Origin of the sequence: Actinokineospora iranica (genome assembly GCF_900101685.1) — a bacterium.
Lineage (GTDB): Bacteria > Actinomycetota > Actinomycetes > Mycobacteriales > Pseudonocardiaceae > Actinokineospora > Actinokineospora iranica.
Window position 1 is genome coordinate 1 of the sequence record NZ_FMZZ01000007.1, and the last position, 360,745, is coordinate 360,745.

307 protein-coding genes, 2 rRNA genes and 7 pseudogenes are annotated in these 360,745 nt (G+C 71.8%); 190 read left to right on the forward strand and 126 right to left on the reverse strand.

The window, feature by feature from the left end; translation table 11 throughout:
- The 4 genes from BLS56_RS15480 to BLS56_RS15495 all read left to right on the forward strand — a co-directional run.
- Nucleotides 1-91: ribosomal RNA gene (locus BLS56_RS15480) — 23S ribosomal RNA — on the forward strand; the annotation flags it as partial.
- Between the two features lie 105 nt (nucleotides 92-196).
- Nucleotides 197-313: ribosomal RNA gene (rrf, locus tag BLS56_RS15485) — 5S ribosomal RNA — on the forward strand.
- A gap of 114 nt (nucleotides 314-427) precedes the next feature.
- Nucleotides 428-1,285 carry a carbohydrate kinase family protein gene (locus tag BLS56_RS15490; RefSeq protein ID WP_091450932.1) on the forward strand — a complete coding sequence of 286 codons (858 nt, stop codon included), beginning with the start codon at nucleotides 428-430 and terminating at the stop codon, nucleotides 1,283-1,285.
- 85 nt (nucleotides 1,286-1,370) lie between these two features.
- Nucleotides 1,371-1,931, forward strand: coding sequence for an isochorismatase family protein (locus tag BLS56_RS15495; protein WP_091450934.1), 561 nt, complete (start codon nucleotides 1,371-1,373; stop codon nucleotides 1,929-1,931).
- A gap of 98 nt (nucleotides 1,932-2,029) precedes the next feature.
- On the opposite strand, the pseudogene BLS56_RS15500 reads toward BLS56_RS15495, so the two are convergent.
- The 4 genes and pseudogenes from BLS56_RS15500 to BLS56_RS15520 all read right to left on the reverse strand — a co-directional run.
- Nucleotides 2,030-3,127: pseudogene (locus BLS56_RS15500) on the reverse strand (glycoside hydrolase family 18 protein); the annotation flags it as partial.
- A gap of 151 nt (nucleotides 3,128-3,278) precedes the next feature.
- Nucleotides 3,279-4,256, reverse strand: a complete 978-nt coding sequence (locus BLS56_RS15510; RefSeq protein ID WP_228771664.1) for an extracellular solute-binding protein — start codon at nucleotides 4,254-4,256, stop codon at nucleotides 3,279-3,281.
- Nucleotides 4,257-4,455: 199 nt separating this feature from the next.
- Complete coding sequence (locus BLS56_RS15515) at nucleotides 4,456-5,961, reverse strand: beta-N-acetylhexosaminidase (RefSeq protein WP_091450937.1); 1,506 nt, start codon at nucleotides 5,959-5,961, stop codon at nucleotides 4,456-4,458.
- Between the two features lie 171 nt (nucleotides 5,962-6,132).
- Nucleotides 6,133-7,350, reverse strand: coding sequence for an amino acid deaminase (locus BLS56_RS15520; protein WP_091451619.1), 1,218 nt, complete (start codon nucleotides 7,348-7,350; stop codon nucleotides 6,133-6,135).
- Between the two features lie 232 nt (nucleotides 7,351-7,582).
- Between BLS56_RS15520 and BLS56_RS15525 the strand changes: the two genes are divergently transcribed.
- From BLS56_RS15525 to BLS56_RS15535, 3 genes are all read left to right on the forward strand, one after another.
- Nucleotides 7,583-8,329: an IclR family transcriptional regulator gene (locus tag BLS56_RS15525; RefSeq protein ID WP_091450938.1), complete on the forward strand. Its 747-nt coding sequence runs from the start codon at nucleotides 7,583-7,585 to the stop codon at nucleotides 8,327-8,329.
- Nucleotides 8,330-8,483: 154 nt separating this feature from the next.
- Nucleotides 8,484-9,416: a sporulation protein gene (locus BLS56_RS15530; protein ID WP_091450941.1), complete on the forward strand. Its 933-nt coding sequence runs from the start codon at nucleotides 8,484-8,486 to the stop codon at nucleotides 9,414-9,416.
- A gap of 17 nt (nucleotides 9,417-9,433) precedes the next feature.
- Nucleotides 9,434-9,814, forward strand: coding sequence for a pyridoxamine 5'-phosphate oxidase family protein (locus BLS56_RS15535; RefSeq protein WP_091450943.1), 381 nt, complete (start codon nucleotides 9,434-9,436; stop codon nucleotides 9,812-9,814).
- A gap of 7 nt (nucleotides 9,815-9,821) precedes the next feature.
- On the opposite strand, the gene BLS56_RS15540 is transcribed toward BLS56_RS15535, so the two are convergent.
- Nucleotides 9,822-11,663 carry a DNA/RNA non-specific endonuclease gene (locus BLS56_RS15540; protein ID WP_091450945.1) on the reverse strand — a complete coding sequence of 614 codons (1,842 nt, stop codon included), beginning with the start codon at nucleotides 11,661-11,663 and terminating at the stop codon, nucleotides 9,822-9,824.
- A gap of 496 nt (nucleotides 11,664-12,159) precedes the next feature.
- Here BLS56_RS15540 and BLS56_RS15545 point away from each other — a divergent pair, with 496 nt between their 5' ends.
- Genes BLS56_RS15545 through BLS56_RS15560 form a run of 4 tightly spaced genes read left to right on the forward strand, consistent with a single transcriptional unit; the run spans nucleotide 12,160 to nucleotide 16,056 of the window.
- Nucleotides 12,160-14,628, forward strand: a complete 2,469-nt coding sequence (locus tag BLS56_RS15545; RefSeq protein ID WP_091450946.1) for a nitrate- and nitrite sensing domain-containing protein — start codon at nucleotides 12,160-12,162, stop codon at nucleotides 14,626-14,628.
- 31 nt (nucleotides 14,629-14,659) lie between these two features.
- Nucleotides 14,660-15,094, forward strand: coding sequence for a roadblock/LC7 domain-containing protein (locus BLS56_RS15550; protein ID WP_091450949.1), 435 nt, complete (start codon nucleotides 14,660-14,662; stop codon nucleotides 15,092-15,094).
- Nucleotides 15,095-15,104: 10 nt separating this feature from the next.
- A complete protein-coding gene (locus BLS56_RS15555) occupies nucleotides 15,105-15,479 on the forward strand; it encodes a DUF742 domain-containing protein (protein WP_091450952.1) in 375 nt (124 codons plus the stop codon).
- Nucleotides 15,460-16,056, forward strand: coding sequence for a GTP-binding protein (locus BLS56_RS15560; RefSeq protein ID WP_175482852.1), 597 nt, complete (start codon nucleotides 15,460-15,462; stop codon nucleotides 16,054-16,056). The genes BLS56_RS15555 and BLS56_RS15560 overlap by 20 nt, the downstream gene beginning before the upstream one ends.
- Here BLS56_RS15560 and BLS56_RS15565 read toward each other — a convergent pair whose 3' ends face one another.
- Together BLS56_RS15565 and BLS56_RS15570 are read right to left on the reverse strand one after the other, a co-directional pair.
- Nucleotides 16,057-17,424, reverse strand: a complete 1,368-nt coding sequence (locus BLS56_RS15565) for a tryptophanase (protein WP_091450957.1) — start codon at nucleotides 17,422-17,424, stop codon at nucleotides 16,057-16,059.
- 43 nt (nucleotides 17,425-17,467) lie between these two features.
- Nucleotides 17,468-18,496 carry a tryptophan dimethylallyltransferase family protein gene (locus BLS56_RS15570; protein WP_228771665.1) on the reverse strand — a complete coding sequence of 343 codons (1,029 nt, stop codon included), beginning with the start codon at nucleotides 18,494-18,496 and terminating at the stop codon, nucleotides 17,468-17,470.
- Nucleotides 18,497-19,189: 693 nt separating this feature from the next.
- Between BLS56_RS15570 and BLS56_RS15575 the strand changes: the two genes are divergently transcribed.
- From BLS56_RS15575 to BLS56_RS15590, 4 genes are all read left to right on the forward strand, one after another.
- On the forward strand, nucleotides 19,190-20,542 hold the full coding sequence (locus tag BLS56_RS15575) for a hemolysin family protein (protein ID WP_091450963.1): 1,353 nt from the start codon (nucleotides 19,190-19,192) through the stop codon (nucleotides 20,540-20,542).
- A 118-nt stretch (nucleotides 20,543-20,660) separates the two neighbouring features.
- Nucleotides 20,661-21,710, forward strand: a complete 1,050-nt coding sequence (locus BLS56_RS15580; RefSeq protein ID WP_091451622.1) for a hemolysin family protein — start codon at nucleotides 20,661-20,663, stop codon at nucleotides 21,708-21,710.
- Between the two features lie 103 nt (nucleotides 21,711-21,813).
- Nucleotides 21,814-22,488 carry a DUF998 domain-containing protein gene (locus tag BLS56_RS15585; protein WP_091450966.1) on the forward strand — a complete coding sequence of 225 codons (675 nt, stop codon included), beginning with the start codon at nucleotides 21,814-21,816 and terminating at the stop codon, nucleotides 22,486-22,488.
- A 9-nt stretch (nucleotides 22,489-22,497) separates the two neighbouring features.
- Nucleotides 22,498-23,418, forward strand: a complete 921-nt coding sequence (locus tag BLS56_RS15590) for a transglutaminase family protein (protein WP_228771666.1) — start codon at nucleotides 22,498-22,500, stop codon at nucleotides 23,416-23,418.
- A gap of 258 nt (nucleotides 23,419-23,676) precedes the next feature.
- On the opposite strand, the gene BLS56_RS15595 is transcribed toward BLS56_RS15590, so the two are convergent.
- A complete protein-coding gene (locus tag BLS56_RS15595) occupies nucleotides 23,677-24,366 on the reverse strand; it encodes a TetR/AcrR family transcriptional regulator (protein WP_091450972.1) in 690 nt (229 codons plus the stop codon).
- A 107-nt stretch (nucleotides 24,367-24,473) separates the two neighbouring features.
- Here BLS56_RS15595 and BLS56_RS15600 point away from each other — a divergent pair, with 107 nt between their 5' ends.
- From BLS56_RS15600 to BLS56_RS15630, 7 genes are all read left to right on the forward strand, one after another.
- Nucleotides 24,474-25,664, forward strand: a complete 1,191-nt coding sequence (locus BLS56_RS15600; RefSeq protein WP_091450974.1) for a lipid-transfer protein — start codon at nucleotides 24,474-24,476, stop codon at nucleotides 25,662-25,664.
- Between the two features lie 29 nt (nucleotides 25,665-25,693).
- On the forward strand, nucleotides 25,694-26,125 hold the full coding sequence (locus BLS56_RS15605; protein ID WP_091450977.1) for a type II toxin-antitoxin system Rv0910 family toxin: 432 nt from the start codon (nucleotides 25,694-25,696) through the stop codon (nucleotides 26,123-26,125).
- Nucleotides 26,125-26,988, forward strand: a complete 864-nt coding sequence (locus tag BLS56_RS15610; RefSeq protein WP_091450981.1) for a MaoC/PaaZ C-terminal domain-containing protein — start codon at nucleotides 26,125-26,127, stop codon at nucleotides 26,986-26,988. The genes BLS56_RS15605 and BLS56_RS15610 overlap by 1 nt, the downstream gene beginning before the upstream one ends.
- 4 nt (nucleotides 26,989-26,992) lie before the next feature.
- Complete coding sequence (locus BLS56_RS15615; RefSeq protein WP_091450983.1) at nucleotides 26,993-27,874, forward strand: SDR family oxidoreductase; 882 nt, start codon at nucleotides 26,993-26,995, stop codon at nucleotides 27,872-27,874.
- Nucleotides 27,871-30,054: an acyl-CoA dehydrogenase gene (locus BLS56_RS15620; RefSeq protein ID WP_091450986.1), complete on the forward strand. Its 2,184-nt coding sequence runs from the start codon at nucleotides 27,871-27,873 to the stop codon at nucleotides 30,052-30,054. The genes BLS56_RS15615 and BLS56_RS15620 overlap by 4 nt, the downstream gene beginning before the upstream one ends.
- A gap of 79 nt (nucleotides 30,055-30,133) precedes the next feature.
- Nucleotides 30,134-30,958 carry a hypothetical protein gene (locus tag BLS56_RS15625; protein ID WP_091450989.1) on the forward strand — a complete coding sequence of 275 codons (825 nt, stop codon included), beginning with the start codon at nucleotides 30,134-30,136 and terminating at the stop codon, nucleotides 30,956-30,958.
- A gap of 144 nt (nucleotides 30,959-31,102) precedes the next feature.
- Nucleotides 31,103-32,110 carry a DNA topoisomerase IB gene (locus tag BLS56_RS15630; RefSeq protein ID WP_091450992.1) on the forward strand — a complete coding sequence of 336 codons (1,008 nt, stop codon included), beginning with the start codon at nucleotides 31,103-31,105 and terminating at the stop codon, nucleotides 32,108-32,110.
- 397 nt (nucleotides 32,111-32,507) lie between these two features.
- Here the strand turns inward: BLS56_RS15630 and BLS56_RS15635 are convergent, their stop codons facing one another.
- Nucleotides 32,508-34,889, reverse strand: coding sequence for a glycoside hydrolase family 65 protein (locus BLS56_RS15635; protein ID WP_091450994.1), 2,382 nt, complete (start codon nucleotides 34,887-34,889; stop codon nucleotides 32,508-32,510).
- Between the two features lie 70 nt (nucleotides 34,890-34,959).
- Nucleotides 34,960-35,694 (reverse strand): HAD family hydrolase, encoded by a 735-nt coding sequence (locus BLS56_RS15640; protein WP_091450997.1) that lies wholly within the window; start codon nucleotides 35,692-35,694, stop codon nucleotides 34,960-34,962.
- 80 nt (nucleotides 35,695-35,774) lie between these two features.
- Here BLS56_RS15640 and BLS56_RS15645 point away from each other — a divergent pair, with 80 nt between their 5' ends.
- Complete coding sequence (locus BLS56_RS15645) at nucleotides 35,775-36,146, forward strand: STAS domain-containing protein (RefSeq protein ID WP_091451000.1); 372 nt, start codon at nucleotides 35,775-35,777, stop codon at nucleotides 36,144-36,146.
- A 368-nt stretch (nucleotides 36,147-36,514) separates the two neighbouring features.
- Complete coding sequence (locus BLS56_RS15650; protein ID WP_091451003.1) at nucleotides 36,515-36,778, forward strand: WhiB family transcriptional regulator; 264 nt, start codon at nucleotides 36,515-36,517, stop codon at nucleotides 36,776-36,778.
- Nucleotides 36,779-36,902: 124 nt separating this feature from the next.
- On the opposite strand, the gene BLS56_RS15655 is transcribed toward BLS56_RS15650, so the two are convergent.
- Nucleotides 36,903-37,700 carry an RNA polymerase sigma factor SigF gene (locus tag BLS56_RS15655; RefSeq protein ID WP_407640523.1) on the reverse strand — a complete coding sequence of 266 codons (798 nt, stop codon included), beginning with the start codon at nucleotides 37,698-37,700 and terminating at the stop codon, nucleotides 36,903-36,905.
- Entirely contained in the window at nucleotides 37,697-38,107 is a 411-nt protein-coding gene (locus BLS56_RS15660; protein ID WP_091451006.1) for a hypothetical protein, read from the reverse strand. The genes BLS56_RS15655 and BLS56_RS15660 overlap by 4 nt, the downstream gene beginning before the upstream one ends.
- 162 nt (nucleotides 38,108-38,269) lie before the next feature.
- Here BLS56_RS15660 and BLS56_RS15665 point away from each other — a divergent pair, with 162 nt between their 5' ends.
- Nucleotides 38,270-38,491 carry a hypothetical protein gene (locus tag BLS56_RS15665; RefSeq protein WP_091451010.1) on the forward strand — a complete coding sequence of 74 codons (222 nt, stop codon included), beginning with the start codon at nucleotides 38,270-38,272 and terminating at the stop codon, nucleotides 38,489-38,491.
- A gap of 68 nt (nucleotides 38,492-38,559) precedes the next feature.
- Nucleotides 38,560-38,979: a CBS domain-containing protein gene (locus BLS56_RS15670; RefSeq protein ID WP_091451012.1), complete on the forward strand. Its 420-nt coding sequence runs from the start codon at nucleotides 38,560-38,562 to the stop codon at nucleotides 38,977-38,979.
- Nucleotides 38,980-39,054: 75 nt separating this feature from the next.
- Here BLS56_RS15670 and BLS56_RS15675 read toward each other — a convergent pair whose 3' ends face one another.
- Entirely contained in the window at nucleotides 39,055-39,300 is a 246-nt protein-coding gene (locus tag BLS56_RS15675; RefSeq protein ID WP_091451016.1) for a DUF6480 family protein, read from the reverse strand.
- Between the two features lie 113 nt (nucleotides 39,301-39,413).
- Between BLS56_RS15675 and BLS56_RS15680 the strand changes: the two genes are divergently transcribed.
- Genes BLS56_RS15680 through BLS56_RS15690 form a run of 3 tightly spaced genes read left to right on the forward strand, consistent with a single transcriptional unit; the run spans nucleotide 39,414 to nucleotide 40,511 of the window.
- Entirely contained in the window at nucleotides 39,414-39,830 is a 417-nt protein-coding gene (locus BLS56_RS15680; RefSeq protein ID WP_091451018.1) for a phage holin family protein, read from the forward strand.
- The gene (locus BLS56_RS15685) at nucleotides 39,827-40,243 is read left to right on the forward strand and encodes a DUF3618 domain-containing protein (protein ID WP_091451020.1); all 417 of its coding nucleotides are present in this window, start codon (nucleotides 39,827-39,829) and stop codon (nucleotides 40,241-40,243) included. Before BLS56_RS15680 ends, BLS56_RS15685 begins: the two co-directional genes overlap by 4 nt.
- 7 nt (nucleotides 40,244-40,250) lie before the next feature.
- On the forward strand, nucleotides 40,251-40,511 hold the full coding sequence (locus BLS56_RS15690) for a DUF4235 domain-containing protein (protein ID WP_091451022.1): 261 nt from the start codon (nucleotides 40,251-40,253) through the stop codon (nucleotides 40,509-40,511).
- A gap of 101 nt (nucleotides 40,512-40,612) precedes the next feature.
- Here BLS56_RS15690 and BLS56_RS15695 read toward each other — a convergent pair whose 3' ends face one another.
- From BLS56_RS15695 to BLS56_RS15710, 4 genes are all read right to left on the reverse strand, one after another.
- Nucleotides 40,613-40,825 (reverse strand): hypothetical protein, encoded by a 213-nt coding sequence (locus tag BLS56_RS15695; protein ID WP_091451024.1) that lies wholly within the window; start codon nucleotides 40,823-40,825, stop codon nucleotides 40,613-40,615.
- 72 nt (nucleotides 40,826-40,897) lie between these two features.
- On the reverse strand, nucleotides 40,898-41,869 hold the full coding sequence (locus BLS56_RS15700; RefSeq protein ID WP_091451026.1) for a TIGR03557 family F420-dependent LLM class oxidoreductase: 972 nt from the start codon (nucleotides 41,867-41,869) through the stop codon (nucleotides 40,898-40,900).
- 68 nt (nucleotides 41,870-41,937) lie between these two features.
- Nucleotides 41,938-42,324 (reverse strand): hypothetical protein, encoded by a 387-nt coding sequence (locus BLS56_RS15705; protein WP_091451028.1) that lies wholly within the window; start codon nucleotides 42,322-42,324, stop codon nucleotides 41,938-41,940.
- Between the two features lie 10 nt (nucleotides 42,325-42,334).
- Nucleotides 42,335-43,456 (reverse strand): carboxylate-amine ligase, encoded by a 1,122-nt coding sequence (locus BLS56_RS15710; protein ID WP_091451030.1) that lies wholly within the window; start codon nucleotides 43,454-43,456, stop codon nucleotides 42,335-42,337.
- Nucleotides 43,457-43,514: 58 nt separating this feature from the next.
- Here BLS56_RS15710 and BLS56_RS15715 point away from each other — a divergent pair, with 58 nt between their 5' ends.
- The 3 genes from BLS56_RS15715 (at nucleotide 43,515) to BLS56_RS15725 (ending at nucleotide 47,093) form a co-directional block, all read left to right on the forward strand.
- Nucleotides 43,515-45,005 (forward strand): CYTH and CHAD domain-containing protein, encoded by a 1,491-nt coding sequence (locus BLS56_RS15715; protein WP_091451032.1) that lies wholly within the window; start codon nucleotides 43,515-43,517, stop codon nucleotides 45,003-45,005.
- A 67-nt stretch (nucleotides 45,006-45,072) separates the two neighbouring features.
- Nucleotides 45,073-45,750, forward strand: a complete 678-nt coding sequence (locus tag BLS56_RS15720; protein WP_139190719.1) for a hypothetical protein — start codon at nucleotides 45,073-45,075, stop codon at nucleotides 45,748-45,750.
- A 2-nt stretch (nucleotides 45,751-45,752) separates the two neighbouring features.
- Nucleotides 45,753-47,093 carry a sodium:proton exchanger gene (locus BLS56_RS15725; RefSeq protein WP_091451038.1) on the forward strand — a complete coding sequence of 447 codons (1,341 nt, stop codon included), beginning with the start codon at nucleotides 45,753-45,755 and terminating at the stop codon, nucleotides 47,091-47,093.
- Here BLS56_RS15725 and BLS56_RS15730 read toward each other — a convergent pair.
- The gene (locus BLS56_RS15730; RefSeq protein WP_091451041.1) at nucleotides 47,090-47,500 is read right to left on the reverse strand and encodes an STAS domain-containing protein; all 411 of its coding nucleotides are present in this window, start codon (nucleotides 47,498-47,500) and stop codon (nucleotides 47,090-47,092) included. The two genes, BLS56_RS15725 and BLS56_RS15730, sit on opposite strands and share 4 nt — an antisense overlap.
- Nucleotides 47,501-47,723: 223 nt before the next feature.
- Here BLS56_RS15730 and BLS56_RS15735 point away from each other — a divergent pair, with 223 nt between their 5' ends.
- Both BLS56_RS15735 and BLS56_RS15740 read left to right on the forward strand, forming a co-directional pair.
- The gene (locus BLS56_RS15735; protein WP_091451043.1) at nucleotides 47,724-48,251 is read left to right on the forward strand and encodes a hypothetical protein; all 528 of its coding nucleotides are present in this window, start codon (nucleotides 47,724-47,726) and stop codon (nucleotides 48,249-48,251) included.
- Between the two features lie 79 nt (nucleotides 48,252-48,330).
- The gene (locus BLS56_RS15740) at nucleotides 48,331-49,692 is read left to right on the forward strand and encodes a DUF2867 domain-containing protein (protein ID WP_228771667.1); all 1,362 of its coding nucleotides are present in this window, start codon (nucleotides 48,331-48,333) and stop codon (nucleotides 49,690-49,692) included.
- 22 nt (nucleotides 49,693-49,714) lie between these two features.
- Here BLS56_RS15740 and BLS56_RS15745 read toward each other — a convergent pair whose 3' ends face one another.
- On the reverse strand, nucleotides 49,715-50,608 hold the full coding sequence (locus tag BLS56_RS15745) for an SDR family oxidoreductase (RefSeq protein WP_091451045.1): 894 nt from the start codon (nucleotides 50,606-50,608) through the stop codon (nucleotides 49,715-49,717).
- A gap of 132 nt (nucleotides 50,609-50,740) precedes the next feature.
- On the opposite strand from BLS56_RS15745, the gene malQ reads away from it, so the two are divergent.
- Entirely contained in the window at nucleotides 50,741-52,642 is a 1,902-nt protein-coding gene (malQ, locus tag BLS56_RS15750) for a 4-alpha-glucanotransferase (RefSeq protein WP_091451049.1), read from the forward strand.
- Nucleotides 52,643-52,978: 336 nt separating this feature from the next.
- Here the strand turns inward: malQ and BLS56_RS15755 are convergent, their stop codons facing one another.
- On the reverse strand, nucleotides 52,979-53,692 hold the full coding sequence (locus tag BLS56_RS15755) for a DUF7711 family protein (protein WP_456049125.1): 714 nt from the start codon (nucleotides 53,690-53,692) through the stop codon (nucleotides 52,979-52,981).
- On the opposite strand from BLS56_RS15755, the gene BLS56_RS15760 reads away from it, so the two are divergent.
- Genes BLS56_RS15760 through BLS56_RS15770 form a run of 3 tightly spaced genes read left to right on the forward strand, consistent with a single transcriptional unit; the run spans nucleotide 53,671 to nucleotide 55,735 of the window.
- Complete coding sequence (locus BLS56_RS15760; RefSeq protein ID WP_091451053.1) at nucleotides 53,671-54,267, forward strand: TetR/AcrR family transcriptional regulator; 597 nt, start codon at nucleotides 53,671-53,673, stop codon at nucleotides 54,265-54,267. The genes BLS56_RS15755 and BLS56_RS15760 overlap by 22 nt on opposite strands.
- Nucleotides 54,268-54,326: 59 nt before the next feature.
- The gene (locus tag BLS56_RS15765; protein WP_091451056.1) at nucleotides 54,327-55,520 is read left to right on the forward strand and encodes a cytochrome P450; all 1,194 of its coding nucleotides are present in this window, start codon (nucleotides 54,327-54,329) and stop codon (nucleotides 55,518-55,520) included.
- Entirely contained in the window at nucleotides 55,517-55,735 is a 219-nt protein-coding gene (locus BLS56_RS15770; protein WP_091451630.1) for a ferredoxin, read from the forward strand. The genes BLS56_RS15765 and BLS56_RS15770 overlap by 4 nt, the downstream gene beginning before the upstream one ends.
- 59 nt (nucleotides 55,736-55,794) lie before the next feature.
- On the opposite strand, the gene hisG is transcribed toward BLS56_RS15770, so the two are convergent.
- A complete protein-coding gene (hisG, locus tag BLS56_RS15775) occupies nucleotides 55,795-56,658 on the reverse strand; it encodes an ATP phosphoribosyltransferase (RefSeq protein WP_091451058.1) in 864 nt (287 codons plus the stop codon).
- A gap of 179 nt (nucleotides 56,659-56,837) precedes the next feature.
- Between hisG and BLS56_RS15780 the strand changes: the two genes are divergently transcribed.
- The 4 genes from BLS56_RS15780 to BLS56_RS15795 all read left to right on the forward strand — a co-directional run bounded on the left by BLS56_RS15780 (nucleotide 56,838) and on the right by BLS56_RS15795 (nucleotide 59,789).
- Nucleotides 56,838-57,395 carry an ArsR/SmtB family transcription factor gene (locus BLS56_RS15780; RefSeq protein WP_091451061.1) on the forward strand — a complete coding sequence of 186 codons (558 nt, stop codon included), beginning with the start codon at nucleotides 56,838-56,840 and terminating at the stop codon, nucleotides 57,393-57,395.
- Entirely contained in the window at nucleotides 57,388-58,278 is an 891-nt protein-coding gene (locus BLS56_RS15785) for an SRPBCC family protein (RefSeq protein ID WP_228771668.1), read from the forward strand. Before BLS56_RS15780 ends, BLS56_RS15785 begins: the two co-directional genes overlap by 8 nt.
- Nucleotides 58,279-58,774: 496 nt before the next feature.
- A complete protein-coding gene (locus BLS56_RS15790) occupies nucleotides 58,775-58,954 on the forward strand; it encodes a hypothetical protein (RefSeq protein ID WP_139190723.1) in 180 nt (59 codons plus the stop codon).
- Between the two features lie 103 nt (nucleotides 58,955-59,057).
- Complete coding sequence (locus BLS56_RS15795; protein ID WP_407640526.1) at nucleotides 59,058-59,789, forward strand: Clp protease N-terminal domain-containing protein; 732 nt, start codon at nucleotides 59,058-59,060, stop codon at nucleotides 59,787-59,789.
- Here the strand turns inward: BLS56_RS15795 and BLS56_RS15800 are convergent.
- From BLS56_RS15800 to BLS56_RS15810, 3 genes are all read right to left on the reverse strand, one after another.
- Complete coding sequence (locus BLS56_RS15800) at nucleotides 59,783-60,817, reverse strand: S66 family peptidase (RefSeq protein WP_091451070.1); 1,035 nt, start codon at nucleotides 60,815-60,817, stop codon at nucleotides 59,783-59,785. The genes BLS56_RS15795 and BLS56_RS15800 overlap by 7 nt on opposite strands.
- A gap of 79 nt (nucleotides 60,818-60,896) precedes the next feature.
- A complete protein-coding gene (locus BLS56_RS15805; protein ID WP_091451073.1) occupies nucleotides 60,897-61,742 on the reverse strand; it encodes a class I SAM-dependent methyltransferase in 846 nt (281 codons plus the stop codon).
- A 192-nt stretch (nucleotides 61,743-61,934) separates the two neighbouring features.
- Nucleotides 61,935-63,176, reverse strand: coding sequence for an MFS transporter (locus tag BLS56_RS15810; protein ID WP_091451076.1), 1,242 nt, complete (start codon nucleotides 63,174-63,176; stop codon nucleotides 61,935-61,937).
- Between the two features lie 178 nt (nucleotides 63,177-63,354).
- On the opposite strand from BLS56_RS15810, the gene BLS56_RS15815 reads away from it, so the two are divergent.
- The gene (locus BLS56_RS15815; protein WP_091451634.1) at nucleotides 63,355-65,628 is read left to right on the forward strand and encodes a family 2 encapsulin nanocompartment cargo protein terpene cyclase; all 2,274 of its coding nucleotides are present in this window, start codon (nucleotides 63,355-63,357) and stop codon (nucleotides 65,626-65,628) included.
- A gap of 83 nt (nucleotides 65,629-65,711) precedes the next feature.
- On the opposite strand, the gene BLS56_RS15820 is transcribed toward BLS56_RS15815, so the two are convergent.
- The gene (locus BLS56_RS15820; protein ID WP_091451080.1) at nucleotides 65,712-66,338 is read right to left on the reverse strand and encodes a TetR/AcrR family transcriptional regulator; all 627 of its coding nucleotides are present in this window, start codon (nucleotides 66,336-66,338) and stop codon (nucleotides 65,712-65,714) included.
- A 67-nt stretch (nucleotides 66,339-66,405) separates the two neighbouring features.
- Here BLS56_RS15820 and BLS56_RS15825 point away from each other — a divergent pair, with 67 nt between their 5' ends.
- The 3 genes from BLS56_RS15825 to BLS56_RS15835 all read left to right on the forward strand — a co-directional run bounded on the left by BLS56_RS15825 (nucleotide 66,406) and on the right by BLS56_RS15835 (nucleotide 68,292).
- The gene (locus BLS56_RS15825) at nucleotides 66,406-67,152 is read left to right on the forward strand and encodes an SDR family NAD(P)-dependent oxidoreductase (RefSeq protein WP_139190725.1); all 747 of its coding nucleotides are present in this window, start codon (nucleotides 66,406-66,408) and stop codon (nucleotides 67,150-67,152) included.
- A 181-nt stretch (nucleotides 67,153-67,333) separates the two neighbouring features.
- Nucleotides 67,334-67,717 (forward strand): nuclear transport factor 2 family protein, encoded by a 384-nt coding sequence (locus BLS56_RS15830; protein WP_091451086.1) that lies wholly within the window; start codon nucleotides 67,334-67,336, stop codon nucleotides 67,715-67,717.
- Entirely contained in the window at nucleotides 67,714-68,292 is a 579-nt protein-coding gene (locus tag BLS56_RS15835) for a hypothetical protein (protein ID WP_091451089.1), read from the forward strand. The genes BLS56_RS15830 and BLS56_RS15835 overlap by 4 nt, the downstream gene beginning before the upstream one ends.
- A gap of 100 nt (nucleotides 68,293-68,392) precedes the next feature.
- On the opposite strand, the pseudogene BLS56_RS15840 reads toward BLS56_RS15835, so the two are convergent.
- Nucleotides 68,393-68,840: pseudogene (locus BLS56_RS15840) on the reverse strand (IS110 family transposase); the annotation flags it as partial.
- A 181-nt stretch (nucleotides 68,841-69,021) separates the two neighbouring features.
- Between BLS56_RS15840 and BLS56_RS15845 the strand changes: the two are divergent.
- From BLS56_RS15845 to BLS56_RS15885, 9 genes are all read left to right on the forward strand, one after another.
- Nucleotides 69,022-70,599, forward strand: a complete 1,578-nt coding sequence (locus tag BLS56_RS15845; RefSeq protein ID WP_091451092.1) for an amidohydrolase — start codon at nucleotides 69,022-69,024, stop codon at nucleotides 70,597-70,599.
- An 18-nt stretch (nucleotides 70,600-70,617) separates the two neighbouring features.
- Nucleotides 70,618-71,790, forward strand: coding sequence for an amidase family protein (locus BLS56_RS15850; RefSeq protein ID WP_194957327.1), 1,173 nt, complete (start codon nucleotides 70,618-70,620; stop codon nucleotides 71,788-71,790).
- Nucleotides 71,791-71,989: 199 nt separating this feature from the next.
- Nucleotides 71,990-73,195, forward strand: a complete 1,206-nt coding sequence (locus BLS56_RS15855) for a sensor histidine kinase (protein ID WP_228771669.1) — start codon at nucleotides 71,990-71,992, stop codon at nucleotides 73,193-73,195.
- Nucleotides 73,195-73,845 carry a response regulator gene (locus tag BLS56_RS15860; RefSeq protein WP_091451099.1) on the forward strand — a complete coding sequence of 217 codons (651 nt, stop codon included), beginning with the start codon at nucleotides 73,195-73,197 and terminating at the stop codon, nucleotides 73,843-73,845. Before BLS56_RS15855 ends, BLS56_RS15860 begins: the two co-directional genes overlap by 1 nt.
- 44 nt (nucleotides 73,846-73,889) lie before the next feature.
- On the forward strand, nucleotides 73,890-75,362 hold the full coding sequence (locus BLS56_RS15865) for a hypothetical protein (RefSeq protein ID WP_228771670.1): 1,473 nt from the start codon (nucleotides 73,890-73,892) through the stop codon (nucleotides 75,360-75,362).
- Complete coding sequence (locus tag BLS56_RS15870; protein WP_228771671.1) at nucleotides 75,359-75,766, forward strand: FixH family protein; 408 nt, start codon at nucleotides 75,359-75,361, stop codon at nucleotides 75,764-75,766. The genes BLS56_RS15865 and BLS56_RS15870 overlap by 4 nt, the downstream gene beginning before the upstream one ends.
- Before the next feature lie 21 nt (nucleotides 75,767-75,787).
- Nucleotides 75,788-76,918, forward strand: coding sequence for a hypothetical protein (locus BLS56_RS15875; RefSeq protein WP_091451104.1), 1,131 nt, complete (start codon nucleotides 75,788-75,790; stop codon nucleotides 76,916-76,918).
- Nucleotides 76,919-76,920: 2 nt separating this feature from the next.
- Nucleotides 76,921-77,460, forward strand: a complete 540-nt coding sequence (locus BLS56_RS15880) for a hypothetical protein (protein WP_091451107.1) — start codon at nucleotides 76,921-76,923, stop codon at nucleotides 77,458-77,460.
- A gap of 594 nt (nucleotides 77,461-78,054) precedes the next feature.
- Nucleotides 78,055-79,026, forward strand: a complete 972-nt coding sequence (locus BLS56_RS15885; RefSeq protein ID WP_091451110.1) for a small ribosomal subunit Rsm22 family protein — start codon at nucleotides 78,055-78,057, stop codon at nucleotides 79,024-79,026.
- Here the strand turns inward: BLS56_RS15885 and BLS56_RS15890 are convergent.
- Nucleotides 78,981-80,267, reverse strand: coding sequence for a helix-turn-helix domain-containing protein (locus BLS56_RS15890; RefSeq protein WP_091451112.1), 1,287 nt, complete (start codon nucleotides 80,265-80,267; stop codon nucleotides 78,981-78,983). The two genes, BLS56_RS15885 and BLS56_RS15890, sit on opposite strands and share 46 nt — an antisense overlap.
- Nucleotides 80,268-80,489: 222 nt before the next feature.
- On the opposite strand from BLS56_RS15890, the gene BLS56_RS15895 reads away from it, so the two are divergent.
- Nucleotides 80,490-80,984 (forward strand): MerR family transcriptional regulator, encoded by a 495-nt coding sequence (locus tag BLS56_RS15895; protein ID WP_228771672.1) that lies wholly within the window; start codon nucleotides 80,490-80,492, stop codon nucleotides 80,982-80,984.
- Here BLS56_RS15895 and BLS56_RS31430 read toward each other — a convergent pair.
- From BLS56_RS31430 to BLS56_RS15910, 4 genes are all read right to left on the reverse strand, one after another.
- Nucleotides 80,939-81,358 (reverse strand): class I SAM-dependent methyltransferase, encoded by a 420-nt coding sequence (locus BLS56_RS31430; RefSeq protein WP_175482855.1) that lies wholly within the window; start codon nucleotides 81,356-81,358, stop codon nucleotides 80,939-80,941. The genes BLS56_RS15895 and BLS56_RS31430 overlap by 46 nt on opposite strands.
- Nucleotides 81,298-81,561 carry a hypothetical protein gene (locus tag BLS56_RS31435; protein WP_175482856.1) on the reverse strand — a complete coding sequence of 88 codons (264 nt, stop codon included), beginning with the start codon at nucleotides 81,559-81,561 and terminating at the stop codon, nucleotides 81,298-81,300. The genes BLS56_RS31430 and BLS56_RS31435 overlap by 61 nt, the downstream gene beginning before the upstream one ends.
- Before the next feature lie 84 nt (nucleotides 81,562-81,645).
- Nucleotides 81,646-82,194, reverse strand: coding sequence for a hypothetical protein (locus tag BLS56_RS15905; protein WP_091451118.1), 549 nt, complete (start codon nucleotides 82,192-82,194; stop codon nucleotides 81,646-81,648).
- 161 nt (nucleotides 82,195-82,355) lie between these two features.
- Entirely contained in the window at nucleotides 82,356-83,537 is a 1,182-nt protein-coding gene (locus BLS56_RS15910) for an LLM class flavin-dependent oxidoreductase (RefSeq protein ID WP_091451120.1), read from the reverse strand.
- 228 nt (nucleotides 83,538-83,765) lie between these two features.
- Here BLS56_RS15910 and BLS56_RS15915 point away from each other — a divergent pair, with 228 nt between their 5' ends.
- The gene (locus BLS56_RS15915) at nucleotides 83,766-84,485 is read left to right on the forward strand and encodes a DUF2306 domain-containing protein (protein ID WP_091451122.1); all 720 of its coding nucleotides are present in this window, start codon (nucleotides 83,766-83,768) and stop codon (nucleotides 84,483-84,485) included.
- A gap of 155 nt (nucleotides 84,486-84,640) precedes the next feature.
- Here BLS56_RS15915 and BLS56_RS15920 read toward each other — a convergent pair whose 3' ends face one another.
- The gene (locus BLS56_RS15920) at nucleotides 84,641-84,982 is read right to left on the reverse strand and encodes a winged helix-turn-helix transcriptional regulator (protein ID WP_091451124.1); all 342 of its coding nucleotides are present in this window, start codon (nucleotides 84,980-84,982) and stop codon (nucleotides 84,641-84,643) included.
- A 698-nt stretch (nucleotides 84,983-85,680) separates the two neighbouring features.
- On the opposite strand from BLS56_RS15920, the gene BLS56_RS15925 reads away from it, so the two are divergent.
- Nucleotides 85,681-87,966 (forward strand): BTAD domain-containing putative transcriptional regulator, encoded by a 2,286-nt coding sequence (locus BLS56_RS15925; RefSeq protein ID WP_175482857.1) that lies wholly within the window; start codon nucleotides 85,681-85,683, stop codon nucleotides 87,964-87,966.
- 60 nt (nucleotides 87,967-88,026) lie between these two features.
- On the opposite strand, the gene BLS56_RS15930 is transcribed toward BLS56_RS15925, so the two are convergent.
- The 4 genes from BLS56_RS15930 to BLS56_RS15945 form a co-directional block, all read right to left on the reverse strand.
- Nucleotides 88,027-88,566 (reverse strand): flavin reductase family protein, encoded by a 540-nt coding sequence (locus BLS56_RS15930; protein ID WP_091451128.1) that lies wholly within the window; start codon nucleotides 88,564-88,566, stop codon nucleotides 88,027-88,029.
- Nucleotide 88,567: 1 nt separating this feature from the next.
- Nucleotides 88,568-88,795, reverse strand: coding sequence for a ferredoxin (locus tag BLS56_RS15935; protein ID WP_091451130.1), 228 nt, complete (start codon nucleotides 88,793-88,795; stop codon nucleotides 88,568-88,570).
- Nucleotides 88,788-90,008, reverse strand: a complete 1,221-nt coding sequence (locus tag BLS56_RS15940; RefSeq protein WP_091451133.1) for a cytochrome P450 family protein — start codon at nucleotides 90,006-90,008, stop codon at nucleotides 88,788-88,790. Before BLS56_RS15940 ends, BLS56_RS15935 begins: the two co-directional genes overlap by 8 nt.
- A 207-nt stretch (nucleotides 90,009-90,215) precedes the next feature.
- Nucleotides 90,216-91,718 (reverse strand): flavin monoamine oxidase family protein, encoded by a 1,503-nt coding sequence (locus tag BLS56_RS15945; protein ID WP_091451136.1) that lies wholly within the window; start codon nucleotides 91,716-91,718, stop codon nucleotides 90,216-90,218.
- Nucleotides 91,719-92,509: 791 nt separating this feature from the next.
- Here BLS56_RS15945 and BLS56_RS15950 point away from each other — a divergent pair.
- From BLS56_RS15950 to BLS56_RS15975, 6 genes and pseudogenes are all read left to right on the forward strand, one after another.
- Nucleotides 92,510-93,688, forward strand: coding sequence for an acyl-CoA dehydrogenase family protein (locus tag BLS56_RS15950; protein ID WP_091451139.1), 1,179 nt, complete (start codon nucleotides 92,510-92,512; stop codon nucleotides 93,686-93,688).
- 76 nt (nucleotides 93,689-93,764) lie between these two features.
- Nucleotides 93,765-94,145, forward strand: coding sequence for a YybH family protein (locus BLS56_RS15955; protein ID WP_091451142.1), 381 nt, complete (start codon nucleotides 93,765-93,767; stop codon nucleotides 94,143-94,145).
- 56 nt (nucleotides 94,146-94,201) lie between these two features.
- Entirely contained in the window at nucleotides 94,202-94,600 is a 399-nt protein-coding gene (locus tag BLS56_RS15960; RefSeq protein WP_091451145.1) for a YybH family protein, read from the forward strand.
- Between the two features lie 67 nt (nucleotides 94,601-94,667).
- Nucleotides 94,668-98,699, forward strand: a pseudogene (locus BLS56_RS15965) (type I polyketide synthase); the annotation flags it as partial.
- Between the two features lie 58 nt (nucleotides 98,700-98,757).
- Nucleotides 98,758-105,258 (forward strand): annotated as a pseudogene (locus BLS56_RS15970) (thioester reductase domain-containing protein); the annotation flags it as partial.
- Nucleotides 105,259-105,349: 91 nt separating this feature from the next.
- Nucleotides 105,350-106,525, forward strand: a complete 1,176-nt coding sequence (locus BLS56_RS15975; protein WP_228771673.1) for an acyl-CoA dehydrogenase family protein — start codon at nucleotides 105,350-105,352, stop codon at nucleotides 106,523-106,525.
- Nucleotides 106,526-106,740: 215 nt separating this feature from the next.
- On the opposite strand, the gene BLS56_RS15980 is transcribed toward BLS56_RS15975, so the two are convergent.
- From BLS56_RS15980 to BLS56_RS15990, 3 genes are all read right to left on the reverse strand, one after another.
- Nucleotides 106,741-107,628: an NAD(P)-dependent oxidoreductase gene (locus tag BLS56_RS15980; RefSeq protein WP_091451154.1), complete on the reverse strand. Its 888-nt coding sequence runs from the start codon at nucleotides 107,626-107,628 to the stop codon at nucleotides 106,741-106,743.
- Between the two features lie 373 nt (nucleotides 107,629-108,001).
- On the reverse strand, nucleotides 108,002-108,430 hold the full coding sequence (locus BLS56_RS15985) for a hypothetical protein (protein WP_139190729.1): 429 nt from the start codon (nucleotides 108,428-108,430) through the stop codon (nucleotides 108,002-108,004).
- A gap of 346 nt (nucleotides 108,431-108,776) precedes the next feature.
- Nucleotides 108,777-110,357 (reverse strand): serine/threonine-protein kinase, encoded by a 1,581-nt coding sequence (locus tag BLS56_RS15990; protein ID WP_091451159.1) that lies wholly within the window; start codon nucleotides 110,355-110,357, stop codon nucleotides 108,777-108,779.
- Nucleotides 110,358-110,502: 145 nt separating this feature from the next.
- On the opposite strand from BLS56_RS15990, the gene BLS56_RS15995 reads away from it, so the two are divergent.
- From BLS56_RS15995 to BLS56_RS16010, 4 genes are all read left to right on the forward strand, one after another.
- Complete coding sequence (locus BLS56_RS15995; protein WP_091451161.1) at nucleotides 110,503-111,525, forward strand: NAD-dependent epimerase/dehydratase family protein; 1,023 nt, start codon at nucleotides 110,503-110,505, stop codon at nucleotides 111,523-111,525.
- A gap of 50 nt (nucleotides 111,526-111,575) precedes the next feature.
- Nucleotides 111,576-112,760 carry a zinc-dependent alcohol dehydrogenase gene (locus BLS56_RS16000; RefSeq protein ID WP_091451163.1) on the forward strand — a complete coding sequence of 395 codons (1,185 nt, stop codon included), beginning with the start codon at nucleotides 111,576-111,578 and terminating at the stop codon, nucleotides 112,758-112,760.
- 206 nt (nucleotides 112,761-112,966) lie between these two features.
- Nucleotides 112,967-113,353: an ATP-binding protein gene (locus BLS56_RS33030; protein WP_407640527.1), complete on the forward strand. Its 387-nt coding sequence runs from the start codon at nucleotides 112,967-112,969 to the stop codon at nucleotides 113,351-113,353.
- Between the two features lie 224 nt (nucleotides 113,354-113,577).
- On the forward strand, nucleotides 113,578-115,662 hold the full coding sequence (locus BLS56_RS16010; protein ID WP_091451168.1) for a catalase: 2,085 nt from the start codon (nucleotides 113,578-113,580) through the stop codon (nucleotides 115,660-115,662).
- A gap of 42 nt (nucleotides 115,663-115,704) precedes the next feature.
- On the opposite strand, the gene BLS56_RS16015 is transcribed toward BLS56_RS16010, so the two are convergent.
- Nucleotides 115,705-116,100 carry a ChaB family protein gene (locus BLS56_RS16015; RefSeq protein ID WP_091451171.1) on the reverse strand — a complete coding sequence of 132 codons (396 nt, stop codon included), beginning with the start codon at nucleotides 116,098-116,100 and terminating at the stop codon, nucleotides 115,705-115,707.
- 117 nt (nucleotides 116,101-116,217) lie between these two features.
- Between BLS56_RS16015 and BLS56_RS16020 the strand changes: the two genes are divergently transcribed.
- Entirely contained in the window at nucleotides 116,218-117,210 is a 993-nt protein-coding gene (locus BLS56_RS16020; RefSeq protein WP_091451174.1) for a YihY/virulence factor BrkB family protein, read from the forward strand.
- 161 nt (nucleotides 117,211-117,371) lie between these two features.
- On the forward strand, nucleotides 117,372-119,033 hold the full coding sequence (locus BLS56_RS16025; protein ID WP_091451177.1) for a catalase: 1,662 nt from the start codon (nucleotides 117,372-117,374) through the stop codon (nucleotides 119,031-119,033).
- An 81-nt stretch (nucleotides 119,034-119,114) separates the two neighbouring features.
- On the opposite strand, the gene BLS56_RS16030 is transcribed toward BLS56_RS16025, so the two are convergent.
- Together BLS56_RS16030 and BLS56_RS16035 are read right to left on the reverse strand one after the other, a co-directional pair.
- Entirely contained in the window at nucleotides 119,115-119,960 is an 846-nt protein-coding gene (locus BLS56_RS16030) for a DUF2382 domain-containing protein (RefSeq protein WP_091451180.1), read from the reverse strand.
- A 29-nt stretch (nucleotides 119,961-119,989) separates the two neighbouring features.
- Nucleotides 119,990-120,841 (reverse strand): mechanosensitive ion channel family protein, encoded by an 852-nt coding sequence (locus tag BLS56_RS16035; protein ID WP_228771674.1) that lies wholly within the window; start codon nucleotides 120,839-120,841, stop codon nucleotides 119,990-119,992.
- A 272-nt stretch (nucleotides 120,842-121,113) separates the two neighbouring features.
- Between BLS56_RS16035 and BLS56_RS16040 the strand changes: the two genes are divergently transcribed.
- From BLS56_RS16040 to BLS56_RS16060, 5 genes are all read left to right on the forward strand, one after another.
- Entirely contained in the window at nucleotides 121,114-121,605 is a 492-nt protein-coding gene (locus BLS56_RS16040) for a metallophosphoesterase family protein (RefSeq protein WP_091451648.1), read from the forward strand.
- Nucleotides 121,606-121,762: 157 nt separating this feature from the next.
- Nucleotides 121,763-122,911, forward strand: a complete 1,149-nt coding sequence (locus BLS56_RS16045) for a class I SAM-dependent methyltransferase (RefSeq protein WP_091451183.1) — start codon at nucleotides 121,763-121,765, stop codon at nucleotides 122,909-122,911.
- Nucleotides 122,912-123,188: 277 nt separating this feature from the next.
- Complete coding sequence (locus tag BLS56_RS16050) at nucleotides 123,189-124,685, forward strand: vanadium-dependent haloperoxidase (protein WP_091451187.1); 1,497 nt, start codon at nucleotides 123,189-123,191, stop codon at nucleotides 124,683-124,685.
- Between the two features lie 268 nt (nucleotides 124,686-124,953).
- A complete protein-coding gene (locus BLS56_RS16055; RefSeq protein WP_139190733.1) occupies nucleotides 124,954-126,009 on the forward strand; it encodes a zinc metalloprotease in 1,056 nt (351 codons plus the stop codon).
- Between the two features lie 113 nt (nucleotides 126,010-126,122).
- On the forward strand, nucleotides 126,123-127,301 hold the full coding sequence (locus BLS56_RS16060; RefSeq protein ID WP_091451193.1) for a trypsin-like peptidase domain-containing protein: 1,179 nt from the start codon (nucleotides 126,123-126,125) through the stop codon (nucleotides 127,299-127,301).
- An 88-nt stretch (nucleotides 127,302-127,389) separates the two neighbouring features.
- Here BLS56_RS16060 and BLS56_RS16065 read toward each other — a convergent pair whose 3' ends face one another.
- Nucleotides 127,390-128,487: an alpha-hydroxy acid oxidase gene (locus BLS56_RS16065; RefSeq protein ID WP_228771675.1), complete on the reverse strand. Its 1,098-nt coding sequence runs from the start codon at nucleotides 128,485-128,487 to the stop codon at nucleotides 127,390-127,392.
- Nucleotides 128,488-128,775: 288 nt separating this feature from the next.
- The gene (locus BLS56_RS31440) at nucleotides 128,776-129,069 is read right to left on the reverse strand and encodes a hypothetical protein (protein ID WP_175482860.1); all 294 of its coding nucleotides are present in this window, start codon (nucleotides 129,067-129,069) and stop codon (nucleotides 128,776-128,778) included.
- A 279-nt stretch (nucleotides 129,070-129,348) separates the two neighbouring features.
- Between BLS56_RS31440 and BLS56_RS16070 the strand changes: the two genes are divergently transcribed.
- The 5 genes from BLS56_RS16070 to BLS56_RS16090 all read left to right on the forward strand — a co-directional run bounded on the left by BLS56_RS16070 (nucleotide 129,349) and on the right by BLS56_RS16090 (nucleotide 135,296).
- Nucleotides 129,349-130,620 carry a beta-ketoacyl synthase N-terminal-like domain-containing protein gene (locus tag BLS56_RS16070; protein ID WP_175482861.1) on the forward strand — a complete coding sequence of 424 codons (1,272 nt, stop codon included), beginning with the start codon at nucleotides 129,349-129,351 and terminating at the stop codon, nucleotides 130,618-130,620.
- Nucleotides 130,621-130,622: 2 nt separating this feature from the next.
- The gene (hppD, locus tag BLS56_RS16075) at nucleotides 130,623-131,663 is read left to right on the forward strand and encodes a 4-hydroxyphenylpyruvate dioxygenase (RefSeq protein WP_091451198.1); all 1,041 of its coding nucleotides are present in this window, start codon (nucleotides 130,623-130,625) and stop codon (nucleotides 131,661-131,663) included.
- Nucleotides 131,664-131,956: 293 nt separating this feature from the next.
- Complete coding sequence (gene lanKC, locus BLS56_RS16080; protein WP_091451200.1) at nucleotides 131,957-134,530, forward strand: class III lanthionine synthetase LanKC; 2,574 nt, start codon at nucleotides 131,957-131,959, stop codon at nucleotides 134,528-134,530.
- Nucleotides 134,531-134,581: 51 nt separating this feature from the next.
- Entirely contained in the window at nucleotides 134,582-134,710 is a 129-nt protein-coding gene (locus tag BLS56_RS16085) for a SapB/AmfS family lanthipeptide (protein ID WP_094030678.1), read from the forward strand.
- Nucleotides 134,711-134,834: 124 nt separating this feature from the next.
- Nucleotides 134,835-135,296 (forward strand): DnaJ family domain-containing protein, encoded by a 462-nt coding sequence (locus tag BLS56_RS16090; RefSeq protein WP_091451204.1) that lies wholly within the window; start codon nucleotides 134,835-134,837, stop codon nucleotides 135,294-135,296.
- 84 nt (nucleotides 135,297-135,380) lie between these two features.
- On the opposite strand, the gene BLS56_RS16095 is transcribed toward BLS56_RS16090, so the two are convergent.
- From BLS56_RS16095 to BLS56_RS16115, 6 genes are all read right to left on the reverse strand, one after another.
- Nucleotides 135,381-136,313: a TAXI family TRAP transporter solute-binding subunit gene (locus BLS56_RS16095; RefSeq protein WP_091451209.1), complete on the reverse strand. Its 933-nt coding sequence runs from the start codon at nucleotides 136,311-136,313 to the stop codon at nucleotides 135,381-135,383.
- Nucleotides 136,314-136,343: 30 nt separating this feature from the next.
- The gene (locus tag BLS56_RS16100; RefSeq protein ID WP_091451211.1) at nucleotides 136,344-137,774 is read right to left on the reverse strand and encodes a sensor histidine kinase; all 1,431 of its coding nucleotides are present in this window, start codon (nucleotides 137,772-137,774) and stop codon (nucleotides 136,344-136,346) included.
- 1 nt (nucleotide 137,775) lies between these two features.
- Nucleotides 137,776-138,435 carry a response regulator transcription factor gene (locus BLS56_RS16105; RefSeq protein WP_175482862.1) on the reverse strand — a complete coding sequence of 220 codons (660 nt, stop codon included), beginning with the start codon at nucleotides 138,433-138,435 and terminating at the stop codon, nucleotides 137,776-137,778.
- 2 nt (nucleotides 138,436-138,437) lie between these two features.
- Entirely contained in the window at nucleotides 138,438-139,745 is a 1,308-nt protein-coding gene (locus BLS56_RS16110; RefSeq protein WP_091451214.1) for an MFS transporter, read from the reverse strand.
- A 154-nt stretch (nucleotides 139,746-139,899) separates the two neighbouring features.
- Complete coding sequence (locus tag BLS56_RS31445; protein WP_175482863.1) at nucleotides 139,900-140,076, reverse strand: hypothetical protein; 177 nt, start codon at nucleotides 140,074-140,076, stop codon at nucleotides 139,900-139,902.
- A gap of 117 nt (nucleotides 140,077-140,193) precedes the next feature.
- Nucleotides 140,194-141,174, reverse strand: coding sequence for a LacI family DNA-binding transcriptional regulator (locus BLS56_RS16115; protein ID WP_175482864.1), 981 nt, complete (start codon nucleotides 141,172-141,174; stop codon nucleotides 140,194-140,196).
- A 467-nt stretch (nucleotides 141,175-141,641) separates the two neighbouring features.
- Between BLS56_RS16115 and BLS56_RS16120 the strand changes: the two genes are divergently transcribed.
- Nucleotides 141,642-142,793, forward strand: a complete 1,152-nt coding sequence (locus BLS56_RS16120; RefSeq protein ID WP_091451218.1) for a carboxylate-amine ligase — start codon at nucleotides 141,642-141,644, stop codon at nucleotides 142,791-142,793.
- Complete coding sequence (locus BLS56_RS16125; RefSeq protein WP_407640524.1) at nucleotides 142,790-143,833, forward strand: iron-containing redox enzyme family protein; 1,044 nt, start codon at nucleotides 142,790-142,792, stop codon at nucleotides 143,831-143,833. The genes BLS56_RS16120 and BLS56_RS16125 overlap by 4 nt, the downstream gene beginning before the upstream one ends.
- 6 nt (nucleotides 143,834-143,839) lie before the next feature.
- Here BLS56_RS16125 and BLS56_RS16130 read toward each other — a convergent pair whose 3' ends face one another.
- Genes BLS56_RS16130 through BLS56_RS16140 form a run of 3 tightly spaced genes read right to left on the reverse strand, consistent with a single transcriptional unit; the run spans nucleotide 143,840 to nucleotide 145,517 of the window.
- Nucleotides 143,840-144,505, reverse strand: coding sequence for a HemK2/MTQ2 family protein methyltransferase (locus BLS56_RS16130; protein ID WP_091451220.1), 666 nt, complete (start codon nucleotides 144,503-144,505; stop codon nucleotides 143,840-143,842).
- 46 nt (nucleotides 144,506-144,551) lie between these two features.
- Nucleotides 144,552-144,788: a CDGSH iron-sulfur domain-containing protein gene (locus BLS56_RS16135; protein ID WP_091451222.1), complete on the reverse strand. Its 237-nt coding sequence runs from the start codon at nucleotides 144,786-144,788 to the stop codon at nucleotides 144,552-144,554.
- 60 nt (nucleotides 144,789-144,848) lie between these two features.
- Nucleotides 144,849-145,517, reverse strand: coding sequence for a TetR/AcrR family transcriptional regulator (locus tag BLS56_RS16140; protein WP_091451224.1), 669 nt, complete (start codon nucleotides 145,515-145,517; stop codon nucleotides 144,849-144,851).
- A 143-nt stretch (nucleotides 145,518-145,660) separates the two neighbouring features.
- On the opposite strand from BLS56_RS16140, the gene BLS56_RS16145 reads away from it, so the two are divergent.
- The 8 genes from BLS56_RS16145 (at nucleotide 145,661) to BLS56_RS16180 (ending at nucleotide 151,318) form a co-directional block, all read left to right on the forward strand.
- Nucleotides 145,661-146,005: a YciI family protein gene (locus BLS56_RS16145; protein WP_091451227.1), complete on the forward strand. Its 345-nt coding sequence runs from the start codon at nucleotides 145,661-145,663 to the stop codon at nucleotides 146,003-146,005.
- 1 nt (nucleotide 146,006) lies between these two features.
- Nucleotides 146,007-147,224, forward strand: a complete 1,218-nt coding sequence (locus tag BLS56_RS16150) for an RNA polymerase sigma factor (RefSeq protein WP_091451232.1) — start codon at nucleotides 146,007-146,009, stop codon at nucleotides 147,222-147,224.
- Between the two features lie 7 nt (nucleotides 147,225-147,231).
- Complete coding sequence (locus BLS56_RS16155; RefSeq protein ID WP_091451235.1) at nucleotides 147,232-148,026, forward strand: HipA family kinase; 795 nt, start codon at nucleotides 147,232-147,234, stop codon at nucleotides 148,024-148,026.
- On the forward strand, nucleotides 148,010-148,399 hold the full coding sequence (locus BLS56_RS16160; RefSeq protein WP_091451237.1) for a DUF3037 domain-containing protein: 390 nt from the start codon (nucleotides 148,010-148,012) through the stop codon (nucleotides 148,397-148,399). The genes BLS56_RS16155 and BLS56_RS16160 overlap by 17 nt, the downstream gene beginning before the upstream one ends.
- A 48-nt stretch (nucleotides 148,400-148,447) precedes the next feature.
- A complete protein-coding gene (locus BLS56_RS16165) occupies nucleotides 148,448-149,170 on the forward strand; it encodes a TIR domain-containing protein (RefSeq protein ID WP_228771708.1) in 723 nt (240 codons plus the stop codon).
- A complete protein-coding gene (locus BLS56_RS16170) occupies nucleotides 149,167-149,775 on the forward strand; it encodes a nucleotidyl cyclase domain-containing protein (protein WP_139190735.1) in 609 nt (202 codons plus the stop codon). The genes BLS56_RS16165 and BLS56_RS16170 overlap by 4 nt, the downstream gene beginning before the upstream one ends.
- A gap of 78 nt (nucleotides 149,776-149,853) precedes the next feature.
- A complete protein-coding gene (bla, locus tag BLS56_RS16175) occupies nucleotides 149,854-150,759 on the forward strand; it encodes a class A beta-lactamase (protein WP_228771676.1) in 906 nt (301 codons plus the stop codon).
- 34 nt (nucleotides 150,760-150,793) lie between these two features.
- Complete coding sequence (locus tag BLS56_RS16180; protein ID WP_228771677.1) at nucleotides 150,794-151,318, forward strand: DUF6886 family protein; 525 nt, start codon at nucleotides 150,794-150,796, stop codon at nucleotides 151,316-151,318.
- Here the strand turns inward: BLS56_RS16180 and BLS56_RS16185 are convergent.
- Nucleotides 151,243-152,304, reverse strand: coding sequence for an alpha/beta hydrolase (locus BLS56_RS16185; protein ID WP_175482865.1), 1,062 nt, complete (start codon nucleotides 152,302-152,304; stop codon nucleotides 151,243-151,245). The two genes, BLS56_RS16180 and BLS56_RS16185, sit on opposite strands and share 76 nt — an antisense overlap.
- 70 nt (nucleotides 152,305-152,374) lie before the next feature.
- On the opposite strand from BLS56_RS16185, the gene BLS56_RS16190 reads away from it, so the two are divergent.
- The gene (locus BLS56_RS16190) at nucleotides 152,375-153,286 is read left to right on the forward strand and encodes a LysR family transcriptional regulator (RefSeq protein ID WP_175482866.1); all 912 of its coding nucleotides are present in this window, start codon (nucleotides 152,375-152,377) and stop codon (nucleotides 153,284-153,286) included.
- Nucleotides 153,287-153,290: 4 nt separating this feature from the next.
- Here BLS56_RS16190 and BLS56_RS16195 read toward each other — a convergent pair whose 3' ends face one another.
- A complete protein-coding gene (locus BLS56_RS16195) occupies nucleotides 153,291-153,749 on the reverse strand; it encodes a hypothetical protein (protein WP_091451246.1) in 459 nt (152 codons plus the stop codon).
- A gap of 120 nt (nucleotides 153,750-153,869) precedes the next feature.
- Between BLS56_RS16195 and BLS56_RS16200 the strand changes: the two genes are divergently transcribed.
- Nucleotides 153,870-154,766: an alpha/beta hydrolase family protein gene (locus tag BLS56_RS16200; protein ID WP_091451249.1), complete on the forward strand. Its 897-nt coding sequence runs from the start codon at nucleotides 153,870-153,872 to the stop codon at nucleotides 154,764-154,766.
- Between the two features lie 100 nt (nucleotides 154,767-154,866).
- Nucleotides 154,867-155,139, forward strand: coding sequence for a hypothetical protein (locus BLS56_RS16205; protein ID WP_091451251.1), 273 nt, complete (start codon nucleotides 154,867-154,869; stop codon nucleotides 155,137-155,139).
- A gap of 523 nt (nucleotides 155,140-155,662) precedes the next feature.
- On the opposite strand, the gene BLS56_RS16210 is transcribed toward BLS56_RS16205, so the two are convergent.
- Entirely contained in the window at nucleotides 155,663-157,600 is a 1,938-nt protein-coding gene (locus BLS56_RS16210) for an elongation factor G (protein ID WP_175482867.1), read from the reverse strand.
- A gap of 245 nt (nucleotides 157,601-157,845) precedes the next feature.
- Between BLS56_RS16210 and BLS56_RS16215 the strand changes: the two genes are divergently transcribed.
- The 4 genes from BLS56_RS16215 (at nucleotide 157,846) to BLS56_RS16225 (ending at nucleotide 159,853) form a co-directional block, all read left to right on the forward strand.
- Nucleotides 157,846-158,349: an AAA family ATPase gene (locus tag BLS56_RS16215; protein WP_228771678.1), complete on the forward strand. Its 504-nt coding sequence runs from the start codon at nucleotides 157,846-157,848 to the stop codon at nucleotides 158,347-158,349.
- Entirely contained in the window at nucleotides 158,330-158,953 is a 624-nt protein-coding gene (locus tag BLS56_RS16220; RefSeq protein WP_228771679.1) for a DUF4255 domain-containing protein, read from the forward strand. Before BLS56_RS16215 ends, BLS56_RS16220 begins: the two co-directional genes overlap by 20 nt.
- A complete protein-coding gene (locus BLS56_RS32305; RefSeq protein ID WP_228771680.1) occupies nucleotides 158,950-159,090 on the forward strand; it encodes a hypothetical protein in 141 nt (46 codons plus the stop codon). Before BLS56_RS16220 ends, BLS56_RS32305 begins: the two co-directional genes overlap by 4 nt.
- A gap of 166 nt (nucleotides 159,091-159,256) precedes the next feature.
- On the forward strand, nucleotides 159,257-159,853 hold the full coding sequence (locus tag BLS56_RS16225; RefSeq protein WP_091451259.1) for an HdeD family acid-resistance protein: 597 nt from the start codon (nucleotides 159,257-159,259) through the stop codon (nucleotides 159,851-159,853).
- A gap of 15 nt (nucleotides 159,854-159,868) precedes the next feature.
- On the opposite strand, the gene BLS56_RS16230 is transcribed toward BLS56_RS16225, so the two are convergent.
- The 5 genes from BLS56_RS16230 to BLS56_RS16250 all read right to left on the reverse strand — a co-directional run bounded on the left by BLS56_RS16230 (nucleotide 159,869) and on the right by BLS56_RS16250 (nucleotide 166,562).
- Complete coding sequence (locus BLS56_RS16230; protein ID WP_091451261.1) at nucleotides 159,869-161,641, reverse strand: GMC family oxidoreductase N-terminal domain-containing protein; 1,773 nt, start codon at nucleotides 161,639-161,641, stop codon at nucleotides 159,869-159,871.
- Between the two features lie 10 nt (nucleotides 161,642-161,651).
- Nucleotides 161,652-162,323 (reverse strand): hypothetical protein, encoded by a 672-nt coding sequence (locus BLS56_RS16235; protein WP_091451660.1) that lies wholly within the window; start codon nucleotides 162,321-162,323, stop codon nucleotides 161,652-161,654.
- Nucleotides 162,324-162,663: 340 nt separating this feature from the next.
- Nucleotides 162,664-163,872 (reverse strand): cytochrome P450, encoded by a 1,209-nt coding sequence (locus BLS56_RS16240; RefSeq protein ID WP_091451264.1) that lies wholly within the window; start codon nucleotides 163,870-163,872, stop codon nucleotides 162,664-162,666.
- Complete coding sequence (locus BLS56_RS16245) at nucleotides 163,872-165,122, reverse strand: cytochrome P450 (protein WP_091451268.1); 1,251 nt, start codon at nucleotides 165,120-165,122, stop codon at nucleotides 163,872-163,874. The genes BLS56_RS16240 and BLS56_RS16245 overlap by 1 nt, the downstream gene beginning before the upstream one ends.
- 81 nt (nucleotides 165,123-165,203) lie before the next feature.
- A complete protein-coding gene (locus tag BLS56_RS16250) occupies nucleotides 165,204-166,562 on the reverse strand; it encodes an NAD(P)/FAD-dependent oxidoreductase (protein ID WP_139190737.1) in 1,359 nt (452 codons plus the stop codon).
- A gap of 214 nt (nucleotides 166,563-166,776) precedes the next feature.
- Here BLS56_RS16250 and BLS56_RS16255 point away from each other — a divergent pair, with 214 nt between their 5' ends.
- From BLS56_RS16255 to BLS56_RS16290, 8 genes are all read left to right on the forward strand, one after another.
- Nucleotides 166,777-168,018, forward strand: a complete 1,242-nt coding sequence (locus tag BLS56_RS16255) for a cytochrome P450 (protein ID WP_091451269.1) — start codon at nucleotides 166,777-166,779, stop codon at nucleotides 168,016-168,018.
- A 9-nt stretch (nucleotides 168,019-168,027) separates the two neighbouring features.
- Nucleotides 168,028-169,257: a cytochrome P450 gene (locus BLS56_RS16260; RefSeq protein WP_091451273.1), complete on the forward strand. Its 1,230-nt coding sequence runs from the start codon at nucleotides 168,028-168,030 to the stop codon at nucleotides 169,255-169,257.
- Between the two features lie 16 nt (nucleotides 169,258-169,273).
- Entirely contained in the window at nucleotides 169,274-170,959 is a 1,686-nt protein-coding gene (locus tag BLS56_RS16265) for an AMP-binding protein (protein ID WP_228771681.1), read from the forward strand.
- Nucleotides 170,960-170,980: 21 nt separating this feature from the next.
- Nucleotides 170,981-171,769 carry a ferritin-like domain-containing protein gene (locus BLS56_RS16270; RefSeq protein ID WP_091451276.1) on the forward strand — a complete coding sequence of 263 codons (789 nt, stop codon included), beginning with the start codon at nucleotides 170,981-170,983 and terminating at the stop codon, nucleotides 171,767-171,769.
- Nucleotides 171,770-171,916: 147 nt separating this feature from the next.
- A complete protein-coding gene (locus tag BLS56_RS16275; RefSeq protein WP_091451279.1) occupies nucleotides 171,917-172,423 on the forward strand; it encodes a PaaI family thioesterase in 507 nt (168 codons plus the stop codon).
- 3 nt (nucleotides 172,424-172,426) lie between these two features.
- Nucleotides 172,427-172,699, forward strand: coding sequence for an acyl carrier protein (locus BLS56_RS16280; protein WP_091451282.1), 273 nt, complete (start codon nucleotides 172,427-172,429; stop codon nucleotides 172,697-172,699).
- Nucleotides 172,696-173,526 (forward strand): SAM-dependent methyltransferase, encoded by an 831-nt coding sequence (locus tag BLS56_RS16285; RefSeq protein ID WP_091451284.1) that lies wholly within the window; start codon nucleotides 172,696-172,698, stop codon nucleotides 173,524-173,526. The genes BLS56_RS16280 and BLS56_RS16285 overlap by 4 nt, the downstream gene beginning before the upstream one ends.
- Complete coding sequence (locus BLS56_RS16290; protein ID WP_091451287.1) at nucleotides 173,523-174,416, forward strand: acyl-ACP desaturase; 894 nt, start codon at nucleotides 173,523-173,525, stop codon at nucleotides 174,414-174,416. The genes BLS56_RS16285 and BLS56_RS16290 overlap by 4 nt, the downstream gene beginning before the upstream one ends.
- 50 nt (nucleotides 174,417-174,466) lie before the next feature.
- On the opposite strand, the gene BLS56_RS16295 is transcribed toward BLS56_RS16290, so the two are convergent.
- The gene (locus BLS56_RS16295) at nucleotides 174,467-175,600 is read right to left on the reverse strand and encodes an MFS transporter (RefSeq protein WP_175482868.1); all 1,134 of its coding nucleotides are present in this window, start codon (nucleotides 175,598-175,600) and stop codon (nucleotides 174,467-174,469) included.
- Between the two features lie 118 nt (nucleotides 175,601-175,718).
- Here BLS56_RS16295 and BLS56_RS16300 point away from each other — a divergent pair, with 118 nt between their 5' ends.
- The gene (locus BLS56_RS16300) at nucleotides 175,719-176,597 is read left to right on the forward strand and encodes an SAM-dependent methyltransferase (protein ID WP_091451665.1); all 879 of its coding nucleotides are present in this window, start codon (nucleotides 175,719-175,721) and stop codon (nucleotides 176,595-176,597) included.
- A 51-nt stretch (nucleotides 176,598-176,648) separates the two neighbouring features.
- On the opposite strand, the gene BLS56_RS16305 is transcribed toward BLS56_RS16300, so the two are convergent.
- A complete protein-coding gene (locus BLS56_RS16305) occupies nucleotides 176,649-177,134 on the reverse strand; it encodes a PaaI family thioesterase (protein ID WP_091451294.1) in 486 nt (161 codons plus the stop codon).
- A gap of 191 nt (nucleotides 177,135-177,325) precedes the next feature.
- Between BLS56_RS16305 and BLS56_RS16310 the strand changes: the two genes are divergently transcribed.
- Nucleotides 177,326-180,253 (forward strand): nSTAND1 domain-containing NTPase, encoded by a 2,928-nt coding sequence (locus BLS56_RS16310; protein ID WP_228771682.1) that lies wholly within the window; start codon nucleotides 177,326-177,328, stop codon nucleotides 180,251-180,253.
- Between the two features lie 132 nt (nucleotides 180,254-180,385).
- Nucleotides 180,386-183,097 (forward strand): RCC1 domain-containing protein, encoded by a 2,712-nt coding sequence (locus BLS56_RS16315; RefSeq protein ID WP_091451301.1) that lies wholly within the window; start codon nucleotides 180,386-180,388, stop codon nucleotides 183,095-183,097.
- Between the two features lie 50 nt (nucleotides 183,098-183,147).
- Here the strand turns inward: BLS56_RS16315 and BLS56_RS16320 are convergent, their stop codons facing one another.
- Nucleotides 183,148-184,131: a pentapeptide repeat-containing protein gene (locus BLS56_RS16320; protein ID WP_139190741.1), complete on the reverse strand. Its 984-nt coding sequence runs from the start codon at nucleotides 184,129-184,131 to the stop codon at nucleotides 183,148-183,150.
- A gap of 205 nt (nucleotides 184,132-184,336) precedes the next feature.
- On the opposite strand from BLS56_RS16320, the gene BLS56_RS16325 reads away from it, so the two are divergent.
- The 11 genes from BLS56_RS16325 to BLS56_RS16375 all read left to right on the forward strand — a co-directional run bounded on the left by BLS56_RS16325 (nucleotide 184,337) and on the right by BLS56_RS16375 (nucleotide 196,105).
- Complete coding sequence (locus tag BLS56_RS16325) at nucleotides 184,337-185,590, forward strand: ATP-grasp domain-containing protein (RefSeq protein ID WP_091451309.1); 1,254 nt, start codon at nucleotides 184,337-184,339, stop codon at nucleotides 185,588-185,590.
- Nucleotides 185,587-186,417 carry a Rossmann-like domain-containing protein gene (locus BLS56_RS16330; protein WP_091451668.1) on the forward strand — a complete coding sequence of 277 codons (831 nt, stop codon included), beginning with the start codon at nucleotides 185,587-185,589 and terminating at the stop codon, nucleotides 186,415-186,417. Before BLS56_RS16325 ends, BLS56_RS16330 begins: the two co-directional genes overlap by 4 nt.
- Nucleotides 186,414-187,469, forward strand: a complete 1,056-nt coding sequence (locus tag BLS56_RS16335; RefSeq protein ID WP_091451311.1) for a PLP-dependent cysteine synthase family protein — start codon at nucleotides 186,414-186,416, stop codon at nucleotides 187,467-187,469. Before BLS56_RS16330 ends, BLS56_RS16335 begins: the two co-directional genes overlap by 4 nt.
- A complete protein-coding gene (locus tag BLS56_RS16340; protein WP_091451313.1) occupies nucleotides 187,466-188,482 on the forward strand; it encodes a dipeptide epimerase in 1,017 nt (338 codons plus the stop codon). Before BLS56_RS16335 ends, BLS56_RS16340 begins: the two co-directional genes overlap by 4 nt.
- Before the next feature lie 289 nt (nucleotides 188,483-188,771).
- Complete coding sequence (locus tag BLS56_RS16345) at nucleotides 188,772-189,977, forward strand: MFS transporter (RefSeq protein ID WP_091451316.1); 1,206 nt, start codon at nucleotides 188,772-188,774, stop codon at nucleotides 189,975-189,977.
- Nucleotides 189,974-190,765, forward strand: a complete 792-nt coding sequence (locus BLS56_RS16350) for a class I SAM-dependent DNA methyltransferase (RefSeq protein WP_091451320.1) — start codon at nucleotides 189,974-189,976, stop codon at nucleotides 190,763-190,765. Before BLS56_RS16345 ends, BLS56_RS16350 begins: the two co-directional genes overlap by 4 nt.
- 1 nt (nucleotide 190,766) lies before the next feature.
- Nucleotides 190,767-192,317 (forward strand): ABC transporter substrate-binding protein, encoded by a 1,551-nt coding sequence (locus BLS56_RS16355; RefSeq protein ID WP_091451322.1) that lies wholly within the window; start codon nucleotides 190,767-190,769, stop codon nucleotides 192,315-192,317.
- The gene (locus BLS56_RS16360) at nucleotides 192,314-193,258 is read left to right on the forward strand and encodes an ABC transporter permease (RefSeq protein WP_091451324.1); all 945 of its coding nucleotides are present in this window, start codon (nucleotides 192,314-192,316) and stop codon (nucleotides 193,256-193,258) included. Before BLS56_RS16355 ends, BLS56_RS16360 begins: the two co-directional genes overlap by 4 nt.
- On the forward strand, nucleotides 193,255-194,046 hold the full coding sequence (locus BLS56_RS16365) for an ABC transporter permease (protein WP_091451326.1): 792 nt from the start codon (nucleotides 193,255-193,257) through the stop codon (nucleotides 194,044-194,046). The genes BLS56_RS16360 and BLS56_RS16365 overlap by 4 nt, the downstream gene beginning before the upstream one ends.
- Before the next feature lie 26 nt (nucleotides 194,047-194,072).
- On the forward strand, nucleotides 194,073-195,575 hold the full coding sequence (locus tag BLS56_RS16370) for an ABC transporter ATP-binding protein (RefSeq protein ID WP_228771683.1): 1,503 nt from the start codon (nucleotides 194,073-194,075) through the stop codon (nucleotides 195,573-195,575).
- A gap of 2 nt (nucleotides 195,576-195,577) precedes the next feature.
- Nucleotides 195,578-196,105, forward strand: a complete 528-nt coding sequence (locus BLS56_RS16375) for a GNAT family N-acetyltransferase (RefSeq protein ID WP_091451332.1) — start codon at nucleotides 195,578-195,580, stop codon at nucleotides 196,103-196,105.
- Nucleotides 196,106-196,265: 160 nt separating this feature from the next.
- On the opposite strand, the gene BLS56_RS16380 is transcribed toward BLS56_RS16375, so the two are convergent.
- Nucleotides 196,266-197,285, reverse strand: coding sequence for an alpha/beta hydrolase (locus BLS56_RS16380; protein WP_228771684.1), 1,020 nt, complete (start codon nucleotides 197,283-197,285; stop codon nucleotides 196,266-196,268).
- Between the two features lie 17 nt (nucleotides 197,286-197,302).
- A complete protein-coding gene (locus BLS56_RS16385) occupies nucleotides 197,303-198,634 on the reverse strand; it encodes a cytochrome P450 (RefSeq protein WP_091451334.1) in 1,332 nt (443 codons plus the stop codon).
- Between the two features lie 164 nt (nucleotides 198,635-198,798).
- On the opposite strand from BLS56_RS16385, the gene BLS56_RS16390 reads away from it, so the two are divergent.
- From BLS56_RS16390 to BLS56_RS16405, 4 genes are all read left to right on the forward strand, one after another.
- Nucleotides 198,799-199,620 carry an SAM-dependent methyltransferase gene (locus BLS56_RS16390; RefSeq protein WP_091451337.1) on the forward strand — a complete coding sequence of 274 codons (822 nt, stop codon included), beginning with the start codon at nucleotides 198,799-198,801 and terminating at the stop codon, nucleotides 199,618-199,620.
- A gap of 2 nt (nucleotides 199,621-199,622) precedes the next feature.
- Complete coding sequence (locus BLS56_RS16395; protein ID WP_228771685.1) at nucleotides 199,623-201,755, forward strand: EAL domain-containing protein; 2,133 nt, start codon at nucleotides 199,623-199,625, stop codon at nucleotides 201,753-201,755.
- Between the two features lie 147 nt (nucleotides 201,756-201,902).
- Nucleotides 201,903-202,496 carry a class I SAM-dependent methyltransferase gene (locus BLS56_RS16400; protein ID WP_175482869.1) on the forward strand — a complete coding sequence of 198 codons (594 nt, stop codon included), beginning with the start codon at nucleotides 201,903-201,905 and terminating at the stop codon, nucleotides 202,494-202,496.
- Nucleotides 202,497-202,506: 10 nt separating this feature from the next.
- Complete coding sequence (locus BLS56_RS16405) at nucleotides 202,507-204,483, forward strand: carbamoyltransferase family protein (RefSeq protein ID WP_091451342.1); 1,977 nt, start codon at nucleotides 202,507-202,509, stop codon at nucleotides 204,481-204,483.
- On the opposite strand, the gene BLS56_RS16410 is transcribed toward BLS56_RS16405, so the two are convergent.
- A complete protein-coding gene (locus BLS56_RS16410) occupies nucleotides 204,458-204,628 on the reverse strand; it encodes a winged helix-turn-helix transcriptional regulator (RefSeq protein WP_091451345.1) in 171 nt (56 codons plus the stop codon). The genes BLS56_RS16405 and BLS56_RS16410 overlap by 26 nt on opposite strands.
- Before the next feature lie 154 nt (nucleotides 204,629-204,782).
- Between BLS56_RS16410 and BLS56_RS16415 the strand changes: the two genes are divergently transcribed.
- The 4 genes from BLS56_RS16415 to BLS56_RS16430 all read left to right on the forward strand — a co-directional run bounded on the left by BLS56_RS16415 (nucleotide 204,783) and on the right by BLS56_RS16430 (nucleotide 209,606).
- Nucleotides 204,783-205,631 carry an aminoglycoside adenylyltransferase domain-containing protein gene (locus BLS56_RS16415; RefSeq protein WP_091451347.1) on the forward strand — a complete coding sequence of 283 codons (849 nt, stop codon included), beginning with the start codon at nucleotides 204,783-204,785 and terminating at the stop codon, nucleotides 205,629-205,631.
- A gap of 201 nt (nucleotides 205,632-205,832) precedes the next feature.
- Complete coding sequence (locus tag BLS56_RS16420) at nucleotides 205,833-206,201, forward strand: histone-like nucleoid-structuring protein Lsr2 (RefSeq protein ID WP_091451350.1); 369 nt, start codon at nucleotides 205,833-205,835, stop codon at nucleotides 206,199-206,201.
- A 107-nt stretch (nucleotides 206,202-206,308) separates the two neighbouring features.
- Complete coding sequence (gene htpG, locus BLS56_RS16425) at nucleotides 206,309-208,189, forward strand: molecular chaperone HtpG (protein ID WP_175482870.1); 1,881 nt, start codon at nucleotides 206,309-206,311, stop codon at nucleotides 208,187-208,189.
- A 205-nt stretch (nucleotides 208,190-208,394) separates the two neighbouring features.
- Nucleotides 208,395-209,606, forward strand: coding sequence for an alpha/beta hydrolase (locus BLS56_RS16430; protein WP_228771686.1), 1,212 nt, complete (start codon nucleotides 208,395-208,397; stop codon nucleotides 209,604-209,606).
- 105 nt (nucleotides 209,607-209,711) lie between these two features.
- On the opposite strand, the gene BLS56_RS16435 is transcribed toward BLS56_RS16430, so the two are convergent.
- The gene (locus BLS56_RS16435) at nucleotides 209,712-210,053 is read right to left on the reverse strand and encodes a hypothetical protein (protein WP_091451357.1); all 342 of its coding nucleotides are present in this window, start codon (nucleotides 210,051-210,053) and stop codon (nucleotides 209,712-209,714) included.
- 237 nt (nucleotides 210,054-210,290) lie between these two features.
- On the opposite strand from BLS56_RS16435, the gene BLS56_RS16440 reads away from it, so the two are divergent.
- From BLS56_RS16440 to BLS56_RS16450, 3 genes are all read left to right on the forward strand, one after another.
- The gene (locus BLS56_RS16440; protein ID WP_175482872.1) at nucleotides 210,291-213,032 is read left to right on the forward strand and encodes an AfsR/SARP family transcriptional regulator; all 2,742 of its coding nucleotides are present in this window, start codon (nucleotides 210,291-210,293) and stop codon (nucleotides 213,030-213,032) included.
- A gap of 70 nt (nucleotides 213,033-213,102) precedes the next feature.
- Nucleotides 213,103-214,638 (forward strand): MutS-related protein, encoded by a 1,536-nt coding sequence (locus BLS56_RS16445; RefSeq protein ID WP_091451361.1) that lies wholly within the window; start codon nucleotides 213,103-213,105, stop codon nucleotides 214,636-214,638.
- Complete coding sequence (locus BLS56_RS16450) at nucleotides 214,635-216,113, forward strand: MutS-related protein (protein ID WP_228771687.1); 1,479 nt, start codon at nucleotides 214,635-214,637, stop codon at nucleotides 216,111-216,113. Before BLS56_RS16445 ends, BLS56_RS16450 begins: the two co-directional genes overlap by 4 nt.
- A 5-nt stretch (nucleotides 216,114-216,118) precedes the next feature.
- On the opposite strand, the gene BLS56_RS16455 is transcribed toward BLS56_RS16450, so the two are convergent.
- The 5 genes from BLS56_RS16455 to BLS56_RS16475 all read right to left on the reverse strand — a co-directional run bounded on the left by BLS56_RS16455 (nucleotide 216,119) and on the right by BLS56_RS16475 (nucleotide 221,435).
- The gene (locus BLS56_RS16455) at nucleotides 216,119-216,403 is read right to left on the reverse strand and encodes a hypothetical protein (protein ID WP_228771688.1); all 285 of its coding nucleotides are present in this window, start codon (nucleotides 216,401-216,403) and stop codon (nucleotides 216,119-216,121) included.
- A gap of 209 nt (nucleotides 216,404-216,612) precedes the next feature.
- Nucleotides 216,613-217,476 carry a coiled-coil domain-containing protein gene (locus BLS56_RS16460; protein WP_139190743.1) on the reverse strand — a complete coding sequence of 288 codons (864 nt, stop codon included), beginning with the start codon at nucleotides 217,474-217,476 and terminating at the stop codon, nucleotides 216,613-216,615.
- A 505-nt stretch (nucleotides 217,477-217,981) separates the two neighbouring features.
- Nucleotides 217,982-218,830 carry a GNAT family N-acetyltransferase gene (locus BLS56_RS16465; RefSeq protein ID WP_139190745.1) on the reverse strand — a complete coding sequence of 283 codons (849 nt, stop codon included), beginning with the start codon at nucleotides 218,828-218,830 and terminating at the stop codon, nucleotides 217,982-217,984.
- Between the two features lie 26 nt (nucleotides 218,831-218,856).
- On the reverse strand, nucleotides 218,857-220,284 hold the full coding sequence (locus BLS56_RS16470) for an FAD-dependent oxidoreductase (RefSeq protein WP_091451371.1): 1,428 nt from the start codon (nucleotides 220,282-220,284) through the stop codon (nucleotides 218,857-218,859).
- On the reverse strand, nucleotides 220,284-221,435 hold the full coding sequence (locus tag BLS56_RS16475) for a polysaccharide pyruvyl transferase family protein (RefSeq protein WP_091451374.1): 1,152 nt from the start codon (nucleotides 221,433-221,435) through the stop codon (nucleotides 220,284-220,286). Before BLS56_RS16475 ends, BLS56_RS16470 begins: the two co-directional genes overlap by 1 nt.
- A 388-nt stretch (nucleotides 221,436-221,823) precedes the next feature.
- Between BLS56_RS16475 and BLS56_RS16480 the strand changes: the two genes are divergently transcribed.
- A complete protein-coding gene (locus BLS56_RS16480; RefSeq protein WP_091451377.1) occupies nucleotides 221,824-222,963 on the forward strand; it encodes a DUF418 domain-containing protein in 1,140 nt (379 codons plus the stop codon).
- A gap of 49 nt (nucleotides 222,964-223,012) precedes the next feature.
- Here the strand turns inward: BLS56_RS16480 and BLS56_RS16485 are convergent, their stop codons facing one another.
- The 6 genes from BLS56_RS16485 to BLS56_RS16510 form a co-directional block, all read right to left on the reverse strand.
- On the reverse strand, nucleotides 223,013-223,840 hold the full coding sequence (locus tag BLS56_RS16485; protein WP_228771689.1) for a carbohydrate ABC transporter permease: 828 nt from the start codon (nucleotides 223,838-223,840) through the stop codon (nucleotides 223,013-223,015).
- Entirely contained in the window at nucleotides 223,837-224,733 is an 897-nt protein-coding gene (locus BLS56_RS16490) for a carbohydrate ABC transporter permease (RefSeq protein ID WP_228771690.1), read from the reverse strand. Before BLS56_RS16490 ends, BLS56_RS16485 begins: the two co-directional genes overlap by 4 nt.
- A gap of 3 nt (nucleotides 224,734-224,736) precedes the next feature.
- On the reverse strand, nucleotides 224,737-226,074 hold the full coding sequence (locus BLS56_RS32765) for an extracellular solute-binding protein (RefSeq protein ID WP_091451383.1): 1,338 nt from the start codon (nucleotides 226,072-226,074) through the stop codon (nucleotides 224,737-224,739).
- A gap of 139 nt (nucleotides 226,075-226,213) precedes the next feature.
- Nucleotides 226,214-226,687, reverse strand: coding sequence for a MarR family winged helix-turn-helix transcriptional regulator (locus BLS56_RS16500; RefSeq protein WP_228771691.1), 474 nt, complete (start codon nucleotides 226,685-226,687; stop codon nucleotides 226,214-226,216).
- Nucleotides 226,688-226,735: 48 nt separating this feature from the next.
- A complete protein-coding gene (locus BLS56_RS16505) occupies nucleotides 226,736-227,626 on the reverse strand; it encodes an intradiol ring-cleavage dioxygenase (protein ID WP_139190747.1) in 891 nt (296 codons plus the stop codon).
- Between the two features lie 185 nt (nucleotides 227,627-227,811).
- A complete protein-coding gene (locus BLS56_RS16510) occupies nucleotides 227,812-228,243 on the reverse strand; it encodes a DUF1707 SHOCT-like domain-containing protein (RefSeq protein ID WP_091451391.1) in 432 nt (143 codons plus the stop codon).
- A gap of 102 nt (nucleotides 228,244-228,345) precedes the next feature.
- Between BLS56_RS16510 and BLS56_RS16515 the strand changes: the two genes are divergently transcribed.
- The 7 genes from BLS56_RS16515 (at nucleotide 228,346) to BLS56_RS16545 (ending at nucleotide 233,825) form a co-directional block, all read left to right on the forward strand.
- Nucleotides 228,346-229,008 (forward strand): TetR/AcrR family transcriptional regulator, encoded by a 663-nt coding sequence (locus BLS56_RS16515; protein ID WP_228771692.1) that lies wholly within the window; start codon nucleotides 228,346-228,348, stop codon nucleotides 229,006-229,008.
- An 82-nt stretch (nucleotides 229,009-229,090) separates the two neighbouring features.
- Complete coding sequence (locus BLS56_RS16520; protein ID WP_091451397.1) at nucleotides 229,091-229,393, forward strand: urease subunit gamma; 303 nt, start codon at nucleotides 229,091-229,093, stop codon at nucleotides 229,391-229,393.
- A gap of 60 nt (nucleotides 229,394-229,453) precedes the next feature.
- Nucleotides 229,454-229,816 (forward strand): urease subunit beta, encoded by a 363-nt coding sequence (locus BLS56_RS16525; protein WP_091451400.1) that lies wholly within the window; start codon nucleotides 229,454-229,456, stop codon nucleotides 229,814-229,816.
- Complete coding sequence (locus BLS56_RS16530) at nucleotides 229,816-231,543, forward strand: urease subunit alpha (RefSeq protein ID WP_091451402.1); 1,728 nt, start codon at nucleotides 229,816-229,818, stop codon at nucleotides 231,541-231,543. The genes BLS56_RS16525 and BLS56_RS16530 overlap by 1 nt, the downstream gene beginning before the upstream one ends.
- Nucleotides 231,543-232,340, forward strand: coding sequence for an urease accessory protein UreF (locus tag BLS56_RS16535; RefSeq protein ID WP_091451404.1), 798 nt, complete (start codon nucleotides 231,543-231,545; stop codon nucleotides 232,338-232,340). The genes BLS56_RS16530 and BLS56_RS16535 overlap by 1 nt, the downstream gene beginning before the upstream one ends.
- Complete coding sequence (ureG, locus tag BLS56_RS16540; RefSeq protein ID WP_091451406.1) at nucleotides 232,330-233,052, forward strand: urease accessory protein UreG; 723 nt, start codon at nucleotides 232,330-232,332, stop codon at nucleotides 233,050-233,052. Before BLS56_RS16535 ends, ureG begins: the two co-directional genes overlap by 11 nt.
- A complete protein-coding gene (locus BLS56_RS16545) occupies nucleotides 233,049-233,825 on the forward strand; it encodes an urease accessory protein UreD (RefSeq protein WP_091451407.1) in 777 nt (258 codons plus the stop codon). Before ureG ends, BLS56_RS16545 begins: the two co-directional genes overlap by 4 nt.
- On the opposite strand, the gene BLS56_RS16550 is transcribed toward BLS56_RS16545, so the two are convergent.
- Nucleotides 233,815-234,054, reverse strand: a complete 240-nt coding sequence (locus BLS56_RS16550) for a DUF2795 domain-containing protein (RefSeq protein WP_175482873.1) — start codon at nucleotides 234,052-234,054, stop codon at nucleotides 233,815-233,817. The two genes, BLS56_RS16545 and BLS56_RS16550, sit on opposite strands and share 11 nt — an antisense overlap.
- A 196-nt stretch (nucleotides 234,055-234,250) precedes the next feature.
- Between BLS56_RS16550 and BLS56_RS16555 the strand changes: the two genes are divergently transcribed.
- Nucleotides 234,251-234,718 carry a MarR family winged helix-turn-helix transcriptional regulator gene (locus tag BLS56_RS16555; protein WP_091451412.1) on the forward strand — a complete coding sequence of 156 codons (468 nt, stop codon included), beginning with the start codon at nucleotides 234,251-234,253 and terminating at the stop codon, nucleotides 234,716-234,718.
- Between the two features lie 102 nt (nucleotides 234,719-234,820).
- Here the strand turns inward: BLS56_RS16555 and BLS56_RS16560 are convergent, their stop codons facing one another.
- Together BLS56_RS16560 and BLS56_RS16565 are read right to left on the reverse strand one after the other, a co-directional pair.
- The gene (locus BLS56_RS16560) at nucleotides 234,821-235,147 is read right to left on the reverse strand and encodes a GNAT family N-acetyltransferase (protein WP_091451415.1); all 327 of its coding nucleotides are present in this window, start codon (nucleotides 235,145-235,147) and stop codon (nucleotides 234,821-234,823) included.
- Nucleotides 235,148-235,217: 70 nt separating this feature from the next.
- On the reverse strand, nucleotides 235,218-236,222 hold the full coding sequence (locus BLS56_RS16565; protein WP_091451417.1) for a pirin family protein: 1,005 nt from the start codon (nucleotides 236,220-236,222) through the stop codon (nucleotides 235,218-235,220).
- A gap of 108 nt (nucleotides 236,223-236,330) precedes the next feature.
- Between BLS56_RS16565 and BLS56_RS16570 the strand changes: the two genes are divergently transcribed.
- Nucleotides 236,331-236,801 (forward strand): carboxymuconolactone decarboxylase family protein, encoded by a 471-nt coding sequence (locus BLS56_RS16570; RefSeq protein ID WP_091451419.1) that lies wholly within the window; start codon nucleotides 236,331-236,333, stop codon nucleotides 236,799-236,801.
- Here the strand turns inward: BLS56_RS16570 and BLS56_RS16575 are convergent.
- The gene (locus BLS56_RS16575; RefSeq protein ID WP_139190751.1) at nucleotides 236,764-237,642 is read right to left on the reverse strand and encodes a hypothetical protein; all 879 of its coding nucleotides are present in this window, start codon (nucleotides 237,640-237,642) and stop codon (nucleotides 236,764-236,766) included. The genes BLS56_RS16570 and BLS56_RS16575 overlap by 38 nt on opposite strands.
- Between BLS56_RS16575 and BLS56_RS16580 the strand changes: the two genes are divergently transcribed.
- Nucleotides 237,574-238,092, forward strand: a complete 519-nt coding sequence (locus BLS56_RS16580) for a DUF2306 domain-containing protein (RefSeq protein WP_228771693.1) — start codon at nucleotides 237,574-237,576, stop codon at nucleotides 238,090-238,092. The two genes, BLS56_RS16575 and BLS56_RS16580, sit on opposite strands and share 69 nt — an antisense overlap.
- Before the next feature lie 111 nt (nucleotides 238,093-238,203).
- On the opposite strand, the gene BLS56_RS16585 is transcribed toward BLS56_RS16580, so the two are convergent.
- A complete protein-coding gene (locus tag BLS56_RS16585) occupies nucleotides 238,204-239,361 on the reverse strand; it encodes an alkaline phosphatase family protein (RefSeq protein WP_091451426.1) in 1,158 nt (385 codons plus the stop codon).
- Between the two features lie 274 nt (nucleotides 239,362-239,635).
- Between BLS56_RS16585 and BLS56_RS16590 the strand changes: the two genes are divergently transcribed.
- The gene (locus BLS56_RS16590; RefSeq protein WP_091451428.1) at nucleotides 239,636-240,805 is read left to right on the forward strand and encodes an NAD(P)/FAD-dependent oxidoreductase; all 1,170 of its coding nucleotides are present in this window, start codon (nucleotides 239,636-239,638) and stop codon (nucleotides 240,803-240,805) included.
- A gap of 63 nt (nucleotides 240,806-240,868) precedes the next feature.
- On the opposite strand, the gene BLS56_RS16595 is transcribed toward BLS56_RS16590, so the two are convergent.
- From BLS56_RS16595 to BLS56_RS16605, 3 genes are all read right to left on the reverse strand, one after another.
- Complete coding sequence (locus tag BLS56_RS16595) at nucleotides 240,869-242,092, reverse strand: S8 family peptidase (protein ID WP_228771694.1); 1,224 nt, start codon at nucleotides 242,090-242,092, stop codon at nucleotides 240,869-240,871.
- A gap of 247 nt (nucleotides 242,093-242,339) precedes the next feature.
- A complete protein-coding gene (locus tag BLS56_RS16600; RefSeq protein WP_175482874.1) occupies nucleotides 242,340-243,761 on the reverse strand; it encodes a toll/interleukin-1 receptor domain-containing protein in 1,422 nt (473 codons plus the stop codon).
- Nucleotides 243,762-243,967: 206 nt separating this feature from the next.
- Nucleotides 243,968-244,336 (reverse strand): hypothetical protein, encoded by a 369-nt coding sequence (locus BLS56_RS16605; RefSeq protein ID WP_091451434.1) that lies wholly within the window; start codon nucleotides 244,334-244,336, stop codon nucleotides 243,968-243,970.
- A 380-nt stretch (nucleotides 244,337-244,716) separates the two neighbouring features.
- Here BLS56_RS16605 and BLS56_RS16610 point away from each other — a divergent pair, with 380 nt between their 5' ends.
- Both BLS56_RS16610 and BLS56_RS16615 read left to right on the forward strand, forming a co-directional pair.
- On the forward strand, nucleotides 244,717-245,109 hold the full coding sequence (locus BLS56_RS16610) for a nuclear transport factor 2 family protein (protein ID WP_175482875.1): 393 nt from the start codon (nucleotides 244,717-244,719) through the stop codon (nucleotides 245,107-245,109).
- Between the two features lie 65 nt (nucleotides 245,110-245,174).
- On the forward strand, nucleotides 245,175-246,497 hold the full coding sequence (locus BLS56_RS16615) for a helix-turn-helix transcriptional regulator (protein ID WP_091451440.1): 1,323 nt from the start codon (nucleotides 245,175-245,177) through the stop codon (nucleotides 246,495-246,497).
- Nucleotides 246,498-246,542: 45 nt separating this feature from the next.
- On the opposite strand, the gene BLS56_RS16620 is transcribed toward BLS56_RS16615, so the two are convergent.
- From BLS56_RS16620 to BLS56_RS16630, 3 genes are all read right to left on the reverse strand, one after another.
- Complete coding sequence (locus BLS56_RS16620) at nucleotides 246,543-247,241, reverse strand: intradiol ring-cleavage dioxygenase (RefSeq protein ID WP_091451442.1); 699 nt, start codon at nucleotides 247,239-247,241, stop codon at nucleotides 246,543-246,545.
- Nucleotides 247,242-247,257: 16 nt separating this feature from the next.
- Nucleotides 247,258-247,728 (reverse strand): DoxX family protein, encoded by a 471-nt coding sequence (locus tag BLS56_RS16625; RefSeq protein ID WP_228771695.1) that lies wholly within the window; start codon nucleotides 247,726-247,728, stop codon nucleotides 247,258-247,260.
- 116 nt (nucleotides 247,729-247,844) lie between these two features.
- Complete coding sequence (locus tag BLS56_RS16630) at nucleotides 247,845-248,270, reverse strand: nuclear transport factor 2 family protein (RefSeq protein WP_091451447.1); 426 nt, start codon at nucleotides 248,268-248,270, stop codon at nucleotides 247,845-247,847.
- Nucleotides 248,271-248,436: 166 nt separating this feature from the next.
- Here BLS56_RS16630 and BLS56_RS16635 point away from each other — a divergent pair, with 166 nt between their 5' ends.
- Both BLS56_RS16635 and BLS56_RS31450 read left to right on the forward strand, forming a co-directional pair.
- Nucleotides 248,437-249,219, forward strand: a complete 783-nt coding sequence (locus BLS56_RS16635) for an SDR family NAD(P)-dependent oxidoreductase (protein ID WP_091451448.1) — start codon at nucleotides 248,437-248,439, stop codon at nucleotides 249,217-249,219.
- Between the two features lie 20 nt (nucleotides 249,220-249,239).
- A complete protein-coding gene (locus BLS56_RS31450) occupies nucleotides 249,240-249,848 on the forward strand; it encodes an acetyl-CoA carboxylase biotin carboxyl carrier protein (protein WP_091451451.1) in 609 nt (202 codons plus the stop codon).
- Nucleotides 249,849-249,961: 113 nt separating this feature from the next.
- Here the strand turns inward: BLS56_RS31450 and BLS56_RS16645 are convergent, their stop codons facing one another.
- Nucleotides 249,962-250,684: an AfsR/SARP family transcriptional regulator gene (locus tag BLS56_RS16645; protein ID WP_228771696.1), complete on the reverse strand. Its 723-nt coding sequence runs from the start codon at nucleotides 250,682-250,684 to the stop codon at nucleotides 249,962-249,964.
- Nucleotides 250,685-251,054: 370 nt separating this feature from the next.
- Here BLS56_RS16645 and BLS56_RS16650 point away from each other — a divergent pair, with 370 nt between their 5' ends.
- Entirely contained in the window at nucleotides 251,055-251,645 is a 591-nt protein-coding gene (locus BLS56_RS16650) for a flavodoxin family protein (protein WP_091451455.1), read from the forward strand.
- A gap of 245 nt (nucleotides 251,646-251,890) precedes the next feature.
- On the opposite strand, the gene BLS56_RS16655 is transcribed toward BLS56_RS16650, so the two are convergent.
- From BLS56_RS16655 to BLS56_RS16680, 6 genes are read right to left on the reverse strand one after another with little or no spacing between them, the layout of a single operon-like run.
- Nucleotides 251,891-252,811: an alpha/beta hydrolase gene (locus BLS56_RS16655; RefSeq protein WP_091451458.1), complete on the reverse strand. Its 921-nt coding sequence runs from the start codon at nucleotides 252,809-252,811 to the stop codon at nucleotides 251,891-251,893.
- Nucleotides 252,808-253,191, reverse strand: a complete 384-nt coding sequence (locus tag BLS56_RS16660; protein ID WP_091451461.1) for a lipocalin-like domain-containing protein — start codon at nucleotides 253,189-253,191, stop codon at nucleotides 252,808-252,810. The genes BLS56_RS16655 and BLS56_RS16660 overlap by 4 nt, the downstream gene beginning before the upstream one ends.
- Complete coding sequence (locus tag BLS56_RS16665; protein WP_091451464.1) at nucleotides 253,188-254,273, reverse strand: DUF6081 family protein; 1,086 nt, start codon at nucleotides 254,271-254,273, stop codon at nucleotides 253,188-253,190. Before BLS56_RS16665 ends, BLS56_RS16660 begins: the two co-directional genes overlap by 4 nt.
- A complete protein-coding gene (locus BLS56_RS16670) occupies nucleotides 254,270-255,664 on the reverse strand; it encodes an acetyl-CoA carboxylase biotin carboxylase subunit (RefSeq protein WP_091451467.1) in 1,395 nt (464 codons plus the stop codon). Before BLS56_RS16670 ends, BLS56_RS16665 begins: the two co-directional genes overlap by 4 nt.
- A gap of 14 nt (nucleotides 255,665-255,678) precedes the next feature.
- The gene (gene accD, locus BLS56_RS16675; protein ID WP_091451469.1) at nucleotides 255,679-257,388 is read right to left on the reverse strand and encodes an acetyl-CoA carboxylase, carboxyltransferase subunit beta; all 1,710 of its coding nucleotides are present in this window, start codon (nucleotides 257,386-257,388) and stop codon (nucleotides 255,679-255,681) included.
- 35 nt (nucleotides 257,389-257,423) lie between these two features.
- The gene (locus tag BLS56_RS16680) at nucleotides 257,424-258,575 is read right to left on the reverse strand and encodes an acyl-CoA dehydrogenase family protein (RefSeq protein ID WP_091451472.1); all 1,152 of its coding nucleotides are present in this window, start codon (nucleotides 258,573-258,575) and stop codon (nucleotides 257,424-257,426) included.
- A 266-nt stretch (nucleotides 258,576-258,841) separates the two neighbouring features.
- Here BLS56_RS16680 and BLS56_RS16685 point away from each other — a divergent pair, with 266 nt between their 5' ends.
- Genes BLS56_RS16685 through BLS56_RS16715 form a run of 7 tightly spaced genes read left to right on the forward strand, consistent with a single transcriptional unit; the run spans nucleotide 258,842 to nucleotide 265,914 of the window.
- A complete protein-coding gene (locus BLS56_RS16685; protein WP_175482876.1) occupies nucleotides 258,842-260,110 on the forward strand; it encodes a beta-ketoacyl-[acyl-carrier-protein] synthase family protein in 1,269 nt (422 codons plus the stop codon).
- Nucleotides 260,107-261,327: a ketosynthase chain-length factor gene (locus BLS56_RS16690; protein WP_091451475.1), complete on the forward strand. Its 1,221-nt coding sequence runs from the start codon at nucleotides 260,107-260,109 to the stop codon at nucleotides 261,325-261,327. Before BLS56_RS16685 ends, BLS56_RS16690 begins: the two co-directional genes overlap by 4 nt.
- A gap of 30 nt (nucleotides 261,328-261,357) precedes the next feature.
- The gene (locus BLS56_RS16695; protein ID WP_228771697.1) at nucleotides 261,358-261,603 is read left to right on the forward strand and encodes an acyl carrier protein; all 246 of its coding nucleotides are present in this window, start codon (nucleotides 261,358-261,360) and stop codon (nucleotides 261,601-261,603) included.
- Nucleotides 261,604-261,637: 34 nt separating this feature from the next.
- Entirely contained in the window at nucleotides 261,638-262,567 is a 930-nt protein-coding gene (locus tag BLS56_RS16700) for an aromatase/cyclase (protein ID WP_091451480.1), read from the forward strand.
- Complete coding sequence (locus BLS56_RS16705) at nucleotides 262,567-263,496, forward strand: MBL fold metallo-hydrolase (RefSeq protein WP_091451482.1); 930 nt, start codon at nucleotides 262,567-262,569, stop codon at nucleotides 263,494-263,496. Before BLS56_RS16700 ends, BLS56_RS16705 begins: the two co-directional genes overlap by 1 nt.
- Nucleotides 263,484-264,032 (forward strand): flavin reductase family protein, encoded by a 549-nt coding sequence (locus tag BLS56_RS16710; RefSeq protein ID WP_091451485.1) that lies wholly within the window; start codon nucleotides 263,484-263,486, stop codon nucleotides 264,030-264,032. Before BLS56_RS16705 ends, BLS56_RS16710 begins: the two co-directional genes overlap by 13 nt.
- Nucleotides 264,010-265,914, forward strand: coding sequence for a flavin-containing monooxygenase (locus BLS56_RS16715; protein WP_091451487.1), 1,905 nt, complete (start codon nucleotides 264,010-264,012; stop codon nucleotides 265,912-265,914). The genes BLS56_RS16710 and BLS56_RS16715 overlap by 23 nt, the downstream gene beginning before the upstream one ends.
- Before the next feature lie 163 nt (nucleotides 265,915-266,077).
- Here BLS56_RS16715 and BLS56_RS16720 read toward each other — a convergent pair whose 3' ends face one another.
- The 3 genes from BLS56_RS16720 to BLS56_RS16730 form a co-directional block, all read right to left on the reverse strand.
- Nucleotides 266,078-267,403: a hypothetical protein gene (locus BLS56_RS16720; RefSeq protein ID WP_139190754.1), complete on the reverse strand. Its 1,326-nt coding sequence runs from the start codon at nucleotides 267,401-267,403 to the stop codon at nucleotides 266,078-266,080.
- A 406-nt stretch (nucleotides 267,404-267,809) separates the two neighbouring features.
- Nucleotides 267,810-268,556: a GAF and ANTAR domain-containing protein gene (locus BLS56_RS16725; protein ID WP_091451491.1), complete on the reverse strand. Its 747-nt coding sequence runs from the start codon at nucleotides 268,554-268,556 to the stop codon at nucleotides 267,810-267,812.
- A gap of 49 nt (nucleotides 268,557-268,605) precedes the next feature.
- Nucleotides 268,606-269,334: a GAF and ANTAR domain-containing protein gene (locus BLS56_RS16730; protein ID WP_091451493.1), complete on the reverse strand. Its 729-nt coding sequence runs from the start codon at nucleotides 269,332-269,334 to the stop codon at nucleotides 268,606-268,608.
- Between the two features lie 482 nt (nucleotides 269,335-269,816).
- Between BLS56_RS16730 and BLS56_RS31455 the strand changes: the two genes are divergently transcribed.
- Together BLS56_RS31455 and BLS56_RS32770 are read left to right on the forward strand one after the other, a co-directional pair.
- The gene (locus BLS56_RS31455; RefSeq protein ID WP_175482877.1) at nucleotides 269,817-270,668 is read left to right on the forward strand and encodes a hypothetical protein; all 852 of its coding nucleotides are present in this window, start codon (nucleotides 269,817-269,819) and stop codon (nucleotides 270,666-270,668) included.
- Nucleotides 270,669-270,736: 68 nt separating this feature from the next.
- A complete protein-coding gene (locus BLS56_RS32770) occupies nucleotides 270,737-270,859 on the forward strand; it encodes a hypothetical protein (RefSeq protein WP_267463918.1) in 123 nt (40 codons plus the stop codon).
- A 108-nt stretch (nucleotides 270,860-270,967) separates the two neighbouring features.
- Here the strand turns inward: BLS56_RS32770 and BLS56_RS16740 are convergent, their stop codons facing one another.
- From BLS56_RS16740 to BLS56_RS16755, 4 genes are all read right to left on the reverse strand, one after another.
- Complete coding sequence (locus BLS56_RS16740) at nucleotides 270,968-271,660, reverse strand: O-methyltransferase (RefSeq protein WP_228771698.1); 693 nt, start codon at nucleotides 271,658-271,660, stop codon at nucleotides 270,968-270,970.
- Entirely contained in the window at nucleotides 271,657-272,586 is a 930-nt protein-coding gene (locus tag BLS56_RS16745; protein ID WP_091451499.1) for a hypothetical protein, read from the reverse strand. The genes BLS56_RS16740 and BLS56_RS16745 overlap by 4 nt, the downstream gene beginning before the upstream one ends.
- 6 nt (nucleotides 272,587-272,592) lie before the next feature.
- The gene (locus tag BLS56_RS16750) at nucleotides 272,593-274,128 is read right to left on the reverse strand and encodes an HAL/PAL/TAL family ammonia-lyase (RefSeq protein ID WP_228771699.1); all 1,536 of its coding nucleotides are present in this window, start codon (nucleotides 274,126-274,128) and stop codon (nucleotides 272,593-272,595) included.
- A 158-nt stretch (nucleotides 274,129-274,286) separates the two neighbouring features.
- Nucleotides 274,287-275,489 (reverse strand): metal-dependent hydrolase family protein, encoded by a 1,203-nt coding sequence (locus tag BLS56_RS16755; protein ID WP_091451503.1) that lies wholly within the window; start codon nucleotides 275,487-275,489, stop codon nucleotides 274,287-274,289.
- 154 nt (nucleotides 275,490-275,643) lie between these two features.
- Between BLS56_RS16755 and BLS56_RS16760 the strand changes: the two genes are divergently transcribed.
- Both BLS56_RS16760 and BLS56_RS16765 read left to right on the forward strand, forming a co-directional pair.
- Nucleotides 275,644-276,822, forward strand: a complete 1,179-nt coding sequence (locus tag BLS56_RS16760; protein WP_091451506.1) for a carboxylate-amine ligase — start codon at nucleotides 275,644-275,646, stop codon at nucleotides 276,820-276,822.
- Nucleotides 276,819-277,325: a phenolic acid decarboxylase gene (locus tag BLS56_RS16765; RefSeq protein ID WP_091451508.1), complete on the forward strand. Its 507-nt coding sequence runs from the start codon at nucleotides 276,819-276,821 to the stop codon at nucleotides 277,323-277,325. Before BLS56_RS16760 ends, BLS56_RS16765 begins: the two co-directional genes overlap by 4 nt.
- A gap of 35 nt (nucleotides 277,326-277,360) precedes the next feature.
- On the opposite strand, the gene BLS56_RS16770 is transcribed toward BLS56_RS16765, so the two are convergent.
- Nucleotides 277,361-277,756, reverse strand: a complete 396-nt coding sequence (locus BLS56_RS16770; RefSeq protein ID WP_091451511.1) for a YchJ family protein — start codon at nucleotides 277,754-277,756, stop codon at nucleotides 277,361-277,363.
- A 102-nt stretch (nucleotides 277,757-277,858) separates the two neighbouring features.
- Between BLS56_RS16770 and BLS56_RS16775 the strand changes: the two genes are divergently transcribed.
- The 4 genes from BLS56_RS16775 (at nucleotide 277,859) to BLS56_RS16790 (ending at nucleotide 281,832) form a co-directional block, all read left to right on the forward strand.
- Nucleotides 277,859-278,815 (forward strand): hypothetical protein, encoded by a 957-nt coding sequence (locus BLS56_RS16775; protein WP_091451513.1) that lies wholly within the window; start codon nucleotides 277,859-277,861, stop codon nucleotides 278,813-278,815.
- Between the two features lie 159 nt (nucleotides 278,816-278,974).
- Nucleotides 278,975-279,967: a glutathione S-transferase family protein gene (locus BLS56_RS16780; protein WP_091451687.1), complete on the forward strand. Its 993-nt coding sequence runs from the start codon at nucleotides 278,975-278,977 to the stop codon at nucleotides 279,965-279,967.
- A gap of 97 nt (nucleotides 279,968-280,064) precedes the next feature.
- Nucleotides 280,065-280,469: a four-helix bundle copper-binding protein gene (locus tag BLS56_RS16785; RefSeq protein ID WP_228771700.1), complete on the forward strand. Its 405-nt coding sequence runs from the start codon at nucleotides 280,065-280,067 to the stop codon at nucleotides 280,467-280,469.
- A 37-nt stretch (nucleotides 280,470-280,506) separates the two neighbouring features.
- Nucleotides 280,507-281,832 (forward strand): NAD(P)/FAD-dependent oxidoreductase, encoded by a 1,326-nt coding sequence (locus BLS56_RS16790; RefSeq protein ID WP_091451515.1) that lies wholly within the window; start codon nucleotides 280,507-280,509, stop codon nucleotides 281,830-281,832.
- Nucleotides 281,833-281,836: 4 nt separating this feature from the next.
- On the opposite strand, the gene BLS56_RS16795 is transcribed toward BLS56_RS16790, so the two are convergent.
- Nucleotides 281,837-282,877, reverse strand: a complete 1,041-nt coding sequence (locus tag BLS56_RS16795; protein WP_407640525.1) for a YhjD/YihY/BrkB family envelope integrity protein — start codon at nucleotides 282,875-282,877, stop codon at nucleotides 281,837-281,839.
- 59 nt (nucleotides 282,878-282,936) lie between these two features.
- The gene (locus BLS56_RS16800; RefSeq protein WP_139190756.1) at nucleotides 282,937-283,650 is read right to left on the reverse strand and encodes a hypothetical protein; all 714 of its coding nucleotides are present in this window, start codon (nucleotides 283,648-283,650) and stop codon (nucleotides 282,937-282,939) included.
- A 393-nt stretch (nucleotides 283,651-284,043) separates the two neighbouring features.
- Here BLS56_RS16800 and BLS56_RS16805 point away from each other — a divergent pair, with 393 nt between their 5' ends.
- Nucleotides 284,044-285,018 (forward strand): ArsR/SmtB family transcription factor, encoded by a 975-nt coding sequence (locus BLS56_RS16805; RefSeq protein WP_091451522.1) that lies wholly within the window; start codon nucleotides 284,044-284,046, stop codon nucleotides 285,016-285,018.
- 3 nt (nucleotides 285,019-285,021) lie between these two features.
- On the opposite strand, the gene BLS56_RS16810 is transcribed toward BLS56_RS16805, so the two are convergent.
- The 4 genes from BLS56_RS16810 to BLS56_RS16825 all read right to left on the reverse strand — a co-directional run bounded on the left by BLS56_RS16810 (nucleotide 285,022) and on the right by BLS56_RS16825 (nucleotide 289,887).
- The gene (locus BLS56_RS16810) at nucleotides 285,022-285,363 is read right to left on the reverse strand and encodes a hypothetical protein (protein WP_139190757.1); all 342 of its coding nucleotides are present in this window, start codon (nucleotides 285,361-285,363) and stop codon (nucleotides 285,022-285,024) included.
- A gap of 139 nt (nucleotides 285,364-285,502) precedes the next feature.
- Nucleotides 285,503-286,819 (reverse strand): glycosyltransferase, encoded by a 1,317-nt coding sequence (locus BLS56_RS16815; RefSeq protein WP_228771701.1) that lies wholly within the window; start codon nucleotides 286,817-286,819, stop codon nucleotides 285,503-285,505.
- Nucleotides 286,816-289,053, reverse strand: a complete 2,238-nt coding sequence (locus tag BLS56_RS16820; protein ID WP_175482886.1) for a GH92 family glycosyl hydrolase — start codon at nucleotides 289,051-289,053, stop codon at nucleotides 286,816-286,818. The genes BLS56_RS16815 and BLS56_RS16820 overlap by 4 nt, the downstream gene beginning before the upstream one ends.
- 90 nt (nucleotides 289,054-289,143) lie before the next feature.
- Nucleotides 289,144-289,887: a LysR substrate-binding domain-containing protein gene (locus BLS56_RS16825; protein ID WP_091451531.1), complete on the reverse strand. Its 744-nt coding sequence runs from the start codon at nucleotides 289,885-289,887 to the stop codon at nucleotides 289,144-289,146.
- A 107-nt stretch (nucleotides 289,888-289,994) separates the two neighbouring features.
- On the opposite strand from BLS56_RS16825, the gene BLS56_RS16830 reads away from it, so the two are divergent.
- Both BLS56_RS16830 and BLS56_RS16835 read left to right on the forward strand, forming a co-directional pair.
- Complete coding sequence (locus BLS56_RS16830) at nucleotides 289,995-290,237, forward strand: hypothetical protein (protein WP_091451533.1); 243 nt, start codon at nucleotides 289,995-289,997, stop codon at nucleotides 290,235-290,237.
- A 180-nt stretch (nucleotides 290,238-290,417) separates the two neighbouring features.
- Nucleotides 290,418-290,807: a VOC family protein gene (locus tag BLS56_RS16835; RefSeq protein WP_091451536.1), complete on the forward strand. Its 390-nt coding sequence runs from the start codon at nucleotides 290,418-290,420 to the stop codon at nucleotides 290,805-290,807.
- Nucleotides 290,808-291,275: 468 nt separating this feature from the next.
- Here BLS56_RS16835 and BLS56_RS33035 read toward each other — a convergent pair.
- Nucleotides 291,276-291,854 (reverse strand): annotated as a pseudogene (locus BLS56_RS33035) (hypothetical protein); the annotation flags it as partial.
- Between the two features lie 202 nt (nucleotides 291,855-292,056).
- On the opposite strand from BLS56_RS33035, the gene BLS56_RS16845 reads away from it, so the two are divergent.
- Complete coding sequence (locus BLS56_RS16845) at nucleotides 292,057-294,276, forward strand: BTAD domain-containing putative transcriptional regulator (protein ID WP_175482879.1); 2,220 nt, start codon at nucleotides 292,057-292,059, stop codon at nucleotides 294,274-294,276.
- Between the two features lie 65 nt (nucleotides 294,277-294,341).
- Here BLS56_RS16845 and BLS56_RS16850 read toward each other — a convergent pair whose 3' ends face one another.
- The 3 genes from BLS56_RS16850 to BLS56_RS16915 all read right to left on the reverse strand — a co-directional run bounded on the left by BLS56_RS16850 (nucleotide 294,342) and on the right by BLS56_RS16915 (nucleotide 313,083).
- Nucleotides 294,342-294,698, reverse strand: coding sequence for a nuclear transport factor 2 family protein (locus BLS56_RS16850; RefSeq protein ID WP_091451544.1), 357 nt, complete (start codon nucleotides 294,696-294,698; stop codon nucleotides 294,342-294,344).
- 54 nt (nucleotides 294,699-294,752) lie between these two features.
- Nucleotides 294,753-311,399: a type I polyketide synthase gene (locus BLS56_RS31890; RefSeq protein ID WP_139190759.1), complete on the reverse strand. Its 16,647-nt coding sequence runs from the start codon at nucleotides 311,397-311,399 to the stop codon at nucleotides 294,753-294,755.
- Nucleotides 311,400-311,502: 103 nt separating this feature from the next.
- The gene (locus BLS56_RS16915; RefSeq protein ID WP_091451546.1) at nucleotides 311,503-313,083 is read right to left on the reverse strand and encodes an aspartate aminotransferase family protein; all 1,581 of its coding nucleotides are present in this window, start codon (nucleotides 313,081-313,083) and stop codon (nucleotides 311,503-311,505) included.
- A 305-nt stretch (nucleotides 313,084-313,388) separates the two neighbouring features.
- Here BLS56_RS16915 and BLS56_RS16920 point away from each other — a divergent pair.
- The 8 genes and pseudogenes from BLS56_RS16920 to BLS56_RS16955 all read left to right on the forward strand — a co-directional run.
- Nucleotides 313,389-317,993, forward strand: a pseudogene (locus BLS56_RS16920) (SDR family NAD(P)-dependent oxidoreductase); the annotation flags it as partial.
- Between the two features lie 36 nt (nucleotides 317,994-318,029).
- Nucleotides 318,030-323,672, forward strand: a pseudogene (locus BLS56_RS16925) (thioester reductase domain-containing protein); the annotation flags it as partial.
- 5 nt (nucleotides 323,673-323,677) lie between these two features.
- A complete protein-coding gene (locus BLS56_RS16930; RefSeq protein WP_091451696.1) occupies nucleotides 323,678-325,024 on the forward strand; it encodes an NAD(P)/FAD-dependent oxidoreductase in 1,347 nt (448 codons plus the stop codon).
- 162 nt (nucleotides 325,025-325,186) lie between these two features.
- Nucleotides 325,187-325,621, forward strand: a complete 435-nt coding sequence (locus BLS56_RS16935; RefSeq protein ID WP_091451553.1) for a YybH family protein — start codon at nucleotides 325,187-325,189, stop codon at nucleotides 325,619-325,621.
- 115 nt (nucleotides 325,622-325,736) lie between these two features.
- Nucleotides 325,737-326,630 (forward strand): NAD(P)-dependent oxidoreductase, encoded by an 894-nt coding sequence (locus tag BLS56_RS16940; protein WP_228771703.1) that lies wholly within the window; start codon nucleotides 325,737-325,739, stop codon nucleotides 326,628-326,630.
- 169 nt (nucleotides 326,631-326,799) lie between these two features.
- Complete coding sequence (locus BLS56_RS16945; RefSeq protein WP_091451559.1) at nucleotides 326,800-328,320, forward strand: flavin monoamine oxidase family protein; 1,521 nt, start codon at nucleotides 326,800-326,802, stop codon at nucleotides 328,318-328,320.
- 31 nt (nucleotides 328,321-328,351) lie between these two features.
- A complete protein-coding gene (locus BLS56_RS16950; protein ID WP_091451562.1) occupies nucleotides 328,352-329,551 on the forward strand; it encodes a cytochrome P450 in 1,200 nt (399 codons plus the stop codon).
- A gap of 230 nt (nucleotides 329,552-329,781) precedes the next feature.
- Complete coding sequence (locus BLS56_RS16955) at nucleotides 329,782-331,023, forward strand: WS/DGAT domain-containing protein (protein ID WP_091451564.1); 1,242 nt, start codon at nucleotides 329,782-329,784, stop codon at nucleotides 331,021-331,023.
- Between the two features lie 88 nt (nucleotides 331,024-331,111).
- Here the strand turns inward: BLS56_RS16955 and BLS56_RS16960 are convergent, their stop codons facing one another.
- From BLS56_RS16960 to BLS56_RS16975, 4 genes are all read right to left on the reverse strand, one after another.
- Entirely contained in the window at nucleotides 331,112-332,704 is a 1,593-nt protein-coding gene (locus BLS56_RS16960; RefSeq protein WP_091451567.1) for an AMP-binding protein, read from the reverse strand.
- Between the two features lie 24 nt (nucleotides 332,705-332,728).
- Nucleotides 332,729-333,520, reverse strand: coding sequence for an SDR family NAD(P)-dependent oxidoreductase (locus tag BLS56_RS16965; RefSeq protein WP_091451569.1), 792 nt, complete (start codon nucleotides 333,518-333,520; stop codon nucleotides 332,729-332,731).
- A 442-nt stretch (nucleotides 333,521-333,962) separates the two neighbouring features.
- Nucleotides 333,963-336,197: a catalase/peroxidase HPI gene (gene katG, locus BLS56_RS16970; protein ID WP_091451571.1), complete on the reverse strand. Its 2,235-nt coding sequence runs from the start codon at nucleotides 336,195-336,197 to the stop codon at nucleotides 333,963-333,965.
- A gap of 30 nt (nucleotides 336,198-336,227) precedes the next feature.
- On the reverse strand, nucleotides 336,228-336,659 hold the full coding sequence (locus BLS56_RS16975) for a Fur family transcriptional regulator (protein ID WP_091451573.1): 432 nt from the start codon (nucleotides 336,657-336,659) through the stop codon (nucleotides 336,228-336,230).
- A gap of 219 nt (nucleotides 336,660-336,878) precedes the next feature.
- Here BLS56_RS16975 and BLS56_RS16980 point away from each other — a divergent pair, with 219 nt between their 5' ends.
- From BLS56_RS16980 to BLS56_RS16995, 4 genes are all read left to right on the forward strand, one after another.
- Entirely contained in the window at nucleotides 336,879-338,072 is a 1,194-nt protein-coding gene (locus BLS56_RS16980) for a sensor histidine kinase (RefSeq protein ID WP_091451699.1), read from the forward strand.
- A gap of 19 nt (nucleotides 338,073-338,091) precedes the next feature.
- A complete protein-coding gene (locus BLS56_RS16985; RefSeq protein ID WP_228771712.1) occupies nucleotides 338,092-338,787 on the forward strand; it encodes a response regulator in 696 nt (231 codons plus the stop codon).
- A 104-nt stretch (nucleotides 338,788-338,891) separates the two neighbouring features.
- Entirely contained in the window at nucleotides 338,892-340,049 is a 1,158-nt protein-coding gene (locus BLS56_RS16990) for a GTP-binding protein (RefSeq protein ID WP_091451702.1), read from the forward strand.
- A gap of 79 nt (nucleotides 340,050-340,128) precedes the next feature.
- Entirely contained in the window at nucleotides 340,129-341,100 is a 972-nt protein-coding gene (locus BLS56_RS16995) for a hypothetical protein (RefSeq protein WP_091451578.1), read from the forward strand.
- A 52-nt stretch (nucleotides 341,101-341,152) separates the two neighbouring features.
- Here BLS56_RS16995 and BLS56_RS17000 read toward each other — a convergent pair whose 3' ends face one another.
- Nucleotides 341,153-342,154: a LacI family DNA-binding transcriptional regulator gene (locus BLS56_RS17000; RefSeq protein ID WP_091451580.1), complete on the reverse strand. Its 1,002-nt coding sequence runs from the start codon at nucleotides 342,152-342,154 to the stop codon at nucleotides 341,153-341,155.
- A 108-nt stretch (nucleotides 342,155-342,262) separates the two neighbouring features.
- Between BLS56_RS17000 and BLS56_RS17005 the strand changes: the two genes are divergently transcribed.
- From BLS56_RS17005 to BLS56_RS17025, 5 genes are read left to right on the forward strand one after another with little or no spacing between them, the layout of a single operon-like run.
- Entirely contained in the window at nucleotides 342,263-343,342 is a 1,080-nt protein-coding gene (locus BLS56_RS17005) for an ABC transporter ATP-binding protein (protein WP_091451583.1), read from the forward strand.
- A gap of 58 nt (nucleotides 343,343-343,400) precedes the next feature.
- A complete protein-coding gene (locus BLS56_RS17010) occupies nucleotides 343,401-344,702 on the forward strand; it encodes an ABC transporter substrate-binding protein (protein ID WP_175482880.1) in 1,302 nt (433 codons plus the stop codon).
- A 1-nt stretch (nucleotide 344,703) separates the two neighbouring features.
- Nucleotides 344,704-345,666, forward strand: a complete 963-nt coding sequence (locus BLS56_RS17015) for a carbohydrate ABC transporter permease (RefSeq protein ID WP_091451586.1) — start codon at nucleotides 344,704-344,706, stop codon at nucleotides 345,664-345,666.
- The gene (locus BLS56_RS17020) at nucleotides 345,663-346,553 is read left to right on the forward strand and encodes a carbohydrate ABC transporter permease (RefSeq protein ID WP_228771704.1); all 891 of its coding nucleotides are present in this window, start codon (nucleotides 345,663-345,665) and stop codon (nucleotides 346,551-346,553) included. The genes BLS56_RS17015 and BLS56_RS17020 overlap by 4 nt, the downstream gene beginning before the upstream one ends.
- A 29-nt stretch (nucleotides 346,554-346,582) precedes the next feature.
- A complete protein-coding gene (locus tag BLS56_RS17025) occupies nucleotides 346,583-348,229 on the forward strand; it encodes a glycoside hydrolase family 13 protein (RefSeq protein WP_091451589.1) in 1,647 nt (548 codons plus the stop codon).
- 169 nt (nucleotides 348,230-348,398) lie between these two features.
- Here BLS56_RS17025 and BLS56_RS17030 read toward each other — a convergent pair whose 3' ends face one another.
- Both BLS56_RS17030 and BLS56_RS17035 read right to left on the reverse strand, forming a co-directional pair.
- Nucleotides 348,399-348,920 (reverse strand): general stress protein, encoded by a 522-nt coding sequence (locus tag BLS56_RS17030; RefSeq protein WP_091451591.1) that lies wholly within the window; start codon nucleotides 348,918-348,920, stop codon nucleotides 348,399-348,401.
- A 205-nt stretch (nucleotides 348,921-349,125) separates the two neighbouring features.
- Nucleotides 349,126-349,578, reverse strand: coding sequence for an Hsp20/alpha crystallin family protein (locus tag BLS56_RS17035; RefSeq protein WP_091451595.1), 453 nt, complete (start codon nucleotides 349,576-349,578; stop codon nucleotides 349,126-349,128).
- A 356-nt stretch (nucleotides 349,579-349,934) separates the two neighbouring features.
- On the opposite strand from BLS56_RS17035, the gene BLS56_RS17040 reads away from it, so the two are divergent.
- The 6 genes from BLS56_RS17040 to BLS56_RS17065 all read left to right on the forward strand — a co-directional run bounded on the left by BLS56_RS17040 (nucleotide 349,935) and on the right by BLS56_RS17065 (nucleotide 355,419).
- Entirely contained in the window at nucleotides 349,935-350,876 is a 942-nt protein-coding gene (locus BLS56_RS17040) for a M48 family metalloprotease (RefSeq protein WP_091451598.1), read from the forward strand.
- A 170-nt stretch (nucleotides 350,877-351,046) separates the two neighbouring features.
- On the forward strand, nucleotides 351,047-351,916 hold the full coding sequence (locus BLS56_RS17045) for a S1C family serine protease (RefSeq protein WP_228771705.1): 870 nt from the start codon (nucleotides 351,047-351,049) through the stop codon (nucleotides 351,914-351,916).
- 243 nt (nucleotides 351,917-352,159) lie between these two features.
- Nucleotides 352,160-353,704: an AMP-binding protein gene (locus BLS56_RS17050; protein WP_091451601.1), complete on the forward strand. Its 1,545-nt coding sequence runs from the start codon at nucleotides 352,160-352,162 to the stop codon at nucleotides 353,702-353,704.
- Nucleotides 353,705-353,788: 84 nt separating this feature from the next.
- Nucleotides 353,789-354,058, forward strand: coding sequence for an SAV_915 family protein (locus tag BLS56_RS17055; protein ID WP_091451604.1), 270 nt, complete (start codon nucleotides 353,789-353,791; stop codon nucleotides 354,056-354,058).
- 3 nt (nucleotides 354,059-354,061) lie between these two features.
- A complete protein-coding gene (locus tag BLS56_RS17060; RefSeq protein ID WP_091451607.1) occupies nucleotides 354,062-354,334 on the forward strand; it encodes a hypothetical protein in 273 nt (90 codons plus the stop codon).
- A 20-nt stretch (nucleotides 354,335-354,354) separates the two neighbouring features.
- Nucleotides 354,355-355,419: a hypothetical protein gene (locus BLS56_RS17065; protein WP_091451609.1), complete on the forward strand. Its 1,065-nt coding sequence runs from the start codon at nucleotides 354,355-354,357 to the stop codon at nucleotides 355,417-355,419.
- Between the two features lie 300 nt (nucleotides 355,420-355,719).
- Here BLS56_RS17065 and BLS56_RS17070 read toward each other — a convergent pair whose 3' ends face one another.
- The 3 genes from BLS56_RS17070 to BLS56_RS17080 all read right to left on the reverse strand — a co-directional run bounded on the left by BLS56_RS17070 (nucleotide 355,720) and on the right by BLS56_RS17080 (nucleotide 358,429).
- The gene (locus BLS56_RS17070; protein ID WP_091451612.1) at nucleotides 355,720-356,349 is read right to left on the reverse strand and encodes a LysE family translocator; all 630 of its coding nucleotides are present in this window, start codon (nucleotides 356,347-356,349) and stop codon (nucleotides 355,720-355,722) included.
- Between the two features lie 464 nt (nucleotides 356,350-356,813).
- Nucleotides 356,814-357,326 (reverse strand): 2OG-Fe(II) oxygenase, encoded by a 513-nt coding sequence (locus BLS56_RS17075; RefSeq protein WP_091451615.1) that lies wholly within the window; start codon nucleotides 357,324-357,326, stop codon nucleotides 356,814-356,816.
- Nucleotides 357,323-358,429, reverse strand: a complete 1,107-nt coding sequence (locus BLS56_RS17080) for a tetratricopeptide repeat protein (protein WP_175482881.1) — start codon at nucleotides 358,427-358,429, stop codon at nucleotides 357,323-357,325. Before BLS56_RS17080 ends, BLS56_RS17075 begins: the two co-directional genes overlap by 4 nt.
- A gap of 473 nt (nucleotides 358,430-358,902) precedes the next feature.
- Here BLS56_RS17080 and BLS56_RS17085 point away from each other — a divergent pair, with 473 nt between their 5' ends.
- On the forward strand, nucleotides 358,903-360,135 hold the full coding sequence (locus BLS56_RS17085) for an MFS transporter (RefSeq protein WP_407640528.1): 1,233 nt from the start codon (nucleotides 358,903-358,905) through the stop codon (nucleotides 360,133-360,135).
- 287 nt (nucleotides 360,136-360,422) lie between these two features.
- Here BLS56_RS17085 and BLS56_RS17090 read toward each other — a convergent pair.
- A partial coding sequence (locus BLS56_RS17090; RefSeq protein WP_175482882.1) for a transposase occupies nucleotides 360,423-360,745 on the reverse strand: 323 nt, incomplete at its 5' end.

The following is a 360,745-nucleotide window of genomic DNA, read 5'->3' on the forward strand; positions in this document are numbered from 1 at the left end:
CCCCCAGTAGACGACTGGGTTGATAGGCCAGAGATGGAAGCCTGGTAACGGGTGGAGTTGACTGGTACTAATAGGCCGAGGGCTTGTTACAAAAATGCTACGCATCCACTGTGTGGTGTCTGAGACACCAACCATCCCCACCATCCCTGTTTTTCGGGTTGGGTCGGGGTTGAGGGTTGTGTTTGTTTCATAGTGTTACGGCGGTCATAGCGGTAGGGAAACGCCCGGTCCCATCCCGAACCCGGAAGCTAAGCCTGCCAGCGCCGATGGTACTGCACTCGTGAGGGTGTGGGAGAGTAGGACGCCGCCGGACAATCATTGCGAGCAGCCCTCGTTCCCCAGGATTCCGATCCTGGCGGGACGAGGGCTGCTCCGCGTCCCGACCACTTTCCGCGCCATGTGAGCCACTGTGCGGCAGGATGAGCCGGTGGCCACAGTGTTCGTCGCGGGACCCGCGTCCTGGAACCAGCTTGTGTCGGTGCCGAGGCTGCCCGAGGGACGGCCGGAGACCCTGTTCGCCCACGGCCACCGCACCACACTCGGCGGAACGTCGGCGGGCAAGGCCCTCAACCTGGCCGGACTGGGCGCGGACGTCACCCTGCGCACCGTCGTCGGCGACGACGAGACCGCGGACCGGATTCTCGACACCTTGACCGAGGCGAAGGTGACCGTCATCGCCGAGCGCGTGCCCGGCAGCAGCGAACGCCACCTCAACCTCATGGACGCCGACGGCGGCCGTGTCTCGATCTACCTCGACCTGCCCGAACTGGCCGAGGCCGCCCACCGGGAACAGGTGTCGACGGCGCTGCGCTCGGCCGACGCCGCCGTCATCGACCTGGCCGAGCACAGCAGGCCGCTGCTGGCCGAGGCCCGCGGCTTCGGCGTGCCCGTGTGGTGCGACATCCACGACTACGACGGCGTCGCCGACTACCACCGCCAGTTCATCGAGGCCGCCGAATACCTCTTCCTCAACGACGACGGCATGTCCGACCCGTTGCGGCTGCGCGGTTTCATGGTTTCCCGCGTCGAAGCGGGCACGCGCCTGGTCGTGGCGACCCTCGGCGCTCAAGGCGCGGTCGCGCTCTCCGCCGCCGACGGGTGGCACCGGGTGGCGGCGACCCCGGTAGAGACCATAGTGGACACCAACGGGGCCGGGGACGCGTTCTTCTCCGGCTTCCTGTTTGCCCACCTCGGCGGTGAAGGCATCGCCGAGGCCCTGCGCGCGGGGGCGGACCAGGCGGCCAAGTGCCTCGGCTCCCCGGGCTTGGCCCCACCCATGTCGTGATCGGCCGCCGCGGTGAGCACGGACACGTGGACAACCCTTTCTCTCAGGTTAGGCTAACCTAAGTAGACAGAAAGGGGTTCCTGCCATGTCGCGTCCAGTGGTCGATCCGTACGACATGTCCGACGCCGCCAGGCTCCCGCGCGCCGCCGTGGAGTGGGTGGCCGCAGCGGGCCGGGCTGTCCTGCTGGTGCACGACATGGGCGACGACAAGGTGTGCGCGTTCGACGCGGGCAGTTCGCCGATGGTCGAGTTGGCGCACAACGTCGGCAAGCTCCGCGACACCTGCCGCGACCTCCGAGTGCCGGTCGCGGAGTCGGTCCGGGAGGGCGTGTCGGTGTTCACGACGGTCACCGGGCTGGGTCCGGACAAGACGCTGACCGGCGACCACTACGCGCGGCTGCGCGACCTGCTCGACGAAGCGGGCCGCGACCAGTTGATCGTAACCGGCATCCGGGCCCACGCCGCGTGCCTGATGGCCGCGGCGGGCACGCACCTCGCGGGCATCGAGGTGTTCTGCGTCGCCGACGCGATCGCCGACCTGTCCCTGGACGAGCACCGCCGCGCCGTGCTCTCCGCCGCCGAGTACGGTGCCATGCCGACCACCGCGGGCCGGGTGATCGGGCAGCTTCTCGGCGTGCTGGCCTGAGCAGGCCACGGTCTGCGAAGGACAGCACGCCACGCGGGTGAGCGGCTGCCCGGTGACCCCGGGCAGCCGCCCACATCCGGCCCGTCCCGGCCGGAGCCTCAGCCGCGCAGCGCGGTGATCAGCTCACCGGTGGCGGTGTCACCGGAGAGTTCCCAGAAGAACGACCCGCCGAGGCCCTGCGACCGGGCCCAGTCGCGCTTGCCCGCGATGGTGGCAGGCGTGTCGTAGCTCCACCACTGCGAGCCGCAGTGGGCGTAGGCGGTGCCCGCGACGGTTCCCGTTGCCGGGCGCCGGTTCTTGAGCACTTTGTAGTCCTCGATGCCCTGCTCGTAAGTGCCCGGCGCGGCTCCGGTCGCCCGGCCGCCGGGGGCGGACTGGGTGACACCGCTCCAGCCGCGCCCGTAGAAACCGATGCCCAGCAGGAGTTTGGCCGTCGGAACGCCCTTGCCCTTGAGCTTGGTGATCGCGGCCTCAGTGGTGAACCCGGCCTGCGGCAGGCCCGGGTACGCGGTCAGCGGCGAGTGCGGGGCGGTGGGGCCCTGGGATGCCCAGGCGCCGAAGAAGTCGTAGGTCATCGGCATGATCCAGTCGAGGTGCCTGGCCGCGCCCGCGTAGTCGGCCGCGTCGATCTTGCCGCCCGCTGACGCGTCCGCGGTGATCGCGGCGGTGACGAGACTGCTCGGGCCGAACCGGGAGCGCAGCGCGGCGACCAGGTTCTTGAACGCGTCCGGCCCGCTGGTGTCGCAGCTCAGGCCACGGGCGTTGGGGTACTCCCAGCCGATGTCGATGCCGTCGAACACGTCGGCCCAGCGCGGGTCCTCGACCAGCCGGTGGCAGGACTCGGCGAACGCCGCCGGATTCCGCGCCGCCTGGCCGAAGCCGCCGGACCAGGTCCAGCCGCCGAAGGAGAACACGACCTTGAGGTGCGGGTGCAGCTTCTTCAGCTTCCGGAGCTGGTTGAAGTTGCCGCGCAGCGGCTGGTCCCAGGTGTCGGCCACGCCGTCGACGCTGTTCGCCGCGGTGTAAGCCTTGTCGTGGTCGGCGTAGGTGTCGCCGAGCACGCATTGTCCATTCTGGACGTTGCCGAACGCGTAGTTGATGTGTGTCAGCTTGCCTGCCGACCCACTGGTGTGGACGTTCTTGACGTGGTAGTCGCGGCCGTAGACGCCCCACTGGGCGAAGTAGCCGACCACCTTCTAGTCCGCGGGGAGCGGGGTTACCGCGCCGCTCGCGGGGACGAGTCCGAACGCGACGGTGGCCGCGACTACCAGCGCGGCGGTGAGCTGCCATGGGTGTCTGGACATATGTTCACCTCTAAGGGAAGCGGATTCGGCTTCTCGGCCGAAATCAGACCGTTCGCCAGCACTTCGGCGGCGGCGCGCAGGCTCGCCCAGGACCCGCCGAAGGTGTCCACCCGCCCGCCCGCGCCGAGTTCCGGCCCTGGCGTTCCGGTCTCGACGTGGACCACCGTGGGCACGGTCCGCACCAGCCAGGCCACCAGGTCCAGCACATCGGGATGCCGGTGCGCGTCGCGGGTGACCACAACGACCTCGCGCGCGGACCCGACCAGCGCGGGCCGGTCGCCGGGAACCACGCGCTGGCCGGGATGGCGAGGCTGGAGCCGCCCTGGAAGACCGGCGCGGTCGCGCCCGCGTTCTTCGACGGGATGGGGAAAGCGGAGGTGCGCGCGGCGAGCGTCGGGTCGCTCTTGGCCGCGGCCGCCACCTCCCAGGGCAGTCCGACGAACATCGCGACCTTGCCGCCGCCGTAGATGCCCGCCTGCTCGGGGGTCTGCTCGTCGGCGTCCTTGGCCGCCTTGGTGCCCGAGGCCTCGACGAGTCGCCGGTAGAACGTTCGTCCCGCCTTGGCTTCCGCGCTGTCGAGGGTCGCGGTGAACCGCGTGCCCTCCCCGCGGGCGATGTCGCCGCCCTCGTCGTAGATGAACGACAGCAGCGTGTACCAGTTCTGACCGGGCAGATAGAGCGCCTGGAAGTCCGGGTCGGCGCCGAACTCGGCGCGGAACTTGGCGATCGCGTCCAGCCAGTCCTGGCGCGAAGTCGGCGGGGTGACGCCCGCTTGGGCGAACAGGTCGGTGCGGTAGAGGACTACGCGGTTGGCCGCGTAGAACGGCATCGCGTACACCTTGTGGTCCCAGGTGGCCGAGTCCCTGAGGCTGGGCAGCCACTGGTCGCCGTTGAAATCGGTGAGCGAGCCGGTCAGGTCGAGCAGCACGTGCGCGGCGGCGAACTTCGGCGCCTGGGTGTTGCCGATCTCGATGACGTCCGGGGCGTCGTCGCTCGCCAGGGCGGCGTGGCTCCCGCGCATCCCGCGACAGCCAGCGCGATCCCACCAATCACCGCAGGCAACTGACTTCTCACTGGTGAGTTCCTTCCGGCGCGGCACGACTGAGTGGTTTAGACCATTTCGGCCAGCGTGGTCTGAACCTCTCCGGCTTGTCAAGGCACCCGCGCGAATGGCGAAGGATCGGGCTCGGGGGAGTGGGAAGAACGGGAAAAACCGTTGCTCAGGCGCGAATGTGGCCGGGGACGCCCGGCCTGGCCTGCCAGGGGAGCGGCCCGGACAGCGGCCGGTACTCGACCCCGAGCGCGTCGAGGCGGGGCAGATGGTGGGTGGCGAGCCGGTCCACGAACTCGGCGGTGTCGCGCCCGTGCCGCGGACTCCACACCACCTCGGCGAACGCGGCGAGCCGGGGAAAGGCGGCGTAGTCGAGGCGGCGGGGCGAGTCGAGGTGCTCCGACCAGAGCGCGGCCTGCGCGCCGAGCACCCGGCGCCGGGCATGGGCGGGCAGGTCGGCGGGGACCGGGTCGTAGGCGTAGACCCGTTCCAGCGTGTTCAGGAAGCCGACGGGGACCGGCTCGTCGGGATGGTCGGACTGCCGGTGGTCGAGGTAGACGTGCTGTTCCGGGCACATGACCACGTCGTGCCCGGTGCGGGCGGCCAGCACGCCAGCCGACTCGCCGCGCCAGGACGCCACGATCGCGCCGGGCGGCGGGTCGCCGACGTCGAGGATGTCCTCCCAGGCCAGCGCGCGGCGGCCGTGCCCTGCCAGGTGTCGGGCGAGCGTGCCGATGAACCAGCCGTGCAGCGCCTCGACGGAGCCAAGGCCGAGGTCCACCGCGCGCTGCTTGACCGCGCGGCTCTCCCGCCACTGCCGCTTGGCGACCTCGTCGCCGCCCAGGCAGACCACCGGGGAGTCGAAAATGCCGACCACGTGGTCGAGGACGGCCCGGTAGAAGTCCACTGTGGATTCTGTGGGGTCGAGCACGTGCTCGCTGACGCCCCAGGCGTGCCACACCGGCACCGGCTCCTTGGTCACGCCCAGTTCCGGGTACGCGGCGATCGCGGCCTGGCTGTGGCCGGGCACGTCGATCTCCGGGACCACGGTGATGTGCCGCGCGCGGGCGTGGGCGACGATCTCGCGGAGGTCGTCGCCGGTGTAGAAGCCGCCGTGCGGGCGCCCGTCGTGCGTCGGGTCGCCCTCTTCCCGCCTACCCGCCCAGGACCCCGCACGGGTCGCGCCGACCTCGGTCAGCCGGGGGAAAGCGGGCACATCGACGCGCCAGCCCTGGTCGTCGGTCAGGTGCAGGTGCAGCACGTTCAGCTTGTGCGCGGCCATCAGGTCGAGGAACCGCAGCACGCCCGCCTTGGGCAGGAAGTGCCGCGCCACGTCGAGCAGGACGCCGCGCCAGGCGAAGCGCGGGTGGTCCTCGATCACCCCGCACGGCACGGTCCACCGCCCGCGGTGGATGTCGGCGGCCCGGAACGCGTCCGGGCCGAGCAGCTGCCGGATGGTCCCGGTGGCGTGCAGCGCGCCTGCGGCGTCGGCGGCGACGGCCTCGATCCCGTGCGGTGTCACGGAAAGCCGGTATGCCTCAGGACGCGGTAAAGCGGCCGGGTCGATGACGACTCGGGCGGGGTCGGTGGCCTCGGCCGCGGAGTCCACCACGCAGTGGCCGGGCTCCGGCCGGGCCAGCACGGGGCGGGGGAGCAGGGTGTGGAAACCGGCCATCCCCACTCCTCACGGCCCAGTCGCGTGCCCGCAACAGTGGTTTCGCTGATGGCACTGTGAATGGATGGTAGATCGCGGGTCTGCCGGGCACAAGGATCGCCGTTCCTGGCCTGCCTCGCCCGCCGCGCTCCTCCTGGTCCTCTGTGGACGATCCGGGCCGGTCGTCCGGAGTCAGAAGAAGGTGCGGATGAGGTCGACCACGGTCTCGCCGTCGGTGCCGGTGACCGGCAGCAGCGGCCACTTGTCGAACACGGTGCACGGATGCGACAGGCCCAGCCCGACCCAGTCGCCCACCTCGACTTCCGCGCCGACGGTCATGAACGTGTGCTGGTCGGCGAGGGCGGTCACCCGGCACCCGCTCAGCGCGCGGGTTCCCTCGGCCGTGCGCAGCACCTGCGGCTCGGGCATTCCCAGGTCGTAGGGAAGATCGCGCTTGCCTGCCGCGAGCAGCGCGAGGCCCGGCTCCGGGCGGGACTGGACCTGCGCCCAGGCGCGCAGCGCGGACCGGAACCGCGGCACGTTCGCCAGCCTCGGATGGGCGCCCAGCGGCGACAATGCGCGGTAGGCCCCGTCGTCGTGGGTGATGTACGCGCCCGCGCGGATCACCGGCCACACCGCCAGTCCCGCGGGCCACGGCGCGGTGAGCGCGTCGGCCACCAGGTCGAAGAACGAGCTGCCGCCCGCGGTGACGACCACCCGGTCGGTCTCGTACCGGCCGCGCAGCGCCACCGCCACCTCGCGCAGCCGACCGAGGTAGGCCGACACCGCGTCCAAACCCGCCTGGCTCGCGTCGCTCGCAGCCGGGCCCTCGTAGCCCGCCACCCCCGCCAGCCGCAACGCCGGGCTGGCCACGATCGCCTCGGCGACCGCCCGCGCGGTCGACTGGTCGCGGACCCCGCAGCGTCCGCCCGCCACACCCACCTCGACCAGCACGTCGACCGGTCTGCGCGCGCCCGCCGCGGTGAGCGCGGCGGTCATCAGCTCGACGCCGCGCACCGAGTCGGCCCAGCAGCTGAACTCGAAGTCCGGGTCGTCGTCCAGCTCGCCCGCCAGCCACGCCAGGCCCGCTGGGTCGACAAGCTCGTTGGCGAGCAGCACCCGGCTCACGCCGAAGGCGCGGTACACCCGCAGCTGCGCGGTGTTGGCCGCGGTCATCGCCCACGCGCCGCAGTCGATCTGGCGGGCGAACAGGGCGGGCGCCATGGTGGTCTTGCCGTGCGGCGCCAAGTGCAGGCCGCGGGAGGCGGACCAGGCGGCCATGGTCGCCAGGTTGTGCTCGATGGCGGCGTTGTCCAGGGCGACGATCGGGCCGACGAAGCCGTCCCGGAACAACCCGAGCCGCCGAGTCACCGCCTCGCCGACGGTAAGGCCGAACAAGGCGTGCGGCATGGACTTGAACCGCCAGTCCAGCCGCTCCGCCCGCAGTCCCGCGACCGCGTCCCGGTCGATGCGAGCGGGTTCGGCGGGCAGCGTCACAGTAGTTGTCTCCCCGATGTTGCGTGGCGTGCAACGACAAGTGCGTTGTGCGACACGCAGTGTGTAGCATCCCGCCGACGCCGGTCAACGTCGTCGCCAGCCGGGAGGAGGCCCTGGTGGACCAGCCCAGCGCGGTGGGGCGCGGATGAGCCAGAGCCTCGACCGCGCGCTGACCGTGCTCGCCGCGCTGGCCGAGGGACGGCGCACGCTCGACGAGCTCGCCGCGACGGTCGGGGTGCACAAGACCACGGTCCTGCGGCTGCTGCGGACCCTGGAAACCCACCGTTTCGTCCACCGCGACGACATCCGCCACTACCGGCTCGGCACGGCCCTGTTCGACCTGGCGAACCGCGCCCTGGACGACCGGGACGTGCGCCGCTGCGCCGAACCCGCCCTGCGCGCCCTCAACGAGCGCACCGGCCACACCGTCCACCTGGCCAGCTACGAGGGCGGCGAGGTGGTCTACATCGACAAATACGAGAGCACTCACCAGGTGCGGATGTACTCCCGGGTCGGCAAACGCGCCCCGCTGCACTGCACGGCGGTGGCGAAGGTCCTGGTGGCCGCGTTCGAGTCCAGCCGCCGCCGCGAGATCGCCGAATCCGTCCAGTACACGGCGATGACCGAGAACACGATCACCACCCCCGAGGCCTACCTCGCCGAACTGGCCGCCGTCGCCGACCGCGGCTGGGCCCTGGACGACTCCGAGCACGAGGACTTCATCCACTGCGTCGCGGCCCCGATCCGCGGCGCCCGCGGCGAGGTCCTGGCCGCGGCCTCGGTGTCGGTGCCCAAGGTGCTGCTCGACCACGACGGGCTGCTCGCGCTGGTGCCGGACCTGCTGACCGCGACAGAACAGGCCTCCCACGCGTGCGGCTGGGCGCGCGGTTAGCGCGGTGGACCAAGGCAGTGGACCAAGGCAGTGGACCAAGAAAGTCCGCGTCGAATCGCCTTGCTGCTTCAGGGGGAACCCAGGGTGATCCCGGACGTCCCACACAGCGGAGTGGCTCTAGGGTGGCCGCAGGCGCGTGAGGTTAGGGGAGAAGATGGTCTTCAAGAAGATGCTGCGGGCACTGGGGGTCGGCGGCCCGTCGGTCGACACCGTGCTCAGCGAGGCGCGGGTCTACCCGGGGGGTGTGGTCGCAGGCGAGATCCGGATGACCGGTGGGGACGCCGACGCCGACATCGACTATGTCGCCCTGTCGCTGGTGACGCGGGTCGAGCGGGGCGATGACGGGGTCGCGCCGGTCGAGTTCGAGCGGTCGGTCGTCGCGGGGCGGTTCGTGCTGCCCGCCGGGCAGACGAAGGTGATCCCGTTCCAGCTCCCCATCCCGTGGGAAGCCCCGATCACCGAGGTCTTCGGCCAGCACCTGCACGGCATGTCGCTGGGCGTGCGCACCGAACTGGCCGTGGCCAAGGCCGTCGACAAGGGCGACCTGGACCCGCTGCACATCGTGCCGCTGCCATCGCAGGACGCGGTGCTGCGCGCGTTCGCCGACCTGGGCTTCCGGTTCAAGGCCGCGGACCTCGAGGCGGGCCGCATCCACGGCGAGCGCCAGCACCTGCCGTTCTTCCAGGAGATCGAGTTCTACCCGCCGCCGCACCTGGCGCGCGGCGTCAGCCAGGTCGAGTTGACCTTCCTCGCCGAGTCCGACGGCATGGCGATCGTGCTGGAGGCCGACCGGCGGGCGGGGCTGTTCACCTCCGGCGGCGACGCCTTCGGCCGCTTCCACGTCAGCCACCACGACGCCGAGCGCACCGACTGGCGCGCGCGGATCGAGGAGTGGGTCGGGCAGGTCGCCAGCCGCAGGCCGAGCCACTTCGGCGGGCACGGCGGCCACGGCGGTCACCACGGTGGCCACCACGGCTCGGGTGTCGGCGGCGTCGTCGCGGGCGCGGCGGCGGGCATCCTGGGCGGCATGGTGCTCGGCGAGGTCTTCGACGAGATCGGCGACGCCTTCTCCGGCGAAGAGGACTGACCGGTAGCTTCTGCCGGGTGCCGAACCACACCGACGAGTTCCTGGAGTTCTGGCGGGAACGTCACCTCTGCACCCTCACCACGCTCCGTCCCGACGGCACACCGCATGTGGTCCCGGTCGGCGTCACCTACGACGCCGACCAGGGGATCGCGCGGGTGATCACCTCCCGCGCGTCGCGCAAGGTCCGCAACGCGCTCGCAGGCGGTCGCGCCGCGGTGTGCCAAGTGGACGGCAGGCGGTGGACGACGCTGGAAGGCGCGGCTGCCGTCCGCGACGACCCAGACAGCGTCGCCGACGCCGAACGCCGCTACGCCGCCCGCTACCGCCCGCCGCGCGCCAACCCCGAGCGGGTCGTCATCGAGATCGCCGTGGACCGGGTGCTCGGCACCGTGCGCTGAGAACCGCTCAGGTCCAGACGATGTCCGAAAGGGACTCCAGCGCCGGGGCCGGTCCAGTGCTTTCCGCCGTCGCGGGCTTGGTGTCGGCCTCCCGCAAGGCGTCCGGGAAGCGCAGGCGCGTGCGCTCTTCCAGCGCCGCCACCGACACCTGGTGCACCCGGAACTCGTCGAGGTCCAAGACTTCCAGGTTGTCCAGGTTCTGGGTGAGCAGGAACGCGCTCGCCTTGAGCGCCCCCGCCGTGCCGAAGGCGATGACCTTCCAGAACTCGCGCGGGATCGCCACGCCGCGGAACACCCGGTCGTCGGAGCCGAACACCGGACCACCGAAGACACTGACCCGCAGGTCGTCCACGTCGACGTCCTCGAACAGGGCGTCTTCGAGCCTGCCCCACAGGCCCGCTTTCGCGCTCTGGTTGAAGTCGTCCATCTGCGGGGTGATGTTGGTGAAGAAGAACGAGTCGCGGTTGGCCTTCTTCGCCTCGGCCAGCGGGCCCCACAGCAGGTCGGCGCGCCGGGCCAGGTGGCCGCGGTCGAGGCGGTTGTCGGCGTAGAGTTCGTCGCCCGCCTGCGCCGCAGCGGGCAGCCGGGGGTCCTTGCGGAACGGGACGCCGGTGCGGCTGATCTTCTTGAGCCCGCCGCCGTCGATGTTCCAGGCCACCCAGAACGCGAACGTGCGCGACATGCTCAGCGCCAGCGAGAAGTGCGTGTAGTCGATCCGGGTCGACCCGTCGAGCACGGCCGCGTCGTCGCGCAGGTCGGGGTCGAGGTCGGGCACCGGCAGCGATCCGCCGAGGAAGTCGGGGTCGTAGCCGAGCCCGCGTGCCCGCGCCGCCCGCTCGGCCGGGCGGGCCAGGGTGATCCCGAGCTTGTCGAAGACCGACTTGGGCAGGCACGCCAGCGAGTGCTCGTCGGGGTCGCCCGCGCCCTCGCCTGCGAAGTGCAGGCCGGCGAGCACCTTGGTCGGCCTGCCGTTGGCCGACTTGAACACCCACGCCGCGCCGGAGTCGCCGCCCTGGCTGATCTCGCCGCCCGCGGGCGCGTGGTTGGGGTCGACGCCGATCTCGAAGCAGCCGATCTCCTTGACGCCTGCCGCGCCGCCGTAGTCGATCTTGACGATGGTGTCGATCCGGCGCACGACGCCGTGCGTGACCCCGGTGGTGCGGCCGCTCTTGACCACCTTGTCGCCCAGCTCCGGGTCGCCGAGCTCGTCCGGAGCCACGTCCAGGTCCATGATCGCCGGGTCCAGCCCGCGGCCGTCCACGGACGCGATCGCGCAGTCGCCAGCGATGCCCAGGTATGAGCGCGCCAGCGGGCCGAGCCGGTTGTGCTCGGTCCGGTTGTCGTCGTGCGTGCCCGGCTGCACCACCGCGTCGCCGAGCGCGCCGTCGGCGCCGTGCAGGACGTGCCAGTTGCTCAGCACGTATGGGGCGCCGGTCTCCCGGTCGTAGACCACGGCGCCGACGGTGCCGCAGGTGATCGACGGGTGCCCGACGCTCACCCCGGGTCGCACCGGGTCGATCCGGGTCTTGCGCCGATCGGCCTCGGCTTCGGCGACGACCTTGAAGTCCGGCCGGTAGGACCGCTGCAGCACGTCGGTGGGCACCTCGACGCCCGCTACGGTAACGCTCTCCGGCAGCAGCGCGCTGCCCAGCTCGGCGAGTTCCTCTGGCGCGGCCTTGGCGTCGACGGTGAACTGGACCGCGACCTCTTTGGTGCGCTTGCCGCCGCGGACCTTGTGGCCGATGCCGATCGAGGACACGTTCGGATCGCGCAGGTACGCCGAGCCGCGGGTGCGCACGAACTCGCGCAGGGCGGCGAAAAGGTCATCGTCAGCGGTGTTGGCAGCCATGGGACGTCCTTCGGCGGCACGATAGTGTGAAATGACCATGCCCGTGATCACGGACTGTTGGCAAGAGTGCGGGACGATTGCCTGCCGCGACAGCCCCAATGGGCGAAGAACTGGTGTCGACCCGGTGTCGACTGGGCGCCTTTGGGGCAGCAGGCGGACGGTTACCCCTCGGTCATGCCCAGACATGGACCCGTCACTTCCGCTGACGGGTGAACAGGTACGCTCCTGTCTCGCGTACTGCGGGTGATCGCTGGCTCTGCGTAAGATTGATCTTGAGATGATCCGGCTGATCACTCGCTAGGGCGATGACCCTATTGAGGGACACACGAGTTCGATTACAGGTGACGGGTGACGCCGCTGATGCGAGGTGTGGTTCGGTGCGACGGGGTCCAGCGCGGCAGGGCGCGCCAGGGTCTCCCCGATTTCTCGTGAACCCCCCGAGCGGGCAGCAGGTGTGCGCCACTCCGCGCGCCGCGGCCGGAGATTGTGGAGAGCTGTGAAGCGGAACAGTGGCACGCCCGCCAAGACGACGACGATCCGGTCGCGCCTCACCGGCGTGGTCGTGGTGCCCAGCGTCATCTTGCTCGTCATGTGGGCGGTGTTCTCGTCCTACACGGTCTTCGACGGCATCTACCTCAAGGCCATCACCAGCGGTGTGAAGGGCGCCTCGATCCCCGCGGTCAACACCTTCGCCGCGTTGCAGCGCGAGCGGCAGCTCACCATGACCGCCCTGAGCACCAACACCCCCGACACCGTCGCGCTCAGCAGCCAGCAGCAGGTCACCGACAAAGCGGTCCAGGAGTTGCGCAGCGCGCTCGACGGCCTGGCCTCCAGCGCGCCTGCCGAGGTCAACGCGCGCGTGCAGGCACTCAACCAGGTGCTGCAGCCGCTGCCCCAGCGCCGCGCGTCAGTCGAGGCCCGGCGGGCCAACCCGGACGAGATCTACAACTACTACAACAGCGTGCTCGACGCGGGAACCGCGCTGTTCGACACCCAGTCCCGGATCGTGCCCGACCCGGTCGTGACGCAGGCCGCGCTGTCGGCGACCGACATCTTCCGCGCCGCCGACCGGATGTCGCGGGCGTCCTCGGTCGCCGCGTCGGCGATCGCGGCGGACACGTTCACCCCTGAGCAGCACGTGGAGTTCGCGGCTCTGGTCGGCTCCTACCGGGCGACTCTCGCCACCGCGTCGGCCGTCGGCACCGACAGCGTCAAGGCCCACTACCAGCAGATCATCACCTCGGAGAGCTGGCTTCGGTTGACCAACGCCGAGAACGCCCTGATCGGCGCGGCGCCGCGGGTGACCGAGCAGGGCACCGGCGGCAACCGCAGGCCCGACCCGGCCGCGATGCCGGTCGACTCGACCGAGTGGGAGACGCTGAGCACCCAGATCTCCGAGGACCTGATCAAGCTGGCGGTCGAGCAGGCCACCGACGGCGTCGACATCGGCCAGGAGCGGGCGGACGACAAGTTCTTCGAGGTGCTCATCGGCAGCCTGATCGCGCTGATCGCGGTGGTCACCGGCATCGTGCTCGCGGTGCGGATCTCGCGCAGGCTGGTCAACAAGGCCCTGGTCACCCGCCTCGACCAGCTCAAGAACGACTCGCTGCAACTGGCCCACGAGCGGCTGCCCAGCATCGTCGAGCGGCTGCGCCAGGGCGAGCGCGTCGACGTCGGCGCCGAGGTCCCGCCGCTGGACTACGGCACAGACGAGATCGGGCAGGTGGCGGACGCGTTCAACACCGCCCAGTACACCGCCATCGCCGCCGCGGTGAAGGAAAGCCAGGCGCGCGAGGGTGTCAACCGAGTCTTCCTCGGCATCGCCCACCGCCACCAGGGCCTGGTGCACCGCCAGCTCAAGATCCTGGACAAGATGGAGCGGGAAGAGGAGAACCCCGAGCACCTCGACTCGCTGTTCCAGCTCGACCACCTGGCCACCCGCGCGCGCCGCAACGCCGAGAACCTGATCATCCTCGCGGGCGAGCAGCCGGGCCGCCAGTGGCGCAAACCGGTGCGCCTGCTCGACATCCTGCGCGCCGCGGTCGCCGAGACCGAGCAGTACGTCCGGGTCCGGGTGCGGCAGGTGCCCGACGTCGCGCTGCAGGGCGTCGCGGTCGCCGACACCATCCACCTCGTCGCGGAGCTGGTCGACAACGCGGCGTCGTTCTCGCCGCCGCGCTCGCAGGTCGAGGTCTACACCAGCCAGGTTTCCGGCGGCGTCGTGGTCGAGATCGAGGACCACGGCCTGGGCATGACCGCGGAAGACCGCGAGCAGGCCAACCAGATGCTGGCCCACCCGCCGGAGTTCGACGCGATGGCGCTGCGCGGCGAGTCCCGCCTCGGCCTGTTCGTCGTCGCCCGCCTGGCCGCGCGCCGGGCCATCCGGGTGGAGCTGCGCGAGTCGCCCTACGGCGGCACCGTCGCGCTGGTCTTCGTGCCATCGGACATCGTCGCGGAGACCGTCGAGTACGTGCCGGAGTCCGACACCCCCAGCCCCCGCCCGCGCAAGCCCAACGACCGGCCGGAGCCGGGGACCTCGACATCCGGTTCCATCGCGCTCGACGCCATGGAGTCGCCCTACCGCAGCGGAATCGACCGGTTCTGGTCGGACGCCATGGTCGAGGACGACGGGCGGGTCGAGACCGACCCGGACGCCGCCCAGTGGCCGCAGACCGACGAGGAAGCGCCGGAGTCGTTGCCGGGCGAGGCGTTTTCGGGGGAGAACGGAGAAGGGGAGTCGCCGCACACGCAGAACGGGCACCAGGGGGAGCGCCCCCGACTGCCACGCAGGCAACGACAGCAGAACCTGGCTCCGCAGTTGCGCGAGGAACCGTTGCTCCCGGACTGGGAGGCCGAGCCCGAGCCGCACTTGGAGCACACCGCGGAACGAGTCCGCGACACGATGTCCGCGTTCCAACGCGGGACTAGGGACGCCCGTCGGGCAGACCCGCCCGTCGAGCAGTGATGGCTGGGACAACGGGGAAGGACAGCTCAAGGTGAACGACAAGATCGGTCAGGACCACCAGCTCAATTGGCTTTTGGACGACCTGGTCCGCAGGGTGGTGGGCATCCGCCACTCGGTCGTGCTTTCCGCGGACGGGTTGCTGCTCGGCCGGTCCGCCGAGCTTTCCAAGGACGACTCCGAGCACCTTTCCGCCATGGCCTCGGCTTTCCAGAGCCTGGCCAGGGGCACCGGCAGGCAGTTCAACGGCGGCCAGGTGCGGCAGACGATCGTCGAGATGGACCACGCGTTCCTGTTCGTCACCGCAGCGGGCCGGGGCGCCTGCCTCGCGGTGCTCGGCGAGGAGGACGCGGACGTGGGCATGATCGCCTACGAGATGAACATGCTGGTGAAGCGGGTCGGCGCTCACCTGGCCTCCGCGCCGAGGGCCGGGCAGCCGGTGACCGTGCCGGGCAGGCGGCCGTCGTGAGGCGCCTGTGATGGGCGGTGGGGACCAGGACTGGTGGTTCGACGAGGCGGCCGGACCGCTGGTGCGGCCGTACGCGATGACGCGCGGACGCACCCGGCCCAACGCCCCGAACCTCAATCTGGTGACCCAGATCAGGGTTTCCCGGTCTCCCTCGGACCCCTCGTCGCTGACCCCGGAGCACCTGCAGATCATCGAACTCTGCAAGACCCCGCTCTCGGTCGCCGAGGTGGCCGCGTATCTCAACGTCCCGCTTGTCGTGGTGAAGGTCCTGATCAGCGACCTGATAGAGCGGGGCGACGTGCTGGCTGGCGCGATGTTCCAGACCACGGAGATCACCGACACGAAGCTTCTACAGGCGGTACTCGATGGCATTCGGAGGATCTGAACAGGTGAGCGACGCGCTGGTGATCCCCACCTCGATCAAGATCGTGGTGGCGGGCGGGTTCGGCGTCGGGAAGACCACCATGGTCAACTCGGTGAGCGAGATACCGCCTCTGTCGACCGAGGAAGTCCTGACCGAGGCCAGTGTCGGTGTCGACGACATGAAGGGCATAGAGGGCAAGGAGACCACCACGGTCGCCCTCGACTTCGGCCGCATCACGATCAATCCGCAGGTGGTGCTCTACCTGTTCGGCACCCCGGGGCAGAACCGCTTCTGGTTCATGTGGGACGAGTTGGCCCAGGGCGCGCTCGGCGCGATCGTGCTGGTCGACACCCGGCGGCTGGACTCGAGCTTCCCGTCGATCGACTTCTTCGAGCGGCGCAACATCCCGTTCATCGTCGCGGTCAACGGCTTCGAGGGCGCCTGGGAGCACAGCATCGAGGAAGTGCGGCAGGCGCTGGACATCGACCCCACGGTGCCGGTGGTCCAGTGCGACGCGCGCAAGCGCGAATCGAGCAAGGACGTGCTCGTGGAGTTGGTCCAGTACACGATGGACCAACTCCAGAGCGCGTCGGCGTGATCAGCGGATCGGTTCGACCCGGCAGTTGAAGTGCCGGAGCAGGGCGGGGGCCTCGACGACGCGGTACCCCGGCACCCGCTCCGGGTTCTTGGCCACCTCGGCGATCGTCTCGGCCACGTACTCGAGGTGGCTCTGGGTGTAGACCCGCCGGGGGATGGCCAGCCGGACCAGCTCGTAGGGCGCAGGCTTGACCAACACGCCGTTCTCGTCCTCTTCGCCCAGGTAGAGCGACCCGAGTTCGGCGCATCGGATGCCACCCGCGAGGTAGAGCTCGGTGGCCAGCGCGTGCCCGGGGAACTCGCTTGGCGGGATGTGCGGCAGCAGCCGCCCGGCGTTGAGGTAGAGCGCGTGGATGCCCGGGGGCTCGACGACGGACACGCCCGCCGCCTTGACCAGCTCGGCCAGGTGCGCCGTGGCCGCCGCCCTGGCCCGCAGGTAGTCCGGCTCGACGACCTCGCGCAGGCCCTCGGCCAGCATCTCCAGGTCGCGCCCGGCCAGGCCGCCGTAGGTGCGGAAGCCCTCGGTGGCGATGAGGATCGCCTCGCAGTGCTTGGCCAGCCCCTCCTCGCGCAGCGCGAGGAAGCCGCCCATGTGCGCGATCGCGTCCTTCTTCAGGCTCGCGACCGCGCCGTCGGCCAGGTCGAAGGCCAGCCGGGCGACCTGCTGGGGGGTGTGGTCGGCGTAGCCGGGCTCGCGCTGGATCACCAGCCACGCGTTCTCGGCGAACCGCGCGGCGTCCAGGAAGAACGGCACCTGGTGCTCGCGGCACAGCTTGGCCACCGCGGTGAGGTTGGCCATCGACACCGGCTGCCCGCCGCCGCCGTTGTTGGTGATCGTCATGACCACGATGCCCACGTCGTCCGGGCCGTCGAGCTTCGCGGCCAGCGCGGCGAGGTCGATGTCGCCCTTGAACGGGTAGGCGTTGTCGAGATCCGCGGCCTCCGGGCAGGGCAGGTCGACCGCGACGCCGCCGGAGAGGATCACATTCGCCCGGGTGGTGTCGAAATGGGTGTTGCTGACCGAAAGCTGCCCCGGCTTGAGGACCGCCCCGAACAGAATCCGCTCGGCGGCCCGGCCCTGGTGCACGGGCATGATGTGCGGATAGCCGGTCAGCTCGGACACCGTGTCCCGGAACCGGAAGAATGACCGCGCGCCCGCGTAGGTCTCGTCGCCACGCATCCCCGCGGCCTGCTGGGCCGCGGAAAGCGCGCCGGTTCCGGAATCGCTGAGCAGGTCGATGGTGACCTCGTCTGCCCGCAGGCTGAATGGGTTGTAGGCCGCTCTGACCATTGCCGCTTCCCGCTCGGCCCTGGTGAGAATGGGAATGGGCTCCACGACTTTGACGCGGTACGGCTCCATCAGCGGCATCGACTGGTCACGTCCTTTTGTGCTGGGTTGAACATGGGGGAACTCAGGCCGCGCCGGTGTGCGCGCCGCTGGGGCGGGCCACACCGTAGGCCTCGGCGGACAGGTACACCGTCACGCCAGGGCGGGGCGGCCCGATGCGCAGCGACACATGCGCGATAAGCCCGACGCCCTCTTCGAGCGGCCGGTCGGTGACCGCGGTCACCGAGCGCTCCAGCGCGTCCCGGTCGAGACCGTAGCGCTCGACCAGCAGTCGCACCCGCTGCATCGTGACCGCGTCGTCGCGGACGTAGTCGCGCACCGGGACGTAGAGGGAATAGCCGCTGGGCTGGGCGGAATCGCCGCTGAGGAAGGTGAAGGCCGACACCAGCGGACGGCCGTCGAACGGGCCGTCGCCGCCGCCGATCAGGGTGCCGAACTCGGCCAGCCTGCGGGTGTCCACCGACCGGCCCGCGCCTGCGGCGTGCTGCGCGTCGCGCAGGGTCGCCCGGTAGTGCGACTGGTACACCTTGACCCGGGAGCGGGGGGTGTCGTCCAGGTCGAGCGCGAAGAACGAGTACCGGTCCAAGGTGGACTCCGGGCGCGGCGTGTGCTCCCGCAGCCAGGCGTAGCTCCCGGCGAAGCCGAGCCGGTCGAGGGCGGCGGCGACCAGGGTGTTGGCCTTGGCCTTGCCGCGCACCTCGGGGTTGAAGTAGATCTTCACCCGGGGCGGGTCGTCGCGGCGGACCACAATGGAGAACCACAGTGAGAAAATCCCGCGCGGCTCGTCGGGCAGGAAAAGATCGCGCACCGCGTCGAACCGGTCGAGGGTGACCGGATACCGCGCGGCCAGCCGGTCGAGCGCGGCGAGGGCGGCGAGCTGGTTGGCCCGAGGGCTCGGCTTGGCCGCCACGCACTCGATCAGCAGCCGCAGGGTGTGCGAACCGTCCTCTTCGAACGCCACCGAGTACTCGATCGGGGTGTGGTCGTCTGCCACATCCGAACGCCACAGCGGCGGTTCGTCGACGGACCGGACAGCCGCCGGGCCGAGCAGATCGGCGACCAGGTCGCACACTTCCTCGGCGCGGTCACCCAAACCAATGGCATGGCACAATTGCCGCAATTGGGCACCGGTGTATTCCTTTAGTGAAACTGCTTTCATCACGACTCCGAGATCTTCACCGTGCGCCGACGTCAGAGGCAACTTACGGGCGACCTGGATCGGGCCACTACCGCCAAGCTGGTGATCCACTCCGGACGCGCCTTTACTGAGGGTAAATGATGTCCGTCGGATGAATGACAGTTGTCCTACCGGGACTCATCTGCTAAGCGGCATTTCCGGTGAACACGGAGCGTGTCATACCAGTGCGTCCCGTTTTCTGTGAACTGTTTCACTCGCCGAAATTCGTTCACCGTACGACCGTATTGCTTACGGAGCCGTGATCAGTGTCTATGTGCGCCGATGGATATTCCGGGCGGCGGCGGACGTGGACCAATCGCGGGTCCTTCTGTGCCGCACTCGCCACGGACGGTAGCGGGCAGGCGGATAAACCGCGATCTTCGTCACGTTTGGACGAATACTCCGAACGGGGTCATTTCTCGCGGTTACTCGCTAGTAATATACCGTCCTGGACGGATGATCGGCAACCACGCGCTCGGCACGCGCCCGCTTCGGGAGCCGTGTTAACGTCGAGGCCATGACGTCCGTGGAGGGCTGTAGTCCCAGGCCGGGTCGCGCCCGGCGCTCGATCGAGGTCGACGGTTCGGCTGCTCGCCTGGCGGATGGCCCGTGCTGATCCTGATCGGACTCGTCTCCGTCCTCGTGCTCACCGCGGCCACCGGATACTTCGTGGCCCAGGAGTTCGCCTACGTCGCCGTCGACCGCAACCGGCTCCGCCAGCTCGCCGACGAGGGGGACAAGGCGGCCGAACGCGCCTACCAGGTCACCCAGAGCCTGTCGTTCATGCTTTCCGGCGCCCAGTTCGGCATCACCGTCACCGCGCTGCTGGTCGGCTACGTCTCCGAGCCCTACCTCGGCGTCGGCGTGGCCGAACTGCTCGGCCTCGCGGGTCTTCCGGGCGGGGTCAGCACGGCCCTGTCGGTCGCGCTGGCGCTGCTGTTCTCCACCGGCGTGCAGATGGTCTTCGGCGAGCTGGCCCCCAAGAACCTCGCCATCGCCAAACCCGAGACGCTGGCCAGGGCGCTGAGCCGCTCGACCCTGGTCTACCTGACCGTCGCGGGCCCGCTGATCCGGCTGTTCGACACCGTCTCCACCCGGCTGCTGCGCGCGGTGGGCATCGAGCCCATCGAGGAGCTGCCGCACGGCGCGACGCCGGAGGACCTGCGCGGGATCATCGACGAGTCCCGCCATGTCGGGTACCTCGACGCGGGCACGTCCCGGCTGCTGGAGGGGGGCCTCGACTTCCGGGCCCTCACCGCGGGCCAGGTGATGACCCCGAGGGTGGACGTGCGCACCGTCGCCGCGGCCGACCCGGTCGAGCGGGTGGTCGACCTGCTCGACACCGGCCGCTCCCGGTTCCCGGTCGTCGGCCACGACGTGGACGACGTGGTCGGCGTCGTGGGGATCGCCGAGGTGCTGACCGTCGCGCCCGACCGGCGCGCGGACACCCCGGTGAGCGAGATCGCCGCGCCGCCGCTGTTCCTGCCCGACAGCCTGCCGCTGCCCGAGGTGCTGGAGCGGCTGCGCGCCGAGCACCGCCAGCTCGCCTGCGTCGTGGACGAGTTCGGCGGCTTCGCAGGCGTGGTGACCTTCGAGGACGTCGCGGAAGAGGTCGTGGGGGAGATCCTGGACGAGGACGACCACATGGAGCGCCAGGCCGTGCCGCACCCCGACGGGTCCTGGTCGGTGCCCGCCCGCTGGCGGGTGGACGAGGTGGCCGAGGTGACCGGCATTGAGCTGCCCGAGAGCCAGGGCTACGACACGGTCAGTGGCCTGGTCATGCACTCCCTTGGCAGGCTCGCCCGCCCCGGCGACCAGGTGGAGGTGGTGGTCGAGGTGCCCGACGACGGCCCAGCCGACACCGCCGCGGCCCGGCGCGCCGCCGTGATCGAGGTGACCGAGGTCCACCGGCACGTGCCGCGCACGGTCCTGGTCTCGGTCCGCCCGGAGGTGTCGGCGTGAGCGAGAGCGCGAGCCGCCGATCGACGCGGCGCGTCGGCGCGCGGGCGCCGATCTTGTGCGGTGGCCGCGTGAGCGGGCCTGCCGCGGGCGCGGTGCCGGGACGTGCGGGGGTGTGGTCGTGAACGTCGGCTGGGCCCTGGTCGTCTCGCTGGTTCTGCTGGTGGCCAACGCGTTCTTCGTCGCGGCCGAGTTCGCCCTGGTGGCCAGCAAGCGGCACCGGCTGGAGGAAGCGGCCGCGGCGGGCAGCCGCGCGGCCCAGGCCGCGGTGCGCGGCTCGCGGGAGCTGTCGATGATGCTCGCGGGCGCGCAGCTGGGCATCACCCTGTGCACGCTGGGGCTGGGCGCGCTGGCCAAGCCCGCGGTCGCCGAGCTGTTCGCCCCGGTGTTCGGCGCGCTGGGGCTCTCGCCGGGGTGGAGCTACCCGGTGGCGTTCGTCCTCGCGGTCGCCCTGGTCGTGTTCCTGCACATGGTGGTCGGCGAGATGGCGCCCAAGTCGTGGGCGATCTCGCACCCGGAGCGGTCCGCGCTGCTGCTCGCGCTGCCGTTCCGCGCGTTCACCCGGCTCACCCGGCCGCTGCTGGTGCTGCTCAACGGCCTGGCCAACGCCACGCTGCGCGCGGTGAAGGTCGAGCCGCAGGACACCCTCGCCCAGGCGCACGGGCCCGACGACCTGCGGGTGCTGCTGCGCGAGTCGCGCGAGCACGGGCTGCTGCCGGAGCAGCAGCACCAGATGCTCAGCGGCGTCCTCCAGGCGCAGCGCACGACCGTCGAGCAGGTCATGACTCCGCGCGCGGCCATGGTCGCGATCCCCGGCTGGGCGAGCGCGGCGGACGTGGAGGACGGCAGCCGCGCCAGCGGCCGTTCCCGGCTGGTCGTGGTGGAGGAGAACGACACCGCGGAGGACGAGATCCTGGGCATCGTGCACGTGCGCGACGCGGTGCGCGCCACCAGGTCGGGCAGCGGCGCGACCGCGCGGGACATGATGTCCGCTGCGCTGGTCCTGCCCGCCGACCGCTCGGCGGGCGACGCGGTGACCCAGATGCGCGCCGAGCGCTGCCAGCTTGCCCTGGTGGCGGACGCGGCGGGCGCGGTCATCGGGCTGGCCGCGTTGGAGGACCTGCTGGAGGAGATCCTCGGCGAGTTCGACGACGAGACCGACACCGGCTGACCTGCCCCCGTTGTCGATCTGTCACGGTCGATCTTTCACGGTGCTCTCATGCCCGCCGCATATCCTGCTGGGAAGGGAGAAACGGGCGAGGTGGGGGCGGCACATGACGGCGGTGGACACCATCGGGCCCGACGCGGGGCCCGCGGCGGATCGGCGGGGCGGGCTCGTCCCGGTGCTCGGGCTGGTCGGCCTGCTGGCGGGCGTGGCGCTCATGCTCGCGCTGCACGTGCTGCCGCCGACCAGCGCGATCAACCCGGTGCGGCGCACCATCAGCGAGTACGCCCTCGGGTCGAGCAAGTGGCTCTTCGACCTGTCGGTGGTGCTGGTCGCGGCGGGCTCGGCGCTGGGCTTCGCCGAACTCGCCCGGCGCCGCGCGGCGCGCCCGGCCGCCCTGGCGCTGGGCGTGGTGTGGACGGTGAGCCTGCTGGTGGTCGTCGTGTTCACCAAGACGGACTGGTCGGTCGGTCCGAGCCTGGGCGGCACCATCCACCGGTACGCGAGCGTGGCGGCGTTCCTGTCGCTGCCCCTGGCGGTGCTGCTGCTCGCCGGGGCGGTGTTCCCCTTGTCGGCGGGGTGGCGGTGGACGGCCCGGGGTCTGGGGATCGCGTCGCTGGTGTGGTTCGGCACGATCCTCATCGGCGTGCTCAACATGGTCGCGGGCGGGCCGCCGTGGTGGTACTTCGTCCCGCTCGGCCTGGTCGAGCGGATGGTGGCGGGCAGCGCGGTCGCCGCGCTCGCGGTCGTGCTCGTCGGCCTGGCCCGGCAGGCGCGGACGTGACGTCGAGCCGTGGCGGGCACGGCGGGGCACGGCAGCGGGGATGATGGCGCGATGGACGCCATCGCCGCCCCGCTGCTCGACCCCGGCGGCCTCGACCTCGAGTCGGCCGCGCGGATCACTTACCGCATCGAGCAGAGCTTCCGCTACGACTACGACAGCCCGGTCGAGTCGGTGCGGCAGCGGCTGGTCGTGGTGCCGCCCGCGCGCCACGGGGACCTGCACCGGCGCGCGCACCGAGTCGAGGTGACCGGCGCGCCCGCCCGGCGCCGGGTCAGCCGCGACGCCGCGGGCAACACGATCGTCCGGGTGCGCGCCGACCGGGTCGAGGACAGCGTCGAGTTCCACGTCCTGGCCGTCGTCGAGCGGGTGCGCGGCGACGGGCCGCTGACGCTGCCCGCTGCCGCGCTGGCCGACCCGAGGCTGCTGCGCCCCACCCGGCTCACCGCCGCGGACGACCGGCTCCGCGCGCTGGCCGCCGACCTCGGCGGCGGCGGGGCGCGCGGGCTCGACCTGGCCGACCGCGTGTGCGCGGAAGTCCACGCGGCGCTCACCTACGAGTTCGGCGTCACGACCGTGCGCACCACGGCCGCCGAGGCGCTGGCCTGCGGCCGGGGCGTCTGCCAGGACACCGCGCACCTGATGCTGGCCCTGTGCCACCTGCTCGCGCTGCCCGCCCGCTACGTCTCCGGGCACCTGCTCGGCCAGGGCGGCACGCACGCCTGGGTCGAGGTCGTGGTGCCCGAGCGCGGTGGCGCGGTGGCCGTCCCGTTCGACCCCTGCCACGGCAGGCGCGCGGATTCCAGCTACGTCACCGTCGCCACCGGTCGCGACTACACCGACGTCGCGCCCACCTCGGGGTCCTACCTCGGCGCGCCCGGCGGCAGGCTGACCGCGACCCGCGAGGTCGGCGTCGTCGCCATCGCCGCCTGACCCCGGTCTCCGGCGTCCGCGTGCCAGGCGTCGCCCTGGTCGGCCGACCGGCTCTCGCGGTTTCAGCAGGAGGCCGACGACCCGCTTCACCGCGGCGGGCGTGGCCGCGAGTCCGGCGCGCACCCATTCCGCGGGCGAGTGCTGGTCCGGTTCCGCCAGTCGGACCTCGACGGCGTCGGCGTAGTCGTGTCGAGCGCGGTGGCGATCGGATCGGTCACCTCACCCGCGCGTGCTTTCGGCCAGGTCGGGGTGGGACGGTCAGCCGAGCAGGTCGGCGACGGGCATGTCGGGGGTGACCTCGACGCCGAGGTCGGCGAGGTGGCCGATGATCAGGTGCAGGATCGAGGACGTGAGGAAGTCGGCCAGCGCCGCGGGCGTCTGCCTGCGGTTCGGGTCGGTGAGCCACCGGTTGACCGTGGCGTCCACCAGACCGACCAGGCCGAACGCCAGCGGCTCCGCCAGCGCGGGGTCGGTGTCGATCCGGGAGAGGGCGAGGCCGAACAAGCCGCTCACCTGCACGGCGATCGCGGTCTTGGTGCTGGAGACGATCTTCGAGCCGCCGCCTGCCCGCTCGGCCTTCGCCCCGGTGCCCAGGAAGTGGTGCAGCTTGGGGTGCGCCTCGATCCAGCCCAGGTAGGTGCGCACCGCCCGGTCGACCGCCGCGCCGACCGTGCCCTCGGGGCTCAGCGACGGCGCCAGGTCGCGCATCAGCTTCTCGATGACCCGGGCGCGGATCTGCTCGTCGAGGTCGTCGCGGTCGCGGAAGTGCCGGTAGACCACCGGGCGCGGCAGGCCGACCCGGTCGGCGATCTGCTTGACGCCGATCGCCGGGCCTTCCGCCTCGATCAGTTCCACCGCGGCGTCGAGCACTTCCAGGCGCCGCTGGGCCTTGTGCGCGTCCCAGCGCGTCGCGCGGCCGTCGGTGGCGTTCTCGGCGGCGTCCAGCATCAGGCAAGCCTAGCCGGAAAGAAGTGTCTGTGACATCTTGTCTCAGACACTTATGTGAGACACACTGTCACACGCAATCGTTCGGACGAGGAGCGAAGGAGACGCCGATGGGCGGCAGGGTGTACGTGGTCGGCGTCGGGATGACGAAGTTCGAGAAGCCCGGCGGGCGGGACTGGGACTACCCGGACATGGCCCGCGAGTCCGGCACCGCGGCGCTGGCCGACGCGGGCGTGGACTACGCCCAGGTCGAGGCCGCCTACGTCGGCTACGTCTACGGCGAGTCGACCGCGGGGCAGCGCGCGGTCTACGAACTCGGGCTCACCGGAATCCCGATCGTCAACGTCAACAACAACTGCTCCACCGGGTCCACCGCGCTCTACCTGGCGACCCAGGCGGTGCGCAGCGGCCAGGTCGACTGCGCGCTGGCGCTGGGCTTCGAGAAGATGCAGCCCGGTTCGCTCGGCTCGACCTTCGACGACCGCGAGCAGCCGCTGATGCGACACCTGCTCGCGCTGGCCGAACTGCACGAGTTCGCGATGCCGCCAGCCCCGTACATGTTCGGCGCGGCGGGGGTCGAGCACATGCGGCGCTACGGCACCACCGCCGAGCAGTTCGCCAAAATCGGCGAGAAGAACCACCGGCACTCGGCGAACAACCCCTACGCCCAGTTCCAGGACGTCTACACCCTCGCCGAGATCCTGGAGTCCCGGCAGGTCTACGGCCCGCTGACGAAACTGCAGTGCTCGCCGACCTCGGACGGCTCCGGCGCGGCGATCATCGTCAGTGAGTCCTTTGTGGAGCGGCACGGCCTGGCCGACCGCGCGGTCGAGATCGTCGGCCAGGCCATGGTCACCGACCTGCCGAGCACCTTCGCCGACCGCAGCGCGATCAGCCTCGTCGGCGCGGACATGACCCGCACCGCTGCGGCGAAGGTCTACGCCCAGGCGGGCATCACCGCGTCCGATGTGGACGTCATCGAACTGCACGACTGCTTCTCCGCCAACGAACTGCTCACCTACGAGGCGCTTGGCCTGTGCGCGGAAGGCGAGGGCGGAAAGCTCGTCGACGCAGGCGAGACCACCTACGGCGGCCAGTGGGTGGTCAACCCCTCCGGCGGCCTGATCTCCAAGGGCCACCCGCTCGGCGCCACCGGCCTGGCCCAGTGCGCCGAGCTGACCTGGCAGCTGCGTGGGACCGCGGACGCCCGCCAGGTCCCCGGGGCGAGCGTCGCCCTCCAGCACAACATCGGCCTCGGCGGGGCCGTCGTGGTCACCGCGTACCGCCCCGCCAACCGCTGAAATCCGTTCACCAGAGAGGAAAACCCCGCATGACCAAGATCAGTGTGTCCGCGACCCTGCCCGCCGACCCGGAGAAGACCTGGGCGACCCTGGCCGACCCGGCCCGCTTCGAGGAGTGGCTGACCCTGCACCAGGGCTGGCGCGGCCCGATCCCGGCCGAGATCACCGTGGGCACCACCATGACCGAGGTCGTCGCGGTGATGGGCATGGCCAACAAGATCGAGTGGACCGTCGAGGAGTACGCGCCGCCGAAGTCGCTGCGGATCAGCGGCACCGGCATGGCGGGCGTGAAGGTCTCGTTCACCCTGTCGGTCACCCCGCAGGGCACCGGGTCGGTCGCCGAGATCGACGCGGAGTTCACCGGGCAGATGATCGTCGGCCCGATCGGCGCGGCCATCGGCAAGAACACCCGCGGCGAACTGGAGAAGTCGCTGGCGCGCTTCGCCGAGCTTGTGGCCTGATGGCCGAGTTCGACACCGCCGCGATCGGGCAGTGGACCGACCCGGACACCTTCGAGGTCACCGCGGAGCGGATCGCCGCCTACGCCGAGGCCACGAACGACCCCATCGCGCGGCACCGGTCGGGCGAGGTCGCCCCACCGGTGTTCGCGGTGGTCCCGGTCTTCGGGTCGCTCGCGCCCGCCGCGCTGTCGGTCGCGCCGGTCGAACTGCTCGCGAAACTGGTCCACGGCGAGCAGGACTTCCACTTCCACCGGCCGATCCGGCCCGGCGACGTGCTGGTGTCGCGGGCCCGGCCGGTGGGGGTGGCTGGCAAGCCCAACGGCACGGCGGTCGTCGTGCGCACCGAGACCCGCACCGACGCCGGGGAACTGGTCAACGAGCAGTGGATGACCGCGTTCTTCCGCAAGGTGGACGCGGGCGTCACGGTGGGGGAGCGGGCCCCTGGCCACGCCTTCCCCGACGCGCTGCGGGAACAAGCCCCGGTCGCCGAGGTCACCGCGCACGTGGACGACGACCAGACCTTCCGCTACGCCCCAGCCTCCGGCGACCCGATGCCGATCCACCTCGACGACGAGCTCGCCAAGATGGTCGGCCTGCCCGGGATCATCGCGCACGGCCTGTGCACCATGGCGTTCACCTCGTGGGCGGTGCTCACCGAGCTCGCCGACGGCCGTGTCGAGCGGCTGGCCCGGCTCGCGGTGCGCTTCGCCAAGCCCGTCCTGCCCGGCCAGGACATCACCACGCGGATCTGGGCCGACGGCCCAGAGTTCGCCTATGAGACCACTGTGGACAGTCAAGCGGAAGCCGGGGCGGTCGTCGTCAAAGACGGCCGCGCGGTGCTCCGCGAAAGCCAGAAGGGATAGCTCCATGGGAGCACTGGACGGGCGCGTCGCGATCGTCACCGGCGCGGGCCGGGGCATCGGCCGCGAGCACGCGCTGCTGTTCGCCCGCGAGGGCGCCGCGGTGGTCGTCAACGACCTCGGCGGCGCCAACGACGGCACCGGTTCCGACGCCGGACCGGCGCAAGAGGTGGTGGACGAGATCCTTGCGGCAGGCGGCTCGGCGGTGGCCAACACCGACAACGTCGCCGACTGGGCGGGCGCGGAAGCGCTGGTGCGCCAGGCGGTCGAGGCGTTCGGCGGGCTCGACGTGCTGGTCAACAACGCGGGCATCCTGCGCGACGCGTTCATCGCCGGTATGACCGAGCAGCAGTGGGACGCGGTGATCGCGGTGCACCTCAAGGGGCACTTCGCGCCGCTGCGGCACGCCGCCGCCTACTGGAAGGACCGCGCCAAGGCTGGCGAGCCGGTGGCCGCATCGGTGATCAACACCGCCTCGGCGTCCGGCACGTTCATGCCGAACGCGGGCCAGGCCAACTACGGCGCGGCCAAGGCTGGCATCGCCGCGCTGACCCTGGTCGCCGCCGACGAGCTGGAGCGCTACGGGGTGCGGGTCAACGCCATCGCCCCGATCGCCAGGACCCGGCTCACCCTGGCCACCCCGGGCATGGGCGCGCTGTTCGCCGCCGAGATCCCCGAGGGCGAGTTCGACCCGTTCAGCCCGGCCAACATCTCCCCGCTGGTCGCCTACCTCGCCCGCGAGAAGTGCCCGTTCACCGGCAAGGTGTTCGCGGTGCAGGGCGGCGCGGTGTCCGAGCTTTCCGGCTGGCACGGCACGCGGACCGTCGAGGGCGACGGCCCGTGGACCTCCGACGACATCGAGGCCCGGCTCGCGGAGTGGGTGCGATGAGCGGCATCGGACTGACACCGGAGCACGCCGCGCTCGCGGACTCGGTGCGCGCCTTCACCGAACGGCACGTCACCCCTTCGGCGCTGCGCGCCGCGGTCGACGCCCGCGCCGAAGTTCTTCCCGGCTACTGGTCCGCGCTCGCCGAACAGGGCCTGCTGGGGCTGCACGTGCCCGAGGCGCTGGGCGGGCAGGGCGCTGGCCTGGTCGAACTCGCGGTGGCGCTGGAGCAGTGGGGCCGGGCCGCGGCGCCTGGCCCGTTCACCGGCAGCGCGCTCGCCGCCGCGCTGCTCGTCGCCGCCGACGCCAAGGTCACGCCCCAACTCGTGCCCGGCCTGGTCGACGGGACGACGGTCGGCGCGGTCGGCCTGGCGTCCGGTGTGGACGGTTTGCGCACCGCGGCCGGACTGTTGCTGTCCGGCAAGGCCGTGGGGGTGCTCGGCGGTGTGGTCGCCGATGTTTTCCTGCTCCCCGTTGGCATCGACGGCGAGACCCGGTGGGTGCTGTTGCGCGCAGGCGAGGTCTCGGTGTCCGAAGAGGACAGTCTGGACGTCGCCCGGCGCTCCGCGCTCGTCGCGGTCGACGGTGTCGAGGTCCCGGCCGACCGGGTGCTCGACGGGCTCGCCGACGACCGCGCCCGCGCGCTGGCCGCGGTCGTGCTCGGCGCCGAGGCGGTCGGCGTCGCAGCCTGGTGCGTGGCCACCGCGGCCGAGTACGCCGCCGTGCGTGTCCAGTTCGGCAGGCCCATCGGGCAGTTCCAGGGCGTCAAGCACAAGTGCGCGGGCATGGCCGTGGAGCTGGAGCGCGCCCGCGCGGTCGTGTGGGACGCGGCCAAGGCGCTCGACGCGGGCGAGGACACCGCGCCGTTCGCCGCGGCGGTGGCGGCCGTGGTCGCCCCGGACGCGGGCGTGCGGTGCGCGGCCGACGCCATCCAGGTCCTCGGCGGCATCGGGTTCACCTGGGAGCACGACGCGCACCTGTACTACCGGCGCGCGTTGACCCTGCGCGGACTGCTTGGTTCGTCCGGACAGTGGACCGACCGGGTGGCCGAGCAGGCGCTCGCCGGGGTGTCCCGCGCGGCGGAGATCGACCTGCCGGAAGACAGCGCGGAGATCCGCGCCCGGGTGCGCGCCGAACTCGCCGCCCTGGCCGACCTGCCCGAGGACGACCAGCTCGTGCGCCTCGGCGACGAGGGCTGGGTGCAGCCGCACCTGCCGCGCCCCTACGGCCGCGCCGCCGGGCCGGTCGAGCAGGTGGTGATCGCCGAGGAGATCCGGCGGGCGGGCATCGCGCTGCCGGAGCTGCTGATGGGCGGCTGGGCCGTGCCCGCGATCGTCGCCTACGGCACCGAGGAGCAGAAGGAGCGGGTGGTCGTGCCGACCCTGCGCGGGCAGGTGGTGTGGTGCCAGCTCTTCTCCGAGCCGGGCGCGGGCTCGGACCTCGCGTCGCTGACCACCCGCGCCGAACGGGTCGAGGGCGGCTGGAAGGTCACCGGGCAGAAGGTGTGGACCACGGTCGCCCAGTTCTCCGACTGGGCCATGCTGCTGGCCCGCACCGACGCCTCCGGGCCCAAGCACGAAGGCATCACCTATTTCATCCTGGACATGTCCAGCCCCGGGGTGACCGTGCGCCCGCTGCGCGAGGCGACCGGGTCGGCGCTGTTCAACGAGGTCTTCCTGGACGGCGTGTTCGTTCCGGACGACTGCGTGGTCGGCGAGGTCGGCCAGGGCTGGGCGGTCGCCCGCGCCACTCTGTCGAGTGAACGGGTGGCGCTCGGTCGAGGGAATGCCTCGTACCCGACGCTGGCCGATCTGCTCCGGTTCGCGGGCGGCCGCGCGCTGGACCCGGTGGCGCGCCGCGAGGTCGGCGGGTTCGTCTGCGAGAACCAGGCGATCGACCTCATCGGCGCCCGCGGCGTCCTGCGGCAGCTTTCCGGGGCGGACGACGGCACGGCGGCCAGTGTCGGAAAACTGCTGTCCATGCGGTTCGGCCAGCGGATCGCCGAATTCTGTGTCGGCGAACTCGGCACAGCGGGCGTGGTCTCGGTCGCGGGCGAGCCAAGCGACCGGTGGATGGACCAGGTGATCGCGTGCCGCGCGATGACCATCTACGGCGGCACCACCGAGGTCCAGCTCAACGTCATCGGCGAGCGAATGCTGGGCCTGCCCAGGGACGCGGCCTGAGCGGACACCGATCGCACCCGTTGCGCCATTCGGGTGCGATCGGTGTCACAGATCACCTCGGTCGGGCGATACTCTCCCCGTGACCGATCTCTGTATCGATGAAGGGCGCTCAGCCGACCCCGAGTCGTCCACCCCCGTCGTCGGGACTTACCCGTTCGGGCGGCCGGCCACCAGGCGCCTGCCCCGGCTTCCGGAGACCGACAGCGCAGCGGTCCTGGTCCTGGGTGTCTACCCGAGCGCGCTGCACGTGCGCTGGGCCCGGCCCGGCGGCCCGCCGATCGCCGCGCTGGCCGTGGACGACGAGCCGACGGTCTTCTGGACAGGCCACAACCAGGCCGAGCGCGTCGAGTGGTGGCGGCGGCAGGTGGGCTGGCGGCCGGAGTGGGGCGCGATCAGCCCCGCGGGCGCCAACGGCGGCTCCGGCAGGCTGGTGGTCACCGACGTGCTCGAACCACTGGGCCTGGACCCTCGGTCGGCCTACTTCACCGATTGCCTGCCGACGTACTTCGTGAAGCCGGGGGAGCGCCAGGACCGCGCCATACGCGAGTACGACGAGTTCGCCGTCGCCGCCGGGCTTTCCGCGTCGGTCTTACGCAGACGCCCAGACAAGCGCGACCTGGTGCGCATCGCGGTGCAGACCGAAGGCTCCGAACTGCTGCGCCAGTTCCGTGACTCCGCCGCGCCGACGGTGGTGACCCTGGGAAAGGAAGCCGCCGACGTCTTCGCCGCGCTCACCGGAACCGACCGGGTGCCATTCCGCCTCACCGGCGAATACGGGGTGAGCCGCGCGGTCCCGCTCGGCGGCCGGGAAATCCGGTGGATCCCATTGGTCCACCCCGGCGTGCGCCGCGACATCGGCTGGCGCAACTGCCATGCCCGCTGGGTCCTGTCGCAGCGGAGTTAGTGCTGTGGTCGGGAACATCCACCGCGTTCGACCCGCCCACGACGTGCCTGACGGCACTGCCGGACCCGCCGACAGTTTCCGGTCACAGCAATAGTTTGTCCTCCCGCGCCCCGGGGAATGTCGCCGTGGACGCGAGGAGGACGGATGCGGCTGCGGCGCAGCGACTGCGCGGGTCCTGGGATTCGGCGGGTGCGCCGCGGCCGGGGTTTCGGCTATGTGGACGAGAACGGCCTCCGGGTCACCGACCCGCAGGTGCTCGACCGCGTCCGCGCCCTGGCGATTCCGCCCGCGTGGCGCGACGTCTGGATCTGTCCACACCCCAATGGCCACATCCAGGCGGTCGGCACCGACGACGCCGGGCGCAAACAGTACATCTACCACGAGCAGTGGCGGAAGGAACGCGACGAGGAAAAACACGAGCGCGTTCTGGCGCTGGCCCGCCGCCTCCCTCGCGTGCGCGAACGCATCCACGCCGACCTGACCCTTCCCGGGCTGCCGAGGGAACGGGTTGTCGCGGGGGCGCTGCGCATCCTCGACCGGGGCGTCTTCCGCGTCGGTGGTGAGGAGTACGCGGAGGAGAACGACTCCCGTGGCGTGTCGACTCTGCTGCGCGGGCACGTGACCATGCGGGCGGGGGAGTTGCGGTTCCGGTTCCCCGCTAAGAGCGGCATCGAACGGGTGGCGGCGATTCGCGATCCCGAGCTGGCCCGGTTGATCGGCGCGCTGCGCCGTGGTCGTGCAGATGACGAGCGACTGTTTGTGTACCGAGTGGACGACGCGGTGCAGCATCTGCGGGCGGCAGAGGTGAACGAGCGGTTCAAGGAGTTCGCGGGAGACCGTTTCACGGTGAAGGACATGCGAACCTGGACCGCGACGGTGCTCGCCGCGGCCGAATTCGGCGCTCGGTCGGTTCCCCGGTCGAAGACGGCGGCCAAGCGGGCTGAGGCTGAGGTCATGCGGGCGGTCGCCGAGCAGTTGGGGAACACGCCCACGGTGGCCCGGCAGTCCTATGTGGACCCCCGGGTGGCTGAGGCGTTTCGGGACGGTCGGACCATTGAGGCCGCGTTGCGGCGGATCGGGGGCGGTGATGTGAGTGCTCCGGAGGTTCGGGAGTCGTTGGAGCGGGCTGTTCTGCGGTTGCTGCGGTCGTGAGAGGTTTCTGGCTCTGCGGGGGCTGGCTCTGGCGGGGTTGCTCGATGGGGTGGAGTGGTTTCTTCGGGGCCCCTACGAAGGAAGATCCCGTCGCGGGGAAAGACGGGTGGGGAGCCTTCGGCCCCACGACCACGGCGAGTTTAGGGATCTTCCTTCACCCCCAAAGAAACCACTCCACCCCATCGAGCACTGGGCGGGCCTCGGTTCGGCCTGGCAGATGCTCGGGGGTGCTTCTTGACCTCAGTTGGCAACTGGGAGGGCCGGTAGGGGCTTCGTGGGAGCCGGGTGTATTGGTCCGCCCCGATCGAGCACCTGGCAGGGCCAAGTACGGCTGGCAGGGGACGGGTTTGCTTCTTGACCCACCGGGCACTTGGTGGCGTTTGTGGACAACTTGTCGCTATGCGGGGGTGCTGGGGGTGGCTGCTCCGGTGTCGAGGATGTGGGTGGAGCGGCGGGGTTCGCGGCCGGGGGGTGGGGTGGGGGTGGGGTAGTCGGGGGTGGGTGGGATGGGGATGGTCAGCCTGGTGGGGCCGATCTCGATGGGTTCGCCGTGGTGGGCGGTCGGGACCGGGTCGCCGGAGACCAGGTGGTAGTGGGCTTGGGTGGGTTCTATTTCGACTTGGATTCTGCTGCCGCGGAAGGACATTCGGAAGGCGACGCGGTGCAGTGCCGAGGGGAGGCGGGGGGCGAAGGTCAGTGCGCCGCTGTGGTCGCGCATTCCGCCTAGGCCCGCGACGACCGCCTGCCACGCTCCGGCGAGGGAGGCCATGTGCAGGCCGTTGCGGACGTTGCCGTGCAAATCGTGCAGGTCGGTCAGGGCTGCTTCGGCCAGGTAGTCGTAGGCGAGGTCCAGGTGGCCGCATTCGGCGGCGATCACCGACTGGGTGCCTGCCGACAGGGATGAGTCGCGGACGGTTCTCGCCTCGTAGTAGGCGAAGTCGCGGGCCTTCTGTTCGAGAGTGAAGGCGTCGCCGCGGAGGTGGAGGGCCAGGACCAGGTCTGCTTGCTTGACCACCTGTTTGCGGTAGAGGTCGAAATAGGGGTAATTGAGCAGGAGGGGGTAATGGTCGTCGGGGGTGTTCTCGAAGTCCCATTCCTCGTGTTCGGTGAACCCCTCCGACTGGGGGTGGACCTGCAACAGCTCGTCGTAGGGGACGTGCATTCGCTCGGCCATGTCGCGCCAGCGCTGGGTTTCCCGGGCGGTGACCTCCAGGCGTTTCCCCACCTCGGGGTTGCGCTCGCAGGCGTCGGCGGCTTCCAGGAGGTTCTTCTGGGCCATGAGGTTCGTGTAGACGTTGTTGTCCGCTATGGCGGTGTACTCGTCGGGACCGGTGACGCCGTCGATGCGGAAGCCGTCGTGCGGGTCGTCGTGGCCGAGGGACGCCCACAGGCGGGCGGTCTCCACCAGCAGCTCAGTGCCCTCTTCGCGGTCGAAGTCGGTGTCCAGGGTGGCCGCGTGGTACCGGGCGGTGGCGTCGGCGATGTCGGCGGAGACATGGAAGGCGGCCGTGCCCGCGGGCCAGTACGCCGAGCACTCCTGGCCGTTGATCGAGCGCCACGGGAACGCCGCGCCCGCCTTGCCGAGCACCTGGGCGCGGTCGCGGGCCAGCGGGAGGGTGCTGTGCCGCCACCGCAGGGCGTCGCGGGCCGCGTCGGGCATCGTGTAGGTCAGCACCGGCAGCACGAACGTCTCGGTGTCCCAGAACGCGTGCCCGTCGTAGCCCGGCCCGGTGAGGCCCTTGCCGGGAATGGCCCGGCTCTCCCCGCGCGCCCCGGCTTGCAGGATGTGGAACAGGCCCAGCCGCACCGCCTGCTGCAACTCGTCGTCGCCGTCGATCTCGACGTCGGCTGCGTCCCAGAAGTCGTCCAGGAACGCGCGCTGCTCGGCCAGCAGGCCCTCCCAGCCGGTCTGCAGCGCGCCCGCCAGAGCCGCCTCCACCTGCGCGCGCAGGGCGGGCGCGGACCGCTTGGCCGACCAGCCGTAGCCCAGGTACTTGGTGACCCGCAGGGTCTCGCCCGCGGGGATGTCCGCGGCGATGGTGACCCGCGCCAGGTCGTCCTCGCAGGCGATGTCGGTGCGCAGGCCGTCGTTCGCGGCGATCTCGTGGTCCATCGCCGCGGCCATCCGCAGCCCCGACTCGCGGGTGCGGTGGATCAGCACCGCCCGGCGGTCCTGCGACCAGTGGAACTCGCCGACCAGCGGCGACCTGAGTGCCTGGGCCACCCGAGGGTCATGGGTCTCGGACTCGATCGGTTCGTTGGCCAGCAGATCCGATTGCAGGACCAACTGCATCTCGTCGTGGACGGGCACGACCTCGTAGCGGATCGCGGCCACCGCGCGCTGGGTGAACGACACCAGGCGCTGGGAGCGCACCAGCACGCGCCGCCCGGTGGGGGACTCCCACTCGGTCTCGCGGGAGAGCACGCCTGCGCGGAAGTCCAGGGTGCGGTGGTGCGCGTGCGCTTTGCCGTAGCGCATGTCCAGCGGCTCGTCCTCGACCAGCAACCGGATGATCTTGCCGTCGGTCACGTTGACCACGGTCTGCCCGGCCTCCGGGTAGCCGTAGCCCGCCTCCGCGTAGGGGAGCGCGTGCTCCTCGTAGAACCCGTTGAGGTAGGTGCCCGGCAGCCCGACCGGCTCGCCCTCGTCCAGCGACCCGCGCAACCCGAGGTGGCCGTTGGACAGTGCGAAAGTCGACTCGGTGCGGTGCAGTTGGTCGACGGCCAGCCCGCTCCAGCGCAGCCGCCATGGCTCGGTGTCGTAGCCGGGATCGCTCACTCGTCCACCTCGCAGGTTCGGTGGCAGCACGGGCCCGCGCACTGTGTTGACGGTTCGCTCGCGAGCTCCCTCACGCCGGACCCTCCAGGAGTTCGGCGAGGTCGTTCACCACGACGTCCGCGCCGTGCTCGCGCAGCGCGTCGGCCTGGTTCGCCCGGTTGACGCCCACCACGTAGCGGAACCCGCCGGAGCGCCCGGCCTCGACGCCGGACAGCGCGTCCTCGAAGACCGCGGTCTCCGACGGCGCGGTGTCCAGCGCCCGCGCGCCCGCGAGGAACGAGTCCGGGGCGGGCTTGCCGCGCAGCCGCTCCGCCACGATCGTCAGCCCGTCGACCCGGGCCTCGACGAACGGGGCGAGCCCGGCGACGGCGAGGACGTGCTCGCCGTTCGCCGACGAGGTCACCACGCCGATCTTGAGCCCGGCGTCGCGGGCGGCGCGCAGATAGGCCACCGAACCCGGGTAGGCCTGGATGCCGCGCTCGTCGATCAGCGCCAGCAGCGCCACGTTCTTGCGGTTGCCGACGCCGTGCACGGTCGGGCGGTCCGGCGGGTCGTCCGGCTCGCCCTCGGGCAGCCGGACGCCGCGGGAGGCGAGGAAGGTGCGCACCCCGTCGGCGCGTGGGCGTCCGTCGACAAAGGACGTGTAGTCCAGGGTGGTGAACGGCGAGCGGTCGCCGACCCCGGTGGCGGCCAGGAACTCGTCGAAGGTGCGTTGCCAGGCGATCTCGTGCAGTGCCGCGGTGCTGGTGAGGACGCCGTCGAGATCGAACAGGCAGGCCCGGACACCGTCGGGTAGACCGATCATGACAGCGACGCTACCGTTTCGGGCCTGCCTCGGCAGCGTTCGCGCTGCCGAAACCGGTGTGTTGCTGCGACACTGGCGCCATGTCCGAGGCATTCGACCGGCCTGCTCAGCGCCCGCTGCTCGACGTGGTGCTCGACCGGCACGCCGAGGGCGCCGTGGTGATCCGGCCGAGGGGGGAGGTCGACCTGCTCACCGCCCCCAGGTTCGCCGCAGGCATGTCGGACGCCATCGACGGCGGGGCCACGCTGGTGGTAGTCGACTTGGGCGAGGTGACGTTCTTCGGCTCGGCGGGCGTGGCGAGCCTGGCCAGGGCCGCGGAGCGGGCGATCGAGGTGGGCGCCGGATTCCGGCTCGTGGTGGGCGAATCGATGGCCAGTCGGGTGCTGGAGATCAGCGGGCTGACCCAGGTGCTGGAGATGCGGGCGACGGTCGCGGCCGCGCTCGCGGGCTGACCGGCGTTCGAGAACGGCGCAGCACCCGCGATAGCGGAGAGTGACGGGAAACACCCGAGTGGGGGAACGCAACGGGGGGTTGGGACGTTGAGCCGTATGTCGCCACGCAGAGCAGGACCGGTCGACGTTTCCCGGCGGTGTTCCCCCCGATATCGCTGGACGCACGTCGCTGAACCGGCGCATGGCGGCGAAATGCCGCCGACCGGACCAACCCCCCACCCCAGTCCGGTCGGCGGCCCCGACCCCTCCCGATGATCACTCTGCGTGGCTGGTCGTGCGGCCATGCGGAGGATGACGCGGCCGTCCCGACCGGGCGACCGGACCCCCGCGGGCGTTTTGTCCCCTGACCCCGGGGGTAACGCGAACAGGTGAGCACCGCCATCGAGCCCTGGCAGGACCGCGGCGCCTGCCGCGGGGCGCCCGCCGACCGGTTCTTCAGCCCGGACAACGAGCGGGGCCGCGCCCGCGACCAGCGAATCCGCGAGGCCAAGCGGGTGTGCGCGCGGTGCCCGGTGCTGACCCGCTGCCGCGACCACGCCCTGCGCACCGCCGAGCCCTACGGGGTGTGGGGCGGGCTGGACGAGAACGAGCGCGCGGAACTGCGCAGACGCGGCCGCCGCCGATCCGCCTGACTCCTGGGACTTTCCCGAGGCCTCGGAGCGCGCAAGTGGTCGCCGCGATCGGAGAACCGCGTGGTGATCGGGAGAATCAGGAACCCGGACCGGCCCGAACTGGCCCAAACTGGCCCGAACTGGCTCAGTCCTCGGTCATGGCCTGCCGAAGCTGGGACAGCGTCTTGGCCAGCAGCCTGGAGACGTGCATCTGCGACAGGCCCACCTGGTCGGCGATCTGCGTCTGGGTCATGTTGCCGTAGAAGCGCAGCAGCAAGATCCGGCGTTCGCGTTCCGGCAGCCGTTCCAGCAGTGGTTGCAGCGTCTCGTGGTACTCGACGCCGTCGAGGGCCTTGTCCTCGACGCCGAGCCGGTCGCCCACCGACGCGGTGTCCTCGTCGGGGCCGATCATCTCGTCCAGCGACTGCGAGCGGTAGGCCGAACTCGCCTCCAGTCCGGCGTAGACGTCCTCTGTGGACATGTCCAGGTGCCGGGCGAGCTCGCTCGGGGTCGGCGCGCGGCCCATCCGCTGGGCCAGCTCCGCGGTCGCGGTGTTGACCGCGAGGTGCAGCTCCTTGAGCCTGCGCGGCACCCGGACCGACCAGCTGGTGTCCCGGAAGTGCCTGCGCACCTCGCCCATGATCGTGGGCACGGCGAAGGACAGGAAGTCGCTGCCGCGCTCGGGATCGAACCGGTCGACGGCGTTGATCAGGCCGACGGTCGCCACCTGGAGCAGGTCGTCGTAGGGCTCGCCGCGGTTGGCGAAGCGCTGCGCGATGTGCTGGGCGACCGGCAGGTGGCCGGTCACCAGTTCTTCGCGCAGGGCGGCGCGCTCGGCCGGGCCCGTCCGCGGCTCGGTCAACCGCAGGAACAGCGGCGTGAGGTGGGTGTAGCCGTCGGAACCGGCACGACGAGCCGAACTCGACAGGTGTGGTTGGGTCACGCGGCGGCCGACCTCCTCGCCATACGCAGCTCGATCGCCAGCCGGGCGAACGACTCGCCACCGGAGACCTCGGTCCGCATCGACTCCACCAGGGCGGTCAGCAGGCTCCAGCCCAGCGAGCCCTTGTCGAGCGGGGTGTCGTCGAGCACGGGCACCGTGCAGTGGATGTCGATGCCGTGCGGCGTCGTGCGGAATCGCAGCACCAATTCACTGAAGGGGAGGGCGCGGCTGATGAGCATCGTGCACGTCTCGTCCACGACCAGTTGCAGGTCGGCGATCGAGTCGACGTCGTAGTCGCGCCGCATCGCGATGTTCGCGGCCACCGCTCTTGCCAAGGGGAGTTGGGTCAGGGCGGCGTCCACCCGGAGTTCGACGAGTTCGCCCTCGTCGGACATGCGGTCGGGCATCGCCTCTCCCACTCGCGGTTGCCTTGGCCGCGGAAGGGGCAACGCGCCCATGGCGTGCTCCCACCGATGTCGCGGTTCTGTCACTGACTCCGGTTACCCCGTTCGGCGCGCGCTACACCTAAAGTGCGTTTCGCTGGCCCTCGGCCCGGGAACGCCCCGGGCATGACTCCTCGCCACCCCAGACCGTACGAAGACGACCTGCGGGAATCCGCCTACCGTGGCCACACCGAGGACCGCGACGAGCTGGTCGGCGACGAGCCGATTGAGGTGGACCGCGACGAGGTGGGCAGCCCGACGGAGGCGCCGGAAGAGGCGCCTGGGGTGATCCCGGAAGGCAATCCGGACGACGTCTTGGCCGAGGAACGGCCGCCCGCGGAGGGCTGACGCAGGGTTGAGCGGACGACGCCGGGGTAGCCCGATCGGGACCGCACCTGCTTTCGGAAAGGAGAGATATGACTACCGCTCGGGAGATCATGACGCCGGACGTGAGTTGCGTCCGCGCGTCGGACACCGTGCTGCAAGCGGCGCGGCGGATGGCCGAACTGGACGTGGGGGCGCTGCCGATCTGCGGCGAGGACGACCGGCTCAAGGGGATGCTGACCGACCGCGACATCGTGGTGAAGGTGCTCGCCCAGGGCAAGGACCCGGTGGCGGTGCACGCGGGCGAACTCGCCCAGGGCGAGGCGGTGACCGTGGGCGCGGACGACGACGCCGAGGTCATCCTGCAGACCATGGCCACGCACGGTGTGCGCAGGCTGCCGGTGATCGACGGGCACGACCTCGTCGGCATCGTCGCCCAGGCCGACGTGGCCCGCTCGCTGCCCGAGCCCAGGGTCGGCGACCTGCTGAGCGCGCTGTCCGTGGACGATTAGCCGAACCGATCCTCCCACCAGCTCACAGAGTGAAGGCCACCTCCCGCGACGGGAGGTGGCCTTCACTCTGTGCGCTCAGAAGACCTTCACGATGCCGAGCAGGCTGATGACGGTGAAGGCGACCACCGCGAGCAGCACGATGATCACGAACACCAGCGTGATCATCGGCAGCGCGCGGGAGGGGTAGCGCTCGCGGCGGGAGAGTCCCCGGGTGGTGCTGCCCGACTCGGGCGGGGTGTCGCCGGGCCGGACCCCGCCGCCGGGTTCGAGACCGAGGCCGGGGGTGCGGTCCGGATCGGGGTCCGGGGGAGTGGCGGTCATCGCGCTGCCTTCCTTCTCGTGGTTCGGTTTCCGGCTACCCGGCGACGCAGGTCCGCACACCGCGGCACCCGTCCGAATGAGTAACGACCGTTGATCAGGGGTAGTCCCAGAGCATGACGAATGAGCCGAACCGCACCGAGGAGGTGCGCCAACTGTCCACTGGCGAGCTGGTCGGCAGGCTCGGCGAACAGGTGTCCCACCTGATTCGCGACGAACTCGCCTTGGCGAAGAACGAGCTGAAGGACAAGGGCAAGCAGGCGGGCGCTGGCGCGGCTTTCGGCGGCGCGGCCGCGGTGTTGGCCTGGTTCGGGGTAGGGGCGCTGGTGATCACGGTCATCGCCGCGCTGGCCCTGGCGCTGCCCGTGTGGGCGGCCGCGCTGATCGTGGCGGTCGCCCTGCTTGCCGCAGCGGGGGGCCTGGGGCTGCTGGCCAAGAACAAGGTCCAGCAGGCCACCCCGCCCATCCCGGAGCAGGCCGTCGGCAGCACCCGCCGCGACGTCGAAGCAGTGAAGGAGAGTGCGCACCGATGAACCCCAGGCACAAGCAGGACGAGTTGCGCGAGGACATCGAGCGGGTCCGCGGCGACCTCGCCGACACCGTGGACGCACTGGTCGCCAAGACCGATGTGAAGCGCCGCGTCGGCGAGAAGACCGATGAGGTCAAGGCGAACCTGGCCGACAAGACCGAGGAGGTCAAGGCCACGGTCGCGGAGAAGACCGACGAGGCCAAGGCGGCTCTCGCGCAGAAGACGGGCCACGTCCGGGAGACGCTGGCCGAGCGCGCCCACGAGGCCAGGATCAAGGCGGACGGTCTCGCGGGCCAGGCCTCCGGGCAGGCGAGCCACGCGGTCGAGGTGGCGCGCCGCAAGCCGGTTCCGGTCGGAGTCGCCGCCGCGGTGCTCGCCGCGCTGATCGTGCTGCTGATCCGCAAGCGGACGAGGTGAGACGGTCGTGAAGCTGCTCTACCGTCCCCTCAGCATGCTGATCAGCGTGCTCGGCGGCCTGGTGTTCGCCGCGGTCTTCCGCCGCGTCTGGCGCGCGGTGTCCGGTGACGAGGAAGCCCCAGAGGCCACCTCGCCGGAGCACTCCACCCGGGAGGTGCTCGTCGCCGCGCTGCTCCAGGGCGCCATCTTCGGCGTCGTGAAGGCGGGCGTGGACCGAGCGGGCGCCAAGGGCTTCCGCAAGCTGACCGGAAAACTCGACGACGACTAACGGGCGACTGTTAATCGCAGAGAGTGCGGGCCACCTTCCGACAGGAAGGTGGCCCGCACCCGTATCGATAGGACTGGGTCGATAGGACAGACAGCGAACGGTTAGTCCGGTGGTTCCGCTGCCGGGGGCGTCTGGTCGACGGTGTCCGCCGTCCCGTCGACGGAGGTGTCGGCCTCGGCGTCCTCGCCGTGCAGCGGCACGCGTTCGCGGGTGTGGCTCTGGGCGTACTCGTCCAGCGACGCGGTGCTGCGGTCCAGCATCTCGTCGCGCCCACCGGGGTCGTTGCCGTCGGATTCGCTCTCGGGTCGGGTCACCCCGGACGGGTATCCACTGTCGGCGGCCGACAAACGGGTCAGGCAGCCAAACGGATCAGGCAGCCGAACGGGTCAGGCAGCGGCCTCGCGCAGGGCGGGGAGCAGTTCGTCGCGGGCGAAGGCGAAGAAGTCCTCCTGGGCGTCCCCGCCGATCTGGACGAGCGCGATGTCGGTGAACCCCGCCTCCCAGTACGCCGAGACCGCCTTGACGATCTCGCCCGCGTCCGGGCCGCACGGGATGCCCGCGGCCACGTCGTCCTCGCGCACGAACTGGGTCGCCGCCGCGAACGCCGAGGGGCCGGGCAGTTCGGCGTTGACCTTCCAGCCCCCGCCGAACCACCGGAACTGCTCGTGCGCGCGGGTGACGGCGGCGTCGCGGTCGAGGTCCCACGAGATCGGGATCTGCCCGATCTTCCGGCTTTCCGTGCGCGCCAGCTTGTCCCAGGCCGAGCACAGGCCGCTGTCCGGCTCGACGGCGACCATGTGGTCGGCCAGCGGCGCGAACCGGCGCACCGACTGGGCGCCGGACACCGCGACCGCGACGGGCACCCGCAGGTCCGGCCGGTCCCACAGCTTCGCCGAGTCGACCCGGAAGTGGTCGCCCTTGTAGTTGACGTAACCGCCGTCGAAGAGCGCCGAGATGATCTCGACCGCCTCGACCAGCATCTCGTGCCGCACGTTGACCGGCGGCCAGCCGCGCCCGACGATGTGCTCGTTGAGGTTCTCGCCCGCGCCGAGGCCCAGGGTGAACCGGCCCTCGGACAGTAGTTGCGTCGTCGCGGCCTGCTGCGCGACCACGGCCGGGTGGTACCGCATGATCGGGCAGGTCACGTAGGTCATCAGCTCGACCGCGCTGGTCGCCTGGGTGACCGCGCCCAGCACGCTCCACGCGTTGGGCGCGTGCCCCTGGGCGGCGAGCCAGGGGTTGAAGTGGTCGCTGCTGACCTCGAAGTCGAACCCGGCCTCCTCCGCTCGCGCGGCGAAGCGGACCAGGTCGCGCGGGTCAGACTGCTCGGTCATCAGCGTGTATCCGAAGCGGGTCATCGCTCATTCCTCTCGCAGTGCCGAGATCGCTGGTTCCCCCTCGGACCGCCCGCGCCGCGACGGACGGGTCATTCCTCCCGCAGCGCCGAGGCGACCGAGCCGCCTGCCTCGTCGGCGGCCCGGCCGCGCCGTTCGGTGTCGGAGCGCCTTTCCGGTTCGTCCGGGGCGACGTCGTCCACGTCGTCGGCGGGCTCGTCCATCCGGTCGGACAGCTCATCGATGGGAGTGTCCTGGCCGGGGCGGCCAGGGTCGGACACGTCGGGTTCCTCCGCCGCCAGCCGGTCGCCGATGTCCGCGCCCTCGCGCTGCTCGGCGATGGTCATGCCGTGCTTGTCCGCCTCGGCCCAGCGCTCCGGGGGCTCGATGCCCTCCTCAAGCGGATCGAGGCCGAGGTTGTCCTCGTCGAGGCTCTCGAACTTGCTCTCTCCGTCCGTGCTGAAACCGTCGGTGCTCATGCCGGTTGTGCTACCCGGGGACGGTCTGCGACAAACTCGTCTGCTCGGCCAGCAGCCGCAGCACGCCGTCGAGCCCGCCGGTGCGCGCGTAGGCCTCCCGCTGGCGGTGCGCGCCGTCGCCGTTGTGGTTGAGCCAGTTCAGCGTGGACTCCACGAACTCGAGCTCGCCGGTGGCCCGCAACTCGGCGGCGTGGTCGCGCACCAGGTCGCCCACGATCGACCGCACCGGCCGCAGCGCTCCCGACGCCGGGTCGGGCACCTCGCCCGCGAGGCCTTCGCGCGCCGCCCGCCACTGCGCCGCGCGGATGATCTCGGTGGGCACCCGGGGCGCTGGCTCCGGCGCGGCGAGCGCGTCGGCGACCAGGCAGCGCACCAGCACCGCGAGCAGCGTCGCCTCCTCCACGGTGCCCGCCACATCGGACACTCGGATCTCCACCGTCGGCTGCGCCTCGGAGGGGCGGACGTCCCAGTAGACCATCTTGCGGTCCATGGCGGCCCCGGTCGCCAGCAGCCCCTGCACGATTTCCTCGTACTGGTCGGGCGAGTCCATATAGGGCGGCGGGCCCGCCGACGGCCAGCGTCCCCACAGCAGGTGCCGGACCGAGGCGTAGCCGGTGTCCTCGCCCTCGTGGAACGCGGAGTTCGCGCACAGCGCCAGCAGGGTCGGCAGCCACGGCCGCAGGTGGTTGGCCACCGCCAGCGCCGTCGAGCGGTCCTCGACGCCGACGTGCACGTGGCAGCCGCAGGTCACCCCGCCGAAGATGAACTTGCCGACGTGGCGGGCGATCCGGTGGTAGCGGGTGCCCGGGCCGATGGTGGAGATGTCGGGCTGGCCGTGGGTGGCGGTGCCGCAGGCGATGAGCGTCGCGCCCTGCTCCTGGGCGCCGCGCGCGAGCTGCTCGCGCAGCCCGGCCAGCTCGTCGCGGATCTCCTTGGCGCCACGGCAGATTCCGGTGGCCGACTCGACCTGGCAGCGCATCATCTCGGTCTTGAGGTCCGCGCCCTTCTCGTGGTCGGCGATCGCTTCCGGCCCCTGGTAAACCAGTCCGCCCTTGTCATCCACCAGGAGGAATTCCTCTTCCACCCCGACTGTCAAACCCTGTGTCGCCAACTGGTTCTCCTTATTCCGCACCGGTCACTCCATCGAGTACCCATCCGTGCGGAGACTCACCCAGTGTCATAGTGAGGAGATGACGACCCGGGTACGTGAGATCGAACGCAAGTACGAGGCGGGCGCGGATTTCGCGCTCCCCGATTTGACCGCGGCGGGCCCGGTCAGCGCCTGCTCCGGTCCCCGCCGCACGGAGTTGGACGCCACCTACTTCGACACGGCCGACCTGCGGCTCGCGCACGCGGGCGTGACCCTGCGCAGGCGCACCGGCGGTGACGACGCGGGGTGGCACGCCAAACTGCCGGTGGGCCTGGACACCCGCGACGAGATCCGGTTCCCGCTGGGCCGCGCGCGTGCCACCGTGCCTGCCGACCTCGCCGCCCTGGTCCGCGCGCACACCCTGGGCGCGCCGCTGGCCCCGGTGGTGCGGATCGCCACCGAGCGCGACGAGTGGGAGCTCAAGGACGCCGAGGGCGCCACGATCGCGCTGCTCGCCGACGACAAGGTCACCGCCCACCCCGCCGACGGCGAACCCCGGCGGTGGCGCGAGCTGGAGATCGAGGCGACCGACCGGGACGTGCTCGACGCGGTGGGCGCGGTGCTGGGCGCGCGGCCGTCGAAGTCGACGTCGAAGCTGGCCAGGGCGCTGGGCGGCCGCGCGGCCGCCGTCGCCGCCCCCGAGCTGCCCAAGCGCCCCACCGCGGGCGATGTCGCCCTGTCGTACCTGCGCGCGCAGGTGGACGCGCTGCGGGCCCATGACGCCGGAGTCCGGCTCGACGCCGAGGACGCGGTGCACCAGTTCCGGGTGGCCTGCCGCAGGCTGCGCAGCGCCCTGCGCTCGTTCCGGCCGCTGCTCGACCGCGAGCGGGGCGAGGCCCTGCGCGCGGAACTCAAGTGGCTCGGCGGCGAGTTCTCTCCCGCGCGGGACACCGAGGTCCTCGAAGCGGAACTGCGCGCTGAACTCGACCGCGTTCCCGCCGAGGATGTCCTGGGCGGGGTGTCCGCGCGGCTCACCGCCGAGCTGGGCAGGGCCGCCGCCGACGCCCGCGCCGCCGCCTTGGCCGCGGTGGACAGCGACCGCTACCTGGCCCTGCTGACCAACCTCGACGCGCTGCTCGCCGCTCCGCCGTGGACGGACAAGGCGTCCCGCCCGGCCGCCCGGGAACTGGGCAAGCCGGTGGTCAAGGCCTGGCACCGGCTCGCCCGGTCGGTGGCCGCGGTCTCCGCGGCCGAGTCCGACCGGGACACCGCGCTGCACCAAGCGCGCAAGGACGCGAAGAAGCTGCGCTACACCGTCGAGGCGGTGCGCCCGGTCTTCGGCGTGAAGCTGGCGAAGTGGGGCAAGAAGGTGAAGAAGACCCAGTCCGCGCTCGGCACGCACCAGGACGCGGTCGTCGCCCGCGCCGCCCTGCGTGACCTTGGCGTCCGCGCCCACCTGGCGGGCGACAATGGCTTCACTTACGGTCTGATGCGAGCCCGCCAGGATGTCCGCGCGCTGCGCGCGGAACAGGAGTTCACCCGGCGGTGGAAGCGGTTGCGCAAGGCAGGCGGACCGCGCGGGCTGCGCTGACCGCGTTTTGGTCTCGATCGCCGCGGGTACCTATCAGGTGACCTGCCGTGTCCGGAAGGGGCCGATCGTGGATGAGAACACGTATGTCATATTCCTGCTCCTCGGCATCGCGCTGGTGGTGGGAGACGGCCTGATCATCTACCGCAGCGGGCTGAGGTACCTGTCGGATTCCTACGGCGAGGCGCAGTCGGCCCGGTCGATGGCGCGACTCGTCTCCAGCCTGTTCGTGCTCGCCGTCCTGGGAATCCTGCTGCTGATCTCGGTGATCAACTTTGGCGACGCGCCACTGGAGGGCGTCGTCGTGCGGCTCGGGGTGGTGCTGCTGCTGGTGGCCATCGCGCATGGGATCGCCATCAAGGTGCTCACCCGGATGCGTGACCGCCTCGACGCGGAGAACCTGACCAAGCAGCGCTACGACCACATGCACCACGACGACCGCCCGCGCGACGACCGCCCGCGCGACGACCGCCCGCGCGACGACCGCCCGCGCGACGACCGACCGGCCGACGGCTACCCCGCCCGTGGCACCACCGCGCGTGACACCACCGCGCGCGGCGACCTCGCCACCGAGCCGGTGGGCCCGATCGACGCCGAAGCCGAGGCGCGGGCCAACGGCGACGGCGAAACCCGCCTGTCGCGGGCGCCCGGAGCCGAGCCCGGGGTCGGCAGCCGTCCCGCGAGCGCCTACGAGCCCGAGATCCCCGGACCGCAACGGCGCGGAACCGTCGCGCCGGAGATCCGCTGACCGTGCGACCGCGGCCCGCCACCCGGCGGGCCGCGGCTCCGTTCGGGCTGGCCGTCGCGGCCACCGTCCCCGGGGTCTACCTGGGCGTCACGGGAACCCACCCCCCGTCACCGCTCGCGGCGGCGCTGTTCGGCCTCGCGGTCGTCGGCGCCGCCTTCGTGCTGTCCTGGGTGGCCGAGGCCATCCAGGTCGACATCTCCGCCGGACTGGCCATCTCGCTGCTCGCGCTGATCGCCGTGCTCCCCGAGTACGCGGTCGACTTCGTCTTCACCATCGAGGGCGGCCAGGCCTACGCCGAGCACGGGCCAGCCTGCGTGCCGCCGGACGCGGCCGAGGGGACGCAGTCCGCCTGCGGGCTCGCGCTGGCCAACATGACCGGTGCGAACCGGATCCTGGTCGGCGTCGGCTGGGCCTTGGTCGTGCTCTTGGCGGCGTGGCGCGTGCACCGCGACCGGGTCGCGCGCGGCTCCACCAGGCCGATGCGCAAGCCGTCGGAAACCGAGGTGCGACTGCACCGCACCGACGCCGTGCCGCTGGCGTTCCTGGCCGTGGCCACCCTGTACTCGCTCACGCTGCCGCTGCGGCAGAGCATCACCTTGGTCGACACCGCCGTGCTGGTGGGCGTGTTCGTCCTCTACAGCGTGCGGGTGGCCACGGCCCCGCCGGGCGACCCGGACCTGGCGGGGACCGCGGCCTGGATCGCGGACCAGTCCCGGACCCGGCGCAGGCTGTCCTGCGCTGGGCTGTTCGTCTTCGCGGCCGCGGTGATCCTGCTGGTGGCCGAGAACTTCGCGCACGCGCTCGTGGACACCGGGACCGATCTGGGCATCAGCCAGTTCTTCCTGGTGCAGTGGGTGGCCCCGCTGGCCTCCGAGGCGCCGGAGCTGCTGGTGGCCTCCCTCTACGCCTGGCGGCTCAAGACCACTGACGCGCTGGCCACCCTCATCTCGTCCAAAGTGAACCAGTGGACGCTGCTGGTGGGCACGCTGCCGGTCGTCTTCGGCATCGCCGCGGCCGCGCCCGCCGGTCTGCCGATCGACGGCGCGCAGCGCTCGGAGTTGCTGCTCACCGCGGCGCAGTCGCTGTTCGCGGTGACGCTGCTGCTGGGCCTGTCCATCACCGTGCGGGGCGCGCTGGTGCTGCTGGGCCTGTTCGTGGCCCAGTTCGCGCTCGCCGCGCTGCTGCCCGCGGCGGCCAAGGGGGTCGAGCTGCTGATCCTGTCCGGGATCTACCTCGTCCTCGCCGTGGTCATCGCCGTGCGGCGACGCGCCCAGGTGCTCGTCTTGCTGCGCGACGGCTACCGCACCCCGTACCGCGAGCTGGCCGAGTCGGCCGAGCGCTAGGCCGCGTAGGGCCGCAGCGCGTCGGCCCGGTCGGCGTGCAGTTGGAACGCCTCGCGCAGGCCGGTGACCTCCAGCGGGCGCAGCACCGGGCGGCTCGCGGCGACCACGCGCAGGTCGACCGCGCGGGCCTCGGCGCCGTCGCGCAGGTCGAGCAGGAGGCCGATGCCCGCGGCGGCCAGGAAGTCCACTTCGGACAGATCGAGCACCAGGGCCAGCAGGTCGGGGGTGCGCAGCGCGGCGCGCAGCGTGTCGCCCGCGTCGGGAACGGTGCGCAGGTCGATCTCGCCGCGCAAAGTGGCCACTGTCGCCCAGCGGCTCACCCGCTCCACCCGCACGTTCGTCTGCTGGGCGGGCGGCGCGGGGGCCCTGGGTGTCGAGGCGGCGGGCAGTCGGGCGGGAGCAGCCATGGCGGCCTCGGTTCCGAATTGGTGACGCGGGAGTCAAGAGGTGTCTCTCGCAGCATAGGGCATATTTGCCTCAAGACAACCATTTTGGCGAGGCGTCGCCGGAAGTTCGCACAGTCGCAACACGGCCTTGGTGCCCCCGCGTTTGGCAGGCCATCAGAGTGGTAGTTCTCCTATTGCCGGTTCTCCCACTGGGCGGCTTCCACTCGATTCGAGGAGGGACGACGTGCTCCGACGGTGGTATCGGCTCGCCTGGACAGCGACAGCGGGCGTCGTCGCCTTCGCGGGGGTCAGCGCGGGGGTGGTGCTGCTGCGCTCCTGGACGCTGTTCTTCCTCGCCATGACCGCGGTCTGCCTCGGCTTGGCCGCATCGGCTGCCTTCGCCGACATCGACCAAGCCGCCCCCGGCCGGACGCGGACCATCGCGGCCTTCGCTGTCGGCCTGATCGGCACCGCGGGCCTGGTGACCGTGCTGGAGTGGGTCGCCTTCGCGCTGCTGGCCACCCTCGCCGCCGCCGCGGTCCCGCTGCTGGGGCCGGGCAGGCTCAGCACACCGGATCTGTGCGCCCGCTGGAACGCGGGCCTCGACGCCCTGCGCACGGCCGCCACCCCCGCGGAGGCCGCCGCGATCCTGCGCGACCGCCAGCGCTGCCTGGACGAACTCGAGCGCCGCGACCCCGACGGCTTCCGCCGCTGGCTCGCCACACCGGGGGCCGACCCGGCGACGGTGCTGCGGCCCCACCAGGGCACCTGAGCGCGGCGCGCGGAAGCGCCCGCGCGCTGCGATAGTGGGCCTGCCGGAGACGTTCCAGCGACCCCCCCGGGAGAACCACGTGCCAACCTGCCTGGTGCTCGGCGCGGGCGGCTACATCGGAACCCGACTGGTGGCCGCCCTGCGCGCGGACGGACACCAGGTTCGGGCCATGGGCCGGTCGCTGCCCGCCGTCCCCGACGGGGTGCGCGGCATCCGCGCCGACATCCGCGACGCCGACGCGCTCGCCGCGGCCACCTCCGGTGTGGACGTCGTCTACCACCTCGTGCATTCGCTGGCGGGCAAGGACTTCGTGCGGGTGGACGAGCGCATCGCGCACGCGGTCGCCGCCGCGGCCGCCGCGGCGGGTGTCCGGCAGATCGTCTACCTCGGCGGCCCCCGGCCCCGCGCCGCGGACCTCTCCGACCATCTCGCTTCCCGCGCCGAGGTCGGCGACGTCTTCCTCGAAGGGCCGACCCCGGCGCTGGTGCTGCGGGCGTCGATGATCATCGGGCGCGGCTCGGCGTCCTTCGAGCTGCTGGGCTGGGCGGCCCGGGCGCCGGTGGTGCTCCGGCCGTCCTGGATGGCCAACCGGAGCAGGCCGGTCGCGGTCGGCGACGTCCTGCACCACCTGCGCGCCGCCGCGAGCCGCGAAGACCGCGTCAACGGGGCCGTCGACGTCGCGGGCCCGGACACCATGACGTATCTGGACCTGCTCCAGCGCTACGCCCGGATCGCGGGCCTGCCCTGGCGGCTGCCGCTGCCGGTCGCCGCGCTGCCCGGCGGCCCGGCGCTGGTCGCCGCGGTGGGCCCGCTGCCCGCGCCGCTGACCCGCGCCCTGCTGGAGTCGATGCGCCACGACCTGGTGCCCGACCCCGCCACCGTGCTGCCCCCGCCGCCTGGTGGAGCCACCAGCGTCGACCGCGCGCTGCGCGCCGCGGTCGGCGGCGACACCGAGCCTGCCCGGCCACCCGCGCGGGCCCCTGGCCTGGTCCGCGACCGGCGCGTCCTGCGGGTCCGGGCCACCGCGGCCACCCTGTGGCGGGTCATCGCCGACATCGGCGGCGACCGCGGCTGGCACACCATCCCCGGCGTCTGGGCGCTGCGCGGCGCGCTGGACCACCTGGTCGGCGGGATCGGCCTGCACAAGGGCAGACCGGCCCGCCTGAGCCCCGGCGATGTCGTGGACTCCTGGACGGTGGTCGACCGCGGCGACGCCGAGCGCGTGCTGGTGCTGCGCGCCGACATGCGCCTGCCCGGCCGGGCCTGGCTGGCGCTGCGCGCGGTCGACAACGGGCGGCCCGGCGAGTGCGACTACGAGCAGACCGTCACCTTCGTCCCGGACGGTCTGCCGGGCAGGCTCTACTGGCTCGCCCAGAAACCCGCGCACGACATCGTCTTCGGCCTCATGGCCCGCAACATCGCCCGCACCGCCGAAGCCTGAGGCCTGCCGTCGGCGGGCCTTGTCAGGTGATCGGAGAGCCGCCGGTCACCGCGATGATCTCGCCGGTGATGTAGCTCGACTCCTGGGAGGCGAGGAAGACGTAGGCGGGGGCCAGTTCGGCGGGCTGGGCAGGCCTGCCCAGCGGGGCCTGCGCGCCGAAGGACTCGACCTTGTCCGGGGGCATGGTCGCCGGGATCAGCGGCGTCCACACCGGGCCGGGGGCGACCGAGTTGACCCGGATGCCGCGCTCGGCCAGGTCCAGCGCCAAGCCCTTGGTGAAGTTGACGATCGCGGCCTTGGATGTGGCGTAGTCCAGCAGGTGCGGCGAGGGCTGGAACCCCTGGATCGAGGACGTCGTGATGATCGACGCGCCCGCCGACAGGTGCGGCAGCGCCGCCTTGCACAGCCAGAACAGGGCGTAGACGTTGGTCTTGAGGACCCGGTCGAACTGCTCGGTGTCGATCTCGGCGAGACCGCCGTCGCGGGACATCTGGTAGGCCGCGTTGCTGACCAGCACGTCGATCCGGCCGAACGCGGCGACGGCCTGGTCCACCACCCGGGCGCACTCCGCCTCATCGGTCAGGTCCGCGACCACGATCTCGGCCCGCCTGCCCGCGTCGGTGACCAGGGCGGCGGTGTCGTGGGCGTCCCGCTCCTCCTCCGGCAGGCATGTGATCAGCACGTCGGCGCCCTCGCGGGCGAAGGCCAAGGCGACCGCCCGGCCGATCCCGGAGTCGCCGCCGGTGATCACCGTGGCCGCGTCGGTGAGCCTGCCGCTGCCCCGGTAGGTGTTCTCGCCGTGGTCGGGTTCGGTGTCCATCTGCCCGGTCGGGCCGGGGTGCTCGATGGTCTCGCCCTCCTGGACCGGCCCCGGATACCGCGTGCGGGGGTCTTGGCGGGTGCTCTGGTCGGGCATGTGTCACTCCCGTGCTCGTCTTGCGCTCGCACCGGGGATGCCCACCGGGACCGGGACGAAACGGCCGTTCCCACGGCGGGGCCCCGCTCGGGTTGAATGGGCTTGGTCATCCGTGCGGCGAAAGGTTCCACTGTGGACGATCGACTGGCCGAGCTGGCCGCGGCGCACGGCGTCGCCATCGCCTACGAGAACGGCGACCGCGAACGCGTCGAGGTCGACCCGGCGGTGGTCGTGGCCGTGCTGGGGCAGCTTGGCGTCCCGGCCGACAGTCCGGACGCGGTGCGGGAGTCGCTGCGCCGCGCCCCCAGCGGCCCAAGCGTGCCGTCCGTCGTCCGGCAGGGCGACCCGGTGCCGGTCGGCTCCGGCGAGGTCGTGCTGGAGGACGGCGGGGTCGTCGAGGTCGACGGCGCGCTGCCCGACCTGCCGCTGGGCTGGCACCGGCTGCGGGTCGACGGCCGCGAGAGCACGCTGGCGGTCACCCCGGCCACACTGCCGCCCGTCCCGCGCACCTGGGGGTGGATGACCCAGCTCTACGCGCTGCGCACCCCCGGATCGTGGGGTATCGGCGACTACGCGGACCTACGGGAGTTCGTCGCCGCTGCGGGCCGCGACGACGCGGGCGCGGTCCTGGTCAGCCCGGTCGCCGCCGTGGCCACGACGCACCCGGTGCGGAAGTCGCCCTACTCGCCCTCCAGCAGGCGCTTCCTCAACCCGCTGCACCTGGCCGTCACCGAGACCGACGCTTTCCGCGCCGCCGACGAGCAGACCCGGCGCGAGGTGCTGGCGCTGCGCCCGGACGCGGGCGACCGCATCGACCACGACGCCGTGTGGCGGGCCAAGACCGCCGCGGTCGACCTGCTCCGGCCCCGGCTGCCCGACCTCGCCGGACTCGACCCGGCCCTGCTCGACTTCGCCACGTTCAACGCCCTGGCCGAGCGGCACGGCTCGGACTGGCGGACCTGGCCCGAGGCGCTGCGGCACCCGGGCGCGCCGGAGGTCGCCCAGGCGCGCGCGGACCTCGCCGAGCGGGTCGCGCTGCACGCCTGGTACCAGCTCCAGTGCGCCGACCAGCTCGCCGCCGTGCGCCAGGCCGCGGCGGGCATGGCCGTCGGCGTCGTCCACGACCTGCCGGTCGGCGTCGACCCCGGCGGGGCGGACGCCTGGTCGCTGCGCGACGTGCTGGCCTCCGCGGTGACCGTCGGCGCGCCCCCGGACGCGTTCAGCCCGCGCGGCCAGGACTGGGCGCTGCCCCCGTTCCGCCCCGACCGGCTGGCCGAGCACGGGTACGTGCCGTTCCGCGACATGATCCGCGCCGTCCTCGCCCACGGCGACGGCATCCGGGTGGACCACGTGGCCGGACTGTGGCGGCTCTGGTGGATCCCGCCGGGCGAGACACCGGACCGGGGAACGTACGTGCGCTACGACGCCGAGGCGATGCTGGGCGTGCTGGCGCTGGAGGCGCACCGGGCCGGGGCCGCGGTGATCGGCGAGGACCTGGGCACCGTGCCCAAGCAGGTCACCGACTCCCTGCAGGAGCGCGGCGTGCTCAGCTGCGCGGTCGCCTGGTTCCAGCGCGACGACGAGGGCCGCCCGCTACCGCCCGCCCGATGGCCCGCCCAGGCCGCCGCGAGCGTGTCGACCCACGATTTGCCGACCGCGCCCGGGTTCCTGGCCGGTGAGCACGTCCGGGCCCGCGCCGAACTCGGCCTGCTGGCCGATCCGGAGGCCGAATACCGCACCGCGGCCGACGAGCGCGCCGCGATCGTGGGCCTGCTCGTCGACGAGGGCCTGCTGGCCGACCAGGACGCCTCGGCGCAGGAGATCGTCGCCGCCCTGCACGCGCTGCTCGCCCGGACGCCGTGCGCCCTGGTCTTCGCCGCGCCACCGGACCTGATCGGCGAGACCCGCCAGCCCAACCTGCCCGGCACGGTGGACGAGTACCCGAACTGGCGCCTGCCGCTGCCACTGACCGTGGCCGAGTTGATGGCGCACCCGGCCGTGCGCGAGGCGGTGGCCGTGTTCCAAGCCCGCTGACCCACTGCCCGCTGACTTGCCGACAACCCGCTGACTTGCCGACAACCCGCTGACCCGCCGCCTCTTGATGGCTTGCCCGGCTGCCGCGCGCTGGCTCGCCCGCTTGTCCGCGTGCCTGCCTGCTGGCCGAAACCCGTGCGAGGGGCGTTCTTTCGCCTCTACTGCGCGGTTTCGGTCTCCATCGGCTCCTCGTCGGGCACGGGGACGACCCCGTGCTCTTCGCTCAACGCCGTGTAGATGGGGTTCGGGTCAGTCTCGATCACGGTGCCCTGCTTTCCGCATCCGGTCGGGGGACCAGCCGGAGATACCACCCAGTGCCGGTTTTCAACCGCGGTATCACCGGAAAGTGTTGCCCGCCGCCCTGTCCTCGGCGTCCAGCAGATCCAGGTAACCCGCCCCCACCTGCCACAACGCGTCCGCCACCGGTTCCAGCTTGCCGGGCTTCCACCGCCGCTCCTCGTACTCCGCGCTGCGCTCGCGCAGACCGCGCAGGCTGATCGCGAGCTCGTCGGCGACCCGGGCGCGCAGGTCCGCGGGCGTGGGCGCGGCCGGGCGCACCGACTCGCCCTCGCCGTCGGCGATCGCGGCCAGCACATCGGTCCGCACACCGTCCGCCTCGGACCAGACCAGCACCGGCCGGTACAGCTCGTGGTTCCACACCGGCGCGTGCGCGGAGCGCCAGAACGGCCGCACCGGGCTCTGCGGCAGCCGCGCCGCGTTCGCCCAGTGCCGCGCGCCCGAGGGCTCGGTGCGCCACGGCACGGCCTCGGCGGGCAGGTCTACCGTCAGGGCCACGGTGATCAGCTCGATCTCGGCGATCGGGCCGAGGATTTCCCCGGCCGCCCACAATTCGCCCACCCGCCGGGGGAAGATCGATACGGGCCGCGTGGCCATGTCGGCACAGGTGCTGGCAAGGGTTTCCAGGTGATGCACTGCGCGGGTCCACTTCACCCGGCCATCCTGCCCGCCCCGTCCGCGCGCGGGGCCGGGGGTGACGCCTTGATCGGAAAGCGACGGAACGGGGACCGATGTCGGAGAACGGAACCACACGCAAGCGCGACGCCGCGGCGACCAAGGAGGCGCTGCTGGCCGCGGCCACCGAGCTGTTCACCACCCGCGGGTTCGACCGCACGTCGGTCCGCGACATCGCGGCGCTGGCCGAGGTCAACCAGGCGCTGGTGTTCCGGTACTTCGGCTCCAAGGAGGCGCTGCTCGGCGCCGTGGTGACCGCGCCGGGCCGCGCGCTGCTCGCCGAGACCCCGCCGGGGCGGCTGCTGGCCACGCTGGTGCGGGAGACGCTGGCGCAGGAGCCCGGCGGCGCGAGCGGGAACCTGCTGCTGCTCGCGCTCAGCGGCCCGCAGGACGGCGGCGCGGCCGAGGTGCTCGAGCGCGAGGTCGCCGAGCCGCTGCGGGCGGCGCTGACGGCGCGGACCGCGCGCCCGGACGCGGAACTGCGGGCCGAGTTGGTGTGCGCGTGGCTGCTCGGCCTCGCGCTGACCCGGCACCTGCGCACGGACGGCCAGCTGGCGAAGGCCGACCCGGAGACGGCGAGCACGCTTGTTCTGGACGTGGTGACAACCCTGCTTGGCGCCGAGTCGGAGTCGCCGACCGCGACTGATCGTTGACGCTCCGCGCACCGCCCCGTACCGTTGTAACCAAGTGCTTACAACACTGAGGGGGCCCGTTGACCGCCGCGGACGAACGACTTCGCCGGTACCCGTTCAACCTGAGTGAAGGGCTTGAGATCGATCCGGCCTACGCCGAGGCGCGCTCGGCGCCGGGGCTGCTGCGCGTCCAACTGCCCTTCGGAGAGCCCGCCTGGCTCGCCACCCGCTACGAGGACGCGCGGTTCGTGCTGGGCGACCGGCGGTTCAGCCGGGCGATGGCGGCTGAGCGCGACGAGCCGCGCAACCAGCCCTACCGCAGGCCGGGCGGCATCCTGTCGATGGACCCGCCCGACCACACCCGCCTCCGGGTGCTGGTGGCGGGCGCCTTCACCGTCCGCAGGGTCGAGAAGCTGCGGCCCTGGGTGCGCGAGATCGCGAACCGGCTCATCGACGACATGTTCACCGCCGGGCCGCCGGTCGACCTGGTCGAGGCGTTCGCGCTGCCGCTGCCGGTGCAGGTCATCTGCGAACTGCTGGGCGTGCCCGTCGCGGACCGGTCCCGGTTCCGGGTGTGGAGCGACGCGCTGCTGTCGACGTCCTCGCTGACCGCGGCTGAGTTCGCCCGGGTGGACGGCGAACTGCGCGCCTACATGGCCGATCTCGTCGTGGCGCGGCGCGCGGAACCGGCCGAGGACCTGATGAGCGCGCTGATCGCGGCCAGGGCCGAGGACGGCGACCGGCTGTCCGAGGCGGAGCTGATCGACCTGTGCATCGCCGTGCTGGTGGCCGGGCACGAGACCACCGCGACGCAGATCCCCAACTTCGCGCACGTGCTGCTGGCCAGGCCGACGCTGTACCGGGGCCTGCACGACGAGCCGGACCGCGTCCCGGCCGCGGTCGAGGAGCTGATGCGGTTCGTCCCGCTCGGCGCCGGGGCCGGGTTCGCCCGCTACGCCACCGAGGACGTCGAGGTCGGCGGCGTGCTGGTGCGCGCGGGGGAGCCGGTCATGGCTGCCATCGGCTCGGCGAACCGCGACGAGAGCCGCTTCCCCGACGCCGCGCAGGTGCGGTTCGACCGCCCGGACACCGCCCACCTCGGCTTCGGCCACGGGGTGCACCACTGCCTCGGCGCGCCCTTGGCCCGGCTTGAGCTGCAAGAGGCGCTGTTGGCGCTCACCAGCCGCCTGCCCGGTCTGCGCGAGGCGGGTGAGCCGGTGTGGAAGACCCAGATGATCGTTCGCGGTCCGCGGCACATGCCGGTGGCGTGGTGAGCTGGACCGTCCGGGTCGACGCGACCGCCTGCATGGGCTCGGGGGTGTGTGCCGGTTCCCGCCCGGACGTGTTCCGGCTCGCCGGGCGCCACTCGGAGGCCGTGCGCGCGGCCGTCCCGCCCGATGACGCCGTCCTGGACGTGGCCGACACCTGCCCCGCCTCGGCGATCACCGTGACCGACGAGACGGGCGCGGAAATCGGCCCGCGCCCGTGACGGACAGCGCGTGTCCCACCTTCGCCAGGCAAGGTGGGACACGCGCTGTCCGTCACGGGTCAGAGGCGGCTGGATTCCAGCGGGGTCACCAGGATCGCGCGGGCGCCGACCTCCCACAGCTCGTCCATCACGAACGGGGCGCGCTCGCGCGGAACCAGCGACCGGACGGCCACCCAGCCCTCGCGGGCCAGCGGTGAGACGGTCGGCGACTCGATGCCGGGCGTGAGCGCGCACGCCGCCTGCTGCACCTCCACCGGGCAGTCGTAGTCGATCATCACGTACTGCCGGGCGATCAGCACGCCCTTGAGCCGCCTGCGCAGCCGCTCGATCGCGGCCAGTGACTCCTCGGTCAGCTCGGCGGCGGGCCTGCGGATCAGCACCGCCTCGGACTTGAGGATCGGCTCGCCGAACACCGCGAGGCCGGAGTTGCGCAGGCTGGTGCCGGTCTCGACCACGTCGGCCACCGCGTCGGCGATGCCAAGCTGCACGGAGGTCTCGACCGCGCCTTCCAGCCGGACGAGCTTGACCTGCACCCCGTGCTCGGCCAGGTGCTTCTCGACCAGGCCGGGGTAGCTGGTGGCGACCCGGCGGCCGTCGAGGTCGCGCAGGTCGGCGATCGCGCCCGGGCGGGCGGCGAAGCGGAACGTCGACTCGGAGTAGCCCAGGGCGAGGATCTCCTCCGCGCCGGTGTCGGCGTCGAGCAGCAGGTCGCGGCCGGTCAGGCCCGCGTCGAGGGTGCCGGAGCCGACGTAGAGGGCGATGTCGCGCGGGCGCAGGAAGAAGAACTGCACGTCGTTGCGCGCGTCGTCGATCATCAGCTCGCGGTTGCCGCGATGGACCCGGTACCCGGCAGCGGTGAGGAGCTGTTCGGAGGGGACGCTGAGCGACCCCTTGTTGGGCACGGCGATCCGTAGCGTGGTCACGCGGACGAATATTGCCACAGGCACAGGTCCGCCCGATGACCCGGGCCTGAACACCCGATGGCGCATCCGCCCTGGTCGGGGCCGTGCTGTGCGCTGCGTTACCCCCGTCGGCGATGTCCACTGTGGTCATCGCGGACCTATTGACAAAGAAGATTTTTACGTACAAACTCATTTTTGCGATGAGAGACGTCCTGTACCTGGAGCACATCGAGCAGGCCGAGGCCCTGCTCAAGCCGCAGCGCGTGGAGGTGCTGCGGCAGTTGGCCGAGCCCCGTTCGTGCACCGAGGTCGCGAGCAGGCTTGACCAGACCCCGCAGCGGGTCTACTACCACGTGAAGAAGCTGGTGGAGGCCGGTGTGGTGACCCTGGTGTCCGAGCGCAAGGTGCGCGGGATCAACGAGGGCGTCTACCAGGCCACGGCCCGCTCGTACTGGCTCTCGCCCCGGCTCGTCGGGAGCGTGGGGACGCGCCTGCACGACGACAAGCGGGGGCTGGGCTACCTGCTCGACCTCGTGGAGGAAGTCCAGCAGGACATCGCGGGCCTGGACCGCACGGCGCCGGACCTGCCGTCGCTGGGGGTGTCCGGCGCGATTCGGGTGCCGCCCGAGCGCAGGCCGGAGTTCCTTGAAGACCTCAAGAGCACGTTGCAAGACCTGTTCAGCCGCTACGGGGGCGCGGAGGGCGACGCCTTCGCCCTCGTGGTGGCCTGTTACCCGAAGGAGAAGACAGATGAGTGAGCAGTTGGCCGAGCCGTTGACCATGAGCGCCCGCCTGGCCGCGCCCGTCTCGCGGGTGCGCGCCGCGCTGACCGAGGCGGGGGAGTTGCGGGCCTGGCTGTCCGAGCACGCCGAGGTCGACCTGCCGAACCGGTTCGCCTTCTGGGGCCCCTCGATCCCCGATGGCGCCGAGCCGCACCAGCGGCCGCTGACCGTGACCGACACCGAGGTCAGCTTCGCTTGGCAGGTCGGCGGTGAAGAGACCACGGTCGAGTTCACCCTCGCCGAGGAGTCGGCGGACACGACGGTGCTGACCGCCTCGCAGAGCCACTTCCCGGGCTGGGGCGTGGCCGCATCGGGTGGCGGCGGCGTGCTCGCGGTGCTCGGAACGTTCTGGGCGGCGGCGATCGCCAACCTGGTCGAGCACATCGAAGGCAGGCCGCTGACCCCTCGGGGCGACCTGACCTCCGCCGACCTCAAGGCCGAAGTCGTGATCGCGGCCTCGGCCGAGAAGATCTACGACGCCCTCATGGACCCGGCCAAGTTCGCCGAGTGGTTCGGCTACCCGATCGAACTCGAACCGCACGTCGGAGGCCGCTGGGCCATGGGCGGCTTCGAGAACAACCCGTCCCCGGCGAAGATCGTCGAGCTGGAGCCAGGCCGCGCCCTGACCCTGGACTTCGGCGGCTCCAGCTACGGCCTGAACAGCTGGGAGCTGGCCGAGTCCGACGGCAAGACCCGGCTGACCTTCATGGCCAGCGGCTTCAACAGGGACAACCCGCCGTACGCGGGCTGGCTGGGCTGGATCAGCGGCATCGCCGAACTCCGCCGCTACGTCGAGATGCCCGACTGGCGGATGACCTGGATCGTCCCCACCGAAGAGGAAACCCGGCCCGCCGAGTGAACCTGGGTTGTCAACTGAGGTTATCCCTACTTGGTATCTAGATAATGGGCTTTCGGCGCCCTGGAGGCCTGCTGTGGAGTGGGCCCGGCGAGGCCGGACACGCAGGGCGTAGGTCGCGTGTCCGGCCCGTACCCGTGGCCAGCCCACCATTCGGGTGGCCCGGGGCCCGGAGCCGGTCGGCTGCCATCGTCGGCGGGTCGCCCGCTCCGATCGGAGTGGTGCAGGGTCCTCTGAGCTTGCCGTAGACGCCTGCCGCGCGCCCATCCCAAAAGTGCATAGCCCGGGGTTATGGGGACTCGGCCGAACGGCTCGGCCGATGCGGGCCGTTCGGCCGCGATCGCTTGTCGGGGGGAGCTTTCGGGGCTCGGATGGGGCACGCTGGTCGGGTGACGTGGACCACGTTCGAGGTCGGGTAGGTTCTGGCGCGATGCTGCGGTGGATGTGGCCGCTGCCCCGGCGCCGGTGGCCGGTTGCGGTGGCGGTGATTGTGGGCGCGATGGGCGCGGGATCTGTGGTGGCGCACTTCGGCGGCGTCGGCGTGGGCGTGGTGGCCTTCGTGGTCACGGTCGGCGAAGTGCTGGCGCTGTTCTGCGCCCGCTCGTGGCTGCGGTCCCGCAGGCAGGCGAAAGAGGTCGAAGCCGAACGCGACCGCACCGACGAGCTGATGACTATGTGACGGCCCGTTTTGCGGGTGTCAGCCTGGGGGCGACTTCGTCAACTCCCGGTTGACGACCATCGGGTTGTCAACCTATGGTTGACGTATGACGAATCCAGTCCAGATGACCAACCCGGTCCGCCTCGACGACCTGATCGAGGCGATCAAGAAGGCCCACACCGACGCGCTCGACCAGCTTGCCGACGCCGTGATCGCCGCCGACCACCTCGGTGAGATCGCCGACCACCTGATCGGCCACTTCGTCGACCAGGCCCGCCGTTCCGGCGCGTCCTGGAAGGACATCGGCGCGAGCATGGGCGTCACCAAGCAGGCCGCGCAGAAGCGGTTCGTGTCCAAGGACCCCGGCCTGGACCCCAGCCAGGGGTTCGGGCGCTTCACCGACCGGGCGCGCAACGTCGTGATCACCTCGCAGAACGAGGCCAGGGCGGCGAGCAACTCGGAGATCACGACCGGGCACCTCGTCCTTGGGCTCCTGGCCGAGCCGGAAGGGCTTGCCGCGCGGGCGATCCGCGCGCAGGGCGTGTCGCTGGACGCGGTCCGGGAGGCCGCGGTCGCGACGCTGCCCGCGGCCGCGGAAGAACCGCCCGCGCTGGTCCCGTTCGACGCGGGCGCCAAGAAGGCGCTGGAGTTGACGTTCCGGGAGGCCTTGCGGCTGGGGCACAACTTCGTCGGGACCGAGCACATCCTGCTCGCCCTGCTGGAGTTGGAGGCGGGCGATGGCGTGCTCTCGGGCCTGGGGATCGACAAGGCGACCACGGAGGCGACGGTCGTCGAGACCCTCGGCGCCCTGACCGGGCAGGCGGCACCGGGGCAGCAGGCTCAGCAGGATCAGTAGGTCACCGTGACGCGCCTGCCTGGGCCATCGACCAGGATGGGCGCGCCGTAGGGGAGCACGACCTGCGGATCGGTGTGGCCGAAGTCGACGTCGAAGACCAGCGTCGCGGCGGGGGAGTACTCGGCGAAGGCGCGCAGGACGGCGGCGCGCTGGTCGTCTCGGTAAGCGGCGGCCTCGGCGGGGGTCGTGCGCTTGCTGAAGTACCACGTCTTGGGGCGGCCGACGAGCGCGGCGGGGAACTGCCGGAGCAGGCCGCGCTCGCCCATGCTGCGCAGCACCCGGTAAACCTCGGTGGCGGTAGGCATTTCCTCGGAGGTCTCCAGTAGCAAGACCGACCCGGCGTAGTCCTCGACCGGGCGGATGGCTCGGTCGGCCATCAGCAGCCACGACAGGACTTCCACGTTCCCGCCCCAACTTCGGCCCTCGACCACCTGGTCGGCGTTGTGCCAGCGCCATCCCGAGCACGGGCGCAGCGGCGGCTCGCTGTCGAAGGTGGCCGGGTCGTCCCACGGGCGGTCGATGTCGCCGGACGCGGTGACCTCGGGGAGGTCGTAGGGGCCGGTGGTGAACAGGGCGGCGCGCAGTGCGGCCGCGGTGACCGGGTGCAGGGCGCCTGGCCTGCCGAACTGGGTCATCACCGCCCCGCCGTGGAAGCCGATGACGCCCGCGGCCCACAGGTAAGCCAGGAAAGCGGTGTTGTCGCTGTAGCCGAAAAACGGCTTCGGGTTGGCCCGAAGCAGTGCTGCGTCCAGGTGCGGCAGGACTCTGATCTGGTCGTCACCGCCGATACTGCTGATCACCGCGGCGATCTCGGGGTCGGCGAACGCGGCGTGGATGTCGACGGCCCGGTCCTCGGGCGTCGACCCCATCCGCCGGGTGGTCGGGTACTCCACCGGCACCAGGCCGAAGTCCTCGCGCAGCCGCAGCAGGCCGAGGTCGAACGGCAGCGGGAACAGCCCGGGCAGGCCCGCGGACGGCGAGAGGACGGCCACCCGGTCGCCGGGGCGGGGTTTCGTCGGATGCCGCATGGCCTCACGCTACGGCGCGCGTCCACCGGTTTCCGGCTGGGTTGAGCCACCCCGGGAGGCCCGGGATGGCTCAACCGGCTCAGCTCGCCTGTCCCGTGTAGACGGTGACGGCGCTGAGGTAGAAGGCATCCGGCCGCCGCAGGATGCCCGCGGGGGAGTCGGGGTCGGTGAGGGCGGCGAGGGTCGCCCGGTCCTCGGCGTCGAGCAGGTCGCCCGCGTGGTCGAGGGTCTGCCGCAGGGTGTCCCGCAGGATCTGCCGCGTCGGCAGGTCGAGCGGGGCCGGGCGGTTGATCAGGACGCCGCGGACCGCGCCCGAGACGAGTCCGGCGCGGGCGAGCAGGGCGGGCCAGTCCTCGACCGTGGTGACCGTGTCCGGGAGGGCGGCGCGCATCTCGGTGAACCACGCCTCGGTCGCCACGTCGACGCGGGCTTGCAGGCCGGGGCGGCCGATTCCGATGTCGCGGGGGAGGAACCGGGTCGGGAGCCCGCCCTCCACGACGGCCAGCACGCCGCCCGGCCGCAGCAGCCGGGCCAGGGCGTCGAGGACGGCCTGCTGGTCGCCGACGTGGTGCACGGCCCGGCTGATCCAGATCAGGTCGGCCGGTTCGAGGTCGGCCAGGCAGTCCGGCAGGTCGCCGAGGTGGGTGCGCACGGCTCGGCCTTCCCGGGCGGCCCGCTCGCGGGCCCGGTCGAGCAGCGGGGCCGCGCCGTCGACGGCGACGACCTCCGCTGACGGGAACGCGCGGGCGAAGGCGAGGGCGGCGCCACCCGGGCCGCTGCCGACGTCGTAGACGCGGCGGATGTCCGGCACGACCGAGCGCGCCCACTCGGCGGTGTCGGCGAAGACGGGCAGGAACAGGTCGGCCTCGCGTTCGAGTCGGTCGGCCATGGTGGCCCAGTCGAAGTCGTGCGTGGTGTGTGCCATGCCGCGATGGTGGCCGGCTTTGGCCGATAAGCCAAAAAACCTTGCCGTTTTGGCAAACCGCCCATTTCCAGGGATAGGATAGTTGTTATGTCTTATCAAGATAACGGGTAGAGGGTGTCCGAGTGGGGGGAGCGGAGTCACGGGAGAGGTGACCGGAAGGGGGTGGAGAACAGATGCCAAGAAGAGGGGCGTTCAGGTGCGGGTGGTCTCGGGTGGGGTGGGCGTGTGGTCGATCATGACGCGGCCGAGCACCAGGATGGTCAGGCCTGCCAGGACGACGGTGACGAGGCCGACGCGGAGGCTGGTGGCGTCGGCGATGAGGCCGATGAGCGGCGGGGAGGCCAGGAAGCCGATGCGGAGCAGCCAGCTCACCACCGTCAGCCCGACCCCGACGGGCAGGCCCGGCAGTTCGTCCGCCGTGTGCATCGCGGCTGGGATGAGGGTGGCCACGCCCAGACCCGCCAGGGCGAAGCCCACGAGGGTCGTCGGGACGGACGGCAGGGCCAGCGCGGCGCCGACGCCCACCGCGGTGAGGGCTCCGCCGGTGCGGACGACGAGCCGCTGGCCGAACCGGTCCACCGCCCGGTCGCCCAGCAGGCGGCCCGCGGTCATCGCGGTCTGCAGCGCGACGAATGCCAGGCCCGCGGTGGCCGCGCCCGCGCCGAGCGAGCCGGTGAGGTACAGCGCGCCCCAGGACGCGCCCGCGTCCTCGACCATGGCGCCGCAGCCCGCCAGCACGCCCAGGGCGAGCAGCAGGCGCAGCGCGGCCCAGTGGAACCGACGCGGCGTGGCCGGTGCCGAACTGTGGCTGTCCGCCCCGGCGGTGTCCTGGCCCTCGGTGACGCGTTCGGCGTCTTCGCCGCCGGGCAGCATGAACCGGTAGCAGGTCATGGCGACGGCGCTGAACAGCGCCGACGAGATGAGCAGGTGGATGGGCAGAGGCACCGACAGCCCGGCGGCCGCGGAGCCCATGAGCCCCCCGCACACCGCGCCGACGCTCCAGAGCCCGTGGAAGGAGTTGACGATCGAGCGGCCGTAGCGGCGCTGCACCCGCAGGCCGTGGGTGTTCTGGGCGACGTCCACCACCGAGTCGAGGGCGCCCGCGACGAACATGGCCGCGGCGAACATCGCCCAGTCGGCCGCGGTCGCGATGAGCAGCAGGGCCGCGGCGAGGGCGACCATGCCCATGGCCGCGACGCGGGCCGAGCGGAAGCGGTTGATCAGCGCCGAGGCGAACAGGCCCGCGATGAGCGCGCCGAGGGGGAAGGCGGCCAGCGCGGCGCCCAGGGCCGTGTTGGTCAGGCCGAGGGAGGCCTTGATCTCGGGGAACCGGGGGACGGCGTTGGCGAACAGCGCGCCGTTGGTGAAGAAGACACCCGCCACGGCGGCGCGGGCGTGCCTGCTGATCCTGGTCTCGGCGGTCTGCTCGGGCATCCCGACCGAGCGTACAGACCAAAGGTCGGATGACCAGCCGCCACTGTGCGTGGGTGCCGACGATCTTGGTCGTACCGATCGGGTGGATTCGCGGCAGGAGCCTTGGCCCGCGCCCGTCCGCGCTGGTTTTCTGCACCCGGTCCGGGCCGTACCACTAAGGAAAGGTCGGGTGCGCGCGATGCCGCAGCCCTTCGAGCTGCCTGAGTTCTACATGCCCTACCCGGCGAGGCTGAACCCGAACCTGGAGGGCGCCCGCGCGCACAGCCGGGCGTGGGCCAGGGACATGGACATGATCGACGTGCCGCAGAACGGCAAGGTCATCTGGGACCAGGACGACCTGGACTCCCACGACTACGCCCTGCTGTGCTCCTACACCCACCCGGACGCCCCCGGCCCCGAACTGGACCTGATCACCGACTGGTACGTCTGGGTGTTCTACTTCGACGACCATTTCCTGGAGCTGTTCAAGCGCACCCGCGACATCGCGGCCGCCCGCGAGTACCTGGACCGGCTGCGCGCGTTCATGCCGGTGGACGGCGCGATCACCGAGACACCCACGAACCCGGTCGAGCGCGGGCTGGCCGACCTGTGGACGCGCACCACGCCGTCGATGTCGGCGGACTGGCGGCGGCGGTTCGTGGAGAGCACGAAGAACCTGCTGGACGAGTCGCTGTGGGAACTGGCGAACATCAACGAGGGCAGGCTGGCGAACCCGATCGAGTACATCGAGATGCGCCGCAAGGTGGGCGGCGCGCCCTGGTCGGCGAACCTGGTCGAGCACGCGGTCGGCGCCGAGGTGCCCGCGGCCATCGCGTCCAGCCGCCCCATGCACGTCCTGCGCGACACCTTCGCCGACGGCGTGCACCTGCGCAACGACCTGTTCTCCTACGAGCGCGAGGTGCTGGACGAGGGCGAGCTGAGCAACGGCGTGCTCGTGTTCGAGAAGTTCCTCGACATCGGCACCCAGGAAGCGGCCGAGGCCGTCAACGACCTGCTGACCTCCCGGCTGCACCAGTTCGAGCACACCGCGCTCACCGAGGTGCCGCCGCTGCTGGACGAGCACGGCATCGACCCGGCGTCCCGGCTCGGCGTGCTGGCCTATGTGAAGGGGCTGCAGGACTGGCAGTCCGGGGGTCACGAGTGGCACATGCGGTCCAGCCGCTACATGAACAACGGCGGCGCGCCCGGCGCCGGCGTGCTCGGCGGGCCGCAGGGCCTGGGCACCTCGGCGGCGCGGATCGCGCGGTCGCTGGCCATGACGCACCGGCAGCGGGCGCGGTCGTTCACCCATGTCCCGTTCCAGCAGGTGGGCCACGTGTCGCACCCGCCGCTGCGGATGCCGTTCAAGTCCCGGCTCAGCCCGCATCTGGAGCGGTCGCGGGAGAACGCGGTGTCGTGGTCGCACAAGATGGGCATCATCGATGAGGTGCCGGGCTTGTGGGACGAGGAGAAGACGCGGGCCTACGACCTCGCGCTGTGCTCGTCGGGCATCCACCCGGACGCCGACCTCGAGGCGCTGGACCTGTCCACCCACTGGTTGGTGTGGGGCACCTACGGCGACGACTACTACCCGGTGTTGTTCGGCCGGACCGGGGACATGGCCGGTGCGAAGGCGCTCACCGAGCGGCTGTCCCAATTCATGCCGCTGGACGGCGAGCCGACCCCGGTCCCGGTGAACGCGCTGGAGCGCGGGCTCGCGGACCTGTGGGAGCGGACCGCGGGGCCGATGGCGCCGGACGCGCGGCTGGCGTTTCGCCGGGCAGTGGACGACATGACGGAGAGCTGGCTGTGGGAGCTGGGAAACCAGTACCAGAACCGCATCCCCGACCCGGTCGACTACATCGAGATGCGCCGCAAGACCTTCGGGTCCGACATGACCAAGAGCCTGTGCCGGATCGGGCATGGCAAGTCGGTGCCGGACGAGGTGTACCGCAGCCGGGCGGTCCAGTCGCTGGAACTGGCCGCGACCGACTACGGCTGGATGATCAACGACGTGTTCTCCTACCAGAAGGAGATCCAGTTCGAGGGCGAGATCCACAACATGGTGCTGGTCGTGCAGAACTTCTTCGACTGCGGCCCCGAGATCGCGATGAAGATCGTCGGCGATCTGATGGAAGGCCGGATGCGCCAGTTCGAGCACGCCGTCGCCGTCGAACTGCCCGCGATGTTCGACGATTTCGACCTGGACACCGACGCCCGCACCACCCTGATCGGGTACGCCGAGGAGTTGCAGAACTGGATGTCCGGAATCCTGGTGTGGCACCAGGATTGCCTGCGCTACGACGAGCCGCACCTGCGCAAGCACTTCGCGGATAGCCCCGGCGCGGCCGGATCGCCGCCCACGCCGCAGCGCCTGCGCGGTCCCAGTGGTCTGGGCACGGCGTCGACGCGGATCGTCCCGCGGCAGGGGCCGGTCTCGGCGCACTCCGTCGTGGGGGTGCACGCCCACTAAGCCTGCTGATTCCTGAGTGGCCCGGGAGTCGACGGTGAGCGGTCCGCCGTCGGCTCCCGGGTCGTAGTCACTCTTCCCGGTCGTCAGGAAAGGCGCAGGACTGACCGGATCGCGAACTCCGCGTCCTCCCAGGCAGGCGCCCAGGGAAACCGCGGCTTGTTGATCCGCATCGACACCACGCCGTGCAGGATCTGCCAGATGACCACGGCCAGCCGCCACGGGTCGGCATCGGGAGTCTCGCCCGCGCGCATGGCTTCCCGCAGCGCCTCGACCGATGCGGTCAGAACGGTTCGGCCCGGGGTCGTGTCCAGTGCTGTCGTGTCCGGTGTGGACAGTGTGGGGAGGACGCGGCCCTCGTAGAGCACCTTGTAGCGGCCCGGTTCGAGCAACCCGTAGTCGAGGTAGGCGCGGGCGTGGGCGAGGACTTTGCGCACCGGGCTCGGCTCGTGTTCGGCCGCGTCGGCCAACGCGGCCTCCATGTCGCCGAACAGCCGGTCGAGCACGGCCTGCAGCAGGGCGGACTTGTCCTCGAAGTGGCGGTAGATCGACGGCGGGGTGACCCCGACGGCGTCGGCGACCGCGCGGATCGAGACCGCGCCCTCGTCACCGGTGTCGGCGAGCAGGCGGGCGGCGGCGTCGACGATCTGCTCCCGCAGCCGTCCGCCCTCGCCCCGGGGCGCCCGGCGGCGTCTCTCGGTGGTCTCTGGCACTTGACAAGGCTACAACATGGGTTAACTTATCACTCGTTACGTTAACGAGTGATACCTTGGAGTGGTGATGCACTTCCCTTCCGTGAAAGCCCTGGTCACCGGCGGCACCTCCGGCGTCGGCCGCGATCTGGCCCGCCAACTCCTGGCGGAAGGCGCCGCCGTGGCTATCTGCGGCCGCGACCCGGACCGGCTGGTCGAGACAGCGGAGGAGATGCCCGGCCTACATGCGATCCGCGCCGACCTCGCCCGCGAGGGCGACCTGGCCCGGCTCGTGGACACCGCAACCGAGGCGCTGGGCGGGCTGTCGCTGCTGGTGCACAACGCCGCCGTGCAACTCACCTACGACCTGGTCGGCCGCGACCCCGGCCCGCTGTTCGTCGACATCGACGCCGAGATCGCGACCGACCTCATCGCGCCGATGAAGCTCACCGCGCTCGCCCTGCCGCACCTGCTCGCCGCGCCCGCCGCCGCGGTGGTGACGGTGTCCACGGCCTTGGCCGTATCGCCCAAGCGCAGCGCCCCCGGGTACGCGGCCGCGAAGGCGGGACTGCGCGCGTTCACCAAGGCCCTGCGCTATCAACTCGACCACGACGCCCCCACGGTGGCCGTGGTGGAGGCGATGCTGCCCCTGGTCGACACGCCGATGACCGCTGGCCGAGGCGCCGCGAAGATCACTTCGGCCGCCGCTGCCGCCGAACTGCTCGCAGGCCTGCGCGCCGCCCGCACCGAGATCCACATCGGCCGGGCGAAGACTTTCCTTGTCCTGCACCGCATCGCGCCCCGCCGCGCCGACGCCCTGCTGCGCGACGCTTGAGGTTTCGGGTTCGCCGCGGCATTCGCCGTGTGACGGCCTGAGCGGGCGCGCTGACATTCGGCGGTGCGCGAACCCCAGGCAGCCCTAGCCGCAGGCCGGTGTTCCACGACGGCGCGGCCGCAACCAGATCCGCCGTGCCGGTGTTCTGTTCCACGACAGCCGAAATCCTTGGGAGAACAGCATGAACGCGTCCCTTGTCCGTCGCCTCTACGCGGCCATCGAAGCGGATGAGTCCGCCACCGTGGCGAGTCTGGTCGCACCGGATGTCCTGCTCCGCGTGCCCGGAAACCATCCCGCCGCGGGCGATTACGTCGGCACGGCAGGCCTCGCCGAGTTCCTGGCCGCTTCCGCCGCCATCGCTCCCGGCGGCGCCCACACCGAGGTCATCGATATCCTCGGTGGCGACAACCACGCCGCCGTGTACGCCATCACCCGTGCCGAGCGGCCGGGCAGACCGCCGCTGGCCAATCCCACCCTGCACCTGCTGGAGATCCGCCACGGCCGCGTCCTGCGGGTCTGGTTCCACAACCGGGACCAGGCCTCCGTCGACGCCTTCTGGTCGTGACCGCCATGTCCCGGACCGTGGCGACGGCGGGCGCGGTGCTCGCCGTGATCCTCACCCCTATCCAGTCCGCTGTCTACAATGGATCGGAAGCGCCGCCCCTGGTTCGGCTTCTGTCCCCACTGACCGAACCGGCGCTGTCCTTTGCGGACTGGCTAGGGCTGGACGCGTACCACTTCTACGGCCGCATGGTCGCCCTGGTCTACCTGACCACCTTGCTGGCACTGCGTTGCCTGCGCCTGGACTCGCGGTGGTTCCGGGCGTGCGTCGGCCTGTTCGCCGTCGCGTTCGCGGGCGACGTGCTCACCTACTGGTTCGGCGACCCGGGTGAGATCGGGTTCGCCGTCGAGACCGCGGGTCTCGCCGGGGCCTTGCTCGCGTTAGCCTGCTGCGCCCGGGACGCCCACGCCTCCGCAAGGCTGACGCGGGTTGGAGCCTGGGCGTTCGGTCTCACCGCCCCGGCGGTGGTGGTCGTGTTGTCGCTCGTGCAATACCTACCGCACGCGGCGCTGCTCCCGGTGGCCGTGGTGACGGCGACAGTCACCAGGAAAACCGAGGTCGCCGCCGCAGTCGCGTGACCGCCGTGGCGAGCCGGATGAAGCAGGTCAAAAGTGAGGGGGGTGCCCCTATGCGGTTGTCAGGCCGCCGCAGGGGCGGGAGTGCTTGCCCCCGATGTCGGGGGATGGAGGTCAGGACCGGAGCCAGAGGGCGCATCGAGCATCCCTTCGATCTCGTCGGCCACCGCTTTCCGTTGCTGGAGCCGCGTTTTGGGGCTGTCGGTGAGTCTGGGCCGGACCGTGTCGGCCGCCGTGGTGCCCGGGGCGGTCACGGTTTGTCCATCCAGGGCGGTCAAGATCTGGTCGACCAGGTTGTCACCCATGCGGGGCGCGTGTGGGTGGCGACCGCGCCGTCCGGCCTTGCGGATGCTTGCGGGACCGCCGCGGCGGGACAGGATCTCCAGCACCGCGGTGTGGGTGACGCGGGGACCGAGGACGCGTTCGAGTGCGGGGTGGATGCCGGTGAGCAGGCCGTGTATCCGGTTGGACAGTTGTGGCCTCGGCGGCCAGGTCGTCGTCGAAGCGATCAGGACCCCGAGTTCGGCCAGGGCGTCGTCGCCGTTGTCGACGGGGGCAGCCGGGAGATCGCGTTGTCGGGCGTTGGCCGGGCCTGCGCAGGTCGCGGTGCTTGCCTTGCGTCCATAGCGGGGCGGTGTGCGGAGCGAACTTTGGGCATCGGGACTCCGCCACCGCGGCTCAAGGCCGTCGCGGTCACTCAACACCTGGTGGGGCACGGTCTAAGTTGGGACTGTGCTGGACTTGCGGCTGGTCGACGCGACCATTCACACCATGGACCCCGCCCATCCCGTCGCGCGCGAGGTCGGGGTGTGGCGGGGTCGGGTGGTCGGGGTTGACGACGAGGTGGCGGACTTGCCCGCGCGGCGGGAAGTGAGCCTGGGCGGGGCGACGGTGCTGCCCGGGTTCGTCGACGCCCATGTGCACCTGGCGTGGGCCGGGATGCGCGAGGGTGGGGTGAGTGTCGCGCCGTGTGAGCGGGTCGACCACGTGTTGGCGGTGATCGAGCGGGCCGCCGCCGCGGCGCCGGTGGGGGAGTGGGTCGACATCGTCGGCTACGACCAGCGGGCACTGGGCAGACACCTCACCGCGGGCGAACTCGACGCGGTGAGTGGTGGGCGGAAGGTGTTCGTGGTCCACGACTCCGGGCACGCGTGCGTGGTCAACACCGCGGTCACCGCCCTGTTGCCGCTCGGCGTCACCCACGACGACGGCGTGCTCACCGAGGGCGGCATGGCCGCCGTCCGGGACCTGCGGCAGCCCTACTCGGTGGCCGAGGTGTCCGCCGCGATCACCCGGGCGGCGCGCACCTGCCTGTCCGAGGGGGTGACCACGGTCGCCGAAGCGGGCATCGGCGGCGGGCTGATCACCCACAGCCCGATCGAACTCGCCGCGTACCAGCACGCCCTCGACACCGGGCTGCTGCCGATCCGGGTCCAGGTGATGGTCGCCGCGAGCCTGCTGCGCGACCTCGGCGCGCACCCGACCGATGACACGCCGCGCGCCATGGATCTGGGGCTGCGCACCGGCTTCGGCGGCGACCGCGTCGGCATCGGCGCGCTCAAGGTGTTCACCGACGGCGGCATGATGGCCCGCACCGCCGCGCTCACCGCCCCCTACATCGGCTCCGGCCACAGTGGACAGCTCTACGCCGACGCCGACGAGCTGCGCAGGCTCATCACCGACGGCCACCGCGCCGGGTGGCAGCTCGCGGTGCACGCCATCGGCGACCGCGCCGTCGACCTGGCCCTTGACGCCATCGCCGACGCGCAGCGCGCCCACCCACGCCCAGCGCCCCGGCACCGGATCGAGCACGCGGGCCTGGTCCGCCCCGACCAACTGGCCCGGTTCGCCGCGCTCGGGCTCACCGCCGTCATCCAGCCCAATTTCCTGTGGTACCTCGGAGACGACTACGCCGACATCATGGGCCCGGAGCGCGCGGACTGGCTTTACCGGGGCCGCGGCTTCCTCGACCACGGCGTCGCGCTCGCGGGCAGCTCGGACCGCCCGGTCACCACTGGCGCGCCACTGCGCTCGATCCAGTTCATGGTCGAGCGCCGCACCGCCACCGGCCGCCCAGTCGGCCCCGACGAGGCGGTCACCGTGCTGGAAGCCTTGCGCGCCTTCACCATCGACGCCGCCCGCGCCTGCCGCCTTGAGGACTCCCTCGGCAGCATCACCGCGGGCAAACACGCCGACTTCGCCGTCCTCGCCGCGGACCCGACCACCACGCCCCCGGGCGCGATCGGCGATATCGAGGTGGTCGCGACCGCCGTCGCGGGCGCCGTGGCCCACGGCGAGCGGTTGTGGTGATCGGGCGCTCGTCGCCCGGTGATCTCAGACGGCGGCGATAACCGGGTGGTCGACCAGGCGACGTACCTGGGCCTGAGCGCGCGGCGGATCGCGGAACTGGTCAACACCCGGGAACTGGCCGCGGTGGATGTGGTCCGGGCCGCCCTTGCCCGGCTCGCCGAGGTCGACGGGTGGTTGCGCGCCTTCCGCGACCACTGGCCCGACCAGGCCCTGGCCGAAGCAGTCGCGGTGGACAGGGCTATCACAGCGGGGCGGCGGCTGCCGTTGGCCGGGGTCCCGCTCGGGGTGAAAGCGTGGGAATGGCCGGACAGCCCGCAGATCCGACGGCTGCGCGCGGCGGGATGCGTCCCGATCGGCGCCACGTCCGTGCCGCGCGGCACCGACTGGCAGACCTGGGGCCACACCGACCGCGGCCCCACCAGCAACCCCTGGCGCCCGGACCTGTCCCCGGGCGGATCGTCCGCGGGTTCGGCGGCGGCCGTCGCGGCGGGGATCGTCCCCCTGGCCACCGGCACCGACGGCGCGGGCTCGATCCGCGTCCCGGCGGCCTGGTGCGGTGTCGTCGGCCTCAAACCCACCGGCCGCGGCCGGGTGCCCGGTCCCCTGGCCCGTTCGGCCGCCGACGCCGCCGCCTACCTGGGCAGGACCCTCCATGCCACCTGGCCACCTGTCGACCAGAGTGGTCCGCCCGGGTGTGCGTTGCCGGTTGCCGCGGCGTGGTCGGCTGATCTTGGTCTGTGCGAGGCGGACGCGAGAATCGTCGCCGTCGCTCGTAGTGCCGCGGATCGGCTCACCGCGGGCGCGGGGATCGTCTGGGGCGACCTCGATGTTCGGCTGCGCGATCCCGGCGCGGCTTGGCGGGCGCTGCGGGACCCGGCCGCGGACCACACCGAGGCCAAGGCCGTCCGCGCCCGCAACGACGCCGTGCTCTCGGCGGTGTTCGATGCGGTCGACCTGGTGGTCACACCGACCACGCCTCGGCCGCCGCATGGCCATGACGGGCCGGGGGAGCATCTGTCGGTCGCGTTGACCTGGGCCGTCAACCTCAGCGGCCACCCCGCGGTCAGCGTCCCCGCCGGACTGTCCGACGGCGTCCCGGTCGGTTTGCAACTCATCGCCGCTCCCGGGCGAGAGGACCTGCTGCTGGCGGTCGCCGCGGCAGCCACCGGTAGTGGAGTGATCGCCGGGTGAGCTTTGTTCAGCGCCTTCTCACCCCAGATGAAGCCGAACACCTGCTCGTCGTGGGGTTCTCGGCGGTCGTGGTGCCGGGTGGTCGTGCGGTTGTGGACCTTCAGTGCCTCTCACCGATAAGTGCCGGATGCCGGAGGCGGTCGGGTTTGAGGTGGGGCGGGGTGGCTTGACTGAACGCGGGCCGTGTCAAGCTGGCGGGGTGTTGGACACGGCGGTGGTGCTGCGGCGGCAGTCTCTGGCGGTGGCCGGGTTTTGCGCCGTCGCCGATGTCGGCGTGTTGGTCGTGTTGTGCCCGGGGCTGTGGTCGGCGCCGGTGGGGTGGGTGGCGGTGGCGCTCACGGTGCTGGTCGACCTGGCGTTGGCCGCGCCCGCGCGGCTTTCCGGGGTGGTGGCCGTCGGGCACGCCGTGCTGCAGGTGGTCGGGCCCGCGCTGCTCAGCGGGGTCGGGCCGTACCGGGGGAGCAACGAGGCCGGGCTGCTGGTCGCCGGGTATCGGGTGGGGGCGTGGTCTGGGCGGTGGGAGTCCACCGTGGCGATGGCCGCCCTGGCAGCCGGGGTGGTCGGCGGGCGGTTGCTGCAACCCGGGCGCTACCTGCTCACCGACTGGCGGATGATCGCCTTGGACGTGCTCGCGTCCGCGCTGCTGCCCTGGCTCGTTGGGCGCAACACCACCACCCGGCGGGGACATCTCGCCGAGCTTGAGCAGCGGGAGAGCCGCAGGCGCGCGGAGGAACGCGCCGCCATCAGCCGGGCGGTCGCCGAGGAGCGCACCGCCATCGCGCGGGATCTGCACGATGTCATCTCGCACCATGTCAGCGCTATCGGCGTCCACGCGGGCGCGGCGCGGCTGGCGTTGAGCGATAGCACGGTGCCGGTGAACGCGGGTCCGGTGGTTCCGGAGAGCACCGTGCGGCGGTCGCTGTCCGCGGTCGAGACCGCGAGCCGGTCGGCGATGGTCGACCTGCGCCGACTGCTCGACCTGCTCCAGCGCGGCGACGACGGCGCGGTCCGCCAACCGGGGCTCGACGACCTGGACGACCTGGTGGCGGGCATCCGCGCCGCCGGGCTGTCGACGCGGGTGGTCACCGCGGGGCCGATCGGGGACGTGCCGCCGTCGGTGGACGTCGCGCTCTACCGGGTCGTGCAGGAGGCGTTGACCAACGCGCTCCGCCACGGCGGCGGGAGCGCCGAGGTCGTCGTGCGCAGGCGTCCGGGGGACGTCGTCCTCACCGTCACCAACGACACCGCGGACGGCCAGGCCCCGACCGGGGGCGGGCGGCGCGGCCTGGCGGGCATCCGGCAGCGCGCCGCGCTCTTCGGCGGCGAGGTCGACTGCGGGCCCACGCCGGACGGTCTGCGCTGGACCGTGCGGGTTACCGTGCCGCTGGAAAACCGGGAGAGCTGATGGTCCTGAGCGTCCTGCTCGCCGACGACCACGCCATGTTCCGCTCGGGTATGCGTGCGATCCTCGACACCCAGGCCGACCTCGACTGCGTCGCCGAGGTGGGCGACGGGGCCGCCGCCGTCCGCGAGATCGCCCGGCTGCGGCCGGACGTGGCCGTGGTGGACATCCGGATGCCGCGGCTGGACGGGCTCGCCGCCACCGAGGAGATCATGGCCGCGACCGACAACCGGACCAAGGTTCTCGTGCTCACCACCTTCGACCTGGACGAATACGTCTACCGGGCGCTGCGGGCAGGCGCGAGCGGCTTCCTGCTCAAGAGCCTGCCGCCGGAGGAGATGATCTCCGCGATCCGCATCGCGGCCCGCGGCGACGCGCTGATCGACCCCTCGGTGACCCGACGCCTCGTCTCCCGGTTCACCGCCACCCTGTGGCCATCGGCGAGCGAGCACGACAAGCTGACCTCGCGGGAACGGGAGGTGCTGCTGCTGTTGGCGGACGCGTTGAGCAACGCCGAGATCGCCGCCGAGTTGAACATCGGCGAGGAGACGGTGAAGACGCACGTCTCCCGCGTCCTGGCCAAGCTCGGCCTGCGCGACCGCGTGCACGCGGTCGTCTACGCCCACCGACACGGCCTGGTCCACCAGCCTTAAGGGCAGCGTCCCCCGGACGGGGGACGTCGGAGTCCCCTCTTGTCATGACGATCTCAGTCCCGTCCCTCGGTAGCGTCCCGGTCGTGCGGAGTGGGGCTCGACTGATCGCGGTGCTTGTGCTGGCGCTGACGCTGGCCATGCCGTCGACCGCGCACGCCGACGGCGGCCCGATCGGCGCCGACCTGCACATCGCCCAGACCCTCGGCGACCGCGAACTCACCGTCGTGGTCCGCCGCGCCGACGGCGCGCCCGCGCCGGTGCGCGTCGATGTGATCACCCACGCGGGCGGCCCAGCCGGGACGCTGCGGCTGCGGCTGATCCCGCCGGGCGCGTCGCCGGTCAGCGAGACCACGCTTGCCTTGGCCGCCGACCCCGGCCCGCACAGCGCGACCCTGCGCGTCGACCGCTTCGGCGCCTGGGAACTCGAACTCAGCGATGGCGCGCACGTCGCCCGGGTCCCGTTCACCGTGCCGCAGCGGGTCACGCTCGCCTGGGAGAGCGCGGCCTACGGCGGGTTCGTCGCGGCGGGCGGGTTCCTGCTGGTGGCGCTGCTGCTCGCGGCTCGGCGCAGCCGGTTGACCCTGGTGCCGGTGGCGGGTGTGGTGGTGGCGCTGTCGGTGGCTCTGACCGCGGCGCTGCTGTCGCCGACCATCGGAGTGTCCACCGTGGAGGCCTCCCGGCCCGCGGTGAACCTCGCGGCGCGGCCGATCGGACCGGCCGCGGCGGGGCAGCCGGTGGAGGTGGCCCTGCGGTTCACCGACAGCGCGACGGGCCGGGTCGCGGACGACTTCCTGGTGCACCACAACGCCCTGGTGCACCTCGCGGTGGTGAGCCCCGGCGGCCACCTCGCCCACCTGCACCCGGTGCGCGCCGCCGCGGGCGACTACCGGGTCCGGTTCGTCCCGAACGAGGGCGGCAGGCACGCCATGGCAGCCGAGGTCGCGCGGCTCGGCGGGGGTGTGCAACTGGTCCGCGCCGCGATCGAGGTCACCGGCCCGGCCTCGGCGGAGCCGCCCGCGGTGCTGGTGGGCGCCGAGGACGGTCCCGGCCCGCGGGCCCCACTGGAGTCCCCCGCGGTTCGCGGCGGTGGATCGGATGTTCCTGGAGGTTCGGTGTCGGTCGGTGGTCCTGGCGCTGACGTTCCCGTCGGGGGCGGGCGGACGGCTCGGGTGACGGTCGGGGCCGTGCGGGTGGGGCGACCCGCCACGCTGACGGTCGACTTCGGCGGGCCCGCGGACCTGCAACCGTGGCTCGGGATGCGCGGGCACCTGATCGTGCTCGGCCCGTCGCCCGCCGAGACCGTGTGGGCGCACGTGCACGCCATGACCCCGACCACGCCCGGCGCCACCGGGGGACAGCCCGACGAGACGGTCGCCGCCTACGACCCGCGCGTCGAGTTCACCTTCACCTTCCCCGAACCGGGGCGCTACCGGCTGTGGTTCCAGGCCGAACGCGACTACCGGGTGCTGACCGCGCCCGTCATGCTCGACGTCCCGCCCGCCGGGGAGCAGCGGTGACGCCGCGCGGGAAGGCGGTGCTCGCGGTGACCGTCGCCGTGGTGATCGCCGCGCTGGTCTGGGTGTGGCGGCTCGGCGGCGACGACGCGACGCTCGACCTGCGGGCCGGGACGCCGAGTTACGCGGTGCGGCTGACCGTGGCCGACCCGCGCGTCGGCGCCAACTCCGTCCTGGTCGAACTCACCGACACCGACGGGCGGCCGGTCGCCGCCGACGAGGTCACCGTCGAACCGGTCATGGTCGACATGGGCCACGCCCTGACCCCGGTCACCGCCGTCGCCGAGGGCGGGGGGCGGTACCGGGCCGACCGGACCGACCTGCCGATGGCCGGGCCGTGGGAAATCACCGTCGCCGTCCGCCGCGCCTCGACCACCGAGCACGCCGTCTTCAGCCTGATCGTCTAGTCCCGTTCCCCAGGAGGCACGATGGATCTCACCGCACCGGGCGCGCACGGCGTCCGGGCCGCCGCGACACCGCGGACGGCCGCGCGCGGTATGCCCACCGCCATGGCGCTGCTGGCGGGCAGCGTGCTCGGCCTGGTCGGGCTGACCTGGGACGTGCAGTGGCACACCGACGTCGGCCCGGACACGTTCTTCACCCTGCCGCACCTGTTCATCTACGCGGGCAGCGCGCTCAGCGGCCTGGCCGCGCTCGTCGCCGTCCTCGGCGCGACCGCGGCCGCCCGCGCGGGTCGCCCGCTCGATCCCACGGTCGGCGGCGCGTCGGTCGGGGTGTTCGGCCGGACCTTCACCGCCCCGGTCGGCTACCTGATCTCGGGGGTCGGCGCGGCCGTCTTCCTGCTCTACGGCATGTGGGACCTGTGGTGGCACGGCGTATACGGCTTCGACGCGGTCATCGACTCGCCCCCGCACATCGGGCTGCTGCTGTCCGGAATCGTCACCATGGTCGGCACGATCATGGTCTTCGCCGCGGCGGCGGAACACCGCTGGGGCCGGGTGGGCACCGACGTCTCCATCGCCCTGACCGCCGCGAACGTCACCATCACTGTCCTGGGCCTGACCGACGTCGGCGGCCCCGTCGACGCTGTGCACACCGCGATGGCCTGGCTGGTGGTGATCCTCCTGCTGACCGCCGCCGGATTCCGCCCCACCCGAGGCGGCGCGGTGATCATGGCCGGCTGGCTCGCCGTCATCCAGGCCGTGACCTGGTGGTTCTCTCCCTGGGCCGCCTACGCCTACGCCGACGCGGTGGGGTTGCCGGTGCGCGACTACATCAACGGCGTCCCCGTCATGCCCGCGCTGATGCCGATGGCGCTGATCGCGGTCGCCCTGCTGATCGAACCAATCCTCAAAGCGGCCCGCGCCCACGGCAACCGCTGGCTGCCGGTGGCAGCGGGCGCGGTGGCAGGCGCGCTGGTCGCGGCCCTACAGGGCATCCAAGACTCGATCGTCTACACCTACCCCACCCCCGGCCCCGGCACCCTGCTCCCCACCGCCGTGGCAGGCGCCCTGCTCGGCGCGCTCGCCGGACACCTCGGCTGGCGCTTCGGCCACATGCTGCGCCTGGTCAACCGCACCCGACCGGAAGGAAACTGACCATGCGCGTCCGACTGCGCAGGCAGGCCACCCTGCTCGCCACCGTCGCCGGGCTACTGCTCGCCGCCACCCCGGTCGCGCAGGCCTACGAGCCGGTCAACATCGTCCACACCGAGAAGGTCCAGGCGGGCCCGTACCCGATCACGGTCGGTTTCAGCACCTGGCCACTGCGGGCCATCCAGTCCCTCGACTTCACCTTCGCCCCAGACGGCGGCATCGAGGGCAAGTCCGGCACCCTCACCATGACCCCCGCCACCCGGTCCACCGAGTCGCGAAAACGGCCCCTGGTCCGCCACCCCCGCAAACTGGAAGTGTGGGGCTTGGACATCCGCGCCTTGGAAGAACAGGGCGATTGGACGTTCCGGTTCCGCCTCGATGGTCCAGAAGGCCCAGGTGAAGGCGCGCTGACCCTGACCGCCTTGGAGCCTCCGGGCCCTCCGATGGCTTTGAACTGGTCGCTCAGCACTCTTCCACTGATCGGCTTGGTCGCTTTCCTGGCCATCGCCTGGCGTCGGACGCGCGCGGAGGTGCTGGCGGGGTAGCGATGCGGCTGGCTGGTGGGGGCTGGTTGGTGGCGTGTGGTTGGTGGGGCTGGATCGGGTGGAGTGGTTTCTTCGGGGCCCCTACGAAGGAAGATCGCCGTGTGAAAGACGGGTGGGAAGCCTTCGGCCGCACACGTGCGGAGCCAGCTTGGCGATCTTCCTTCTCCCCCGAGGAAACCACTCCACCCGATCCAGCACTTGGCGGGCGTGGGGCACCAAGGCGGTACCTCGGTTTGCCAGTCAGGTCCGCGCCCCTGCCAGGCGTGTAGGGCTTGCCCAGTGTCTGAGGGAGCGGAACAACACACCCGCCACTTGCGAACCGGCTCCCGGCTGCCGGGTACTCGGTGGGGTAGGGGAGGGCACCTGCCCTCCTGCCAGGCTTCTGGTGGCGGAACCGAGCAGCGAACCTGCCCTCCTGCCAGGCAGAACCAGTGCCCGCCCAGCAGACCCCACAGCCACGCCCCCCTAGAAGCCACCCATCGAGCCAACCCACGAGAGCAGGCTCCCGCAGAGCCACCCATCGAGCACCCCGGAACCAGCCCTCAAGCCAGCCACGCAGAACCCGGAACGGCACCGCCGGCATCATTGCCCATCATGTCCACCCTGCCCGCCGACCTCTCCACCGCGCTCGACACCGAGCTGGCGCGGTTCCCGGCCCAACGGATGGCGGACGCGGTCCAAGGACTGATCCACCGTTACCGCGCCGGTGTCGATCCCACCGAGCAGGTGCTCGACGCCGATCTCACTGTCGCCGCCTACGCGGCCTACCGGATGCCCGCGACTTTCGCCGCCGTGTCAGCCGCCCTGCGGCAGGTTGCCATGGTCGCACCCGATTTCGCACCCCGATCCCTGATCGACCTTGGCGGGGGAACCGGAACCGCTGTCTGGGCGGCAGCGCGCACTTGGCCCTCGCTGGCCGAAGTGACCGTGCTGGAGCAGTCGACACCCGCGATCGCCCTGGGAAAGCGGCTCGCCGCGCGGTCGGAGGTCGCGGCTGTGCGGGGCGCGATCTGGCAGCGAGCGGTCATCAGTGGTGCTGTCACCGGCCAGGCGGATGTGATCACACTGTCCTATGTGCTCAATGAACTCGCCGCTCAAGCCCGGGCCGAGGTGGTGACCTCGCTCGCGGAGCGGGCCGGGGTCGTGGTCATTGTGGAACCGGGCACGCCTGTGGGCTATGAGCGGATCGTCGCCGCGAGAGATGACTTGATCCGGGCGGGGATGCGCGTCGTCGCGCCCTGTCCGCATAGCGGGACCTGTCCTATTCCGCGTGGCAAGGACTGGTGCCACTTCGCGGAGCGGCTCAACCGCAGCGCGCTGCACCGGAAGTTGAAAACCGGTGCTCTCGGCCACGAGGACGAGAAGTTCGCCTATGTCGCCGCGACCCGCGCCGACTGGGGTGCCGCGAACAACAGAGTGTTGCGGCATCCGCGTAGCCGCAAGGGGTTGGTGTCCCTGCGACTGTGCACAGGCGACGGTGCCCTCACCGACACCGTTGTGACGAAACGAGACCCTGAGGCCTACCGCGCCGCCCGGGACGCGGGGTGGGGCGATCCCTGGCCCTGAGTCCTTTTCGGACTGCGCAGCGCACGGGCGCGTAGCGCGATCTCGATGGCGAAGCGCTTCTCGTGGTCGGTGAGGCTGTCGCCGAACAGGTCTTCGAGCTGGTGCAGGCGGTAGCGGACCGTCTGCGGGTGCACCGAGAGCCGGGTGGCCACCTCGGCGACGCCGCCGCGGGTCGCCAGCCAGGCCAGCAGGGTGCTCTCCAGGCGTTCGCGCTGCTTGTCGGTCAGGTCCGCGAGCGGGGCCAGCACATTCTCGGCGATCCGGTCGACCAGGAACTCGTCGGACAGCAGGGCCAGGGTGGTGAGGTGGTCGTCGCAGCGGATGAGCTGCCTGCCGCTGAGCACGCCGCGGTTGGCGAGTTCGACCGCGCGGCGGGCCAGCGCAAGCGAGCGGGGCGCGTCCGCGGCGTCGACCGTGGGACCGACCGCGCCGCGCCGGACGCCGAGCCGGGCCGTCACCGCGACGAGGGTCGCCTCGTCCGGGTCGGGCAGGACGAGGCAGGGCTCGTAGCTCTCCAGGTCGACCAGCACGCTGTCAGGGAACATCGCGCGCGGCGTCGGGACCTTGCTTTCCAGGTACTCCAAGGCGATCACGGCCAGCCGCTCGGGCATGACCCAGTCCGCGCTCGCGGCCAGCGCGGCCAGCGTGGTGGCCGGGGTCGCCGTCTCGGCCACCAACAGCCGCAGCAGCTCCCGCCGCCGTCGCTCGCGGGCGCCGCTCGCCTGCGCCTGGGCCTCGGTGTAGCCCTCGACCGCGACCGCGCACATCTCGTCGACGTAGACGAAGATCGCGTCGGCGATGGCGAAGAGCACCTCGGCCGACACCCCCGCCGCCTGGCCCTCGGCGCTCAGGTGCCGCCAGGCGACCCGGGCGCCGACGCGCACCGCGGTCTGCAGCGCGTCGGTGGTGCGGCCTTCGAGGAACTCGACCCGCCCCGCGCGGCGGAACGCCGCCGCCCACTCGTCCTGGCGGGCGTCGGGGTTGCCCAGGTAGTCGTATGCCTGCCGGACGGCCACGTCGACGCTGCCGACCAGCAGCTCACGGAACTTGCCCGTCAGCGGGCGCTGATAGGCCGCCACCGCGCGCTGGATCTCGGTGATCGCGTCGGCGGTGATCTGGCCCGCGAGGGGCCGCAGCCGTTCCGCGAACTCGGGCGGGACGGTCGCCCAGATCCGGTGAGCGGCGCTGCGTGAGTCAGTGCGGGGACACGCAGCGGCGGCGCTGGACTTGTGCATCAGCATGCAGGGCTACTCCGATGTGACAAATGGACGAATAAGGGCTACCCCGACCGCCGTAGGCTGTGGCGGGACGATAAGAGCAGCTGATCGTCATTGTCAATAATTCGCACATTGCGGTCGTGCGAACTGAATTCGTTGAGATGACAACTTGTTCCGCGGTTCGGAATCCGCCCTGCCTGGTCACGGTGGACAGTCCATTACGGATGTCCGGATCGGAGGTAGAACGTGATCGGCGTCTCGCTCGCCGCGTCCGCCTTGACGGTGGAGCGGGGTGTGCAAGTTAATGTGAACATGAACTCCGGCGAGATGAGCATCGGCGAACTGGCCCGCCGCTTCGGGCTCGCCCCGCACGTGTTGCGGCACTGGGAGTCGATGGGCCTGCTGACGCCGAGCCGCCGGGTGAACGGGCGGCGGCGCTACGACGACGGGCACCTGACCGACATCGCGATCATCCAGCTCGGCAAGGACAGCGGCCTGTCGCTCGAGCGGCTGCGCTACCTGCTCGCGGAGGGGGTCGGACGCGCCGACCGGGCCGCGCTGCTGCGCGCGCACCGGGCGGCGCTGGCCCACCGCATCGCCGCGGCGCAGGCGTCGCTTGAGGTCGTCGACCACGCGCTCGACTGCGCCGCGCCGGATTTCCGCCGCTGTCCGGACTTCCTCGCCAAGGTCGAGGACTATCTGGCCGCGGCGTCGGTCGACCGGGCGGCTCCCGAGGGGTGAAGGCGGGCGTCGAGCCGCGGCCCCCGCCTGGCCGGGCGGCGGCGCACCGAATCGGCCGCCACCGCGGGGTGCGCGCGCAACGCGGCCATCGCGGGTTCCATGTCGGTGAAGCGGAAGTCGTAGAGCGCGAGCACCCCGTCCGGACGGGTGACCCGGGCCAACTCGGCCATGGCCGCGACCGGGTCGGGCCAGTGGTGCAGGGCCAGGCTGGAGACGGCCACATCGACCGAGTCGTCGGCGAACGGCAGGCGCGCCACGTCGGCGACGTGCAGACTGACGCCCGAGCCCGCCAGGTCCCGCTCGGCGACGGCGATCATGTCCGGCGACAGGTCCACCCCGTGCAGCGCCACATCGGGCCGGGTGGCGGACAGCACGCGCAGCAGCCCGCCGGCCCGGCGCCCACGTCCAGCACCGTCGCGCCCTCTCCCGCCAGAAACTCCACATCGGACGCTATGGCGCGGTAGAGCCCGGACATCGTCCAGTCCGCCCGGCGGGCGTAGCCCTCGCTCGCCCGCCGGTCGAAGCCGTTGTCGTGGCCCCGGTGCACGGCCCCGTGCAGACGTTCGCGCAGTCCCATGGTGGTTCTCCTCATGTCGGTGAACGGACACCGCGACTGTGCCAATTCAGGTCGACATGAGGTCAAGGGCCGCGAAATCGCCGTTCAGGCCACCGCGCATGGCGACGGGGCCACCGCGCCCAGCGCGGTGGGCAACGGCCCGGTGGTCGTGGTGGTCGGCGGCGGCGTGGTGGTGGTCGTGGGCGGGTCGACGGTGATCGGCGGCCCGTACTCGGCCAGGCGGTTGCCCGAGCAGAGGCCGGTCTCGATCACGAAGTCGCTTGGGTCGCCGGTGGCGAACACGACGTATTTCTCCCACACGATGAGTTTCGTGCCGCAGGTGGCCGTCTCCACGTAGGTCTCGACATTGACCAGGATCGGCGCGCTGCCCTTGTAGCTGTGCAGGCGCAGCACGAGATAGCGGCGCTTGTCGTCCCGGGTCTCCTCGGGGTCTCCGGCCACCAGCGTCTCACTGATGACCAGGCCTTCAAAGACGTGCTGGGCGCGCTGGTATTTGCTTCCCTCCCCGCCGGGAAAGCACGAGCACGCGCTCGCCGAGGTCACGAACAGGCCGACGAGCATGGTCGCGGCCAGCGCGATCACCGCGAGAACGCGCCCGAGCCGCCGGTCGCGCCGAGCGTGAAAGGGGGACATGCCGTTCCTCCAGACCCTCCAGCGGGATTGCTGGAGCCAGCTTAGAATCGGGTTCCAAAAGGACAACCGCCGTTCGCAGCAGCATTCGCCGCGGCAGGAACACCGCCGAGCACGGCGATGAGTGTGAATGGCTCCGTTTTTGGCATGTCCGGATAACCGTTTCAGTCCTTGTCGAACTCGGCGATGAGCTCGCCGGTCAGCCGGATGCTGGTCATCACCTGCTCCGCGCCCAGGTTGCCGATCTGGTGCAGGCACAGTAGTCGGTCGATGCCGAGGTCGGCGTAGGCGCGCAGCTTCTTCCGGCAGGTGTCCGGGCTGCCCACGATCAGCGACTGTTGCGCGCTGAGCACGTCGAACAGTTCGTCGTCGGGGATGTCCTCGCCAGCCAGGATGCGGCCGATGAGCACCTGCGCCGGGGTCGGGCCGGTGGCCGCCGCGGCCTCGGCGCGCAGGAAGTCCCCGGTCAGGCCGCCGCCCGCCGGGTCGGCCAGGATCGCCTGCTGGCGCTCGACCATGCGCTGGAAGTCCGTGCCCGCCTCGAAGAAGTTCAGCGCGGTCACCGTGTACCAGGCCGCCGCCGCGGCGGCGCCGTTGCGCATGGCCTGCTCGTCGGTCTCGGCGCAGTGCACGAAGGTGAAGAAGCCGACCTGGTTGTTGACGAACGACCCGACCGGCTCGGCGCAGGCGTCGGCGGCCGCACGGTACAGCGCGATCATCCGCTCGACGCGGTCCAGCGACTCCCAGAAGGTCGTCCCGAGCACCCCGACCCCGCGCCCGCCCGCCTCCTCGAACGACGCCGGGCTCGCCGCGGCCTGCCACAGCGGCGGATGCGGGCGCTGCACCGGCTTCGGCGAGATCGACACGTCCCGGATGTCGAACCCGCCCGCGGTGTGCGAAAACCGCTCGGAGGTCCACATCTTCGGCACCATCTCGAACGCCTGCCGCGTCTGCTCGCGCACGTCATCGGGGTCGATGCCGAACAGCCGCCACTCCGGCACCGTCGACCGGGTCATCCCCAACTCGACCCGCCCGCCACTGAGGTGGTCCAGCGTCGCCGCCCGCTCCGCGATCCGAATCGGATGGTTGAACCGCGTCGGCGCGAGCACCGCGGAGTGGCCGAGCCGGATGCGGCTCGTCTGCTGGGAGATGGCCGCCAGCACCAGCTCCGGCGCGGACGACAGGCTGAACTCGCCCGCCCCGTGGTGCTCCACCTGCCACCAGCACCCGTACCCCAGCTCGTCCGCGGCCTTCGCCTGCTCGATGGCCTGCTGGAACCGCCGCTGCTCGGTGTCGGCGGACCAGGGGCGGGGGTTCTGGATCTCGTTGAAGATGTCGATCTTCATCGGGGCCTCCTTGCGGGTGCGGCGGCGGTGGCGCGGTCGATCAGGGAGAGAGTCACCGCCGGGCGCGGTTTCGTTACCGGCCGCCCGCGGCCGGGGAAGGCTGATTGTCCACTGAGGAGCGTGAATGGTGGGGCTGTCCCTACCCGCTGTCGGGGTGTTCGCCGGATGGAGGCTGGGCCGGGTGGTCCCTAGCGTCTGGGGCGATGTCGACGCGAGGGGGAGAGTGGGATGGCCATCGCCGGTGCTGAGGTCGATCGGGAGGCTGGGCGCGGGGATGAACGGCCGCGCCGGTCGTGGTGGCCGCGGCCGTGGGTGGCGCCGCTGGGGGCGGTGATCGTGGTTTTCCTGGCCTTCTCGCTGCCGCCGTACCTGGGGCTCGACGCGGGGCGGTCCCGGGTGCCCGCGCCAGAGGGGTTCGCCGCGCACTACCCGGTTCTGCTGGTGCACATCGGGTTCGGGCCGGTGGCCATGGTGAGCGGGTTTCTCCAGGTGTGGCCGTGGTTTCGCGGACGCTTTCCGCGGGCGCACCGGCGGCTGGGGCGGGTCTACGTCTTCGCGGGGGTGCTGCCCGCGGCGGTGGCGGGATTCGTGGTGGGGGTGGTGTCGCCGTTCGGGCCGGTGGCCAGGGTCAGCGCGATGGTGTTGGCCCCGGTGTGGTTCGTGACCACGGTCGTCGGGTACCGGCGGGCCCGGCAGCGGCGGTTCGGTGAGCACCGGGAGTGGATGATCCGCAGCTTCGCCCTCACCGTGTCCACGATCACCAACCGCTTCTGGGCTCCGGTGGTGGCGGTGGTCCTCACGCCGTCGCTGGACACGACCTTCGGCGGCAGCGAACTCGCGCTGGGGCAGGCGATCGCCGGGATCACCGCGTGGCTGGGCTGGACGCTGCCGCTGCTGGGCGTCGAGTGGTGGCTGCATCGGCGGCCCAGCCGCCGGACGGCGGGGTGAGGCCCCGGGCGAATGCGAGCGGATCGCCGTGCGGCCCCTGGCCGCACGGCGACCGGCTATGCCTGGATGACTAGATCACCGCCCGCGGACGCGCTTTATGACCGAATTGTCTCCCGAATTTCCTGCCGCGGCTGACAGGATCCGGCCGCAGGCGGTTATGCCACGCCATTGGTGGTGTGCTGGATGCCCATCACGTTCTCTTCCGCCCATCGGCTCAGCGGGGTGAGCGCCTCGGTTAGGGAAATTCCGAGGGCGGTCAGCGAGTATACGACTCTGGGTGGGACCTCGTCATATGTTTCGCGGTGGACGAGACCGTCCTCCTCCATCTCGCGCAGGTGCTGGCTGAGCACCTTCTCGCTCACCCCCACCACCTGTCGCTTCAACTCGCCGAACCGTCGGTGCTGTAGGCTCAACTCCCAGAGAATGAGCACTTTCCACTTGCCATTGATGATGTCGACGGCGGCGTCGAGGCCGCACACGTAGTGCTGGCGTTTCATATCCCCTGCCCCACTTACCACGAAGTAAGTACTCGCGACTTTGTAAGCGTAAGGATACTCTACGCAGGACGTGTCGTGGGCGGATTGCCGATAGGCGCTCCTGAGCAGCGGCGCGGCGCAGGCGCACAGCAGGCCATCGGACGGAGGAGGTCCCCACGGATGTCGCGGTCGCGATGTCGGATCGAAGACCACGAGCGGTCTGTCGCCTGCGGGGACGATGGGGTGTCCGGCCGTCCGGCGGGCCGGGCGGCCCGCCCCGGCCCCGGAATTCGCCGGGCGGGCCGGAGCGCCGGTCGGTCCGTGTGATCTCATCGGCAATGGTGGCGAAAATTTCGCCAATGCGCTTCAATCGAACTGTCGGGTGACTTATGGGGGTTGGCTCCGGGCAATTGCGGAGAGAGTTTTCTGGGGATTGCTGATGTTCGCTCGGCCGCCGCGGCGCGGTGGCCCCGGTCGGGTCGGGGCCGATCGGCGATTGTTCCGTTTCCAACTCCGTCTCCGGCGGATTCGCGTGGTCGTCGCGGTGCTGCGACGGGCGCGGACGCTGTCGAGTCCGATTGACGTGGCGCGCCCGGTGTCGGTGGGGTCGGCCGAAATCACCGCGGGCGGACCTGGTGTCGAGCCGGGAGCACGCGCGCCGTCGGTATGGCATTGCAAAATAGACTGGGGTATTTCGCATGCTACTGGGTGGGGGAACAATGCAGTTTCGGGTCTTGGGCCCACTTGAGGCGACGCTCGCCGAGCGCGCCGCCGCGCTGGGCGGCACCAAACAGCGAGCGACGCTCGGTTTCCTGCTGCTGCACGCCAACCACGTCGTCGCCACCAGCCAGCTGCTGCGCGCGCTGTGGCCGGAGGACGAGATGCCGACCTCGGCGCGCAAGATCCTGCAGAACGCGGTCTGGGGCCTGCGCGGCGTCCTCGACCTCGACGGCGGCTCGACCCGGCTGACCACCAAGGCGCCCGGGTACATGCTGCAGGTCGACGACGAGCGGGTCGACCTGTACCGCTTCCACCACCTGATCGCCCAGGGCCGGGCGGAGCTGGCCGCGGGCAAGCCAGCGCAGGCCCGGCAGCTGCTGCGCGACGCGCTGGGGCTCTGGCGCGGCCCAGCCCTCGCCGACCTGGTGGAGATCGGCATCGCCTGGCCGAAGCTGGCCGAGGTGCAAAGCGCCCGGCTGGACGCGCTGGAGGACTGCTTCGAGGCCGAACTCGGCTGCGGCCGCCACCAGGCTGTGCTCGGCGAGCTGGAGTCGATGGTGGCCGCGGAGCCGCTGCGGGAGCGCTCCTGCGGCCAGCTCATGCTCGCCCTCTACCGCTGCGGGCGCCAAGCCGACGCGTTGAGCGTCTACGCCCGGGTGCGCGCGGCCCTGGTCGAGGACCTCGGCCTCGAACCGGGGCACGACCTGCAACGGCTGCAGCACGCGATCCTCACCCACGACGAGGACCTGATCCGGCCCGTCGCCCAGCGCGACCGCGAGCGGATGACCCAGCGGGAACGGCTGGTCGTCCTTCCGCCGCTCGCCGAGCCCGCGGGCGAGCAGCCGCCCGTTGTGCCGTCGCCGCGCGCCGCGGCGGCCGAGCGCAGGCTGGTCACGGTGGTGCTGGTGCGCACCCAGCCCGCCGACGGGAGCCCGGAGCGGGTCGACGAGATCCTCGAACTGGCCAACGCCGTCATCCGCGAGCAGGCCGAGCGGGCAGGCGGCGTCGTCGCCGCGTCCATCGGCTCGGTCTCCCTGGTCGTATTCGGGACCCCGGACGCCCGCGACGGCGACTCGACCCGCGCGGTCCACGCAGCGCTGGACATCCGCCGCGGGCTGGCGGGGCTGCCCGGCACGCTCACCCGCTCGCTGCTGCCAGCGCCGGAACTCGCGGTGCGCATCGCCGTCGCGACCGGCGCGGCCCTGGTGCGGGAAAACGGCAGCCTGCCCTCGGTCAACGGGGCGCTGCTGGACGAGTGCCAGGCGCTGCTGGCGCGGGTGGCTCCCGGGCAGATCCGGGTCTGCGCGCGCACCCGCCAGCTCACCTGGTGCGCGATCCAGTACCACCACGTGGAAGAGCACCCAGGGGAGTACCTGGGGGACAACCGAGGGGACTGGCAGGTGCGGCGGGCGCTCGACCACGAGCACATCGCCCCGCACACGATGCCGATCATCGACCGGGAGCGCGAGCTTGAGGTGCTGCGCGGGCTGCTGGAGCGGGCCGGGCACCGGGCGCGTCCGCACCTGGTCACGGTGTTCGGCGAGGCGGGCATCGGCAAGACCCGGTTCGTCATGGAGTTCGAGCGCCGGGTCGCGGTGCACGCCGAGACCGCGCGGTTCCTGGTCGGGCGCGTGCGGCCGTTCGCCGAGCACAACGAGTTGGCCGTGCTCGCCGAAACGGTGTTCTCCTACTGCGGCGCGACGCACGACGATTACCTTGAGACGAAACGGGAAAAGCTCGCGGGCGCCCTCCAGCGGCTGGTCGCGGGCGAGGAGGAGCGGGCCTGGCTGCTGTCCCGGCTGGGCTGCCTGCTGGACCTGCCCTCGGGGGTGCCCGCGGGAGTCGACGTCGGCGACCTGCTGCGGGCGTGGCGGTGCTTCCTAGAGGCGGTCGCGGCGCGGCGCCCGCTCGTCGTGGTCATCGATGACCTGCACTGGGCGGGCGAGCAGCTGCTGGGCTTCGTCGAGGACATGGCCGAGTCCGCGCGCCCGGTGCCGCTGCTGGTGGTCGTCACCGCCCGCCCGGAACTGCTGGAGCGCAGGCCCGGCTGGGGCGGCGGCCAGCGGCACTCGGCGACGATCACCCTCGACCCGCTCTCCGACGCGGCCATCGACCGGCTGCTGGAATACCTGGAGGCCACCACCGACCGCGAGCGCGCGGACACCGGCGGCCTGATCGCCCGACCGCAGCGGGACCTGCCCGACGCGCGCCGCGATGGCACAGGCACGCTCGTGATGTCCGCGCTCGACACCGCTGGGGACGACTGGCGGCTGAGACGGGTGTGAGGCTTCTCCCACCGGGAACGCCGACGGCCCAGGCGACACGAGCGCCTGGGCCGTCGTCCGCTACCGCTCGCGGTGCGCGAGTCGGTGGAACCGGCCGCGGTGGAACAGCAGCGCCTGCTCGCCCGAGCCGCGTCCGGCGGACAGCACCGCCCCCACGAAGATCGAGTGGTCGCCGCACTCGTAGGAGCCCGCGAGGTCGCATTCCAGCCAGGCCATCGCCCCGGACAGCAGCGGCGCGCGGGTGCGTGCCCCTGGCTGCCAGTCCAGGCCCGCGAACTGCGCGGGACCCAGCGGCCGCGCCTTGTCGGCGAAGTGCCGCGCGAGGTCTTCCTGCCCGGCGTTCATCACCGACACCCCGAACCGCCCGGCCGCGCTGATCGCGCCGTGCATCACCGCGGTGTGCGCGACGCAGCACAGCACCAGCGGCGGGTCGAGGGACAGCGAGGTGAACGCGTTCGCGGTCATGCCGTGGATGTGCTCGCCGCCGACGGAGAGCACGACGACGCCGGTCGCGAGTTCGCCCATCACCTCGCGCAGCGCCGAAGGGGTCACGGTTCCCGGGTCGGCGATCAGGTTCGCGGTCTTGCGGTTGTCGGCCATGTCATCCTTCCGCTCCGTCGAGGACCGGGGTGACCAGCACCGCCCCGGAGGGACAGCAGCCCGCCACGTCCTCCGCGGACTCGATCTCGGCCGCGCCGGTCACCAGCGCCGACCTCGGCTCGCCGACGCCGTCGCCGGTCAGCCGGAACAGGGCAGGGGCCAGCGTGGCGCACAGCCCCGAGGCAACGCACGCCCGCTGGTCCACCGCGAGCCGCGCCCGCTCAGCCATCGCCGTGCGGGCGGACGGGCAGCGACGTCAGGCTGCGCACGAGCCACATCTCGTCGTAGCGGAGTTCGTCGACGGGCACGGCAGGCGTCATCTTCGGGAACCGGCGCACGATGGCCGGGATCGCCACGCTCGCCTCCAGCCGGGCCAGCGCGGCGCCGAGGCAGTTGTGCAGCCCGAAGCCGAGGCCGACATGCCGGGGCACGGTGCGGGTGATGTCGAGCCGGTCCGGGTCGGCGAACCGGCGCGGGTCGCGGTTGGCCGAGGCGACCGCGGGGATCACCGGGGCGCCCTTGGGCAGCGCGACGCCGCCGAACTCCAGATCCTCCTTGGCGAAGCGGAAGAAGCCGACCGCGACGCCGCCGTTGAACCGCAGGAACTCCTCCACCGCCGAGTCCACCAGATCCGGGCGCGTGCGCAGCAGCTCCCACTGGTCGCGCCGCTCCAGCAGGGACAGCACCGTCGTGGCGATCAGGTTCCGGGTGGTGTCCAGCCCGGCCATGATCAGCACGGCCAGCATCGCGACCAGCTCGTCCTCGTTGAGCCGGTCGTCGCCGTCGCGGGCCTGGATCAGCGCGGTGGTCAGGTCGTCCGCTGGCTCCTGCCGCTTCTGCGCGATGAGGACCCGGCCGTACTCGGCGATCTCCTCGAACGCCTTTCGGGTGGCGTCCTCGTCCTCGGGATCGGTGTGGAAGGCCCGCTCGATGGCGTGCAGCATGTCGTTGTACCGGTCGAGCGGGAAACCGAGGATCTTGCCCATCACCTCGGCGGGGATGACGCCCGCGTAGTCCACCACGTCCGGGCGCTCGTGCCGCTCCAGGCGGTCGAGCGCCGCCTCCACGATGGCGTGGGTCGGCTCGTGCCACTGCGCCACCCGGCGCGGGGTGAACGCGCTCATCGCCAGCTTCCGGATGCGGGTGTGGTCGGGCGGGTCGAGCATGGTGATGATCCGCTCCACCGCCGTCCCCGAGCCGACCATCATCTTGGCGTCCATGAACTCCTGGCTCGCCCACGACGGCGGGTTCGAGCTGAAGCGGGGGTCGCCGAGCAGCTGGTGCACGTCGTCGAACCGGCTGACGATCCAGGTCCGGATGTTCCCCACCGGGAAGGCGAACTCGTGGACCGGCGAGTTCTCCCGCAGCCATTCGTAGGCGGGAAAGGGATTCTGGTAGAAGTCGTAGCCGAACAGTGCGGTCGGTGGTGCTGCCGTCGTCATCGGTGCCCCCTAGTCGCGGAAACGGCCGTCGTCGGCGCGCGCGGCCGAGCGTCGGCCACGACTCTAAAGTCGGCCTGACCAGGCGTCGGTCATCGCGCGGTAACTACCGCGCGAGTCCGGTCTTCCCCGGTTCGGACCGAAAAACCCTTGTGGCGTCGGGATTTGCGGTGGTGTGGCCCCGCCGCCGGGGCCACACCACCGGCGCGGTCAGCCCACCGGAGCCGACGCGACGAACTGCTCCTGCGCCTCATCGCTCGAACGCCCCCGCAGCAGCGCGGCGATGTGGGTCGCAGCCCGCAGCCCGCTTTCGATGGCGCCGTCCATGTAGCCGTTCCAGCCCAGGGCGATGTCGCTGGTGGCGAAGGCGATCCGGCCCAGCGGCCGCTGCAGGGTCCGCATCGGCCCGGTCAGCACCCCGGGCGCGCGGACGGCCCACCCGCCCAGGGAGAACGGGTCGCGGCCCCAGTGCTGCGCCCGCACCGCGAGCACCTCGATGTCGGGGACGAACTGCCGCAGAACCTGTTGCAGCGCCTGCTGGTTCGTCGGGTCGAACGCGGCGTCCGCGCTGAACCCGATCACGATGTTCGTGCCGTCGGCGCGCTCTTGGAACGGGAAGACCACCATCACCGGCGAACCCGCTGGCGCCTCGGCGTAGAACCGGCCGAGGTCGCTGCCGCGCACGTGGATCAGGAACTTCTGCGCGCCCCGCACGCCGATCCCCTGCGTCGACATCGCGGTGAACTCACTGGGCAGCCGCGGTGCGAAGTTGATGCTGTTCCACAGGTTCACCGGCGTGGCCACGACCGTGGCGCGGGCCCGGTACACCTTGCCGGACCGGGTCGTGACGGTCACCCCCCGCCCGTCGTTGACCACCGAGTTCACCGGGCTGTTCAGGCGCAGCGGCACCTGCGAGCCGGACAGGATGGCGTTCAGCATCCCGACAGAGCCGATCGCGGGCCGCAGGGTGTTCACGCCAGCCAAGCCGTCGTAGTTGTGCCCGGCCAGCGCCCACCAGTGCGCCATCTCGGTGAAGCCGATCGTGCTCGCCGAGCCGGTGAACCCGCCCGCGAACTGGTCGATGAACAGCTTGTCCGCCTCGGAGTAGTTGAGCTGGTCGAGCCGGTCCTGCATGGACAGCTGGTCGAGCGGGGTGATCAGGTCCAGCCGGGCGTACGGATTGAACGGCTGGGGGAAATACTCCTCCGACCCCTCGAAGAACGGGTCGACCAGCGTCGCGTGGTGCGCGAACGCCTCGGCGGCCGCGAACGTGGTGAACCCGTTCGGCGTCGGGAAGATCGCCCGCTGCGGGGGCGCGTCCGAGACGACCTGCAGGTTCAGCCTGCGCGTCTCGGCCCAGACGAACGGCTGCTTCTGGTCGATCCAGGTGCCGCCGAGTTCGACCTGCTCGCCATCGAACGTCTCCGTCCACACGCGACCGCCGATCCGGTCCCGCGCCTCGAGCAGCACGGTGTGCAGGCCCATCGCCGCGAGCGCGCGGGCGGCGCTGACCCCGGCGAAGCCCGCGCCGATGACGACCACGTCGAAGCCCGCCTTGTCCGCCGCGTCCGCGTCGGCGTCCACCTGCGCGAGCGCGGTGTTGATCTCCGGCCTGGCCGCCGGCGTGGCCAGGGCGCGCACGCTCCGCAGGAGCGTCAGGTGCGAAAGCGCCTGTTCCGCGTTGGCGGCGGGCAGATCGCTGTTGGTGCTCATGGTTTCTCCTGGAATCCGAATTTGATTTCTAGGTCGAGTCGCGCCATGATGGGTATGCGGTTGGACACAGCGAGTCGCCGCCGAAGCGCTTGAGCGCGCGGCGGATGGCGGGGCAGCGAAGTAGCTCTCCGAGAATCAGCGCACGATGAAATCACTGCGCGTGGAATGCGTCGGTGTGGCTCGCCGAGATGGCCGAGCCGCGCTGCTCGCGCGTTCCGGTTCCGGTGTGTCCGGCCCGCGTGGGCCGATGTGATCGCGTGTGATGACGCGCCCCGCGCCTTCCCCCGAAGGCGCTAGCGGGCGGTGATCGCGCTCAGGAGAGCCCCGCCCGTGCTGCTGCCGTCGTCCACGACGGCACCCGGCGGGGTGGGCGATAAGTAGTCGACACCTTTCCTAACCCCCTTGTGTGCTCGCGGCGGGTGACTTCAGCGTGACTGTCCACACGAAGCGGCCGCGTTGCCCGCGATCCTAGCCACTTCGTGCGGGATCGCTTCAGAAACTTGGTCATGAACCGTCAATTGTGAAAGCGGGCGACCGCAGATTCTCGGTTACCGGACGATGGAACCCTCGACGTTGACTTGAGGGTTTCTGGTCTCGCGGTCCGATTACCACGCTGTGACCGCGCGATTCGGAGTCCGCTGACTACGCGGCGGTACGTTCGATGAGGCGGGGAAGCGGGCGGTGACCGTCCGCGCCGATGGCGGCACTCGAGCGATCTGACGTTCTCCCTGGCCGAACGCGCGCCGTCGTGCGGTGGCGGGTTGGTGAAGACGACCGAGGAAGGAAGCGGAATGACCATGATCGAGGTCGCGGCCCCGACTGTGCTGGCCGCGGTGCGGGACATCGTCCCGACGCTGCGGGCCAACGGCCTCGCCGCGGAGGAGGGCCGCTGGATTCCGCGGGAGAACATCGATCTCCTTGACCGCGCCGGGGTTTTCCGGATGGCCGTGCCGGAGCGGTTCGGCGGTTCGGACCTGCCGCTGGCCGAGCAGTTCGACGTGCTCGCCGAGATCTCCCGCGGCTGCGGCTCGACCGGCTGGACCAGCGCGGCGTGGGTGTCGACCGCCTGGATGATCAGCCTGTACCCGGATCGCGCGCAGGAAGAGGTCTTCGCGGGCGGCTCGGTCCGGGTGTCCGGCGGGTTCACCCCGAGCGGGACGGCCGTTCCCGCCGAGGGCGGCTTCGTCCTCAACGGCGAGTGGCGGTTCAACACCGGATGCCGCGCCGCGGACTGGGACATGCTCGCGGCCCTGCTCGAACGGCCCGACGGGACGGTCGAGCAGGTGTTCGCCGTGGTGCCCATGGCGGAGTTGGCCATCGCCGACGACTGGCACGTCTCCGCGGCCGCGGGCACCGGCAGCTCCACCGTCACCGCGACGGACCTGTTCGTCCCCGCGCACCGCGTCGCCTCCGGGGAAGCCGCCGTCGAGGGCGTCACCGGGGACCGGTGGAACTCCGGCGCGACGGGCCGCAACTACGGGCTGATCGGCATGGTCATGGTGGAGGGCGTCGCGACCCACGTCGGGATGGCCCAGGCCGCGTTGGAGCTGTTCGTCGAGCGGCTGCCCGGCCGGGCGATCTCGTACTCGAACTGGGCCGACCAGAGTGCCCACCCGCTCACCCAGATCAGCGTCGCCACCGCCGAGAACAAGATCGCCGCGGCACGGGCTCTCGCCGCCGAGGTCATCGCGCTGCTGCAGCGGCGGGCCGATGCGGGCGAGCAGCCGACCTTGACGGAGCGGGCGACGATCCGGGGGCGCTGCGGATTCGCCGTGCAGCTGGCGAAGGAGGCCGTGCGGGAGCTGCACGCGGTGAGCGGCGCGTCCGCGCTGAGCCGCAAGGCCGCCTTCCAGCGGTTCTACCGGGACCTGGAAGGCCTGTCGCTGCACGGGTTGATGGCCCCCAGCACCAACCTGGAGGTCCAGGGCCGGGTCATGCTCGGCCTCGACCCCGACGCGCCCGTCCTCTGAGGACAGACCGTGCTTTGTTCGCCCACCTGAGAAGCAGTGTCCCGATCGGGGTTCACGACCAAGGGAAGTGATTCGCATGACCAGTGTCCGTGAAGTGCTTGTCACCAGCGTCCTCGAGCACGCCGAGAGCTATGTCCGCGCCTTCAACTCCGGCGACCCCGCCGCCCTCGACAGCCACTACACCGACGACGCGGTGACGGTGTGGGAGAAGGGGGTCGCGCTCTCCGGCGAGGCGCGGCGGGCGGGGATGGCGGAGTTCCTGGCCCAGCAGCCGAAGATCACCACGACCGTCCTGGAGTCCCATGTCACCGAGGACACCGCCCTGCTGGTGGTGGACTGGACCATCGACATCCCCGGTGGTGAGCGGCTTTCCGGCATCGGCACCGATGTCCTGCGCCGCGGCGCGGGCGGGCAGTGGCTTTTCGCGATCGACAACCCGTACGGCAAGGACATCTGAGCAGCCATCTGAGCAGTCAGCTGAACCGATAACCGAGCGCACGAGGAGACATCGCCATGAGCAGCACCCTTGACCTGACCCTCACCGAAGACCCGGACCAGCAGAACGACGTGTTCACCGCCGCGTTCAACTCCGGCGACGGCGCGATCTTCGACCAGCTCTACCGGGCGGACGCGATCTCCAGCCTGACCGGCGTGCCGCTCACCGGAGCCGAGCGCACGGCGGCCATCACCGCGTTCCTGGCCACCAACCCCAAGCTGAGCGCGAAGGTGGTGCACACCTACCGGACCGGGGACACGTCGCTGCTGGTCGTGCGGTACCGCCTGGAAACCAGCGGACCCGAGGGCGAGCCGGTGGTGCTGGAGGGCACCTGCACCGACGTGATGGTGCGCGACGAGGACGGCAAGTGGGTCATGGTGATCGACCGGCCGGTCAACGACGAGCCCGCGGCCTGAGCGAACGGCTTGAGCGAACAGTTCCGAACGAGCTATGCGGAGGGGGACCATGGCGGGCGAGGACGATCTGCGGGAGCACCTGAAACGGGCGGTCGCCCATGCCCGCGAGTCACGCAAGCGCTTGGCGGAGCTGGAAAGCAGGCAGTCCGAGCCGATCGCGATCGTCGGGATGGCCTGCCGCTACCCGGGCGGTGTGTCCACACCGGACGACCTGTGGCGGCTCGTCGCCGACGGGGTCGACGCGGTGGGCCCGTTCCCGACCGACCGGGGCTGGGACCTCGACCGGCTGTACCACCCCGACCCCGACCATCTCGGCACCTCGTACTCGCGGGAGGGCGGGTTCCTGCGCGACGCGGGCCGGTTCGACGCCGCGTTCTTCGAGATGTCACCGCGCGAGGCGCTCGCCGCCGACCCGCAGCAGCGGCTGCTGCTGGAGGTCGCCTGGGAGGCGGTGGAAAGCGCGGGGATCGTCCCGGCGACGCTGCGCGGCAGCCGCACCGGCGTCTACGCGGGCGTGATGTACCACGATTACCAGCCTGATCCCGGGGCGAGCCCTGGGGCGGTGGAAGGGTATCTGGCCAGCGGCGGCGCGGGCAGCGTCGCCTCTGGCCGGGTGTCCTACGCGCTGGGGCTGGAAGGTCCTGCGGTGACCGTCGACACGGCGTGCTCGTCGTCGCTGGTCGCGCTGCACCTGGCGGTCACCGCGCTGCGCAGGGGTGAGTGCGACCTCGCCTTCGCGGGCGGTGTCACGGTGATGTCCACGCCGATGGCGTTCATCGAGTTCTCCCGGCTGCGCGGGCTCGCCGCGGACGGCCGCTGCAAGTCCTTCGCCGCCGCGGCCGACGGGACCGGCTGGAGCGAGGGCGCGGGCATCCTGCTGCTGGAACGCCTGTCCGTGGCGCGAGCCCGCGGGCACGAGGTGCTGGCCGTGGTCCGCGGCGCCGCGGTGAACCAGGACGGCGCGTCCAACGGCCTGACCGCTCCCAGCGGTCCCGCGCAGGAGAAGGTGATCCGGGCCGCGCTGGCCGACGCGGGGCTCGATCCGTCCGATGTGGACGCTGTCGAGGGGCATGGCACGGGGACGCGGCTCGGCGACCCGATCGAGCTGAACGCGTTGATGTCCGCCTACGGGCGCGACCGGTCGCGGGACCCGCTGTGGGTCGGCTCGCTGAAGTCCAACATCGGTCACGCCCAGGCGGCGGCCGGGGTCGGCGGGGTGATCAAGATGGTGCAGGCCATGCGGCGCCGGACGCTGCCCAAGACCCTGCACGCGGCCGAGCCCACCGGGCACGTCGAGTGGGAGCCGGGAGCGCTGTCCCTGCTCACCGAGGCGCGGCCGTGGCGCGCCGAGGACGCCCCGCGCCGGGCGGCGGTGTCCTCCTTCGGGTTCAGCGGCACCAACGCGCACGTCATCCTCGAAGAGGCGGAGGCGGTCGCCGAGCCTGCCCAGCCCTCGGTGTCGCCGCCGTTGGTCCCGTGGGTGGTCTCGGGCCGGTCGGCCGCCGCGCTGCGGGACCAGGCTCGACGCCTGGCGTCCGCTGTGGACGAACGCGGTCTGGACGCGGTGGACGTGGCGTACTCGCTGGCGACCACCCGGTCCGCCTTCGAGCACCGCGCCGTGGTCGTCGGCGCCGACCGCGACGAACTGCTGTGGGGCCTGCGTTCCCTCGCTGCGGACGAGTTCGCCCCCGGCGTGGTCCGCGGCACGCGCCGCGACGGCCGCACCGCGTTCCTGTTCGCGGGCCAGGGCGCCCAGCGGGCGGGCATGGGCGCGCAGTTGCGGGCGGCCTTCCCGGTGTTCGCCGCGGCGTTCGACGAAGTGGCCACCGCGTTCGCCGCCGAGTCGGCCGCCACGTCTGATGGCGCCGCGCTGGATCGCACCGCGCTGGATCTCGCTGGGGTGATCGACACCGGCCGTGGGCTGGACCTGACCGGGAACGCCCAGCCCGCGATCTTCGCCGTCGAGGTGGCCCTCTACCGGCTGCTGGAATCCTGGGGCGTGCGGCCGGATTACCTGGTGGGCCACTCCGTCGGCGAACTGGCCGCGGCACATGTCGCGGGCGTGCTCACCCTGGCCGACGCCGTGACCCTGGTCGCCGCGCGGGCGCGGCTGATGCAGGCCCTGCCCGAGGGCGGCGCGATGATCGCGCTGGCGGTGGGCGAGGACGAGGTGCTGCCGCTGCTGGCGGGCAACGAGCACCTGGTCGGCGTCGCGGCGGTCAACGGCCCGCGCTCGATCGTGGTCTCCGGTGACGCGGCCGCCGCCGAGGCGGTCGCCGCGAAGGTCGAGGCGGGCGGCGCCCGGATCAAGCGCCTCACGGTCAGCCACGCCTTCCACTCGCCCCTGATGGAGCCGATGCTCGCCGAGTTCGCCCGGATCGCGGGCGCGGTGACCTACCACCCGCCCCGGATTCCGATTGTCTCCACGGTCACCGGCACGCTCGCCGACGCCGCGCTGCTCACCGACCCGGGCTACTGGGTGCGGCAAGTCCGCGCGGGTGTGCGGTTCGCCGACAGCGTCGCGGCCCTGCACGCGGCCGAGGTGAGCACGCTGGTCGAGGTCGGGCCGGACGCCGTGCTCGGCGGTCCGGCGCAGGAAACGCTGGCGGAGTCGGAAAGCACGGCGACCGTGGTGGGGTTGCTGCGGCGGCGACGGCCCGAGGTCTCGGCGCTGGTCGCCGGGATCGCGCGCCTGCACACCCTCGGCGTGCCGGTCGACTGGGCGGCGTTTCTCGGCTCCGGCAAGGGTGTTCCGCTGCCCACCTACGCGTTCCAGCGCGAGCACTACTGGCTGACCCCGGCCGCGGCCGACCCGGCCGGGCTCGACCTCGCCCCGACCGGGCACCCGCTGCTCGGCTCGGCCGTCCCGCTGGCCGCGGGCGGCGGGACGCTGTTCGCCTCGCGGATCTCGGCCAGGGAGCACCCGTGGCTCGCCGTCGACCCGGACTCGGGCGAGGTGGTGATTCCCGCGTCCGCCTTGGTGGAACTGGTGATCCGGGCGGGCGACGAGGTCGGCGCTTCCGTTGTGGACAGTCTGTTCCTTCGGGCGTCTCTGGTGGTTCCCCGTGACGGCGCGGTCCGGCTCCAGGTGGCCCTGAGCCCGGCCGATGACGAGGGCAAGCGCTCTCTCACCGTCCACGGCCGGATCGGGGACGGCGACTGGTCGCCGCTCGCGGACGGGACGCTTGGCGTGGCCGCGTCGGCTGAACCCGTGGCGGGGTCGGGAGTCCGGGTCGATCTGCCCGAGGAACTCCGGTCCGACGCGGCCGCCTACGGCCTGCATCCCGCGCTGTGGGAGGCCGCGGTCAACCAAGCCGCGATCAACCAAGCCGCGACCGGTGAACCCGTCGAGTGGCACGGCGTGCGCCTGTTCGCGACCGGCGCGACCGCCGTGCTGGTCAGCGTCGAGCCGGTCGGGGCGAATGCCGTCGCCGTGCTGCTGGGCGACGAGTCCGGCGAACCGGTCGCCACCGTCGACCGAGTGGTGTTCGGCGACCTGCCCACCGCGCGCGGCGATTCCCACGCGACCGATCCCGCCACGCCGCTCCCCGGGAGCACGCGGCGCGTGGTGGGCCGAGCGGACGCGCTGGCCCGGCGGCTCGCCGGGCGTGCGGCGGACGAGCAGCACGTCATCGTGCTCGCCCTGGTCCGCACCGAGATCGCCGGGGTGCTCGGGCACGCGGACCCGAACGCCATCGACGTCGGAACACCGTTGCGGGAACTGGGTTTCGACTCGATGACCGCCGTCGAGTTGCGCGACCGGCTCACCACCGAGACCGGCCTGCGGCTGCCCACCACGCTGGTCTTCGACCACCCGACCCCGCTGGCCCTCACGGAGTTCGTGCTGGCCGCGGCGGCCCGCGGCGCGGACGACGGCCGGTCGCCCGCGCTGGCCGGACTGGACCAGGTGGAAGCGGCGCTGACCGGGCTGGACGGCGCCGAGCGCGGCGCGGTGGCCACGCGCCTGCGGACCCTGCTGGCGAAGCTGACCGAGACCGCGGTCGCGACCGAGGAAGTCGAGCACGACCACCTCGAGTCGGCGTCGGTGGAGGAGATGTTCGCCCTGATCGACACCGAACTCGGGGACACCGTGTCCTGACCGGTCGCCGCGCTCGCGACCCCCGCACGCTGAGTGGAGATTTCTCATGGCCAGTGACAACGAAGCGAAGCTGCTCGACTACCTCAAGCGGGTCACCGCCGATCTGCGGCGGGCGCGCCGCCGGGTCGCCGAGTTGGAGTCGGGCGCGCAGGAGCCGATAGCAATCGTCGGCATGGCGTGCCGGTACCCGGGCGCGGAGACACCCGACGAGCTGTGGCGGCTGGTCATGGCAGAAGGGGACGCCATCTCCGAGTTCCCCGCCGACCGCGGCTGGGACCTGGACAACCTCTACGACCCCGATCCCAAGGCGCGCGGCAGAACCTATGTGCGGCAGGCGGGTTTCCTGGACACCGCGACCCGGTTCGACGCGGCGTTCTTCGGGATATCCCCGCGCGAGGCGGTCGCCATGGACCCGCAGCAGCGGCTGCTGCTGGAGACCGCGTGGGAGGCGCTGGAGCAGGCGGGCATCGATCCCTTGGGGCTCAAGGGGTCCCGGACCGGGGTGTTCACCGGCATGGTCGAGCAGAGCTACCTCGGCCTGCCCGCGCCAGCGGAGTTCGAGGGCTACCTGATGACGAGTCTGCTGACCAGCATGGGTTCCGGGCGCATCGCCTACACCCTCGGACTCGAAGGCCCGGCGGTCTCGGTGGACACCGCCTGCTCGTCGTCGCTGGTGGCGTTGCATTTGGCGGTGCGGTCTCTGCGCTCGGGCGAGTCGGACCTGGCGCTGGCGGGCGCGTCCTACGTGTCGGCGAATCCCGTGGGGCACATCGACTTCTCCCACCAGAACGGCCTGGCCGCCGACGGCCGGTGCAAGCCGTTCGCCGCGGCGGCCGACGGCATCGGCTGGTCCGAGGGCGTCGGACTGCTGGTCGTGGAACGGCTTTCCGACGCCCGCCGCCTCGGGCACCGGGTGCTCGCCATCGTGCGCGGCACGGCGGTGAACTCCGACGGCGCGTCCAATGGCCTCACCGCGCCCAACGGCCCGTCGCAGGAGCGAGTCATCCGCGACGCGCTGGCAGACTCCCGGTTGACGACGTCCGATGTGGACGCTGTGGAGGCACACGGGACCGGCACCCGGCTCGGCGACCCGATCGAAGCCCAAGCCCTGCTAGCCACCTACGGGCAAGGCCGCCCCGGGGACCGTCCACTGTGGCTCGGCTCGCTGAAGTCCAACATCGGCCACGCCCAGGCCGCCTCCGGCGTCGGCGGTGTCATCAAGATGATCCAGGCCATCCGGCACGGCGTCCTGCCCAAGACGCTGCACGTCGACCGGCCGACGCCGATGGTGGACTGGTCCGCGGGGGCGGTGCGGCTGCTGGAGGAGCCGCTGTCCTGGCCGGAGACCGGGCGGCCGCGCCGGGCCGGGGTGTCCGCGTTCGGGGCGAGCGGCACGAACGCGCACGTGATCCTGGAACAGGCCCCGGAACCGGCAGAACCGGCCGAACCGGCCGCGCGGCCGACCGCCGCGCCACCGGTCCCGTGGGTGCTCTCGGCCAAGACCCCTGCGGCGCTGCGCGCCCAGGCGGGCAGGCTGCTCGCCTTCGCAGAGGGCTCCGCGGTCGCCGATCACGTGGACGTGGCCGATATCGCGTTCTCGCTGGCGACCACGCGATCGGCGCTGGAGCACCGGGCCGCGGTGACCGGGCTGGACCGGGGCGAACTCCTCGGCGGGCTCAAGGCGCTCGCCGTGGGTGTCAACGGCCCCGGGGTGGTGCGCGGCCGCGCGAAGCAGGGCGGCAAGACCGTGTTCGTCTTCCCCGGCCAGGGCGGGCAGTGGGCCGAGATGGCGGTCCGGCTGCTCGACGAGGCCCCGGTGTTCGCCGAGCAGGTGCGCGCCTGCGAGCGCGCGCTGTCGCCGTATGTCGACTGGTCGCTGGAAGCGGTGCTGCGCGGTGCCGAGGGCGCGCCCACCATCGACAACGTCGAGGTGATCCAGCCGGTGCTGTTCTCCGTCGCGGTGTCCCTGGCGGCGCTGTGGCGCTCCTACGGCGTCGAGCCGGACGCGGTGATCGGCCAGTCCCAGGGCGAGGTGCCCGCCGCCTACGTCGCGGGGGCGCTCACGCTGGAGGACGCCGCGATGGTCGCCGCGCTGCGCAGCCAGGTCGCGAGCGTGCTGCACGGGCAGGGCGCGATCGCCTCGGTGTCGCTCTCGCGCGACGAGGTGGAGCAGCGGCTGCGGAACTGGGGCGGGCGGCTGTCGGTCGCGGTGGTGAACGGGCCGGGGGCGACGGTCATCGCGGGCGACCTGGACGCGCTGGACGAGTTCGTGGCGCACTGCGCCCGCCAGGACATCCGGGCGAAGGTCTTCCCCGCCTCCTACGCATCGCACTCCGCGCAGGTCGAGCAGATCCGCGACCGGCTGCTGGCCGCGCTCGCGCCGGTCCGGCCCCGATCGGGCACGGTCCCGTTCTACTCCACCGCGACGGCGGACTGGATCGACGGCGCCGACCTGGGCGCGGAGTACTGGTACCAGAACCTGCGGCGGCCGGTGGAGTTCGAGAAGGCCACGCAGAGCCTGGTCGAGCAGGGGTTCGGCGCGTTCGTCGAGGTCAGCCCGCACCCGGTGCTGACCGGGTCGCTCACCGAGCGGTTCCCCGACGCCGTCGCCGTGGCCACCCTGCGCCGCGACGACGGCGGCCTGACCCGGTTCCTGGCCTCGCTCGGCGGCTTCCACACCAGCGGCGGCCGGGTGGACTGGCGGCGGCCGTTCCCGCAGCACACCGCCGCGGTCGAGTTGCCGACCTACGCCTTCCAACGCGAGCGGTACTGGCACGCGGCGTCGGCGGCCCCGGCCAACGCAGCCGACCTGGGCCTGGCCGCTGCCGAGCATCCACTGCTCGCGGCCGCGGTCCCGGTGGCGGGCGCCGACCAGGTGCTGTTCACCGGCCGCGTCTCGCCGCGCACTCACCGCTGGCTTGACGACCACCGCGTGCTGGGCGCGCCGGTGCTCCCGGCCGCGCTGCTGGCCGAACTGGCGACCAGGGCCGGGGACGAGGTCGGCTGCACGGCGGTGGCCGAGTTGACGACGACATCGCCGCTGGTGTTCCCGCCCGCGGCGGGGGTCCAGATCCAACTCGCGGTCGGCGCGCCGGACACCGCAGGCCGACGCCGGTTCACCGTGCACGCCCGGCCGGAGAACTCCGAGGTCACCTGGACCGAGGTGGCGTCGGGTCTGCTGGCGCGGCACGCCGGGCACGGCGACGCCGACCCGGCCCCGTGGCCGCCCGCGGCGGCCGAGGCGATCGATCCGGCGCTGGCCGGGGAGCGGCTGGCCGCGGCCGGACTGGCCTGGGGACCCGCTTTCGCGGGCCTGACCGCGCTGTGGCGGCGGGGGAACGCCGCGTTCGCCGAGGTTACGCTGCCCGCCGGGGTCGCGGCCGCCGGGTTCGGGCTGCACCCGGCGGTGTTGGAGGTCGCCTTGCGCGTCCCCCTGCTCGCCGGGCTGAGCCTGCCGGGCCAGGCCGCAGCCGTGGCCCGGCTGTCCGGGTTCCGACTGCTCGCCACCGGCGCCACCACGGTCCGGGTGACGGCGACCCTGAGCGAGGACGGCGCAGTCGCGGTGCGCCTCGCCGACCAGGGCGGGCAGCCGGTCGCCGAGATCGGGGTCCTGCGCACCCGGGCGCTCACCGCGGCCGAACTCGGCCTGGCCGGGAGCCGGGACCACGACGCGCTGTTCGAGATCGGCTGGGAGCCGGTCGAACTCGCGTCCCCGGCCGACGCCCCGGGCGTGGTCGACTGGGACGCGGACACCGCGGACCCGGGCGCTGTCGTCGGGCGCGCGGACACGTCGCCGATGGCGGCGGTGGCCTGGCTGACTGGGTCCACTGAGGACAGTGTGGATTCGTTGGGTGGCGCGGAGACCAGTGACACGGTTGGGGTTGTTCACCGGGCAAGCCGTCGTGTGTTGGGTCTGGCGCAGCGCTGGCTGGCTGACGAGCGGGTGGCCGACCTCCCGCTGGTCCTGGTCACCCGGGGCGCGGTCGCGACCGGCGGCGAGGATGTGGCGGACCTGGGCGGAGCCGCGGTCTGGGGCATGGTCCGCTCGGCGCAGTCGGAGTTCCCCGGCCGGTTCGTCCTGGTCGACACCGACACCGGTGAGCTGTCCCAGACCGCGATCGAGGCCGTGGTGGCCGCGGGGGAGCCGCAGGTCGCGGTGCGGGGCGGGCAGGCGTTCGTGCCTCGGCTGCGCCGAGTGCCCGCGCCATCGTCCGCCGCGCCGGTCTGGGGCGGTGCGGGCGGTGCGGGCACCGTCCTGATCACCGGCGGCACCGGCACGCTCGGCGGGCTGGTCGCCCGGCACCTGGTCGCCGAGCACGGGGTTCGGCGGCTGCTGCTCACCAGCCGCAGGGGGAGCGCCGCGCGGGGAGCGGACGAGCTGGTAGCGGAGCTGACCGGGCTCGGCGCGGAGGTCACCGTCGCCGCGTGCGACACCGGCGACCGGGCGGCGCTGTCCGCGCTGCTGGCGAGCGTGCCCGAGGCGCACCCGCTGACCGGGATCGTCCACGCGGCGGGCGCGCTGGACGACGGCCTGATCACCGCGCAGACCGTCGACCGCCTCGACGCCGTGCTGCGGCCCAAGGTCGACGCGGCCTGGCACCTGCACGACCTCACCCGCGACCGGAACCTGTCCGCGTTCGTCCTGTTCTCGTCGTTCGCTGGCGTCGTCGGCGGCGCGGGCCAGTCCAACTACGCCGCGGCGAACGCCTTCCTCGACGGCCTCGCGCACCACCGCGCGGCCACCGGGCTGGCGGCGACCTCGGTCGCCTGGGGCCTGTGGGCGCAGACCAGCGGGATGGCCGAGCACCTCGACGCGGCCGACATCGACCGCATCGTCCGCGCGGGCTTCCCGCTGATCGAGTCGGACCAGGGGCTGCGGATGCTCGACATCGCGCTCACCCTCGGCCGCCCGATGGTGGTCGGCGCCCCGGTGGACGTGCCGACGCTGCGCAAGTCCCGGCCAGCGCAGGTGCCCCGGCTGCTGACCGCGCTGGCCAGGACTCCGTCTCGGCGCTCGGTGCGCGAGACCGGGGTGAGCCTGGCGTCGCTGGCCGACTCGCTGGCCCGGCTGCCCGCGGCCGAGCAGCGGGCGGCGCTGCTCGATGTGGTGCGCGGCGAGGTCGCCGCGGTGCTCGGCCACGCCGACTCGACCGGCGTCGGCGACGACCAGCGCTTCACCGAGCTGGGGTTCGACTCGCTGACCTCGGTCGAGTTGCGCAACCGGCTCAGCGCGGCGGCCGAGATCCGGCTGCCCACCACGCTGATCTTCGACCACCCCTCGCCCGCCGCGCTCGCGGAGTACCTGCGGGCCGCGCTCGTCGGCGGCGGCGATGCGACCGACACCCGGTTCGACTTCGCCGCCGACATCGCGCTACCCGACGACATCCAGCCCGCCGACGACGTCCTCACCTGCGTCGCCGACCCCAAGCACGTCCTGCTCACCGGGGCCACCGGCTTCCTGGGCGCGTTCGTGCTGCGCGACCTCGTGCGCACGACCGGCGCCACGGTGCACTGCCTGGTGCGCGGGCAGGACGAGGCCGACGCGCTGCGCCGGGTCCAGGAAAACCTGCGCTGGTACCGCATCGGCGAGCAGGTCGACCCCGACCGGGTGCGGATCGTCGTCGGCGACCTGGCCGCGCCCCGGCTCGGGCTCACCGAGGAGCGGTTCGACTCGTTGGCGCGCACGGTGGACGCCGTCTACCACGTCGGCGCGTCGGTCAACTGGATTCACACCTACGAGACAGTCCGGGCGGCCAACGTCGCGGGCACGGTCGAGTTGCTGCGCCTGGCGGCCCGGCACCGCACGGTCCCGGTGCACCACGTCTCCACGACCGGCGTCTTCCCCGGCCCGCCGACCCCCGGCGTGCCGATCACGGTGACCGACCCGGCCGGCCCCGGCGCGGCGTTGCCCAACGGGTACACGCAGAGCAAGTGGGTCGCCGAGCAGATCATCGGGCTGGCCAGGGAACGCGGCCTGCCGGTGTCGGTTTACCGGGTGGACCAGGTGGCGGGCGACCAGGTCACCGGGTCCTGCCAGACCCGCGACTTCGTCTGGCTCACCGTCAAGGGCGTGGTGCAGGCGGGCGCGGCGCCCGAGGACCTGCCGGGCCTGTTCCGCCTCATGCCGGTGGACTACGCCAGCGCCGCGCTCGTGCGCGTCTCCCGCGACCCGGCCTCGGCTGGCGGCACTTTCCACCTCTGCAACGACAGCCACGTGAGTTTCGCCGACATCGTGGCGCACCTGCGCGACCGCGGCTACCCGCTGCCGGAACTGGACCGCGCCACCTGGTTCGACCTCGTGCGGGCCGACCCGAAGAACGCGATCGTCGCGCTGCTGGACGCGGTGGAGATACTGATCGAGGACCCCGAGTCCTTCTACCCGGCGTTCGACACCGCCCAGACGGCGGAAGCGTTGCGCGGCAGCGGAATCACCTGCCCGGCGGTGACCGGCGACCTGCTCGCGAAGTACGTCGACTTCTTCATCCAGGCCGGATACCTGCCAGAACCGCCCGCTCAGGCGGAACGGGCGCGGGTGCGCGTCGGCGGCGCACCCGGGTAACCGGCCGCTCATCTCCCGCCGGTTGCCGAGCGGCGACCGAGCCGTGAACACGGGTCGGGAAGATCCGACAGGAAACACACGAGGAGGCAGGGTGACCACGACCGCGACCGACATCGCGCGCGTTCTCGACGCGGTGAAATCCATTGTTCCGCAGCTTCGGGAGAACGGTCTGGAAGGCGAGAGGCGACGGTGGATCGCCGAGGAGAACATCGACCTCCTGGAAAAAGCCGAGGTGTACCGGACGGGCGTGCCCCAGCGGTTCGGCGGCCTCGACCTCACGGTCGTCGACCACATCAAGATCCTGCTGGAGATCGCCCGCGGCTGCGGGTCGACCGGCTGGGTCTCCGAGGGCTACATCACCGCGGCCTGGATGATCCGGCTGTATCCCGAGCGGACCCAGCGCGAGGTCTACGCGGACGGCTCGGTGCGGGTGTCCGGCGGCTTCACCCCGTCCGGGAAGATCGAGCGCGTCGAGGGCGGGTACGTCCTCGACGGAAGCTGGCGGTTCAACACCGGCTGCCGGGGCGCGCACTGGAACCTCGCGGTGTCCACCCTCACCAACCCCGACGGCACGACCGAACAGCTCATGGCCGTGGTGCCGATCCAGGAGTTCGGCATCGCAGACGACTGGGAGGTGATGGCCGCCGCGGGCACCGGAAGCGCCACGGTGACCGCGCGGGAGGTGTTCGTGCCCGAGCACCGGGTGGTGAACATGGCCGACGCGTTCGCCTGGCCAGGCGACCCGGCCGGGGACCAGCCGACCGGCCGGGACTACGGCCTGATCAGCCTGGTGATGGCCGAGTCGACGGCGGTGATCGTCGGCCTCGCGCGCGGCGTCTACGAGATGTTCGTGGAGCGGGCCCCTGGCAAGCCGATCTCCTACACCGCATGGGAAGACCAGGCTCGGCACCCGCTCGTGCACGTGCAGGTCGGGACGGCGGCGAACAAGATCGCCGCGGCCGAGGCGCTGCTGGCCAACCAGGCGGCCCTGATGCAGCGGCGCGCGGACGCGGGGGAGCGGCTGACCCTGGTCGAGCGGGCGACGCTGCGCGGGCAGTGCGGGTACGCGGTCCAACTCGCCCGGGAGGCGGCGAGCGAGCTGTTCGCGGCGAGCGGGGCGTCCGCGATCGCGCTGGCCATGCCGATCCAGCGCTTCTTCCGCGACATCCAGGGAATCTCCATGCACGCGGTGATGACCCCGAACGCGAACCTGGAGCTCTACGGCCGGGTCCTGCTGGGCTTGGACCCGGAGACGCCGTTTCTCTGAGAAAAGCGGGAAAAGCAGTGTCGGCCTCCATGACCCGACCCGGTGTGGGTCATGGAGGCCGACTTTCCGCACTCGCCCCGCGGGCGGGGTGACCGGGCTGACCGACGAGGGGGAGGCGCCGGGTCAACGGTGCCCACCCGCCCAAGGGACGAGGAACAACCCGCGGCGGCGCCGTCGGACCCGCGACCGACGACGCCACCAGCGGCCGTGCCCGCCTAGCCCTCGAGCTTGAGGGCCTCGTAGACGCCGGAGAAGTCGTCGGAGCCGAAGCCCGCGGCGACCCGCTTGTCCATGAGGTCCTGCATCGGGTCGAGCAGGGCGGAGCTGATGCCCTGGTCGACGCTGGCCTGGCGGATGTTGCGGAAGCCGACCTGCTGCATGGCCAGGGTCGCGGCGACGTCGACGGTGTACTCGCCGGTGTCGATCTGCTTGGCGAAGTGCGGGACGATGCCCATGATCCCGGTGAGGTAGGGGATCAGCAGGGACGTGGAGAAGTCCTGCGCGCCGATGCCCTCGCTGCCGACGACGGCCATGGCGTGCACCGCGCCGCCGAGCATCCCGTACATCGCGCCGTTGAGGGCGAGGTCGAGCAGCGAGGCGTGGCCGGGGTCGGTCCCGGTGAACCGGGCGTCGCCAAGCACCTCCAGCAGCGGCTTGTTGTCCTCGAAGACGGCCTGCGACTCGCCGCTGTAGAGCACGAACGCGCCCGGCTTGCCGATCATCGGCGGGACGGCCATGATGCCGCCGTCGATGTAGGCGCAGCCCTTCTCCTTGGCCAGGGCGGCGGCTTCCTTCGCCTCGGCGGGGAGGCCGTTGGTGATGTTGAAGACGACGCTGCCGTCGAGGGCGTCGCCCGCCTGCTCGAAGACGTCCTTGACGGCCCGGTAGTCGAGCACGCAGATGACGACGGCCTCACTGGCCCGCACGGCGTCGGCGACGCTGTCGGCCCGGTGGGCGCCCTTGGCGACCAGGTCGTCGGCCTTGCTCGCGGTGCGGTTCCACACCGTCGTCGAGTGGCCCGCCGCCAGGAACGCCTCGGCCAGGGCCTTCCCCATGTCCCCCAGGCCGATGACCGTGACGTCGGTTTTTCCGGTGCTTGCCATTGAACTCCCTTTCCGCGGGTGTGTCTGCACCGACCAGTTTTCCGGTTCCGGCGAAATCGTCAAGTACTTACATTTTTGTTAGTACCTAGGGGGCTGTCGCGGCCTGCTCGACCGGTAATCTGTCAGCTTGTCACATCATTACTACCGGGCGGCGCGGGGGCTGGCAATCCAATATTCGGATTACCGCGCCCCGGTCGTCCACAGGTGTGATTCCGATTCTGTCGAGGGTGGAGTGCGGTGCTGAAGTCGATTGTGTCGATTTTCCATTCTCACTCCGGATATCGGGTTCGGAGGCGCGTGTCCAGGGGATTTCAGCCTCGTCACTCGGCCAACCGGGGTGGGACGTGGCGCGATGATCGGGCTTTTCCTGGAATCACCCCTGAATGTCCCTTAGGAGTGCCTGGTCGGGCGGTTGTGCGAGCGACAGCGCCTTAGGCCCGGACCAGGATTTCCCGGCGACCCGGGGCGCCGCAACGGCGCCCGTCGGCCCATGGGTGGTGGAGAGGGAGACATGACCAGCCCATTCGGGCCGTCGGACGAGTTCTGGCGTGTGCTGCGCGACGGGGTGGACGCCGTCACAGCGGCCCTCGGGCTGGGCGAGGGCCTGCGGGCCGGATTCCTGGCCGATGTCGACGCCTTCGACGCGGCCTTCTTCGGGGGTGCCGAGCCATTCGGCGGTGACCGCGGCGTCGGCGACCACGAGCCCGCGCGCAGGCCGGAGGCCTCCCGCCGGTACCGGCAGCGCGACAGCGTGCGCTCGAACGCCTCGACGGGCAGCAGCGCGGTGGTCGAACTCGGCCACGCGGTCGAGTGGTCGTCGGCGAGGGCGTGCACGAGCGGCGGGAGGCCGCCGCTGAGGGAGTGGGCCTGCGCGGCGAGCGCGGGCTCCATGCGCTGGGCCAGGATCTGCTCGACGCCTCTGGGGGACAGCGGGTGCGGCCGCGATCGGCGACAGCGCGGCTCGTGTGGGAGTTCGGCGTGGAACAGCGGGTGGGTCGAGTGCGGCGCCGCGGGTGTGGGGGCGGATGCACGGACTGGTGGCGCTGGAGGTGTGCGGCCACCTCCAGCCCCAGGTCGCCGACCCGGTCAAGGTCTACCGCACCGACATGCGCGACCTCACCCGCTCCCTGGGGCTGAGCGACTAAGTCTTAGCCCCGCAGGACGGTCGAGCTGTCGATCTTCCAGATGCCGTCCTGGTTGACCAGCCCGTAGCGGTGCCGTTCGCGGGAGACGCTGCCGCTGGTGAAGGTGTACTCCACGGTGGCCTCGACGAACGCGCCGTCGCCGCCGGTCACCTCGGAGACCCGCACGGATCGTTTATCCCGCCAGAACCGCTGGTACGTGCCGAACCCGCCGGACGGGTGCGCCTGGTACTTCGGGGTGAGCCGGACCCACGCCTGCTCCAGGCTGCCGGGCACCAGGGCGTAGTAGTCGCTGATGGCGGCCTGCCTGGCCGCCGGGGTGTCCGGGGCCGGGGTGGACAGTGCCGGGGCGGGGGGCGTGGTGACGGTGCTCGTCACGGTGGTCACCGAGGTCACCGTGGCTGTCGTGCTCGGCGGCGGGCTCGGGGTCGTCGTGGTGACCGGCGGCGGGGGGACCGCGGACTCGGTCGTGGTCGCCTGCGGGGTGGGGGTGGCTTCGCTGGTGGTCGGGCCGGTGGCCGCGGCCGCGGGGCCGCCGTCGTCACCGGACAGGGTCAGCGCCAGCAGCCCGCCGACCAGGCCGAGGACCACCACGGCCGCGGCCACCAGCAGGACGGGGCGGGTGCGGTCCTTCTCCCTCGGCTCGTCCTCGGCGACCACGGGCGTGGGCTCGAACAGCGGGGTCGGTGGCGCGGGCGGGGCCGTCAGGGTCGGGGGATTGGCCGCCGTCGGGGTCGCCACGGCCGTCGGCGCGGCGGCGGGCAGCGCGGAAAGCTGCCTGTTCCCGGCCAGGACGTCGCTGATCTCGGCCATGGTCGGCCGCGCAGCCGGGTCCGCGGCCAGCATCCGGACCAGCAGGTCGGTGAGGTCGCCGGACCGCTTGGGCGGGGTGATCACCCCGGAGGACACGCGGTAGAGCAACGCCATCGTGTTGTCGTCCACGCCGAACGGCGGGATGCCCTCGACCGCGGCGTAGAGGGTCGCGCCGAGGGAGAACACGTCGGAGGGGAACGTCGCCCGCTCGCCCTTGGCCACCTCGGGGGCGAGGTAGGCGGGAGTGCCGGAGACGGTGTTGGTCATGGTGCCCGCGACGTCCTCGACCAGCCGGGAGATCCCGAAGTCGGTGATCTTCACCGCGCCCTTGTCGCCGAGCAGGATGTTGCCCGGCTTGATGTCCCGGTGCACGATCCCGGCCTCGTGCGCCGCGGCCAGCGCTGCGGCGAGGTCCGCGCCGATCCGCCCGGCCTCGGCCGGGGACAGGGTGCGCTCGGTCATCACGTGCGCGAGGCTGGTCGAGGGCAGGTGCTCCATGACGAGATAGGGGAGTCCGTCGTCCTCGATCACGTCGTAGACGGTGATCGCGTTCGGGTGCTGCAGCTTGGCCGCGATCCGGCCCTCGCGCATCGCGACCCGGTTGACCTCGTCGGCCTGCAGACCGGTCAGCGAAGCGGGGGTGCGCACCTGCTTCACCGCCACCGTGCGGTGCAGCCGCTCGTCGTAGGCCTGCCAGACGACCCCCATCCCCCCGCTGCCGAGTTCGCTGATCAACCGGTACCGACCGGCGATCACCCGATCTTCGTCACTCATCTCGCCTCGCCACAGTGCAATCTCACTCCATACGGGTTACACGATCGAGTGAAACCGAAACAGGAAAGGAGATCGTTACCACTCTCGGGGGGTCCGTGGCCAGTCGCGCCGTGTTTGCCCTGCGGCCGTCCGGGTATGCGGCACCATGCGAATCGTCATGGTGGGTGCGAGCGGCAACGTCGGCACGGCTGTTCTCACCAGCGCGTTAGCGGCAGGCCACGTGGTCGACGGCGTGTCCCGGCGGGCGCCCGCGGCGGGCGGAATCTACGACAAGGCGACCTGGCACTCGATAGACCTGACCGACACCGGCGCGCTGCCCCTGCTCACCGAGGCGATGCGGGGCGCGGACGCCGTGGTGCACGCGGCCTGGGCGATCCAGCCCAGCCACGACCGCGAGTACCTGCGACAGGTCAACGTCGAGGGCAGCCGGATCGTGGCCCAGGCGCTGGCAGGGGCGGGGGTGCCGAGACTGGTCTACCTGTCGTCGGTTGGGGCTTACGCGGAACGGCAATCCCTGAACCCGGTGGACGAAACCTGGCCGACGACAGGCATTCCGTCGTCCTCGTACAGCGAGGACAAGGCCGCCGTGGAAACCCTTCTGGATGAGTTCGAGCTGGTTCACCCGGACGTGTCGGTCACCCGGCTGCGGCCCGCGCTGATCCTCCAGCGGGACGCGGCCAGCGAGATCCAGCGCTACTTCACCGGCCCACTGGTGCCCGGCCCGCTGTGGAAGCTCGCCAGCGACGGCAGACTGCCCGTGCTGCCGATCCCCAGCGGCCTGGCCCTCCAGTTCGTGCACGCCACCGACGTCGCCGACGCCGTGCTGGCCGCGGCCGAGCGCGGCTACCGGGGCGCGGTGAACCTCGCCGCGGAGCCCATCATGGACGGTCGCGACCTCTCGGCCGTCCTGGGCGGACGGGTCATCCCGATGCCGAGGGCCGCGGTGCGCACGGCCGCGTCGGTGGCCTGGCAGGCGCACGTGCTGCCCGCATCGCCCGGCTGGATCGACCTGGCGATGGCGGTGCCGCTGCTGCGTGCCGACCGGGCCCGCGAAGACCTCGACTGGCACCCGCGCTGGAACGCCCAGGACACCCTGCGCGACCTGGTCGGCGGCTTGGCCGACGGCGCGGGCGTGTCCGCCAGCCCCGCCCTGCGCCCGCGCGCATAAGTCCCCCATCCGCGAGTCCCCATGGGAAACCGGCACCAGAGAGGCGCGGTATGAAGGCAGTGACCTGGCACGGGAAGCGGGACGTCCGGGTGGACACCCACCCGGACCCGGCCATCGAGGACCCGACGGACGTCGTCGTCCGGATCACCTCGACCGGCCTGTGCGGTTCCGATCTGCACCTCTACGAGGTGCTGGGTCCGTTCCTCCGCGAGGGCGACATCCTCGGCCACGAGCCGATGGGCGTGGTCGAGGAGGTCGGCCCGGAGGTCACCACCCTGTCGCCGGGCGACCGGGTGGTGGTGCCGTTCAACGTCTCCTGCGGCACCTGCTTCATGTGCGGGCAGGGCCTGCACTCCCAGTGCGAGACCACCCAGGTCCGCGACCAGGGCATGGGCGGCGCCCTGTTCGGCTACACCAAGCTCTATGGCGCGGTCCCCGGCGGCCAGGCGGAGCTGCTGCGGGTCCCGTTCGGCGACACCCTGCCGATCAAGGTCCCGCACGGCCCGCCGGACGAGCGTTTCGTGTTCCTCTCGGACGTTCTGCCGACCGCATGGCAAGCGGTCCAGTACGCCGACGTGCCCCCCGGCGGCAGCCTGGCGGTCATCGGCCTCGGCCCCATCGGCGACATGTGCTGCCGCATCGCCCGCCACCTCGGCGTGGAGAACGTCATCGGCATAGATCTGGTGGACGAACGCCTGGCCCGCGTAGCCCGCAACGGCGTCACCACCCTGGACCTCCGCGAACACGGCCACGACCTCCCCGACGTGGTCCGCGACCTCACCGACGGCAGAGGCCCGGACTCGGTCATCGACGCGGTGGGCATGGAGGCCCACGGCGCCACCGGAGCCAAAATCGCCCAGCAGTTGGTCGGCCTGCTCCCCGACCCCGCCGCGGCCAAGCTCATGCGCAAAGCAGGCGTGGACCGCTTGGACGCCCTCCGCCTGGCCATAGACCTGGTCCGCAGAGGCGGCACCATCTCCCTGTCCGGTGTCTACGGCGGAATGGCGGACCCCCTCCCGCTGCTCACCCTGTTCGACAAGCAGATTCAACTCCGGATGGGCCAAGCCAACGTCCACCGCTGGGTGGACGACATCCTCCCCCTGCTCAATGACGAAGACCCACTGGGCACCGAGGGCTTCGCCACCCACTCCCTGCCCCTGTCGGAGGCCCCACACGCCTACGAGATCTTCCAACGCAAACAGGAGGGCGCCATCAAAATCCTCCTCAAGCCCTAATAGTCAGCACGTTTCCGCCCAGTGGACAGCCCGGTAACGGCCTCATTGCACCCACCGACTCCCTCCCTGAGACAGAAGGCCGAAAGGGAGGCGAGCCGGTGCCCATCGCGTCGCCACCAGATGCCGAGGGAACCGACCCACCCCACCCCCGACGGCGGCCCAGCCCCCTAGCCGCCTTCGCGGCAGGCGCGATCCTCACCGTGATGATGCCCCCACGCACCGCCCACCTGGCAGCGGTGCGCACCCACATCAAAACGTGGCTAACCGGTCTGGCGGTGGCAGACACCACCGCCCACGACATAGTCACGGCCACAGACGAAGCCCTAACCAACGCGGTAAACCACAACCACGACACCCTCACCGGCCTGGTAGCACTGACAATCGAAGCCACCCCTACCGCAATCACCACCACCATAACCAGCAACGGCACCTGGACATCAAGCACACCAAAGGAACCCCGAATTAGCCCCATAGGAACTTCAACCCCCTGCCAGACCACACCAAGTGCCCGTCGAACCCCCGAGCCCGCCCGTGATCGCAAGTTATCCACAGGCGCGGCGGCCCCTCTTCCCCGCGCTGACCTGCGCCGATAGACTGGAGCGGGGTCAGCCCCCAGGGTGGGTGGGGCTTTGTTGTGGGGGCTGTCGGGCGGCGAAACAAGGCCTGTCGCGGACGTGGCTGGGGCGGTTGAGCGGCCTTTGTGAGGGCCAGTCCACCCCATCGAGCCAACCAACGAAAGCCGGCCCCCGAGCACGCATGACAGCACGCACACGCGGGTACGCCCCCACTTTGCCCCATCTCATCAAGGAGGCACCGCGTGCCACCGAGGCGCAAACGCGACCAGTCCGCCCCCGAACCCGCAAGCCCAACGGGAGCGACGTCCACAGAGGATCAACGAGCCCAAACAGGCGACTACCTCACCACAGCCCAAGGCGTGCGACTCCCCGACACAGACCACTCCCTCAAGGCGGGCACCCGCGGTCCGACCCTGATGGAGGACTTCCATCTCCGCGAGAAGATCACCCATTTCGACCACGAACGCATCCCGGAACGGGTGGTCCACGCCCGCGGCGCGGCGGCCCACGGGGTCTTCACGGCCAACGGAAATGCCGCCTCGGTGACCAAAGCCGCCTTCCTGGCCGAGAAAGGGCGGGAAACCCCGGTCTTCACCCGGTTCTCCACCGTCCTGGGATCGAGAGGATCAGCGGACACGGTCCGAGACGTCCGTGGCTTCGCCGTCAAGTTCTACACCGCGGAGGGCAACTTCGACCTGGTCGGCAACAACATGCCCGTCTTCTTCATCCAAGACGGCATCAAGTTCCCCGACATCATCCACGCGGGCAAACCACATCCAGACCGCGAGATCCCCCAGGCGCAGACCGCCCACGACACCTTCTGGGACTTCGTTTCCCTGCACACCGAGGCGACCCACCATGTCATGTGGGCGATGTCCGACCGAGGCATCCCCCGTTCCTACCGGACCATGGAGGGCTTCGGCGTCCACACCTTCCGCCTGGTCAACGCCGACGGCGCCACCGCGTTGGTGAAGTTCCACTGGAAGCCGGTCGCGGGAATCCATTCCCTTACCTGGGAAGAGGCGCAACTGGCCGCGGGCATGGACCCCGACTTCCACCGCAGGGACCTCGCCGACTCCATCGAGGCAGGCGCCCCGTTCGAGTACGACCTGGGCATCCAGGTCATGTCCGACACCGAGGACCACACCTTCGAGGGCATCGACCTGCTCGACCCCACGAAGATCGTTCCAGAGGAACTGGTCCCCGTGCGGGTGATCGGCAGGCTGACCCTGAACCGCAATCCCACCAACTTCTTCGCCGAGACCGAGCAGGTCGCCTTCCACACCGGCAACCTGGTGCCGGGCATCGAGGTCACCGACGACCCGCTGATGCAGGCCCGGCTGTTCTCCTACCTGGACACCCAGCTCACCCGGCTCGGCGGCCCCAACTTCACCCAGATTCCGATCAATTGCCCGCACGCGGCGGTGAACGACAACCTGCGCGACGGAATGCACCAGATGGCCGTCCACCAGGGACTGGCGCCGTACCTGCCCAACAGCGTCGACGGCGGCTCGCCTCAGGTCGCCACCGAGGGGGAGGGCGCCTATGTGCACCTGCCCCGGAGGGTGGAGGGCCGCAAGCAGCGCGCCAACCCGGTGTCGTTCTCGGACCATTTCTCCCAGGCCGCGATGTTCTACCGCAGCCTGTCGCCGGTCGAGCGGATGCACATCATCCAGGCGTTCACCTTCGAGCTCGCCAAGTGCTACGAGCAGGCGATCCGCGAGCGGATGCTGGCCAACCTCGCCAACATCGACGCCGAGTTGTGCGAGCGGGTCGCCGCCGGGCTGGGGCTGCCCGCGCCGAGCGGCAACGCACCGCAGGACACGGTCGTGTCCCCGGCGCTCTCGCAGATCCCGCCTGGCCCGGGGCCGATCACCGGCCGGGTCATCGGCGTCGTGGCGGCGGACGGGGCCGATCTCTCCGGCGTCGGCAAGCTGCGGCGCGCGGTGGAGGCCAAGGGGGCGATCCTGCGGGTCGTCGCGCCGACCGGCGGTGTGCTGAAGAAGGGGCGGTCGCAGCAGACCGTGGAGCGCGCCCTGCTCGCCACCCGCTCCATCGAGTACGACGCGATCGTCATCGCCGACGGCACGGCGGGGCTGACCGACATGAAGCTGTCAGTCCTGCTGGAGGAGATGTTCCGGCACTGCAAGGCCATCGCGGCCTGGGGCGACGGCGAGCAGGTGCTGCGGGACGCGGGCATCGACGTGACCGCCCCGGGCGTCGTCCTGGGCGAGTCGGTGGCCCGCCCGTTCACCGCGGCCCTGTTCGACGCGGTCGGCCTGCACCGGGCGTGGGACCGGGCCGAGCAGGTCATGGCGAGCCACTGACGGCGCACTGGGCCCACCCGGGCTCCCCGGGTGGGCCCAGGGTCAGGACCGCGCCTTGGCGGTGGCGCGGTCGTTGGCCTTCTGCACGGCCTCGACCAGTTCGCTCTTGCTCATCGAGGACCGGCCCTTGACGTCGAGGCGGCGGGCCAGGTCGTAGAGGTGCCGCTTGCTCGCGTTGGCGTCGACGCCGCCCGCGGTCTCGCCGCGCTTCGACGTCCGCCGCTCGGCTTGGCGGTCCGACGGGCCGCGTTCGGCTTTGGCCTCCCAGCGGTCGCCGACCTTCTCGTAGGAGTGCTTGAGCGCGGCGTACGCGGTGCGCTGGGCGCGTTCCCCTTCGCCGTAAGTCTCGATCGCCGAGTCGTGGGCGGCGACCCAGAGGCGCTGCGCGTGCGCGTCCGAGCGGCGCACCGTGCTCGGCAGGCTTTCCCGTCCAGGCATGTCTACCTCCCGTTCCACGTGGGTCCGGTGTGCCCTGGGTGGGACGGCGTGAAACGGGGTTTCGGCGCGGGCGGGCGGGGTAGTTCCCCGGCGGCGAGTCGACACGGAGGTGCGCCCATGACCGACAGCCCGACAGACCTGCCTGCCCGCTCTTGGTGGGCCTTGCTCAAACGCACTGTCCGCGGGTTCCAGAAGGACAACCTCACCGACTGGGCGGCGGCGCTGACCTACTACGGGGTCCTGTCCCTGTTCCCCGCGATCATCGTGCTGTCCGCCGTGCTCGCGATGCTCGGCCCGTCGGCCACCGCGACCCTGGTGGAGAACGTCAACGCCCTCGCCCCCGGCGCCGCGGCCGACATCATCACCGGCGCGCTGCGCGAACTCCAGGGCAACGCCTCGATCGCGGGTCCGCTGGCCATCGTCGGTCTGGTCGGCGCGCTGTGGTCGGCCAGCGGCTACGTCGGCGCGTTCATGCGCGCGTCGAACTCCATCTACGAGATGCCCGAGGGCAGGCCGGTGTGGAAGACCGTCCCGCTGCGGGTGGCCATCACCCTGGGTGTGGTGGTGCTGCTGGCGGTCAGCGCCGCCGGGGTGGTGGCCACCGGGGGCATCGCCGACCGGCTCGGGTCCGCGCTGGGCATCGGGTCGACCGGCGTCCTGGTCTGGGAGATCGCCAAGTGGCCGGTCATCGCGCTGCTGGTGAGCCTGGCGCTGGCCATCCTGTACTGGGCGGCGCCCAACGTGCGGCACCCGCGGTTCCGCTGGCTGAGCCCGGGCGGCGTCCTCGCGGTAGTCCTGTGGGTCCTCGCGTCCGTCGCGTTCGGACTGTATGTCGCGAACTTCGGCTCTTACAACAAGACCTACGGCTCGCTCGGCGGCGTCATCGGCTTCCTGGTGTGGCTGTGGATCAGCAACCTCGCCGTCCTGCTCGGCGCGGAACTCGACGCGGAGATCGCCCGCGCCAAGGCCATCTCCGAGGGCGGGCCCACCGACCGCGAGCCGTTCCTCCCGCCGCGCGACACCCGCTCGCTCGATGACGAGGAAGAGCGCGAGATCAAGCCGGTGCTGACCGAGCGCGACCGCACCGAAGCCGCCCACCGGCGCGGCTGACGCCCCCGGGTTGGTCAGGTGAGCCGAGTCGCGCGGGCCCCGGCGATCTCCCGCCGCTCCATCGGCCTCCACTTTCAGGGTTGCCGCGTCCGGTGCCTGGGTAGTCGCACCGCGACCGGCTATGACGCGACCGCTCCTCAGCGAGGAAGGACCACCCAGCCATGACCGACGTGTCGAGCATCGGATCCGGACCGGACGACGACCGCCCGGTCCTGACCGACCGCCAGGGGCACCCCGTCTATGACAACCAGAACCAGCGGACCGTGGGGCCGCGTGGCCCGGCCACGCTGGAGAACTACCACTACCTGGAGAAGATCAGCCACTTCGACCGCGAGCGCATCCCGGAGCGGGTGGTGCACGCGCGCGGGGCCGTCGCGTACGGGCACTTCGAGGCCTACGGGACGTGGGGCGACGAGCCGATCGCGCGATACACCCGGGCCAAGCTGTTCTCCGAGCGCGGCAAGCGCACCGACGTCGCGGTGCGGTTCTCGACCGTCATCGGCGGCCGGGACTCCTCCGAGTGCGCCCGGGACCCGCGCGGGTTCGCGGTGAAGTTCTACACCGAGGACGGCAACTGGGATCTGGTCGGCAACAACCTGGCCGTGTTCTTCATCCGGGACGCGGTCAAGTTCCCCGACGTCATCCACGCGCTCAAGCCGGACCCGGTGACCTTCCGGCAGACGCCGAACCGGATCTTCGACTTCATGTCGCAGACCCCGGAGGCCATGCACATGCTGGTGAACCTGTTCAGCCCGCGCGGCATCCCCGCCGACTACCGGCACATGCAGGGCTTCGGCGTGAACACCTACAAGTGGGTCAATGCCAGCGGGGAGACGCATCTGGTGAAGTACCACTGGATGCCCTCCGCCGGGGTGCGCAGCCTCACCGAGGCCGACGCGGCGGTCATCCAGGCCGAGGAGCTTGGCCACGCCACCCGCGACCTCTACGAGGCCATCGAGCGCGGCGACCACCCGCGGTGGGAGTTGCTCGTGCAGATCATGTCCGACGACGAGCACCCCGAACTGGACTTCGACCCGCTCGATGACACCAAGGCGTGGCCGGAGGAGCTGTTCCCGCCCAAGCCGGTCGGCCGGATGACGCTCGACCGCAATGTCGGCAACTTCTTCGCCGAGAACGAGCAGATCGCCTTCGGCACCGGCGTGCTGGTCGACGGCCTGGACTTCTCCGACGACAAGATGCTGGTGGGCCGGACCTTCTCCTACAGCGACACCCAGCGCTACCGGGTCGGCCCGAACTACCTGCAACTGCCGGTGAACCAGCCGAAGAACGCCCTCGTGCGCACCAACCAGCGCGACAGCCAGATGACCTACTACGTCGACCAGGCGGGTGAGAACCCGCACGTCAACTACGAGCCGTCCACTATCGGGGGCCTGCGCGAGGGCCAGTACCCGACCCATGACGACCAGGGCCCGGTGATCGAGGGCAGGCTGACCCGCAAGCGCATCCCGCGCACCGACGACTACCGCCAGGCCGGTCAGCGTTTCCGGCTGATGGAGGACTGGGAGCGCGACGACCTGGTCCGCAACCTCGTGGCCCAGCTCGCGCAGTGCGACCGCCCGATCCAGGAGCGCATGGTCTGGCACTTCCTGCTGGTGGAGGACGAGCTGGGCCTGCGCGTCGGGGACGGTCTCGGCATCGGGCCCGGCGATGTCGCCCACTTGGAGCCGCTGCCGAGCCAGGACCTGGGCGACGAGGACCGCAAGCGGCTGGCGAACCTCGGTCAGAACGGCCCGCGCGATGTCTCCGGGATCACGATGACCCACTGCGTGCCCAACGAACGGGTGACGCTGGCGCGCGCGTGACCTGCCCGACGCCGAGAATGGCGAGTGGGTCTGGTTCCGCGGGGGAACCAGACCCACTCACCGTCGAGATGTGGAGACTCTTCATCGCTTGCGGCCACGGCCGGTGCCCTTGTCACCCGCCGTGTCGGCCTCGATGTGCTCCTTGCGGACCTCGCCCGCGACGGTCTCGGTGTCGGCCACCTGCTCCTTGGCGAGCCGGACGCGTTCCACCGGCACCGTCTCGGTGTCCACCACCGGGCGCTCTTCGCGCAGCGTGACCTCGTGCTCGGCCTCGGTGATGTCCGGGCCGGACAGCGCGGCGTCGCGGTTGGCCTCGGTAATCGGCTCGCGCTCGACGCGGACCTCCTCGCGGGTCACCGGGACCTCGATCTGCTGCTTCTCGGTGGTCACGTACTTGCGCAGGCGGGCCCGGCCGGTCTCCCGGCTTTCCGTGCCGACGCGCAGCTGCTCTTCCGAGCGGGTCATGGCGTCGTCCGTGCGTCCGGCCTGCTTCTTGTCCCGGCCGATCGTGTCGTGCGTGCCCGCGCGCTGCTGCCCGATCGTGCCCTGCGGACCCGGGCGGCCCGCCGTGCCCTGCCTGCCCGCCATGCCCTCCTGGGCGGTGTGCCGGTTGGTGACGCCATAGTGGCGGTAGAGCCGGTCTTCCTCGGTCTCGTCGAGGTGCCCGTGCTCGGGGTCGACATTGGGAGCGTCCTTGACCTGCTGCTTGGTGAACGGGGTCTGCAGGTCGCCGCTGCTGGCGCCGCGCAGGCCCTCGATCGGGACGAACGACTCGTTCATGCCGAACAGCCCGGTGCGGACGCTCACCCAGGACGGGTTGCCGGTCTCGTCGTCGTACCACATCTGGCCGACGTCACCGATCTTGTTGCCGTCGCAGTCGTAGACCGTGTGGCCCGCCAAGTCGGCGAACTGGATGGTGTTGGTCATCTTGTCCTACCTCTCTTCAGGGAATGCCGTCACTGGCCGCGCGGCTGCCCGAGGTTCCCCGGGGTCGCCGTCGGCGCCGCGCCGGGTGGCCGGGTCGACGTCCCGCTCGGAGCGGTCGCGCCCGCGCGGGCCATCCGCTCGGTGCTGCCGACGCCGGACTCCGGTTGGTGCGACTCCGCCTGCTCGCGCATCCGCGGGATCTCCTGCTCGGCCTTGTTCAGCCAGCCCTCCCAGCGCTCCTGCATGGGCCGGACCAGGCCGCCGCCGACCCCGACGATCGCGATACCCGCGACCGTGGCCAGCACGGCGATCAGCACCGGGGTGGTGACGGTCGTGGCGACGCCGATCTGGTTGAGCGCGGCGATGATGCCCAGGGCGAGGATGAAGACCGACGCGATGTTGGCTAGGACCCGCCCGTAGGACAGCCCGCCCGTGGCGCCCGCGATGAAGTCCTTCGCCGCCGACGCGATGGCCGCGGCGATCACCACGATGACGATCGCGACCACGGCCTTGGGCAGCCATCCGACGATGTCGGCGAGCAGCGACGAGACCGGGTTGGCGCCCCACACCCCGAAGGCGATCTGCAGGGTGAGCAGCAGGATGGCGTAGTACACCAGCTTGGCGATGATGTCCGAGGCGTCGTATTTGGACCGGGCCAGCGCCTGTTTCACGCCGCCGCGCTCGACCACGCGGTCGAAGCCGACGCGTTCGAGGACCTTGTCGACGACCTTGGCCAGCGCCTTGGCGATGAACCAGCCGATCAGCATGATCAGCAGGAAGCCGACCAGTTTGGGGACGAAGGTGGCGATCGCGCGCCACGCGTCCGACACCCCCGCCCCGAAATCGATCGCGGCGATATTCGGCGGTATTCGAGTCGTCACGATGTCTGTCCCTCCCTTCTCGGGTGCACAGCCATTCGACCGAACGAACGGCTGTCAAGGCACTACCCGGGGGATCTGCCCAGCACACCGAGCTACTCCCTCGTCTGGGTGAGCGGGAAAGTGAATCGCCAGGTCAGCGGCCCGGGAAAGTCGTCTCGATCCCCTGAACGGGTGGCCCCGGGTTTAGCGACCATGAATACCGAAGAGAGGTTTCCGGAATATGCGACCATCGTTTCCGATGGATGCAGGCCGGGTGCGGCATGATGGTCGGCATGGATATCGCGGTCCTGTCCGACACGCACGCGCCCCGCCGGTGGAAGACCTGCCCGGCCGCGGTGGCCGAACGCCTGCGGACGGTGGATCTCATCCTGCACGCTGGCGACGTCTGCACCGCCGACGTGCTCGACGAGCTGTCGGCCTACGCCCCGGTCCACGCGGTCCTGGGCAACAACGACGGCCCCGACGTCGCTGCCTGGGGCGCCCCGGAGACGCTGGAGGTCGACTTGGCCGGGCTGCGGGTCGCGATGATCCACGACAGCGGGCCTGCCGCGGGCCGCACCGCCCGGATGCGCCGCCGGTTCCCGGACGCGGACCTCGTCGTGTTCGGGCACTCGCACATCCCGATGGACCTGACCGGCGACGGCGTGCGGGTGTTCAACCCGGGGTCGCCGACCGACCGCCGCCGCCAGCCGCACGGCACCATGGGGCTGCTGCGGGTCACCGACGGCGCGCTGACCCGCGCGGAGATCGTCTCGGTGACCTGAGTGATTCCCATTGGGTGAATGGCGTTATTCCGTGGAGTGACATTTTCCGGGTATTCACCGGCGGTCACATTGTGATCGCGGCGACTAGGGGGCGCCGGGGGGAATGCCGGGTCGAATATGCTTGGTCGGGTCGTGCGGCGCTGCTACGCTGACGTCCGTGACGGCGCAGACTGCGGATTGGGCCGCTTTTCAGCGGCGCTATCGGGCGTTCTTCCGCAACCGGGAAGAAGTGCCATTCCGGGTCCAGCCCCCGACCGGGGCGGGGCGGACGCTGGGAGCCGGGGAACCGGCCTTCGAGTTGATCGCGCGCGATTCGGCGGGCCTGGCGGCGCTCAACTCTCTTGACCAAGTCCAGGTCGCCCTCGCCTACCTCGACGGCCACGTCGACGTCGAGGGCGACATCTTCGCCGCGCTGTCGGTGCGCGGCTTCTTCGGCGACTTCCATCCGATCGCCTGGGTCAACCGGTTCCTGCCCTCGTTCGTGCGCGGGAAGACCGAGCACGACCGGCGATCGATCACCGCGCACTACGACCGCGACCCCGAGTTCTTCCTGTCCTTTCTCGACACCCGGCACCGCTGCTACACCCAGGGCTCGTTCAAGACCGACGACGAGCCGCTGGAGGACGCGGTCACCCGCAAACTCGACATCGCGATCGAGGACCTGGGCCTGCGCCCCGGCGACCGGGTGCTGGAGGTCGGCGGCGGCTGGGGCGCGTTCGTCGAGCACGCGGGCCGCAAGGGCATCGACGTGACCACGCTGACCCTGTCCGAGCCGTCGGAGCTGTATCTCAAGGACCTGATCTCCCGGGAGAACCTGCCCGCGCGGGTGGAGCGCAAGCACATCCTGAGGTACAAGCCGGGCAAGAGGTTCGACGCGATCGTCAACATGGGTGTCACCGAGCACCTGCCCGACTACCGCGCCAGCCTGCGCAAGTACCAGCAACTCCTGCGCCCCGGCGGCCGGATCTACCTCGACGCGCTGGCCATGCGCGCCAAGCACCGCATGTCGACCTTCATGAGCCGCTACATCTACCCCGGCGTCTCGACCCCCTTGCTCCTGCACGACTACCTGCGGCAGGTGGCGAAGTCCCCGTTCTACCTCCGCTCGGTCAACGACGAACGGCACAACTACTACCTGACGTGCAAGGCATGGGCACAACGCCTCGACGCCGCCCACGACGACATCGTCGCAGGGTGGGGAGAGCAGGCCTACCGGCAGTTCCGCCTGTTCCTGTGGGGCTCGGCGGCCGGTTTCAACTCGGGGCTGGTCCAGGCTTACCGCTGGACTCTCGACCTTCCCGAATAGCCCGCCGTTCCCGCCGCCGGTCGCGAACGCGCGGCAGGCGGCGGTCCGCCGGGTCCCGGACACCGGCGGGCCGGTAAAGGCCGACCGCGAAACCGACCGCGAAACCGAGTGCGGAATGCGGTCACGCTAAGGATTGCGCATGGTGACCGTGACATCGAATGGAAAGTCTTTTCACAAAAGAATTCACCCGTTTGGCCGCTGATCTTGGTTGCGCGCAGTGGTCTGCTGGGGGCACGCCTCTGGGGAGGGGCGACATGATTCTTCTGGGGGATTACCAATGGAAGACCGCTGTTCTCTCGTGCGCGCGTCCCGGCTCGCCGCCGCTGACGCCGCGACCAGGAATCCGTGGCCTGACCACGTGAACAACGGCGAAGAGGGGGACTATCCCTTCGTCGCCAACTTCAGCAAGGGACTGCCGCACGACGACACCGGCGAAGTCGTGCCCGAGGCGTACAACCTGTTGCTGCGGGCGCTGACCACTGGCCGGGCCGAGGACTTCGAGCGCGTTCCGGTGGGTGAGCGCAAACTGGTCAACCCGCGGGCGGGTCTGGCCTTCGACCTGGAGGGGACGGACGCGCAGGCGCTGCTGATGCCCGCCGCGCCGCGCGTCGACAGCGCCCGCAACTCCGCGGAGATGGTCGAGTTGTACTGGATGGCGCTCTGCCGCGACGTCCCGTTCACCGATTTCGACACCAACCCGCTGGCCGAGCAGGCGGCGGCCGAGCTGTCCCGGCTGTCGGATTACCGCGCTCCCAAGGAAAACGGCCGGGTCACCCCGGGGTTGCTCTTCCGCGGTGACACTCCCGGCGACCGACGCGGCCCGTACCTGTCGCAGTTCCTGTTGCGCGACATCCAGTACGGCACGCTGCGCATCCCGCAGACGCACGACACGGTGCGCCGCAACCGGGACTTCCTGACCAAGTTCGACGACTGGCTGGCGGTGCAGCGCGGCGAGCGGGTCGCACCGATCCAGCGTGACCACGTCAACCGCCGGTTCCTGCGCACGCCGCGCGACATGGCGAACTACGTGCACTTCGACGCGCTGTACGAGGCCTACCTCAACGCCGCGCTGATCCTGCTGGGCCTGGACGCCCCGGTCGACAACGGCAACCCGTACCGGCACTCGGCGAACCAGGAGGGCTTCGGCACCTACGGCCCGCCGCACGTGCTGACCCTGGTCACCGAGGTCGCCACCCGGGCGCTGAAGGCGGCGTGGTTCCAGAAGTGGTTCGTGCACCGGCGGCCGCGGCCGGAGGCGTTCGGCGGCCGGGTGCACGCCCATCTCACCGGCCTGCGCGACTACGACATGATCGACATCGAGGTGCTGGACTCCACGGCGCTCAAGCTGGTGCACGAGCGACACGGTTCTTTCCTGTTGCCGCAGGCGTTTCCGGAGGGTTCGCCGATGCACCCGTCCTACGGGTCCGGGCACGCCACGGTGGCTGGCGCGTGCGTCACGGTGCTCAAGGCGTGGTTCGACGAGTCCTGGACGCTGCCGCGCGCGGTCGTGCCCAACACCTCCGGCACCGCGCTGGCGCCCTACGAGGGCGCGGACGCGGACAAGCTGACCGTCGGCGGCGAGTTGGACAAGGTGGCCGCGAACATCGCCAGCGCCCGCACCATGGCGGGCGTGCACTGGCGCACCGACTACTCCGCAGCGGTGCGCCTCGGCGAGGCCGTGGCCATCGGCGTCCTGCGCGACCAGGTCCGGGTCGGCCACGAGGACGCCTCCTTCGGCCTCACCCGGTTCGACGGCACCCGAATGACGATTTAGGTCCTGTCTCAAGGCGCGGGCACGCGCCAGCCGCACCGGCACGTCGAGACAGGACCTAACCGCCCACCGGCAAACCGTGGTGAGGGCCGCCTTCGGGGAGGGCGGCCCTCACCTTTACTTGAGGTACCGGCCGTAGCCGAGTGGGTTCGAGCCGTGATTCACCCGTTCAGCCGCTCCCTCGGACCCTAACCGGTCGGGTGGGCGCGGCGATGAGAACAGGTACGGCAAACAACGGCCCCGGTCGCGTTGGGGCCGGAAAGTAGGAAGCATGAACGCACCGACGAACGGCCGCGTTTCCACGCGGCCCCGAGTGCTGGAATCCCTCCCGGACGAACTCGTCGCGTCCCTTCAGGTGCGCGACCAGTGGCGCGCGCGGACCGCGGCATCGGAAGACGGCTTGGAGTTCCTGGTCTCCGACATCGCCCGCTGGCGCCCCGGCTCGACCGTGCGGGTCGCCTTCCTCGACGGCGACGCCGCGCTGCACGCCGATATCGCCGAGGCGACCAAGCAGATCACCGACGCGTGCAACCTGACCCTGGACTTCGGTTTCGCCGCCGCCACCGGCGGGTTCCGCCGCTGGCACGAGTCCGACACCGAGCACGCCGCCGAGATCAGGGTCAGCTTCGACCTGGGCGGGTTCTGGTCCCTGGTCGGCACCGACAGCAACGACCCGACCATCGGCTCGCCCGGCGGGCCGGTCGGCGGCGGCCCCGGGCAGCGCAGCCTCAACCTCGGCGGGTTCGCCGTCGAGCGCCCGGACGACTGGGAAGGCGTTGTGCGGCACGAGTTCCTGCACGCGCTGGCCTTCCACCACGCGCACCAGAACATGCGCGGCCCGTGCGAAACGGAGTTCCGCTGGGCGGACGACCCCGGCTACCTCCCGACCAAGAACGCCCGCGGCGTGTTCGTTCCGGACGCCGCGGGCCGCAGGCCGGGCATCTACACCTACCTGGCGGGCGCGCCCAACCACTGGCCCAAGGCGAAGGTCGACCACAACCTGCGGGTCAACGAGTCGCCGGAGGTGATCGCGGGGCCGTTCGACAACAACTCGGTCATGCTCTACGCCTTCGAGTCGTTCTTCTACAAGACGAACCCGAGTTCCTGCGCGCCGAGCGGCAACGGGATCGATCTGTCCGAAGGAGACAAACGCGGGCTGGCGCTGCTCTACCCCGAGGCCGCCGAGGAGATCTCCGACGTGGTGGTGCGGGCCGAGAACGCGCTGAGCAGGCTGGAAAGCGGCCTTGAGGCCGACACCGGGCCGGTTTCCGTTTACCAGGAGCGGGTTGTCGAGCTTCTCAACGAGATGGTCGGCGCGCGCGCATAGTGGCAGCGGCCCGGCCCCGGCCGGGCCGCTGCCCGACTTCGGCCAGGCACGGGCCGTGGCCGCGGGACAAACCTGGTCCGTCCGCCGGACGGGCCGCTGGGCAGGAGGCTGCCATGACATTCGCCCATCTCACCCCGAGCGCGCTCAAGGAGGTCCAGCACGCCGCGATCGAGCTGGGCTTCGCCGACGACGGGATGCTGGCCGCGCTCACCAGCGGCATCCCGCCCGCGTTCGTGGCCAGCGCCATGCAGGGCGGGCAGGGCGTGGCCAAGCTGATGACGCTGACCAGCCGGATGAACTGCACCCGCGTCCTGCTTTCCGGTCAGGTGCCGCTGTTGCAGTGGCTGGACAACGCGGTCCTGCTGGCGGCGGGACGGCCGGAGGAGATGGTGTTCCGCCGGGCCCTGGAGATCGCCTCCGTCGACGGTGACGCGCCGCCGACGACATCGCCCGTCGACGAGCCTGCCGCCGCGGTGCCGGACGTCGAATCGATGCTCGACGACCGGGGCGCGCTGGAAGTCGTGATCGCCGAGGACGACACCCTCGACGTCGGGTTCCTGCACACCGGGGCGGCGGTGTCCCGGTCGGTGGCGAAACTGGTCGTGCAGCGGCATTTCAACGGGATGCCCGCGACCCTGGCGGGCAACGCGCCGGACGTCGTCCTGGGCACCGGCTGGATGATCGCGCCGCGGCTGCTCGTCACCAACCACCACGTGGTCAACGCCCGCTCGCCCAGGGAGCCGCGGGCGAGCGAGGCCGACTTCGCGCTCCAGGGCGCGTCGGCCACGGCGCTGTTCGACTACTACAGCGCCGACGCCACCGGCCACAGCACCGCGGCCGTCGGCTGCCTCGCCCACGACACGGACCTGGACTTCGCGATCCTGCGGCTGGCCGAGGACGACTCGCCCCGGCCGCCGCTGCGGCTGCGGGCCAACCCCATCGTCCGGACGCCGGACCGCGAGCTGAGCGAGCGGGTGAACGTGCTGCAGCATCCCGGCGGGCACCCGATGCGGCTGGGATTCCGCAACAACTTCGTCGTCAGCGGCTCCCCGGACCGGCTCAGCTACCTGACCGACACCGCGGGCGGGTCGTCCGGCTCGGCCATCTGCGACGACGCCTGGCACGTCGCCGCGCTGCACCGCGGTTTCCAGACCATCGTCAACGGCGCGGTGCAGGTGTGGGGCCGCACGATCAACCAGGAGAACTACGGCACCCCGATCGGCGCGATCCTCGCCCATCTCGCCGCGCGCCACCCGGAGGTGCACGCCGAGGTGATGGCCGGACAGGGCTGATCCACCTCGACGGTGGCCCCCGCGACCAGATCCGCCTGTTCCGCCACCATGCCGAGCCGGACGGCTGGTCGAGAGGCCGCGCCGGTTCTCAGCGCGTCCTCGGCCGGGGGACAGCGAGGACCGAGCGGTCGATGTCGGCGAGGGTCGGACGGCCGGTGAGGGCCATCGCCTCCGCCAGTTCCTCGCGCAGGATGGCGAGCACGTCGGCGGCGCCCTCCGCGCCCGCGTGGGCCAGGCCCCAGAGCACCGGGCGGCCGACGAGCACCGCGCTCGCGCCGAGGGCGACGGCCTTGAGCACGTCGGCGCCGGTGCGGACGCCGCCGTCGACCAGGACGGGGACGCGGCCCGCCACCTGGTCGGCCACCTCGGGGAGGGCGTCGACGGCCGCGGGCACGCCGTCGAGCTGCCTGCCGCCGTGGTTGGAGACCACGATCGCGTCGACGCCGTGCGCCACCGCCAGCTCGGCGTCCTCGGCGGTGAGGATTCCCTTGAGGGCCAGGGGAAGCGCGCTGCGCTCCCGCAGCCATGCCAGTTCGGCCCAGGTCAACGACGGGTCGAACCGCTCGCGGGAGTGGCGTTCGATGGCGGAGGTGCCGTCCTCTGCGACGTGGCTGGTGGCCATCACCGGGGCGTCGAGGTTGACCGCGCGGACGTCGGCGGGCACGGTGAAGGCGTTGCGCAGGTCGCGGGGCCTGCGGGCGATCCTGGGCGCGTCGACGGTCAGCACGAGCGCGGAGATCCCGGCGTCCTCGGCCCGGCGCACCACATCGAGCAGGGCGGCGCGGTCGCGCAGCCAGTACAACTGTGTCCACAGTGGACCGGTCGCGGCGTTGGCGATGTCGGCGTAGCTCGCGCTGGCGAACATGCTCACCACGAACAGCATCCCGTGCGCGCCCGCCGCCGCCGCGGTGGCCCGCTCGCCGTCGTCGTGGGCCAGCCGGTGGTAGGCCATCGGGGCCACGCCGATCGGCGCGGCCAGCGCGGCGCCGAGCACGGTGGTTCGCGAGTCGCAGGTCGCGACGTCGGTCAACACCCTGGTCCGCAACGTGATCCGCTCGAACGCGGCGCGGTTGTCCCGCAGTGTCCACTCCGCGCCCGACCCGCCGTCCAGGTAGTCCCACACCCGCGCCGGGAGGGCGGCCCTGGCCAACTCCGCGTAGTCCGCCACCCGCACCGGTTTCATCATTGGACCCCCGTCATCCGTGGTGAGCCATTCGGCGGAAGGATAGCGCCGAATTCCGCAGGCACCAGAGTCGCTGTCGAAAACAACTTGGGAATCGGTTACGGAGAGCGCTTTTCGGACACCCTTTCATGTGCGCGCTGTCACCGCTCGCGCGGGTTAATCCTCTTCACAGACAGCAAGTTGGGGCGGCCGGCGTTCGTCCGTGCGGACCGTATTAGTCCGTCTGGGTGACCTTGACGGGCGCTGCTCACTGTGTAATTGTTTCTGTCTGTCAGGGTGGTGATCGGCAGCTCATACGGCATTCGGCGTGGCAATCGACGCGAAGGGTCGGCGATGAAGCGCACCCGGGTTTCCGAAGTCGGCACGGTCGGTGCGCATCGAAAATGGGTTGCCGAGGTCCTGCTCGACGGCGACCTGGCCGAGGCTCGCGGTCGGTTCGACCGCCCGAATGATCGCGCCGCATCGCGCGAACCGGTCGCCGACCGCGAACGCGTCCCGCGTGCGGCTGGGCTGGCCGGTGGTGGGACTGTCGCATCGCGATTGTCGCCGTCGCTGTCCGGCGTGGCCACGCTGCCCGCCGCTCACGCCGACGGGGAAAACACTTCCCTAGACAGGGAAATCACCAACCGGACCGGCCTCTGCGAGACACCCAAGACCTGCGCGGGCGCGGGTGTGGCGGCTAACACAGTGGTGTCCGACGCAAGCACGGTGATCACGGCAGGCCAAGCGGACCGGGTCGTGGCCGCCGCCGGAAGACCCGGATCGCCCGCATCCGGGCCCGGGCGTGGAGCCGGTGGAGCGGCCGCGCGCCCGCACTCTGAACGCCGTCTACTGGGTCGACAGCGCACTGCTCGTCGGCGCGCCGTGAACACCGCCGCGCTGGTCGACCACACGGAACAGTCGGCGCTGACCGTGCTCGCCTCGGCGCGGTGGCCGGGGTCTGCCTCGGACACCCGGTCGGTGAAGGTGATGTCCGCATTCATCCCGCTGGTCGCCGCGACAGTTGGCCTGCGCCCCCGCGGCGGGTGCACCCGCGTGGTCACCGCGCCACCGGTGGACGGCCTGCCCGACATCGGGGGTATCGCCGACGCGCGGATCTCCGTTGGCGTCGACGTGACCCACGATCGGGTGGCTGTGGTCGGGCCCACCCGCGGCGGCGGATCGCTGACCCATGGGAACTTCTCCACTTTGCGCAGGGAGCACGGCGGGCGGAGGGCGAGTCCGCATCTGTTGCCCGGCACACCTGCCGCGATGGCCGCGGCCAGAATCGCGATACGGCAGGGGATTCGCGGGTACAGTGGGCGTATCACCACGGCCTGCGCGGCGGGTGCGCGGTCCATCGCCAAGGCGCCGCGGCCCGTTCGCGCGGGGGAAGCCGATGCCGTGGTGTGCGGCGGCAGCGACACCGCGCTGCACCTGACGGTGGCCGCCGCGTTCGCCAACGCATGGGCGCTCGCCCGGGGCCGGTGCGCCGACCCGACCTCGGCGTGCGGACGATTTGACAAGTGCCGCAACGGTTTCGTACTTGGCGAGGGGGCAGGGGTGCTGGTGGTCGAACGCGCGGATTTCGCCGACGCGCGCGGCGCGGCTGCCCACGCCGGGTCGCTCGGGAGCGGCGGCACGACCGACATCTGCTACCCGCCCACGCCCCCGCCCGATGGCATGGGCGTGGAAACGGTATCGCGCAAGGCAACTATCGATGTCTGTTGCCCGACGGCGGTCCTGCCCGATGGCGTGGGTGTGGAAGCGGTGATGCGCAAGGCAACTATCGATGTCTGTTGCCCGACGGCGGTCCTCTCGGATGGCGTGGGTGTGGAAGCGGTGATGCGCAAGGCAACTTTCGCTGCCGGATCGGCGTGGTCCGATGTGGACTGTGTGAGCGCGCAGGGCACCTCGCCGCCGGGCGACGCACGCCGGAGTTCTGCCGCCCGCCCGCGATCCCGGCGACCCGGGCCGCCTGTTCCACCACGTGCTCGGTGGGTGCGGGTCGGCGCGGTCCGCGCCGCGCTGTCGAACTCGTTCACCTTCCGCGGCCACCACAACCTCAGCCTCCCCATCGCTGCCCCGAACACCCGACCGACCCGCACCACCACACCCAGCGACGCGACCAGCCCACTCCGGCACACCAGGGGTTGACCATGAACCTTTCCGCCATCGAGTATGTCGAGTTCCATGTCGCGGACGCCGAGCAGACCGCGGCCCGCCTGCGCGCCGAATACGGCTTCCGGGTCATCGGACGGCTCGCCGAACGCCCCGATCGCCGCGGTGTCCTGCTTGGTCAGGGCGACATCCGCATCCTGGTGACCGAGGGGCGGAGCGCGGCCCACCCGGCGTCGACGTACGTCGCCCGGCACGGCGACGGCCTCGCCACGATCGCGCTGCGCGCCGACGACCCGGACGCCGCGCTGGCCGAGGCGCTCGAGCGCGGCGCGGTCCTGGTGGCCGAGCAGGCCGCGGTGTCCGAACCCACGCGCATCACCGGTTTCGGCGATGTCGCGCACTCCTTCGTCCGGCCCGACGCCCTGCTGGCCGAGCTTGAACCAGTGGACGGCGACGACGGGGACGACCCGCTGGACCTGCTGCTCGCCATCGACCATGTGGCCGCCTGCGTCGAGGCGGGCCAACTGGAGCCCACGGTCCGCTACTACGAGCAAGTGCTGGGCTTCAAGGAGATCTTCGAGGAGCATATCGAGGTCGGCGGCCAGGCGATGAACTCCAAGGTGGTGCAAAGCGTCTCCGGCGCGGTCACGCTGACCCTGCTGGAACCGGACACCACCGCCCTGCCCGGCCAGATCGACGACTTCCTGGCCGCGCACTCCGGTCCCGGCGTGCAGCACCTGGCGTTCCGCACCGACGACATCGCCACCGCCGTGCGCACCCTGTCCGCCCGCGGCGTCGGATTCCTCAGCACCCCCTCGGCGTACTACGACACGCTCGCCGAGCGCTTCGCGCACGTCGCGGTGCCCGTCGACGTGCTGCGCGAGCTGAACGTGTTGGTGGACCAGGACAACGAGGGCGAGCTGTTCCAGATCTTCACCCAGACCACCCACTCACGGCGCACGATCTTCTTCGAGGTGATCGAGCGGCTGGGCGCGCTGACCTTCGGCAGCGCCAACATCAAGGCGCTCTACCAGGCCGTGGAACGCGAGCGCACCGGGGCGCGAGAGGCACTCGCTTAAGGCGGCGAATGGCCCGTTTGAAGTATCATTACTACTACGAATGGTCTAATCACGTGTGTGGTTGAATATGCTTGCGCATTCAACCGTAGCTTTCCTCGTCCGCCTCACCAGGCGAGATCACCGGTCGCGCGAGATTGTTGGCGACTTTTGACAAAACGCGGAGGGTGATCCTGATCGCGGATCACGCCACTCCGATGGCGGTTAACGGCATGTCTTTCCCCTGGAATGCTTGAATTGTTCGAGGTGATGCAAGGCGGACGTAAGAGCGATGTCGGAAGGGTTTTTTTCTCCCCATGACAGCAGACTACGAGGAATACTGCCTTGTCGACCCGGTGTTCTTCGACGTGCCTGCGAGTGCGAACCCCGCGGACAGTTCATTCGCCGCCGAACTGCCGCGTCTCCCGGACGGCTGGGTGTCGCACCAGCGTGATGCCTGGCAGATCGTGTGCCCACCGGACAGCGACCTGCCCAGCCAGGGCTGGAAGATCCACGTCTCCGCCGGGCTCGACAGCGCGTCGCGGGTGATCCGGACGGTGCGCGACTATTGCGTCGGCGCCGGGGTGGCGTTCAAGTTCCTGCGGAATCGGAACATACACCTGTCGAAGAACTCAAAGTACGCCGCCCGTGAATCCAGCGGCAAGCTGGTCACGATCTACCCCCGGGGCGAGGCCGAACTCGCCACCACGCTGGCCGAACTCGGCGAGCGGCTCGACGGGGAAGCCGGTCCCTATATCCTGTCCGACCTGCGCTATGGCTCAGGTCCGTTGTATGTGCGGTACGGGGGCTTTCTGGAACAGCCGATGGTCACCGAGCACGGCGAGTTGGTGCCCGCGGTGCGGCGGCCGGACGGTGTGCTGGCGCCGGATCGACGGCGGCCGGGGTTCCACGTGCCGGACTGGGTGGAGCTGCCCGAGTGTCTGGTCCCGCATCTGGCCGCGCGCGACGCCGACGATGCGACGGAGTTTCCGTACCGGGTGCGCGGCGCGCTGCACTTCTCCAACGGGGGCGGGGTGTATCTGGCCGAGCGGCTGGCGGACGGCGCCGAGGTGGTGCTCAAGGAAGCGCGGCCGCTGGCCGGGCTGGACCGGGACGGGACCGACGCGGTCGCCCGCCTGGAACGGGAGTGGGAGACGTTGCGGCGCCTGGCGGGCGTCGCGGGCGTGCCCGCGGCCCACGACCTGCTCACCTATGGCGAGCACCGGTTTCTGGCGATGGAGAAGATGCCGGGCAGGCCACTGGGCAAGTGGCTCGCGGGGAACTACCCGCTGACCTGGAGTGCGGTGACCGACGCGGACCTTGCCCGGTACACAGGGCGCGCGCTGGGGGTGGTCGACCAGGTGCGGCGGCTGCTCGGGGACCTGCATGGGCGCGGCGTGGTGTTCGGCGACCTGCACCCGCACAACCTGCTGGTGGACGACGACGACACCGTGTCGCTGATCGACTTCGAGCTTGCCGGGGACGTGCGGGAGGCGCGACGGCCCGCGCTGGCCGCGCCCGGGTTCGCCGCGCCCGCGGACCGCGGCGGTGTCGCGATCGACGACTACGCGCTGGCCGCGCTGCGGCTGTGGCTGTTCCTGCCGCTGAACGTCATGCTCACCCTGGACAGCGGCAAACTGGACGGCTACCTGGACACGGTGGCCGCGCGGTTCCCGGTGCCGCCCGGCTACACCGACGAGATCCGCGCTGTCCTGCGCGCGGCCGATGCCCCGTCCCCGCGCAGGCGAAGCGCGCTGGACCGTCCTGACCCGGACTGGGCCGCGGTGTGCGACTCGATGGCCGAGGCCATCGTGGCCTCGGCCACCCCGCACCGGCCTGACCGCTTGTTTCCTGGCGACATCGCGACCTTCCGGATGGGCGGGGCGGGCTTCGGCCACGGCGCGGCCGGGGTGCTCTACGCGCTGGAAGCCTGTGGCTTCGGCCGGTTCGAGGGGTGCGAACAGTGGCTGCTGGACGCGGTGCGGCGGCAGCCGCCCCGCCAGGCGGGGTTCCTGGACGGCGCGCACGGCGTCGCTCATGTCCTGGCCGGATTCGGCCACCGCGAGGCGGCGGGCGCCCTGGTGGCCGAGTTCGCCCCGGCCCTGCCCCGGATCACCGACCACAGCCTGGCCGCGGGTCTGGCCGGTATCGGGCTGAACCTGTTGTCCCTGGCCGAATCCTGGCAGGACGAGGACCACGCGGCCACCGCGACGCGGATCGGCGCGCGGCTGGCCGACGCGCTGGGGCACGCGCCCGGCCCCGGCGCGAAGGGGGCGGCCGGGCTGCTGCACGGCTGGTCCGGGCCCGCTCTGCTGTTCGTCCGGCTCTACCAGCGCACCGGCGATCGAGCCTGGCTGGGCTTGGCCGATCGCGCGCTGCTGCGTGATCTGGCCGAGTGTGTGTCCACTGAGGACGGTGCGCTGCAAGTGCGAGACGGCGGCCGTTCGCTGCCGTATCTGGGTGTGGGCAGTGCCGGTGTGGCCGTGGTCGCCGGTGAACTGGCCGAGCACCTGCCGAACGCGCGGTGCGTCGAGCGGTTGCCGGACCTGCACCAGGCGTTGCTCGGCGAGTTCGTGGTCCAGCCGGGACTGTGCTACGGCCGGGCAGGGCAACTGGCAGTCCTGGCCGCGGCGACAGCCCGCGATGATGACCCGCGACTGGCCGCGGGGATGCGGCGGCACCTGGCCCGGCTGTCCTGGCACGCCATTGTCCACAACGGACGGATCACCTTCCCGGGCAACCGGTTGCTGCGACTGTCGATGGACGTGGCCACCGGTGGGGCCGGGGTGTTGCTCGCGGTCACCGCGGCGATCCGCGGCGGGGTGCGGGTGCTGCCGTTCCTCAGCGAGACTCCCCGCCCGGCAGGTATGCGACTCACGCCTGCCTCGTGAACGCCGGTTCCACCCGGACCCGGCGCGACAACACCGAGTAAGGAGAGTGCGATGAACAGTGTGCTGGAACTTCAAGAACTGGCTGTCGACGACCACGAGGGCGCGCCCGGAGCGCCTGACTTCAGCAATGGCAGCCTGCTCAATTGCGACAGCACCCTCTCGCTCCTCATCTGCGAATGATGGATGACTGACCGCTGAGCGATAGGTGGGAGTGGCGTGGCGTCACACGCCGCTCCCACCTCGTCGTGTCTCGCGACCCGGCTTTGGTCGTATCATGGGACCAAGCGCGAGACGGGGGTCGACGATGACGAAACGCAAGCCGCCGGGCATGTCGATGGAGACGTGGGTGGAGTCGCAGATCCGCCACGCCACTGCCCAAGGCGAGTTGGACAACCTGCCCGGCGCGGGAAAGCCGTTGGCGAACCTCGACGCGGACACCACGGAGCAGTGGCTGACCGGCTTCCTCCGCCGCGAGGGGCTGTCCGCCGACCCGCTGCTGCCGGAGCCGCTGCGACTGCGCAAGGAGATCGAGCGCCTTCCCGACCTGGTTCGGCCGCTGCGCTCCGAGGACCAGGTTCGCGCCGTGGTCGAGGAACTCAACGACCGGGTCAGGGCGTGGATGCGGTCGGGCACCGAGCCGTTCCACGTCCCGCTCGTGGCTGAAGAGGCCATTGTGGACGGCTGGCGGGCAACCCGGCCCGAGCCGGAACCAGAGCTGCCCGCGCCCGTCACGCCCCGCCGCCGGTGGTGGCGGCGCGGGCGGTGACCGCCTGGATGCCTGCCCACTGACCATCCGGCCGTGGAGGCGCCACCAGGGTCGGCGTTGGTGTGATCGTGCGGCTGCGGCTGTTCAGCCGTGCAGGTCCCGGTAGGTCTCGGCGGCGGCCGGGTGCAGTGGGGCGGAGCCGGTGTCGATCAGGGCGCGAACGTCGAGGTACTGGGTGCCGACCGCCTGCTGGGGCACGAGGCGGTCCGCGCGGGTGGCCAGCACGCGGACCACGGCGCGCACGACGTCGTCGGGCAGGGTGGGGGAGGGGACCAGCAGGTTCGCCACCCCGACCGTCATCGTGTCGGCGGTTGAGCGGTAGGTGCCTTCCGGAACGACCACCTGGTCGTAGACCGCGCCGTGTGCGGCGCGCAGCCCGGCGACTTGGCCGCCGAGGTCGAGCAGCCGGATGCCCACCGCGGCGTCGAGGTCGGCCAGCGCCGGGGTCGGAACCCCGCCGGACCACAGCAGCGCCTCGACCCGCCCGTCCCGCAGAGCGCGGGCGGCCTCGGCCAGCGGCCGGTGATCGGCCACGACCGCGACCCCCGCGGTGGCCAGCAGCCGCGACCCGAACAGCGCCGCCCCGGACCCCGCCGCCCCCAGCGAGATCCGGTGGCCCGCCAAGTCGCCGAGCGCGCGCACCGGGCTGTCGGCGCGCACGACCACCTGCATGTAGTTCTCATACACCCGCCCCAGCGCCCGCAGCGGCAGCGCCGCCCGGAACGGCTTGCCGCCCGACCGCGCCACGTCGAGGGCGTCGGCCAGGGTCAGCGCCAGGTCGGCGTGGCCGTCGCTCACCCGCTGGAGGTTCTGCACACTGCCCGCCGTCTCCACCACCCCGGCGCGCAGCCCAGGTTCCGCCCTGGTGATCTCGGCGGCGAGCAGCCCGGCGAACTCGACATAGAACCCGCCCGGCTCACCCGCGGCCACCCGCACCGCCCCCTCGGGGCCACCCGCGCCGCACCCGGCCCCGACCAGCGCCGCCGCGACCAGAAAGCCCCGTCGTGACAGGCTCATTCCGCTCCTTCGGGGAAAGTCCGGCGTCGATCAGCGCCGCGACCGGGAACCCGCGTCGTGACCGGCTCCTGCGTTTCCTTCAGTGTTGTCTCGGTCATTCGGCCCTCCTGGCAAGTCGACCACGACGGTCAGCCCGGTCGGCTCGCCCCGCCGGAGGACCAGGCCGCCGCCGCGGGCGGTGACCAGGCGGTCGGCGATGGCCAGGCCGAGTCCTGAGCCGGGTTTTCCGCTGGGCACGCGCCAGAAGCGGGACGTGAGGTTGGGCAGGTCGGTCTCGGCGACCCCGGGGCCGGTGTCGGCCACCGTGATCCGCGCCCGCCCGCTCTCGGCCTCGACCGACACGGTGACCGCGCTGCCCGCCGCGTACTTGACGGCGTTGTCCAGCACGGCGTCCAGCACCTGGGCCAGCTCGGAATCCGCGCACGCCACCGGAACCGAACTACGGGATTCCACTATGGACAGTTCAACGCCCGAGTCGGCGGCGGCGGCCGACCAGGCGTCGATCCGGTCCGCCACAACGGACCGGGCCTCGCATGAGGTCTCCGGACCGTGCCCAGCGGCGAGTTCGGTCGCCGCGGTGTCGGCCGAGGCGAGGGCCAACATGCCGTCCAGCAACGATTCCAGCCGCTCCAGCTCCGCGACCATCGACGCGTAGGTGCCCTGCCCGCGCGGCTCGACCCATCCCGCGAGGGAATCCATCCGCAGCCGCAGCGCCGCCAGCGGATTGCGCAGCTGGTGCGAGGTGTCCGCCACCAGCGCCCGCTGCCGCCGCTCGGACTCGGCCACCGCGTCCGACATCCGGTTGACCGACCCGGCCAGACCGCGCAGCTCCGGCGGGCCCAGTTCCCTGGTGACGTGCGCGCCCTGCTCGCCCGCGCCCACCGCCCGGACCGCGCGGTCCAGCTCGGCCACCGGCCGCAGCACCCACCGGGCCACCAGCAGCGCCAAGGCGACGAAGGCGGCGGCGACCGCCAGCGCGCCGGAAAGGATCAGGCTCCACTGCGCCGCCACGTCCGCCGCCGCCCGGTCGACCGAAGCGCGGATCAGGACCGCGCCGCTCACCCGGGTGCCGCTGCCGATCGGGCGGGCGAACAGCATCGTCCCCGACGACCACGGCCGCAGGTCGGCGGGCGGCGCGGCGGGCTGGTTGCGCAGCGCCGCGTCCAGGGCGGCCCGCGCCGAGGGGTCCTCGGCGCGCAGCCCGGCCTCGACCAGCGGGGTGTGCCGGGCGTCCACGACGACCACCGCGTCCCGGTACAGCTCGACATAGGCCCGCACCTCCGCGGCCAGCCGGTCCCGGCTGCTCCCGGCGAGTTCGGCGAACCGGTCGATGTCGGCCGTCCGCGAGATCGCGAACCGCTGGGTCCGCTCGGCCGAGGTGCTGGCCAGCAGCGGCACGGCGAACCCGGTCAGCGCCGCGAGGGAAAGCCCGAGCAGGACCAACAGCAGGCGGCGCCGCACGTCAGGTGCCCAGGCGGAAGCCGAACCCGCGGATGGTGTGCAGCAGCCCCGGCCTGCCGAGCTTGGCGCGCAGCTGCGCCAGGTGCACGTCCAGCGACCGGGACACGGCCAGGTACGCGTCGCCCCACACTTCGTCCAGCAGTTGCTGCCTGCTCACCGCGGCGCCCGGGTGCCTGGCCAGCACCGCCATGATGTCGAACTCCTTGGTGGTCAGCTCGATCGCCGTCCCGGCCACCGCGACCCGCCGGGCCCCCAGGTCGATCGAGACGTCCTCGACCTCGACCACCCCGGGCCGCCCGCCCGCGCTCGCGACCGCCCGGCGGGTGACCGCCTCGATCCGGGCCAGCAACTCGATCATCCGCACCGGTTTGACCAGGTAGTCGTCCGCGCCCAGCCGCAGCCCGCGCACCACCGTGCGCTCGTCCCCGCGCGCGGTGAGCACCACCACCGGGGTCTGCGCGAGTTTTCGCAGCCTGCGCAGCACATCCAGGCCGTCGATGTCGGGCAGCCCCAAGTCGAGCAGGACCAGATCCGCGTCGCGGTGGCGGATCAGCGCGTCCGCGCCCCGGGTGACCCGCTCCACCGGGTGCCCGTGCGCGCCCAGCACCTCGCTGACCGCGCCCGCGACCCCGTCGTCGTCCTCGACCAGCAGCACCCGCATCCTCAGTCCCGCTCTTCCAGCGGCGAGTCGTCCGAGGTCTCGCCCATGACGAAGTAGACCACCAGCGACACCAGCACGCACCCGGCCACATAGTAGAAGAACAGGGTCTCGTGCCCGGCCTGCTTCAGCGAGAGCGCGACGAGTTCGGTCGTGCCGCCGAAGATCGCCACGGTGAGCGCGTAGGGCAGGCCGACGCCGAGCGCCCTGATGCCGGTGGGGAACAGCTCCGCCTTCACGATCGCGCTGATCGAGGTGTACCCGGTGACGATGACCAGCAGCACGACCATCACCGCGAACGCCCCCACCGGGTCGCTGGTGCCCGCGAGGATCGTCATCAGCGGCACGGTGAGCAGCGCGCCGAGCAGACCGAACCCGATCAGCAGCGGCCTGCGCCCGACCCGGTCGGACAGCGCGCCCGCGACCGGCTGGATGACCACGAACAGGACCAGGGCGAGGAAGTTGATCCAGGCGACCGTGCCCTTGGGGATGCCGCTGGTGTTCACCATGAACTTCTGCAGGTAGGTCGTGTAGGTGTAGAACGCCACCGTGCCGCCGATGGTGAGGCCGACGACCACCAAGCACGCCTTGGGATGCCGCAAGAGCGCGCGCAGCGTCCCGCGCGACTTCGCGCCGTCCGCGGACTCGCGCTCGAAGCTAGCCGACTCGTCCATGGTGCGTCGCAGCCGCATCACCACCAGCGCGCCGAGCGCGCCGACGGCGAACGCGATCCGCCAGCCCCACGACGCCATCTGCTGCTCGGAAAGGACCTGCTGCAACACGATCTGCAGACCGAGCGCGGTGAGCTGGCCCGCGGTGAGCGTCACGTATTGGAAGCTGGAATAGAACCCCCGTTTGCCGCTGGAAGCCATTTCCGACAAATAGGTCGCCGAGGTCGCGTATTCCCCGCCGACGGAGAGCCCCTGCAACAGCCGGGCCAGCACCAGCACGATCGGCGCCAGCACGCCGATCGTCTCGTAGCCCGGGGTCAGCGCGATCATCAGCGACCCCAGCGCCATCAGGGTCACCGACAGCGTCAGCGCCCGCCGCCTGCCGAACTGGTCGGCGAACCGGCCGAGCAGCCACCCGCCGAGCGGGCGCATCAGGAACCCGACCGCGAACACGGCCGCGGTGTTGAGCCATTGCGCGGTCTGGTCGCCCGCGGGGAAGAAGGTCGCGGCGAAATAGATCGAGAACGCCGTGTAGGCGTACCAGTCGTACCACTCGATCAGATTGCCGATGGAGCCTTTCGCGATGTTCGAGACGACTCGGCGCTCACTACCGGGTGCTCGGATTTCCTGCCGCAGGGCCATGTCCCACTCCTCGACCGATCGACGGTGATCGGGATTACAGTGGGGCGCACGTCCCGGGGCGACAAGGACTTCACGCTCGAACTTACAGTCCCTTAGGAGAACTTCCCCCGGCTACCGGACAATCACGACACGGCGGCTCAATGGCACGGCGGGCTCAGCGGCGCGCGGGTATCGCGGCGCGCGGGAAGCCGTGCTTCTCCATGGGCTCCATCGGCTGCTGCAGCGGGTCCTCGCTCGTCGGCGGAAACGGACTGATCACCCTGGGTTCCAGGCGCTGCATCCCGATCGCGGCCAACATCAGCAGTAGCGGGAGGGCCAGTGCCATCCACATGGGAACATCCCCTTGTGCTCGTGCCCTTGGTCTCTTGGTCCGTTCACTGGTGACGTACCCGGATGGCGTGGTCGTCACACCCTCGATTCAGTGCCGCCCGCCGGTGATCGTCGATCGTCAGGTCTCCCGCCGCCGCAGCAGGGGCCGCCGGGAAAGCGTGGCCAGCGCGGGGTCCCACTCGTCGGCGATGGCGGCGAGCACCGGGGCGGCCAGCGCCGCGCCCGCGTCCGCGGCGTCGTAGCCGACCGAGGTCAGCCGGGGCCGGACCATCTCGCACAGCGGCTCGTCGTCGATGCCGACCACCGCGACCTCGCCGGGCACGGCGACCCCCCGGTCGAGCAGCGCGCCCAGCACCAGTCCGGCGAGCACGTCGGAGGTGCCGACCACGCCGTCCGGCGGGTCCGACCGCAGCAACTGGTCGACCACCCGCGCCGCGTCGGCCGGGGTGGGGTCCATCGGCACCGGCCGGACGCCCGCGGCGGCCTCGCGAATGCCGGTGAGGCGGTTCGCGGCGAGGTCGTCCTCGGCGATGCCGGACGGCACCAGCGCGACCAGGTTCCCGCGTCCGCGCGCGACGAGCTCCGCCGCCGCGGCGCGGCCGATCGGCCCGTCGTCCAGCACCACCGTCGGAGCCAGCTCGGAGGCGACCCGGCCGACGCCGATCACCGTGCCGCCGCCGCGCCGGACCGTCTCCACGATCTTCTCGGTCAGAGTCGAGACCGGGACGACCACCGCGGCGGGCCGCAACTCGGCCCACTTCTTGGCCTTGTCCGGGGCTTGGCCGCCCATCGCCACGGTGAAGCCCGCCGCGGCCAGGCGCCGGACGAACGCGGTGAACCCGCGGGTGATCGAGCGGGTGAGCGCGGACTCGCCCAGCGCGAGGATCACCAGGTCGCCCCGGCCGTTGCGCAGCGCCCGCGCGTGCGCGTGGGTGACGTAGCCCAGGGCGTCGACGGCCTCCTGCACCCGGACCTGGGTGGCGGCCGAAACCCGCCCCTCGGCGCGGCCGTTGAGCACGAAGGACACGGTGGCGGTCGACACGCCCGCCCGCCGCGCGACGTCGCCGAGGGTCGGTGCTCGGGATGTGCCTGGGTCCATGGGCTCAGATGGTGCCATCCGTACTCACTACGGCACCGGTTATGAACCAACTCCGGAGTAGGTTAATCGTTTCACTTGCCCTGAATGGCTAGTTTTTGACCTTCATGCGTCCAGCGGGACTGCTGCCCGTGAGTGCACGGATCGTCAAGAAACCCTGCGACTCCAGTCAACGACAGCGGGGCGTCGCGCCGGGATGCTGTGTGCCGTCGCCCGAGGTGGTCGGGTCGGGCTTCGATCCGTGACGGAGTCCATTCGCGCGACGTACCCGGCGCTTCCTGGGGCTTTGTTTCCTGGCCGTGATTCTCGCCGCGTTTGTCGCCGCCGCTACGTGGTGGACACCTGCTGGAAACAGCCCGCTGAGCGGCCACTGGGCGGTGCCTGGCTGGACGGCTCCGGCTCGCCGAGGTTGATTCCGGTTCGCTTCGGGAACTACACCCGCGCGTGCTTCCCGACCGGCGAGGAGTCCCGTGCGGCACAGTCAGCACGTCGGTGTGACCATCGGCGTCGAAGAAGAGTTCCTGCTGGTCGACCCGGTGACCGGGCTGCCGGTGGCCGCGGCGGCCGACGTGCTCGCCGCGGCCAGGGCGGCGGGCGGGACGCCCGCGCTGCACGCCGAGTTGCTCGGCACCCAGGTCGAGGCGGCGAGCGGGGTGTGCCGCTCGCTCGCCGAACTCGGGGCGCAGGTGCGCGACGGGCGGCGCGTCCTGGCCGCCGCCGCGGCCGACCGGGGGCTGCGCCTGGTCGCCAGCGGGGTCCCGGTGCTGGACGGGTCCCCGCCCGCGCGGACGCCGGGGCCGCGGTTCGACGAGATGCACGCCCGCTTCACCACACTCGTCGCCGACTACCAGGCCTGCGGTTGCCATGTGCACGTCGGCGTCCCGGACCGGGAGACCGGCGCGGCCGTCCTCAACCACGTGGCGCCCTGGCTGCCCACCCTGCTCGCCCTGTCGGCCAACTCCGCGCTGCGGGACGGCCGCGACCACGGCCACGCCAGCCTGCGGATGGTGGACCAGTCCCGGTTTCCCGGGTCCGGGCTGCCGCCCTGGTTCTCCTCGGCCGCGGACTACGACCGGCAGGTGGCCCGGCTGGTCGACTGCGGCGTCCTGGTGGACGACCGCATGACGTTCTGGCTGGCGCGCTGCTCGCCGCACCTGCCGACGGTGGAACTGCGCGCGGCCGACACGGTGATCGAGCCGTGGGAGGCGGTGTTGCAGGCCGCGCTCAGCCGCGCCCTCGTGCGGACCGCTCTCGCCGAACTGGCGGTCGGCCGCGAAGGCCCGCGCCTTGACCCGCAACTCGCCGCGGCTGCGGTGTGGGCGGCGGCCCGCTACGGCCTGCGCGGGCGGGCGGTCGACCCGGTGCTGGGCGCGCCGACCACGGCGGTCCGCCTGGTCGACCGGCTGGTCGCCTGGGTCGAGCCCGCGCTGCGCGAGATGGACGACCTGGACCGCGCCCGCGCCGCCATCGTGGCCCTGCGCGGGCGCGGCACCGGGGCGGACCGCCAGCGCGCCGCGGTCGAGCGGGGCCAGGAAGCGGTGCTGGACGCGGTGACCGCCCGCGTGTGGGAGACCACCCCGTCGGGTAATCGGCCCGGGTCACGCGAAAGGACTGGAATATGACCCTGGTTGACCCCGCCGCCGCACCCGATCCGATGTCCGCGGGCTCCACCGCCCGTCCGACGCTGCCCGCCGCCCGCGGTGAGCTGTCCTCGGCCGTCTGCCGCGCGCTGGAGGGCAAGCCCGGCGCGCTGCCGGTGGCCGAGGCGCTCAGCGCCGACCCGCACGGGGAAGACCTCACCATCGCGCTGCACCTGCTCTACGAACTGCACTACCGCGGTTTCCCCGGTGTGCGGCCGGAGTTGGAGTGGGACCCCGAACTGCTGCGCCTGCGCGGCGCGCTGGAACGCCGGTTCCGGCACGGACTGCGCGCCCAGACGCGCGCGGGCACCGACATCGACGCGGTGCTGGCGGACCTGCTGGTCGAGCGCGTGCCCGGCGACGGGGTGTCGCACTTCCTGCGCGACGAGGGCCAGTGGTGGCACGTCCGCGAGTACTTCGTCCACCGGTCGGTGTACCACCTCAAGGAGGCCGACCCGCACGCGTGGGTGATTCCGCGGCTGCGCGGCCGGGCGAAGGCGGCGCTGGTCGCGGTCGAGTTCGACGAGTTCGGCGGCGGGCACGCCGACCGGATGCACTCCCGGCTCTACGCCGACCTGCTTGACGAGACCGGACTGAGCAGCGCGTATCTGCACTACCTCGACGTCGTGCCAGCGCCAGCGATCGCGGTGGTCAACCTGATGTCGCTGTTCGGCCTGCACCGCGCGCACCGGGGCGCGCTCGTCGGGCACTTCACCGCCGCGGAGATCAGCACCCCGCCGAGCGCCCAGCGCATGGTCTCCGCGCTGCGACGGCTGGGCGCGGGGCCAGCGGCCATCCGGTTTTTCGCCGAGCACGTCGAAGCCGACGCCGTGCACGAGCAGGTGATGCGCCGGGACGTCGTCGGCGGGCTGCTCGCGGACGAGCCGGAGCTGGCCGGGGACGTGGTATTCGGTGTGCTGGCAACGGAACTGCTGGAAAGCAGACTCGCCGAGCACCTGCTGGGCGCCTGGCGCTCGGGGCGGTCGTCCCTGCTCTCGCCACTGCCGGACGACCGCCCGTGAGCCTGGCTACACCGGCGTGGGAAGGCGATCGGCCCGGACCACCACGAGTTCTTCGTGCCGCTGGCCCGGGGCGATCAGCCCTTCCCGCTCCAGCAGGTCGATCCGGCCGTTCATGACCGGCCCGAACGGCTCGTCCGCGCGGGCCACCACCGCGGCCTTCAGGCCGCCGCCGCGCAGAACGCGCACCGTTTTATCCACATCGCACAGTGTCGAGTGGACGATCAACATGACGCCGCCGGGATTGAGCAGGTCGGGCGCCCTGGCGCACAACCGGTCCAGGAAGGCCCGGCCGTCGCGGCCCGCGTCCCACGCCCTGGCCGGGCCGCTGGCGGGTGGCGTCGGCGACGCGCACGGCACATAGGGCGGATTCGACAGCACGACGTCAAAGCTCTTGCCCGCCACCGTGTCCAGCGCGTCGCCGTGCTCGACCCGGATGGGCAGCCGGTGCAGCAGCGCGTTCGCCCTGGCCGTCCACACCGCCCGGTGTGACACGTCGACGGCGGTGACGTGCCGCGCGCCCGCGCGCGCGGCGGTGATGGCCATCGCCCCGGTTCCGGTGCCGATGTCCAACACTGTTCCCCCACGGGGGATTCCCGCGGTCGCGAACGCGGTGCGCAGGAGGTGGGTGTCGCCCTGCGGTCGGTACACCCCAGGTGCTCTTAGTAGCAGCATGAGCGGCGAATACCTCAGCAGCGGCAGCCCAAACCGCGTGTTTCCGCTACGTTTCAGCCGTTTCGACGCCGTCGCCTTCGGACCGAACCGCCGTCACGCGCTTTCGCGTCCGGTGGCTGGCGTCGCACAGCGGATAGATCTTGCTCCGCCGACACGTGCACACCGCCGTCACGAAGCGGTCGGACCGCACGGCCGACCCGTCCGCCCCGCGCACCACGACCGGCCCGTCCACCAGCATCGGGCCGTCGTCGGTCAACCGCACCTGCCCCACCGCGTCCGCCATGCCGGACGGATACCTCGCGCGCGGCCTGCCAAACGCGCCGGGACTGAACGGCGTTCTGGGTCAGGTTTCGCGGATTCGGGCGAGCCGCGCGGCCATGCCGTCCAGCGTCCGCTCGACGACGTAGTCGTAGAAGCCCGCGAAGAACCCGGGAACCGACTCGGGGTGCTCGGCGATGTCGTGCGCGAACTCACCCGTGGCGGCCGGGTCGGCGCGGTGCACCTCGGCCCCGCGGTCGTCCTCGGTGGCGATGAACTGGCAGGCCGTGCCCAACAGCGTGGTGTGGGCGAGCACGCTTTCCGTGCCGAAGCCCGCTTCCCGCAGCAGGGCAACGCCGCGGTCGGCGATCGGCGCGGCCCGCTCGACGCCGGGACCGCGCGCGGCAAGGCGTCTGGCCGTGCCGGGGTACCGGCGCAGCACGACGCGCAACTCGCCGAGCAGCACGCGGAACCAGTCGCGCCAGGGCAGGGCGGCTGGCGGGAGCGGGATCATGCCCGCCACCCGGTCGAGCACGGCGGCTGCGACCGCTTCCCGGTCGCCGACGTGGTGGTAGACCACCGCCGGGTACGCCTCGACGGCCGCGGCGAGTTGCCGCAGCGTCCAGTTCTCCAGGCCGTGTTCCTCGGTCAGCCGCAACGCCTCGTCGACGATGCGCTCAGCGGTGATGGCGGGAAGCCCCGCCGCGTAGCGCGAGCGCGGGCGGGTGTCGTGGATGGGGACTCGACCGGCCATGGCCGAAGCCTAATTGAACTGTGTTCAGGACGTGGGCGCGGTCACACAACCGAACGAAGGGTTTTTCCCGCCCGGTGTCGATCCGGGCGCGGGCCGTTCGTGTAGATGGCGGAAGTACCGTCTGACCCAGGAGGACAAACGCCATGACGCGCTACCTGCTCAGCTTCTATCAGCCCGACGGGCCACCCCCGCCGCCCGAGGTCATCGAGCCCATCATGGCCGACTGCCGGGTCGTGATGGACGACCTCAAGGCCAAGGGCGAGTGGGTGTTCGACTCCGGACTGCACGACCCGGACACCGCCACCGTCGTGCGGGTGAAAGACGGCGACCTGCTCATGACCGACGGCCCGTTCACCGAGGGCAAGGAGCACATCGGCGGGTTCGTGATCATCGAGTCGGCCGATCTGGACGCCGCGCTGGACTGGGCCGCCCGGCTCGCCGGGGCGAGCACGCTCCCGATCGAGGTGCGGCCGATGCAGGGCGGGTGAGATGACCGGGCCGCCCGAGATCGCGCGGGTGTTCGCCCAGGAGCACGGCCGGGCGGTCGCCGTCCTGGTCCGCGTGTTCGGCGACATCGACATCGCCGAGGACGCGGTCCAGGACGCCTTCGCCGAGGCCGTGCTGCGCTGGCCGGAGACCGGGCCGCCGCCGAGCCCGGCGGGCTGGATCATCACCACCGCCCGCAACCGGGCCGTCGACCGCCTGCGCCGCGAGGCCGCCCGCGACGGCCGGCACGCCCAGGCCGCCCTCCTGCACGCCCGCGACGAGCCGATCGAGGAGGGGCCGGTGCGCGACGACCGCCTGCGGCTGATCTTCACCTGCTGCCATCCCGCCCTCGCCACCGGCGCTCAGGTCGCGCTGACGCTGCGGCTGCTCGGCGGGCTCACCACCGCCGAGATCGCCCGCGCGTTCCTGGTCCCTGAACCGACCATGGCCCAGCGGATCGTCCGCGCGAAAGCCAAGATCCGCGCCGCCAAGATCCCCTACCGGGTGCCGCGCGAGGCGGACCTCCCCGACCGGCTCCGGGCCGTCCTCGCGGTGGTCTACCTGATCTTCACCGAGGGCCACACGGCCAGCGCGGGCGACCGGCTCGTCCGCGACGACCTCTGCGCGGAGGCCATCCGCCTGGGCAGGCTCCTGGCCGACCTGATGCCCGACGAGCCGGAAGCGCTGGGCCTGCTGGCGCTGATGCTGCTCATCGAGGCGCGCAGACCCGCCCGCACCACCCCGTCCGGCGAGCTCGTGCGCCTCGCCGACCAGGACCGCGGCCGGTGGGACCGCGCCCTGATCGCCGAGGGCCAGGGCATCGTCCGGCGGTGCCTGCGGCGCGGGCGGCCGGGCCCGTACCAGGTCCAGGCCGCGATCAACGCCGTCCACAGCGACCCGCCGCCGACCGACTGGGGGCAGATCCTGCGGCTCTACGACCACCTCATGGCCCTCGCCCCGAGCCCGGTCGTCGCCCTCAACCGCGCGGTCGCGCTGGCCGAGGCCGACGGGCCGGACGCGGCGCTCGCCGTCGTCGACAGCCTCGACCTGACCGGCTATCACCTTTTCCACGCCGTCCGCGCCGACCTGCTGCGCCGCCTCGGCCGGACCGACGACGCCGCGCTGGCCTACGACGCCGCGATAGCCCGCGCGGGCAACGCCGCCGAGCGCGACCTGCTGCGCCGCGCCCGCGCGGGGCTCAGTCCGCCGCCCACGGCATGATGCGGGGGTGTCCACCGCCAACGGGCTGCGCGCCGTCGCCGCGACCCGCTACGTCACCCCGCTGCGGGAGGGCGGCTCGCTGCCCGGCCTGGTCGAGGCCGACGACCTGGGCATGTACGTGCTCAAGTTCCGCGGCGCGGGCCAGGGCGTCAAGGCGCTCGTCGCCGAGGTGATCGTCGGCGAGCTGGCCAGGGCGCTGGGCTTCCGGGTGCCCGAGATCGTGCTCGCCGACCTCGACCCCGAGCTGGGCCGCGCCGAGCCCGACGAAGAGGTGCAGGAGCTGCTGCGCGCCAGCGGCGGCCGCAACCTCGGGTTCGACTACCTGCCCGGCTCGTTCGACTTCAACCCGCTGGTGCGCGACCCCGGCCCCGACCTGGCCGCCCGGGTGCTGTGGCTGGACGCGCTGGTGCTCAACGTGGACCGCAGCTGGCGCAACCCGAACCTGCTGCTGTGGCACCGGGACGTGTGGCTGATCGACCACGGCGCCGCGCTGTACTTCCACCACCGCTTCGGCCCCGGCTGGCGGCCCGCGCCGGATTACCGCTACGACGCTGGCGACCACGTGATGCTGCCCGTCGCCGGTCCGGTCACCGAGGCGGACCGCGAACTGCGGCCGCTGCTCACCGGCGACCTCTTGCGCCGGACGCTCGCGCTGGTCCCCGACGAGTGGCTCGCCCAAGACGGCGCGTTCGCCACCCCGGACGACGCCCGGGCCGCGTACACCGCGTTCTTCGACGCCCGCCTGGCGACCTCGTCGCGCTGGGTCGACGCACTGGAGGCGACTCGTGCCGCACGTGTTTGAGTACGCCCTGCTGCGCGCGGTGCCGCGCCAGGACCGGGGCGAGGCGATCAACGTCGGCCTGCTGCTCTACTGCGCGCCGCTGGACTACCTGCGCTGCCGCACGCACGTGGCGCCCGATCGGCTGCTCGCCCTGGACCCGGCCCTGGACCTGGACGTCCTGGCCGACGCGCTGAGCCACCTGTGCCGGTCGTGCGACGGCGTCGTCGGCGACCCGGTCACCGGGATCCCGCCTGGTCAGCACTTCCGCTGGCTGACCGCGCCGCGCAGCACGCTGGTGCAGACCTCGCCGACGCACACCGGCCTGACCGCCGACCCCGAGGCAGACCTGGAGCGGCTGTTCCGGCTGCTGGTGCTGCCGCCCGGCGACCGGTAGCGCCGACCCCGCCTCGGGTGATCCACAGGGCGGGAGAGGCGGGTGTCCATGGCGCTGGTGTTCATCAACTACCGGGAGCGGGATCAGGCCCACCTCACCCAGACCCTCTACGCCCATCTCGCCCGCCGGTTGGGCGACGAGCAGGTGTTCGTGGACTCGCGGTCGCTGCCCATCGGGCGCAGGTACCCGCCGGAGATCCTGTCCGCGCTGGCGCGCGCCGACATGGTGCTGGCCGTCACCGGCCGCGACTGGGAGACCGCGCGCGACGAGACCGGCGGGCGCAGGCTCGACAACCCCGGGGACTGGGTGCGCCGGGAGATCGCCGACTCGCTCGCCCGGGGCGTCCCGGTGGTGCCCGGGATCGACCTCGACCGCGAGCCGCCCGCGACGAGCGCGCGGTGCGACGATGTCGTGATCACCGTGCCGACCCAGATCGACGCGGCCGCGGAATCCACGCTGGCGCTGTGGGTCGGCTTAGGCCGCCCGACCGGGCTGGACTGCGCGCGGCAGGTGACCGGCGCTCTCGCGGGACTGCCGGTGTTCACCTTCACCCGGGGGACAGTGGTCTGCGTGCGCACCACCGAAGGCCGCGTCGCGCTGATCGAGTTCGTGGAGACCGACGCCGGGGCCGGTCGGTGGTCAAGGCCGTCGTCTGGGCGAAGTGACTGTTTCGGCTGTGTAACCGGGATCACGGCGCCGGTGGCCTGGCGATGCCGGATGATCTACACGGCCGATCGGGGACGGGGATGGCGAGGACACCGGAGTTGTTGACAGATTTGACAAAACTGGCCGCGCTGGGCATGTGGCCCGAGACGGTTTACCGCGATCTGCTTGATGTCGAACGGGGTGCGCTGTCCGAGGCGGACTTCCGCGCCCGCCACATCCACCGCAAGGCCGTCCTGGAAATCGACTCCATCGGCCTGACCTCGACCAGCCTGCGCCTGGGCGAAGTGGCCGCTCTGCGCCGAATCCTGCGCTTCCAGCAGGTGTGCGCCCCCGTCTTGGCCGACTTCGGCGCCGAACTCACCCACGCCTTCGCCGACAACCTGACCGTCCTGTTCGACTCCCCGACCCAGGCCATCGACGCCGCCTTCGCCCTGCACACCCGACTGGCGGAGGCGAACACCGACGACCTCGTTCCCCAGTGCGGCATCGGCATCGGCTACGGCGACGTGTTCGCCATCGGCCCCAACCTCGCCATGGGCGACGAGATGAACAAGGCGTCCAAACTCGGCGAGGACACCGCCGAATCCGGGGAAACCCTGCTGACCGACGCCGCTTTCCAAGCGGTGAAAGACCATCCGGCCGCCCGCTTCACCGTGGTCGCCGAGTCCGACCTCCCCTTCCCTTACGCCCGAGCGGAACCCGCCCGCTGACAATTTCCCCACCTGACCTTCTGGGGCGCTGACCACACCGCCAGGTGGGCGCGGGCACTAGTCCGTATGCTCGGGCCAATGGGGATCGATCTTTCACGACGTGCCGTTCTCGCGTCCATGCTGGCCGTGCCGACGCTGTTCGGGCTGGCCCACGCCGGGAGCGCCGATGCGGGACCGGTCGCCCGCTCGGACAAGCGGCACCGGCTGCGTGAACTCGAAGCGGACTACCCCGGCCGGATCGGGGTGTCGGCGTTCAACACCGGCGACGGCCGCGCCATCGCCTACCGCGCGGGGGAGAGGTTCGCGATCGCCTCGACGTTCAAGGTGCTCGCCGCCGCCGCGATCCTGCGCAAGGCCCGCCGGGACGAGCCCGGCCTGCTCGACCGGGTCGTCCACTACACCCGCGCCGACCTGGTGCCCCACTCGCCGATCACCGAGAAGCACGTGGCCACCGGCATGACGGTCGCCCGACTCTGCGAAGCGACCATCACCCACAGCGACAACACCGCGGGCAACCTGCTGCTGCGCGAACTCGGCGGGCCGGGCGCGATCACCGCGTTCACCCGCACCCTCGGCGACCACCGCACCCGCCTCGACCGGTGGGAAACCGAGTTGAACTCCGCCATTCCCGGCGATCGGCGCGACACCACGACGCCCGGGTCGATGACCAGGAACCTCTACGCGCTCACTCTCGGCCACGGCCTCGTCCGCCCGGACCGCGAGCGGCTGACGGGGTGGCTCTTGGCGAACACGACCGGCGGCGGCCGCATCCGCGCGGGCGTGCCGAGCGACTGGAAGGTCGGCGACAAGACCGGCACTCCCGCCTACGGGGGCGTCCACGACGTCGCCATCGTGTGGCCGCCGGACGCGCGCCCCTTGATCATCTCGGTCTACACCACCCGCACCGACCCGGACACCCCCGGCGAGGAGCGCGTCGTCCGCGACATCACCCGGGTCGTGGTCGACGCGATCGGCCCCCGCTGAGCCGCGGGACATGCGCCCCGAGCCAGGGGAGGTCTTGCACTTTTCCGAGGACCCCACGATCACCCGGTTCGTCCCGCACGGCGCCGCGACGGTCCGGCAGCCGGAAGCGTTCGTCTGGGCGGTGGACCACGCCCGCGCCCCGGACTACTGGTTCCCCCGAGACTGCCCGCGCGCGCTGGTGTGGACCCTCCCCACGACCACCGCAGCCGACCGGGACCGCGTTCTCGGGCCCGGCGGCGGCGAGCGGGCGCACGTGGTCGAGCACGGCTGGATGGACCGGTTCCCGCGCGCCCGGCTGTTCGCCTACCGGTTCCCCGCCGAGCACTTCACGCCGTTCGGCGACCTGCTGCGCCCGCACCGCGAAGCGGGCATCCAACTGCGGCTGCTCGACGACCTGTGGGGTTCTGGGACGCGGTGGTCGGCAGCACCCTCGGGTTCAGCGGCATCCGCCTGCGCGACGCCCGCCCGCGACCACCAGGCGAGTCACCCGTCTAGGAAAGCGAGCAGTTCGGCGAGCAACCGGTCCCGGCCGCGCTCCGGGCGGTCCAGGTGGGCGTAGTGGGTGGCCCCGGCCAGGGTCACCGCGCGGACCTCGGCCGCGTGCACCAGATCGCGCCGCAGGTCCGTCACATCCGCCGGACGGCTCCAGAAATCGCGCTCGGAGCGCACGATCAGCACCCGCGCGCCGACCGCGGAGCCGTCCCACAGCCGACGGCCGGTGGCCAGGTAGAAGCTGTCCTCCAGCGCGCCCGACGGCGCCCGGAACGCGGGCGGGTCCTGCTCGGCCGACCGCGGGTCGCTGGCGAGCGCTTCCCGCTGGTAGGCGGCGGCGATCTCGGGGTCGCGCCAGCGGGACTTGTCCGCGTCCGGGATGGACGAGTCCCAGGACGGCAGCAGCGCGGCCGCGGTGCTGTGCCGGTAGCCGCCGAAGGCCGCGAAGTGGAACCGGCCGGGGTGGTCGGGGTCCTCGAACGGTGAGCCGTGCCCGATGCCGGGGTGCTCGGCGCTGCCGCCGTAGAGGCTGTTGAACAGGATGAGGCCGCCGACCTTGTCCGGGTGCAGCGCGGCGTACAGGCCCGCCCACTGCCCGCCGGTCGCCCAGCCGAACAGCGCCACCCGCTCGGCCCCGGTCCGCCGCCGGGCCAGGTCGACCGCCGCGTCGAGGTCGCGGACCACCTCGGCGCCGCGCACCAGCGGCGCCGACCGCTCCGGCGGCCGCTGCATCGCCTCCGGGCGCTGGGAGGACCCGTACCCGCGCGCGTCGACCAGGTACACCGGGTGCCCGGCGCGGGCCAGGTCCTCGGCCAGCGAGCCGTTGGGCACCGGCAGGTCGAACGAGGCCGCGCTCGGCACCCGGGCGCCGTGCAGCAGCAGCACCGGGTCCCGCCCGGTCCGCCGCCCGGCCAGGACTTCCCGCACGGCGATGCGGAAACCGTCGACGGTCCGTGCGACCAGGGCGCGCCGCCGCGGCTCGGTGTCGGCGGGCGGGGCGAGGGCGGCCATCAGCGTGGTGACGAGCAGGGCGAGGGTGACGGGAACGCGCATACCTCCACCGTCGGGAAGATCCAGTGCGGTGTCCAATACCGATCCACGGCCCCGGCGATACTCTCGGCGTATGGCCGCGATCGATCTCCGGTTGCTGGCGCAGTTCGTCGCGGTGGCCGAGGAAGGCGGGTTCGGGCGGGCGGCTGTCCGCCTGCACATGGCGCAGCCGCCGCTGAGCGCGGCCGTGCGCAGGCTGGAGCGGGAGCTGGGCGGCCCGCTGTTCGTCCGCACCAGCCGGGGCGTCCGGCTCACCGCCGCGGGCGCGGTGTTCCTCGACGAGGCGCGGGCGGTGCTGGCCCGCGCGGACCGGGCGGTGGACACCGGCCGCCGCGCCGTCGCCGGGCTCGCCGGTCGGCTGCGGCTCGGGTTCGTCGGGTCGGCGACCTTCGACCTGCTGCCCCGCCTGCTCGCCGCGTTCCGGGCCAGGCACCCCGACGTGCGGCTCGACCTCACCGAGGCGCCGACGGCGGCGCAGGTGCGGTCGCTGCGCGCCGACACCACCGACGCCGGATTGGGCTGCCCGCCCATCCACGACGACGACGGCCTGCTCACCGCCGAGGTCGTCTTCCGCGAGCCGTACGTGGCGGCGGTCCCGGCGGGGCACCCGCTCGCGGCCCGGGCCGCGATCGGGCTGGCCGAGCTGTCCGACGAGCCGTTCGTGCTCTTCCCCCGCGACCTGGGCCCCGGCCTGCACGGGCGGATCCTGGCCGCGTGCCAGGCGGCCGGGTTCACGCCGAAGGTCGCGCAGGAAGCCGTGGCGCTCCAGACGATCGCCGCGCTGGTCGTGGGCGGCGTCGGGGTCGCGCTGCTGCCCGCGTCGGCGCGCGCCGTCCCCCGCAGCGGCGTCGGCTACCTCGACCTCGCCGACCCGCCCACCCACGAACTCGCGCTGATCCACCGACGCGCGGACGTCTCGCCCGTGCTGGCCCGGTTCCGCGCGGTGCTGGCGGACCTGACCGAGGCGCCTGTTCCGCCAGGGTGAGCGGTCAGGCCGTGGGGCTGATCCGCAGGACGGCCGCTCCGTCGGCCACCGACAGCACCTCGACCGCCACCCCGTTCGCGGTGACCCGGCCGCCGGGCCGGGTGCTGGCCCGGCCGGTGGTCTGACCGTCCTCGTCCGCGCCGGTGATCGTCGACGAGCAGTCCGGACCGGCGCAGCCGAAGCCCGCGCCGCCGATCATCGGGATCTGCAGGGTGACCACGTTCCGCTCGATCGAGCGCACGGTCAGCTCGCCGACCCGCAGGCGCGGCTCGAACGCGATCACGGCCGCGGCGGTCACGGTGACCTCGCAGTCCCCGTCGGCGCAGGCCGCGACGTCGGCGCGGGGCACGCTCGTGGTCGGCGCGGAAATCGGGGCGGCAATCGGCGCGCCGGGGACACCGGCCGTGCACGCGCTCGCGGCGACGAGAGTCGCGACCACCCACCCGATGCGCCCACGTGTCATGTCGCCGCCCGCTTCCTTGCCAAGTGGTAACCGCCGCCGAAAAACGATCTTGATTTCGCCCGCTGCTGTCTACAGTGGCCCCGTGGCGACGAGACGGCCACTTGGGGAAGGAGCAATGCCATGGGGGAGCGGCAGACCGAAATCGTCAGCGGAGTGGCGGCGGGCGTGCCGTTCACGGCGCTGCCGCCTGCCGTCCCGGCCGGGGGACCCGCGCCGCTGGTGCTGACCTGGCACATGATCGACGCCCCGCGCACCGACGCCGCGTTCGCCGCGGCGCTGCCGCTGGCCGGTGTGCCCGCCTGGCGGGTGCACCTGGGGATGCCGCTGTGCGGGGCGCGGATGGCCGACGGGTCGATGGACGCGGTGGTCGCCCGCGCCATCGAGGACGCGGTGCTGTCCTACGCCGCTCCCTTCGTCCGGCAGGCGGTCGATGAGCTGCCCGCCGCGCTGGCGGACCTGCGGGAGCGGCTGCCGGTGGACGACGGGCCGATCGGCGTGGTCGGCGGGTCCCTCGGCGGGGCGGTGGCGTTGCGGGTCCTGGCCGAGCGCCGGATTCCGGTCGCCGCGGCGGCGGTGGTGAACGCGGCCGTGCGGGCCCGGTCCCTGGTCGCGCTGATCGAAGGCCTCACCGAGCAGCCTTACCGGTGGACCGACGAGGCCGCCCAAGCCGCCGCCGACCTGGACTTCGTCGCCCGATCGGGTGACATCGCCGGTGGTCCGGCCCAGCCGCCGCTGCTGCTGGTCAGCGGCGAGCAGGACTACCCGACATTCCGCGCGGACACCGCCGAGCTGGCCGCCGCGCTGCGCGGGCGGTACCGGCGGCCCGACGACGTGCGGCTGATAACCGTGCCTGACCTGGCCCATCCGCTCGCCGAGCCGCCCGGCGTCGAGCCCGCCCCGCAGCTGCCCCAGGCCACGGCCGTCGACGCCGAAATCACCGCGTGGTTCCGTCACCACCTGGTCTCCAGTGGACGTACGGACCACACGGAAGAGTCCGTGTCGGACGGAACTACGTAGCCGTCCGTAGCCGGTTTCGGTACCCGGATAGGTAGTTCTCCCGATGTTCGGCACGCCACACGAGCGCACTCTTGACACAACCCGAGATGTGAGGTGTGAAATGACCGAACAGGAAAGACAAGCTCTCCGCCACGTCGCCGCCGGACAGCTGCTGTACCACACCGGACTGTGGGGCGGCCCCGCCGGTTACCGCTGGCGCGGTCAGGACGGCTCCGAGGCGGGCGTGGTGTCCCCTTGGGAGACCCAGGCCCTCTACTCGCTGACCTCCGGCGGCCTCATCGCCGTCGAGGCCCGCACCGACCCCTTCGCCCGCCGGGTCCGCATCACCGCGGCCGGAATGTCCATGCTGGGCGAACTGGCCCAGGCGGCCTGACCAGTCCGCGAGCCAGGGTCGCCACCGACGACCTGTCTTCACCAGCCCCTGGTGACCCCGCGCTCCCCGGACCCCCTCGTGCTCGCGGCGCGGGAATCCCCCGCCCGCGCCCGCCTGGACGAGCAGCCCGCCCGCACACCGCGCGCCCATGACCGACCCCCGCCCTCCGACAGGCCCCCCGAAGGCCTGGGACGGCAAGGCGGGCTCCTCGGACTGGACCTGCTAGAACCGCCGAACACGTGACCACCGGTTTCGCCGCCACCGGCGTCGCGGAGCCCCTGGTCCACCCCACGACCTGGCCGACGGCCTCGGCTTGGCCCCGCCCGCCGCGCCCCCGCGCTCCCCGCCCGTTCCCCCGACGGCCCCGACCGGGTGGTCCACCCCTGCTGTGGGCCACCCGGTCGGGCCTCCCCGGCTACCCACGCGGCCCGACTCGGCGTCGGCCCGCCGTGCCCAAGGTTCTCGCCTTCCACGTCAGCGATGTGGAGCACCCCGGCAAGCGGTGCTACCTACCGCTCCAGCGCTAGACGCGGCGGAGTGTGCGCATCAGGTATTCCTTGCGGTCGAGCGGATTGTTGTCCGACCGCGCCCGGGTGGGGATCGGCCCCTGGATTGGCTGGTAGTGGTCGAACGCGCACTCCAGAACGGCCTCGCCCCGGGTCAAGCCGGGCAGCAGCGACTCCAGCTCGTGCACTTTGGCCGCTGGGAGGACTCCCGCGACCAGGTACGACGACCCGCGCGGAGTCTGGTCGCGGGGGACACCGCGCAACCGGGCGACCACGGGCAGGACCGCGCCGAGCGTGTCGGCGGGGATGTCGAGGTGGAAGCGGTGCAGTGGCTCATGCACGACGGTTCCGGCCTGCCGCAGCGCGGTCATCAGGACCAGCGGTGTGAGGTCGCGGAAGTCCCCCGCGGTGCTGGACATGCTCTTGTCGAAGGTCGCGCCCGAGTGGCTTTGCCGTGCGGCGTAACCGGAATGCGTCATGGTGACCACGCAATCGGGAATCTCCCACCCGTGCGGTCCTTGACCCAGCGTCTCCCGCACGGTTTCCGCCACCGCGGTGAAGAACGCGAACGGCATCGACCCGAGTTCGACGCCCAGCCGGAACTCGACGCCCGCGCCCGCCGGAGCCGGGTCGACGCGCAGCCCGACGGTCGCGAGGAACGGGTTGGGCTCCTTGCCGATGAACTCCACAGCAGCGCCGGAGCCCACGAGCCGTTCAATGTGGACGGTCGTCGTCTCGTGGAAGGCTGCCTCGACGCCGAACTCGTCGGCGAGCGTCGCCTGGATGACTTCCTTCTGCACCTCGCCGTAGAGGGACACGGAGAACTCCCGCCGAGCCCCGTCGTACCGCAGGTTGATCAGCGGGTCCTGCTCGGCCAGTCGGGTGAGCGCGACGTGCAGCGCGCCCCGGTCGGGCTCGTGACACGGAACGACGACGGTCTCCAGGGTCGGTGGAGCGAAGAAGGCGTTGTCCTGAGCCGTTTCCGGAACCCCGATCGGGTCGCCGACGCGGACGTCGTCCAGGCCCCAGAGCTTCCCGATTCGTCCCGCCTCGACACTGTCCCGCCGCACGGCCGAACCCCGCTCGAACACGCTGATCCCGGTCACCTTCGCGATTTTGTCCCCAACCCGCAGCCGCTCCCGCGTCCGCACCGTGCCCGAGAACAGGCGTGCGTAGGCGATTTTCTCCCCGGCCGGGCCCCGCTCGACCTTGAACACCGTGCCCGTGACCGGCCCGTCGGCGTCGCTTTCCTTGGCGGGCAGCAACCCGGTGACCCCTGAGATCAACTCGGCCACCCCAGCGCCGGTGATCGCCGAGCCGAAGAACACCGGGTGCGCCACCGCCCGCCCCGTCTGCGCCCTGAGTTCGTCGCGCACCCCGCCGACCTCGCCGTCGAGGTAGGCGGCCAGGAACGCGTCGGAGTTCTCGGCGAGCGCATCCGCTGGCAGTTCACCCGCCCCGAACGGCAGATACCGCGCGCCGCGCGTGCCCAGCCCGCTCACCGAGCCCATCGGGACCGTGGCCCCCAGCTTCTCGGCGGCGTCGCACCGCGCTCCCCGGCGGTCGATCTTGTTCACGAAGACGAGCGTCGGAATGCGCAGCCGCCGCAGAGTCCGCATGAGCACCCGTGTCCGCGCCTGCACACCCTCCACAGCGGACACGACCAGCACGGCCCCGTCGAGCACCGTGAGCACCCGCTCCACCTCGGCGATGAAATCCGGATGCCCCGGCGTGTCGATCAAATTGACCGTGACCCCGTCCACGACGAACGACACCACCGCCGACTTGATCGTGATCCCCCGCCGCCGCTCCAACTCCAGCGTGTCGGTCCGTGTGCTGCCCTCATCGACACTTCCCACCGCATCGATGACCCCGGCGGCATACAACAGCCGCTCGGTCAAACTGGTCTTACCGGCGTCGACATGCGCCACAATCCCCAAGTTCACCGTACGCATCAAGCCTCATGTCCTGTGGATGGGTGTGTGTTCCTTCCTGGATGGACACGAAAGCTCGGCGCATCTGCTTCTCCTGCTCACTGGATATCGGCTGACCGCCCACCAGCACAGCAGCAACCCGCACCCACCAGCAACCGATTTGCGCCAACGGGTGAACCCACCCCGTCCCGCGACTCGGACAGCCGCTACGGCGTCAGCTCTCGTTCTCCGGCGAGGTCCGACGGGGTGGCGAGGCGGGTGACCTGGTGCTGTTCTTCGACGAGGCCGACGCGCTGTTCGGCAAGCGCTCCGAGGTCGCCGACGCGCACGACCGGTACGCCGACATCGAGGTCGCGTACCTGTTGCGGCGCCTGGAGTCCTACCCCGGGCTGGTCGTCATGGCCACCAACCCGCAACGCAACATCGATGACGCGTTCCAGCGCCGGATCGCGGTCACGGTCGCGTTCGAGCCGCCGGGGGAGGCGCAGCGCAAGCCGATCTGGCAGCGCTTGTTCCCGCCCGGGGCACCCGTGGCCGACCTGGACTTCGACTTCCTCGCCAAGCAGTTCCGGATCACCGGCGTCATCCACAACGCGTTCCTCGGCGCGGCCTTCCTCGCCGCGGACGCGGGCGGGCCGATCACCATGGAACGGGTGGTGCTGGCCGTGAAACGCGAGTTCCAGAAGCTCGGCAGGCTGCGCACCGAGTCGGAGTTCGGCCGCTACTTCCACCCGGTGAACGGGGACGACGATGCTGCACCTGCTCGATGAGTCGCTGGAGGAGTTCCTGCGCGCGGAGGTCCCACTGCCGCGCAGTGAGATCGACATCGTCTTCGCGGCCCCGGACAAGGAATGGTCGGCCCGCGTCTCCCGCCCCACGGTCAACCTGTACCTGTGGGACGTCCGCCGCAACCTCTCCGCCCGCGACCTCGGCGTGGAAACGGTCCGCGACGCCGACGGCCGGGTCCGGCAGCGCCCGCCCCTGCCCCAGGTGGACTGCCGCTACCTGATCACCGGGTGGACCTCCGACATCGGCGACGAGCACGCCCTGCTCGGCGCCACCATGGCCGCCCTCCCGCGCGTCCCCGAACTCGACGACCGCTACCTGCACGAGGCCTACCGCGCGGTGAAGCCGATCCCCAAGATCACCCTTGCGGCAGGCGGCGCCGGGGAGAACTCGGACTTCTGGTCCGCCTCGGCGGCCAGCTCAAACCCGGCCTGGACGTCACGGCCACCGCGACCGTCGACATCGCCCTGCTGGTCCCCGCGGGCCCACCGGTCCTGCGCTACTCCATCACCGCCACCCCCGACGGCGCCGACCCCGCCCCCCGCCTGTTCGTCGGCGGCCACAGCCCCGCCCCGGCGGGCACCGTGATCGCCACGGACCACGGCGCCACCCAGGTCCGCCCCGACGGCACCTTCGTCCTCCCCACCACGGAAGGTTCCGAGATCCGCGTCGATGGCGAGCCCCACGGCGAGGTGGGGAAGAAGAGCGAGATCGACCTCCGCTAGGCAGTGCCGAGTCGAGGTTTTCGGTGGCCGCTCCGGTCGCGTGCTGGTTCCGATTCGGGGTCGGCGGTGTTCGGCTCGCGCACGGGCTGATCACTCGCGTGGCGGACTCGGCTGGCGGGGGCGGGGGATGGCCCCCATCCTCGACGTGGACAAAGGAGGAGCCGACATGACGGTGGTCCCGCCCCGCGCGTTCTCGGTGTCGTTCGACCAGGAGTCCGTCCGCGCCCTGCACAAGATCACCGGGCGCTGGTGGGTGGTCGCCCTGCTGGGGTTCGCGGTGGCGGTGCTGGGCGTGCTGCTCCTGGCGGACCTCGCCGCCGCGGTGGGGACGCTGGCCGTGCTGGTGGCGATCGCGCTGATCGTGGACGGGGTGGCCGAGATCGTCACCGCCGACCGCTACCACGCCATGTGGCCCTCCTATGTCCTCGGCGCGCTGTGGCTGGTGCTCGGCGTCGTCGCCCTGGTGTGGCCGGACATCACCCTGCTGGCCGTGGCGGTGTGGGTCGGCATCGGGTTCGTCGCGGGCGGCGTCGTGCAGATCGGCGCGTCGGTGTCGTGGCGCGGGCGGCTGCCGATGTGGGGGCTGTGGGTGGCGCTGGGCGTGCTGACCTTCGTGGTCGGCCTGGTCGCGCTGGCGCTGCCCGGTCTGACGATCCTGACCCTGGCGATCTGGCTGGGACTGGCGCTGTTGGTGCGCGGTGTCGGCATGGTGTGGTTCGCCTTCTGCCTGCGCAGGCTGCGCGCCAAGACCACCGCGGGCTGATCGGGCGGCCAGGGATCAGAGGCCGCGGTCGATCACGGCCTGGGTCACCCGGTCGTCCGTCGAGCACACCGGGGACTCGGCGCGCACCCAGGGGGAGCCGCCGAAATGGCGCTGGAAGATCTTCTCCGCGGTGCGGGTCGCCAGGGCCTGGGTGCTGAGGGTGGGGTTGGCGCCGCCCACGGAGTTGGGCAGGGCGGAGTTGTCGGCGATGTAGAGCCGGTGGACCCAGCGGGCCTGGCCGTCCGGGTCGAGGACGGAGTCCGCGGCGTCGGCGCCCATGCGCATGCTGGACTGCATGTGCAGCAGCAGCGGGGGCCAGTCCATGCGGTGCACCCGGCGGGTGCCCGCGGCGCGCAGCAGCTCCACCGCGCGGGCGGCCAGGTGCTCGCGGTTGCGGCGGGTGCGCGCGCCGCGGTCGCGGTGCCGGATCTCGACCCGCGGGACCGGGCCGTGCGGGTCCGGGGGCAGGAACGGGGAGAGAGTGACGCGGTTCGCGGGCTCGACGTCGTCGTCGGTGACGACCAGGGCGGTGAGCAGGCGGTCGACGTCGGCGAGGGCGGTCTTGAGGTCCTCGCCGACCAGCCTGCCCACGGTGTCCGCGCCCTGGGGGCCGATGCCGCTGCCGTTGTCGTAGAAGCCCGCGATGCCGGAGTCGCTGTAGGTCATGGCGAAGCTCTGCAGCGCGGGCGGCAGGCAGACGTTCTCCACCCCGCCGCGGCCGGGGAAGTCGCACCGCGCGTTGGAGCCCGCGCCCTTGGTCGCGCCGGTGTACTCGTCGAAGACGCCGACGACCCAGTCGAGGTGGTGCTCGGTGAGGCCGCGGCCGACCCAGTCGTTGGGGTTGGGCAGGCCGCTGGTGAGCCACAGCCTCGGGTTCTCGACACAGCCGCCCGCGAGGACCACCACCGCGGCCTCCACGGTGTGCAGGGTCCCGTCGGGGGTGCGGTAGACGACGCCGCGCGCGGTGGTCCTGGAGCCCTGTCGGTCGGTGAGGACACGCACGACGTACGCGTCGCTGATCAGCTCGGCCGCGCGTCCACCGGGGGACCACGCGTCGGCGGTGAGCATCATCGGGACGTAGGAGTTGTCCGTGGAGCGGCGGGCCTTGAGGTTGCGCGGCGCGTGCCGCGGTTCCAGGCAGCCCTGGTAGCAGTGGCCGCAGAACGTGCAGCCGCGCGCCTCGGGGTAGCGCAGCCGCAGCGGGTCGGACGTGCGGCCCGCGGTGCCCCGCGGTTGCAGGATCGCGTTCTCCTGGGCCCGGTAAGCCGGTCCCCGCACGTCCTTTGTGGTCTGATGCGGCAATCCGAGGCGTTCCGCGCCGCGGAAGAACACCGCCTCCTTGGTGCCCATCGGCGCGGTCCGCACCGGCAACGTCTCTTCGCACCATTCCAGATACGGGCGGAACTCGGCATAGGTGAACGGGAACAGGTGGGCGGTGTCGTAATTGTCCCGGTCGGCTCCGGAATAACCGCTGAACACGCCGGGCGCGGGGCGCGGGCAGTTGCCGAAATAGTGCAGCGTCGTGCCGCCGACCCCGGCTATCTGCAACGCGAACGAGTTCTGCGGGAAATCCCGCGGCCAGAACGCCTCGTCCCGGCGGGACGGGCCGGGACGCAGCAGGCCGGTGATGGGGTTGTTCGTGTCGTCCTCCAGTCGCGTCCATTCCTGCTCGGGCCGCAGATGGCGGGCCCCGGCCTCCAGCACCAGCACGTCGAGCCCCCGGGCGGCCAGTTCCTTGGCCACCACCGGCCCGCCGCCGCCCGCGCCGACCACCACGACGTCTCGCACAACGCCCTCCTCAGTCCGTGACCCGGTCGATGCCGCGGTAGTAGCCCTGGAACTCCGCCCACCCGTCGCCGACACCGTCGTAGCCCGACAGTTGCCAGCCGACCGGAACCGCGGTGAGTCGCCCGGTCGCCCGGTCGAACACCGGCGCCTCGGAGTACGCGATGAAGGCGGCCAGCGTGGGAATCGTGTTGATGAGGAACCGAACCGGCGTGCCGTCGGCCAAGCCGGGGCGCTCCAGCCTGGCGAAAACCTCGGCCTTCCGCTCGAACGACAGATTCGCGAACGCGGCGGCGAACGGACCGACCGCGGCCAGTGGGTCCACCGCCACCGCGGTCAGGTTGAGGATCGCCGCGATCGCCGCGGCGCCCGGCAGGTCCAGGTCGAAAGGCCGCCCCACCAAGGGAAAGGGGATGGCCTGGTCGTAGGTGCGCTCCAGCGGCGCCGCTGTGCCCGCCTCGACTCCGCCCGGTGTCGCCGAGGTCCGCCCCTGGTGCGCGGAGAACCGGTCCCGCCCCGGGACGAGGAACGCCGACAGCCCGTGGAAGGTGTCCCGGATCGGCGGCAGGACGACTGCCTCGGCGGACGCTCCGCCGACGAACGGCGCCACCGCCAGCACGCCCGCCATTCCGGCCAGCAATTCCCGCCGGGAGATTCCGCTGTTCGGTCGGCCTTCGCCGGTCATCGCCACCGCCCGTGATCACCTGGGAGCACAAACGATATCGACCGTAAAACGGGCGGCGACGTCCCGCAGAACGAGTCGGAGGATTCGGTGAAATTTCGCCGGGAATGATAGAAAGCTCGGTCTGTTTTGCGAGGTGGGGGAATCAGGGTGCGAACTCACGCGCGGCGGCACGGCAGCGCCGTTCGTGCCCACCGAGATCGACTTCGCGCACCCCCGGCGGACCGCCCGGCTCGGGCCGGACGATCGACGGAGGACCCGCCGTCGGACCGGGCATGATCCACAACCAGCCCTTGGCGACCGCTCGCGCCCCGAAGCCGGATTTCGGGGCGCGAGCGGTGTCTCAGGACAGCCGCACCGGCAGGGACAAGATCCCGCGGTGGATGAGGCTGGGCTGGTACTCCACCGTCTCGGTGGCCAGTGACAGTTCGGGCGCGCGGTCGAGCAGGGCGCGGAACGCCGCTTCCGCCTCGATCCTGGCCAGTGGGGCGCCCACGCAGTAGTGCAGGCCCAGGCTGAAACCGAGGTGCCTGCGGGCCGGGTGCTTGCCGTCGTACCGGGTGATGTCGAACGTGTCGGCGTTCGGGTAGACCAGCGGGTCGCGGCTGGCGGAGGCGGTCAGCACGACCACGCCGTCGCCGCGCTTGAACCGGTGCCCGCCGACCGTGGTGTCGGCCAGGGCGACCCGGATCGTGAACTGGGTCGGGGCGTCGTAGCGGAGCATCTCGTCGATGGCCGACGCCATCAGCTCCGGGCGCTCGCGCAGCAGGGCGAGCTGGTCGGGATTGCGCAGCAGGGCGAGCATCCCGTTGCCGATCAGGTTGATCGATGTCTCCATGCCCGCCACCAGCAGCAGCACGCACAGGCCCAGGATCTCCCGCTCGGCGAGCTGGTCGCCCGCCTGCTCGACCGCGATCAGCTCGCTGAGCAGATCCGGGGTCGGGTCGGCGCGCTTGGCGGTGATGAGGCCGTGGAAGTAGGCCAGGCACTCCTGCGCTGCGGCGGACCGGGCGGCGATGTCGGCGGGGCCGAGCAGGTGGTCGGGGTCGCTGCCGCGGGCGATGGCGAGCTGCCACTTGCGGAACAGCGGGCCGTCGGCCACCGGCGCGCCCAGCAGCCGCCCGGGGATCATGGCGACCGCGAGCGGCACCGCGAGTCCAGTGAGGACATCGATCTCGCCGCGCCGCAGGCCTTCGGTCACCAGTTCGTCCACAACGGACTGGGCCAGCGGCACCATGTCCGCGACCGTGCGCGGGGTGAACGCCTTGTTGACCAGGCCGCGCAGCCGCCCGTGCTCGGGCGGGTCCATGCGCACGAACGAGCCGGGGATCGCCGCGACCGTGTCCCGGAACGGGCTGATGCCCTCGGCGTAGCCGTGGCCCCAGTCCGCGCCGGTCAGCACCTCGGCGCATTCCTCGTACCGGGTGATCAGGGTGACCGGCACGTCGTCGAGCAGGTGCGGCACGAGCGCGTCCGCGCGCAGCCGGTCGTAGCTGGGATAGGGGTTGGCGTGGTCATCGACCCAGAAGGCCTCGACGGAGGGGGCACTCATCACGACTCCTGAGCCTCGACACGGACGAACAGTTCCGACATGCCCCGCACCACCAGGTTCGGGCGGTACGGCGGCGGGTCGGCGCGCAGGGTGAACTCCTTGACGCGCGAGGCGATCGCGCGCAGCGACAGCTCCATCTCCAGCCGGGCCAGCGGCGCGCCGATGCAGTAGTGCAGCCCCAGGCCGAACGACAGGTGCCGGTTGACCCGCTTGCCCGCGCCGTAGCGGGTCAGGTCGAGGCGGTCGGGGTCGGCGAACGCCTCCGGGTCGCGGTTGGCCGAGCCGAACAGCACGATCACGCTCTCGCCCGGGGCGAACACGCGCCCGGAGACGGTGATCTCCTTGCGGGCGGTGCGGGTGGTCAGGTGCACCGGCGCGTCGTAGCGCAGGATCTCGTCGGCGGCGGGCGCGGCGAGGTCGGGATCGGCCTTGAGCGCGGCGAACTGGTCGGGGTTGCGGATCAGGGCCAGCACGCCGTTGCCGATCAGGTTGACCGTGGTCTCGTGCCCGGCCACGACCAGGATCAGCAGCGTGCCCAGCAGCTCGGTCGGGGTCATCCGGGCGCCTTCGGCCTCGGCCTGGGCCAGCCGGGTGATCAGGTCGTCGCGGGGGTCCTTGCGGCGCTGGGCGACCAGGTCGCTGAAGAAGTCGGTGAACGCGTGCACCGCCTTGGTGCGCGCGGCCAGCTCGTCCGGGGACAGCAGCGCGTCCGGGTCGAGGCCGCGGGCGATGGCCGCGGACATGTGCCGGATCTCGTCGTGCGCCTCGGCTGGCACGCCGAGCAGCTCGCAGACCATGGTCAGCGGCAGCGGGTACGCCAGCGACTCCAGCAGGTCGACCTCGGTGTCGGAGCCCTCGGCGAGCATCTTGTCCATCAGGTCGGCCACGACCTGCTCGGTACGCGCGCGCAGGCCCTCGACGGTGCGCATGGTGAACGCCTTGCTCACCAGGCCGCGCAGCCGGGTGTGGTCCGGCGGCTCCATCCACAGGAACGACCCGGGCAGCTCGACGTCGCTGTCCGGGTGCAGCAGCTCGGACTCCTCCGCGTGGCTCCAGTCCGGGTTCTGCATGATCAGGTCGGCCTCGCGGTAGCGCGGCACGAGCTGGGTGTCCATCGGGCCGGGGATGAACGGCCCGGCCGCGCGCAGCACGTCGTAACTGCGGTACGGGTCGTGCCGCCAATTCGGCGCGACGCTCTCGACGACGGCAAGCTGCACCGGGGTAAGCCCCTCGGTCTGGTGTTCGCTCACTTTTGCGACTCCGATTCGGTGGAAAGCGCACCGCGGGAATAGTCCAGCCCGAAAGGGCGGAAATCTTGGGCGAGTCTGGCGTTATTCTCCCGGTCGCCTCGCCGGGACCGGGACCAATTCGTGGTGAACATTTCGGGTGCTCTGCCACAGCACCCGGGCGATCATCGCCGGGCGCATGAGCGCGGTCGGCGACTCGACCAGGTTCGCCAGCCGCATGAAGGTGCGCGACACCGCCGGGTCGATGTGCGCCGCCCGGTGCGCCCGGGTCACGTAGCTGTTCACCAGTCGCGTGCGCAGGGTCCGGTCGCCGACGACGCCGGGGTGGTTGAGGTCGGAGTTGGTGGACATCTGCCAGGCGATGTCGACCAGCCGCGCGGCCTTGGCGTAGAAGCGGGCGGGCAGGTCGCCGCCGGTGTCCGGCAGGCACTCGCGCAGCGCCAGCGCCTGCTGGGCCGCCACCGTCATGCCCTGGGCGTAGAGCGGGTTGAAGCTGCACAGCGCGTCGCCGACGACGAGGAAGCCCGCGGGCGGCGACGCCAGGCGCTCGTAGTAGCGGCGCAGCGAGCCGCGGAAGCGGTGCGGGACGGCGTCGTCCAGCGGTTCGGCGACGGAGACGATGCGGTGGATGTCGGGCACCGGCAGCGTCGCGGCGAACGCGGTGAACCCGTCGTGGTCGGTGGGCGGGTGGTCGCCGAGCATCCCGCCGAGGGTGACGTGCCAGCGGTCGCCCTCCAGCCGGATCGCGCCGCCGCCGCGCCTGCCCGGCATGGTCGAGATGACCACCCCGTAGTCCCCGTCCAGGTGCTCCGGCCTGCGGCGATAGGTGCGCGAGGCGTACCCGAGGTCCACATCGACCCGGTCCTCGCCCGGCACGGCGGCGCCCATCGCGGCCAGCCAGTCCGGGGCGCGGGAAGCCCGGCCGGTGGCGTCGACCACGAGGTCGGCGGCGATGGCCTCGGTCCGCCCGTCGGCCATCTCGTTGTCGGTCACCTCGACGCCGGTGACCTTTCCCGCCGAGGTGAGCAGGCCGACGGCCGCGGTCCGCTCGCGCAAGCGCACGCCCAGGGCCGAGGTGCGCCTGCGGATCTCGGTCTCCAGCAGCGGCCTGCTCGCCAGCAGGGTGGTCAGGCCGGTCGGGGTGGGGTGGGCGCGCAGCCCGCTGAGGTACCAGCGGGACCGGACCAGCACCTCGGTGGTGGGCGCGCCGAGCCTGCTCACCTCGTCGGTCAGCCCGGGGTAGAGCGACTCCATGATCGAGCGGCCGCGCTCCATCAGGCCGTGCAGGTGCCTGCCCTGCGGCACGCCGCGCCGCTGTCCGGCCTCGGGCAGGCGGTCGCGTTCTACGACGGTGACCCGGTCGTAGTGCTCGTGCAGTACCCGGGCGGCGAGCAGTCCCGCGATGCTCGCGCCGAGGACGACGGCATGGGTGCCGGATGCCATGGGGTGCCTTCCCGGAAAAGTGGGGGGTGCGCGGTGATCGTGCGACCCGCACCGCGTCCGGGTCAACAAGAATGCGCGCGGCCAATCGCGCCATTGCGTCTTGGTCATCGCCACGGACGATGACGCTATTGACAGGCCCTATCGTGCGGGACAAATGTCGGGCATTCACGGGCAATTCATGTCAGCGCCATTAATCGCTGCTGTGCTCAGTCGCATGAATACCTCCGCGATGGGCTTGGTCGACTCCGCGATGGCCCGGCTGTTCCTGCCGGACAACCGCCCGGACCCGTACACCCCGGCCGGTGAGCTGCGGGCGGCTGGCCCGGTGCACCGCACCCCGCTGGGGCTGCACCTGCTCACCCGCTACGCCGACTGCGCTGCGGTGCTGCAGAACACCGCGTGGAGCCACGCCGACGAGGCCGCGCAGCTGCACCCGAGCGTCGCGGCCGAGCACGCGGCCGAGGAGATGCCGACCTCGTTCCTGTGGATGGACCCGCCCGACCACACCCGGCTGCGCACCCTGGTGTCCAAGGCGTTCGTGCCGAACATGGTGACCCGGCTGCGGCCCAGGATCGCCGCGCTCGCGGAGTCCCTTGTGGACCAGGCCCTTGCCGAGGGCGAGTTCGACCTGATCCAGCTGATCGGCTACCCGCTGCCACTGACGATCGTCTGCGAGCTGGTCGGCATCCCCGCCGCGCTGCACGCCGACGTGCAGCGCTGGTCGCAGGACCTGGCCCGCGGCTTCGACCCGGACCCGCTGATGACGCCGGAGTCGCACGAGGCTCGCAGCACCGCGGCGCGCGAGTTCATGGCGTATGTCCGCGAACTGATCGACGAGCGCAAGACCGACCCGAAGGACGACCTGCTCAGCGCGCTGTCGGCGGTGGAGGACCGCGGCGACGTGCTGACCGAGACCGAACTGCTGAGCACCTGCGTCACCACGGTCGTCGCGGGCCACGAGACCACGGTGAACCTCGTCGGCAGCGGCCTGCTCGCGCTGATGCGCGACCCCGACCAGCTCGCCCTGCTGCGCGAGCGCCCCGAGCTGATCCCGGCCGCGGTGGACGAGCTGCTGCGCTTCGAGCCGCCCGTGCAGCTCACCACCCGCTCGGCGACCAAACCGATGACCGTGGCGGGCCACGACTTCGAGCCCGGCGACGGCGTGGTGGTGCTGATCAACTCCGGCAACCGCGACGAGACCGTGTTCGCCGACCCCGACCGCCTCGACGTGACGCGCTACCACGACCGGACCAACCCGCCGCCCCGGCACCTGGCCTTCAGCCTCGGCATCCACTACTGCCTGGGCGCCCCGCTGGCCCTGCTGGAGATGGAGATCCTGCTGGAAGTGCTGCTGCGCAAGGTGTCCGTGCTCGAACCGCTGACCGACACCCCGCCGTACAAGCCGAACCTGGTCGTGCGCGGCCTGGCCGCGCTGCCCACCCGGTTCCAGGCCTGAGGAGCGGCGATGCCCACCGCGATCGACCCCGCCTCTGTGTTCGACCCCTCGACCGTGTTCGCCCCCGAGACGCGGGCCGACCCGTCCGGCGTCTACCGCGCCCTGCGCGAGTCGGGCCCGCTGCACGAGTACGTGCCCGGCATCCACCTGGTCCCGCGCTACGCCGACTGCGACGCGGTGTTCGGCGACCCCGCCTTCGGCCACGGCTACTTCTCCGGCATCAACCCGTTCCGCCCCGGCGTGGACCCGAACCTGCTGCCCGGGTCCTTCCTGCTGATGGACCCGCCCGACCACACCCGGCTGCGGTCGCTGGTCAGCAAGGCGTTCACCGTGCGCGCGGTGGCTGCGCTGCGGACCAGGGTGACCGAGATCGTCGACGGCCTGCTCGACGCCGCGATCGCCGCCGGGGAGGTCGACTTCGTCGCCGAGGTCGCCTACCTGGTGCCGCTGACCACGATCTGCGAACTGCTCGGCGTCCCCACCGCCGACCACGGCGTGTTCGGCGAGTGGGCGACCGCGATCAGCCGCGGCCTCGACCCGGACGCCCTGCTCACCGACGAGGAGAAGCGGGCGCGCGGCGTCGCCGTCGCCGCGTTCGCCGAGTACTTCGCCGCGCTGATCGCCGAGCGGGAACGCGAGCCGGGACCCGACCTGCTCAGCGGTTTGGTCGCGGTGTCCGAGGGCGGCGACCGGCTCAGCGTCAAGGAGATCGTGGACATCGGCGTGCTGCTGCTCATCGCGGGCTTCGAGACCACGATGAACCTGATCGCGGGCGGGGTCCTCGCCCTGGCCCGCGCGCCGGAGCAGCGCGCGATCCTGCGCGAGGACCCGAGCCTGAGCCGGATCGCGGTCGAAGAGTTCCTGCGCTTCGACACCCCGGTCCCGTTCCCCACCCGGGTCGCGATGCGGGACGTGGAGTTCGCGGGCCACACGCTGCCGCGCGGGACCGGGCTGATCCTGCTCGCCGCGTCGGCCAACCGCGACCCGGAGGTCTTCGCCGACCCCGACCAGCTCGACGTGCTGCGCTTCGACCCGGCCCGCGGCGCCGCGCGGCACCTGGCCTTCAGCCACGGCCCGCACTTCTGCCTGGGCGCCCCGCTGGCCCGGTTGGAGAGCGAAGTGCTCTTCGAGCGGCTGATGCTGCGCGCGCCCGACTACCGGCTGCTCGCCGAGCAGCCCGAATACCGGCCCAGCGTGTCCATGCGCGGCCCGCGCGCGCTGCCGGTCTCCTTCCGCTGAGCAAGGGGTGATGTGGGTGAACGAGCCAGAAGTGAACGAGGTCGCTGTGACCGCGCCCGCGGTGGACGAGCCGGTGGCGGGGGAGACGCTGCACTCGATCCTGGACCGGGTGGCCGCGGCATACCCGGAGGTGACCGCGGAGTTCCCGTCGGAGAAGGAATCCATCACCTACCGGGACCTCGCCGCGTCGGCCCGGTCGATGGCCGCCGGGTTGCTCGCGCTGGGCGTGGCGCGCGGCGAGCCGGTGGGCATCCTGTGCCCCAACGCGCCCGAGTTCCTGGTGAGCCTGTTCGCGGTGAGCGCGGCGGGCGGCGCGGCGACCCCGCTGCCGCTGCCGCTGGGAATGCGCCACGCGGGCGCCTACCCCGCTCGGCTGACCGCGATCGCCGAAGCGGCCGGGATGCGGAAAATCCTGGTGTCGCACCGGTTCGGCACGCTCGCGGACGGGCTCACCGACACCCTGCCCGGCCTGGAGCTGATCAGCACCGACAGCCTGAGCGGCGACGGCGGCCTGCCCGAGGTCGGCGGCGGCGATCTGGCCATCGTGCAGTTCACCTCCGGCAGCACGTCACTGCCCAAGGGGGTGCGGCTCACCCACGACAACGTGGTGAGCGGGCTCGCCGCGATCCGTGAGGGCATCGCGCTCGGGCGGCGCGACGGCGGCGGGTTCTGGCTGCCGCTGTTCCACGACATGGGCCTGTTCGGGACGCTGTCCGCGGTCCTCATCGGCATCCCCGCGTTCGTGTGGTCGCCGCTGTCGTTCATCAAGGACCCGGCGCGCTGGCTGCGCGAGTTCCTGGCCAGCGGCGCGACGATCACCGCGATGCCGAACTTCGGCTACGACCAGCTCGCCGCCGCGTTCACCGACACCGAGGCCGCCGAACTCGACATGGCGCACTGGCGGATCGCGTTCAACGGGGCCGAACCGATCGCCGCCGACGCGGTGCGCGCCTTCTGCGACCGGTTCGCCCCCGGCGGGTTCACGCCGGAGACCATGTTCGGCGTCTACGGCATGGCCGAGGCGACCCTGGCGGTGTGCTTCCCGCCGCTGGGCAGGGAACCGCGCTTCGAGCACGTCGACCGGGACAAGCTCGCCGACGGCGGCCGCGCCGTCCCGGTCGAGCCGGACGCCCCGGGCGCGCGGGCGATAGCAGGCGTCGGCGCACCCGTGAAAGGCGTGCGGCTGCGCGTTGTCGACCCCGACGCTGGCGGCGACCTCGCCGACGGCCAAGTCGGCGAGATCCTGATCCAGGGCGCCCCGGTGACCGCGGGCTACCTCGCCGTCGACCGCACCGACGAATCCTTTGTGGACGGCTGGCTGCGCACAGGAGACCTCGGCTACCGGCGCGACGGCGAGGTGTTCGTCACCGGGCGGCGCAAGGAGATGATCACCGTGCGCGGCGCGAACTACTACCCGCAGGATGTCGAGGCCGTCGCCCGCCGGACCCCGGGAATCTACAAAGGACGGTGCGTCGCCGTGGCCGCGCCGGACGGAGCCGAGTCGATCCTGCTCATCGCCGAGACCGCGGCGGCGGGCGCCGACGCCGACGCCCTGGCCGCGGCTCTGCGCGCGGCGGTGTCCGCCGAGCTGGGCCTGGCCGCGGTCACCGTCCGGCTGGTCTCGCCCCGGGCCATCCCGCGCACCAGCAGCGGCAAGTTCCAACGGCTCGCCGCGCGCGAGCTGGTCGCGACCACCCCGTAGATTCCTCTGATTGGAGACCCTGTGCACAGCTACGACGTCTTCCGCCACTACGAGCGCCTGCACTGGAAGCTCGCCGACCTCGACGTCGACTCGATCGACCGGGACCTGGTCAAGCCCGAGTACGTGACCCTGGCCAAGAGCGCCACCATGGGCGAGTCCAACGTGATCGCCGCGGTGCACGGCTTCCTCAACGAGTTCGTCGACGACTACGACTTCTCCACCTTCGCCGTCGTCTGGGGCTACCAGGAAGTCCAGCACCACTACGCGTTCCGCTCCTGGCTCGCGGGCGTCGGCGAGGCCGTGGACGACCGCGCCGTCGACTCGATGCGCGAGCCGTACGCCCCGGGCACCACGCCGTCGGCGACGCTGGCGACCAACATCATCTCCGAGCTGACCGTCAACCACGTCTACCGCGCGGTCGCCGCCTGGGTCGAGGAGCCGGTGCTGAAGTCGCTGCTGCTCAACGCCAGCCGCGACGAGGCCGGGCACGCCCGCGAGTTCATCCACTACACCACCAAGCGCCTGGAGAAGCGCCCGGAGGAATTGCCCTCGGTCCTGGAAACCCTCTACGTCTACAGCTCCGAGGCCAAGATCAAGCACCCGGTGAGCACGTTCAAGGCGGGCATCAGCGACCTCGGCGACCACGAGACCATCGACACCGGCTTCGACCTGTTCCTGGAGAAGGTCGCCGCCGACGGCGAGCTGGACGTGCTCCAGGACAAGATCCGCCGCACCTTCGGCGGCATGACCGGCCTCGACCTCGGCAGCAACGGCAAGGTCCGGCGCGCGCTCGCTGAGGCTCTGGCGTAATGAGCGAGCTTGCGAGCGAATCATTGACACAGTGCGCCGCGAGCGGAGCCACCGATCTTGTGAGGTGGCTGGTATGAGCGAGCTTGCGAGCGAATCATTGACACAGGGCGTTGGCGAGCGGGGCCACCGATCTTGTGAGGTGGCCGGGTGAGTATTCAGGTGCCGTGGTCGGTTTTGCCTGACTACCGCTGTTTCGGCTGCTCGCCGCACAACCTCCACGGCTTGCGCCTGGAGTTCCAAGCCCACCCCGAGGGGCTGCAAGCGCGGTTCGCCCTCGACCGCGGGTTCGAGTCGTACCCGGGCGTGGTGCACGGCGGCCTCGTCGGCGTGATCTGCGACGAGACCATCGGCAACCTGATCGTCCTGGAGCGGCGCCGCCCCGCCTTCACCGTCTCCATGCGGACCCGGTTCGTCACCCCGCTGCTGGTCGACCGCCCCTACCGGTGCGTCGCGCGGCTGCGGGCCGACGACGGGGACCTGTTCCACGGCTCCGCCGACGTCCTCGACGCCGACGGCGTCGTCTGCGCCACCGCCACCGCCGTCTACCAGCCCTTCTCCCTTGACCAGGTGCGCCACCAGCTCACCCTCGGCGACGACGAGGTCGCCCTGCTCGACCAAGCCATCACCGCGACACTCGCCCCGAACGGAGCCTGAACCATGGCCGAGACCACCAGCCTCGACAGCATCACCGAGATCACCGCCGCCGTCACCGAGATCGCCGCGGCGGAGACCGGCGTGCCCGCAGCGGACCTGACCCCCGACACCGACCTGCGCGCCGTCGAGGGCGTCGACTCGGTGAAGGTGCTGCGGATGATCGCCAAGATCGAGCGCCGCTACGACATCGAGCTTGAGGACGAGGACGTCTTCGGCGTCGCCACCGTCGGCGAGGTCGCGGTCGTCGTCGACAAGACCCTCCGGGAGAAGGCGTGACCGTCGCCGACACGAACCAGCACTACGACCTCGACCCCGAGGTCTTCGGCCAGTTCCTCGACCCGCTGCGCAAGTACAGCTCCGCGCTCTACGCCACCCCGGACGAGTCGCTGGCCGACGCGCAGGTGAACAAGCTGCGGTTCGTCGCCGAGTGCCTGCGGCTGCGCGGCGGGGAGCGGCTGCTCGACATCGGCTGCGGCTGGGGCGCGCTGATCCTGTTCATGGCGCGCGAGTACCGGTGCGAGACGCTGGGCGTCAGCCCGGCCCCGCGCCAGCACGACTACATCGCCCGCCGCGCCCAGGAACTCGGCGTCGCGGACCTGGTGCGCACCCGGGTCGGGCACTTCGAGCGGCTCGACCTGGCCCCGCGCGGCATGGACGCGGTGTCCATGCTCGGGTCCATCGTGCACATGCCCGACCTGGACGAGGTGTTCCGCCGGACGCGCGCGGTGCTGCGCAAGGGCGGGATGCTCTACGTCTCGGAAAGCTGCTTCCGCAACGCCGCGGCGCACGCCGCCTTCGACGCCAGGGTCGGCACGGACTTCGTCCGCAACGACATCTTCGGCTGGGGCGACATGCGCCCGCTCTCGGAGCTGGTGGCGGGCGCGGAGCGGGCCGGGTTCTCGATCACCGCGGTCGAGGACCTGACCGACCACTACCGGCGCACCATCGAGGACTGGCTGCGCAACGTCGCCGCGGCCGAGGAGCGGCTGGAGGCCCACGAGCCCGGCCTCACCGCGAAGCTGACGCACTACCTGGAGGTCGCCAACGCGGGCTGGGGATACACCACCAAGCACTACGCCCTCGTGTGCCGGAACGCCCGATGAGTGGGCTTTCGAGCGAACCATTGACACAGGGCGAGTCATCGAGCGCCCAGGCCGGCGGGCCGCTGCTGCCCGCGACCGACATCGCCGCGGCCGTCGACGGGTTCATGGCCGCGTCGCCAGCCGCGCGCGGCTGGGACGTGGAGACCGCTGTCGACTGGGCTGACGCGGACGCCGGGAAGCTCAGCGAGGGCGAGGTTTCCGCGGTCCGGTTCATCACCCTGATCGAGGACCACCTGCCCGGCTACTTCGACATCTATCACAAGCACTTCCCGGTGGACGGCGACGTGGACCCGGCGATCTTCGTGCACAACCGGGAGCTGTACCACTTCACGATCCGGTGGGCGTTCGAGGAGGACACCCACGCGCGGGCGCTGACCCGCTACCAGGTGGCGGCCGGGATCGCCGAGCGCACGGCGCTGTGGGAGGAACTGGCCGTCGAGGGGCGCAAGGAGTTCAGCCTGCCCCTGGAGCACTCGGTGCAGTTCTTCGCCTACGCGCTCGTGCAGGAGAAGGCCACGCAGATGTACTACCAGCACCTGCGTGACGTGGTGGGCGACCCGGTGCTCAAGACCGTGCTGAACCGGCTCTCGCGCGACGAGGCGCGGCACTTCACGTTCATGGCCGACGTCGTGGGCCGCTACCTGCGGGTCTACGGGGACGCCGTGGTCGAGCCGATCCGCGATGTGGTGGCGGGTTTCCGGATGCCGCTGGCCGACACCATGCGCGGCTACTGGCGCTGGGCGCTCAAGATCGCCGATGTGGCCCGCTACGACCACACCGAGGCCTACGAGCACCTGATCCGGGTCATCGACCGGGCGGTGGACACCAAGTCCGACCGCCAGGACGAGCTGACCCGCTTCATCGCCCAGTGCGCCTCCCTGCCCGCCTGACCCACCAGCGGAAGGAGCGCCAGGACTGTCCCCGCCTGGCGCTCCTTCCCTTACCCGGTCCGGGAAACCCGCGGCGCCAGCACGGCGATCAGTCCGGCCGAGGTCAGCCCGGCGGCGATGAGCATGGTGGCGGGCACGCCCAGCAGGCCGGTCGCGACGCCCGCGGCGAGCGGCGCGGCGGCCAGGCCCGCGGTGTAGGCCAGGGTGTAGACCGAGTACGCGCCGCCGTACGCGGGCGGGTCGACGGACTCGGCGAGACCCGCGACCAGGACGAGCGTGGGGGCGAGGATCAGCTGCGCGCCGACGCCCAGGATCACTAGGCCGACGACCGACAACGCCGCTGACGGACGGCCGGAGAGCGCGAAACCCGTCGCGGTGACGGCGAAACCGATGGCGACGACCCGCCGCGCGCCGACACGGTCGGTGAGCGCCCCGGCAGCGGGCGCGGCGAGGATGCCGCACAGCGCGACGGCGGCGAACGCGAGCCCGATCCCGGTGCCGCCCAAGCCGAACTCGGTGAGATGCGCCGGGATCACCGGTTCGGGAAAGGAAAGCGCCACCGCGCCCAACGCCGTGAGGCCCACCAGCGCGGGCAGCCGCGGGCCGCGCGACAACGCGCGGTAGGGCGTCCCGACCGCCGTGGTGTCCACCGGCCCGATCAAGACGATCCGCGCCGCGGCGTCCACCGCGGCGAGCACGGCGATGAGGACGAACGGCGCGTGCGGGCCGTAGGCGTCCGCGAGCGCGCCGCTGGCGGCCGGGCCGACCAGCGCGCCGAACCAGGCCGAGGACAGCGCCACGCCCATGGCCTTGCCGCGCCGGTCCGGCTCGTGCGTCGCGGCGATGAGAGCCAGGCCAGCGGTCCAGGACACGGCCGCGGCGGCGCCCTGGGCGACCCGGGCGAAGAACAGCACCCCGACCGCGGCGTCGCCCATGCCGGTCGCCGCGGCGAACGCCGCGGTCGCCGCCGCCGTGCCCGCCAGTCCCGCGAGCAGGGGAACCCGCGGTCCCTTCCGGTCGACCCACGCTCCGACCAGCGGTGTCGCGGCTAGCAGGGCGACCGCGTACACCGCGAACAACGCTCCGGACAGGACCGGGGAGCCGCCGACCACAGGCAGGGCGGGCAGCAACGGCACCAGGCTGCTGTAGAGGCACAGGTCCACCGCGAGCGCGATGGCGGTCACCGTCGTGGCTGCTCCAGGGCGCGGCGGCGCCGTCATACCGGTGACTTTCTGGTCGTGGGCTGTCACTGGTTGCTACTGTGACCTGGCTGACATTAGCAACCCGGTGAAGGGCGATGTCATGACCGCGACCCAGGACGAGCTCACCACGGCGGCGACCGCGCCGACCCCCGAACAGGTCGGCGCCAACTACGACGAGTTCGGCGACCTGTACGCGCTGACCATCGGCGACGTCGGCATCCACATTGGAATGTGGGTCCCGCCCAACGGCCGGGGGTCCGTCTCGACGCTCGGCGATCTCGCGAACCTGGCGCAGGAACGGCAGACCGAGCACCACATCGACACCATCGGCCTCGGCCAGGGGGAGCACCTGCTCGACATCGGCTGCGGCACGGGCGGGCCAGCGGTCCGGGTGGCCGAGCGCAGCGGGGGCCGGGTCACCGGGATCACCGTCAGCCGCACCCAGGTCGACACCGCCACCGGCCTCGCCCGCGCCCGCGGCGTGGCCGACCGGGTGACGTTCGCGCTCGGCAACGCCATGGACCTGGACTTCGCCGACGAGACCTTCGACGCCGCCATGGCGATCGACGTCTTCGCGCACCTTTCCGACCGGCGGCAAGGTCTGCGCGAAACCTGGCGGGTGCTGCGCCCCGGTGGCCACTTCATGATGAGCGAGTTCACCGCCCGCGGAAACCCGACGGACGAGCAGTTGGCCGCCTACACCCGGACCTGGTGCTGCGCGCCCCCGATTTCCCCGGCCACCGCGCTGGAACTGGCCGAGACCGCCGGTTTCGAGCTGGTCAAGGTCGAGAACATGACCGAGAGCTGCTCGTTCACCGGCGAGGTCATGGGCCTGCTCTACGCCGACCGGCACGACGAGATCGTGGCCCGCTACGGCCCGGAGCTGGTCGCCCAGATGGACGAGGTGGTTCCGCTGGTGCGGTCCTTCATCCGCGACCACCTCGGCTACTACCTGTTCCTGCTGCGCAAGCCGCGGTAGCGCCGCCGTCCCGCGAAGGCCACCGCGCTGTGGCCGCCGCGACGACCGTGCTCAGGCGCCGCCGTTGGACTGCGGCTGGAAGATCATGCAGGTGCACGAGCCATGCGCGATCAGCTTGCCCGACGGGTCGGTGATCCGCGCCTCGGCGGTCGCGGTGCTGCGGCCGACGTGGATGGTGTTGGCCTCGCAGCGCAGCCGCTCGCCGTCCACCCGGACCGTGCGGATGAAGTTCACCTTCAGTTCCAGGGTGGTGTAGAGCACGCCGTCGCCGAGCTTGGTGAACACGGCGCTGCCCATCGCGGTGTCCATCAGGGTCGCCAGGACGCCGCCGTGCACGGCGTACATGGCGTTGATGGTCGCCGGGCTGGGGTCGAGGTAGTAGACCGTGCGGCCCTCTTCGAGGGATTCGACGGTGACGCCGAGGGAGACGCCGACGCCCTGGCCGGTGTTCACGCCGTGTTCGAGGACGGTGTGCAGCTCGCGGATGCGGGCCGCGGACGTCGGTTCGGTGGTGACCTCGGTGCCGTTGGTGTTCATCGCGGTCCTTCTCGCCGTCGGGATGTCACCCCGATTCGAGCAGCGCGTGGTGAACACCTCCTTGCCGGAACGCCTGCGATGCCGGATTCCGATCGTGTGATCGGCCGTTCACCGGTACCCCCAGCACCGGTGATCGGATTTTCCTTCGCTGCGGCCCTGTCTAGTGCATCCTGGTTGTTCAGTGTCACGCCGTGACCGGTGAACGACACGCGGTGAACAACCGGCGGGGGACGGTCCCCGCGGAGGGGACGGCAGTGGCGAGAGGGGAACGCCCGCTTGAGGGCGAGGACGGCCCGGTTCTGCGGTTCGCGGCCGACTTGCGCGCGCTGCGCGAGAAGGCGGGCCGACCGGCCTATCGGGAGCTGAGCAAGCGCGCCCACTACTCGACCGGCGCCCTCTCCGACGCCGCGGGCGGGCGGCGGCTGCCCAGCCTCGCGGTGACCCTCGCCTACGTCGGCGCGTGCGGCGGCGACACCGAGGCCTGGGAGCGCCGCTGGCGGGAGGTGGCCGCCGAGCTCGACGCGGAATCCGCCGATCCCGTCGGCGACGACGGCGAGGCCCCGTATGTCGGGCTGGCCCCCTTCGGGGTCGAGGACGCCGACCGGTTCTTCGGTCGGGAACGGTTGGTAACCGAGTTGGCCGCGCGGGTGGCCGACCAGCGGTTCGTCGTGGTCTTCGGCCCGTCCGGGTCGGGCAAGTCCTCGCTGCTGCGCGCCGGGCTGGTGAGCGGGGCGGCCGGGCCGGTGCTGCTGATGACCCCCGGGCAGCGCCCGCTGCAGGAGTGCGCCGCGCGCCTGGCCTGCCTGGTCGGCGGTTCGGCCATCGCCCTGCGCGCGGCGATGGGCGCCGACGACGACAGCCTGCACCTGACCGCGCTGCAGGCGCTGGTGAGCGGGCAGGCGTCGAGCGACCTGCTGGTGGTGGTGGACCAGTTCGAGGAAGTGTTCACCCTCTGCCGCGACGCGGACGAGCGCGCGCGGTTCCTGGCCGTGCTGCGCGCCGCCGCGCACGCGCCCAACAGCCGGACCAGGGTCGTGCTGGGCGTCCGCGCCGACTTCTACGCGCACTGCGCCCACCACCCCGAGCTGGTCGAGGCGATCCGCGACGGCCAGTTCCTGGTGGGGCCGATGACCACGGACGAGCTGCGGACCGCGATCACCCGGCCCGCCGTCGAGGCCGGGTGCAGGCTGGAGACCGCGCTGGTGTCGCGGGTGATCGCCGACGCCACCGGCAGGCCGGGGGTGCTGCCGCTGGTCTCGCACGCCCTGCTGGAAACCTGGAAGCGCCGCCGCGGCACCACGCTGACCTCGACCGGCTACGACGCCGCGGGCGGCATCACCGAGGCCGTCGCCCGCACCGCGGCGGCCGTCCACGCGAGCCTGTCCCCCCGGCAGCGCCAGTGGTCCCGGCAGCTTTTCCTGCGGCTGGTCGCGCTGGGCGAGGGAACCGAGGACACCAAGCGCAGGGTGGACCGCGCCGAACTCGACCTCGACGCCGACGGGGCGCTGGTGCTGGAGCGGCTGGTGCGCGCCCGGCTGGTCACGCGGGACCGCGACAGCGTGCAGATCACCCACGAGGCCCTGATCCGCTGCTGGCCCCAGTTGCGGCACTGGCTCACCGAGGACCGGGAAACGCTCCGCGTCCACCGGCAGCTCGTGGAGGCCACCGCCACCTGGGAGTCGTTGGACCGCGACCCCGGCGCGCTCTACCGGGGCGCGCGGCTGGCCCTGGCCCGCGAGCTCGCCGACAGCGCGGTCACGCTCACCGCCCGCGAACGGGCCTTTCTCGACGCGAGCCTGGCCGCCGAGGCCGCCGAGCGCGCCGCCGCCCGGCGGCGGACCCGGCGGCTGCGGCAGCTGGTGGCGGTCCTGGCGGTCCTGCTCGTGCTCAGCACGGCATCGACCGTCTACGCCATCCGCGCCGACATCGCCGTGTCGCGCCAGCGCAACGCGCTGCTGGCCCAGGAGGTCACCAAGGAAGCGGTCGCGCTGCGCGCGACGAACCCCGCGCTGGCCGCCCAGCTCGGCCTCGCCGCGTACCGGCTGGTGCCGAGCAGGCAGGCCCGCGACGGCCTGATCAGCACGCTGGCCGTCCCGCTCGCCGGGCACACCCAGGTGGTCAGCTCGGTCGCCTTCGCGCCGGACCGACGCCACCTGGCCACCGCGGGCTTCGAGGGCAGCGTGTGGCTGTGGGACATCGGCGAGCCGGTGCTCGCGACACCGGTGAGCAGCTTCGCCGGGAACTGCGACTCCATCGCCACGGTCGCCTTCAGCCCCGACGGCGCCCTGCTCGCCCTCGGCTGCCGCGACCACACCGTGCGGCTGTGGAACGTCGCCGACCCGCAGCGCCCGGCCGAGGTCGCCACGCTCGTCGGCCACACCGACGTCGTCTTCTCCGTCGTGTTCGCCCCCGACGGCCGCACGCTGGCCTCCGGCAGCTACGACCGCTCGGTCAGGCTCTGGGACGTCGCCGACTCGGCCCGCCCCGCGCCGCTGTCCGCGCTCATCGGCCACACCCTCAACGTCAAACCGGTGGCGTTCAGCCCGGACGGGAAGACGCTGGCCTCGGGCGGCGACGACCGCACCGTGCGGCTGTGGGACACCGGCGATCCCGCGCGTCCCGTCGAACTTGCCGTGCTGACCGGTCACGACGACTTCGTCAGCGCGGTGGCGTTCAGCCCGGACGGGCGCACCCTCGCCTCGGGCAGCGACGACCACACCGTGCGGCTGTGGGATGTCGGCGACCGGCGGCGGCCGACGTCGCTGACCACCCTGGCCGCGCACAGCGACATCGTCGGCTCGGTCGCGTTCAGCCCCGACGGGACCACCCTCGCCACCGGCGGCTACGACCAGACCGTGCGGCTGTGGGACCTCGCCGAGCGCGGGCGCCCCACCGAGCGCGCGACCCTGACCGGGCACGCGGGCGCGATCAACTCGACGGCGTTCAGTCCCGACGGCAGGACCCTGGCCACCGGCAGCGACGACCACATCGCGCTGCTGTGGGAGACCGACGGCGACCGGGTCGAGGCCAGGGCCTGCGCCGTCGGACGGCCCGCCATCAGCCCCGACGAGTGGGAGCGCCACCTCCCCGGCCTGGACTACCAGCCGCCCTGCCCCTGATCGCGGCGCTGATCATCGCGGCCGATTGTTCACCGGACGTCGTTCACCGTCCGCGTCCTGACCCTGAACAACCCGGGTGCGCTACAGATCGACAGCGGGTGAACCGCACCCGACACTCAGGCAGGGAGCGCCATGTCCAAGATCACCCGTAGGCCGTCCCGCAGGCGAAGACAGCTTCCGGCTCTCGCGTTAGCCGTGGCGGCCTTCGCGTCGCCCCTCATCGCGGACCAGGCATCGGCCGACACCGCGCCCGCGGCCCGGCAACCGGACCGCGCCCAAGACCACAGCGCCCAAGACCACAGCGCCTACGACCACAGCAACGACAAAGCCCTCGCGGCCGCGAGCCCCGCGCCGGACTCCGCCACCGAGGTGTCGGTCAAGTTCCGCGCTGACCGGGAAGTGCGCATCCGCGACCGGCGGCTGGTCGCCCGGGACGGCCAGGACGCCGCGGCGATCCGCGCGGTCATGGACCGGCACCCCGGGGCGACGATTCGTCCGCTGCGCCCGGCGACCGTGTCCGAGGACGCCGCCACTGAGGAGCGCGTCCGGCTGGAGCGGCGCGTCGGCCACGATCTGCCGGACCTCAACTCCTGGTTCGCCATCACCGTGCCCTCGGGTGCGGCCGCGCTGGCGAATGACCTCAACGCGCTGCCCGCGGTCGAGATCGCCCAGGTCCCGTTCGCCACCGTGGCGCCTGCGGCCGACCCGTTCCGCCCAAACCAGGTCTACCGCAACCCCGTCGGCGCGAGCGCGGGCACCGGGATCGGCGCGGACGGCGCCAACGCCCTGCCCGGCGGCAAGGGCGAGAACGTCACCGTCACCGACATCGAAGCCGGAACCCAGGACCGCGTCGCCGTCCGCCGGGGCGCCATCGCCGCCGGCCAGAGCCACGCGCTGGCGGTGATCGCCGAGCCGGGCGCGCCGGACGACCGCACGGTCCGGGCGTGGGGCGCAGGAGGCAGCGGCCAGCTCGGCATCGGCACGACGGCGAACAGCTCGGTGTACATGCGGGTCACCGGGCTGACCAACGTCGAATCGGTGGCAGCGGGGACCAACTTCTCGGTCGCGCTCAAGACCGACGGCACGGTCTGGACATGGGGGGCCAACAACTTCGGCCAGCTAGGCCTAGGCGACACGGCCACCCGGCTGGCTCCCGCGCAGGTCCCCGGTCTCACCGGGGTCAGAACCATCAGCGCGAACGGCGGGCATGTGCTCGCCGTGCGCTCGGACGGCACCGTCCGCGCCTGGGGCAACAACGCCAACGGCCAGCTGGGCGTGCCCCCGGCCAGTGTCTCGTTCAGCGCGACGCCGATCACGGTCCCCGGCCTCACTGGCGTCTCGACGCAACCTGGCGGCGTCTCGGCGGGCTTCAACCACTCGCTGGCGCTGCTCACCACCGGGGCGGCGCGCGCGTGGGGCGCGGGCGGCAGCGGCCAGCTCGGCAACGGCTCCACCGCGTCGAGCGCGGCCCCGGTGCCGGTGACCGGCGTGACCGACGCCGTCGAGATCGTGGCGGGCGGGCTGCACAGCGTCGCCCGGCTGGCAGGCGGGACGCTGATGGGCTGGGGCAACAACTTCTTCGGGCAGGTCGGCGACGGTGGCAACGCCAACCGCACCACACCCCAGCAGGTGACCAACCTCAACTCGGTCGTCACGCTGGCGGCGGGCAACCTGCACAACGTCGCCGTCAACTCGGACGGAACGCTGTGGGCGTGGGGCGCGGGCGGCAGCGGCCAGCTCGGCACCGGCACCACGGCCGACCAGAACTTCCCCGTCGAGGTGCTGCCCGCGCCCGCAGACCCGACGAGCCGCGCCCTGGTCGGCGCGGGCACCGCGTTCAGCCTGGGCGTCGGCTCGGACGGGATCGTGTGGGGCTGGGGGACCAACGCAGGCGGCCAGCTCGGCACCGGCGACACCACCGCGAGCCAGGTGCAGCGGCAGGCCGTCACCATGCGCAACCTGTGGAACACCTGCCACGAGGAACTGGCCAACCGGCCCGCTCCCGCTGGCCCGCCCGTGCGCCTGCACCCGATGGTGTCCTCGCCCTGCGCTCCCGTCGCCGTGCACGGCACGGCGGTCGTCGGGATCGTGGCGGCGCAGGAGGACAACGGGCTCGGCGTCACCGGCCTGCTGCCCAGGGCCAAGCTGCAACTGGCCAGCTCCGCCGACGCGGTCGGCGCCATGACGCTGGCCCGGCAGAACTCGCAGCCCGGCGACGTGATCCTCGCCGAGGTCGCGCTCGCCGTCGTGGGCGGCTCGCAGCAGTACCCCTGGGAGCTCAACGCCGCGGTGTACGACCAGATCGTCCTGGCCACCGCGGCGGGCGTCACGGTGGTCGAGGCGGCGGGCAACGGCGGCAACAGCCTCGACGACCCCGCCGACCCGCGCGCGGCCCTGATCATGGGCAGGCCGGACTCCGGCGCCATCGTCGTCGGCGCGGGGGAGCCGCCGAACATCCCCGGCACCGCGGAGTGCGTGCCGGGCAGGCCCGCCGAGCGGACCTCGACGGCGTTCTCCACCCATGGGCAGCGAGTGAACTTGCAGGCCTACGGCAAGTGCATCGCCACCCTCGGCGGCGGCCCGGAAATGCTCAGGGACCTCACCCCGACCGCGACGGACCCGAACAAGATGTACTGGTCCAACATGAACGGCACCTCGGGCGCGAGCCCGATCGTGGTCGGCGCGGTCGGGGCGGTGCAGAGCATCGCCCAGCAGTCCGGCCCCGCGCTCACCCCCGCTCAAGTGCGCCAGCTGCTCGTCTCGACCGGCACACCGCAACCGGCGGCGGACCCGCGCCACATCGGGCCGCTGCCCAACCTGCAGGCGGCGATAGCCGCGATGTAGCCGCGACCCCGGAGGCGCCGCGTTCGGGGGGCGGCGCCTCCGGGGTTCGCCTAGTCGGCGACCGCCGCCACGTCGGATTCGGTCTCCGCCTGCTCGTTGAGCCGCACCACGCCGTCGAACGCCGCGCCGTCCATCCGCACCTCGGCGGGCTCGATCCAGCGCAGGTCCGCGAAGTTCGCGACCGCGGTGTCACTGAGGTTCGCGTGCTCGGAAAACCGGACTTCGCGCAGCGAGAGCCCGCCGGTGAACCGGGTGCGGCGCATGTCGACCCGGCCCCGGAACACCGCGCCGGTGAACAGGGCGTTGCCGGTGAACTCGGCGCCCGCGAGCCGGGTGATGCCGTAGAAGGTGGCCCGCCGGGCGAGCACGGTGCCCACCGCGCGGTCCTCCAGGTTGAAGTACTCCAGCGACGCGCCGGTCAGGTCGAGGTCGTAGGTCCGCTCCGCGCCGACGGGCGGGAGAAGCTCCTTGAGCATCCGGTGGGCGGTCAGCCGGACCTGGTGTTCCCGGTCGTCGGCTGCCTCGTCCTCGGTGAGCCGCCGCAGGAGGGGTTGGGCGTAGTCGTTGCGGTCCGGGTCATGGGCCTCGTTCTCGTAGGCGCTGTGGAAGTACGGCCGCCGCAGGTACGCGCAGAGCACGTCGATCACGGTCTGGGTGTACTCCGGCGTGCTGCGCGCCAGCCCGACCAGAGCGTGCATGGCACCCACCCGCACCTGGTCGGCGTCGTTGCCGAGCAGTTCGATGGCCCGCCCGAACCGCTCGTGCGAGATCCGGGCGCCGTCGGCGCGCAGCCGCTCCTCCTCGACGTGCTGGCGGTCCTCCTCGACGCGGCGCCGCCGGTCGTTGAGCCACACCCCGTACAGCGCGACCACCGCCGCACCGGCGAGCCCGCCGGTCTTGACCGCCTCCGACATCCCGGCCCGCGCGTCCGCCCGCAGCACCCAGAGCGCGATCCCCGCGGTCACGCCGATGGCGACGACCAGCGTCCCGAGCAGCGCCAGCGCCTGCGACCGGCGCCCCTTCTTCGAGTCCACCCGGTCATTGTGTCCGATCGGCCGAAGGCCCTGCGCCGGGCGGCGGAATCCCGTGATCACGGATGGTTAGTCCTCAGTGGACGATATGCGTGCTTGAGCATTCCGTTGTGCGGCGCGGGAAATTCGTCTCGATCTCCTCTGTACGATTGAGACGATAATGGTTATCATTGGCGACCGGTCGAGCCGGGCACGGAGAAGGAGCGTTGTGGGGCACCTGCTGATGGTCGAGAGCTGGGTCGGGGCGATGAGCACCCTGCTGCCGAGGGCGATTCGGGAGGCCGGACACCGGTTCACGTTCCTCACCAGGGATCTGCACCACTACCTGCGCGCCAATCCGGTGGCCGGGCCGCATCCGCTGCTCGCCGCGGACAACGTGCTGACGGCCGAGACCAACGACCTGGACCGGTTGCTGCCGTACCTGGAGCGGGTGCACGACGTGCTGCGCTTCGACGGCGTGATCTCCTCGTGCGACTACTACTTGGGCACGACCGCGCGGATCGCGGCGCACCTGGGGCTGCCGGGGTCGTCGCCGGAGGCGGTGGAACGGGCCTACCGCAAGGATCTCACCCGGCGGGCCCTCGCCGACGCCGGGGTGCCGGGGCCGAGGTTCGCCCTGGCGCAGGGCTGGGAGGAAACCGCGGCGGCGGCCAGGGAGATCGGGTATCCGCTGGTGGTCAAGCCGGTCGACCTGTGCGCGGGGATGTTCGTGCGCAAGGTCGATGACGAGGCCGCGCTGCGGGACGCGGTGACCGCGATGGACGCGTTCCCGGTCAACGCCCGGCATCAGCCGCGCGTGCCCTCGGTGCTGCTGGAGGAACTGCTTGTCGGGCCGGAGTTCAGCGTCGAGACGGTCACCGTGGACGGCGCGACGCACGTCATCGGCGTGACGGACAAGTCGGTCATCGGGGCGCCCTGGTTTGTCGAGAACGGCCACATGTTCCCCGCCGACCTCGCCCCGGCCGACGCCGTCGCCGCCGCGGACACGGCCGTCGCGGCGATCAAGGCGCTCGGCCTGGACCGGGCCGTCGCGCACACCGAGGTGAAACTCACCGCCGACGGGCCCCGGCTCATCGAGGTCAACCCGCGCCCGGCGGGCAACCAGATCACCGAACTCGTCCGCCGCACCACCGGAATCGACCTGCCCATGGTCTACGCGCGGCTCGCCGTGGGCGAGTCGCCCGCGCTCGCGCCCGCGGACACCGGGGCGCGCAGCGCCGCCATCTCGTTCCTGTTGCCGCCGCACGCCGGGATCGTGGACAGCGTGGACGGCGTCGACCGACTGGCCGCGGACCCCGATGTGGTCGACTGGACGGTCAAGCCCGACGGGCACCGCGCGGGGGAGCCGACCAGCAACAACGCCTACCTCGGCCACGTCATGGTGGTCGACCGGGCCGGTCTCGGCGCGCGGCGGCGGGCGGAAGAACTCGTCGGCGGCCTGACGGTCCGGTGCTCGGCGTGAGCGCGCCGGTCGTCGCCAACTGTCTCGCCGACCTCCTCGGCCACACCCGGGCGGGCAGGTTCGGCGCGTCACCGGGCGACCTGTCGGTCAGTGTCGGATTCGTCACCCGCCAAGGGGTTCGGCACGCGTCGCGTGGACAGGGCTACCGCAACCACGTCGTGAGCCTGCGCGTGGGCCAAGCCGTGGGTTCGTGCGCTGTCGAGCCGGATTCGGTGAACGACAACGCGGTCTACGACTGTGTTGGGTCCACAGTGGACGATCTGCTCGACCACCCGGTCGAGGCGATCCGGGTCGCCGCGCTCGACGCCTACCTGATGAGCGTGCGCCCGCACGAGCGGCACGCCACCGAGACCATGACGATCCCGGCGGGCAGCTCGCTGGACAAGTCGATGGCCCGCGCCGAACGCGTGATCGACCTGCTCGATCCCCAGCCGGGGCAACGGGTCCTGGTCATCGGCGTGGTCAACTCCCTGCTGCACCACCTGCGCGGGCGCGGCATCGCCTATGTCGCCTGCGACCTCAAGGGCGGCGTCACCGAATGGGGCGAGCCGGTCATCACCGACGCCGCGCGGGCCCTCGGCCGGTGCGACACGATCCTCGCCTCCGGCATGACCCTCGGCAACGGCACCCTGGACGCCCTGCTGGACCACGCCCGGTCCACCGGCAAGCCGCTGACCTTGTTCGCCCAGACCGGAAGCGCCGTCCTGCCCTGGTTCGTCGGCTCCGGGGTGCGCGCCGTGGCCGCCGAGCCGTACCCGTTCTTCTGGCTCGACGGCGGCCCGACCACTGTCCACCACTACCTGGCGCCGCCACTGGAGTCGGTGTGAGAGCCAATCCGCAGCTTCTCGACCTTGTCGGCAAGACCCCGCTCGCGCGGATCACCACCCCGCTTCCGCACGCGCACAGCGGTTTCTGGGCCAAGCTCGAATGCCTCGGCCCCGGCGGCATGAAGGCCCGCGCCGCGGTGTCGATGCTGCGCGCCGCCCGGTCCCGCGGCCTGCTCAAACCCGGCGCCCCCGTGGTGGAGTCCACCAGCGGCACCCTCGGTCTCGGACTGGCCTTCGCCGGGCAGGCGCTGGGCCACCCCGTCGTGCTGATCGTGGACGACGAACTCGAACCGGCCATGCGCGCCCTGCTCACCGCCCACGGCGCCCGCCTGGAGATCGTCTCCCGTCCCCACCCCGATGGCGGCTGGCAACAGGCCCGCCTCGACCGTCTGCGCGAGGTCCTGGAAACCCTGCCCGGCGCTTTCTGGCCCGACCAGTACAACAACCCGGACAACCCCGCGGGTTATGTCTCCCTGGCCCGCGAACTGGTCGACCGCCTGGACCGGATCGATGTCCTGGTGTGCAGCGTCGGCACCGGCGGCCACAGCGCGGGCATCGTCACCGAGTTGCGCAGGCACTGGCCCCGCCTCCGTCTCATCGGGGTCGACACTGTGGGCTCCACCATTTTCGGCCAACCCGCCTTACCCCGGGTGATGCGTGGCTTGGGCAGCAGCATCTACCCCCGCAACGTCGCCTACCACCAGTTCGACGAGGTCCACTGGCTGGGCCCGGTCGAGGTGGTCGACGCCTGCCGCAGACTGGCCCGCGACTGCTCGGCAGGCGGCGGCTGGAGCACCGGAGCCGTGGCCCTGGTGGCGGCCTGGGCGGCCAGAGTGGACCCGGGAACCTCCGTCGTCACCATCTTCCCCGACGGCCCCCACCGCTACCTGGACACCATCTACGACGACGCTTTCTGCCGGGAGCGCGGCCTGCTCGGCAGCCCCAGCCCGCACCCCGTCGAGGTGGCCCACCCCACCGCCACCACCGTGTCCGAATGGTCGCGCTGCCGCTCCGTCCCCGACCCCCTGGTAGCCGTAGGTGTCCCCGCATGAACCTCGACTGGTCTGTGTCCGAACTGACCCTGCGCGAGCCTTTCCGAATCTCCCGCTCGGTGATGACCGCCCGAACGGCCGTGGAAGTCATCCTGACCCACAACGGGATCGAGGGTCGCGGTGAAGTGGTCACCAGCGTCTACTATGGACTGAACGAGGAAAAGGTAGTAGCCCAGCTAGCCGACCTGAGGCCAACCCTGCCCGAAACCCCCGAAGCGCTGCTGGCCGCACTTCCCGCCACCTCGTTGGCCCCCGGAGTCCGAGCCGCCGTAGACGCCGCCGCCCACGACCTCATCGCCCGCCACCGCGGCGTCCCCGTGCACACACTGCTTGGTCGTCCCGAGTGGACGGACGTGCCCACCGCGTACACCATCGGCATCACCACCCCAGAGCAAGCGACCCACACAGCCGCGACCCTGGTGGCACAGGGCTTTACCGTCCTCAAGGTCAAAGCAGGCACGGAAGACCCGGCCGACGACGTCCTCCGCCTCAAAGCCGTTCGCGCGGCAGCCCCAGACGCCCGAATCCTCCTGGACCCCAACGGCGCCTGGACCCCAGAACAGGCCGTCCGACTCTTGGACACCCTCGCCGACCTAGCCTTGGACGCGGTAGAGCAACCCATCCTCCCCGGCACCCCCGACCGCCTGGCCTGGGTAACCGAACGCTCCCCAATCCCCGTCATCGCCGACGAAGACGCGGCAACCCTCACCGACGTCCGCAACCTCGCGGGCGCGGTACACGGAATCAACATCAAACTAGCCAAATGCGGCGGCATCCAAGCAGCCAAAGAGATCATCGAAGCAGCCACAACAGCAAACCTCGACATCATGCTCGGCTGCCTGGTCGCCAGCTCATTGGGCATAGCCCCCGCAGTACACCTGACCGGCCACGCCCGCTGGGTAGACCTGGACGGCCACCTCCTCCTGGCCCACGACCCCTGGACCGGCATCGACGGCAAAGACGGCGTCCTCCGCCTAACCGAAACCCCCGGCCTGGGAGTGACGCGACCGTGATCCGATCAGCCACGCCAACCTCCCAGCCCACTCACCTGCCAACCGGCCAGCCCGCCCCCCACAAAGCCACACCCCCGTCAGGCCGCACCAACCCTGCCAGGTGCTCGATGGGGTGGAGTGGTTTCTTCGGGGGTGAAGGAAGATCCCTGAACTCGCCGTGGTCGTGGGGCCGAAGGCTCCCCACCCGTTTTTCCCGCGACGGGATCTTCCTTCGTAGGGGCCCCGAAGAAACCACTCCACCCCATCGAGCAGGCCACCAAACCCAGCCAGCCCCTAAGGGCGCGGCCACATGAAAACCTTCCCCCTCTCCGTACGCCTGCTCCTGATCAACCAGCTAGGCGTGAACACCGGCTTCTACATGCTCATCCCCTACCTGGCCACTCACCTCACCGACAACCTGGGCATGTCCGTAGCGGTGGTGGCAATCGTCCTAGGCGTGCGCAACCTCAGCCAGCAAGGCCTCTTCCTCATCGGCGGCGTAGCCGCGGACCGCTTGGGCGCCCGTAGAGTGATCATCGCAGGCTGCGGCCTACGCACCATCGGCTTCGGCCTGTTCGCGGTAGGAGAATCCCTCCCCCTTCTCCTAGCCGCGGCCGTCCTCAGCGGCGTGGCGGGCGCACTGTTCAACCCGGCGGTCCGCGCCTACATCGCCGTCGAAGCCACTGAAGACCGCCGCGCCGAAGCGTTCGCCCTGTTCAACGTCTTCGCCCAAACCGGCGCACTGCTCGGCCCAGTTCTCGGCAGCGTTCTCCTACTCGTCAACTTCCGAGTATCCGCCATCGTCTCCGCCGGGATCTTCGCCGCGCTGACCATCGCCCAAGCGCTGGTCCTCCCAGCCAGAAAAACACCGCCAGCAGAAAAGTCAGCCGCAGCCGGAATCCGCGAATGCCTCACCAATCGCCGATTCCTGGCCTTCACCGGCGCCCTGGCCGGAATGTTCGCCCTGCAAAACCAGCTCTACCTGGTTCTCCCAGTGGAAGCAGAGCGGGTGACCGGCTCGGCCAGCAGCGTGGCCGCCCTGTTCCTGGTGTCCACAGTGGCCACCCTGGTGTTCCAGGTCCGCATCACCCGCCGCTTCACCCGTATCCCCAGGGGAAGGGCGATCGCCCTCGGCATGGCGATCATGGGCGCGGGCTTCATCGCCCCCGCGCTCTCCCACCTCTGGGCCCCCAGCAACGCGATCATCGCCCTCCTGCCGGTCCTCACAGCCACCCTTTTCCTCGCATTCGGCCTCATGATCGCCCAACCGTTCGTCTACGAGCTGATCCCCGCATTCGGCTCGGAAGCAGTGGCGGGCACCTACTTCGGCGTCTTCTACCTGGGCTCCGGCGCACTCGCCGCCCTGAGCACGGTGGTCATCGGCTGGGTGGGCGGAATCGGCTGGCTGGCGTCCCTGCTGTGCGCAGCCCTCGGCTTCGGCAGCGCGGCCGCGGTCGCCCTGCGGGAGCGGCGAGGCGTGCTGACCCCCGGAAAACCAGAGGCCGCCCTGGCATGAGCAACTTCCTCACCGACAACCCCGCCCTCTACGAGCAGCAGTTCCCCGACCCGGAGCACAAGGCGGCGCGGTTCGTCCACGACCTCATCACCCGTTTCGGCGGCGGCCGCCGCGTGCTCGACGTCGGCTGCGGCACCGGTCGCGACGCGGGGCACCTCGCCTCCCTCGGCTACACGGTCACCGGGCTCGACGCCGCCCAGTCCATGTTGGACTACGCCGCAGAACGCCATCCCACGGTCGAGTTCGTCCGAGCCGACATGCGGGCCTTCGACCTCGGCCGCACGGTGGACGTGATCACCTGCCTGGACAGCGCCCTGCTGTACTGCCACACCGACGCCGACCTCGACGCGTTCCTCGCCCGCTGCCGCCTGCATCTGGCGCCCGGCGGCCTGCTGATCGCCGAGATGCGCAACGGCGCGTTCTTCCTCGGCAACACCGAGTTGCTTGACGAGGTCCGCACCCGGACCGTGACCTGGGACGGCGTGCCCTACACCTCGCGCACCCGGCTCTGGATCGACCACGCCGCGCAGTTGCTGCGCCGCAGCCGGGTCTGGGAGTGGCCCAGTTGCCCGGCCCCGCTGGCGCAGACCTCCGCGTGGCGGCTGCTGTTCCCGCTGGAGCTGCGGCGCGTCCTGGACCAGGCGGGCTTCGACGTGCTCGCCCTGTTCGACGAGCCCGGCCCGCGTACCGACCGACCCTGGGCGCCCGACGCCCACCTGTCCGAGGCGCTGTCCGGCGACCGGCTCCACCTGGTCGCCCGCCTGCGCCCCGACCTAGAAGGACCCTGAGATGAGTAACCACCCGTTCCCCACCCTCGACCGCCGTGGCTTCCTCGGCCTGACCGCCGGGCTTTCCGTGGCCGCGCTGGCGGGCTGCGGCACCGGGGCGCCCGCGCCAGCAGCGGGCGCGCCGCGCGCGGGCGGGCGGCTGCGGGCCGCGTTCGCGGGCGGCGGCGCCAAGGAGGTGCTCGATCCGCACCTGGCCAACCTGTTCCTGGAGGCCGCCCGGTCCAAGGCGCTTTACGACAAGCTCGCCGACTTCGGCGACGACGTGGCCCCACGCCCCCGGCTCGCCGAGAAGTGGGAGCCCAGCGCCGACCTCACCCGCTGGCGGATCACCCTGCGCGCCGCGGAGTTCCACGACGGCAGGCCGGTGCGCGCGCAGGACGTGCTGGCCAGCTACGCCCGCATCCTCGACCCCAAGCGCGCGTTCCGGGCCAAGGCGAGCCTGGGCCTGATCGACCTGCCCAACAGCCGCGCGATCGACGACCGCACCATCGAGTTCGCGCTCAAGCGGCCCTACGTCGAGTTCCCCAACGTCCTGGCGTCCTTCTCCGCCTACATCATTCCTGAGTCCACAGAGGACTTCACGAACCCGGTCGGGTCCGGTCCGTTCGCGTTCGTGTCGTTCCAGCCGGGCAAGTCGACCGTCCTCAAGCGCAACCCGCGCTACTGGGAGGGCGCCGCGCACCTGGACGAGCTGGAGTTCGTCATCGCCAACGAGGAGTCCGCGCGGGTCAACGCGCTGCTCGGCGGCCAGGTCGACTACGCCCACGACCTCGCCCCGGTCACCGCGCGCGGCCACCAGGGCAGCGACAAGCTCATGCTGGTGCGCTCGCCCAACAGCGGCATCCAGGCGTTCGCGATGAAGGTCGACCGCCCGCCGTTCGACAACCGCGACCTGCGCGAGGCCATGTTCCTGCTCGCCGACCGGCAGCAGTTGGTCGACACGACCCTGTCCGGGGCGGGGCAGGTCGCCAACGACCTGTTCGGCAAGGGCTACCAGCACTACGCCGACGACATCCCGCAGCGGGTCCGCGACCTCGACCGGGCCAAGTGGCTGGTGAAGAAGGCGGGCGCGGAGGGCCTGAAGGTCAAGCTCGACACCTCCGAGGCGGCCAGCGGTTTCGTCGAGGCGGCCAGCGTGTTCGCCGACCAGGCCCGCGAGGCCGGGATCGAGATCGAGGTGGCCGTGGGCAACAAGGACACCTTCTGGGCCGACACGCTCAAGAACGGGTCCCTGTCGAGCTTCCGCTCCGGCGCGATGCCGATCGAGTCGCACTTCTCGCAGCGGCTGCTGTCGAAGTCCACGACCAACGTCACCAAGTGGGCCCGGCCGGAGTTCGACGCGCTCTACGACAAGGCCGTGTCCACCGCGGACGACGCGGCGCGCGGCGCGGTGTACCGGGACATGCAGCGCACGCTGCACGCCGAGGGCGGGTACCTGATCTGGGGCTTCGCCGACTGGATCATCGGCACATCGCCCAAGGTCGGCGGCGTGGCGACCGCGCCCGCGAACACCCTGGACTGGGCCCGGTTCGACAAGGTCTGGCTGGCGTGACCCTGGGGCACTACGCGCTGCGGCGGCTGCTGCTCGGTGTCGTGCAGGTGGCGGCCGTCGCGACGCTGGTGTACCTGCTCGTCGCGGCGCTGCCCGGGGACGCGGCCGTCGCGCTGGCCGGGGACAACCCGGACCCGGAGCGCATCGAGCAGATCCGGGTGGCGATGGGCCTGGACCGGCCGGTGTGGGAGCGGTTCGCCGAGTGGCTGTGGGGGCTGACGCACGGGGACTTCGGCGTCTCGATCGTCTCCGGGCGACCGGTCGCCGACTTCCTCGCCGACGGCCTGGAGCCCACCCTGCTGCTGGCCGGGCTGACCATGTTGATGCTCGTGCCGGTGTCGGTGCTGCTCGGCGTCGCGTCGGCGCGCCGCGAGGGCGGGTGGCTGGACCGGGTGGTCACCACGACCGCGGTGGGGCTGCACGCGATCCCCGAGTTCACCCTGGCGATCGTGCTGATCGCGCTGTTCGGCGTGCAGCTGGCCTGGCTGCCGCCGACCGCGGTGGGCACCGACGGCGACCTGCTCGCCGAGCCGGCCGTGCTGGTGCTGCCGCTGATCGTGCTGCTCGCCCGGCCGATCTGCTCGATCAGCAGGCTGGTCCGCGCGGCGATGATCGACGCGGCGGCATCGGACTACGCTCGGCACGCGCGCAGGCTCGGGCTTTCCGCGCGCCGGGTCCGCTACGCGCACGCGCTGCCCAACGCGGTCGCCCCCGCCGTGCAGCAGATGGCGCGCACGACGGACTGGCTGCTCGGCGGGGTGGTCGTGGTCGAGGCCGTGTTCGTCATCCCCGGCCTGGGCACGATCCTGGTCGACGCGGTGGCGGGCCGGGACCTGCCGGTCATCCAGGGCCTGGCCGTGCTGTTCGCGGTGACCACCGTCCTGGTGAACCTCGTCGCCGACGTGGTGGCGTTCCGACTCGCACCCCGGGCGGTGACGTGAAAGCCGTGCTGCGCTACGGGATCGGCGGCCTGCTGGTCGCCGTTCCGCTCTTGCTCGCCGTGGCGGGCCCGCTGTTCGTGCCCGACGCGCTGACCCGGGGTGCCGCCTTCGGCGACACCGGCCCGCTCGGCACCGACTTCATCGGCCGCGACGTGTGGCACCAGGTGCTGCTCGGCGGCCGGACGGTCGTGCTGGTCGCGATGCTGGCCACGGTGCTGTCGTACCTGGTCGGCGTGCCGATCGCGCTGCTCGCCGCGATGACCCGGCGGCGGTGGGTCGACGAGGTGCTGATGCGCCCGCTGGACGTGCTGCTCGCGGTGCCCTCGCTGCTGGTGCTCATCCTGCTGGCGAGCATCGCCCCGCGCGGGGTGCTCACCCTGGTGCTGATCGTGGCCCTGGTCAACGTGCCCGACGTGGCCAGGATCGCCCGCGCGGCGGCCCTGGAGATCGCCAGCCGCCCGGCGCTGGAGGCGATGCGGCTGCAGGGGGAGACCTGGTGGCGCACGGCGGTCGGCTACGTCGGCCGGTCCATGCTGCGCACCCTGGTCGCCGACCTCGGCATCCGGCTCACCGCCGCGCTCTACCTGGTGGCCTCGGCGAGCTTCCTCGGCGTCGGCGTGCCGCCGGACGCGAGCGACTGGGCGGTCATGGTCGACCGCAACCAGACCGGGCTGTTCCTGGCGCCGGAGGCCGTCATGGCGCCCGCGCTGCTGATCATCGCGTTGTCGGTCGGGGTGAACCTGGTGTTCGACCGGGCGCTGCGCGACCGGGGAAGGGCTTGGCTGTGACCAGGTTGGCTGGGACTGTTGTTGAGGTGGCCGACCTGCGGGTCGTCCACGGTGACCGGCCGCTGGTGGACGGGGTGTCGTTCAGCCTGGCCGGGGGACAGGTGCTCGCGCTCGTCGGCGCGTCCGGCAGCGGCAAGACGACGATCGGGCTCGCCCTGCTCGGCGAACGCCCGCGCGGGGCGGTCGTGTCCGGGACGGTGCGGGTGTCCGGGCAGGACGTGTCGCCGGACCGGCCGCCCGCGGCCGGGTTCGTGCCGCAACACCCGTCGTCGGTGCTCAACCCGGTGCGCCGGGTGGGTGCGGTGCTGCGGGAGATCGCGGCCCACCACCGGCCCGGCGGCGCGAAGTCCGAAGTGGACAGCCTGGTCGCGGACGCCGCGCGGCGGGCCCGGTTCCCCGAGAGCCTGCTGCGCCGCTACCCGCACCAGCTTTCCGGCGGGCAGCAGCAGCGCGTCGTGCTCGCCCAGGCGCTGGTCGGCGACCCGGTGCTGATCGTCGCCGACGAGCCGACCACCGGCCAGGACGCGGTGACCCGCGACGAGGTGGTGGCGGAGTTGGCCGCGGTGGTGGCCGAGGGCGTCGCGGTGGTGCTGCTCAGCCACGACCTCGACGTGGTGCGCGCGCTCGCCGACCAGGTGGTCGTGCTCCGCGCGGGCCAGGTGGTGGAGGCCGGGCCCGCCGCGAAGGTGCTCACCGATCCCGCGCACGAGCACACCCGGGCCCTGCTCGCCACGCCGCCCGAACCACGCGACCACGCGCCCGCGGGGGCGCACCGCCTGCGCACCACGGGCCTGACCGCCCGGCACGGCCGCGCGACCGTCCTGCACGACGCGGAAGTGGCGGTCGGCGCGGGGGAGTGCCTGGCCCTGGTCGGGCGCTCCGGCAGCGGCAAGACCACCTTCGCCCGCTGCGTGGCCGGGCTGCACCCGCCCAGCGCGGGCGAAGTCCTCCTGGACGGCACGCCGCTGGCCGGGACGCTGCGCAAGCGCCCCCGCGCCCAGTTGGCGGCGGTGCAGTACGTGTTCCAGGACGCCCGCGCCTCCTTCGACCACCACCGCACGGTCCTGGACCAGGTGAGCCGCACCGCGGTCCGCCTGCGCGGACTGTCCACACCAGACGCCCAGGCGGCGGCGCTGGCCACGCTGCGCGAGGTCGGGCTGACCGAGGCGATGGCCGCCCGCAGACCCGTCGGACTCTCCGGCGGCGAACTGCAGCGGGCGGCACTGGCGCGGGCCCTGCTCGCCGAACCCGCCGTCCTGATCTGCGACGAGATCACCTCCGGCCAAGACGCCCTCACCCGGACGGGCATTCTCGACCGCCTCGACGCGCTGCGCCGCGACCGTGGCCTGACCCTGGTGGTCATCACCCACGATCGCGCGGTGGTGACCCGCCTCGCCGACCGGGTCGCCGTCGTCCACGAGGGCCGGATCGTGGAACAGGGCACGGCAGGCGAAATCCTGCGCGCCCCACGCCACGAGGCGACCCGGCGATTGCTCGGCGAGCCACTGCTACTGTCCATTGAGGAGTGACAATGACCGGCTACGAACTGCGCGCCGCCCGGCCTGAGGATGCCGGGGGCGCTCGCAGCGTCATCCTTGACACCCTGTACCGGGATCTACGCTACGGCTACAACCCCGTGTGGCATGAGGATGTCATCGACATCGAAGGAATCTATCTGCGGCCCGCGCGGCACGCGCTGTTCGTCGCCGAGGCAGGCGGGGAGATCGTGGCCACTACTGGGGTGCGGGCGGTGGGTCCCAAGAGTCCGCCGCATCCCCGGTGGCTCGCTGAGCGGTATCCGGATGAGAGCACAGCCCAGTTGTTCCGGGTGTATGTGCGCCCGTCACACCGTCGCAACGGGCTTGCTCGTGGGCTTGTGGAGTTGGCCGTTCGGTTCGTTGCGCAAACTCCTGGATATCAGGCGCTGTACTTGCATACGGACGCTCGGGTGCAAGGGGCTGAGTCGTTTTGGCGGTCGGTGGCCAAGCAGGTCCATGACGGTCGTGATGGCGATCCTGCTCACTTCCAGACTGTGCACTTTGAGATTCCGATCCCCTGAGTGGGGGCTGGTTCTTGCGGGCTTCTGTGGGGCGTGGCTGTGTTGGTTTGCTCGATGCCCATCGAGCACTTGGCGAGCCTCGGTTCGGCCTGGCAGATGCTCGGGTGTACTGCCTGCCTGGCAGGTCGCCCAACCCACCACCCAAACAGGCACCCGCCACCTAACTAGCGACACTCCCGGCCCACTGCGCGACCACACGGTGATAGTCCGGTGCGTTGGGCGCGTAGTTCATCGAGTGCCCGTACCCCGGCAGGATGAAAGTCTCGAACCGGGGCGAACCTGAGAAGTAAGGCGCCTCCGACGCGCGCAGGGCCTCCGCGGAACGGCAGTCGCTGCCCAGGGGAGCCCCGCAGAAGTGCGTGTCACCTTCGCCGAGCGCCAGCAGGACCGGCACATCGATCCCCCGTGAAGCCGGGATCAGGATGTTGGTCAGCGCGATGTTGTCCAACGCCTCAGTCGCGGCGAAAACGTCCTTTGTGGACTCATCGGCGGCGATGGCGGCGGGATCGTGCTTGCCTGCGCCGTGGAACGCCGCGGCGCGGGTGCCGGGGCTCGTCGTCAGGTAGCCCAGATCCGGCCCACGGCGCGCAAGCTGGGAATCTAGCGGGGCTGGGATCATGTTCGCCAGGACCGGCGCCACGGTCACCAGGTTCATCCGGTGGGTCATGCCGGTGACCAGCACACCGTCCACGTCACGGTGCAGGCCTGCCTCGATCATCGCCATGGCCGCGCCGATGGAGTGGCCGCCGATGAGCACCTTGTCGAACCGGGGGCGCAGGGTCTGGACCACCTGGTGCAGCGCCTCCGCCTGGACCACGGAAGTCACCAGGGCGCTCGGGGGCTTCGAGCTTTCGCCGGTGCCGAGTCGGTCTACGGCGAAGGTGGCGTGCCCGGCTTTGTTCATCGCCAGCCGGAACGAGCGAATCCCCGGGGTGTAGGCGATGTCCCAGTATGAGCGGTTGTATGTGCCGCCGGGCACCAAGACCTGGACTGAGGTCGCGCCCTCCGGCGCGCACAGGGTGCCCGCCATCGTCTGCGCGGTGCCCGCGACCGACACCGGGACCCGTAGTTCCGAGCAGGCGACCTGGGCCGCCCCGGCCGGGCTTTGCGCGGGCAGCAGCACGGCGGTGGCGACCAGCAGCGCGGCTGCGGACAGCTTGCGGGATCGGGACCAGCGCACGGAAAGCGAACCTCCGACTAGAAAGAGGGAACCCGGGGGACCACCGTCATCGGCAGGCGGCTGGGGTAGGCGGCAGAGGTGAACTTTACGCTTACCGGTTTCCCGGCCACCGGCACCAGTCGCCACCGGGCCGCGACGGTGGCCAGGGTGATGACGATTTCGGTTTGGGCGAAGACGTTTCCCATGCACTGGCGGGTCCCGGCGCCGAACGGCACGAACGCGCCACGGGGCAGGTCCTTGGCCCGCTCCGGGGACCAGCGGTCCGGGGCGAACCGGTGTGGGTCCGGGTAGGAGGCCGGGTCGTGGTGCAGGGCGTGCGGGCTGACGATCACCTCGTCGCCCGGGCGCAGGCGCACGCCGTCGAGGTCGACCTCGGTGTTGGCCCGGCGCATCAGGATCCAGATCGGGTACATCCGCAGGACTTCGTTCACGACCTGCGTGGTGTAAACCAGTTTCCGCACGTCCGCGAAGGTGACCGGGCGCCCGGCCAGCACCTCGTCCACCTCGGCGTGCAGCCGCCGCTCCACCTCGGGGTGGCGGGCGATCTCGTGGAACGCCCAGGCGAGCGCGAGCGCGGTGGTCTCGATCCCGGCGGTGAGCAGGGTGAGCACTTCGTCGTAGGTCTGCTGGTCGGTCATGCCCGCGCCGGTCTCGGCGTCGCGCGCCAGCAGCAGCATCGAGAGCAGGTCGCCGTGGTCGGCGCCGTCGGCCCGCCAACTCGCGATGACTTCGAGCACGATCCGGCGCATCCGCTCGATGGCCGCGTCGAACTCCCGGTTGCCGGGAATGGGCAGCCTCTCCACGAAACCGGGCGAGAGCGCGCGGATCATCCCCTGCTTGATCACCACGAAGATGGACCGTCGGGCCTCGTCGATCGCGCGTTTGCCCATCTCGGTGGAGAACAGCGCCTCGCCGACGATGGTGACCGCGAGGCCCTGCATGTCCTCGTCGATCGCGCGTTCCTGCCCCGGCCGCCACGATTCGGTGAGGTCGGTCGCGGCCCGGACCATCGTCTCGGCGTAGCGGGCGATGCGGTCGCGGTGGAACGCGGGCTGGATCAGCCTGCGCTGCCGCCGGTGGAACTCGCCGTTGGACAGCACCAGCCCGTTTCCCACGTAGGGGCGGAACTTGTCGAACATGGCGCCCTTGTCGAAGCTGGCCCCGTCGGTGGCCAGGACGCGGTGCGTGAGCCGCGGGCTGGTCACGAAGTACGTGCGCATCGGCCCGAGGTAGACGGTGACGACCTCGCCGTGCTCGCGCAGGCCCGCGGTGAAGCCGAACCGCCTGCGCAGCATGGCCGGAGTGTGGCCGAGCAGGGGCCACCGGCCGGGCGCCATCGGAACGGGCATCGTTACTCCTCGCGACGATAGCGGGCAGAAAGGCCAGAGTAGGGACCGATCGAGTGAACTCAATAGCGCCCAAACGGGTAGAAGATCATCACTGTGGTGCGCTGTGAGTGTGAGGATTGCCCGGTCGCTAAGCTCATTTGTCCGAGACGCGAGAGGGGTTCGCCATGGCGCAACGGGAGTGGGTCCCGCTGGACGTCGATGTCTCCGTGCCGAGCATGGCGCGCACCTACGACTTCATGCTCGGCGGCGCGCACAACTTCGCCGTCGACCGCGAGGTCGGCGAGCGGATCGAGCGCGCGATGCCCGGCCTGCGCAACGCGGCCAGGGTCAACCGGGCCTTCCTCGGGCGAGTGGTGCGGTTCATGGCGGACCAGGGGATTCGCCAGTTCCTCGACATCGGGTCGGGCATCCCGACCGTCGCCAACGTGCACGAGGTCGCCCAGGCGCGGGACCCCGAGTGCCGGGTCGTCTACGTCGACCGCGACCCGGTGGCCGTCGCGCACAGCGAACTCATCCTGGCGGGCAACGACCGCGCCGCCGTCCTGCACGCCGACATGCGCGACCCCGAGGGAATCCTGTCCAGCCCGGAGGTGCGCGGGCTCATCGACCTCGACCAGCCGGTCGGCCTGCTGATGCTGCTGATGCTGCACTGGGTGCCCGACGAGTCCGACCCGGTCGGCCTGATGGCGCGGTACTGCGCCGCGCTCGCCCCGGGCAGCCACCTGGCGATCACCCATGTCAGCGGCGACCACCAGGGCGAGAAGCTGTCCGAGGCGACCGACGTGATCAAGCGGAGCAACAGCCCCGACCAGGTGACCCTGCGCACCCACGCCCAGGTGACCGCGCTGTTCGCGGGCCTGGAACTGGTCGAGCCCGGCCTGGTCGGCTGCGGCGAGTGGCGGCCGAGGGGACCGGGGGACATCGCAGGCGAGCCCGGCATGAACATGCTGGTGTACGCGGGGGTCGGGCGGAAGCCCAGCGCATAGACATGCCGGACATGCCGGAACTGACCAACAGAGAGCCCGACGGGACACCCGAGCGGCCGGACCCGGACCGGGCGCGGGCGGCGCTCGCCCGGAAGTGGGCCTATCTGCTCAGCGGAGTCGTCGTCCTCCCGCTGACCTCCCACGACCTCGGCCAGGAGTTGCGCGGCCTGCTGGACGCCCTGTGCGCCGCGCTGCTCGCCGAGCCGCCGACCCGCGCCGCGGAAGAGGTGGGCGAACGGCTGGCCGCGCTGGGATACCTCGGCGAGGCGGGCCTGCGCTGCACGACCGAGGTCCTGGGCAAGGGACTGCTCGCGCTGCCGGAGTTCCAGCCCGTCGAGCGGTTCGCCGCCCGCGTCCTGGTCGGGATGGGCGCGCTGACGACCGGCTACCTGGCCGCCGACCGGCGCGCGCTGCTGGCGCAGCAGGAGCACATGCACCTCACGTTGCTCAAAGCGGTCCGGGACGCCAAGTGGCACCTCAAGGAGAGCGAGGCGCGCTTCGCGGAGGTCTCGACGCTCTCCGCGAACGGCATCATGATCGTCGGCTTGGACGGGCGGCTGATCCAGGCCAACGCCGCGATCGGCGAGATCCTGGACTACTCGCCCGCCGAGCTGACCGGGACCTCGCTGTACGACCTGGTGCACCCGGATTCCGCGGCGTCGCTGCGGGAAGGCGTGCTGGCCCTGCTGGACGGGAAGCGCGACCGGATCAGGCAGTCGCAGAGCCTGCTGCGCAAGGACGGCGAGGTCGCCCGGATCTCGCTGACCGCGTCGGTGCTGCCCGGCGCCGACAACCGGCCCAGTCACCTCGTCGCGGTGGTCGAGGACGGCACAGAGCTGATGCTGCTGCAAGGCGAGTTGCGGCGGCAGGCGCTGCACGACGTGCTGACCGGCCTGCCGAACCGCCAGTTCTTCGGCACCCACCTGGAAAGCGTGCTGCGCCGCGTCGACCCGGCCTACGGCATCACCCTGTTCCAGTTGGACATCGACGCGTTCGGCCTGGTGTGCCACAGCCTCGGCAGGCGCGCGGGCGAACGGCTGCTGGTCCATGTGGCACAGCAGTTGCGGGCCGTGCTGGCCGACGAGACGGCCATGGTCGCCCGCTTCGACGGCGACGAGTTCGGCGTCGTGCTGGAGAACTCGGCCACCACCCCGGCCGTGGAGACCATCGTCGCCGCGATCAACCGCGAGCTCGCCGGACCGTTCTATGTGGACGGTGTCGGCCTGAGCGCGGTGGCCAGCGTCGGCGTGGTGCACCGGCCATCGGGCGATCTCGACCCGGCGGAGTTGCTGCGCGCGGCGGACGCGGCGCTGCGCAGGGCCAAGAATGGGCGTCGCGGCCAGTGGGAGCTGTTCCACCCCGACCAGGACGCGCGGGACCGGCGCGCCGCCGCGCTCGCCGTCGGTATGCCCGGGGCGTTCGAGCAGGGCGAGATCAGCGTGCGCTACCGCCCGGTGGTCCACCTGGCCGACGGAACCGTCGCGGGGGTGGAAGCGCTGTTGCGGTGGGACCGCCCGGACGCGGACCCGGTGCCGCACGACGCCTGCCTCGACCTCGCCGAGCGCACCGGCCTGACGCTGCCGCTGGGCGAGTGGCTGCTGCGGGTGGCGGGCGGCCAGGTCCAGTGGTGGCGCCAGCGCGGGTTCGACGTCCCGCTGGCCGTGGGCATCACCGCCTACCAGGCGGCGGACGCGGACCTGGTCTCCCGGGTCGTCCGTGTCCTGGGCGACACGGGCCTGCTGCCGAACCAGGTGGTGCTGGGTGTCCCCGTCCGCGCGCTCGCGGTCCCCGAAGCGGCCGAGAACCTCACGGTGCTGCACGACATGGGCATCGGCACCGCCTTGGACGACTTCGACTTCGGCCCCGACGCCATGGCCGCCGTCGAAGACCTCCCGGTCTGCTGCGTCCGGGTGGCCAGCCGAGTCGTGCGCCGCCAGGCGACCACCGGCGGGGCGGTGGTCGGCGCCCTGCTGCCCATCGTCCTCGGCGCGGGCGCGACCGTCATCGTGGACGGCGTCGCCACCGACACCGAAGCCGCCTGGTGGCGCGCCGCGGGCGCCAGCACCGCAACCGGTGAGCACTTCGGCAGCGCCTGCCCACCCGGCGACATTCTCGCCCGGTTCGCGTCCGACTGACCGTAGCGCCCGAATTCGTTTGGCGTAGAACGGTTCGCCGACCGTCACCACCGGAAACCATTGGCACGCCCCCAAAGGCGGATACCCGCACCGGGTCGCCTCCGGTAGCGTCGCGGGGAATCAGCCTGCGACCTGAAGGGGCACGGCGTGGTGTTTCTCCTTGAGTTCCTTCGCAATCCGCGGCGCACGGGCGCGCTCGTGCCCAGTTCCCCCTGGTCTGTCCGGTCGCTGCTCGACGAGGCCGATGTGGCTGGGGCGCGCACCGTGGTCGAGCTGGGGGCGGGAACCGGGGCGATCACCGACGCGCTGCTGCGCCGGGTGGTCCCGGACGGGCGGTTGCTGGCCATGGAGGTGAACCCGGTGTTCGCCGCCCGGCTGCGCAGGCGGTTCGACGCGGGACGGGTGGAGGTGGTGTGCGGGTCGGCGGCGCGGTTGGGGCCCGCGCTCGCCGAACGCGGGCTCAGCGCGGTGGACCGGGTGGTCAGCGCGCTGCCGTGGACGACGATGCCCGACCGGCAGCAGGAGGAGATCCTGGACGCGGTCACCGCGGCGCTGGCCGAGGACGGCCGGTTCAGCACGCTGATGTGCAGGCACCGGCTCGCTTCCCCTGGCGCGCGCCGGTTTCTGCGGCTGCTGAACAGCCGGTTCGGCCAGGTGCGGCGCGGATCGACGGTGTGGGCGGAGTTTCCGCCGATGTTCGCCTACCACTGCGCGGCCCCCGCCCGAGACCGCCAAGGGTGACGGGCCGCACATGCTGGTGCTGGGAGTCAACTGCTGCCTGTCGCCCGCCTCGGCCGATTTCATGGCGCAGCGGTGGGAGTTGCACTTCCACGACGCCGCGGCGGTGCTGCTCCGCGACGGCGCGGTGGCCGCCGGGATCGAGCAGGAGCGGCTGAACCGGGTCAAGCACACCACCGCGTTCGCCGGGGAGGCGATGCGGGCGTGCCTGGACACCGCGGGCGCGACGATGGCCGACGTCGACCGGATCGCGTTCTTCTTCGGGGAGGAGTACACCGACCGGGAGCTGTTCGAGCACTACGCGACCCATCCCGCGCTGCCCCTGAAGTGGAGCCGCGAACTGATCGCCAGCCGGGTCCGCGAGCACTTCGACCTCGACCTGCCCGACTCGGTGTTCGAGTTCGTCGGGCACCACACCGCGCACGCCTACTCCGCCTTTCCGCAGTCGGGCTACGACGACGCGCTCGTGGTGGTCATGGACGGGGCGGGCGAGGACAACGCGATCTCGGTCTACGACGGGCACGACCGCGGCATGGAACTGCTGAGCGAGCACGAGGTGAGCCGCTCGCTGGGCATGTTGTACCTCGCCGGAACCCGGTTGCTCGGCTACGGGCTCGGCGACGAGTACAAGGTCATGGGCCTGGCCCCGCACGGCGACCCGTCGACCTACCGGCCGGTGTTCGGCTCGCTCTACGAACTGCGCGCCGACGGTGACTTCCACCTCGACCACGCCACCGTGGCGCCCGCCTTCGCCGCGGCCGGGTTCCGGCCCCGCCGCAGGGGCGAGGCGTTCGACCAGCGCCACCGGGACTTCGCGGCGGGACTCCAGGAGGCGGTGGAGACCATCGGCTGGCACGTCATCGGGCACTGGCGGCGCGCCACCGGCCACCGGCGGCTGGCCCTGGCTGGCGGCGTGGCGCAGAACTGCACCTTCAACGGCAGGCTGCTGCGCAGCGGCGCCTTCGACGACGTCTTCGTGCACCCGGCCGCGCACGACGCGGGCGCCGCGCTGGGCGCGGCCATGAAAGTGCACGCCGATACTTCAGGCGCCTTTCCGCGCGCCCGGGTCCGGCAGGTGTTCTGGGGGCCGCCCCTGCCGCGGGCCGACGAGCTTGCCGACCTGCTCGGCCGGTACCGGCGGTTTCTCACCGTGACCCGGTCGGACCAGGTGGAGCGGGACGCGGCGGCGCTGGTGGCCGAGGGCAAGGTCATCGGCTGGGTGCAGGGCCGCTCGGAGTTCGGCCCGCGCGCCCTGGGCAACCGCAGCATCCTCGCCGACCCCCGCCCCGCGGCCAACCGGGACCGGGTGAACCGGATGATCAAGCAGCGGGAGAGCTACCGCCCGTTCGCGCCGTCGGTGCAGGCGGAGAGCCTGCGGGACTACTTCGAGTTCCCGGCCGGGGCCGCGACGCCGGACTTCATGGTCTTCACGGTGCCCGTGCGCCCGGACAAGCGCGCCGTGCTCGGCGCGGTGACCCACGTCGACGGCAGCGCCCGGGTGCACGCCGTCGACCGCCGCGTCAACGAGCGGTACTGGCTGCTGCTGGAGGAGTTCGAGCGGCGCACCGGGGTGCCGGTCCTGCTCAACACCTCGTTCAACAACCACGCCGAGCCCATTGTCGACTCGGTCGAGGACGCGGTGCAGTGCTACCTGACCACTGGACTGGACCACCTCGTCGTCGGCGACCTCGTCGTGTCCAAACTCGACTGGACCGACGACGACCTGTGCGACCTCGCGCCCGCCCTCGTCCCATCGGCCCGGCTGCGCACGGTGTGGGAGCCCGACACGGGTCCCAGCCACGCCATCGCCTTCGTCCACCACAACGGGGGACAGCGCGCCATCGACGCGGCGACGCACCAGGCACTGAGCCAGGCCGACGGGGTCCGCTCGCTGCGGCGGTGCGGGATCGCCGCCGGGTCCGCGGCACTCGACCAGATCCGCGGCCTCTGGAGCGACCGGTACGTCACCCTGCGCCCGACAGCCCCATGAGGCGCCGACCAGGACCCCACCGGTCCAGGTCTTGGACCAGGGTCTTGAGGCTCTTGCCCACCGGGGTGAGGGCGTAGTCAGTGTGCGGCAGGGCCACGGCGTGGACAGTGCGCCAGACCCGGCCGTCGCGTTCGAGTTCGCGCAATGCGACCGCGGCGTCCTAACGGCTGTCGGCCGCGCCGCGGTAGCCCTTTTCGCCATCGCCATCCTCACCGGGTTCCCGCCGGGGAAGAAAAACCCGCCGATTCACCACCCGCCGTCACCGACGTCCTGACCCGCGGCCCTGGCAGAATGGGCGAATGGTTCCCGCCGCCGTCGCCCAGGCCGTCGACCGCTACCTGGCCGTGGCGGACCGACTGCTCCCGGGACGGATTACCGGCTTCCACCTGGTCGGCTCGGTCGCGCTCGGCGCGTGGCGGCCCGCCAGCAGCGACATCGATTTCGTCGCGGTGACCCGAGACGCCCTCGGTACCGGCGAATCGCGCCGCCTGCGCCTGCTGCACCCGATCGGGAACTGGACCGCGGTCAGCCGCGCTGTGGCGCGTCGCACACCCGCCATTCCGGGCACGGTGAACGGTGTTTTCGTGGCGGCGGGGGATCTCGCCACGCCGGTGACCAGGATTCGGCCGGTGGCCGCGCACACCGGTAGGAGATTTCACCTCGGTCGGGCCTTCGATGTGAACCCGGTCGTCTGGCGGATACTTCTGGACCGCGGGATCACCGTGCGCGGCCGTGTCCCAGGTGAACTCGGACTGGACCCGGAGCCCGCGGTGCTGTCCAGATGGAACATGGACAATCTCAACGGATACTGGCGCTCCTGGGCGGGCCGGGCGCGGGCCAGGAAGCGCCAGCCGATCGCGCGCCGCCGGTCGGTTGACGACGCCGTGTCCTGGGGCGTTCTCGGCTCGTCCCGGCTGCACCGCACTATTGCCACCGGTGAGATAGTCTCGAAAGAGGACGCGGGCGAATACGCTCTTGACGTCTTCGCCTCTCGCTGGCGGCCGCTGATCCGCGCGGCCCTCGCCTATCGGCGCGGTGAGCCCGCTCCCACGAGCCCCGGGCAGGCGCTATCGGACCCGGTCAGCCGACTTCGCCTGACCGGTGAGTTCGTCGAGGAGGTAATAGCCGACGCCAGTCGCCTAGGCTAGTTCACCCGACCGGTGGGACCCGGATCGGAGAACCGGTGAGATCGGGCACGTGTGCCGTGCGCTGTACCGACCGTCGGCGTTAACGACCCGAATATCCTTCAGCGCGAAGACCGGTTGTTCCTATAAGGACTATCGGGTAATGTCCGCGCTATCGCCGAGTAGCGGAATCGTCGGCGACACCACTCGAGGCAGTGAGGGAACATGGCGCAGCGAACCATCGTCGAACTTGTCGACGACCTGGACGGCACTATCGGCGACGACATCAGCACGATCAGCTTCGGCCTCGACGGCGCGCAGTATGAGATCGACCTCACCGAGGCGAACGCCGAACGGCTGCGCGAGATCCTGGACGAGTTCGCCTCGGCCGCGCGGCGTATCGGCGGTCGGGCGAAACGCGCGTCGGTGAAGTCCGCGGGCACTTCGGACGCCCGCAACAAGGAACAGACCAAGGCCATTCGGGACTGGGCGCGGCAGAACGACTACGACATCTCCGGCCGCGGCCGCATCCCGTCCTCGGTCATCGAGGCATTCGAGCAGGCGCACCAGCCCAAGCCCAAGAAGGGCAAATAAGCACCGGACACGAGCGCTTCCGACAGCCAGGGCGAGGCGGACCTATCCCGACCAGGGAGGTTCGTTAAGATGCGAAGGCTGTCGGAAGGCTTGATGAAAGGGTGCACGTGACCGCGAGAGTCGAAACGCTCGAGTTCCAGTCCGAAGCGCGGCAGCTGCTGCAGCTGATGATCCACTCGATCTACTCGAACAAGGACACGTTCCTGCGCGAGCTGGTGTCCAACGCCTCCGACGCGTTGGACAAGTTGCGGTTGGAGGCGTTCCGGGACAAGGAGTTGCGGGTCGACACCGACGACCTGCACATCGCGATCGAGTCGGACCCGGAGAACCGCACGCTCACCGTGCGGGACAACGGCATCGGAATGACCCGGGACGAGGTGGTCGCGCTGATCGGCACGATCGCCAAGTCCGGCACCGCCGAGTTCCTGCGCAAACTCAAGGAGTCGCAGGACGCCGCGGGCTCGCAGGACCTGATCGGCCAGTTCGGCGTCGGCTTCTACGCCAGCTTCATGGTCGCCGACCGGGTGACCCTGGTGACCCGCCGCGCGGGCGCGGACGAAGGCGTGCGCTGGGAGTCCGAGGGCGCGGGCACCTACACGATCGAGCCAGCCCCGGACGCCCCCCAGGGCACCTCGGTCACGCTGCACCTCAAGCCGGAGAACGCCGAGGAGCAGCTGCACGACTACGCTTCCCGGGCGAAAATCGTGGAAATCGTCCGCCGGTATTCGGACTTCATCACCTGGCCGATCCGGGTCCCCGCCGCGGACGGCGGCGAGCCGGAGACGGTCAACTCCCGCAAAGCCCTGTGGGCGCGGTCGCAGAGCGAGGTGACCGAGGAGGAGTACACCGAGTTCTACAAGCACGTCAGCCACGACTGGACCGCCCCGCTGGAGACGATCCGGATCGCGGCCGAGGGCACCTTCGAGTACCAGGCGCTGCTGTTCATCCCGGAGCGGGCGCCGCTGGACCTGTTCATGCGCGAGCGCAAGCGCGGCGTGCAGCTCTACGTCAAGCGCGTCTTCATCATGGACGACTGCGAAGAGCTGATGCCCGAGTACCTGCGCTTCGTCAAGGGCGTTGTCGACGCGCAGGACCTCTCGCTCAACGTCTCCCGCGAGATCCTGCAGCGCGACCGGCAGATTCAGCTCATGCGCAGGCGCCTGGTCAAGAAGGTGCTCTCCACGGTCAAGTCGATGATGGCCGACAAGGCCGAGGCCTACGAGACCTTCTGGCGCGAGTTCGGGCGCGCGGTGAAGGAAGGCCTGCTCGACGACTTCGAGAACCGCGACGCCATCCTGGAAATCTGCTCCTTCCCGTCCACCCACGACGCCGAGCGCCAGACGACGCTGGCCCAGTACATGGAGCGGATGAAGGAGGGCCAGGAGCACATCTACTACATGACCGGCGACTCGCGGGTGGCGCTGGAGAACTCGCCGCACCTGGAGGCGTTCCAGAGCAAGGGCTACGAGGTTCTGCTGCTCACCGACCCGATCGATGAGATGTGGGTCGGCGCGGTCCCCGAGTTCGACGGCAAGCAGTTGCGCTCCATCGCCAAGGGCGAGGTCGACCTCGACACCGAGGAGGAGAAGGAGGCCGCCAAGCAGCGGGAGGACGAGTTCGCCGACCTGCTGGCCTGGCTGCGCACCGAGCTCGCCGAGACGGTGAAGGACGTCCGTCTTTCCGCCCGGCTGACCACCTCCCCGGCGTGCGTCGTCGGCGACACCTACGACCTGACCCCCAACCTGGAGAAGATGTACCGGGCGATGGGCCAGGAGATTCCCCGGATCAAGCGGGTCCTCGAACTCAACCCGACCCACCCGCTGGTCACCGCGCTGCGCGCCGCGCACGCCAAGGGGGAGGACAAGCAGGACCTGGCGAGCGCGGCCGAGCTGATCTACGGCATCGCCCTGCTCGCCGAGGGCGGCGAGCTGCCCGACCCGACCCGGTTCATCCGCCAGGTCACCGACCGGCTGGAGCGCACCCTGTAGTTCGCGCCCTGTGGTTCGCCGCCGGGCCGGTGCGGCGTCGAGCACCGGCCCGGCGGCGATCTGCTGTAAGGCAGGCGGGGGAGTGGTTGCGCACCCGCACTACCCCTGTGGTTAGACGTGAATCTCTATCCCCAGGTGGATGAACCCGGTGTGGTTCGCCACTACGTTCCAGTCGCACGCGATCGGAACGAGATTTGGGGGAGACATGAGTTTGTTGCGCGATGGGGGTTTTATCGCCAGAAGCAGGGTGCGCGCCGTGGCGGCCGCTGGGCTCGCGGCCGTGGCGCTCGCGGCGGCGGCCGCGACCCCGGCGGGAGCCGCCCCGCCGGTGGACGCGCCGAACAGCGGATTCGGGATCACCGTGACCGGGTGGCGGCAGGTGGGTGCTGAGCCCGCCACCGACGTGCGGCTCTACGAGGTCGCCCTCACGACCGAGGCGATCTACCGACCCGGCGTGAATCCCGCGCAGGGCGTGGTGCCGATCCGGACCCGAATCCTGTTACCGGCGAACTACGGGCTCGATCCCGCCCGCCGCCACGACGTGCTGTACCTGCTCCACGGCGGCGGCGGGGGAACCGACGACTGGGCCAAGCAGACCGGCGGCGACGCCATGGACATCGTGCGCGCCTCGTCGTTCGACGGCATCGTCGTCATGCCCGAGGGCGGCTACACCGGTTGGTACAGCGACTGGCACGGGTTCACCGACGGCCGGTTCCGGCCGGACTGGGAGACCTTCCACATCGAGCAGTTGATCCCCTGGGTGGACGCCAATTTCACCACCGACGCCAGTCGCGCCGGGCGGGGCATCGCCGGGGTCTCGATGGGTGGTTTCGGCGCCCTCAAATACGCGGGCAGGCACAGCGACCTGTTCTCCGTCGTCGGCAGCTTCTCCGGCGGCACCAACATCAACGACGGCTGGGCGCAGGACATCATCGCCAACTCCGGCTGGCAGACCGGCGCCGCCATCCGCGGTGTCAACCTCCTCGACGGGACCACGCGGGTCAACCTGTACCGGCCGAGCGGTGTCATCGAGCCCGACCAAGACCTCCAGCGGGCCTATCGCCTGCGCGCAATCCTCGGCCCGACCACCGACTGGCCCTTGTTCAACCCGCTTGATCTCGCCGCGACCGAGCTGTTCGACCCTTACGACGGCAAATTCGCCCTCTATTCCGGCGGAAACGCCGCGACCCCCGGCGGCGCCCCGTCCGGCGAACTCGACATGGGCACGTCGAACAACACATTTCACGCCACCCTGAACGCTCACGGCGTGACCCACCGTTATTGCACCGGTCCCGGCACCCACACCTGGGACTTCTTCCGCAACGACTTCAGAGACTTCCTGGAGTACGCCTACGGCACGCCGCCCGCGAACTGCACCGCCAACACCGGCTGGAGCAGCAGGCCGACCGTGCCCTGAGCCGACGGGAAAGCGGCGGCGCCGGACGCGTCCGGCGCCGCCACTCGGCCCCCCATGGCACACCAGACTGGCTGTGCGCGCCGAGTCCCGCTGTCGTGGTTTCGGTCAGGACGTGAACCAGTTGACGCACCGCAGGGCCACGTAACCGCCACCACTGGCCGTGACGCGGACCCACCACTCGCTGGACCCGCCGCACGCGGTGTACTTCCCGCCGTCGGTGGCCGTGCACGACGCGGACGAGCTTGCCCCGGCGTTGAGCTGTCCCTTGGCGGTGCTGCCCGTGCTCGCCGACGCGCGGATGATCACCGCCTGCTTCGCGACGACCCGGCAGGCCTGGGCGGTCTGGCCCGTCGATTCGGTGGCCGTCGCGGTCGCGGGCGCCAACGCGCCCATCGCGAGCGTGCCCGCCGCGACCGTTCCCATCACCAGCGCTGTGGCTTTCCTCATGGTTCCTCCCCAAAGTAATGGCTGTCCGTGCCCAAACGATCCCAGCGGCCGCGCGTGGTTTCCGCACAGATCACGCACAGAAGGCGCACGAGGTGACCCGTCCGGGGGTATGCCGCCTGCTCCGCCGTGCGCCACGATTGCCCTATTCCGGGCCGGTGCGCTCAACCGGTCCGGAATAAGGCCAAGGGGACTCCCGGGGGACACAGGTGGAGATCTTCTTCGTCAGGGGGACGTAAAGTGGAGTTCTCGCTTTTGGGCGCGGTCGAGGCCCGGCACGCGGGCGCGGCCGTGGACCTGGGCGGGCGACGCCAGCGCGCGCTGCTGGCGGCCCTGCTGCTGCGGGCCAATTCGTTCGCGGGCGTCGGCTATCTCGCCGAGTCGGTGTGGGAGACGCCGCCCGCCGCCCCGGAGTCCAACATCCGCACGTACGTGGCCGGACTGCGGCGCAGGTTCCGCGCGGTCGGGGCCGACGAGACCCGGTTGGCCACCAGGCCCGGCGGTTATCTGCTGACCGTCGAGCCCGGGGAATTGGACGTCGTGGAGTTCCGGGACCTGGCCGCAGAGGGCGAGCGGGCGCTGCGGGAGGGCGACTTCGCCTCGGCGATGGCCGAGCTTGGCCGCGCGCTGGACCTCTGGCGCGGCGAGCCGCTGGACGGGCTCGGCTACCGGGGGGCGCCGCTGGCGGCCGAGACGTCCCGGCTGAGCGACCTGCGGCTGGCCGTCGCCGAGCACCACGCGCGGGCCGCCATCGGTTTGGGCAGGGCGGACCTGGTGGTCGGCCCGCTGCGGTCGCTGCTCGCCGAGCACCCGTTCCGGGAAGAGCTGTGGGCGCAGGCGATCCTGGCGCTGCACCAGTGCGGCCGCCAGGCCGAGGCGCTGGACGCGTTCGCCACCGCGCGACGGCGGCTGGTCGACGAACTCGGCGTGGAGCCCGGCCCCCGGCTGCGGCGGCTGCACCAGCGTGTCCTGGCCGGGACGGCGGCTGCCGACGCCGAGCCCGACGAGTTCAGCGCCCACCGCCAGCTGCCGATGGACGTGGCCGAGTTCACCGGGCGGGCCGCCGAGCTGCGGCTGCTGCGCGCGCCCGCGCCCGACACGACAGCCGTCTACTCGATCGAGGGAATGGCGGGGGTCGGCAAGACCCGGCTCGCGGTGCACGCCGCCCACCGCCTCGCGGACGTCTACGACGACGTCCAGCTCTGGGTCGACCTTCGCGGTTTCGACCACGACCAGGAGCCGGTGGACCCGGCCGTCGCGCTGGAGGGGTTCCTCCGCGCGCTCGGCGTCCCCGGCCACCGGATTCCGGCCGAGCCGCAGGACCGCGCCGCGCTCTACCGGCACCGGCTCGCGGGCAGGCGCGCGCTGGTGCTGCTCGACAACGCCGCGAGCGCGGACCAGGTGCGGCCGCTGCTGCCGGGCACTCCGGGCAGCCTCGTGCTGATCACCAGCAGGCGCGGCCTCACCGACCTCGACGGCGCCGACACCGTGCTGCTGGACGTCCTCGCGCCGGACGAGGCGGTGGGTCTCATCGGGCGGGTGGCGGGCGCGCGGCGGGTCGCGGACGACCCGGCCGCGGCAGCCAGGATCGCCGAGCTGTGCGGGCACCTGCCGATCGCGGTCACCCTGGCCGCGCGGCGGTTGCAGGTCCGTCCGATGTGGACGGCGCGGAACCTGGCCGACCGGCTGGAGAGCGCGGACCAGCGGCTGGCCCGGCTGTCCAGCGGCAGCCGCGACCTGCACAGCGTGTTCGACCTGTCCTACCGGGCGCTGTCGCCGGAGCAGCGGCGGGTGTTCCGGCTGGTCGGCCTGCACCCGGGCGACGACTTCGCCGCTGACTCCGCCGCCGCCCTGGCGGACCTCCCCCTGGACCGGGTCGACGTGCTGCTCGAATCCCTGGTGGACGCGCACCTGCTGCAACAGGCGACCATCGGCCGCTACCACTTCCACGACCTCGTGCGCCCGTACGCCCGCTACCGGGCGCACGCCGACGAAAGCGGCGAGCAGCGCCGGGACGCGGTGTCCCGGCTGCTCACCTGGTACCTGCACGCGGCCGACTCGGCCCGGCGGACGCTCGCGCCGCACCACCGCCGGTCGTTCGAGATCGGCCGGTTCCGCGCGCGCTGCCCGGTGCCCGAGTTCCCCGGCTACCAGCGGGCGCTGGACTGGTGCGAAGCCGAATGCGCCAACCTGGAGGCGGTGGTGCGCGCCGCGGCGGACCTGCGCGCGGACGTCGCCTGGCGGCTTCCCTCGGTGCTGGTCACCTTCTACTACCTGCGCAGCCACTGGACGTCCTGGCTGGCCACCCACGACGTCGCGCTCGCCGCCGCCCGCGGCACCGGCGAGCGGCACGGCGAGGCCATCATCCTGCGCGGCCTCAGCGTCGCCTACAGCGACCTGCACCGATTCGACGAGGCCATCGCCTGCCACCACGCGGCGCAGGCGATCTTCCGCCAGGTCGGCGACCGGCACGGCCAGGCGTGGAACCTGAACAACTTGGGCGTGGTCCACGTCGACCTCGACCGGCTCGCCGACGCCGCCCGCTGCCTCACCGAGGCCCTGCCCCTGTTCCAGGAGATCGGCGACCGGCACGGCGAGGGCATCTGCCTCAACAACCTCGGAGATACCTACCGCCGCCTAGGACAGCCGACTCGGGCGATCGACTACCTCGAACGCGCGCTGAGCAGCCAGCACCGCACCGGCGACCAGGCGGGCCTGCGCTTCACCCTGACCAGCCTCGGTGACATCCACCGGGACACCGGCGCGCACGACCTGGCGATCCAGCGGTACTCGGAGGCCCTCGCCACCGCCCGCGCCCTCGGCGACCAGCGCATGATCGGCCGGACCCTGGTCAGCCTCGGGCACGTGCTCACCGAGGCAGGCAGGCCCGATGCCGCCGCGACCCACTGGCGCGACGCGCTGGCGATCTTCGAGGAACTCGGCGACCCCCAGGCCGAAGCCACCCGGACGCTGCTGAGCTGAGGGGCCCGGCGGCGACCGGGATCGTCTCGTTTCCCGCCTTCGGGCCCGTGGGTGTCGGTACGATCATTGGGTGATCCGCAGCGTCCTGTTCGGTTCGTCCGGTCCGCCCGCTGGACTGGACGACGTGCCGGAGCCGGAGCACTTCCGCGACCTCAACCTCGACCAGGTCGCCGCCGCTCTCGCCAGGGACAACGCCGATCTCCCGCTGACACCGTATTTCCGCCTGCCGCTGCGCGACGCCGGGCTCGTCCGGGCGCGCCAGCAGGTTTTCCGCGACCTTGAGGACACCGAGGTGCTGGCGGTGGTCGAGCGGTTCACCGCCGCCATGCGGCGGATGCGGCGGCGGCTGGAGATGCTGGCGCAGGTGCGGCACGCGCCGCAGCGGCAGCGGTGGTTCCTCGACATCGTGCTCACCCACGTCGACACGCTCGACGCGTTCGCCGCGGAGTCGCACCAGGTCGCGCTCGCCTCCCCGGCGCTGCGCGGGATGCGCGACGACCTCGGCGCCCACACCGCGTCCGGGCCGTTCGGGGCGCTGCGGCGGGCCGCCCGGGACCTCCGCGACCGGCTCGACGCGGTGCGCTACGACATGCTCTTGCGCGACGGCCGGGTCACCGTCGCCCCGCGTGATCCGGCCGACGACGACTTCACCGCCCGGGTGCTGGCCACCTTCGCGCGGTTCGGCGCGCGGGCGCGGCGGGACTACCGCAAGGACCTGTCCGCGGACCTGGGCCTGGACGAGATCGAGGCGGGTGTGCTGGACCTGGTGGCGCGGCTGTGCCCCGAGGTGTTCGGCGACCTCGCCGCGTTCGCGGTCGACCACGCCGACTTCGTGCCCGCCGACATCGCGCGCCTGGACCGGGAGTTGCGGTTCTGCCTGGCCTACCTGTCCTGCCTCGCGCCCCTGCGCGCCGCCGGGCTGCCCACCTGCTACCCGGAAGTGTCCGACACGGACAAGGATCTCGTCGCCCACGACGTGTTCGACCTCGCCCTGGCCGTCGACCTGGTCGCCCGCGGCGAGCCGGTGGTGTGCAACGACGTGCGGCTGACCGGCGCCGAGCGGGTCCTCGTCGTGTCCGGCCCCAACCAGGGCGGCAAGACGACTCTCTCCCGCGCGTTCGGCCAGCTGCACCACCTGGCCGCGTTGGGCGCTCCCGTGCCCGGCAGCCAGGTGCGGGTGTTCTTGCCGGACCGCGTCCTCACCCACTACGAGCGGGCGGAAAGCCTGGACACCCTGTCCGGCAAGCTGGAGGACGAGCTGCGCAGGCTGCGCGCGCTCATCGACCTGGCCACGCCGGACAGCGTCCTCGTCCTCAACGAGATCTTCGCGTCCACGACCTCGCGGGACGCCCAGGCGCTCAGCAAGGCGGTCCTGGACACCCTGGTCGGCCTGGACGTGCGGTGCCTGTGGGTGAGCTTCGTGGACGAGTTGGCCCAGCTCAACCCCGCCGCGGTGAGCATGGTCAGCCTCCTGGCGGGCGAGGGCGACCTGGCCCGCGGCTACCGGGTGGTGCGCGCCCCCGCGGACGGCCGCGCCTACGCCCACGCCGTCGCCGAGCGGCACGGCCTGACCTACGCCCAGCTCAAGGCCAGGATCACCCGGTGAGACCGCACCTGATGTTCCCCGACGGCGACTTCGACCCGTCGCCGCCCGCGGCCGACCTGGCCGATCTGGTCGAGGACCTGGAGCTGGAGCGGCTGTGGGCGGCCATGGCCCGCGGCGACGAGGTGCTGTTCGCCCTGGCCAGGACGGCCACCCTGACGCCGAGCACCGACCCGGCGGTCATCACCCACCGCCAACAGGTGCTGGACGACTGCCTGCGCGACACCGCCACCGTGCGCGTCCTCTACGACCTCGCCCGCGACGCGGTCGCCGCCGAGGGCAAGCTGCTGCGCAGCGCGTTCACCGGCCGCCCGGAGCCCCTGCTCAACCGGGCGGTGCAGGCCCTGGAGCTGCTCGGCGGCTTCCTGCGCAGGCTGCGGCGGCTCGCCGAGGGCCACGCCGCCGACTTCCGGTCCGCCGGTTTCACCACGCTCTTCGGCGCTATCGGCGCGGAACTGGACGACGGCTACCTCCGCGAGGTGGACGCGCTGCTGGACCAGTTGCGCTTCGAGCACGGCATCGTGGCCACCGCGCGGCTCGGCCCGGGGAACAAGGGCGTCGACTTCGTGCTGCGCGAACCACCTGGCAAGGGCCGCGACTCCTATCCCGCGCTCCGCAAGTCCAAGCTGACCCACACGGTGACCGGCCGCGACGAATCCGTTTACCGCGCGCTGAGCGAACTGCGCAACCGCGCGCTCAACGAGGTCGCCAACGCCGCCGCCCAGTCCTCCGACCACGTGCGCGACTTCTTCCTGGCGCTGCGCGACGAACTCGGCTTCTACCTCGGCTGCGTCAACCTGGCCGAGACCCTGGCCGAGCTGGGCGTGCCCGTCTGCTGGCCCGAGCCCCGCGACCCGGGCGAGCAGGCCTGGGCGGCGCGGCGGCTGTCGGAGCCGTGCCTGGCCCTGCGCCTGGGCGGCGCGGTCGTGGGCAGCGACGTCGACGCGGACGGCCGCGGCCTGATCATGGTCACCGGCCCCAACCAGGGCGGCAAGTCCACGTTCCTGCGCGGCCTGGGCATCGCCCACCTGATGATGCAGTGCGGCATGTTCGTCGCAGCCGACCAGTTCCGCGCCTCGGTCGCCCACGGCGTCTTCACCCACTACAAGCGGGAAGAGGACGCCACCATGGCCAGCGGCAAGCTCGACGAGGAGCTGGCCAGGATGAGCGCCATCGCCGACCGGATCACCCCGGGCGCGCTGCTGCTGTGCAACGAGTCCTTCGCCGCCACCAACGAACGCGAGGGCTCCCGGATCGCCGCCGAGATCGTCGCCGCGCTGACCGACGCGGGCGTCCGCGTCGTGTTCGTCACCCACCTCCACGACCTGACCAGCCGCATCCGCGCCGACTACCCGGACCGCTGCCTGTTCCTGCGCGCCAACCGCCGCGCCGACGGCTCCCGCACGTTCCACCTCACCCCCGGCGAGCCCACCCCCACCGCCCACGGCGCCGACCTCTACCGGCGGCACTTCGGCTGACCCCGCTACGGGCGCGGGCGAACCCGGGACCAAGGGCGCTCGTCGCGTCCGCGGGTCGCCGCGACGCAGCGGGCGCACAGGACCAGGGGCCGGTCGGTGGTGTCGGCCAGCCAGCGGGCGTCGGCCCAGGACACGTGCGGAAACCGGTCGAGGCCCGCGCGGTGCAGCGACACCCCGCACAGGGCCTCGTTGCGCCCTGGCGACCAGGCGTGCGTGTCGCCCCCGGGCTGGCGCACCCCGTCCTCGTCGCGCCACATACTCGACGCGGCGACAGCCGGTCCCCGGTTCACGGAACCCCGCGGAGTGTGTGCTGAGTCAAGGCGACCTCCGGACCGGGAGTGCCCACAGGAACGGGCGCGGACACCCGCCCAGGCCGAGTTTTCGTCTCGAACGCGGCGACTGCCGGTCCTCGATTCATGGGACCTTGCGGAGTGTGTGTCGAGTCAGCGCGACCTCCGGAGCGTGCGCCGACACCCGCCCAGGCCGGGTTTCCGGGTGCTCAACCGGTCAGCGCGGGTTCTCGTTCCGGTTCGACCAGACGGGGCCGCGTCTCCGGCAGCGGGCGGAGCAGCGGATCGGCCTCGGCCAGCAACCGCTGGGTGGCGCGCAACTCCGCCGCGATGCGCTCGCGCCGCTCGCGCAGCGCGGCCAGCCGCTCACGGGCCTCGGCCAGGATTCGCGCGACCTGGGCCTTGGCGTCGCTGACCAGTCGCTCGGCGTGCGCGTTCGCGGCGGCTTCCTGCTCGGCCATCGCCGCGGCGGCCTCCGCCCTGCGGGCCGCCATCGCCATGGCGAAGTCTTCCTGGACCTGCTCGCGCCGCGCCTCGGCTTGCTCATCGAGTTCCCGGCGTCGGCGTTCCGCTGCCGCGGCCTCGGCGCGAATCCGCTCGTCGGCGCGGCGCAGCACTTCCTGGTGCTCGGCTTCCATTTCCTGGCGGCGCTTGTCGAGCGCGGCGACCAACTGCCGGTGCCGCCGCAGCAGCCCGGCGGTCGCCTCGTTCGTCGCGGCCCAGTGGTGCTCGGCGGCGGCCCGCGCCCGCGCGGTGATCTCGGCCGCCTCCTCGTGCGCGAGTTCGGCCATCCGCCGCAGCCGGTCGGTGACCGCGTTCGGGTCGATCGGCGCCCGCGAGATCCGATCGACCTGCTCGCGCAGATTCCGGACGTCCGCCCGGGCGGCATCGAGTTGCCGCGCCAACTCCCGCACCTGCGCGACAGCCGCGTCCCGATCACTGGCGAGCAGGCGCAGGTCGGCTTCGACGCTGTCGACGTAGTGCCGAACCTGGCCCACGTCATACCCACGCCACACCACGTCGAAGTCGGTCCGCATCGGCACCAGATCCCCGCGCGTGTCCACCGCAGTCACCCGCGTACTCCTTTCCGCACACCAGTCGATTCCTTCTCTACTACGAAGCCGCACCGAACGAAGTTCCCTTCGCGCGCCGCGCCACCCATTTGGCCGCATATCGGGTGCACCGCCGGATTCGTTACGGGACAAGAGCTTTCGGCGACCAAGGTGGCGGCGGTGCGAGTCGGACAAGCAACTCCCGGGCTTCGGCGCGGCACACCTCGCTCCACCGGGCCTAGGGCGTTTTCGTGGGCCATGGCGCGCAGCCCGAGCGTTCCTTCCACAGCCTTGATCTCACCGCCAAGCGCGGCTGGACATCCACTTCTTCAGCCAGGCCGAACTCAAGGCCCACGACAACGCGCTAGGCCCGGTCGCCCGGCTGTGATGCGCCGGGGAAATGGTCGAGGCTCAGTCACCCGGGCCGGGCCGACAACCGCGTCGAACTCCAGCGGCACAAGGCTTTCGTGCCCCCTGCGCCGGGGCACTGGTGCCAGTGGGAGGCCATCTGGGCGCGGTCAGGCGGTCAGTCCTGTTTGGCGTAAGTGCGGGTGCGGGCGTACGGGCGGAATCCCAGTCCCCGGTACAGGACTCGCGGAACCGGGTATGCCGCGTCGCCGCGGGGGTAGACGATGGCTTGGGTGGCGCCCGCGGCTTTGAGGGCGTGCAGGGCGGCCAGGCAGACGGCGCGGGAGAGGCCGCGGCGGCGGTGGGCGGGGGCGGTGCCCACTGGCTCGATCAGGCCGACCCGGTTGGCGGGGTCCAGCCAGATCAGGCAGTTGGCGGCGAAGTCGCCGTCGGGGGATTCGATCACCCAGTCCAGGTCGGCGCGGTAGGGCCAGGTCGTCATCACCGCGCGGTAGGACTCAGGGGTGACGCGGGTGGAGTTCCACGCCGCCTGGTGGACCGCGACGCGCTGGGCGAGGTCCGCCTCGCCGCGGACGGGGCGGGCGGTGAAGCCAGCAGGCAAGACCGGGTCGGGCAGCGCGGTCAGGTCATGGCGGTGGTAGGCGAAGAAGGGCGCGTCGTCGCGCGGTCGGTAGCCGTGCGCGAGCAACGTCTCCACCAGGTCGGTTTGCGTGTCCAGCGGGTTGATCTCCCGGAGCCCGCCCTCGGCCAGGTCGTCGAACCAGGCGAGGGCTTCCCCGACCAGGTGCGGGTGCGCCGGATCGACCTGCAAGCGCAGGTCGTCGGGGAGGTTGGCCCACGCCCAGGCCCCGACCCGGCCGTCGGCCTCCCACATCGCGATGGGCCAGTCGGCGCTCTCCGTGTGCGACCGTCCCCAGGCGAGGTCGCCCACATGGTGCGGGCTGGTCGCCGACCACACCCGTTGGGTCAGGTCCTGCATGGCCCGCACATCGCGGCGACGCGTCATGCCGTCCAGTCTGCCCGACCACAAGATCAGTGCTCGCCAACGCCTTCCCGCAGCGCGGCGCCCTGCCGCCGCAGTTCGTGTTGGACGGCGGTGGCCGCCACCTCGCGCGGCACGTGGCCGCTCTGCGCGGCCAGCGCCGCGCACACCCCGGCCGCCTGCCCGGTGGCCATCGCGATCGGCATCACCCGGTAGGACGAATGCGCGACGTGTGTTCCGCTGATGCACCGCCCGGCGACGAGCATCCGCTCGGTGTCGCGGGGCAGCAGGCAGCGCAGCGGGATGTCGTACGCCTTGCCCTGCGGCACCCGGTGCAGGGTGGTGCCGACGCCCGCGGGGTTGTGGATGTCTACCGGGTAGGCCCCCTGGGCGATGGCGTCGGCGAACGGGCGCGCGGTGAGGATGTCGTCACCGGTGAGCTGGTAGTCGCCCAGCACGCGGCGCGTCTCCCGGACGCCGATCTGCACGCCGCTCTGCGCGAGGTAGGACTGCTCGAAGCCGGGCACGTGCGTGCGCAGGAAGTGGTCGATCTGCTCAAGCTGCCGCCGGGCCAGGCACTCCGCGCGGCTGAGGTCCCACACGCTGGTGCCGACCAGGCCGGTGACCCGGGTGCTGTTGACGCTCACCTCGCGCTCGTGCGGGGTGGCGAAGAACAGGATGTCCTCGCGCGGCAGCCGCAGCTCGCCCGCCTCGCCAGCTTCCCGGACCAGGTCCCAGAGCCCGTGCACGCCGCGCCACTGGTCCGGGTGCTCCCGGACGTACTCGGCGAACTTCGGCTGCGCGAACTCGACCATGCGGAACATCAGGGTCATCGGCTGGACCAGGCCGTCGTCTGGCCTGCCCACCTCGTACGGCGCCCCGGCCGCGGTGGCGACGTCGCCGTCGCCGGTGCAGTCGATCACCGTGCGGGCCTCGATCACGACCGGCCCCGACTTGCCCTCGAACACCACCTGCCACCCGTCGTCCACCGGCAGCGCGTCGGAGGCGAACGCGTGGAACAGCAGCTTCACCCCGGACTCGTCCAGCAGGTCCAACGCGACCAGCTTGAACAGCTCCGGGTCGAACGGGACCGTGTAGCCGGTCGCCTGCGACGGGGCGACCGCCCCGTGCCGCCGGATCAGCCGCTCCAGCAGCACCCACAGCGCGCCCGCGACGACCACGTCGCCCTCGCCGTGGTCGGTGGGCAGCAGCCGGGTGTCGTCGCCTGCGACCGCCTGCTTCTTCTCGTTGTGGAACGACATCAGCGGCATGACCAGCGCCGCGGTGGCGTTGCCGCCGAGGAAGCCGTACCGCTCGACCAGCGCCACCTCCGCGCCGGTCTCCGCCGCGCCGAGCGCCGCGCCCAGCCCGGCAGGCCCGCCGCCGACGACCAGCACGTCGACCCGGGCCACCAGCGGCGCCGCCCGGGGCGGCAGGGTGACCGTCGCCGGGTTGTCGAACGGACGCAGGACTCCCATCACACCTCCGTGGTCGCGGGCGCGGGCGCGCGCACCTGGTCGAGCAGCTTCGCGCACCAGGTGTGGTTGGTCAGCGCCCGCTCCCGCAGGACGCGCACCCGCCGGGCGAGTTCGTCGCGCCGCCCGTCGCGCTCGTCCCACAGCCGGTCGATCTCGGCCATCAGCAGCCCGCACTGCTCGCGGGCGACCCTGGTCAGCGCCGGGGCGCCCGCGGCGCGGGCGAAGTCGAACACCTTGCCCGCGTAGGGCAGCGGCAGGAACGGCACGCCGCTGACCGCCGCGAAGATCAGGAAATGCAGCCGCATCCCCACGGCGAGGTCCAGGTGCCGCATGAGCCCGAGAAGCTGCCGGGGCCGGTAGGAGCCGTTGAGCACCCGCCCCTTCTCCGGCGCGGTCATCTGGGACAGCACCGCGTGCGCGTGCCCCACGTCCTGCCGCTCCATCGGCATGAACACCACATGCGCGTCCATCCGGCTCACCAGGAAGTCGGCCACGTCGCCCAGCAGCGCGTGGTAGCCGCTCTCGTCGAGCTTCTCCGCCGCCCGCCCCGGCTCCCGCACGGACATGCCGACCAGCCGCACACCCTGGGGTATTCCCTCGCAGCGCAGCATGTCCTCGGAGAACTCCTCGGGGGTCAGCAGCAGGGCCGGGTCTGCGGTCACCACGATGTCCCGGGTGACGCCGACCTCTTCGAGTATCAGCCGGGACTCCTCGTCCCGCACGATCACGGCCAGCATGTCCGCCAGCGTCTCGCGCACGATCTGCCGGTCGTCGGCGTCGGTCAGCGGGCCGACCCCGACGGCGTAGGCGAAGCTGGGAACGCCGCACTCCCGGGCGATGCGGACCAGGCGCAGGTACCGGCGCGCCTCGCTGTCGTAGAGCACCCCGCCGCCGCCGAGCACCAGCACGTCCAGCCGGGACAGCACCTCCAGCGACTGCCGCTGGCTCATGCCCTCCCAGCCCACGACCTCGGCCACGTCGTGGTGCGCGCGGGTGTGCTCGGCGTCCCGGCTGAACACCACGACCCGCGCGGCGGGGCACTGGACGCGCAGGCTGTCCAGCACGCAGGTCAGGATCGCCTCGTCCCCCTGGTTGAGGCCGCCGTAGGAGCCCAGCACGCCGATCGCGGGTCGGCCAAGCCTGTCCGTCATCACGATGCTCCCAAGCTCTTGTGCCGATCCTGGATAGGCCCGCGCCGGTGAGGCACCGATCACCGCATACCCCGTCTCCGGGTCGGCAAACGGATCGGCAGGCCTGCCACTCGTCCCGGCGACGTGGCTGTCGCCTTCCGCGTGCCGGTGCGGCCAGGCGTTGTCACCTTGCCCGCCAAGGCCGCCTGCCGAGAGGTGCGGACCCGTCGGACAACTTGGTGACCACCGAGTTCGGCGCGCCCGAGGACGTCATCGACGTTTGCCGCGACATCGACTAGCCCGGCGATCCGGATCATCCCGAGGGCGGATGGGCCTCCGTCGAACGATGGATGGTCCCCGGCGCCGCACCGCCCCTAGCGTTTCCGGCGGAGGAACACTAGGGGGATGAATGAGCGGTCGGATAACGGCCTTGGACGTGCTGCGCGGCGTGGCGATCCTGGGCACGCTGGGCACCAACATCTGGGTCTTCACCAGCCCGAGGGGAGCGCCGAGTTTCATCGAGGGCTTCGGCTCGGCCGCCGCGGGCGGCGCGGAGTCGGTGTTGCTGGCGTTGAGCAACGGGAAGTTCCTCGCGCTGCTGTCCATTCTGTTCGGGGTGGGGCTGGCGTTGCAGCACGGGGCCGCGGTGCGCCGGGGCGCGCGGTGGCCGGGGTGGTACCTGTGGCGCTCGGCGCTGCTGCTGCTCGAAGGGCTGGCGCACTACCTGCTGATCTTCGAGTTCGACGTGCTCATGTGGTACGCCGTCGTCTCGGTGTTCGTGGCTTACCTGGTCGGGCGGCACGGGCGGGTGATCAACCGGTGGATGGTCGCCGCTGGCGTCGTGCACCTGGCGTTCGTCGGGTTGGTCACCGCCGCCCTGGTGGCCGGGGAGGCCGAGGCGGGGGGCGCGCCGGTGCCGGGGGACACGACGAACTGGCTCGCCCAGGTCGCGGCCAGGGTGGAGTTCTTCGCCACCTACCGGGCCGAGGTGTTCTTCGTGCTTCCGCTGAGCACCCTGCTTTTCCTGGCCGGGGCGCGGCTGCTGCGGGCGGGCGCGCTTGAGGACTCCGACCGGGGACGGCGGCTGCGGGTGCGGCTGATCGGGTGGGGACTCGGCGCTGGCGTGCCGATGACCGTCGCGGCCGGGGTGGCGGGCGGGGACTGGTTCCTGTTCGACCGCTACGTGTGCGCCCCGGTCGTCGCGTTCGGGCTGCTGGGGCTGGTCACCAGCCTGGTGCTCGGGATGCGGCCCGCCCCGGGACTGGTGCGGCGCGGGCTGACCTCGGTGGGCCGGATGGCGCTGACCTGCTACATCGCGCAGAACCTGATCGCGTCGATCGTGTTCTACCAGTGGGGTTTCGGCCTGGCGGCCCACGTCGGCTCGAATGTTCCACTGTGGACGGCCGTGGGCTGGCTGCTGATCTCGGCGGTGCTGATGGCAGCCGCCTCCTGGTGGCTGGGCCGCTTCTCCCGGGGGCCGGTGGAAGCGTTCTGGCAGTGGGCGTACCAGGCGCCTCAGCGCCGCCGGGAACCGCAACCCGTCCGGTGAGGCGACCGGCGCGGGGCGGGGTGGCCTGGCCGCCCCGCCCCGCGCCGGGTCACCGCTCGACGTGCTGGGTCACCAGGCCGCGGACGAAATACCGCTGGGCGAGCAGGAAAAGCAGGATCATCGGCGCGGTGGCGATCACGCTGGCGGCCAGCACGATCTCCCACTCCGCCTCCCCGCCCTGGCCGAACTGGTCGAGGATCGTCTTGAGGCCGCGCGGAAGCGTGAAGAACCGCGACTCGCGCAGGTAGATCAGCGGCTTGATGAGATCGGTCCACGCGGCCCGCAACTCGAAGACGAACACCACGATCATCGCCGGGCGGGCCAGCGGCAGCGCGATGGCGGTGAACGAGCGCAGGTGCCCCGCGCCGTCGACGCGGGCGGCGTCGAAGACCTCGCCGGGGAGGCCGAGGAAGAACTGGCGCAGCAGGAAGATGTAGAACGCCGAGCCGAACAGGTTCTGCGCCCACAGCGGGATCTGCGTGGTGGCCAGCCCGACGGCGTGCCACTCCAGGTAGACCGGCACCATCGTGACCGCGCCGGGCAGCATCATCGTCGCCAGCACCAGGCCGAACAGCAGGTTCCGCCCGCGGAAGCGGAAGCGGGCGAAGCCGTAGGCCACCAGGGCGCTGGACACGGTCGCTGCGGCGGCCGCGGCCAGCCCGACCGCGATGCTGTTGCCGATCCAGACCAGCAGCGGCGCGGCCTCCCACACCGCGACGAAGTTCTCCGGCGCGAACGGCCGGGGGAGCAGCGCGTTGTCGAACACGTGTGCGCGCGGCTTGAGCGAGGCGCTCACCAGCCAGACGAACGGATACACGAACGCGACGCCGACCACGCCCAGCGCCACCAGGCACGCCGCCCGGCCCGGCCGGTTCACCTCGGCTCGCCCTCGTAGTGGACCAGGCGTCTGCTCACCCGCACCTGCACGACGGTGATCACGGCGATGACCAGGAACAGCATCCACGCCAGCGCCGAGGCGTACCCCATCCGCAGCGACCCGAACGCCTGCTGGAACAGGTAGATGACGTAGAACAGCGCCGTGTCGTCGCGGCCTGCCGCGGTCTCGCTGTTGCCGTAGAACATCACGTACGCCTCGGTGAAGACCTGGAGCGAGGCGATGGTGTTGACGATGACGGTGAAGTACACCGTGCCGCTGATCATCGGCAGGGTGACGTGCCGGAACTGCCGCCACGGGCTCGCGCCGTCGAGCCGGGCGGCCTCGTAGAGTTCCGGGGGCACCCGGGTGAGCGCGGCGAGGTAGATGACCGCCGTGCCGCCGACCGTCCACAAGCTCATCAGCACCAGCCCCGGCTTGACCCACATCGGGTCGGTCGTCCAGTTCGGCCCGGTGAAGCCGAACCAGCCGAGCACCTCGTTGATCGCGCCGGTCTGCCCGTTGAGCAGCAACAGGAACAGCGCGGCCAGCGCGACCGGCGGCGTCATCACCGGCAGGTAGAGCACGGTGCGGAAAAACCCGCCTGCCCGGCCCGCCCGCCGCAGCAGGCTCGCCAGCGCCAGCCCCAGCGCGATCTGCAGCGGCACGTGCAGCACGGTGAAGAACAGCGTGTTGTAGAGCGCCGTCGCGACTTTCGGGTCAGTGAACAGCTCGCGGTAGTTGTCCGCGCCGACGAAGACCGGCGGCTTGAGCATGTCGTAGTTGGTGAGCGACAACCAGAGGCTGACCAGCATGGGGCCCGCGGTGAACAACAGGAACCCGACCACCCAGGGAGCCAGGAAACCCCACGCGGCCCTGTTCTCGGTCCTGGCCACCGACTACCTCCCGACGATTCGGTCGACGGCCTGGTCGGCTTCCCGCTGCGCCTGGCGCAGGGCCTCCTCGGGGGTCTGGCTGCCGGTGAGCACCCGGGTGGCCGCCGACTGCCAGGCCCGGACCAGGTCGCCGCCCGCCGGGCTCGGCGGCAGCGCGAAAGCCTTCTCCTGCAAGCCCAACACGATCGGCACCCCCTGGTCGAGAATCCGATTCCCCTGCGGGGCGTAGACGGTGGCGAAAATGGCCTCGTCGGCGGCCCGGTTGGCGGTGAAGGTGCCGCCGTAGGGCCTGCCCTGCCTGGCGAGCGCGTCGCGGCGGGCGTTGGCCGCGGTCACCCAGGTGTCCTTCGCGGTCATCGTGGCCAGGAAGTCGCACGCGTGCTCCGGATGCCGCGCCCCCTTGGGGATCGCCCAGGCTTGACCGCCGAGTTCGGTCGTGGGAGCGCCACGCCGGTCGGTGAACGGCGCGATCGTCACGTCGACGTCGGGTGAGTTGGCGGCCAAGGTGTTGAGGTAGAACGACTCCATCGGCATCACGGCCAGCTGCCCCGTGGCGTACTGGTTGCCCGCGCCGAACTCGTCGAAGCTGTCCCGAAACGCCTTGAACGACGCCCACCCGCCCTGCGCTTTCACGAGATCGGCGGTGAACCGCAGCGCTTCCACCACGGCCGGGTCGTCCAGCCGCGCCCGCCCGTCCGCGTCGATCAGCTCGACCCCGTTGGCCTTGGCCCACAGCGGGAGGGAATCCGGCAGCTTCGGGTCGAACCCGATCCGCCGAAACCGGCCACCCTCCCGCACCGCCAGCTTCCCAGCCTGCTCGGCGAGCGCGGACCAGTCCGTTGTGGACACCCGAGCCGGATCGATCCCCTCGGCCAGGACCGGCCCGTTGTTGATGATCAGCACCCGCACCGTGGCGAACTCGGGCACCCCGTACACCCGGCCGCCGTAACTCACCTGCCGGACAGCCGCGGCCCGGTAATCCGACAACTGCACCCCACGCGAACGCAGGCAGTCGTCAATCGGCTCCACCGCCCCCCGAGCCGCGTAGCTCCCCAACTTCAACCGGTCGGCGTACACCAGATCCGGCGGCTCGCCACTCGCCACCGCCGAGAGGAACTGCTGCTCGTCGAAGGCCCCCTCGGTGATCCGCAGGTCGATTCCCGGGTACTTGCCGCGATACACCGACACCCGCGCCGTGGCGTGCTCGTCCGGAAGCCCGAACCCCATGGTCGTGAGCACATCCGGCCGATCCTCCACCGAGGCGCCCAACCCGCCGCACCCCACCACCCCAGCGGCGACCACCGCGAGAACGCCTGCCCGAACCGCCCCGCCCACCCGCATAGCGCCCTCCCGGAGACGGGAAGTCACTACCCGCTGGGAAGAGCGGCGAAACCACCGCCGGGAAAGTTCCGGGTCGCCTGCGCCCGCGCCGAGCCCAGCGGCTGGGGTGGGCGGACCTAGGTGTGCTTCGAGACAGGACCTAGCGGAGCCGGGGGAGGGCCTGGTCCGCCGCCTCGCTGATCTTCCGGAGGTCTTGGACCAGTCGCTTGCGGTGCTCGGCGGGGACCGGGTCGAAGAAGTGCCGTTGGACGTTGCGGGCGTGCATCGCCGAGGCCCGCTCCACGATGTCCTTTCCCTTCTCGGTCATGTGGACTATCTGGGACCGGCCGTCGGCCGGGTCCGGGGCGCGGGTGACCAGGCCCGCCGCTTCCATCCTGGTCACCAGGCGGGTCACGCCACCGGTTGTCAGGACGCGTTTCCTGCCGAGCAGGCGCATCGAGGACGGGCCGTCCCACTCCAGGTGCAGCAGCACCTCGTACATGGTGTGGCTGATCCCGAACTCATCCTCGATCGCCTGGCCCAGCAGGTGCTCCAGCCTGCCCGCCGCCCCCAGCAGGGCCCCCAACGCCCGCACCCGGTAATCCCTGGAAGCCGTGTCCCGTTCGCTCGCCACCGGCACACGATGCCACACGGTTCGGCCCGCGCCGGGGGCAGCGGCGGCTCACGGTCGGCTGGTGGCAGGCGCGGGTGTGGCGTCGGGGTCGACGCCGACGGTGATCGACGCGGTCAGCCCGGCGGCCAGCGATCCGGCGTCGACCTGGGTCGTGGCCAGGACGGACCGCAGGCCCCCCTGCCGGGTGAAGTAACGGTCGTCGCTGTTGCGCAGCCGGGGGAAATCGTGCTGGCGGTAGGGTTCGAGGGCCGCGACCTGGTCGGTGATGGGGTCGTCGAAGTAGAACTGGCCGGTGTGGGTGACATGCCCGCCGTGGAACACCTTCACGTGGATGTGGATCGCGCGCCCGAAATACCAGCCTGGGTAGATGGTGCGGAACTCCACCGCGCCCGCCGCGTCGCTGACCTGGACTCCGCGCAGGAACGTGAGGTCGTCGGTCGGTTCGATGTGCACACCGGAGGTGGCTTGGACGTCGGGGTCGTTCTTCGTGTAGCCGGAGTAGTACCCCAGCGCGTCGCAGTGCCAGATCGAGACCGTCGCGTTCGGCAGCGGCGCGCAGTCCGGCACCGAGATCACTTTGAGCCGCAGGGTCACCGGCACGCCGGGCTTTCCTTCGGTGATGTCGGCGCGAACCTGCCTGCCGTCGATGAAGTACGGGCCTTCGACCACCTCCGGCGCCAGAACCGTGTCGCAGGTCGCGCCGGTGGCCGCGCCGGGTGCGGTCGATGCGGTGGCCGGGTCGGGCTTGCTCGCGCAGCCGACCAGGCCCGCCGCGGTGAGACCCGCGCCGAGGCTGGCCATGGCGAGTAACCGTCTGCGCGTTGTCGAGGCGTCTCCGCAGGCGTGGGGGGTCGGAGATTCCGGTGCCCGCTGGGCGGAATCGGCGTGGACCTGGGCGCGGTCGCCGGTCGCCCGGTCGCGTGCTGGCTCGATGATCATGCTCAAAGTATCTGACTAGTCAGGTATTTTTGGCCAGTCGGACTGGCGTGTCGAGTGTCACTGTCGGTTATCGGACAACGGGGTCGCGGTACCGCAGGCGATCGGCCGAACGCGGTCCTGTCCGCGAAATGACAGCGGCCCGGTCCCGTCCGGAGTGGACGGAACCGGGCCGCTGGGATCAGGGGTCAGCCGCGCCAGGCCGGGGTGCGGCGGGACTGCCTGGTGGAGCGGGCGGAGATCGCGCGCTGGGAGACAGCGGCGATGGCGATGGTGGGGATGATCAGCCAGACGGGCCAGAAGTGGACGTCGTCCTCGAACTGGAAGCGGACCAGTGCCCACACGGCCAGGTTGATGACGAGGGTGACCGTCCACCACGTCCACACGATGCGCACCCACTTCGGCACCGATGAGCGGGCGGCCGGGGCCGCGGCGGGGACGGCGGGCAGGTCGGCGAACAGGGCCGAGAGGTCGCCATAGGTGACCGCCCGGTTGACCGCGTCGAGCCTGCTGTCGAACTCCGCGAGGCTCAGCCTGCCCTGGCTGTGCGCGGCCCGCAGTTCCTCGGCCGCGGCGCGCCGGTCGGCGTCCGAGACGCGCATGTCCCGTTGGTGAGCCATGACTTCTCACATCTCCTGTCGAACCCCGCGAAGCAATCTGACACTACGCCGTGTCACTCCGTCTAAGGTAAGACAATGCCAACAAGACCTGGGGATGGTCAAGTGCGCGCGGGGGACGGCCGCAGGTACGGCGGGCGCGACGCGCGGCAGCGGCAGGTTGAGCGGCGGGGCAGGCTGATCGACGCGGGCCTGGACGCCTTCGGCCGCGACGGGTACGCCGCGTCGTCGGTGGACCTGGTCTGCGAGCGCGCCGGACTGACCAAGCGCTACTTCTACGAGTCGTTCAGCGACCGCGAGCGGCTGCTCGCAACCGTCTTCGACCAGCAGATCGCCGTGGTCCGCGCCGCGGTGGCCGACGCGGTCGCCGACGCGGGCGAAGTGGTCGAGGACAAGATCCGGGCAGGGCTCACCGCGCTCATCGACACCATCGGCGCCGACCCGCGCCGGGCCAGGGTGCTGCTCATCGAGATCGTCGGCGTCAGCCCCGCCCTGGAGGCCCGCCGCCGCGAGGTCATGCACCAGTTCGTCGACTACATCGCCGCCCTGGTGCGCGCCGAGGCGGGCAGGCTGCCCGCGGACATCCTGGGGATCGGTGTCATGGTCCTCGTCGGCGGCGTCACCGAGGTCTTGGTCGACCAGACTCTTGGCCACCGCCGCGCCAGCACCGCGGACCTGGTCGAGATCATCACCGCGCTCTTCATGGGCGGATACCGGGCGTTGGCCCCACGCCGCGAGCAGGCCGGGAAAACTACCCAGGTGACATAGCGGTTGCTCCCGGCGAGTGAATCGATCACCGTCCGGGTGCTCTCTGCTGCGTTCGGGGTGGGGCGTGACTAGCTTGGGGCCTGTGCATCTGTCACCCCAGGAGCGGGACAAACTGCTTGTCCACGTGGCCGCCGACCTCGCCCGCAGGCGGCTGGAACGCGGTCTGCGGATGAACTACCCCGAAGCGGTCGCGCTGATCACCGCGTTCGTGCTCGAAGGCGCGCGGGACGGCCGCACCGTGGCCGAATTGTCCGCGACCGGACGCACTGTGGTGCGCAAGGACCAGGTTCTCGACGGCGTCGCCGATCTGGTCGACATGGTCCAGGTCGAGGCGACCTTCCCGGACGGCACGAAACTCGTGACCGTGCACGACCCGATCCACTAGCCGATCCCACTAGCCCGATCCATTGGCCGATCCACCAGCCGACTAGCTGCGGAGGCGCGCGTGCGTCCAGGCGAGATCATCCCGGCCGACGAGCCGATTCCGCTCAACCCCGGCAGGCCGCGCGTGCGGGTGTCGGTCCGCAACGTCGCGGACCGCCCGGTGCAGGTCGGCTCGCACTACCACTTCGCCGCGGTCAACCCCGGCCTGGAGTTCGACCGCGCCGCGGCGTGGGGCCACCGGCTCGACATCCCGGCGGGCACGGCGGTCCGGTTCGAGCCCAACGTGCCGCGCGAGGTCTCCCTGGTGCCGATCGAGGGCAGGCGGGTCGTCCCGGGCCTGCGCTGGGAGTACGCGGGCGAGTTGGACCACCGGGGCCCAGAGCCGACCGCCCCGGAGCCGACCGACCCCGAGCGGAGCGCCTGATGAGCGGCGAGATCAAGCGGCGCCGGTACGCCGAGCTGCTCGGCCCGACCGTCGGCGACCGGATCCGCCTGGCCGACACCAACCTGCTGATCCAGGTGACCGAGGACCGCGCCATGGGCCCGCGGGGCTCGGGCGACGAGGTGGTCTTCGGCGGCGGCAAGGTCATCCGCGAGTCGATGGGCCAGGCCATGGCGACCCGCGCGGAGGGCGCCCCGGATGTGGTGATCACCGGGGTCGTCGTGCTCGACCACTGGGGCGTGGTCAAGGCGGACGTGGGCATCCTGGACGGGAAGATCGTCGGCATCGGCAAGGCGGGCAACCCGGACACGATGGACGGCGTCGACCCGGCGCTGGTCATCGGGCCGGGCACGGAGGTCATCGCGGGCAACGGCAAGATCCTCACCGCGGGCGGCGTCGACTGCCACGTCCACTTCATCTGCCCGCAGCTGGTCGACACCGCGCTCGCCAGCGGCCTGACCACGCTCATCGGCGGCGGCAGCGGCCCGGCGGACGGCAGCAAGGCCACCACCGTGACCCCCGGCCCGTGGAACCTCGACCTGATGTTCCGCGCGATGGACGGCCTGCCGGTGAACATCCTGCAGCTGGGCAAGGGAAGCACCGCGCGCCCCGACGGGCTGTGGGAGCAGCTGCGCGCGGGCGCGGGCGGGTTCAAGATCCACGAGGACTGGGGCGCGACCCCCGCGGTGATCGACATGGCCCTGCGGGTGGCCGAGGAAAGCGGCGTGCAGATCGCGATCCACACCGACACCCTCAACGAGGCCGGGTTCCTGGAGTCCACACTGGACGCCATCGGCGGGCGGTCCATCAACGCCTACCACACCGAGGGCGCTGGCGGCGGGCACGCGCCGGACATCATCCGCGTCGTCGGCCACGGCAACGTGCTGCCGTCCTCGACCAACCCGACCCGGCCGCACACCGTCAACACCTTCGACGAGCACCTGGACATGCTGATGGTGTGCCACCACCTCAAGCGGTCGATCCCGGAGGACATCGCCTTCGCCAACAGCCGCATCCGGCCGAGCACCATCGCCGCCGAGGACGTGCTGCACGACCTCGGCGCCATCTCGATGATCAGCTCGGACTCCCAGGCCATGGGCCGCATCGGCGAGGTCGTCATCCGCACCTGGCAGACCGCGCACGTGATGAAGGCCAAGCGCGGCGCGCTGCCCGACGACGACCAGCCCGCCGACAACCTGCGGGCGCGGCGCTACGTCGCCAAGTACACGATCAACCCGGCCATCGCGCACGGCATCGACCACGTGGTCGGCTCCGTGGAGGTGGGCAAGCTCGCCGACCTGGTGCTGTGGGACCCGAAGTTCTTCGGCGTCCGCCCGCACCTGGTGCTCAAGGGCGGGTTCGTCGCCTGGGCGCAGATGGGCGACCCGAACGCCTCCATCCCGACGCCGCAACCGGTCTGGGGCAGGCCCATGTACGGCTCGCGGCCCAGGGTCGCCGCCGACCGCAGCGTCCACTTCGTCGCCCAGGCGGCGCTGGACGACCACCTGCCCGAACGCGTGCCCACCACCACCGAGATGGTGGCGATCGCCGACACCCGCGGCCGGGGGAAATCCGCCATGCTGCTCAACCAGGCGTTGCCGGACGTCGTTGTGCGGCCGGATAACTTCGCCGTGTATATCGACGGCGACCTGGTCGAACCCGACCCGGTGGGCGAACTGCCCATGGCGCAGCGCTACTTCCTGTTCTGATGCCTGACGACCTGGACGCGGCGGGGGCCGCCGCCATCCTGTCCCTTGTGGACTCCCGGTTTCCCGGCGGCGGCCACGCCCACTCTGGCGGACTGGAAGAGGCGGCCGCCCGCGGCCTCGTCACCGACCCGCAGACCCTGGCCGGGTTCCTGCGCGGCAGGCTGCACACCGCGGGCGCGCTCGCCGCCGTCTTCGCCGCGGCCGCCGCCCACACCGCGCGCAACCTGCTCAGCCCGCCCGCCGCCAGCCGCGCGGACACCAACGGCGTGGGCGAGGCCGAGTTCGCCCGCGCCACCGGCAACGGGCACGGCTCGACCGGTCGGCGGCAATGGACCGCGCTCGACGCCGAACTCGACGCCCGCACCCCCTCACCAGCCCAGCGGGCGGCCTCCCGCGCGCAGGGCAGCGGCATGGCCCGCGCCGGACGGTCCGCGTGGCCCTCGCCGGTGCTGGACGGGCTGCTGGCCGCCACCCCGCGCCCGCACCAGCCGGTGCTGCTGGGCGCACTGGCCGGGATCGCGGGCGCGAGCCCCACCCAGGCCGCGCTCGCCGCCCTGTACCTGGCGGTCAGCGGACCGGCGAGCGCCAGCACCCGCCTGCTGGGGCTCGACCCGTTCGAGGTGAACGCGGCCGTGGTGGCCCTGTCCGCGCCGATGAGCGAGATCGCCGCCCACGCCGCGCAGACCTGCCACCTGCGGCCCGCCGACCTGCCCGCGCCCAGCGCGCCAGCCCTGGACCTCATGGCCGAGGCCCACGACCGAACCCACCGCATGGAGGTGCGTCTCTTTGCCAGCTGACCACACGACCGGGCACGGCCACACCCACCCGGTCAGCTTCGACCCCACCGCCACCGCCCCCGACCCGCACGCCCCGCGGGCCGAGGCCGGGCGCGCGGTCCGCATCGGCATCGGCGGCCCGGTCGGCTGCGGCAAGACCGCCCTGGTCGCCGCCCTGTGCCGGGCCCTGGGCGACGAGGTGGCGCTGGCCGTGGTGACCAACGACATCTACACGACCGAGGACGCCGACTTCCTGCGCAGGGCGGGCGTGCTCGACCCCGAGCGGATCGAGGCCGTGCAGACCGGGGCGTGCCCGCACACCGCCATCCGCGACGACATCACCGCCAACCTCGACGCCGTCGAGCGGCTGGAGCGGCGCTACCCCGGCCTGGAGCTGGTGGTCATCGAGAGCGGCGGCGACAACCTCACCGCCACCTTCAGCCGCGGCCTGGTCGACGCGCAGGTCTTCGTCGTGGACGTCTCCGGCGGCGACAAGGTGCCCCGCAAGGGCGGCCCCGGGGTCACCACGGCCGACCTGCTCGTCATCAACAAGACCGACCTCGCCCAGCACGTCGGCGCGGACATGGCGGTCATGGTCGCCGACGCCCACCGGATGCGGCGGCACCGCCTGCCGGTGATCACCCAGTCCCTGGTGGACACGCCAGACGCGCCTGAAGTGGCGGCCTGGGTGCGCGCCCGGCTCGCCGACGCCGCGCCTTCCGGCGCGGCATGAAGGCCCGCGCCCGCCTGGTCGTGGAACGCGACAGCGGCGGCGCCAGCGTGGTGCGCGAGCTGCGGTCGATGTCGCCGCTCACGCTGCTGCCCTGCCCGCCGAGCCTGCACGACGGCGACCCGGACACCGCCCTGGTGCACCTGGCGGGCTCGGCGGCGACGCCGCTGGGCGGGGACGTACTCGACCTGGCCATCGTCGTCGGCCCCGGCGCGCGGCTGCGGCTGGTCGGCGTCGGCGCGACCCTCGCCCTGCCCGGCCAGCACCCCGGCCCCAGCACCATGTCCGTGACGATCGAGGTCGGCGCGGCGGGCAGCCTGGAGTACCTGACCGAGCCCACCATCGTCGTCTCGGCCGCCGACCACCACGCCGACCTGCGCGCGGACCTCGCCGCGGACGCCCGGCTGCGCTGCCGCGAGGTCGTCGTGCTCGGCCGCAGCGGCGAACGCCCCGGCGCCTTCCACAGCGAGACCCGACTGCGCCGCGACGGCACGACCCTGCTCCGCCAGCGGCTCGACCTCGGCGGCGCCCTGGACGCCACGCCCACCCACCTCGCGGGCCACCCGGTGATCGCCACCGAACTGCTCGTCTGGGGCGCGGACCCCGCCGAGGCCGCCGTCGGCGACTGGTGGTCGCTGGTCCCGCTCGCGCACGGCGGTTCCCTCGCCACCGTCCTGGCCGAGGACACCATCACCGCCTACCGACGCCTCGACACCGCGACCGCCGCGCACCCCGGCCTCGCCGAACCGGCCGCGGCGGTCCCCGTCAGCGGGTGAGCCCGCCCGAGGGGCCGTGCGGACGCGGGCTCTTGTCGTCATCGAAGGCGACCGAGGCGAACACCTCGGCCAGGTTGGCGTATTCGACCGGCGGGATGGCGCGCAGCGCGCGGATCGTGTTGCCGTCCCCGCGCTCGTCAGCCGCGGCCAGCAGGTCGTCCTTGCTCGCGGGGAAGTCGACCTCGTTGAGGGCTTCCTTGAGTCGGTCCCGGGTCGTGGACGCGGACATCATCACTCCTTAACGGTTCCTCAGTGCCCTGGCGTTACCCCGTCGCCCGCCCCTGAAACACCCCGCCCACCCTCTGACGATCCGGCGCGCGCAAGGGAGTAAACGGCCATGGGTCGCGCCATCCAGAGTCACGGTCGAGGCCGGGTAGTGCTACATCGGACTGGGTGATGCGTCAACATCACGATAGGATTCGACGATGACCGCGCCGCGATGGCTGGACGAGTCCGAAGCCCGGTTGTGGCGGGCGTACCTCGTCCTCGTCCGGGACCTGCGGCGGGCGTTCGACCGGCAACTGGAGCGCGACGCCGGGTTGTCCGGCGCGGACTACGCGGTGCTGGTGCCCTTGTCGGAGGCCGCGGACGGGGTGCTGCGGATGCGTGAGCTTGGCCGGTCGGTGGACTGGGACCGCAGCAGGCTCTCGCACCAGGTGCGGCGGATGGAGAAGCGCGGCCTGGTCGCCCGCGAGGACTGCGCGGAGGACGCCCGCGGCTCGATGGTCCGGCTGACCGACGCGGGCCGGGCCGCCATCGAGGCCGCCGCGCCCGAGCACGTGGAGACGGTGCGCCGGTACTTCATCGACCAACTGTCCGAGGACGAGCGCGCCGTGCTCACCGACGTGTTCGAGCGCCTGAACCAGCGGCTCGACAGCGACGGCGCGGTCTGACGGCGCGGTCTGACGGCGCGGCTCTCAGCCGAGCAGCGGCTCCACAGTGGCGGCGTGACTGGACGAGCGGAGCCGGTGGGCTCGACAGCGGCGGCGGGGCTTTCAGCCGCGGACGGCCTTGACTTCGGCCAGTGCCTCGGAGGTGACCGCGCGCCGGATGTCCTGGTGCTCGCCGTGTTTGGTGAGGTACGCGGCGACCAGTGGGCACACCGCCACCACATGCATCCCGGACGCGCGGACGTCGGCGAGGGCGTCGCCGATGAGGACGCCGCTCAGGCCCCGTCCGCCGAAGGCCGGGTCGATCTCGGTGTGGTGGAAGATCCGGTCGTCCGCGTCGTCGAGGTACGCGGTGAATCCGGCGAGCGCGCCGTCCACCCGGATCTCGTACCGGTGCGCCTGGTCGTCGCGGCGGACGGTCACGTCGCTCACCGGGCCACCTCACAAGTTCGGTGGCCCCGCGCGCCCACGCAGTGTGTCGATTGTTCGCTCGCAAGCTCGTTCATGGGTTCTCCACTCGGGGTGCGGCCGCGCCGCGCGGGGTGAGCCGGGCGTGCGGCAGGGGTGGGGCTGGCAGCCGACGGGGCGTGCCCGAGTAGCCGACGACCTGGCCGAACCGCTCGGACTCGGCCTCCCACGCCGCGCGGAAGGCGACGATCTCGTCGTGGTCGCGGCCCACGAAGTTCCACCACATCACGATCTCCTCGGCGAACGGCGGGCCGCCGAGCAGCAGGGCCCGGGCGGGCCGGTCGGTGTGGTTGGCCAGGCTCAGCGTCGTCGCGCCGGGGGCCAGGTAGCCGAGTTCGCTTGGCGCGAGCCTGGTCCCCGCGACAGTCACCGATCCAGTGTCCAGCAGCACGCCGTGCTCGAAGGCGGGGTCGACCGCGAGGTCGAGTTCGCCGCCCGGCGCGAGCACGAGTTCGGCGCCGAGCAGCGGCGTGAATGTGGCGACCGGGGACGTCTCACCGGCCAGCGAGCCGAGGAAGACGCGCAGCGTGGCGTCGCCGAGTTCCCGGGGCGCGGGCTTGTGGTGCCGGAAGTCGCGGGCGGCGTCCCGGTGCTCGTCGGGCAGCGCGACCCACAGTTGCACGCCGTGCAGGATCGCGGTGCCCGTGGACATTGCGGACACTGTGGACACTTCGGAATGGCAGATGCCGTGCCCGCCGGTCATCAGGTTCAGCTCGCCCGGTCGGATCACGGCGTGCGAGCCGAGGCTGTCCCGGTGCTCGATCTCGCCGCTGAACAGCCAGCTCACGGTCTGCAGCCCGGTGTGCGGGTGCGGCGGGACGGTCATCGGGCCGGTGTCCGCGACGTCGACCGGGCCGTAGTGGTCGGCGAAGCACCACGCGCCGATCAGCGACCGCGCGCGCTGCGGCAGCGTGCGGCGCACCGACAGCGCCCGCGGCCCGCCCAGTGGCACCTCGCGGGCGGTCAGCACCTGCACCGCGCCCGGGTGTGGCCCCGCCCGGCACACCAGTGCCGGGGACGCCGCTTCGGTGTTGCTCATGGTGGCGTCCTCGTCTCCGCTTCCGCCGGGCCGGACCAGCCCGGCCGCAGCGATTGTTGTTGTGTCATCATTTCCTTGTCAAGGCGAGTGGGGACGAAGGGGGCGGCGATGACGGCCGGTCGGGATGTCGTGTACCTCGACAAGCAGGCTCCGCACGCCTACCAGGCGCTGCGGGACGTGGCCAAGGCCGTGCGGACGGCGGCGCGGGAAGCCGGGCTGGACCGGCGGCTGATGGAGTTGGTCAACCTGCGCGTCTCCCAGCTCAACGGCTGCGCCTACTGCCTCGACCTGCACACCCAGGCCGCCATGAGCGCGGGCGAGACCCAGCGCAGGCTGGCCGTGCTGTCGGCCTGGCGCGCCACCGAGCTGTTCTCACCGACCGAGCGGGCCGCCCTGCGCCTCGCCGAGTCGGTGACGACGCTGCCGGACCCCGAGGCCCTGGCCCACGACTACACCGCGGCCCGCGCGGTCCTCACCGACGCCCAACTGTCCACTGTGGTCTGGGCGGTCATCACGATGAACGCGTTCAACCGCGTCTCGATCATGAGCGGTCACCCCGTGCGCGCGGAAACCCCCTAGCAGTCCCCGGACCCGGCGCCCGCCGGGGCGAACTGGATGCGGACCTGGTCGGTGCGGGGCAGCACGATCGCGGCACCGTCGGCCGACGTCCAGGTGGCGGCAGGAGCACGTACTGGTTTCCGGACTGGAGCAGGAGTTTGAGCCCGTCGTACCGGTAGCGGTAGGCGGAATCGGGCCGTCCGCACTCGACCTCGCGGACGTCGGGGATGGCGAGGCTTCGCTCGCTGAACAGCAGCGCGTCCGGCATCGCGGGCACCCGCGCCTCGACCTCGAACGCCCGGCGCACGCCGCCCGCGCCCGAGTAGTCGCTGACCGCCCAGAACAGGCCGATGCTCACCAGGGCGAACGTGATCACCCATTCCGCGACGGCGGCACCCGCCACGCGGTCCGGCAGCCCGGATCGCGTCACCGCTTGGCGCCAGGCGAAAACCAGCAACAGCACGCCCGCCGAGAAACCCATGCCCGGCACGCCCGGGTAGTCCCGGAACGGCGCCGGGTCGACCGCGACCGCCACGGCGGCGGCGACCAGGACGACTCCCGACCCGGCGGCGATCGGGGCGCACACCCGCAGCAGGGCGAGCCAGGTTCTGGCGCGCAGTCGGGCGCGCAGACACCGGACCGCGCACATCACCAGGAGGGTCGTCGCCGCGATCACCGCGAGCGGGAGGCACATGCCGCCCGCGCCCCGGGCGAGGATTTCGTCGGTGGTCTGGCCGAGCAGGGTGCCGGTCGGGGCTAACTGCTGTTCGCCGTCGCCACGGTGGTCGGCGGTGTGCTGATCAGCCCGTACCTGCTGCTGGACGTCGAGGGCAGCCGCCTCGACGTTCGCGGCGGCTTCCACTACGGCGTGCTGGTGGCGCACGTCTTCACCGCCTGCGTTGCCGCGGTGCTCGGCCCGCTCCAGTTCATTCCCGCCGTCACCGCGGTGCCCGTCGCGGTGCTGTCCGGGAACCCGATAACCCAGCTGGGGCTGATCCCGCCCGCCGTCGGCCGGCTGGTGACCGGCTGGCTGGCGGTGCGCGCCATCCGCGGCGGCGACGTCGAGGCGCACCGTTCGTGGATGGCGCGGAACTACGCCCTCACCTTCCTGGCGGTGACCTCCCGCGCCATCGTGCCCATCCTCCTGCTCATCCACCTGGCCATCGACCCCTCGACCGACCGCGCGGCAGCGGTCCAGGAGCTGATCCCGATCGGACAGACGCTCGGCTGGATGGTGAACCTCGTCGTGGTCGAGGTCCTGATCCGCCGACGCAGGGCCCGCGCCCTGGTCCCCGCGACGGCCGCGGACTGAGACGCCCCTTCTCTGGGGACCATGAGCCGCGGTGTCGGTCTCGTGGACGGCCAGCCAACGGGCCGCTTCAGACGTGTTTCCGGTGGTCACCGACCTCGTGCGCGGTGGCGGTCAACCGGTGTGGCGTGCGATGAGCAGGGGGATGAGTTGTTCTTCCTCGGTGAGTGACCCGTGGTGGCCGAGGAAGGTGCTCAGGCCGGGTTCGGCCGCGGTGCGGACCAGGGCGAGCCGGTCCCGGGCGGCGACGACGAGGTCTCCGATCCGGGGGCGGACGTGCTCGGCGACGCGGGGGCCGAACCACCCGGCGGCGATGGCCTCGTCCCTCGACGCGATCCAGGCTCGGTCGCCGAGTGTCTCGGTCCAGGTGGCGCGCACGTCGTCCAGGGCGCCCGCGACGGTGTAGACGTGGCGGACGCGGGCCTCGCCGCCGAGTAGGCGCACGCCGTCTTGGAAGCGGGGGTCGCGGTCCAGGTCGACGCGGTCGGTGTCGGGCACGTGGACCATGCCGTGGTCGGCGGTGACCACGAGCGCGGCGCCAGCGGGCAGGCTGGTGGCGATCGCGGCGGCCAGAGTGTCCACAAAGGCCAGTTGACGGCGCCACGGGTCGCTTCCCGGTCCATAGAGGTGGCCGAGCGCGTCCAGGTCGGCGTGGTAGGCGTAGCAGAACACCCGGTCCCCCTCGCGCAGCGCGTCCGCGGTGCGGCTGACGAGATCGCCGAGCGCGTGCACGCCGTGGAACTCGCCGCCGCGCAGGACCGCCCGGGACAGGCCGCTGCCCTGCTGCTCGTGCGGCACGACCAGGCGCACCAGCACCCCGGCGTCGGCGGCCCGCTCGAAGACGGTCGGCCGCGGTTGGACCTGCTCGGGAACCAGCACCGACCGCAGGTCGACCTGCTCGGCGACGCCATGGCGGTGCCACCGCAGGGCGTTGAGCAGCCCGTCGGGTCCGGCGGCGAAGGAGTAGCCGACCAGGCCGTGCTCGCCGGTTGCCGCACCTGTCCCGATGGCGGCGATGCTGGTGGCCGTGGTCGCGGGGAATCCGGCGGTGATCGGCTCGCTGTCGTCCGCCAGCGAGGTCAGGAACGGGGCGTCGGCGCGGTGTTCGCGCAGCAGTCGCCACCCCAACCCGTCCACCAGCAGCAGGCACACCCGCGCCGGGCCCGCCACCCCGAGCACGTCGGCCATGCCCGGCACCCCCAGCCCGGCCAGCAGCGACGGCACGACCTCGGCGAGCGACCCGGTCCCATACCTGGGCGCGAACGGCTCCATACCCGGGACTTTAGCGAGCACAGCCGAGCAGGCCACCGAAATATCGTGCCGTGGATGACCGGGGTAACGCGATCATCACTCGGGTGATCACTGGTGCGACGGAGATCCCGCGCTGACCCCGCTCGTCCCGCGGCCGGGCGGCCCGCGCGACCGGAGAGTCGAGTCCCGACGGCGGTGGAACTTCTTCACCTGCTGAGCCTGTCGCGGTGTCGCGCCGCAGCTGTCACAGTCCCGCGCCGTGTCTCGTCCGTTGGGTGACGACGAGGGAGGACACATGCGGAACGGACATCGAGTGGTCGTGCTGGGCGCGGGCTACGCCGGGCTGGTCGCGGCGAAGCGGCTGGCGCGGCGGATCTGCCCGGGTGGGGCGTCGGTGACGCTGGTCGACGCGCGTCCGGAGTTCGTGGAGCGGATTCGGCTGCACCAGGTCGCGGCGGGACAGGCCGTCGCGGCGTTGCCGCTGGCCGAGGTGCTGGCCGGTTCCGGGGCGCGGGTGGTGGTCGGCCGGGTCACCGGCGTCGACCTGGCGGCGCGGGCCGTGCGGGTGGGGGACCAGGAGATCGGGTACGACACGCTCGTCTATGGCCTGGGCAGCGTGACCGAGGTGGACGGCGTGCCCGGGGTGGCCGAGCACGCGGCGGTGCTGTCGGGTCCCGCCGAGGCGCGGCGGCTGGCCGGGCGGCTGAGCGCGCTCGCCGACCGCGGCGGGGTCGCGGCCGTCTGCGGCGGCGGGCCGACCGGGGTCGAACTCGCCGCCGAACTGGCCGAGTCCTACCCGGGGCTGGCCGTCCGCCTGCTCACCAGGGGCGAACCCGGCGGCTGGCTGTCGCCCCGCGCGGCCCGCTACCTGCGGCGCAGGCTCGACCGGATGGGCGTCGCGGTCACCGCGGGCGCCGAGGTGTCCCGCGTCGAGCCGGACGCCGTCGCGCTGGCCGACGGCGTCCGGGTGCCCGCCGACCTCGTCCTGTGGACCGGGGGATTCACGGTGCCGCCGCTGGCGCGCGAGGCGGGCCTCGCGGTGAACGGCCGCGGCCGCGTCCTGGTGGACCAGACCCTGCGCTCGGTCTCGCACCCCGAGGTGCACGCGATCGGCGACGCCGCCGCGGTGCCGGGGCCGTGGGGCGCGGAGATCGCCTACGGCTGCCGCTCGGGCGGGTTCACCGGACCGTATGTCGCCGACGCGATCGCCACCCGGCTGGCGGGCGGGGTCCCGCGCCCGTTCCGGTTCCGCTACTTCCACCAGTGCCTCAGCCTCGGCAGGCGGGCAGGCGTGATCCAGTTCGTCGACGGGGCCGACGAGAGTCCTCAGTGGATGATCCTGCGCGGCCGAATCGCCGCCGGGTACAAGGAAATCGTGTGCCGGTCGTCGGTCTGGCTGTTCCGGCACCCCGGGCCGTACCTTCCGAGGGTCCTGGTCCCACCACGACCGGCGAAACGGCCATGAGGTCCGCGGGCGGCTCTCGCGCGCCCGCGGACCTCATGGCAGGCTTCTCGTGCGGGGCGGTCTTTACCGCCAGCACCACCACTGGCACCACCACGGCGGCGCGGGCGCGGGTGTCGGGGTCGGGGTGGGAGTCGGGCTGGGCTGGGGCGGCTGCTGGGCGCCCTGACCGGTGTAGAGCAGGCGGTTCGGCGTGTCGCCGGAGACGCTGGTGATCTTGGCGCTCGACGCGTTGCCGACGATGCCGCTCTTCACCTGCTGCGGGGTGGCGGTCGGGTTGCCCGCCAGGTAGAGAGCGGCGGCTCCGGCCACATGCGGCGCGGCCATCGACGTGCCGGACAGGCTCCTGGTCGCGGTGTCCGAGTCCTTCCCGGCCGAGGTGATGTCGGAGCCGGGCGCGAACAGGTCGGTGCAGCGGCCGTAGTTGGAGAACGACGCCTTGCCGTCGGTCTTGGTCGAGGCGTTCACCGTGAGCGTGGGGCCGTTCGCGCCACCGAGCCGGGCCGGGGACTGGCCGCAGGCGTCGGTCGCGTTGTTGCCGGAGGCCACGGCATAGGTGATGCCCGCGGTGATGGACCGCTTGACCGCGTCGTCGATGGCGGCCGAGGCGTTGCCGCCGAGGCTCATGTTGGCCACCGCGGGCCGAACGGCGTTCGCGGTGACCCAGTCGATCCCGGCGATGACAGCGGAGTTGGTGCCAGAGCCGTTGCAGCCCAGGACCTTCACCGCGGTGAGCCGCACCCCCTTGGCGACCCCGTGCGCCGTCCCGCCGATCGTGCCCGCGACGTGGGTGCCGTGGCCGTGGCAGTCGCTGTTGTTGCCGTCGCCGGTGGTGTTCGTGCCCCACACCGCCCGGCCGCCGAAATCGCTGTGCGTCGTGCGGATGCCGGTGTCGATGACATAGGCGTTCACCGTGGCCGCGGTCGCCAGATAGGTGTAGGCGCTGTTGAGCGACAGGTCGCGCTGGTCGACCCGGTCGAGTCCCCAGGAGGGCGGGTTCGTCTGCGTGTCCAGCAGGCTCACCGTCTGGTCCTGCTCCACATAGGCCACCCGGGGGTCCGCGGCCAGCCGCCTGGCCTGCCGCTCGCCCATCGTGGCGGAGTAGCCGCGCACGACGGAGCCGTACCGGTACCGCACCGTGGCGCTGTACGCGCGAGCCTGCGCGTCCGTGGTCGCCGCCGCCGACACCCCGTCCTTGAGCACCACGATGTAGGACCCGCTGATCGCCCGCTCCGAATCGGCGTAGCGGACGGCGCCCTCGTCGGCCGCGGCCAACCCGGTCCCGGCCACTATGGCGAACGCGCTGATCGATCCGATGCCTACCCAGCGTCGCCATGTCCTTGCTCGACGCGAGGTCGTCGTTGACCTTTTCGCCATAGCGGCGTCCTTCCGCCCGAATGCCCGTGCTTGGTGCGCCAACATGCCGCACGTCCGCGGTGGAATCATCGGGAGAAGTACCTAGAGACACCTACCTACGCCATTCGGCCTATCCGTGGGTCTCGCGTCCACTTTAGTCATCCAGTGACAAAGTGGACGGCTACGGCTGCCGTTCGGGCGGATTCACCGGACCGTGTGGGTAAACCAAGGGGCGGAGCACGTCCTCCCACTCGCCCAGCTCGTCGACCAGGCGCAGCACGCCGCGGCGCTCGGCGCGGAAGCTCACCGCGAGGCCGACCGCCGCCGCCACCAGCGCGGCCCCGATGAGCGCCATCCCGATCGCGACCACGCGCGGGGGCGTGTCGCCAAGCGACAGCCTGACCGCCAGACCGGCGACCGTCAGGCCGACGACGGCCCCGAGGGTGCCGACGAGAGCGGGCGGAAAGGGATCGCGCCGGTGCCCCATGGCGAGCCAGCGCCGCCACCGGCGGGCGGCGCGCTCCCGCAGCTCGGCCCGCACTTCCGACAGGGCCAGGTAAACCGACTCGGCTTGGCGGTGCCGGGCGAAGTCCCTGGCCGCCAAGTGGCCCTCGGCGAGCAGTTCCCGCGATCGGACGGCGGCCCTGCGGAACGTGAGCGGGTCCGGGGAGACCGGCGGCGGCCACTGGGTGTCCACTCGCGACACCTGGCTCACCTGGCGCTGGACCAGGCGGGCGAAGGCGATCGCGACGGCCCCGCTGACCAAGACCTTCATCTCGGTCCCCAGCCACGCCGCGTCGAGCAGCGGAAGCCCCATCCAGACGACCGCCACCACCAGCAGGTACAGGGCGTAGAGCGGCCACATGTCCTTCAGGCTCGCCCGTAACGCCTGTTCCTGCCATCGCCTGGTCACCGCGTCCAGCCAGGGCCGCAGCACGGCCACCAGGACGACGCAGACGGCGAGGGCTGCCGTCACCAGCGTCAGGACATAAGCCGTGGTGAGCAGCTTCTGCCACACCGGCCAGTCCAGCTCGAACGCGAGCAGCAGGGGGAACAACGTGAACACCGCGCCCCAGCCGGTCGCCTGCAGCGCGAGCACCAGGCGCGGCCGGGCGGGCTGGTCGCCCGCGGGGTCCGCGACCGCGACGGCCACCTCGGGCGCGGCGGGAGTCTTCTCGATCGAGGCGGTCAGCCTGGCCAGACCGGCTTCGTAGTCGGCCTGCCGCAGCAGGATGGACTGCCGCAGCGTGACCTCGGCGATTTCCGGCGGCACCTGGTGGTACTCGGGCTGCCGGGCCTGCCCCAGCAAGACCGGGATCACCGTTTTCCCCGTGCTCAGCGCTGTCGACAGCTCGTAGGCCACCCAGTCCATCCGCCGCTCGACGGCGAAGTCCGCGACCCAGCCGTCGTGGATCACCGCGACCACCACGTCGCTCGCGGCCAGCGCCGCCTTCAACTCGTCGGGGTACCGCTCGCCCGGAGTGAGGCCGGTGTCCACAAACACCCGGTCCGGCCCGAACCGCTGCGCGAGCCGCGCGACGAGCCCGGCCACGGCGAGCGCGTACGGGTCGTGTCTTCGGTAGCTGACGAAAATCGTGCCCACCTGCCGTGCCCCCGTGCTCGCTGGTGCCTCACGGCGCTCGCGTCGGACACCGACACCCGCGCGCCGACGACCGTGCCACATCCGCGTCGTCGGCGCCAGGACAGAACGCACCCATGTCAGCGGAACCGATCGCGAGGGTGGCCGGAGGAACGATCACTGGATGGCGAGCGGAGGCCATCGCGGACGGGCTCGTCTGGCATTTGATGTCAGGCGGGGCGCCAGCCGACGCAGTACCAGACATTCGACTTCTGGCAGACTCGGAAATCGGTGATCGGGTTCGACGACGTTCCGGGGAAGATGGCGCTGCATCCGGAGGCGCTTCCATTCGCGTCGTCCACGTAGCCCGAGCCCCCATTGCGGAGCAGATACTCGGTGCGGACGCCGATGCCGTCGCTGAAGGTGTCGCACGAGTAGACGCGGGTGTGGTTGTCGGTCACTCCGCCGTAGCCACATCGGGCTTGCCACTGGTATCCGCAGCGGATGACGTCGATTGAGGTGTCGTGCGCGGACGCGACTGGTGTGCCTGCCAGCAACAGGCCCGCGGCGGCCGCGCCCGCGCCCGCGACTCTGATCAACCTCCGTCCCCGGGCGCGCTGTCTCGGTGGCGGCATGGTCGTCGAGGAACCTGAGTGTTCTTGTGGAATAGGCATTTTGTGCTCCCTCGATGTGGAGTGTCCCGGCGGGCAAGCACACGACACCGCCTATGCGGTGGAGTGCACCAGCGGCCAGGTCTTTCCTCCTGATGATGGGCGTCCAACCACCCGTCCAGGCCGGTCGCGGCCGGAACCCGACCCGATCGGCTGACCTCGCGAGGTCTACGCGTCCGGATGGAGCCCGCGGGGTTGGGCCAGGAGGGGCGGAACAGGCGGGTGAAACCGCTCGGACTACCGGCGCTGTGTCCGGGGGTGCGCGATGATGCTGTGGTCGGACGCCGATGAGGACACCGGGGGAGCGCATGACGGAAACCAGTGACCTGCTGTCCGCGAACAAGAGGCTTGTCGCGGACTTCTGCGCGGCGTTCTACGACGCGAAGGACTTCGACCGGGCGGTGACGTTCCTCGCCGAGGGTTTTCACAATCACCATCGCGGCGCCGGGGTGGGGCCCATGCGCACCGTCGACAGCTTTCGGGAGCAGGTCGCCGATCGGTTTCCGGAGTTCTCGCTGGAGATCAGGAAAGCGGTCGCGGAAGGCGACTTCGTGTGGACCTACTCCCTGATCCGGCTCGCCGCCGGTGCGCCGAGCGCGGTGTCGGTGGACATCTGGCGGATCGCAGAGGGGCGGATCGTGGAGAAGTGGGATGTCGGGCAGGGGATCGAGGAGGGCACCGCGGCGGCGGACCTGCTCTGAACGGCTAGGCGGACCTAGCCGAAAGAGTGACTGTGGGCTGTCCGGCGACGCCATACCCTGGGCTTATGGCACTGGCTGACTGGGCAGACCCTTGGCACACTCTCCGCGCGACCACCACTTTGATGGCCGCGCCGCTCTCCGAGACGCTGGAGCGGTTCTCGGAGATCCTGGCCGATGTGGTCGCCCACCGGGCGGTGGCGATGCTGACCGGGGACTGCGCGCGGTCGCCGTTGATGAGCCACGGCGCTGTCGAGGCCACGAGTTCGGAGATGGCCTCGCTCGCCCGGCTCGTCGACGTCGGCCGCCCGTGGTACGGCGAGGCCGTGGTGGGTGGGACGGCCCGGCCGGTGCTGGCTGTGGCCTCGGCGCCGTCCGGGTCGGCGGGGGCGCTGCTCGCGGTGCTTCCCGAGGACGGGGTTGCCCCGACGCGCGCCGAGCAGGAGGTCGCGCAGCAGCTCTGGGATCTCGCGACCCTGCACGTGGTGGACCTGCTCACCGAGGCGGTGCCGGTCCACATGGCCGAGAACTGGGCGGCGGCCAGCGCGCGGAGCAAGGCCGTCGCCGAACTCACCGACGCGCACGCCACGACGCTGACCACATTGCTGGTCACGCTGCGCTCGAAGAGCCTGGACGACGCCGCGGCGCGCCGCACCGCGATCGAGGTGGCGGTCTCCGCCCTCATCGAGTTGCGCTCCGCCCTGGACCAGGACCGCGCCACCAGCGAGGAGACCGCAGGCGAGGCGTTCGCCCGGCTGGCGGACACCCTGGGCCTGCTCACCCGCTACAGCGACGTCGCGCTCGACCTCACCGGCCCCGAGGCCGCCCAGCGGTCGCTGCCCGCCGACGTCGCCAACGCCGCCCGCGCCACCGTCCGCGACGCGGTGGTCATCATGCTCGAACAGGGCGGCGTCAGCCGGATCAGAGTCACCTGGAACGTGGAGGACACCCGGCTGCGGGTCAGCGTCCGCGACAACGGCGCGGGCACCCTGGCCGCCGACGCGCTGCCCGTGCTCCGCCTCAGCGACCGGCTCCGCGCCCTCAACGGCGCCCTGGAGTTCGACTCGCCGCCGGACTGGGGGACCACCGTCACCGCCAGCCTCCCGCTGACCCCGCCGGAAGTGCCCGACGCGAACCCGCTGAGCTCGCTCAACCCCCGGGAAATCGACGTGCTGGAACAGCTCAGCCAGGGCCGCCGCAACCGCCAGATCGCGGCGCACCTGCACATCAGCGAGCACACGGTGAAGTTCCACGTCGCCAACATCCTCAGCAAGCTCGAGGTCACCTCCCGCGGCGAGGCCGCCGCCGTGGCCAGGGCCGCGGGCCTGCCCGCGCGGGTCTCCCTCGTCCGCCTGCCCGGCGACACCCGCCCCGGCCAGCACGCCATCTAGGGCAGATATCCCAGGCGGTCGATGGCGGCATCTGGCGCGGGTGCGTCAGACACGCACACCCAGGGTGATCTGGGCCAGGTAGCCCGACGCCGCCGTTGCGGTCACCGTGAGAATCGAGTTGTCGCCCGACCGGCCGAACAGGAAGTCGTTCGCGTTGTCGGTGCGGGGATCGGTTCGGTCGGAATAAGGGCGGACGCGGGTGACCGCGGAAATCACGTCCTCGCTGAAATAGAGCTGCCCGGTGTGTGTCTCCCGGCCGCCGACGAACGCCTTGACGTGGATGTGCGCGGTCCGGTTGTCGTACCAGCCGGGCACGATCGTGGTGAACTCGACCGCGCCCGCCGCGTCGGTGACCTGCACGCCGCGCAGGAACCGGCTGTCGCGGTCGTTCTCGAAACCGGAGTACCGCCCGCCCGCGTCCGCGTGCCAGATGTCGACCGCGCCGCCGTGGATCGGCCCGCAGGAGGCAGCGGCGACCAGCGTGATCCGCAGCCGCAGCGGCACCCCGGGCCTGCCGTCGGTGATGTCGGCGCGGTGGAGGTCCGTGTCCAGGTAGTACGGCCCCTCGGTGCCCTCCGGGGTGAGCACGCAGCCGGGCCGGGTGGACGGCCCGTCCGGGCCGCTCGGCCCGGGGCCTGCCTGCTCGGGCGCGGTGCAGCCGAGCGCGGTCAGCCCCAGTCCCATGCCCAGCAGCACCGCCCGCCGGGAATGCGGTTTCTCCGGATCGGACGCGTTGTCGCGCATGGTTTCCCCCGGGTCCTCAGCGACGGCCCGCGCTGGGTTCGGGCACCGCGTCCGCCCGCCCGGCGATGAGGTGGTCACCGCTGTAGCGGCCCGGTCCGGTGACCACGAGCGTGACCGAGACGGCGGCGAGCACCATGACCAGTTCGAACCCGCCGTTCTGCACGAAGATGCCGTGCGGCGCGTGGACGAAGACCCAGGCCCCGAGCATGATCAGGGCGAACGCGGCGGCCCACAGCCGGGTCAGGACGCCCAGCGCGAGCAGGACCCCGCCGATGATCTCGGTGAGAATGGTGAACGGGGCGGCGAGTTCCGGCAGCGGGATGCCCGCCGCCCGCTGCTCCTCGACAACGGCCGCCATGCCCCCGGCGCCCAGCGCGTCCCACCCGTGCGCGATGAACACCACGGCGGCCACCAGTCGCAGGAGCAGGAGCGCGGCGTCGGCGACGGGCGCGGGAACGCGGGCCGTGAGCAGGTGACGTCGGGACACAGCTACCTCCATGGTCGGAACAGCGCGGAGAAATGTCCCTTATGAGTGTTCTGTTCGACCGGGTGCGCGAACATCCCCTGTTGGAGCAGATCTCCCTAGCCGAACGGCCGCCCGGCTCAGGTATCGATCTCCACGATCCGCGACTTGTTGCGCAGTTCGCCATTCTCGCGCACCAGGACGTCGGTCACCACGCAACTCGCCCTGATCTCGGATCGGGCGCCCGGCCGGGTGATGACGACCAGCGCGTAGAACACCGTGTGGATCTCGTCGCCGTCGCAGAACACCACGTCGAGCATGGTGAAGTGGTGCCTGCGCCGCATCGGGTCGGTCTCGAACCGCCGGTGGAACTCCACCAGGTCCTGGAGAATGCCCGCCCTGGTGCGCGCGGGCTCCCGGTCGGCGCTGTGCGCGAACACCGCGTCCTCGGTGAAGGTGTCCGCGTACGCGGCCAGGTCACGCGAGTCGAGCAGCCGCATCTGCCGCGCGTAGTACTGCTGCACTTCGACATACAGGTCAGTGCGGATTCCGGTGGTCGTCGTCATGATGAGGCCCTTTCCGAGCGAAAGCCGTTGGACCCACCGTGGCGCAGCGGCCTCGAAGCTCGGTCGAACCGGGCCGGGTGGCCGCGCGGGCGGTTCGACCGCGGTTCGAGCGGGCCCGCTTAGTTTCGGTCGCCACAGGCACAAGGCCGGGGGAAATGGAGCAGTCATGGCGGACACCCAACGCGTAGCGCTTGTCACAGGAGCCACCAGCGGAATGGGACTGGAAATCGCGCGGAGCCTCGCGCTGGACGGGCACCAGGTGTTCCTCTGCGCACGCGACGCGAACGCGGTCGCGGCCACCGTGAAAGAACTCCAGCGCGCCGGACTGGACGTCGACGGGCAGGCCTGCGACGTGGTGTCGGTGGCCGACGTCGAGAGCCTGGTGCTGGCCTGCGTGGACCGGTTCGGCCCGATCGACATCCTGGTCAACAACGCGGGCCGCCCTGGCGGCGGCGCGACCGCCGAGATCGACGACGACCTGTGGCACGAGGTGATCAACACCAACCTGAACAGCGTCTTCCTGGTCACCAAGCGGGTGCTCACCCTCGGCGGCATGAGCGCGAAGACCAGCGGCCGCATCATCAACATCGCCTCGACCGGCGGCAAGCAGGGCGTCGTGCACGCGGCGCCGTACTCGGCGTCCAAGCACGGCGTCGTCGGCTTCACCAAGGCGCTCGGCCTCGAACTCGCCAAAACCGGGATCACCGTCAACGCGGTCTGCCCCGGGTTCGTGGAGACGCCGATGGCCGAGCGGGTGCGCGAGCACTACGGGCGGATCTGGGGAGTTGACGAGGCCGAGGCGCACGCCCGCATCACCGCCCGGGTCCCGATCGGCCGCTATGTGGAGCCCCGCGAGGTGGCCGCGATGGTCCGCTACCTGGTCAGCGACGGCGCCGACGCGGTGACCGCCCAGGCGCTCAACGTCTGCGGCGGACTCGGGAACTACTGAGGCCACGGGGAGGCACCACGATGAACGACAAACCGGCGATGAACGACAAACCGGCGATGAACGACAAACCGGCGACGAACGACAAACCGGCGACGAACGACAAACCGGCGATGAACCAGCAACCGGTTGACGCCGAGGGCGGTGCGGAAACCGATCTCGTCGCGGTCTCCCACGCGCTCGGCGTGGTCCGGGAGAACGCCCTGGAACTGCTGCGGGAGTTCCACAGCCCGCCCAGTTCGCTGCGCATCCAGGCCGCGGGCGTCACCGTGGAGGCCCGGTGGCCGGGCGTGGCCCGCGCCGTCGCGGCCGAGCCGCTGGTGGCCGACACCGGTCTGGCGGCGGCGAACGGCCACGCCGAGAACGGCGCGGCCGCTGCCCGGCGGGCAGGCCACGAGGTGCGCTCCCCTGCCGTCGGCGTCTTCCACGTCGCGCCCGAGCCGGGGGCCAAGCCGTTCGTCTCCGTCGGCGACACGGTCGCCGCGGGGGACCAGGTGGCCATCATCGAGGTCATGAAGCTGATGATCCCGGTCGAGGCGGACACCGCAGGGACCGTCACCGAGGTGCTCAAAGCCGACGGCGAGCCCGCCGAGTACGACGAGCCGCTGTTCGTCTTGGCACCCGCCGCTTAAGCCTTCCACCCAGGGGGAATCGCCACCGTCCACCGAGGACAACTCGATGGACGGTGGCGATCTAGTGCTGTGCCCCCCGGGAATCCGTCCGGCTCGCGCTAGACGGGATTCGGCTAGACCGGATTCGGCGTCCGCACGCTCCTGCCGTGCGCCAGCACCTCGTGGTGCAGGCGCTGCACCTCGGGGGCGGGCGCCACGCCCAGTTCCGCGTCGAGGACGCGCCAGAGCCGCTGGTACGCCTGCAACGCCTCCGCGCGCCTGCCGCACTTGTGCAGCACCTCGATGAGCTGCGAGTGGAACCCCTCGTTGAGCGGGTTGGCCGCGACCAGCGAGCGCAACTCGGGAACCAGCACCTGGTAGCGGCCGAGGCGCTTGTTGGCCTCGACGTGGTGCGTGATCGCCGAAAGCCGCAATTCGTGCAGATAGGTGACGTGCGCGTCGAGCACGTCCCCGACCGGCATCCCCGCGAAGGGCGGGCCCTGCCACAGCGTCAGCGCCTCGGTCAACCGGTCGGCGGCCAGCTCGGCGTTCCCCGCGGACAAGCCCGCGATCCCCTGCTTGACCAGGCACTCGAAGACATTGGCGTCCACCGCGTCGTCGGGAACCGAGATCAGGTACCCGGGCGGTCTGGTGACCAGCAGCGACTCCGCGCACGGCACGTGCAGGCTGCGGGCGAACATTTTCCGCGCGTGGTAGACGTAGGTCTGCAGAGTGGTGAGCGCGCTGCGCGGAACCCGGTCCCCCCAGAGTTCCTCGATGAGGGTGTCGACCCCCACCGTCTCGTTGTTGCGCGCCAGCAGAAGCGCGAGCACCTGGCCGGTCTTCGATTTCTTCACGAAGACTGAAGTGTCGTGGCCATGTGATATCTCGATTCGCCCGAGCACCTTGAACTGCATATTATGGATCATCTATTTCCCCCTGGTTTGGAGCGGCACGTCCCACGCTCGGCCCCCGCCGAGCCGGGCTCGACTCCCGAACCGTCCGGCCCCCCGGGATGTGCCCTCGCTGCGGTATTCTACCCCGGCGGTCGGGGCGGTGACGCGCATTAAGTGCGATGAGTTCGAGGGTGAAATACTCACCGTTCGGCTAGGTCGAAGTGCTCGAAAGAATAGGCCGCATCCACCCCCGGATAGGGCACGCTGGAGTGGCGCGCGGGACGCTCGGCGGGCGCGCGCCGCACACAATCGGCACGAGAGGGGTGGACGCATGTCCGACAATTCGGTGACGGTCGCCGTCGCTTACCACAGTGGTTTCGGGCATACCGCCCGAATGGCGGACGCGGTGCGCGACGGGGCGGCGGAAGTCGCGGACACGGCAGCGGTCGTGATCGCGGTGGACACGATCACCGACGAGCAGTGGAACGTCCTGGACGCGGCCGAGGCGATCATCTTCGGGTCGCCGACCTACATGGGCGCGGCCAGCCCGGCGTTCCACACCTTCGCCTACGACTCCAGCAAGCGGTGGGTGGCCCAGGCCTGGGCGGGCAAGATCGCCGCCGGGTTCACCAACTCCGGCTCCAAGGGCGGGGACAAGCTGCACACCCTGCACTACTTCACGCTGCTCGCCGCCCAGCACGGGATGCACTGGGTGAACCTGGGCCTGATGCCCGGCTGGAACACCAGCACCGCGTCGGAGAACGACCTCAACCGCCTCGGCGTCTGGCTCGGCGCGACCGCCCAGTCCAACGGCGACGAGGGCCCGGAGCTGGTCCACAAGTCCGACCTGCTCACCGCGGCGCACCTGGGCAAGCGGGTGGCCGAGCACGCCCACCTGCTCCGCAGGGGCCGGGTGCGGTGAACCGCGGGCGGCCGGGCGCGGTGTTCCGCCGGTGGCGGGGCACGGCTCTTGCCGCGCCCGAAATGCCTGCCCGTGACCGGGAATGGCGGTTGGCGGGCGCGTCGCGCGGGGGGCTTCGTGCGCGCGCGGAGCCCAACGGCACATCTCGCGCCGTCGCCTGACCAACCTGGGGGTGACCCCGGCCGGGGACGACCCGGCCGGGGTCCGCTTCGGGCGGCCCCGGAGTGCCCGGCGTGCGGTTTTCCTCAGCCGACCAGGCGCCTGCGCAGCACGTCGAGCTGGTCGGCGACCATGCGTTGCGACACCGCGGCGTGCGCGACGCCGATCGAGGCGTGGAACGTGCCGGGGTAGTGCGCCACCTCGGTCGGCACGCCCGCCTGGATCAGCCGGTGGGCATAGGACAGGCCCTCGTCGCGCAGCGGGTCGAACTCGCACGCGGTGACGAACGCGGGTGGCAGTCCACTCAGGTCGGTCGCCCGCGCGGGCGCCGCGTACGGCGACACCGCCCCGCCGGACCCGCGCAGGTAGTGCTTCCAGCTCAGCGCCAGGTTGCCCCGGTCGAGCATCGGCGTGTCCACGAACGCCCGCGCCGACACCGTCTCCATGCGGTCGTCCAGCTCGGGGAACAGCAGGCACTGGAAGCGCACCGGCGGCCCGCCGCGGTCGCGGGCCAGCAGCGCCAGCGCCGCGGCCAGCCCGCCGCCCGCGCTGAGCCCGCCCACGCCGACGCGCCGGGGGTCGACGCCCAGCTCGGCGGCGTTGTCCACGGTCCACTCCAGTGCCGCGTAGCAGTCGTCCAGCCCGGCCGGGAACGGGTGCTCCGGCGCGAGGCGGTAGTCCGGGGAGACCACCAGGACGCCGAGCAGGTCGGCGATCCGCAGCGATGACGTGCGCGCGGTGTCCAGGTCGCCGGTCACGAACCCGCCCCAGTGCGGGTAGACGAGCGCGGGCAGCGGCCAGTAGCGCCGCTCCGGCTGGTAGAGCCGCACGGTCACCGACCCGGGAATCACCCGGTCGGTGACCGAGACCGGCCCGCGCGGCTGGTAGGCGGGCTGGCCTGCCATTACCGCGCGCAGCGTCGCCCGCGCCGTCTCGGGGTCGCCGTAGTCGATCGGCGCCATCCTCGGGGCGAACGGGGCCAGCTCGGGGTCGAACGCGTACGTCATGCCGGACCTCTCTCGGTTGTCCGCCGCCAGCTCAGGACCCGCCGCTGGGGACCGCCGGGCAGCAGCGCCACCCCGCTCAGGGTGAGCCGGTCCCCGTCCAGCGCGAGGTCGCGGACCTGCCGCGTGCCGACCATGTGCGGGTGGGAGCTGACCGCGACCTCGTGCGCCACCTTTCCGTCGGCCAGCGACCAAGTGCCCGCGTAGCCCATGAACCCGTGTGGCTCGGCGCGCATCATGCTCACCGACATGAGCCCGCTGGCGTGGTAGAGCAGCAGCCCGTCGGGGTCGTCGCCCAGCGGGCCGGTGTTCGGCACGCCGTCGGCGTCCACGTCGTGGTAGGAGACCAGCCGCCACCCGCCGACCAGGTCGCCGGGGGTCATGGCCTGCTCGGCAGGCTCGACACGACCATGCGCGACATGGTGAACGCGGCGCCCTGCCCGAACAGCCGGTTCGACGCCAGGCTCGCGTCGTCGAGGAAGCGCTGCGGCGTCGGCGCGCCCGCGAGCGGGTCGAAGTAGTGGTTCGCCGCCGGGGTCAGCCGCACCAGGCCGGTGCCAGAGCGGCCGGGCAGCGCGCCGTCGAGGATCGTGAACATGCCCATCCCGCAGGTGAGCTGGCGCGGCGCGACCCGCTCCTCGACTCCGCCGTGGTCGAGCATCAGGTGCTCGCGGCCGGGCAGCCGCAGGCCGATCTTGTCGACCCGGAAGACCTCGCGGCCGTCGAGCACCCACCTGGCCACGCCCGCGGCCCGGTCGTAGGCGATGGTGAACTCGTGCTCCTGGCCGGGGACGCGGCGCGCGACCGGGACCGTGTGGAGGAAGGCCGCGTAGTCGTGGTCGGGCGTGCGCAGGTGCGGCAGGCGCTCGTAGAAGGCGTAGACCCGCTCGTTGGTGACGAAGAAGTCGAAGACGACGTCGGTCTCCGGGTCCTGCACCGGCATCCCGACCGAGGCCAGCCGCAGGTCGTCGGCGTGGTCGGCGACCTGCCCGCCGAACGGGTGCGCCGCGGTGCCGTAGGACCGGCCGGAGATCGTGGCCGAGCAGGACAGCTCCTGCCCGGGAACGGCGTCGAACCCCGCGAATCCGGTGGTGGCCTGGTGGTTGGTGTAGGCCAGCCACTTGACGTGGTCGAGCCCGCCGGGCAGGCCACTGGGGTCGGCCTGGCCCAGCGTCTTGGTGAAGGCGGGCTGCCCGGTGTGCGGGTTCGCCCCGGGCGCGGCCACCCGCAGCCCGCGGCGCGAGGTCGAGACCCGGCCGTCGTCGGCGACGAACGGGCCGATCGCCAGGTAGGACCACTTCGCGTCCGGGCCGGTCGCGGAGAACCCGGCGGAGAAGTCGTCCCACACGATCCGGTACGGCTTGGGTGTCCTCGGCCCGTCCGCCGCCGAGGTGGCGGGCGGGATCGCCGCGCCCAGCGCGACGGCCAGCCCGGCCGCGGTGAGCGCGCGTTTCGTGAGTCTCATGTCAGCGCCTTCCCAGGTGACCGGGCGCCGTCCGGCGCGGCCGGTCCGGATGCGAGCAGTTCTTCGACCAGTGATGTGGAGTGCTCCGCCGCCGCGAACTTCGGGTGGGCGAGCACATCGCCGAGAAAATCCTGTGTAGTGCGCAATCGCGGTCCGCGCACCCGGAACTCCGCGAGCGCGTGCCGCATCCGGGTGATGGCCTCGGCCCGGTTCGGCGCCCACACCACGAGCTTGGCCAGCAGCGAGTCGTAGTTCGGGGGCACCACGTACCCCGGGTACACGTGGGTGTCCACGCGGACGAACGGGCCGCCCGCGGGCACGAACTCGTCGACCAGCCCCGGTGTCGGGGCGAACCCGTTCGCCGGGTCCTCGGCGTTGACGCGGCACTCGATCGCCACCCCGCGCGGCCGGATGTCCTCCTGGGTCACGGTGAGCCGCGCGCCCGCGGCGACCTTGATCTGCTCGGCCACCAAGTCGATCCCGGTCGTCATCTCCGTCACCGGGTGCTCGACCTGGATGCGGCAGTTGACCTCCATGAAGTAGTAGCTGCCGTCCGGGGCGAGCAGGAACTCGAAGGTGCCGACCCCGACGTACCCGGCCGCGACCGCGCCCGCCACCGCCGAGCGGCCCATCCGCTCGGCCAGGCCGTCCGGCAGCGCCGGGGCGGGGCTTTCCTCGATGAGCTTCTGGTGCCTGCGCTGCACCGTGCAGTCCCGCTCGCCCAAGTGGACGGCGTTGCCGTGGCCGTCGCAGAGCACCTGGATCTCCACGTGCCGGGTCTGGCTCAGGTACTTCTCCACATACACCCGGCCGTCGCCGAAGAGGACCTGCGCGGTGGCCTGGGTCCGGCGGAAGTCGTCGGCGAAGCGGGCCGGGTCGGTCACGACGGTCATGCCGCGCCCGCCGCCACCGGCCGCCGCCTTGATGATCACCGGGAACCCGATGCGCCGGGCCAGGTCCCCGGCCGCGTCGACGTCGAGCGGGTCGACGCCGCCGGGCAGCAGCGGCAGGCCCGCGCGGGTCATCAGCGCCCGCGCGGAGGTCTTGTCGCCCAGTTCGGCGAGCACCGCCGCGGGCGGGCCGATGAGGGTGACCCCCGCGGCCTCGCAGGCGTCGGCGAAGTCGGGCGACTCGGACAGGAAGCCGTAGCCGGGGTGGATCGCGTCCGCGCCGCACTGGTCCGCGGCCTGCAGCACCGCCGCCGCGTTGAGGTAGCTGCGGCCGGGCTGCGCGGGACCGATGTGGACGGCCTCGTCGGCTAGTCGCACCACCGCGGAATCACGGTCCGCTGTGGAATACACCGCGACCGACGGCACGCCCAGCTGCTTGCACGCCCGGGCGACCCGGACGGCGATCTCGCCCCGGTTGGCGATCAGGATCTTCTGGAACATACGGATTCCTCAGCTCAGGCGGATCGGCGTTCGCGGATGGCGAGCAGCTCGGCCTCGACGGTGATGGCCGCGCCGAACTGGCGGAAGCGGGCCCGCCGGTCCGCGCTCAGCTCGCACCCGGTCAGGGCGGACAACCGGCCGAGCTCGCCGAGCACGGCGGCGCGGAGCAGGTCCGCTGCGCGCACCGGGTCGGCGCCGACCCCGCCGGGGGGCTCGGGCAGCACCCCGTCGGCCACGCCCAGCCGCAGCAGCTCCCGGGAGTTGAGCCGCAGCGCCTGCGCCGCGCGCGGGGCGGCGGCCGGGTCCTTCCAGATGATCGCCGCGCACCCCTCCGGGCTGATCACCGAGTACACGCTGTCGGAGAACATCAGCACCCGGTTCGCCACCGCGAGCGCCAGCGCCCCGCCGCTGCCGCCCTCTCCGATGATCACGCTGACCACCGGCACCGACAGCGTCGCCATCAGCCGCAGGTTCTCCGCGATGGCCACCGCCTGCCCGCGCTCCTCGGCGTCCGCGCCGGGGAACGCGCCCGGGGTGTCCACCAGCGTCACGATCGGCAGCCCGAGCTTGTCGGCCAGCCGCATCAGCCGGGCCGACTTGCGGTAGCCCGCAGGCGATGCCATGCCGAAGTCGCGCTGCACCAATTCGGCCGGGGTGTGGCCCTTCTGCGTGGCCAGCACCAGCACCGGCCTGCCGCCGAGCCGGGCCAGGCCGCCGACCAGCGCCCGGCACTCCCCGGACACCCGGTCGCCGTGCAGCTCCTGGAAATCGGTGAACGCGAGCCCGAGGTAGTCCAGCGCGGTGGGCCTGCGCAGGTCGCGCGCCTTGGCCACCTGGCTCCACGGGTCGCTCTCCGGCAGCCGCTCCGGGTCGGTGACCACAACGGACTCGACGGACTCGACGTCGATTTCCTTGGGGCAGGCCGTGCCGGTGCGCAGCAGCTTGCCCAGCTCGGCGCGCAGCCGCGACCTGGGCACGATCATGTCGAGGAAGCCGCGCGCCAGCAGGAACTCCGCGGTCTGGAAGTCCGGCGGGAGCACCTGGTGGATGGTCTGCTCGATCACCCGGCGGCCCGCGAACCCCAGCCGCGCGCCCGGCTCGGCGATGAGCACGTCGGCCAGCGTCGCGAACGAGGCCGCCACCCCGCCGAAGGTCGGGTCGGTGATGACCGAGACCGACAGCACGCCCGCCTTGTCCAGTTCGGCCAGCGCCGCGCTCGTCTTCGCCATCTGCATCAGCGAGAGCGCGCCCTCCTGCATCCGCGCGCCGCCGGACGAGGTCACCAGCACCAGCGGCGTGCGCTCGGCGATGGCGGTCTCGATCGCCAGGGTGATCAGCTCGCCGACGGCGACGCCGAGACTGCCGCCGAGGAAGCGGAAATCCAGCACCGCGATGATCGCCGGTGAGTCCTCTATGGACGCCCGCGCGCACAGCACCGCCTCCCGCATCCCGGTCCGCGCCTGGGCTTTGGCGAGCCGGTCCGGGTAGGCGACGGTGTCGGTGAACTCCAGCGGGTCGGGATTGCGCACGTCGAAGGACAGCAGCTCGTACCGGCCGCCGTCGGCGAGCTGTTCGAGCCGTTCGCGGGCCGACACCGGCCGGTGCAGCCCGCATTCCGGGCACACGTGCAGGTTCCTGGCCATCCGTTTGCCGTAGACCGCCGCTCGGCAGCCGGAGCACAGGACCCAGTCCGCCTCGGTCGCCCGGTCCGTGGTCAGCGTCATCGTGTTCCCCCCGGTGGTCGGATGGTTTGGGCGGCTCACAGCGCGATCACCTCGTGGGAGTACGCGGTGGCCGCCGACTCGAACTGCAAGCCCTGGTGCCCCGCCAGCGAGTTCACGTCGCGCCAGAAGCGCTGCACCGGGTTGCCGGTGGTCTGGCCCGTGGTCCCCATGCCGCGGAAGAGCCGGTTCACCACGGTGATCAGCATGTCGGTGACCTGCGCGCAGTCCCGCCAGTTCCGCATCGTCAGATAGGGGGTGACCGCGCGGCCGAGATCGGCGACCTCGGACGCGCGTTCGAGCAGCATCTCGGCGGCGTCGATCTCGGCGGCGGTGCGGGCCAGCGTCACGTCGTGCGAGGTGCGGTTGAACCTCGGCATCCCGGGCAGCGGCGCCGCGGTGACCTTCGCCGCGGCGGCGATCTTGGGCGTGATGTGCTTGACCCAGCCCGCGAACGCGCCCTTGGCCGCGCCGAGCGCCGGGGTGACGAACATCAGCGTGGTCGCCTGCATCGGCAGCGCGTGGCACGCGGCGGCCGAGTCGACCGCGCGGCCCGCGAACAGGTCGTCGCGGCGCATCGTGCGCGCCTCGGGCACGAAGACGTCCTCGACGATGACCGTGTTGCTGCCGGTGGCGGCCATCCCGACGTTGTGCCAGGTGTCGACCGTGCGCCACGCCGAACGCGGGACCGCGAACACGCGCGGCTCCGGCCCGTGCTCGCGCGCCACGTTCGCGGCCAGCAGCGCCCACTCGGCGTGGTCGATCGCGCTGACGAACGGCCACTGACCGCTGAGCCGGTAGCCGCCCGGGACCGGCTCGGCCGTGCCCATCGGGGTCAGCGACCCGACCACGAGCACGTCCGGCCCGTCCGCCCAGATCTCCCGGTACCCCTCGGCGGGCAGGTGCGCGGCCATCCGGGACACGTGCGCGGACAGCGACGCGCACCAGGCCGTCGCGGCGCAGCCCTCGCCGAGGGCGCTGACGGCCCTGGTCAGGTCGAGGAACGAGCCCAGGCTCCCGCCGCACTCGACGGGCACGAAGTGGCGGGCGAACCCGGCGGCGACGACCGCCTTCACCACGTCCGGGTCGAGTCGGCGGGCGCGCTCCGCCGCGGGCGCGGCCTCCGCCGCGGCGACCGCGACATCGCGGGCCGCCGACACCAATGGGGTCGGGCTCGGCTGGTGGTCCATCTCGGTTCGCTCCTCGGCAGTTCGCGGGTGGGTGCCGGGCGAACGCTGTCGGGCGCCGGTCGAACGCCGCTCGACGCCTGCTCGAAGGGCCGCGGGCACCCGGTTCGACGGAACCGCGTCGGGTCGCGACCGGCGTTCGAGCACCGTTCGAGTCCGCGTCTTCAGCCTTGCCCGATGCGAGAGGCCGCGCGTGGCATGTGCCCGCATTCGCCAAGGAGGTCAGTGATGTTCCGTCCAACGGGTTCGCACCATGGTGGCGGTGCCTTGTGAGTCGCCGCGTCGTGATCACCGGAATAGGCGTGCGGACGGCGGGCGGAAACAGCACCAAGGAGTTCTGGAACCTGCTGACCTCCGGTTCCTCCGCCACCAGAAGGATCTCGTTCTTCGACCCGTCCCCCTATCGGTCGCAGGTCGCCGCCGAGGCCGACTTCGACCCCGTCCACGAGGGACTGTCCCCATTGGAGATCCGCCGGATGGACCGGGCGTCGCAGTTCGCGGTCGTCTGCGCGCGGGAAGCGGTCGCCGACAGCGGGCTGGAGTTCGACACCGTCGACCCCAGCCGGGTCGGGGTGAGCCTGGGCAGCGCGGTCGCGGCGGCGACCAGCCTGGAACAGGAGTACCTGGTGCTCTCCGACAGCGGCCGCGACTGGCTGGTCGACCCGGCCAACCTCTCGCCGCACATGTTCGACTACCTCGTCCCGAGCGTCATGCCCGCCGAGGTGGCCTGGACCGTCGCGGCGCAGGGCCCGGTCACCATGGTCTCCAACGGCTGCACCTCCGGGCTCGACTCGGTCGGGCACGCCTGCCAGCTCATCCGCGAGGGCAGCGCCGAGGTGATGCTCGCCGGGGCGTCCGACACCCCGATCACGCCGATCGTGGTGTCCTGCTTCGACGCGATCAAGGCCACCACCCCGCGCAACGACGACCCCGAGCACGCCTCGCGGCCCTTCGACCGCACGCGCACCGGGTTCGTGCTCGCCGAGGGCGCGGCGATGTTCGTCCTGGAGGACTACGACCGCGCCCGCCGCAGGGGCGCGCGCGTCTACGCGGAGATCTCCGGCTACGCCACGCGCTGCAACGCCTACCACATGACCGGGCTGAAAACAGACGGCCGCGAGATGGCCGAGGCGATCCGGGTGGCGCTGGCCGAGTCGCGGACCGCCGCGACCGCCGTCGACTACATCAACGCGCACGGCTCCGGCACCCGGCAGAACGACCGCCACGAGACCGCCGCGTACAAGCGCAGCCTCGGCGAGCACGCCTACCGCACGCCGGTCAGCTCCATCAAGTCGATGGTCGGGCACTCGCTCGGCGCCATCGGCTCGATCGAGATCGCCGCGTCGGCGCTGGCCATCGAGCACGGGGTGGTGCCGCCGACGGCGAACCTGCACGAGGCCGACCCGGAATGCGACCTCGACTACGTGCCGCTGACCGCCCGCGAGCAGCGGGTGGACACGGTGCTGACCGTCGGCAGCGGATTCGGCGGCTTCCAGAGCGCGATGATCCTGCGCCGCCCGACAGGAGGAGTGCGATGAGTGGTCCCGTGGTGACCGGCATAGGGCTGTTGGCCCCGAACGGTTTCGGCGTGGAGCGGTACTGGGAGGCGGTGCTTGAGGGGCGCGGCGGCATCGGGCGGATCACCCGCTTCGACGTCTCCAGGTATCCCGCGCGGCTCGCCGGGCAGATTCCCGACTTCCGCGCGGCGGACCACCTGCCGAGCAGGCTGCTGCCGCAGACCGACATCTCCACCCAGCTCGCGCTCGTCGCGGCGGACTGGGCGCTGCTGGACGCCAAGATCGAGCCGGGCGCGTTCGCCGACTACGACATGGGTGTGGTCACCTCGAACGCCTGCGGCGGGTTCGAGTTCACCCACCGCGAGTTCAAGAAGCTGTGGTCGCAGGGGCCGAAAGCGGTCAGCGTCTACGAGTCCTTCGCCTGGTTCTACGCGGTGAACACCGGCCAGATCTCCATCCGCAACGAGCTGCGCGGGCCCAGCAGCGCGCTGGTCGCCGAGCAGGCGGGCGGGCTCGACGCGATCGGCCACGCCCGCCGCACGATCGCGCGCGGCACGCCGATGGTCGTCACCGGCGGCGTCGACTCGGCGCTGGACCCGTGGGCATGGGCGGCGCAGATCGCGAGCGGGCGGGTGTCCCGCTCGGCCGACCCGCGGCGGGCGTACCTGCCGTTCGACTCCGCCGCCGAGGGCTATGTGCCGGGCGAGGGCGGCGCGATCCTCGTGCTCGAAGCCGCCGATGCGGCCAGAGCCCGTGGCGCGCACCAGGTCTACGGCGAGATCGCGGGCTACGCGGCCACGTTCGACCCGCCGCCGGGCAGCGGCGCGCCGTCCGCGCTGCGGCGGGCCGTCGAGCTTGCCCTGGCCGACGCGGGTATGCGGCCGGACGAGATCGACGTCGTGTTCGCCGACGCCGCGGGCGTCGCCGACCTCGACCGCGTCGAGGCCGAGGCGATCAGCGCGGTGTTCGGGGCGGGCGCGGTGCCCGTCACCGCGCCGAAAACGCTGACCGGCAGGCTCTATTCCGGCGGTGGCCCGGTCGACGTCGCCGCCGCCCTGCTGTCCATTCGGGACGGTGTCGTCCCGCCGACCTCGGGCACGACGGATGTGCCCTCGGGCTACCGGATCGACCTCGTCCGGGGAGTGCCGCGCGCCGGACGGGTGTCGTCCGCGCTCGTGCTCGCCCGCGGCAAGTGGGGATTCAACGCGGCCGTCGTCGTTCGCGAAGCGACTGTCTGACAACACAAGGGGGATTCGACCATGACCACGATGACCACAGAGGACCTGCGCCGGGTGCTGATCGAGTGCGCGGGGGAGGCGGAGCAGGACGTCCTCTCCGGCGACATCGCCGACGTCGAGTTCGACGACCTCGGCTACGACTCGCTCGCCCTGATGGAGACCGCGGCGCGCATCGCGCAGGACTACGGCGTGCAGATTCCCGACGAGCGAATTGTCGAGCTGCGCACCCCGCGGGAAGTGCTGGAGCTGGTGAACAACTCGCTGGCCCAGTCCTGAAACCCCACAACCGAAACGGAAAGGATCGGACCGAATGTCGGAACCCGGACAGCGGCACATGATTCACTCCCTGGCCGTCGCCGCCGCGCCTGCGAAGGTCTACGACCTCGTCGCCCAGGTCAGGAGATGGCCGGTGATCTTCGAGCCGACCGTGCACGTGCGGCAGCTGGACCGCGGCGCTGGGGTCGAGCGTTTCCAGATCTGGGCACTGGTCAACGGAACGGTGAAAAACTGGATCTCGCGGCGGACCCTGGACGAGCGGAACCTCAGCATCACCTTCGAGCAGGAGCGCAGCCAGGCCCCCGTCTTGTCGATGGGCGGGCGGTGGTCGTTCCGCCCCACCGGCGACGGCCGCACGGAAGTGGTGCTGGAGCACTGGTTCACCGCGACCGACTCGGACGCGGTCGCCGCGGCCGTGGACCACAACAGCGGCAGGGAACTCGCCGCGCTCGGCCGCGTCGCCGAGCAGCCGCACCCGACCGACGAGCTGGTGTTCACTTTCACCGACCGGGTCGCGCTCGACGGCACGGCCAAGGCGGCCTACCGGTTCGTCAACGACTCCGGCCGCTGGCCGGAGCGGCTGCCGCACGTCGGGCGGGTCGCGCTGCGCGAGGACGAGCCCGGTGTGCAGGACATGGAGATGGACACCGTGACCGCCGACGGTGGCAAGCACACCACCCGCTCCATCCGACTGTGCTTCCCGCCCGAGCGCATCGTCTACAAGCAGCTGGTGCCACCGGCCCTGCTCGCCGGGCACGCGGGCGCCTGGGACTTCGCCGACGGCCCGGACGGCGCGCACGCGGTAGCCACCCACACGGTCGCGATCAACCCGGCGGCCATCGCGACCGTGCTCGGCCCGGACAGCACCGTCGACGACGCGCGGACGTTCCTGCGCACCGCGCTCGGCGCCAACAGCCGGGCGACGCTGGCCCACGCGGCCGGTTTCGCGGAACGGCGGTCGTGATGACGCGGCCGAGTATCGATGCGACGCCGGTCGAGGTGGGCGACGGCGTCTTCGCCTACACCCAGCCGCCCGGCGGCTGGTGCGTCAGCAACGCGGGCGTGATCGCGGGCCGCGACGGCGCCGTCGTCGTGGACACCCTCGCCACCCAGCGGCGGGCGCGGCGGCTGCGCGAGTTCGTCGACGGCCTGCCGGTCGGCCCGCGCCGGACCGTGGTCAACACCCACCACCACGGCGACCACACCTTCGGCAACCAGGTGTTCGGCCCTGCGGCGGCGATCGTGGCGCACGAGCGCGCGGCCGAGGAGATGGCCGAGACCGGGTTGGCGCTCACCTCGCTGTGGCCCGAGGTCGAGTGGGGCGACGTGCGGGTCACCCTGCCGACGGCGACCTTCACCGACCGGATCACCCTGACCGTGGGCGACACCCGCGTCGAACTGATCCACGTCGGCCCCGCGCACACCACCAACGACGTCGTGGCGTGGCTGCCGGAGTCCCGGGTGCTCTTCGCCGGTGACGTCGTGCTCGCGGGCTGCGCGCCGTTCAGCCTGATGGGGTCGGTGTCCGGCACGCTCGCCGCCATCGAGCGGCTGCGCGGGCTCGACCCGGCGACGGTGGTGTGCGGGCACGGGCCGGTGACCGGGCCGGAGGTGTTCGAGGAGAACGCCGCCTACTTCCGCTGGATTCAGCGCTGCGCGGCGACCGGCGTCGCGCAGGGCTGGACTCCGCTGCGCACCGCCCGGGAACTCGGGCTGGGCGAGTTCGCGCACCTGCTCGACCCGGAACGGGTGGTGGGGAACCTGCACCGCGCGTTCGCCGAACACCTTGACGCCCCGGCGGGAGCAGCGGCGGGCGCACCGATGGACGTCCCGCCGGTCTTCGGCGAGATGGTCGACTACAACGACGGGAAGCTTCCGACATGCCTGGCGTAACCCCATTCCGGCCGGACGGGACGGCCCTGCGCGAGGTCATGGCGCGCGTCCCCACCGGCGTCGCGATCGTCACCACCCGCGACCGGCACGGCAACCACCACGGCATGACCGTGAGCGCGTTCTGCCCGGTCTCGCTCGACCCGCCGCTGGTCCTGGTGTGCCTGGCCAAGTCCGCGACCTGCTACGCCGCATTCGCCGACAACGACCGGTTCGCCGTCAGCGTCCTGCGCGAGCACCAGGCCGAGATCGGCAGGCGGTTCGGCAGCAAGAACGTCGACAAGTTCGGGCCAGGCGGGCTGGTCAGCACGCCCAGCGGCGGGCTCGTCGTGGACGGCGCGCTGGCGACGCTGGAGTGCGTTGTGGACAGTCGCCACCACGCGGGCGACCACGTGATCACCGTGGGCGAGATCGCCCGCGTCACGTTCGCCGAGGAAGCACGCCCCGCGGTCTACTTCGACCGCGCCTTCACCACGGTGGGCCCGCCCGTGTCCGCCCCGGCCCAGGAGACGCCCCATGCGCACGCCGATCACCGCTGACGACGACGCCCTGCGCGCGTACCTGGCCGACGCGGAGGTCCCGGCCCTGCTGATGACGGTCGCGCACCTCACCGGCGACCTGTCGGCGCTGCGCGCGGACCAGCGCGCGGCGGGCTGGCTCTTCCAGCCCCAGGGCGGGCTCACCGAGCGGCAGCAGGAGCGGGCGCGTGACCTCGCCTTCGCCGCCCTGGTCCGGCTGCGCGACGGGGAGATCGACGTCCCGCCGCCGCCGGACCCCGAGACGCTGCGCGCGATCACGAGCTGGGCCATCGGCTCGGACACCGCGGACCTGCTGCCGCTGCTGGCCGAGGAGATCGTCCCCGCCGGGGCCGACCCGAAGGCGCCGCGGTGGACCAAGGCCGACCTCGCGCCGACGACCGACTTCGGCGTCGTCATCGTCGGCGCGGGCTTCAGCGGCCTGCTGGCCGGACACCGGCTCGCCCAGGCAGGCGTGCCGTTCGTGATCTACGAGAAGAACCCGGACGTCGGCGGAACCTGGTTCGAGAACACCTATCCCGGCTGCCGGGTCGACGTGGCCAGCCACCTCTACAACTACTCCTTCGCGCCCAAACTCGACTGGCCAGACCACTTCTGCGTCCAAGAGGTGGTGCTCGACTACCTGCGCTCCTTCGCCGAGGAATCCGGCCTCACCGACGCCATCCGGTTCGGCGCCGAGGTGACCGGGATGGCTTGGGACGACACGGAATCCGTGTGGCGGGTCAGCACCCGCACCACCGATGGCGCGATGGAAACGGTCGTCTGCCAGGCCGTGGTGACCGCGGTCGGTCAGTTGAACCGCCCGCGCCTGCCGGAGATCAGCGGCCGGGACAGCTTCACCGGCCCGGCGTTCCACTCCGCGGCCTGGGACCACTCGGTCGACCTGGCGGGCAAGCGGGTCGCCGTGGTCGGCACCGGGGCCAGCGCGTTCCAGTTGATCCCGGAAATCGCCGACGTGGCAAGCGAACTGACCGTCTTCCAACGCAATCCGCCGTGGCTGCGCCCCACCCCGCACTACCGCGACCCGGTGCCGGACGGCGCGCGCTGGCTGTTCGAGCACGTGCCGTATTACGCGCGGTGGCACCGGTTCTGGCTGTTCGCGCCCGGTCTGCGCGGCATCCTGGAGGGCTGGATCGTCGACCCCGACTACCCGCCCACCGAACGCGCCGTGTCCGCCCTCAACGACCGACTGCGCTCGGCGCTGCTGGCGTCGATGGAGGCCCAACTCGCCGACGCCCCGGACCTGCGCGAGCAGGTCATCCCGCGGTACCCGGTTGGCGCCAAGCGGGTGCTGCGCGACGACGGCCGCTGGCTGGCCACCCTCAAACGGGACGACGTGGAGCTGGTCACCGCGCCGATAGAGCGGATCACTGAGACCGGAATCGTCGCCGGGGACCGGGAGTTCCCCGCCGATGTCGTCATCTACGCCACCGGCTTCGAGGCGTCGAAGTTCCTCGCGCCGATGACGGTCACCGGCCGCGGCGGCGTCGACCTGCACGGCATGTGGAACGGCGTCCCGCACGCCTACCTGGGCGTCACCATTCCCGGTTTCCCCAACCTGTTCTGCCTCTACGGCCCGAACACCAACCTCGTCGGCCAGGGCGGCAGCATCGTCTATTTCTCCGAATGCGCCGTCACCTACGTCCTGGACGCCCTCCGCCTACTCCTGGCGACCGGCAAACGCGCCATCGAAGTCCGCAAAGACGTCCACGACGACTACAGCGCCTGGGTCGACCAGGGCAACCGCACCCGAGCCTGGGGTTTCTCCACCGTCACCGGCTGGTACAGCGAAGGCGGCCACAGCGCCCCCAACTGGCCCTACTCCACCGACGAGTACTGGCGCCGCACCCACCGGGTCGACCCGACCGACTACCTCATCACCTGAGCCGCGCGACGCGTCGGCGGACAGGCGAACCGCGCCTCGCCGCTGAAACCGGCGACCGACGATCGCGCGCGGACGCCGAGCCCCGGGATCGCCGCGGGCAGCGGCGGCAGCACCGGTGTCGCCGATGATGCCGCCGCCGCCATCGATACCGCCGCGCCGCCGGTCAGCAGGCGCAGACGCCGCCGTTGTTGGTGCCCGCGACACCGTTTCCGCCCGCGAGGCCGTTGGCGCCGGACGGGGTTGCCACGGTGTCGAGCGCGTCGTTGATGGTTCCGGTGTTCCCGGAGCCACCGGCGCCCGCCGCGCCGCCGAGGCCGCCCGCGCCGCCGGGACCGCTGCAGCCGGTGCCGCCGTTGCCGCCGCCCGCTCCGTTGCCGCCGACGCCGCCGGTGGCGGTGATGCTGTCTACGCCGGTTCCGCCGGTGAGGGTGCCGGAGTTCCCGATCCCGCCCGCGCCCCCTGCGCCGCCGACGCCGCCAGCGCCGCCAGGCTCGACAGCGGCGGAGCCGTTGCCGCCCTTGCCGCCGACGCCACCGTTGCCGCCGCGCCCGCCGTTTGCCTTGAGCGTGTCGACACCGGCGCCGCCGCTGATGGTCCCGGAGTTCCCGATCCCGCCCGCGCCGCCCGCGCCGCCGACGCCACCGCTGCCGCCGCCGTGGCCGCAGCCGCCGACGCCACCGGCCGCGCCGGTGCCGCCCGCGCCGCCGTTGGCGGTGACGTTGTCGAGACCGGGATCGCCGACATCGCCGGTGAAGGTCCCGGAGTTCCCGACGCCACCGGCCGCACCGGCGCCGCCGATACCACCGGCGCCCGCGCTACCGGCCACGGAGCCGCTGTTGCCGCCAAGGCCGCCGAGACCGCCGTTGCCGCCCTTGCCCGCGGTGAAGACGACGGTGTCGCTGCCCGCGCCGCCGGTGACGTTTCCGGCGTTCCCCGCGCCGCCGATCCCGCCGACGCCGCCGTTGCCGCCCGCGCCGCCTGCGCCGCTGAGGAATCCGATCCCGCCCGCGCCGCCGTTGCCGCCGTTGCCGCCCGCGCCACCGGTGACGGTGATGCTGTCGGTGCCCGCGCCGCCGTCGATGACGCCGGTGGTCCCCACGCCTGCCCCGCCGACGTTCCCGGCTCCGCCGTTGCCACCGGCGCTGCCCGCGGGTGTGCCCGCGTCGCCGTTGGCTCCTGGCGAGCCGGTCGCGCCCACGGCGCCAGCGACGCCGGTGACCCTGATGGTGTCATTGCCCGCGAGACCGTTCACGGTGCCGTTCACGGCGCCGCCGGTGATGGTGATGATGTTGTTCCCCGTGGTGCCGGTCAGCACTTGACCGGCGGGAACCCCGGCGGTGCAAGTGAAGTTGGCTCCGGTTTGGACGCACCCCGGTGGGAGCGCCCAGGCTTGAGTGGGGAAGAAGACCGCGAACCCCGCCGCGGTGCCCAAAGCGATCAGGGCCCGACCGGCCCGGCCTGCCGTGCTCGTGCGCGCTGTCGATCTCATGATCAACTCTCCAATCCGGGTGAGAGTCCGGGACTGCTGCCACGGACTCGCGGAGTGGTGGGATGACCAAGGTCTGGGGTCACTGACCGGTGCCATGCTCTTGCGGGCACCGGATAAGCCAACACCCGCGACACGGCCAAGCCTTCGCCTTCGCGTCGAGGTTGGCAAGGAAAACCGCGGCTCGTCACCCGCATGCGAACTGCTCCCCCCGAATGCCGCGCGGCAGCGAGGTGTCTCCGTGGGACTTCGGTGATTCGCCGTTGGCAGGTCGTCGCGATTCCGCCGCGTTTCTCCCGACCGGCCTTGCCTATCGGCGTTCAGACCACAGTGGATAGACGGGTGGAGTCGCGGGCAGGCCCCGCCTGCCCGCCGTGATCGCCGAGAGCGGCGAGGCCGCCGCCCCGGGTCAGCGTCGCAGCGGTTTGGTCTTGGTGGCCGCGCTGAGCAGTTCGGTGGTGTTGATGGTGCCCGCGATGACCTCGTGGGCGACGCGGCTCAGCTTGAGGTTGTGCCCGCGGGTGTAGCCGCGCAGCGCGGCGAATGCGGTGTCCATGTCGACCTGGAGGCGTTCGGCGACCAGCCCCTTGGCCTGCTCGATGACCACCCGGCTGTTCAGCGCGGCTTGCAGTTGCTCGGTCAGCACCTGGTGGTGGTTGATCGAACGGTGTTGCAGCAGGCCGATGGTGGCGACGTCGACCAACGCCGTCGCGGTCCGCAACGCGCCCGCGTCCAGTTCCCCGGTCTGGTTCCGGAACAGGTTGAGCGCGCCGATGACCTCGCTGCGCAGGCGCATGGGCACCGCGTCCACGGCGGCGAACCCCATCTCGGTGGCCGCGGCGGTGAACCGCGGCCACCGCTGGCCCGCGTTGGCCAGATCGGCGTGGCTGACTCTGGCTCCCGTGGCGAACGCGTCCAGGCAGGGGCCTTCGTCGTTCTGGAGCTGGAAGAGTTCCAGCAGTCGGGCCTGCTCGTTGGACGTCGCGATCAACTGCAGCCTGCCCTTCTGGTCGGCCAGCAGCAGTCCCGCCGCGTCCACGTCGAGGAGTTCGACGCACCTGTCCGCGAGCATGTGCAGAAAGTCGATGACGTCGAAGTCGTCGACCAGGGTGTCGGCCAGTTCGACGAAGGTTTCGACGAGACGTTCGCTGTTCATCGCAGCCACCTCCATGGGTGTTCACAGTGCGGTCGTGTCCGACTTGTTGTCACGGTCGTTCCTCGTCCCGGTCGAATCGCCGCCTGCGGGTCACCACATCGGCCGCCAGGCCGCTCAGCGGCGTCTGCTCGACGAACGACCGCGCGCGCAGGTGGGCGAACGCGTCGGCCATGCTCACGTCCAGTTGCGCCGCGACCATCCCGGTGGCCTGGTGCACCTGTGGATGGTGCAACGAGAGGACGTCGTCGGCGATGCTGTCCGCTGTGTCCCGGCCTGCCTGCTCGTCGAGCAGCAGCCGCAGCGCCAGTTCCGCGAACGCCAGCGAGTCGGTCAGCGCCGCGGCGTCGAGGTGCCCCGTCTCGGTCCGGTGCAGCGACAGCACCCCGACCCGGATCGCGCCGACGCACAGCGGCAGGGCGAAGAGCGCGGCCGCTCCGGCTTCGACGGCCAGCGGCGCGAACATCGGCCACCGGGCCTGGCTGGACGGGGCGTCGAGGTCGGCGACCAGCGCCGGACCGTCGCCGTGCCAGACGTCCACGGCCGGGCCTTCGCCCACCGTCACCTGCAACTCGGTCAGCCGTTCCCCCAGCGCGTCCGTGGCGTCCCGGACTTCCGGCCAGCCGGAAGTGTCCATGGTCAGCACGGCGCCGTGCACATCCAGCCGCGCCACCGCGGTCTGGCAGAGGACGCCGACCGAGACGGGCTCGTCCCGTTCGATGGCTTTGTCCGCGATCCAGCCGAACACCCGCGTCAACCGACTGGTGGTGGGCCGGACCATCCGGAGACCTCCCAGTCGCTTGGTCGCACGACACGACTCGGGACGGTTCCATCGCTGGAATCGTGGAGTCATCACTGTACGCGCAGCCAGCGCTCATGTTCGGTGTGGACCCCTGGATGGCCGCGGCCATTGTGGCCGCACGGCGTCGACACCGCGCCGGAACCGTGGGCGGCCACTTTCGACGGTGGCCGAATCGAGGATTCGGCCGAGGCGGCGCGAGTTCGCCTCCTGGTGCGATTAGACCGTTCGGGGGTCACGGGTATCGGCTATCCAGACGCGGTGTTAAGCTGCCGTTGTTACTCAAGACCTCGGTGACGTGATCGCGAACGCGAACCACACACCGAGGTCTTTTTTTTGTGTCGATTCACTCGCACAGCGCCCGCGAGTCGACCGGTGCGCGTTCGCCCGTGTCGAACACCTCGCCCGCGGTGCGCCGCACCGGTCGGCGGTCGTTCGATTTGTCCCTGGAGAAAGAAGGCGTGATGAATCGTGTCCGGAGCACCGCCCGATTATTGTGCGGAGGCGTTGTCGTCACCGGTTGCCTGGTGGTCGTCGCCCCCGTGGCGCAGGCCGGCACCATTCCGGTGGCCTGCGATGAGAACGCTCTCGTCGCGGCGGTGAACCTCGCCAACTCGACCTCGGCCGCGGACACCCTCGCGCTGGCCAGGGGCTGCACCTACAGGCTGACCTCCGCGCACGGCGGCCTCGCCAACGGCCTGCCGGTCATCACCAGCCCGATCGAGATGATCGGCCCGGCGACCGTCACCCGGGCGTCGCTGTTGTCCTTCCGGATCGCCGAGGTCGCCCCCACCGGCAGCCTGACCCTCACCACGGCGGTGCGGTTCAGCAACGGCAGCGCCGTCGGTGACGGCGGGGGAATCCTCAACCGGGGCGCGGTCACCTTGACCAACAGCTTCCTGAGCGGCAACGCCGCCGCGTTCAACGGCGGCGGCCTGGCCAATGCCGACACCGCGTCGGGCACCGCGCCCGCCGCCACGTTCACCAGGAGCCCGGTGACCGGAAACTCCGCTCTGCTCAGCGGCGGCGGCATCTACAACGGTCTGCGTGGGACGTTGACCGCCACCGGTGTCACCGGCAGCCCGCTGTTCATCACCGGAAACACCGCGACCCTGCACGGCGGTGGCATCGCGGCGGTCGACGCGACCGCGACCACGCTCACTCAGACGGCCGTGACGACCAATTCGGCGGTGGTGACCGCGGGTGGCGTGTACCGCGTCGGCGGCACCATGACGACAACGAATTCTCCCATCAGTGCCAACACGCCGAACAACTGCGTCGGCAGCACGCCTGCGGTTCCCAACTGCACCGGCTGACCGCGCGCGTCGCGCGATGCCAACGCTGTGCCAATCAACAAGCTGTGCCAATCAAAAGGAGAAATATCATGGGTGTGGTCATCATCGGCGGCCTCGTCGACTCCGTGGTGGGTATCGTCACCGGAACCGCTTACGGCATCGTCGGCGCCGCGAGCGCGGTTCTGGCCTCGCTGACCGGCGGGGTCGTGTAACCAGAAGAACCAGCCCCGGCGGACGACCAGAACGTTGTGGTCGTCCGCCGGGGCTCGTTGTGCCATTGCCGCGACATTCACCCCGCGGAATCTCCGCTGCGGCCGCGGTCAGGTTTCCGCCGTGCGCATGGCGATGGTCAAACCGTCGGCGATGGGCAGCAGCACGGACTTGACCCGGTCGTCGGCGCGCACCCGGTCGTTGAACTGGCGGATCGCCTTGGCGTTGCCCTGGGCGTCTTCCTGAGCGGCTTCGCCGTAATAGAGGACGTTGTCGGCGAGCAGGACGCCGCCGGGCCGCACTCGGGGCACCAGCAGTTCCCAGTAGTCGAGGTAGCCGGTCTTGTCCGCGTCGATGAACACCAGGTCCAGCACCGGGTCCTCGGGAAGTCGCCGCAGGGTTTCCTCTGCGGGGCCGAGTCGGAAGTCGATGCGGTCGGCGACGCCTGCCTCCTGCCACGCCGACCGGGCCAGCGGCTCCCACGTGTCGCTGATGTCGCAGGTGAGGACCATGCCGCCGGGGACGAGGCCGAGCGCGAGGCAGAGGGCGGAGTACCCGGTGAAGGTGCCGACCTCCACGATGCGGCGCGCGCCGATCAGTTCGGCGAGCATCGTGAGGAACACGCCCTGCTCGTGCGGGATCTGCATCTCCGCGGCGTCGCCGAGGTCGGCGGTGGCCTGGATCAGCCTGGCCTGGGCTGGCGAGGGCGGCGGCGCCTGCCGCAGCAGGTAGTCGTAGATGGGCTGGGTCATCACGATGTTCTTGAACGCGTCCACGAACCGGCCTTTCGACGGGCCCGTCACGGCGCTGATCCGCCAGTGGCGCGACGGGCGAGGATATCGGCGAACCGCGTGAGAATGGCCGGGCCGTCGTCCGCGACGCCGCGCACGGCGCGCGCCCACTGCGGGTCGCGCGCCGAGCCGCCGCGGGCGAGCAGGTCCGGTTCGTCGGCGAGGTCGCGGAGCACCTGGGCCAGCCGCCGGACCAGTTGCGCGGCCACCACCCGCTCGCAGACCCGTTCCCGGCGCACGCGGAAGAACGCGTCGTAGCGGTCCTGGGTGTTCCCCATGGCGCCAGCGTGCGGGCACCGGCCCGCTTCCCGCAACAATGACGCGCCGTTCGGCACGAGCTTCTTGGCTATCGCGACATGCGCCAGCTTGTTGGCCCGGCTCGCCCGGTTGAGCGGGCCGACCAGCGAGCGCGGGTGCCGGTGCTTGACCCGCAGCAGCAATTCCGGAATCCGCTCGTAGTCGCGCGCCCATGTCCCGCTGAACGCCGGGTCGTAGGCGTGCATGTCGCGCCGGAGCGTGGCGGCGTACTGCTCGGCCGAGCAGCTTCCGGAGTAGAGGAACAAAACCGAGTAGCAGTCCAGCATCCGCGTCGCCGCGTCGACGGTCCGCGGACTGGGCCGCGGCTCGCGCAGGATGCGGTCGAGGGTTGCGGTGAGCGTCTGCCACAGCGCGAACGCCGCGTGGTGCCCGACCCACCACCGGTACCGGATTCGCTCCCGTTCGTCCTCGGGCGGCGTGAGCAGGCGCGGGCGCCCGCCTTCCGCGGCCAGGCGCAGCAGCGCGAGGTCGGCGGCGATGGGCTGCGGGCAGCGGTGCGGCCGCTCCCCGGCGTCGGGCGGCGGCGCCTCGGGCAGCACCAGCGGCTCCACCGTGCCCACCGGCCCGGGGTCGGGCACCCGAAGACAGGTGTCGACCCCGTGCGTCTGGATCATGGTCATCGCGAGTCACCTCGTCGGTGTGCTTGCGTCCTGCTCTTCCGCGGCGACGGCGTCGAGCAGGTCGGCCGCCTGCCGGACGTCCCCGTCGAGCGGCCGGTCCGGGTCGATCGGCGCCACCAGTTCGGCCAGCCGGTCGATGACCGCGGCGCAGCCGTGCGCGGTGGACCGCCGGGGGCTCAGGTGCGCCGCCTGCCGCAGCGCGACCGCGAGCGAGCCCTGCACCAGACGCAGGGCGCCCGCCTGCTGGAAGGCGTTGAGCGCGGCGTGCGTCCCGCAGGGGACCACGTCCTGGTTGTGCAGGTTGGTCGGCACGGTCTGCACCGACGCGGGCGTCGCCCGGCGGCGCATGTCGATCACCATGGCGGTGGCCGCGAGCTGCACGCCCTGCACGCCATGCTGGGAGCCCGGGTCACTGGCCAGCATGGCGTTGAGCCCGCCGTTGCGGTTCGGGTCGATCAGCAGGTCGAGCTGCCGTTCCGCGAGGTTGGCGAGCTGGGTGGCGACCAGCGACATCAGGTCCGCGGCGAACGCGGCGGGCTGGGTGAAGAAGTTCCCGCCGTGCGCCACCAAGTCCTGCTCCGGGAAGAACAGCGGGTTGTCGCTGATGTTGTTCAGGTCCCGCTCGACCACGTCCTCGACGTGCCGCAGGCTCGACCACGCCGCGCCGATCAACTGTGGCGCGCACCGGATGCTGTAGGGCTCCTGCAATGGCCGGTCGGCGGCCCGCTCGCCGCCGCGCAGCCGCTCGCGCAGCGCCTCGCCGACGCGGATGACCTCGGGATGGCCGTAGGCGTCGAGCAGCGGCGGCGCCAGGAACTGCCGTTCGCACCCCAGCAGGTCGGCGAGCACGGCGGTGAGGGTGGCCGCCGTGCGCGCCGAGCGCAGGAGCCCGGCGAGCGCGAGGCCCGCGGCGGCCGAGGTGAGCGAGGTGCCGTTGACCAAGGCCAGGGCCTCGCGGCCGTCCGGGGTGATCGGTTCGAGGCCGAGGCGGCGCAGCGCGTCGCGCGCGGGCAGCCGTTCTCCGGCCAGGTAGGCGTATCCCCGTCCGGCCAACGCCTGGCTCAGGTAGGTGAGCGGGATCAGGTCCCCGCTGGCGCCCAGCGATCCCAGTTCCGGCACCGCTGGCGCGATCGGCGTCGCCAGCGCCGCGACGAGCGCGTCGAGCAGCCGCGCGGTGACCCCGGACCGGCCGCGGGCGAGCGAGTGCAGCCGGACCAGCAGGCAGGCCCGCACCACCGGCGCGGGCAGATCCGGCCCCTGGCCCGCGGTCAGGTGCGCGAAGGCGTTGTCGGCCTGGTCGTCGATGTCGGGCCGGGCGTCCTCGCCGACCAGCGGGCCGAAGCCGGTGCTCACCCCGTACACCGGTGTGTCCGACGCGAGCTTGTCCAGCATGAAGGCGTGGCACGCGTCGGTCTCCGCGCGGGCGCGGTCGCCGACGCGCACGCGCAGCGGCCGGGCCGCCCGTTCCAGGATGCCCGGTTCGAGGCGGTCGCCGATGTCCAGCGCGGGGGCGCCCTGGTCCGGTCGCGTGCTCGGCCGCACTGCGCCTCCTTCGGGTCATGGCGGTCGGGGCCGTTGGCGGCAAGGGGTTCGGAATCAAAGGCCCGATTTCGCGCGGGGTCTTTATGGGGGATGCCACCAGATTCGACCCACACACGTGCTTCTGGCGGCGGCAGTCGATAACCACACGAACGGGTGAATCACGGGTGCTGGATGATGCCGTCCTTCATCACGAAGCCGACCCGGCCGGTGGCCTTGATGTCGTCGAACGGGTCGCCGAACAGGCCGATCAGGTCGGCGACCGCGCCCTCGGCGATCCGGCCGAGTTCCGGGCGGTCCAGCAGCGCCGCCGCCTCGCTGGTGGCCGCGCGCAGCGCGCGCACCGGCGCGATGCCGTTGTCGACCATCGTCGGGAACTCCTTCCAGTTGTCCTGGTAGGGGATCACGCTGGCGTCGGTGCCGTAGGCGATCCGCACACCGCTGGCCGCCGGGTGCCGGGCGCACTCGCGCAACCGGTCCGCGTAGTGGCCGAGCTGCGCCCGGTGGAGTGGCGGCCGGGTCGCCCAGAACTCGTCGTCGTCCAAGCTGTCCAGAAACGTGGCTGGCACGATCTGGGTGGGCACCAGCCAGATCCCGCGCTCGGCCAACAGGTCCAGGGTCTCCAGCGACGCCATGCCCGCGTGCTCGACGGACCGCACACCCGCCCGCGCCGCCCGCGAAATCCCCTCGTCGGTGAACGCGTGCACCGCGCACGGTTTGCCGAGGTCGGTCGCGGTGCGCACGAGGACATCGATCTCGGCCTGCGAATAGGTGGTGTGGCTGGGGGAGTCGTGCGGGGAGAAGAAGCCGCCGTCGACGGCGAACTTGATCCAGTCCGCGCCGACGCGCGCGTCTTCGCGGACCCGCCGTGTGATCGCATCCGGCCCGTCGGCGATGGCGCCGATCTCCTGAGTCCGGCTCCCGGCCCGCCCGTCGGTGCGGTCGCCGTGGCCGCCGCTGGCGCTGATGATGTTCGGCGCGACCACCATCCGCGGGCCCGCGACGGCCCCGCTGTCGATGGCGTCGCGGAGTTCGACCGTCGTGGTCGAGCCCAGGCAGCCCAGGTCGCGCACGGTGGTGAACCCGTTGCGCAGCAAGGCACGCAGCGCGGACAGCGCGTCGAGCGCCTGTCGGGCGGAGGACGCCGTCGCCAGCGCCGCGTCGACAACGTGGACGTGGCAGTCGATGAACCCGGGCAGCAGCATCCGCTCGCCGAGATCGATGACCTCGGCTCCGATGGCAGACGTGCGGGAGGCGCGGACCGAGACGATCCGGCCCGCGCGCACGGCCACCTCGACCGGGCCGCTCGGCCGGTCCGCGACTCCGTCCCAGAAGCGCTCCGCCCGCACCAGCACGTCGGCCATGGCACTCGCCCCGCTTCCGAATCGTCCGCCCTGGATCAGGGAATCCACCGTCGCACGGCCGCGGCGTTCGCGCCGCAGCGCGTGGTTGCGGTGGCGGCGGCTCTGGGCACGCAGCACCATGGTTGGCGCGAGGACCCGACATCCAGGAGATCCGATGCCCGCTGCGGGCGGCGCTACCGACCAGCTCACCTTCGGTGTGGAGGAGGAGTTCCTCTTGGTCGACGCCGACACGCTGCTGCCCGCGCCGCGCGCGCGGGCCGTGCTCGACCGGACCGCGGCGTCCTCGGCCGGGCATGATTCCGGTTTCCACCACGAGTTGTGCGCCAGCGTGGTCGAGGCGGCCAGCGCGGTCTGCGCCACCCTTCCCGAACTCGGCGCGAGAATCCGGTCCGGCCGGGCGGCCCTGGCCGCGTCGGCGCGGCGGGAGAACGCGCGCCTGGTGTCGGTGGGGGAGCCGGTGCTCACCGCCGCCGAGCCCGAGATCACCGCCACCGACCACTTCCACCGGATGCGCGAGTCCTACGCGGGCGTGGTGACCGACCAGGAGCTGTGCGGGTGCCACGTGCACGTCGGCGTGCCGGACCGGGACACCGGCGTCGCCGTGCTCAACCACATCACCCCATGGCTGCCCACCCTGCTCGCGCTGACCGCGAACTCGCGCTACCGGCACGGCGCCGACTCGGGCTTCCACAGCTGGCGGATGATGGTGCACACCCGCCTGCCCGCGGCCACGATGCCGCCCTGGCACGCCTCGGCCGCGGCCTACGACGCGGACCTGGCGCGCCTGGTCGACTGCGGCATGGTCGAACCGGGACAGGGCAGCCTGCGCGTGGCGCGGCTGTCCCGGCGTTACCCCACAGTGGAAATCCGGATCGGCGACGCCGCCGCCACCGTGGCCGAGGCCGTGCTCTACGCCGCGCTGGCCCGCGCGCTGGTTCGGCGCGCCCTCGACGACCTGGCGGTCGGCCGCACGGCCGGGCCGCTCGACCACGGCGTGCTCGACTGCGCGCTGTGGGCCGCCGCCCGCCACGGCCTGCACGGCGCGGCCGTCGATCCGTGGCGGGAACGCGAAACCCGGGCCATCGACCTGCTCGACGCGCTGCTCGCGCACGTCCGCGACGCCTTGGACGACCTCGGCGACGCCGCGGCCGTCACCGCGTTGGCCGCCGCCGCGCGCGGGCGGGGCTGCGCGGCCACCCGCCAGCGCGCCGCGGCCGCGACCGGTGGCGCGCCAGCGGTCGTGCGGATGCTGGGGGCGGAAACCGTCGCGGGCGTTCGGGTACCCGACCCGCCCGGGCTGGTCGACAGCGTGCGCCGAGGAGGCGGCCGATGAGCGAGGACGACACCCGGAACCTTTCCGGCATCGTCGGAAAACGGTTCATTTACACCTACGACAGCGGTTGGCAGTACGAGATGTACGTGAAGAACGCCAACACGGTCGCCTATCGAGTCCACAGTGGACTTTTCGCGGGCCGCTGGGTGAAGAACCAGCGGGTCCGCCTGGCCCGTCTCGGCGCGGAGGTCTACAAGATCTCCTGGACCGAGCCGACCGGAACCACGGTCAGCGTGGATGTCCTCCCCGGCCGACGGCGGCTGCACGCCGTGATCTTCCTCCCGCGTTGGGTGGGCGAGCACCCCGAACGCGTCGCGGTTCTCCAGGACGACCACGTGGACGAGATGGCCAAGTACCGCGACGACGGCCCGACCTACCCGACGACTGTCGTCTTCGAGTCCGCGGAGATCACGTTCCTGGAGGACTGCGGCCCGGACGACGAGACCGTCATCGCCATGAGCCCGGCGGAGTTGCCCACGGGGCACACCGCCCAAGTCAATTGAGCGCCCGGAAACTCGATTGAGCGCCCGGAAACCCGTCACTCGCCGACGGGCGCCCAGTAGACCCAGCGGCCGTCGACGCGCAGGAACCGGCTGTTCTCGTGCAGTTCGCCCCGCTCCCGGCCATGGCGGAAGTGGGCGCGGAACTCGACCGTGCCCTCGTGGTGCAGCGGCCCGCCCGCCGTGGTGGCGAGGACGTCGAGCCGGACCCACCGCTGGTCCGGGTCGAGGTCGACGCTTTTCGGCCGGGTGTCCGGATGCCAGCTGCGCAGCAGGTAGTCGGCGTCGCCGAGCGCGAACGCGGTGAACCGGGACCGCATCAGCGCCTGCGCGGTGCCCGCGGGCACCGCGCCGCTGTGGGCGCGCCCGCAGCACTCGCCGTAGGTCAGCCCGGTCCCGCACGGGCAGCGCGCGCCCTGGTCACGGTTGTGCACCCGCCGAGCCTAGGACATGCCCGGCCCGGCTCCTTGCGGTGGTTTCGGCAGGCCCGCCATGCTGGCGGAGTGTCGAAGGTGTGCGCGAATTGTCTTGAGCCGGTGAGCGGCAAACCGGGCAGGCGGGACCGGGGCAGGGACATCGCGTGGTGCGCGCAGTGCCCGGCGTGCGCGGCCGTGGTCGCCGACCAGCTCGAGGTGGTTCTGGACCGACCAGACGGCGCCCCGATCCAGATCCGGCGCTGCCGGTGGTGCGGCGCGGAACGGGTGTGCAGGCCGACGTGGGCGACGCGGTGCCACATCTGCCTGGACGACCGCACCTCACCCGAGTCGGAGGTGATGGCGATGGGCCGCGAGCTGGTGCGCCGGACCGATTCGGAACCGGACCTGGCCGACCTGGTGCGGTCGTTTCTTGGGCTGGGCAAGGAAAGCCGCGTGCCCGTGCGCGGCGCTGCCGAGTTCGCCGCCGCGACCGCCCTGGTCGGGGAACTGGCCGAGTACGAGCAGCCGGGGTGGACCGTGCTGGCGGGCGACGTGCACGGCCTGCCCTGGTTCGGAGCCCGGTGGCTGACGTGGTCGCACGGGACCTGGGGACGGCACGACCGGTGTGGCCGGGTGCGCAAACTCGACCGCGGCCACACCGAGTGCGCCGTGTGCGAGCCGGAACCGGGATCGCGCACCCACCGCGCCCGCGCCGACGACCAGCACCTGCTGTACCTGGTCGGGCACGGCGACCTGGTCAAGTTCGGCTGCGGCTACCCGGCCCGCGTTCGCGATCACCTTCGGGAGGGAGCGGCGCCGATCCAGGTGCTCGCCGCGCGGCACGCGGACGTCGCCGCGGCCGAACTGGCGCTCAAGCGCCGTTACCGGAATCAGGTCGTCGCGGCGGAACCGGCGCGCAAGCGCCGTTACCGCGAGCAGGTCGCCGCGGCCGAACTGCCCAGGTCGTTCGGCGCGGGAACCGAGGTGCTGGCGGCGGGCACATCCGTGGACCTCTACGCGGTGTTGCCGCACGGGGCCGACGTCACCCACCGGTACCGGCAAGCCGGCCGGTGGTGAGCGGTTGCCCACACACGCCGTGACTACCCTGCGCGCGTCCCCGCCGCGCGTACGCTCGGCTCTGTGAGCGAGACGTCGACATCCGCGCAGACTGACAACCCGCAGGCCGACAACCCGCAGACCGACAACCCCGAGCACGGCGAGGGCGGGAAGTACACGGTGCCGGGCAAGGAGTTCACCCGCGACACCCGCTACATCCCCACCCGGATCACCGCCGACGGGCGCGACGGCTTCCCGGTCGAGCCCGGCCGCTACCGGCTGGTCGCCGCCCGCGCCTGCCCCTGGGCGAACCGGGCGATCATCGTCCGCAGGCTCCTCGGCCTCGAGGACGCGATCTCGCTCGGGCTCCCCGGCCCGACGCACGACGCGCGGTCGTGGACCTTCGACCTCGACCCCGGCGGCCGCGACCCGGTGCTGGGCATCGAACGCCTGCAAGAGGCCTACTTCCGGCGCGACCCGAACTACTCGCGGGGCATCACGGTCCCGGCGATCGTGGACACGACCACCGGCGCGGTGGCGACCAACGACTTCGCGCAGATCACCCTCGACCTGTCCACCGAGTGGCGCGCCCACCACCGCGACGGCGCCCCCGACCTGCTGCCCGAGCAGCACCGCGACGAGATCGACGCGGTCAACCAGCGGGTGTTCACCGAGGTGAACAACGGCGTCTACCGCTGCGGGTTCGCGGGCAGCCAGCAGGCCTACGACCAGGCGTACGAGCGGCTGTGGACCGCGCTCGACTGGCTGGAGGACCGGCTGCGCGACCGCCGCTACCTCGTCGGCGACACCATCACCGAGGCCGACGTGCGCCTGTTCACCACTCTCGTCCGCTTCGACGCGGTCTACCACGGCCACTTCAAGTGCAACCGGTCCAAGCTCGCCGAGATGCCCGCCCTGTGGGCCTACGCCCGCGACCTGTTCCAGACCCCCGGGTTCGGCGACACTGTCGACTTCCAGCAGATCAAGCGGCACTACTACGTCGTCCACCGGGACATCAACCCGACCGCGATCGTGCCCGCCGGTCCGGACCTGTCCGGCTGGCTGTCCGTCCACGGCCGCGCGGACCTCGGCGGCAGGCCGTTCGGCGACGGCGCCCCGCCCGGCCCGGTCCGCGACCACGAGCGGGTGAACCCGGCGGGCGCGGTCGGCTGACCTCGGCTCTCGGTCCGGGCCGGTCCGGTTGGCCCGCGCGGCGGCGGGGTAGCCAGCGGGCGACCGTTTGTCCGGACCGAGACAAGAGGTGATCACGTTGACCACGACGATGCCGATGCTGCAGACGTACCCGGCCACGATCAATCTCGACCGCGGCAAGCTCGCCGCCGCCATCGACGCGCTGATCGGCTGCGCCGAGGCGTGCACCGCCTGCGCGGACGCCTGTCTGAGCGAAAGCTCGGTGGCCGAGCTCACCAAGTGCGTGCGCACGAACATGGACTGCGCCGACATCTGCGCCACCACCGCCCGGGTGCTGTCCCGGCACACCGGCTACGACGCCAACATCAGCCGCGCGCTGCTGGAGGCGTGCGCGATGGCCTGCAAGTCGTGCGGGGACGAGTGCGGGGCGCACGCCAACATGCACGAGCACTGCCGCATCTGCTCCGAGGCGTGCCGCGACTGCGAGGCCGCGTGCCGCGACCTGCTGGCCGCGATGGGCTGAGGGCATACGTTCGGCGCGACCGGGTACCTGAGGTCCCATGTGGGAGACAAGCGAACAGGACCGGACCGTTGTCCAAGGCCGACCGCGGATCGTGGTGGTTGGCGCCGGGTTCGGCGGCCTGCGCGCGGTCAGGGGGCTGCGCGGGGTGGACGCGGAGGTCGTGCTAATCGACCGGGTGAACCACCACCTGTTCCAGCCCCTGCTCTACCAGGTGGCGACCGCGCTGCTGCCCGCAGGTGACATCGCCCCGGCCCTGCGCTCGGTGCTGCGCAAGCAGGACAACGCGCGGGTGCTGCTGGGCGAGGTCACCGGCGTGGACGCCCAGGCGAAGACCGTGCGGCTGTCGCTGCCCGACGGGTCGACGCGCGCCCTGGACTACGACACGCTGGTGGTGGCCGCGGGTTCCACGGACAGCTACTTCGGCCACGACGAGTGGCGGACGCACGCGCCGCCGATGAAGACCCTCGCCAACGCCGTCGCGCTCCGCTCGCGGCTGCTGCGCGCGTTCGAGAACGCCGCCAACGCCGAGGACCCCGACGAGCGGGCCCGGTGGCTGACCATCGTCGTCGTCGGCGCGGGCCCCACCGGCGTGGAATTGGCCGGCCAGGTCGCCGCGATGACCCGGCGCGCGTTCCGCCGCCAGTTCCGCACCCTGGACCCGCGGCAGGCGCGCGTCGTGCTGGTCGACGCCGCGCCCGCGGTCCTGCCGCCGTTCGCCGAGCCGCTGCGCGAGCACACCCGGCGCGAGCTGGAGCGCCTCGGCGTCGAGATCCGGCTGAACGAGGCGGTCGCCGACATCGACGCCGACGGCGTCACCACCACCGACGAAGACCACATGCGGCACCGCATCTGCGCTCCCACCGTGGTCTGGGCTGCCGGGGTCAAGGCCAGCCCGCTCGCCGCCGAGCTGGCCAAGGCCACCGGAGCCGAGGTCGACCGCAAGGGCAGGTTGCTGGTGGCTCCGGACTGCGCCCTGCCCGGCCATCCGGAGATCTTCGCGATCGGCGACATGGTCAACCTCGGCGACCTGCCCGGCATGGCCGAGCCCGCGCTGCAGCAGGGACACCACGTCGCCAAGGTCATCCGCTCCCGGCTGGCGGGCGAGCCGTCCCCCGGCCCGTTCCGCTACCTCGACCTGGGCACGATGGCCACCATCTCGCCCGGCGACGCGGTGGCCGACATCCGCGGCCTGCGGCTGCGCGGCCTGCCCGGCAAGATCGCCTGGGCGGGCGTCCACCTGGCCTTCCTGGTCGGCTGGCGCAACCGCGTCGCGGTGCTCGCCGAGTGGGCGTGGACCATCGCCACCGGCCGCCGCACCCAGCAGGTCATCCTCGAACCGGTGCGTTCGCCCCCCGGCTCATAGCGGCCTATCGCTGTTTGCCCGCTTTGCCCCGCAGGCGGCCGAGGACGACCGCGGCCAGCGCGCCCGCCGCCGCGCCGAGCCCGGTGAGCACGATCGCGGGCGGCCGGGCCCGCGCGCTGACCTGGATCACCACCGGACCCGGCGGGGGCGGCGGCGTGCGGCGCGTCGGCCGGGCCGTCGCCGTCCACGCCGTGATGAACACGAGCAGGCGCGACACCAGCGAGATGAACACCAGCAGGCCGATGACCGAGCCGAACGCCACTCCGGTGGGGGAGTCGCTGATGATCCGGACGTAGACGTTGCCCGCCAGCTTGAGCAGTTCGAATCCGAGCGCGGCCGCCACCGCCCCGCGCATCGCGCTGCGGGTGCTGACCGGCTCGCGGGGCAGCCGGGCCAGCACCCACAGGAACACCAGCCAATCCGCCACCAGCGCCAACGCCGACGAGGCGATCACCAGCACCGGGGACGCCCAACCCGTGCCGTCCAGGTGCGCGAGCCGGAGCACGTCGTCGCCCACCGCGCCGCCCGCCACGGTGAGCAGGAAGGAGACCAGCAGCGCGAGCACGAGGCTCACCAGCGCCACCAGGTCCTTGACCACCGTCCGCAGCAGCGGCTGGTCGCCCCGGTGCTGGTCCCACATCGCCGTCAGCGCGTCGCGCAGGGCGTTCATCCAGTTCCACCCGGAGTACAGGCCGATCAGCAGCCCCAGCACGCCGACGTGCGCGCGCTGCCCGATCAGGTTGTCCAGCAGCTCGCCCACCTGCGCCCCCAACGGCCCAGGGACGGCCCCGGTGACCCCGGACCGCAGCTCGGCCAGCAGACCAGGCTGGCCCGCCAGCACGAACCCGGCCGTGGAGAACCCCACCATCAGCATCGGGACCACGGACAGCAGGCTGAAGTAGGTGATCGACGCGACGTACTGGTAGCCGCTGTGCTCGATGTAGCGGTCGACCGCCCTGGCCAGGTGATCGAACCACCGATACCGGTCCCGGTACCGCCGCCACCGCGAGATGTCCGGAGCTGACCCTTGAGTGCGCACAGGCACTGTCTACTTGGTCACCGCACGGGCCTGGCACCCGGATTCGGTGACGTCGAACTCGGTCGTCAGAAACCCTGGAAAACCAGCTCGGTGGTCATCCTGTTCCCCGGACCCGAGATCAGGCCGGTCATGAGCGGCGACAGGTCTTCGGCCGTCCCGCACCCGGTGAACGGCGGAATGTCGAACACGGACTCGAAAACCGACGGCGGACTCTCCGGCGCCATGGCGATCGGGCCGCGCAGGCGGATGACCAGCGGCGCGACCGTTCGGCAGTCCGGCCCGACCCGAAGATCGACGCCGTCCTGCCGCACGTCGGTCAAGGCAAGGCGGATGTGCAAGGTCAGGTCGAGGTCCGGGTTGAGCAGACCGTCCCTGATATCGGCGACCCCGGTGGCCGCCCCTTCCTGGGTCAGCACAGAGGTGGCCGTGACGGGCATGAACCCGAACACGACGAAATACCCGGGCGCGGGCGGCAGATCCAGCGTTCCGGACACCGCGACCTCGCCCGCGACCGACCCTTCGGCCAGGTTCGCGGTGAACAGGCCGCCCTTGGCCAGCGGCAGGTCGGAGCCCAGCTTGGCCACCCGGGCCCGCCCCCCGACCGCGAACTTCCCGGTGAGCAGCGGATCGGACCGATTCACCGGCAGGACAGCGGCCGCGCCAGACGGCGGGGACACCGCGGCGACCGCCGCGGTGTCCCCGCCTGCCACCGGTTCCGCGCGCTGCCCGATGACCGCCACCGCCGTCATCGCGGCGGCCGTCATCGCCGCGGTGGCCACCACAAGCGATCTCCGGCGAAAAGCCCCACGTGCACGAGTCGAATCCATCGTGTCGGCCCCCAGCCGTCGATGACGGCAGCGCCCCGCTGCCATTCCCCGAGCACGATACTGGTGGCCGAGCGGACGACCGGGGGCCATTCGAGCGAATTCCCGCGCCTGTTTGTCGCAAGCAGGATCGCGGTTTGGCTTCACCACAACGAAATGAGCGTTTTCTTGTCCGGCATATGGCAAGAAGCGAGCAGGTCGATGCGGCCGACCCGCCCCTTCGTGCCCGCTACGGCATACCGCGCTGGTTTACGCGGGCTTCAACTCTCAGGTTGACGAGCGGACCGCTCGGGTCGACTACCTTTCTCGAGCCGGAAGGCCACGGCGATCGCTTCTGGGGGTGGCTCGGTGCTTCGGATCCATTTCACCAGCGCGGATGTGTCCCGGATCAGTGTCGCTGACGGCCCGGACCCGCTGTGGGAGGCGCTGCTGAGCCTGCACCTGCTCCAGGAGCGGGACTCGTCATTGGTCTTCGGGGAATGGCGACGGCTGGTCAGGAAAGCGCGCCCAGCCCGGGTGCGGTTGCTGCTCGAGTTGGCCCCGCCGGTGGGATACTCGCCGGACTTCCTGACCCCGGGCCGCGGCGACGGTGACCTGGGGACGCTCGTGGACCGAATGCTGTCCACTCCCCGCCGGAACCTGCGCGACGACCTCACCCACCTGGTGCGGGAGCGACCGGTCACGCCCTGGACCCGAAGCCTGGCCAGCGGCGACTTGGGCGCGCTGGAACAGTTGCGGATGGCCATGACCACGTACTACGAGACCGCGATCGGCCCGTATCTCACGCGAATGCGGACCCAGATCGAAGCCGATCGAACCCGCCGGGCGCGCGCGCTCCTCGATGGCGGGGTCGATCGGCTCCTGTCGACCTTGCACCCCAGCGCGCGCTGGGATTCTCCAGTGTTGACGGTGTTGCAGTACACCGACCAGGACCTGTATCTGGGTGGCCGCGGCCTGGTGCTGCTGCCGTCCCTGTTCTGCCGGGGGCATCCGATCACTCTCAAGGATGACGGCCGGGCGCCAGTACTAGTCTACTCGATCACGCCGAGCCTCGGCTGGCTCAACGCCACCGACCCGGTGGCCGCCGACCCGGTGGCGGGGCTGCTGGGCCCCACCCGCGCCACCTGCCTGCGGGCCTGCGTTCAACCACGCACCACCACCGACTTGGCCCGCCACGGCGGCATCTCGCTGTCGGCAGCCAGTCGGCAGGCCACCGCGCTCCGCGAGGCCGGGTTGGTCGCCACCTTCCGTCACCGCAATATGGCGCACCACCAGATCACCGCGCTGGGCATCGCCGTCCTCAACAGCGAGCTTCCCGTCTGAGCGCTACGGATAAGTCGTGTACACCGCGCAGTCGGCGCACCCCTTGTGCTGCGCCGCGGTCATATAGGGCGACCGGGCCTCCACCAGGGACGAGTGATGCCGCCAGCTCTGCCAGACGCCGCCCACCTGGATGCGCAACCAAGCGTCGCCTTTGCAGGAACCGCCGGAGTGCTTACGGGTGTTCGCATAGTCCGTCGCGGCAGAGCTGACCCCCGAATACGTGGTGCCGCAGCTGCGAGTCCACTGAGTCGAGCTCAACACGCCCACGTCCGCGACCGCCTGCGGCGCCGCGAGCGACACAGTGCCCAGCACCGCCGCGGCGGCTACCAAGGCTCGTGATCTCATGCGCTGTCCCCTTTCCTGAAGCAGTATCTGGCTGATTCAGGAAATCATCGACAGCACCCGCGCTCCACTGCTTGCGTGGAAACGCAAACACCCTGGTCCGATCATGCCCACGGCCAACACCTTCCACCGGGCAACATGCTCAGCGCGGGGCGACGGCGTCCGGGTAGGACACGGCGGCCGCGGGCGGCGCGGACGCGAACAGGTCGTCGAACACGCGGGCCCGGTCGAAGGACATGGCGTGCTCGCGGGCGCGGGCCGCCATGGTGTGCCGCTCTTCCGGCGACATCTCCAGCACCACCCGGTCGATCGCGGTGGCGATGCCCGCGACGTCCCCGGCCTCGACGATGACCGCCGTGCCGCCGACCGCCTCGCCGGTTCCGCCGGTGGTGGTGGTGATCACCGGGCCGCCGCCCGCGAGCATCTTCTCGGTCAACGCGATGCCGAAGGTCTCCACGAAGTCCGGTTCCGGTTTGGTCGGCAGCGCGTACGCGGCGCAGCCGCGCATCAGCAGCGGCTTCTCCTCGTCGTCCACGTCGTCGAGGAACACGATCCGGTCGTCGTCCGCCGCGAGCGCCCGCACCTGCTCCAGGGCCGGTCCGGTCCCGGCGACGACCAGTTTCACCCGCGACCGCGACCGCGTCCGGGCGAACGCGGCCACCAGGTCGAACACGCCCTTGGCCCGCGCCACCCGGGACAGGAACAGCACGTAGCCGTCGCGTTCCAGGCCGCGCCGCGCCAGCGCGGCGTCCACCAGCGCCACGTCGAGGTCGAGGTAGGCGCTGGTGTCGATCGGCGGGTAGCTGACCGTCACCCGGTTCGCGCACTCCCGCGCGAACCCGGTGCCGCACCGCGCGTCCACGGCCTCGGCCGCGGCGACGATCTCCCGCCGGGTGTACTCCGACACCGCGATCACCTGGTCGTTGGCGAGGAACGTCGTGAACAGCACGACCGCCGCGCCGAACCGCCCCTCCCGCAGGCACGAGCGGATCACGTTGGTGACGTCCGAGCCCACCGCCTTCGCCATGGTGCGCACGTCGGGGGAGTAGCCCGCGGCGCGCGCCGTGGCGACCGCGTCGCCGACCACCGCGGTGTGCGGGGCGAGGTACATCGACAGGCACGTCGTCGGCACCGGCTCGGCCAGCAACTCGACCAGCCTGCCGGTCAGCCCGGCCATGTACCGGCCGTCGGGCACCCGGTAGTCGCCGACCGGCTCGGGCCGCTCCACGGTGATGCCCGCGCTGTAGGGCGTGATCCGGTCGAGCGGCTTGAGTGGCAGACCCGCCTGCCGCAGCGCGGGGATGGGCCAGGTCAGCAGGCGCACGTCGTCGAAGCCGCGGGTGAGCGCGACCTCGGCCAGGTTGCGGGCCTCGCCGGAGTGCCCGCAGATCACCGGGTCGGCCCGGACCACGATGACCAGCCTGCGGTTCGGCCGGGTCATGGGACCTGGGTCGGTCATGGGGTGGCTCCTGTCCTGTGCGGGTCGGACAGCGACGGTGGGCGGATGGCGTGCCCCCACGCGGAGGGCTCCGGGCCGAGTTCGAGGCGCAGCCTGCCGCCCGCGTGGACGTCGGACGCGCGCAGACACGCCACGTCCAGCGGCTTCCCGTTCAGCCAGGCGGATTGGACGTACTGCGGCGGCGGCACGCTGCTCAGGCCGTCGGAGCTGATCGGCGTCTCCCGGTGCCCGCTGGTCTCGATGACGAACTCCCGGTCCCGCAGGTGGATCGTGGCGTGCGCGAAGGCGGGCGCGCTGACCAGGAACAGGTTCTGCCCGGCGATCGGGAACAGCCCCAGCGAGGCCCACACGTACCAGGAACTGAGCGCGCCGGAGTCGTCGTTGCCCGGGAGGCCGCCGGGACCGGTGCCGAACTGCCAGGTCAGCGCCGCGTGCACGACTTCGGCCGTGCGGTCCGGCCTACCGGCGTAGTGGTAGGACCACGGCGCTTCCATGTCCGGCTCGTTGTTCAACCCCTGGAACCGGTTGAGCGCGTACCCCGCCGCCATCTCCGCCGGGTCGGGCCGCTGCCCCGGTTGCGCGACCGCTGGCGCGCCGTAGCCGAAGAACGAGTCCAGCATGGCGACGAACGCCTTGTCGCCACCGGCCAGCGCGATCCGCCCGGCCATGTCGTGCAGCAGCCGGAAGGAGTAGTTCCACTTGCCGCCCTCGTAGAACGACGAGTCCCACAGCAGGCCGGTGTCCGGGTCGAACGCGTTGGTCCACAGGTGGCTGCGCGCGGCGAGGTCGTCGGCGAGCGCGTTGTCGTTCAGCGCCCGCGCGACGGCGGCGGTGCAGTGGTAGGCGTAGGCGAGGTCGAGGGTGTGCGAGATCGGGTGCACGACGCCGTGCTCGTAGAAGTCCTCCCCGTACATCCGGCGCAGGTCGCCGTCCATGTGCGCCAGCGCCCAGTTCCAGTCCAGGTCGCCGAGGTCGAGCGCGTGCGCGTCGGCCAGCGCGGTGTGCGCCAGCGCGCTCGCCTGCCGGAAGAACCGGTCCGCGCCGCGCGCCATCCGGTACCCGATCGGGAAGTTGCCCTCTTCCTCGCAGACCCGGATCAGCGACTCCAGCAGGTCGACCGCCCGGTCCGGGCAGATGGCCGCGAGCAGCGGCAACTGGGTCTTGTAGATGTCCCACATCGTGCACACGTCGAACGCGAACGGCCCGGATGTCGGCCAGAACGGGCTCTCGTCGTCGGCGAAGCACGGCTTGATCAGCGAGTGGTACATGGCCGTCGCGAACACCTGCCGCCGGGCGGGCGAGCCGCCCTCGACCTCGATCCGGCCCACGTGGTCGCGCCACCGGTCGGTGGTGCGCGCCCGCACCGTGTCGAACGCGGGCGGGCCGTCGCCGCACTCGCGGCGCAGGTTCTCCCTGGCCTGCTCGCAGCCGCGCAGCGAGAAGCCGATCCGCACCTCGACGCTGCGTCCTGCGGTGGCCGGGCCCATGAACAGCAGCCCGAACGGGCGCAGGGTGGTCTGCCGGATGCGGTCGAAGTCCAGCCGGGTGCCGCCCTCGATGAGCCGCCGGTCGTGCCAGAGCATCTGCCGCCACCCCGGGCTGTCGACCTCGACGTGCACCGACAGCGGCACGCCCTCGACGACGACAGTGCCTTGCGCGCGGCCGTTTCCGATGCTCTCCGCGTACGCCCGCAGCGGCACCGTGCGCCCGTGGTCGATGGCCAGCCCGCCGCAGGACAGGTCGACCACGATCCGGGCGTTGCGGTGCTCGGGGAAGGTGTACCGGTGGATGGCGGCCTTCGCGCCGACGGTGATCTCGCACCGGATGCCGGTGTCCAGCGTGGCCGCGTAGTACCCGGCCTCGGCCACCTCGTCGCGCAGCGGCCACGCCTGGCCGAGCGCGTCCAGCGACTGCACCATCGGGGTGACCCGCACGTAGTTGTAGTACTTGCGGATCGCGCCGGTGCCGGACTGCTGGAAATGGGTGAACCCGGACGCCTGCGGCCCGTCGAACATCTCTTCCGGCAGGCCCTCGGTGTTCTTGGTGTAGACCCCGTACCCGGTCGGGTAGGCGCCGGAGTACGCGCAGGCCGAAACCATCCCCAAGGGGGAGGTCGCCCCCGGATGGGTGTTGCCGACCTGGGCTTTCGGCCACCACCAAGTGGCCGCGAGACCCCGCGCCGCGGGCAGTGAGGTCGCAGCCGTTCCGATGAAGGGATCGATTTCGCTGAGGATGGCCGAACTCTAAGTCACCGCGCGGCCCCGGATGGTTTCCGCGACGTGAACTCCAGCGGCAGTCCCCCGTCAGGGGTCCGCCGGGTCCGCTCAGGCGCGGCGGCGGGGTTTGCCGCGTGTGCCGCCGGACGCCGCGCCACGGCGCCGGTTCCCGCCCGCGGGCTTGCCTGCGGCGGCCTTGCGCGTGCCGGTGTCCGGACGCGCGGCCTTCTCCGGCGCGGGCTGGCGGCCACGGGTGCTGTTGCTGGTCCGGCCGCGGACGACGCCGATGAACCGCTCGACGGCGTCGGTGGTCTCCTCTTCCAGCCACGTCAGCGCGACCGCGGACTGGGGCGCGTCGGTGACCGGCCGGTAGGTGAGGTCCCGGCGGTGGTGCAGCCGGGCCAGCGACTGCGGGACGACGAGCAGGCCCACGCCCGCCGCCACGAGGTCGATCGCGTCCCCGGTGGTGGCGGGCCGCTCGACGGCAGGCTGCCCAGGGGGCCGTTCCCAGTCGAGGGTGTCGTCGAGGGGGTGCAGCACGACGCTGTCGGCCAGGTCTGCCGCGGTCACGTCATCGGCCGCGGCCACCAGGTGCTCCTTGGGGACCACCACCACGGTCGTCTCGGTGTAGAGCGGGATCGCGTGCAGGCCGGTCCGGTCGATCGGCAACCGCACCAGCGCCGCGTCGGCGCCGCGCTCCCGCACCAGCCCCACGGCCTCGGCGGCAGGGGTCCGCACCAGCGTCAGCGGCGTCTCGGGCGACCGCTCGTCCCAGGTCCGCGCCCACTTGCCCGGCGTCACCCCGGGGACGTAGGCGAGAGTGAAGGAAGCAGGCATGTCCGAGCCGGTCACGAGGCCAGATTACCGGGCGTGAGCGGCTTGGCCGCACACCCGCCCGGAGCCAGGTCGGCCATTGCCCGGGGTCGCCGGGGGCGGTCGCCCAGGGCGCGTGTCTGCCGGTGTACCGCAACGGCCGTGACTGGAATGTCTCGGTCCCGCCGGACGCGGTGCCCTGCCAGGCCGAACGTGCCACGCAGGTGCCCGTTCCCTACAACCAGGTTCTGCTTGTGGCAGCCGCTTACCGGGCGCCCGCGGGCGCCGACGCCGCGCACTGCCGCACAAGCGCCCACGACAACCGCCGGTACTGGTCCCTGCTCGCCGACGACGGCAACACCCTCGTGTGCTTCACACCCCGTTTCTGACGGACGGTACGGCCCCGCGATCGGCTGCTCCGGACCGCGCGTCCATGCCGGAGAGCGCCGTCGTCGCGAACAGCAGGCACACGTGCGGGCACTGGGCGTGGAAGTTGTTGCGCACCAAGCATTCGCAAGCGCAGCATGGTGAGCCGCGCCGAGCGGCGCGGCATGGACCAGGGAGGTCCCATGCTCACCAAGTCAGCCATCACCACCATGCTCCCGGTGTCCGATGTGGACCGGGCGGGCCGGTTCTACGCCGAGTGCCTGGGATTGCGCCGCGGCCCCACCGGTCCCGACGGCGCCGTCGTCTTCGACGCCGGAGCGGGCGACTCGATCGGCCTGTTGCCCGCCGACGACGAAGAGCGCGGCAAGCACACCGTCCTGAGCTTCCGCGTCGACGACGTGGCAGCCGAGATCAGCGAGTTGGAGGCCCGCGGCGTGCGTTTCGAGGATTACGACCTGCCGGGTCTGCGCACCGTCGACCACATCGCCGACCTGGGCGGCGAACGGGCGGCATGGTTCACCGACTCCGAAGGGAACATCCTCTGCCTGCACCAGGAGAAGACCAACCGCTAGCGACTTCTCGGGCTCGCGCACACCTCGGCGGTGGTTCGCGTCACGTGGGCTTCGGCGAAGCGCTGGGCCAGTGGGGTCCGGTCGTTCCAGACCTCGAACGGGATTCGGCCGTCGTCGGCACACAGACCGGCGGTGAGTTCGGCGTGCGGCAGCCTTTCCCGGGCGCGGAACAGCCTGGCCCGGTCGTCGGGCGCGTCGTGCGGACCTGTTCGCCCTCCGGCAGCGCCGCGAGCCGGTCCGACCAGGGCTCCCCAGGCGGTCGCCGGGGCGCAGCCAGCCGTCCTCGGTCAGCCGCGGCCCGGGTGGCCTCAGGGGCGCGCGGGTAGCCGTGGAACAGGCCCGGCCCCCGGTACCGCGACGTTGGCGAGCAGCGTGCCGGGGCTGTGCGGACACAGCTTCGGGGAGCCGGACGCCGGGTTCGGCGACCGCGACGTGCGCGAGCAGGAGCTCCCAGGAGTTCGGCAGGTGCGCCGCCACCATGTCGCCGACACCGACGCCAGACTTCCGCGGTCCGGCCGCCTGCGCCCGCGACTCGCTCCACCACTGCGGCCACGTCCGCGAGACGCCTTGGTCGATGACCGCGGGCTCGTCACCGAAACGGTCGACAGCCGCGTCGAAGACATCGCGGAGGGTGCGCTCGTGTTCCCGGTCCACGTCGTCCCGGAGGCCGGTCAGGTAGTCCTCGGCTGAGATCGCCGCAGCTGTCGTTCTCCGTCCGATATCGGCGGCGTGACCGGAATCAGGCCGCGGCCGCGACTTCGCCGAGCGAGGACGGAAAGACCAGCATGGGGTCAAGGCGATTGTGCCTGCCGATTTCCGGGGGCCATAACCGGAGAAATTGGTGGGATCATTTTCGGACTGCGGCTTGCCCGGGATTGGGCACGCGGGGTGGCAGGCCGCGCCTCGTCTCGGGCGGTGGGGGGTGTTTGCAAACAGCCGCGCGAGCCTGGTTCGGATGGTGGAACCGGTTGCCCCCGACCCGCTGTGCCGCAGGTCATAGGCCTTGGCGGGCTTCCCGTGGCTGCTAGCATCGGCGACACGGCCCACAGTGGCGCGCCGACCGGATATGGTGTGGCCAATGGGGGCAGGCGCGGTCGTCGCGGACCTCGGCGACGGTGGAATCGCCGGGTGCGCGTCGAACGGGCGGTGTCATTCGGGAGAACGGGAATCGTCTCGCGAACGGACGGGCGTTGTCGGGGCGATCGGGAATATCGAGGGTTCGCGGCATGAGAAACTGGGGGAGCAGATTGTGATTCAGTTCCGTGTGTTAGGCCCGCTCGATGTCGTGTGCGACGACGAGCGGACCGCGCTCGGCGGCGTGAAGCAGCGCGCGCTGCTGGGGCGCCTGCTCCTGGAACCGAACCAGGTGGTCTCGACCAGTCGGTTGGTGGACGCGCTCTGGGCCAACGACGAGCCGCCGGTCACGGCGCGCAAGATCCTGCAGAACTCCGTGTGGTCGCTGCGGTCGGTGCTGAACGCGCTGCCGACCGCCGACGCTCTCCCGGCCCTGGTCACGCAGCCGCCGGGCTACCTGCTCAGCGTGGATGAGGACGCGGTCGACCTGCACGTTTTCCGCCGCAAGGTGGAGTTGGGCCGGGAGAAGATGGCGAACGGCTCGCCCGCGGCGGCGGCCGTGATCCTGCGCGACGCCCTCGACCTGTGGCGCGGGGACGTCCTCGCCGACCTCGCCGAGGCCGGGGTCACCTGGCCGGAGTCGACCCTGGTCGAGAAGACCCGCCCCGACGCCCTGGAGCTGTACTTCGAGGCCAAGATCGAGTGCGGGCACCACCACGCGGTGATCGACGGCATCGAGAAGCTGGTGAAGAGCGAGCCGCTGCGCGAGCGCGCGTCCGGGCTGCTCATGCTCGCGCTGTACCGCTGCGGCCGCCAGACCGAGGCGCTCGACGTCTACAGCCGCACCCGCGCCGAGTTGGTCGACAACTTCGGCCTGCAGCCCGGCCCCTGGCTGCGCCACCTGCAGGAGCGCATCCTGGCCCACGACCCCGCCCTCGACCACCCCAGCGCGGGCGCGGCCGCCGTCGAGGACCCCGAGCGTGACGACCGCGCCATCGAGCTGGGCTCGTGGCCGCGGCCGCGCGCCGACGACGACTTCATGCCGGACCTGCTGAGCGTGCCCGACTGGCTCGGCGCCGCCGTGCCGACGCAGGGCCTGCGGGCGCGCAGGCGCGAGGCCACCATCATGATCGTGCGCGCGCACGTCGGGGCCAGGGCGAGCACCGCGCACCCGGTCGGGGTGGACGAGCTGCTCGAGGGCATCCACACCCTGCTCCGCACCGGGGTGGAGTGCTGCGGCGGCGAGGTCCTGGCGTCGGTGGGATCGGCGACCATCGCCCTGTTCAACCTCGACGACTCCCGGGAGAACGCCGCCAGGGCCACCAAGCTCGCCCTGCTGCTGCGCGACAGCCTCGACATGTCCGACGAGAACAGGGACGGGCTGACCATCCGGGCGATGGTGGCCACCGGCGACCTGCAGTGGTACGGGGACGCGTCGCGGCGGCGCAGCCAGGTGTCGGTCAACGGCACCCTGTTGGACCAGTGCTGGGAGATCTTCCCCCGGGTGCCGAGCGGCACGATCTGGGTGTCCGACCGGACGAAATCGCTGACCTCCGACCAGGTGTCGTACCTGGCGACGGCGGGCGAGTCGCCGTACTGGGTGGCCGAGGCCCGCTCGATCGACCACCTGGTCGACACCGAGCCGTTCATGGACCGCGAGCACGAGATGGAGATCCTCCGGCGGACGTTCCAGCGGGTCGAGCGGCGCGGGACCCCGCACCTGGTCACCGTCCTCGGCGACCATGGCACGGGCAAGAGCAGGCTGCTGATGGAGTTCTGCGCGATGGTCGCCGAGCAGGCAGGCACGAGGCCGCTGGTGCTGCGGTACCGGGTGAACCGGTCGGCGAGCGTCGACCCGGCCGCGGTCGCCGCTGAACTGCGGGCGCTGCACCACGAGGTCGACCCGGTGGCGGCGGTCCGGTCGGCCGAGCGGGCGGGCGCCCGCGGCGGCGCCGAGGTCCTGGTGCGGGAGATCGCCGCGCTGCGCCCGGTCGTCATCGCGGTGGACGACCTGCACTTGGCCGACCAGGCGACGCTGGCCTTCTTCGAGCGGCTCGGCGCGGGCGGCCCGCCGGGCAAGCTGCTGGTCGTGGCAGGCGCGAGCGAGTACTTCCACCGCCGGTTCCCGCGCTGGGGACGGTCTCAGCCGAACAGCACCCGGATCTTGCTGGAGCCGCTGTCGGAGGACGCGGTCGGCAGGCTGTTCGAGAACCTGGCGGGATCGGCTGGCGAGTGTGTTCCGGACTCGACCTGGCAGGTGTTCCACCGCGTCTTCGGGGCCCCGGACTCCGCGGCGGCGAAGCGCGCGTGGTTGATGCGGGCGCTGCCGCTGGTCGTCGGGACGAAGACCTTCCCGGCCGAGCACATGGCGGGCGGCCCCGTCTCGGTGCGGTAGCGCGTCGAACGGAAAACGAGGGGGCGGGATCGCAGCGATCCCGCCCCCTCGTTCACGTGCGTGTGTCAGTAGCCGTTGAAGAAGCCGTGCAGTCGGGTGACGCGGCCGTCCCTGAACAGCGCGACGTCGTAGCCGCTCACCGCGGGCGCGCCGGTCGCCGGGCCCACCTGCCACGAGAAGTGCACGGCGTCGTGGTGGGTCAGCACCGTGCCCACGGTGAAGCGCATCCCGGTGAAGTTCCTGGTTGCGGCGGCGATGTACTGGCCGATGGCGGCCGTGCCGCTCGCGGAGGTGTTCGGGTCGACGTAGAGCGCGTCCGGGGTGAACACGGCATCGACCATGGCCTGCCGGTTGTTCTCGTCCGTCTCGTTCCAGATCGCGATGTACCTGTCGACCAGGTCGCGCACGGCCTGCTTGTTCATGGTTCGGGTGTCCTGTCCGGGGTTGTCCAGCTTGTCGGGGAAGGGAAGCGGCGCTCAGGTGAGCTTGTCGACCAGCGCGAACAGCTCGTCGTCGGCGATGTCATCGATGTCGTCGAGGTTCTTGCTGACCTGTTCGGCGCGGGAGGACGCGGAGGGGGCCGCGCCGAGCATCTCGCGCAGCCTGGCCATCGCGTCCTGGTCGAGCCCGCCCGCGCGGAGCAGCGACTCCAACTGGTCCAGCAGGGGCTCGGTTCGCTTGCCCGCCATGGTAGTGCGGATTTGCTCGGCCAGCGCCGACGGGGTCGGGTGATCGAACACCAGCGTGGTCGGCAGCCGCTCCCCGGTGAGCGCGGCGAGCCGGTTGCGCAGCTCCACCGCGGTCAGCGAGTCGAACCCCATCTCGGTGAACGGGACCTCGGAGGAGACCGCGGCCGCGTCGCCGTGGCCGAGAGTCGCGGCGATCTCCCGCCGGATCACGTCGAGCACGGCTTTCGGCTGCTCCCAGGGGATCGCCGAGCCTGCCGGGGCCGGTCGCGGCCGCTCGGCCCGGGCCGCCGCGCCCGGGTGGTGCCGGGTCGCGAGGTCGCGCAGCGGCGCGGGCGCCGCCGGGCCGAGCGCCGCCGGGTCGACGCCGGTCACCGCGAACACCGGGGTCGCGCCCCCGGCCGCGGCCGAGCCCGCGCGGGCCGAGGTGGCGAAGTCGAACGCGGCCAGCGCGTCCGGCGCGGTGATCGACCGCAACCCGAGCCCGCGGATTCGCCCTCGGTCGGCCGCGGACAGCTCACCGCCCATGCCCGACTCCCACAGCCCCCAGGCCAGCGAGACCGCGGGCAGGCCGAGCGTGTGCCGGTGCGCGGCCAAGGCGTCGAGGAAGGCGTTACCGGCCGCGTAGTTGGCCTGTCCCGCGGTGCCGAGCAGCCCGGCGATGGACGAGTACAGCACCAGGGGCCGGTCCCCGGCCAGCTCGTGCAGGTGCCAGGCGGCGTCGATCTTCGGCCGCAGCACCGCGTCGACCTGGTCTGGGGTGAGCCGGTCCACGGTGCCGTCGGCCAGCGTCCCGGCGGCGTGCACGAAGGCCACCGGCTGGTGGCGCTCGACCAGGCGGGCGAGCGCGGCGCGGTCGGTGACGTCGCCCGCGGCCGCGATGACCTGCGCGCCCTCGATCTCCGGCGCGCCGCCGCCGCGGCTGACCAGCAGCAGCGACCGCGCGCCGTGCCGGTCCACCAGGTGCCGGGCCAGCTCCGCGCCCAGCGCGCCGCTCCCGCCGGTGATCATCACGGTGCCCTCGGACCAGGGGACGGCGCCGCCCGCCGCATCGGCCTGCCGCTTGCCGCGGACCAGTCGCGGCACCAGCACCTCGTCGCCGTCGACGCGGATCTGCGGCTCGTCGCCGACGCCGGTGGTCGCGAGCAGGTCTTTCACCGCGTCGCGGACGTCGCCCGCGCCGGTCCAGCCCTGGTGGTCGACCAGGAGGAACCGGCCAGGGTGCTCGGTCGCGGCGCTGAGGACCAGCCCGCGGACACCCGCGTGGGCGAGATCGGACCCGATCACCACGGCCAGCGCGCCGGTGGCGTCGCGGTCCAGCCAGTCGCGGAGCACGCCGAGCGTGTGGTGCACGGCCTGGCGGGCGCGCCGAGGAAGATCGCCCGTCCCGGCGTCCACCTGGACCACCTCGTGATCGTGGCCGGAGCCGCCCGGCGAGTCCAGTGGGCGCCAAGCGGGCGCGTGCACGAGGTGCTCGCCCGCCGGGGCGGCCGCCAGAGCGGCGAACGGGCGCAGGACCAGCTCGTCCACCTCGAACAGGGCGGTGTCGTCCGCGTCGGTCACCAGCAGCCGCGCCGAGTCCTGGCCCGTCGGGGTGATCCGGGCCCGCAGGACCGGGCCGCTCGCCGCCGCGCGGAACCGGACCCCGGACCAGGCGAACGGCAGCGTGGCGGGCCGGTCGTCGGCGACGCCGGGCAGCAGCGCGTGCAGCACCGCGTCCAGCAGCGCCGGGTGCACGGCGAACCCGTCGCCCAGCGCCACCGGAGCCTCGACCTCGGCGAACAGCTCCCCGTTCGCCCGCAGCAGCCGCCGCAGGCCCTGGAACGCCGGGCCGTACTCGTAGCCGTGCTCGGCCACCCGGTCGTAGACCCCGGTGAGGTCGACCGCTTCGACGCCGATCTCCCGGTCGTCCGGCCACGGCTGGACGACCGGGGGCGTCCGGCGCGCCCCGGTGTCCAGAGTGGCGGTGGCGTGCCTGGTCCACGGTCGCGCGTCGTCGGCGCGCGAGAACACCGCGACGTCGTCGCCGTCGACGGCCATCTGGAGGGTGAGCGTGCCGGTCTCCGGGACGACCACCGGTTCGGTGACAGTCAACTGGGCGACCGCGCCCGCTGACGAGACCAACTCCACCAGCGCGGCGCCGGGCAGGACCAGGGCGCCGCCCACCCGGTGATCGGCCAGCCACGGCTGCGTGGCGGTGGAGAGCCTGCCGGTCCACACGGTGGCGTCGCCTTCCCCGGCCGCGAGGTCGACCGCGGCGCCCAGCAGCGGGTGCGCCGCGGCCCGCAGGCCAGCGTCGGCCACGTCGGCGCCGCCCGCCGGGGCGAGCCAGAACCGCTTGCGCTGGAACGCGTATGTGGGCACGTCGACCGGCCGGGCGCCGGGGAACACCGCGGTCCAGTCGACGTCGACGCCGCGGGCGAACAGGGCGCCCAAGGCGGCGGCGACGGTGTCCGGCTCGGGCTTGCCCGCCCGCAGCAGGGGGATCGCGACGGGGTTGTCGGGCGAGTCTGCGGGGAACCCGGCGGCGATCATGCCGGTGAGCACCGAGTCGGGCCCGACCTCCAGCACCGTGCGCACGCCGGTGTCTCGCGCGGTCCGCACCGCGTCGTGGTAGCGAACGGTCGCCCGGACCTGGCTCACCCAGTATTCCGGGTCGGTCCAGCCCTCGGCGGGCTGTCCGGTGACCGTGGAGATCGCGGGGATCACCGGTGACCGGTAGGTCAGCTCCCGGGCGACGGCGCGGAAGTCGGCCAGCATCGGCTCCATCAGCGGGGAGTGGAACGCGTGGCTGACCGCGAGCCGCTTGGTTCGCCTGCCCGCGAACTCGGCCGCGACGAACGCCAGCACCGCGTCCTCCGCGCCGGACAGCACGATCGAGGCAGGGCCGTTGACCGCGGCGACCGCGACCTCGTCGGGCAGGTCCAGCCCGTCCACCTCGTCCGAGGACGCCTCGACCGCGACCATCGCGCCGCCGCGGGGCAGGGCCTGCATGAGCGCGCCCCGGGCGGCGACGAGCGTGGCCGCGTCGGGCAGCGACAGCACCCCGGCGACGTGCGCGGCGGCGAGTTCGCCGATCGAGTGGCCGAGCACCGCCCGCGGTGTGATGCCCCAGGACTGGACCAGGCGGAACAGGGCCACCTCGACGGCGAACAGCGCGGGCTGCGCCGTGCCGGTCTCGTCAAGGCCGTCCCCGGTGGCGATGGCGGCGCGCACCGCCGAGCGCAGCGGGGCGTCGAAGCTCGCCAGCACCTCGTCGAAGGCCGAGGCGAACACCTCGTGCGCCGCGGCCAGCGCCACGCCCATGCCTGCCCGCTGCGCGCCCTGGCCGGTGAAGGCGAAGGCGAGCGGGCCGCCGACGGCCCGCACCGGGGTCGCGTCGGCGAGCGCGGCCGGGCTGGTCGCCGCGATCCGGTACGGCATCGGGGCGCGGGTGGCGAGGGTGAACGACTCGTCCACTGTGGACAGATCGGCGACTCGGCCCGCCTGGTCGGCGAGGGCCTGTGGGCCGCGGGCCGAGAGCACCCAGGGGACCACGGTCGGCGCGGCGACCGCGGCGGCGGGCACCGGCTCGGCGTCTTCGATGATCACGTGCGCGTTGGTGCCGCCGAAGCCGAAGGAGGACACCCCCGCCCGCCGCGGGCGCTGCCCGCGCGGCCACGGCCGGGACTCGGTGAGCAGCTCAACGCCGCTGTCCGCCCAGTCCACGTGCCGGGACGGGGTGCCCACGTGCAGGGTGGCCGGGGCCATGCCGTGCCGCATCGCCTGGACGACCTTGATGATCCCGCCGACCCCGGCCGCGGCCTGGGCGTGCCCGATGTTCGACTTCAGCGAGCCCAGCAGCACCGGAGCCGCCCGGTCGCGGCCGTAGGCGGCGATGACGGCCCCGACCTCGATCGGGTCGCCGAGCCGGGTGCCGGTGCCGTGCGCCTCCACCAGGTCGACCTCGGCCGGGGCCAGGCCCGCCGCGTCAAGCGCGGCGCGGATCACCCGCTCCTGGGCGGGGCCGCTCGGCGCGGTCAGCCCGTTGGACGCGCCGTCGGAGTTCACCGCGGAGCCGCGCAGCACGGCCAGCACCCGGTGCCCGTTGCGCCGGGCGTCCGACAGCTTCTCCAGCAGCATCATACCCGCGCCCTCGGCCCAGCCGGTGCCGTCCGCGGCGTCGGAGAACGATTTGCACCGGCCGTCGGCGGCGAGCCCGCGCAGGCGGGAGAACTCGACGAACGGCGTCGGCGTGGCCATCACCGTCGCGCCGCCCGCCACCGCGAGCTCGCACTCGCCCCGGCGCAGCGCGCTCGCCGCCAGGTGCACGGCGACCAGCGACGACGAGCAGGCGGTGTCCACGGTGAGCGTGGGCCCCTCGAACCCGAAGGTGTAGGCGAGCCTGCCGGAGGCGATGCTGCCCGCGCTGCCGCTGTACAGGTATCCCTCCACCCCCTCGGGCGGCAGGTCCGGTCGGGAGCCGTAGTCGCTGTACATGACCCCGACGAAGACCCCGGTCCGGCTGCCGCGCAGGCCCTGCGGGTCAAGGCCCGCGTTCTCCACCGCTTCCCAGGTCGTTTCCAGCAGCTGCCGCTGCTGCGGGTCGACGGCCAGCGCCTCCCGCGGCGACAGGCCGAAGAACTCCGCGTCGAACAGGTCGGCGTCGTGCAGGAACCCGCCCCGGGTGGTGGTCGACGTGCCGGGGTGGTCCGGGTCCGGGTGGTACAGGTCCGCGGGCCAGCCCCGGTTCACCGGGAACTCGGAGGTGGCGTCGCGGCCTTGGGCGACCAGCCGCCACAGGTCCTGCGGCGAGGCGACCCCGCCGGGGTACCGGCAGGCCATGCCGACGATCGCGATCGGCTCGTCGTGCCCCGCCGCCGCCGCGGTCGGCCGCGAGGCCTGCGCCCGCGGCTCGGCGACGGAGACCAGGTCGCGCAGGTGCTCGGCGAGAGCGGCCGGGGTCGGGTGGTCGAACACCACCGTCGCGGGCAGCCGCCGCCCGATCGCCGCGCCGAGCTGGTTGCGCAGCTCCACGGCGGTCAGCGAGTCGAAGCCCAGCTCGCTGAACGACCGGTCCGCCGCGACCTCGGCCGGATCGGCGTGGCCGAGGACCGCGGCGACGTGGTCGCGGACGACCACGGCCAGGTCGGCGGGGACCAGGCTCGGGGCGTGCGGCTCGCCCGCCGCCGCGCCAAGCGGGGCGGCCGGGGCAGGCCCGGCGAGGTCGCGCAGCACCGCGGGCAGGTCGGACCGGCCGCGCAGAGCCGACCGGTCGATCCGGGTGAGGGCCAGCACCGGATCGCCGGTCCCGATCGTCCGCAGTGCGGCGTCGAACAGTGCGAGCCCTTCGTCGGTGTCCAGCGGCCGCAGGCCGAACCGTGCCAGGCGGTGCAGGTCCGCGTCGGTCAGTCGCTCGGACATGGCGCTCGCCCGCGCCCACAATCCCCAGGCAAGGGAGACCGCGGGCAGCGCGCTGGCGCGCCGGTGCTCGGCGAGGGCGTCCAGGAACGTGTTGGCCGCCGCGTAGTTGGCCTGGCCCGCGGTGCCGAGCAGCCCGGCGACCGAGGAGTACAGGACCAGTGGCGTCGCCCCGGCCAGCTCGTGCAGGTGCCAGGCCGCGTCCACCTTCGGGCGCAGCACGGCGTCGACCTGCTCGGCGGTGAGTCCGGCCACGGTGGCGTCGGCGACCACGCCAGCGGTGTGCACCACGGCGGTGGGCCGGTGCTCGGCGAACACCTGTTCCAGGGACGCCCGGTCGGCCACGTCCGCGGCCACCAGGGTGACGGCGGCGCCGAGGTCGGCCAGCTCGGCCCGCAGCGTCGCCGCCCCGGGCGCGTCCGCGCCGCGGCGGCTCAGCAGCACCAGGTGGCGAACCCCGTGCGCCACGACCAGGTGCCGGGCCAGGACCGTGCCGAGGGCCCCGGTCGCGCCGGTGATCAGCACCGGGCCCGCGCCCAGGCCGACCCCGGCGTCCTCGGCGTTGGCCGGGCGGGTCAGGCGGGGCGCCAGCACCCGGCCGTCGCGGATCGCCAGTTCCGGCTCCGCGGTGGCCAGCGCGCCCGCCAGCAGCGCGCCGGTGGCCGAGGCGTCGGCCTCGATGAGGACGAACCGGCCGGGGTGCTCCGACTGGGCGGCGCGGACCAGACCGAGGACCGCCGCGCCCGCCAGGCCCGGGGCGACCACGAACGCGTGCCTGCGCTCGTCGTTCCCGGCCAGGACGGCCCGGATCTCGGCGAGAGCGGCGTGCGTCGCCGCCTTCGCCGCCGCGGGCACGTCCTCGTCGTCGGCGACCGGCACCCGGTGCGCGACAGCGGGCTCAAGGGCGGTGTCCGGCGCGGGGGCGTCGACCCAGGCCACCGCGTGCATTCCCGCGGGGAGCCGCCCCGCGCCGAGCGGCAGCAGCGCCAGCTCCTCGACGGTCAGCACGGCCCGGCCGTCGCCGCCGAAGGCCACCAGGCTCGCCGCGTTTCCGCGGACCGACACCTTCGCCCGCAGCGCCGTCGCGCCGGTCGCGTGGCGGGTCACACCGGTCCACGAGAACGGCAGCACAGCCTGGGCGGCGGGGTCGGCGACGCCGGGCAGCAGGACGTGCAGGACGGCGTCGAGCAGCGCCGGGTGCACCCCGAACCGGCCCGCGTCCGCCCGGTGCCGCCGGGGCAGCTCCACCTCGACGAACCGGTCCGCCCCCGCGACGCGCACGGCGCGCAGACCCTGGAACGCCGGGCCGTAGTGATAGCCGTGCTCGGCCAGCCGCTCGTAGACGCCGGTGAGGTCGACCTCGGTCCCGGCCGGCTCACCGGCGGCGGGCGGTGGCCGCAGGCCCGCGGGCACGAGCACGCCCGTGGCGTGCTGGGTCCACTCGCCGTCCGTCCGGGAGTGGACGACCACCGGCCTGCCGCCGCTGGTGTCCGGCGCGCCGACGCCGACCTGCACCACGGCGGTCCCGACATCGGGCACGGCCAGCGGGACGCTGAGGGTCAGCTCGGCGACGGCCGGGCAGCCCACCGCGGCCCCGGCGTGCAGGACCATGTCCAGCAACGCCGTGCCTGGGACGACGACCTCGTCGCGGACGCGGTGGTCGCCGATCCACCCGGTGGAGCCGACCGCGCCGGTGAGCACGGCGCCGCCGTCCACCAGCGCCACCGCCGCGCCCAGCAGCGGGTGCGCGGACGACGGCTCCGCCAGCCAGAACCGGCGGTGCTGGAACGGGTACCTCGGCAGCGGGACCAGCCTGGTCGCCGGGAGCAGCGGCGACCAGTCGACCGCCACCCCGCGCACGTGCAGCGCGCCCAGCGCGGCGTAGGCCGACTCCAGGTCGTCGCGGCCGGACCGCAGCATCGACACAGCGGCGCCGACGGCGCCTTCCTCGTCGGCGACGGCCTGGGCGACGAGCGCGGTCAGCACCCCGTCCGGGCCGAGTTCGACGAACTCGGTCACCCCGGCCCGGCGCAGGGTGCGAACCCCGTCGAGGAACCGGACGGCCTCCCGGACGTGGCTGACCCAGTAGTCCGGCGAGGTCATCCGCGCCGCGGTGGCGATGTCGCCGGTCACGTTCGACACGACCGGGAGCAGCGGCTCGCGGAAGGTCACCGAGTCCAGCGCGGACCGGAACGCGGCGAGCACCCCGTCCATGTGCGCGCAGTGGAAGGCGTGGCTGACCGCCAGGCGCCGGGTGCGCCTGCCGCGGGCGGACCACAGCTCGACCATCGCGGTCACCGCGGCCTCGTCGCCGGACACCACGACGGCGCGGGGACCGTTCACCCCCGCGATCGCCGCCCCGGGGGCCAGGGTGCCGAGCACCTCGTCCTCGGACGCCTCCAGCGCCGCCATGGCCCCGTCCGACCGGGCCGACCCCATCGCGGCGCCACGGGCGGCGACCAGGCGGCAGGCGTCGGCAAGGTCGAACACCCCGGCCACGTGCGCGGCGGCCACCTCGCCGACCGAGTGGCCGAGCAGGTAATCCGGGGTGAGGCCGTGGTGCTCGGCGAACCGGAACAGCGCCACTTCGACCGCGAACAGCGCGGCCTGGGTGAACTGGGTCTGGTCGAGCATGGCCGCGTCGGCCGAGCCGGAACCGGCGAACACGACCGAGCGCAGCGGGCGGTCCAGAACCGGGTCCAGGTGCGCGCACACCTCGTCGAAGGCGGCCCGGTACACGGGGGAGCGCTCGTACAGCCCTCGGCTCATCCCGGCGCGCTGCGCCCCCTGCCCGGTGAACAGGAACGCCAGGCCGCCTCGGCCCGACCCGTGCCCGGTGAGCGTGCCCGGGGCGCCCGCCGCGACCGCGGCCAGGCCGCGCAGCAGGGCGTCCCGGTCGGCGCCGAGCACGACCGCCCGCTGGTCCAGGTGGGCGCGCCGGTCGGCGAGGGTGCCCGCGACGTCGAGCACGTCGACGGTCGCGTCCTCGGCCAGGTGGGCGCGCAGCCGCTCGGCCCGCGTCCGCAGGGCCTGGCCGTCGCGCGCCGACAGCAGCAGGGGAACCACCGGCCCGGCCGGGTCTGGGCGGCGGGCGGGGGCCGCGGTCTCGACCTGCTCCAGGATCACGTGCGCGTTGGTGCCGCTGATCCCGAACGCGGACACGGCCGCGCGGCGCGGCCGGTCCAGCTCCGGCCAGTCCCGCTGCTCGGCCAGCGGCTCGACCGCGCCTGCGGACCAGTCCACGTGCGGCGACGGCTCGCCCAGGTGCAGGGTCCGCGGCGCGACGCCGTGCCGCAGCGCCTGCACGACCTTGATCACGCCGCCGACGCCAGCCGCGGCCTGCGCGTGGCCCAGGTTCGACTTCAGCGACCCCAGCCAGACCGGCCGGTCTCGGTCCTGCCCGTAGGTGGACAGCAGGGCCTGGGCCTCGATCGGGTCGCCGAGCCTGGTGCCGGTGCCGTGCGCCTCCACCAGGTCGACATCGCCGCCGGACAGCCCGGCGTCGGCCAGGGCGGCGCGGATCACCCGCTCCTGCGCGGGCCCGTTGGGCGCGGTCAGCCCGTTGGACGCGCCGTCGGAGTTCACCGCGGAGCCGCGCAGGACCGCCAGCACCTGGTGGCCGTTGCGGCGGGCGTCGGACAGGCGCTCGACCAGCAGCAGGCCGACGCCCTCCGACCAGCCGGTGCCGTCGGCGGCCGCGGAGAACGACTTGCACCGGCCGTCGGCGGACAGCCCGTTCTGCCGGGAGAACTCGACGAAGGTGCTCGGCCCGGACATCACCGTCACACCGCCCGCCAGCGCGAGGTCCACCTCGCCGGAGCGCAGCGCGTTCGCGGCCAGGTGCAGCGCCACCAGCGACGAGGAGCAGGCGGTGTCCACCGTGATGGCGGGCCCCTCCAGGCCGTAGGTGTAGGCCAGGCGCCCGGAGACCACGCTGGAGGTGTTGCCCGCCAGCAGGAAGCCCTCCACCTCGGGTGGGGTGACGGGCAGCCGGGAGGCGTAGTCGTCGTACATCACGCCGGTGTAGACGCCCGTGCGGGTGCCGCGCAGGCCGGTCGGGTCGATCCCGGCGTGCTCGAAGGTCTCCCACGCGGTCTCCAGCAGCAGCCGCTGCTGCGGGTCGGTGGCCAGCGCCTCGCGTGGGGACATGTCGAAGAACGCGGCGTCGAACAGGTCGGCGTCGTGCAGGAACCCGCCGTGCCGGGTGTAGCTGGTGCCCGGGTGGTCCGGGTCCGGGTGGTAGAGCCGGTCGAGGTCCCAGCCGCGGTTGACCGGGAACTCGGAGATCGCGTCCCGCCCGTCGAGCACGAGCCGCCACAGGTCGTCGGCCGAGCGCACCCCGCCGGGGAAGCGGCAGGCCATGCCGACGATCGCGATCGGTTCCGTGGACCGCGGCCGGGTCCGCGCTGGTTGCCGGGGACCGTCGGCCCCCTGCCCGTCGTCGGCCAGGAACGCGGCCAGCGCCCGCGGCGTGGGGTGGTCGAACACCGCGGTGGCGGGCAGTTGCCTGCCGGTGGCCGCGATCAGCCGGTTGCGCAGGTCGACACCCGCGAGGGAGTCGAAACCCTGCTCGCGGAACGCCTTGCCCATGTCCAGCGTGTTCGGGTCGGACAGCCCGAGCACCACGGCGGTGGTGGCGCGGACGAGGTCGGCCGCCTGCTTCCCGCTCATGCCCTGCCCCGAGGGCAGGACCCGCGGGGGCGCGGACGGCTTGCTGCGGCGGCGAACCAGGCCGCTCAGCAGGGTCGGCACGGTGTCGGCCGCGGACAGCAAGGACGGCTGGAACGCCGCCGGGACCGGCAGCGCGACAGCCGCGGCCATGGCCCGGTCGAACAGGGCGAGGCCCTGCTCGGCGGTCAGCGGCGCGATCCCGGTCCTGGCCCAGCGCCGCACGTCGGTCTCGCCGAGGGACTGCCCCATGCCCTCCTGCCACAGCCCCCAGGCCAGCGACGTCGCGGGCAGGCCATCGGCGCGACGGTGCGCGGCCAAGGCGTCCAGGTAGGCGTTGGCCGCGGCGTAGTTGGCCTGCCCAGCGGTGCCCAGCAGCCCGGAGACCGAGGAGAACAAGACGAAGGCGGCCAGGTCACGGTCGGCGGTCAGCTCGTGCAGGTGCCGTGCGGCGTCGGCTTTGGCCGCCATGACAGCGGCGATGCGCTCCTCGGTGAGCGCGGCGATCGTGGCGTCGTCCAGGACGCCCGCCGTGTGGATCACCGCGCTCAGCGGCAGGCCGTCGACCAGGCTTGCGAGCGCGGCGCGGTCGGTGACGTCGGCGGCCACGATCCGCGCGCCCGCCAGCTCGGCCGCCAGCGCGGCCGCGCCGGGGGCGTCCTGGCCGCGCCTGCTGACGAGCACCAGGTCGCGCACGCCGTGGCGGTGGCGCAGGTGCCGGGCGACGAGCGCGCCCAACCCGCCCGTCCCGCCGGTGATCAGGACCGTGCCGTCGGGGTCCCAGCCGAACGCGGCGGCCGCGGGCGCCGCGACCTTGGCGACCCGGGGCACGAGAATCCGGCCCGCGCGCACGGCTGCTTGCGGCTCGCCGGTCCGCACCGCCGCGTCGACCGCTGCCGCCGCCTCGGCGTCGGCCGCGATGTCGACCACGACGACCTGGTCCGGGTGCTCGCTCTGGGCCGTGCGGGCCAAGCCCCACACCGCCGCGGCGGCCGGGTCCGCGGTCGGCTCGCCCGGGACGGCGGCCATGGCGGCGCGGGTGACCAGCACCAGCCGGTCGGCCGGGTCGTGCTCGACGGCGACCCACTCCTGGATCTCGCGGAGACACCGGGCGACGGTGGCCGTCGGGTCGGCGGTCGCGGGGACCTCGACGACGGTGGGCCTAAGGTCCTGTGCGGCGGTGGACCGGACCGCTTGCCAGGTCAGCTCGTGCAGCGGCACGGCTCCCGCCTCGGCCCGGGTCGACGCCCGGAAAGCCAGCCCGTCGACGGTGGCGATCGGGACGCCGGTCGCGTCGGCGAGCAGCAGCTCGTAGGTGTCGCCGCCGGTCGGGGTGATCCGGGCGCGGACCTCCTGGCCGCCGAGGACCCCGGTGTGCGCGCGCACCCCGCTCCACGCGAACGGCAGCCGCAGCCCGTCGCCGTCGCCGTCGCCGTCGACAAGGCCCAGCACGATCGGGTGCAGCACCGCGTCCACCAGCGCCGGGTGCAGCAGGTACCCGGACTCGTGGCCCAGGTGCTCGTCCGGGAGCCGGACCTCGGCGTAGACGGCGTCCCCGTCGTGGTGCGCGGCCCGCAGCCCGCGGAACACACCGCTGTAGTCGTAGCCGAGGGCGGCGAGCCGGTCATAGGCGTCGCCGAGCGCCGCCGAGCCGCTTTCCGATGGCCACTCCAGCCGCTCGGCCCCCGCGCGCGCAGCCTCGGGGTCGGCGTCGGCGAGCAGGCCGGTCGCGTGCCTGCTCCACTCCCGTTCCCCGTCGAGCCGCGAGTGGACCGAGAGCCGCCGGTCGCGCACGGTCACCTGAATCTGGACCGAACCGCTCTCCGGCACCGTGAGCGGGCTCTGCAGGGTCAGGTCCGCGACCTCCGGCAGGCCCACCCGCTCGCCCGCGAACAGCGCCAACTCCAGGAAGGCCGTCCCGGGCAGCAGGGTCGAGCCGTTGACGACGTGCCCGGCCAGCCACGGGTGGTCCGCCAGGGACACGGTCCCGGCGAGCACCACCTCGTCCCGGTCGACCAGTTCGACCACCGAGTCCAGCAGCGGATGCCCTGCGCCGCCGCGCGCGGGGCGCGGCGGCAGCCAGTACCGGTCCCGGCGGAACGGGTGTGTCGGCTCCTCGCCCGCCACCCTGGCCATGCCCGCGGCGAACACCTCCGGCTCGGACCCGGTGGACCGGCCAAGCGGGACCACCCTGGCCACTCCGGCGGAGCGGATCAGCGGGGTCAGCGCCGCCGACGGCCCGACCTCGACGAACAGCGCGGCCCCCGCCGCGCGCAGGGCGGTCACCGCGTCGTGGAAGCGGACCGCGCCGCGGATCTGGCCGACCCAGTGCTCGGCGTACCCGGTCACGTCCGCGGGCAGCGGTCGCCCGGTGACCGCTGAGACCACCGGGACCCGCGGCGGGTGGTACTCGATGGACTCGGCCACGGCCCGGAACTCGTCGAGCACGTCGTCCATGTGCGGGGAGTGGAAGGCGTGGCTGACGGTCAGCCGGGTGACCCGGCGCCCGAGACCGCGCCAGTGCGCCGCCACCGTCTCCGCAGGCTCGGCGTCCCCGGCGACCACGACGGAGGCCGGGCCGTTCACCGCCGCCACGACGACCCCGTCGACCAGGGTGGCGGCGATCTCGGCCTCGGTGGCCTCGACGGCGATCATCGCCCCGCCCGCCCTGGCCCGCTGCATCAGCCTGCCCCGCGCAGCCACCAGCTTCGCCGCGTCCGCCAGGGAGAACACCCCGGCGACGTAGGCGGCGGCCAGCTCGCCGATGGAATGCCCGGCGAGCAGGTCGGGGGACAGGCCCTCGGCCGAGGCCAGCGCGGCCAGCGCCACCTCGAAGGCGAACAGCGCGGGCTGGGTGTAGCGGGTCTGGTTCAGCTCAGGCGCGGCGTCGGCCGCCGTGGCGAACATCAGCTCCCGCAGCGGCCGGTCCAGGTGCGGGTCGAACGCGGCGCACACCTCGTCGAGGGCGCGGGCGAACTCCGGGAACCGCTCGTGCAGCTCTCGGCCCATGCCGGGGCGCTGCGCGCCCTGGCCGGTGAACACGACCGCGGTCGGGCTCGGCTCGCCCTGTTCGATGATCACGTGGGCGTTGGTGCCGCTGATGCCGAACGCGGACACGCCCGCGCGCGCGGGCCGGTCGGCCCGCTCCCACGGCAGCGCCCGCGACAGCAGTTCGACCCGTCCGGACGACCAGTCCACCCGGGGGGTGGGCGCGTCGGCGTGCAGACTGCGCGGCAGCACCCGGTGCCGCATGGCCTGCACCACCTTGATCACCCCGGCGACGCCTGCGGCCGCCTGGGTGTGGCCGATGTTCGACTTCAGCGACCCCAGGTACAGCGGGTCGTCGCGGTCCTGCCCGTAGGTGGCCAGGACCGCCTCGGCCTCGATCGGGTCGCCGAGCGCGGTCCCGGTCCCGTGCGCCTCCAGCAGGTCGACGTCGGACCCGGCCAGGTCGGCGTCGGCCAGCGCGGCGGTGATCAGCCTGCGTTGGGACAGCCCGCTCGGCGCGGTCAGCCCGTTGGACGCGCCGTCGGAGTTGATCGCGGTCCCGCGGATCACGGCGAGCACCGGCTGCCCGTCGCGGCGCGCGTCGGCCAGCCGCCGGAGCACCAGCACGCCAACGCCCTCGGCCCAGCCGGTGCCGTCGGCGTCGGCGGAGAACGGCTTGCACCGGCCGTCCTCGGCGAGGCCGTGCTGCCGGGAGAACTCATCGAACATGCCGGGCGTGGCCATCACGGCGACCCCGCCCGCCAGCGCGGCCGCCGCCTCGCCCGAGCGCAGCGCCCGCACCGCCAAGTGCACCGCGACCAGCGACGACGAGCAGGCCGTGTCCACGGTGAGGGTCGGGCCGACGAGCCCGAGCTGGTAGGCGACGCGGCCCGCGAGCACGCTGGCGGTGGTGCCGGTCAGCACGTAGCCCTTGACCGAGTCGTCTGCCTCGTGCATCCGGGGGCCGTAGTCGGCCGCGGTTCCGCCGACGAACACCCCGGTGTGGCTGCCGCGCAGTGACCTCGGGTCGATCCCGGCCCGCTCCAGGGCCTCCCACGACGTCTGCAGCAGCAGCCGCTGCTGCGGGTCCATCGCCAGCGCCTCACGCGGGGAGATGCCGAAGAACTCGGCGTCGAACTCGGCCGCGGTGTGCAGGAAGCCACCGGTCCGGGCGTACCCGTCGCCGGGCCGCCAGCCGCGGTCGGCCGGGAACGGGCCGAGCACGTCCCGCTCCTGCGCGACGACCCGCCACAGGTCTTCCGGGGTCTCGATCCCGCCGGGGTAGCGGCAGGCCATGCCGACGATCGCGATCGCGTCCCGGTCCTCGTCGTCGCTCACCGGACGTGTCCGGGCGGTCGGGCGCGCGGCGCCGGGGTCGACGCCGGTCTCGGCGAGATGGCCGATCAGCTCCCGCGGCGTCGGGTAGTCGAACAGCAGGCCGCCCGACAGCGCCCGGCCGGTGACCGCGGACAGGTTCTCGATCAGCTCCACGGTCATCAGCGAGGAGAAGCCGAGGTCGCGGAAGTTCGTCGCCAGGTCGACCGCGTCCGGGTCGGCCTGCCCGAGCACGGCGGCCACCTGAGCCTTGACGATCTCCGCCGGGTCGTCGCCGGACGCCGTGGCGCGCGGGGTTTTCCGCTCGCCGGTCCAGAACCGTTCCCGCTGGAATGGGTAGCCCGGCAGCCGGACCCGCCTGGCCCGCACGCCCGCGTACGCCGCGGCCCAGTCGACCTCGGCGCCCCCGACGTACTCGACCGCGAGCCTGACCAGCGCGGCGGTCGGCTCGTCGGCTCCGTCGGGCGCCGCGCCGTGGTCGGTCTCGGAGACCACGTTCGGCGCGGCGGTCCCGTCCGCCACCGCGGCCAGGCCCGCGCGCAGCTCCTCGGCGTCCGCGGCCAGGACCACGGCTCTGCGCCGGAACGCGGTGCGGGTCGTCGCCAGGGAGAACCCGAGGTCGTGCGGGGACAGGTCGAGCCCGCGCAGCAGCGCGGCGTGCGCGCGCAGCGCCGCCGGGGTCCTTGCGGAGACGGGCACGGCCACCAGCGCGCTGTCCGGCTCGGCGGCCGGGCGCTCGACCGGGGGCGGCTCGGCCAGGACTACGTGCGCGTTCGTGCCGCCCATGCCGAACGAGGACACGCCCGCGACCAGCGGCCGGTCCGGCCGCGGCCAGTCGGCGAGGTCGGTGGCGACGCGAAGCCCCAGCTCGGCCAGCGGGATGGCCGGGTTGGGGGTCTCGAAGTCCAGGCTCGCGGGCAGCCGCCGCCGCCGGATGCCGAGCACGGCCTTGACCAGGCCGGTGATGCCCGCGGCGCCTTCCAGGTGCCCGACGTTGGTCTTGACCGACCCGACCACCAGCGGCTGGTCGGCGTCGCGCCCGGCGAACACCGCGCCGAGGGCCGCGGCCTCCACCGGGTCGCCGACCGGGGTGCCGGTGCCGTGCAGTTCCACGTACTGCACCTCGGCCGGGGTGACGCCCGCGCGCCGCTGCGCGGCCTCGATGACCCGCTGCTGCGCCTGCGGGCTCGGCACGGTCAGGCCGGGAGTGGCCCCGTCGTTGTTGGCGGCGCTGCCGAGGATGACGGCGTAGACGTCGTCGCCGTCGGCAACGGCGGCGGACAGCGGCTTGAGCACCACGACCGCGGCGCCCTCGCCGCGGACGTACCCGTTGGCCCTGGCGTCGAAGACGTAGGCGTGCCCGTCCGGGGACAGGCCGCCGAACCGCCGTGCCCCCAGCGCCCCCTCGGCGAGCAGGTTCAGGTTCACCCCGGCGGCGATGGCGATCGGGGACTCGCCCGATCGCACGCTCTGCGCCGCCCAGTGCACGGCGACCAGCGACGACGACTGCGCGGTGTCGACCACGACGCTCGGCCCGCGCAGGTCCAGGGCGTAGGAGACCCGGTTGGCGATGATCGCCCGGTGCGTGCCGGTGTTCGTGTGCTGGGTGATCGCCCGGTCGCCGCCGCTGTGCACCAGGCTCGTGTAGTCCTCGCGCAGGGACCCGACGAACACCGACGCTGAGCTTCCCCGGAGATCGGCCGGGACGATCCCGGCGTCCTCCAGCGCCGCCCACGTCAACTCGAGGACGATCCGCTGCTGCGGGTCCATCGCCGCGGCTTCCCGGGCGGAGATCCCGAAGAACTCGGCGTCGAAGTCCCCGACACCGTCCAGGAACGCCCCGAACCGGGTCTCCCCGTCCAGCCGGACCGACCCGGACACCGTGGCCCGCCGGTCGTCCGGCGCCTCGGTCACCGCGCTGCGACCGTCGCTCAGGAGGTCCCAGAACTCGGCTATTCCCGCCGCCCCGGGTAACCGGCAGGACAATCCGACGATCGCCACCGGGTCGGTGTGGTCACCATCGTGACCGCCAGGCCATGTCGACATCTCAACAGCTCTTTTCTTCATGAATGGAGAAAGGCGCGTCGCGGTGGCCCGCACACGGCCCAGGTGCGCCCGCTGGTGGTTCGGGGTTCGTTTTCCGCGGTTCTCAGCCGGGCGCGATGGCGGCTTCGTCCCCGTCGCGCAGGGCGGTGAGCAGGGCGCGCAACCCGGCTTCCACGCGGTCGATCTCGCCGTCGGTGATGAACACCGACGGCTCAAGGCGCAGTGTGTCGGTCGCGCTGGCGGTGGGCAGGACGCGCAGGGCGTGCGCGCGCAGCAGGTAGCCGGACAGCGCGTAGCCGAGGAGCCCGTCGCGGGCCTGCTCGGCGATGAACCCCGCGGCGGAGCCGGACTGGTCGCGGAACTCCATGCCGATCATCAGTCCGACGCCCCGCACGTCGGCGACCACGGTCGGGAACTCGTCCCGCAACCCGTTCAGCATGGCCAGCAGCCGGGCGCCGCGCTCGGCCGCCAGCGCGTAGACCGCGCCGCCGTCGGCTTCCAGCAGGTCCACCGTGCGCGCCGCGATGAGCGTGGAGAAGGCGTCCTTGGCGAAGGTCGAGCTGTGCACAAGCTCGAACTCGTCGCGGTAGCGCGACTTGCGCACCAGGGTCATCGCCGCCTTGGCGATTCCGCCGCCGAGGCTCTTGGCCAGCGTGTAGTAGTCGCCCAGCAGGCCCACCTGCGAGCTGGCGAAGAACGTGCCGGTGCGGCCCATGCCGCTTTGCACCTCGTCGACGATGATCGGCAGGTCGACGGCGGCGCACACCCGCTGGACCCGCTCGACGGTCTCCCGGTCGAACGGCCGGATGCCCGCCTCGCCCTGGACCGGTTCGAGGATGAACGCGCAGATGACCGGCAGGTCCCGCTCGACCACGCGGACGGCGTCGCCGTCGACGGCCACGTCGAACAGGGTTCCGCGCTCGGCGTCGATCGCCTCGGCCAGCGCGTCGGGCTCGCGCACCGGGACGAACCGGCACCGCGCGGCGAGCGACTGGAACGGGGTCCGGAACCCGGCGTTGTGCGTGAGCTGGACGCTGCCGACGAGCTTGCCGTGGAACGAGCCCTCCGGGGCCAGGAACACCGGCGCTGCCGCGGCGCGCTCGGCGTTGGCCCGGGTGACCGCGTCGAGCACCGCGTCCGGCGGGGCGGCACGCGCCACCGTCAGCCGGTCGAGGGTCTCGTCCGCCGGGACGCGGGCGCCCCCGGCGAGTGCGGCGCGGGCCTTCTCGATGTTCCCGTCGATCTCCGCCATCAGGTCGGCCACCTTCGCGACCCGGTCCAGCTCGGCGTGCTTGACCGCGATCTCGACCGCCTCCGCGCCGCTGTTGGCGAAGATCGCCGAGTACTCCCCGACGTCGCCGAACTCGCGGCGGAGGATGGCGTTCACCCGCTGGGCAAGGTCGTTGGCATAGGGGTGCCGGGAGAACTGGGCGTGCACCGGGACGCCCTGATCCAGCAGCTGCCTGGCGTGGGCGACCAGTGCGGGGTGGTTGTGCCCGAGGACGGTCGAGCCGTATCCGCCCACGAGGTCGAGCACGGCGACCTCACGGCCTGTTTCGTCGCGGTAATAGAGAGTGTCCTTCCGCGCCCGGTGGTAATGGACGTTCAGTCCCAGTGAGGCGAGCAGACCCCCGAGGTAGGGCTCCGCGAGGTCGCTTCCTGAATGTTCAGGGTTCGTGGTCAATCCGGTTCCCAACCTTGTGAGGGCCTACGTGTGCGCAAAGCTACAGAATCGCGAGTAATGCCCTTCTCATTCAGTGCTAATCGGTCCGATTATCGTTTCGAGGACCGGCGAGAGTGGACGATTACTGCTTTGCGAGCGCGGTCGGGACACAATGCCAGAGCGGCGAGCCGAAAGACGAGTTCTCCGCGAACGGGAGATGACCGTGCACGGTGTCCAGGAGCCCATCCGTGCGCCCCATCGACGATTTCGGGAGCTGACGGCGCGTGCGCACTGACGAGAACCAACTCCGCCAGTACCTCAAGCGGGCCGTCGCGGACGCCCAGGCCAGCCGCGCGCGCCTGCGCGAGGTGGAGAGCCGGGAGCGCGAGCCGATCGCCATCGTGGGGATGGCGTGCCGCTACCCGGGCGGCGTGGACTCGCCGGAGCGGCTGTGGCGACTGGTCGCCGACGGCGTGGACGCGGTGTCCCCGTTCCCGGACAACCGGGGCTGGCCGCTGGACCGGCTCTACCACCCGGACCCCGACAGCGTCGGCAAGTCCTACACCGACCTGGGTGGGTTCGTGCACGACGCGGACCGGTTCGACGCGGCGTTCTTCGGCATGTCGCCGCGCGAGGCGCTGGCCACCGACCCGCAGCAGCGGCTGCTGCTGGAGAGCGCGTGGGAGAGCCTGGAACGGGCCGGGATTCCCGCCGACTCGGTGCGCGGCAGCCGGACCGGAGTGTTCGTCGGCTCGATGTACCACGACTACGGCGCCCGTCCGCACCTGCCGCAGGAGGAGTTCGAGGGCTACCTCTACAGCGGCAGCGCGGGCAGCGTCGCCTCGGGCAGGCTGGCCTACGTCTTCGGGCTGGAGGGCCCCGCCGTCACCGTCGACACCGCGTGCTCGTCGTCGCTGGTCGCCATCCACCTCGCGGCCGCGTCCCTGCGCCGCGGCGAGTGCGACCTGGCGCTGGCCGGTGGCGTGACAGTGCTGTCGACGCCGCAGGTGTTCGTGGAGTTCTCCCGGCTGCGCGGCCTGTCCGCGGACGGCCGGTGCAAGTCCTTCGCCGCCGCCGCCGACGGCACCGGCTGGTCGGAGGGCGTCGGCCTGCTGCTGGTCGAGCGCCTGTCCGACGCCCGCCGCAACGGCCACGACGTGCTCGCCGTGATCTCCGGGTCGGCGATCAACCAGGACGGCGCGAGCGCCGGGCTCAGCGCCCCCAACGGCCCGGCGCAGGAGCGGGTGATCCGCGCCGCGCTGGCCGACGCCGGGCTCACCGCCGCCGACATCGACCTGCTGGAGGCGCACGGCACCGGCACCCCGCTGGGCGACCCGCTGGAGGCCAACGCCCTGATCGCCGCCTACGGCCGCGGCAGACCCGCCGACCGGCCGCTGCGGTTGGGGTCGCTGAAGTCCAACATCGGCCACACCCAGGCCGCGGCGGGCGTCGGCGGCGTCATCAAGGTCGTGCAGGCCATCCGCAACGGAGTCATGCCCAAGACCCTGCACGCCGACGAGCCGACCCCGCACGTCGACTGGGCCTCCGGCGCGCTCGCCCTGCTGACCGAGGCCAAGGCGTGGCCGGAGTCCGACCGGCCCCGCCGCGCCGGGGTGTCGGCGTTCGGGTTCAGCGGCACGAACGCCCACGTCATCGTCGAGCAGCCGCCTGTCCCGCCCGTGGGCGAGCCCGCGGACGATGCCACCGACCGGGCCGAGGGCAAGCAGGCCGACGTGCCCGTCGCCGCAGCCCCGGTCCTGCCCTTCGTGCTGTCCGCCCGCTCGCCAGAGGCGCTGCGCGCGCAGGCGGGGCGGATCGCCGCGCTCCTGGCCGAGCGCCCCGACCTCGACCTGCTCGACCTGTCCTACTCGCTGGCCACCACCCGCAGCGCCCTGCGGCACCGCGCCGTCGCCCTGGCGGGCGACCGCGCCGAGCTGGTCGCCAGTCTCGCCGAGCTGGCCGAGGGGACGCCGGGCGCGGTCATCGGGACCAAGGACGAGGGACGACTCGCGTTCATGTTCACCGGCGGCGGCGCCCAGCGCGTCGGGATGGCCCGCGAGCTGGCCGAGACGTTCCCCGTCTTCGCCGAGGCGTTCGACGAGGTCTGCCTGGCTCTCGACGAACACCTGCCCCGCCCGCTGCGCGAGGTCATCGAGACCGGCGACGAGCTGGGCGAGATCGATTACACCCTCGCCGCCCTCTTCGCGGTCGGAGTCGCGCTGTTCCGCCTGCTCGACACCTGGGGCGTCCACCCGGACCACCTCGTCGGCCACTCCACCGGCGAGCTGATCGCCGCCCACCTCGCCGGGGTGCTGACGCTGCGCGACGCCGCGGTTCTGATCACCACCCGCGGCAGGCTCATGCGCGCCTTGCCAGACGGCGGCGCGATGGTCGCGGTCGAAGCGAGTGAGGACGAGGTGCGTGAGACCCTCGACGCCGAAGGCCGTGCCGTGATCGGCACGGTGAACGGGCCGAGGGCGGTCGTGCTCTCCGGCGACGAGGACGCCGTGCACGCCGTCGCCCAGGTCTGGCGGGACCGCGGCCGCGGCGTCAAGGTCCTGCCGATCCTGCGCGCGTCGCACTCGCACCGCATGGACCCGATGCTCGACGAGTTCCGCGTCGTCGCCAAGGGGCTGACCTTCCACAGCCCCCGGGTCGGGATCGTCTCCACGGTCACCGGCGAGGTCGAGACGGGCGCGGGGTGGACCTCCCCCGACTACTGGGTGGAGCAGATCCGCAAACCGGTCCGCTTCCTCGACGCCGTCCGCACCCTGGAGGCCCAGGGCGTCACCACGCTGCTGGAGCTGGGGCCGGACGGGGTGCTGTCCGCGATGGCCGCAACCGGCGTCGAGCACGCCGTCGCGGTGCCCGCCCTGCGCCGCAAGCACTCCGAGCCCAGGACGCTGGTCCACGCGCTGGCCGTGCTGCACGCGCGGGGCGTCCCGGTCGACTGGGCCGCGTTCTTCGCCGGGACCGGCGCGGGCAAGGTCGACCTGCCGACCTACCCCTTCGAGCGCGAGCGGTACTGGCTGGAGCCCGTCGCCCCCTCGGCCAGCGGGGGCGCCGACCCCGGCGGGCCGGACCCGCTCGGCGCGCTCCACCAGGTCGCGTGGGTTCCGGACGTGATCCGGCCGTCGGCCCGGGTGACGCCATGGACGACGCTCGGCGACTCGGGCGGGGACGACCTGGCCGCCTTCGCCCAGGCGCTCGCGGCCGGGGACGGCGCCCGCGCTCTCCTCGCCCCGGTCGGCGGCGGGAACGCGGTGCGGAAAGCGGCGGACCTGGTCCAGCGGTGGCTGGCCGACGACCGGTTCGCCGAGGTCCGCCTGGTCGTCGTCACCCGGGGCGCGGTGGACACCGAGGCGCCCGACCCGGCATCGGCGGCGGTGTGGGGCCTGGTGCGGTCGGCGCAGACCGAGGCGCCTGACCGGATACTGCTCGTGGACACCGACTCGGACACCGACTCGGACACCGACACCGACACCGACCCGGTCCCGCCCGCGCTGCTGTCGGCGCTGCTGGCCGCGGACGAGCCCCAGGCCGCCATCCGCTCCGGACAGGTCCGCGTCCCGCGCCTCACCCGGCTCCGCCCCGCCGCGGCCAGCGCGGCGAACGGCCCGACGTGGAATCCCGAGGGCACCGTCCTCATCACCGGCGGCACCGGGGTCCTCGGCGCCGCCGTCGCCCGCCACCTCGCCGCCGCCCACGGCGTCCGGCGCCTGCTGCTGGTCAACCGCGCGGGCCCGGCCGCGGCCGGGGACCTGGTGGCCGAGCTGACCGGCCTCGGCGCCGAGGTCCAGGTCAGCGCGTGCGATGTCGCCGACCGCGGCGCGCTCGCCGCGCTGCTCGCCGACATCCCCGCCGACCGGCCCCTGACCGGGGTCGTGCACGCGGCGGGCGTGCTGGACAACAGCCTGCTCCCGGCCATGACCCCCGGTCGCCTCGACGCCGTGCTGGCCCCCAAGGCCGACGGCGCGCGGCACCTGCACGAGCTGACCCGGGACGCGGACCTGTCGGCGTTCGTGCTGTTCTCCGCCGCCGTCGGCCTGTTCGGCGGCCCCGGCCAGGCCAACTACGCCGCCGCCTGCGCCTATCTCGACGGGCTCGCCCAGCACCGCCGTGCCCTCGGCCTGCCCGCCACCTCGGTGGCGTGGGGGCTGTGGGACGTCGACGGCGGCATCAACGCGGGCGTCGGCCCCATCGACCGGGCCCGGCTCGCCCGCGACGGCTTCGTCCCGATTCCCGCGGCCGACGCGGTCGCGCTGCTGGACACCGCGCTCGCGACCGGACTGCCCGCGGTGGCCGTCACCCCGTTCGATCTGGACGCGGTGCGCGCCCTGCACCGGGTCCCGCCGCTGCTGCGCGCGCTGGTCCCGACCACCGGCAGGCCCGCGGCGGGCGGCCAGGAGCCGATCGCGGCGCGGCTGTCCGGGCTGACCGGCGTCGAGCGCGCGGAACTCGTCCTCGACCTGGTCTGCGGCGCGGTGGCCGCGGTGCTCGGCCGCACCGACCCGGCCGCGATCGACCCCGGGCAGCCGTTCCGGGAACAGGGCTTCGACTCGCTCACCGCGGTCGAGCTGCGCAACCGGCTCACCGCGGGCACCGGAGTCCAGCTGCCCGCGACCGCGGTGTTCGACCATCCCACGCCCGCGCGGCTGGCCGAGTTCGTGCTCGACCGGGTCGCCCCCGATGCCGCCGCCGAGCCCCGCTCGTCCGCGCTCACCGCGCTGGACCAGCTGGAGCACGCGCTGGCCGCCGCCGAGGACACCGCCGACCGCGAGCAGATCACCGTGCGGCTGCAGACCGTCCTGTCCCGGTGGCTGGAGAAGGACGCCGCCCAGGCCGCCGGACCGGACGACCCGCTCGAGTCGGCGTCCACCGCGGAACTGCTCGACTTCATCGACAACGAGCTCGGCCGCGCCCAGCGCTGACGCCCGCCCGACTTCCCAGAACAGGTGCCCCTCGCCATGGCGGATGAGAAGAAGCTCGCGGAATACTTGAAATGGGTCACCGCGGACCTGCGCAAGGCCAGGCAGCGCATCGCGGAGTTGGAGTCCGGCCGCGCGGAGCCGATCGCGATCGTCGGCATGGCCTGCCGCTATCCGGGCGGCGTGCGCTCGGCCGACGACCTCTGGCGGCTCGTCGCGGACGGCCGCGACGGCATCACCGGGTTCCCCGACGACCGCGGCTGGGATATCGACGCCCTCTACGACCCCGACCCGGACTCGCCCGGCACCACCTACACCCGCGAAGGCGGCTTCCTCGACGGCGCGACGGACTTCGACGCGGACTTCTTCGGGATCTCCCCGCGCGAGGCGCTCTCCATGGACCCGCAGCAGCGGGTGCTGCTGGAGACCGCGTGGGAGACCTTCGAGCACGCCAACATCGACCCGACCCCGCTGCGCGGCGCCGACGTCGGCGTCTTCGTCGGCGCGGTGGAGCAGTCCTACCTCGGGCTGACCGGCCCGCAGGAGTTCGAGGGCTACCTGCTCACCGGCAAGCTCGGCGCGGTCGTGTCCGGCAGGCTCTCCTACGCCTTCGGATTCGAGGGCCCGGCCATGACCGTGGACACGGCGTGCTCGTCGTCCCTGGTCGCCATGCACCTGGCCGCCCAGTCGCTGCGCGGCGGCGAGTCCCGGCTCGCCCTCGCGGGCGGTGTGACGGTCGTCGGCAGCCCCGGCGGGTTCGTCGACTTCTCCCGCCAGCGCGGCCTGGCCCCCGACGGCCGCTGCAAGTCGTTCGCCGCGGCGGCCGACGGCACCAGTTGGGCCGAGGGCGCAGGCCTCGTCTTGCTGGAGCGGCTCAGCGACGCCGTCGAGAACGGGCACCGGGTGCTCGCCGTCCTGCGCTCGTCCGCGGTCAACTCAGACGGCGCGTCCAACGGGCTGACCGCCCCCAGCGGCCCCGCCCAGGAGCGCGTCATCCGCGCCGCCCTCGCCTACGCGCGGCTGGACGCGGCCGAGGTCGACGCCGTCGAGGCGCACGGCACCGGCACCAGGCTCGGCGACCCCATCGAGGCCCAGGCGCTGCTGGCCACCTACGGCGCCGCGCACACTCCGCGGCGCCCGCTGCTGCTGGGCTCGCTCAAGTCCAACATCGGGCACACCGTCGCGGCAGCGGGCGTCGGCGGGGTGATCAAAATGGTCCAGGCGCTGCGGCACGGCGCCCTGCCCCGCACCCTGCACGTCGACGCGCCCACCCCGCTGGTCGACTGGTCCGGCGGCGGCGTCGCGCTGCTCACCGAGCACAGCCCGTGGCCGGAGACCGACCGGCCGCGCCGGGCCGCGGTGTCGGCGTTCGGCGTCAGCGGCACGAACGCGCACGTCATCCTCGAACAGGCTCCCCCCGAGAGCGCGGCGGCAGGACCCCGGTCAGCGCCGCCCGTGCTCCCACTGGCGCTGTCGGCCAAGTCCGGCCAGGCGCTGGCCGCCCAGGCGCGCAACCTGGTTTCCCTCCTGACGGAGACGCCGGGCCTGTCCGGTGTGGACTTGGCGTGCACGCTGGCCACCAGTCGGGCCGCATTGACCGAGCGGGCCGTCGTCGTCGGCTCCGACATCGGCGCGCTGCTCGCCGGGCTGCGCCCGCTCGCCGAGGGAGGCGCCAGCGGCACGACCGCCGCCGCGCCGGGCAAGGGCAGGCTGGGAGTCCTGTTCACCGGCCAAGGCGCCCAGCGCGTCGCCATGGGCGCCCGGCTGCGCGCGGCGTTCCCGGTGTTCGCCGAGGCGTTCGACACCGCGTGCGCCGAACTGGACCGGCACCTGGAGCACCCGCTGCGCGACGTGCTCGACGACGCGGACCGGCTCACCGCGACCGAATACGCCCAGCCCGCGCTGTTCGCGCTGGAGGTCGCCCTGTTCCGGCTGTTCGAGTCCTGGGGCGTGCGCCCCGACTACCTGGCCGGGCACTCCGTCGGCGAACTCGCCGCGGCGCACGTGGCCGGAGTGCTGTCGCTGCCGGACGCGGCGCTCGTCGTCACCGCGCGGGGCAGGCTCATGCAGGCGCTGCCCGAGGGCGGGGCGATGGTGGCGCTGCAGGCCACCGAGGACGAGGTGGCGCCCCTGTTGGCGGGGGCGGTCGCGATCGCCGCGGTGAACGGCCCCGACTCGACGGTGGTGTCCGGCGACCAGGACGCGGTCGAGCGCGTCGCCGACACGGTGAGCTCTTGGGGCAGGCGCGCCAAACACCTGGTGGTCAGCCACGCGTTCCACTCACCGCTGGTGGACCCGATGCTGGCGGAGTTCGGCCGGGTGCTGGACAAGGTCGCCTTCCGCGCGCCGGAGATCCCCATCGTCTCCACGGTCACCGGCCGCGTCGCCGTCGGGGACGAACTGCGCTCACCGGCGTACTGGGTCGGCCAGGCGCGCGAGCCGGTCCGCTTCCTCGACGCGGTCCGCACCCTGGTCCAGCGGAAGGTGACCGCCACCCTGGAGTTGGGCCCGGCCGGGGTCCTCTCGGCCATGGTCGCCGGGATCGCCCCGATCACCGCCGTGCCCGCGGTGCGCGACGTCCAGGCCGAGGCCCACGACGCCGTGGCTGCCCTGGGCGGGCTGTGGTCCACCGGCGTGCCCGTCGACTGGCCCGCCTACTTCGCCGGGACCGGCGCGCGGCAGGTGGACCTGCCCACCTACCCGTTCCAGCGCGAGCGGTACTGGCTGGAGACCACCGAGGTCACCGTGACGCGGCCCGCCGACACGCCGCGGGACGCCATCCTGCGCGTCGACTGGGCTCCCTTCACCCCGCCCGAGCGGGCCGCCCCGCGGGCCTTGGGCCTGCTGCGCCTCACCGGGGCGGAAATCCCGGAGATCGCCACCGGCGCCGGACTGGTCGAGTTCGTCGACGCGGCCGCGGCCCTCGACGCGGTGGGCTCCTACGACGCCCTCGTCGTGCCCGCGCTGTTCGCCGCGGGCGGTGACGTGCCCGCCCGCGCCGAGCGCGCGGTGCTGGACGCGCTGGCGCTGGTGCGGGCGTGGCTGGCCGACGAGCGGACCACCCAGGTCCCGCTGGTGGTGCTGACCCGAGGCGCGGTGGCCACCGAGAGCGGGGGAGTGGACGCCGCGGGCCTCGTCGCCGCGCCGCTGTGGGGCCTGCTGCGCACGGCGCAGTCGGAGGCCCCGGACCGGGTCGTGCTCGTCGACACCGATGACGACCCGGCGTCCACCGCCGCGCTGCCCGCCGTTCTCGCCTGCGGCAGGCCGCAGGTCGCCCTCCGCGCGGGCCGCGCCCTCGAACCCGGCCTGGTCAAGGCGGGCAGGCCGGGCGGGCGCGACCACCGGTGGAATCCCGAGGGCACCGTGCTGATCACCGGCGGCACCGGCGCCCTCGGCGGCCTGGTGGCCCGCCACCTGGTCCAGCGGCACGGCGTCCGGCGCCTGCTGCTGGTCAGCCGCCGCGGCCCGGACGCGGCGGGCGCGGGCGAGTTGGCCGCCGAGTTGGCCGAGCACGGCGCCGGAGTGCGGGTCGCCGCCTGCGACCTCACCGACCGGGACGCGGTCGCCGCGCTGCTCGCGGGCATCCCCGCCGACCACCCGCTCACCGGCGTCGTGCACGCCGCGGGCGTCATCGACGACGGCATGATCGCCGACCAGACCCCCGACCGGGTGACGGCCGTGCTGCGGCCCAAGGCGCACGCGGCGTGGACCCTGCACGAGCTCACCCGCGACCACGACCTGGACGCCTTCGTGCTGTTCTCCTCCGTCGCGGGCGTCATCGGCGGCGCGGGCCAGTCCGGCTACGCCGCGGCCAACACCTTCCTCGACGCCTTGGCCGACCACCGCGCCGGGCTCGGGCTCCCCGCGACCTCGCTGGCGTGGGGCCTGTGGGCGCACGAGCGGGGCATGAGCGGGCACCTGACCCGCGCCGAACTCGACCGCATCGCCCGTGCCGGGCTGCTCGCCATCACCGAGGACACCGGCCCGGCGATGCTGGACCTGGCCCTGCGCGCGGGCAGGCCCGCACTCGTGGTGACCCCGGTCGACCTGGACGCGCTGCGGGCCGACGCCAGGCGGTCGCCGCTGCTGCTGCGCCGCCTGGTCCAGGACACCGGCGGGGCCGCGGCCGACGACGAGTTGACCGCCGAGCGGCTGGCGGGCCTGACTCCCGCGCGCAGGCGCGCGGCCGTCGCGGAGTTCACCCTCCGCGAGGTCGCCCTGGTGCTCGGGCACTCCGGACAGGCGACCGTCGAGGGCGGCAAGCGGTTCACCGACCTCGGGTTCGACTCGCTCACCTCCGTGGAGCTGCGCAACCGGCTCGCCGACGCCACCGGACTCACGCTGTCCCCGGCGCTGATCTTCGAGCATCCCACCCCGGACGACCTGGTGGACCACCTGCTCGCGGCCCTGGCCGCCGCGACGCCCGCGGAATCGGGCCCGACCGGTGTCGACCACGTCGACCACGTCGACCCTGTCGGACACGTCGATCACGTCGACTACGCGGCCGACATCCACCTGCCAGACGACGTCCGCCCCGCGCCCGAGACCACGGTGGCCGCCGCCGACCCCGCCGAGGTCCTGCTGACCGGAGCCACCGGCTTCCTCGGCGCCTTCCTGCTCCGCGACCTCATGCGGTCCACCCGGGCCAGGGTGCACTGCCTGGTGCGCGGCGCCGACCTCGCCGACGCCACGCGCAGGCTGCGCGACAACCTCACCTGGTACCAGGTGGGCGCCGAGGTCGACCCCGAGCGGCTTGTGGTCCACGTCGGCGACCTGTCCGCCCCGGGACTCGGACTGGCCGAGGACGCGTTCGACGACCTGTCCCGCCGGGTGGACGCCGTCTACCACGCTGGCGCGGCGGTCAGCTGGCTGCGGCCCTATTCCGAGCTCGCCGCTGGCAACGTCGGCGGCACCCGGGAGGTGCTGCGGCTGGCCGCGGCGCACCGGACCGTCCCGGTCCACTACGTGTCCACCACCGGCGTGTTCCCCGCCCCCGAGCCCGGCGCCGCCCCGGCCACCCCGACCGACCCGACCGGGCCCGCGCACCTGCTGCACAACGGCTACCTGCGGAGCAAATGGGTCGCCGAGCAGGTCATCGGGCTCGGTCGCGCCCGCGGACTGCCGGTTTCGGTCTACCGGGTCGACGTGGTCTGCGGGGACCGGGTGAGCGGCGCGTGCCAGACCAAGGACTTCGTCTGGCTCAGCCTCAAGGGCCTGCTCGAGTCGGGGGCTGTGCCGCGGCGCCTCGCGGGCGTCGTGCACATGGTGCCGGTCGACTACGTCAGCTCGGCGATCGTGCACCTGTCCAGGCGGGAGGACACCGCGAACCGCACCTTCCACCTCTACAACCGGCAGGACCAGACCTTCGCCGAGTTCGTCGGCCACCTCCGGTCGGCGGGCTACGACCTGCCCGAAGTGGACTGGGACACCTGGCTGGGCCGGGTGCGCGCGGACCGGGCCAACGCCATCGTCCCCCTCCTGGACTCCTTCACCGGGATGAACCAGGTCCCCGGCCGGGCCACCTACCCCCCGATCGACGTCTCGGACACCGAGCGCGCCCTGTCGGGCACCGGGGTCGAGTGCCCGCCGGTCGACCGGGAGCTGTTCGACAAGTACATCGACTTCTTCGTCCGCGCGGGCTACTTCCCGTCTCCCGCCGGGTCCGGACAGGCAGGAGAGTGACCGCAGTGCAGACAACTGATCGGGGCCGCGCGATCGTCCTCGGCGCGAGCATGGCCGGGCTGCTGGCGGCGCGGGCGCTGGCCGACAGCTACGCCGAGGTCGTCGTCGTGGACCGCGACGACCTGGCCGAGGACGACCGAGGCAAGGGCCACAGCGAGACCCGGCGCGGCGTCCCGCACGGCGGGCACCTGCACAACCTGCTGGCCGCGGGGCTGATCGCGGTGGAGGAGCTGTTCCCCGGCATCACCGGCGAGCTGAGCGCGGCGGGGGCGGTGGTGGGCGACGGCACCGAAAATGTGCGGTGGCTGGTCAACGGCACGCGTATGCCCAAGCCGCGATCCGGGCTGCCGCTGCTGTCGGTCAGCCGTCCGCACCTTGAGCGGCGGGTCCGCGCCCGGGTGCGTGCTCTGTCCACTGTGGTCTTCCAGGAACGTGTGGAGATCAAGGGGCTGCTGACCGACCCGGCCCGCGCCACCGTCGTCGGCGTCCGCGTCGCGGTGGGCGAGGACCACCGCGACCTGCTCGCCGACCTGGTGGTCGACGCGACCGGGCGGCGCACCAGGACCCCGTCGTGGCTAACCGAGCTGGGCTACGGCGAGGTCGAGGAGGAGAAGCTGACCGTCAACGTCGGCTACACCACCCAGTACTACCGGCTGAGCGAGGACCGCCTCGTCGACGAGGTCTCCATCGACGTCGGCGGATCGGCGGCGGTGCCGCGCGGCGCACTCTGCGCCAAGATCGAGGACGGCTGCGCCGTGGTCACCGGCTACGGCATCGCGGGCGCGTACCCGCCGCGCGACACCGCGGGCTTCCACGACTTCCTCAAGTCCCTTGCCGCCACCGACATCCACGAGGCGGTGCACGACCAGGAGCCGCTCGGCGACCCGCTGACCTACCGGTTCCCGGCCAACCTGCGCCGCCGCTACGAGCGGCTGCCGTCCTTCCCCGACGGCCTGCTGGTCATCGGCGACGCGGTGTGCAGCTTCAACCCCGTATACGGGCAGGGCATCACCGTCGCCGCCCTCGGCGCCCGGGTGCTGCGCGAGCACGTTTCCCGGCCGGGGGCCGTCGCGCCCCGGACGTTTCTCGCCGACCTCGCGGCCAGAGCCGTCGACCACGTGTGGGACCTGACCACCGGCGCCGACGCCGCTTTCCCTGGCGTGGGTGGGGAGCCGACCGAGGAGCAGGTGGCCGAGCAGGCTTATCTCGACCGGTTCCTGGCCGCGGCGGCGCGGGACGGGGACCTGTTGGTGGCCTACGCGCGGGTGGCGTTCCTGCTCGACCCGGCCGCGGCGCTGGTCGCCCCGGAAATCCAGGAAGCGGTGGCGCGGGCGTCAGTCCCGACCGCCTAGACAGGGCCTAGACCTTGACGGGCGCGTTTTCTCCTCGGCCCGGTTCTGGTAATCGCGCGGTGCCGCACGTGATTACCGGGACGAGAGCAAACCGAGGACGCGCCCTGATAGCTTGCAATCAGTTCTGTGCGGCTGCCGCAGACACGAATGGAGTAAATCGTCGTGACCGACCGTGACAACGTTCTGGCGACCGATATCGATAAGCACCAGGAAGCCTTCGGGATCGCTTTCAACTCGGGCGATGTCGACGCCGTCAACTCGATGTACGTCGACGGCGCGGTGAGCGTCTGGGAGCCGGGCAACCCGCACTACGGCGAGGCCCGCCGCGAATACGTCGCGAACTTCCTCAGGACCCGCAAGCCCACCGTCGACGCGAAGGTCCGCCAGCAGCTTGTCGTCGGCGACACCGCGATGCTCGTGGTCGAGTGGGAAATGCAGGCGCTTGACGAGAATGGCGAGCCCGAGCACCTCGAAGGCGTCGCCATCGATGTTCTGCGGCGCGGGGACGACGGCTTCTGGCGCTACGTCGTCGACAATCCGTTCGGCGTCAGCGGACCGTGGACAGCGGACGAGGCGGCCACCGCGGGCAAGGTCTGACCGGCGGTCCCCACCGGCGCGGGGGTGGGCGCGGGCCCGCGCCACCCATGACGCAGGCGCAAGAACCGAAACAACCCACCGCGGCGCTTACCGCATGAGATATGGAGAACCACCTGTGTCGACCCTTCCCCCCTCCGAGTCGCCGGTCACCGTCATCGGCCTCGGCCTGATGGGCCAGGCGCTGGCCAAGGCCTTCCTCGCCAACGGCCACCCGACCACCGTCTGGAACCGTTCCGCGGGCAAGGCGGACGAACTGGTCGGCCAGGGCGCCGTCCTCGCCGAATCCGTGCGGGCCGCGGTGGAGGCGGGCCCGCTCGTCGTGGTCTGCGTCTCCGACTACGACGCCGTGCACGGCCTGCTCGACCCGGTCGGCGCGTCCCTGGCGGGCCGCACCCTGGTCAACCTGACCACCGCGAGTTCCACCCAGGCGCGTGAGACCGCGCAGTGGGCGGAGAAGCTTGGCGTCGCCTACCTCGACGGCGCGATCCTCGCCCTGCCCGCGGCCATCGGCACCTCCGAGGCCACCATGCTCTACGCCGGGTCCCAGGCCGCCTTCGGCGAGCACGAGGCCACCCTCAAGGCGCTGAGCGAGGACGTCACCGTCTACCTGGGCGAGGACCACGGCCTGTCGGCCCTGTACGACATGGCTGTCCTGACCATCATGTGGGGCGTGCTCAACAGCTTCCTGCACGCCGCGGCGCTGCTGGGCACCGCGAACGTGAGCGCGGGCGCCTTCGCGGGCATGGCCACGACCGCTATCAACGTGACCGCCGACTACGTGACGGCCTACTCCGAGCAGATCGACGCGGGCGAGTTCCCGGCCACCGACGCCACCGTCAATGTCCACCTGGGCGGTATGCGGCACCTGCTTGAGGAAAGCGAGGTGCTCGGCGTCAACATCGACCTGCCCAAGTTCTTCCTGCAAGTGGCCAACCGCGCCGTCGTGGACGGGGACGCCGAGAACAGCTACGCGGCCTTGATCAAGCAGTTCCGCAAGCGCTCCGCCTGACCGACGGCCGCACCACTTTCTGAATCACCTTTTAAGTTTTTCTTTCCGCACTCGCGGTAGCGGAGTCGGGAATCCGGATCGTCCGTATTCGCTCGATTCGGATTCCCGTCCTCGCGACGACCGCCGCTGGTGTGGTGTGTTCTTCTTTCATCTCATCCTGGGGGATAAAATGACTGACAATGACGCGCGTCCTGGCTCGGGGGGCAGCGGCCACTTATCGAGGCGGACCCTGCTCAAGGCGGGTGGGCTCGTCGTCGCGGGCACGGCGGCGGGCTTCGGCGCCGCCGCGATCGCCGAGGCGACGGAGTCCGCGCAAGCCGCGGAGCAGGCGGGCCGCAGCGACTACGACACGATCGTGGTCGGCGCTGGCCTGGCCGGGCTCACCGCCGCGCGTGAGCTGCGCAAGAAGGGCCGTCGGGTCCTGCTGCTCGAGGCGCGCGACCGCATCGGCGGCCGCACCTGGACCGACCGCTTCAACGACTACGAGATCGAGCGCGGCGGCGCCTGGGTCGACCCGCTGCAGCCGCACGTGTGGCGCGAGCTGTCCCGGTACAACCTCACGATCGTCGCCGACCAGGGCCCCGAGCGGGTTCTCATGCCGACTCCGGGGGGCTTCGCCGAGTTCGACCCGGTGACCGCCTACACCCGGCAGGGCGAGCTGTTCACCCCGTTCTTCGCCGGAGCCAGGGACTACTTCCCCAAGCCCTACGCGCCCTTCACCCGCGAGGACCTGCTCACCCCGCTGGACGGCCTGTCGCTGCGCGACCGCCTCAACCAGCTGGCATACCCTCCCGCGGACGAGATGCGCATGACCGGCACCACCAGCTTGTACGGAGCGCCCTCCAGCCGCGGCGGGCTGCTGCAGCTGGCGCAGTGGTGGGCACTGGCGGGCTGGAACTACACCGGATTCTCCGGGGTCAACACCTTCCGCATCGAGCGCGGCACGGTCGCCCTGGCCACTGCGATCCTCAACGAGGGCAAGCCCGACCTCAAGCTCCGCGCCCCGGTCGCCTCGGTGGTGCAGGCCAACGGCACGGTCCGGGTCACCACCCGCTCCGGGGCCGCCTTCACCGCCCCCGAGGTCATCATGGCGGTGCCGGTCAACGTCTGGAAGACCATCGCCTTCAGCCCCGGCCTGCCCCAACCGCACCTGGAGGCCACCGCCCAGGGCTATGGCGTGCCCAGGCAGAAGAAGCTGTGGCTGGACCTGGCCACCCCCACCGACCGGTTCATCGCCGAGGCGCCCGAGGGCTTCCCGTTCGCCATCATGGGCCGCCTCAACGACAACGCCCCCGCCGTGGCGTTCACCGTCGACACCTCCTTCGACGTCACCAACCGCGCCGCGGTCGAGGCAGCCGTCCGCGAGATCATCCCGTCCGCTGTGGTGCGCAGCCACACCGTGTCCGACTGGCAGGCCGAGGAGTTCTCCCTCGGCGGACCCGCGTTCCGCCAGCCGCGGCAGCTGACCAGGCTGCACCGCGCGATCGGCCAGCCGCTGGGCAGGGTCAAGTTCGCGGGCGACGACCTCGCCCTCGGGTGGAGCGGCTACATGGACGGCGCCATCGAGTCCGGCCTGCGGGTCGCGGGCGCGCCGACCCTGGCGCCGTCGCCGAACGCCTCCCCGGACACCCAGGGCATGGCCCTGCCGAAGGTGAACCGCCGGGTTTACCGCTCTTTCGTCGGCCTGTGACCACCGACCCGGCACCAGATCAGGGGAGGCCATGAGCGCCACCGAGCACATCACCGCGGACACAGCCGCCGATCCTGTCGACTCGCTGTTCTCCTGGTTCCGCGAGATGCAGGACACCACACCGGTGCACCACGACGACGAGTACGGCTGGCAGCTGTTCCGCCACGCCGACGTCACCCGGGTCCTCACCGACCCGAAGACGTTCTCGTCGGAGACGGTGCGGCTGTTCAACGACCCCCAGCCCGACCTCGACCTGTTCCTCACCGGCAACCTGGTCACCAGCGACCCGCCGCACCACAGGAAGCTGCGCCAGGTCATCAGCCACTCCTTCACCCCGCGCGCGGTGGGCGACCTCGCCGAGCGGATCGGCCGGACCGTCGACTCGCTGCTCGACGACCTGCCCGCGTCGGGCCGGTTCGACCTGATCGACGCGGTGGCGTACCCGTTGCCGATCATCGTCGTCACCGAGATGCTCGGCCTGCCCGCGGGTGACGTGCACCGGTACCGGGCGTGGGGCGACGCGCTCGGCGCGCTCGACGCGGCCACGGTCCCGCCGGACGTGATGGCGGCCGAGGTCGCGCCCGCGATCCGGGAGATGAACGAGTACATCCTCGAGCACGTGCGCGCGCGCCGGAAGAACCCGGCCGACGACATGCTCACCGGGCTGGCCCACGCCACCATCGACGGGGAACCGCTGCGGGACGGCCACCTCATCGGCTTGGTGGGGCTGACCCTGTTCGCGGGCCATGCCGCGTCCATGGCGCTGCTGGGCAACGCGGTCATCACCTTCGACCGCCACCCCGAGGCGCTGGCCGAGGTGCGGGCCGACCGCGACCTGCTGCCGGGCGCGGCCGAGGAGCTGATGCGCCTGTATCCGCCGTTCTCCCGCATGGCGCGCGTGACCACCGCCGAGACCGATCTCGGCGGCCACCGCGTCGGCAAGGACGAACTGGTGACCCTGTGGACCGGCGCGGCGAACCGGGACCCGCGGCGCTTCGCCGACCCGGACCGCTTCGACATCCACCGCGCCACCGGCGGCCACATCGCCTTCGGCCAGGGCATCCACTTCTGCCTCGGCGCCCCGCTGGCCCGGCTGGAGGCCAGGATCGCGCTCAACAGCCTGTTCGACCGCTTCAGCGAGATCACCGTCGACCACGACGCCGGAATGGAGTGGGAGAACCCGATGCAGTTCATCTGCCCCCGGCGGCTCCCGGTGCGTGTCTCCGGCTGACTCCGGCTTGGTGGACCGGGAGCGGTTGTCGCTCCCGGTCCACCAAGCTCGACGGCCGACGCGGAACGGGCGAGCGGAAATCCTGTTCTTCGACGGGCCTTCCACGTCATGGCACCCCATGCGAACACATGGTCCACTGTGGAGCGACGCCACCGCGGACGCGCACGTGCGCGCACCGCCCCGAGCACGGCAGGCGAGCGCGTGGTCGGTCATCCCCCTAACCTCAGACCATGACCACCGCTGACGTCGGCTCCGCGTCGTTGCGGGTCGACTCGCTGACGCGGGCCTTTCTGGCGATGCAGGAGGCGACCGGCTCTTCCGGAAGCCTCTACTTCGGGGTCCTGCTGCGGCTCAGGGGCACACCGCCGCCCGTCGACACGCTGCGCGCCCTGGTGGGGCGCCACCTCGACCACCTGCCCGCGTTCACGCACCGGCTCGCGCAGGGGAGCGAGCCGCGTTGGGAGCGCGTGGAAGTGGATCTGGACGCGCACATCGACGTGTTGCCGGCGGCCGTGGTCGGGCCGGAGCCCGCGACGGTGTGGCTGGGGCCCGACCCGGAGCGGAACCGGCCCCTGTGGCGGATGTGGCTGCTTCCCGGCGACGGCGAGACCTGGGGCGTCGGCTGCCTCGTCCACCACGCGGCCCAGGACGGGGTCGCCCTGCTGCGCACCCTCGAAGTGGTCTTCGGCGACCGCTCCCCGACCTGGAAGACCCAGCCGAGGAAACCCCGCCCCTGGCACGCGCTTGGCGCCCTGCCGGACCTCGCCGCGGCGCTCACCCCGGCGCGGAAGGTCGCCGCGCTGGCGCAGGCCCCGGACGCGCCGCGGCGCCTGACCTGGCGGAGCGCGCCGCTGAGCGACCTGCGGACGATCAGCGCGGCGAGCGGGGCCACCATCGGCCAAGCCCACTTGGCCGCCCTCACCGGGGCGCTGCGGCTGTGGTCCCCGACGTCCGACGTCACCGGCGCCACGCTGCCGGTGTGCGTGCCGGTGGACACCAGGAGGGACGGCGAGGACCAACCGGCCGCGGGCACCTCGATCGGGCTGATGCGCGTCGCGTTGCCCTGCGGGGAACCCGATCCGCTGCGGCGGCTGGCGGCCGTGACGCGCGCGGCGTCCCGCCGCAGAATGGCCGCCCGCCGACCCGCGCTGCGCGCGCTCGCCGAGGATCTCCCGCCGGGGCTCGGCACGGTGTGCGTCACGCTGCTGGGCAGCCGCCGCAACGTCGCGTTGACCGCGTCGAGCTTCCCGCCGGTCCGGCCGCTGGCCGTGGCGGGCACGCCGGTGGACGAGGTCATCGCCATTCCCTGGCTGCCGCCCAAGCACACCTGCTTCACGATCCTCACCAGCTACCAGGGCCAGGCCACCCTGTCCGTGCTGACCGCGCTCGACCCAGCGCGGACCGCTGACCTCGCCGACTGCTGGGCCGACGCGCTGACCACGCTGCGGATCGCCTGCGACAACCGGAAATGACCCGATGGCGTCGACGGTGCTGTCCCCGATTTCGGGAAGCCAGGGAATTCCGTCCGAGCCGAGGGCCTGTGCCGGACACCCGCGCCGCTTAGGAACCGCCCGAGTCGGCCTGGCGCTGGGCGACCTCGCGCAGCCAGTCGAGGTCGGGTTTGCCGCCGGGACCATGCTTGATCTTCTCCACGAGAACGACTTGCCGGGGGCACTTGTGGTCGGCGAGGTCTCCGCGCACGTGCGACCGCACGGACTCCACCGTCGGCTCCGCGCCGGACCGCGGCGCGATGACGGCCACGACCCGGTGCCCCCACCGCGGATCGGGCGCGCCGATCACGTTCACGTCCTCGACGTCCGGGTGGCCGCCGACGGCCTGTTCCACTTCCTCGGCGAACACCTTTTCCCCGCCGGTGTTGATGATCCGGCTCGACCGGCCGCGCAAGGTGACCGCGTCGCCGGGTTCCACGGTCGCCTCGTCCCCGGGAACGACGTGGCGGACGCCGTCGATGACCCGGAACGCCCGCGCGGTCTCCGTTGGGTCGTCGAGGTAGCCGATGTCGTCGCGGGTGGGCGCGGCCAGCGAGCCCGCTTGCCCGGTCGGCACGTCGCGGCCGTCCTCGTCCACGACCCGGCACCCCGGCAGCAACGTGAACCGGCCGGTGACCGGATCGTCGCCCCGGGTGGTGACCGACCGCGCGAACGGCCCGCCCTCGGACGCGGCGACCAAGTCCTCCAACTCGGCGTCGAAGTGCTCCAGCAGCCGCTTTTTGGTCTCCGCGCTCCACATCACGCCCGCGCTCATGATCCGCCGCACGCTGTCCACAGTGTACGGTCGACCGTGTTCGGCCGCGCGGTCGAGCGCGTCCGCCAGGGGAACCGAGAACGCGTCGCCCACCAGGCACACCGTGGTGACCCGGTGCCTGCCGATCCGCTCGGCCAGTTCGTCCGGGTCGAAGGACCGGGAAGGCAGGAACACCACCGTTCCCGCGGCGAGCAGACAGCCCAGCGTGGTGTAGAGGCCGGTCGCGTGCATCAGCGGCGGCGCCACCAGGGTCACCTCAGGCGGGCCGTCGAGCAGGGCGCGGGTGGTGGCGCGCAGTTCGGACAGGTCGGCGGGCATGGCCACCCCGCGCGGCCGGTAACCGTTGTCCGCCACCACTTCGAGAAGCCAACGGTGCGTGGTCAGGACGCCCTTGGGCGCGCCTGTCGTCCCGCCGGTGAACGTCAGCCACTCGTCTTCACCCGAGCGTTCGACCCGGTGCGCCGGGGGAGTCGCGGATAGCGCGGCCTCGTAGTCCGCCCCGGCCGCGAGCATCGGCATCGGCGGCAGTCGGTCGCGCACGCCCGTCACCTTCTCCGCCAGCGCGGCGTCGTGGACCAGCGCCCCGGCGCCGGAACGGGTCAGCAGGTCCACCAGCTCGCGGTCTTGGTAGCGGTGGTTGACGTTCACGGCCGTGGCCCGCAGTTTCATCGCCGCGAGCACGGTCTCCACGTACTCGGGCCCGTTGTGCAGGGCGACGGCGATCCGCGCGCCCCGGCCCAGGCCCTGGGCCGCGAACCATCCGGCCAGCCGCGCGGCGCGGTCGTCAAGCGCCCGCCACGTCCGGGTCAGGTCGCCGTGCGCGACCGCGACCCGGTCACCCGCCTCGTCGGCCACGGCTTCCAGAAGCGTGGCGAGATTGTCGTCCATCCACTTTCCTTTCCGGGTCGGCCGCTATTTCTTCTCGGCGGCGAGTTCGGCGAGGTCGTCTTCCGCCGTGACATACCGGCCGGACAGAGTGTCAGCCTCGCCTGTCACGAGGCGCAGCAGCGTGCTCTTGGCCTGCTCGATGCTGGTGAACCGGCCCTCGTCTTTTTCGTGGCGGAAGAACTCTGCGACCTTTTCCTCCCACGGATCGGAATGCTCCGCGGTCATGAGCTCGTGCGTCATTCCGGCGTCGATCAGGCCCGGGTGGTAGCTGACCACGCTGACGTGGTGCGGTTTCAGTTCGACGGCCAGATTCTCGGTCAGCTTGATGATCGCGCCTTTCGACACCGAGTAGGCGCTCGCGTGCGGCCACCGGTGCTTGCCCGCGTGGCTGGTGATGTTGATGATCCGCCCGCGCTCGCTGGGCGCCATGACCTCGGCGGCGGCGCGGCAGGCCAACAGGGTGCCGCGGACGTTCACCTCGAAGGTGTGCCACCATGCGGCCTCGTCGACCTCCCACGTCGGCCCGAGCGGACCGGGCGTGCCCGCGTTGTTCACCAGCACGTCGAGTTTGCCGAACGCGTCCACGGCGTGGTTGACCGCGTGCTCGATCTCCTTGCGGTCGGTGACGTCGGCCCTGACCGCCTCGGCGGTTCCGCCCGCCTTCCGCAATCCGCGCACCGCGTGGTCAAGCGCCGCCTGGTCGCGGCCGGTCACCAGCACCGCGGCCCCGTCCTCGGCCAGCGCGCGGGCGAACTCCAGGCCCAATCCCTTGCCGCCGCCGGTGACCATCACCGCCAGGTCGCGCGCTGACCCCATGTCTGGTTCCTCCTCGTTCCGGGCGCCCCGCTCACGTCGATGGGGACGGTGAGCAGCCGATTCGGTCGGTGTACCCGGACGGCCGCTGTCCCATGGCCTTCGCCCCGGGAACCGGCGAAGTTCACCCCGAAGGAGGCATCCCCATTTTCCGTGGCTATTGAATGCCCAATCCACTATGCATTATCTAGATAAGGGAGAAATGCTGACTGGGAAGTGGAGGCGCAGTGTGTGCGGAGGTTTCTGAATGGGAAAGAAAAAACGCCCGGACGGAGAGGGGCGCTTGGCTCGATGGAGAAGTCAGCTCGGCGGCTGTTCCGGGGAAACAGGGGCCAACCGTGATGTCCAGGTCGGCGGGCGGGGCCGCCGACCTGGACATCGGGGTCAGGCTGGGTGGGTCAAGCCGGGTGGATCAGGCAGGAATCGGGCAGGAATCAGGCAGGAATCAGGCGATGTCGAACCGGTCGAGGTTCATGACCTTGTCCCAGGCGGACACGAAGTCGCGGACGAACTTCTCCTTGGCGTCCTCGCTGGCGTAGACCTCGGCGACGGCGCGCAACTCGGAGTTCGAGCCGAAGACGAGGTCGACGCGGCTGCCGGTCCACTTGACCGCGCCGGTGCCGCGGTCGCGGCCCTCGAAGGTCTCCGCGTCCTCGGACGCCGCCGACCACTGCGTGCCCATGTCCAGCAGGTTCACGAAGAAGTCGTTGGTCAGCGACCCGGGGGTGGCGGTGAGCACGCCCAGCGGGGACTGCTGGTGGTTCGCGCCCAGGACCCGCAGGCCGCCCACCAGGACGGTCATCTCGGGCGCGGTCAGGGTGAGCAGGTTCGCGCGGTCGATCAGCAGGTACTCCGACGGCAGGCGGTGGCCCTTGCCGCGGTAGTTGCGGAACCCGTCCGCGGTCGGCTCGAGCGGGGCGAACGACTCGGCGTCGGTCTGCTCTTCCGTGGCGTCGGTGCGGCCCGGGGTGAAGGGGACCTGGACGTCGAAACCGGCGTTCTTGGCGGCCTGCTCGACCGCGGCGCAGCCGCCGAGGACGATGAGGTCGGCCAGCGAGACCTTCTTCCCGCCGGTCTGGGCGCTGTTGAACGACGCCTGGACCTCTTCCAGGGTGCGCAGCACCGTCGCCAGCGTGTCGGGGTCGTTGACCTCCCAGGTCCGCTGCGGTTCGAGGCGGATGCGCGCCCCGTTCGCGCCGCCGCGCTTGTCGCTGCCGCGGAACGTCGACGCCGACGCCCACGCGGTGGAGACGAGCTGCGCGGTGGTCAGGCCGGAGTCGAGCAGGCGGGCCTTGAGGGCGGCGATGTCCTCGGCGTCGACGAGTTCGTGGTCGACGGCGGGCACCGGGTCCTGCCAGACCAGCGTCTCGCTGGGCACCAGCGGGCCGAGGTAGCGCTGGATCGGGCCCATGTCGCGGTGGGTGAGCTTGAACCAGGCCCGGGCGAACGCGTCGGCGAACTGGTCCGGGTTCTCCAGGAACCGCCGGGAGATCGGCTCGTAGATCGGGTCGACGCGCAGCGCGAGGTCGGTGGTCAGCATCGTCGGCTGGTGCTTGCGCGCCGGGTCGTGCGCGTCGGGCACGGTGCCCGCGCCAGCGCCGTCCTTGGGCTTCCACTGGTTCGCGCCAGCCGGGCTCTTCTCCAGCTCCCACTCGTAGGCGAACAGGGTCTCGAAGAAGGTGTTGTCCCAGGTCACCGGGGTGGGGGTCCAGATGCCCTCCAGCCCGCTGGTGATCGTGTCCGGGCCCTTGCCGGTGCCGAAGGTGTTGTTCCAGCCGAAGCCCTGCTCCTCGATCGAGGCGCCCTCGGGCTCGGGGCCGACGTACTGGTTCGGGTCGGCCGCGCCGTGGGTCTTGCCGAACGAGTGGCCGCCCGCGATCAGTGCGACGGTCTCCTCGTCGTTCATCGCCATGCGCCCGAACGTCTCGCGGATGTCCCTGGCCGCCGCGAGCGGGTCGGGGTTGCCGTTGGGGCCCTCGGGGTTGACGTAGATGAGGCCCATCTGGACGGCGGCCAGCGGCTCTTCGAGGTTCCGGTCGCCGGTGTAGCGCTCGTCGCCGAGCCAGGTGCGCTCCGGGCCCCAGAAGACGTCCTCGTCGGGCTCCCAGACGTCGGCGCGGCCGCCGCCGAAGCCGAAGGTGGTGAAGCCCATCGTCTCCAGCGCGCGGTTGCCCGCGAAGATCATCAGGTCGGCCCAGGAGATCTTGCGGCCGTACTTCTGCTTGACGGGCCAGAGCAGGCGGCGCGCCTTGTCGAGGTTGCCGTTGTCGGGCCAGCTGTTCAGCGGCGCGAACCGCTGCATACCAGCGCCCGCGCCACCGCGGCCGTCGCTGATGCGGTACGTGCCCGCGCTGTGCCACGCCATGCGGATCATGAACGGCCCGTAGTGGCCGAAGTCGGCGGGCCACCAGTCCTGCGAGGTCGTCAGCACCTCGTCGACGTCGTGGGCCAGGGCGTCGAGGTCGAGGGTGGCGAACTCGGCGGCGTAGTCGAAGTCCTCGCCCATGGGGTTGGCGGCGGCGGTGTGCTTGCGGAGGATCGCCAGGTTGAGCTGGTTCGGCCACCAGCCACGGTTGCCGCCGCCTTCGGTGGGGTGGTTGAAGCGACCGGTGGAGACCGGGCAGCCGCCCGCGTTCTCCACGTTCATCTCTCCAACGACGGCGTCAGGACTGTCAGACACAGGAATCCTTCCAAGGATCAAACGGTGAGTTCAGGAACTGGTTGCGGTGGAGCAGGCGGGGCACAGGCCCCAGTAGACGACCTCGGCTTCGTCGATCGTGAAACCGTGGTCGTGGGACGCGGTCAGGCAGGGCGTGCTCCCGACCGCGCAGTCGACGTCGGCGATGGCGCCGCACGACCGGCACACCACGTGGTGATGGTTGTCCCCGACCCGGGCCTCATACCGCGCCACCGATCCCTGCGGCTCGATGCGCCGCAGCAGCCCGGCGCTGGTCAACGCGCGCAGCACGTCGTAAACGGCCTGGTGGGACACGCCGCCAAGCCCCGCGCGAACAGCCGTGATGATCGAGTCCGTGTCGGCGTGCGGATGCTCGTGCACCGCGGACAGCACCGCGACCCGGGGACGTGTCACACGCAGCGCGGCTCCCCGCAACATGCGCTCGTAGTCCAAAGGTGTCGGCACGCTCTGGAGTGTGCCCCATTTTCTGGAATCAATCAAGAATCCAGTAGGTGTCCTCGACGCGACTGGCTGGTGTCCAGGTCCGGTTTCCGCGTGCGGTCCGTGTCGATCCGGCTTGCCAGGGGATGCGTCGGGGTGCCCGCGCGGGTCAACCAGCCGTGGTAGCCGGTGGGTAAACCTGAGTGTGACGCGCGGTTGTCGGTCGCCGGCTAGGTTGTGCGGATGCGCGGCGATCTTCCGGCACGGTGGCTGACCTCGGTCCCTCCCTACACGGTGGACGTGATCATCGCCGTCGGGCTCACGGCGATCGGCTGCCTGGTCGAGGACCAGTACGTGCCTAGCGGTGTCGGTGGAGACGAGCTCGCCTATGGTCTGACCGCCTTGGTCTTCCTGCCGTTGGCGGTGCGCAGGCGATGGCCGGTGACGGTGCTGGTGGTGACCTCGCTGGCGTTCCTGGCGTATCTGGCTCTCACCGGCCGCAACCAGCCGACGCCGAAGTACTGGGCGCCGATGCTCGCGCTCTACACGGTCGCGGGCACCCGGCCGCCGCTGACCGTGGTCACGGGCGCGGTGGTGCTGGCCCCGCCGCTGTTCTGGGCCGGGTTGCGGGCGTCGTTGGCTCCGCATGTCGCGGTGGGCATGGTCGTGGCCGCGGTCGCGGTGGCCTGGGGGTTCGGCGATGTGAGCCGCAGGCTCGGCGAGAGCAACCGGAAGCTGGTCGAGCTGACCAGGCAGCTGCACGCCGAGCAGCGGGCCAGGACCGAGCGGGCGCTGACCGGGGAACGGGTGCGCATCGCCCGGGAACTGCATGACGTGGTGGCGCATCACATGGCGGTGATCGCGGTGCAGACCGGGTTGGCCGGGCATGTCTTCCACTCCGACCCGCCCGCGGCGCACGCCGCGCTGGACACGGTCGCCGCGGCGAGCCGGGAGGGGCTGCGGGAGATGCAGCGGATGCTGCGCCTGCTGCGCTTCGACTCGGACGACCCGGTGGGCGGGCAGCGGTCATCGACCCCGGGCCTGGCCGACTTGCCCGCCCTGATCGACCGGGTGCGCGCCGCGGGCGTCCCGGTGACGCTGGAGTTGACGGGGACGCCCACCGTGTTGCCCTCGGGCCTGCAACTGTGCGTCTACCGCGTGGTCCAGGAAGCGCTGACCAACGTCATCAAGCACGCCGCGGGGAGCCGGACGACCGTGGCCGTCCACCGTGGCGCCGACCGGATCACCGTGCGGATCGGCAACGAGGCTCCGGCGGCGCGAGTCGCGCCCGCCGAGTCCGACAGCCCGCGCCACGGGCTGATGTCCATGCGCGAACGCGCCGCCCTTTACGGCGGAACCGTCAGCGCACGACCGAGACCGGAGGGCGGCTTCGATGTCGAACTCACCCTACCCAGCACAGACCGAACAACGGTATAAGCATCGCGTGGCTGGGGGAGTGGTCAAGCTGATGGTGGTGGACGACGAGGTCCTCATCCGCGCCGGACTCGCCGCGCTGCTGCGCGCGACACCCGGCTTCGAGGTCGTCGCCGAGGCTGCGGACGGGGAACAGGCCGTCGCGCTGGCTGCCGCGACCGGCCCGGAGGTGATCCTGATGGACATCCGGATGCCCGGTGTCGACGGCATCCACGCCACCGAGCGCATCCTCGCCGCCAGCCCTGTCCCGCCCCGGGTGATGGTCTTGACGACCTTCGACCTGGACGAGTACGTCTACGCGGCGCTCCGCGCGGGCGCTGCGGGGTTCCTGCTCAAGCAGACCGAGCCGCGCCAGCTGATCTCCGCCATCGAGGTCGTCGCGGCGGGGGAGACGCTGTTCGCCCCGTCGGTCACCCGCAGGCTCATCGAGGCGTACCTCGCCCATTCCGGCGAGTCGCCACGGCCCCAGGCGGTCCCGCCCGGCCTCCGGCATCTCACCACCCGAGAGCGGGAGGTGTTGCGGCATGTGGCCACCGGGAAGTCCAACACCGAGATCGCCGCCGCCCTCACCGTGAGCGAGGCGACCGTGAAGACCCACCTCAACCGCACCATGACGAAACTCGCCCTGACCAGCCGGGCGCAGGCGGTCGTGCTCGCCTACGAGACCGGGCTGGTCATTCCTCGGGCTTGCCTCGACGCGGACGTCCCGACCGCCTGATCGGCCACGCGCCCGGCAAACCCGCCCCTGCCGCCGATGAGGCTTCGCTGAGCGCGCGGGAGCCCGGCGGAGACAACTAGTCGAATATGATTATCATGTTCTGCATGTCGTCGCCGTCGCGTGTTCCTGTCACCGTGTTGTCCGGCTTCCTGGGGGCGGGCAAGACCACGCTGCTCAACCACGTCCTGGCCAACCGCGAGGGGCGCCGGGTGGCGGTGGTGGTCAACGACATGAGCGAGGTCAACATCGACGCCTCCCTGATCGCCGGGCGCGGCGGGGAGCGGCTGGTGGAGCTGACCAACGGCTGCATCTGCTGCACCCTGCGCGAAGACCTCCTCGACAGCGTCGCCGCCCTGGCCAGGGAAGGCAGGTTCGACACCATCCTGATCGAGTCCACCGGCATCTCCGAGCCCATGCCGGTGGCCGCGACCTTCGAATGGGTCTTCGACGACGACACCAGCCTGTCCGACCTCGCCCGGCTCGACACCATGGTCACCGTCATCGACACGGCCAACTTCCTCACCGAACTCGACCGCGGCGACACCCTCACCGACCGCGCCCTGGCCGCGGGTGATGGCGACGAACGCGGCATCTCCGACCTGCTGATCGACCAGGTCGAGTTCGCCGATGTCCTGGTGCTCAACAAGACCGACCTCGCCACCCCCGACCAGGTGGCCACCGTCGAAGGACTCGCCCGCGTCCTCAACCCCACCGCCCGGCTCATCCACTCCGTCCGCGGCACGATCGACTTGGCCGAAGTCCTCGACACCGGCCGCTACGACCCGGTCACCGCCGCCGCCACCCCCGGATGGGCCGCCGAACTCGCAGGCGGCCACACCCCGGAAACCGAGGAATACGGCATCCGCTCGGTCACCTACCGCGCCACCCGCCCCTTCCATCCCGCCCGCCTCGCCGCCGCCATCGAAGACTGGCGCGGGGTGCTCCGCAGCAAGGGCTTCTGCCACATCGCCACCCGCCCCGACACCCTCGCGGTCTGGTCCCAGGCGGGCCCCAACCTCACGATCGACCCAGGAGAACTCCTCGACAACCGCCTACCCGGTCAGGAACTCGTGTTCATCGGCATCGACCTCGACCCCGCCGAGCCCCAGCGCCGACTCGACCCCGCCCTGCTCACCGACGACGAGATGGCCGCGGGACCCGAACACTGGCGCCTGATGGAAGACCCACTGCCCCCCTGGGAAGACCCCGAACCGCACGACCACGCCCATGGCGGCATCGCGTCCGGCCACGACACGACCTGACGACCGGGCCTTCGTCGCGTTCGGCGGCCCGCGGGAAGGGTATCTTTCGCCGACTTCGCGGATGACCTGGGAGCAAGCAGTGTCCAACGACATCTTCGACCACCCTGAGCTGCGCGATCCAGAATGGAACCGGGTGGCTCGGCGGGCCGTGCGCGGTGTGCGCTGGCGTCGGTTGCGGAATCCTCGTCGGCCGGGGCCGCCCGCGTTCTGGTGGAGGCACCGCGTCAAGATCATCTCCGTGGGTGTCCTCCTGGCGATTCTCGGCCTGGGCGTGGTCGCCGTGGGCTCGGTCGAGCGCGGGGCTGTCCCGCCCCGGGCGTCCGGAGCGCCGACGACCACCGCGACCGTGCCGAGTGAGATCCGACGGGTCGACTTGGCCCAGCCGTTTGTCGGCACCCCCGCGGCCGGTTGGTCCGATGGCGAGAGCGGTGTGGTGGCCCCCACGCCCGTGGCCGTGAACGGCTTCACCGCCGCACAGGTCGCCGCCGCGACCGAGCAGATTCGGCGTGTGCTGGTCGCGGCCCGGCTCGACCCGGAGGTGCTCCGGGGCGGAAACCTGGAGTCCTTCGTGGCGCTGTTCGCCCCGAAGGCCCGGGACCAGATCGCCACCGACAGCTCCAACCGCACGAATCTGGCTCCTGAGCACCGATTGCTCGACGTCGCCCCGAAAGTCGACGGCCGAATGACCGTCGAGCCGGGGGCCGAGGGGGAGTTGGTGGTGCGCACCAGTTACGTCTTCGCCTACGCTTTCGCCCCGCACGACCCGACTGTGATCCACGACCCGCTGGATATCGTCAGCGTGGTCAGGGTCGACGCGGACTACATCTACCGCGCTCATGCCAAGTTCGCCGAAAGCAGTGTCGGACTCTGGCCGGGCAAGCTGGAAAGCTTCTATTACGCCATGTCCTGCGCCGCCCTGGAGAAGGGCCTGCTTGCCCCCTACTATACCGAACGGGGCAAGTACGCGCACCAGGAAGTGGCTTTCGAGAAGGAGCAGGCGTTCGATCTCGCCACCCCCGTGTTCGTCGCCGTGAGCTGCCCTGATTCCTGAACGTCGTTCGGCGCTGGACCGCAGGTCGGCGTCGCGGTTCGGGTCGCCGTGCTCAGGCGGTGTCGCGGATGATCAGGCGGAGGATGTCCGGCGGGGGAGCGGGTTCGCCGCGTTTTCCCTGGACGGCGTCGGCGATCAGGGCGGACAGGTGGGTGCTCATCGCGGCGATGTCCTGGTCGACGGTGGTGAGGGCAGGGTTGGCGAAGGGGGCGGTGGGGATGTTGTCGACGCCGACGACGGCCAGGTCGTGCGGGGCGGCCAGGTTCAGCGCGCGCATCCCGGCCAGGACCGCGAAGGCGAGTTCGTCGTTGTAGGCGCAGACCGCGGTGGTGCGGGGCTCGGCCCGCCAGGCCGCCACCGCCGAAGTGGCGCTGGAGAGGTCGAGATCGACCGGCTGGACCGACGGGGCGGCGAGGCCGTTCTCGCGGCACGCGGCGGCGACTCCGGACAGGCGCAGGTCGACCAGGTGCCGGACCCGCTCGTCGGTGGGGGCGGCGTAGCCGAGGCGGCGGTGGCCCGCGGCGATGAGGTGCGCGGCCTGGAGGCGGCCGATGCGGTCGTTGGGCGCCAGGACCACCACCGGGTGGTCGGCCGCGGGTTCCGAACCCGGGCGCACGCACACCAGGTGGACGTCCGCGGCGCGCATGGCCTGGTGCTCGGCGGAGCCCACCGGGGTGAAGGCGATCACCGCGGCGGGGGCGAGTTCGCGCCAGGTCGCCGCCAGCGTGCGGCGCGGCTGTTCCTGGTGGGTGATCAGGCCAAGGCCGATGGCGCCCAGGTCCTCGGTCAGCGCCTCGATGAGGTGGGCGATGTGCGGGCCGATGGGCAGGCCGGTCAGCGCCAGCAGGACGGTGTCGCCGCGGCCGCGGATGAGCGCCCGCGCGGCCGCGGAGCGGGTGTAGCCGATTTTCTCGACCGCGTCGCGCACGCGGCGGCGGGTGGCGTCGGGGATCTTCTGATTCGGGTTGTCGTTGAGGACGTAGCTGACGGTCGCCTGCGACACGCCTGCCTCCCGCGCCACGTCGGCGACCGTGATCCGTTTGCGAGCGCCCATAGCGCCGATTCCTCCTGAGGCCTTGACCACACCGCGAGCCACGCCTACCTTAGCTGAAACGTTTCACTGAAGCGTTTAAGTGATCTAAGGCACTGCGGAGGGAAGTCGATGGCGACCGTCACCTACGAGAAGGCCACGCGCGTCTACCCCGGGGCCGAGCGCCCAGCGGTGGACGCCCTGCACCTGGAGATCGCCTGCGGGGAGTTCCTGGTGCTGGTCGGGCCGTCCGGCTGCGGGAAGTCGACGAGCCTGCGGATGCTGGCGGGCCTGGAGGACGTCGACGACGGCGCCATCCACATCGGCGACCACGACGTCACCCACCTGCCGCCCAAGGACCGGGACATCGCCATGGTGTTCCAGAACTACGCGCTCTACCCGCACATGAGCGTCGCCGACAACATGGGCTTCGCGCTGAAGATCGCCGGTGTGTCCAAAGAGGAGCGACGCAGGCGGGTCGCGGAGGCCGCCGCGCTGCTCGACCTGGAGCCCTACCTGGACCGCAAGCCCAAGGCGCTCTCCGGCGGCCAGCGCCAGCGGGTCGCGATGGGCCGGGCGATCGTGCGCGAGCCGAGGGTGTTCCTGATGGACGAGCCGCTGTCCAACCTCGACGCCAAGCTGCGCGTGCAGACCCGGACCCAGATCGCCGCGCTGCAGCGGCGGCTGGCCATCACCACCGTGTACGTGACCCACGACCAGGTCGAGGCCATGACGATGGGCGACCGGGTGGCGGTGATGAAGGACGGGAAGCTACAGCAGTGCGCCGCGCCGCGCGAGCTGTACGACCGGCCCGCCAACGTCTTCGTCGCCGGGTTCATCGGCTCCCCGGCGATGAACCTCACCGAGGTCGCGGTGGACGAGGACGGCGCGAGGGTCGCGGGCACGCGCGTTCCCCTTGGCCGTGCCGCCGTGCGGGCGATCGCAGCCGAAGGCGGGTCCAGGGCCACTCTGGGCTTCCGGCCCGAGTCGCTGGAGCCGGTCGGCTCCGCTGACGGCGGTTTCGCCGTGCTTGTCGACGTCGTGGAGGAACTCGGCGCCGACGCGTTCTGCTACGGCAGGCTCGAGAACGGCGCCGACGTGATCGCCAAGGTCGACGCGCGTGTCCCGCCGCGCAAGGGCGAGCGCCTCCATTTCCGAATCCGGCCCGGCGAGACCCACCTGTTCTCCGCCAAGACCGGAGACCGGCACTAGCCCGTATCGGTGGCCGTCCCGGCCCACAGCCGACTGTCCAGTGGAGAAGGAGTTAGGCGTGCACACCACGAGAGCCCGCATCGCCGCGGGCGCGCTGACCGCCGCGGTGGTGGTCGGGTTGACGTCCTGCGCGAGCGCGGGCGGCGGCGCCCCGGCCAGGGGCGGCGGGTTCGAGGGCCGCGGCCCGATCAACTACGTCGCGGGCAAGGACGTGAGCGGGACCTTCCGCGGCGTCGTGGACCAGTGGAACCGCGAGCACCCCGACGAGAAGGTCACCTTTGTCGAGCTGCCTGAGCAGTCCGACCAGCAGCGCCAGCAGCACATCCAGAACGCGCAGACGCGCTCGGATGCGAACGCGGTGATCGCCCTCGACGTCGTGTGGACCGCCGAGTTCGCCGCCAACCGCTGGATCGAGCCGCTGCCGGAGGAGCAGTTCCCGCTCGACCAGACGCTGCCGCCGGTGGTCGAGGGCGCGAAGTACCGCGGCGTCCTGTACGCGGCCCCGGCGTGGGCGGACGGCGGTTTGCTGTTCTACCGCACCGACCTGCTCGCCGAGGCGGGCATCGACAAGCCGCCCACGACATGGGCGCGGCTGCGGTCGCAGTGCGGCCAGGTGCTCGCGCTGCCCAACGCCGCGGGCATGTCCTGCTACGCGGGCCAGTTCGAGAAGTACGAGGGGCTCACCGTCAACTTCGCCGAGGCCGTGCAGTCCGCGGGCGGCGCGATCGTGGACGAGAACGGCAAGCCCACTGTGGACACCCCGCAAGCAAAGCGGGGGCTGGACTTCCTCGTCGACGGCTTCAAGTCCGGGCTGATCCCGCGCCCGGCCATCACCTTCCAGGAGGAGCAGGGCAGGCAGGCGTTCCAGAAGGGCCAGCTGGTCTTCCACCGGCAGTGGCCCTACCAGCACGCGCTGGCCAGCAAGACCGACGGGTCGAGCGCGGTCGCCGGGAAGTTCGATGTCGCGCCCCTGCCGGGGGCGGACGGGCCCGGCTCGTCCAGTCTGGGCGGCTGGAACCTGGCCGTGTCCTCGTTCGCGAAGAACAAGGCGACCGCGCTGGACTTCGTCAAGTACATGACCTCCGCGCAGCGCCAGCGCCAGAACCTGGAAGCCGCCTCGCTGGCGCCCACCTACACCAGCCTGTACGACGACCCGGAACTGGTGCGGGCGTTCCCGTACCTGCCCACGCTCAAGGCCTCGATCATGACCGCGCAGCCCCGGCCGAGGGTGGTGCGCTACGGCGACGCCGCCGGCGCGATCCAGGACGAGGCCTACGCCGCGCTGACGGGCGTGAAGAGCAGCGAGGCCGCGCTCGCCGACCTGCAGGGCCGCCTCGACAAGATCACCGGGGGGCGGTGACATGACCGCGGTGCTGTCCCGTCCGCCCTCGGACCGCCGCGCCGGGTCGGCCCGGCTCGGCGCGCTGCTGGTGGCGCCCACCGTCCTCGTGCTCGCCGTCGTCGTCGCCTACCCCACGGTCCAGGCGGTGTGGCAGTCGCTGTACGGCGCGCGGGGAATCGACCCGGAGTCCGGATTCGTCGACGACACCGAGCCGTTCGTCGGCCTGGACAACTACGCCGTCCTGTTCACCAGCGCGGGCGACCGGTTCTGGAACGCGCTCGCCAACACCGTGTTCCTCACCGGGACCTCGGTCGCGCTGGAGATCGTCCTGGGCGTGGGGATGGCGCTGATCATGCACCAGGCGCTGCGCGGGCGGGGGCTGGTCCGCGCGGGCATCCTCATCCCGTGGGCCATCCCGACCGCGATCGTGGCCCTGCTCTGGCGGTGGATCTTCAATGCCGACGGCCTCGCCAACGCGATCCTGCCCGGCCAGGTCCTCTGGACCAGCGAGGGCCTGCACGCCAAGCTCGCGGTCGTCTTCGCCGACGTGTGGAAGACCGCCCCGTTCGTCGGGCTGCTGGTGCTCGCCGGACTCCAGGTCATCCCCAAGGAGGTCGACGAGGCGGCCAGGGTCGACGGGGCCGGGTCATGGCGGCGGCTGCGGAGCATCACGCTGCCGCTGGTCAAGCCCGCGCTCCTGGTGGCGGTGCTGTTCCGGGTGCTGGACGCGCTGCGCATGTTCGACATGCCCTATGTGCTCATCGGTGCCCGCAAGGAGTCGGTGGAGACGCTGTCGATGCTGGCGCACGACGAGGCGTCCAACGTCCGCTTCGGCCCGGGCGCGGCCTACGCGGTCATCTTGTTCGTGTTCGTCTTCCTGGTGGCGTTCGCGTTCGTCAAGCTGCTCGGCGCCGATGTCGTCGGCGACGCGGGCAAGGGCGTCCGGAGCAGGAAGACCCGACGAGCGAAGGTGATCGCGTGAGCGTCCTGGAAAGTCCCGTCGCGGCGACGCCCCCGAGGACCCGGCCCGCCTCAGCGGCCGCCCGCAAGCGCACCCGAGGACCGCTGGTGATGATCGGCGTCACCGTCGTCATCGTGTTCTGCCTGGCCCCGTTCTACTGGATGGTGGTGTCCAGCTTCCGGCGCACGTCCGACATCTTCGACAAGTCGGCGCTGCCGTCGCCGTGGTCGCTGGAGAACTACACCGCCGTGTTCGACCCCGATCAGGGCTTCCTGCGGTCGATGGCCAACAGCCTGGTCGTTGCCGGGACGACGACGGCGCTCGCGCTGGTCATCGCCACGCTCACCGCGTACGCGATGGCCCGCCTGGACTTCCCGTTCAAACGCCTGGTGCTGACCGGGATCATCGCCACATCGATGTTCCCGGTGGTCTCGATCGTGGTGCCGCTGCTCAAGCTGTTCACCGACTGGGACTGGATCAACACCTACCAGGCCATGGTCGCGCCGAGCCTGTCGTTCGCGCTGCCCCTGGCGGTGTGGATCCTGACCGCGTTCTTCCGGCAGATCCCGATCGAGCTCGAACAGGCCGCGATGATCGACGGCTGCACCCAGGGGCAGGCGTTCCGCCGGATCGTGCTGCCGCTGGCCGCCCCCGGCGTGTTCACCACCGCGATCATCACGTTCGTCGCGGCGTGGAACGAGTTCCTCATCGCGCTGTCCATGACCAACGACGCGGCCATGCAGACCGCGCCGGTGGCGATCTCGAAGTTCACCGGCGCCAGCCAGTTCGAGACGCCGTTCGGCAGCCAGATGGCCGCGGGCGTGCTGGTCACCATCCCACTGGTGGTCCTGGTCGTGGTGTTCCAACGCCGAATCGTGGACGGCCTGACCGCGGGCGCGGTCAAATGACTCACCGACAACGAAAAGGACTGATTGCCATGACCCGCACCAACTGGTGGCGCGACGCGGTCATCTACCAGATCTACCTCCGCAGCTTCGCCGACGGCGACGGCGACGGCATCGGCGACTTCGCCGGACTCCGGTCCCGACTGGACTACCTCGCCGAACTCGGCGTCGACGGCGTCTGGCTCAACCCGTGCTTCCCCTCGCCGCAGGCCGACCACGGCTACGACGTCGCCGACTACACCGACATCGAGCCCGACTACGGCGACCTGGCCGCCTTCGACGCGTTCGTCGGCGAGGCCCACGAGCGCGGGCTGAAGGTGCTGCTCGACCTGGTGCCCAACCACTGCTCAAGCGCGCACCCCTGGTTCACCGCCGCCCTGGCCGCGGGCCCCGGCTCGCCCGAGCGCGAGCGGTTCATCTTCCGCGACGGCCGCGGCGAGCACGGCGAGCTGCCGCCGAACAACTGGAACTCCCAGTTCGGCGGGCCCGCCTGGACGCGGATCACCGAGCCGGACGGCGCCCCAGGACAGTGGTACCTGCACTTCTTCGACTCGGCCCAAGTGGACTTCAACTGGCGCCACCCCGACGTCACCGCGCTGTTCGACGACGTGCTGCGGTTCTGGTTCGACCGGGGCGTCGACGGCTTCCGCATCGACGTCGCGCACGGCCTCTACAAGCACGAGGAACTGCCGGACTGGGACGGGGGCCGCTTCAACGAGCACGCCTGGGACCGCCCGGAGGTGCACGACATCTACCGCCGCTGGCGCGCCATCGCCGCGTCCTACGGGCCAGACCGCGACCTGACGCTGGTCGGGGAGATCTGGGTCCCCACCGTCGAGGCCCTGGCCGCCTACCTGCGCGAAGACGAGCTGCCGCAGGCGTTCTTCTTCGACCTGCTCATGCAGCCCTGGAGCGCGGCGGGCTGGCGGACCTCCATCGAGCGGGCGTTCGCCGACATCGGCTCGACCGGCGCCACCATCACCTGGACGCTGGCCAACCACGACGTGCACCGCGCGGTCACCCGCTACGGCATCGTCACCCCCGCCGAGTTCCCCGTCTCGCTCGACCCGCAACTCGCCCTGGTCCGCCCGCGCGGCGAGGTCGACTTCGCGCTGGGGGAGCGGCGTTCCCGGGCCGCGACCCTGGCCCTGCTGGCGCTGCCCGGCTCGCAGTACCTCTACCAGGGCGAGGAACTGGGCCTGCCCGAGGAGGTCGACCTGCCCGACCACGCCCGCCAGGACCCGAGCTGGAAGCGCACCCAGGGCGTCGACTTCGGCCGCGACGGCTGCCGCGTGCCCCTGCCGTGGAGCGCCCAGCCCGGCAGCTTCGGCTTCTCCCCACCGGAGGCCACCGCGGCTCCCTGGCTTCCCCAACCGGACTGGTTCGGCAAGTACGCGGTGGCCGAACAGGCCGCGGACGCGGGGTCGATGCTCGCCCTGCACCGCGCCGCCCTCCGCGTCCGCCGCACCGAGCCAGGCCTGACCGCGCCGGAGTTCACCTGGCTCGACGCCCCGCCGAACGTCATGCTCTTCGCCCGCGGCAACGGCGTCGCGTGCGCGGTCAACTTCGGCGCCGCGCCGTTCGAGCTGCCCGAGGGCAGCGAGGTCCTGCTGTCGAGCACGCCACTCGCGAATGGCGCGGTGTCGACCGACACCGCCGTCTGGCTGCGACTGCCCTGACCGGAACGCGTCAGTCCCACCGCATCCCCCGACTCTCGCGGTGAGCCGACGCGTCAATTGACAGCGGCCGAACTGGTGCGCGGTAGACGCGCGCTCCCCGCCCTCCCGCCACCCCGGTCGCATCGGCGCCCCCTCCAGCGTGACCTGGAGGGGGCGCCGATGCCGTGTCTCAGGCGCTGGATGGACTGGCGAGGGCCAATTCGGCCAGCAGGTCCCTGCCTTTCTCGGCGTGCCGTGGTTCGCAGAGCACGTCGTAGCGCCCCGCGACGATCTGGGTGGTGGAGACGAAGTCGCGCTGGCCGCGCAGGGACGCGTAGCTCGCTGCGGCGAACGACGCGCCGAAGGCGACACCGGTGAGCAGGCCGATCAGGATCGGCGCGAGTGTGGGGCCGGGACTGAACAGGCCGAGCAGCAGCCCGACGAACAGGCCGAACCAGGCGCCGGACGCTGCGCCGCCGCCCAGGACACGCGGCCAGGTCAGGCGGGCGGCGACCCGTTCGACCACCATCGGTTCGACCCCGACGATGGTGAGGTCTTGCACGGGGAAGTCGTGGTCGGCCAAGTAGTCCACGGCGCGTTGGGCTTCGGCGTAGGTGGCGTAGGAGCCGATGGGCCAGCCAGTCGGTGGGGTCGGCAGGTTCACCAGACCGGGCGCGGTGAGCTGGGTGGCGGAGAGTCGCGTGGTGGTCATGCGGCGGCACCTCCATCGTCACGGTCACGAAACAGGTTGGGACCGGTCGGTTTCAGACAGCGTTTCCTTCTGCGGCACGGCCTCGCGGTTCAGCTGAGCCGTCCGGCTCGGGCGGCGGCCTCGCGCGCATCGCCTCCGGCGCGCGGAGGTGGGTGTTGTAGCGGCCCCGGCCCGCGGGCCGGGGCCGCACCGGGACACGCCGGGCTCACGTGCCCCTGATGGCGATGCGACGCGGCTTGGCCGCCTCGCTCTTGGCCACGCGGATGGTCAGCACGCCCTCGTCCAGCGACGCCTCGACCTTGTCCGCGTCCACGCTGTCGGGCAGCGTCACCCGGTAGGAGAACTCGCCGGTGCGGCGGGTGCGGTGGCGCAGCAGACCCTGCCGCTCCTTCTGCTTCAGCTCCCCGGTGACGACCAGGTCGTTGCCGACGAGCTCGATGGCGACGTCCTCGCGCTTGACACCGGGCAGGTCGACCTCGACGACGTAGGCGTCCTCGACCTCGGTCACATCCGCCAGCGGAGCCCACGCGATGCCCTGGTCGAGCCGACCCAACGCCGAGTCCATCCACCGGCCCAGCTGGCTGTAGAGGTCCTCGAACTCACGGAACGGGTCCCAGCGACCCACCTGATTGCCCGATCGCACGGCAGGCAGCGCCATGGTTCACACCTCCCACTACTAGATCCACTTGGTCACGGTCTTCGTCAACGGTCACCGATAGTCGGCACCGCGGTGGCGCCGCCCTGGACAACGCCCACCGCAACGAGGTTGTTCCCAGATTGAGTCTGATCCACTCAACTTTTTCGCCTCTCGATCACCGCCCTTCCCCCGGTCGCAGTTGAGTGCGTGAGGCTCAACTTTGGGAACCCGGGGCGATGATGTCGCGTTGGCGATGGTGCGAGCGCCTCCGAGCTGACCTGGGTATTCGCATGCTGAGGAGAGCTGGCTGACCGTCAGGCAAGCACACCACGCCAAGGTGGACGAGCCGTCACCGCGAGAGGAAGAAGCTGACCACAATGCGCCACCATCACAGCCGTTGCCGCAACGGACTCAAGACCGCGTCGCTGCTCGGTCTGCTCACTGCCCTCGTCATCGCCTTCGGCCACTGGGTCGGCGGCGGCCCCGGCCTGATCGCCGCCACCGTCCTGTCACTGGCGATGAACGCGGGCGCCTACTTCTGGTCCGACAGACTCGCGCTGCGGGCCATGGCCGCCGAGCCCGTCACCGAGCGGCAAGCGCCACGGCTGCACGCGATGGTCCGCGAACTGGCCGCCGCCGCTGGGCAGCCCATGCCACGGCTGCACATCAGCCACATCGCCCAGCCCAACGCGTTCGCCACCGGCCGGAACCCGCGCCACGCCGCGGTCTGCGTCACCGACGGCATCCTGCGCCTGCTCACCCCGCGGGAGCTCCGCGCGGTTCTCGGGCACGAACTGTCCCACGTGCGCAACCGGGACATCCTCATATCCAGCGTGGCCGCCGCCCTGGCAGGCGTCATCACCTCGCTGGCCAACCTCGCCCTGTTCCTCCCACTCGGAACGTCCGACGACGAGGACACGCCTAACCCGCTGGCGGTGCTGCTGATGGTGATCCTCGGCCCCATCGCCGCCGGGCTGATCCAGTTGGCCGTCAGCCGCGGCCGCGAGTACGAAGCCGACGCCGACGGCGCGCGCCTGTCCGGCGACCCACTCGCCTTGGCCGACGCCCTGGAGAAAATCGAACACTGGACCCGGCGGATGCCGCTGCCTGCCGACGCCCCACACGCTGCCCAAGCCCACCTCATGATCGCCAACCCGCTCGCGGGCGACGGACTGGCCGCGCTGTTCCACACGCACCCGCCCACAGCCGACCGCATCCACCGGCTGCGCCAGATCGCCGGTCGCCTGCCGCGCCGCGCCCACGGCGCGCGGGCGGACGACGTGGCAGGGCGGGAGACGGCACCCCTGACCAGGAGGTGAGGCGCCATGCCCAGTACGGCCAAGGCACAGGCGACCCGGCTCGGTGCCGTGGTGGCGGCGGCGATCGTCGCGCTGTCAGGCTGCACCGGCGACGACGACACCCCGTCGAGCCACGAACCGACCACCGCGGCCTCCGCCCCGCCGGGCCGGACGGCGGGTACGCCGATGTGGTGGAACGGATCGGCCCCAGCGTGGTTACCGTCCAAGCCGAACAGGGCGTCGGCAGCGGGGTCGTCCTGCGGCCCGACGTCGTGGTCACCAACCAGCACGTCGTCGGCGCCCACCGCGAGGTGACCATCGCCTACGCCGACGGCGCGCGCTCACCCGGCACCGTGTTGGCCACCGACACCGTCACCGACCTCGCCGTGGTGCGCACCGATCGCAAGAACCTCCCGGTGCCCGAGTACCGGACAGACCTGCCCCGGCCCGGTGAGCGCGCGCTGGCCATCGGCAGCCCGCTGGGCCTGCAGAACTCGGTCACCGCCGGGATCATCTCCGGCCTGCACCGCGAGATTCCCGGCTCAGCAGGGCAAACCCCGGCCCTGGTGGACCTCATCCAGACCGACGCGTCGATCTCCCCGGGCAACTCCGGCGGCGCACTGCTCGATGTCCAGGGCCGGGTCGTGGGCATCAACGAGGCCTACATCCCACCCGCGGCCGGAGCCGTCTCCCTCGGCTTCGCCATCCCCGCCGCGACCGTCGTCGACGTCGCCGACCAACTGCTCACCGAGGGCGCTGCGGCCCACCCCTACCTCGGCGTCTCACTCGGTCGGCTCACCCCCGACATCCAGCGGCGACTCGGCGCGCGCACCGACCACGGCGCCCTGGTGCTCGGCGTCGACCAAGACGGACCAGCCGCCCACGCGGGCATCCGCGCAGGCGACGTGCTGGTGGAATTCGCCGGTAAACAGATCCGCGGCGTGGAAGACCTGCTCACCGCCCTCCGGCAAACCGAACCGGAGCAGGAAGTGCCTATCACTCTCATCCGCGGGGACACGCCCCAGCAAATCACCCTCGTGATCGGCTCCCGAACCGGCTAGATCACCCACGAGGTGCGACACCATGGGTGGCATCGGCGTTCGTCGGCCTGCGCGGGCGGCGACCTAGCCCACGGCGGAGTTGAGGTCATCGCCGACCGACGGCCTGGAGCACGTCGTGTCGGCGATCACGAGAACATGAAGGCGACGAGCGCGAGAATGGAGGGCAGCTTGGCGATCAGCCCGCATGAGGTATCGGCGTAGCGTGCCAGGAACCCCTTCACCGCATGGAAGGAACCCACGAGAATGTTCGTCCCGTTCAGTGTCTCCGATTTCATCGACCGGGCCGTGCAGGTGTACGGCGGGCGCACCGGCGTCGTCGACGAGCCGGGACAGCAGGTCGCCTCGCTGGGGGACCTGACGTACGCCGAGGTGGGCGCCCTGGCACGGCGCCAGGCCGCCCACCTCGACGACCTCGGTATCGGGGTCGGCGACCGGGTGGCGGTGGTCAGTCCCAACAGCGCGCGCCTGCTCGGCTCGTTCTTCGGCGTTTCCGGCTACGGCCGGGTGCTGGTGCCGGTGAACTTCCGGCTCCGGCCAGACGAGGTCCGCTACATCGTGGAGCACTCCGGCGCGCGGGTGCTCTACGTCGACCCGGAGCTGGACGAGGCGCTGGCAGGCGTCACCGCGGAGCACCGGTTCGTGCTTGGCCGCGACGATGACCTCTACGCCCCGAAGGGGGCCGAGCCGAGGCCGTGGGAGCCCGACGAGAGCGCCACCGCGACGATCAACTACACCTCCGGCACCACGGCGCGACCCAAGGGCGTGCAGATCACGCACCGCAACATCTGGGTCAACGCGGTCACGTTCGCGCTGCACGCCGGGGTGACCGATCGCGATGTCTACCTGCACACGCTGCCGATGTTCCACGCGAACGGGTGGGGGATGCCCTTCGCCATGACCGGGCTCGGGGTGCCGCAGATCGTGCTCCGCAAGGTCGACGGAACCGAGATCCTGCGCCGCGTCGAGAAGCACGGCGTCACCGTGATGTGCGCGGCGCCCGCTGTCGCGGCCGCGGTGCTCGACGCCGCGCGGTCCTGGGAGGGCGAGATCCCCGGGCGCGACCGGGTGCGGATCATCATGGCGGGGGCGCCGCCCCCGACGAAGACGATCGCCCGGGTCGAGCGGGAGCTCGGCTGGGAGTTCGTGCAGATCTACGGCCTCACCGAGACCTCGCCGCTGCTCACCATCAACCGGACGCGCGCCGAGTGGGACCACCTTTCGGCGGAGGAGCGGGCGACCCGGCTGACCCGCGCGGGCGCACCCGCTCTCGGCGTGCGCCTCAAGGTCGAGCAGGCCGCCGACGGCGCGGGCGAGCTGCTGGCCCGCTCCAACGTGGTGCTCGAGGGCTACTGGGAGCAGCAAGAGGAGAGCGCGAAGGCCCTGGCCGACGGCTGGTTCCACACCGGCGACGGAGCCGTGATCGGCGACGACGGCTATGTGACCATCCAGGACCGCAAGAAGGACGTCATCATCACCGGCGGCGAGAACGTCTCCTCGATCGAGGTCGAGGACGTGCTGTTCTCCCACCCTGCGGTCGCCGAGGTCGCCGTGATCGGGGTCCCCAGCGAGAAATGGGGTGAGACCATCAAGGCCCTGGTGGTGCTCGCCGACGGCCAAGAGGCCACCGAGGCCGAGCTGATCGCCTGGTGCAAGGAGCGAGCGGCAGGCTACAAGGCACCGACCTCGGTCGAGTTCCGCGGCGAACTGGCCCGCACCGCGACCGGCAAGCTGCAGAAGTTCAAGCTGAGGGCGCCGTACTGGGAGGGCTACGACCGCCAGATCAACTGACCAAATGTGGGTCGAACGACCGACAGGCTGGTGACGATGACCTCTCTACTCTGAGTTCAGGGAACTCGATTACGGGGGGATGCCATGGAAACGCTTGTGCCACCGGTCATCTATGTCGCGTGCGAGGTGGCGGATGACCAGTCCTTCACACCGGATCTGCGTCGGACGACGGACGGTGAGGTCACCTTGCTTGCTTACACCGCACTCGACCGACTGATCGCTTGCTGCGGGGAAAACCAGCCGTGGGTGGTGGTTGCCACCGCACGCCTTGAGGATGTCCAGCGGGAAGTCCCGTTCGACGCCATCACATTCGACGTGGAGATTCCCGAAGAGCACCGCAGGACGGCGGTGTGAACCATGTCGAACGGATTCCAGATTGATCTGGACACCCTTGAGCAGGTCGCCGGTGCGCTGAGCAAGGCAAGTGACAACATCGGAACCGCGCCTGCCGCGCCGCAATCAGTGGACGCCGGAAACCTGAACGACGCGTTCACCAGATTAATCGTCAAACTCGTGCGGGATGCCGACCAAATATCGATCGGACTGGCGGCAGCGAGTGCGGAGATAGACAAGACACGTCAGGACTACTTGACCCAGGAAAAGAAAGCTCAAGAAAAGTTCAAGAACTGACATCCACGGGGGTGGGTCGTATGCTTGACACGAAGATCAAGGGGAACCCGGAAAGCCTGTACCAACTTGCCGACTGGTTTAAGAACGTTCTCTCGGAGGAGGTCGACGAGTCGGTGAACCAGGTGTACCGGGCACGGACGAATACCGAAGCCGACTGGACGGGGCCGGCGGGGGACTCGTTCCGCCAACGAATGACAACGGGAGGCAAGAAGGCGGAAGAAGTCGCCGAAGACGCGAAAACCGGCTTTTCGTGGGCGGAACGGCAGGCCGCGAGCCTTGAGACGCACAAGCGCAGGATGGATGCGATCCGCGCGGACGCCGAGAAGGCCGGTCTGACCGTCACCGCCGACGGCATTCTTTCGCCAGTAGCCGCGCCCGCCGAACTTCCCGCGGGCGCTACTCCACAGCAGGAGCCGACGTACGCCGCCGCAGCCAAGGCGCATCAGAACCAGACGGCCGCGTATGCCAAGGCGACGAAAGACATCGAGAAAGTCCGGAACGACTTGAGCTCCTTTGAGATGACCGCCAAGAACGCCATCGATGATCTGGTCAAAAAGTGGCATTTTCAAGCTCTGGCTTTTGCCAATGACACCTACATCGCACACGCTATGAGCAAGCGTGCCGCCAAGTATCGCATGAGGCAAAGCAGCATCATGAGCCAGGCCCGGGGCTTCAGCCGCGCGAACCCGACCGCGAACATCGGAACCCAGGACTACCGGCAACAACGCCAACATATGCGAACACAAAAATCTTTCGGGAAGCTCGCGCAAAAGGCTGGCGGCCAGTCCCTTCGCGCTGCGCGGGTAGTCCCGGGATTAGGAATAGGTATCGCCATCGGCGTGGCCTGGTACGATATCGAACACGGCAAGCCGCCGACCCAGGCCATTTCGTCGGGAGTGGTCAGCACAGTCGCCGGGATGGGTGGCGGAGCCGCCATCGGCGCTGTCGTGGGCGGCGCGTTCGGCAACGTGCCAGGGGCGATCGCGGGTGGTTTGGGCGGCTTGGCCATCGGTGTCGGCACCGGCGCCGTTTACGATACCGTCTGGACCAAATCAGGCATGCAGGACAATGGCTGGGTCAAGTGAACCGACAAGAAACTCAAGTCGATTTTCTGACCACAAGTCGACGTCACAGTGTCCTTCGATTCACGTGAAATCATTGTCACTCGAAGGTGCGAAAACCGGAGCAACCTGCCCGGTTCCGTAGATCGGGTCGGCGCAGGCGGGAAGACCTCGCAGCGCCTATACCGTCAAAATTCACACCACCACGGCGCGGGATATCAAGGACTCCGGCAGTCCGCCGCTACCTAAGGCGGAATTGGGTCTTTATGTCGTACGCGAGCATTTCTGTGTCGGCGACAGCTTGTTGCCGGGGGGGGGGCAACCTTATGCCTGCCTCAGCAGGTTGATCGCTAGTGCGATGAAGATGACTCCGGACGCCTTGGGCATCAGATCGATCCAGCGCTGTCGGCCCTCCAATTGAGAGGTAAGCCAACCGGCGCAGCCCGCGATGGCCAGTAGAACCAGTGTTCCCAGGAAATTGAAGGTGAGCGCGAAGAACAGCACTTGCTTCCATTCCTTGCCCACGGCGGGTTGAATGAATTGCGGCAGAAACGTCAGGTAGAAAAGGATCACCTTGGGATTGAGCAGGTTGGTGACTATCCCACGGCAAAACGCACCCGTCGGTGTCAGTCTCGGCTGGCCTTCTGCGGATGTGGTACGACCGGACTCACGCAGCGCCCGAATACCGAGCCAGGCGAGGTAGGCCGCTCCCGCGTAGGTCAATACCGCCAGCATTTTCGGCGAGGCCGCGACGACCGCTGAGATACCCACCACCGCCAACCCGCCATGTAACACTGAGCCGCTGGCGATTCCCAGCGCAGCGAATCGGCCGCATTTGGGGCCGTTGGCCAGAGACTGCGCCACGACGAACATCATGTCCGCTCCCGGTGTGATATTGACCAGGAAGCTGACCAGGAGGAAGGAGGCCAAAATCGAGATTTCCGGGACGAACATGGCAGTTATCCGATCTTATCCGGTCGGTCTCGGTCACGGTGCGCCGCAGTTAGACCGCGATGTTGATCGTGATGAAAGTGGTCATCGCCAGCACGGCGACGATCGACAGGGATGATTGGCTCAACAAAGCCACCGAGTCGGTGACCTCGCCACACTCGGCGAGCGCGTCTTGGAGAGTGCGAAGACGGCCCAGCGCCGCAGTGGTACGGGACCGGTCGTCCAGGCGGGCCGCCGCACGGGCCTCGATCGCGGCGAGCCGCAGCCGTGATTTCCGGGACGCCGAGTAGCCGTTGCCCTGGTCGATGAAGCCGAGGGCGGAGTGGCGCGGCGCGGGTCGATTCGTTGATCAAGCCGCGGTGCCGCGCGCCCAGGTCTGCAGGGCCGGGCGATTCGCGTGTCCGCGCACGCCCATGCCGCACGCAGTTGGGCGAGGTCGGCACACTGGTTGCCGACGTTCTCGATCACTAGCGAAACGGCACGCCGTCTGCCCACGCCACGATGATCCAGCGCTCGCCGGAGATCGTCACCCGGCCGCGGTGGTAGAGGAATGACGGGAAGACCACCGCGTCTCCTGCGGGTAGCTTGACGATTTCCGAACACCCTGGCCGGGGCCACATGAACTCGGTTCCCCCGCCCTCGTAGCCGGTGTTCAGCGAGATCACCATCGACAGCTTGCGTTCGCGGCCTTCGACCAGTTCGTTGTCGGCGTGCCATGAGTACTCGCCGCCGCGGCGATAACGCAGGATCGAGATCCGTTCGATGGTCGAGTACTCGATGCCGGTGATGTCAGCGGCTCGCTTGAACGCGTCGGCGACGGCGTTCTCGACGGCCTCGTCGAGCAGTTGCCTGCCGTCGACGATCCGGGTCTCGCCAGGGCTCGCGTGTGCGCTCTTGTCCAGAAGCTCTTTGGTGTGCAGCTCGATGAGCGACGCGGGCGAGGAAATCACCTCTGGAATCACGACCCACGGCTTGGTCACTGCTTCACTCCGATCTCGACGGTCGGGTCGATGCTCTGCGACCGCTCAAAACAGGCGCGGGCCAGGTCTGGGTTTCCAAGCTGTTCGTGGATCCAGCCCTGGTAGAAGGTGGCCGCGGCCGCTGGAAGACCCCCGAGCGCCTCCATGTGTGTGTAGGCCGCCAGGGCCTCTTCCAGCTCGCCCAGCTCGACCAACGCTTGGCCCCTTGCGACCCACGCCCGGTGATCGTGCGGGCTGAGCTCCAGCAGCCGATCGGTGGCGGCGAGCGCGCTGTCGAATCGACCGGTCAGCAGGTTCGTCTTCGCCAAGGTCTCGAAGAGCGGGAAGGCGTAGTCGGTCCACGCGAGACCTTCCAGTTCACCGCGCGGCACGGCGTCGGCCTGCGCCTGCAATGCCCGATCGAGCAGCTCGAACGTGCCCGCCTCGTCGTGGCGGAGGAACGGTAGAAAGGCGAGGCCCCGGTAGTAGGACTGCTTCGCCAGGCTCGACGCGCAGTGGTTGACCGGCAGCTCAGCCAGTGCCGACTCCCCGAGCCCGATGGCCTGATGCATCTCGGCGGTCTCGATGCGCAGCTTGCCGTTACGCACGATCACGAACGTCGCCAGGCTCAGCCGGGTATCGGCGTCCAGCGACGGATCGGAGGCGCCGTGCAAAGCCAATTGTTCCAGCGCGAGCGGGTCGTGCGATCGCCAGTAGAGGACAGCGAACTCCTTGATCGCGACCTGTGTGTCGGTGAACCTGTGCGTTGCCGCGTCGACGCCATCCATGCCGAGTAACGCCGACGCCCGTTTCACATACCCCAGGCGCAGCAGCACATCCGCCGCCACCCGGCGCTCGATGGACGACAGCAGGCCCGGATCCGTGGTCAACTCGGTGACCCGCCGCCACACCGGCGACGCCAGATCGGACGGGAACCTTGCGATGTCCGTCCCCATCGCGTCCGCGCGGCCCCGACTTGCCGCGGCGAGCACTCTCAGTATCGGTGCTGGATTGGTGTTCGTCCTCGGCACATCCTTGGCCATGCCGTCTGCGAACAGGCGTGCGCTGATATAGGTGACCACGGCGTGCTTTGGTGAAAGCGATCCCGGATCCGCCAGGCCCACGTAAACAGGACATTGCGTCGGCACGTTCGCCGTCAACAATGCTCGCAGTCGCCGAGTCAAAGGCTCGACGCCTTTTGGTGGAGCGTATGACGGGGTTGTATAACGCATTTGAATTCCCCCACGGCGGCGGTGCGGGGGGTGGAGACGACCTGCGCTCCACCCCCCCCCTTTGCGACGTCAGAGCACGTGCGGCATCTCGCTCAGCGTCTCGTGCGCGAACTCGACCGCCACCTGTTCGATGCTGTCCATTTGTCCACCTCTCGCTCGATTTGCTCGACACCGAGGTGGGTCAACAAGCCTTAGTTCCCCCCCGGCAATTTCAACCTAGACGCGGGTACTGTGTGCGACAAGGTCCGAATGGGTGACGTGTGGAATGGAATTTGTCCGATTTTGTGGTTTCAGTGATGAGGCTGGTAGATGCGGATTTGACCGTTCTTGGGCACCACCTGTTCGGAAGGAGGACAGTGGGAACGATGGGAGCGAAGATGTGGGGGCGACTACAGGCTGTCGCGATAACGGGGGCGACCAGCGAGGGCTTGATGCTCGCGGCGTTGCCGTTGCTCGCGGTCTCGATCACGGTCGATCCCCGTGAGGTGGCGCTGGTGAACGTCGTTGGACAGGCGCCGTGGCTGCTGTGTTCGCTCTTCGCGGGACTTCTGATCGACCGCGTCCGGCGCGAGACCGTGTTGAGATTCGCTTACATCGGGCTGACCTGCGCAGCGCTCATACTCGCGGTAGCCACATCGATCGGCTTGTTGACTTTGCCATTGCTCGTGGTGGTCGCGTTCGCGGTGACGTCGGCGCAGGTCCTCGGCGACGGTGCGAGCGGCGCGCTGGTGCCCGAGATCGTGCCAAAGGACCAACTCCCCGCCGCCAACACTCGGCTCCAGGTCATCGACCGTGGTCTGGTGCAATTCGTGGTGCCGCCCGCAACCGGGGCGCTGATGACGCTCGCCCCCGGTGTGCCCGTCTGGGCGGCCTGTGTGGCGGCGTTGGCGGCGTTCGTGCTGACGCGCGGCATCCGCGCCGCCTCGGATGCGCCGGTGGGCACTTATTCTTTGCGGGACATGGCCGCAGGGGTCAAACACCTGTTGGCCACACCGCTGCTGCGGTCCATCACTATCACGGTCGCGCTCGGCTCCTTCGCGTCTGGCGCGGCCAACACCATGCTCGTGCTTTACGCGACGCAGGAGTTGCACCTCGGCCCGGTCGGCTACGGCGTGCTGCTTGCGTGCATGGCTGTCGGCTGGGTCGCGTCGTCGTTCATCGTCGGGTGGATCGTGGCGCGGCTGGGCTACTCGATGTCGATGCGGATAGCGCAGACGGCGACCGCGGTGGTCCTGCTGCTGATCGCGGGCGCGCCGCCGTGGGCGCCCGCCGTGGGCGCGCTGCTAGCGTTGATGACTGCGGTCACCCTTGTCTGGAACGTCTGCTCGCAGTCGAGCAGGCAGCTCCACACCCCTTCCAGACTGCTCGGCCGGGTCCTGACCAGCCATCGCGCACTCGCCTGGGGCCTGACCCCGCTGGGCGCGCTCGCCGGCGGCTTGGTGGCGGCAGAACTGGGATTGCGGGAAGTCTGGGTGATGAGCTCGGCCTTCCAGGCAGTGGGCGCGGTGATCGTGTGGTGCACGCTGTCGCCTGCCGCGTTCGCGCGAACGGCGATGAGCCTGGACAGCGCGCACACACGTCAGGACGCTGCTGAATAGTCGGTCGTCGCCCATGAATGCGGTTTGACAGACCCGCACGACCAGTCGGCGGTTTATTGCGGCGTTTCCAGCGGAAGCCACGTCGCGCCGGGGCAAGGCGGTCGCCGAGTCGGTGGTGATCCAGAGCCTGCTCGAGTACAACCCGGCCCAGCTGGATGTCCTGCGACGGGTCAACGTCCTCATCGCGGAAACCCCCTAGTGTTTTAGGGTGGAAACGCTTGCTGTGGGGCCGTCAACCGCCACCCGCACCGCCACGCAAACACTTTCAAACACTCGCTAGTGGCTTGTCACGCAACTTTGGTTGGGTAATGGGTCCAGGTTCGGATGGGTGAGTCGGTAGCGAATGCGGTCTTGGGTTGGGTGCGGGCGTTGCGCCAGCGGATGTAGCCCTCGATCGCGGCGTTCTGTTCGCCGTGAGTGCGGTGGTCGGTGCCGTTGAGGGCGAAGTAGCGCAGGGCGGCGAACTCGGCTTCGATCCAGTTCAACCAGGACCCGTAGGTGGGCAGGAACACCAACTCGACGTCGTTGGTAGCGCACCAGGCGCGGACTTTGGGGTGGCGGTGCGGGGAGAAGTTGTCGCAGATGATGTAGAGCTTCTCGCCGGGCCAGC

Bases quoted from the DNA above. Each gene is read 5' to 3' on its own strand.
- BLS56_RS15495 (WP_091450934.1), top strand. From the start codon at position 1,371: ATGTCGCGTCCAGTGGTCGATCCGTACGACATGTCCGACGCCGCCAGG.
- BLS56_RS15510 (WP_228771664.1), bottom strand. From the start codon at position 4,256: ATGCGCGGGAGCCACGCCGCCCTGGCGAGCGACGACGCCCCGGACGTC.
- BLS56_RS15515 (WP_091450937.1), bottom strand. From the start codon at position 5,961: ATGGCCGGTTTCCACACCCTGCTCCCCCGCCCCGTGCTGGCCCGGCCG.
- BLS56_RS15520 (WP_091451619.1), bottom strand. From the start codon at position 7,350: ATGCCGCACGCCTTGTTCGGCCTTACCGTCGGCGAGGCGGTGACTCGG.
- BLS56_RS15525 (WP_091450938.1), top strand. From the start codon at position 7,583: ATGAGCCAGAGCCTCGACCGCGCGCTGACCGTGCTCGCCGCGCTGGCC.
- BLS56_RS15530 (WP_091450941.1), top strand. From the start codon at position 8,484: ATGGTCTTCAAGAAGATGCTGCGGGCACTGGGGGTCGGCGGCCCGTCG.
- BLS56_RS15540 (WP_091450945.1), bottom strand. From the start codon at position 11,663: ATGGCTGCCAACACCGCTGACGATGACCTTTTCGCCGCCCTGCGCGAG.
- BLS56_RS15555 (WP_091450952.1), top strand. From the start codon at position 15,105: ATGGGCGGTGGGGACCAGGACTGGTGGTTCGACGAGGCGGCCGGACCG.
- BLS56_RS15560 (WP_175482852.1), top strand. From the start codon at position 15,460: ATGGCATTCGGAGGATCTGAACAGGTGAGCGACGCGCTGGTGATCCCC.
- BLS56_RS15565 (WP_091450957.1), bottom strand. From the start codon at position 17,424: ATGCCGCTGATGGAGCCGTACCGCGTCAAAGTCGTGGAGCCCATTCCC.
- BLS56_RS15585 (WP_091450966.1), top strand. From the start codon at position 21,814: ATGACGGCGGTGGACACCATCGGGCCCGACGCGGGGCCCGCGGCGGAT.
- BLS56_RS15595 (WP_091450972.1), bottom strand. From the start codon at position 24,366: ATGCTGGACGCCGCCGAGAACGCCACCGACGGCCGCGCGACGCGCTGG.
- BLS56_RS15600 (WP_091450974.1), top strand. From the start codon at position 24,474: ATGGGCGGCAGGGTGTACGTGGTCGGCGTCGGGATGACGAAGTTCGAG.
- BLS56_RS15605 (WP_091450977.1), top strand. From the start codon at position 25,694: ATGACCAAGATCAGTGTGTCCGCGACCCTGCCCGCCGACCCGGAGAAG.
- BLS56_RS15610 (WP_091450981.1), top strand. From the start codon at position 26,125: ATGGCCGAGTTCGACACCGCCGCGATCGGGCAGTGGACCGACCCGGAC.
- BLS56_RS15615 (WP_091450983.1), top strand. From the start codon at position 26,993: ATGGGAGCACTGGACGGGCGCGTCGCGATCGTCACCGGCGCGGGCCGG.
- BLS56_RS15620 (WP_091450986.1), top strand. From the start codon at position 27,871: ATGAGCGGCATCGGACTGACACCGGAGCACGCCGCGCTCGCGGACTCG.
- BLS56_RS15630 (WP_091450992.1), top strand. From the start codon at position 31,103: ATGCGGCTGCGGCGCAGCGACTGCGCGGGTCCTGGGATTCGGCGGGTG.
- BLS56_RS15640 (WP_091450997.1), bottom strand. From the start codon at position 35,694: ATGATCGGTCTACCCGACGGTGTCCGGGCCTGCCTGTTCGATCTCGAC.
- BLS56_RS15645 (WP_091451000.1), top strand. From the start codon at position 35,775: ATGTCCGAGGCATTCGACCGGCCTGCTCAGCGCCCGCTGCTCGACGTG.
- BLS56_RS15660 (WP_091451006.1), bottom strand. From the start codon at position 38,107: ATGCCCGACCGCATGTCCGACGAGGGCGAACTCGTCGAACTCCGGGTG.
- BLS56_RS15665 (WP_091451010.1), top strand. From the start codon at position 38,270: ATGACTCCTCGCCACCCCAGACCGTACGAAGACGACCTGCGGGAATCC.
- BLS56_RS15670 (WP_091451012.1), top strand. From the start codon at position 38,560: ATGACTACCGCTCGGGAGATCATGACGCCGGACGTGAGTTGCGTCCGC.
- BLS56_RS15675 (WP_091451016.1), bottom strand. From the start codon at position 39,300: ATGACCGCCACTCCCCCGGACCCCGATCCGGACCGCACCCCCGGCCTC.
- BLS56_RS15680 (WP_091451018.1), top strand. From the start codon at position 39,414: ATGACGAATGAGCCGAACCGCACCGAGGAGGTGCGCCAACTGTCCACT.
- BLS56_RS15685 (WP_091451020.1), top strand. From the start codon at position 39,827: ATGAACCCCAGGCACAAGCAGGACGAGTTGCGCGAGGACATCGAGCGG.
- BLS56_RS15700 (WP_091451026.1), bottom strand. From the start codon at position 41,869: ATGACCCGCTTCGGATACACGCTGATGACCGAGCAGTCTGACCCGCGC.
- BLS56_RS15705 (WP_091451028.1), bottom strand. From the start codon at position 42,324: ATGAGCACCGACGGTTTCAGCACGGACGGAGAGAGCAAGTTCGAGAGC.
- BLS56_RS15715 (WP_091451032.1), top strand. From the start codon at position 43,515: ATGACGACCCGGGTACGTGAGATCGAACGCAAGTACGAGGCGGGCGCG.
- BLS56_RS15730 (WP_091451041.1), bottom strand. From the start codon at position 47,500: ATGGCTGCTCCCGCCCGACTGCCCGCCGCCTCGACACCCAGGGCCCCC.
- BLS56_RS15745 (WP_091451045.1), bottom strand. From the start codon at position 50,608: ATGCCCGACCAGAGCACCCGCCAAGACCCCCGCACGCGGTATCCGGGG.
- BLS56_RS15760 (WP_091451053.1), top strand. From the start codon at position 53,671: ATGTCGGAGAACGGAACCACACGCAAGCGCGACGCCGCGGCGACCAAG.
- BLS56_RS15780 (WP_091451061.1), top strand. From the start codon at position 56,838: ATGAGAGACGTCCTGTACCTGGAGCACATCGAGCAGGCCGAGGCCCTG.
- BLS56_RS15785 (WP_228771668.1), top strand. From the start codon at position 57,388: ATGAGTGAGCAGTTGGCCGAGCCGTTGACCATGAGCGCCCGCCTGGCC.
- BLS56_RS15790 (WP_139190723.1), top strand. From the start codon at position 58,775: ATGGGCGCGGGATCTGTGGTGGCGCACTTCGGCGGCGTCGGCGTGGGC.
- BLS56_RS15795 (WP_407640526.1), top strand. From the start codon at position 59,058: ATGACCAACCCGGTCCGCCTCGACGACCTGATCGAGGCGATCAAGAAG.
- BLS56_RS15800 (WP_091451070.1), bottom strand. From the start codon at position 60,817: ATGCGGCATCCGACGAAACCCCGCCCCGGCGACCGGGTGGCCGTCCTC.
- BLS56_RS15805 (WP_091451073.1), bottom strand. From the start codon at position 61,742: ATGGCACACACCACGCACGACTTCGACTGGGCCACCATGGCCGACCGA.
- BLS56_RS15810 (WP_091451076.1), bottom strand. From the start codon at position 63,176: ATGCCCGAGCAGACCGCCGAGACCAGGATCAGCAGGCACGCCCGCGCC.
- BLS56_RS15815 (WP_091451634.1), top strand. From the start codon at position 63,355: ATGCCGCAGCCCTTCGAGCTGCCTGAGTTCTACATGCCCTACCCGGCG.
- BLS56_RS15825 (WP_139190725.1), top strand. From the start codon at position 66,406: ATGCACTTCCCTTCCGTGAAAGCCCTGGTCACCGGCGGCACCTCCGGC.
- BLS56_RS15830 (WP_091451086.1), top strand. From the start codon at position 67,334: ATGAACGCGTCCCTTGTCCGTCGCCTCTACGCGGCCATCGAAGCGGAT.
- BLS56_RS15860 (WP_091451099.1), top strand. From the start codon at position 73,195: ATGGTCCTGAGCGTCCTGCTCGCCGACGACCACGCCATGTTCCGCTCG.
- BLS56_RS15865 (WP_228771670.1), top strand. From the start codon at position 73,890: ATGACGATCTCAGTCCCGTCCCTCGGTAGCGTCCCGGTCGTGCGGAGT.
- BLS56_RS15875 (WP_091451104.1), top strand. From the start codon at position 75,788: ATGGATCTCACCGCACCGGGCGCGCACGGCGTCCGGGCCGCCGCGACA.
- BLS56_RS15880 (WP_091451107.1), top strand. From the start codon at position 76,921: ATGCGCGTCCGACTGCGCAGGCAGGCCACCCTGCTCGCCACCGTCGCC.
- BLS56_RS15885 (WP_091451110.1), top strand. From the start codon at position 78,055: ATGTCCACCCTGCCCGCCGACCTCTCCACCGCGCTCGACACCGAGCTG.
- BLS56_RS15890 (WP_091451112.1), bottom strand. From the start codon at position 80,267: ATGCTGATGCACAAGTCCAGCGCCGCCGCTGCGTGTCCCCGCACTGAC.
- BLS56_RS31435 (WP_175482856.1), bottom strand. From the start codon at position 81,561: ATGGGACTGCGCGAACGTCTGCACGGGGCCGTGCACCGGGGCCACGAC.
- BLS56_RS15905 (WP_091451118.1), bottom strand. From the start codon at position 82,194: ATGTCCCCCTTTCACGCTCGGCGCGACCGGCGGCTCGGGCGCGTTCTC.
- BLS56_RS15910 (WP_091451120.1), bottom strand. From the start codon at position 83,537: ATGAAGATCGACATCTTCAACGAGATCCAGAACCCCCGCCCCTGGTCC.
- BLS56_RS15915 (WP_091451122.1), top strand. From the start codon at position 83,766: ATGGCCATCGCCGGTGCTGAGGTCGATCGGGAGGCTGGGCGCGGGGAT.
- BLS56_RS15920 (WP_091451124.1), bottom strand. From the start codon at position 84,982: ATGAAACGCCAGCACTACGTGTGCGGCCTCGACGCCGCCGTCGACATC.
- BLS56_RS15925 (WP_175482857.1), top strand. From the start codon at position 85,681: ATGCAGTTTCGGGTCTTGGGCCCACTTGAGGCGACGCTCGCCGAGCGC.
- BLS56_RS15930 (WP_091451128.1), bottom strand. From the start codon at position 88,566: ATGGCCGACAACCGCAAGACCGCGAACCTGATCGCCGACCCGGGAACC.
- BLS56_RS15935 (WP_091451130.1), bottom strand. From the start codon at position 88,795: ATGGCTGAGCGGGCGCGGCTCGCGGTGGACCAGCGGGCGTGCGTTGCC.
- BLS56_RS15940 (WP_091451133.1), bottom strand. From the start codon at position 90,008: ATGACGACGGCAGCACCACCGACCGCACTGTTCGGCTACGACTTCTAC.
- BLS56_RS15945 (WP_091451136.1), bottom strand. From the start codon at position 91,718: ATGAGCACCAACAGCGATCTGCCCGCCGCCAACGCGGAACAGGCGCTT.
- BLS56_RS15950 (WP_091451139.1), top strand. From the start codon at position 92,510: ATGACCATGATCGAGGTCGCGGCCCCGACTGTGCTGGCCGCGGTGCGG.
- BLS56_RS15955 (WP_091451142.1), top strand. From the start codon at position 93,765: ATGACCAGTGTCCGTGAAGTGCTTGTCACCAGCGTCCTCGAGCACGCC.
- BLS56_RS15960 (WP_091451145.1), top strand. From the start codon at position 94,202: ATGAGCAGCACCCTTGACCTGACCCTCACCGAAGACCCGGACCAGCAG.
- BLS56_RS15980 (WP_091451154.1), bottom strand. From the start codon at position 107,628: ATGGCAAGCACCGGAAAAACCGACGTCACGGTCATCGGCCTGGGGGAC.
- BLS56_RS15990 (WP_091451159.1), bottom strand. From the start codon at position 110,357: ATGAGTGACGAAGATCGGGTGATCGCCGGTCGGTACCGGTTGATCAGC.
- BLS56_RS15995 (WP_091451161.1), top strand. From the start codon at position 110,503: ATGCGAATCGTCATGGTGGGTGCGAGCGGCAACGTCGGCACGGCTGTT.
- BLS56_RS16000 (WP_091451163.1), top strand. From the start codon at position 111,576: ATGAAGGCAGTGACCTGGCACGGGAAGCGGGACGTCCGGGTGGACACC.
- BLS56_RS33030 (WP_407640527.1), top strand. From the start codon at position 112,967: ATGCCCCCACGCACCGCCCACCTGGCAGCGGTGCGCACCCACATCAAA.
- BLS56_RS16015 (WP_091451171.1), bottom strand. From the start codon at position 116,100: ATGCCTGGACGGGAAAGCCTGCCGAGCACGGTGCGCCGCTCGGACGCG.
- BLS56_RS16020 (WP_091451174.1), top strand. From the start codon at position 116,218: ATGACCGACAGCCCGACAGACCTGCCTGCCCGCTCTTGGTGGGCCTTG.
- BLS56_RS16025 (WP_091451177.1), top strand. From the start codon at position 117,372: ATGACCGACGTGTCGAGCATCGGATCCGGACCGGACGACGACCGCCCG.
- BLS56_RS16030 (WP_091451180.1), bottom strand. From the start codon at position 119,960: ATGACCAACACCATCCAGTTCGCCGACTTGGCGGGCCACACGGTCTAC.
- BLS56_RS16040 (WP_091451648.1), top strand. From the start codon at position 121,114: ATGGATATCGCGGTCCTGTCCGACACGCACGCGCCCCGCCGGTGGAAG.
- BLS56_RS16050 (WP_091451187.1), top strand. From the start codon at position 123,189: ATGGAAGACCGCTGTTCTCTCGTGCGCGCGTCCCGGCTCGCCGCCGCT.
- BLS56_RS16055 (WP_139190733.1), top strand. From the start codon at position 124,954: ATGAACGCACCGACGAACGGCCGCGTTTCCACGCGGCCCCGAGTGCTG.
- BLS56_RS16060 (WP_091451193.1), top strand. From the start codon at position 126,123: ATGACATTCGCCCATCTCACCCCGAGCGCGCTCAAGGAGGTCCAGCAC.
- BLS56_RS16065 (WP_228771675.1), bottom strand. From the start codon at position 128,487: ATGATGAAACCGGTGCGGGTGGCGGACTACGCGGAGTTGGCCAGGGCC.
- hppD (WP_091451198.1), top strand. From the start codon at position 130,623: ATGAACCTTTCCGCCATCGAGTATGTCGAGTTCCATGTCGCGGACGCC.
- lanKC (WP_091451200.1), top strand. From the start codon at position 131,957: ATGACAGCAGACTACGAGGAATACTGCCTTGTCGACCCGGTGTTCTTC.
- BLS56_RS16085 (WP_094030678.1), top strand. From the start codon at position 134,582: ATGAACAGTGTGCTGGAACTTCAAGAACTGGCTGTCGACGACCACGAG.
- BLS56_RS16090 (WP_091451204.1), top strand. From the start codon at position 134,835: ATGACGAAACGCAAGCCGCCGGGCATGTCGATGGAGACGTGGGTGGAG.
- BLS56_RS16095 (WP_091451209.1), bottom strand. From the start codon at position 136,313: ATGAGCCTGTCACGACGGGGCTTTCTGGTCGCGGCGGCGCTGGTCGGG.
- BLS56_RS16105 (WP_175482862.1), bottom strand. From the start codon at position 138,435: ATGCGGGTGCTGCTGGTCGAGGACGACGACGGGGTCGCGGGCGCGGTC.
- BLS56_RS16110 (WP_091451214.1), bottom strand. From the start codon at position 139,745: ATGGCCCTGCGGCAGGAAATCCGAGCACCCGGTAGTGAGCGCCGAGTC.
- BLS56_RS31445 (WP_175482863.1), bottom strand. From the start codon at position 140,076: ATGTGGATGGCACTGGCCCTCCCGCTACTGCTGATGTTGGCCGCGATC.
- BLS56_RS16115 (WP_175482864.1), bottom strand. From the start codon at position 141,174: ATGGACCCAGGCACATCCCGAGCACCGACCCTCGGCGACGTCGCGCGG.
- BLS56_RS16125 (WP_407640524.1), top strand. From the start codon at position 142,790: ATGACCCTGGTTGACCCCGCCGCCGCACCCGATCCGATGTCCGCGGGC.
- BLS56_RS16130 (WP_091451220.1), bottom strand. From the start codon at position 144,505: ATGCTGCTACTAAGAGCACCTGGGGTGTACCGACCGCAGGGCGACACC.
- BLS56_RS16135 (WP_091451222.1), bottom strand. From the start codon at position 144,788: ATGGCGGACGCGGTGGGGCAGGTGCGGTTGACCGACGACGGCCCGATG.
- BLS56_RS16140 (WP_091451224.1), bottom strand. From the start codon at position 145,517: ATGGCCGGTCGAGTCCCCATCCACGACACCCGCCCGCGCTCGCGCTAC.
- BLS56_RS16145 (WP_091451227.1), top strand. From the start codon at position 145,661: ATGACGCGCTACCTGCTCAGCTTCTATCAGCCCGACGGGCCACCCCCG.
- BLS56_RS16150 (WP_091451232.1), top strand. From the start codon at position 146,007: ATGACCGGGCCGCCCGAGATCGCGCGGGTGTTCGCCCAGGAGCACGGC.
- BLS56_RS16165 (WP_228771708.1), top strand. From the start codon at position 148,448: ATGGCGCTGGTGTTCATCAACTACCGGGAGCGGGATCAGGCCCACCTC.
- bla (WP_228771676.1), top strand. From the start codon at position 149,854: ATGGGGATCGATCTTTCACGACGTGCCGTTCTCGCGTCCATGCTGGCC.
- BLS56_RS16185 (WP_175482865.1), bottom strand. From the start codon at position 152,304: ATGCGCGTTCCCGTCACCCTCGCCCTGCTCGTCACCACGCTGATGGCC.
- BLS56_RS16190 (WP_175482866.1), top strand. From the start codon at position 152,375: ATGGCCGCGATCGATCTCCGGTTGCTGGCGCAGTTCGTCGCGGTGGCC.
- BLS56_RS16195 (WP_091451246.1), bottom strand. From the start codon at position 153,749: ATGACACGTGGGCGCATCGGGTGGGTGGTCGCGACTCTCGTCGCCGCG.
- BLS56_RS16200 (WP_091451249.1), top strand. From the start codon at position 153,870: ATGGGGGAGCGGCAGACCGAAATCGTCAGCGGAGTGGCGGCGGGCGTG.
- BLS56_RS16205 (WP_091451251.1), top strand. From the start codon at position 154,867: ATGACCGAACAGGAAAGACAAGCTCTCCGCCACGTCGCCGCCGGACAG.
- BLS56_RS16210 (WP_175482867.1), bottom strand. From the start codon at position 157,600: ATGCGTACGGTGAACTTGGGGATTGTGGCGCATGTCGACGCCGGTAAG.
- BLS56_RS16220 (WP_228771679.1), top strand. From the start codon at position 158,330: ATGCTGCACCTGCTCGATGAGTCGCTGGAGGAGTTCCTGCGCGCGGAG.
- BLS56_RS16225 (WP_091451259.1), top strand. From the start codon at position 159,257: ATGACGGTGGTCCCGCCCCGCGCGTTCTCGGTGTCGTTCGACCAGGAG.
- BLS56_RS16235 (WP_091451660.1), bottom strand. From the start codon at position 162,323: ATGACCGGCGAAGGCCGACCGAACAGCGGAATCTCCCGGCGGGAATTG.
- BLS56_RS16240 (WP_091451264.1), bottom strand. From the start codon at position 163,872: ATGAGTGCCCCCTCCGTCGAGGCCTTCTGGGTCGATGACCACGCCAAC.
- BLS56_RS16250 (WP_139190737.1), bottom strand. From the start codon at position 166,562: ATGGCATCCGGCACCCATGCCGTCGTCCTCGGCGCGAGCATCGCGGGA.
- BLS56_RS16255 (WP_091451269.1), top strand. From the start codon at position 166,777: ATGAATACCTCCGCGATGGGCTTGGTCGACTCCGCGATGGCCCGGCTG.
- BLS56_RS16260 (WP_091451273.1), top strand. From the start codon at position 168,028: ATGCCCACCGCGATCGACCCCGCCTCTGTGTTCGACCCCTCGACCGTG.
- BLS56_RS16280 (WP_091451282.1), top strand. From the start codon at position 172,427: ATGGCCGAGACCACCAGCCTCGACAGCATCACCGAGATCACCGCCGCC.
- BLS56_RS16290 (WP_091451287.1), top strand. From the start codon at position 173,523: ATGAGTGGGCTTTCGAGCGAACCATTGACACAGGGCGAGTCATCGAGC.
- BLS56_RS16300 (WP_091451665.1), top strand. From the start codon at position 175,719: ATGACCGCGACCCAGGACGAGCTCACCACGGCGGCGACCGCGCCGACC.
- BLS56_RS16305 (WP_091451294.1), bottom strand. From the start codon at position 177,134: ATGAACACCAACGGCACCGAGGTCACCACCGAACCGACGTCCGCGGCC.
- BLS56_RS16315 (WP_091451301.1), top strand. From the start codon at position 180,386: ATGTCCAAGATCACCCGTAGGCCGTCCCGCAGGCGAAGACAGCTTCCG.
- BLS56_RS16340 (WP_091451313.1), top strand. From the start codon at position 187,466: ATGAACCTCGACTGGTCTGTGTCCGAACTGACCCTGCGCGAGCCTTTC.
- BLS56_RS16345 (WP_091451316.1), top strand. From the start codon at position 188,772: ATGAAAACCTTCCCCCTCTCCGTACGCCTGCTCCTGATCAACCAGCTA.
- BLS56_RS16350 (WP_091451320.1), top strand. From the start codon at position 189,974: ATGAGCAACTTCCTCACCGACAACCCCGCCCTCTACGAGCAGCAGTTC.
- BLS56_RS16355 (WP_091451322.1), top strand. From the start codon at position 190,767: ATGAGTAACCACCCGTTCCCCACCCTCGACCGCCGTGGCTTCCTCGGC.
- BLS56_RS16375 (WP_091451332.1), top strand. From the start codon at position 195,578: ATGACCGGCTACGAACTGCGCGCCGCCCGGCCTGAGGATGCCGGGGGC.
- BLS56_RS16385 (WP_091451334.1), bottom strand. From the start codon at position 198,634: ATGCCCGTTCCGATGGCGCCCGGCCGGTGGCCCCTGCTCGGCCACACT.
- BLS56_RS16390 (WP_091451337.1), top strand. From the start codon at position 198,799: ATGGCGCAACGGGAGTGGGTCCCGCTGGACGTCGATGTCTCCGTGCCG.
- BLS56_RS16395 (WP_228771685.1), top strand. From the start codon at position 199,623: ATGCCGGACATGCCGGAACTGACCAACAGAGAGCCCGACGGGACACCC.
- BLS56_RS16405 (WP_091451342.1), top strand. From the start codon at position 202,507: ATGCTGGTGCTGGGAGTCAACTGCTGCCTGTCGCCCGCCTCGGCCGAT.
- BLS56_RS16415 (WP_091451347.1), top strand. From the start codon at position 204,783: ATGGTTCCCGCCGCCGTCGCCCAGGCCGTCGACCGCTACCTGGCCGTG.
- BLS56_RS16420 (WP_091451350.1), top strand. From the start codon at position 205,833: ATGGCGCAGCGAACCATCGTCGAACTTGTCGACGACCTGGACGGCACT.
- BLS56_RS16430 (WP_228771686.1), top strand. From the start codon at position 208,395: ATGAGTTTGTTGCGCGATGGGGGTTTTATCGCCAGAAGCAGGGTGCGC.
- BLS56_RS16435 (WP_091451357.1), bottom strand. From the start codon at position 210,053: ATGAGGAAAGCCACAGCGCTGGTGATGGGAACGGTCGCGGCGGGCACG.
- BLS56_RS16465 (WP_139190745.1), bottom strand. From the start codon at position 218,830: ATGACGCGTCGCCGCGATGTGCGGGCCATGCAGGACCTGACCCAACGG.
- BLS56_RS16470 (WP_091451371.1), bottom strand. From the start codon at position 220,284: ATGGGAGTCCTGCGTCCGTTCGACAACCCGGCGACGGTCACCCTGCCG.
- BLS56_RS16475 (WP_091451374.1), bottom strand. From the start codon at position 221,435: ATGACGGACAGGCTTGGCCGACCCGCGATCGGCGTGCTGGGCTCCTAC.
- BLS56_RS16480 (WP_091451377.1), top strand. From the start codon at position 221,824: ATGAGCGGTCGGATAACGGCCTTGGACGTGCTGCGCGGCGTGGCGATC.
- BLS56_RS32765 (WP_091451383.1), bottom strand. From the start codon at position 226,074: ATGCGGGTGGGCGGGGCGGTTCGGGCAGGCGTTCTCGCGGTGGTCGCC.
- BLS56_RS16505 (WP_139190747.1), bottom strand. From the start codon at position 227,626: ATGATCATCGAGCCAGCACGCGACCGGGCGACCGGCGACCGCGCCCAG.
- BLS56_RS16510 (WP_091451391.1), bottom strand. From the start codon at position 228,243: ATGGCTCACCAACGGGACATGCGCGTCTCGGACGCCGACCGGCGCGCC.
- BLS56_RS16530 (WP_091451402.1), top strand. From the start codon at position 229,816: ATGAGCGGCGAGATCAAGCGGCGCCGGTACGCCGAGCTGCTCGGCCCG.
- BLS56_RS16535 (WP_091451404.1), top strand. From the start codon at position 231,543: ATGCCTGACGACCTGGACGCGGCGGGGGCCGCCGCCATCCTGTCCCTT.
- BLS56_RS16545 (WP_091451407.1), top strand. From the start codon at position 233,049: ATGAAGGCCCGCGCCCGCCTGGTCGTGGAACGCGACAGCGGCGGCGCC.
- BLS56_RS16550 (WP_175482873.1), bottom strand. From the start codon at position 234,054: ATGTCCGCGTCCACGACCCGGGACCGACTCAAGGAAGCCCTCAACGAG.
- BLS56_RS16555 (WP_091451412.1), top strand. From the start codon at position 234,251: ATGACCGCGCCGCGATGGCTGGACGAGTCCGAAGCCCGGTTGTGGCGG.
- BLS56_RS16565 (WP_091451417.1), bottom strand. From the start codon at position 236,222: ATGAGCAACACCGAAGCGGCGTCCCCGGCACTGGTGTGCCGGGCGGGG.
- BLS56_RS16570 (WP_091451419.1), top strand. From the start codon at position 236,331: ATGACGGCCGGTCGGGATGTCGTGTACCTCGACAAGCAGGCTCCGCAC.
- BLS56_RS16585 (WP_091451426.1), bottom strand. From the start codon at position 239,361: ATGGAGCCGTTCGCGCCCAGGTATGGGACCGGGTCGCTCGCCGAGGTC.
- BLS56_RS16590 (WP_091451428.1), top strand. From the start codon at position 239,636: ATGCGGAACGGACATCGAGTGGTCGTGCTGGGCGCGGGCTACGCCGGG.
- BLS56_RS16610 (WP_175482875.1), top strand. From the start codon at position 244,717: ATGACGGAAACCAGTGACCTGCTGTCCGCGAACAAGAGGCTTGTCGCG.
- BLS56_RS16615 (WP_091451440.1), top strand. From the start codon at position 245,175: ATGGCACTGGCTGACTGGGCAGACCCTTGGCACACTCTCCGCGCGACC.
- BLS56_RS16620 (WP_091451442.1), bottom strand. From the start codon at position 247,241: ATGCGCGACAACGCGTCCGATCCGGAGAAACCGCATTCCCGGCGGGCG.
- BLS56_RS16630 (WP_091451447.1), bottom strand. From the start codon at position 248,270: ATGACGACGACCACCGGAATCCGCACTGACCTGTATGTCGAAGTGCAG.
- BLS56_RS16635 (WP_091451448.1), top strand. From the start codon at position 248,437: ATGGCGGACACCCAACGCGTAGCGCTTGTCACAGGAGCCACCAGCGGA.
- BLS56_RS31450 (WP_091451451.1), top strand. From the start codon at position 249,240: ATGAACGACAAACCGGCGATGAACGACAAACCGGCGATGAACGACAAA.
- BLS56_RS16650 (WP_091451455.1), top strand. From the start codon at position 251,055: ATGTCCGACAATTCGGTGACGGTCGCCGTCGCTTACCACAGTGGTTTC.
- BLS56_RS16655 (WP_091451458.1), bottom strand. From the start codon at position 252,811: ATGACGTACGCGTTCGACCCCGAGCTGGCCCCGTTCGCCCCGAGGATG.
- BLS56_RS16660 (WP_091451461.1), bottom strand. From the start codon at position 253,191: ATGACCCCCGGCGACCTGGTCGGCGGGTGGCGGCTGGTCTCCTACCAC.
- BLS56_RS16665 (WP_091451464.1), bottom strand. From the start codon at position 254,273: ATGAGACTCACGAAACGCGCGCTCACCGCGGCCGGGCTGGCCGTCGCG.
- BLS56_RS16670 (WP_091451467.1), bottom strand. From the start codon at position 255,664: ATGTTCCAGAAGATCCTGATCGCCAACCGGGGCGAGATCGCCGTCCGG.
- accD (WP_091451469.1), bottom strand. From the start codon at position 257,388: ATGACGCTGACCACGGACCGGGCGACCGAGGCGGACTGGGTCCTGTGC.
- BLS56_RS16680 (WP_091451472.1), bottom strand. From the start codon at position 258,575: ATGGACCACCAGCCGAGCCCGACCCCATTGGTGTCGGCGGCCCGCGAT.
- BLS56_RS16690 (WP_091451475.1), top strand. From the start codon at position 260,107: ATGAGTGGTCCCGTGGTGACCGGCATAGGGCTGTTGGCCCCGAACGGT.
- BLS56_RS16695 (WP_228771697.1), top strand. From the start codon at position 261,358: ATGACCACAGAGGACCTGCGCCGGGTGCTGATCGAGTGCGCGGGGGAG.
- BLS56_RS16700 (WP_091451480.1), top strand. From the start codon at position 261,638: ATGTCGGAACCCGGACAGCGGCACATGATTCACTCCCTGGCCGTCGCC.
- BLS56_RS16705 (WP_091451482.1), top strand. From the start codon at position 262,567: ATGACGCGGCCGAGTATCGATGCGACGCCGGTCGAGGTGGGCGACGGC.
- BLS56_RS16710 (WP_091451485.1), top strand. From the start codon at position 263,484: ATGCCTGGCGTAACCCCATTCCGGCCGGACGGGACGGCCCTGCGCGAG.
- BLS56_RS16715 (WP_091451487.1), top strand. From the start codon at position 264,010: ATGCGCACGCCGATCACCGCTGACGACGACGCCCTGCGCGCGTACCTG.
- BLS56_RS16720 (WP_139190754.1), bottom strand. From the start codon at position 267,403: ATGAGATCGACAGCGCGCACGAGCACGGCAGGCCGGGCCGGTCGGGCC.
- BLS56_RS16725 (WP_091451491.1), bottom strand. From the start codon at position 268,556: ATGAACAGCGAACGTCTCGTCGAAACCTTCGTCGAACTGGCCGACACC.
- BLS56_RS16730 (WP_091451493.1), bottom strand. From the start codon at position 269,334: ATGGTCCGGCCCACCACCAGTCGGTTGACGCGGGTGTTCGGCTGGATC.
- BLS56_RS31455 (WP_175482877.1), top strand. From the start codon at position 269,817: ATGAATCGTGTCCGGAGCACCGCCCGATTATTGTGCGGAGGCGTTGTC.
- BLS56_RS32770 (WP_267463918.1), top strand. From the start codon at position 270,737: ATGGGTGTGGTCATCATCGGCGGCCTCGTCGACTCCGTGGTGGGTATC.
- BLS56_RS16745 (WP_091451499.1), bottom strand. From the start codon at position 272,586: ATGACCATGATCCAGACGCACGGGGTCGACACCTGTCTTCGGGTGCCC.
- BLS56_RS16755 (WP_091451503.1), bottom strand. From the start codon at position 275,489: ATGGCCGACGTGCTGGTGCGGGCGGAGCGCTTCTGGGACGGAGTCGCG.
- BLS56_RS16760 (WP_091451506.1), top strand. From the start codon at position 275,644: ATGCCCGCTGCGGGCGGCGCTACCGACCAGCTCACCTTCGGTGTGGAG.
- BLS56_RS16765 (WP_091451508.1), top strand. From the start codon at position 276,819: ATGAGCGAGGACGACACCCGGAACCTTTCCGGCATCGTCGGAAAACGG.
- BLS56_RS16790 (WP_091451515.1), top strand. From the start codon at position 280,507: ATGTGGGAGACAAGCGAACAGGACCGGACCGTTGTCCAAGGCCGACCG.
- BLS56_RS16810 (WP_139190757.1), bottom strand. From the start codon at position 285,363: ATGAGATCACGAGCCTTGGTAGCCGCCGCGGCGGTGCTGGGCACTGTG.
- BLS56_RS16815 (WP_228771701.1), bottom strand. From the start codon at position 286,819: ATGACCGACCCAGGTCCCATGACCCGGCCGAACCGCAGGCTGGTCATC.
- BLS56_RS16835 (WP_091451536.1), top strand. From the start codon at position 290,418: ATGCTCACCAAGTCAGCCATCACCACCATGCTCCCGGTGTCCGATGTG.
- BLS56_RS16850 (WP_091451544.1), bottom strand. From the start codon at position 294,698: ATGAACAAGCAGGCCGTGCGCGACCTGGTCGACAGGTACATCGCGATC.
- BLS56_RS31890 (WP_139190759.1), bottom strand. From the start codon at position 311,399: ATGTCGACATGGCCTGGCGGTCACGATGGTGACCACACCGACCCGGTG.
- BLS56_RS16945 (WP_091451559.1), top strand. From the start codon at position 326,800: ATGACTGACAATGACGCGCGTCCTGGCTCGGGGGGCAGCGGCCACTTA.
- BLS56_RS16950 (WP_091451562.1), top strand. From the start codon at position 328,352: ATGAGCGCCACCGAGCACATCACCGCGGACACAGCCGCCGATCCTGTC.
- BLS56_RS16955 (WP_091451564.1), top strand. From the start codon at position 329,782: ATGACCACCGCTGACGTCGGCTCCGCGTCGTTGCGGGTCGACTCGCTG.
- BLS56_RS16960 (WP_091451567.1), bottom strand. From the start codon at position 332,704: ATGGACGACAATCTCGCCACGCTTCTGGAAGCCGTGGCCGACGAGGCG.
- BLS56_RS16965 (WP_091451569.1), bottom strand. From the start codon at position 333,520: ATGGGGTCAGCGCGCGACCTGGCGGTGATGGTCACCGGCGGCGGCAAG.
- BLS56_RS16980 (WP_091451699.1), top strand. From the start codon at position 336,879: ATGCGCGGCGATCTTCCGGCACGGTGGCTGACCTCGGTCCCTCCCTAC.
- BLS56_RS16990 (WP_091451702.1), top strand. From the start codon at position 338,892: ATGTCGTCGCCGTCGCGTGTTCCTGTCACCGTGTTGTCCGGCTTCCTG.
- BLS56_RS17000 (WP_091451580.1), bottom strand. From the start codon at position 342,154: ATGGGCGCTCGCAAACGGATCACGGTCGCCGACGTGGCGCGGGAGGCA.
- BLS56_RS17005 (WP_091451583.1), top strand. From the start codon at position 342,263: ATGGCGACCGTCACCTACGAGAAGGCCACGCGCGTCTACCCCGGGGCC.
- BLS56_RS17015 (WP_091451586.1), top strand. From the start codon at position 344,704: ATGACCGCGGTGCTGTCCCGTCCGCCCTCGGACCGCCGCGCCGGGTCG.
- BLS56_RS17025 (WP_091451589.1), top strand. From the start codon at position 346,583: ATGACCCGCACCAACTGGTGGCGCGACGCGGTCATCTACCAGATCTAC.
- BLS56_RS17030 (WP_091451591.1), bottom strand. From the start codon at position 348,920: ATGACCACCACGCGACTCTCCGCCACCCAGCTCACCGCGCCCGGTCTG.
- BLS56_RS17035 (WP_091451595.1), bottom strand. From the start codon at position 349,578: ATGGCGCTGCCTGCCGTGCGATCGGGCAATCAGGTGGGTCGCTGGGAC.
- BLS56_RS17040 (WP_091451598.1), top strand. From the start codon at position 349,935: ATGCGCCACCATCACAGCCGTTGCCGCAACGGACTCAAGACCGCGTCG.
- BLS56_RS17050 (WP_091451601.1), top strand. From the start codon at position 352,160: ATGTTCGTCCCGTTCAGTGTCTCCGATTTCATCGACCGGGCCGTGCAG.
- BLS56_RS17055 (WP_091451604.1), top strand. From the start codon at position 353,789: ATGGAAACGCTTGTGCCACCGGTCATCTATGTCGCGTGCGAGGTGGCG.
- BLS56_RS17060 (WP_091451607.1), top strand. From the start codon at position 354,062: ATGTCGAACGGATTCCAGATTGATCTGGACACCCTTGAGCAGGTCGCC.
- BLS56_RS17065 (WP_091451609.1), top strand. From the start codon at position 354,355: ATGCTTGACACGAAGATCAAGGGGAACCCGGAAAGCCTGTACCAACTT.
- BLS56_RS17070 (WP_091451612.1), bottom strand. From the start codon at position 356,349: ATGTTCGTCCCGGAAATCTCGATTTTGGCCTCCTTCCTCCTGGTCAGC.
- BLS56_RS17085 (WP_407640528.1), top strand. From the start codon at position 358,903: ATGGGAGCGAAGATGTGGGGGCGACTACAGGCTGTCGCGATAACGGGG.